Source organism: Ruegeria sp. HKCCD4315 (assembly GCF_013112245.1).
Classification (GTDB): Bacteria; Pseudomonadota; Alphaproteobacteria; order Rhodobacterales; family Rhodobacteraceae; genus Ruegeria.
In genome coordinates this window covers 1298834-1750364 of record NZ_WVRN01000001.1, presented here as the reverse complement: position 1 = coordinate 1750364, position 451531 = coordinate 1298834, and the positions used below count along the sequence as shown (strand labels likewise).

At 57.0% G+C, this 451531-nt stretch carries 458 protein-coding genes, 12 tRNA genes and 1 other RNA gene (2 of these 471 cut by a window edge); 256 read left to right on the top strand and 215 right to left on the bottom strand.

Features of this window, described 5'->3' with window-relative positions:
• The 6 genes from GS646_RS08820 to GS646_RS08795 all read left to right on the top strand — a co-directional run.
• On the top strand, positions 1-36 hold the 3' end of the coding sequence (locus GS646_RS08820; RefSeq protein ID WP_171182984.1) for a sigma-54 dependent transcriptional regulator. Its footprint begins 1194 nt before the window's first position; only the last 36 of its 1230 coding nucleotides appear in the window; the start codon falls outside the window, past its left edge; the stop codon is at positions 34-36.
• A gap of 292 nt (positions 37-328) precedes the next feature.
• Entirely contained in the window at positions 329-1330 is a 1002-nt protein-coding gene (locus tag GS646_RS08815) for a DctP family TRAP transporter solute-binding subunit (RefSeq protein WP_171089743.1), read from the top strand.
• Between the two features lie 116 nt (positions 1331-1446).
• Entirely contained in the window at positions 1447-2124 is a 678-nt protein-coding gene (locus GS646_RS08810; protein WP_171089745.1) for a TRAP transporter small permease, read from the top strand.
• Positions 2124-3500 (top strand): TRAP transporter large permease, encoded by a 1377-nt coding sequence (locus GS646_RS08805; RefSeq protein ID WP_171182986.1) that lies wholly within the window; start codon positions 2124-2126, stop codon positions 3498-3500. The genes GS646_RS08810 and GS646_RS08805 overlap by 1 nt, the downstream gene beginning before the upstream one ends.
• Positions 3501-3651: 151 nt before the next feature.
• Positions 3652-3963: a multidrug efflux SMR transporter gene (locus GS646_RS08800; protein ID WP_171182988.1), complete on the top strand. Its 312-nt coding sequence runs from the start codon at positions 3652-3654 to the stop codon at positions 3961-3963.
• A 65-nt stretch (positions 3964-4028) separates the two neighbouring features.
• Positions 4029-4475 carry a nucleoside deaminase gene (locus tag GS646_RS08795; RefSeq protein ID WP_171182990.1) on the top strand — a complete coding sequence of 149 codons (447 nt, stop codon included), beginning with the start codon at positions 4029-4031 and terminating at the stop codon, positions 4473-4475.
• Between the two features lie 9 nt (positions 4476-4484).
• Here the strand turns inward: GS646_RS08795 and tpiA are convergent, their stop codons facing one another.
• Both tpiA and GS646_RS08785 read right to left on the bottom strand, forming a co-directional pair.
• Positions 4485-5234: a triose-phosphate isomerase gene (tpiA, locus tag GS646_RS08790; protein WP_171182992.1), complete on the bottom strand. Its 750-nt coding sequence runs from the start codon at positions 5232-5234 to the stop codon at positions 4485-4487.
• 110 nt (positions 5235-5344) lie between these two features.
• Entirely contained in the window at positions 5345-5710 is a 366-nt protein-coding gene (locus tag GS646_RS08785) for an iron-sulfur cluster assembly accessory protein (RefSeq protein WP_171089755.1), read from the bottom strand.
• 216 nt (positions 5711-5926) lie between these two features.
• Here GS646_RS08785 and GS646_RS08780 point away from each other — a divergent pair, with 216 nt between their 5' ends.
• Positions 5927-6268 carry a hypothetical protein gene (locus tag GS646_RS08780; protein ID WP_171182994.1) on the top strand — a complete coding sequence of 114 codons (342 nt, stop codon included), beginning with the start codon at positions 5927-5929 and terminating at the stop codon, positions 6266-6268.
• Between the two features lie 40 nt (positions 6269-6308).
• Here GS646_RS08780 and GS646_RS08775 read toward each other — a convergent pair whose 3' ends face one another.
• The 3 genes from GS646_RS08775 to GS646_RS08765 form a co-directional block, all read right to left on the bottom strand.
• Positions 6309-6671 (bottom strand): SUF system Fe-S cluster assembly protein, encoded by a 363-nt coding sequence (locus tag GS646_RS08775; RefSeq protein ID WP_171174302.1) that lies wholly within the window; start codon positions 6669-6671, stop codon positions 6309-6311.
• 94 nt (positions 6672-6765) lie between these two features.
• Complete coding sequence (locus tag GS646_RS08770) at positions 6766-7044, bottom strand: NfeD family protein (protein ID WP_171089761.1); 279 nt, start codon at positions 7042-7044, stop codon at positions 6766-6768.
• Entirely contained in the window at positions 7044-7934 is an 891-nt protein-coding gene (locus tag GS646_RS08765) for an SPFH domain-containing protein (protein WP_171089763.1), read from the bottom strand. The genes GS646_RS08770 and GS646_RS08765 overlap by 1 nt, the downstream gene beginning before the upstream one ends.
• 175 nt (positions 7935-8109) lie before the next feature.
• Between GS646_RS08765 and GS646_RS08760 the strand changes: the two genes are divergently transcribed.
• From GS646_RS08760 to lon, 4 genes are all read left to right on the top strand, one after another.
• Entirely contained in the window at positions 8110-9021 is a 912-nt protein-coding gene (locus GS646_RS08760) for a nucleoside hydrolase (protein WP_171182995.1), read from the top strand.
• A 63-nt stretch (positions 9022-9084) separates the two neighbouring features.
• Positions 9085-10215: a tRNA guanosine(34) transglycosylase Tgt gene (gene tgt, locus GS646_RS08755; RefSeq protein ID WP_171646886.1), complete on the top strand. Its 1131-nt coding sequence runs from the start codon at positions 9085-9087 to the stop codon at positions 10213-10215.
• Positions 10216-10308: 93 nt separating this feature from the next.
• Positions 10309-10716 carry a DUF6636 domain-containing protein gene (locus GS646_RS08750; RefSeq protein ID WP_171646887.1) on the top strand — a complete coding sequence of 136 codons (408 nt, stop codon included), beginning with the start codon at positions 10309-10311 and terminating at the stop codon, positions 10714-10716.
• 223 nt (positions 10717-10939) lie between these two features.
• Entirely contained in the window at positions 10940-13348 is a 2409-nt protein-coding gene (lon, locus tag GS646_RS08745) for an endopeptidase La (RefSeq protein ID WP_171089769.1), read from the top strand.
• Positions 13349-13396: 48 nt separating this feature from the next.
• Here the strand turns inward: lon and GS646_RS08740 are convergent, their stop codons facing one another.
• Positions 13397-14983, bottom strand: coding sequence for an APC family permease (locus GS646_RS08740; protein WP_171183001.1), 1587 nt, complete (start codon positions 14981-14983; stop codon positions 13397-13399).
• A gap of 111 nt (positions 14984-15094) precedes the next feature.
• A tRNA-Val gene (locus tag GS646_RS08735) sits at positions 15095-15169 on the bottom strand.
• 180 nt (positions 15170-15349) lie between these two features.
• On the opposite strand from GS646_RS08735, the gene GS646_RS08730 reads away from it, so the two are divergent.
• The 3 genes from GS646_RS08730 (at position 15350) to uvrA (ending at position 18585) form a co-directional block, all read left to right on the top strand.
• A tRNA-Asp gene (locus GS646_RS08730) sits at positions 15350-15426 on the top strand.
• A gap of 45 nt (positions 15427-15471) precedes the next feature.
• Positions 15472-15548: transfer RNA gene (locus tag GS646_RS08725), tRNA-Asp, on the top strand.
• A 178-nt stretch (positions 15549-15726) separates the two neighbouring features.
• Positions 15727-18585 carry an excinuclease ABC subunit UvrA gene (gene uvrA, locus GS646_RS08720; protein WP_171183003.1) on the top strand — a complete coding sequence of 953 codons (2859 nt, stop codon included), beginning with the start codon at positions 15727-15729 and terminating at the stop codon, positions 18583-18585.
• A 16-nt stretch (positions 18586-18601) separates the two neighbouring features.
• Here uvrA and GS646_RS08715 read toward each other — a convergent pair whose 3' ends face one another.
• The 5 genes from GS646_RS08715 to GS646_RS08695 all read right to left on the bottom strand — a co-directional run bounded on the left by GS646_RS08715 (position 18602) and on the right by GS646_RS08695 (position 23315).
• On the bottom strand, positions 18602-18925 hold the full coding sequence (locus GS646_RS08715; RefSeq protein ID WP_171183004.1) for a hypothetical protein: 324 nt from the start codon (positions 18923-18925) through the stop codon (positions 18602-18604).
• Positions 18926-19027: 102 nt separating this feature from the next.
• Positions 19028-19903 carry a 3-hydroxyisobutyrate dehydrogenase gene (gene mmsB / locus GS646_RS08710; RefSeq protein WP_171183006.1) on the bottom strand — a complete coding sequence of 292 codons (876 nt, stop codon included), beginning with the start codon at positions 19901-19903 and terminating at the stop codon, positions 19028-19030.
• Between the two features lie 3 nt (positions 19904-19906).
• Positions 19907-20947, bottom strand: coding sequence for an enoyl-CoA hydratase/isomerase family protein (locus tag GS646_RS08705; RefSeq protein ID WP_171183008.1), 1041 nt, complete (start codon positions 20945-20947; stop codon positions 19907-19909).
• A 7-nt stretch (positions 20948-20954) separates the two neighbouring features.
• Positions 20955-22097 carry an acyl-CoA dehydrogenase family protein gene (locus GS646_RS08700; protein WP_171183010.1) on the bottom strand — a complete coding sequence of 381 codons (1143 nt, stop codon included), beginning with the start codon at positions 22095-22097 and terminating at the stop codon, positions 20955-20957.
• A 102-nt stretch (positions 22098-22199) separates the two neighbouring features.
• Complete coding sequence (locus GS646_RS08695; RefSeq protein ID WP_171183627.1) at positions 22200-23315, bottom strand: carboxylate-amine ligase; 1116 nt, start codon at positions 23313-23315, stop codon at positions 22200-22202.
• Positions 23316-23452: 137 nt separating this feature from the next.
• Between GS646_RS08695 and GS646_RS08690 the strand changes: the two genes are divergently transcribed.
• Positions 23453-24304 (top strand): class I SAM-dependent methyltransferase, encoded by an 852-nt coding sequence (locus GS646_RS08690; RefSeq protein WP_171646889.1) that lies wholly within the window; start codon positions 23453-23455, stop codon positions 24302-24304.
• Between the two features lie 71 nt (positions 24305-24375).
• Positions 24376-24852: a fasciclin domain-containing protein gene (locus GS646_RS08685; protein ID WP_171105223.1), complete on the top strand. Its 477-nt coding sequence runs from the start codon at positions 24376-24378 to the stop codon at positions 24850-24852.
• Positions 24853-24918: 66 nt separating this feature from the next.
• Here GS646_RS08685 and GS646_RS08680 read toward each other — a convergent pair whose 3' ends face one another.
• Positions 24919-25503, bottom strand: a complete 585-nt coding sequence (locus tag GS646_RS08680; protein ID WP_171089788.1) for a L,D-transpeptidase — start codon at positions 25501-25503, stop codon at positions 24919-24921.
• A 204-nt stretch (positions 25504-25707) separates the two neighbouring features.
• Positions 25708-27207 (bottom strand): CoA-acylating methylmalonate-semialdehyde dehydrogenase, encoded by a 1500-nt coding sequence (locus GS646_RS08675; protein ID WP_171183014.1) that lies wholly within the window; start codon positions 27205-27207, stop codon positions 25708-25710.
• A gap of 104 nt (positions 27208-27311) precedes the next feature.
• On the opposite strand from GS646_RS08675, the gene GS646_RS08670 reads away from it, so the two are divergent.
• The 3 genes from GS646_RS08670 (at position 27312) to coaD (ending at position 29290) form a co-directional block, all read left to right on the top strand.
• Positions 27312-28214, top strand: a complete 903-nt coding sequence (locus GS646_RS08670; protein ID WP_171646891.1) for a LysR family transcriptional regulator — start codon at positions 27312-27314, stop codon at positions 28212-28214.
• Positions 28215-28275: 61 nt separating this feature from the next.
• Complete coding sequence (locus tag GS646_RS08665) at positions 28276-28713, top strand: CBS domain-containing protein (RefSeq protein WP_171089793.1); 438 nt, start codon at positions 28276-28278, stop codon at positions 28711-28713.
• An 85-nt stretch (positions 28714-28798) separates the two neighbouring features.
• Positions 28799-29290, top strand: a complete 492-nt coding sequence (gene coaD, locus GS646_RS08660) for a pantetheine-phosphate adenylyltransferase (protein WP_171183017.1) — start codon at positions 28799-28801, stop codon at positions 29288-29290.
• Here coaD and gap (GS646_RS08655) read toward each other — a convergent pair.
• From gap (GS646_RS08655) to gap (GS646_RS08645), 3 genes are all read right to left on the bottom strand, one after another.
• The gene (gene gap, locus GS646_RS08655; RefSeq protein ID WP_171183019.1) at positions 29282-30286 is read right to left on the bottom strand and encodes a type I glyceraldehyde-3-phosphate dehydrogenase; all 1005 of its coding nucleotides are present in this window, start codon (positions 30284-30286) and stop codon (positions 29282-29284) included. The genes coaD and gap (GS646_RS08655) overlap by 9 nt on opposite strands.
• A gap of 82 nt (positions 30287-30368) precedes the next feature.
• The gene (locus GS646_RS08650) at positions 30369-30512 is read right to left on the bottom strand and encodes a hypothetical protein (protein WP_171646893.1); all 144 of its coding nucleotides are present in this window, start codon (positions 30510-30512) and stop codon (positions 30369-30371) included.
• A gap of 71 nt (positions 30513-30583) precedes the next feature.
• Positions 30584-31585: a type I glyceraldehyde-3-phosphate dehydrogenase gene (gap, locus tag GS646_RS08645; RefSeq protein WP_171089803.1), complete on the bottom strand. Its 1002-nt coding sequence runs from the start codon at positions 31583-31585 to the stop codon at positions 30584-30586.
• 181 nt (positions 31586-31766) lie between these two features.
• Between gap (GS646_RS08645) and GS646_RS08640 the strand changes: the two genes are divergently transcribed.
• Positions 31767-32738, top strand: a complete 972-nt coding sequence (locus tag GS646_RS08640; RefSeq protein WP_171089805.1) for a DUF808 domain-containing protein — start codon at positions 31767-31769, stop codon at positions 32736-32738.
• An 89-nt stretch (positions 32739-32827) separates the two neighbouring features.
• Positions 32828-33628 carry a thioesterase family protein gene (locus GS646_RS08635; protein ID WP_171183021.1) on the top strand — a complete coding sequence of 267 codons (801 nt, stop codon included), beginning with the start codon at positions 32828-32830 and terminating at the stop codon, positions 33626-33628.
• 49 nt (positions 33629-33677) lie between these two features.
• Here the strand turns inward: GS646_RS08635 and tkt are convergent, their stop codons facing one another.
• Entirely contained in the window at positions 33678-35699 is a 2022-nt protein-coding gene (gene tkt, locus GS646_RS08630) for a transketolase (RefSeq protein ID WP_171183022.1), read from the bottom strand.
• A 237-nt stretch (positions 35700-35936) separates the two neighbouring features.
• Here tkt and GS646_RS08625 point away from each other — a divergent pair, with 237 nt between their 5' ends.
• The 3 genes from GS646_RS08625 to GS646_RS08615 are packed head-to-tail and all read left to right on the top strand — an operon-like array spanning position 35937 to position 37530.
• Positions 35937-36791: a hypothetical protein gene (locus GS646_RS08625; protein WP_171183024.1), complete on the top strand. Its 855-nt coding sequence runs from the start codon at positions 35937-35939 to the stop codon at positions 36789-36791.
• Complete coding sequence (locus tag GS646_RS08620; protein ID WP_171089813.1) at positions 36791-37183, top strand: cell division protein ZapA; 393 nt, start codon at positions 36791-36793, stop codon at positions 37181-37183. Before GS646_RS08625 ends, GS646_RS08620 begins: the two co-directional genes overlap by 1 nt.
• A complete protein-coding gene (locus GS646_RS08615; RefSeq protein ID WP_171183026.1) occupies positions 37183-37530 on the top strand; it encodes an MliC family protein in 348 nt (115 codons plus the stop codon). Before GS646_RS08620 ends, GS646_RS08615 begins: the two co-directional genes overlap by 1 nt.
• Positions 37531-37536: 6 nt before the next feature.
• Here GS646_RS08615 and grxD read toward each other — a convergent pair whose 3' ends face one another.
• The 5 genes from grxD to GS646_RS08590 all read right to left on the bottom strand — a co-directional run bounded on the left by grxD (position 37537) and on the right by GS646_RS08590 (position 44315).
• Positions 37537-37899 carry a Grx4 family monothiol glutaredoxin gene (gene grxD / locus GS646_RS08610; protein WP_171089818.1) on the bottom strand — a complete coding sequence of 121 codons (363 nt, stop codon included), beginning with the start codon at positions 37897-37899 and terminating at the stop codon, positions 37537-37539.
• Positions 37900-38148: 249 nt separating this feature from the next.
• Positions 38149-38385 (bottom strand): BolA/IbaG family iron-sulfur metabolism protein, encoded by a 237-nt coding sequence (locus GS646_RS08605; RefSeq protein WP_039530494.1) that lies wholly within the window; start codon positions 38383-38385, stop codon positions 38149-38151.
• A gap of 145 nt (positions 38386-38530) precedes the next feature.
• Positions 38531-40690 carry a phosphoribosylformylglycinamidine synthase subunit PurL gene (purL, locus tag GS646_RS08600; protein WP_171089819.1) on the bottom strand — a complete coding sequence of 720 codons (2160 nt, stop codon included), beginning with the start codon at positions 40688-40690 and terminating at the stop codon, positions 38531-38533.
• Positions 40691-40869: 179 nt separating this feature from the next.
• The gene (locus GS646_RS08595) at positions 40870-43125 is read right to left on the bottom strand and encodes a mechanosensitive ion channel family protein (RefSeq protein ID WP_171646895.1); all 2256 of its coding nucleotides are present in this window, start codon (positions 43123-43125) and stop codon (positions 40870-40872) included.
• 281 nt (positions 43126-43406) lie between these two features.
• Complete coding sequence (locus GS646_RS08590) at positions 43407-44315, bottom strand: LysR family transcriptional regulator (protein ID WP_171089824.1); 909 nt, start codon at positions 44313-44315, stop codon at positions 43407-43409.
• Positions 44316-44484: 169 nt separating this feature from the next.
• On the opposite strand from GS646_RS08590, the gene GS646_RS08585 reads away from it, so the two are divergent.
• From GS646_RS08585 to GS646_RS08540, 10 genes are all read left to right on the top strand, one after another.
• Complete coding sequence (locus GS646_RS08585) at positions 44485-47904, top strand: indolepyruvate ferredoxin oxidoreductase family protein (RefSeq protein WP_171646896.1); 3420 nt, start codon at positions 44485-44487, stop codon at positions 47902-47904.
• 78 nt (positions 47905-47982) lie between these two features.
• Positions 47983-48861, top strand: a complete 879-nt coding sequence (locus GS646_RS08580; protein ID WP_171183032.1) for a lysophospholipid acyltransferase family protein — start codon at positions 47983-47985, stop codon at positions 48859-48861.
• Positions 48862-48869: 8 nt separating this feature from the next.
• Positions 48870-49679, top strand: a complete 810-nt coding sequence (locus GS646_RS08575; RefSeq protein WP_171183034.1) for a glutamate racemase — start codon at positions 48870-48872, stop codon at positions 49677-49679.
• Between the two features lie 94 nt (positions 49680-49773).
• The gene (argC, locus tag GS646_RS08570; RefSeq protein ID WP_171089832.1) at positions 49774-50802 is read left to right on the top strand and encodes an N-acetyl-gamma-glutamyl-phosphate reductase; all 1029 of its coding nucleotides are present in this window, start codon (positions 49774-49776) and stop codon (positions 50800-50802) included.
• A gap of 7 nt (positions 50803-50809) precedes the next feature.
• A complete protein-coding gene (ccmE, locus tag GS646_RS08565; RefSeq protein ID WP_171183037.1) occupies positions 50810-51256 on the top strand; it encodes a cytochrome c maturation protein CcmE in 447 nt (148 codons plus the stop codon).
• A 149-nt stretch (positions 51257-51405) separates the two neighbouring features.
• Positions 51406-52017 (top strand): holin-associated N-acetylmuramidase, encoded by a 612-nt coding sequence (locus GS646_RS08560; RefSeq protein WP_171183629.1) that lies wholly within the window; start codon positions 51406-51408, stop codon positions 52015-52017.
• Positions 52008-52586, top strand: coding sequence for a holin family protein (locus GS646_RS08555; RefSeq protein ID WP_171183039.1), 579 nt, complete (start codon positions 52008-52010; stop codon positions 52584-52586). Before GS646_RS08560 ends, GS646_RS08555 begins: the two co-directional genes overlap by 10 nt.
• A gap of 75 nt (positions 52587-52661) precedes the next feature.
• On the top strand, positions 52662-54626 hold the full coding sequence (locus GS646_RS08550) for a heme lyase CcmF/NrfE family subunit (RefSeq protein ID WP_171183040.1): 1965 nt from the start codon (positions 52662-52664) through the stop codon (positions 54624-54626).
• Positions 54623-55078: a cytochrome c-type biogenesis protein gene (locus GS646_RS08545; protein ID WP_171183042.1), complete on the top strand. Its 456-nt coding sequence runs from the start codon at positions 54623-54625 to the stop codon at positions 55076-55078. Before GS646_RS08550 ends, GS646_RS08545 begins: the two co-directional genes overlap by 4 nt.
• Positions 55079-55153: 75 nt before the next feature.
• The gene (locus GS646_RS08540; RefSeq protein ID WP_171089843.1) at positions 55154-55930 is read left to right on the top strand and encodes an enoyl-CoA hydratase-related protein; all 777 of its coding nucleotides are present in this window, start codon (positions 55154-55156) and stop codon (positions 55928-55930) included.
• Positions 55931-55936: 6 nt separating this feature from the next.
• Here GS646_RS08540 and bmt read toward each other — a convergent pair whose 3' ends face one another.
• Together bmt and GS646_RS08530 are read right to left on the bottom strand one after the other, a co-directional pair.
• The gene (gene bmt, locus GS646_RS08535) at positions 55937-56950 is read right to left on the bottom strand and encodes a betaine--homocysteine S-methyltransferase (RefSeq protein ID WP_171183043.1); all 1014 of its coding nucleotides are present in this window, start codon (positions 56948-56950) and stop codon (positions 55937-55939) included.
• Positions 56951-57071: 121 nt separating this feature from the next.
• Positions 57072-57389 (bottom strand): DUF1476 domain-containing protein, encoded by a 318-nt coding sequence (locus GS646_RS08530; protein ID WP_171089847.1) that lies wholly within the window; start codon positions 57387-57389, stop codon positions 57072-57074.
• Positions 57390-57576: 187 nt separating this feature from the next.
• Here GS646_RS08530 and purC point away from each other — a divergent pair, with 187 nt between their 5' ends.
• The 7 genes from purC (at position 57577) to GS646_RS08495 (ending at position 67094) form a co-directional block, all read left to right on the top strand.
• On the top strand, positions 57577-58332 hold the full coding sequence (gene purC / locus GS646_RS08525; protein ID WP_171646897.1) for a phosphoribosylaminoimidazolesuccinocarboxamide synthase: 756 nt from the start codon (positions 57577-57579) through the stop codon (positions 58330-58332).
• 237 nt (positions 58333-58569) lie between these two features.
• Positions 58570-58800, top strand: coding sequence for a phosphoribosylformylglycinamidine synthase subunit PurS (gene purS / locus GS646_RS08520; RefSeq protein WP_117872765.1), 231 nt, complete (start codon positions 58570-58572; stop codon positions 58798-58800).
• A 4-nt stretch (positions 58801-58804) separates the two neighbouring features.
• A complete protein-coding gene (locus GS646_RS08515; protein ID WP_171183045.1) occupies positions 58805-59848 on the top strand; it encodes a zinc-dependent alcohol dehydrogenase family protein in 1044 nt (347 codons plus the stop codon).
• Positions 59849-59859: 11 nt separating this feature from the next.
• Entirely contained in the window at positions 59860-60528 is a 669-nt protein-coding gene (gene purQ / locus GS646_RS08510) for a phosphoribosylformylglycinamidine synthase subunit PurQ (protein ID WP_171183047.1), read from the top strand.
• Between the two features lie 69 nt (positions 60529-60597).
• Positions 60598-62343: an ATP-binding protein gene (locus tag GS646_RS08505; protein ID WP_171183049.1), complete on the top strand. Its 1746-nt coding sequence runs from the start codon at positions 60598-60600 to the stop codon at positions 62341-62343.
• A gap of 12 nt (positions 62344-62355) precedes the next feature.
• On the top strand, positions 62356-63690 hold the full coding sequence (locus GS646_RS08500; protein WP_171183050.1) for a sigma-54 dependent transcriptional regulator: 1335 nt from the start codon (positions 62356-62358) through the stop codon (positions 63688-63690).
• Between the two features lie 497 nt (positions 63691-64187).
• A complete protein-coding gene (locus GS646_RS08495) occupies positions 64188-67094 on the top strand; it encodes a ribonuclease E/G (protein WP_171183052.1) in 2907 nt (968 codons plus the stop codon).
• A 48-nt stretch (positions 67095-67142) separates the two neighbouring features.
• Here GS646_RS08495 and GS646_RS08490 read toward each other — a convergent pair whose 3' ends face one another.
• Complete coding sequence (locus GS646_RS08490) at positions 67143-67376, bottom strand: sulfurtransferase TusA family protein (protein WP_171646899.1); 234 nt, start codon at positions 67374-67376, stop codon at positions 67143-67145.
• Positions 67377-67482: 106 nt separating this feature from the next.
• Between GS646_RS08490 and GS646_RS08485 the strand changes: the two genes are divergently transcribed.
• The 4 genes from GS646_RS08485 to GS646_RS08470 all read left to right on the top strand — a co-directional run bounded on the left by GS646_RS08485 (position 67483) and on the right by GS646_RS08470 (position 71813).
• Complete coding sequence (locus tag GS646_RS08485; RefSeq protein ID WP_171089861.1) at positions 67483-68235, top strand: cytochrome c biogenesis CcdA family protein; 753 nt, start codon at positions 67483-67485, stop codon at positions 68233-68235.
• Positions 68236-68297: 62 nt separating this feature from the next.
• Positions 68298-69512, top strand: a complete 1215-nt coding sequence (locus GS646_RS08480; RefSeq protein WP_171183054.1) for a hypothetical protein — start codon at positions 68298-68300, stop codon at positions 69510-69512.
• Positions 69509-70858 carry a cytochrome P450 gene (locus GS646_RS08475; RefSeq protein ID WP_171646908.1) on the top strand — a complete coding sequence of 450 codons (1350 nt, stop codon included), beginning with the start codon at positions 69509-69511 and terminating at the stop codon, positions 70856-70858. The genes GS646_RS08480 and GS646_RS08475 overlap by 4 nt, the downstream gene beginning before the upstream one ends.
• 73 nt (positions 70859-70931) lie before the next feature.
• Positions 70932-71813 carry a fructose bisphosphate aldolase gene (locus tag GS646_RS08470; RefSeq protein ID WP_171183059.1) on the top strand — a complete coding sequence of 294 codons (882 nt, stop codon included), beginning with the start codon at positions 70932-70934 and terminating at the stop codon, positions 71811-71813.
• 160 nt (positions 71814-71973) lie between these two features.
• Here GS646_RS08470 and GS646_RS08465 read toward each other — a convergent pair whose 3' ends face one another.
• Positions 71974-72321: a hypothetical protein gene (locus tag GS646_RS08465; protein ID WP_171183061.1), complete on the bottom strand. Its 348-nt coding sequence runs from the start codon at positions 72319-72321 to the stop codon at positions 71974-71976.
• A gap of 397 nt (positions 72322-72718) precedes the next feature.
• Here GS646_RS08465 and GS646_RS08460 point away from each other — a divergent pair, with 397 nt between their 5' ends.
• The 3 genes from GS646_RS08460 to GS646_RS08450 all read left to right on the top strand — a co-directional run bounded on the left by GS646_RS08460 (position 72719) and on the right by GS646_RS08450 (position 76823).
• Positions 72719-73687: a TAXI family TRAP transporter solute-binding subunit gene (locus GS646_RS08460; protein WP_171089876.1), complete on the top strand. Its 969-nt coding sequence runs from the start codon at positions 72719-72721 to the stop codon at positions 73685-73687.
• 98 nt (positions 73688-73785) lie between these two features.
• Positions 73786-76395 carry a TRAP transporter permease gene (locus GS646_RS08455; protein WP_171183062.1) on the top strand — a complete coding sequence of 870 codons (2610 nt, stop codon included), beginning with the start codon at positions 73786-73788 and terminating at the stop codon, positions 76393-76395.
• Positions 76392-76823: a universal stress protein gene (locus GS646_RS08450; protein WP_171183065.1), complete on the top strand. Its 432-nt coding sequence runs from the start codon at positions 76392-76394 to the stop codon at positions 76821-76823. The genes GS646_RS08455 and GS646_RS08450 overlap by 4 nt, the downstream gene beginning before the upstream one ends.
• Positions 76824-76837: 14 nt before the next feature.
• Here GS646_RS08450 and GS646_RS08445 read toward each other — a convergent pair whose 3' ends face one another.
• From GS646_RS08445 to GS646_RS08435, 3 genes are read right to left on the bottom strand one after another with little or no spacing between them, the layout of a single operon-like run.
• Positions 76838-77878, bottom strand: a complete 1041-nt coding sequence (locus tag GS646_RS08445) for a lipocalin-like domain-containing protein (protein ID WP_171646911.1) — start codon at positions 77876-77878, stop codon at positions 76838-76840.
• Positions 77868-80282 (bottom strand): ABC transporter permease, encoded by a 2415-nt coding sequence (locus tag GS646_RS08440; RefSeq protein ID WP_171646914.1) that lies wholly within the window; start codon positions 80280-80282, stop codon positions 77868-77870. The genes GS646_RS08445 and GS646_RS08440 overlap by 11 nt, the downstream gene beginning before the upstream one ends.
• Positions 80279-80926 (bottom strand): ABC transporter ATP-binding protein, encoded by a 648-nt coding sequence (locus GS646_RS08435; RefSeq protein WP_171183071.1) that lies wholly within the window; start codon positions 80924-80926, stop codon positions 80279-80281. Before GS646_RS08435 ends, GS646_RS08440 begins: the two co-directional genes overlap by 4 nt.
• A 173-nt stretch (positions 80927-81099) precedes the next feature.
• On the opposite strand from GS646_RS08435, the gene GS646_RS08430 reads away from it, so the two are divergent.
• Positions 81100-81534 carry an ion channel gene (locus GS646_RS08430; RefSeq protein WP_171183073.1) on the top strand — a complete coding sequence of 145 codons (435 nt, stop codon included), beginning with the start codon at positions 81100-81102 and terminating at the stop codon, positions 81532-81534.
• Here the strand turns inward: GS646_RS08430 and cls are convergent.
• The 3 genes from cls to GS646_RS08415 all read right to left on the bottom strand — a co-directional run bounded on the left by cls (position 81531) and on the right by GS646_RS08415 (position 85624).
• Positions 81531-82943, bottom strand: coding sequence for a cardiolipin synthase (cls, locus tag GS646_RS08425; RefSeq protein ID WP_171646917.1), 1413 nt, complete (start codon positions 82941-82943; stop codon positions 81531-81533). The two genes, GS646_RS08430 and cls, sit on opposite strands and share 4 nt — an antisense overlap.
• 22 nt (positions 82944-82965) lie before the next feature.
• Positions 82966-83940, bottom strand: a complete 975-nt coding sequence (locus GS646_RS08420) for an HAD family phosphatase (protein ID WP_171183077.1) — start codon at positions 83938-83940, stop codon at positions 82966-82968.
• Between the two features lie 73 nt (positions 83941-84013).
• Positions 84014-85624: an arylsulfatase gene (locus GS646_RS08415; RefSeq protein WP_171183079.1), complete on the bottom strand. Its 1611-nt coding sequence runs from the start codon at positions 85622-85624 to the stop codon at positions 84014-84016.
• Between the two features lie 199 nt (positions 85625-85823).
• Here GS646_RS08415 and GS646_RS08410 point away from each other — a divergent pair, with 199 nt between their 5' ends.
• Positions 85824-86504 (top strand): Crp/Fnr family transcriptional regulator, encoded by a 681-nt coding sequence (locus tag GS646_RS08410; protein ID WP_171183081.1) that lies wholly within the window; start codon positions 85824-85826, stop codon positions 86502-86504.
• 2 nt (positions 86505-86506) lie between these two features.
• On the opposite strand, the gene GS646_RS08405 is transcribed toward GS646_RS08410, so the two are convergent.
• The 8 genes from GS646_RS08405 to GS646_RS08370 form a co-directional block, all read right to left on the bottom strand.
• A complete protein-coding gene (locus tag GS646_RS08405; protein WP_171183082.1) occupies positions 86507-87730 on the bottom strand; it encodes a BatD family protein in 1224 nt (407 codons plus the stop codon).
• The gene (locus tag GS646_RS08400; protein WP_253758529.1) at positions 87727-89148 is read right to left on the bottom strand and encodes a VWA domain-containing protein; all 1422 of its coding nucleotides are present in this window, start codon (positions 89146-89148) and stop codon (positions 87727-87729) included. The genes GS646_RS08405 and GS646_RS08400 overlap by 4 nt, the downstream gene beginning before the upstream one ends.
• A gap of 80 nt (positions 89149-89228) precedes the next feature.
• Positions 89229-90212, bottom strand: a complete 984-nt coding sequence (locus tag GS646_RS08395) for a VWA domain-containing protein (protein WP_171646922.1) — start codon at positions 90210-90212, stop codon at positions 89229-89231.
• Positions 90212-90685, bottom strand: a complete 474-nt coding sequence (locus GS646_RS08390) for a DUF4381 domain-containing protein (RefSeq protein WP_171646925.1) — start codon at positions 90683-90685, stop codon at positions 90212-90214. The genes GS646_RS08395 and GS646_RS08390 overlap by 1 nt, the downstream gene beginning before the upstream one ends.
• Positions 90682-91629 carry a DUF58 domain-containing protein gene (locus GS646_RS08385; protein ID WP_171646927.1) on the bottom strand — a complete coding sequence of 316 codons (948 nt, stop codon included), beginning with the start codon at positions 91627-91629 and terminating at the stop codon, positions 90682-90684. Before GS646_RS08385 ends, GS646_RS08390 begins: the two co-directional genes overlap by 4 nt.
• A gap of 17 nt (positions 91630-91646) precedes the next feature.
• Positions 91647-92624 carry a MoxR family ATPase gene (locus tag GS646_RS08380; RefSeq protein ID WP_171646928.1) on the bottom strand — a complete coding sequence of 326 codons (978 nt, stop codon included), beginning with the start codon at positions 92622-92624 and terminating at the stop codon, positions 91647-91649.
• 117 nt (positions 92625-92741) lie between these two features.
• Positions 92742-93854, bottom strand: a complete 1113-nt coding sequence (locus tag GS646_RS08375; protein WP_171183093.1) for an acetoin utilization protein AcuC — start codon at positions 93852-93854, stop codon at positions 92742-92744.
• Between the two features lie 3 nt (positions 93855-93857).
• A complete protein-coding gene (locus tag GS646_RS08370; RefSeq protein ID WP_171183094.1) occupies positions 93858-94943 on the bottom strand; it encodes an AI-2E family transporter in 1086 nt (361 codons plus the stop codon).
• Positions 94944-95113: 170 nt separating this feature from the next.
• Here GS646_RS08370 and GS646_RS08365 point away from each other — a divergent pair, with 170 nt between their 5' ends.
• The 3 genes from GS646_RS08365 (at position 95114) to GS646_RS08355 (ending at position 98151) form a co-directional block, all read left to right on the top strand.
• A complete protein-coding gene (locus tag GS646_RS08365; RefSeq protein ID WP_171183096.1) occupies positions 95114-95980 on the top strand; it encodes a YihY/virulence factor BrkB family protein in 867 nt (288 codons plus the stop codon).
• Positions 95977-97872 carry a cytochrome c3 family protein gene (locus GS646_RS08360; protein WP_171646929.1) on the top strand — a complete coding sequence of 632 codons (1896 nt, stop codon included), beginning with the start codon at positions 95977-95979 and terminating at the stop codon, positions 97870-97872. The genes GS646_RS08365 and GS646_RS08360 overlap by 4 nt, the downstream gene beginning before the upstream one ends.
• An 87-nt stretch (positions 97873-97959) precedes the next feature.
• Positions 97960-98151: a hypothetical protein gene (locus GS646_RS08355; protein WP_171183099.1), complete on the top strand. Its 192-nt coding sequence runs from the start codon at positions 97960-97962 to the stop codon at positions 98149-98151.
• Here the strand turns inward: GS646_RS08355 and GS646_RS08350 are convergent.
• Positions 98148-98870 (bottom strand): RlmE family RNA methyltransferase, encoded by a 723-nt coding sequence (locus tag GS646_RS08350; protein ID WP_171183101.1) that lies wholly within the window; start codon positions 98868-98870, stop codon positions 98148-98150. The genes GS646_RS08355 and GS646_RS08350 overlap by 4 nt on opposite strands.
• Positions 98870-99982 (bottom strand): Ppx/GppA phosphatase family protein, encoded by a 1113-nt coding sequence (locus GS646_RS08345; protein WP_171183104.1) that lies wholly within the window; start codon positions 99980-99982, stop codon positions 98870-98872. The genes GS646_RS08350 and GS646_RS08345 overlap by 1 nt, the downstream gene beginning before the upstream one ends.
• Positions 99983-100163: 181 nt before the next feature.
• Here GS646_RS08345 and GS646_RS08340 point away from each other — a divergent pair, with 181 nt between their 5' ends.
• The 6 genes from GS646_RS08340 to GS646_RS08315 all read left to right on the top strand — a co-directional run bounded on the left by GS646_RS08340 (position 100164) and on the right by GS646_RS08315 (position 105708).
• A complete protein-coding gene (locus GS646_RS08340; protein WP_171183106.1) occupies positions 100164-102050 on the top strand; it encodes a PhoX family phosphatase in 1887 nt (628 codons plus the stop codon).
• A 246-nt stretch (positions 102051-102296) separates the two neighbouring features.
• A complete protein-coding gene (locus GS646_RS08335) occupies positions 102297-102593 on the top strand; it encodes a virulence factor (RefSeq protein WP_171089927.1) in 297 nt (98 codons plus the stop codon).
• A 24-nt stretch (positions 102594-102617) separates the two neighbouring features.
• Entirely contained in the window at positions 102618-103544 is a 927-nt protein-coding gene (locus tag GS646_RS08330; protein WP_171646930.1) for a methylenetetrahydrofolate reductase, read from the top strand.
• A 9-nt stretch (positions 103545-103553) separates the two neighbouring features.
• A complete protein-coding gene (locus GS646_RS08325) occupies positions 103554-104615 on the top strand; it encodes a methyltetrahydrofolate cobalamin methyltransferase (protein ID WP_171089932.1) in 1062 nt (353 codons plus the stop codon).
• Positions 104616-104736: 121 nt separating this feature from the next.
• Positions 104737-105564: a polyphosphate kinase 2 family protein gene (locus GS646_RS08320; protein WP_171183109.1), complete on the top strand. Its 828-nt coding sequence runs from the start codon at positions 104737-104739 to the stop codon at positions 105562-105564.
• Between the two features lie 70 nt (positions 105565-105634).
• A tRNA-Gly gene (locus GS646_RS08315) sits at positions 105635-105708 on the top strand.
• A 26-nt stretch (positions 105709-105734) separates the two neighbouring features.
• Here the strand turns inward: GS646_RS08315 and GS646_RS08310 are convergent.
• Positions 105735-106757, bottom strand: a complete 1023-nt coding sequence (locus GS646_RS08310) for a LacI family DNA-binding transcriptional regulator (RefSeq protein ID WP_171183139.1) — start codon at positions 106755-106757, stop codon at positions 105735-105737.
• A 135-nt stretch (positions 106758-106892) separates the two neighbouring features.
• Here GS646_RS08310 and GS646_RS08305 point away from each other — a divergent pair, with 135 nt between their 5' ends.
• The 8 genes from GS646_RS08305 to GS646_RS08270 all read left to right on the top strand — a co-directional run bounded on the left by GS646_RS08305 (position 106893) and on the right by GS646_RS08270 (position 113699).
• The gene (locus GS646_RS08305; RefSeq protein WP_050602530.1) at positions 106893-107078 is read left to right on the top strand and encodes a hypothetical protein; all 186 of its coding nucleotides are present in this window, start codon (positions 106893-106895) and stop codon (positions 107076-107078) included.
• A gap of 23 nt (positions 107079-107101) precedes the next feature.
• Complete coding sequence (locus GS646_RS08300; protein ID WP_171183142.1) at positions 107102-108247, top strand: TRAP transporter substrate-binding protein; 1146 nt, start codon at positions 107102-107104, stop codon at positions 108245-108247.
• A 111-nt stretch (positions 108248-108358) separates the two neighbouring features.
• Positions 108359-108871: a TRAP transporter small permease gene (locus tag GS646_RS08295; protein WP_171089940.1), complete on the top strand. Its 513-nt coding sequence runs from the start codon at positions 108359-108361 to the stop codon at positions 108869-108871.
• Between the two features lie 11 nt (positions 108872-108882).
• Entirely contained in the window at positions 108883-110211 is a 1329-nt protein-coding gene (locus GS646_RS08290) for a TRAP transporter large permease (RefSeq protein WP_171089942.1), read from the top strand.
• A 12-nt stretch (positions 110212-110223) separates the two neighbouring features.
• Entirely contained in the window at positions 110224-111531 is a 1308-nt protein-coding gene (gene hisD / locus GS646_RS08285) for a histidinol dehydrogenase (protein ID WP_171183144.1), read from the top strand.
• Positions 111524-112285, top strand: coding sequence for an SDR family NAD(P)-dependent oxidoreductase (locus GS646_RS08280; protein ID WP_171183146.1), 762 nt, complete (start codon positions 111524-111526; stop codon positions 112283-112285). Before hisD ends, GS646_RS08280 begins: the two co-directional genes overlap by 8 nt.
• Positions 112282-113262: a zinc-binding dehydrogenase gene (locus tag GS646_RS08275; protein WP_171183148.1), complete on the top strand. Its 981-nt coding sequence runs from the start codon at positions 112282-112284 to the stop codon at positions 113260-113262. Before GS646_RS08280 ends, GS646_RS08275 begins: the two co-directional genes overlap by 4 nt.
• A gap of 23 nt (positions 113263-113285) precedes the next feature.
• Positions 113286-113699: a universal stress protein gene (locus tag GS646_RS08270; protein ID WP_171646931.1), complete on the top strand. Its 414-nt coding sequence runs from the start codon at positions 113286-113288 to the stop codon at positions 113697-113699.
• A gap of 81 nt (positions 113700-113780) precedes the next feature.
• Here GS646_RS08270 and GS646_RS08265 read toward each other — a convergent pair whose 3' ends face one another.
• Positions 113781-115829, bottom strand: coding sequence for an ASKHA domain-containing protein (locus tag GS646_RS08265; RefSeq protein WP_171183631.1), 2049 nt, complete (start codon positions 115827-115829; stop codon positions 113781-113783).
• A 206-nt stretch (positions 115830-116035) separates the two neighbouring features.
• Between GS646_RS08265 and guaB the strand changes: the two genes are divergently transcribed.
• From guaB to GS646_RS08250, 3 genes are all read left to right on the top strand, one after another.
• A complete protein-coding gene (gene guaB / locus GS646_RS08260; RefSeq protein WP_171183152.1) occupies positions 116036-117484 on the top strand; it encodes an IMP dehydrogenase in 1449 nt (482 codons plus the stop codon).
• A 74-nt stretch (positions 117485-117558) separates the two neighbouring features.
• Positions 117559-118716: an RsmB/NOP family class I SAM-dependent RNA methyltransferase gene (locus tag GS646_RS08255; RefSeq protein ID WP_171646932.1), complete on the top strand. Its 1158-nt coding sequence runs from the start codon at positions 117559-117561 to the stop codon at positions 118714-118716.
• A 110-nt stretch (positions 118717-118826) separates the two neighbouring features.
• Entirely contained in the window at positions 118827-121118 is a 2292-nt protein-coding gene (locus tag GS646_RS08250; RefSeq protein ID WP_171646933.1) for an ATP-binding protein, read from the top strand.
• Here the strand turns inward: GS646_RS08250 and GS646_RS08245 are convergent, their stop codons facing one another.
• Positions 121119-121712: a sulfotransferase family 2 domain-containing protein gene (locus GS646_RS08245; protein ID WP_171646934.1), complete on the bottom strand. Its 594-nt coding sequence runs from the start codon at positions 121710-121712 to the stop codon at positions 121119-121121.
• 192 nt (positions 121713-121904) lie between these two features.
• Here GS646_RS08245 and recA point away from each other — a divergent pair, with 192 nt between their 5' ends.
• The 4 genes from recA (at position 121905) to GS646_RS08225 (ending at position 127078) form a co-directional block, all read left to right on the top strand.
• Entirely contained in the window at positions 121905-122972 is a 1068-nt protein-coding gene (recA, locus tag GS646_RS08240; RefSeq protein WP_171183159.1) for a recombinase RecA, read from the top strand.
• 177 nt (positions 122973-123149) lie between these two features.
• Positions 123150-125822 carry an alanine--tRNA ligase gene (alaS, locus tag GS646_RS08235; RefSeq protein WP_171183161.1) on the top strand — a complete coding sequence of 891 codons (2673 nt, stop codon included), beginning with the start codon at positions 123150-123152 and terminating at the stop codon, positions 125820-125822.
• A 1-nt stretch (position 125823) separates the two neighbouring features.
• A complete protein-coding gene (locus GS646_RS08230) occupies positions 125824-126111 on the top strand; it encodes a DUF1330 domain-containing protein (protein WP_171089965.1) in 288 nt (95 codons plus the stop codon).
• A 343-nt stretch (positions 126112-126454) separates the two neighbouring features.
• Positions 126455-127078: a transglutaminase-like cysteine peptidase gene (locus GS646_RS08225; RefSeq protein ID WP_253746394.1), complete on the top strand. Its 624-nt coding sequence runs from the start codon at positions 126455-126457 to the stop codon at positions 127076-127078.
• Between the two features lie 162 nt (positions 127079-127240).
• Here the strand turns inward: GS646_RS08225 and GS646_RS08220 are convergent, their stop codons facing one another.
• The 6 genes from GS646_RS08220 to GS646_RS08195 all read right to left on the bottom strand — a co-directional run bounded on the left by GS646_RS08220 (position 127241) and on the right by GS646_RS08195 (position 132800).
• Positions 127241-127678, bottom strand: a complete 438-nt coding sequence (locus GS646_RS08220; RefSeq protein ID WP_171678510.1) for a hypothetical protein — start codon at positions 127676-127678, stop codon at positions 127241-127243.
• Between the two features lie 464 nt (positions 127679-128142).
• Positions 128143-129960: a translational GTPase TypA gene (gene typA, locus GS646_RS08215; protein ID WP_171183165.1), complete on the bottom strand. Its 1818-nt coding sequence runs from the start codon at positions 129958-129960 to the stop codon at positions 128143-128145.
• Positions 129961-130036: 76 nt separating this feature from the next.
• A complete protein-coding gene (locus GS646_RS08210; protein WP_171183167.1) occupies positions 130037-130372 on the bottom strand; it encodes a multidrug efflux SMR transporter in 336 nt (111 codons plus the stop codon).
• Between the two features lie 363 nt (positions 130373-130735).
• The gene (locus tag GS646_RS08205; RefSeq protein ID WP_171183169.1) at positions 130736-131905 is read right to left on the bottom strand and encodes an HD domain-containing protein; all 1170 of its coding nucleotides are present in this window, start codon (positions 131903-131905) and stop codon (positions 130736-130738) included.
• Positions 131902-132147 carry a hypothetical protein gene (locus GS646_RS08200; RefSeq protein ID WP_171089973.1) on the bottom strand — a complete coding sequence of 82 codons (246 nt, stop codon included), beginning with the start codon at positions 132145-132147 and terminating at the stop codon, positions 131902-131904. Before GS646_RS08200 ends, GS646_RS08205 begins: the two co-directional genes overlap by 4 nt.
• Positions 132147-132800, bottom strand: a complete 654-nt coding sequence (locus GS646_RS08195) for an alpha/beta hydrolase (protein ID WP_170324952.1) — start codon at positions 132798-132800, stop codon at positions 132147-132149. The genes GS646_RS08200 and GS646_RS08195 overlap by 1 nt, the downstream gene beginning before the upstream one ends.
• 179 nt (positions 132801-132979) lie before the next feature.
• Between GS646_RS08195 and GS646_RS08190 the strand changes: the two genes are divergently transcribed.
• The 11 genes from GS646_RS08190 (at position 132980) to GS646_RS08140 (ending at position 141863) form a co-directional block, all read left to right on the top strand.
• Positions 132980-133438: an Rrf2 family transcriptional regulator gene (locus GS646_RS08190; RefSeq protein ID WP_171089975.1), complete on the top strand. Its 459-nt coding sequence runs from the start codon at positions 132980-132982 to the stop codon at positions 133436-133438.
• 51 nt (positions 133439-133489) lie between these two features.
• The gene (locus tag GS646_RS08185; RefSeq protein WP_171183171.1) at positions 133490-134533 is read left to right on the top strand and encodes a cysteine desulfurase family protein; all 1044 of its coding nucleotides are present in this window, start codon (positions 133490-133492) and stop codon (positions 134531-134533) included.
• Between the two features lie 18 nt (positions 134534-134551).
• The gene (sufB, locus tag GS646_RS08180) at positions 134552-136072 is read left to right on the top strand and encodes a Fe-S cluster assembly protein SufB (protein WP_171089979.1); all 1521 of its coding nucleotides are present in this window, start codon (positions 134552-134554) and stop codon (positions 136070-136072) included.
• Positions 136073-136074: 2 nt separating this feature from the next.
• Positions 136075-136845: an FkbM family methyltransferase gene (locus GS646_RS08175; protein ID WP_171183174.1), complete on the top strand. Its 771-nt coding sequence runs from the start codon at positions 136075-136077 to the stop codon at positions 136843-136845.
• A gap of 47 nt (positions 136846-136892) precedes the next feature.
• The gene (gene sufC, locus GS646_RS08170; RefSeq protein ID WP_171089980.1) at positions 136893-137648 is read left to right on the top strand and encodes a Fe-S cluster assembly ATPase SufC; all 756 of its coding nucleotides are present in this window, start codon (positions 136893-136895) and stop codon (positions 137646-137648) included.
• A complete protein-coding gene (gene sufD, locus GS646_RS08165; protein ID WP_171183177.1) occupies positions 137648-138928 on the top strand; it encodes a Fe-S cluster assembly protein SufD in 1281 nt (426 codons plus the stop codon). The genes sufC and sufD overlap by 1 nt, the downstream gene beginning before the upstream one ends.
• The gene (locus tag GS646_RS08160; protein WP_171089983.1) at positions 138928-139413 is read left to right on the top strand and encodes a YIP1 family protein; all 486 of its coding nucleotides are present in this window, start codon (positions 138928-138930) and stop codon (positions 139411-139413) included. Before sufD ends, GS646_RS08160 begins: the two co-directional genes overlap by 1 nt.
• Entirely contained in the window at positions 139410-139976 is a 567-nt protein-coding gene (locus GS646_RS08155; protein ID WP_171183178.1) for a YIP1 family protein, read from the top strand. Before GS646_RS08160 ends, GS646_RS08155 begins: the two co-directional genes overlap by 4 nt.
• Before the next feature lie 11 nt (positions 139977-139987).
• A complete protein-coding gene (locus GS646_RS08150) occupies positions 139988-141208 on the top strand; it encodes a cysteine desulfurase (RefSeq protein ID WP_171646936.1) in 1221 nt (406 codons plus the stop codon).
• A 77-nt stretch (positions 141209-141285) separates the two neighbouring features.
• A tRNA-Arg gene (locus tag GS646_RS08145) sits at positions 141286-141362 on the top strand.
• Positions 141363-141530: 168 nt separating this feature from the next.
• Positions 141531-141863 carry a hypothetical protein gene (locus tag GS646_RS08140; protein ID WP_171183181.1) on the top strand — a complete coding sequence of 111 codons (333 nt, stop codon included), beginning with the start codon at positions 141531-141533 and terminating at the stop codon, positions 141861-141863.
• 64 nt (positions 141864-141927) lie between these two features.
• On the opposite strand, the gene GS646_RS08135 is transcribed toward GS646_RS08140, so the two are convergent.
• The gene (locus tag GS646_RS08135; RefSeq protein WP_171646937.1) at positions 141928-142497 is read right to left on the bottom strand and encodes a DUF882 domain-containing protein; all 570 of its coding nucleotides are present in this window, start codon (positions 142495-142497) and stop codon (positions 141928-141930) included.
• A gap of 355 nt (positions 142498-142852) precedes the next feature.
• Between GS646_RS08135 and GS646_RS08130 the strand changes: the two genes are divergently transcribed.
• The 4 genes from GS646_RS08130 to GS646_RS08115 are packed head-to-tail and all read left to right on the top strand — an operon-like array spanning position 142853 to position 147094.
• Entirely contained in the window at positions 142853-144460 is a 1608-nt protein-coding gene (locus GS646_RS08130) for a murein L,D-transpeptidase (RefSeq protein ID WP_171183183.1), read from the top strand.
• A gap of 34 nt (positions 144461-144494) precedes the next feature.
• On the top strand, positions 144495-145586 hold the full coding sequence (gene lpxD / locus GS646_RS08125) for a UDP-3-O-(3-hydroxymyristoyl)glucosamine N-acyltransferase (RefSeq protein WP_171646938.1): 1092 nt from the start codon (positions 144495-144497) through the stop codon (positions 145584-145586).
• Positions 145587-145618: 32 nt separating this feature from the next.
• Complete coding sequence (locus tag GS646_RS08120) at positions 145619-145876, top strand: acyl carrier protein (RefSeq protein WP_171089997.1); 258 nt, start codon at positions 145619-145621, stop codon at positions 145874-145876.
• Positions 145877-145885: 9 nt separating this feature from the next.
• On the top strand, positions 145886-147094 hold the full coding sequence (locus tag GS646_RS08115; protein ID WP_171183187.1) for a beta-ketoacyl synthase: 1209 nt from the start codon (positions 145886-145888) through the stop codon (positions 147092-147094).
• 63 nt (positions 147095-147157) lie between these two features.
• Here GS646_RS08115 and GS646_RS08110 read toward each other — a convergent pair whose 3' ends face one another.
• Complete coding sequence (locus tag GS646_RS08110; RefSeq protein ID WP_171090001.1) at positions 147158-147766, bottom strand: invasion associated locus B family protein; 609 nt, start codon at positions 147764-147766, stop codon at positions 147158-147160.
• A 450-nt stretch (positions 147767-148216) separates the two neighbouring features.
• Between GS646_RS08110 and GS646_RS08105 the strand changes: the two genes are divergently transcribed.
• Complete coding sequence (locus GS646_RS08105; RefSeq protein ID WP_171183189.1) at positions 148217-149764, top strand: helicase HerA-like domain-containing protein; 1548 nt, start codon at positions 148217-148219, stop codon at positions 149762-149764.
• A 32-nt stretch (positions 149765-149796) separates the two neighbouring features.
• On the opposite strand, the gene GS646_RS08100 is transcribed toward GS646_RS08105, so the two are convergent.
• From GS646_RS08100 to GS646_RS08070, 7 genes are all read right to left on the bottom strand, one after another.
• On the bottom strand, positions 149797-150051 hold the full coding sequence (locus tag GS646_RS08100) for a hypothetical protein (protein ID WP_171183191.1): 255 nt from the start codon (positions 150049-150051) through the stop codon (positions 149797-149799).
• Positions 150052-150231: 180 nt separating this feature from the next.
• Positions 150232-151545: a branched-chain amino acid ABC transporter permease gene (locus GS646_RS08095; RefSeq protein ID WP_171183193.1), complete on the bottom strand. Its 1314-nt coding sequence runs from the start codon at positions 151543-151545 to the stop codon at positions 150232-150234.
• Positions 151542-152552: a branched-chain amino acid ABC transporter permease gene (locus GS646_RS08090; protein WP_171183195.1), complete on the bottom strand. Its 1011-nt coding sequence runs from the start codon at positions 152550-152552 to the stop codon at positions 151542-151544. The genes GS646_RS08095 and GS646_RS08090 overlap by 4 nt, the downstream gene beginning before the upstream one ends.
• Positions 152552-152935 (bottom strand): hypothetical protein, encoded by a 384-nt coding sequence (locus GS646_RS08085; protein ID WP_171183196.1) that lies wholly within the window; start codon positions 152933-152935, stop codon positions 152552-152554. Before GS646_RS08085 ends, GS646_RS08090 begins: the two co-directional genes overlap by 1 nt.
• Positions 152936-152937: 2 nt before the next feature.
• Positions 152938-153771, bottom strand: a complete 834-nt coding sequence (locus GS646_RS08080) for an ABC transporter ATP-binding protein (RefSeq protein WP_171090013.1) — start codon at positions 153769-153771, stop codon at positions 152938-152940.
• Positions 153768-154556 (bottom strand): ABC transporter ATP-binding protein, encoded by a 789-nt coding sequence (locus tag GS646_RS08075; RefSeq protein ID WP_171174031.1) that lies wholly within the window; start codon positions 154554-154556, stop codon positions 153768-153770. Before GS646_RS08075 ends, GS646_RS08080 begins: the two co-directional genes overlap by 4 nt.
• Positions 154557-154662: 106 nt before the next feature.
• A complete protein-coding gene (locus GS646_RS08070; protein ID WP_171090017.1) occupies positions 154663-155844 on the bottom strand; it encodes an ABC transporter substrate-binding protein in 1182 nt (393 codons plus the stop codon).
• Between the two features lie 155 nt (positions 155845-155999).
• Here GS646_RS08070 and GS646_RS08065 point away from each other — a divergent pair, with 155 nt between their 5' ends.
• Positions 156000-157091 carry a PQQ-dependent sugar dehydrogenase gene (locus tag GS646_RS08065; protein ID WP_171646939.1) on the top strand — a complete coding sequence of 364 codons (1092 nt, stop codon included), beginning with the start codon at positions 156000-156002 and terminating at the stop codon, positions 157089-157091.
• A 2-nt stretch (positions 157092-157093) separates the two neighbouring features.
• Here GS646_RS08065 and GS646_RS08060 read toward each other — a convergent pair whose 3' ends face one another.
• The gene (locus GS646_RS08060) at positions 157094-158098 is read right to left on the bottom strand and encodes a GlxA family transcriptional regulator (protein WP_171105248.1); all 1005 of its coding nucleotides are present in this window, start codon (positions 158096-158098) and stop codon (positions 157094-157096) included.
• A 169-nt stretch (positions 158099-158267) separates the two neighbouring features.
• Between GS646_RS08060 and GS646_RS08055 the strand changes: the two genes are divergently transcribed.
• Positions 158268-159638, top strand: a complete 1371-nt coding sequence (locus tag GS646_RS08055; RefSeq protein WP_171183200.1) for a class II 3-deoxy-7-phosphoheptulonate synthase — start codon at positions 158268-158270, stop codon at positions 159636-159638.
• 61 nt (positions 159639-159699) lie between these two features.
• Here the strand turns inward: GS646_RS08055 and GS646_RS08050 are convergent, their stop codons facing one another.
• Complete coding sequence (locus tag GS646_RS08050; RefSeq protein WP_171646941.1) at positions 159700-160374, bottom strand: PAS domain-containing protein; 675 nt, start codon at positions 160372-160374, stop codon at positions 159700-159702.
• A 244-nt stretch (positions 160375-160618) separates the two neighbouring features.
• On the opposite strand from GS646_RS08050, the gene GS646_RS08045 reads away from it, so the two are divergent.
• The 11 genes from GS646_RS08045 to GS646_RS07995 all read left to right on the top strand — a co-directional run bounded on the left by GS646_RS08045 (position 160619) and on the right by GS646_RS07995 (position 171137).
• Positions 160619-161509 carry a YicC/YloC family endoribonuclease gene (locus GS646_RS08045; RefSeq protein ID WP_171646942.1) on the top strand — a complete coding sequence of 297 codons (891 nt, stop codon included), beginning with the start codon at positions 160619-160621 and terminating at the stop codon, positions 161507-161509.
• A gap of 17 nt (positions 161510-161526) precedes the next feature.
• Positions 161527-162168: a guanylate kinase gene (gene gmk, locus GS646_RS08040; protein ID WP_171090030.1), complete on the top strand. Its 642-nt coding sequence runs from the start codon at positions 161527-161529 to the stop codon at positions 162166-162168.
• Positions 162165-162689 (top strand): gamma carbonic anhydrase family protein, encoded by a 525-nt coding sequence (locus tag GS646_RS08035; protein ID WP_171183206.1) that lies wholly within the window; start codon positions 162165-162167, stop codon positions 162687-162689. Before gmk ends, GS646_RS08035 begins: the two co-directional genes overlap by 4 nt.
• 28 nt (positions 162690-162717) lie before the next feature.
• Positions 162718-163764, top strand: coding sequence for an ATP-binding protein (locus GS646_RS08030; RefSeq protein ID WP_171183207.1), 1047 nt, complete (start codon positions 162718-162720; stop codon positions 163762-163764).
• A 193-nt stretch (positions 163765-163957) separates the two neighbouring features.
• A complete protein-coding gene (locus GS646_RS08025; RefSeq protein ID WP_171090036.1) occupies positions 163958-164998 on the top strand; it encodes a substrate-binding domain-containing protein in 1041 nt (346 codons plus the stop codon).
• Between the two features lie 93 nt (positions 164999-165091).
• Positions 165092-166564 (top strand): phosphate ABC transporter permease subunit PstC, encoded by a 1473-nt coding sequence (gene pstC / locus GS646_RS08020; protein ID WP_171183209.1) that lies wholly within the window; start codon positions 165092-165094, stop codon positions 166562-166564.
• A complete protein-coding gene (gene pstA, locus GS646_RS08015; protein ID WP_171646943.1) occupies positions 166561-167892 on the top strand; it encodes a phosphate ABC transporter permease PstA in 1332 nt (443 codons plus the stop codon). Before pstC ends, pstA begins: the two co-directional genes overlap by 4 nt.
• A 12-nt stretch (positions 167893-167904) precedes the next feature.
• Complete coding sequence (gene pstB, locus GS646_RS08010; protein ID WP_171090042.1) at positions 167905-168702, top strand: phosphate ABC transporter ATP-binding protein PstB; 798 nt, start codon at positions 167905-167907, stop codon at positions 168700-168702.
• 25 nt (positions 168703-168727) lie between these two features.
• On the top strand, positions 168728-169429 hold the full coding sequence (phoU, locus tag GS646_RS08005) for a phosphate signaling complex protein PhoU (RefSeq protein WP_171183636.1): 702 nt from the start codon (positions 168728-168730) through the stop codon (positions 169427-169429).
• Positions 169430-169441: 12 nt separating this feature from the next.
• Positions 169442-170131: a phosphate regulon transcriptional regulator PhoB gene (gene phoB, locus GS646_RS08000; protein WP_171090046.1), complete on the top strand. Its 690-nt coding sequence runs from the start codon at positions 169442-169444 to the stop codon at positions 170129-170131.
• Positions 170132-170369: 238 nt separating this feature from the next.
• Positions 170370-171137 carry an SDR family oxidoreductase gene (locus tag GS646_RS07995; protein WP_171183212.1) on the top strand — a complete coding sequence of 256 codons (768 nt, stop codon included), beginning with the start codon at positions 170370-170372 and terminating at the stop codon, positions 171135-171137.
• Here GS646_RS07995 and GS646_RS07990 read toward each other — a convergent pair.
• Both GS646_RS07990 and GS646_RS07985 read right to left on the bottom strand, forming a co-directional pair.
• Positions 171134-172003 carry an acyl-CoA thioesterase II gene (locus GS646_RS07990; RefSeq protein WP_171183214.1) on the bottom strand — a complete coding sequence of 290 codons (870 nt, stop codon included), beginning with the start codon at positions 172001-172003 and terminating at the stop codon, positions 171134-171136. The two genes, GS646_RS07995 and GS646_RS07990, sit on opposite strands and share 4 nt — an antisense overlap.
• 52 nt (positions 172004-172055) lie before the next feature.
• Complete coding sequence (locus GS646_RS07985; RefSeq protein WP_171183216.1) at positions 172056-173288, bottom strand: serine hydrolase; 1233 nt, start codon at positions 173286-173288, stop codon at positions 172056-172058.
• 196 nt (positions 173289-173484) lie between these two features.
• Between GS646_RS07985 and GS646_RS07980 the strand changes: the two genes are divergently transcribed.
• Positions 173485-174096, top strand: a complete 612-nt coding sequence (locus GS646_RS07980; protein WP_171183218.1) for a 2-hydroxychromene-2-carboxylate isomerase — start codon at positions 173485-173487, stop codon at positions 174094-174096.
• An 18-nt stretch (positions 174097-174114) separates the two neighbouring features.
• Here GS646_RS07980 and GS646_RS07975 read toward each other — a convergent pair whose 3' ends face one another.
• Complete coding sequence (locus tag GS646_RS07975; RefSeq protein ID WP_171183220.1) at positions 174115-175149, bottom strand: phosphotransferase; 1035 nt, start codon at positions 175147-175149, stop codon at positions 174115-174117.
• 14 nt (positions 175150-175163) lie between these two features.
• The gene (locus GS646_RS07970) at positions 175164-175982 is read right to left on the bottom strand and encodes an SDR family oxidoreductase (protein WP_171183222.1); all 819 of its coding nucleotides are present in this window, start codon (positions 175980-175982) and stop codon (positions 175164-175166) included.
• Positions 175983-176131: 149 nt separating this feature from the next.
• On the opposite strand from GS646_RS07970, the gene GS646_RS07965 reads away from it, so the two are divergent.
• The 3 genes from GS646_RS07965 to GS646_RS07955 all read left to right on the top strand — a co-directional run bounded on the left by GS646_RS07965 (position 176132) and on the right by GS646_RS07955 (position 178458).
• Complete coding sequence (locus GS646_RS07965) at positions 176132-177127, top strand: NADPH:quinone oxidoreductase family protein (protein WP_171183224.1); 996 nt, start codon at positions 176132-176134, stop codon at positions 177125-177127.
• A 129-nt stretch (positions 177128-177256) separates the two neighbouring features.
• Positions 177257-177706 carry a type II 3-dehydroquinate dehydratase gene (gene aroQ / locus GS646_RS07960; RefSeq protein WP_171090062.1) on the top strand — a complete coding sequence of 150 codons (450 nt, stop codon included), beginning with the start codon at positions 177257-177259 and terminating at the stop codon, positions 177704-177706.
• Positions 177703-178458, top strand: coding sequence for an autoinducer binding domain-containing protein (locus GS646_RS07955; RefSeq protein ID WP_171183226.1), 756 nt, complete (start codon positions 177703-177705; stop codon positions 178456-178458). Before aroQ ends, GS646_RS07955 begins: the two co-directional genes overlap by 4 nt.
• Positions 178459-178839: 381 nt before the next feature.
• On the opposite strand, the gene tsf is transcribed toward GS646_RS07955, so the two are convergent.
• The 5 genes from tsf to GS646_RS07930 all read right to left on the bottom strand — a co-directional run bounded on the left by tsf (position 178840) and on the right by GS646_RS07930 (position 182633).
• Entirely contained in the window at positions 178840-179715 is an 876-nt protein-coding gene (tsf, locus tag GS646_RS07950; RefSeq protein ID WP_171090066.1) for a translation elongation factor Ts, read from the bottom strand.
• Between the two features lie 76 nt (positions 179716-179791).
• Positions 179792-180583, bottom strand: a complete 792-nt coding sequence (gene rpsB, locus GS646_RS07945; protein WP_171090068.1) for a 30S ribosomal protein S2 — start codon at positions 180581-180583, stop codon at positions 179792-179794.
• A gap of 166 nt (positions 180584-180749) precedes the next feature.
• Complete coding sequence (locus GS646_RS07940) at positions 180750-181586, bottom strand: lysophospholipid acyltransferase family protein (protein WP_171183231.1); 837 nt, start codon at positions 181584-181586, stop codon at positions 180750-180752.
• 5 nt (positions 181587-181591) lie between these two features.
• Positions 181592-182347: a GNAT family N-acetyltransferase gene (locus GS646_RS07935; RefSeq protein WP_171183233.1), complete on the bottom strand. Its 756-nt coding sequence runs from the start codon at positions 182345-182347 to the stop codon at positions 181592-181594.
• 103 nt (positions 182348-182450) lie between these two features.
• Entirely contained in the window at positions 182451-182633 is a 183-nt protein-coding gene (locus tag GS646_RS07930; RefSeq protein WP_050602459.1) for a DUF3553 domain-containing protein, read from the bottom strand.
• 43 nt (positions 182634-182676) lie between these two features.
• On the opposite strand from GS646_RS07930, the gene GS646_RS07925 reads away from it, so the two are divergent.
• Positions 182677-183273 carry a histidine phosphotransferase family protein gene (locus GS646_RS07925; RefSeq protein ID WP_171183235.1) on the top strand — a complete coding sequence of 199 codons (597 nt, stop codon included), beginning with the start codon at positions 182677-182679 and terminating at the stop codon, positions 183271-183273.
• On the opposite strand, the gene GS646_RS07920 is transcribed toward GS646_RS07925, so the two are convergent.
• From GS646_RS07920 to GS646_RS07880, 9 genes are all read right to left on the bottom strand, one after another.
• Positions 183270-184532, bottom strand: coding sequence for a glutamate-5-semialdehyde dehydrogenase (locus GS646_RS07920; protein WP_171646944.1), 1263 nt, complete (start codon positions 184530-184532; stop codon positions 183270-183272). The two genes, GS646_RS07925 and GS646_RS07920, sit on opposite strands and share 4 nt — an antisense overlap.
• A 33-nt stretch (positions 184533-184565) precedes the next feature.
• The gene (proB, locus tag GS646_RS07915; RefSeq protein WP_171183239.1) at positions 184566-185672 is read right to left on the bottom strand and encodes a glutamate 5-kinase; all 1107 of its coding nucleotides are present in this window, start codon (positions 185670-185672) and stop codon (positions 184566-184568) included.
• The gene (gene obgE / locus GS646_RS07910; RefSeq protein ID WP_171090079.1) at positions 185660-186694 is read right to left on the bottom strand and encodes a GTPase ObgE; all 1035 of its coding nucleotides are present in this window, start codon (positions 186692-186694) and stop codon (positions 185660-185662) included. The genes proB and obgE overlap by 13 nt, the downstream gene beginning before the upstream one ends.
• Before the next feature lie 38 nt (positions 186695-186732).
• On the bottom strand, positions 186733-187269 hold the full coding sequence (locus GS646_RS07905) for a GNAT family N-acetyltransferase (protein ID WP_171090081.1): 537 nt from the start codon (positions 187267-187269) through the stop codon (positions 186733-186735).
• The gene (locus GS646_RS07900; RefSeq protein WP_171183242.1) at positions 187266-187874 is read right to left on the bottom strand and encodes a LysE family translocator; all 609 of its coding nucleotides are present in this window, start codon (positions 187872-187874) and stop codon (positions 187266-187268) included. Before GS646_RS07900 ends, GS646_RS07905 begins: the two co-directional genes overlap by 4 nt.
• Before the next feature lie 95 nt (positions 187875-187969).
• On the bottom strand, positions 187970-188239 hold the full coding sequence (gene rpmA / locus GS646_RS07895; RefSeq protein ID WP_039535512.1) for a 50S ribosomal protein L27: 270 nt from the start codon (positions 188237-188239) through the stop codon (positions 187970-187972).
• A gap of 11 nt (positions 188240-188250) precedes the next feature.
• A complete protein-coding gene (locus GS646_RS07890; RefSeq protein WP_171183244.1) occupies positions 188251-188865 on the bottom strand; it encodes a 50S ribosomal protein L21 in 615 nt (204 codons plus the stop codon).
• Between the two features lie 209 nt (positions 188866-189074).
• On the bottom strand, positions 189075-189875 hold the full coding sequence (locus tag GS646_RS07885; RefSeq protein ID WP_171646945.1) for a DUF2059 domain-containing protein: 801 nt from the start codon (positions 189873-189875) through the stop codon (positions 189075-189077).
• Positions 189875-190657 carry a DUF2059 domain-containing protein gene (locus tag GS646_RS07880; RefSeq protein ID WP_253758533.1) on the bottom strand — a complete coding sequence of 261 codons (783 nt, stop codon included), beginning with the start codon at positions 190655-190657 and terminating at the stop codon, positions 189875-189877. Before GS646_RS07880 ends, GS646_RS07885 begins: the two co-directional genes overlap by 1 nt.
• Before the next feature lie 183 nt (positions 190658-190840).
• On the opposite strand from GS646_RS07880, the gene GS646_RS07875 reads away from it, so the two are divergent.
• From GS646_RS07875 to GS646_RS07725, 31 genes are all read left to right on the top strand, one after another.
• Positions 190841-190930 (top strand) — tRNA-Ser (locus GS646_RS07875).
• Positions 190931-191186: 256 nt separating this feature from the next.
• On the top strand, positions 191187-192341 hold the full coding sequence (locus GS646_RS07870; protein WP_171646946.1) for a site-specific integrase: 1155 nt from the start codon (positions 191187-191189) through the stop codon (positions 192339-192341).
• Positions 192342-192449: 108 nt separating this feature from the next.
• Positions 192450-192650, top strand: coding sequence for an AlpA family transcriptional regulator (locus tag GS646_RS07865; protein ID WP_171646947.1), 201 nt, complete (start codon positions 192450-192452; stop codon positions 192648-192650).
• Positions 192647-192823 carry a hypothetical protein gene (locus GS646_RS07860; RefSeq protein WP_171646949.1) on the top strand — a complete coding sequence of 59 codons (177 nt, stop codon included), beginning with the start codon at positions 192647-192649 and terminating at the stop codon, positions 192821-192823. Before GS646_RS07865 ends, GS646_RS07860 begins: the two co-directional genes overlap by 4 nt.
• Positions 192820-193158 (top strand): hypothetical protein, encoded by a 339-nt coding sequence (locus tag GS646_RS07855; protein WP_171646952.1) that lies wholly within the window; start codon positions 192820-192822, stop codon positions 193156-193158. Before GS646_RS07860 ends, GS646_RS07855 begins: the two co-directional genes overlap by 4 nt.
• Entirely contained in the window at positions 193155-194075 is a 921-nt protein-coding gene (locus GS646_RS07850; RefSeq protein ID WP_371732063.1) for a hypothetical protein, read from the top strand. The genes GS646_RS07855 and GS646_RS07850 overlap by 4 nt, the downstream gene beginning before the upstream one ends.
• Before the next feature lie 122 nt (positions 194076-194197).
• Positions 194198-196537, top strand: a complete 2340-nt coding sequence (locus GS646_RS07845) for a VapE domain-containing protein (protein ID WP_171646956.1) — start codon at positions 194198-194200, stop codon at positions 196535-196537.
• Between the two features lie 901 nt (positions 196538-197438).
• A complete protein-coding gene (locus tag GS646_RS07840) occupies positions 197439-197657 on the top strand; it encodes a hypothetical protein (protein WP_171646958.1) in 219 nt (72 codons plus the stop codon).
• 255 nt (positions 197658-197912) lie between these two features.
• On the top strand, positions 197913-198200 hold the full coding sequence (locus tag GS646_RS07835; RefSeq protein WP_171646960.1) for a hypothetical protein: 288 nt from the start codon (positions 197913-197915) through the stop codon (positions 198198-198200).
• Positions 198201-198318: 118 nt separating this feature from the next.
• Positions 198319-198837 (top strand): HNH endonuclease, encoded by a 519-nt coding sequence (locus GS646_RS07830; RefSeq protein ID WP_171646962.1) that lies wholly within the window; start codon positions 198319-198321, stop codon positions 198835-198837.
• Positions 198837-199379, top strand: a complete 543-nt coding sequence (locus tag GS646_RS07825; RefSeq protein WP_171646964.1) for a hypothetical protein — start codon at positions 198837-198839, stop codon at positions 199377-199379. Before GS646_RS07830 ends, GS646_RS07825 begins: the two co-directional genes overlap by 1 nt.
• The gene (locus GS646_RS07820; RefSeq protein ID WP_171646966.1) at positions 199376-199795 is read left to right on the top strand and encodes a hypothetical protein; all 420 of its coding nucleotides are present in this window, start codon (positions 199376-199378) and stop codon (positions 199793-199795) included. The genes GS646_RS07825 and GS646_RS07820 overlap by 4 nt, the downstream gene beginning before the upstream one ends.
• Entirely contained in the window at positions 199788-200021 is a 234-nt protein-coding gene (locus GS646_RS07815) for a hypothetical protein (RefSeq protein WP_171646968.1), read from the top strand. The genes GS646_RS07820 and GS646_RS07815 overlap by 8 nt, the downstream gene beginning before the upstream one ends.
• On the top strand, positions 200018-201370 hold the full coding sequence (locus tag GS646_RS07810; protein WP_171646970.1) for a phage major capsid protein: 1353 nt from the start codon (positions 200018-200020) through the stop codon (positions 201368-201370). Before GS646_RS07815 ends, GS646_RS07810 begins: the two co-directional genes overlap by 4 nt.
• Positions 201370-201600, top strand: coding sequence for a hypothetical protein (locus GS646_RS07805; protein ID WP_171646972.1), 231 nt, complete (start codon positions 201370-201372; stop codon positions 201598-201600). Before GS646_RS07810 ends, GS646_RS07805 begins: the two co-directional genes overlap by 1 nt.
• Positions 201601-201711: 111 nt before the next feature.
• Entirely contained in the window at positions 201712-201891 is a 180-nt protein-coding gene (locus GS646_RS07800) for a hypothetical protein (protein WP_171646974.1), read from the top strand.
• Positions 201866-202048, top strand: coding sequence for a hypothetical protein (locus GS646_RS07795; protein WP_171646976.1), 183 nt, complete (start codon positions 201866-201868; stop codon positions 202046-202048). The genes GS646_RS07800 and GS646_RS07795 overlap by 26 nt, the downstream gene beginning before the upstream one ends.
• 30 nt (positions 202049-202078) lie before the next feature.
• The gene (locus GS646_RS07790; protein WP_171646978.1) at positions 202079-202255 is read left to right on the top strand and encodes a hypothetical protein; all 177 of its coding nucleotides are present in this window, start codon (positions 202079-202081) and stop codon (positions 202253-202255) included.
• Positions 202252-202446 (top strand): hypothetical protein, encoded by a 195-nt coding sequence (locus GS646_RS07785; protein ID WP_171646980.1) that lies wholly within the window; start codon positions 202252-202254, stop codon positions 202444-202446. Before GS646_RS07790 ends, GS646_RS07785 begins: the two co-directional genes overlap by 4 nt.
• Entirely contained in the window at positions 202430-202696 is a 267-nt protein-coding gene (locus GS646_RS07780; RefSeq protein WP_171646982.1) for a hypothetical protein, read from the top strand. Before GS646_RS07785 ends, GS646_RS07780 begins: the two co-directional genes overlap by 17 nt.
• Positions 202697-202797: 101 nt before the next feature.
• Positions 202798-203469, top strand: coding sequence for a hypothetical protein (locus tag GS646_RS07775; protein WP_171646984.1), 672 nt, complete (start codon positions 202798-202800; stop codon positions 203467-203469).
• Positions 203469-205157 (top strand): phage tail tape measure protein, encoded by a 1689-nt coding sequence (locus GS646_RS23200; protein ID WP_371732062.1) that lies wholly within the window; start codon positions 203469-203471, stop codon positions 205155-205157. Before GS646_RS07775 ends, GS646_RS23200 begins: the two co-directional genes overlap by 1 nt.
• Positions 205158-205161: 4 nt before the next feature.
• The gene (locus tag GS646_RS07765) at positions 205162-205503 is read left to right on the top strand and encodes a hypothetical protein (RefSeq protein WP_171646986.1); all 342 of its coding nucleotides are present in this window, start codon (positions 205162-205164) and stop codon (positions 205501-205503) included.
• A 453-nt stretch (positions 205504-205956) separates the two neighbouring features.
• On the top strand, positions 205957-206481 hold the full coding sequence (locus GS646_RS07760) for a hypothetical protein (RefSeq protein ID WP_171646988.1): 525 nt from the start codon (positions 205957-205959) through the stop codon (positions 206479-206481).
• Positions 206482-206675: 194 nt separating this feature from the next.
• On the top strand, positions 206676-207704 hold the full coding sequence (locus tag GS646_RS07755; protein ID WP_171646990.1) for an alcohol dehydrogenase catalytic domain-containing protein: 1029 nt from the start codon (positions 206676-206678) through the stop codon (positions 207702-207704).
• Between the two features lie 73 nt (positions 207705-207777).
• Complete coding sequence (locus GS646_RS07750) at positions 207778-208653, top strand: branched-chain amino acid ABC transporter permease (protein WP_171646993.1); 876 nt, start codon at positions 207778-207780, stop codon at positions 208651-208653.
• Between the two features lie 3 nt (positions 208654-208656).
• Entirely contained in the window at positions 208657-209754 is a 1098-nt protein-coding gene (locus GS646_RS07745) for a branched-chain amino acid ABC transporter permease (RefSeq protein WP_171646995.1), read from the top strand.
• Complete coding sequence (locus tag GS646_RS07740) at positions 209751-210515, top strand: ABC transporter ATP-binding protein (RefSeq protein ID WP_171183253.1); 765 nt, start codon at positions 209751-209753, stop codon at positions 210513-210515. Before GS646_RS07745 ends, GS646_RS07740 begins: the two co-directional genes overlap by 4 nt.
• Positions 210512-211285 (top strand): ABC transporter ATP-binding protein, encoded by a 774-nt coding sequence (locus tag GS646_RS07735; RefSeq protein WP_171183255.1) that lies wholly within the window; start codon positions 210512-210514, stop codon positions 211283-211285. Before GS646_RS07740 ends, GS646_RS07735 begins: the two co-directional genes overlap by 4 nt.
• A gap of 5 nt (positions 211286-211290) precedes the next feature.
• On the top strand, positions 211291-213177 hold the full coding sequence (locus GS646_RS07730) for a long-chain fatty acid--CoA ligase (RefSeq protein ID WP_171183257.1): 1887 nt from the start codon (positions 211291-211293) through the stop codon (positions 213175-213177).
• Between the two features lie 25 nt (positions 213178-213202).
• Positions 213203-214363 carry an ABC transporter substrate-binding protein gene (locus GS646_RS07725; RefSeq protein ID WP_171183259.1) on the top strand — a complete coding sequence of 387 codons (1161 nt, stop codon included), beginning with the start codon at positions 213203-213205 and terminating at the stop codon, positions 214361-214363.
• A 67-nt stretch (positions 214364-214430) separates the two neighbouring features.
• On the opposite strand, the gene rpsI is transcribed toward GS646_RS07725, so the two are convergent.
• From rpsI to GS646_RS07710, 3 genes are all read right to left on the bottom strand, one after another.
• Positions 214431-214916, bottom strand: a complete 486-nt coding sequence (gene rpsI / locus GS646_RS07720) for a 30S ribosomal protein S9 (protein ID WP_171090107.1) — start codon at positions 214914-214916, stop codon at positions 214431-214433.
• 6 nt (positions 214917-214922) lie between these two features.
• Complete coding sequence (gene rplM / locus GS646_RS07715) at positions 214923-215381, bottom strand: 50S ribosomal protein L13 (RefSeq protein ID WP_170324880.1); 459 nt, start codon at positions 215379-215381, stop codon at positions 214923-214925.
• A gap of 162 nt (positions 215382-215543) precedes the next feature.
• Positions 215544-216947 (bottom strand): PLP-dependent aminotransferase family protein, encoded by a 1404-nt coding sequence (locus GS646_RS07710; protein WP_171183261.1) that lies wholly within the window; start codon positions 216945-216947, stop codon positions 215544-215546.
• Positions 216948-217046: 99 nt separating this feature from the next.
• On the opposite strand from GS646_RS07710, the gene GS646_RS07705 reads away from it, so the two are divergent.
• Positions 217047-217274, top strand: coding sequence for a DUF1127 domain-containing protein (locus GS646_RS07705; protein ID WP_171090112.1), 228 nt, complete (start codon positions 217047-217049; stop codon positions 217272-217274).
• 61 nt (positions 217275-217335) lie between these two features.
• On the opposite strand, the gene GS646_RS07700 is transcribed toward GS646_RS07705, so the two are convergent.
• Complete coding sequence (locus tag GS646_RS07700; protein WP_171183263.1) at positions 217336-217779, bottom strand: PaaI family thioesterase; 444 nt, start codon at positions 217777-217779, stop codon at positions 217336-217338.
• A 58-nt stretch (positions 217780-217837) separates the two neighbouring features.
• Here GS646_RS07700 and GS646_RS07695 point away from each other — a divergent pair, with 58 nt between their 5' ends.
• The 4 genes from GS646_RS07695 to gluQRS all read left to right on the top strand — a co-directional run bounded on the left by GS646_RS07695 (position 217838) and on the right by gluQRS (position 221749).
• Positions 217838-218623, top strand: a complete 786-nt coding sequence (locus GS646_RS07695; RefSeq protein ID WP_171183265.1) for an enoyl-CoA hydratase — start codon at positions 217838-217840, stop codon at positions 218621-218623.
• A 255-nt stretch (positions 218624-218878) separates the two neighbouring features.
• Positions 218879-220219, top strand: a complete 1341-nt coding sequence (trmFO, locus tag GS646_RS07690; protein WP_171183267.1) for a methylenetetrahydrofolate--tRNA-(uracil(54)-C(5))-methyltransferase (FADH(2)-oxidizing) TrmFO — start codon at positions 218879-218881, stop codon at positions 220217-220219.
• Between the two features lie 37 nt (positions 220220-220256).
• Positions 220257-220871: a class I SAM-dependent methyltransferase gene (locus GS646_RS07685; RefSeq protein ID WP_171183269.1), complete on the top strand. Its 615-nt coding sequence runs from the start codon at positions 220257-220259 to the stop codon at positions 220869-220871.
• Positions 220868-221749 carry a tRNA glutamyl-Q(34) synthetase GluQRS gene (gluQRS, locus tag GS646_RS07680; RefSeq protein ID WP_171646997.1) on the top strand — a complete coding sequence of 294 codons (882 nt, stop codon included), beginning with the start codon at positions 220868-220870 and terminating at the stop codon, positions 221747-221749. The genes GS646_RS07685 and gluQRS overlap by 4 nt, the downstream gene beginning before the upstream one ends.
• 9 nt (positions 221750-221758) lie before the next feature.
• On the opposite strand, the gene hisI is transcribed toward gluQRS, so the two are convergent.
• Entirely contained in the window at positions 221759-222148 is a 390-nt protein-coding gene (hisI, locus tag GS646_RS07675) for a phosphoribosyl-AMP cyclohydrolase (RefSeq protein WP_171183273.1), read from the bottom strand.
• 48 nt (positions 222149-222196) lie between these two features.
• Between hisI and GS646_RS07670 the strand changes: the two genes are divergently transcribed.
• The gene (locus tag GS646_RS07670; protein ID WP_171183275.1) at positions 222197-222649 is read left to right on the top strand and encodes an iron-sulfur cluster assembly scaffold protein; all 453 of its coding nucleotides are present in this window, start codon (positions 222197-222199) and stop codon (positions 222647-222649) included.
• Positions 222650-222707: 58 nt separating this feature from the next.
• Complete coding sequence (locus GS646_RS07665; protein WP_216600394.1) at positions 222708-223346, top strand: MarC family protein; 639 nt, start codon at positions 222708-222710, stop codon at positions 223344-223346.
• 183 nt (positions 223347-223529) lie between these two features.
• Here GS646_RS07665 and GS646_RS23115 read toward each other — a convergent pair whose 3' ends face one another.
• From GS646_RS23115 to GS646_RS07645, 5 genes are all read right to left on the bottom strand, one after another.
• Positions 223530-223652, bottom strand: a complete 123-nt coding sequence (locus tag GS646_RS23115) for a hypothetical protein (RefSeq protein WP_256368419.1) — start codon at positions 223650-223652, stop codon at positions 223530-223532.
• Positions 223653-223764: 112 nt separating this feature from the next.
• Positions 223765-225855: an ATP-dependent DNA helicase RecG gene (gene recG / locus GS646_RS07660; protein WP_171183279.1), complete on the bottom strand. Its 2091-nt coding sequence runs from the start codon at positions 225853-225855 to the stop codon at positions 223765-223767.
• On the bottom strand, positions 225852-228104 hold the full coding sequence (gene ligA, locus GS646_RS07655; protein ID WP_171183281.1) for an NAD-dependent DNA ligase LigA: 2253 nt from the start codon (positions 228102-228104) through the stop codon (positions 225852-225854). Before ligA ends, recG begins: the two co-directional genes overlap by 4 nt.
• Positions 228105-228227: 123 nt before the next feature.
• A complete protein-coding gene (ctrA, locus tag GS646_RS07650) occupies positions 228228-228944 on the bottom strand; it encodes a response regulator transcription factor CtrA (RefSeq protein WP_171646999.1) in 717 nt (238 codons plus the stop codon).
• Positions 228945-229045: 101 nt separating this feature from the next.
• On the bottom strand, positions 229046-229321 hold the full coding sequence (locus GS646_RS07645) for a DUF1153 domain-containing protein (protein WP_171647001.1): 276 nt from the start codon (positions 229319-229321) through the stop codon (positions 229046-229048).
• 130 nt (positions 229322-229451) lie between these two features.
• Here GS646_RS07645 and mnmA point away from each other — a divergent pair, with 130 nt between their 5' ends.
• Positions 229452-230597: a tRNA 2-thiouridine(34) synthase MnmA gene (gene mnmA / locus GS646_RS07640; protein WP_171183286.1), complete on the top strand. Its 1146-nt coding sequence runs from the start codon at positions 229452-229454 to the stop codon at positions 230595-230597.
• On the opposite strand, the gene GS646_RS07635 is transcribed toward mnmA, so the two are convergent.
• From GS646_RS07635 to GS646_RS07545, 19 genes are all read right to left on the bottom strand, one after another.
• Positions 230594-231139 carry a carboxymuconolactone decarboxylase family protein gene (locus GS646_RS07635; RefSeq protein WP_171183288.1) on the bottom strand — a complete coding sequence of 182 codons (546 nt, stop codon included), beginning with the start codon at positions 231137-231139 and terminating at the stop codon, positions 230594-230596. The two genes, mnmA and GS646_RS07635, sit on opposite strands and share 4 nt — an antisense overlap.
• 98 nt (positions 231140-231237) lie before the next feature.
• Complete coding sequence (locus GS646_RS07630; RefSeq protein WP_171183290.1) at positions 231238-231813, bottom strand: hypothetical protein; 576 nt, start codon at positions 231811-231813, stop codon at positions 231238-231240.
• A complete protein-coding gene (lpxB, locus tag GS646_RS07625) occupies positions 231806-232972 on the bottom strand; it encodes a lipid-A-disaccharide synthase (protein ID WP_171647003.1) in 1167 nt (388 codons plus the stop codon). The genes GS646_RS07630 and lpxB overlap by 8 nt, the downstream gene beginning before the upstream one ends.
• A complete protein-coding gene (locus GS646_RS07620) occupies positions 232972-233766 on the bottom strand; it encodes an LpxI family protein (protein WP_171647005.1) in 795 nt (264 codons plus the stop codon). The genes lpxB and GS646_RS07620 overlap by 1 nt, the downstream gene beginning before the upstream one ends.
• 4 nt (positions 233767-233770) lie before the next feature.
• Positions 233771-234556 carry an acyl-ACP--UDP-N-acetylglucosamine O-acyltransferase gene (gene lpxA, locus GS646_RS07615; protein ID WP_171090148.1) on the bottom strand — a complete coding sequence of 262 codons (786 nt, stop codon included), beginning with the start codon at positions 234554-234556 and terminating at the stop codon, positions 233771-233773.
• Entirely contained in the window at positions 234553-235026 is a 474-nt protein-coding gene (gene fabZ, locus GS646_RS07610; protein WP_050602398.1) for a 3-hydroxyacyl-ACP dehydratase FabZ, read from the bottom strand. The genes lpxA and fabZ overlap by 4 nt, the downstream gene beginning before the upstream one ends.
• Positions 235027-235098: 72 nt before the next feature.
• Positions 235099-235662, bottom strand: a complete 564-nt coding sequence (locus GS646_RS07605) for an OmpH family outer membrane protein (RefSeq protein WP_253746400.1) — start codon at positions 235660-235662, stop codon at positions 235099-235101.
• A gap of 21 nt (positions 235663-235683) precedes the next feature.
• Entirely contained in the window at positions 235684-238044 is a 2361-nt protein-coding gene (bamA, locus tag GS646_RS07600; RefSeq protein ID WP_171090152.1) for an outer membrane protein assembly factor BamA, read from the bottom strand.
• 127 nt (positions 238045-238171) lie between these two features.
• On the bottom strand, positions 238172-238315 hold the full coding sequence (locus GS646_RS07595; protein WP_171090153.1) for a hypothetical protein: 144 nt from the start codon (positions 238313-238315) through the stop codon (positions 238172-238174).
• 79 nt (positions 238316-238394) lie between these two features.
• Positions 238395-239747 carry an RIP metalloprotease RseP gene (gene rseP, locus GS646_RS07590; RefSeq protein ID WP_171183299.1) on the bottom strand — a complete coding sequence of 451 codons (1353 nt, stop codon included), beginning with the start codon at positions 239745-239747 and terminating at the stop codon, positions 238395-238397.
• 4 nt (positions 239748-239751) lie between these two features.
• Complete coding sequence (gene dxr, locus GS646_RS07585) at positions 239752-240924, bottom strand: 1-deoxy-D-xylulose-5-phosphate reductoisomerase (RefSeq protein ID WP_171183301.1); 1173 nt, start codon at positions 240922-240924, stop codon at positions 239752-239754.
• Positions 240924-241706: a phosphatidate cytidylyltransferase gene (locus GS646_RS07580; protein WP_171183304.1), complete on the bottom strand. Its 783-nt coding sequence runs from the start codon at positions 241704-241706 to the stop codon at positions 240924-240926. Before GS646_RS07580 ends, dxr begins: the two co-directional genes overlap by 1 nt.
• Entirely contained in the window at positions 241703-242434 is a 732-nt protein-coding gene (locus GS646_RS07575) for an isoprenyl transferase (RefSeq protein WP_171090161.1), read from the bottom strand. The genes GS646_RS07580 and GS646_RS07575 overlap by 4 nt, the downstream gene beginning before the upstream one ends.
• Before the next feature lie 9 nt (positions 242435-242443).
• The gene (frr, locus tag GS646_RS07570) at positions 242444-243007 is read right to left on the bottom strand and encodes a ribosome recycling factor (RefSeq protein ID WP_171183306.1); all 564 of its coding nucleotides are present in this window, start codon (positions 243005-243007) and stop codon (positions 242444-242446) included.
• 180 nt (positions 243008-243187) lie between these two features.
• Positions 243188-244183, bottom strand: a complete 996-nt coding sequence (gene acuI / locus GS646_RS07565; protein WP_171183308.1) for an acryloyl-CoA reductase — start codon at positions 244181-244183, stop codon at positions 243188-243190.
• Between the two features lie 104 nt (positions 244184-244287).
• A complete protein-coding gene (locus tag GS646_RS07560; protein WP_171647010.1) occupies positions 244288-245391 on the bottom strand; it encodes a dimethylsulfoniopropionate demethylase in 1104 nt (367 codons plus the stop codon).
• Positions 245392-245919 (bottom strand): DinB family protein, encoded by a 528-nt coding sequence (locus GS646_RS07555; RefSeq protein ID WP_171647012.1) that lies wholly within the window; start codon positions 245917-245919, stop codon positions 245392-245394.
• A complete protein-coding gene (locus GS646_RS07550) occupies positions 245919-246623 on the bottom strand; it encodes a DUF1326 domain-containing protein (RefSeq protein ID WP_171090173.1) in 705 nt (234 codons plus the stop codon). The genes GS646_RS07555 and GS646_RS07550 overlap by 1 nt, the downstream gene beginning before the upstream one ends.
• Before the next feature lie 4 nt (positions 246624-246627).
• Positions 246628-247392, bottom strand: a complete 765-nt coding sequence (locus GS646_RS07545) for a DUF2182 domain-containing protein (RefSeq protein WP_171647057.1) — start codon at positions 247390-247392, stop codon at positions 246628-246630.
• A 115-nt stretch (positions 247393-247507) separates the two neighbouring features.
• On the opposite strand from GS646_RS07545, the gene GS646_RS07540 reads away from it, so the two are divergent.
• The 9 genes from GS646_RS07540 to GS646_RS07500 all read left to right on the top strand — a co-directional run bounded on the left by GS646_RS07540 (position 247508) and on the right by GS646_RS07500 (position 254451).
• On the top strand, positions 247508-248239 hold the full coding sequence (locus GS646_RS07540; protein ID WP_171647014.1) for a FadR/GntR family transcriptional regulator: 732 nt from the start codon (positions 247508-247510) through the stop codon (positions 248237-248239).
• A gap of 114 nt (positions 248240-248353) precedes the next feature.
• Positions 248354-249754, top strand: coding sequence for a selenium-binding protein SBP56-related protein (locus GS646_RS07535; RefSeq protein WP_171183315.1), 1401 nt, complete (start codon positions 248354-248356; stop codon positions 249752-249754).
• Positions 249755-249767: 13 nt separating this feature from the next.
• On the top strand, positions 249768-250421 hold the full coding sequence (locus GS646_RS07530) for a hypothetical protein (protein ID WP_171183317.1): 654 nt from the start codon (positions 249768-249770) through the stop codon (positions 250419-250421).
• Between the two features lie 59 nt (positions 250422-250480).
• Complete coding sequence (locus GS646_RS07525) at positions 250481-251131, top strand: TenA family protein (RefSeq protein WP_171183318.1); 651 nt, start codon at positions 250481-250483, stop codon at positions 251129-251131.
• A gap of 17 nt (positions 251132-251148) precedes the next feature.
• Entirely contained in the window at positions 251149-251511 is a 363-nt protein-coding gene (locus GS646_RS07520; protein WP_171090183.1) for a DUF4345 family protein, read from the top strand.
• Positions 251512-251547: 36 nt separating this feature from the next.
• Positions 251548-251895, top strand: a transfer-messenger RNA (tmRNA) gene (gene ssrA, locus GS646_RS07515).
• Between the two features lie 99 nt (positions 251896-251994).
• On the top strand, positions 251995-252426 hold the full coding sequence (locus GS646_RS07510) for an ester cyclase (RefSeq protein ID WP_171647016.1): 432 nt from the start codon (positions 251995-251997) through the stop codon (positions 252424-252426).
• Positions 252427-252650: 224 nt separating this feature from the next.
• Positions 252651-253916, top strand: a complete 1266-nt coding sequence (chrA, locus tag GS646_RS07505) for a chromate efflux transporter (protein ID WP_171183321.1) — start codon at positions 252651-252653, stop codon at positions 253914-253916.
• A gap of 76 nt (positions 253917-253992) precedes the next feature.
• A complete protein-coding gene (locus GS646_RS07500) occupies positions 253993-254451 on the top strand; it encodes an SspB family protein (RefSeq protein ID WP_171183323.1) in 459 nt (152 codons plus the stop codon).
• Positions 254452-254477: 26 nt separating this feature from the next.
• Here the strand turns inward: GS646_RS07500 and GS646_RS07495 are convergent, their stop codons facing one another.
• Positions 254478-255041: a hypothetical protein gene (locus GS646_RS07495; RefSeq protein ID WP_171183325.1), complete on the bottom strand. Its 564-nt coding sequence runs from the start codon at positions 255039-255041 to the stop codon at positions 254478-254480.
• 207 nt (positions 255042-255248) lie between these two features.
• Here GS646_RS07495 and fumC point away from each other — a divergent pair, with 207 nt between their 5' ends.
• The 3 genes from fumC to GS646_RS07480 are packed head-to-tail and all read left to right on the top strand — an operon-like array spanning position 255249 to position 257037.
• Positions 255249-256643, top strand: a complete 1395-nt coding sequence (gene fumC, locus GS646_RS07490) for a class II fumarate hydratase (RefSeq protein ID WP_171183327.1) — start codon at positions 255249-255251, stop codon at positions 256641-256643.
• Positions 256643-256819 carry a DUF4169 family protein gene (locus GS646_RS07485; RefSeq protein WP_171090194.1) on the top strand — a complete coding sequence of 59 codons (177 nt, stop codon included), beginning with the start codon at positions 256643-256645 and terminating at the stop codon, positions 256817-256819. Before fumC ends, GS646_RS07485 begins: the two co-directional genes overlap by 1 nt.
• Positions 256816-257037, top strand: coding sequence for a ribbon-helix-helix domain-containing protein (locus GS646_RS07480; protein WP_171090196.1), 222 nt, complete (start codon positions 256816-256818; stop codon positions 257035-257037). Before GS646_RS07485 ends, GS646_RS07480 begins: the two co-directional genes overlap by 4 nt.
• Here GS646_RS07480 and GS646_RS07475 read toward each other — a convergent pair.
• Positions 257022-257333: a hypothetical protein gene (locus GS646_RS07475; protein ID WP_171647018.1), complete on the bottom strand. Its 312-nt coding sequence runs from the start codon at positions 257331-257333 to the stop codon at positions 257022-257024. The two genes, GS646_RS07480 and GS646_RS07475, sit on opposite strands and share 16 nt — an antisense overlap.
• Positions 257324-257409 (bottom strand) — tRNA-Leu (locus GS646_RS07470). The genes GS646_RS07475 and GS646_RS07470 overlap by 10 nt, the downstream gene beginning before the upstream one ends.
• 147 nt (positions 257410-257556) lie before the next feature.
• Between GS646_RS07470 and GS646_RS07465 the strand changes: the two genes are divergently transcribed.
• On the top strand, positions 257557-258135 hold the full coding sequence (locus tag GS646_RS07465; protein ID WP_171090199.1) for a YqaA family protein: 579 nt from the start codon (positions 257557-257559) through the stop codon (positions 258133-258135).
• Positions 258132-258599, top strand: coding sequence for a disulfide bond formation protein B (locus tag GS646_RS07460; protein WP_171183331.1), 468 nt, complete (start codon positions 258132-258134; stop codon positions 258597-258599). The genes GS646_RS07465 and GS646_RS07460 overlap by 4 nt, the downstream gene beginning before the upstream one ends.
• On the opposite strand, the gene GS646_RS07455 is transcribed toward GS646_RS07460, so the two are convergent.
• Positions 258596-259183 (bottom strand): HNH endonuclease, encoded by a 588-nt coding sequence (locus tag GS646_RS07455; RefSeq protein WP_171090203.1) that lies wholly within the window; start codon positions 259181-259183, stop codon positions 258596-258598. The genes GS646_RS07460 and GS646_RS07455 overlap by 4 nt on opposite strands.
• 213 nt (positions 259184-259396) lie before the next feature.
• On the opposite strand from GS646_RS07455, the gene GS646_RS07450 reads away from it, so the two are divergent.
• Together GS646_RS07450 and GS646_RS07445 are read left to right on the top strand one after the other, a co-directional pair.
• A complete protein-coding gene (locus GS646_RS07450; RefSeq protein WP_171183639.1) occupies positions 259397-260002 on the top strand; it encodes an rRNA large subunit pseudouridine synthase E in 606 nt (201 codons plus the stop codon).
• 32 nt (positions 260003-260034) lie between these two features.
• The gene (locus GS646_RS07445; RefSeq protein WP_171183333.1) at positions 260035-260460 is read left to right on the top strand and encodes a VOC family protein; all 426 of its coding nucleotides are present in this window, start codon (positions 260035-260037) and stop codon (positions 260458-260460) included.
• A 45-nt stretch (positions 260461-260505) separates the two neighbouring features.
• Here the strand turns inward: GS646_RS07445 and GS646_RS07440 are convergent, their stop codons facing one another.
• Both GS646_RS07440 and GS646_RS07435 read right to left on the bottom strand, forming a co-directional pair.
• Positions 260506-261171, bottom strand: coding sequence for an alpha/beta hydrolase (locus tag GS646_RS07440; protein WP_171647020.1), 666 nt, complete (start codon positions 261169-261171; stop codon positions 260506-260508).
• Complete coding sequence (locus GS646_RS07435) at positions 261168-261800, bottom strand: DNA-3-methyladenine glycosylase (RefSeq protein ID WP_171091163.1); 633 nt, start codon at positions 261798-261800, stop codon at positions 261168-261170. Before GS646_RS07435 ends, GS646_RS07440 begins: the two co-directional genes overlap by 4 nt.
• Positions 261801-261897: 97 nt before the next feature.
• On the opposite strand from GS646_RS07435, the gene GS646_RS07430 reads away from it, so the two are divergent.
• Positions 261898-263124, top strand: a complete 1227-nt coding sequence (locus GS646_RS07430; protein ID WP_171183337.1) for an MFS transporter — start codon at positions 261898-261900, stop codon at positions 263122-263124.
• Here the strand turns inward: GS646_RS07430 and GS646_RS07425 are convergent, their stop codons facing one another.
• The 3 genes from GS646_RS07425 to cysS are packed head-to-tail and all read right to left on the bottom strand — an operon-like array spanning position 263125 to position 266935.
• Complete coding sequence (locus GS646_RS07425; RefSeq protein ID WP_171647059.1) at positions 263125-263901, bottom strand: squalene/phytoene synthase family protein; 777 nt, start codon at positions 263899-263901, stop codon at positions 263125-263127.
• Positions 263902-263903: 2 nt separating this feature from the next.
• Positions 263904-265538: a citramalate synthase gene (gene cimA / locus GS646_RS07420; RefSeq protein ID WP_171183339.1), complete on the bottom strand. Its 1635-nt coding sequence runs from the start codon at positions 265536-265538 to the stop codon at positions 263904-263906.
• Positions 265538-266935 carry a cysteine--tRNA ligase gene (cysS, locus tag GS646_RS07415; protein ID WP_171647022.1) on the bottom strand — a complete coding sequence of 466 codons (1398 nt, stop codon included), beginning with the start codon at positions 266933-266935 and terminating at the stop codon, positions 265538-265540. The genes cimA and cysS overlap by 1 nt, the downstream gene beginning before the upstream one ends.
• Positions 266936-267153: 218 nt before the next feature.
• On the opposite strand from cysS, the gene GS646_RS07410 reads away from it, so the two are divergent.
• Entirely contained in the window at positions 267154-267498 is a 345-nt protein-coding gene (locus GS646_RS07410) for an MmcQ/YjbR family DNA-binding protein (RefSeq protein ID WP_171183643.1), read from the top strand.
• A gap of 57 nt (positions 267499-267555) precedes the next feature.
• Positions 267556-268743 carry a pyridoxal phosphate-dependent aminotransferase gene (locus GS646_RS07405; protein WP_171647024.1) on the top strand — a complete coding sequence of 396 codons (1188 nt, stop codon included), beginning with the start codon at positions 267556-267558 and terminating at the stop codon, positions 268741-268743.
• 3 nt (positions 268744-268746) lie between these two features.
• Here the strand turns inward: GS646_RS07405 and GS646_RS07400 are convergent, their stop codons facing one another.
• Positions 268747-269277 carry an outer membrane protein gene (locus GS646_RS07400; RefSeq protein ID WP_253746401.1) on the bottom strand — a complete coding sequence of 177 codons (531 nt, stop codon included), beginning with the start codon at positions 269275-269277 and terminating at the stop codon, positions 268747-268749.
• A 400-nt stretch (positions 269278-269677) separates the two neighbouring features.
• Between GS646_RS07400 and GS646_RS07395 the strand changes: the two genes are divergently transcribed.
• Positions 269678-271222, top strand: a complete 1545-nt coding sequence (locus GS646_RS07395; RefSeq protein ID WP_171183345.1) for a trimethylamine methyltransferase family protein — start codon at positions 269678-269680, stop codon at positions 271220-271222.
• Positions 271223-271264: 42 nt separating this feature from the next.
• On the opposite strand, the gene GS646_RS07390 is transcribed toward GS646_RS07395, so the two are convergent.
• Both GS646_RS07390 and GS646_RS07385 read right to left on the bottom strand, forming a co-directional pair.
• Positions 271265-271510, bottom strand: a complete 246-nt coding sequence (locus GS646_RS07390) for a hypothetical protein (RefSeq protein WP_171090220.1) — start codon at positions 271508-271510, stop codon at positions 271265-271267.
• A gap of 539 nt (positions 271511-272049) precedes the next feature.
• Positions 272050-275670 (bottom strand): vitamin B12-dependent ribonucleotide reductase, encoded by a 3621-nt coding sequence (locus GS646_RS07385; RefSeq protein WP_171647026.1) that lies wholly within the window; start codon positions 275668-275670, stop codon positions 272050-272052.
• Between the two features lie 542 nt (positions 275671-276212).
• Here GS646_RS07385 and GS646_RS07380 point away from each other — a divergent pair.
• Entirely contained in the window at positions 276213-276647 is a 435-nt protein-coding gene (locus GS646_RS07380; protein WP_171105261.1) for a hypothetical protein, read from the top strand.
• 11 nt (positions 276648-276658) lie between these two features.
• Here the strand turns inward: GS646_RS07380 and GS646_RS07375 are convergent.
• The 4 genes from GS646_RS07375 to pdxH form a co-directional block, all read right to left on the bottom strand.
• Positions 276659-276735, bottom strand: a tRNA-Pro gene (locus GS646_RS07375).
• Positions 276736-276778: 43 nt separating this feature from the next.
• Entirely contained in the window at positions 276779-277246 is a 468-nt protein-coding gene (locus tag GS646_RS07370) for a DUF192 domain-containing protein (protein ID WP_171183349.1), read from the bottom strand.
• Between the two features lie 7 nt (positions 277247-277253).
• Positions 277254-277760 (bottom strand): cold-shock protein, encoded by a 507-nt coding sequence (locus tag GS646_RS07365; RefSeq protein WP_174825370.1) that lies wholly within the window; start codon positions 277758-277760, stop codon positions 277254-277256.
• A 142-nt stretch (positions 277761-277902) separates the two neighbouring features.
• The gene (pdxH, locus tag GS646_RS07360; RefSeq protein ID WP_171090229.1) at positions 277903-278508 is read right to left on the bottom strand and encodes a pyridoxamine 5'-phosphate oxidase; all 606 of its coding nucleotides are present in this window, start codon (positions 278506-278508) and stop codon (positions 277903-277905) included.
• 135 nt (positions 278509-278643) lie between these two features.
• Between pdxH and fabI the strand changes: the two genes are divergently transcribed.
• The 5 genes from fabI to trpE all read left to right on the top strand — a co-directional run bounded on the left by fabI (position 278644) and on the right by trpE (position 284650).
• Complete coding sequence (gene fabI / locus GS646_RS07355) at positions 278644-279450, top strand: enoyl-ACP reductase FabI (RefSeq protein WP_171090231.1); 807 nt, start codon at positions 278644-278646, stop codon at positions 279448-279450.
• Between the two features lie 4 nt (positions 279451-279454).
• Positions 279455-279964: a xanthine phosphoribosyltransferase gene (gpt, locus tag GS646_RS07350; protein WP_171090233.1), complete on the top strand. Its 510-nt coding sequence runs from the start codon at positions 279455-279457 to the stop codon at positions 279962-279964.
• Between the two features lie 65 nt (positions 279965-280029).
• Positions 280030-281205 carry an aminotransferase gene (locus tag GS646_RS07345; RefSeq protein ID WP_171183353.1) on the top strand — a complete coding sequence of 392 codons (1176 nt, stop codon included), beginning with the start codon at positions 280030-280032 and terminating at the stop codon, positions 281203-281205.
• An 80-nt stretch (positions 281206-281285) separates the two neighbouring features.
• Positions 281286-283127, top strand: coding sequence for a peptidylprolyl isomerase (locus GS646_RS07340; protein WP_171183355.1), 1842 nt, complete (start codon positions 281286-281288; stop codon positions 283125-283127).
• Positions 283128-283138: 11 nt separating this feature from the next.
• Positions 283139-284650 carry an anthranilate synthase component I gene (trpE, locus tag GS646_RS07335; protein ID WP_171183357.1) on the top strand — a complete coding sequence of 504 codons (1512 nt, stop codon included), beginning with the start codon at positions 283139-283141 and terminating at the stop codon, positions 284648-284650.
• 58 nt (positions 284651-284708) lie between these two features.
• Here the strand turns inward: trpE and GS646_RS07330 are convergent, their stop codons facing one another.
• A complete protein-coding gene (locus GS646_RS07330) occupies positions 284709-286121 on the bottom strand; it encodes a divergent polysaccharide deacetylase family protein (protein ID WP_171183359.1) in 1413 nt (470 codons plus the stop codon).
• A 199-nt stretch (positions 286122-286320) separates the two neighbouring features.
• Here GS646_RS07330 and GS646_RS07325 point away from each other — a divergent pair, with 199 nt between their 5' ends.
• From GS646_RS07325 to lexA, 6 genes are all read left to right on the top strand, one after another.
• Complete coding sequence (locus GS646_RS07325) at positions 286321-286902, top strand: aminodeoxychorismate/anthranilate synthase component II (protein ID WP_171647028.1); 582 nt, start codon at positions 286321-286323, stop codon at positions 286900-286902.
• Positions 286899-287918 (top strand): anthranilate phosphoribosyltransferase, encoded by a 1020-nt coding sequence (trpD, locus tag GS646_RS07320; RefSeq protein ID WP_171090246.1) that lies wholly within the window; start codon positions 286899-286901, stop codon positions 287916-287918. Before GS646_RS07325 ends, trpD begins: the two co-directional genes overlap by 4 nt.
• Positions 287915-288727 carry an indole-3-glycerol phosphate synthase TrpC gene (gene trpC / locus GS646_RS07315; protein WP_171090248.1) on the top strand — a complete coding sequence of 271 codons (813 nt, stop codon included), beginning with the start codon at positions 287915-287917 and terminating at the stop codon, positions 288725-288727. Before trpD ends, trpC begins: the two co-directional genes overlap by 4 nt.
• Positions 288727-289200, top strand: a complete 474-nt coding sequence (moaC, locus tag GS646_RS07310; RefSeq protein WP_171090250.1) for a cyclic pyranopterin monophosphate synthase MoaC — start codon at positions 288727-288729, stop codon at positions 289198-289200. Before trpC ends, moaC begins: the two co-directional genes overlap by 1 nt.
• Positions 289197-290369, top strand: coding sequence for a gephyrin-like molybdotransferase Glp (gene glp / locus GS646_RS07305; protein ID WP_171183360.1), 1173 nt, complete (start codon positions 289197-289199; stop codon positions 290367-290369). Before moaC ends, glp begins: the two co-directional genes overlap by 4 nt.
• 78 nt (positions 290370-290447) lie before the next feature.
• Entirely contained in the window at positions 290448-291146 is a 699-nt protein-coding gene (lexA, locus tag GS646_RS07300; RefSeq protein WP_171173811.1) for a transcriptional repressor LexA, read from the top strand.
• Here the strand turns inward: lexA and GS646_RS07295 are convergent.
• Positions 291140-293188 (bottom strand): ComEC/Rec2 family competence protein, encoded by a 2049-nt coding sequence (locus GS646_RS07295; RefSeq protein WP_171183362.1) that lies wholly within the window; start codon positions 293186-293188, stop codon positions 291140-291142. The two genes, lexA and GS646_RS07295, sit on opposite strands and share 7 nt — an antisense overlap.
• Positions 293189-293266: 78 nt before the next feature.
• On the opposite strand from GS646_RS07295, the gene gltX reads away from it, so the two are divergent.
• Positions 293267-294667: a glutamate--tRNA ligase gene (gene gltX, locus GS646_RS07290; RefSeq protein WP_171647030.1), complete on the top strand. Its 1401-nt coding sequence runs from the start codon at positions 293267-293269 to the stop codon at positions 294665-294667.
• A gap of 122 nt (positions 294668-294789) precedes the next feature.
• Positions 294790-296085, top strand: a complete 1296-nt coding sequence (gene gltA, locus GS646_RS07285; protein WP_171090260.1) for a citrate synthase — start codon at positions 294790-294792, stop codon at positions 296083-296085.
• A gap of 131 nt (positions 296086-296216) precedes the next feature.
• Here gltA and GS646_RS07280 read toward each other — a convergent pair whose 3' ends face one another.
• On the bottom strand, positions 296217-297275 hold the full coding sequence (locus GS646_RS07280) for a PA0069 family radical SAM protein (RefSeq protein ID WP_371732061.1): 1059 nt from the start codon (positions 297273-297275) through the stop codon (positions 296217-296219).
• A gap of 282 nt (positions 297276-297557) precedes the next feature.
• Here GS646_RS07280 and GS646_RS07275 point away from each other — a divergent pair, with 282 nt between their 5' ends.
• Together GS646_RS07275 and GS646_RS07270 are read left to right on the top strand one after the other, a co-directional pair.
• Positions 297558-298256, top strand: a complete 699-nt coding sequence (locus GS646_RS07275) for a B12-binding domain-containing protein (protein ID WP_171090262.1) — start codon at positions 297558-297560, stop codon at positions 298254-298256.
• 239 nt (positions 298257-298495) lie between these two features.
• The gene (locus GS646_RS07270) at positions 298496-299155 is read left to right on the top strand and encodes a DUF1638 domain-containing protein (RefSeq protein WP_171647033.1); all 660 of its coding nucleotides are present in this window, start codon (positions 298496-298498) and stop codon (positions 299153-299155) included.
• Positions 299156-299157: 2 nt separating this feature from the next.
• Here GS646_RS07270 and GS646_RS07265 read toward each other — a convergent pair whose 3' ends face one another.
• Positions 299158-299568 (bottom strand): SufE family protein, encoded by a 411-nt coding sequence (locus tag GS646_RS07265; protein WP_171183366.1) that lies wholly within the window; start codon positions 299566-299568, stop codon positions 299158-299160.
• Between the two features lie 139 nt (positions 299569-299707).
• Here GS646_RS07265 and GS646_RS07260 point away from each other — a divergent pair, with 139 nt between their 5' ends.
• On the top strand, positions 299708-300238 hold the full coding sequence (locus tag GS646_RS07260; protein WP_171183367.1) for a hypothetical protein: 531 nt from the start codon (positions 299708-299710) through the stop codon (positions 300236-300238).
• A gap of 6 nt (positions 300239-300244) precedes the next feature.
• On the opposite strand, the gene rnd is transcribed toward GS646_RS07260, so the two are convergent.
• From rnd to purM, 3 genes are all read right to left on the bottom strand, one after another.
• Positions 300245-301402: a ribonuclease D gene (gene rnd / locus GS646_RS07255; protein ID WP_171183369.1), complete on the bottom strand. Its 1158-nt coding sequence runs from the start codon at positions 301400-301402 to the stop codon at positions 300245-300247.
• A gap of 113 nt (positions 301403-301515) precedes the next feature.
• Positions 301516-302112 carry a phosphoribosylglycinamide formyltransferase gene (gene purN, locus GS646_RS07250; RefSeq protein WP_171183371.1) on the bottom strand — a complete coding sequence of 199 codons (597 nt, stop codon included), beginning with the start codon at positions 302110-302112 and terminating at the stop codon, positions 301516-301518.
• Complete coding sequence (gene purM / locus GS646_RS07245; RefSeq protein WP_171647035.1) at positions 302109-303155, bottom strand: phosphoribosylformylglycinamidine cyclo-ligase; 1047 nt, start codon at positions 303153-303155, stop codon at positions 302109-302111. The genes purN and purM overlap by 4 nt, the downstream gene beginning before the upstream one ends.
• A 107-nt stretch (positions 303156-303262) precedes the next feature.
• On the opposite strand from purM, the gene GS646_RS07240 reads away from it, so the two are divergent.
• Positions 303263-303339 (top strand) — tRNA-Ile (locus tag GS646_RS07240).
• A gap of 147 nt (positions 303340-303486) precedes the next feature.
• On the opposite strand, the gene GS646_RS07235 is transcribed toward GS646_RS07240, so the two are convergent.
• Positions 303487-304023 (bottom strand): hypothetical protein, encoded by a 537-nt coding sequence (locus tag GS646_RS07235; protein ID WP_171090273.1) that lies wholly within the window; start codon positions 304021-304023, stop codon positions 303487-303489.
• A 98-nt stretch (positions 304024-304121) separates the two neighbouring features.
• Positions 304122-305441 carry an ATP-binding protein gene (locus tag GS646_RS07230; protein ID WP_171090275.1) on the bottom strand — a complete coding sequence of 440 codons (1320 nt, stop codon included), beginning with the start codon at positions 305439-305441 and terminating at the stop codon, positions 304122-304124.
• Positions 305442-305485: 44 nt separating this feature from the next.
• Here GS646_RS07230 and GS646_RS07225 point away from each other — a divergent pair, with 44 nt between their 5' ends.
• Positions 305486-306400: an MBL fold metallo-hydrolase gene (locus tag GS646_RS07225; protein WP_171183375.1), complete on the top strand. Its 915-nt coding sequence runs from the start codon at positions 305486-305488 to the stop codon at positions 306398-306400.
• A gap of 76 nt (positions 306401-306476) precedes the next feature.
• A tRNA-Asn gene (locus tag GS646_RS07220) sits at positions 306477-306551 on the top strand.
• A 427-nt stretch (positions 306552-306978) separates the two neighbouring features.
• On the opposite strand, the gene GS646_RS07215 is transcribed toward GS646_RS07220, so the two are convergent.
• Entirely contained in the window at positions 306979-307422 is a 444-nt protein-coding gene (locus GS646_RS07215) for a hypothetical protein (protein ID WP_216602071.1), read from the bottom strand.
• A gap of 306 nt (positions 307423-307728) precedes the next feature.
• Here GS646_RS07215 and GS646_RS07210 point away from each other — a divergent pair.
• Positions 307729-307803: transfer RNA gene (locus GS646_RS07210), tRNA-Asn, on the top strand.
• 19 nt (positions 307804-307822) lie between these two features.
• Here the strand turns inward: GS646_RS07210 and GS646_RS07205 are convergent.
• The 4 genes from GS646_RS07205 to zwf all read right to left on the bottom strand — a co-directional run bounded on the left by GS646_RS07205 (position 307823) and on the right by zwf (position 313359).
• A complete protein-coding gene (locus GS646_RS07205; protein ID WP_171183377.1) occupies positions 307823-309442 on the bottom strand; it encodes a long-chain-fatty-acid--CoA ligase in 1620 nt (539 codons plus the stop codon).
• Between the two features lie 185 nt (positions 309443-309627).
• Positions 309628-311232, bottom strand: a complete 1605-nt coding sequence (gene pgi / locus GS646_RS07200; protein ID WP_171183379.1) for a glucose-6-phosphate isomerase — start codon at positions 311230-311232, stop codon at positions 309628-309630.
• A gap of 4 nt (positions 311233-311236) precedes the next feature.
• On the bottom strand, positions 311237-311908 hold the full coding sequence (gene pgl / locus GS646_RS07195; protein ID WP_171183380.1) for a 6-phosphogluconolactonase: 672 nt from the start codon (positions 311906-311908) through the stop codon (positions 311237-311239).
• Positions 311905-313359 carry a glucose-6-phosphate dehydrogenase gene (gene zwf / locus GS646_RS07190; RefSeq protein ID WP_171648408.1) on the bottom strand — a complete coding sequence of 485 codons (1455 nt, stop codon included), beginning with the start codon at positions 313357-313359 and terminating at the stop codon, positions 311905-311907. Before zwf ends, pgl begins: the two co-directional genes overlap by 4 nt.
• Before the next feature lie 164 nt (positions 313360-313523).
• On the opposite strand from zwf, the gene GS646_RS07185 reads away from it, so the two are divergent.
• Positions 313524-314477, top strand: a complete 954-nt coding sequence (locus GS646_RS07185) for a radical SAM protein (RefSeq protein WP_171648410.1) — start codon at positions 313524-313526, stop codon at positions 314475-314477.
• Here GS646_RS07185 and GS646_RS07180 read toward each other — a convergent pair whose 3' ends face one another.
• Complete coding sequence (locus GS646_RS07180; RefSeq protein WP_171648412.1) at positions 314478-315173, bottom strand: hypothetical protein; 696 nt, start codon at positions 315171-315173, stop codon at positions 314478-314480. It lies immediately after the preceding gene.
• A gap of 101 nt (positions 315174-315274) precedes the next feature.
• Positions 315275-315544 carry an usg protein gene (locus tag GS646_RS07175; protein WP_171648414.1) on the bottom strand — a complete coding sequence of 90 codons (270 nt, stop codon included), beginning with the start codon at positions 315542-315544 and terminating at the stop codon, positions 315275-315277.
• A 192-nt stretch (positions 315545-315736) separates the two neighbouring features.
• Here GS646_RS07175 and gyrA point away from each other — a divergent pair, with 192 nt between their 5' ends.
• A complete protein-coding gene (gene gyrA / locus GS646_RS07170; RefSeq protein ID WP_171648416.1) occupies positions 315737-318460 on the top strand; it encodes a DNA gyrase subunit A in 2724 nt (907 codons plus the stop codon).
• 109 nt (positions 318461-318569) lie between these two features.
• Here gyrA and GS646_RS07165 read toward each other — a convergent pair whose 3' ends face one another.
• The 4 genes from GS646_RS07165 to GS646_RS07150 all read right to left on the bottom strand — a co-directional run bounded on the left by GS646_RS07165 (position 318570) and on the right by GS646_RS07150 (position 323135).
• On the bottom strand, positions 318570-319247 hold the full coding sequence (locus GS646_RS07165; protein WP_371732060.1) for a THxN family PEP-CTERM protein: 678 nt from the start codon (positions 319245-319247) through the stop codon (positions 318570-318572).
• A gap of 465 nt (positions 319248-319712) precedes the next feature.
• Positions 319713-321182 carry a carboxypeptidase M32 gene (locus GS646_RS07160; protein WP_171648418.1) on the bottom strand — a complete coding sequence of 490 codons (1470 nt, stop codon included), beginning with the start codon at positions 321180-321182 and terminating at the stop codon, positions 319713-319715.
• A 4-nt stretch (positions 321183-321186) separates the two neighbouring features.
• A complete protein-coding gene (gene ctaA / locus GS646_RS07155; RefSeq protein WP_171648420.1) occupies positions 321187-322332 on the bottom strand; it encodes a heme A synthase in 1146 nt (381 codons plus the stop codon).
• Positions 322333-322391: 59 nt separating this feature from the next.
• Positions 322392-323135, bottom strand: coding sequence for an RNA methyltransferase (locus GS646_RS07150; RefSeq protein WP_171648422.1), 744 nt, complete (start codon positions 323133-323135; stop codon positions 322392-322394).
• A 163-nt stretch (positions 323136-323298) separates the two neighbouring features.
• On the opposite strand from GS646_RS07150, the gene GS646_RS07145 reads away from it, so the two are divergent.
• Positions 323299-323919: a thiamine phosphate synthase gene (locus GS646_RS07145; protein WP_171183400.1), complete on the top strand. Its 621-nt coding sequence runs from the start codon at positions 323299-323301 to the stop codon at positions 323917-323919.
• A gap of 7 nt (positions 323920-323926) precedes the next feature.
• On the opposite strand, the gene GS646_RS07140 is transcribed toward GS646_RS07145, so the two are convergent.
• Complete coding sequence (locus tag GS646_RS07140; RefSeq protein ID WP_171183402.1) at positions 323927-325069, bottom strand: HupE/UreJ family protein; 1143 nt, start codon at positions 325067-325069, stop codon at positions 323927-323929.
• Positions 325070-325238: 169 nt separating this feature from the next.
• On the opposite strand from GS646_RS07140, the gene GS646_RS07135 reads away from it, so the two are divergent.
• From GS646_RS07135 to GS646_RS07125, 3 genes are all read left to right on the top strand, one after another.
• Entirely contained in the window at positions 325239-326132 is an 894-nt protein-coding gene (locus tag GS646_RS07135) for a PfkB family carbohydrate kinase (protein WP_171183404.1), read from the top strand.
• Complete coding sequence (locus tag GS646_RS07130) at positions 326129-327040, top strand: pseudouridine-5'-phosphate glycosidase (RefSeq protein WP_171183406.1); 912 nt, start codon at positions 326129-326131, stop codon at positions 327038-327040. Before GS646_RS07135 ends, GS646_RS07130 begins: the two co-directional genes overlap by 4 nt.
• Positions 327041-327119: 79 nt before the next feature.
• Complete coding sequence (locus GS646_RS07125; protein WP_171090313.1) at positions 327120-327797, top strand: DUF502 domain-containing protein; 678 nt, start codon at positions 327120-327122, stop codon at positions 327795-327797.
• Here the strand turns inward: GS646_RS07125 and GS646_RS07120 are convergent, their stop codons facing one another.
• The 3 genes from GS646_RS07120 to GS646_RS07110 all read right to left on the bottom strand — a co-directional run bounded on the left by GS646_RS07120 (position 327798) and on the right by GS646_RS07110 (position 330027).
• Positions 327798-328823 carry a patatin-like phospholipase family protein gene (locus GS646_RS07120; protein ID WP_171183408.1) on the bottom strand — a complete coding sequence of 342 codons (1026 nt, stop codon included), beginning with the start codon at positions 328821-328823 and terminating at the stop codon, positions 327798-327800. It abuts the gene before it with no gap.
• A 64-nt stretch (positions 328824-328887) separates the two neighbouring features.
• Complete coding sequence (locus tag GS646_RS07115; RefSeq protein WP_171183410.1) at positions 328888-329661, bottom strand: 3-hydroxybutyrate dehydrogenase; 774 nt, start codon at positions 329659-329661, stop codon at positions 328888-328890.
• 138 nt (positions 329662-329799) lie between these two features.
• A complete protein-coding gene (locus GS646_RS07110) occupies positions 329800-330027 on the bottom strand; it encodes a hypothetical protein (RefSeq protein ID WP_171089108.1) in 228 nt (75 codons plus the stop codon).
• Between GS646_RS07110 and GS646_RS07105 the strand changes: the two genes are divergently transcribed.
• Positions 329963-331792, top strand: a complete 1830-nt coding sequence (locus tag GS646_RS07105; protein ID WP_171183412.1) for an extracellular solute-binding protein — start codon at positions 329963-329965, stop codon at positions 331790-331792. The genes GS646_RS07110 and GS646_RS07105 overlap by 65 nt on opposite strands.
• Positions 331793-332342: 550 nt before the next feature.
• Positions 332343-332582, top strand: coding sequence for a hypothetical protein (locus GS646_RS07100; RefSeq protein WP_171090321.1), 240 nt, complete (start codon positions 332343-332345; stop codon positions 332580-332582).
• On the opposite strand, the gene GS646_RS07095 is transcribed toward GS646_RS07100, so the two are convergent.
• Positions 332571-333194 carry a helix-turn-helix domain-containing protein gene (locus GS646_RS07095; RefSeq protein ID WP_171183414.1) on the bottom strand — a complete coding sequence of 208 codons (624 nt, stop codon included), beginning with the start codon at positions 333192-333194 and terminating at the stop codon, positions 332571-332573. The genes GS646_RS07100 and GS646_RS07095 overlap by 12 nt on opposite strands.
• A 65-nt stretch (positions 333195-333259) precedes the next feature.
• Here GS646_RS07095 and GS646_RS07090 point away from each other — a divergent pair, with 65 nt between their 5' ends.
• From GS646_RS07090 to GS646_RS07075, 4 genes are all read left to right on the top strand, one after another.
• Positions 333260-334777, top strand: coding sequence for a class I adenylate-forming enzyme family protein (locus tag GS646_RS07090; protein ID WP_171648424.1), 1518 nt, complete (start codon positions 333260-333262; stop codon positions 334775-334777).
• The gene (locus GS646_RS07085) at positions 334774-335433 is read left to right on the top strand and encodes a DsbA family oxidoreductase (RefSeq protein WP_171183417.1); all 660 of its coding nucleotides are present in this window, start codon (positions 334774-334776) and stop codon (positions 335431-335433) included. The genes GS646_RS07090 and GS646_RS07085 overlap by 4 nt, the downstream gene beginning before the upstream one ends.
• A 76-nt stretch (positions 335434-335509) precedes the next feature.
• The gene (locus tag GS646_RS07080) at positions 335510-336718 is read left to right on the top strand and encodes a multidrug effflux MFS transporter (protein ID WP_171090329.1); all 1209 of its coding nucleotides are present in this window, start codon (positions 335510-335512) and stop codon (positions 336716-336718) included.
• Positions 336719-336776: 58 nt separating this feature from the next.
• The gene (locus GS646_RS07075) at positions 336777-338435 is read left to right on the top strand and encodes a tetratricopeptide repeat protein (protein WP_171648426.1); all 1659 of its coding nucleotides are present in this window, start codon (positions 336777-336779) and stop codon (positions 338433-338435) included.
• Between the two features lie 144 nt (positions 338436-338579).
• On the opposite strand, the gene mfd is transcribed toward GS646_RS07075, so the two are convergent.
• Both mfd and GS646_RS07065 read right to left on the bottom strand, forming a co-directional pair.
• A complete protein-coding gene (gene mfd, locus GS646_RS07070) occupies positions 338580-342038 on the bottom strand; it encodes a transcription-repair coupling factor (protein ID WP_171183421.1) in 3459 nt (1152 codons plus the stop codon).
• A 21-nt stretch (positions 342039-342059) separates the two neighbouring features.
• A complete protein-coding gene (locus GS646_RS07065; RefSeq protein ID WP_171183423.1) occupies positions 342060-342584 on the bottom strand; it encodes a component of SufBCD complex in 525 nt (174 codons plus the stop codon).
• Positions 342585-342703: 119 nt separating this feature from the next.
• On the opposite strand from GS646_RS07065, the gene hemB reads away from it, so the two are divergent.
• The 4 genes from hemB to GS646_RS07045 all read left to right on the top strand — a co-directional run bounded on the left by hemB (position 342704) and on the right by GS646_RS07045 (position 347560).
• Positions 342704-343702: a porphobilinogen synthase gene (gene hemB / locus GS646_RS07060; RefSeq protein ID WP_171183425.1), complete on the top strand. Its 999-nt coding sequence runs from the start codon at positions 342704-342706 to the stop codon at positions 343700-343702.
• A 144-nt stretch (positions 343703-343846) separates the two neighbouring features.
• Positions 343847-344422: a YSC84-related protein gene (locus tag GS646_RS07055; protein WP_171183426.1), complete on the top strand. Its 576-nt coding sequence runs from the start codon at positions 343847-343849 to the stop codon at positions 344420-344422.
• Positions 344423-344592: 170 nt separating this feature from the next.
• A complete protein-coding gene (locus GS646_RS07050; protein WP_171183428.1) occupies positions 344593-347055 on the top strand; it encodes a penicillin acylase family protein in 2463 nt (820 codons plus the stop codon).
• A 109-nt stretch (positions 347056-347164) separates the two neighbouring features.
• Positions 347165-347560 carry a nuclear transport factor 2 family protein gene (locus tag GS646_RS07045; RefSeq protein WP_171183430.1) on the top strand — a complete coding sequence of 132 codons (396 nt, stop codon included), beginning with the start codon at positions 347165-347167 and terminating at the stop codon, positions 347558-347560.
• A 1-nt stretch (position 347561) separates the two neighbouring features.
• Here GS646_RS07045 and GS646_RS07040 read toward each other — a convergent pair whose 3' ends face one another.
• From GS646_RS07040 to trkA, 5 genes are all read right to left on the bottom strand, one after another.
• On the bottom strand, positions 347562-347870 hold the full coding sequence (locus GS646_RS07040) for a putative quinol monooxygenase (protein WP_171183432.1): 309 nt from the start codon (positions 347868-347870) through the stop codon (positions 347562-347564).
• An 18-nt stretch (positions 347871-347888) separates the two neighbouring features.
• On the bottom strand, positions 347889-349160 hold the full coding sequence (gene hflX, locus GS646_RS07035; RefSeq protein ID WP_171648428.1) for a GTPase HflX: 1272 nt from the start codon (positions 349158-349160) through the stop codon (positions 347889-347891).
• Positions 349160-349399: an RNA chaperone Hfq gene (hfq, locus tag GS646_RS07030; protein ID WP_005982826.1), complete on the bottom strand. Its 240-nt coding sequence runs from the start codon at positions 349397-349399 to the stop codon at positions 349160-349162. The genes hflX and hfq overlap by 1 nt, the downstream gene beginning before the upstream one ends.
• Before the next feature lie 132 nt (positions 349400-349531).
• On the bottom strand, positions 349532-351070 hold the full coding sequence (locus tag GS646_RS07025) for a TrkH family potassium uptake protein (protein ID WP_171090348.1): 1539 nt from the start codon (positions 351068-351070) through the stop codon (positions 349532-349534).
• Positions 351070-352446 carry a Trk system potassium transporter TrkA gene (trkA, locus tag GS646_RS07020; RefSeq protein WP_171090349.1) on the bottom strand — a complete coding sequence of 459 codons (1377 nt, stop codon included), beginning with the start codon at positions 352444-352446 and terminating at the stop codon, positions 351070-351072. The genes GS646_RS07025 and trkA overlap by 1 nt, the downstream gene beginning before the upstream one ends.
• 96 nt (positions 352447-352542) lie before the next feature.
• Between trkA and GS646_RS07015 the strand changes: the two genes are divergently transcribed.
• Positions 352543-353025: a hypothetical protein gene (locus GS646_RS07015; protein ID WP_171183441.1), complete on the top strand. Its 483-nt coding sequence runs from the start codon at positions 352543-352545 to the stop codon at positions 353023-353025.
• On the opposite strand, the gene GS646_RS07010 is transcribed toward GS646_RS07015, so the two are convergent.
• The 7 genes from GS646_RS07010 to dusB form a co-directional block, all read right to left on the bottom strand.
• Positions 353017-354180 carry an MFS transporter gene (locus GS646_RS07010; RefSeq protein WP_171183443.1) on the bottom strand — a complete coding sequence of 388 codons (1164 nt, stop codon included), beginning with the start codon at positions 354178-354180 and terminating at the stop codon, positions 353017-353019. The genes GS646_RS07015 and GS646_RS07010 overlap by 9 nt on opposite strands.
• Positions 354181-354233: 53 nt before the next feature.
• Positions 354234-354812 (bottom strand): helix-turn-helix domain-containing protein, encoded by a 579-nt coding sequence (locus GS646_RS07005; protein ID WP_171648430.1) that lies wholly within the window; start codon positions 354810-354812, stop codon positions 354234-354236.
• Positions 354813-354836: 24 nt separating this feature from the next.
• Positions 354837-356246, bottom strand: a complete 1410-nt coding sequence (locus GS646_RS07000; RefSeq protein ID WP_171090357.1) for a sigma-54 dependent transcriptional regulator — start codon at positions 356244-356246, stop codon at positions 354837-354839.
• Positions 356243-358507 carry a PAS domain-containing sensor histidine kinase gene (locus GS646_RS06995; RefSeq protein ID WP_171183447.1) on the bottom strand — a complete coding sequence of 755 codons (2265 nt, stop codon included), beginning with the start codon at positions 358505-358507 and terminating at the stop codon, positions 356243-356245. The genes GS646_RS07000 and GS646_RS06995 overlap by 4 nt, the downstream gene beginning before the upstream one ends.
• A gap of 123 nt (positions 358508-358630) precedes the next feature.
• Complete coding sequence (locus GS646_RS06990) at positions 358631-359998, bottom strand: response regulator (protein WP_171648432.1); 1368 nt, start codon at positions 359996-359998, stop codon at positions 358631-358633.
• A complete protein-coding gene (locus GS646_RS06985) occupies positions 359998-361086 on the bottom strand; it encodes a nitrogen regulation protein NR(II) (RefSeq protein WP_171648434.1) in 1089 nt (362 codons plus the stop codon). The genes GS646_RS06990 and GS646_RS06985 overlap by 1 nt, the downstream gene beginning before the upstream one ends.
• Complete coding sequence (gene dusB, locus GS646_RS06980; RefSeq protein WP_256368593.1) at positions 361083-362066, bottom strand: tRNA dihydrouridine synthase DusB; 984 nt, start codon at positions 362064-362066, stop codon at positions 361083-361085. Before dusB ends, GS646_RS06985 begins: the two co-directional genes overlap by 4 nt.
• Positions 362067-362247: 181 nt before the next feature.
• Here dusB and GS646_RS06975 point away from each other — a divergent pair, with 181 nt between their 5' ends.
• The 7 genes from GS646_RS06975 (at position 362248) to GS646_RS06945 (ending at position 369423) form a co-directional block, all read left to right on the top strand.
• Positions 362248-363378: a bifunctional 2-C-methyl-D-erythritol 4-phosphate cytidylyltransferase/2-C-methyl-D-erythritol 2,4-cyclodiphosphate synthase gene (locus GS646_RS06975; RefSeq protein WP_171648438.1), complete on the top strand. Its 1131-nt coding sequence runs from the start codon at positions 362248-362250 to the stop codon at positions 363376-363378.
• Positions 363375-363872, top strand: coding sequence for a phosphatidylglycerophosphatase A (locus GS646_RS06970; protein WP_171183455.1), 498 nt, complete (start codon positions 363375-363377; stop codon positions 363870-363872). The genes GS646_RS06975 and GS646_RS06970 overlap by 4 nt, the downstream gene beginning before the upstream one ends.
• Positions 363869-364351, top strand: a complete 483-nt coding sequence (locus GS646_RS06965; protein WP_171183457.1) for a CinA family protein — start codon at positions 363869-363871, stop codon at positions 364349-364351. The genes GS646_RS06970 and GS646_RS06965 overlap by 4 nt, the downstream gene beginning before the upstream one ends.
• Before the next feature lie 188 nt (positions 364352-364539).
• Positions 364540-365721: an ammonium transporter gene (locus GS646_RS06960; protein ID WP_171183459.1), complete on the top strand. Its 1182-nt coding sequence runs from the start codon at positions 364540-364542 to the stop codon at positions 365719-365721.
• A gap of 137 nt (positions 365722-365858) precedes the next feature.
• Positions 365859-366539: an orotate phosphoribosyltransferase gene (locus tag GS646_RS06955; RefSeq protein ID WP_171183461.1), complete on the top strand. Its 681-nt coding sequence runs from the start codon at positions 365859-365861 to the stop codon at positions 366537-366539.
• A gap of 225 nt (positions 366540-366764) precedes the next feature.
• Positions 366765-368255, top strand: coding sequence for a replicative DNA helicase (locus GS646_RS06950; RefSeq protein ID WP_171179946.1), 1491 nt, complete (start codon positions 366765-366767; stop codon positions 368253-368255).
• Positions 368256-368376: 121 nt separating this feature from the next.
• Entirely contained in the window at positions 368377-369423 is a 1047-nt protein-coding gene (locus GS646_RS06945) for a Hint domain-containing protein (RefSeq protein ID WP_171183463.1), read from the top strand.
• Between the two features lie 37 nt (positions 369424-369460).
• Here the strand turns inward: GS646_RS06945 and GS646_RS06940 are convergent, their stop codons facing one another.
• The gene (locus GS646_RS06940; protein WP_171648440.1) at positions 369461-370000 is read right to left on the bottom strand and encodes a GNAT family N-acetyltransferase; all 540 of its coding nucleotides are present in this window, start codon (positions 369998-370000) and stop codon (positions 369461-369463) included.
• Between the two features lie 240 nt (positions 370001-370240).
• Between GS646_RS06940 and alr the strand changes: the two genes are divergently transcribed.
• The 11 genes from alr to GS646_RS06885 all read left to right on the top strand — a co-directional run bounded on the left by alr (position 370241) and on the right by GS646_RS06885 (position 380377).
• A complete protein-coding gene (gene alr / locus GS646_RS06935; protein ID WP_171183467.1) occupies positions 370241-371275 on the top strand; it encodes an alanine racemase in 1035 nt (344 codons plus the stop codon).
• On the top strand, positions 371272-372054 hold the full coding sequence (locus GS646_RS06930; protein WP_171183469.1) for an ABC transporter permease: 783 nt from the start codon (positions 371272-371274) through the stop codon (positions 372052-372054). The genes alr and GS646_RS06930 overlap by 4 nt, the downstream gene beginning before the upstream one ends.
• Positions 372051-372797, top strand: coding sequence for an ABC transporter ATP-binding protein (locus GS646_RS06925; RefSeq protein WP_171183470.1), 747 nt, complete (start codon positions 372051-372053; stop codon positions 372795-372797). The genes GS646_RS06930 and GS646_RS06925 overlap by 4 nt, the downstream gene beginning before the upstream one ends.
• A gap of 13 nt (positions 372798-372810) precedes the next feature.
• Entirely contained in the window at positions 372811-373494 is a 684-nt protein-coding gene (locus GS646_RS06920; RefSeq protein WP_171648442.1) for a hypothetical protein, read from the top strand.
• Positions 373491-373943, top strand: coding sequence for a paraquat-inducible protein A (locus GS646_RS06915; protein ID WP_171183474.1), 453 nt, complete (start codon positions 373491-373493; stop codon positions 373941-373943). Before GS646_RS06920 ends, GS646_RS06915 begins: the two co-directional genes overlap by 4 nt.
• A 150-nt stretch (positions 373944-374093) precedes the next feature.
• Positions 374094-374876 (top strand): DNA repair protein, encoded by a 783-nt coding sequence (locus GS646_RS06910; protein WP_171183476.1) that lies wholly within the window; start codon positions 374094-374096, stop codon positions 374874-374876.
• Between the two features lie 122 nt (positions 374877-374998).
• On the top strand, positions 374999-376363 hold the full coding sequence (gene radA / locus GS646_RS06905) for a DNA repair protein RadA (protein WP_171090399.1): 1365 nt from the start codon (positions 374999-375001) through the stop codon (positions 376361-376363).
• A 40-nt stretch (positions 376364-376403) separates the two neighbouring features.
• Positions 376404-376997 (top strand): CvpA family protein, encoded by a 594-nt coding sequence (locus GS646_RS06900; RefSeq protein WP_171183478.1) that lies wholly within the window; start codon positions 376404-376406, stop codon positions 376995-376997.
• A 654-nt stretch (positions 376998-377651) separates the two neighbouring features.
• Positions 377652-379175, top strand: a complete 1524-nt coding sequence (gene purF / locus GS646_RS06895) for an amidophosphoribosyltransferase (RefSeq protein ID WP_171090402.1) — start codon at positions 377652-377654, stop codon at positions 379173-379175.
• A 266-nt stretch (positions 379176-379441) separates the two neighbouring features.
• Positions 379442-379690 (top strand): hypothetical protein, encoded by a 249-nt coding sequence (locus GS646_RS06890; protein WP_171090404.1) that lies wholly within the window; start codon positions 379442-379444, stop codon positions 379688-379690.
• Positions 379691-379732: 42 nt separating this feature from the next.
• Positions 379733-380377, top strand: coding sequence for an SDR family oxidoreductase (locus GS646_RS06885; protein ID WP_171183480.1), 645 nt, complete (start codon positions 379733-379735; stop codon positions 380375-380377).
• Positions 380378-380437: 60 nt separating this feature from the next.
• Here GS646_RS06885 and GS646_RS06880 read toward each other — a convergent pair whose 3' ends face one another.
• The 4 genes from GS646_RS06880 to GS646_RS06865 form a co-directional block, all read right to left on the bottom strand.
• Entirely contained in the window at positions 380438-381280 is an 843-nt protein-coding gene (locus GS646_RS06880) for an ATP-binding protein (protein ID WP_171090408.1), read from the bottom strand.
• A gap of 113 nt (positions 381281-381393) precedes the next feature.
• Positions 381394-382275, bottom strand: a complete 882-nt coding sequence (gene tatC / locus GS646_RS06875; RefSeq protein WP_171090410.1) for a twin-arginine translocase subunit TatC — start codon at positions 382273-382275, stop codon at positions 381394-381396.
• A complete protein-coding gene (gene tatB, locus GS646_RS06870) occupies positions 382272-382730 on the bottom strand; it encodes a Sec-independent protein translocase protein TatB (protein ID WP_171090412.1) in 459 nt (152 codons plus the stop codon). Before tatB ends, tatC begins: the two co-directional genes overlap by 4 nt.
• Before the next feature lie 6 nt (positions 382731-382736).
• The gene (locus tag GS646_RS06865) at positions 382737-382952 is read right to left on the bottom strand and encodes a twin-arginine translocase TatA/TatE family subunit (protein ID WP_171090414.1); all 216 of its coding nucleotides are present in this window, start codon (positions 382950-382952) and stop codon (positions 382737-382739) included.
• 222 nt (positions 382953-383174) lie between these two features.
• Between GS646_RS06865 and GS646_RS06860 the strand changes: the two genes are divergently transcribed.
• Both GS646_RS06860 and GS646_RS06855 read left to right on the top strand, forming a co-directional pair.
• Positions 383175-383480 carry a hypothetical protein gene (locus GS646_RS06860; protein ID WP_171090416.1) on the top strand — a complete coding sequence of 102 codons (306 nt, stop codon included), beginning with the start codon at positions 383175-383177 and terminating at the stop codon, positions 383478-383480.
• A gap of 21 nt (positions 383481-383501) precedes the next feature.
• Positions 383502-384173 carry a YafY family protein gene (locus tag GS646_RS06855; protein WP_171648443.1) on the top strand — a complete coding sequence of 224 codons (672 nt, stop codon included), beginning with the start codon at positions 383502-383504 and terminating at the stop codon, positions 384171-384173.
• Positions 384174-384235: 62 nt separating this feature from the next.
• On the opposite strand, the gene GS646_RS06850 is transcribed toward GS646_RS06855, so the two are convergent.
• The 8 genes from GS646_RS06850 to GS646_RS06815 all read right to left on the bottom strand — a co-directional run bounded on the left by GS646_RS06850 (position 384236) and on the right by GS646_RS06815 (position 391685).
• Positions 384236-385411, bottom strand: a complete 1176-nt coding sequence (locus GS646_RS06850; RefSeq protein WP_171648444.1) for a peptidoglycan DD-metalloendopeptidase family protein — start codon at positions 385409-385411, stop codon at positions 384236-384238.
• 62 nt (positions 385412-385473) lie between these two features.
• Positions 385474-386124, bottom strand: coding sequence for a protein-L-isoaspartate(D-aspartate) O-methyltransferase (locus GS646_RS06845; protein WP_171090421.1), 651 nt, complete (start codon positions 386122-386124; stop codon positions 385474-385476).
• Complete coding sequence (gene surE, locus GS646_RS06840) at positions 386121-386903, bottom strand: 5'/3'-nucleotidase SurE (protein WP_171183486.1); 783 nt, start codon at positions 386901-386903, stop codon at positions 386121-386123. Before surE ends, GS646_RS06845 begins: the two co-directional genes overlap by 4 nt.
• Before the next feature lie 114 nt (positions 386904-387017).
• Entirely contained in the window at positions 387018-388148 is a 1131-nt protein-coding gene (locus GS646_RS06835) for an ABC transporter ATP-binding protein (protein WP_171183488.1), read from the bottom strand.
• A 45-nt stretch (positions 388149-388193) separates the two neighbouring features.
• Entirely contained in the window at positions 388194-389246 is a 1053-nt protein-coding gene (locus GS646_RS06830; RefSeq protein WP_171183490.1) for a methyltransferase domain-containing protein, read from the bottom strand.
• Positions 389247-389352: 106 nt separating this feature from the next.
• Complete coding sequence (locus GS646_RS06825; RefSeq protein WP_171648446.1) at positions 389353-390465, bottom strand: hypothetical protein; 1113 nt, start codon at positions 390463-390465, stop codon at positions 389353-389355.
• Between the two features lie 2 nt (positions 390466-390467).
• A complete protein-coding gene (locus GS646_RS06820) occupies positions 390468-391247 on the bottom strand; it encodes an SDR family oxidoreductase (RefSeq protein ID WP_171183494.1) in 780 nt (259 codons plus the stop codon).
• Between the two features lie 75 nt (positions 391248-391322).
• The gene (locus GS646_RS06815; RefSeq protein ID WP_171183496.1) at positions 391323-391685 is read right to left on the bottom strand and encodes a nuclear transport factor 2 family protein; all 363 of its coding nucleotides are present in this window, start codon (positions 391683-391685) and stop codon (positions 391323-391325) included.
• A 109-nt stretch (positions 391686-391794) separates the two neighbouring features.
• Here GS646_RS06815 and GS646_RS06810 point away from each other — a divergent pair, with 109 nt between their 5' ends.
• The 4 genes from GS646_RS06810 to GS646_RS06795 all read left to right on the top strand — a co-directional run bounded on the left by GS646_RS06810 (position 391795) and on the right by GS646_RS06795 (position 396665).
• Positions 391795-393399, top strand: coding sequence for a peptide chain release factor 3 (locus GS646_RS06810; protein WP_171183498.1), 1605 nt, complete (start codon positions 391795-391797; stop codon positions 393397-393399).
• A gap of 49 nt (positions 393400-393448) precedes the next feature.
• Positions 393449-394192, top strand: a complete 744-nt coding sequence (locus tag GS646_RS06805; RefSeq protein ID WP_171183500.1) for a hypothetical protein — start codon at positions 393449-393451, stop codon at positions 394190-394192.
• Positions 394189-395118, top strand: a complete 930-nt coding sequence (locus GS646_RS06800) for a glycosyltransferase family 2 protein (protein WP_253746750.1) — start codon at positions 394189-394191, stop codon at positions 395116-395118. Before GS646_RS06805 ends, GS646_RS06800 begins: the two co-directional genes overlap by 4 nt.
• Positions 395119-395303: 185 nt before the next feature.
• Positions 395304-396665 carry a DEAD/DEAH box helicase gene (locus GS646_RS06795; RefSeq protein WP_171183502.1) on the top strand — a complete coding sequence of 454 codons (1362 nt, stop codon included), beginning with the start codon at positions 395304-395306 and terminating at the stop codon, positions 396663-396665.
• Here the strand turns inward: GS646_RS06795 and GS646_RS06790 are convergent.
• Genes GS646_RS06790 through GS646_RS06780 form a run of 3 tightly spaced genes read right to left on the bottom strand, consistent with a single transcriptional unit; the run spans position 396662 to position 398684 of the window.
• The gene (locus GS646_RS06790; RefSeq protein ID WP_171183504.1) at positions 396662-397564 is read right to left on the bottom strand and encodes an EamA family transporter; all 903 of its coding nucleotides are present in this window, start codon (positions 397562-397564) and stop codon (positions 396662-396664) included. The genes GS646_RS06795 and GS646_RS06790 overlap by 4 nt on opposite strands.
• A gap of 21 nt (positions 397565-397585) precedes the next feature.
• Positions 397586-398488, bottom strand: coding sequence for a fatty acid desaturase (locus GS646_RS06785; protein WP_171183506.1), 903 nt, complete (start codon positions 398486-398488; stop codon positions 397586-397588).
• A complete protein-coding gene (locus tag GS646_RS06780) occupies positions 398481-398684 on the bottom strand; it encodes a DUF2061 domain-containing protein (RefSeq protein ID WP_171090445.1) in 204 nt (67 codons plus the stop codon). Before GS646_RS06780 ends, GS646_RS06785 begins: the two co-directional genes overlap by 8 nt.
• Before the next feature lie 108 nt (positions 398685-398792).
• On the opposite strand from GS646_RS06780, the gene GS646_RS06775 reads away from it, so the two are divergent.
• Both GS646_RS06775 and GS646_RS06770 read left to right on the top strand, forming a co-directional pair.
• Positions 398793-399662 carry a helix-turn-helix domain-containing protein gene (locus tag GS646_RS06775; RefSeq protein WP_171183508.1) on the top strand — a complete coding sequence of 290 codons (870 nt, stop codon included), beginning with the start codon at positions 398793-398795 and terminating at the stop codon, positions 399660-399662.
• Between the two features lie 79 nt (positions 399663-399741).
• Positions 399742-399924, top strand: a complete 183-nt coding sequence (locus GS646_RS06770) for a hypothetical protein (RefSeq protein WP_171090450.1) — start codon at positions 399742-399744, stop codon at positions 399922-399924.
• A 1-nt stretch (position 399925) separates the two neighbouring features.
• Here the strand turns inward: GS646_RS06770 and GS646_RS06765 are convergent, their stop codons facing one another.
• The 4 genes from GS646_RS06765 to GS646_RS06750 are packed head-to-tail and all read right to left on the bottom strand — an operon-like array spanning position 399926 to position 403448.
• Positions 399926-400684, bottom strand: coding sequence for an SDR family oxidoreductase (locus GS646_RS06765; RefSeq protein WP_171183510.1), 759 nt, complete (start codon positions 400682-400684; stop codon positions 399926-399928).
• On the bottom strand, positions 400681-402147 hold the full coding sequence (locus GS646_RS06760) for a carnitine 3-dehydrogenase (RefSeq protein WP_171183512.1): 1467 nt from the start codon (positions 402145-402147) through the stop codon (positions 400681-400683). Before GS646_RS06760 ends, GS646_RS06765 begins: the two co-directional genes overlap by 4 nt.
• Before the next feature lie 8 nt (positions 402148-402155).
• The gene (locus GS646_RS06755) at positions 402156-402473 is read right to left on the bottom strand and encodes a hypothetical protein (RefSeq protein ID WP_171183514.1); all 318 of its coding nucleotides are present in this window, start codon (positions 402471-402473) and stop codon (positions 402156-402158) included.
• Between the two features lie 60 nt (positions 402474-402533).
• On the bottom strand, positions 402534-403448 hold the full coding sequence (locus tag GS646_RS06750; RefSeq protein ID WP_171183516.1) for a 3-keto-5-aminohexanoate cleavage protein: 915 nt from the start codon (positions 403446-403448) through the stop codon (positions 402534-402536).
• Between the two features lie 133 nt (positions 403449-403581).
• Between GS646_RS06750 and GS646_RS06745 the strand changes: the two genes are divergently transcribed.
• On the top strand, positions 403582-404568 hold the full coding sequence (locus GS646_RS06745) for a GlxA family transcriptional regulator (RefSeq protein WP_171090459.1): 987 nt from the start codon (positions 403582-403584) through the stop codon (positions 404566-404568).
• Between the two features lie 74 nt (positions 404569-404642).
• Here GS646_RS06745 and GS646_RS06740 read toward each other — a convergent pair whose 3' ends face one another.
• From GS646_RS06740 to GS646_RS06730, 3 genes are read right to left on the bottom strand one after another with little or no spacing between them, the layout of a single operon-like run.
• Positions 404643-405689 carry an aldo/keto reductase gene (locus tag GS646_RS06740; RefSeq protein ID WP_171648447.1) on the bottom strand — a complete coding sequence of 349 codons (1047 nt, stop codon included), beginning with the start codon at positions 405687-405689 and terminating at the stop codon, positions 404643-404645.
• Between the two features lie 31 nt (positions 405690-405720).
• Positions 405721-406179, bottom strand: a complete 459-nt coding sequence (locus tag GS646_RS06735; RefSeq protein WP_171183519.1) for a DNA polymerase III subunit chi — start codon at positions 406177-406179, stop codon at positions 405721-405723.
• A gap of 4 nt (positions 406180-406183) precedes the next feature.
• Entirely contained in the window at positions 406184-407650 is a 1467-nt protein-coding gene (locus tag GS646_RS06730) for a leucyl aminopeptidase (RefSeq protein WP_171648448.1), read from the bottom strand.
• Between the two features lie 229 nt (positions 407651-407879).
• Between GS646_RS06730 and lptG the strand changes: the two genes are divergently transcribed.
• The 5 genes from lptG to rsmA all read left to right on the top strand — a co-directional run bounded on the left by lptG (position 407880) and on the right by rsmA (position 414269).
• Positions 407880-408980 carry an LPS export ABC transporter permease LptG gene (lptG, locus tag GS646_RS06725; protein WP_171183522.1) on the top strand — a complete coding sequence of 367 codons (1101 nt, stop codon included), beginning with the start codon at positions 407880-407882 and terminating at the stop codon, positions 408978-408980.
• Entirely contained in the window at positions 408980-411136 is a 2157-nt protein-coding gene (lptD, locus tag GS646_RS06720) for an LPS assembly protein LptD (protein WP_171183524.1), read from the top strand. The genes lptG and lptD overlap by 1 nt, the downstream gene beginning before the upstream one ends.
• Positions 411127-412380 (top strand): peptidylprolyl isomerase, encoded by a 1254-nt coding sequence (locus GS646_RS06715; RefSeq protein ID WP_171648450.1) that lies wholly within the window; start codon positions 411127-411129, stop codon positions 412378-412380. Before lptD ends, GS646_RS06715 begins: the two co-directional genes overlap by 10 nt.
• A complete protein-coding gene (pdxA, locus tag GS646_RS06710) occupies positions 412377-413342 on the top strand; it encodes a 4-hydroxythreonine-4-phosphate dehydrogenase PdxA (protein ID WP_171183528.1) in 966 nt (321 codons plus the stop codon). Before GS646_RS06715 ends, pdxA begins: the two co-directional genes overlap by 4 nt.
• Positions 413343-413426: 84 nt before the next feature.
• Positions 413427-414269, top strand: a complete 843-nt coding sequence (gene rsmA, locus GS646_RS06705) for a 16S rRNA (adenine(1518)-N(6)/adenine(1519)-N(6))-dimethyltransferase RsmA (RefSeq protein WP_171090475.1) — start codon at positions 413427-413429, stop codon at positions 414267-414269.
• A 52-nt stretch (positions 414270-414321) separates the two neighbouring features.
• On the opposite strand, the gene GS646_RS06700 is transcribed toward rsmA, so the two are convergent.
• The 3 genes from GS646_RS06700 to prfA all read right to left on the bottom strand — a co-directional run bounded on the left by GS646_RS06700 (position 414322) and on the right by prfA (position 417039).
• Positions 414322-414900, bottom strand: a complete 579-nt coding sequence (locus GS646_RS06700) for a DUF4167 domain-containing protein (RefSeq protein ID WP_171090477.1) — start codon at positions 414898-414900, stop codon at positions 414322-414324.
• 241 nt (positions 414901-415141) lie between these two features.
• On the bottom strand, positions 415142-415987 hold the full coding sequence (gene prmC / locus GS646_RS06695) for a peptide chain release factor N(5)-glutamine methyltransferase (RefSeq protein ID WP_171090479.1): 846 nt from the start codon (positions 415985-415987) through the stop codon (positions 415142-415144).
• A complete protein-coding gene (gene prfA / locus GS646_RS06690) occupies positions 415984-417039 on the bottom strand; it encodes a peptide chain release factor 1 (protein ID WP_171183652.1) in 1056 nt (351 codons plus the stop codon). The genes prmC and prfA overlap by 4 nt, the downstream gene beginning before the upstream one ends.
• Before the next feature lie 62 nt (positions 417040-417101).
• Between prfA and GS646_RS06685 the strand changes: the two genes are divergently transcribed.
• The gene (locus tag GS646_RS06685) at positions 417102-417383 is read left to right on the top strand and encodes a hypothetical protein (RefSeq protein ID WP_171090481.1); all 282 of its coding nucleotides are present in this window, start codon (positions 417102-417104) and stop codon (positions 417381-417383) included.
• Between the two features lie 15 nt (positions 417384-417398).
• Here GS646_RS06685 and GS646_RS06680 read toward each other — a convergent pair whose 3' ends face one another.
• From GS646_RS06680 to GS646_RS06665, 4 genes are all read right to left on the bottom strand, one after another.
• A complete protein-coding gene (locus GS646_RS06680; protein ID WP_171183530.1) occupies positions 417399-417800 on the bottom strand; it encodes a DUF1499 domain-containing protein in 402 nt (133 codons plus the stop codon).
• 66 nt (positions 417801-417866) lie between these two features.
• Positions 417867-418814: an agmatinase gene (gene speB / locus GS646_RS06675; RefSeq protein ID WP_171183532.1), complete on the bottom strand. Its 948-nt coding sequence runs from the start codon at positions 418812-418814 to the stop codon at positions 417867-417869.
• Positions 418815-418901: 87 nt separating this feature from the next.
• Positions 418902-419876, bottom strand: a complete 975-nt coding sequence (gene speB / locus GS646_RS06670) for an agmatinase (RefSeq protein WP_171183534.1) — start codon at positions 419874-419876, stop codon at positions 418902-418904.
• A 12-nt stretch (positions 419877-419888) separates the two neighbouring features.
• Complete coding sequence (locus GS646_RS06665) at positions 419889-421052, bottom strand: M20 aminoacylase family protein (protein ID WP_171648451.1); 1164 nt, start codon at positions 421050-421052, stop codon at positions 419889-419891.
• Between the two features lie 66 nt (positions 421053-421118).
• Between GS646_RS06665 and mazG the strand changes: the two genes are divergently transcribed.
• The 3 genes from mazG to GS646_RS06650 all read left to right on the top strand — a co-directional run bounded on the left by mazG (position 421119) and on the right by GS646_RS06650 (position 423425).
• Positions 421119-421976 carry a nucleoside triphosphate pyrophosphohydrolase gene (gene mazG, locus GS646_RS06660; protein WP_171183654.1) on the top strand — a complete coding sequence of 286 codons (858 nt, stop codon included), beginning with the start codon at positions 421119-421121 and terminating at the stop codon, positions 421974-421976.
• A 61-nt stretch (positions 421977-422037) separates the two neighbouring features.
• Positions 422038-422979: a nucleoside hydrolase gene (locus GS646_RS06655; RefSeq protein WP_171183538.1), complete on the top strand. Its 942-nt coding sequence runs from the start codon at positions 422038-422040 to the stop codon at positions 422977-422979.
• A complete protein-coding gene (locus tag GS646_RS06650) occupies positions 422976-423425 on the top strand; it encodes an N-acetyltransferase (RefSeq protein WP_171090492.1) in 450 nt (149 codons plus the stop codon). Before GS646_RS06655 ends, GS646_RS06650 begins: the two co-directional genes overlap by 4 nt.
• Here the strand turns inward: GS646_RS06650 and GS646_RS06645 are convergent.
• The 6 genes from GS646_RS06645 to GS646_RS06620 all read right to left on the bottom strand — a co-directional run bounded on the left by GS646_RS06645 (position 423422) and on the right by GS646_RS06620 (position 427943).
• Positions 423422-423586 carry a hypothetical protein gene (locus GS646_RS06645; RefSeq protein ID WP_171183540.1) on the bottom strand — a complete coding sequence of 55 codons (165 nt, stop codon included), beginning with the start codon at positions 423584-423586 and terminating at the stop codon, positions 423422-423424. The genes GS646_RS06650 and GS646_RS06645 overlap by 4 nt on opposite strands.
• A gap of 140 nt (positions 423587-423726) precedes the next feature.
• On the bottom strand, positions 423727-424266 hold the full coding sequence (locus GS646_RS06640) for a GNAT family N-acetyltransferase (RefSeq protein WP_171183542.1): 540 nt from the start codon (positions 424264-424266) through the stop codon (positions 423727-423729).
• A gap of 48 nt (positions 424267-424314) precedes the next feature.
• A complete protein-coding gene (gene eno, locus GS646_RS06635; RefSeq protein WP_171090498.1) occupies positions 424315-425592 on the bottom strand; it encodes a phosphopyruvate hydratase in 1278 nt (425 codons plus the stop codon).
• 136 nt (positions 425593-425728) lie between these two features.
• A complete protein-coding gene (locus GS646_RS06630; RefSeq protein ID WP_171183545.1) occupies positions 425729-426607 on the bottom strand; it encodes a DMT family transporter in 879 nt (292 codons plus the stop codon).
• A gap of 134 nt (positions 426608-426741) precedes the next feature.
• A complete protein-coding gene (locus GS646_RS06625; protein WP_171090502.1) occupies positions 426742-427155 on the bottom strand; it encodes a Fur family transcriptional regulator in 414 nt (137 codons plus the stop codon).
• An 83-nt stretch (positions 427156-427238) separates the two neighbouring features.
• Entirely contained in the window at positions 427239-427943 is a 705-nt protein-coding gene (locus GS646_RS06620; protein ID WP_171090504.1) for an endonuclease/exonuclease/phosphatase family protein, read from the bottom strand.
• Between the two features lie 220 nt (positions 427944-428163).
• Here GS646_RS06620 and GS646_RS06615 point away from each other — a divergent pair, with 220 nt between their 5' ends.
• Positions 428164-429051, top strand: coding sequence for a DMT family transporter (locus GS646_RS06615; protein ID WP_171183547.1), 888 nt, complete (start codon positions 428164-428166; stop codon positions 429049-429051).
• A gap of 14 nt (positions 429052-429065) precedes the next feature.
• Here GS646_RS06615 and GS646_RS06610 read toward each other — a convergent pair whose 3' ends face one another.
• Entirely contained in the window at positions 429066-430484 is a 1419-nt protein-coding gene (locus GS646_RS06610) for a YdiU family protein (RefSeq protein WP_171183549.1), read from the bottom strand.
• 86 nt (positions 430485-430570) lie between these two features.
• Here GS646_RS06610 and GS646_RS06605 point away from each other — a divergent pair, with 86 nt between their 5' ends.
• The 3 genes from GS646_RS06605 to GS646_RS06595 all read left to right on the top strand — a co-directional run bounded on the left by GS646_RS06605 (position 430571) and on the right by GS646_RS06595 (position 432754).
• The gene (locus tag GS646_RS06605; protein ID WP_171183551.1) at positions 430571-430990 is read left to right on the top strand and encodes a cupin domain-containing protein; all 420 of its coding nucleotides are present in this window, start codon (positions 430571-430573) and stop codon (positions 430988-430990) included.
• Positions 430991-431188: 198 nt separating this feature from the next.
• Positions 431189-431818 (top strand): extensin family protein, encoded by a 630-nt coding sequence (locus GS646_RS06600; RefSeq protein WP_171183553.1) that lies wholly within the window; start codon positions 431189-431191, stop codon positions 431816-431818.
• Between the two features lie 45 nt (positions 431819-431863).
• Positions 431864-432754, top strand: a complete 891-nt coding sequence (locus GS646_RS06595; protein ID WP_171648452.1) for a fatty acid desaturase — start codon at positions 431864-431866, stop codon at positions 432752-432754.
• Positions 432755-432821: 67 nt separating this feature from the next.
• Here the strand turns inward: GS646_RS06595 and GS646_RS06590 are convergent, their stop codons facing one another.
• The 3 genes from GS646_RS06590 to GS646_RS06580 all read right to left on the bottom strand — a co-directional run bounded on the left by GS646_RS06590 (position 432822) and on the right by GS646_RS06580 (position 434783).
• Entirely contained in the window at positions 432822-433283 is a 462-nt protein-coding gene (locus GS646_RS06590) for a hypothetical protein (RefSeq protein WP_171183557.1), read from the bottom strand.
• Positions 433284-433292: 9 nt separating this feature from the next.
• Positions 433293-433583: a hypothetical protein gene (locus GS646_RS06585; protein ID WP_171183559.1), complete on the bottom strand. Its 291-nt coding sequence runs from the start codon at positions 433581-433583 to the stop codon at positions 433293-433295.
• 78 nt (positions 433584-433661) lie between these two features.
• A complete protein-coding gene (locus GS646_RS06580; protein ID WP_371732059.1) occupies positions 433662-434783 on the bottom strand; it encodes an anhydro-N-acetylmuramic acid kinase in 1122 nt (373 codons plus the stop codon).
• A gap of 243 nt (positions 434784-435026) precedes the next feature.
• On the opposite strand from GS646_RS06580, the gene tyrS reads away from it, so the two are divergent.
• A complete protein-coding gene (tyrS, locus tag GS646_RS06575) occupies positions 435027-436280 on the top strand; it encodes a tyrosine--tRNA ligase (RefSeq protein ID WP_171183563.1) in 1254 nt (417 codons plus the stop codon).
• Between the two features lie 78 nt (positions 436281-436358).
• Here tyrS and GS646_RS06570 read toward each other — a convergent pair whose 3' ends face one another.
• On the bottom strand, positions 436359-437174 hold the full coding sequence (locus GS646_RS06570) for a hypothetical protein (RefSeq protein ID WP_171183565.1): 816 nt from the start codon (positions 437172-437174) through the stop codon (positions 436359-436361).
• 207 nt (positions 437175-437381) lie between these two features.
• Here GS646_RS06570 and GS646_RS06565 point away from each other — a divergent pair, with 207 nt between their 5' ends.
• Positions 437382-438137: a 3-hydroxyacyl-CoA dehydrogenase gene (locus tag GS646_RS06565; RefSeq protein WP_171183567.1), complete on the top strand. Its 756-nt coding sequence runs from the start codon at positions 437382-437384 to the stop codon at positions 438135-438137.
• A gap of 27 nt (positions 438138-438164) precedes the next feature.
• Positions 438165-438695: a sugar O-acetyltransferase gene (locus GS646_RS06560; RefSeq protein ID WP_305848851.1), complete on the top strand. Its 531-nt coding sequence runs from the start codon at positions 438165-438167 to the stop codon at positions 438693-438695.
• Here GS646_RS06560 and GS646_RS06555 read toward each other — a convergent pair.
• From GS646_RS06555 to GS646_RS06545, 3 genes are all read right to left on the bottom strand, one after another.
• Positions 438692-440500, bottom strand: a complete 1809-nt coding sequence (locus GS646_RS06555; protein WP_253746751.1) for an ABC-F family ATP-binding cassette domain-containing protein — start codon at positions 440498-440500, stop codon at positions 438692-438694. The genes GS646_RS06560 and GS646_RS06555 overlap by 4 nt on opposite strands.
• 68 nt (positions 440501-440568) lie before the next feature.
• On the bottom strand, positions 440569-441309 hold the full coding sequence (locus GS646_RS06550; protein ID WP_171183571.1) for a GNAT family N-acyltransferase: 741 nt from the start codon (positions 441307-441309) through the stop codon (positions 440569-440571).
• Between the two features lie 100 nt (positions 441310-441409).
• Entirely contained in the window at positions 441410-441883 is a 474-nt protein-coding gene (locus GS646_RS06545) for an outer membrane protein assembly factor BamE (protein ID WP_171090530.1), read from the bottom strand.
• Between the two features lie 85 nt (positions 441884-441968).
• On the opposite strand from GS646_RS06545, the gene GS646_RS06540 reads away from it, so the two are divergent.
• From GS646_RS06540 to GS646_RS06505, 8 genes are all read left to right on the top strand, one after another.
• Entirely contained in the window at positions 441969-442505 is a 537-nt protein-coding gene (locus GS646_RS06540; RefSeq protein WP_171183573.1) for a DUF177 domain-containing protein, read from the top strand.
• A gap of 205 nt (positions 442506-442710) precedes the next feature.
• Complete coding sequence (gene rpmF / locus GS646_RS06535) at positions 442711-442917, top strand: 50S ribosomal protein L32 (protein ID WP_008756996.1); 207 nt, start codon at positions 442711-442713, stop codon at positions 442915-442917.
• Between the two features lie 24 nt (positions 442918-442941).
• Positions 442942-444030: a phosphate acyltransferase PlsX gene (gene plsX / locus GS646_RS06530; RefSeq protein WP_171090535.1), complete on the top strand. Its 1089-nt coding sequence runs from the start codon at positions 442942-442944 to the stop codon at positions 444028-444030.
• A 21-nt stretch (positions 444031-444051) separates the two neighbouring features.
• Entirely contained in the window at positions 444052-445023 is a 972-nt protein-coding gene (locus GS646_RS06525) for a beta-ketoacyl-ACP synthase III (protein ID WP_171183575.1), read from the top strand.
• Between the two features lie 96 nt (positions 445024-445119).
• Positions 445120-445422, top strand: a complete 303-nt coding sequence (gene ihfA, locus GS646_RS06520) for an integration host factor subunit alpha (RefSeq protein ID WP_152458234.1) — start codon at positions 445120-445122, stop codon at positions 445420-445422.
• 18 nt (positions 445423-445440) lie between these two features.
• A complete protein-coding gene (locus tag GS646_RS06515; protein ID WP_171183577.1) occupies positions 445441-446046 on the top strand; it encodes a MerR family transcriptional regulator in 606 nt (201 codons plus the stop codon).
• A 61-nt stretch (positions 446047-446107) separates the two neighbouring features.
• Positions 446108-446184: transfer RNA gene (locus GS646_RS06510), tRNA-Pro, on the top strand.
• A 61-nt stretch (positions 446185-446245) separates the two neighbouring features.
• On the top strand, positions 446246-447325 hold the full coding sequence (locus tag GS646_RS06505; protein WP_171183578.1) for a 2'-deoxycytidine 5'-triphosphate deaminase: 1080 nt from the start codon (positions 446246-446248) through the stop codon (positions 447323-447325).
• A 3-nt stretch (positions 447326-447328) separates the two neighbouring features.
• On the opposite strand, the gene GS646_RS06500 is transcribed toward GS646_RS06505, so the two are convergent.
• The 6 genes from GS646_RS06500 to argS all read right to left on the bottom strand — a co-directional run.
• Positions 447329-447544, bottom strand: a complete 216-nt coding sequence (locus GS646_RS06500; RefSeq protein WP_171183580.1) for a hypothetical protein — start codon at positions 447542-447544, stop codon at positions 447329-447331.
• 65 nt (positions 447545-447609) lie between these two features.
• Positions 447610-448260, bottom strand: coding sequence for an SMC-Scp complex subunit ScpB (scpB, locus tag GS646_RS06495; RefSeq protein WP_171090549.1), 651 nt, complete (start codon positions 448258-448260; stop codon positions 447610-447612).
• The gene (locus GS646_RS06490) at positions 448253-449047 is read right to left on the bottom strand and encodes a ScpA family protein (RefSeq protein ID WP_171179786.1); all 795 of its coding nucleotides are present in this window, start codon (positions 449045-449047) and stop codon (positions 448253-448255) included. Before GS646_RS06490 ends, scpB begins: the two co-directional genes overlap by 8 nt.
• Positions 449037-450044 (bottom strand): beta-N-acetylhexosaminidase, encoded by a 1008-nt coding sequence (nagZ, locus tag GS646_RS06485; protein ID WP_171183584.1) that lies wholly within the window; start codon positions 450042-450044, stop codon positions 449037-449039. Before nagZ ends, GS646_RS06490 begins: the two co-directional genes overlap by 11 nt.
• Positions 450041-451096, bottom strand: a complete 1056-nt coding sequence (locus GS646_RS06480) for an SPOR domain-containing protein (RefSeq protein ID WP_171648453.1) — start codon at positions 451094-451096, stop codon at positions 450041-450043. Before GS646_RS06480 ends, nagZ begins: the two co-directional genes overlap by 4 nt.
• 88 nt (positions 451097-451184) lie before the next feature.
• A protein-coding gene (argS, locus tag GS646_RS06475) for an arginine--tRNA ligase (RefSeq protein ID WP_171183589.1) crosses the window boundary here: on the bottom strand, positions 451185-451531 show its 3' portion. It continues 1399 nt past the right edge of the window; only the last 347 of its 1746 coding nucleotides appear in the window; the start codon falls outside the window, past its right edge; its stop codon occupies positions 451185-451187.

The following is a 451531-nucleotide window of genomic DNA, read 5'->3' as shown; positions in this document are numbered from 1 at the left end:
CGCTACCAAATCCGGCCAGAGGATTACCGCAGGTAATTCAGCCGACAAACGCAACCTCCATATTGATTCGCATGGATGATTCGGAAATTGTGCGGAAATCCGCACAAGTGGCATTTTCATGTGTGCGGATTTTCGCACGTCGAAGAAAAGGTGATTCTTGGCGTTGTGTTTGGTTTGATGTAACACAATGAAATTACATGAATAAATGCCCTCATCTGACTGTCAGACGGAAATGTTGTGTGGTTGCGGCTGAGTCGGTTCACTGCACGCCATACGGCGCCAACCCGGCGCTGAACGCTTGTTTCTAGGAAGTCTGGGAGGAAAACAGATGAAGATTTTGACAACAGCCGCAACGGCTCTGGCGCTGACGGTCACCGCAACTGCGGGGATGGCGGCATGTGACGACGGTGAGATTGTTGTGAAGTTCGCGCATGTGACGAACACCGATAAACACCCCAAAGGCATCGCGGCCTCGCTGCTGGAACAGCGCGTCAATGACGAGATGAACGGCGTGATGTGCATGGAGGTCTATCCGAACTCGACCCTCTACAATGACGACAAGGTGCTTGAGGCGATGCTGCAAGGCGACGTTCAACTGGCCGCGCCGTCCTTGTCCAAGTTCGAGAAATTCACCAAGCAGTTCCGCTTGTTCGACCTGCCGTTCATGTTCAAAAACATTGATGCCGTAGACGCATTCCAGGCGTCGGCCGATGGTCAGGCAATGAAAGACAGCATGCAGCGCCGTGGCCTGCAGGGTCTGGCCTTCTGGCACAATGGCATGAAGCAGATGTCGGCCAACAAGCCGCTGGAAGATCCGTCAGACGCAAACGGCCTGAAGTTCCGCGTGCAGTCCTCGGACGTGTTGGTTGCGCAGATGGAAGCGATCGGTGGCAGCCCACAGAAAATGGCGTTCTCGGAAGTTTACGGTGCGCTGCAGCAGGGTGTTGTGGACGGGCAGGAGAACACCTGGTCAAACATCTATGGCAAGAAGTTCTTCGAAGTTCAGGACGGCATCACCGAGACCAACCACGGTATCATCGACTATCTGGTTGTGACCTCGGTTGACTGGCTGGACAGCCTGGACCCGGAAGTGCGTGATCAGTTCACAACCATTCTGGCCGAAGTGACCGAGACCCGGAACAAAGAAGCCTTTGCAGTGAACGAAGCGGCCAAAGCCTCGATCACTGACGCGGGTGGTATCATTCGTGAGCTGACACCTGAACAGCGTCAGGCGTGGGTTGATGCAATGAAGCCTGTCTGGGATCAGTTCGCAGGTGACGTTGGTCAGGACAAGATCGACGCGGCACAGGCCATCAACGCCGGTTTCTAAACCGGATCGAGGCCACGCGTCCGGGGACTGGGGAGTATTCGACGCGTAGGCCGGGCGGGCTGACAAAGCCCGCCCACACACACTCTCTCATCATCAAAAAATGCGGGGACAGATAGATGTCTGGTGCGAAATCCGGCCAAGGCGGGCTGGTCGACCATATCGAAGAAACCCTGATTGCGTTGCTGTTGGGCCTGATGACGGTCGTAACCTTTGCCAACGTGATTGCGCGGTTTGTATTTAATTCCAATATCCTCTGGGCGCTTGAACTGACGGTGTTCACCTTTGGCTGGCTGGTGCTGCTGGGTGCGTCTTATGCGGTGAAGAAACATGCGCATTTGGGTGTGGACGCTATTCTGAACATGCTGTCGCCAGCGCCACGACGCATTCTGGCGCTGATTGCAGTGGGCTGCTGCCTGGTGTTTTCTTTGCTGATGCTGAAAGGGGCCTACGACTATTGGGCCGTCTTTGCCGATTTGCCGCCCACATCCGGGCGCTGGTTCCCGACCGGGTTCAATTTCGACGCCCGCAGCCAGAGTTTTTATGAGGTCGACGACATTCCGATGGTCGCGCCTTTGAGGTTCCTTGAGGACCTGATCAACTATGGCGAGTACTACGAAAAACTGCCCAAGGTTGTCCCGTATTTCATCCTGCCTTTGTCGATGTTGCTGCTGGTCATCCGTTTTGCGCAGGTCGCCGTTCAAATTTGGCGTGGTGAGACGGATCGCCTTGTCGCCAGCCACGAAGTCGAGGACGAGATCGAAGAAGTCCGCGCTCAGCAAGGAGAGCATAACTGATGGACGTCATTCTTCTCTTCTCGATGGTCATCGGCCTGCTGCTGATCGGTGTTCCGATTGCGGTTGCGCTTGGCCTCAGCTCGACCTTGTTCCTGCTGATCTATTCCGACAGTTCTTTGGCCTCGGTCGCGGGAACTTTGTTCGAGGCGTTCGAGGGGCACTTTACCCTTCTTGCGATCCCGTTCTTCATTCTGGCCTCGTCCTTCATGACAACGGGCGGCGTGGCGCGGCGGATCATCCGGTTCTCGATTGCCTGTGTTGGGCACTTGCCCGGTGGTCTGGCGATTGCAGGCGTGTTTGCCTGTATGCTGTTTGCCGCACTTTCGGGTTCGTCCCCGGCAACCGTTGTGGCCATCGGTTCGATCGTCATCGCCGGGATGCGGCAGGTGGGCTATTCCAAGGAATTTGCTGCTGGTGTGATCTGTAACGCGGGTACACTTGGCATCCTGATCCCACCATCCATCGTGATGGTTGTGTACGCCGCTGCCGTCGAGGTTTCGGTTGGGCGCATGTTCCTGGCGGGTGTCATTCCGGGCCTGATGGCGGGCCTGATGCTGATGATCACCATTTACGTCATGGCCAAGGTCAAGAACCTGCCCAAAGGTGAATGGAAAGGCTGGGGAGAGGTCTTTATCTCGGCTCGCGAGGCCGGTTGGGGTCTGTTTCTGATCGTCATCATTCTAGGCGGTATCTACGGTGGTATCTTTACCCCGACCGAAGCCGCTGCTGTTGCCGCTGTCTACGCGTTCTTGATCGCCAGCTTTGTTTACAAAGACATGGGGCCGCTCAGCACAGAAGAAGGTCAATCCAACCTGTCATTGCTGAAGAAGCCATATGCGCTGGTGACGGCTTTCTTCCACCCGGACACGAAGCACACGCTGTTCGAGGCGGGAAAGCTGACGGTCACGCTGCTGTTCGTCATTGCCAACGCGCTGATCCTGAAACACGTGCTGACGGATGAGCAGGTGCCCCAGCATATCGCAAGTGCCATGCTGTCAGCGGGTCTTGGGCCGGTCACTTTCCTGATCGTGGTCAACGTGATCTTGCTGATCGGCGGTCAGTTCATGGAACCCTCGGGTCTGCTGGTCATCGTGGCCCCGCTGGTGTTCCCGATCGCCATCGAACTGGGTATCGATCCTATCCACCTGGGCATCATCATGGTAGTGAACATGGAGATCGGGATGATTACTCCTCCGGTCGGGTTGAACCTGTTCGTGACCTCTGGCGTGGCCGGGATGCCGATGATGAGTGTTGTGAAGGCGGCGCTGCCGTTCCTGGCGGTCCTGTTCGTCTTCCTGATCATGGTGACGTACATACCGTGGATATCGACCTTCCTGCCCAACACCTTCATGGGGCCGGAAATCATCACCAACTAGCGGGCCTGACCCGTATCGCCGGGCGGTTGCGACTGCCCGGCCTTTTCGTGCCTTGAAACACCCGCGCGGGTGCTTATCTGAAGGGCAGAGGACGACCTCCCCAACACGGGTAGATCATGCGGGACGACCCGCTTTGACAAGAGGTCATCTCATGGCATGGATCATGCTGCTTATTGCCGGAATTCTTGAAGTTGTCTGGGCGGGTGCGATGAAGCAATCCGCCGGGTTCACTCGGCTTTTGCCGACCGCGATTATGGGAGTGTCCATGATCGGGTCTTTCGGTTTGTTGGCGCTGGCGATGCGCGAGCTGCCGCTGAGCACTGCCTATACGATCTGGGTTGGCATCGGCGCAGTAGGGGCTTTTTTGGTTGGGGTTACCCTGCTGGGCGAGGCGGTAACGCCGCTACGCATTCTGGCGGCGCTGCTGATCATTGCCGGAATTATCACCATGAAGCTGGCCTGATCCGTTGACGGTCGGGGCGCCATTGGGCAGGCTGCCGGTACACGCCCCAACCAAGGATCATCCCTATGTTGACCGAGACCGACAGCCGCCTGCTGCGCATCGCCTTTGATGAGGCGAAAGTCGGGTATGATGAGGGCGGCTGTCCCATCGGTTCGGTCCTGGCCCGTGGGGGCGAGGTTGTGGCGCGCGGACGGAATCAGAGAGTTCAGGGCGGTGATCCGATTGCACATGGCGAGATGGACGCGTTACGCAAGGCCGGGCGGCAGAAATCCTATCGCGACACGGTGCTTTACACGTCGCTGTCGCCCTGCATGATGTGTTCGGGCACCATCGTTCAATTCGGTATTCCGCGCGTCGTGATTGGTGACACGCAGAACTTCGGAGGCAACGAAGACTTCCTGCGCGAGCGCGGGGTCGAAGTGGTAATTGCCGATGACCCCGACTGCATCGCGTTGATGCGACGGTTTATCGAAGAAAAGCCCGAGCTTTGGGCCGAGGATATTGCCGAATAACGACTGGGGTCAGATGCTTTCCAGCGCCTGAATAATGCCCGAGAAATCCGTAGCCTTCAGACTGGCCCCACCGACCAAAGCGCCATCCACATTCGAGACCGCAAAGATATCGGCCGCATTGCTGGGTTTGACGGACCCGCCGTAAAGCAGTCGCACTGACCGGCCCACGCCTTCGCCAAAACGACGTTCCAGCCGGGCGCGCATGAAGTCGTGAACCTCGCCGATCTCTTCCAAGGTGGGGACCTTTCCAGTGCCGATCGCCCAGATCGGCTCGTATGCGACGATCAGGTTTTCGCCGGTGGACTGATCCGGGATCGACCCGGACATCTGCCCGCCAATAATATCGAGCGTGTTGGCCGCCTCACGCTGTTCCAGACTTTCACCGACGCAAATGACCGCTTTTAGGCCCGCGTCCATCGCCGCGCGGGCTTTGGCGCGTACATCCTCGTCATGCTCTCCGTGATCCACGCGCCGTTCTGAATGGCCCAGAATGACCGAAGTCGCACCGGCATCCAGCAGCATATCTGCGCTGATGTCGCCCGTATGCGCCCCGGAATGTTCCGCGTGACAATCCTGCCCACCAACAGTTATCGCTGAGCCCGCCACAGTATCGGTGGCACGGCTGAGCAAGGTGGCGGGAGGGCAGATCAGAATATCGACTGAGGCTTCGGGATGGTTTTGTGACAGCGTTTCAAGTTCACTCAGCGCTGAGCCGGTTCCGTTCATCTTCCAGTTTCCAGCCGCCAGCTTCCGCCGCATACCCGTATCTCCCTGATCATTCGATGATTTAAGGATGCGGATAGCATTGTCTGCGCAATCTTACAATTCCGCTTGCAGACCTGACAGGGAATGGTGCCTCGATCGATGATTTAGCTTTGCTGAGCGATGGTTTCGTCGAACTTGATCGATTCACCGCAGCCACAGGAATCAACAACATTCGGGTTCTTGAACTTGAACCCTGATTCCAGCAGCGACACTTCGTAGTCGATCTCGGTTCCGAACAGGAACATTTGCGCCATCGGTGCGATCATCACCCGTGCACCATCTTGTTCGACAACCTCGTCATGCGGATCTGCCTGATCCACATATTCCATGGTATATTCCATGCCTGCACAGCCGCCTTTCTTGACGCCAATGCGCAGGCCAGCGTGACCGCCTGAATTCATCAGGCGGGTGATCTGCTCTGCGGCTTTAGGCGTCATGGTCACAGCCTGTTTGCCGGGGATGCCGAACATGTAAGTCTCCGTTGTCGCGCGTCCTACTCAATTTAGGGCTCAATGGTCGCAGGCTCAAGATCGACCGGGTTAAAGATTTACGCAAGAACGCTCATATTGCGATGCAAGGTTGACGCCCTGCAACCTTGCATTGCGCCAGAAAGCGGGTTTAGCTGTGTCTGAACACGCAGATTGCAGTGTTGGGAGAGAACATTTTGGGATGGAAAGGATATTGTTATGAATAAGTTATTGAGCGTTTCTAAACCTGTTCTGCAAGGATCAATCTTTGCTCTGGCGGTTGCCGGTTTCCCATCCGGGGATGCATCAGCCGCCACGGACGCTGAAAGGCATCCGGTCAACTGTGCAACAGCCGAGGGCGATCTGCGCGCGATTGAAGCCGAAAAGAAACATGCCGAAGACAAGCAATTGGAAAGCGTTGCCTCGCTGACTCCTGCTGGGGCTTTGCTGGGTCTGGTCACGGGAACCGAGCACAAACACTTGCAAATGCTGTCTGGCGACTATGTCAAAGCGCTGAGCGACCGGGCGGCAGAAATCAAAGAAACCTGCAATCTAAATTGATATGCATTCGGGCAAACAGGCAAAGCGCAGGGCTTTAGGTTTACATAAAGCCCAGTTCCAGTCGCGCTTCGTCTGACATCATCTCCATGCCCCAGGGCGGTTCCCAGGTCAGTTCAACGTCAACTTCTTTGACGCCCGCGACCGGTTCGATTGCTTCCACGATCCAGCCGGGCATGTCACCGGCGACGGGACAGCCGGGCGCGGTCAGGGTCATGATCACCTTAACTGCGTTATCCGCAGTAATATCAATCGTGTAGATCAAGCCGAGGTCATAGATGTTGACCGGGATTTCCGGGTCGTAGACTGTGCGGCACGCTTCGACCACGGCGTCGTACAGTGGGTGTTCAATTGTTGACGGCGCAATCAGCGGGGTGCCTTCAAACTGTTCGCTCGGGTGAGTCATCTTTGCCTCGGGTCAGTTGCCTGACTGATTATATAGGGAATAGCCGCAACAGCGTCCAGTGGTGGCGTGGCGCTCAGACGAGCGCCATCGCGATTCAGTCATTAATATCATGCTTGAAGGTTTTGACCTGACCATGCGGCAGCGCAAAGAGTTTGCGCAAGACAAGCCATGCGATCAACGACAGCACTGCAAAGACCAGCGCGAGGACATGCAGTGACATTGTCAGGCCCGGAATCACGAGAACAAGACCCGTAATCGCTGCGCCAATGGCGAAGCCAAGAAAGATAAACCCTGGCAGAACAATCTCGAGAATCCCCAGCGCCAGCGCTGCGGCCAGCCAGATCCACCAGGTCAGCCAAAAGGGATCAGCCATCATTTTCCTCCCTTCAGCATTTTGAACGCATCTCCAAATGCTTCAAGCGCGTTTGCGGGCACAACTATGGTTTGCTTGCCAGAACCGTTGCCCAAAGCATTAAGGGCTTCAACCTGTTTCAAAGCAACCTGATATTGCGCGGCCTCGATCCCGTTGTCCTGAATGGCCTTGGCGACCACGCCCGTAGCATAGGCTTCGGCTTCGGCCTGAATGCGGCGGGCCTTGGCGGTTTGTTCAGCGGCATAAAGTTCGGCATCAGCGTGCAGCTCCACGGCGCGTTTCTGACCCTCGGCCTCGGTCACTTGCGCGCGGCGGGCACGTTCCGCGTTCAACTGCTGCAGCATGGCATCACGCGTGGCCTGATCCAGATTCACATCCAAAATTTCAGCGCGGGTGACTTCGATACCCCAATCGTCAACGGCGGTTTCGACGCTTTCCTGAATGCGTGTGATCAACTGCGCGCGGTTCGATTGTACCTCGTCCAGATCCATCTTGCCGATTTCGGCGCGCACGATCCCGGCTACAGTGGTTGCAATCGCGCCGTCTACGTCCCGGATGCGGTAAACCGTCTTTTCCGGCTCGAGAATACGGTAGAAGACCGAGGTATCAATCTGCACCAAAACGTTGTCCTTGGTGATTGCGTCTTGTGTCGCATTGGGCAACTGGCGCTCGAGGATCGAGATTTTGTGGCGTGCAACATCCAGAAACGGAACGATGAAGTTGATGCCGGGGCCAAGCACCGAATGCAGGCGGCCGAACCGCTCAACCACGTATTTCTCAGACTGCGGCACAATCTTGATGCCTTTGAGAATAACAACAATCACCAGCACAGCGGCCAGTAGCAAAACAATGTTTGACGAAATCAATCCGATGATTTGATCTTCGATCATTCTGTCCTCTTAGTTTTGTGTACTATGGTATACATATTGGGATTGAGTCGCCCAATTTCAACTCTGGTATGAGTGGAACGGGCCGGTATGCAAATGCCTGAACGTACGAAAGTGGTCTGGAAATTTGCCGCTGTGGCGGCTTTGCATCCAACAGCGTTTGCGGTATCGGGCGGGGATGAAACTGATTATCGACACTGATCCCGGCATCGACGATGCCATGGCCATTGCTTATGCCGCCGCCGCACCGGAAATTGACCTGATCGGTCTTACCACGGTGTTTGGAAACACGTATGTTCACCAATCCAGCCGCAACGCGCGGTTTTTACTTCACAAGCTGGGGTTGGACTTGCATGTGGCCGAAGGAGCTGCGGTGCCGATTGGGGCGGACACACACGCCCCGTCAGAGCACGTTCACGGCCGCGAAGGTTTTGGTGATTTGACCGAAATCCCGGAGATTGGAGAGAACCACGCATTGCCAGCAGCCGCGTTTCTGGTTGAGATGGCCCGAGCCCACAAGGGCGAACTGGTGGTCTGCGCCGTGGGTCCCTTGACCAATATTGCAAACGCGATGCGCCTGGACCCGGAATTTGCAGGCAACCTGCGCGAACTGGTGATCATGGGGGGCGCGGTCTATTGCCCGGGCAACATCACCCGGCACGCCGAAGCCAATATCTATCACGACGCTCTTGCCGCTGAAGAGGTCTTTTCCGCACCGCCCAACACTGTTCTGGTCGGATTGGACGTGACCCTGAAGACGCTGTACGAAACGGCGGACTTCGAAGCATTGGCGCAAAAGTCACCCGATATGGGGGCGTTTCTGCGCGATATCTCTCGGTTCTATCTGAAGTTCTACAAAGAGATCGGGGGGCTGGAAGGCTGCGGCCTGCACGACTCAACAGCTGTGATCGCGTGTTCCCATCAACCTATGTTCGACATGGTTGAAACCGGGCTGCGGGTTGTCACTGAAGGCGATCAAATGGGGGCGACACAGCCAGATCCTGAACGACCTGCGATCCGGGTGTGTCGCGATGTGGACGGGGCAGGTGTTGTTCGTCTTTTCACCGACCGCGTGTCCTCGCTGCCCTGACGGGTTGCAAAGACGGAACGGATCGGGCAAAGCCTGCCCGGTTCGGCGATCCGAGGCGATGACATGACGCAGAAATTCTCATTTGAGCTTAAGGCGACAGACGGCAAGGCACGCACGGGTGTGATCAGCACGCCGCGCGGAGAGGTGCGGACGCCGGCCTTTATGCCTGTGGGCACAGCCGCGACGGTCAAAGCAATGATGCCCGAAAGTGTGCGTGCCACCGGGGCGGATATTCTGCTGGGCAACACCTATCACCTGATGCTGCGTCCAACAGCGGAACGGATTGATCGTTTGGGCGGGTTGCACAAGTTCATGAACTGGGACCGCCCCATTCTGACCGACTCGGGCGGGTTTCAGGTCATGTCCTTGGCAGGGCTGCGCAAGCTGACCGAAAAGGGCGTGACCTTTAAATCTCATATCGACGGATCAAAACACGAACTGACACCCGAGCGGTCAATGGAGATTCAGCGCTTGTTGGGCTCGGACATTGTGATGTGTTTTGACGAATGCCCCGCGCTGCCCGCCGACCGGGATCGCATCGCCGAGTCCATGCGGTTGTCGATGCGTTGGGCCGAACGGTCGCGTGACGCGTTTGGGGATCGTCCGGGTCACGCCCTTTTTGGCATCATGCAAGGTGGTCTGGAGCAGGACTTGCGTGAAGAAAGCGCCCAAGCACTTAAATCCATTGGGTTCGAAGGCTATGCAGTAGGCGGGCTGGCCGTGGGTGAGGGGCAGGAGGCCATGTTTGGCTGTCTCGACTACGCCCCCGACTTTCTGCCTGAAGACAAGCCGCGTTATTTGATGGGTGTCGGCAAGCCCGACGATATCGTTGGCGCCGTCGCGCGTGGGATCGACATGATGGACTGTGTGTTGCCATCGCGTTCCGGCCGCACGGGGCAAGTGTTCACACGTCGCGGCGTGGTCAACATCAAGAACGCGCGCCATGCGGATGACCCACGCCCGCTGGACGAGAATTGCACATGTCCCGCCTGTTCGAACTATTCGCGCGCCTATTTGCACCATGTATTTCGGGCAAACGAGATGATCTCGGGCATGTTGCTGACCTGGCACAACCTGCATTACTTCCAAGAGATCATGCAGGGCATGCGCGATGCGATTGCTGCGGGAACCTTTGACGTCTGGCAGGCCAAGTTTCACGCGCAGCGTGCGCAAGGCGATATTGAACCCTTGTAACCTTTCCCTTCGGGTGACTATTGCATGGTTTCCTGGTATTCTGGGGCCACTTCAAGCGATGCCATTTTAGTCAGTGACCCCGGAGAGTTTTTCATGTTTCGCCTTGTTCTCGGCGCAGCAATTTTCTGCGCGACGCCAGCCATGTCAGATGTTTGGACTTTTGAAACCCCATCCGAAAACATTCAATGCTCGGTCGGGGAAAGTGCGTCGTCCTCGGATATTCAATGCACCATCATAGAAAAATCCGGCCCACCAGCGATGCCGCGCCCCGCGAATTGTCAATCGGACTGGGGGCATGATTTTCTGATGTTCGACACCGGCCCGGTAGAGATATTGTGCCAGCCGCTGAACCGCAACAAAGACGGCTATGATCGTGCGGAATATGGGGTCACCGGTCAGTTCGGAGGATTCACCTGCAGCTCTTCGACAAAAGGTCTGGAATGTCGCAACAAAGACGGTCACGGGTTTTTCTTGTCTCGCGCAGTGCAACGGGTGTTCTGACCTTTGAAGTGCATGTTGCCTATGCATGTCGTGTTAATTTCGGTGGATATGTTCCTTGGACGTCTTGCAGTCCCGAAAACCTCGGTTCATGCTGAAACATGATACACGGCGGTAAGGTTGAAAAAGGGCGATGAGGCCCCACCTTTATCGTCCAAGACAGGAGACGGCCAAATGTTGCCTCGATGAGGGACAAGCGCCGTCTTGCCAACGATAAGGATAGAGCATGCAAGAGCCTCTGAATTCCTCATACCCCGTCCTGCCGCTGCGCGACATTGTGGTGTTCCCGCATATGATTGTGCCTCTTTTTGTAGGCCGCGATAAATCGGTCCGCGCGCTGGAAGAGGTAATGCAGGATGACAAGCAAATTCTTTTGTCCAGCCAGATCGATCCCGGCGTCGATGATCCCGATGTAGACGGTATCTATCGCTCGGGCGTTCTGGCCAACGTTCTGCAACTGCTGAAATTGCCCGATGGCACCGTGAAGGTGCTGGTCGAAGGGCAGGCACGTGTGCAGATTACCGAGTTTCTTGAAAACGAACAGTTTTTCGAAGCCCGTGCCGAATATTTGACCGAAATTCCCGGTGATGTAACAACAACCGAAGCCCTGCTGCGCACTGTCGCGGATGAGTTCGAGCGCTATGCCAAAGTGCGCAAGAACATCCCCGAAGAGGCGCTGGCGGCTGTGGGTGAAACCACCGAGCCTGCCAAGTTGGCTGACCTTGTGTCAGGTCATCTGGGCATTGAAGTGGAGCAAAAGCAGGAACTTCTGGAAACCCTCAGCGTCAGTGAGCGGCTTGAGAAGGTCTATGGCCTGATGCAGGGCGAGATGTCGGTTCTGCAGGTCGAGAAAAAGATCAAAACCCGCGTCAAATCCCAGATGGAGAAGACGCAGCGCGAGTACTATCTGAATGAGCAGATGAAGGCCATTCAGAAGGAGCTTGGCGATGGCGAGGACGGCTCGAACGAAGTTGCCGAGCTGGAAGAGAAAATCGCCGAGACCAAGCTGTCGAAAGAGGCGCGCGAAAAGGCCGAAGGCGAGCTGAAGAAGCTGCGCAACATGAGCCCGATGTCGGCTGAGGCCACAGTCGTACGCAACTATCTGGATTGGATCCTGTCCTTGCCCTGGGGCACCAAGTCCCGCGTCAAAAAGGATCTGGGCCGCGCGCAGGACATTCTGGATGCCGATCACTATGGGCTTGAGAAAGTCAAAGAGCGTATTGTTGAGTACCTCGCGGTCCAGCAGCGTTCGAAGAAGCTGAAAGGCCCGATCCTGTGCCTTGTTGGCCCTCCGGGTGTCGGTAAAACCTCGCTTGGTAAATCGGTTGCAAAGGCCACGGGGCGCGAGTTCATTCGCATCTCGCTGGGCGGTGTGCGCGACGAATCCGAGATTCGGGGTCACCGTCGAACCTACATCGGCTCGATGCCCGGCAAGATCATTCAGGCACTGAAAAAGGCGAAAACCACGAACCCGCTGATCTTGTTGGATGAAATCGACAAGATGGGGCAAGATTTCCGTGGCGATCCAGCTTCGGCGATGCTGGAAGTGCTCGATCCTGAGCAGAACAGCACATTCATGGATCACTATTTGGAGGTCGAATATGACCTGTCCAACGTGATGTTCCTGACCACGTCGAACAGCTATAACATGCCTGGGCCTTTGCTGGACCGGATGGAGATCATCCCGCTGGCCGGTTACACCGAAGAGGAAAAGAGCGAGATCGCAAAACAGCACCTGATCAGCAAGCAGGTCAAAAACCATGGCCTGAAGGCCAAGGAATTTGAACTGACAGATGAGGCGCTGCAATCGATCATCCGCACCTACACCCGTGAGGCGGGCGTTCGGAACCTTGAACGTGAAATCGCCAAAGTGGCGCGGAAATCGCTGACCAAGATCATCAAGAAAGAGGCGGAAACCGTTGAAGTTACGCCGGAAAATCTGGATGAGTTTTTGGGTGTGCCCAAGTTCCGGTATGGGCTGGCCGAGCAGGATGATCAGATCGGTGTTGTAACAGGTTTGGCCTGGACCTCGGTTGGGGGCGATCTGCTACATATCGAGGCGCTGAAACTGCCGGGCAAAGGGCGGATGAAAACCACCGGTAAGCTGGGCGATGTGATGAAGGAGTCCATCGATGCGGCTTCGTCTTACGTGCGGTCTATCTCGCCCAAAATCGGGGTGAAGCCGCCACAGTTCGACAAGATCGACATTCACGTCCACGTTCCGGATGGGGCGACGCCCAAGGATGGTCCGTCGGCTGGTCTTGCGATGGTGACGTCGATTGTCTCCGTACTGACTGGCATTCCGGTGCGCAAAGATATCGCGATGACTGGTGAGGTTTCTCTGCGCGGGAACGCAATGCCGATTGGTGGTTTGAAAGAAAAACTGCTAGCTGCCCTGCGCGGGGGTATCAAGACAGTCCTGATCCCGGAAGAGAACGAAAAGGATCTGGCGGATATCCCGGACAACGTGAAGGAAGGGTTGGAGATCATCCCTGTCAAACATGTCTCGGAAGTTCTCGAACAGGCGCTGGTGCGTACACCCGAGCCGATTGAGTGGGACGAAGCGGCAGAGGAAGCTGCAGCTGCGGCTGCTGCTTCAACCAAATCCGCGGATGCATCTGCTACAGCGCACTAGGCTGCGTATACAAAAAACGGGGAAAGGCAGAGCGGTGCTCTGCCTTTTTTATAGTCCGATTACAGGCTGTTTTGGATCAAGTATTTCTTCTTCCGCTATGTATTTCATGAATTTTTCATCCGACAGCGCTGAACGTATGGCCAGCGCGAAGATGATGGCGGAAAACACGACGCAAAGCAGAATATCCCACCCAAACGGGATCTGTTTCAAAGCCCCGGTTCCGAATTGACCCAGGAATGAGATTAACCCGAGTCCGGCAAAATAAGGCATCAACCAAACGGCTTCGGTCAGGTCCATTTCATCAAGGCGCCCTCGGAACCGGATAAGCAGCAGAATTTTTCCGACGATCAGCGCGATCCCAAGGCGCCAGACGGTGTCCCAACCGCTCCAATACACTATTAGTGTTGCAATTGCGAAGGCGGTCAACGCGACCAGACGTACCGCTGGAATGCGGATCGAACGGGGTTGGTCGGGAAGAAGATCCCTTAGGCAAACCACGGCGATTGGGCCAACTGCGAATGACAAAACAATAGCGGCGCCGTTCAGGGCAATGACGGTGGTAAAGGGAACGGTCAAAAGGAACAGGGTCCCGATCAAAAAATTCAACGCCAAGGCCCATACCGGAACCCCAAACGAAGACAGGTTTTGCAAACGTTTTGGCAGAAAACCGTTTTGGGACAGGGCAAGGGCAATACGGGCATTCGACCCGGTCGCGACCAATCCGTTGCCAAAGGGGCCAACGACTGATCCGACGTTCAACAGGCTGATGAACCAGACCAATCCAACCGACATGATTACAGCGTCTAACGGGCCTTCGCCGCCAAAATTCAACTGTGCCCAACCATTGGTTAGCAGTGATGGATCCAGCGCGCCGATGAAAGCTACCTGGAGGCCAAGATAGATTGCGGCGCACATGATAATCGACAGGACCAATGCTGCGGGGATGGCGAACTTTGGATTGCGCACTTCACCCGCCATATCAACGACATGTCGGAAACCTATGAACGAGAAAATGACGCCTCCGGTCGAAACGGCAGCCATGATTCCCTGCGACCCATATGGTGCAAAGCCGTCCGGTTGTGTGAAATTTTCGGCATTGAAACGGCTGGCAATCAGCAATGCGGACAGGACCACTGGAATAGCTATCTTTGCCCAGGTCAGCGCCGCATTTACATGTGTGAAGAACTTGACCCCAAGCGCGTTGACCGCAACGAAAAGCAGCATGAAGACAAGGGCTACAAAAACTCCGGCTCCTGTTAGATCGCCCGTATCGGCAGCGTGCAGCCAGGGGGCGTAAGGCGCGAGGTATTTCAGCATCGCCTCCACCTCAATGGGGGCAGTGGTGTTATAGCCAATCCATGCCGTCCACCCCATGGCCATCGAAACGATATTGCCGTGCGAAAACTGCGGGACCCGGGCAATTCCGCCGGGGATGGGCAGCATGGCCGAAATTTCCGCGAATGTAATTGCCAAGATGAACATCGCAGCCGCACCGATCAGCCAAGAGAGGATGGCCGCAGGCCCGGCGTGCTGAACCGCCAGAAGGGGGCCGAACAACCAGCCCGAACCGATGATTCCTCCAACCGAAATGAAGGTCAGTCCGATCAGGCCAATGTCCCGCTTAAGCTCTGCCATGATGACCTCTGACGTTGCTGTCGGCACAAGGCTTGGCCGATAGTGCACGATAGTCATCCAGGTCGCGAGCTGGCAAGCCTTTCAATTTCAAGCGTAATCTTAGATCGGGAATGGTGGGTGATAAGAGATTTGAACTCCTGACATCTTCGATGTGAACGAAGCGCTCTACCACTGAGCTAATCACCCATGGGACGCGTTGATATCTGTCCTGTGGTTCGGCTGCAAGTGGATTTGGCTTTGTTCTGCGTGCAAAAAACGGCGGGCAAACAAAAATCTGGATTCTGACAAAAAACTTCAAAACGCCGCTTGACGCTGCCCGAGCGTAGCCATAATACACCCCAACGTTCAGCAATGAACGTGCAGCGGGCGGTTGTAGCTCAGTTGGTTAGAGTACCGGCCTGTCACGCCGGGGGTCGCGGGTTCGAGCCCCGTCAACCGCGCCATCGCTGCACTCCTTGGTCCAGGGTAAAGGCCACGAAAATAGATGCGCGGTTGTAGCTCAGTTGGTTAGAGTACCGGCCTGTCACGCCGGGGGTCGCGGGTTCGAGCCCCGTCAACCGCGCCATTTTCCCTTCAAAAAACATCCTGCGTCACTGAAACAGATCGCTTGGCGCATTGTAGCTGTGCATGATGTCAGGAAGTGTCGGCAATAATCCGTCTGTTCACAGTTTGTTCTAACTTTTCTGTTGGAGACTCAGCTCTGCTCGCCTATTTCTGAGGGACGTATTTGTTGGGGGCCGGAAATGGCTGAGCTGAAGAATATCGAGGTGCGCGGCGCGCGCGAGCATAACCTCAAAAGCATCGACGTTGATATCCCGCGGGATCAGCTGGTGGTGATCACCGGTTTGTCTGGTTCGGGCAAGTCCTCTCTGGCGTTTGATACCATCTATGCCGAAGGGCAGCGGCGCTATGTCGAAAGCCTGTCAGCTTATGCGCGTCAATTCCTCGATATGATGGAAAAGCCCGATGTGGATCACATCAGCGGCCTGAGCCCGGCGATTTCCATCGAACAGAAAACAACGTCCAAGAACCCGCGTTCAACTGTTGGGACGGTTACGGAAATCTACGACTATTTGCGCCTGCTGTTTGCACGCGCCGGAACACCCTATAGCCCTGTAACCGGACAGCCGATCGAGGCGCAGCAGGTACAGGACATGGTAGATCGGATCATGACCATGGAGGAGGGCACGCGAGGTTACCTGCTGGCCCCCATCGTGCGCGACCGCAAAGGTGAGTACAAAAAAGAGTTCCAGGAACTGCGCAAACAAGGGTTCCAGCGCGTTAAGGTCGATGGTGAGTTCTATGAACTGGATGAACCGCCGACACTGGACAAGAAATTCCGCCACGACATCGACGTGGTGGTGGACCGACTGGTTGTGCGAGAGGGTATGGAGACCCGTTTGGCCGACAGCCTGCGCACAGCCTTGGATCTGGCAGACGGTATTGCGATTCTGGAAACGGCCCCGCATGAGGGAGATCCGGAGCGGATCACCTTTAGCGAGAACTTTGCCTGCCCGGTCAGCGGGTTTACCATCCCGGAGATCGAACCGCGTCTGTTTTCCTTCAACGCGCCATTTGGGGCTTGCCCCGATTGCGATGGGTTGGGGGTCGAGTTGTTCTTTGACGAGCGACTTGTGGTGCCTGATCAGTCGCTGAAACTCTATGACGGGGCCTTGGCGCCGTGGCGCAAGGGTAAGTCTCCGTATTTCCTTCAGACCATCGAAGCCATCGCACGTCATTATGAGTTCGACAAGAACACGCCGTGGAAAGACCTGCCCCAGAAGGTGCAGCAGGTTTTCCTGCGCGGCTCTGGCGATGAAGAGATCCAATTCCGCTATGACGAAGGCGGACGCGTTTATCAGGTGACGCGCAGTTTCGAAGGCGTGATCCCGAATATGGAGCGCCGCTATCGTGAAACGGACAGCGCTTGGATTCGCGAGGAATTTGAACGGTACCAGAACAACCGCCCATGCGGCACGTGTGAGGGTTATCGCCTGCGGCCCGAGGCTCTGGCGGTCAAGATCGCGGGTCTGCATGTCGGGCAGGTGGTGCAGATGTCAATCCGGGAAGCTCTGGCCTGGATTGAGGACGCGCCGAACCATCTGAGCGCCCAGAAAAATGAAATCGCACGCGCTATTCTAAAAGAGATTCGCGAACGCCTTGGGTTTTTGAATAACGTTGGTTTGGAATACCTTACGCTGTCACGTTCAAGTGGAACGCTGTCTGGTGGTGAAAGCCAGCGTATTCGTTTGGCCAGCCAAATCGGCTCGGGTCTGACTGGGGTTCTTTATGTGTTGGACGAGCCGTCAATTGGTCTTCACCAGCGCGACAATGACCGGTTGTTGGGGACACTCAAGAACCTTCGGGATCAGGGCAACACAGTGATTGTTGTCGAACATGATGAGGAGGCCATCCGCGAGGCCGACTATGTGTTCGACATTGGCCCCGGAGCGGGTGTTCACGGGGGGCAGGTCGTCAGTCATGGTACACCTGCGGACATCACGGGTGATGCGGCCTCGATCACCGGGCAATATCTGGCGGGGACGCGTGAAATCGCGGTTCCGGCCGAACGGCGCGCGGGCAAAAAGCAGAAAGTGACTGTGGTGAAAGCCACTGGTAACAACCTCAAGAATGTCACGGCCGAGTTTCCTTTGGGCAAGTTTGTGTGTGTCACTGGGGTGTCTGGTGGCGGCAAGTCTACGCTGACCATTGAGACACTGTTCAAAACCGCATCGATGCGCCTGAATGGTGCGCGACAAACTCCAGCGCCGTGTGAGACGATCAAGGGGCTTGAGCATCTGGACAAGGTCATCGACATTGATCAGCGGCCGATTGGACGGACTCCGCGTTCGAATCCAGCCACTTACACCGGGGCTTTCACCCCGATCCGCGACTGGTTTGCTGGACTGCCCGAGGCGAAAGCGCGGGGATACAAGCCGGGCCGGTTCAGTTTCAACGTTAAGGGCGGTCGGTGCGAGGCATGTCAGGGTGACGGTGTCATCAAGATCGAAATGCACTTTCTACCCGATGTCTACGTGACTTGTGAGACTTGCAAAGGCGCGCGCTACAACCGCGAGACGCTTGAAATCAAGTTCAAGGGCAAATCCATCGCGGACGTGCTTGATATGACCGTGGAAGACGCGCAGGAGTTCTTCAAGGCCGTGCCGTCGATCCGCGATAAGATGGATGCTTTGGCCCGCGTTGGGCTCGGCTATATCAAGGTTGGGCAACAAGCCACCACGCTGTCTGGTGGCGAAGCGCAACGCGTGAAGCTGTCCAAAGAATTGTCGAAACGGTCAACCGGACGGACGCTTTATATCCTGGATGAACCGACCACGGGTCTGCATTTCGAAGATGTGCGCAAATTGTTGGAAGTGCTGCATGAACTGGTCGATCAGGGGAACACGGTTGTTGTGATCGAGCACAATCTGGACGTGGTGAAAACTGCGGATCATATCATCGACATTGGTCCCGAAGGTGGCGATGGCGGTGGTGAGATTGTTGCCGTAGGCACACCCGAAGATGTCGCAATGGTCGAGCGCAGTCATACCGGTCGCTATCTGAAATCGATGTTGGACAACGCGCGCGTCGCGGCAGAATAGCTGCAGCGACGCCAGCTCAGTTCAGAATATCGGCGACCGCACCGATCAGGTTCAGCACTTTACGTGTATCGGGATCGACCCGGTACACATAGTCGCCAGCGCGGATGTAGGAATAGTTTCGGTTCAGCCCATAGCGATAGGGATTGTCGACCCAACGATAATCGTTTCGGATGAAATCACCGTTTCTATAAATCTTTTTTGCCTGCCCAGGAGGCACGCAAGGAACAGATTTCTTGGCTAAACCCGGTGGGCAATGTCCGTTTTTGTTTTTGGCCATGGCTGTAACTGGGGCAAGCGCCATGACCGCAAGCATCGCAATTGTCACCAGGGATTGTGTCATGCCGCTTTCCTTTGCGAACAGGCTGAAGACGCCTTGGAACATGACGGTTAGATGGCCTCCTGCCGCCTGTCTGTCAAACGGCTGGGCAAAAGGCCGCCGACGTTACTCTTCGCGCCCACGTTTTTCAAAACGTGGTAGCATCGCGCTGAAATCCCGGCCCAATCCGTCTTCATTTTCAACAAATTGTTCGTACAGGGCAGTCGCGATTTGACCCATCGGTGTATCCGCATCAGCGCTGTCTGCTGCTTGCTGGCTGAGACGGAGGTCTTTCAGCATGAGCTCGGCAGCGAATCCAGGCGTGTAGTCATTGTCAGCAGGGCTTTGCGGGCCAACGCCGGGGGCGGGGCAATAGGCGTTCATCGTCCAGCTATAGCCTGACGACGTGCTGACCACGTCGAACATCTTTTGACGGTCCAGTCCCAGTTTGTCTGCCAGTGCAAAAGCCTCGCAGGTGGCAATCATGGTGACGCCAAGGATCATGTTGTTGCAGATCTTGGCGGCTTGTCCGGCCCCGGATTCGCCGCAGTGAACCGCTTTTTGCCCCATGATCTCGAACAGGGGGGCAGCTTTTGAGAATGCGTCTTCCGATCCGCCGGCCATGAACGTCAGCGTACCTGCCGCCGCACCGCCGATACCGCCGGAAACTGGCGCATCCACGGACAAAAGTCCGGCTCCCATAGCCTGATCCGCAACCGCACGCGCGCTGTCCACGTCAACTGTCGAGCAGTCGATTAACACAGCCCCTTTCGACATGGCAGGAATGACCTGATCCGCAACGGCCCTTAGAATAGCACCGTTTGGCAGCATGGTGATGACCGCATCAGCACCCACGACCGCGTCAGACGCCGTTTCGACGTGGGTGACACCCTCTACATTGACGCCTGCGGTATCAAACCCCAGAACCTGATGCCCGGCCTTTGCCAGGTTGGCCGCCATGGGCGCGCCCATATTTCCCAGCCCAATGAAACCGATTTGCATCTTTTAGTCCTCCTCAAAAGTCAGGGTATCCGCGCCCAGTGGTTGAAGCATTTTCGAAACGGCCGTCAAAGGGACGTTCATATCGGGAAACTGCCAGTTCGGGCTGCGGTCTTTATCGATGATTTGCGCGCGAATACCTTCTAGAAAGTCACCATGTTCCATCGACCGGTGGGTGAAACGGTATTCCAACTCCAGGGCGCGTCGTATGGACAAAGCGGGGCCGCGCAGACGGTGCAGCATTTCAACCGTACAAGCCGTGGAAAGGGGGGCGTTTTTTCCCAGCGTCGACAGGGTTTTCTGTGAAAACGCCTGCTCACTGTTGCGCAGGCTTGTCACGATGTCGCCTAATGTTTCGCCCGAGAAATACTGATCAATGTCGGCCTGCAACCCGGCCAGTTCTCCGGCGGGTGGTGTTTCGGCATGTTGCGAAATCAGCCCTGCGTCGCCAGAGGCCTCAAGCATCTCAATCAAATCGGACCAGTGTGATTGAGGGATGTAATGGTCCGCGAACCCTGCCAGAATTGCATCCGCAGGGCCCATTCGGAACCCAGTCGTTCCCAAAAACTCGCCCAACCGACCGGGGGCGAGCGCCAGCATCAGCGATCCGCCCACATCCGGCACCAGGCCAATCGAGCATTCGGGCATGGAGATCTTTGAACTTTCCCCGACAACGCGGTGGCTTCCGTGGCACCCAATGCCGACACCGCCGCCCATGGTAAAGCCCTGAAGAAAGCTGACGACCGGCTTGGGGTATTCAAAGATCATCGCATTCAGGCGGTATTCGTCGCGCCAGAATGTCTGTCCGTAGGCGTAATCGCCCTTGGTGCCGGTGTCATAAAGCTCGGCAATGTCACCGCCCGCGCAGAAGGCTTTTTCCCCTTCGGCGTCCAGAATAATCAGGTCAACGGCATCGTCTTCGCGCCAGTTGCGCATCGCCGTGTCGATCGCCATGCACATCTCGTAACTCAGTGCGTTCAGAGCATGTGGACGGGTCAGGGTGATGCGTCCGGCACGTCCTGTGGTGCGGATTTCGATGTCTGACATTGGGGCCTCAGCGGTTGGCAAGCATCTGGCGTGATACGATCAAGCGCATGATCTCATTCGTGCCTTCCAGTATCTGATGAACTCGAAGATCGCGCACAAGCTTTTCGATGCCGTAATCGGCAAGATATCCGTAACCACCATGCAGTTGCAGGCACTGATCTACCACTTTCGATCCAGTTTCGGTTACGAACTTCTTGGCCATGGCGCAGAATTTCGTGGCGTCGGGCGCGCCGTTATCTAGTTTCCAAGCAGCTTGACGCAGAAAGGTCCGTGCTGCTTGCAATTCAATCTCCATATCCGCCAGTCGGAACTGAAGGGCCTGAAACTGATCAATGGATTGCCCAAACGCCTTGCGTTCAGACATGTATTGCAACGTCATATCCAAACCGGCCTGAGCGGCACCAAGCGAACAGGCCGCAATGTTCAGTCGCCCGCCGTCGAGGCCCATCATAGCATATTTGAACCCGTCGCCTTCGGTGCCGACAAGGTTGCCAGCCGGGATTTTGCAATCGTCGAACTGCACCTGCGCGGTGGGCTGACTTTTCCAGCCCATTTTCTCCTCCAGTGCTCCAAAACTAAGTCCGGGTGTGCCGTCCTCAATATAAACGGTGGAAATGCCCTTGGGGCCATCTTGGCCGGTACGCACCATGCAGACATAGGCGTCGGAATATCCGCCGCCTGAGATGAACGCCTTGGTGCCGTTCAACGTATAGCCTTCGTTCGTACGCTCAGCGCGTGTCTTCAAGGCCGCCGCATCAGAGCCGGAACCGGGTTCGGTTAGGCAATAGCTCAGCACCGTATTGAGGCTGAGAACATCGGGCATGATACGTGCCTTCAGGTCATCATCCGCGAAGTTGTCCAACATCTTGGCACACATGTTGTGGATCGACAGGAACGCTGCGACCGAAGGGCAGGCCATCGACAACGCCTCGAATACCAAGGTGGCATCCAGGCGGGTCAGGTTCGAACCGCCGCTGTCCTCGGATACATACAAAGCCCCAAAGCCAAGCTCGCCGATCTGTGGCCACAAGGTTTTTGGAATGGTGCCATCGGATTCCCACTGCCGAGCAAAGGGTGCGATATTTTCCTGCCCAAACGCGTAGGCCATGTCGAAAATGGCTGTCTGTTCCTCGCTGAGTGCGAAATCCATGGCGTTCCCTCCCGTCGGCAATGAATTGAACGGTTGTTTATTTCCGAATTCTTACAGAAATTTTGCAGGCTCAACAATGGGTCGCGAAGAGGGCGGAGCAGCCTAGAGATCCGCGTGAAATTCCTCGATCAGGTGACGCACGACGGCTTGCCCGGGGTCGTCTCCGCGCGCGACAGCCTCGGCGTGAACCCGGCGTTGACGGGTGGCTGAGGTGCCGTTTTCAGCAATCTGCCGTAGACGCGCCAGTTCGGTCATCGTGCCAAGCGCTTCGGTATCTTCGGCCAACAACCCCATCAGGTCGCCAATCAGTTCGGACATCGGTTTGACTGAGCGGTCGCCAAAGTCAATCAGCCCTTCGCCCACGCCATATCTTTGCGCGCGCCAGCGGTTTTCTCCGATCAGGAAGCGATCATATTGCCGCCAGCGCAAGTTACGGTCTTTTAGTCGGCACAGCATTCGGGTCAGTGCCTGAACGAGGGCCGCCAAGGACAGCGTGTGTTCCAGTCGGGGCTGTACATCCATGATCCGGGTTTCGAGCGTGGGGAAGCGATGCGACGGGCGCAGGTCCCACCAGATTTTGGTCGTGTCCTCGATTACGCCCAGTTCGACAAGTATACCTGTGGTGCGCTCATACTCGGCCCAACTGCCAAAAACTGGGGGCAGGCCGGTTCGGGGCAGGTTGTCGAACACGGTCAAGCGGTATGAGGATAGGCCGGTATCCTCGCCGCTCCAAAAGGGAGACGATGTGGATAGGGCCAGAAGATGCGGCAAAAAGTAAGACAGCTGCGGCATCAGATCGGCGCGCAGGGCAGGGTCTTCGACCCCCACATGCACATGCATCCCGCAGATCAACATGCGACGCGCCACGCCTCCTAACGCGTGTTGCAGCGCGTCATACCGTTCCTTACGGGTGTGGTGTTGATCCTTCCAGTTGGCAAAGGGGTGACAGGACACAGCGATGGGGGACAGATTGTAGTCAGCAGCCCGTTTTGACACGCAAGATCTCAGGCGTTTGAGGTCTTCCCGCGCCGAGGCGATGGTTGTGTGTGGGCGCGTTCCGACTTCAATCTGACATTGCAGGAACTCGGGGCTCACCTGACCTTCGAAATCGTTTTGACAGGCCTCCATCAGCGCTTCGGGCGCTTCGGACAATTGCAGGCTGTCGCGATCCACAAGAAGGTACTCTTCTTCAATGCCCAGTGTGAATTCCTGCTGCATGGCGACCCCTTTGTCTGTCGTGCGATCCAGTGAATACGGAAATTTGCCTTTTGCCAAGGGTTTGCCCGGCTTGTCCTTGCACTGGTACGGGCGGCAATTGTAAGGAACGGATCAGCACAAACCGTGGAGCCATCGCCGTGAAACCCAGAAAATTCCCAAAGATTAACGCCGCTCTGGACGAGTTGGGGGTGAGGCTGATCGACAAGGTTACCGAACAGGATGAACGCGCGCGGCTTGAGGCTTTTGAAGCTGCCGGAGGGCTGACACGCCCGGCCTACGCATTATCTCCGGGTATGGAAGGTTTCGATGTCGAACAACTGGTGGCGGAATATGATCGTCACAAGGCGGATCTGCAGGCGTTGCAAGACCCGGCGCGCAATCAGACTGGCTATCGCACAGGCAATGGCTACTACGACAGCCCGGATGCAGATGCGTTGTATCTGATGATCCGCCGCTTTCAGCCCAAGCGCGTGATCGAGGTGGGGTGCGGGAACTCAACCCGCGTGACTAGGCAAGCGATTATTGACGGCGGGTTGGACACCAGGATCACTGCCATTGACCCATACCCGCGGGCCGACATTGCGCATGTCGTGGACCACTTCGAACAAAAACGTCTTGAAGAAGTTGACCCGTCGCTTTTTGCCGAGCTTGAAGCCGGAGACGTTCTGTTCATCGATTCAAGCCACGTTGTACGGATGAGCAATGACGTCGCCCATCTGTTCTGCCGCATCATTCCGGCGTTGAAACCCGGCGTGGTCATTCATGTGCACGATGTTTTTTTACCCTACGAATATCCCAAACGTTTCTTCTATGATTGCCCCGGTTGGGGAGAGCAGTACATGTTGCACGCGTTGCTGCAATCTGGTGCGTATTCAATGCTTTGGCCGGGGTATTACCTTCAACAGGAACGCCCGGATGCCGTTGCCGCCTTACCGTTTCTGACTGAAGGACGAGCACAGAGCATCTGGGTGCAACTCAAAGAAAAATGATTTCAGAGTGATCCGCTGCGGCAAAAGGTCCGTACCCCTTTCCATAACACGCTGGAGAGGAGAAGACAGCTATGTTCCGTCGCACATTCATGGGCGCAGCCGCCGCACTTGCATTTGCCATGCCGCTTAAGGCGCAGGCCGCTGATATTGTCGACACGGCCGTTGCCGCCGGATCGTTCAACACTTTGGTTGCTGCCGTTCAGGCCGCTGGTCTGGTTGACACGTTGAAGGGCGATGGCCCATTCACCGTTTTTGCCCCAACTGACGAGGCGTTCGCCGCTTTGCCCGAGGGTACGGTGGAATCCCTGCTGCTGCCCGAGAACAAAGATCAGCTTGTATCGATCCTGACTTATCACGTTGTGCCGGCCAAAGTGATGTCTGGCGACATTGCTGGCAAGCGCGCCAAGGTTCTGACCGTTCAGGGTGACCGGCTGAGTGTTAACGCCAAAAACGGTGTAAAAGTGAATGATGCCAAGGTTGTGCAGGCCGATATTGAGGCAAGCAACGGCGTGATTCACGTGGTCGACGCAGTTATCCTGCCGGAATAAACCACGGTTCAAAAACAACAAAGCCCCGGCGATTGACCGGGGCTTTTGCTTTTTACGACTAGCAAATCAGACCAGACGCACCTGTGTCCCAATCTGAACCAGCGGATACAGCTCTTCCACGTGCTGATTGTAGAGTCCGATACATCCAGACGAGCTCTGCCGGCCAATCTTGCGCGTGTCATGGGTTCCGTGGACCAGATAAGCTGGCCAGCCCAGATACATAGCGCGAGTGCCCAATGGATTGCCAGGGTCGCCACCTTCCATCCGTACAGGCAACGAGGGATCGCGCTCACGCATGGACGCCGTTGGTGTCCAGCTTGGGAATTCGGTTTTGCGTACGACTTTTGTGTAACCGCGTTTGGTGAGCTCTTCACTCATCGGGACCGAACTTGGGTAAAGCTTGTAAGTTCCGTCCGGGCTCCAGTAGTGCACAGCGCGGCTGGTGATATCGGCCAACAGGCAGCCCACACCAAGCTCATCAAAGTGATCCTGCCAGTTCTGTTGCGAGAAGGAAGACACGTTGCGGCGTACCGGCAATTGCGTGCTGATGGCATCTTCCGTTTCTGGGAAAGCATCGGTGCTTTGTGCCCGAACAAGGGCAGGGGTTGCCACCAATGATGCTGCGCCCAACAGGGCGGAACGACGGGTCATACGGGAATGTGACAAAACTGCCTCCGATAATTTTATTGCTCGGTACACACTTGGCGGACAAAATATTTGTCTTCGAGGCATTTTTCCAGTGGGCCATGTCTGAATTTCTTGTGATGGCGAGAACGCAGAGCGGTTTATCGGCGGAAAGATGCAAAAACCCGGCCCGCAATCGGGCCGGGTTTGAAAACTCAATGGACGTTCAGATCAGTCCATGGCTTTGAAGTTGAACTCGCCACCTTCCTTGATGCCCGACGGCCAACGGGACGTGACGGTCTTGGTGCGGGTATAGAATTTGAAGCTGTCAGGGCCGTGCTGGTTCAAGTCACCAAACATCGATTTCTTCCAGCCACCAAAGGTATGATAGGCCAGCGGAACAGGGATCGGCACGTTGATACCGACCATGCCGATATTGATCCGGCTTGCAAAATCACGCGCGGTGTCACCGTCACGGGTGAAGATTGCGGTGCCGTTGCCATATTCATGGTCCATCGCCAATTTCAGAGCCTCTTCATACGAACCGGCACGCACGGTGGACAGGACCGGGCCAAAGATCTCTTGTTTGTAGATATTCATGTCCGGGGTGACGTGGTCGAACAGATGCGGGCCAACAAAGAAGCCGTCTTCGTAACCCTGCAGGCTGAAATCGCGGTTGTCGACTACCAGCTTTGCGCCTTGCTCTACGCCCGAGTTGATTAGACCCAGGATACGTTCTTTGGCGGCTCCGGTCACAACCGGGCCCATGTCAACATCATCACCAGCAGTGTAAGGACCAACTTTCAACTTTTCGACACGCGGGATCAGTTTTTCGATCAATTTGTCAGCGGTTTCTTCACCAACGGGAACCGCGACTGAGATTGCCATGCAGCGTTCGCCGGCTGCGCCAAATCCGGCGCCGACCAACGCATCGGCTGCCTGATCCAAGTCAGCGTCGGGCATGACGATCATGTGGTTCTTGGCGCCGCCGAAGCACTGGGCGCGTTTGCCGTTGGCGGTTGCGCGGCTGTAGATATATTGCGCAATCGGCGTCGAACCCACAAAGCTGACGCCCTGAATGATTTCGCTGTCGAGGATCGTGTCAACAGCTTCTTTGTCGCCGTTCACGACCTGGAACACCCCCTTGGGCAGACCAGCTTCGATGAAGAGTTCAGCCAGCATCAGCGGAACAGACGGGTCACGCTCGGACGGTTTCAGAACCACCGCGTTGCCACACGCAAGCGCCGGGCCTACGTGCCACAGCGGCATCATGGCAGGGAAGTTGAACGGCATGATCGAACCAACAACGCCCAGAGGCTGACGCATCGAGTACATGTCGATACCGGGGCCTGCGCTGTCAGTGAATTCACCTTTCAGCATCTGAGGCGCACCGATGCAGTATTCAATGACTTCCAGACCACGCTGCAAGTCGCCTTTGGCATCGGGGATGGTTTTACCATGCTCGCGGCTTAGCGCTTCTGCCAACTTGTCCATGTCGCGGTTCATCAGGCCAACCATGGCCATCATGACACGCGCACGCTTTTGCGGGTTGGTCGCGCCCCATGCGGGCTGGGCCGCTGCCGCCGCTTCAATAGCTGCGGTGGTTTCTGCAGCGCTGGCCATTGGGCATTTGTACTGAACTTCGCCGGTTGCCGGGTTGTAAACGTCGTCGAAACGACCGGATGTTCCGGCAACCATTTCGCCGTTTAAAAAATGGGTCAAGTCTTGCATCAAGAGCTCCTCCGATAGGTTTGCGCGCAGAATAGACTTGCAGAAATCCCGCGAACAGAGGCAATGTCCCAAAAGAGTTTTGCAAAAATGCAAAGAGTTTGTGAATGACACCGAACTGGGACGATATGCGGATCTTTCTGGCCGTGGCACGGGAAGAAAGCCTGTCATCCGCTGGCCGCATACTGAAGATTGATCCCGCCACTGTAGGGCGTCGCGTGGCCCGGCTCGAATCCACGTTGGAGTCCACTTTGTTCACCAAATCACAGCAGGGTTATGTTCTGACGTCGGCGGGACAACGACTTTTGGAACATGGGCTGCACGCCGAAGAGGCGATGCGCGCAGCGGCCGGGGCGGTGGCCGGGTCAACGAAATCGCTGAGCGGGCAGATCAGGATCGGCGCGCCGGATGGCAGTGCCAATTACCTGTTGCCGCAGGTCTGCGCAAAAATCAGCGACGCGAACCCTGATCTGGACATTCAGATACTTGCGCTGCCTCGGGTGATTAACCTGTCTCGGCGCGAGGCGGATATGGCCGTGACAGTGAGCGCGCCGACAGCCGGCCAATTGCGTGTGAAAAAGATCAGCGACTATAAATTGCACATGGTTGCCACGGACGACTATCTTCAAGAGCATGGTCCGATCCAATCTGTGGCGGATCTGAAAGGGCAAAGGTTGATCGGCTACATCCCCGACATGATCTTTGACCGAGAGCTGGATTACCTGAATGACATAGGCATTGACCGTGTCGCGCTTGCATCGAACTCGGTCTCGGTCCAATTGCGACAGGTCACGCTGGGAACCGGGGTTTGTGTGGCCCATGATTTCACGCTGCCGTTTCACTCCGATCTGCGGAAAATCCTGACGGATCAAGTGAGTTTGACGCGCAGTTTCTATCTTGTTCGGCATGAAGGAGATCAGCGCAACGAACGGTTGAACCGCTTTGCTGATGCCCTGACACGCGGCATTCGCGAGGAAGTGCTTCGTTTGGAAGCAGAGGCCGACGCTTGACAGGTCGCCACAATCGCGCAACGCTTTGGAATAAGTGTCATTATTTCCGGAGGTATTCTTCATGCTTGTACAGGCCATCCTGAAGTCCAAGGCGACAGACGGCGTTGTGACGGTTGCGCCAACGGCGACGGTCTCGGAGGCCTCGAAGATTCTTGCGGAGAAGCGGATCGGGACGGTCATCATTTCCGAAGACGGCGGTGAAACGGCATCTGGCATCCTGTCGGAACGTGACATCGTTCGGGAACTGGCGGCCAGTGGCAGTGGTTGCCTGAACCAGCCGGTCCAGTCCTATATGACGCAAGATCTTGTCACGACGACGCGTCAAGCGACGGTCGAAGACATCATGTCCCGCATGACCGAAGGACGGTTCCGCCATATGCCGGTGGTGGAAGATGGCAAGCTGGTCGGCATTGTCACACTCGGCGATGTCGTAAAGGCACAGCTGGCAGAACTGGCCATGGAAAAAGATGCTTTGGAAGGCATGATAATGGGGCACTGACAGCAAGGGTTGCCACAGCAATCACTTGCACCTGCAGCAAAGTTATGTTTGCTTGCGCAGAAATTTTGTTGCGCAGGAGGGCGCGATGCGGGTTGGATTGTATCCTGGAACCTTTGATCCCATCACAATGGGCCACATCGATATCATTCGTCGGGCGGCAGCTTTGGTCGACAAGCTGGTGATTGGTGTTGCCATCAACCGGGATAAAGGGCCTTTATTCTCGTTGGAAGAGCGTGTGGCCATGATTGAAGCCGAATGTGCCCAGCTCTCTGAACAGACCGGGACCGAGATTGTCGCCCACCCATTTGAAAACCTGCTGATCGATTGTGCGCGGGATGTCGGTGCGCAGATCATTGTGCGTGGATTGCGCGCTGTTGCCGACTTTGAGTATGAATTTCAGATGGTTGGAATGAACCGTGCATTGGACGATTCAATCGAGACTGTCTTTCTGATGGCAGAAGCGCGCCATCAGGCAATTGCCTCGAAGCTGGTCAAAGAAATCGCCCGGTTAGATGGGGACGTGTCGAAATTCGTCACGCCCCGCGTCAACACCGCGCTGAAAGATCGGTTAGGCTAGGGCGCCCATTGCGGCGGCTGTATCCAGCATCCGGTTCGAGAAGCCCCATTCATTGTCGTACCAGGCCAGTACGCGAACAAGTGTGCCGTCGGTGACTTTGGTTTCGGCCAGCGACACGGTCGAGCTGTGCGGATCGTGGTTGAAATCAATGGAAACCAATGGACGGCTTTCTGCCGCCAACACGCCGGGGATTTTGGCGGCGGCATCAATAAACAGCTGATTCACTTCCTCTTCGGTGGTTGGGCGGGAAACCTCGGCCACCAGATCAACGACCGAAACGTTCGGGGTCGGGACACGGATCGCCTGACCCGTCAGTTTGCCTTGTAGTTGCGGCAGAACCAGTCCAACAGCAGCGGCCGCGCCGGTTGTGGTGGGGATCATCGACAACGCAGCGGCGCGTGAGAGGTAAGGGTCCTTTCCGACCAAGTCATGTACCGGCTGGCTGGCCGTATATGCATGAACAGTGGTCATATTACCGTGCTTGATGCCAAGCCCAGCATCCAAGGCTGCGGCAACCGGAGACAGGCAGTTGGTGGTGCAGGATGCGTTCGATACGACCAAGTCTTCGGCGGTCAGTTCGTGATCGTTCACACCAAACACGACGGTCTTGACGTTGCCATCACCGCGGGCCGGGGCCGAGATCAGAACCTTTTTCGAGCCGTTCTTGAAGTGACGCTCAGCGGCCTCTCGGGTGCGGAACACACCGGTGCATTCGAGAACGACATCAATATCCGACCACGGCAGGTCTTCGGGGTTGCGTTCGCTGGTCAGACGGATCGGACCACGACCCACATCCAAACCTGCATCGCTGAGTGTAACCGGGTTGGCATAGCGACCATGCACACTGTCGAACTCAAACAAATGCGCGTTCATGTCCGGCTTGCCCAAATCGTTGATCGCCACAATCTTAACGTCTGTGCGGCCACTTTCCATCACCGCGCGCAGAACGCCGCGCCCAATCCGTCCAAATCCGTTGATCGCAAGTTTCAGGGTCATGGTCCGCTCCGTCGAAATTTCTCTGTCAGATTAGTTAGCGCTAACAACTCCAGATCAACGAAAGAGTCAAGAAAAACCTCGGTCAGCGCCAGAAAGCAAGCCGGTCCAGAAATTCGTAGAGCTTCTTGGCAAGGAACAGCAGGTGGTCGCCGCTATACAGCGTCATGTCCAGCATCACGCCCCCAAGCAGAAGTATGCCGAGCCAGATGGCGATTTGATTGGTCATGGCCGTCCTGAACAAAAATGCCCGCTCAGATAACCTGAGCGGGCATTAAGGTACAAGCGAAGTCCGAAGGGTCAGTTAAGACGGCCCATCGCAACGGCCACATCGGCCATGCGAACCGAGAAGCCCCATTCGTTGTCATACCAGGCCAGAACACGGACCAGGCGATTGTCGACAACGCGGGTCTGATCCGGTGCGAAGATCGAGCTTTCTTCGGTGTGGTTGAAATCGGTCGAGACCAGCGGTGCGGGTTCAAAACCGAGTACGCGCTGCATCGGGCCTTTGGCGGCTTCTTCGACGATAGCGTTGACTTCCTCGACGGTTACATCGCGCGCGGCACGGAAGGTCAGGTCAACAGCCGAGACATTCGGGGTAGGGACGCGGATCGCGGACCCGTCCAGACGGCCTTTCAGGTTTGGCAGAACTTCGCCCAACGCCTTGGCGGCTCCGGTCGAGGTCGGGATCATCGACATAGCTGCGGCGCGGGCGCGGTAAAGGTCGCTGTGGCGACGATCCAGGGTCGGCTGATCGCCAGTATAGGCGTGGATCGTGGTCATGATGCCGTTTTCGATGCCGATACCTTCGTCCAGAACCTTGGCCAGCGGGGCCAGGCAGTTGGTGGTGCAGGAGCCATTTGAAACCATGTTATCGTTTGCGGTCAGCGTGTTGTGGTTCACGCCGAAGACGATGGTCTTGTCGACATTCTTGCCAGGGGCGGACAACAGAACCTTGCCAGCGCCACGCTCAAGGTGGGTTTTCGCCTTGGTGCCGTCGTTAAACTTGCCGGTGCATTCCAGAACGACGTCGCAGCCTTCCCAGTCCAGCTCGGCCATGTCGTAGGTCGAGAACATCTGCATCGGACCGCGGCCCAGATCCATGGTGTTGCCTTCGATGGAAACCTCGCGGGGGAAACGTCCGTGGATACTGTCATATTTCAGCAGATGCGCCGAGGTTTCCAACGGGCCGGTGGCGTTGACTTTTATCACTTCGATGTCGTTGCGCCCCGAAGCGGCGATGTGCGACAGGGTGCAGCGGCCAATGCGGCCAAAACCATTGATACCGACCTTGATGGTCATGTGACGTCTCCAGATGCGCTTGCTTTGTGGGCCATATAGCGGCGAAATGGGAATCTCAAAAGGGCAAAAACGGCATATTTTTAAGGTGTTAGCGCAAACCTGCGCCGATTGCGCTAACGCTTGCGCTAGCTGAGAGATCAGGTAGGGTCCGGGTGCGGCAGGTGACAGGAAAGGACACGCGATGAGCGGACTGTTGGCCCTTTTGGATGATGTGGCGGGAATTGCCAAAGTGGCGGCGGCTTCGGTCGACGACGTAGTTGCCGCGGCTGGTAAGGCCGGGGCCAAGACTGCCGGGGTGATCATCGACGACGCGGCGGTCACACCGAAATATGTTCAGGGGTTTGCGCCTGCGCGCGAGTTGCCGATCATTTGGCGTATTGCGCGAGGGTCGATTTTCAACAAGATCATCCTGTTGCTGCCGGTGGCACTGTTGCTTGCCAATTTCGCGCCTTGGCTGATCACCCCGTTACTTATGATTGGAGGGTCATATCTTTGTTTTGAGGGGGCCGAGAAGATATTTCACGTCCTGTTCCCCCATGGCAGCCACGCCATCGAACAAGACATGGACGTTCGTGACCCCGGTCATTTGGAGGAACAAAAGGTAAAAGGCGCGATCAAGACGGACTTTATCCTGTCAGCTGAGATCATGACCATTGCTTTGGCAGCGATCGAAGCGCCTAACCTGTGGATGCAGGCCGCGACGCTCGCCGTGGTCGGGATCGGGGTAACGGTCGCAGTTTATGGGTCCGTCGCGCTGATCGTGAAAATGGATGATGTCGGGCTTTATCTGGCGAACAACGCGCCGACACCTATCGGTCGCGGTCTGGGCCGAGGGTTGGTCAAGGCAATGCCCGGCGTAATGAAAACCCTGTCTATTGTCGGAACTGCGGCGATGTTGTGGGTGGGGGGATCGATCGTCATCCACGGGATGGAGGTTCTGGGCTTTGGCTGGTTGGGTCATCACATCCACGATTGGGCATATGCCATTGGACATTCGGCGTCTGAACAATGGGTTGGGGCGGTTGAGTGGATTTCGAAAGCTACAATGGATGGCATTTTCGGTTTGGCATGGGGGCTGGTGTTAATCCCGATAGCGACCAAGGTTATCGGACCAGCGCTGGGTATGTTCTCTGGTTCTGAAGCAAAGCATTGAACCCTTGCCGACAAGTGACGTTAGGTTGCAATGGCGACATGCCGCCAAAAGGTTAGTGTCGCCGAAGGTGCAACAGAACTGGTTTCCTTATGTCCGCTTATTCATTGGTCGATGTTCTTGAGGCGCGAGAGACAATCGACAACCGGCTAAAGTTTCCGGTCCCGGCGAACTGGATGCAGGGCCGCACGACTTTTGGTGGGTTTTCCTCTGCGCTGATGCTGGCTACCATCTTCGAACGGCACGACGGGTTACCGCCGTTGCGGTCCGCATTGATCAATTTCACGGCCCCGATCGGCACCCCGCCAACGATTGGCACCGAAATTCTGCGGCAGGGCCGTAACGTGACGATCATCAACGTTCGAGCCGAAATCGAAGGGAAGGTCGCGGCGCTGGGTACGTTTTCGTTTGGTGTCCCTCAGGACAGCCACGTCGCGTTTGATCATCCTGCGCAACCAGCCCCGAAACCAGAAGAAACCGGCCCCTATTTCCCGCCGGGTTTACCCCGACCACCCATTCCGTTTCTTGAGAATTTCGATGTCAGACTTGTTGACGGTGCTTTGCCGTTTTCAGGAGTAGAGAAAGGGTACTTGCGCCTTTGGGCGCGTCACAGAGATCCGCGGATGTGGAGCCGGTTGGAAGGGTTGATCTCGGTCGCGGATCTGCCGCCGCCTGCGATCTATCCGACCCTCAAGAAACCCGGCCCAAATTCTTCGATGAACTGGATTTTCAATGTGTTGTCAGAAGAAATTGAGACGCGTGAAGGGTGGTTCCTGTTGGAACATCAACTGACAGCTGGGCAAGATGGCTACAGCTCGCAAGTCATGCGTGTGTGGAATACTGACGGTGATCTGATTGTGGACGGGATGCAGTCAGTTATTATTTTCGTCTAACAAAAAAGCCCCGGCAAAAACCGGGGCTTTCTTAACTGAAGTGCTGGGATTAACCCAACAGTTCTTTGACCTTGGCTACGGTCGCTTCTGCGGTGATACCGAAGTGCTTGTAAAGCTCGCCTGCCGGGGCTGATGCGCCAAAGCTCGACATGCCGATGAAGCCGGCCTTGGCTTCGCGGCCACGCTCGCCCAACAACCAACGGTCCCAGCCACCTGCGCGAACAGCGGCTTCGATGCCAACACGGACGGGGCCAGCGGGCAGAACGCGCTTGCGATAGGCTTCGTCCTGTTGCGCGAACAGCTCCATACAGGGCATCGAGACGACGCGGGTGCCGATGCCTTCGGCCTCGAGCATCGCTTTGGCTTCCATGGCCAGCGACACTTCGGACCCGGTGGCGATCAGGATGGCCTGACGCTTGCCCTCGGCTTCGGCCAGAACATAAGCACCTTGTGCAACAAGGTTCTTGGTCTTGTGCTGGGTGCGCACTGTCGGCACACCTTGGCGGGTCAGCGACAGAACCGAGGGGCTGTCCTTGAAGGTCAGCGCCAGTTCCCACGCTTCAGCCGTTTCAACCGTGTCAGCGGGGCGGAACACATAGGTGTTCGGCGTTGCGCGTGAGATGGCCAGATGCTCGACCGGCTGGTGGGTCGGGCCGTCTTCGCCCAGACCGATCGAGTCATGGGTCATCACGAAGACCGACGGGATTTTCATCAGGGCCGCCAAACGCATGGACGGGCGGGCATAGTCGGTGAAGGCCATGAACGTGCCGCCATAGGGGCGGATGCCACCATGCAGTGCCATGCCGTTCATCGCAGCGGCCATGCCGTGTTCGCGAATACCGTAGTGGATGTAGCGCCCTTTGCGGTTTTCCGGCAGGAACACACCCATATCGATCGATTTGGTGTTGTTCGAGCCGGTCAGGTCAGCCGAACCGCCAACGGTTTCGGTCATGATCGGGTTAACGACGTTCAGAACTTTTTCCGACGAAGCGCGGGTAGCCAGCTTTGGTTGATCTTCCGAAACTTGCTTTTTGAAAGAACGAATGGCGCCAGCCAGCTTTTTAGGGGCTTCAAACGCGTAGGCACGATTGAACTCGGCCTGCTTGCGTTCGGAAAGTTGTGCGAAACGCTCTTCCCAGGCTGCTCGTTCTGCAGCACCACGTGCGCCAATGGCTTCCCATGCGGATTTCACGTTTGCAGGCACTTCGAACGCGTCATGAGGCCAGTCATAGGCTTCTTTGGCTGCTTTCAACTGATCCTGATCGGTCAGCGCGCCGTGGCCTTTTGACGTATCCTGTGCTGCATGACCCAGCGCGATGTGGCTTTCACATGCGATCATGGTCGGTTTGCTGGATTTCTTCGCGTCAATAATGGCCGCATCAATGGCTTTTGGATCATGGCCATCGATCTCGATCACATGCCAGCCCGAGGCTGCGAAGCGGCGCACCTGATCGGTGCGGTCGGCAATATCGACGGTGCCGTCGATGGTGATGTTGTTGTTGTCCCAGAAGACGATCAGTTTGCTCAGTTCATGACGACCGGCCAGGGTGATCGCTTCTTGGCTGACGCCTTCCATCAGGCAGCCGTCGCCCGCGATGACGTAGGTGTAGTGATCAACAACCTTCTTGCCGTAATGCGCGCGCTGGATTTCTTCGGCCATGGCAAAGCCCACAGCGTTCGAAATGCCCTGACCCAGCGGGCCGGTGGTGGTCTCGATACCGTCGACCAGGAAGTTTTCAGGGTGGCCTGCCGTTTTTGCGCCCAACTGACGGAAGTTCTTGATCTCTTCCAGTGTCACGTCTGCGTGGCCGGTGAGATACAGCAGCGAGTAAACCAGCATCGAGCCGTGACCAGCCGACAGGATGAACCGGTCGCGGTCGGGCCAGCTTGGGTTTGATGCGTCGAATTTCAGGTGCTTTTCGAACAGTACGGTCGCGACATCGGCCATGCCCATGGGCATACCGGAATGGCCGGAATTGGCGGCAGCGACGGCATCAAGGGTCAGGGTGCGGATGGCCGCAGCTTTGTCCCAGTGTTCGGGGTTGGCATTGCGCAGCGCAGTCAGGTCCACGGGCGTTGTTCCTTTGGGTTTTGAAGCAGATTGCGCGCTCAATACCATTCAATACCCAAAGTGCAAGCGGAACCGGGGTGAATCGGGGTGGGATGCATGAAGAGCGGGGCTCAAGTGGTTGAAAGCAAACAGTGGGTATTTTCTGTCGCATTCCGCTAGACTGTCCTCAGGCGGGATTCGGTTTTGATTCGGATCGCATCGAAACAGAATGAACCTTGATAAAGAGGTGACAGGGGCATGAGCCAGATAGAAGACTTACAGCACCGCATTATTGCTGCGATGGACCGCATCGGCGCGGGTGTCGATGCATTGGGCGCTGCACCCCGGGATATTGCACCGGACGAGGGGCTTCAAACTGCACTTGAGGACGAACGCGTCGCCAACGCGCAGCTTCAGGAACGGCTGAAATCTCTGAAACAACAGCATGAACAGCAAGTTGATGGCTTGCGCGCCGATCTTGAAGAGCTACGCGCTGCCCCGTCTGACAGCGCTGAAACCGACGCACTGCGCGCCGAGCTAGAGGAAGCCCGTGCCAAGATCACTTCGGTGGAAGCGGCACGTGCCGAGCTGGCCGAGGCTAAGGCAGCGTTGGACAACAGCGCGGAGCTGGACTCACTAAAAGCCGAAAACGAAAAGATGCGGGCAGAGTTGGACACATTGGAAGATCCTGAGCCGTTAAAGGCGGAACTGGAACAGCTGCGCGGAATGCTGGATCAGGCCAAGGCGGTTGAGGCGGAAAACAACCGCCTAAAGACCGAGTTGGAAGATACCGTGCGTGTCGATGATCTGAGCGCTGAACTGGAAATGTTGCGTGCTGAACGGGCCAGTCATGGGGCAGCAATGTCTCGTCTGGATGACGATTTGCAGCGCATGCGCAAAGCGAATGAACAATTGCGCAGCGCCGTTGACGAATTGCGTGCAGCGGCCACTGAGGGTTTGACAGACGCGGAACTCTTGAACCGCGCAACAGTCGCCGAACTAGAGGCCACGCGCGCGGCGCAAGCCTCGGACGCGGCTGAAGCGCAGGCTGTTCTGGCGCGGCTGGAACCTCTGCTGTCGCAGGCGAAACTTGTAGAAGGTGAGGTAGAGTAATGCCTGAAGTGACCATTAATATCGGCGGTCGCGGCTTTGACGTTTCGTGCCGGGACGGAGAAGAACCTTTTCTGCATTCCGCAGCCAAGATGCTGGATGATGAAGCCCAGGTTTTGTCCGATCAGATCGGCAGGATGCCTGAATCCCGGATGCTTCTGATGGCGGGTCTCATGCTGGCTGACAAAACAGCGGCGACAGAAGACAAGGTGAAATCGCTTGAGGCCAAGCTGGCCGAGGCTGAGGCTGAACTTCAGGGCCTCAGGAACGCTCCGCCACCAGAGCCGGAGCGGGTCGAAGTGGCGGTGGTTCCACCCTCTGTCACTGACACACTGGCGGAGCTGGCAGCACGGGCGGAAGCCCTTGCAGCTGTCGTCGAGGAGAAGAAAGCATAATGACTTTGTTGCGAAACGCGCTGTTCGCTGCTGCGCTGGCTTTGCCTGCAACATCTGCAATGGCAGAGATTGACATATTGTCCGTCACATTCACCTGCGAGAACGGCATACCTTTGCCTGTGACTTACTTCAACGCGCCAGATGGTTCGGGTGCGGCGGCAACAATGGTGGATAATACTCTGGTCGCAATGCGCCAGGTGGAAAGCGGATCAGGCATCCGGTACGAATCCACCGGCGATGAGGGCACTTATATCCTGCGCTCTAAAGGCTGGAACGCGTCGATCAGCTATTTGGCGGCAGGCGCCGCCAATGAGCAGACGATCTATCAGGACTGTTCCAGCCGGTAATTTGGCTTAAGCGTTTGCTTCACGAATTTTGTCGGCTGCATCTTTGTTGTAGCCGACACCGTTTTCGTCAAACAGTGTGTCCAGTTCACCCGACAAGGTCATTTCAGTGATGATGTCGCAACCGCCAACGAATTCGCCTTTGACATAAAGCTGCGGCACGGTCGGCCAATCCGAATAATCCTTGATACCCTGACGGATTTCTTCGTCTGCCAGAACGTTCACGTCGGCATAGTCGACGCCCATGTAGTTCAGTACGCCCGCCACACGGGATGAGAAGCCGCACTGGGGCATCTCTTTGGTGCCTTTCATATACAGCACCACGTCATTGGCTTTGACGGTTTCATCGATCTGGGTCTTCACATCGGTCATTTCGCGTTTCCTTTGCTCTTCGGCATTATTGCTTTGGCGTAGTTTTGTGGGTCTTTGGGGATATGGGTCTGCGCCGAGCCAATTGCACCGTCATGTGATGAGTAAGATGAGTGGAGAAGGTGGTTTCCACGTCCAGGTGACGATCCTCGGTTTGTATTGCGCCCAGTCTTTGAATGGTTCAACGCTATCAGTGCGATGAGCACGACAAAGACGGAAACCGCAATCAAAATAACGATCGCGTGCTCCATATCACTCCGGCACTTTGGTGGTCAGCGCCAGCGCGTGCAGTTCTCCATCCGGGCCGTCCATTTTGCCTTTCAGGGCCGCGTAGACAGCGCGTTGCTGTTGAACGCGGTTCTTGCCGCGAAAGCTTTCGTCCACGACCATGGCGGACATGTGCACGCCATCGCTGCCGCCAACCTGAATTTCCGCGTTGGGAAAGCTCTCGCGCAGCAGGGTTTCAATCTCGTGGGCGCTCATCGGCATGTAGGTTCACTCCTGAAAGTCTTTCCCAAGATGTAGAGCGATGGGGCGGGGCGTGCAAGATGGCACGTGTCGACAAACTCGGCAAATCCTACGCGCGGTTAGACGCATAGGATTTCCGCGTTTGAGACGAGCTGAAGCCTGTATTTTAGGCCACAGCCGCGGCAAAGCTGGTGCGGAAGGTGTCCGTCAGCTCGGCAAGCGGAGCCTCGGAGCCACCGACTTTCACGCTATCACCGGTGAAGCGCCCAACCGAGACCAGCGGAACACCGGCCTGACCGGCAGCAATCATCAGTGCCTCGGCCTGGTCGAAGTTGCAGGCGACCAGATAGCGGGCCTGATCTTCGCCAAACAGGAATTCGGTCGGGGCCTCGTCCAGGTGAACACCAACGCCAGCCGCTTCGGCCAATTCAAAGGCGGCCAGTGCAAGACCGCCATCGCCAAGGTCGGTACACGCTTTGACCATCTCGCGGTTGGCGCGAATGAAGTCACCGTTGCGCTTTTCAGCATCCAGATCGACATGCGGCGCATCGCCGTCTTCTCGGTTGAACACTTCTGCAAGCAGGGCGGATTGACCAAGATGGCCTTTGGTTTCACCAATGATCAGCGCGACGTGGCCTTCGCGAACCTCGTTGCCGATGATCTCGTCCGAATGGGACAACAGGCCAACCGCACCGATGGTCGGTGTTGGAAGGATCGCTTGACCGTCGGTCTCGTTGTACAGCGACACGTTGCCCGAAACGATAGGCATATCCAACGCGCCGACGGCAGCACCGATGCCCTGAATGGCGCCAACAAACTGGCCCATGATCTCGGGTTTTTCAGGGTTGCCGAAGTTCAGGTTATCGGTGGTGGCCAGCGGTTTGGCCCCAACAGCGGTCAGGTTGCGATAGGCTTCGGCCACAGCTTGTTTGCCGCCTTCAACCGGGTTGGCGCGCACATAGCGTGGGGTCACGTCACTGGTGAAGGCCAGCACCTTGTCGGTTCCATGGACGCGCACCATGCCTGCGCCCAGACCCGGTGTGCGGGCGCTGTCCGCCATGACCATGGTGTCGTATTGTTCGTACACCCACTGCTTGCCCGCGTAGTTGGGCGAAGAGAGCAGGGCGCGCAGCCCGTCAATAGGGTCGATCTGAGGGACTTCGGCCAGTTCTTCGGCCTCGGGCGTCGGTTCCCATGGACGGTCATATTCCGGCGCGGTCGAAGACAGTTTGGACAGAACCAGATCGGCTTTCACCGCGCCATTGTGCATGATCAGAAAGCGGTCTTCGGCAATGGTCTCACCGACTATGGCAAAGTCCAGATCCCATTTCTCGAACACGGCGCGGGCCTCAGCCTCAAGTTCGGGCTTGAGAACCATCAGCATGCGTTCCTGAGATTCCGACAGCATCATCTCATAGGCTGTCATATTCTCTTCACGCTGAGGCACGTTTTCCAGATCAAGACGTACGCCCAAGCCACCCTTGTCGCCCATTTCAACAGCGGAGCAGGTCAGGCCAGCGGCACCCATATCCTGGATTGAGATCACGGCACCGGTCTGCATCAGTTCCAGCGTCGCTTCCATCAGGCGCTTTTCCGTGAAGGGGTCGCCGACCTGCACGGTGGGGCGTTTTTCTTCGATGGTGTCGTCAAACTCGGCAGACGCCATGGTCGCACCGCCGACGCCGTCACGGCCGGTTTTTGCGCCCAAATAAACGACCGGCATGCCCACGCCGGAGGCGGCCGAGTAGAAAATCTTGTCGCTGTCGGCCAGACCTGCCGCGAATGCGTTCACAAGGCAGTTGCCGTTATAGGCCGGGTGGAAACGGACTTCACCGCCCACGCATGGCACGCCGAAGCAGTTGCCATAACCGCCAATGCCTTCGACCACGCCATTCACCAGCTGGCGGGTTTTGTGGTGGCCAGGTTCACCAAAGGACAGAGCGTTCATCGAGGCGATGGGACGCGCGCCCATGGTGAATACGTCGCGCAGGATACCTCCGACACCGGTCGCGGCACCTTGGTAAGGTTCGATATAAGACGGGTGGTTGTGGCTTTCCATCTTGAAAACCACGGCCTGACCGTCGCCTATGTCGACTACACCAGCGTTTTCACCCGGGCCACAGATCACCTGAGGGCCTGAAGTAGGCAGGGTGCGCAGCCATTTCTTGGACGACTTGTAGGAACAATGCTCGTTCCACATGGCCGAGAAGATACCCAGTTCGGTAAAGGTCGGTTCACGCCCAATGATCTCGAGGATCATGTCGTATTCCTCGGGCTTGAGCCCATGTGCAGCAATCAGATCGGGTGTGATGGCGGGCTCTTGCATCTTCTGTCCTGTGTCCAAATGGGCCGAGATTGCGCGCCTTTTAGGGCAAGCGGGCGCGTGTGGAAAGGGTCAAGACGGCGCAGGGTGCGTCTTTCAAAGAAAAACGGAACCGACAGTAGGGTCGGTTCCGTAAAAGGCGCTCAATAGTAAGCGCAAATCTCTGGCGTAACCGGTGCGGGTTACGCTGAACCTTGATCTTTGTTGAGCTCGGCCGCAGCTGCGGCACCTACAGCCGCCTTCTGCTCGGGGGACAGGTTCTCGGCCTCGTCCAGACCCGGGATCGCAACGCGCACCTCGCGGCGGGCAAAGTCGATGCCGTTTTCCTTGAAGGCGGCCTTGACGCGGTTGAAGATCTCTTTGCGCAGGGTGAACTGCTTGCCGGGCTTTGCCATGAACTTGCCCCGGATGATCATGCCGACATCGTCAAAGTCGAAGACACCCTGAGATTTGAAGGGCTGAAGGAAACCATCCTTGTGGGTTTCGTCCTCCATCATCTCGGCACCGATCTTTTTGAAGATCTTCTTGACCTTGTTGGGGTCAGTGTCGAACGGCACGGTGAACTTCAGCTTCATGATCACCCAGTCGCGGCTGAAATTGGTCAGTTTCTGAATCTCACCATAGGGAATGGTGTGAACGGGACCGCGGTGGTGACGCAGTTGCATCGACCGGATCGAGATTTTCTCGACCGTGCCCATCGTGCCTCCAACATCCACATACTCACCCACGCGGAAGGCGTCGTCGATCAGGAAGAAAATACCGCCAACAATGTCGGCAACAAGTTTCTGCGCGCCAAAACCGATGGCCAGACCCAGAACACCGGCACCCGCCAGCAGAGGCGTGATGTTGATGCCCAAAGCGCCCAAAGCCAAAAGGCCGAAGATGACCGCAATGGTGATCTGAGCGGTGATCCGTAGAAGCGGCAGCACTGTTGCCAGACGCGATCCACCAGCGCCGCCACCTTCGCCGCCGGCTTCTTCATCCAGCGCTTCTGCCGCTGTTTGTTCACGCGCCAGACGCCTGTTGATGTAGAGCGACACGAACTCGTTCAGAATATAACCGACAGCGATGATCAGCAGGAACTCGATCACGGCGCCACCCACTTCGGCGCTGACTCCGGCCGAGGCGACATTGCGTAGATCCAGCTGCCAAGCCCTTGCAATCATGAAGACCACAAACAGACCAGCCACAACGCGCCCGATACGGATATAGCTGCGCTTGGCAGATCTGTAGGCCCGTTCGGCCAGCGGGCCTTCACCAGACATCGGAGGTTGCAAGTGACGCACCAACCCGCGGATGAGCGTGTCGAGCGCGGGCGCGATCAGCAACCAGAACATCGTCGCGAAATGCGCGCCGCCGACAAGCAGTCTGAGCGTTGCGGGATTTCGCTGGGCAACCAGAAACTCGACCAGCAGCCAAATGACCACCGAAACCCCGATTGCGAAGTAGGGGTAGTACCGGGCCACTTCCTCGTCGAACTTGGTGTAATCGGGGTCTGTTCCCAGCATCATCTGCGACAACCCTTCGCGGGCGGTCCAGGCGATCCAACCGATATAGATATGGATAGCCGCGTTGAGCCAGAACCCGATCCGTGTCTCGTCACCCGAAACGCCGTTCAGCGCGTTGAAGCGCAGGATGAACAACGTAAAGCCAATCAGGACCAAAAGTCCGATCAGGTTGCGATGAAGGTATTTTGCCCAGTGGTCGTTGATATTGACCAACCGATACTGTGGTTTCTGCGGGGCCAGCACGAACCGAGAAACCGCCGCGCCCAGGCGCGGAACCCAGATCAGGTAGAAGACAAATGGAGCAGCATAAGTGATCTGTTCAGGTGTCAGTAGACCGCGACCAACTGCGCGTATGACGACGTAGAAAACGATCAACCCGGCAATTTCTCGGCAAAAGCGGCTGAAAAGGTAGCGCGCGGCGCCCCAAAGATCCGCTTCGTCCGCCACCTCGGTTGTTTTGTGCCAACGGCGGGTGAACAGGCCGAACAGCTTTTCAGCGATATACCCAACTACCAGGACCGAAAGGATAAGCCCCAGTAGGGTAAAGACCCCGGTTGTTCCAAATGTACCAGAAAAATTGCTGAACGCAGTTATCTGGGCTGTGACGATATTTGGCATCGTCGTCATAACATGAGTCCAGGATGAAACCATTTCGGCCCAGATCTCATTGATCTCGGTCAGAGGATCTTCCTGTTTCTCTTTTTCTTCGGCTTGTTTCTTGGCGACGGCATCCAGACGTTCAAGCAGGATGGCGCGCACCTGATCGTCAGACATGCGTGCGACCAGGTCGTCAACTTGTTCTGGGGTCAGATTTTCAGGGATAGAAACTGAGGATGCCGAACCGGACGAGGCGGTGTCCTGTGCAAAAGCTGGTAAAGAAAGAAAGAAAACGGAAACCAGCGCCAAACAGAGGCGGAGTGGATTAAGCATGGATTTGTTGCCCTCGATCACGAGATTTTTGGTTGTTTTTCCGTATCATATGAAAAATTGAGCCGGTTTCCCAGAAGATTTCGCGTTATGAAACGGGGAAATTGCGACGGCGCAAAAAAAAGGCCGAGCTATAAGCTCGGCCGTAGTCCAACAGGGAGGTATGAAGATGATGAGCGTTTCAGCATCACCACCTTCGAGTGCTCATTTAGGGGTCAGTTTGTGAACGTTCAAGGAATTTAACTCTGTAAAGACCTCATGTCCGATATGCTATGAGCGCATAGCTAGAGTTTTCCCATCTGTTTCAGTTGCTTGCGCTGTGCAATGATCTCGTCCTGAACAAAATCTCGGAACGCACCAACGCGTTTGGAATGTCTGAGTTCTTCGGGATAGGCCAGATAAACAGGAACATCAGCGGTTTCGATGTCAGACAAGACAGGGACCAGATGCGGAAAGTCCTGGGTCACATAGTCCGGCAGAACGCCAATGCCCAAATTGTGCAGAACCCCTTGCAGGACACCGAAATAGTTGTTCACGGTCAGCAATGAGCCGGGATTATAAGTCATCAGGTGACGTACCATGGCGGCACTTGCACCGACCTGCGGTGCCGCAGGGGTCTGGCAGATCAAGCGGTGATCTTTGATTTCCTCAAGCGATTTCAGCATTCCGCCATGGGTCTCGATATAGTCCTGAGTCGCGTACAGCATCATTTGCACTGTCATCAGGCGCTTGCGAACCAGATCGGCCTGGCTGGGCTCTTTCATTCGAATGGCAACATCTGCCTCGCGCATGGGCAGGTCCAGAACCCTCTCTTCCAGCATCAGATCGATATTGAGGTCGGGATACTCCTCGTACAATTTTGGCAGGCGCGGGGCCAGCCAGAGTGTGCCGAAACCAAAGGTCGTTGTGACCCGCAGGACGCCAAAAACCTCTTCCTCACTGTCCCGAATACGCGCGGCTGCTGCATCAAGACGTTTTGACATGGCTGACGTGGCATCGAACAGCAATTCACCCTGTTCGGTGAGAATCAGCCCTCGGGCGTGACGGTGGAAAAGGGTAGAATCCAGCGATTCTTCCAGGGCACGGATCTGCCGGCTCACGGCAGATTGAGACAGATTGAGCTTGTCACCCGCATGGGTGAGGCTGCCTGCATCGGCTACCGCGTGAAATATTCTAAGCTTGTCCCAATCCATCGCCGCAACTTTCGTTATCCATTTGAACGCCTATATGAAAGAGGTGACAAGTTCCACATTCAAAGGGCGAAATCGTTACTTATCAGTGGATAAATCCTATGCAGGTCAGAAATTATGACCTAAAATGCACCGAAATAAAGCACACTGATCTGACGAGGGGAGACGTCTGATGAGTCAGCCACAGATAACATTGAACGACCGGTTCGATCTTGAGAAAAATCCCGTTCTGTTGAACGGAACTCAGGCGCTTGTTCGGTTGATGCTGATGCAAAAAGCCAGAGATCGGCAGGCGGGCCTGAATACGGCGGGTCTTGTAACCGGGTATCGGGGGTCACCCCTTGGCGCGGTTGATCAGCAAATGATGCGCGCTCAAAAGCCGCTGGCCGAAAACGATGTGACGTTTCAGTTCGGCTTAAACGAAGATCTCGCCGCGACCGCCCTGTGGGGCAGTCAGCAAGCAGGGTTGCGGGGCGACGGCAAGTTCGACGGGGTTTTCGGACTTTGGTACGGCAAAGGTCCAGGGGTTGATCGATCCGGTGACGTTATGCGTCACGCGAACATGGCCGGTACGGCCAAGCACGGCGGCGTCCTTATGGCCATGGGCGATGATCACACCGGCGAAAGCTCGACCGTTCTGCACCAGTCAGAATGGTCTCTGGTCGATATGTATATGCCGATTGTCAGCCCCGCTGGCGTTCAGGAAATTCTGGACTACGGCATATACGGCTTTGCTCTTAGTCGTTTTGCTGGCGTTTGGGTTGGCTTGAAAACGATGAAAGACACGATCGAGGTCACATCGGTTGTGGACGGTAGCCCTGACCGAATGCAGGTTGTTTTGCCCGAGTTCGACATGCCGGACGGCGGGTTGAATATTCGTTTGGGCGATACCCCGCATCTGCAGGAAACGCGTGTCATCGACTACAAGAGGTTCGCGGCCGAAACGTTTTCCCATGCCAATAAGCTCGACAAGCGGATGTGGGGCAAGCCGGGGGCCAAGATCGGATTCGTCGCAGCGGGCAAGAATTGGTTGGACCTATCCCATGCTCTGTCGCTTTTGAATATCGACGAGTCCGAAGCTGAACGGCTGGGGATCACCACTTACAAAGTTGGGCAGACCTTCCCGCTGGATATGGCCGGGTTCCATGACTGGGCCGAAGGGCTGGACTTGATTGTGATCGTCGAGGAAAAGCGCAAGCTGATCGAAGTTCAGGTCAAGGAGGCCATCTTTGACGACCGGCGCGGCCGCAGAGTTTATGGCTGGTACAAAGGTGGGGCGGGGACGCTGCACCGGGAAGAACTATTCCCCACGCGTGGCGCGCTTGATCCGATCATGATCGCCGAAAAACTGGGTGAAATCCTGATCGAAGAGGGGCGCGAAACTGAAGGCATCAACGCCGGGCTTGCATCCTTGTCCGAAGCTCGCCGGGCCGACAACGCGCAGGAAATCGCGACACGACTTCCGTATTTTTGTTCGGGCTGCCCGCACAACAGTTCCACCAAAGTGCCCGATGGCAGCCGCGCCTATGCCGGTATCGGCTGTCACTATATGGTTCAGTGGATGGACCGCGAGACGACAGGTTTCACCCAAATGGGCGGAGAAGGCGCGAACTGGATTGGTGAAGCTCCGTTTTCGACCACCAATCACGTGTTCCAGAACCTGGGCGACGGCACTTATAACCATTCGGGCGTTCAGGCGATCCGGGCGGCGTTGTCTGCAGGAACGAACATCACCTTCAAAATCCTGTTCAACGACGCGGTCGCCATGACCGGCGGGCAGGACAACGAAGGCGACCTGACTGCAGAAAGGATCGTTGCCGAGGTCAAGGCGATGGGCGTCCGCGAGGTCGCTTTGGTCTATGACGAAAAGGAAGACGTAAACTTCAAGGCGCTGCCTGCAAGCGTTCAGACATATGAGCGCGCGGATCTTATGCAGGTGCAGGAGAAATTCCGCGAGATCGAAGGCGTCTCGGTCATTGTCTACGTTCAGACCTGCGCGGCTGAAAAACGTCGCCGTCGCAAGCGAGGCACATTCCCGGACCCGGACAAACGTGTGTTCATCAACACCGATGTTTGCGAAGGCTGTGGCGATTGTGGGGTGCAGTCGAACTGCGTATCGATCGTGCCGAAACAAACTGAACTGGGCCGTAAGCGAGCCATTGATCAGTCAAGCTGCAACAAGGACTTTTCCTGCCTGAACGGGTTCTGTCCCTCGTTCGTGACGCTTGAGGGCGCGAAAATCCGTAAAGAGGCAACGACCGAGATCGATCTGCCGGATTTGCCGATGCCGGAGCTTCCCGCGATCAAGGGAACGCATAACGTGGTAATCACGGGTGTTGGTGGTACAGGCGTCGTCACCCTTGGTGCAATTCTTGCTCAGGCCGCGCAGATCGATGGCAAAGGCGCGGGCATGATGGAAATGGCGGGCTTGGCACAGAAAGGTGGCGCGGTTCATATCCACTGCCGTCTGGCCAACCGCCCCGAAGATATCAGCGCGATCCGCGTTGCCACCGGTGAAGCCCACGCGCTGATCGGCGGCGATTTGGTGGTTTCCGCCGGGGCGAAGACCTTGGGCCTGACGCGCACAGGACGTACTGGTGCAGTCGTGAACAGCCATGAAACGGTCACTGGCGACTTCACACGCAATACGGAGTTTCGCATTCCAGCCGATCAGCTGGAGCTGGCCTTGCAGGCGCGGCTGAAAGAAGATGTCTCGCTTTTTGACGCGACCGATCTGGCGCGTGCCGTGATGGGGGATTCGATCTACTCCAACATGATGATCTTTGGCGCGACATGGCAGCGAGGGTTGTTGCCGGTTAGCCATCAGGCGATCTTTGACGCCATCGAGTTGAACGGAACGGCGGTCGAACGAAACAAGCGTGCGTTTGACATCGGTCGTTGGGCGGTGCTGCATCCGGATGAGGTACAGTCCGTACTGTCCCCAACCGTGGCCGAGATGCCCAAAACGCTGGACCAGATCATCGAGTTCCGTGCGCAGCACCTGACCGAATACCAAAGCGCCCGGTTGGCGAAACGGTATCGTAAGTTGGTTGACAGCGTTGAGGACGCTGAGGTGCGCGAAGCAGTCGCAAAGGGCTATCACAAGCTTCTGTCATACAAGGATGAATACGAGGTTGCGCGCCTTTTGCTGACCAGTCGGGAAAAGGCGGCGGCCGAGTTTGATGGCGATTTTAAGATGACCTTCCATTTGGCACCGCCGATTTTCGGAGGATCGGGCAGTAACGGCAGGCCCAAGAAGCGCGCATTCAGCGAATCTGTCATGGGTCCGTTGAAGCTGCTGACCAAGTTGAAGGCCCTGCGCGGCACGCCGTTCGATGTTTTCGGATATTCGTCCGAACGCAAGATGGAGCGTGCTTTGATCCGGCAGTACGAAAAAGACATGCGCGAAGTGCTGCCTTTATTGTCGCAGGACACGCGTGATGCGATCTCTGCGTTGGCTCGACTGCCGCTGGATATCCGTGGTTTCGGACCTGTTTTGCAGGAAAACGAGGCCAAAGCAGCCAAGCGGCGCGAGGAGTTGCTGGCATCGATCCGAAGCGGTGGGCCTGAGTTGAAGGCTGCGGCGGAGTAACTCGTCACAACCCTGTCACGATGGCTAGGCAAAATTGTTACTTGCACTTATTTTGCAGGCAACAAACCGGAGACCCAAATGCCTTCTCGTCGTCATGCTGTTCGTGACATCTCTTATGCCCATTCCGCTGAAACCAAAGGCGGGCGAATGGTCATCAAACTTATGGAGAATACCACGGGTCGAATGCGCCTGATCAAACGCGCGGATGGATACGAGAAAGACGTTGCCAACGGGCGCGACTTTTGGGCCGTTATGGTCGAACGCTATGGTCTGACATTGGATGTTGTGGGCGGATCTCTTGCGAACATTCCGGCAGATGGCCCCCTGATCCTGATTGCCAATCATCCCTATGGCATTCTGGATGGCCTAATGATGGGGCACATTCTGTCGGAGACACGCGGAGATTTCCGCATTTTGGCGCATCGGGTGTTCCGCAAGGCCGAGGATCTGAACCGCATCATTCTGCCTATTTCGTTTGATGAAACGAAGGAAGCGATGAAGCTGAATTTGGAGACGCGCAAAACGGCTCTCAACTATCTGGGCGAGGGCGGGGCGATTGGTATTTTCCCCGGAGGCACGGTCAGCACCGGCGTCAAGCCGTTTGCCCATCCTATGGATCCGGGTTGGCGCGGCTTTACCGCTCGGATGGTGGCAAAGTCCAATGCCACCGTGGTGCCGGTTTTCTTTGATGGGCACACGTCGCGCCTGTTCCAGATCGCAAGCCATTTGCACAACACGCTGCGCATGGGCTTGCTGATCAAAGAATTCAAAAAGCGCGTGGATACGCCTGTCAAAGTGGTGATCGGAGAGCCTATAGGGCGCGACGTTCTGGATCCATTGGGTAAGGATACGCGCAAGATGATGGATTTCCTGCGCAAAGCCACGTATGAGCTGTCTCCAGAGCCGTTGGAGTCATATGACTACGGCTATGAATTTGAGGAACGGCATCGCGCCTGAAGGGGCAAATGGCAGTAGGTATCTTTGATTCCGGTTTGGGCGGTCTGACCGTCCTGAACGCCGCGCAGCAACGGCTGCCCGACGTGGATTTCCTGTATTTTGCGGACAGTGCACATGCACCTTACGGTGTGCGTGATGCCGAGGATATTTATCAGCTGACCCGTAAGGCCGTGCACGCACTGTGGGATCGCGGGTGCAATCTGGTGATTCTGGCCTGCAACACCGCAAGCGCTGCCGCCTTGCGCCGGATGCAGGAAGAAGGCGTGCCCGACGGCAAGCGGGTGCTGGGCGTCTTTGTTCCCTTGATCGAAGCGCTGACCGAGCGGCAATGGGGGGACAACTCTCCACCACGCGAAGTGGCTGTCAAGCACGTGGCGTTGTTCGCCACGCCTGCCACTGTGTCCAGCCGGGCCTTTCAACGGGAACTGGCATTCCGCGCAATCGGTGTGGATGTCGAGGCGCAGGCCTGTGGCGGCGTGGTCGATGCTATTGAAGATGGCGACATGATCCTGGCGGAGGCTCTGGTTCGTAGCCATGTGGATGCTTTGAAACGAAAAATGCCCGAGCCGCAGGCCGCGATTTTAGGCTGCACACACTATCCGTTGATGGCCGAGACCTTTCAGGCCGCCTTGGGTTCAGATGTTCAGGTCTTTAGCCAAGGGGATCTGGTGGCCGAAAGCCTGGCCGATTATCTGCAACGCCACCCCAATATGTTGGGTGATGGCGCAGGTGGCTACCTGACCACGGGCAAGCCGGGTTTTGTCAGTGATCGTGCAACGCAATTCCTCCGACGACAAATCTCGTTCGAGGCGGCCTGATTTAGGTCAAGGACGCACTTCCCCGAATTTTCTAATTCAAAGACCGTCACATCGGCGGTCGTGATATGTGACACATGCAAAGAAGAGGTCTGACATGACCCACAAAATCGCAATTCTGGGCGCTTCTGGGTACACCGGCGCTGAACTGGTGCGGCTGATCGCCGAGCACCCGAACATGGACATTGTTGCTTTGGCTGCCGAACGGAAGGCGGGCATGAGCATGGCGCAGGTGTTTCCGCATCTGCGGCACATGGACTTGCCGGATCTGTGCAAGATTTCCGAGATCGATTTCTCCAATGTTGATCTGTGTTTCTGCGCTTTGCCGCACAAAACTAGCCAAGAGGTGATCCGGGACCTGCCGAAAGACTTGAAGATCATTGATTTGTCAGCGGATTTCCGGCTGCAGGACCCGGATGAGTATGAGAAGTGGTATGGCAACCCGCACAGCGCTTTGGAACAGCAGGAAGAAGCCGTTTATGGTCTAACCGAGTTCTATCGGGATGAAATCAGGTCAGCGCGCTTGGTCGCTGGTACAGGCTGCAACGCGGCGACAGGGCAGTATGTGCTGCGTCCGTTGATCTCTGCCGGTGTCATTGATCTGGATGATATTGTGCTGGATCTGAAATGCGCCGTGTCGGGCGCTGGCCGGTCGCTGAAGGAAAACTTGCTGCACGCTGAGCTTAGTGAAGGTGCCAATGCTTACGCAGTCGGTGGCACGCACCGGCATCTGGGCGAATTTGATCAGGAATTCTCGAAGCTTGCAGGTCGCACTGTGCATGTACAGTTCACGCCGCATCTGATACCGGCAAACCGGGGAATTCTGGCAACGACCTATGTAAAGGGTGATCCGCAAAGCGTCTATGAAACGCTGGCAAAGACTTATGCAGACGAGCCCTTTATCCAGATGCTGCCTATGGGAGAGGCACCTTCGACCCATCACGTCAGAGGGTCGAACTTCTGTCATATCGGAGTGGTCGCGGACAGAATCGAACGTCGCGCAATCGTGATTGCCGCGCTGGATAACCTGACAAAAGGTAGCAGTGGCCAAGCCTTGCAGAACGCCAACCTGATGTTAGGTGAGGATGAAACTTTGGGCCTGATGATGGCCCCTCTATTCCCGTGAGGACGGTATGAAAACGCTCAAAAAACGTCGTCGAGTACAAGTCATTCTGGTAGCGGTCGTTGCCTTGGTGGCATCGACGGCTTTGATTGGGTGGGCCTTGCAGGATGGCATCAACTTTTTCCGTTCACCCAGCGAGGTGATTGCCGAGCCGCCGAAACCGACCGAGGTTTTCCGCATTGGCGGGCTGGTGGAAGAAGGCTCGATCATTCGTGGGCAGGGTGAAACCGTGCATTTTGTGGTTACAGATGGGGGCGAGAGTGTCCAGGTTTCGTTTACAGGTGTCCTGCCGGATCTGTTTACCGAGAATCAGGGTATGGTTGGCACCGGAAGTTATGTGAACGGCGTGTTCGAAGCGACTGAAATCCTTGCCAAACATGATGAAACCTACATGCCGAAAGAGGTTATGGACGCGCTGAAAGAGCAAGGCGTTTATAAAGAGGCGGAGGGAAGCTGAACGCAGCTGCGCTGCGTGCCTCTGGCAGAGGTATTTTTGAACAGAAGAAGCGGGGCGTTGCGCGCAATAGGCGGGCAGCGCCCTTTGCAATTACCGTGTTGTAAGTTGTTTGCAGGACCGTTGCTCTGATCAACGAGTTGGGGAAGATGATGCAAACGGTTCGGCAGATCGCGAAAGAGATCGTGGCGCGGGAAGGCGGGTTTGTGGATGATCCGGACGATCCCGGTGGGGCCACAAAATATGGCGTAACCATTCACACCATGCGGCGTTTGGGATTGGATTTGAATGGCGACGATGTGGTTGACCGACGTGATGTGCATGGATTGACCCAGCGGCAGGCGGTCGAGATATTCGTACGTCAGTACTTTGTGAAGCCAGGCATCTCGCGGTTGCCTGATCTACTGCAGGCTTCGGTCTTTGACATGTATGTGAACGCCGGGGCGCAGGCGATAAAGATCCTGCAGCGGTTGTTGCGGGACATGGGATTCAACGTGGCGGTGGATGGAGTAATTGGTGCCAAGACCGCAGCAGCTTGCGAAAAAGCAGCGCAACCGGAGCCAATTGCTTTGCGGGATGCCTACGGGGTGGCGCGGCGGAACTACTATTTTCGCCTTGCTGATCGGCGACCGGCCTCGAGGAAATATGCGCGCAGCCGGTCGGGGGGCAAAGGTGGCTGGATCAAACGCGCAGAAGAGTTTTTGTCAGAGCGATACCATCTTTCTGACGCCGAGTTTCAGGGAAGGGTTGCGGCATGGGGTTGATCTCGGGTGTTTTGGCGCTTTTGTTCGGGAACGGGCGGAACGCGGTTCGGGAAACCGTTGAGATTTACCGTGAGAACACTGAAGCAAGTGCGCAGAGAGGTGCCGAGGCGCAAGCGCAGGCCATGTTGCAGTTTGGAGGCGAGTTTCAAACTGCGCAAAAAGGATCATTTGACCGATTCATGGATGGGGTAAACCGGTTGCCGCGCCCGGCTTTGGCCTTGGGAACATTGGGTTTGTTTGTGGCCGCCATGGTGGACCCGTTGTGGTTTGCTGCAAGGATGCAGGGCATGGCCTTGGTGCCAGAGCCCATGTGGTGGTTGTTGGGTGTCATCGTGTCCTTCTATTTTGGGGCGCGGCATCAGTTGAAAACGCAAGAGTTTCAGAAGGATATCAGTGCGACCATGCTGCAATTGCCTGCTGTTCTGAACAATCTCGAGCAGCTGCGCGAACTGCGCAGCGATAGTCCGGGCGCTGCAGGTCCCGGATCAGGTTCCGCTTTGTCGCAGGATATTACGCACCCCGATGCCAACCCGGCGCTGGATGATTGGCGCAAGCATCGCAGGGCGTGACCCGCGACACTATGTGCCCCCGGATCGGGCGAAAGTTATTGGCCCCCGGATTGGCCCCGGAGTATATTCCGGGGCATGATTACAGAACTCGGCCACTTCGCCCTTATCCTCGCCTTCTTTGTCGCCATCGTGCAAAGTGTCGTGCCCTTGATCGGGGCTTCTAAACGTTGGGCCGGATGGATGGCATTTGCCGAACCCTCGGCCATCGTTCAGTTCCTGCTGACGGCATTTTCCTTCGGTGCGTTGATCTGGGCTTTTGTCGTGTCGGATTTTTCCCTGAGGATCGTGGTTGAGAACAGCCATTCGGCCAAGCCGATGATCTACAAGATCAGTGGCACATGGGGGAACCACGAAGGATCCATGTTGCTGTGGGTGTTGATTGTCACCTTGTTTGGCGCATTGGCCGCGTTCTTTGGAGGTGGGTTGCCGCCGACGCTCAAGGCCCGCGTGCTGGCGGTGCAATCGTCTATAGCGGTAGCGTTTTTTGCCTTTATCCTGTTCACGTCGAACCCGTTTGACCGACTTGCAATTGCGCCGTTTGACGGGCGCGACCTGAATCCGCTGTTGCAAGACCCGGGTTTGGCGTTTCATCCGCCCTTTCTGTACCTCGGCTATGTCGGGCTGAGCATGGCGTTCAGCTTTGCCATCGCAGCCCTGATCGAAGGGCGTGTCGATGCAGCATGGGGGCGTTGGGTACGGCCCTGGACATTGGCCGCCTGGGTCTTTTTGACCATTGGTATCGCGCTGGGGTCGTGGTGGGCTTATTACGAATTGGGCTGGGGCGGGTTCTGGTTCTGGGATCCAGTCGAGAATGCGTCGTTCATGCCCTGGCTTCTGGCAGCCGCTTTGCTGCACTCTGCCATCGTTGTGGAGAAGCGCGAAGCGCTGAAAAGCTGGACTATTCTGCTGGCGATTATCGCGTTCGGATTTTCACTGATCGGCACGTTCATTGTGCGTTCGGGTCTTCTGACTTCGGTTCATGCCTTCGCCACCGATCCCGAGCGCGGCGTGTTTATCCTGATGATCCTGGTTTTCTTCATTGGTGGGGCGCTGACATTGTTTGCCGCGCGTGCCCAAGCGATGGAGGCCAAGGGCGTCTTTGGCATGGTCAGCCGCGAAAGCGCTTTGGTGGCGAACAACGTTTTGCTGGCCGTCAGTTGCTTCGTTGTTTTTGTGGGCACCATGTGGCCCATGGTGGCCGAGATGATGTTCGACCGGAAGCTTTCGGTCGGAGCGCCTTTCTTCAACGCTGCATTCTCTCCGTTTATGGTGCTACTCGGGCTGATCCTGCCGATCGGTTCGATGCTTCCTTGGAAACGTGGAAGGATTGGAAAGACGGCTTGGTCTCTGCGTTACGCCTTTGGGCTGGCGCTGGCGATTGCGTTGCTGGTTTGGGCGATGCAGACTGGACGCAGCGCGTTGGGGCCGGTGGGTCTGTTCCTTGGGGCATGGATTACGTTTGGTGCCGCCATAGATTTGTGGAGCCGCACGGGCCGCAACGGCAGCCTGAAACGCCTGTTCCGCCTGCCGGGTGCAGATTGGGGTAAAGCGGTCGCGCATACGGGTCTGGGCGTCACCATCTTTGCCGTGGCTGGTCTGACCGCTTGGGAGGCCGAAGATATCCGCGTCGCGCAACCCAATCAGCCCTTTGAGGTAGGGCAGTTTACCCTGACACTGCAAGACGTGCGATTGGTTGAAGGGCCGAACTATTTCTCGACCACGGCTGATGTTCTGGTTGAAAAGAATGGACGGCCGATTGGGACACTTCACCCTGAAAAGCGGGACTATCCGGTTGCCCGCATGCCCACGACCGAGGCCGCGATTGATTACCGTTTCCTGGGTGATCTTTACGTTGTGATCGGTGATCAACAGGCAGATGGGGGCTGGGTCATGCGCACCTATATCAAACCGTTCGCGAACTGGATCTGGGCTGGCTGCATCCTGATGTCGCTTGGCGGTATCCTCAGCTTGTGTGACAGGCGGTTCCGGGTGGCTGCAGGGGCGCGAAAAACACCGGTTGGCGGAGTACCCGCAGAATGAAACGCCTTGTACTGATCCTGATGATGCTGGCGACACCCGTGTTCTCGGTGCAGCCGGACGAGGTTTTGGATGATCCTGTGCTGGAACAACGGGCTCGCGATCTCAGCACCGGATTGCGTTGCCTTGTTTGTCGGAACGAAAGCATCGACGAAAGCAACGCCGATCTGGCGCGTGATTTGCGTTTGTTGCTGCGGGAACGTCTGGTTGCAGGTGATACCGACGAACAGGCCATCGCGTTTATCGTGGATCGCTACGGTGAATACGTTCTGCTTAAGCCGACCACCAGCGGCTCGAACCTGTTCCTTTGGCTCGCTGGCCCTATCATGCTGTTGATTGCGGCTGGGGTTGGGCTGAACTTTCTACGCACCCGTGCCAAAGCTCATGCGTCAGTTGAAAGCACGGCGCTGAGTGAAGACGAAAAGGAGCGTCTGCGCCGAATTCTTGAAGACTGACGTTTGGTTCTGCCTTTACCTTCTTGTTTGGGCCAGTAAGTGTTCGAAAACGCTTGGCGCGACGGGAGGGTTTTCATGCATTACGAAACAGTTGTTCTGGACATTACGGACGGTCTGGCGGTTCTGACCTTGAACAGACCTGACAAAATGAACGCTCTGACAACTCAGATGCGCGCTGAAATTACCCATGCAATGAAAGACGCGGCAACCCGAGCCCGGTGCATCGTGATCACCGGCGCTGGTCCCGCTTTTTGTTCCGGGCAGGATCTGGGCGATGCCTCTTCAACCGGCAAGATCGATCTGGAGCGGTCTTTGCGCGACGAATACGAACCAATGCTGGAAACGATCCACAGCTGTCCGGTTCCCACAATTGCGGCTGTAAACGGTGCTGCGGCCGGGGCAGGGGCGAACCTCGCCCTTTGCGCGGATGTTGTGATCGCAACTGAAAGCGCCTATTTCCTGCAAGCCTTTGCGCGGATCGGTTTGTTACCGGATGCCGGAGGAACCTGGTTCATGCCGCGCCAGATGGGGCTGGCCAAGGCGATGGGTGCGGCGTTGTTCGCCGACAAGATCAGCGCGCAACAAGCGGATGACTGGGGCTTGATCTGGGAATCTGTACCTGATGACAATTTCGCAGCGCATTGGCGGAAACGGGCAGAATATCTGGCCAATGGTCCGACAGCAGCCTACGGCGCGATCAAACAGGCCATTCGTGGAACTTATGAAAATACACTACCTCAGCAGCTTGCGACCGAAGCGCATCTGCAGGGCGAATGTGGTCGCTCGCGCGATTTCGCCGAAGGTGTGGTGGCTTTCATGGGAAAACGCCCTCCGAAATTCGAAGGGCGCTAATTCACTTCAGGCGCGGCGGCGGCGGCGCGTGCGGCGTTCAGGGACAGCCTCGTCGCCCGTTCCATCAGAGGCCGATGTAAACGGACCTAACGCATCAGTGATCTGATCCAAAGTCGGGCGTTCGCCGCGCGAGGTGGTATCCAAAGCTTCACGCATCTTGCGCAGGTGATCTGGCATTGTTCCGCAGCAACCGCCAATGATTGTCGCGCCGGCATCGCGTGCCATAGCTGCATACTGGCCCATAAGTTCGGGCGTGCCGTCATAATGGATGTGACCATCCACGTATTTCGGAATGCCCGCGTTACCCTTGGAGATCAGAGGACGCTCTGTGCCTTGCGCTGCAAAGCCCAGAATTGTGCGCAAAATGTCTGATGCGCCGGTTCCACAGTTTGCACCAAAGGCGATGGGTGGGTTGGACAGCGTTTCGACTATTTGCGCCAAATCGGCCGAGGTCACACCCATCATTGTGCGCCCAGCGGTATCAAAGCTCATCGTGCCACACCACGGCATGTCAGCCAGTGCAAATGCTTCGGCCGCGGCTCGGAACTCCTCAGGGGCGCTGATGGTTTCCACCCAGAGCACATCAACACCGCCTTCTTTCAGCGCTGCTGCTTGTTCGTGGAACATTTCCACCGCGTCGGAATGCGTCAGGCTGCCGACCGGTTCCATGATTTCACCAGTTGGTCCAACAGATCCTGCAACCACGACGGGACGCCCGGCCTTGTCTGCCACCTCGCGTCCGAGTTCAGCACCGATGCGGTTTAGCTCGCCCACGCGATTCTGAGCTTCGTGCAGCTTGAGCCGTGCGGACGTACCGCCAAAGGTGTTGGTCAGAAACAGGTCACTGCCCGCATCCACCGAACCCTGATACAGCGCCCGGATCTTGTCGGGGGCGTCCACGTTCCAAAGTTCGGGCGCGTCACCAGACTGCAAGCCCATGTTGAACAGATTTGTTCCGGTCGCACCATCAGCCAAAATGGCATCTTTGGTTTCCAGAAGCTTGCTCAGCGCGTTTGTCATTGGGTTATTCCAGAAAAAGGCGCAAAACGCCGTTAAAAATAGAGACGCCCCATGTCACATGACAGGGGCGTCAAATCAAATTCATAAAACTCATGAAGATCATGAGCTGTGTAAGAAAAACTTAGTCGGCCTCGCTCATGACCTGAGCTTTGGCTTCGGGCAGAATCTCGGCCATCTTGGCGCGGATTTCTTCGGCCGAAGACAAATCACCCAGATCACCGGCGACTTTGCGGACAACGTCTTCGTGTCCGGCTTCTTCGAAGTCGGCGACTACTACGGTCTTGGCATATTCTTCGGCTTCTGCGCCGGATTTGCCCAGCTTTTCTGCCGCCCACAGGCCCAGCAGTTTGTTGCAGCGGGCCTGTGCCTTGAACTGCATTTCTTCATCATGGGCAAACTTGGCTTCAAAGGCGTTTTCGCGTTCGTCGAACGTGGTCATTGGGTGAGGACCTCTTGGGTTACATCTTCTTTCCTGATGATATGACCATACGACGTCCCGGGCGCAAGGTATTTGCGCTGCGTCAAAGCCTCTCGGGTACATGAACTTGCGGGAAAAGAGTGCTTGCACTATGAGGACGCCAACGAGAGGGGACTCATTCCCTTTGCTCAGACTGGAAAGGTCGCTTATGGCGCGTCGCAAGAAAATCTACGAAGGCAAAGCCAAGATTTTGTATGAAGGCCCCGAACCGGGCACGATCGTGCAGTATTTCAAGGATGACGCCACAGCATTCAACGCTGAAAAGAAGGATGTGATTGACGGCAAAGGCGTGTTGAACAATCGCCTGTCCGAGTTCTTCATGAACGGCCTGACCCAGATCGGTATTCCGAACCACTTTATTCGCCGCCTGAACATGCGCGAACAACTGGTGCGTAATTGCGAAATCGTTCCGTTGGAAGTGATCGTTCGAAACTATGCCGCCGGATCGATGTCTAAACGTCTGGGCATATCCGAAGGGACACAGCTGCCGCGCCCGATCGTTGAATATTGCTATAAAGACGATGCGCTGGGTGATCCTCTGGTCACCGAAGAACATATCGCTGCCTTTGGCTGGGCCAGCCAGCAGGACATGGACGATATCCTCAGCCTAGCGCTGCGCGTGAACGACTTCATGAGCGGTGTGATGCTGGCGGTTGGTATCCGCCTTGTGGACTTCAAGATCGAAATCGGACGCATTTTCGAAGGGGATTATCAGCGTTTGATCGTGGCTGACGAAATCAGCCCTGACAGCTGCCGCCTTTGGGACATCGAAACCGGTCAGAAGCTGGACAAAGACGTGTTCCGTCGTGACCTGGGCAATCTGACCGATGCGTATTCAGAAGTTGCGCGCCGTTTGGGTGTGCTACCGAATACCAATGTCACCAAGCCGACACTGATCAACTGACCCGTTCTGGGAACTTTTGTTTCAACTAAACTGCGCCGCGGCAAAAATCGCGGCGCATTTTTGGTTTTTGCGGTCTCGACAGGTTCATCTGTTGATTATCAACCAAAAGAGTTGCTTTGCGTGATGACAACTGCGGCAAACTGCTTGGGAAACAGGGTTGTCGAAAACGGTCAGGCACGCTATCCCCCGCGCAACGAAATGGGCCATGGATAGCGGCCCGAAGGTGGAGTTGCCAAAATGAAAGCACGGGTTCATGTGATGCTCAAGAACGGGGTGCTGGACCCGCAGGGCGAAGCAGTTCGGCACGCATTGGGCGCAATGGGCTTTGATCAGGTCGAAGGTGTCCGTCAGGGCAAAGTGATTGATCTTGAACTGGCCGATGGCGCGACCGAGGCAGATGTGACCGAAATGTGCGAAAAGCTGTTGGCCAACACCGTCATCGAACGCTACGAGATCGAACTGGTCTGATCGAATGCGGGCCGCGCGTCTGATCACCTACCGTCAACCGCTTGAGGTTGCGACCGTGCCCGATCCCGAACCCGCCGAAGATGGTGTTGTGGTTCGGGTTTTGGCGTGTGGCGTGTGCCGATCCGATTGGCATGCATGGTCAGGCGCGGACCCGGACGTAATCCTTCCGATGACACCCGGTCATGAATATTGTGGTGAGGTTGTCGCGGTCGGTTCTCGGGTCACCCGCTGGCGGGTGGGCGACAAGGTCATCGCGCCGTTCATTCTGGCTTGCGGACATTGCGCAGACTGCGCGCAGGGGCACCAGACAATCTGTAACGACCAGATTGTTCCTGGGTTCACCTGTGATGGTGCTTTTGCGGAATATATCGCTGTGGCCCATGCGGATGCGAACCTCACAACATTGCCCGATAGCATTGCGCCCGAAGTTGCTGCAGCCTTGGGGTGTCGTGTGACAACGGCCTGGCAGGCTTTGGTCGGACGGGCGCAGGTTCAGGGTGGGGAATGGATTGCTGTCTTCGGCGGCGGCGGTGTTGGGATTTCCACGCTGCTTTTAGGCAAGGCCCTTGGCGCAAGGGTCGTCGTGGTCGACATTGCGGATGACAAGCTGAGCTATGCACAGTCTTTGGGGGCTGATGCGGTTGTCAATGCCACAACATGTGATGCGCCGCAGGCAGTAAAAGACATCACTGGCGGCGGCGCGCATGTTGCCATCGAGGCTTTGGGCATCGAAGTCACAACTGTGTCGGCGATGCGGTCGCTGCGCAAAATGGGCCGCATGGTGCAGATCGGCATGCCGGCCGGGGATCACACGCAGATGGCTTTGCCGATGGACGTGCTTTATTCCGGCCAGCTTTCTATTTTCGGAACGCGGGGCATGCCAAGCTGGCGCTATCCGTCTTTGTTGTCGCTGATCGCAGGGGGCAGGATTGACCTGAGCCCGCTGGTCACGCGCAAAATAACTCTTAACCAGGTGAGTGCTGAGCTTGCCGCCTTTGACCACCCAACCCCTCCGGGCGTTGCAGTGGTTACAGATTTTGTCTCGTAGGAGGGCCCGCCATGCGCGCAGCCGTAATCGTATTCCCCGGATCCAACTGTGACCGAGACCTCGCCGTCGCCTTTGAGCAGGCCGGTTTCAAGGTTGATATGGTTTGGCACAAAGACGCGGCCTTGCCCGACGGTGTTGATATCGTGGGCGTACCGGGTGGCTTTTCCTATGGAGACTATCTGCGCTGCGGTGCCATCGCCGCCAAATCTCCGATCTGTAAGGCGGTGGTCGAGCATACCGAACGCGGCGGCTATGCCGTGGGTATCTGCAACGGGTTTCAGGTTTTGACGGAAACCGGCATCCTGCCTGGCGCGTTGCTGCGCAATGCCGGTCTGAAATACATCTGCAAAACAGTGGGCTTGAAGGTCGAAACAAGCGACAGCGTGTTTACCGGGGGCTATAATGCAGGCGACGTGATCGGTATCCCAATCGCGCACCATGACGGCAACTACTTCGCGGATGACGAAACACTTGCGGCCCTAAAGGATCAGGATCGCATCGCGTTCACCTATACCGAGAATCCCAATGGCTCGGTCGGCGACATCGCTGGCATCCTGTCCGAAAACCGCCGAGTAATGGGGATGATGCCTCATCCCGAGCGTGCGGCAGATGAAGGGCATGGTGGCACGGACGGAGTGGCGCTGTTCCGCGCATTGTCAGGCGTGTTTGAAGCAGCGTGACTTGAGGTCGCGCGCGCCCGCGCGTAACGTCTGGCCATGAACTCGGACGTGCGATCAGCTTGGTCAAATATGTTGAAACCGCTTCGCGGTGCTCCGCTGGGCTGGCGTTTGCGCGTTGCCGTTCTTGTTTTGCTGCTTGCAACTATTACCACGGTTTGGATTACCAATAGCCTGTTGACCGACAGGTTCACGGAATCAACGCGAAACCGGGCAGAGCTGCGACTGGCCCTGTATTCCGGTAACCTGCTGAGTGAGTTGCGTCGAAACTCGATCGTGCCACAGTTGCTGGCACGAGACCCGACCCTGATTTCAGCGCTGCAATCCAGTGATTATACGTTGTCGACCCAGCGCCTGATTTCCTTCGTTGAAGAAATTGGCGCGGCCTCGCTGATGCTTTTGGACAGCGATGGTCGAACCGTTGCCGCAACGGATCGGAACAAGCTGGGTGAAGGGCACAGAAATACAGCTTATTATGTGGATGCCATCCGGTCTAATGCCACGATCTTTTCGGTCATTCCCAGGGACTCCGGCGGATACAGCTTCGTCTATTCCCGGCGACTGGAAAACGGATCGGAAATTTTGGGGGTCATCGTTGTCGAGGTCGACCTTCAGAAATTCGAACGCGCCTGGGCCGGTATTTCGGACGCGGTGATGGTCACCGACAGTACCGGAACCATTATCCTGTCTACCGAGCCCCGCTGGCGTGGGTTGGAAGAGAGCACGGCGATGCTGCGGCAACCGCCGCAGGGTGCAATTCAACGCGCTATTCGGGCTACAACCGATTGGACGGCTTTGCCACCGGATGCCTACCTGCAAGGCGAGGCCGTGATGCGCATGGAAACACGCATCCCGTTCCGGGGTTGGCAAATGACGTCGTTCACCACCTTTGAGTCGATCCGCGAAAAGGTGAACAGCGTGCTTGCTCTGGAAATCATGGGATTTGCGATTCTTCTGGCGCTGACGTTTTATGCGCTCAGCCGTCGGGCGACCCTTCGCATGGCGCTGTTTCAGCGCGAGTCGGCAGAGCTTCGCGCATTGAACGCACGGCTACAGCGGGAAATTGCTGAGCGGGAACGGGTTGAAAAGACGCTGGATTTGGCGGAACAGACCCTTGCGCAAAGTTCGAAATTGGCCGCCTTGGGCGAGATGTCGGCTGCGGTAAGTCACGAGCTTAATCAACCTCTGGCTGCAATGAAAACATATCTCGCCGGGGCGCGTCTGTTGTTGCGGCGCAACCGACCGGAAGAGGCGCTTGCCAGCTTTGGACGCATCGACGGTCTGATCGAGCGGATGGGTGCGATCACGCGCCAGCTCAAGTCTTATGCCCGCAAAGGGGCGGATGCGTTTTCGCCTGTAAACCTTGGTGAAGCGCTGGCCTCGGCCTTGTCCATGATGGAGCCGCAACTGCGTCAGCGTCATGTGAAGATCACTCAGATCCTGCCGGAAGAACCTGTCATGGTGATGGGGGACCGGATGCGGATCGAGCAGGTGATGGTCAACCTCTTGCGAAACGCGCTGGATGCCACCAAATCGGTAGCAGAGCCGGATGTGGAAATCATCCTGGCGGCGGGCGACATGGCGGTTCTGACCGTGCGGGACAACGGGCACGGTATCGAGGATATCGAGAACCTGTTCGAGCCGTTCTATACTACCAAACAGCCTGGCGACGGGGTTGGACTGGGGCTTGCCATCTCGTCGGGGATCGTGAACGACCATGGGGGACGGCTGACTGCGCGCAACGGCCAATATGGTGGCGCGGTGTTTGAAATGCAGTTGCCAGCACTGGGAAGCGACGGCCTTGAGGCCGCGGAATAACGAGGAATGACTATGGCACAGGCCATGAAAATTGCCATTGTGGATGACGAACAGGACATGCGCCAGTCGATCAGCCAGTGGCTTGCTTTGTCCGGATACGACACTGAAACCTTTGCCAGCGCGGAAGATGCGCTCAAGGTTCTGGGACCGGATTATCCGGGGATTGTGATTTCGGACATCAAGATGCCGGGGATGGATGGAATTCAGCTTTTGAGAAAGCTGATGGGGGCCGACAGCACCCTGCCAGTCATAATGATCACGGGGCATGGCGACGTTCCGATGGCGGTTGAGGCGATGCGCGTTGGTGCGTTCGATTTCCTTGAAAAGCCGTTTAACCCTGATCGCATGTCCGAACTGGCCAAACGCGCCAGCAATGCACGCCGTCTGACACTGGACAACCGGGCGCTGCGGCGTGAGCTGTCGGGTGGCACGCAGATCATGAACAAGCTGATCGGTGCCAGCCCGGTTATGGAAAGGCTGCGTGAGGATATTCTGGATCTTGGGCAAGCCGATGGTCATGTATTGATCGACGGCGAGACGGGAACCGGCAAGACGCTGGTGGCGCATGCGCTGCATGCGGTGGGCAGCCGCGCAGGCAAGAAGTTTGTTCTGGTGTCCTGCGCCGCGTTGGAGGAAGACGCGCTGGCCAAGCGCCTTTTTGGCCCGATGATGCCCGAGGATGCGCAACTGCCGGCCATCGAAGAAGCACGCGGCGGGACACTGGTGCTGGAAGATGTTGAGGCGCTGAGCGATACGTTGCAGGCCAAACTGCTGAGCGTGATGAACGAGCAGGGCACCCCTGCTGAAACGCGGATTGTTGCGATTTCGAACCTGCAGGAAGCGGGGAAGACATCCGAAGACGTTCTGCGCCCCGACCTGTTCTATCGGTTGGCGGCATTGCGGATCACCATGCCGCCACTTCGTCAGCGGGGTGAGGACATTCTTACCCTCTTCACGCGCCTCAGCGAGCAATTTGCAGAGGAATATGGCTGCGATGCCCCTCAGGTCAGTGCGCAGGAAGCGGCGCAATTGTTGCAGGCCCCGTGGCCAGGCAATGTGCGTCAACTGATCAATATTGCCGAGCGTGCCGTGCTACAATCACGCCGTGGATCAGGAACGATTGCGTCATTGTTGATGTCCGACCATGAAGAGATGCAGCCGGTGATGACCACCGAAGGCAAGCCGTTGAAGGAATATGTCGAAGCGTTCGAGCGGATGCTGATCGACAATACAATGCGCCGCCACAAGGGGTCGATCGCGTCGGTCATGGACGAATTGTGCCTGCCGCGCCGGACGTTGAACGAGAAGATGGCCAAATACGGACTTCAGCGGTCGGACTATCTTTAACCGTTGCGAATGGGGGCTCTGCCCCCGTCGCCTTTGGCGACTCCCCCGAGGTATTTTAGGCCAGATGAAGAGATCCCGCGCTGCGTCGGCGGTCTTGATGCAGTTTGCCCATTGTCTTTTCCACAGGACTGCTTTTATTGTGTTCGGACGGGCCGGGCCTTTTTAGCGCTCTTAAGTCCCGAATCTTTGAGTTTCGCTGCTTTGCTGCACGTTAATTTCGCTGCGAAGCAGACCGATTGTGCCCCGATTGCGGGCAGTGGAGTACCTGAGCCCGATACGTCGGGTGAAAGGAATAAATGGGCGGGCTGCAGAAACTGCGCCTGTCGGAGAAGAACCGCGATGACGCGCGCGCAACGATTGAGAGACCGGGCAGGGGGCTACAGCGCCAGACCCTGCCGCGCGCCGTCTGATATCGCCCTGACAAGACACCTCCCCAAAAGCGCCTGTCCGCCTGGACAGGTCAGGACAACGCGTTTGGCGCGGTGCACCAAGGAAACATGGCTAAGAAAATGCTTATCGATGCCACCCACGCGGAGGAAACCCGCGTCGTGGTGGTCGACGGAAACAAGGTCGAGGAGTTCGATTTTGAATCCGAAAACAAACGCCAGCTTGCTGGCAACATCTACCTTGCAAAAGTAACACGGGTTGAGCCGTCGCTGCAGGCGGCGTTTGTCGACTATGGTGGGAACCGTCACGGATTCCTAGCCTTTTCGGAAATTCATCCGGACTACTATCAGATCCCCGTCGCCGACCGTGAGGCGTTGATGGAGGAAGAGCGCGCTTATGCCGAGGCGATGAAGGCGCGTGACGAAGCCGAAGAAGCCAAGCCCAAAAAGCGGCGGTCTCGGTCGCGTTCCAAGGCGGCAGATGTGAAGTCGGACGATCCGGTTGAGACAATGGAGGTTTCGACCGAGCCAACCGGTATGGAAACCATCGATTTGGCCGATGGCGAAGATGCAGATGCAGAGGTGCCCGAGGGAACCTCTCCGATGGAGATCGTGGCTGAAACACCGGTAGAAGAGCCGGAAGACAGCGATGCGACTTCGGCAGAAACTGCGTCAGATAACGCGGCAGAAGAATCTGCTTCTGAGGTGGAAGACACGTCTGCATCGCCCGAAGAAGCCGGCGACGACACAGGTGAAGTCAGTAAAGACGCTGGTGAGGCCTCAAGCGATGAGACAGAAGTAAGCGCAGAAGCTGATAGCGCATCGGCAAATGAGGCAGGGACGGAGGCGGTTGCTTCTGACGATGTTGAGACCTCGGGTGAAGCTGCTGCAGATGCAGACGGCGATCAGGGTGCGGAAGACGAGGATGCTGAAGGCAAGAGCGCCGATGCCTCGTCGAAAGACGACTCGATTGAATCTGTAGCTGACGAAGATGACAGCGAAGACATCCGTCCGCCACGCAAACCGCGCCCGCGTCGTTACAAGATTCAGGAAGTCATCAAGGTTCGTCAGGTCCTGCTGGTGCAGGTGGTCAAGGAAGAGCGCGGCAACAAGGGTGCTGCGCTGACAACCTATCTGTCTTTGGCCGGTCGCTATTGTGTATTGATGCCGAACACCGCGCGCGGTGGCGGTATCAGCCGCAAAATCACCAACGCCGCCGACCGTAAGAAATTGAAAGAAATCGCCGCGGACATCGATGTGCCGACCGGGGCGGGTCTGATCATCCGCACTGCGGGTGCCAAACGCACCAAGTCCGAGATCAAGCGCGACTATGAATACCTGCAGCGTTTGTGGGAACAGATCCGCGCGCTCACGCTGGAGTCGATTGCGCCTGCAAAGATCTATGAGGAAGGCGACCTGATCAAACGGTCGATCCGCGATCTTTACAATCGAGACATTGATGAGGTTCTTGTTGAAGGCGAAGGCGGTTATCGCATCGCCAAGGACTTCATGAAAATGATCATGCCGTCCCACGCCAAGAACGTGAAACGGTACGAAGATGCCCTGCCTTTGTTCGCGCGCTATCAGGTGGAAAGCTATCTGGCGGGCATGTTCAACCCGACGGTTCAGCTGAAATCCGGTGGTTATATCGTGATCGGCGTGACCGAAGCTCTGGTTGCTATCGATGTAAACTCGGGGCGCGCGACCAAAGAAGGCTCGATCGAAGAGACCGCGCTGAAGACAAACCTGGAGGCCGCCGAAGAGGTGGCGCGCCAGCTGCGTCTTCGGGATTTGGCCGGTCTGATCGTCATCGATTTCATCGATATGGACGAGCGCAAGAATAATGCAGCGGTTGAAAAGCGTCTGAAGGACAAGCTGAAAACTGACCGCGCGCGCATTCAGGTGGGCCGGATTTCCGGCTTCGGTTTGTTGGAAATGAGCCGCCAGCGACTGCGACCCGGAATGATCGAGGCCACGACTCAGCCTTGTCCGGCATGTCACGGCACAGGTCTGATCCGTTCGGACGACAACATGGCCCTGTCGATTCTGCGTCAGATCGAAGAGGAAGGCACACGCCGTCGTTCGCGTGAAGTTTTGGTGCGTTGCCCAGTCAGCATTGCCAACTTCTTGATGAACCAGAAGCGTGAGCACATTGCTCAGATCGAAGCCCGGTATGGCCTGTCTGTGCGGATCGAAGGCGACATCCACTTGGTGAGCCCCGATTTCTCGATGGAGAAATTTAAAACCGCCAGCCGGATTGTGCCTGAAGCCACTGCGCCTGTCGTTTCTGTGGATGCGTCTCTGATGGACATGGTGGACTCGTCTGACGAGGAAGAGGTTGAGGAGGAAACCACCCCAACCGAAGATGATGCCAAGCCCAAGCGCAAACGTCGCCGTCGTCGGCGCAAGAAGGGTGGGGGCAATGGTGATGCCGCAGAGCAATCCAACGAAAGCTCCGAAGGAGAGGCGCAGGAGAACGCTTCTGGTGATGCCGCCGATGAAGAAGGTGCGGCTGACGTCGTAGAAGCGGAAGCGGCAGAGGAAGAAAAGCCTGCCAAGCCCAAGCGTAAACGTGCTCCGCGTCGCCGGAAAAAGGACGTTGCGGCCGAGGAAACGGTTGAACAGGCTGAAGCAACTGAAGGAGTTGAAGCTGAGACCGTAGCTGAGGCGCCTGTGGCCGAGGACGCTGCAGAAAACCCTGAGGCCGAGGTGCCCGAGGTGGCTCAGGAACAAGGCGAAACTGTTGAGGTGGAAGCTGAGACTGTTGAGGTTGCACCAGAGGAACCGGTGAACGCCGAAGAGGCCAGTGTCGAGGACGCGCCAGCAGAAGAGACGTCTGGTGTTGTGGAAGAACTTGCGGCGCAAGCGGTTGAAGAGGTCACTGCTGATGAGGTTGAGCCCGCAGTAGAAGCCCCTGTGGAAGAGACACCTGAGCCTGTGCTGGAAACAGTCGCGGAAGAACCGGAACCAGGCCCCGCCAAGCCGAAGCGACGCGGGTGGTGGTCGCTGGGCAAGTAATGAAAAGGCGGGCTGAGGAGCCCGCCTTTTTAGTAATCCGAAGGATTTTTAGACGGCTTTTTGGATCAGATAAACCTGATGCGCCCCGTCAAGTTCCTGAGACAGCAGCGTATGTCCGGCTTCGGAGCAAAAATGTGGAACATCGACGATGGCCGCCGGATCATCGGCCAGCACCCGCAGTACGGCCCCTGCAGGCAAGGATTTAAGCCGTTTGCGGGCTTTGAGGATGGGTAGAGGACACAAAAGCCCAAGGGCGTCCAATGTATCTGTTATATCGGTCATGCATTTCGGGATAGGACCAAGTTGAAATATTGTCCAGATTCCAACCACGAGGATGTGACTGAATGGCCCCGTGACGGATCGACATTCATCACTTATGTGCAGAGGCATGTTCGGAATTGAAATCATAGACGCGGGACTGTTGCCCGCCATGTTTGTCGCGCTGTTGGGTGGCTTGATCAGCTTTCTGTCACCATGCGTGCTGCCCATCGTGCCGCCTTATCTGGCGTATATGAGCGGCGTCACAATCAACGAGATGCAGGACGAGGCCCGTGCGCGGCGCAAGGCAACGATGTCGGCATTGTTCTTTGTGATGGGTCTGTCGACCGTCTTTCTGCTTTTGGGCTTTACCGCGTCTGCCTTCGGGGCGTTTGTTCTTCAGAATCAGGTGCTTTTTGCCAAGCTTTCGGGTGCGGTGGTGATCGTGTTTGGTCTTCACTTCCTGAACGTATTCCGCATCCCGTTTCTGGACCGCGAAGCGCGGATCGATACCGGTGATTCCGGTGGCTCGGTTTTTGGGGCGTATATTCTGGGTTTGGCGTTTGCCTTTGGCTGGACGCCCTGCATTGGGCCTCAGTTGGGTGCGATCCTTTCGCTGGCGGCGAATGAGGCATCAGTGGCGCGTGGTACGGTATTGCTGGGCGTCTACGCGGCGGGGCTGGGTATTCCATTCCTTCTGGCGGCTATGTTCCTGAACCGATCGATGACCGTCATGAACCGCATCAAGCCTTACATGGGTACGATCGAAAAGGTCATGGGTGGATTGCTGTTGTTCGTGGGCATCATGCTGATCACCGGTCTGTTCACACGGTTCAGCTGGTGGTTGCTGGAAACCTTCCCGGCATTGGCAAATTTTGGATGAACCGCTGACCCCCTTACCATGACCTCAAGCCTGCGTTAACCTGAACGGCAGAAGGTAAGGGCATGTGCAGTCAGACAAATCAGCCTCAGGTGCGCAAACGTCGGGTGTTTTACATTCCCGGTTATGATCCGTTTCCGCCCAGACGATACCGGGAGCTGTATCGGTCTGAGTCACAGGCCCAGGCTGAGATTTCCGGCTATGAGATTTCCGTGTCAGCCAAGCCGCGAGCTGACGTCTTTGGCTGGCATGTCACATCGCTTCAGGATGGTGAACGGGTGCACACGGATGTCGATGTGCTGGTCTGGTCGGACATCGTGCGGGACAGCATGACGGGATCGATCCTGTCCACCTATCTGCAACTGGCGCGAACCGCTTGGACCTACATCTCGACGGGTACTCTGCGTCGGTTGATGGGGCTGAGAAAAGGGCCGGTGATTGCTGCGCTATATCCGGTTGGTATGTTGCTTTTACAATTGCTGATCGCGCTGCTGGTTGCGTGGGCGACGGCGAAACTGCTTGTCCCAATTGTTGGGCTGTGGGCTTTGGTACCGGCGGGTGTTCTGGCTTATGCGGTGTTGCGTTGGTTTCGCACAATCGACAACCGGCTGTTTGTCTATTACCTGATGCATGACTACGCATATTCCGCGCAGTTAAAGGGGGAAACTCCGCCGCAGTTGCAGGCGCGATTGGACACATTCCAAGACCTGATCAAAGACGCTTTGACTGAAGAGGTGGACGAGGTTTTGGTGATCGGTCACAGCTCGGGCGCGCATCTGGGTGTGTCGGTGCTGGCCGATCTGATCCGCAATTGTAATGTGCGTGACCAAGGACCGGTTTTGTCGTTTCTGACTTTGGGGCAGGTGGTTCCCATGGTTTCGTTCCTGCCAAACGCACACCGTTTACGCGCGGATTTGCAGTTTCTATCCAAGCAACCCACTGTGGCATGGGTCGATTTTACCGCCCCCGGCGATGGCTGCGCCTTTGCACTATGCGACCCGGTTGCGGTCAGCGGTGTGGGTAGCCCTGACAAGAAATGGCCACTGGTTTTGTCGGCAGCGTTTACTCAAACACTGTCTCCTGAGCGCTGGAAGGCGGATCGCTGGCGGTTCTTCAAGCTGCATTTTCAGTATCTCTGCGCCTTTGACCGTCCGGGTGCATACGATTATTTTCGGATCACCGCGGGCCCCCAAACCTTGGCTGCACGATTTGCCGGGCGCGCGCCTTCACCGTCACGTATTGATCAGCCCGTTTCAAAATACACTACGGTTCACGCATGATCCCGCCAAAACCGACCCCACGCCCAGACAAAGTTTCGCTGTGGCAGTATCTGAGACTGTTTCGGAAAGACCTGCTTTCGGCGCAGCCCCAACGGCTCTATCGCGCATGGATGGCGGAATTTCGAACGCCGTTCTTTAGATCTTACATGGTCAATCAGCCAGAACTGGTTGATCTGGTTTTGAAAAAGAGGCCTGAAGATTTCCCGAAGTCTAACCGGATCAGCGAAGGTTTGCGGCCGCTTTTGGGTGAGTCTGTATTTCTGACAAACGGTGAGGTGTGGAAGCGACAACGTCGTATCATTGATCCAGCGTTCGAAGGCGGGCGGTTAAAAGACACGTTTCCGGCGATGCGAGACGCGTCACAAGCCTGCGCGGATCGGCTGTGCTCCAGTGTTGGAACCGAGGTTGAAGTTGAAGAAATCACCAGCCATGTCGCCGCAGATGTCATTTTCAGAACACTGTTTTCGGTGCCTATCGAACATGAAATCGCAGCTGAAGTATTCCAGAAATTCCACTCCTATCAAAGGCGGCAACCGCTTTTGAACCTTGCGGCTTTTTTGCCTCTGCCACGTTGGGTTCCTCGTCTACATGCCGGCGACACGCGGCGGAATGCGCATGATATCAGGCGTTTGATCCAGAAACTTACAGCGGATCGCGCTTCGGCCATTGCTGATGGGACGGCACCAAACGATCTGGCCACAAAAATCATGACAACACCCGATCCTGCCACGGGGAAGTGTTTTGAAACCGACGAGATGATTGATCAGGTCGCGATCTTCTTTCTGGCGGGCCATGAAACCAGCGCCTCGGCTCTGGCCTGGACGCTTTATCTGCTGGCGCTGTACCCCGACTGGCAAAAGAAGGTCGCGGAAGAGGCGCAGGCAAATCCGGACCCGTCCTTTACGACCATGTCCAGGCTGAACGTCGCCCGAGATGTATTTCGCGAGGCGTTGCGACTTTATCCACCGGTGCCAATGATGGTTCGGGAAACGCAATGTTCTGAACAGTTTCGCGATCGAGAGGTTCCGAAGGGTTCACAAATTGTAGTCAGCCCGTGGCACCTGCATCGGCAAGAACGGCTTTGGGACAATCCCGACGGGTTCGATCCCTCGCGCTGGAAGACAGAGAACGGCAAAACATGTCAACGCAATGCCTACATTCCGTTCTCTGCCGGACCAAGAGTGTGCACGGGGGCGGGATTTGCGATGGTTGAAGGGCCCTTGATCCTGTCGATGCTGTTGCGCCAATTCAAATTCGAAACAATCCCTGGAAAAACGCCGGTTCCGGTGGCGCATCTGACCGTTCGGTCCAAGGACGGGATATGGTTGAGGTTGGTTGAGCGCTAACAAACTACCATCGTCCATCACCGTGCTGTATGCGAGGAATGAAATCGGAATCATTCTTGAACGGGAAATCATTATGTCCAAAGCAGAACAGCGCGTACAGATGTCCAACGGAGCAGGCTTTATCGCCGCACTGGATCAAAGTGGTGGATCGACCCCCAAGGCGCTGGCGCTGTATGGGGTGGACGCATCGGATTACGCCTCGGAAGAAGAGATGTTTGGCGAAATCCAGAACATGCGCGCGCGGATCATTCTGGCGGACGACTTCACCAAGGATAAAGTGATCGGTGCAATCCTGTTCGAACGCACGCTGGGTGAAGAAATCGACGGCCGCAAGGTTGCGGATTACCTATGGTCGGTCAAAGGCATCGTTCCGTTCCTGAAAATCGACAAAGGTCTGGAAGAGACCGCGAATGGCGTCCAGATGATGAAACCGATCCCGGGTCTGGCCGAAACGCTGGCCAAGGCAGAGGGTGTGTTTGGCACCAAGGAACGTTCGGTGATTCATGAAGCCAACGCCGAAGGCATCGCTGCCGTTGTGGCGCAGCAGTTCGATGTAGCCCGCGAGGTCGTTGCCGCAGGCATGGTTCCGATTGTCGAGCCCGAAGTTAACATCAACTCGGAAACCAAGGCCGAGGCGGAAGACATCCTGAAGGCTGAAATCCTGAAAAACCTGGATCAGTTGGCCGAGGGGCAGGACATCATGCTGAAACTGACAATCCCGAGCGCGGCAAACCTTTATGATGAAGTGGCTGATCACCCGCGCGTGGTGCGCGTGGTTGCCTTGTCAGGTGGGTATTCGACCGAGCAGGCGTGTGATTTGCTGGGCCAGAACGGCAAGATGATCGCGTCGTTTTCGCGTGCGCTGACCGAAGGTCTGTCGAAACAGCAATCTGATGCCGAGTTCAATGCCGCCCTGGGCAGCAACATTGAAAAGATTTTTGAAGCTTCTGCTTAAGCCACTGATAAAACAAAAGAAGCGGCGTGTATGCGCCGCTTCTTTTTTCTGACCACTCGGCTTAAATCAGGTATTCGATTTCAAAATTCCGCAAAGCTGAGCGTTCAGTTTTAACGCCGAAATAGCACCATTTGGCGGAAGCTATCCCGTGTCGGGCTCCTCAGGATACCGGACACGTGCCCCGGTCAAATTTTTGAACCGCGCCTTTGACCATCATGTCGTATTTCAAGCTGTCATAGTTCACGACAAACGTGACGACCTTTCCGTCCTGCATCAACAGAAACGTCATTGATTCTCCGACAGGATAAATTGCGGCTTCGCCTTCAAGGTCGCCTGTGGAAAGATAGCCTTTGTCCGAACCGCCTGACCGTTTCAAAGTTACGTTGCTGCCGTCCACATCTGACACACATTCAACTGAAAAATCATCTTGTTTCAGAGCGTTATTTGCCAAAGCAGGGGTTGCTGCCGCAGCCGCAACCGCGAGCACGCAGAGGTATTTCTTTGCCATTTTGAAGTCCAAAGTTGGGGGTTTTCTGTTCGCTGGGTCCGGCAATATGGGCAATCATTACATCCGAACCTAACGAGCAGGTGCCTTCCATTTGCGCCAGGAATGAGGCGTATGTTTGAACTTTAAGTGTCGTTGGAAATACCGGGTCAGCGCGCATTGCGCTGATGGGGAAACTTCGCAATTCAAGCTCATATATGCGGTTTGAGGCGGTCAGACCGGGCGGCGGCCTTGACAATCAGCGTCTCTGAATGAAACCTCACAAGGGTTGGGAGAAATTGGAAAATTCAAAGAGTTGTACCTGTTGCGGGACGGGCCGGATTGTATTATCGGCACGCTTCCCTGAGCAGGTCGACCCACTTGGGTTCCAACTGCCAGATAAAAAATTGGGAGTTAAAACATGAAAAACAGCAGCAAACTGAGCCTTGGCGCGTTTGTGACGGCGGCCATGATGGCACCAGCCGCGTATGCGGAAGAGTTCATCACAATCGGCACCGGTGGCGTAACCGGCGTGTATTACCCGACAGGAGGCGCGATCTGCCGTCTGGTGAACAAAGGCCGCAAGGAACATGGCGTGCGCTGCTCGGTCGAATCGACCGGTGGTTCGGTCTACAACATCAACACCATTCGCGAAGGCGAACTGGAGTTTGGTGTGGCACAGTCAGACTGGCAGTACCATGCCTATAACGGCACCTCGAAGTTCGAAGAGGCTGGCCCGTTCGAAAACCTGCGCGCCGTTTTCTCGGTTCACCCCGAGCCGTTCACCGTTGTGGCCCGCGCCGATTCCGGCATCACCAATTTTGAGGACCTGAAAGGCAAGCGCGTCAACATCGGCAACCCCGGTTCCGGTCAGCGCGGCACCATGGAGGTTCTGCTGGGTGAAATGGGCTGGACCACGGGCGATTTCGAACTGGCGACCGAACTGAAGGCGGCTGAACAGTCGGCTGCACTGTGCGACAACCAGATCGATGCGATGGTTTACACCGTCGGTCACCCTTCGGGTTCGATTCAGGAAGCCACCACCGCATGTGACTCGGTTCTGGTGAATGTCAGCGGCGAAGCCGTGGACAAACTGGTCAACGACAACTCGTTCTACCGCACCGCAACCATTCCCGGTGGCATGTACCGTGGATCTGATGGCGACACGTCGACCTTTGGTGTGGGCGCAACCTTTGTGACGTCAGCAGACGTATCGGAAGATGCGGTCTATGCGGTTGTCAGCTCGGTCTTCGAGAACTTCGATGACTTCAAAAAGCTGCACCCTGCATTTGCCAACCTGAAGCCCGAAGAGATGATCGCGGACGGCCTGTCGGCACCGCTGCATCCGGGTGCTGAAAAGTACTACAAAGAAAAAGGCTGGATTCAGTAAGCCAGACCTGACGCAGGGTGCCTTCGGGCGCCCTGCACACAACCCGTGTAAAACGGGGTTCCAAAAGGCCGGAAAAGGCCGTGACGGGGAGACATTTTATGAGTTCCGACACACAATCCAATCGCCCGCTATCTGAAGAAGAGCTTCAGGATCTGGTTGCGTCTTCCGACGCCGGCGGGCGCAACCCGGTCGGCAACGTCGGGATTTTTCTGGCCATCGTGGCTGCAATCTGGTCGATTTTTCAGGTTGTTCTGGCCTCGCCAATCTCGAACTATGTCCTTCCCGGAAGCGTTGTGAACAACTCGCGCCAGTTCCATCTGGCTTTTGCGATGTTTCTGGCCTTTGCGGCTTATCCGGCGCTGAAGTCCAGCCCTCGGAACTATATCCCGATTCAGGACTGGATCATGGGTATTCTGGGCGCGTTTGTCGCGCTTTATGGGTATTTCTTCTACGACAAGATCGTCAATGCGGGCGGGCTTGCCGATGACACGGACAAGTGGATCGCATTGGGCGGCCTGCTACTGTTGTTCGAGGCCGCGCGCCGCGCGCTTGGCCCGGCCATGGCGATCATCGCGACGATCTTTTTGGCTTATGTCTTCTTCGGTTCATCCGAATGGGTGCCCGAAGTTATCCGCTGGAAAGGCGCGAGCCTGAAAAAGGCCATGAGCCATATGTGGATCACGTCAGAAGGTGTGTTTGGCATCGCTCTTGGCGTTTCCACGAAATTCGTCTTCCTGTTCGTTCTGTTTGGCGCCTTGTTGGATAAGGCCGGGGCAGGGAACTATTTCATCAAAATGGCCTTCGGGGCGCTTGGCCATCTGCGTGGCGGCCCTGCGAAGGCTGCCGTTGTGGGCTCTGCCGCGACCGGGCTGATCTCGGGTTCGTCGATTGCCAACGTTGTAACCACCGGCACCTTCACCATTCCGTTGATGAAACGGGTGGGCTTTTCCAGCGAACAAGCTGGCTCGGTCGAGGTTGCGTCTTCGGTAAATGGCCAGATCATGCCACCGGTTATGGGCGCTGCGGCCTTCCTGATGGTGGAATATGTGGGCATCTCATATGTCGAGGTCATCACCCACGCCTTCTTGCCTGCTGCGATTTCCTACATCGCGCTGGTCTATATCGTCCATCTTGAAGCGGTTAAGCGGAACATGCCAACCCTGGGCGACCGGGATGTGCATTTGGCGCGGACCGTTGTTGGGATGTTGTCTTTCTTCGTGGTATTTGCCGGTCTGTGCTATAGCTCGCAATTCCCGGTGGATGCGGTGACAAGTTGGGCACCTTCGGCGGCTGGATTGATCCTTAGCCTGATCGTTTGCGCCATCTATGTCGTGTTGCTTTATCTGGCCGCTCAGGTGCCGGATCTTGAGCCCGACGATCCAAACGCCAAAGAGGTCACGCTGCCGGTCATTGCAGACATCTACAAGGCAGGTCTGCACTATCTGCTGCCGATTATTGTGCTTGTCTATTTCCTGATGATCGAACAGAAATCTCCTGGTTTGTCAGCCTTTTGGGCAACCGCGTTACTGTTCGTGATCCTGCTGACGCAAAAACCGCTCAAGGCGGTCTTCCGCGGCGAAAGCGATGTGTACAACCGCTTTATCGACGGTGTGGCCGACCTGTGGCAGGGCCTGATCGACGGCGCGCGGAACATGATCGGGATCGCTTTGGCCACAGCCACGGCGGGCGTGATCGTGGGTACGGTGACGCTGACCGGTGTAGGACAGGTGATGGCCGATCTGGTCGAGTTCCTCTCGGGTGGCAACCTGATCCTGATGCTGATCATGGTCGGTATCCTCAGCCTGATCCTAGGTATGGGCCTGCCGACCACGGCGAACTATATCGTCGTCAGCTCGTTGATGGCTGGTGTGGTTGTCGAACTGGGCGCGCAAAGCGGGCTGATCGTGCCGCTGATCGCTGTCCACCTGTTTGTCTTTTACTTCGGTATTATGGCGGACGTGACACCGCCTGTGGGTCTGGCCAGTTTCGCGGCCGCTGCTGTCTCGGGTGGTGATGCGATCAAGACCGGTTTCACGGCGTTCTTCTACAGCCTGCGCACTGTGGCGTTGCCGTTTGTGTTCATCTTCAACACCGACCTGTTGTTGATCGATGTGACATGGGTCGAAGGCATAATCGTCGCCATATTCGCCACCATAGCCATTCTGGTCTTTACTGCCGGTACAATGGGGTACTTCCTGACCCACAGCCGGATCTATGAAAGCATCGCGCTGATCTTTGTGGCCTTTGCCTTGTTCAGGCCGGACTTCTTTATGGACCGCATTTCGCCTCCGTTCCAATCGGTTGAACCTGCTGCGTTCGAAGAGACAATCGGTCAGGTTCCACCCGGAACAGAGATGCGGCTTGTTGTGTCCGGGCCAGACTTCGACACGCTTGAAATGACTGATACAACTGTGGTGGCCACGGTGGGTTCGGAAGACGGCGGCGCAGCGCGGGTCGAGGCGTTGGGGCTAATCCTGATCCCTGAAGACGGCGTTGTTAAACTGGACGAACCGTTCCCAGGAACACCGCTTTCAGGCGATCTGGATATCTTCGATTATTACGGGGATGAGGCCGTAAGCCTGACCTCGGTCAGCTTGCCGTCCAGTCAGCCACCCAAGCAGTTGGTCTATATCCCTGCGATGGTTCTTCTTGGCCTCATCGCGCTTTTGCAACGCGGCCGGGCCGCCAGACGAGAGGTGCTTGCATGACACGTTCAGTTCTATGCGCCATTGATATCAGCAATGGTGAGATTGATGTGCCGGTTCTGCAAAAGGCGGCCGCTCTGGCGGACCTGGAAGGGGCGCAGCTGGATGTTGTGACCGTGCTGCCGGATTTTGGTGAAAGTTGGGTGTCAGGGTTCTTTGAGGCCGACTTCCACGACAAGGCTTTTGAAGAGGCGCAGGCCACTCTGACATCGCTGTGTGTCAAAGCACTGGGGTCAGAGAGAAATGAAACTATCCGCCATGTTGTGGCGACAGGAACGGCCTATCAGGAAATCCTGAAAACTGCTGAAGGCGCCGGGTCCGATTTGATCGTAATCGGTGCGCACAAGCCGGATTTCAAGGATTACCTGCTGGGTCCCAACGCATCACGTGTTGTGCGACATTCTTCGGTTTCTGTTTACGTCGTGCGCTGAACAGACTTCAGGGATCAATACCCTGTCATCTCAAGGTATCCGATGCCTTCATGGCTTCCGGTTACGGTGACAGGTCCTTCCCAATACTCAAAGCGGGTTCCCATCCATGCTTCGGGTGTGATGGCAGAAACGTCAACTTCAACACCCCGATCCGGTAAGGCAACGCGCCAGTGTGTTGGAACCTCGCGCCCTGCGACTTGGTCCGTGGCCAGCGGCGTCATTTGGACGGTTCCGTTAGGGATAGCCTCGGTACTGCCGTCGGCATTGATCCAAGTGGCCGAGGTAAAGTCGCCGCGCCCCCCACGCAATCGAAAAGCCATCATCTTGTCGCCGCCCTCGAAGCTGAGGGAAAACCAATCCCATCCACTTTGATCCGCAGCAAGCGGCTGCGACGACCATTCACGGTCCAACCAACCCTGGCCTGTGACGTGCACATCGCCGTCTGGCAGTCGAAGAACACCTTCAACCGCGTAAAAAGGCTGCGAGTAATAATAGCTGGCCTGACCATCCGCAGATTTGACCGAATACCCTGCATCGCCGTGAAACACCAATGGCCCCTGAGCGGTCAGCGACAGATCATAGCTGAAATCCTCTCCGTTGGCCGTCAGGGTAAGGGTGTCGAAATCAGGACCGGCCATGCGCCATTCGTCGATCCACGCCTCAAAGGGTTCAGCGGTTACGCCTGCCTGACCAATCCCGCCACGCGAAAGACGCTCAGCGAAGTAATGCGTGTCAGGCGTTGTTGTCGCCGCGTGACCCATCCAGATTTGCGGGCTTTGCCAACCGGCGGTTTCAAAGGGCTTCAGAGCAGATCGGAACAGGGTCCACTGAACACCATAGTCGCGCCCATCTTCACCCTTGAGGTTGGCCGTCAGATACCACCATTCGATCCGGTAAGCCGGATGGGGGCCATGATCCTTGGGGAAATCGAACGCATACCCTTCTTTCGGTACATCAAAGCCCTCGGCTGATCCGCCCAAACCTGCATAGCCCTGTGCCCAAAGCGGCAGTGGACAAGTGATGAGCAAGCAGAGCAATAGGGTTTTAACGTTCATTGGCGAACACTCTCAGCAAGTCGGCAGGGGGCAGGCGCAGCATCCGCAACGCGGGCAGGGCTGCTGCAATTATGGCCGCCACAAGCGTCAACAAAAATAGCCACAGCCAGTCCCATGGGAAGACGAACATGGGAAGCCGCCAACCGAAGGCCTGTACGTTGATCACTGCCAGCAGAACCCATGCCAGGATCAGTCCCAGCGGCAACGCAAGGACTGCCGTCAGTGCAGCCAGCAACACGCTTCGCAAGAGCTCCAGCCGTGCCAGTTGCACCAGGTTCAGCCCCAGCGCCCAAACAGGGGCGATTTGCGGCAGGCGTTGTGTCCACAGCGTCAACAGGCTGGTCAGGATGGCGAATCCCGCCACGCCAAGGGTCAGAACGTTCAGCGCAGATGTCACAACAAAGGTCTTCTCAAAGATCGCCAGTGATTGCGCCTTCATGGCCGCTTGCTGAACCACAGACAGCGGCGGCAGGTCAAATTGGGCGCGCAGGGTTTGTGCCATTGCAGTCGCGTCTTCCGGTGGCATGCGGATACCAAACCTCCGCATCTCGGCCCCCGGTGCGATACGATCCAGTTGCGCCATTGAAACGATGGCTTGACCCGTTGGATTGCCATAGTCGGAATAGACCCCTGCGATCGGCAAAACGTGGTTCTGGGCAAGTTGTAGCTGGGCACCGGGCCATAAAGACGCGCGTCGCGCCAGTTGTTCGTTGATAAGCACGGCGTCTCCGGCCATCACATCATCCCAAACAGTGGCGGTTGAGGCAATCAACGGCCAGTACTGCCGGTACACGGGATCATCCACCACGCCGTATAAGAATAACGGGCCGGTTTCATGGGGCAGTTCTACGCTGCGGATCGGCAAAATGGCATCGACCTGAGGGCGCAGCCAAATGGTCATCTCGCGTGCCTGATCTTCGTCACGCGCAGTCACGTACAACTCGGCCGTCAGCCGTTGATCCAGCCAGCCGACAAAGGTTAACCTGAAGCTGGAAACCATTGTTCCCACGCCAATATTTGCCGCCAAGGCCAGTAACAGCGCCATCAGGGCCAAAGACAGGCCAGGCAATTGCGCCCGTAGGTCTGCCCAGACCCATTGCGCAACAGGACCACGCGCCGTACGTGCCAGTACAGACAGAGCCATGGCCAGAAGCGATGGCAACAGCAAGGCCGCACCTGTCAGCAATCCGGCCAATAAGGTGAAACCTGCAACAAGCCCTCCAATGCTGACATAGGCCAGCGATCCTCCGACAATCAGGATCAGACCCATTGCTCCGACGATGTGGCGCGCGCGGGAATTGCTCTGCCACGCCTGCACGCCCGGTCCTTCGAGCAAAGGCATGTTGGACAAGCGCCACAACGCGTGACCGCTGGCCAGCAGGGTTCCGAAAACTGCCATAGCGATTCCAGCGACAACCCACTGAGGTTGCAGCGTCAGTTGTCCGGTCACAGGCGCGCCATAGAGCCCACGCAAAGTTGCGGCGACATCAGGCAGCAACGCTCCGGCCAGAAAGAAGCCCAACAGCAATCCAAGACTGCCTCCGATCAGGGCCAACAGGGTTAATTCGGTCAGTACCAGCCAAACCAGCCGACGCATGGACACGCCTAAAGCACGCAAGGTGCGGATCATGCCGCGTCGCTGGGCAAAGGCCAGACCAACGGTGCCATTGACGATGAACAGCCCAACGGCAAAAGACAGAAGTCCAAACGCCGACAAGTTCAAATGAAAGCTGTCGGTCAACTGAGCGGTATCGACTTGCGCTGAGGGGCTGATGCGGTCCAGTTCAGGTGCGACCTGATTGAGAGGGGGCAGGTCGCGCGGTTGGTTCGGCAGCACGACAAGCCGCGAGATGACGCCTGTTTGGTTCAACAGGCCCTCGGCCACGCCGATGTCAGTCAGAATAACGTCCGAAGGCAGGGCTGAGGTGGTCAGAATGGGGGGCAGGCTGTCTTGACCACGCAGCAGCACCTCTAATTCGGGTGATACAAGAATGCGGCCCGGAGAGGTCAACATGTCCACAGGCTCAGGCGGAGCTGCGCTCTGTTCCGCTTCAGTCACGGCAGGCAGGGCAGGGTAGGCAACCATATCCACGCCCATTAGGCGCAAGGTTCGTCCGCCGATACGGTATGGGCCTTCCAGAACGGCTGCAACCTGCCAGCCTGCACGGCGCAGGTCGACATAACGAGAGACTGAAATCGGTCCCGACGGGTCTCGAAGCTCGTCAAATTGGCCGATGGCCAATTGAGCGTTGGCCCGCGCATAGCTTGCACGCGCTTCGGCGTTGATGGCTTGTACAGCCGACCACAAACCGGTGGCCAAAGCGATGCCGACCAGCAAGGTCGCCAGTTGTAACCGATGCACCCGCCAATGGGACATCAGGGCCTGAATGACGGGCCATGTCATTGAATCCGCCCGCCGCTCAGCGTGACTTGACGGTCCAGTCGCGCGGCGATTTGTTGGGAATGCGTCACCAGCAACAGTGCCGCTTTGGTGTCGGCGACAAGTGACAACATCAGGTCCAGTACGGTTGCGCTGGCGGTTTCGTCCAGATTGCCGGTCGGTTCATCAGCCAGCAGCAGCTTGGGACGCGCTGCCATGGCGCGGCCAATGGCAACCCTTTGTTGCTGACCGCCCGACAGGTTCTCGGGGTAACGGTCCTGCAAGTCTGACAGGCCCAGTCGTTCCGCCAAATGGCTGTTCCAAGCAGTATCTTCGACACCGGCAAGGCGCGCATGAAAAGACAGGTTCTGTGCAACCGTCAGGGACGGGATCAAATTGAATTGTTGAAACACCAGCGACACATGGTTCCGGCGCAGCGCCGCCCGCCCTGCATCATCCAGCGTGGACAGACGTGTATCCCCTAATGTGATCTCGCCCCCGTCAAAGCTGTCCAGGGCTGCGACAAGGTTCAGCAGGGTACTTTTGCCGCTGCCGCTTTCACCGGTCAGGGCCAAAGTTTGCCCCTGATCCAGAACCAGAGATACATCGCGCAGCACCGGACGCCCGCCGGGATAGGATTTCTGGACACGGTCGATGGTCAACAACATGATCTGCCTTCTTTTCTTCCAAGAATTTGCGGCGGAAATCCAAACTGTCCAGTACAGACCATCACCCGGTTCCATTCGCCGCAGGTGAACTTGGTATTGGCCGGGGTTGTGCCTTGTAACTCAAAAGGTCATTCTGCCCTGACGATCCACTGCCGTAAATCAGGATGAAAAACATGACGTTGCTGCATCAGATCATTTGGGGCAGTACCTTTCTGGGGCTCTGCTTTGTGATCGAAATCCTGTTGCTGACCTGGTGCACCGTCACGATTATCAAATGGGACAAAAAATGGGCGGACAAAGGTGTGTATATCGGAACCGCTGCGCCCATAGCAGTATCTTTGGCGTTCATCGTCGCAACGCACACGATACAGGTCTGGATTTGGGCCATAGTTTGGGTGCTGCTTGAGGTGCTGCCGGATTGGAATACGGCCATATATTTTTCATTGGTGACATTCACGACATTGGGCTACGGCGACATCGTGCTGGGTGAAGGGTTGCGTATCTTTGGCTCTTTCGCGTCGGTCGCTGGACTGTTGGCCTTTGGTCTGTCGACGGCTTACCTGGTTGCAATGATGACACGGGTCTTTCAGGAAAAGTTCTTTTCCTAAAGGATCGGAGCAAACAACCGCGCCAGAGGGGACCCAAAGCGGATATGAACAGGTTGCTGGGCCAGAGCGCGCGTCAGTTCATAACTGTTCTCGAAATCTGCTTGCAGCATCTCTGCGACCCGGTTCGCGGCCCTGACATCAAAGAACAGGGCCATCGCCTCGAAATTCAGTCGGAAAGAGCGGTTGTCCAGATTGGTGGTGCCTACCGCTGCCAGCGTGTCATCGACCACAAAAGCCTTTTGATGCATGAAGCCGTCGGTATAGCGAAAAATACGCGCGCCGCAGTCACGAGCTTCGTCAAAATAGGCGAATGCGGCCAGCCAGGGCAGGCGGTGGTCGATCATATCGGGCACCAGAATGCGCACATCCACCCCGCGCATTGCCGCGTGTTGCAGAGCGGTCATCACGTCGATATCCGGTACAAAATAAGGTGAAGCAATCCAGAGCCTTTCCTTAGCTGCAGCAATGGCGGCAAAGAACATCATCGCACCGGTTTCCGTTTCGTCACCGGGACCGGTGGCAACCAACAAGGCGTTCATGTCTTGCTCGGCTTCGGAGCCCGCCCAATCCAACTCGTCGATCAGATCTTCGTCCCGAGCCCAGTGCCAGTCTTCGGTGAAAATCAACTGCAATTGGCGCACGATATGGCCGGTCATCTTTAGGTGCGTGTCGCGCCAATGACCGAAATGCTTGTCCTGCCCCAGGTATTCCACGCCAACGTTGTGACCGCCTATGAACCCGGTTTCCCCATCGATGACAACGGTTTTGCGGTGGTTTCGATAGTTGAGTTGAAATCGGAAATTGGGGCCGCGCTGATCCTTCGGATTAGCCACGTCAATCCCGGCCTCCTGAAGTGTTTCGAGATAATCCGAGGGGAGGCCGTAACTGCCCACCGCGTCGGCCATGAAACGGACGCGCACCCCTCGCTTGGCCGCAGCAATCAGCTTTTCCTGCAGCTGCAGGCCCAACGCGTCAGCGCGCACGATGTAGAATTGTATCAGGATATAGCTTTTGGCCGCATCGATGGCGTCGAAGATTGCGTCAAATGTGGCCTGTCCATCGATTAGTAGCTCGGCCCCGTTCCCGCGTGAGACCGGCAAATGCGCCAAAACTTCGAACGGACGCGGGTTAATCGACATGCGCGCGGGATCGGGTTTTGAAAAGTCGGCGAAGGTTTTGATGCCTTCGACAACGCGTTCGCTTTCCTGACGTGCGATGCGGTATCCGCGAAAGCGATGGTGGCCCAGAAACAGGTAGGCGGGCACTGCGAAAAAAGGGGCCGAGACCAAAAACACAACCCAGCCTACGGCGCCTTGAGGGGTCCGCGCTGTTTGCGCCGCGCGGACGACGAACACTGCTGCCGTCGCATAGAGGGCAAAGACGACGGCAGAAACAAGCAATGTCCACATAAGGTTAAGGCTCCGGGATGGGTCAGTTCGCCCCAGTGTAGACCCGAGTCCAATCCTGCGCCATATCCACAATGACCCAACCCATGTCGGGGCCTTTGTCCAGCCCGTCTGCCAGCTTTCCAATGGCGCTTTCGCGGTCATAGGCCCATTCGCGGTCAGCATCCGTGTGATGAATCAGTACGCCCAATCTGGGACCGTCACCGGCGGTGACCCACTGCATCATCGCAAAATCACCGTCCGAGTTTCCGCCGGCCAGAATCGGGCGCTTGCCGATTGTGCGTTCGATGTTGATGGGTTTGCCTTCTTTGTCATCAATGAACGCGATACCCGGCGCCTTGACGATCGTTGGCGTGCCATCAATCACCTCATAGCTGGTGTTGCCATAGGTTCCCAAAATCTGATTGGGCGGAATGCCATAGGCTTCTTCGGCGAACACACGCATGAAATGCAGGCCACCGCCCGAGACAATGTATGTGGTGAACCCTTCATCCCGCAAATAGCGCAACAGTTCGACCATCGGTTGATAGGTCATTTGATCGTAAGGAAGATCGGTATAGGGATGACGCTCTGTCGCCAACCAATCGGCCACAGCAGCCTGGAACTCTGCAACGCTGTCACCGGAATGCGTGGTGTTCACGACTTCAATCAACGCGTCATGACCACCCTCTAATACCGTTGCCAAATCTCCTTTGGCGGCGGCTTCCAATACGGGTGTTGTCAGGATCGACGGATCTTGTTCTGCCATTTCTGCAAGGCGGTCCATGGCAAATATGAACTGGAAATAAACGGGCTGTTCCGCCCAAAGCGTTCCATCATTGTCGAAGACAGCTATTCGGTCCGATGGGGTCACATAGTTGGGACTGTTTTGGCTGGTCACGCCGTCGACAAAGGCCACAATCTGGTCTTTGGCATGACTGTTGGTCCAACTGGGCAGCGGGTCGGCAAGCAGTGATAGCGGGGCGTAGGCAAGAACTGCGCTGAGAACTAAGTGTCGCATGAATTGCTCGTTTAATTTCAAGATAAAAAGGGCCGCCATTGAAGTGGCGGCCCGGTTTGGATTTACACGCGACTTAGTTGTTTGTCGGTGTCGCGAGCTTTTCCATAACCTGATCCAGGTTGAAGCTTGCGGCTTTCTGGCGCGGTGGGAATTCCTCGAAGGTTGCGAGGAAATTGCCCACATATTGCTGTGCCGGTACCAGGAAATACGCGCGATCCAGCAGCCAGTCATAATAGGTGTTGGACGTGCGATAAGCGCGCTCATACGGGTCACGACGCAGGTTCACGATCAGCGGGATGCGCAACTCGGTCCAGGGTTCGATCCATGCGCGCAGCGTTGCCCAAGCTTTCTGCTCAAGGAAGATCAGCTTCCAGTCGTCGTAGCGCAGCGCTGTCAGGTCGCCGTCATCCGAGAAATAGAAGATCTCGGCGCGCGGGCTTTCAGTCGTCTCACCGGTCAACAGGGGCAGGATGTTGTAGCCATCCAGATGCACTTTGTAGTCACGCCCCATGCCGGACGAGCTATAACCTGCTTTCAGCTTTTCCTTGATGTCGGGATCGCCAGCAACCGCCAGATAGGTCGGCAGCCAGTCCATATGGTGCACGATCTCGTTCGTAACCGATCCGGCTTCGATCTGACCGGGCCAACGGACCATTGAAGGAACGCGCCAGCCGCCTTCCCAGTTTGTGTTTTTCTCACCCCAAAACGGTGTGGCCGCGGCATCCGGCCATGTGTTCATGTGCGGGCCGTTATCGGTCGAGTAGTGAACGATGGTATTGTCGGCAATGCCAAGTTCGTCCAACAGATCAAGCAATTGTCCAACATGCATGTCGTGCTCGATCATGCCGGCTGTGTACTCGTCGGCAACGCCACCAAAGATTTCGTTGGCCTGTTGGCGCATTTCATCTTTGACATGGGTGCGGAAGTGCATGCGCGTTCCGTTCCACCAGACATAGAAGGGTTGTCCCTGTTCATGCGCACGCTTGATGAAGTCGATTGCGGCAGCAACAGTTTCATCATCCACCGTTTCCATGCGCTTGCGGGTCAGCGGACCAGTGTCCTCGATCGTGCCGTCCGCCTTGGACTTGATCACGCCACGCGGACCATACGCTTCACGGAACGTGCGGCCATCGGCCAGAACCTGATCGCCGGGATAGTCTTCGTTTTCCGGCTCTTCTTCCGCATTCAGGTGATACAAGTTCCCGAAAAACTCATCAAAACCATGGTTTGTCGGCAGATGTTCATCTTTGTCACCAAGGTGGTTCTTACCGAACTGACCGGTTACGTAACCGTGGTCCTTCAGCAGGCCCGCAATTGTTGGATCTTCAACTTGCATACCCAGATCAGCACCGGGCAAACCAACTTTCGACAGACCTGTGCGGAACACCGACTGACCCATGATGTACGACGACCGACCGGCGGTGCAGGACTGCTCGCCGTAATAATCTGTGAAGATCATGCCTTCTTTCGCAACGCGGTCGATGTTCGGCGTCTGGTAGCCCATCAGGCCCATCGTGTAGGCCGAGATGTTGGACTGACCGATATCGTCACCCCAGATAACCAGGATGTTGGGCTTTTGATCCTGCGCCCACGCGGGCAGGGCCAGTGCAACAGCGACCGAAGCTACCGCGACTTTGCGTATCGTGCTGCGCCAACTTTCTGTAATCGAACGAGGTGGTGACATAGTTTGCTCCTGAACTGACCGGGTCTTAATGACCCGTTGAAGTAAAAGTAATTGAAGGCGATCATTATTTTATCAGATCGGCCAACAAGGTATTGATTCCCGAAAGGAAAAATTCGCATTACGTCGAGAATCGAATAGCCTTACCTTAGGCTATGACAATGTCTTGGAACCTATCATATGATGAGATTGAAGAATACTAATGTTTGATAATCCGCGTGATAGAAAGCGATTGTTGGGCCGTGGCTGGTTTGGTGCGCGTGGGGCGCGGTTTCAGGCGGACCTGCTGGCCTGCGGGACAGAAAAAAACTTCACGGCGGACGAAGCGCTTTACCTGTACGGGGATTTGGCCAATGGGGTTTATGCGGTCCTGGATGGCGCGGTTCAGATCACGGCTCCTGCTGACGACGGTCAGGAATTCGTAGTGCACAGGCAAGGTGGTGGGTTCTGGATCGGTGATCTGGCCCTGTTTGCCGACGCCAACAGGCTGGTGAGCGTCATTGCCACTCAAACCACGCGAACGCTGTTTTTCCCGTCGTCGCGGTTGGACAGGCTGGTCGACGATAATCCCGACTACATCCGTGATTTTTACGCCTTGTCGCATGAAAACATGCAAACTGCTTTGCGTATTATGGCCAATCTTGCCGTGACAGGAACGGAAAAGCGTCTTGTTCTGCGTCTGTTGCACTTGGACGAGGGGACCGCGAAATCCGATGGGTGGATTGTGATATCCCAGGATGAACTGGCAGCAATGGTGGCCGTTTCCCAACCGACGTTACATCGCAACTTGCATCGTCTCGCGGATTTGGGGCTGATCGAGCTTGGGTATGGGCGTGTGCGCCTGAAGGACCGACGGCAGTTGATTGCCTCATGTCAGTGCTGAGCTCAGGGGTTGAGCGGCGGCAACGGGTTCGCTGGCGATTGCGCGGATTGCTTCAGTGACGCGAGCGCCGACAACGCCGCGGCCCAATCCTCGGTCTTGGTGTCGGGGTGCGCCGAGTATCTGGCGGCTCCAATCTGGGCGAGGTGCTGGTCCAAACTGGTGGTTTGACTGGCCATGCCGCTGCGGGACTTCCACATTTCCAAAGCTGTGTAAGCCGCCGCAATATCATGATCTTGCAGTGAATTCTTGAGTTCACCCAACGCATAGTCGGGCGAAGCCAGGAACGCATCCCGCCGAAGCTGGCGCAATCGGTCGACACGCGGGCGCAGGAATCGGATGGTAAGCCATAAGAACAGCGCAAAAGCCACCAACCAAACTGCGAACCTTAGTATGGTTTCCGCGTCCGGCGGTTGCCATTGCGGTCGGGCCAGTGTCAAGTCGACCGGGGCAATGTCGATGGTTTCGACCTGGTTGCTGTCCAGATTGTACCAGCGAATCGAGATCGGAGGCAGCTGCGTCTGGCCGCCGTCCTGCGCAAGGTAGACGACCTCGTCCACACGCTGCCCGGACAGAACGCCCCGGTCCTCATTTTCAGTGAAGCGTGGCTCTTTAGGATAGGCTCGCAGCAGCGGGTCCGGGTTGCCGGGGATCAATTCGGGCACCAGAAACGGCGTTGTTCCAGAGATCTTGGCGGTCAGGCGGCGCGTGATTGATCCACCATTCTCCATATTTGGGTCCCCGTCGATCTGCTGATCTACCGTAAGACCGGTTGCGATGATAAGCGGATCCAAGTCGCGTGCGCCCTCTGGGACCACGGCGTTTAAGGTCAAGTCCGGCAAGGGCACGCTGACCTGAACCGGCGCATTTGTTTCGGGGTCGGCAAAGGTGACTACGACGTCCTGCGCACCAAACGCAATTTCTCCGGCGCTCAGAGGATAGAGGCGATAACTGCGTTGAACGCCGGACCAGGTTTCACCTTCGACGGTTTCACTCACTGGTCCCGAAGCACGTTCCGGCAGGCGCATCAACAGGTTCTCTTGCTCAAGCGACGGGAACACCGGAGGCGAGGGCATGAATGTTGGCACTAGCACCTTGATGCGCACAATTGCGGGTTGCCCAACGATAACGGGTTCCGTAGGTGTTTCGGCGGTCACCTGTGGCTGGACGCCGGTCTGGGCGAACAGTTCAGTCGGAATTAGAAGCATAAGAAGGGCGAGGTATCTCATTGCTTCTGCTCCTGATTTTCTAACAGGAACCGGTTGCGAAGAAAGTCCTGCATGTCGGTATCAATCGTGCTGATCCATTGATCAGCGGACATGGCCTGCGATCCGTCTTTCGGAGCCTGAATTGTCGTCTGTTCACCACGCCCTGCGTCGTTGTCAAAGACCGTGTCATCAGCCCCGATCCCGGCTTCTTCACCTGTATCAGACTGTTCGCGCGTAGTTTCAACATAGTCGAGGATCGCTTTCGAGACCTCGAGGTTATGCTGAGCTTCTGGCCAATCCGGCCGGCGTTCCAATGCGACTTCAAAGGACGCGATGGCCGGACGATACTCGCGGTTTCGTATGCGCGCCATACCTTCGGAAAACGCGGCTTCGGGCGTATCCAGCTCGGCAAAAATCGCAGCAGCTTCAGGGTATTGCCCGGCCTTTAGGCGTGCATAGCCTTCCTGATACGGGTCCTGAAACAACTCGGTCGCTTCAGCATAGCGCTTTTGGTTCATCGCGATTTGGCCCTGTTGGTCCGGGGTCAAGAACCAATCCCGCCAGCCATCGGCATAAGCCGGGCCAGACGGGGACCAAATGCAAAAGGTGAGCAGTAGCGACCGGATCACCCAACCTCTGCGAAACCAAAGCAATGACAGAAAGGCGGCTGGCCAGGCCAGCAACCATCCTTTGTCTTGCCAGTCTAGGCGGTCATCATCATCCAGTGCGGCTGTGTATGCTGATTGAATGTGACGTTGTAAGCGGTTGATATCCCGATCATCGCTTGAGAACGGAACCACAGTTGTCCCTTTCAAGCCGTCGAGTTGCGTGATGCTTTGACCATTTGGCAGCATTGTCAGAAAGAACACTGGCACGGTGGCGGTCTCGAAATCCGACAGTTGCGAGGGGTCGAGGTCGTCCAACACGAACAGGACAGCGCCGGGCGTTTCGCTATCGTTCAGGATCGTCTCGGCCAGCGTCAGCGCATTAGCGGCTGCATCCCCCTGTTTAGGCATAACGGCGGGGGTGAGGCCCTCCAGCAGCGGGCGCAGGATATTGGCGTCTTCGGTCAAAGGTGCGACACGATGCGGGGTGCCGGCATATGCGATCAAGGCAGTTCGGGCACCCACGCGCGCATTGATCAGATCGGTGACTTTGAACTTGGCGCGATCCAGACGAGACGGGGCCAAGTCTGGTTCTTCCATGCTGTCGGTCACCTTCAGGGCGATCACCAACGGAGCGGTGTCCGCAACCAGCGGGTTGGGTGCCCGTGACCATGTTGGCCCCGCAGCAGCCAGTGTGACCAGAATCGCCGCAATCATCGCGACGTCAATTGGATAGAGGCGTCTCGCATTGTCAGCCCCCAACTCAAGTGCAGCAGCAAGGTGCGGTGCAATCCCGGACATCTCTTGAGCACGGGGTTTGGGCTTGGGGCGCATCAGCCACCACAGAGCCGCAATCGGTATGAGGAGCAGGAGCCAAACCGCTCGAATAAAATGGAAATCTGTTAAAACGCCAGTCATGCAGCACCTTTGCGCTGTCGGGCGACGTGCTGGACAGACAATGTCATCAGCATCAACACAACGACCAATCCAAGTGGATAATGCGCAAGGCTTTCTCGTGGTCGATAGCTTTGCGTTTCCACAATTCTTGGGTTGAGCTCATCAATGCGGGCGTATGTTTCGGCCAGCGCATCCTGATCATTGGCAAAGAAATACGCTCCACCTGTTCTGTCTGCGATATCCTTTAGCGCATCCAGGTCGACCCGATCCTCGCCCGACGCGTCTGGGTCGCCAACGCCGACCGTATAGATGACAACGCCTTTTTCCGCTGCAATAGCCGCCGCATTGACCGGTGTCATGCGGCTAGAGGTGTCAGCGCCGTCGCTCAGGACGATCATCAGACGTTGGTCAACCTCGCTGGATTCAAAGGTGCGGATACCCAGTCCTATGGCATCCCCAAGAGCCGTGTTTGGTCCAGCCATGCCGACTTGTGTTTGGTCCAGAAAGCCGTTCAAACTGTTGAGGTCTTCGGTAAACGGGGCTTGCACAAAGGCGCGGGTGCCAAAGATGATCAAGGCCATCCGGTCGCCTTGTCGCTCCGCAATAAACTGGCGCAATACGTCCTTGACCGCAGCAAGGCGTTGAGTTGGCGCGCCGTCTGACGAGGTGAAATCCCTCTGGTCCATTGAACCCGAGATGTCCAAAGCCAGAACCACGTCTCGAGCTGACTTTTCGACAACGACCGGTTCTCCCAACTTTTCAGGCCGGGCCATCGCAAAAATCAGAAGGCACCAGATCACAACGACGGTTCCCGTCTGAAAGGCCGCACGGCGCGGGATGACGGACCCTGATCGGGGCTCGACACCAGCGGCCTTTGCAACATGGCGGAAGAAAGGAATGCGGATCGAGCTGCTTTTCTCGCGGTGAGGCGGTGCAAGCCAGTACACCAAAGCGGGAAGCGGCAGTAGGACGAAAACCCAAGGCGCGGCAAAAGAAAACATTACGCATTCCTTTCGCGTTTGTGGGACCTGATCCATTGCTGTGCTAGCTTCGTCAGTTCGGGACTGGCGGGCACGGTGGTGTAGGGCGCCGCCGTAAGAACGCGAGCCTCCACATCAGAAAAATGCGTATGGTCAGAAGTTTGCGTCAGAAATCTGACCCACTCGTCTCCATGAAGGGAAGCAACCCGACTACGTGGAAAGGCAACAAGTGCTGTGCGGCGCATGATCTCGGCGATCTTTGCGGGATTGTCTTTTGCCACCGCCAGTTCAGTCAGCGCCTCGCGCCGATAGGCATTCATCCGTCGATGGCGAAAATACGCATGAAAACCAAAAGCGATCAGCGCTGCAACAAGAGCGGCAAGAGCGAGCCATCCCCAAGTTTGCGGCACCATGGACACCGGGTCCGGTGCAGGAGCGGGCTCAAGCATGTCCAGCAGATCGACCAGTGATTTGCCTTCGACGTCTACACTCATCTGCGGCCTCCGGCATGGCCAAATAGCCTCAGCAGTTGGTCGAGGGTTGGTTCCGCCGTCGTCAATGGCACGATGGGGAAGCCATAGCGGCGTGACCAAGTTTGCAACTGAGACAGCCGATCTTCCATCGCATGACGGATACGGTCCGACAAACCTGTGTCCGCGCTGTTCAATTCGATCTGGTTGTCTCCATCCGAAACAGTCAGCCTGAGGTTTGGAACCAACTCGCGAGAGCTTGGGTCTGAAATATTGAATAAAATTAAATCATTAGAAGCGGAAAGTTCACGCACCAAAATCTCGGAACTGTCGTCCAACCCGTCGAAATCCGAAAAGACGCAAATCAGTGTGTTGGTATGCGCAATGCGGGCGGCCTGTTTCAGCACGGCGTTCAAAGTCACGGTCGCATCGTCGCGCTGCGAGGCGCGCAAACTACTGTTCAGCGCGCCCAGTGATGACAAAAAACGCGTTAGCGCGGCAGGTCGCCGTTGCGGGCGATGTTCCGCCAGATCAGTGTCGCCAAAGACGAGCCCTCCGACCCGGTCGCCTTGGCCCAACACTCTGTGGGCGGAAATCGCCGCAGCCTCGGCCGCGATCACGGACTTCATAAAAACTTGCGTGCCAAAAAACATCGAAACGCGCTGGTCGACCAGCAAAAGGGCCGGACGGTCGCGTTCTTCGGTATAAACCCTAACGTGCGGCTTTCCTGTGCGAGCCGTGACTTTCCAATCGATGGTTCGAATGTCATCGCCGGGCAGATAGTTGCGCAGTTCTTCAAAATTCAAACCGCGCCCGCGCAAGCGCGAAGCGTGCCGTCCGTTGAGGATGGAACGGGCGGGTTGACGTGGCAAAAGGCTGATCGCGCGCGACTTTGGCCCCAACCGTAGCAGGTGGTCCGAATCCACATGGATGCGCGGGTCGTCGGGATATGCGGCGGTCTGGGACACGCGGCGTTCCTTAGCTATCAGGGCAGCGCAACAAGCTGCAGGATTTCCGATATCACATCATCGGCGGATTTCGCGCTGCCTTGCGCCTCGAAGCTTAGGGTGATGCGATGTCGGAATACGTCATGGGCGATGGCGCGTACGTCGGCTGGGTCTACATAATCACGCTGGTTCATCCAGGCATGGGCGCGTCCACATTTGTCCAGTGCCAGCGAAGCGCGCGGGCTAGCGCCGATGTCTATCCAACTGGCCAATTCCTCGCTCAGCGCACCGGGGGTCCGTGTGGCTTGCACCAGATCGGCCATGTAACGGTCCATCGCATCAGAAACGTGGATCTGCCCGATCTCGGCGCGTGCGGCAAATACGGCGTCCTGAGGGATCGTCGGCGGCGCATCCTTGGCCCCGCCTTGGCCTGCGGCAATCTCTTCTCTGCGTACTAGTCGGATTACTTCAACTTCGTCTTCGACCGGGGGGTAAGTGATCTGGACATGCATCAGGAACCGGTCCATCTGCGCCTCCGGCAAGGGGTAGGTACCCTCTTGTTCGATCGGGTTTTGCGTTGCCATCACGATGAACAACGGTTCCATTTTATGTGTGGTACCTGAGACGGTTACCTGCCGCTCTTCCATTGCCTCAAGCAGCGCTGCCTGAACCTTGGCGGGTGCGCGGTTGATCTCGTCCGCAAGAACGATATTGGCAAAGATCGGGCCAGGCTCGAACCGGAAGGTTCCGCCATCGTCGGTTTGCTGAAAGACCTCGGTGCCAGTGACGTCCGAGGGCAAAAGGTCGGGCGTGAACTGGATGCGGCTGAAACTGGCGTCCAGATTGCGGGCCATCGCCTTTACCGCGCGGGTTTTAGCCAAACCGGGCAGTCCTTCGATCAGCATATTGCCGTTGGCCAATATCCCGATCAACAAGCGGTCGATTACGTCTGTTTGTCCGATGATGGATTGCCCCATGCGGGCCTTGAGATCATTTATCTGATTAAGTGCATTCATTTAGCGGGTCCAATCGGCGTCCACATTCGGCGTTAGCAACGTGGTTGTTCAAAAAAAAGGCTGAGAGCAGAAAATCTGTCGTGACGCCCGTATGTTAGCAATGTTCATTCAGACGATCTACCACGAAATCCGCGCGGCTAATCGGCGCAAGTCCTGTTTCAGTTCATCTTGGATCGGCCCGAAATTAGGAATGTCCCGCAGCTCGTCCAACCAGTGTGAGGGTGGGTTCCGGCCTACCGACCGGTTCCAGGTCAACGCGCGCAGAATGGTTTGGGTGTCCGTGTCTAGTCTATCGGGAATATCGAACCCGTTCAGAGTGGCCCACACTCCGGTCCACAACCGCCCGACGGACCACGGATTATAGCCGCCACCGCCCAGCACCAGAAATCGGGGTGCGAGTTCCTTCAGCGCGGCGACCGCGTTCCAGTGCGAAGAGTTGGACAAGGTCAAACGCGACAAAGGATCCTCGGTCACGGCATCCGCACCGCATTGCAGGATGATGGCCTGCGGCTTGAAGGCTGCCGTGGCAGGAAGGATCAGTTCGTCCAGGATCGCGCTGAATTCATTGTCGTTCAGGCCTCGGGCAACCGGAAGGTTGAAAGCGGCCCCGCCTGCGTCATCGTCTAGATTACCGGTAAAAGGCCATCGCCGCGCTTCGTGCATGGAAATCATACGCAGGTTTGTTGATCCATGAAACGCAACCTCAACCCCGTCACAGTGATGGGCATCAATGTCGACATAGACCACACGGTCGAGCCCCGCATTCAACAGGGTCTGGATCGCCAGGACCGGATCATTGAGGTAACAAAACCCGTTGGCCCGATCTGCCAGCCCATGATGTGTTCCGCCCGCCGGGTTAAAAACGATACCGCCGTCTCGGATGAGTTCCGCTGCAAGCATGGACCCGCCTGCAGCCGTGGCAGGGCGTCGGTACATTTCGGGAAATACAGGGTTCGACAAAGTGCCCAGCGCGTAACGTTCACGCGTTTGGTCCGACACGTACTGTTCCTGTTCCGCCTTTTGCAGTGCGGCGATGTAATCCGGGGCATGAAACGTCTCTAACGCGCTGGGTTTGGCGCAGGGGCTGACGCGATAGTTTTCGGGTGTCAACCAGCCCAGCGCACGGCAAAGGTCAATGACTGTTGAAACCCTTGGAATGGCCAGCGGATGCTTCGATCCGTAAGTCGAGTTGCGATAAATTTCCGAACCGATGAAAATGGGGCTCTGCATGGTTTAACGTGCAGGGGCCTGACGATCATCCTCGCCCAATCTGCCATCCAGGGACATCATGATGGCAACCGGGCGCAACGCAGGAATATGGCTAAAGACAATCAGGATACACACTGTCATCGGAACGCTCAGGAATGCACCGATAAGCCCCCAAACAGTTGTCCAGAATGTCAGGGCCAGAATAACCAGAAATGTCGACATGTTTAGCGAGCGTCCCAGCATGGCGGGGTCCAGAAAATTGCCGATCAAAAACTGCAGTGTCCCACAGCCAAAAACAATGACCAAAAACGGCCCGATGGTTTCGAACTGAACCAACGCGATCATGGCGGGAAAGAACACGGCGATGATTGACCCAATGGAAGGGATGAAATTCAGCGCAAAGGTCAAAACCGCCCAGGTTTCCGCGTATTCCAGCCCTAAAGCGCGAAACACGGTATAGCTGATGCCTGCGGTAATCAGGCTGATCAGCGTTTTAACACCAACATAGCGCTGCAGGCTGACCGAGATTGCATCCAGCATGGTCGCAAACTCAGCTCCGGTCTTCGGATCTCCGGCGGCGAGTTGGATCTTTTTGCGAAAGGCCAGACGTTCAGCCATCAGAAAGGCGACGTAGAGGCTGATGAGAAAGAACTGGTTCAGCAATGATGTGGCGCTGCCTAGAAGCAGGCGACCGATGAAATTCATGTCAATATTGACCAGATTGTCCCGAATGAACCTGGTTACGTCATTTCCAACCAGTCCTGTGATGCGTTCCACCGCGCCGTCGAACTGATTTTCATATGTGCTGATCGACCGCGCAAACTGTGTGGCCTGGCTTCCCAGGATGTACATGATCATGAACAAGCCGGCCAAAACCACGGTGACGCCGGCAATATTTGCCAGCCAGACCGGCGCGCGTGTTAATGCCGAAACCCGGTCACTGAGCGCGAGGATCAGAACGTTGATCAGCAGCGCCATGGCCAGCGGAATCAAAAACGTCGCCCCGGCATAGAGACCCACAACAATTAGAGTCGCGACGATACATGTGTCGCGCACTACTGACAGGCGTAGCCTGGGCCGAACGTAACTCTCTTTGCGATCCGGGGTCATTTGCCTTCCTGTTCGTTCGACGATGCCTGCGCTTTCGCGGTATTGCGCTGCGTAATCCTGCACGCCCAATAGGTCGGATGCAATGCGTTCACCAACGCGATTGACCGCATTTTTCGATTTGATACCGATGACGGGTTCTGTGTTTTTTTCCGGTGGGTTAGGGTTGAAGGATGACCAAACCTGCGAATCCTCTATTCGGCCGACTGGTTCAGGCCCTGTGGCTGGCGCTACGCCGGTTCGGCAGAAAAAATGGACCCGTCATGAGCAGCCATGTCGCCATGTCGCTGATGATGGCACTCTTTCCATTTGTGCTGTTCACCGTTGCTTTGGCCGGTTCACTTTCGCAGGGCTATGTGACCGATGAGTTGATCGAGTTGATTTTCGGCGCGTGGCCCAAGGATGTCGCCGATCCAATAGTGGCTGAACTGCGCGCGGTTTTGGCCGGGTCGGGAACGGGTGTCATTACGTTGGGTGGTCTACTGGCGATCTACTTTGCGTCGAACGGCGTGGCAGCAGTGCGCGCCGCCATGAACCAAGCCTATCACGATCAGGACAGTTGGCCGTTTTGGAAAACCCGGCTGCTGTGTCTGGTGCTGGTTATACTTGGGGGTGCAGCTATTCTGGTCATCGCCGCGGTAGAAGTGATTTTGCCGGTTTACACCAATCTGGTGGCTGAGCACACTGACGTAGCCGTAACGCAATGGTTTTCGGTCGATCGCCTGCGCTGGACATTCACGGTGGGGGTGCCAGCTGGCACGGTTCTTCTGGCCCATCTCATCCTGCCGACCCGTCGGCATAAGCTTTCGCAAATTCTGCCCGGAGTAGTGCTGACTTTGGCATTATGGACGGCAGGTGGATGGGCGTTTTCGATCTACATCAGCCAATTCGCCACCTACAGCGCCACCTATGCGGGGCTGGCTGGTGCGATGGCCGCTTTGATCTTTTTGTATCTGTGTTCGGCGATGCTGATCCTTGGTGCAGAATATAACGGCGCTTTGATGGACCTGAACAACGCAGCAGACGGAGATAAGGCATGAGGTCCTTTGTTCTTACTTTCTGCTTGCTGCTGGCAGGTGGGGCGCAGGCCCAAGACTATGTAGGCTCAGATCAATGTATCGACTGCCACCAGCAAGAAGCTGAAGCCTGGGCAACCTCTCACCATGCGCTGGCCTGGACAAAAGTGGATGACGGCGCGCTGGTTGCAGATTTTGACGGAACCCGATTTGACCTTGATGGGATGACAGTCGAGTTCGGAAAAGACGCAGACAGTCATACGGCCCGCGTCACCGAAAAGGACGGTGTAGCAACAGACTATGACGTGCATTCTGTCGTCGGGATCGAGCCGTTGCAGCAGTACCTGTTTGAAACCGAACCGGGGCGTTTACAAAGCTTTGACGTGGTCTGGGATACGGAACGCAAGGAGTGGTTTCATCTCTATCCCGATCAGGATTTGCCGCCGGATGACGGGTTGCATTGGACTGGCCCTTACAAAAATTGGAACGGTCGCTGCGCCGAGTGCCACGCCACTGGGTTTGAAAAGAACTATTCCGCTGAAACCCGATCCTATACGTCGCAACAGGTTGAAATCGGCGTGGGGTGTGAGGCCTGTCATGGTCCGGGATCCGCGCATATCGATTGGGTGAATGGTCGGGACATTTCCGAAGACCTGGGACCAGCAGGATTTCTGATGAATTGGGGCAAGGGACAAACCGAGGCGGAAATCCAGCAATGTGCCGGGTGCCATTCCCGGCGCGAGGCGCATGGCGATGGCAACCCTATGCCCGGCACGCCCTATCACGACGCCTATAACCTGGCCCTGTTGCGCCCCGGATCGTACCACCCGGACGGGCAGATATTGGATGAGGTGTATGTCTACGGTTCGTTCCTGCAATCCAAGATGTACGCGCAAGGCGTTGGGTGCATGAACTGCCATGAACCCCACAGCGCTGAACTGAAAGCGGAAGGAAACGGTGTTTGCACTCAGTGTCATTCTCCGGCAGGGAACCCGAACTTTCCGACGCTTACAGCAAAAGAATACGATACGCCCGCGCATCATCATCATCCTGAAAACAGTGACGGCGCGCAGTGCAAAAGCTGCCATATGATCGAAAGGGTTTATATGGGCGTCGATGGGCGCCGCGATCACAGCTTCCGCATCCCACGGCCTGATCTCGGGCTGGGCGTCGATGCCTGTACCGACTGTCATGAAGATCGGGATCAGGACTGGGCGACCAATCAGATCGAAGGGTGGTTCCCGGATGCCACTCACCGCGGTCCGCATTTTGGGACGGATTTCAATGCCGCTGCTGAAGGCAGGTTGGACACGCCCGAAGGTTTGCTGGCCGTTGCGATGGACCCATCCAATGCCGGAATCGTGCGGGCAACAGCGGCCTACTTGCTGCAACCCTTCGCTTCCCCGGACTTGGCCGCGGCGACTTCGTCATTGCTGCAAGAGGATGACCCCTTGATCCGCGCCAATGCAGCTGCTCTGCAGCGTCAGGCCAACCCAGTTGAGCAGGTGCAGCGTTTGGAGCCTTTGTTGTCAGACCCGTTGCGCAATGTACGTATTGCTGCCGCGAAAGAGTTCCTGACGATACCACCGCAAGCTCTGTCACCTCAGCAACAATCGCTGGCCGGGCAGGGCATGTCAGAGTGGCAGCAGGCGATCGCGAACCGATTGGATTTCCCGGAAACCCATCTTGTTCTAGGAGGTATGGCTTTGACACTGCGCAACGCGCCAGCAGCCGAGCAGGCGTTTCGCGAAGTCGTAACTTTGGACCCGCAAAGGGGCGAAGCGTGGCCCATGTTGGTGCAACTGGCGCATATCAATCGCGGTCCCGACGCCGCGCGCGCTGTGCTGCGTGAGGCGCTGGACCTGCTACCAAACGACCCGAACCTGCAACAATTGTCGCAACAGCTTGGTCCCTGATCCGGCACATCCCCGCCCGAATTGCTCCATTTTCAGGGCAAAATTTCACGTTACGGACGGGATGAGTGTGCTGTTCAGAGGTGAAACATGTCCAATGATGCGAAAAAGCGACCAACTGTGGGTGTCAGTTCGGTTTCACTTGCCCAACGCATAGAAGAGCTGCGCGGACGCGCACCAGTATACGTGTCACATGGAGAAGCGTTGATGTTGCAGGGCATGGCAAACGCCTCTTTCCGTGCGCAGTGCCTGACCGAAGATCGTATTCGTCTCGAGGATTAATCTCGGACGCGAAACCCTGTTGCCACAACAAATTTTTCGGAACTGTCCGAGCGTGAAGCGGGCGGTTTCACGTTGGCGACTTTCTGGAATTTCTGTTTCAACAGCTTTTGCAAATCGCCTTCGGCGCCTCCGGCCAGAACCTTGGCTACGAAGGTGCCACCTTCTTCCAACACATCAAACGCAAAGTAAGCCGCCGTTTCGCACAGGGCCATGATGCGCAAATGGTCCGTCTGTTTGTGACCCGAAGACGCAGCGGCCATGTCTGACATCACAACGTCGGCTTTACCGCCAAGCCATTCTTTGACCTTTACGTCGGCGTCGTCTTCCATGAAATCCAGAACATGGGCGGTTGCTCCAGCAACGGGTTCGACCTCTTGCAGGTCGACGCCCAAAACGGTCCCGATCCGTTTACCGCTTTTCTCGCCCAGCGCGTTTACGCGTTTGACCGCGACTTGCAGCCAGCCTCCGGGTGCACAGCCCAAATCCACGACGCGCGCACCCGGTACGAGAAACCTGAATTTATCGTCCAGTTCCAGTATCTTAAAAGCCGCGCGCCCGCGATACCCTTCGGCCTGAGCGCGTTTGACATACGGGTCGTTCAACTGTCGTTCAAGCCACCGGGTCGAGCTGAGCTTGCGCCCGCGCGCGGTTTTAACCTTGACCTTCAGGTCGCGCTGCCCGCGGCCCGAGTTGTTTTTACCAGTCGGTGTCTTCGCCATCAGAACGGTCCGTCTTCTAATACTCCGTCCGCGCTCATCTGTGCATAAAGCAGACCCTCGCGCAGCCCACGATCCGCCACGGAAAGGCGATCAGTGGGCCAACAGCGTAGCAATGCCTGCAAAATGGCCGAGCCGGACATGATCAGGGCCTGCCTGTCGTCCCCAATCCGAGGATCCCGGCGTCGCCCGTGAGGGCCGAGTTCTAAATACCCGCGTATGACTTTGTCAATCTGATCGCTGGTCATGCGCAGACCGTCCACTTTGGTCCGGTCATAGCGCTTGAGCCCCAGATGCGAGGCCGCAACGGTTGTCACCGTGCCGCTCGTTCCAACGATCTGAAACCCTTCGCGGGTTTGTTCGTCTTTGTAGGGCGCAAAATCGGCCAGATTTTCTTCAAAAAACCAGCTCATAAGGGCGAAGCGGGCGGCATCATCTTCCACGTCGTGGAATTGGTCGCGCAACGTGGCCACGCCAAGGGGAACACTGATCCAATCCACGACTTTTGCAGCCGGAAAAGGGCTGTCGGCGGTGTGGAACCCGTTGTGCAAGCGCATAATTGCAGCCGGACGATCACGGCGCGGAACGGACGAGATGTCGATCCATACCAGTTCGGTCGAACCGCCACCGATGTCGACGACCAACAGTTGTTCGGTCTTCGTCGAAACCAGCGGCGCGCAGGAGATCACCGCCAGACGCGCTTCTTCCTCGGGCTGGATAATTTCCAAAGTAAGCCCGGTCTCGCGCTTTACCTGCCGGATGAACTCACGCGAATTCTTGGCGCGACGGCACGCTTCTGTTGCAATCAAACGCATGCGTTTGACCTTGTTGCGCTTCAACTTTTGCTGACAGATCCGAAGCGCTTGCACGGTACGCGACATAGACGCCCGCGACAGCCGTCCGGTGCGTTCCAAACCCGAGCCCAGTTGCACGGATTTGGAGAAGCTGTCGACCACATGGAACCCGCTCCCCTTGGGTTGGGCAATCAACATGCGGCAACTATTTGTTCCCAGATCCAGCGCTGCATAGAGCGCATCTGGATCGGGTCTTGCCGGCGCGGGGCTTTCAACCGCCTTCGGGAACGCGCCCGCACCTTTGGGACGCTTGGGCGCCATTCGTCACGCCCTCCGATTTTCGAGTTAATTTGACCCTAGGCGGGGGATCGCCGACGCGCAAGTGATTTCAATTTTGAAATTAACGTGAGTGTCACACAGCGTTCATACTGGAATGCGATCCCCACGCGGGATCCCCGATACGGGATTCTCTACCAGCTTTCAGCCAGATACGGAGATTGCCATGAAAGACGAACGCACCCTTTCCTTCGATGAATATGATGAGGTCGTAAACCCACGTCCTGAAGAATGTGAATTTGACCGAGTGGTCGAGCGCGCCTTGTCACGTCGCGGATTCCTGGGCGGTGTTCTTGCGATGGGCAGTTTCACAGCCGTTGGTGGTGCGCTGATTCCTTCGGGCGCACGTGCGGCAGCTGACCGGTTCTCGTTCGAGGCGATCCCTGTATCCACTGCAGACGACGTGATTGTACCTCCGGGCTACAAAGCCGAGGTTATGGTGCGTTGGGGCGACCCGTTGTGGTCTGACGCGCCCGAGTTCGATCACGCGACCCGTGGCACCGCTGCCAGCCAAGAGCGTGCATTTGGCGACAACACCGACGGTCAGGACGTGTTCTTCCATGATGGCCACGTGCTGCTGGTCGTGAATAATGAATATACCAACCGTGACATCCTTTGGGGCAACAACCCCGACGCCAAGGCGGCCTCGGACGACGATGTTGCCAAGGGTATGATGGCGCATGGCGTGACTGTGGTCGAGATTGCCAACACAGGCGGCACATGGGGCATCGTCAAGGACAGCCCGTACAACCGTCGTATTACACCGCAGACCGATATGACGATCACCGGCCCTGCGGCCGCTCATGACCTGATGAAAACCGCCGCGGACCCGACGGGCACAACCTCGAAAGGGACCTGGAACAACTGCGGCAACGGTATGACCCCTTGGGGCACCTACCTGGCCTGTGAAGAAAACTTTAATGGCTACTTCTCGACAGAAGACGAAAACCACGAGGTTAGTGCGGAGCTCAAACGCTATGGCGTCTCGTCGAAAGATTGGGGCTATGGCTGGGCCAAGATCGATGATCGGTTCGACGTGTCGAAAAACCCCAACGAACCAAACCGCGCCGGCTATGTGGTCGAGATCGACCCGACCGATCCAACCTCGACCCCGCGCAAGCTGACCGCCCTTGGCCGTTTCAAGCACGAAAACGCCGAGTCGGTGGTGAACAATGACGGTCGTGTTGTTGTGTACATGGGCGACGATGAACGTGGCGAGTTCCTGTATCGCTTTGTTTCGGATGGCGTTTACGCCGCTGGCGTTGACACCAACGCCTTGCTGGAAAACGGCACCTTGTCTGTTGCCAAGTTCAATGACGACGGCACGGGCGAATGGCTGGATCTGACGCCTGAGACAACTGGTTTGGCTTCGCAAGCTGAAATCAGCATCCACACCCGTCAGGCCGGTTCTGCCGTAGGCGCGACCACCATGGACCGCCCGGAGTGGGTTGCTGCTAACCCGAACGTGGCCGAGGTTTACTGCTGTCTGACCAACAACAAGAACCGAGGCGTCAAACCGAATGCCGGTGGTGATGACACCTCGGTCAACGGTCCGAACCCGCGTGAGGCCAACAACTATGGCCAGATCGTGCGCTGGCGTCCTGAAGGTGGTGATCATACCGCTTCGGGCTTTGCTTGGGATCTGTATGTGCTGGCGGGCAACCCCAGCGTGCATCAGGATGCCTACGGTGGGTCTGACAACGTTAATGCCGACAACATGTTCAACTCGCCCGACGGTCTGAAATTCGACAGCAATGGCCTGCTGTGGATCCAGACCGACGGCAACTATGGCAATGAAGGCGACTTCGAAGGGCAGGGCAACAACCAGATGCTGGCAGGTGACCCGGTCACCGGTGAAATCCGCCGTTTCCTTGTCGGCCCGAATGAGTGTGAGATCACCGGCCTCAGCTGGTCACCGGATCGCCGCACCATGTTCGTGGGCATCCAGCACCCAGGCGAGGACGGCAACAGTCACTGGCCCGAAGGCGGTGATGCAGTACCGCGTTCGGCGATCATCGCGGTGACACGCGAAGATGGTGGTCTGGTCGGCTAAACCGACTGACCTTTGAAATACCGCCCTGGACGGATAACTCCGTCTGGGGTTTTTGCGTTTTATGCAGCGCTTTCATAGTGACGTTGAGAATTATGATATGCGCGTCTGTGGTTTGTTTGTGTAAAAGCGCCCTTGGCTAGCTTTGGCAAAAAGGTCGCTGGAAAAGCGTCGTGTGTCGAAAACCGACCGACCAAAGCTAAGTTTGAAGTTTAGAACCGGCCCATCGGGTTAGGAGGAATCACAGCAATGCCTGACGTCACAATCGTGTACTGGCGCGACATTCCCGCTCAGGTCATCGTCGGCAAAGGCCGTCGTGGCGCAAAGCGGCAGTTGGAAGAACGGTTCGAGCAAGCCATCGACCGGGCTGCCATGAAGGTGAACGCCAAGGACAGTGATGCTTACCTGGCCGAATGGCGCAAAGCCGCACCCTTTGCAGTAGATGGCGATCCCGCCGAGATTGCCGAGACCGAGGCGGTGCGTCTGGAAACAGAATACGATCAGGACCGCATCAAAGCGCTGATCGCCAATGACGGTTGGGCGTAAGCCCAGATTTTAAGGGAGGCCGAAATGGCTTTGCTGAACTTCAAAAAACGTGATGCGGTCGAAACCGGCCCTGTGAACCCAACCGTCGAAGCCTTTTTGCAAGGCTATTCGATCGAGGTAATGCCGCGTACCGCTGAAAAGGTCGACGATTTCCGCGCGCTTCTGCCCGAAGGCACGCGCGTCTATATCGCTCATATCGAGGGCACCCCGATCGAGGACATGGTCAAGACCGCCAAGCGCATCGCGGCCGAAGGCTATCCGGTGATGCCGCATTTCCCGGCGCGGATCATCAAAGACGCGGCGACTCTGGAAAACTGGATTTCCATGTACCAGGGTGAAGCGGGCGTTGATCAGGCGTTGCTGCTGGCCGGTGGCGTTGCCAACCCGCATGGTGATTTCGACAGCTCGATGCAATTGTTGGAGACTGGTCTGTTCGACAAGGCGGGCTTCAAGCGCTTGCACGTTGCCGGTCACCCGGAAGGAAACAAGGATATCGACCCTGACGGTTCGACCAAGAATGTGGACGACGCGCTGCGTTGGAAGCAAAAGTTCTCAGAAACCACCGATGCGGAAATGGCTTTGGCGACACAGTTTGCCTTTGACGCCAAACCGATCATCGCATGGGCTGACAGCCTGAAAGAAGCTGGTATCGATCTGCCGATCCATATCGGCATCGCGGGTCCAGCCAAGCTGCAAACGCTGATCAAGTTTGCCATTGCGTGTGGCGTTGGCCCGTCGCTGAAAGTTCTGCAGAAACGCGCCATGGACGTGTCCAAGCTGCTGCTGCCGTATGAGCCGACCGACGTGATCACCGAACTGGCGGAGCACAAAGCAGCCAACCCGGATTTCAATATCACCAACGTGCACTTCTTCCCGCTGGGTGGAATCAAGACCAACGCCAACTGGGCGATCAATAACGGCGGCGCTTCGGCAAAGCCTGTAAACTCCTAAGGAACGGACATGACCCGTACAGTCGTAGAATCAAAAACAAAAACCGCCGTTCTGGGCTTTGACGAACCGTTCTGTGTGATCGGTGAGCGGATCAACCCAACCGGCCGCAAGAAACTGGCGGCCGAGCTGGAAGCGGGCGATTTCTCGACCGTTGAGAAAGACGCGCTGGCGCAGGTGATGGCTGGTGCAACCGTTCTGGATATCAACGCAGGCGTTGTCTACAACTCGAACCCCAACCCAAACGAGACCGAGCCGCCGCTGATGCGCAAGATCGTCGAACTGGTGCAGGGTCTGGTTGAAGTTCCGTTGTGCATCGACTCGTCGGTTCCGGGCGCTCTGGAAGCCGGCCTTGAGGCCGCAGAAGGCCGCCCGCTGCTGAACTCGGTCACCGGCGAAGAAGAGCGGCTGGAACTGGTTCTGCCGCTGGTCAAAAAGTACAACGTGCCGGTTGTGGCAATCTCGAACGACGACACCGGTATCTCAGAAGATCCCGATGTGCGCTTTGACGTTGCCAAGAAAATCGTTGAGCGTGCCGCTGACTTCGGCATCCCGGCACATGACATCGTCGTAGACCCGCTGGTCATGCCGATTGGTGCGATGGCGACTGCCGGTCAACAGGTGTTTGCTCTGGTCCGCCGTCTGCGCGAAGAGCTCGGCGTGAACACCACCTGCGGTGCCTCGAACATCTCGTTTGGTCTGCCGAACCGTCACGGCATCAACAACGCTTTCCTGCCGATGGCAATGGGCGCTGGTATGACCTCGGCCATCATGAACCCGGTCGCGTTGCCGGTGACACAGAAAAAGATCGCCGAGAAGAAAGAAGCCGTAGCCGCAGCTGGCATCATTCTGCCTGAAGGCATGGATGACGAAGCGTTTGTACAGATGTTCGGTTTGGGTTCGACCAAGCCGCGCGCTGGTAAAGAGATGGAGGCCATTCGCGCCGCCAACCTGCTGACCAATAACGACCCGCATGGCGGCGAGTGGATCCGGTTCAACAAAGCGCCTGACGAAGCCGGTGCTGCAGGTGCGGCCGGTGGCCGTCGCGGTGGTGGCCGTCGCCGTCGCGCCTGAACGGATCTAATCTGACACCAAAGGCCGGGCCCAGTGCCCGGCCTTTTTGACTCTGATCAATGTCGATTGCGCAGAAGGTTTCACAATAGCCGGATCATTCGCACAAAGATCAGGTGGCACCATGAGCAAACATCATCCCCCGAAACTTTCGGATGCAGACCTGACTAAGCGTCTCAATAAGAAGGATTATTTTGATCAGCTGATCGATTTACAAGCCAAGCTTGCCAGAATTCAACAAGCGTATCTGTTTCATGGCCTCAAGGGTGTTTTGGTCTTTGAAGGATGGGATGCTGCAGGAAAAGGGGGAACTATTCGCCGGATCAGCCAAGCGCTGGACCCGCGCAGTTTCAAGGTTTGGCCCATCGGAGCCCCGCGAAACTACTACCTCAACCGGCACTATCTCTTGCGGTTTTGGGAACGATTACCGCCTGCGGGTGCGATCTCGGCTTTTGACCGCAGCTGGTACGGTCGGGTTCTGGTCGAACGGATTGAAAAACTGACGCCGGAAGAACGCTGGCGCGCTGCCTATCAGGAAATCAACGATTTCGAGAGGATGCTTGTTGATGACGGCACGCGGATCGTCAAACTGTTCTTTCATATCTCGCAGGATGAACAGATGCGCCGGTTTACCGAAAGGCTGACAAACCCTTTGAAGCGCTGGAAGCTGACCTATGAAGACTTCCGAAATCGTGAGAAATGGGATGTTGCCGAGGTCGCTGTTGACGAAATGCTGGCGCGTACCTCGACCCAGTTGGCCCCTTGGCACGTCATTCCTGCGAACAACAAGAAACATGCGCGTATCAAGGCGATGCAAGCCATTGTTGATGCGTTTTCTGATGGCGTTGACATGAACCCGCAGCACTTGGACAAACGAACTTTGGAAGCCGCCGGAGAAGCGCTGGACGTTGACCAATCGTTGATCGACAGCCTGCGCGCCCGGACTGAGTGATAATTTACGCCTGATCTGTCCCGTGCCGGGTTGAACCTCTGTCCGCACTGGTGGTAACTCAAAGGGCGCGGCGGGTATGATGTAATGGTAGCCTGTCAGCTTCCCAAGCTGAACGCGCGGGTTCGATTCCCGCTACCCGCTCCAAACTTCCGGAAAAATTTTCGCCTCGCTTATCCTGTTGCTGCCTGTAAGGACGCGCGGCATATCAGTCTTGTAGACAGTTCCTCAGAACGACCGGGCGCGTTTGTTTCGATCATGTGAATCAACTCCAGCGCCGCTTTTTGACCCATCTCGCGATGGGGGACGTGAACTGTCGTAAGGGCGGGGGAAACGATACGGGCCAGTTCGATGTCGTCAAACCCAGTGATCGAGACATCGTCAGGTACACGCAGCCCCATCTCTTGGGCTTGTCGCATGGCCCCTACGGCCAGAACGTCGTTGCCACAAAGAACTGCTGTAGGCACGCGCGCGTGAGACATGAGGTCCCTAAAAGCCTCGGCCCCGTTTTCGATTTCATAAGTAGTTTCCGCAACGATCAGATCATCGGTCGCCAGACCGTTTTCAGTCATCGCATCCTGGATTCCTTCAATTCTCAGCCGAGCGCGATCGTTTCCCTTGCTAAAGCCCGAAATCGTTGCAAGACGTGTATGACCCAGTCCAATGACCTGCTGAGCCAGGGTTTTCATGGCTTGCCGGTTGTCGAATCCAACTGATGGCGTGCGGTTGTTCGGACTGAACGACCAGGCAACCAAAGCTGGCACCCTTTGACGTTCCAGATAGTCATAAATTCGTTCATCGCGATCATGGCCAATCAGCAAAAGCGCATCCGCGCCACGGGCCACAAGGGTTCGGATCTGTTCTTGTTCAACTTCGGGTTTGTAGGCAGAGCTGGATACCAGCAGCGTGTATCCGCGTTTGTGAATTTCCTCCTGAAAAGCTTGCAAACCCCGCGCAAAAATGGCGTTTTCCATCGTTGGAATGATTGCTCCGATCGTAAAAGATCGTTTCGCCGCCATCACACGCGCAGCAAAGTTCGGGGTATATCCCAAAGCGTCGACCGCAGATAAAACACGCCTCCGCGTCGCTTCGACGACCTGCTGCGGATTGTTCAGGCACCGCGATACCGTGGCAGTTGAAACACCCGCAGCCTTGGCGACGTCATCCAACGTCGGAGCGGATCTATGTTTTGACATTTTCAAACTCATAATTCCGTTTGCCCTAAGTTATGCGTTTTTTAAGGACTTTGAAAGTGGTGATGTAAGCGCTTGCATTTATCATGTAAGCGCTTACAAATGAATTTGAGAGCCGATTCTGTAGGGAGCCCTGAAATGTTTGTTGCTGCATCAGCCGTCGTTTTTGCGATCTATTTCGCCAACGTCGCCTTGGGTGCCTATGCGAACAGTGCGTTTCTTGGGGACGTAGGAGAGATGTTGGTTCTGTTCGCGGCGTCGATCTTGTTCGTTGTCGCAATTCTGAAAAAGGAGGCTGACCGCGACGCAACAGACGGCAGCTGAACTTTTGCTTGGGAGGGCAATTCATGAACAACGACAAGACCGAACTGGCGTCAGCCGAACGTCGCAATTTCCTAAAGCTGAGCGCAAGTGGTGCGTTCACGGCTGCTTTGGTCGCCGGAGCAGGCGGGGTGTTGTGGTCGTCTGAAGCCGCAGCGCAGACCGCCAAGGAAGAAAGCGAGCGGGAAAAGGCGGCCGATCATGTGATGACCATCGCGACGGCGTATGTTTTGGGGGCATCGCGTAGCTATCCTATCATGCAGCTGGATCTTAAAGAAAACATCCAGAACGCCACCAATGGTAAAGTCTATGTCAAACTGGCTCCGGGTGGGCAGCTGGGTGCCGGTGGATCCCTTGTGCAGAAAGTGCAAGGCGGCACCATTCAGGCGGCGCAGCATTCGCTGTCGAACTTCGCGCCATTTGCGTCGACCGTTGATCTGATCAACATGCCGTATCTGTGCGGTTCGAACCAGCGTTTCACCAACCTTGTCCATTCTGACACGTGGAAGAATGAGGTTCATCCCAAGGTCGAAGCTGCGGGCTTCAAGGCGCTATTCTATGTGAACATCGATCCCCGTGTTGTTGCGGTTCGTCAGGGTGGCAATGCAGTCATCACGCCGGGCGACATGAGTGGAATCAAGTTCCGTGTTCCCGGCTCGAAGATGCTCCAGCAATATTACCGTATGGTTGGCGCCAACCCGACCCCTGTTGCCTGGGGTGAGACACCTTCGGCCATCAAACAAGGTGTCGCAGATGCGCTTGATCCTTCGGTTGGCGCGCTGTTTGTCTTCGGCTTCAAGGACATACTGAGCCACGTGACCTTCACACAAGCGGTTCCGGACAGCCAAGTTTATTCCTGTAACCTCGAGTGGTTCAACTCGATGCCCGCTGACGTTCAAGAAGGCATCATGTGGGGGTCTGAAATGACCGCGCACCAGAACTTGTCCAAGGTTCCGTCGGCACGTGCATACGCTATGGCCGAGCTGAACAAGGCAGGCGTCCAATTCCATTCGCTCAGTGAAGACCAACTGGCCGAATGGCAGGATGCGGGCGGCTATCAGAACGCCGACTGGGATCCGTTCAAGACCGAACTGGCCGGGTCGATGGAAAACTTCGAAAAGCTGGTCGAAGCTGCCGGAACGCAGGGCAAATACTACGTTCACGACGCCTAAGGCGCTATGCGTGGACGCCATCCAGGCGTCCACGTTTATTTTCTACAGTCAGGCTGTAATCGGCCCGCCACGGTAGGCGCGGGTCTGGCTGTCCTATCGCCGGAGGATCAGATGACCGTTCTTCAAAACATTGACCGAAACGCAGAGCGTTGGCTGTTGCTGGTGTTCTACGTGATGCTGGTGATCACCATGGCGATCGAAGTGCTGCGGCGTGAGATCTTCGCTTACTCGTCGATCTGGGGCGAAGAGATCGTGCGCTATTCCTTCATCTACCTCGCCTGGATCGGGGCCGCCGCTGCGGTCAAGGAACGTGCGCATATCCGAATTGACGTCATCATGCATTACCTTGGGCCGCGCCCCAAGGCGTTGCTTTATATCTTCGGCGATCTGGTGATGTTCGTCGTGGCCGTTATCGCGCTCTATTGGTCTTACGAGGCGGTTCATGTCTCGGCCAAGTTCGGCTCGGTAACAGATGGGTTGCGGGTTTCCAAAGTCTGGTTCCTGATGGCTGTACCCACTGGATTTGCGCTGATGATCTGGCGGCTGATCCAATCCCTGATGCGTGATCTGAAATGTCTGCGAGACGGCACCCCCGTCTTCGAAGGCGACAAGCTGTTTGACTGAGGAGAAATTGAATGCTTTGGAATTCCCTCAATCAAACCGTTGAACTTGGGTGGGATTTTTATGTCCCCGTGATCCTGTTCGTTGCTTTGATCGCCATGGCTGTGCCCGTTTGGGCCGCCATTGGGTCGGCAGCTATCGTCATGCTGATCATGTCCGGCGACTTGCCGCTAAGCTTGGTGGGCGAAAGCCTTTTCACCGGTATCGATGCCTTTGCGTTGACCGCTGTGCCCCTGTTCATTCTGACCGGGGACGTTCTGGTTCGCACAGGGTTATCGCGCAAGTTTCTGGACGTGGCCGAAGCGCTGACCTGCTTTGCCAAAGGCGGCTTTGGGTCGGCCACCGTGCTTGTCTGTGGCATGTTTGCGGCGATCTCGGGCTCGGACGCGGCGGGCGCTGCTGCTGTGGGTCGGATGACCATCAACCGTCTGGTTGAAAGCGGGTATCCGCGCCCCTATGCCTGTGCGCTGGTAGCCGCCGGGGCCTGTACCGGCATTCTGATCCCGCCGTCGATTGCCTATATCATCATCGGGCTTGTGCTGGGTATTTCAGCTTCGACGCTGTTTCTGGCCGCTCTGATCCCCGGACTGGCCATTCTGGTATCGATCCTGATCACCAACATCATCATGAATCGCCTTTATGCCTATGAGGGCGGCGGGATGATGACTATGGGTGAGTGGCTGTCCAACCTGGGCAAGGCGCTCAAATCCGGCTGGTACGCCTTTATCGTTCCGGGCATCATCTTCTACGGCATCTTCTCGGGTCGCTTGACGCCGACCGAAGCCGGTGCGACCGCTGTTGTCGTCACCATCATCATGGGCTTCATCCTGCGCACACTGACGCTGGCAGACTTCCCGTCGATGCTGGTCAGTTCGGCGAAAGTGAACGGGGTGATCCTGCCCATCATCGCTTTTTCTGCGCCGCTGGCCGAAGCGCTGGCGATTATGGGTGTCCCTCAGGGCTTTGTGACCTCGGTGACGTCGCTGACGGATGATCCTTATCTGCTGATCCTGTTGATGATCGGCATCTTGATCGCGGCAGGCTGCGTGATGGAGACGACGCCTAACATCGTGATTCTTGCACCGATCCTGAAACCGCTGGCAGACAACATTGGCATGAACGAAATCCAGTTCTGCATCATGATGATCACTGCGCTGGGTGTTGGTTTCATCACACCACCGCTTGGTCTGAACCTGTTCGTTGTATCTGGCATTACCGGCGAGTCGATTCTGAAGATTGCCGCCCGAGCTGTGCCCTTCGTATTGACCATGCTGATCGTGGTGCTGCTGATCGCCTACGTACCAGCTGTCTCGACCACCTTGCTTCCTGAAATCTACCAATAGGACCTTTTGAACATGCCCCGTGACTATCTGAAAAAGGCGACCCTTACGGCGCAGTCTCATGCGACCGAGGTGCATGATACGGTCAAGACAATCCTGTCTGATATCGAGGCAGGAGGTGACGCTAAGGCCCTGGAATACGCCGCCAAGTTCGACAAGTTCGAGGGAAATGTCCTGATGACTCAGGACGAGATCGACGCGGCCATTGCGCTGGTGCCCGAAAAGTTGAAGGCTGATATCCGCTTTGCTCATGACAATGTGCGTCGCTTTGCCGAAACGCAAAAGGCCACCGTGTCGGACGTTCAGACCGAGATTGTGCCCGGTGTTGTCGCAGGGCAAAAGGCCATCCCCGTCGATGCGGCAGGGTGCTATGTGCCCGGTGGACGCTACAGCCATATCGCCAGTGCGATCATGACTGTGACCACAGCCAAGGTCGCCGGATGCCGCCACATCACAGCGTGCTCTCCACCTCGTCCGGGCGAAGGGGTTGCGCCTGCGATTGTTTATGCGGCCCATATCTGCGGAGCGGACAGCATTCTGGCGATGGGCGGTGTGCAGGGTGTGGCGGCGATGACCTACGGCCTGTTTGGTTTGCCGCGTGCAAACATCCTTGTTGGGCCTGGCAACCAGTTCGTGGCCGAGGCCAAGCGCATTCTCTACGGCAAGGTCGGTATCGATATGATTGCGGGACCAACTGACTCCCTGATCCTGGCCGATAGCAGCGCAGATGCACATGTGGTTGCCACCGACTTGGTCAGTCAGGCCGAACACGGGTATAACTCTCCGGTTTGGCTGGTGACGGATGATCGTGCGTTGGCTCAGAAAGTCATGGAGCTGGTGCCGCAGTTGATCGACGACTTGCCTGATTTGAACAAGGAAAACGCTGCAGCCGCGTGGAGGGACTATGCCGAAGTCATCGTCTGCGATAATCGCGAAGACATGGCTGCGTGTTCCGATGAATACGCCCCCGAACATCTGACCGTGCAGGCCGAGGATCTGGATTGGTGGTTGGACCGGCTGACTTGTTATGGTTCGCTGTTTTTGGGTGAGGAAACCACTGTATCCTACGGCGACAAAGCCACGGGAACCAATCACGTACTGCCGACCTCTGGCGCGGCCAGTTATACCGGCGGTCTGAGCGTCCACAAATACATGAAGATCGTGACCTGGCAGCGGGCAACGCGGGAGGGGTCCAAGCCCATTGCCGTTGCAACTGCGCGGATTTCGCGGCTGGAAGGGATGGAAGGACATGCACGCGCCGCAGATGTGCGTTTGGCCAAGTATTTCCCGGATGAGCAGTTTGATCTGACCGCTGATGGATGATCCGCGCGCTTTGTTTGACCTGACGGGTAAGGTGGCTTGTGTCACCGGCGCAAGTTCGGGGCTGGGGCGGCAAGTGGCACGCGCGCTTGCAGCCGCAGGTGCGCAGGTTGTTGGCGTGGCGCGGCGCCAAGATGCGTTGGCGCAGATGCAAGCCGAGATTGGATCTCGGTCCGCTTCAGTGGAAGCCGACGTTGCTGATCGTGACGGAATTGTTCGCGTGGCGGAAGCCGTCAGCGCCAAGTTCGGCGCGCCCGACATTCTGGTTCATGCGGCTGGGCTAAACACGCGTGAGGCCGCCGATGATGTGACACCAGAAGGGTGGGACGCCACGCTGGCAGTGAACCTCAGCGCACCGTTTTTTCTAAGTCAGGCCATGGTGCCTGCGATGAAAGACAAGGGGTGGGGGCGCATTGTCAATTTTGCTTCGCTGCAAACAACGCGCGCGTTTCCCGGTGGTATCGCCTATGGCGCAACGAAGGCGGGGATCGGGCAATTGACCCGCGCGATGGCCGAGGCATGGTCGCCCTTTGGCATTACAGCAAATGCCATCGGACCAGGGTTCTTTCCCACGGAGCTGACGCAGGCCGTGTTTGATGACCCAGATCGTGCGGAGCGAAATGCGGTGCAAACCTGCATTGGGCGCAATGGTCGGATGCAGGATATCGACGGCCCGATTCTTTTCCTGTGTTCACGGGCCTCGGACTATGTGACCGGACAGGTTTTGATGGTGGATGGGGGGTTCACAGCCAAATGAAAGCACTGGTTTACAAAGGTGTGGAACAGATGGAGTTCGGCGATGTGCCGAATGCAGTGCCCGCTGCATCTGAACACCTGATCCGAATTGAAGCCGTAGGCATCTGTGGATCAGACATGCACGCGTATCTCGGCCATGATGCGCGGCGACCGGCCCCTTTGATCCTTGGGCATGAGGCCGCCGGGGTGATTGTCGAAGGTCTTCGCGCAGGAGATCGCGTGACGATCAATCCGCTGGTGAGCTGCGGTCAATGTCCAGCCTGCGTAGCAGGTCGTGAAAATCTGTGCCCGGATCGTCAGATCATTTCAATGCCACCACGCGAAGGGGCCTTTGCCCAGTTTGTCTCGATGCCGGACAGAAATCTGGTTGTCGTACCGGATCATATCTCGTTTGCGAAGGCCGCGTTGGCCGAACCACTGGCTGTCAGTTGGCATGCAGCGCGGTTGGCGCTGGAAGCGTTGCACCCGGCGATGCCCCGTCGCGCTCTGGTCATTGGCGGCGGCGCGATCGGGCTTGCCGCCGCATTGGCCTTGCGTGCGATGGAGGTCGAAGATGTCACAATTGCAGAACCCAACGCCTTACGCCGGACTTTTCTGCAGCAGGTTGAGGACTTTAAAATCGGGGACGCTGCGATTGGAAACTTCCCGCTCGTTATCGACGCTGTGGGTTATGCGGCAACACGATCCGTCGCATCAGCCGTCGCGGACCCCGGCGGCGTGATCGCGCATGTAGGTCTTGGCGAAGACACCGGCGGTCTGGACGTGCGCCGCATGACGTTGCAGGAAATAACCTTTATCGGGACATACACGTATACCGCTCAAGACTTCCGCGAGACGGCGGAAGCGATCTTTGACGGACGGCTGGGCGCGTTGGACTGGGCCGAGGAACGCGCCCTGGCTGAAGGGGCGCAGGCATTTCGCGATATCCGCTCTGGTGCTGTGGCAGCCCCTAAGATTATCCTGAGACCCTGGGCATAGTCCCGCCAGATTTGGAGGCCTCGATGTATAAAAAAGTTCTTGTCCCTATGGCATTGGATCACGGCATATCGCAGCACACGCTGGAAGTTGCACGCGCATTGTCGGAAAACGGGGCCGACATAATCGCATTGCACGTTTACGAAATGCCACAGGGATCTGTCAGTGCCTACCTGGATAAATCCGTTGTCGCAGAAGGGTTTGACCGTGCGCGACTGAAACTGTTGGAAAAGGTTGAGGGCCTTGAAGGTGTGACACCCGAAATCGTCAAAGGCCACACTGCCCGGACGATCATTGATTATGCCACAAGCAGGAGCATCGATTGTATCGTCATTGGTTCTCACCAACCGGGGTTGAGCGACTATTTCCTGGGATCGACAGCTTCGCGCGTTGTTCGTCACGCGCCGTGCGCCGTGCATGTGCACCGCGGTCTGACTTGATTCCTGGCATTGACGGCCATTGAACTTGGAGTTTCTGCAAGGAACGACCGGCAACCAAGTGCCGGTCGTTCCAATGTATGATTATCCGCGACGCCGACGGCGACGGCCGCCACCGGCTTCGGCGTCGGCACCGCCTGTGTTGAAGCTTGGGTGGGGCAACGTGACAACCTGCGCCAGTTCCGGGAATGGATCAGTTTTGTGTGGAATCGCGTTGGCCGCGACGAAGTGATCCTGGAACTTTGGTTCGATAGCGGTTTCAATTTTCGTGATCTCGCGTACGACGCGTTCAATCTCAGTCCGTGCTGCGATATTGCACAGTGCAATACGTGCACCGGTTCCTGCGGCGTTGCCCGCGCTAGTGACCTTGTCCAGCGGCGCATCCGGGATCATCCCCAGAACCATCGCATGCTTGGTCGAGATATGCGCCCCGAACGCACCGGCCAGAACCACACGATCGACACGGTCGACATCCATCTCATCCATCAACAGGCGCGCACCGGCATAAAGCGCCGATTTTGCCAGCTGGATGGCGCGAATGTCGCCTTGGGTGACGGTGATGCGCGGGCCACCTTCGGCGCTGGCGTCGTGGATCAGATAGGCATGGGTTCGTCCTTCGGGGACACAGCGTGCTGTACCGGTCTGCTCGGCCGAACCAATCAATCCGCTTTCATCCAGCAAGCCGGCGATACGCATTTCAGCAACGGCCTCGATGATGCCGGAACCACAGATGCCTGTGATGCCAGTGGTTGCTATATCTTGGTCAAACCCGTCCTCATCCGACCACTTTTCGGACCCGATCACGCGGAAACGTGGTTCTTTGGTAACAGGGTCGATCTCAATCCGCTCGATTGCGCCGGGGGCCGCGCGCTGCCCCGAGCTGATCTGAGCACCCTCAAACGCAGGTCCGGTTGGCGAAGAACAGGCTAGAACGCGGCTGGTGTTGCCCAACAGGATTTCCGCGTTGGTGCCTACGTCCACGATCAAGACCAGATCTTCGGATTTGCCCGGTTCCTCCGACAGCGCCACGGCTGCGCAGTCCGCGCCCACATGGCCCGCAATGCAAGGAAGGATGTAGATCTGTGCGCGCGGGTTCATGGTCGTCAGATCCATCTCGCGCGCGGGCAGGGACATGCTTTCCGATGTGGCCAGCGCAAAAGGCGCTTGCCCCAGCTCAACCGGATCCAGACCCAACAGCAAGTGGTGCATGACCGGGTTACAAACAAATACGGTTTCCACGATCAGTGCGGCGTCGATCTTGGCCTCTTCGGCAATTGAGGTGGTCAGATCGTTGATCGCCTCGCGCACGGCTTTGGTCATTTCCTGATCACCACCCGGATTCATCATTGAATATGAAACGCGGCTCATCAGATCTTCGCCAAAGCGAATTTGCGGGTTCATCAGACCCGAGGACGCCTTGACCTCACCCGTTTCCAGGTCGGTCAGGTGGGCTGCGATGGTGGTCGAGCCGAGGTCGATTGCCAAGCCATAAAGCCCGCCTTCATGCAGGCCCGGCCAGATTTCGACAATGCGGGCAACGCTGTCGTTGTGGCCCTTGTGAACGGCCACCGTGGCCTCCCACTTGCCCTTGCGCAGAACCGGCTGCAGCTTGGACAAAAGCGACAGATCGGCTGTGACAGCTTCGATCTTCCACTGCTCGCGCAGGGCGCGTTCCAGACGCTCAAGATCGCCCGTGGGCGAATGCATGTCGGGTTCTTCGACGACCACGAAGTACAGGCGGGTGGCCGGGTCCATGGTGATGGCGCGGGCCGCGGCCGCCTTACGCACGACCTGACGGTGCACCTGGCTTTCGGGTGGGACATCGATCACGACATCACCTTGCACGGACGCCTGACATCCCAGACGACGGCCCGGTTTCAAGCCTCGCTTGTCGTCATAGCGCTGTTCAACCGCGTTCCATTCGCTCAGCGCGTTTTCGGATACGGTGACGCCGTGCTTGGGAAACTCGCCGTAGCTGGGTGTGATCTGACATTTGGAGCAGATTCCACGCCCGCCGCAGACCGAATCCAGATCGACGCCCAACTGACGGGCCGCAGTTAGAATCGGAGTTCCAACAGGGAAGTGTCCGCGTTTGCCAGAGGGCGTAAAGACGACAAGTGGGTCGGTGGTCATCAGAGACATACCTTTTCATATTCGCGCGTATTGGGCGCAAGATATGATGTTGAGCGCAAAGGGAAAGGGCTATCAGCGGCACGATTTGCTCAGCTTGCGGCGTTTTCTGTACCGCCATTGCCCTGAGTTGCTTTGGGGGGCTTTCCCTTTGGTTCAATCCATGCGATAGGGTCGCCGTCAAACGGGCTTTTGCATGGGGTTTTCAGATGCAGATTCGTGAGGCACTCACCTTTGACGACGTTCTTCTGGTTCCGGGCGCATCTTCAGTGCTTCCGGCGACAGCAGATACCACCACACGCGTGACGCGTGAAATCACCATGAACATACCGCTGCTGAGCTCGGCCATGGACACCGTGACCGAGGCGCGCATGGCGATTGCAATGGCTCAAGCCGGTGGCATCGGGGTCATTCACAAGAACCTTTCGGTCGAAGAGCAAGCCCGCGAAGTGCGCCGGGTCAAGCGGTTTGAATCGGGTATCGTTTATAACCCTGTCACGTTGCGCGCGGACCAGACGCTGGCAGATGCACAGGCCCTGGTGGAACGCTACAACTTCACCGGTTTCCCTGTCGTGGATGCGGAAGGCCGCGTTGTGGGCATCGTGACAAACCGGGATATGCGGTTTGCCACTTCGGACGATACTCCGATCAAGGCGATGATGACGGCTGACAATCTGGCCATGCTGCAAGAACCCGCAGATCTGGAAGAAGCCAAAAGCCTGATGCGGGCCCGACGCATCGAAAAGCTGCTTGTGGTAGACGCTCAGGGGAAACTGACCGGGCTTTTAACTTTGAAAGACACTGAACAAGCCGTCTTGAACCCTACAGCTTGCAAAGATCGGCTGGGCCGTCTGCGCGTGGCTGCCGCCACGTCGGTCGGGGACGCAGGGTTTGAGCGCTCGGAACAACTGGTGGATTCGGGTGTGGACATCATTGTGGTCGACACTGCTCATGGCCATTCGCAAGGCGTGTTGGACGCGGTAAAGCGCGTTAAGACGCTATCCAATGAAGTTCAGATCATCGCAGGAAACGTGGCCACGGGTGAAGCGACCAAAGCATTGATTGATGCGGGGGCTGACGCCATCAAGGTTGGTATCGGTCCGGGGTCGATCTGCACCACGCGAATGGTGGCGGGCGTTGGCGTACCGCAGCTGACCGCGATCAGTGATTGTTCGGCAGCCGCAGGTGACGTGCCCGTCATCGCTGACGGAGGCATCAAATTCTCGGGCGATTTTGCCAAGGCGATTGCTGCAGGTGCCTCTTGTGCCATGGTCGGTTCGATGATCGCAGGCACCGATGAAAGCCCGGGCGAAGTGATCCTGTATCAGGGCCGCTCGTTCAAATCCTATCGCGGGATGGGAAGCCTGGGTGCCATGGCGCGTGGATCGGCGGACCGGTATTTCCAGAAGGACGCTGCCAATGACAAGCTGGTGCCTGAAGGTATCGAAGGGCAGGTACCTTACAAAGGCTCCGCCAGTGCTGTGATCCACCAGCTTGTGGGCGGCCTGCGTGCCGCAATGGGCTATACTGGATGTGCGACCGTTGAAGAGATGCGCAAAAATTGCAGCTTTGTTAAAATCACCGGTGCCGGTCTGAAGGAAAGCCACGTGCATGACGTTCAGATCACCCGCGAAAGCCCCAATTACCGGGTGATGTGATCTGCTGACCTGTTGCATGCGGCGCCCAGACACGGGCGCCGTTTTGCGTTCACCCACACCTTAGGGAGGTCGACATGACCCCGGCAGCTCGTGTTCAGGCCGCGATTGAAATCTTGGACGAGATTTTGACCGGAGCGCCCGTTGAAAAGGCGTTGACCGGATGGGCACGTCGCAGCCGCTTTGCAGGATCAAAAGATCGCGCAGCGGTACGGGATCATGTGTTTGATGCACTGCGCTGCCAGCGATCCTTTGCAGCGCTTGGCAGCAGCCACAGCGGACGCGGATTGATGATCGGAGCGATCCGGGCGCAAGGTGGGGACACAGCAGCCATATTCACAGGCGACAGACATGCGCCTGATCCCGTGCAGCCGTCAGAGACCTCACGGGCCTTTCGGTCAGACGCCGAACGATTTGATATTCCCGAATGGCTTTGGCCCCGGTTTTCGGCTTCGTTGGGATCTGAGACTCCGGCCGTGGCCGAGGCGCTGCAATCACGCGCTCCGGTGCATTTAAGGGTGAACTTGCTCAAAGCTGATGCGGCGTCTGCGATAGCCGCACTGCAGGCCGACGGTGTTATTGCACAACCTCACGCGTTTTGCACGACAGCTTTGGAAGTGACCGAAGGCGCGCGTAAGATTGCACAGGGCCGCGCCTATCAGGACGGGTTGGTCGAATTGCAGGACGCTGCCAGTCAGGCGGTTGTTTCGGCGCTAGAGCTTCAGCCGGGCATGCGTGTCCTTGACTACTGCGCAGGGGGCGGTGGCAAATCGCTGGCCTTGGCTGCGTTTAAAGGTGTTGAAGTCTTTGCCCATGACGTGAATGCAGCCCGGATGCGGGATCTTCCTGCGCGCGCAAAACGCGCCGGGGCCCGCGTGAAGATTCTGACGTCAAAGGATCTAGACGCACAAAAGCCCTTTGACATCGTACTTGCGGATGCTCCGTGTTCTGGAAGCGGGTCGTGGCGGCGCGCACCTGCGGGAAAGTGGGCTTTGACCGAAGAGCGCTTGCAAGATCTCACGCAAATCCAATCCGGAATTTTACAGAATACGACCGCTTTAGTTCGAAAGGGCGGTGTGTTCGCCTATGCGACCTGCTCGGTTCTGACTGACGAAAACGGCTCAATCGTTGATTCCTTTTTGGCGCGAAACCCGGAATGGGCCGAGACATTTCGCAAATCATGGCAAGTCGCACACGGGTCAGACGGGTTTTTCACGGCACACTTGACGAGATAAGGCTCCGGCAAATAACAACCTAAGGTAGATAATTTCCCGCATTCTTTAGTTAAGCGGGCATTAACCATTTTGGATGTTACTTCCGACACCTTTTTGCGTTTGAGCCGTTTATGTCTGACACTGCATTTTCTGTACGCGACCTCTCTTACACCCAACTGCCTTCAGCGACGCGCGTAGGATCGCTTCTGAGCTTGGCTCTTTTGATCGCCTTAGCGCCAATCACAGGTCTGTTGCCGCCGGAGTGGAGTTCTGGCCTTACAGTGGCCGGTGTTTCCCTTTTATTTGCGGTGCTTTGCGTCACGATAAAGGGGCGATTGGCCATCCGATCCGCACAGCGCAGTGCAGCCCTGATGAGGGCATTTGCGGAACTGGAGGTTGCCCCCTTTCTGGTGGCCGACAGGTTTGGCGATATTCTGGTCGCGAACATACACGCACAAAAACGGTTTGGGGCCGAAACTGGTAAGTCCCTGAGTTTATGCTTGCGATCGACCTTTTCGAACCCTCAGGCCGTTTTGCTTCGGTTGCAATCTCAGGCACAATCGCATGGCCGTGCCTATGATGAGTTTCCCAACAGCGCGAACATGTTATCCCTCACCGTGTCTCGGCTGGACACCGAGTTGTTTTGTTGGCGCTTTGAAGAGGGCGAGGGGGCAAACAGCCGTGACTTGGCCATCCCGGTTCTTTCCGTTGGGCATAAAGGCGAAATCCAGCATGCCAATTCCGCTGCCGAAAAGATGCTTGGTTCTGACGTGAAACGTGTTCAGGACGTCTTTCTTGACGGTGCACCGGTAATTGGGGCCACAAATTTGGTGAACGCCCGTGACGGTCTGGTCTCAGCCGCCGTCGCTAATTTGTCGACCACGGGGTCGAAACAACATTTGGGCCTGATCCCTGTCGGCACGTCCACAACACAAGGTGCCGGTGCGTCTTTCGAGGATCTTCCGATTCCAATCCTGACCCTTTCGTCGGACGGCACAATCCTCGACACGAACAGGCTGGCGATAAAGTTGTTGGGGAAAGACAGCCTAAAGGGAACCTGTATCGACGACATCATGCGAGGGCTGCGGGTTCCGCTTCGGGATTGGCTTGCAGGGGTCGCTTCGGAAGATGATGTACCTCGGTCAGAGTTTCTGCAGCTTAGCCGAGACGACAAAGAAATTTTTGTTCAAGTCACATTGAGCAAAGTTGTCATCGACGGCAAGGTGGGGCTGATTGCAGTCCTGAACGACGCGACTGAGCTGAAAACGCTGGAGGCGCAATTTGTTCAGGGTCAGAAAATGCAAGCCGTGGGGCAATTGGCCGGAGGCGTCGCGCATGATTTCAACAATCTGCTAACAGCGATTTCCGGTCACTGCGATTTGTTGTTGTTGCGGCACGACCAGAACGATCCGGATTTTGGGGATCTTGTTCAGATCAACCAAAACGCCAACCGTGCCGCGGCCCTGGTCAGTCAGCTTCTGGCGTTCTCGCGAAAACAAACGCTCAGACCCGAAGTGTTGGATCTGCGCGACACGATTTCGGACCTTATTCACCTGCTAAACCGTTTGGTGGGTGAAAAGGTGCAATTGACGCTCAGTCATGACCCGGTTCTCAAACCGGTGCGGGCAGACAAACGACAATTGGAACAGGTTCTGATGAACCTTGTCGTCAACGCCCGAGACGCAATGCCTGACGGCGGAGAGATTCGTATCGAAACCGAAGTTATGCGATTGTCCCAACCGTTCAGCCGAGATCGGGCGACAGTTCAACCTGGCGAATACGTCACGGTCAAGGTGGTGGACAGCGGGACAGGTATTCCAGCCGACAAGCTGCAAAAGGTTTTTGAGCCGTTTTATACAACAAAACGAACAGGTGAGGGTACTGGACTTGGTCTTTCGACCGTCTATGGCATTGTGAAACAAACAGGCGGGTTCATCTTCGTCGATAGTGTTGTCGGGCGCGGTACAGAGTTCACAGTCTTTTTGCCGGTGTGCGCGACTGATGAAAAAACCGAGATCACAAACCCGGCAAAACCTGACGCGCAAAGCGCACGGCAAGGCGAAGGGGTGGTGCTGCTGGTCGAAGACGAGGCACCGGTTCGCGCCTTTGCCACCCGCGCGCTGCGATTGAAAGGTTATACCGTTCTCGAAGCGGATTCGGCCGAAGAGGCGCTGAAACTTCTCGAGGACGCGTCGTTGAACGTGGATGTCTTTGTGACGGATGTGGTCATGCCGGGAATGGACGGGCCTACCTGGGTCCGCAAAGCGCGGGAAACGCGCCCGGACGCGCGCGTTGTCTTTGTATCAGGATATACCGAGGGCGCATTCGGCGAGTCCGGGCCGGGCATTTCAAACTCAACGTTCTTGCCCAAACCTTTCTCACTCAATCAGTTGACCGAGGCTGTTTTTCAGCAAATGAACTGATCAAAGCGCCGCGTTATGAATGGCAAACTCCGCTGCATGTGAATTGCGGAATTGTCGTTCAGTACTCGGCGAAAGGCTCAGATCTCCTGCAGGTGACACGTTTTCACGTGGCAAGACGATGTCCATGTTCAGCCGCGTTTGCAAAAAGTCCAAAATCCCAGTCTGGTTTTCATATTTGAAGACATGTGTCGCTCCACGCCCATTGCTTCGGGTGCGGAAAAACTGACTTTGGCTTCCAACATCGGCAAACTCAGGGCGTTGGTTTTGCATATAGGCTTGCACAAACTTGTCAAAACTCATGTCGCGGGTGGAATGAGGGTGACCAATCAGGTCTTCGCGACTGCGAAACCGATACCAACTGCCCAGCCAGTCGATGGGTTCACGTACAACAGCCATGATTTCCATTTCCGTGTCGTACATTTTCAAAAACATGTTTTGAAAAAAGCGGTCAAACCGGCGCACCGGCGCGTGTTTCAGTTCTGGTGGATGAGTGACCACAAGATCAGCTCGATCACGCAAGGCCGTATGATAAGCCGTGCTGCCAGTCTTGGGAACGGCAAGAAAAGCCAGACGTTCTTCAAAGAAAACAAGCATGTACCGCGTTCCGCCTTGTCCTGATTGCTTGCACAGATTGTCGTAAACGACTCTTTAACACAATTGCAGAAGAGTGAGTTCTGTAAGTTTTAGTTGAAATGTTCTCTTTTTGGTCCCATAAGGAACAAGAGGCGAACAAAGCAGCGATTGCCGCCCGATCAAGGGTGTGACAAAAGGGAAGGCGACAGGACAATGGCGGATCTTCTGACAATGAGCGACAAGAAAAACGCAGACAAGCAAAAGGCGCTCGACAGCGCACTGGCCCAGATCGAACGGCAATTCGGTAAAGGCTCGATCATGAAGCTGGGCGAAGGTGCCACGCAGGATATCGAAGCAAGCTCAACCGGCTCGCTGGGTTTGGACATCGCGCTGGGAATCGGCGGCCTGCCGATGGGGCGGATTGTTGAAATCTACGGCCCGGAAAGTTCGGGTAAAACGACGCTGACACTGCATTGTATTGCCGAACAACAAAAACGCGGTGGTGTTTGTGCCTTTGTTGATGCTGAGCACGCGTTGGACCCGCAATATGCCCGCAAACTGGGCGTTGATTTGGATGAGCTGCTGATTTCGCAGCCGGACACGGGTGAACAAGCTCTGGAAATCACCGATACGCTGGTGCGGTCGGGTGCGGTCAACATGGTCGTTGTCGACTCGGTGGCGGCGCTGACACCGAAATCCGAGCTTGAAGGCGACATGGGCGACAGCAATGTTGGCGTTCAGGCCCGTCTGATGAGTCAGGCAATGCGGAAACTGACCGGTTCGATCAGCCGTTCGAATTGTATGGTGATCTTTATCAACCAGATTCGGATGAAAATCGGTGTGATGTTCGGCAGCCCGGAAACCACCACCGGTGGTAACGCGTTGAAGTTCTACAGCTCTGTGCGTCTAGATATCCGCCGCATCGGTGCGATCAAGGACCGGGACGAGGTTGTCGGCAACCAAACACGCGTCAAGGTCGTGAAGAACAAAGTTGCTCCTCCGTTCAAGCAGGTCGAATTCGACATCATGTACGGCGAAGGTATCTCGAAAATGGGTGAGCTACTGGATCTGGGTGTTAAAGCTGGCGTGGTCGAGAAATCGGGGTCTTGGTTCAGCTATGGCGACGAACGGATCGGGCAGGGGCGTGAGAACGCCAAGCAATATTTGCGTGACAACAGCCGGATCGCCTTGGACATTGAAGACAAGATCCGCGCTGCACATGGGCTGGATTTCGATATGCCACCGGGTGCTGTCGAGGATGATGATATCCTTGAAGCGTGACGATCGCTGATTGGAAAACTGGAAGTCCGGTTATTTCCAAACGAAAGTAGGCAAGAACGAAACAAGGCGGTCCATCGGGCCGCCTTGCTGCATTCTGGCGCACCTCTGCTGTGGACACTTTTCTGACAGAGGGATAAACCTGCGGTGACCAAGATTTATGTGCGCCGAGAGAGCCCTATGCCAACCCTGAACGACATCCGATCGACCTTTCTGAACTACTTTGAAAAACAGGGGCATGAGGTTGTGGCATCCAGCCCGCTGGTGCCGCGTAACGACCCAACGCTGATGTTCGTGAACTCGGGCATGGTTCAGTTCAAGAACCTGTTCACCGGTCTGGAAACCCGCGACTATACACGTGCCACGACGGCACAGAAATGTGTACGGGCCGGTGGCAAACATAACGACCTCGACAATGTGGGCTATACCGCGCGTCACCACACGTTTTTCGAGATGTTGGGCAACTTTTCATTCGGGGATTACTTTAAGCATGACGCTATCCCGTTCGCTTGGAACCTGATTACCAAGGAATTCGGCATCGACAAGAACCGCCTGTTGACCACGGTCTATCACACCGATGACGAGGCGTTTGAGATCTGGAAAAAGGTTGGCGTGCCCGAAGATCGCATCATCCGGATCGCGACCAATGATAATTTCTGGCAGATGGGCCCGACCGGACCCTGCGGACCATGCACCGAGATCTTCTATGACCATGGCGATCACATCTGGGGTGGCCCTCCGGGATCGGCCGAAGAAGATGGCGACCGTTTTATCGAAATCTGGAACGTCGTCTTCATGCAAAACGAGCAGTTCGAAGACGGCTCGATGGTCGAACTGGACATGCAGTCCATCGACACTGGTATGGGACTGGAACGGATCGGCGCATTGCTGCAGGGCAGCCATGACAACTATGACACTGACCTGTTCAAAACTCTGATCGAGGCGTCTGCAGATGCGACCGGCGTGGATCCCTATGGTGACCAGAATGTGCATCACCGCGTGATTGCTGACCACCTTCGTTCCACCTCGTTCCTGATTGCCGATGGGGTCATGCCCAGCAATGATGGGCGCGGTTATGTTCTGCGCCGGATCATGCGCCGCGCCATGCGCCATGCGCACCTGTTGGGGGCCAAGGATCCTGTCATGCATCGCCTCGTGCCGTCGTTGGTGCAGCTCATGGGAGGGCATTACTCGGAGTTGACCCAGGCCCAGCCCTTAATCGAAGAGACGCTGTTGCTTGAGGAAACCAAGTTCAAGCAAACACTGGATCGCGGTTTGAAGCTGTTGGATGACGAGGTTGCAGGGCTAGCCGAAGGCGCGCCTTTACAAGGGGCGGCGGCTTTCAAACTCTATGACACCTATGGTTTCCCATTGGACCTGACGCAGGATGCGCTGCGCGAGAAGGGTCGTGCCGTCGATACCGACGGGTTTGATTCTGCAATGGCCGAACAGAAAGCCAAGGCGCGGGCGGCCTGGGCCGGGTCTGGCGAAGCTGCGGATCAGGCGGTGTGGTTTGACGTGCTGGACTCAGCCGGTGCGACGGATTTCCTTGGGTATGAGACAGAGAAGGCCGAAGCGCAAGTTGCCGCGCTGGTCGTAGATGGCGCTTTGGTCGATGCCATCGAAGCAGGGGGCAGCGGTTGGGTTGTCGTGAACCAGACCCCGTTTTATGGCGAGGCCGGTGGTCAGATTGGCGATACGGGTGAACTGCGCCGAGTCGAAGACCGCGATGACCTCAGCCGGGTGGAGGACACCCGGAAATTCGCCGACGGCAAAGTCTATGCACATAAGGTAACGGTCGAAAACGGCAAGCTGTCCAAAGGCGACGCGGTCGAGCTTGAGGTGGATCACGCCCGCCGTACTGCCATTCGCGCCAACCATTCGGCCACGCACCTGCTACACGAAGCACTGCGGGAAGCATTGGGGGATCACGTGGCGCAGCGTGGCTCGCTGAATGCAGCAGATCGTCTGCGGTTTGATTTCAGCCATTCCAAAGCGCTGAGCCTTGAGGAAATCCAAAAGGTCGAGCGCGAGGTGAACAGCTTCATTCGCCAGAACTCGACCGTTGAAACCCGGATTATGACCCCTGACGATGCGCGTGAGCTTGGAGCCCAAGCGTTGTTTGGCGAGAAATACGGCGACGAAGTGCGTGTTGTCTCGATGGGTAAGGCGCCAACTGGCAAGGGACAGGATGGCGAAACTTGGTCGATCGAACTGTGCGGCGGTACGCATGTGCGCCAGACAGGGGATATCGGCACGTTTGTGGTACTGGGCGACAGCGCCAGCAGCGCCGGTGTGCGCCGGATCGAGGCGCTGACCGGGGATGAGGCGAACCGTTACCTTTCGGCTCAGGATCACCGACTTGCGCAGGTTGCACTGGAACTGAAAGCGCAACCGGACGACGTTGTCGCGCGGGTAAAGAGCCTGCTGGATGAACGCAAATCGTTGCAAAACGAAGTCGCTCAGCTGCGTCGCGATTTGGCAATGGCAGGTGGCGCCGGGCAGGGTGGCGGAAGCGAAGCGCGCGAAGTCAACGGCGTCAAGTTCCTGGCACAAGCCCTGAGCGGTGTGTCGGGTAAAGACCTTCCGGCGCTGATCGACGAACATAAAGCCCGTCTAGGAACAGGTGCCGTACTGCTCATCGCAGATACGGGCGGTAAGGCTGCGGTCGCAGCCGGTGTGACCGACGACCTGACCGGAACCGTTTCGGCGGTGGATCTGGTCAAGGCAGCGGTTGTTGAGCTGGGTGGCAAGGGCGGCGGAGGCCGACCTGATATGGCCCAGGGCGGCGGCAAAGACGCTTCGAACGCAGATGCCGCGATCAAAGCCGCAGAGCAGGTATTGGGAGGATAAGATGGCTGCACTCTGGATTGCACATGTCACGGTCACGGATGCCGAGGCTTATGGGAAGTACGCCGAGCTGGCCGGTCCAGCCATTGCCAAACATGGTGGTGAGTTTATCGCTCGGGCCGCGCGATACGTTCAGTTGGAAGGCAAGGAGCGTCCGCGCAATGTGGTTGCCCGGTTCCCTTCGTTAGAATCAGCAGTCGAATGCTACAATTCCGATGAGTATCAGCAGGCGCTGAATCACGCCCGCAATGCCAGCGAAAGAGAGTTGGTTGTGGTGGAAATCACCGAATAGGTGTGTTCCCGTAGACCGTTTGGCTGAGTTCAGCGGTTTTCAGCTTACACATGACGCGCGTGTCAGAAAAACAGCCTGCTTTGGCAGGCTGCTTTTTTTGTTGATATTACAATTTCTTATGGAGAATTCTTTACGCATTCTCGTTGATGGCTCTGCTAAACTATGGCGGCCCTTTGACAATTCCTGCTCGAAATTGTCAAATTATGGAACGAATTTTCGCCCTTTTTCATTTGCACGTTCTCAATGATTGCGACTGAGGATCGTTAAAGGATAGTTTCAAAAAGTGGAATATGGTCCTTGGGTATCGGCAGTCGTTGTAACGATACTGTCTCGGGGAATGGGCATGACATCAGTGATCAAATCAACCAACCACCGGCTTGCAAAGGCTTTGACCTCTGCTGTATGTGCTGTTGGTCTAAGCGCCATGTTCCTTGCATCGCCTTTTGGGACAACAGATGCCCAAGCATCTGAAGGTCGCTTTATTCCCGCCGTCGCGTCCTCGCCTCCACCAAGCGGGGCAAGAAATCTTTGCAGCCAGTATCGGTGGGCGTGCACAGCAAAACGATCGGCGGCACTTTCCAGTCAGTTGGAAATGCAGATTGTGAAGCAGGTGAACCGACGTGTGAACGCCTCGACCCGAGAAGTTACTGATCAGTCTCAGTACAAAACAAGAGAGTTGTGGGCATTGCCAACGACCAGAGGTGGCGATTGCGAAGACTTTGCACTGCTCAAGAAGCGGGATTTGATAAATGCGGGGGTGGATCCGAACAAATTGCTGATTGCCACCGTTCTGGATACACGCCGAACCCCTCATGCGGTCCTTATATACCGTTCGGCCAACGGTGATTTAGTTTTGGACAATTTGACCAATCGCATCAAACCTTGGAAAGCAACGCGGTATCTTTTTCTCCGCATGCAGGATCCTAACCAACCGCAAAGATGGGTTGGTGTCTACGGTAAGAGTTAGAGCTAATTTTACAGGAACCGACATGGAAGCTGGTCGGCCTTTGGCAACAGCGTCTATAGTTAAATTGGTTTCAAATGATCGAAATCCGTTAAACAATAACTTCACTTAAGAAAGGTCGCCGAGTGTTGCGGCGACCTTTGAAAGTACTTTATTTCGTCTGATTTACCGAAGACCAATTCCGTCACCCGGATAATCATAATCCGGATCGTGTGGTTCGGGATCGTCCTGCGGATCCGGATCGCCCTGTGGATCGGGATCTCCTTGTGGGTCAGGGTCACCTTGTGGATCAGGGTCACCTTGTGGGTCGGGATCGTTTTGCGGACCGGGATCACTTTGTGGGCCTGGATCACCTTGTGGACCAGGATTACCCTGCGGACCGGGATCACCTTGTGGGCCATCACTGTCGGGTGTGTCACCAAATCCGCCAAAGCCGTCGGTGCCAGTACCTTCATTTGCCGGCCCATCGCCCGCGCGTGTGTCCGACGATCCAACTGATGCCGTTGGAAGGTCTGTCAGCAGATCCGCAAGCGGAGAGCATTCGGCGCCCAGACGGGCCACGATCTCATCAAAGTCTGCACGGCGCTGAATATACCGCAACATTCCAGTGGTCACAGCATCACATTCGCACAAGACTGACGGCGACCCCGCGGATTGACGGGCTGTTTTCACGGTACACGTTCCGCTTGCAAACGCATCGGTCACAGGCAAAACAAAAACTGCCGTTACGGCAAAAAAGACTGGTAACTTAAGGGAACGAAAAACCATCATTAACTCCTCGGAACTCGGCACCTTACACGTGCATCTCTATGCACCATTTAAACTTTTGTGTGAGTGAACGACGTCACACTTCGGGCATATTTACACCTTTAGATCGACTTAATCGCAAGATGTGGTCAGGGCGAAAGGGTAAAAATTAATGCAACCTAAGGAAGAAATTTCTATCTTTTCAAGAAAAAGCCGGGCGTTATGCCCGGCCTTTCGAAAATCGTTTTTTGATCAAGTGGAAGCAAAAATGCCACAGTTATGCCATTGTTTCCCTTTAAGTCAGCCACAAGTTCAGGTTGTCACGCCGATTTTGCCATCCGCTTGCGTTCATGTGGGTCCAGATAACGCTTGCGCAGACGAACTGCGTTGGGTGTCACTTCGACAAGTTCGTCGTCGTCGATATAGGCAATGGCCTCTTCCAACGAGAACTGAACGTGGGGTGTAAGACGGACCGCATCGTCTGAACCACTTGCACGCACGTTGGTCAGTTTCTTGCCTTTCAGCGGATTGACCTCCAGATCGTTGTCGCGTGAATGCTCTCCGATCACCATGCCCTGATAGACATCGGTCTGCGGACCGACAAACATGCGGCCGCGCTCTTCCAGGTTCCACAGCGCATAAGCAACGGCTTGTCCGTTCTCCATCGAGATCAGAACGCCCGCGCGACGGCCGGGGATTTGGCCTTTGTGAGGCGCCCAGTCGTGAAACACGCGGTTCAGAACACCCGTGCCGCGTGTATCGGTCAAAAACTCTCCATGATACCCGATCAAGCCGCGCGAAGGGACGTGGGCGATGATGCGGGTCTTGCCGGCGCCTGCTGGACGCATCTCGACCAACTCGCCTTTACGCGCGCCAGTGATCTTCTCGATCACTGCGCCAGAATATTCGTCATCCACGTCGATGGTGACTTCTTCCACGGGCTCCAACCGTTGACCGTTTTCCTCGCGGAACAGAACCTGCGGTCGGGAGATGCTGAGCTCGAAACCTTCGCGGCGCATGTTCTCGATCAGAACGCCCATCTGCAATTCGCCACGGCCAGCGACTTCGAAAGCTTCGCCGCCAGGGGTGTCGGTGATGCGGATCGCAACGTTCGATTCGGCTTCTTTCATCAGGCGATCTCGGATGACACGGGACTGAACCTTTTTGCCGTCGCGACCCGCCAGGGGAGAATCGTTGATGCCGAAAGTCACGGTGATGGTTGGCGGGTCGATGGGCTGCGCGGGCAGGGCCTCTTCAACCTGTGGCGAGACCAGGGAATCTGCCACAGTAGCCTTGCTCATTCCAGCGATGGTCACAATGTCCCCGGCTTCGGCGACATCGATGGGTTGTTGCGCCAGGCCACGGAACGCCAGGATTTTCGAGGCGCGGAAGTTCTCGATCAGCGTGCCATCACGGCTGAGCGCTTTCAGGCTATCGCCTGCTTTCAATGTGCCGCTTTCCACGCGACCCGTCAGAATACGACCGATAAACGGATCGCTGCCGAGCGTGGTGGCCAACATGCGGAAGGGCTCTTCCTTGTGGCCGGTCTGCTTGGGGGCAGGGACGTGATCGACGATCAGATCGAACAGGGCGCTTAGGTCCTTGCGAGGGCCGTCCAGCTCCATGTCCGCCCAACCAGAACGGCCTGAGGCGTACATAGCTGGGAAATCCAGCTGATCATCATCAGCCCCAAGGTTGGCGAACAGATCAAAACACTCGTCCAGCGCACGATCAGGTTCAGCATCGGGTTTGTCGACCTTGTTCAGAACCACGATTGGACGCAAGCCAAGTGCCAACGCTTTGGAGGTCACAAACTTGGTCTGCGGCATAGGACCTTCTGCGGCGTCGACCAGCAAGACAACACCGTCAACCATGCTGAGGATCCGCTCAACCTCGCCACCGAAATCGGCGTGGCCGGGGGTGTCGACGATGTTAATGCGGGTGTCTTTCCATTCGACCGAGGTGGCTTTGGCCAGAATGGTAATGCCGCGTTCACGTTCCAGATCATTGCTGTCCATGGCACGTTCCGCCACAGCCTGATTTTCCCGGAACGCACCGGATTGTTTGAGCAGCTCATCCACCAGGGTCGTTTTACCGTGGTCCACGTGAGCGATGATTGCGATATTGCGCAGGTCCATGAGAGGTCAGCCTTTGAACGGGAAGTTGCCGCGCGCATAACGCGGCGCGGCAAAATATACCAGCCCTAACCGTGGATCAGTGGCCTGCAGTCTTCGAAAACAGGTGAATGATCAGAATTCCAGCCAGAATCATGCTCAGCCCAAGCACCGCAGGCCAGTCCAGCTTTTGACCAAACACCAAGAACCCGATGATCGCGATCAGAAAGATTCCCAGCCCAGACCAAATTGCATAAACGATGCCCACAGGCATGGTTTTGAGGGTCAGCGCCAGAAGATAGAAGGCGACCCCGTACCCCAAAATAACAAGAACAGACGGCCAAAACCGGGTGAATTGCTGGCTGGCCTGCAATGCGGTTGTGCCGATGGTTTCCGCCATCACGGCGAGTAACAGAAACAGATAGGCTTGAGGCATTATGGTCTCTCGCAGAGCTATAGGGTTTGTGCGCCTTGAACACGGAACACGCGCGATAAGCAAGACAAGTCTCAAACTAAAATTTCCGTTAGGTCAGGTATACCTGACTATTCTCAGGTTAGAATAAGTGTAAGGTTTGGCTCATATTTTATGATTTGTTAAAGAGTATTGTTCGATGACGACATTCGCAAAGTCGGTCATTTTGGTTTCTGGTCTGATAGTGGCAGTTGGGTGGCTTGCTGACGGGGGGTCCGTCGAAAATGAGGCAGCCATTGTGGTTCAACAGTTCGATAGTAGTCGTGTGTTTTAAAGCCACTCGGAACTTGAAAGGGAAAAAGGAGCCTTTGGGCTCCTTTTTTTCTGTCACGCGTCCAGTAGCGTAGTTTCGCGGTTATCGAAAAATCCGACGAGCATGGGGTGCAGCCATTTCCAAAGATCTGGTGCCCCATTTCTGATCGCCGGTCCCACACGTGCTTCGAGTTGGGCAAAAGTTACGTTGTATTCGATCCATGAACCGCCACCGTTTTCCAGGTTGGCAATCGGTGTCTGAAACCGGTCGACTGATTTTGCAAATCGAGCGTCTGCACTCTCGCAAGCTTCAAACTCCCGCCACAAGTCCGCGAAAAATACCTGCTGCGCATCTGGCAAAAGACCAAACAACCTTTGAGCTGCCGCTTGTTCCTTTGCCTCCTGCTCGGCGTGGTTGACCTGACCGTGAATAGGGTGATCTCCGGCATCGATTTCGACGATATCGTGCAGAAGAAGCATCTGAAGCACCCGATCCACACGAATTTCGGAGTGCGCGTGTTCTGACAAAACCCAGGCGTAAAGCATGATATGCCAGGAATGCTCTGCCGAGTTCTCTAACCGATCCGAAGCCATTAGGCGCGAGGCGCGTATCACCGATTTCAACTGATCTGCTTCGGTCAGAAAGTCGAGCCGCCTTGTAAAGGCATTGTCCTGAGGCGCAGACCTGTTCAGCAGGTCGCTTGCGTGGCGGAAGGCCAGTGGAAAGACCTGCGACAGATAGGCCGCTCGGCCCCCATCCAGATTGGCACGGGCGATATCCACATGGTCTGGCCTGGGATCAGACGCGCACAGCACCTGAAACAGCGGCTGGCAGCGATCCAGAACTTTTGCAAACTGCGCATCTGGTGTCTGGTCTGCTTCGAACTCTTGCCACAAGGACAAAAAGAACTGCGCCTGATCTTCCGGTAGCAGACCAAACAGATGTGACGCTGCATTTTGTTCTGCGTTCGCCAGCTCATCCCAGTCGGTTTCCAAATGGATTGGATGGTCGCCTACGACGATCTCAACCAAATCATGCAACAGCAACATTCGGATAACCCGATCAATCGACACATCTGGCCCGGCCAGAGGGGCCATCACCATGGCCCACAATGCCAGATGCCAGCTGTGTTCGGCAGAGTTTTCGGGTCGGGACTGGTCGAGCAGGACGTTTGCGCGCTCGACCGTCTTCAACATGTCGGCCCGTTTCAGAAACTCGATCTGGGCCGACAAACGATCATTCATTGCTTTTCTATCGCTTTTTGTTTGGAGCGGTGTGCAGCCAGACGTCTGATGACAAACTGTCTGGCCTTACGCTCGGCCAGGCGCACGCGGATTTCGGTCAGAAATGCCTCTTCCAAAGACTGCGAGGCCGCCCCCAGCACTTCGCCGACTTCGACAAAGAAACGGTCTTCCCCGGTTTCGTCCATAACCTTCATCGTATCTTCGGCCAGTTTGGCCGCAAGAGTTGTGATGGTGTCGGACATCAGCGGGTGTTCTCAGTCAGGCGGCGTTTCACATAGTCGCTGACATCGGTAATCAACGTGTCCATGTGGCGATCCTGGAAGAAGTGATCTGCGCCTTCAACCTCGTTATGAGTGATCGTGATGCCCTTTTGCTCATGTAGTTTATTCACCAGTGACGTGGTGTCTGCCGGAGGAGCCACACGGTCGGCGGATCCGTTGATGATCAGGCCGGATGAGGGGCAGGGCGCCAGGAATGAAAAGTCGTACATATTGGCCGGTGGCGACACGCTGATGAACCCGGTGATTTCAGGCCGGCGCATCAGCAACTGCATTCCGATCCATGCCCCAAATGAAAACCCTGCAACCCAGCAGTGTTTCGAATTGTTGTTCATGGATTGCAGATAATCCAGTGCCGAAGCCGCATCGCTCAGCTCACCTACACCCTGATCATACTCGCCCTGACTGCGGCCAACGCCGCGGAAGTTAAAGCGCAACACGGTGAAGCCCATGTTGTAGAAGGCATAGTGCAGGTTATAGACCACCTTGTTGTTCATGGTCCCGCCAAATTGAGGATGCGGGTGAAGCACGATTGCGATCGGTGCGTCTTTTTCCTTTTGCGGGTGGTAGCGGCCTTCCAGGCGGCCTTCGGGTCCGGGAAAAATCACCTCGGGCATGTGTGCTTTGGTCCTGTCTTTTTCGTGCGGGTGCCCGGATATACTTGACGATAATCGTCGGACACCTTAGAACGGTTCTAATTACATTTCACTGCGCGTCAGCGCTGTCAGTCGGAGATACGCACTGGCAGCGTCGCCGTCAATGATTTCGCGCAATTCCTGCAAAGAGGGGGCAAAAGATGAAGCTGTCGACCAAAGGGCGATACGCGATGGTTGCCTTGGCGGATATTGCGCTGCAACCAAGCGACCGGCTTGTGACGCTTGGAGAAATCTCAGAACGCCAAGATGTGTCGCTACCGTATCTGGAGCAGCTTTTTGTAAAGCTGCGCCGGGCCGAGCTGGTTTCATCGGTGCGCGGACCGGGTGGCGGATATCGCCTTGCGCGCCCGGCGTCTGAAATTCGCGTGGTCGAAATTCTGGCCGCCGTGGATGAGACTGTTGATGCCTTGCAAAAAGGGGCCGGAGCTTCGGGTGCGTCTTCCGGCAGCCGCGCGCAATCGCTGACCAACCGTCTTTGGGAAAGTCTAAGTGCGCATGTCTATGTGTTTTTGCATCAGACGCGCCTGTCTGACGTAATTAAAAACGACTTGGCCCCATGCCCCGCAGTGCCGAGCTTGTTCTCGGTGGTGGACGAGTAATCCAAAGAGGCGACACAGGCATATGAAATTTGTTGGCAAAAAGATGCATCCATGAATCGTGTTTATCTGGATCATAACGCAACCACACCTCTGCGCCCTGAGGCACGAGAGGCGATGATTGCCGCGATGGAAGTCTGCGGAAATCCGTCTTCTGTCCATGCCGAGGGCCGTGCCGCAAAGGCACTTGTCGAACGAGCACGGGCACAGGTTGCAGCCGCCTTTGGTGCGGATGGCGCGGACATCGTTTTCACCTCTGGCTCCACCGAAGGCGCATCTCTTACTTTGGCTGGGCGTCACCTGCATGGTGCCGCAGTCGAACATGATGCCGTAAGGGCTTGGATCAAAGAAGACCTCTGCGTTTCTGAAGCTGGCGAGGTATTGGTAACAGAACCCGAAGCCTCGACCCTTCAACTGGCAAATTCCGAGACCGGAATCGTTCAGTCCTTGCCGCCCGGATTGGCCGTGACAGATGCCACACAGGCCTTTGGGAAGCTTCCGATTGCGTTCAACTGGATGTATGCCCAGATGGCCCTGGTGTCGGCGCATAAACTGGGCGGCCCCAAGGGTGTTGGCGCGGTTGTTATGAAACGCGGAACTGATCTGCCAGCTCAGATCAAGGGCGGTGGTCAGGAAATGGGTCGTCGATCTGGAACGGAAAATGTCATTGGAATCGTGGGTTTCGGTGCCGCAGCTGAGGCGGCAGCACGGGACCTGGCCAGTGGTGTTTGGGAGCAGGTTGAAGAATTTAGAAATATTCTAGAAAACGCTCTTGAGGCTGCTGTAAAATCACCTATTTTTGTCGGGAAAGGGCGGCAACGCCTGCCCAACACCCTGTGTTTTGCCGCCCCCGGTTGGAAAGGTGAGACCCAGGTCATGCAGATGGATCTGTCGGGTTTTGCGGTCAGTGCGGGCTCTGCCTGTTCCAGCGGCAAGGTTCGTGCCAGCGCGGTGCTCACCGCAATGGGATACGACGAGGTGACAGCCAGCAGCGCAATTCGCGTTTCGCTGGGCCCTCGGACAACGAAAGAAGATGTGCTGCGTTTCGCCGAAACGTGGCTTGAGAAAGAGAAAAAGCATCGCGCGCGGGCTGCGTGATCTGACGGAGGGTAAGTTATGGCCGCTTTGGACCAGACCCAGGTGAAAGAGGGTGTCGATCAGGAAACCGTGGATGCGGTACGCGAGGTCGGCACCTATAAGTACGGCTGGGACACGGACATTGAGATGGAGTACGCGCCAAAAGGCGTGAACCCGGATATCGTCCGTCTGATCTCGGATAAGAATGATGAGCCGGAATGGATGACCGAATGGCGTCTGGCCGCATTTGAACGCTGGACCAAGATGGAAGAGCCCAAATGGGCGATGGTCAACTACCCTGAAATCGATTTCCAGGACCAGTATTACTATGCGCGTCCGAAATCGATGGAAGAAAAGCCAAAGTCGCTGGATGAGGTCGATCCCAAGCTGCTTGCTACCTACGAGAAGCTGGGTATCCCACTGAAAGAACAGATGATTCTGGCTGGAGTAGAGGGCGCTGAAGATGCACCAGCCGAAGGCCGTAAAGTTGCTGTGGACGCTGTGTTCGACTCGGTTTCCGTGGGTACAACCTTTCAAGCCGAGTTGAAAAAGGCTGGCGTGATCTTCTGTTCGATTTCAGAAGCGATCAAAGAACACCCTGAACTGGTCAAGAAATACCTTGGCACTGTTGTTCCTGTTTCGGACAACTTCTATGCGACGCTGAACTCAGCCGTCTTCTCGGACGGGTCGTTTGTGTACATCCCGCCGGGTGTTCGTTGCCCAATGGAGCTGAGCACCTATTTCCGCATCAACGCCGAAAACACCGGCCAGTTCGAACGCACGCTGATCATCGCCGACAAGGGCTCGTACGTCTCTTATCTGGAAGGCTGCACCGCACCTCAGCGTGATACGGCCCAGCTGCACGCGGCTGTTGTCGAGATCATCGTCGAAGAAGACGCCGAGGTGAAGTATTCGACCGTTCAGAACTGGTTCCCTGGGGATGAGAACGGCAAGGGCGGCATCTATAACTTTGTGACCAAACGCGCCGATTGCCGAGGTGATCGGTCCAAAGTGATGTGGACGCAGGTAGAAACCGGCTCGGCCGTAACCTGGAAGTACCCGTCCTGCATCCTGCGCGGCAACGAAAGTCAGGGCGAGTTCTACTCGATTGCGATTGCCAACAACTATCAGCAGGCCGATACCGGCACCAAGATGGTTCATCTGGGCAAAAACACCAAATCCCGCATCGTGTCCAAAGGCATCAGCGCAGGTAAGGCGCAGAACACTTATCGTGGTCTGGTTTCGATGCATCCGAAAGCCAAAGACAGCCGGAACTATACGCAGTGTGACTCTCTGTTGATCGGAGACAAATGCGGGGCACATACGGTTCCGTATATCGAGGTCAAGAACAATTCGTCCCGTGTTGAGCACGAGGCGACGACATCTAAAGTGGATGACGATCAACTGTTCTACTGCCGTCAGCGCGGCATGGACGAGGAAGAGGCCGTGGCGCTGGTTGTGAACGGGTTCTGCAAGGACGTACTGCAAGCGCTGCCGATGGAATTTGCCATGGAAGCGCAACAACTGGTGGCAATCTCGCTTGAGGGGAGCGTCGGCTAACTATGCGCCCGCGTTCCAAGATCAAACGGTTTGTTGACCGCACGGTTGCCAAAGTATTTGTCAGCCTATGTGGCCCTTTCGTGCGGTATTGCGATGCCGGCGGTCAATTTCTGCTGTTTGAAGTGTCCAATCCACGTGACGTGATCCAAGGACGCCATTTTTGGGGTGACGTGTACGAGCTGGGCCTGCTCCAAGACATATCGCGTTACCTGCCGAAAAACGCGCAAATCGCTGATATTGGAGCAAATATCGGTAACCATGCGGTGTATTGGGGGCGCGTTTGCGCAACCAAGATCGTCCGCGTAATCGAAGTTAACCCAGACGCTATCGCCATCTTGAAACGCAACATCAAGCTTAACAGCCTGGAAGACGTTGTTGACAGCTCGAGACTGGGTGTAGGAGCAGGGCGCGAGGCTGCTTCTGGCTTTGATCTCAAGCCAGAGGCGGGCAATCTAGGCGGCACGCAATTGACACCGGGATCTGGAAATCTGCGGGTAGAGGCCGGGGATACGCTGTTGGAAGGTATGTCACCGGATCTGATCAAGATCGACGTTGAGGGTATGGAACTGGACGTGTTGGCCGGGTTGTCCCGCACGGTGGCCGCAACGCGCCCCATCATATTTGTCGAGGTCGATCACAAAAACCGCGCGTTCTTTCAGAAATGGATGTCAGAGCAAAACTACGAAACTCTTCGGAGCTTTGGGCAAGACCGCGACAATGAAAACTTCCTGATCGTTCCGGCCGAAAAAGCCGAAACGTTCAAATCGAATTGACACCCGCGCAAGATGACGCGCGAATAGAGATAAGAGCCGAGGAAAAAATGCTGGAAATCAAGAACCTGCACGTTCAGCTTGAAGAAGAAGACAAGCAAATTCTCAAAGGTGTGGACCTGACGGTTGAAGCCGGCAAGGTACATGCGATTATGGGTCCTAACGGGTCGGGAAAATCGACGCTCAGCTATGTTTTGTCTGGTCGTGATGGATATGAAGTCACCGAAGGTTCGGCCACCCTGGACGGCGAAGACCTGTTGGAAATGGAACCGGAAGAGCGTGCCGCAGCAGGTGTATTCCTGGCGTTCCAGTATCCCGTTGAGATCCCCGGCGTTGGCAACATGACTTTCCTGCGGACCGCTGTGAATGCGCAACGCAAGGCACGCGGAGAAGAAGAACTGTCGGCAGCCGACTTCCTGAAAGAAGTACGCGCAAAGGCGAAAACCCTGAAGATCGACGCTGATATGCTGAAGCGCCCGGTCAATGTGGGCTTCTCGGGCGGTGAGAAAAAGCGCAACGAGATCCTGCAGATGGCTATGCTGGAACCCAAGATGTGCATCATGGACGAGACCGACTCGGGCCTTGACGTGGATGCGATGAAACTGGTGGCCGAAGGTGTGAACGCCTTGCGCGATGAAGGCCGTGGTTTCCTGGTGATCACGCACTACCAGCGCTTGCTGGATCACATCAAACCGGATGTCGTGCACATCATGGCCGATGGCCGCATCGTCAAAACCGGTGGCCCGGATCTGGCGCTTGAGGTTGAAAACAACGGTTATGCCGACATTCTTGCCGAGGTGAACTGATGGCCTTGCCCGAAGTCAAACAATCCGCAACCGAGGCGCGGCTGTCTGCGCTGACGATGCCCGACGCTGGCTGCACCCGTGCCGCGCGTGAAGACGCTTTGGCACGTGTTCTGGAAATCGGTCTTCCGGGGCGGCGCGATGAATACTGGAAATACACTCAGCCCGACACACTTGTCGCGCCCGACGCGATCCCCGCTGCAGTGTTTGCCGATGATGAGCCTCTGGTGTTCAGTGAATTTGATCGGCTCAACATCGTCTTCGTGGATGGTGTGTTCAGTGCCGAAGAGTCGGACGATCTGTCGATGGAAGGCGTAAGCATCGATCGCCTCGAAGACATTTGCTGCAAAGACATCCATTGGGCCAAAGATCTGTATGGCGTTTTGGAAGCCCGCGGCCAATCTCCGGTTCAGCGTCCGTTGGCTGCTTTGAACACAGCTTTTGCGTCGGATGGTGTTGCCATCCATGTGACAGGCAAACCGTCTAAACCGATCAACCTGATCTATCGCCATGCGTCGCCGACGTCAGACGCGATCCTGCATCACGTGGTTCGTGTGGAAAGCGGGGCCGAGGCCACCATTCTGGAAACCGGTCCAGCAGCTTCGCGCTTTAACAAGTGCATGGAGATCGACATTGCGGACAACGGTACGTTGCACCACGTCCGTGCGCAGGGCAGGGACCATGAACGTCGCGCCGCGACCCATATGTTCACCCGTCTTGGAACGGAATCGGTCTATAAGTCATTCACGCTGACCGTAAACGGCGTCCTGACCCGCAACGAACAAGTCGTTGAACTGACAGGTGATGACGCTGTGGCCCATGTGGCCGGTGCCTGCGTTGGAGATGGCGATTTTCATCACGACGACACGGTCTTCATCACCCATGACGCAGTGAATTGCGAAAGCCGTCAGGTGTTCAAGAAGGTTCTGCGCAACGGAGCAACTGGTGTGTTTCAAGGAAAAATCCTTGTAAAGGAAGGGGCCCAGAAAACTGACGGCTACCAGATCAGCCAATCGCTGCTTCTGGATGACGACAGCCAGTTCCTTGCCAAGCCCGAGCTTGAGATTTACGCCGACGATGTGGCGTGTTCGCATGGCTCGACTTCGGGCGCGATTGACGAAACCGCACTGTTCTATCTGCGCTCGCGCGGGGTTCCGACCAAGGACGCGACCAATATGCTGACACTTGCATTCCTGGCCGAAGCGGTGGACGAAATCGAAGACAGCGCGTTGGCCGAAGCGATTGTCAGCCGTCTGGAGGGGTGGCTCGCCCGCCGCAGCTGATGGCTCTTTCGTCAGACATTTTGGCAACTTACCGGGGGCCGGGGCGTGTTGTGCGCCGGCTTCTGGATTTGGGGCCACGCGAAGACCGGGCATTGGTGTTTGTGATGGGCTTTTGCATCGTCGCGTTTATTGCGCAGATGCCCGGCCTCGCGCGCCAGGCGCATCTGGAAGGTGTTGAGCTGAACATGCTGCTGGGCGGTGCGCTGCTGGGCACCGTGTTCATTTTGCCGTTGTTCTTCTACACTCTGGCTTTGGTCTCGCACTGGGCCGCGCGATTGGTTGGCGGCAAGGGCTCGGCCTATGGGGCAAGGCTGGCCTTGTTCTGGGCGCTGCTTTCGTCCGCTCCGCTGGTTTTGCTGAATGGTCTGGTGGCTGGGTTCATCGGACCCGGACCTGCTTTGTCAATTGTGGGCATCCTCTGGGTTGCTGTTTTTGTGTGGTTCTGGTTATCCGGTCTCAGACAAGTGCAAAGGTCGGCTGAATGACTATTCCACAATTGGGCCCACTGGTGGTTCTGACGCTCAAGAAACCTGCCGAAGCAGCCCGTCAGATATTAGCATTGAATCTGGGGCGGGAAGCGGTCTGGCTGAGCTTTTTTCTGGTGGTGGTTTTTAACTGCCTGATCCAACTCAGCACGGACCTGATCTTTATGGCGCCCGAAGCCCCAGTGAACGCCGAGGCCGAAAGCATCCCGTTCATTCTAATCCGATCCGCTGGTGCGATGCTTCTGAGCGTTGTCGCCTTTCTTTTGGTCGGACGGGTTCTTGGCGGCAGTGCAACGCTTTCCGGCTTGTTGATCCTGATGATCTGGCTGAGTTTTTTGCAAAGCGGCGCGTTGCTGGCCATGGTTCTTGCCAGCGTGGCTTTGCCTGCTCTAACGCTTCTCTTGCTGCTGGCGACCTTGGGATGGAGCCTTTACATAACGCTGCATTTTCTGAATGAGGCGCATCAATTCGGCTCGCTTGGCAAGGCATTTGCCGTAATTCTTTTGGCCGCTATTGTCGCCCTTCCCATTGTTCTGATGTTCAATCCAACTGGACCCGTCTAGGAAACACGCCTATGTACGATGTACAGAAAATCCGCTCTGACTTTCCGATCCTGTCGCGTCGGGTCAATGGCAAGCCTTTGACCTATCTGGACAATGGCGCCTCGGCTCAAAAACCGCAGGTCGTTATTGACGCTGTGACGCGTGCTTATGCCGAGGAATATTCGAACGTCCATCGCGGCTTGCATTACCTGTCCAACCTTGCAACCGAGAAGTACGAATCCGTGCGCGGCACCGTTGCCCGCTTTCTTGGTGCTTCGAATGAGGACGAAATCGTCCTGAACTCGGGCACGACCGAAGGGATCAACCTTGTTGCTTACGGCTGGGCAATGCCGCGACTTGAAGCCGGGGACGAGATCGTTCTGAGCGTCATGGAGCATCACGCCAATATCGTACCCTGGCATTTTCTGCGCGAACGGCAGGGCGTTGTTCTTAAATGGGTGGATGTGGACTCTGACGGCGGGCTGGACCCTCAGGCCGTGATTGATGCGATTGGCCCAAAGACCAAGCTGGTTGCCGTAACCCAGTGTTCGAATGTGCTGGGTACGGTCGTAGATGTCAAAGCCATCACCGAAGGTGCCCATGCCAAAGGTGTTCCGGTTCTGGTGGACGGCAGCCAGGGCGCGGTCCATATGCCGGTGAATGTGGAAGAGATCGGCTGTGATTTTTACGCGATCACCGGTCACAAGCTGTATGGCCCGTCCGGGTCAGGCGCGATTTACATCAAATCCGAACGTATGGCCGAAATGCGCCCCTTTATCGGCGGCGGTGACATGATCAAAGAGGTCAGCAAGGAACAGGTCATCTACAACGACCCGCCAATGAAGTTCGAGGCCGGTACACCCGGTATCGTTCAGACGATCGGATTGGGTGTGGCACTGGATTATTTGATGGATCTGGGTATGGCGAACATCGCGGCCCATGAATCAAGCCTGCGCGACTATGCCAAGCAACGCTTGAACGGTCTCAACTGGTTGCAGGTTCAGGGCACACGTCCCGACAAGGCGGCCATTTTCAGTTTTACACTGGACGGAGCAGGCCATGCGCATGATGTGTCTACCATCTTGGACAAAAAAGGCGTGGCTGTTCGCGCAGGCCATCACTGTGCCGGGCCGCTGATGGACCATCTTGGCGTGACAGCAACATGCCGCGCCAGCTTTGGTCTTTATAACACCACGGAAGAGGTCGACATTCTGATCGATGCCCTTGAATTGGCACATGATCTTTTCGCCTGACTTTGATCTGAAACTGGGTGCGACAAGCACGATTTCCAGTTGCACCCAAACCGGATCAAGGTTAGCTAACGACCAAGGCACCTGTAGCTCAGCTGGATAGAGCGCTGCCCTCCGAAGGCAGAGGCCAGAGGTTCGAATCCTCTCAGGTGCGCCATTTTCTTACATGTTCTGAACCATTTTCATGGAACCAAATTTCGGTTTCGCCAGGTTTTAAGAACGACCACAGGCGCTCTCATTTAAGCGTAAATTTTTCTAGCGGCACGTTTTGCGATACACTTTCCCGATGGGGTTGGTTCGCGTCACCTTTGATGGAGGAAAGAACGTGCAAGTCATCTCTTCAAAAAAAATGTTTATCGTTGTGGTCGTAATAGTTGCGGTTTTGGGCTGTACTGTTATTTCGGGCTATTCACTCCCCAGCGTTGCAAGCTGGGTTATAGTCGGTGTCGTGCTAGCATTCATCCTTGGCAAGCTGACCGACGACGATTCAGACAGCGACGATGAAGCCGAGAGCAGCAATGTGTCTGCGTCTAATGTTGAATCGGATGTCGACAAAGAAAAGACGCGTGAGACTGGCAGCTCGACTGCCGAAGCTCCATCAACCAGCGACTCCGGAGGTGGTGACGCAGGCGGTGGAGGAGGAGATGCAGGGATATAGCAGGTGAAACCAGTATTCCTGCTACAAGCGTTTCAGATATGCGAGACCCGTTTTGGTTTGCGTTTTAACCGCGCCAAGAACGGACAACTCCGCAATCCATGTGAACGAAGTTCGATCCATAATACTGGCCGACGCCACCTGCACGGCACGACATCGCGGCTTTGGCCATCTGCGAGACTGAGCGAGACGCCAGACGCAGGTCAGCAGCCTGACCTTCCATATGAAGCGACTTGCGCGCAACGCGACGCGACCTTGAACGCAACATCGCGTTGGTCTGAGGAGAACGATAACCGGACAGCAACATATACGGTTCATTCACATCCAGAAGGTTGTGTGATGCCGCCATGATATCAATCGTGCGCAAATCAATGGATTTAACCTGATCCGTGCGCCAATCGCGCATGAAATGGTTCACTTCTTTGACAGCGTCTTTGATATACTTACCATCGACCCAATAAATCATATCCAACCGTTCGCCCGTGCGACCGGAATACATACGAATGCGACGAATATCGCCGCCACCGCGCAAAAAGCCTGCTGCATTGGAATATGTGGGGGCTGCCGCAACTGCGGTAGCTGCAAATGCACCCAATAGGGCACGCCGGGTCATGCCCGAGGAACTGCTCTTGGTCATTTTTGGTTCGTCCCGTACTGTTCCTGCCTGCGCACGATGTTACGCGCGCGGTATTAATTTTTTCCCATCCCAGATGCGGTTTTTATGACACAATCGGAATCAGCGGCCAAGAAGTGTTTCGGATTCACCTTTTCAAGGGGGAAATTTCGGCAGTTTTTTGCGCAAATGACACAGTGTCACTTAGAATTTGTGCAGCTGTGAGGTTTTTGCCAACCGGCCGATGCAAACACGCATCAGACATCATCAGAAGCGATTTGGTAAGGGATTTGTGAATAGACAAGTAATCGATGGCAAATCCATAGTTGCCTGACGCACATATCCCAAGTTCAATCTTTTGAATATTCAAGGCCCCGTAATGCTTTCTGTTTTCCGCACCAGTACCAGTATCCTTGTCACCGCTTGTTTTGCAGCAACCGCTGGTTTTGCGAACACAGCGTCTGCGCCCGAACCGAAAACAGCGTTTCAAATGGCGATTGCGGAACACACGCCGCAGGCATCGACAATTGCCGAGTTTTACCGGACGAACGGGTTCGCTCCAATTTGGGTAGGTGAAACCCCTGAGCATATGCAACGCAGGACCGCGTTGATTGAAGCATTGTCCAACGCACATCTTCACGGTTTGCCCCATGCAGATGCTGCCGTCTCGGCATTGATTGATCAGATGGAACAGGCCCGGTCTGTTCGTGACCTTGGCGCGGTCGAGGCCGAACTCAGCCGGGTGTATGTAGAATACGCTGATGCGCTGTATTCCGGCACACTTGAACCTGGGCGTGTAGACGACGGACTGGTTCGGGGAGTGGAGCACCGAAGTGCAGCCGAGCATTTGTCAGGGTTGGCGGAGCAAGGCGCGCAATATCTGGAACAACTGTCGCCGCAAACCCCACAGTACCGCGCGCTGATGAAACAAAAGCTGCTGTTGCAAGCTTTGGTGGATCAAGGTGGTTGGGGGGCGACGGTACCGGTCGCGAAACTAGAGTATGGTGACACCGGGCCGAATGTCGTCAAACTGCGCAATCGTCTTGTGGCAATGGGGTACATGAGACCGTCGGCCAGCCCGTCTTTTGACGATGCGCTGCTGGCTGGCGTTCAGGCTTTTCAAACGGCGCATGGGCTGGAACCTGACGGTGTCGCTGGCCAAGGCACAATTACCGAGTTGAACCGTCCGGCCTCGGACCGCCTAAAGGCAGTCTATGTCGCGCTGGAAAGGGAGCGCTGGCTGCCGCGAGAGCGTGGTGCGCGTCATATTCTGGTGAATCAGGCTGATTTCTCGGCCAAGATCGTCGATGACGGGCAGGTTACGTTTGAAACCCGCGCGGTGATTGGCAAGAACACACATGATCGCCGCAGCCCCGAGTTTTCGGATGTGATGGAGCATATGGTGATCAACCCCAGCTGGTATGTGCCGCGCTCGATCATCACCAAGGAATACCTGCCTAAACTGCAGTCCAATCCTAACGCCGTGGGGCATATTCAAATCACTGACCGCAGCGGGCGGCAGGTTAATCGTGGGGCTGTGGATTTCACTCAGTTCACGGCGCGAAACTTCCCGTTTGCGATGCGCCAGCCCCCCAGCAAAAGCAATGCGCTGGGTTTGGTGAAGTTCATGTTCCCCAACAAGTACAACATCTATCTGCATGATACACCACAGAAAAGCCTGTTCGCACGTGAGGTGCGGGCGTTCTCGCACGGGTGTATACGTTTGGCGCAACCTTTCGAATTCGCCTATGCGCTGCTGGCAAAACAAGAGGAAGACCCCAAGGCGTTCTTTCACCGTGTTCTCAAGACCGGCAAGGAAACCAAAGTTGAACTGGACCAGCATGTGCCAGTGCATCTGATCTATCGCACCGCCTATATCGGGCCGAAGGGCGAGGTGCAGTATCGCCGCGACGTCTATAACCGCGATGCCAAGATTTGGGACGCACTTCAAAAGGCAGGGGTAGCCCTGTCGGACGTTCAGGGGTAAGCACGGGGCAAATCCTGCCAAAAGGAAACCCGTCATGCAGTTTACCGTTCAACAAATCGCCGACGCTCTGAGCGCAGAATGCCAGGGCGATACAGGCCTGACGATTGTGCGGGCTGCCGAACCCAGTGATGCTGGTCCGACAGATCTGGCGATGGCGATGTCTCCGAAATATGCTGACGCGCTTTCAGTTGGAGAGGCGCGCGCTGCAGTTTTGTGGGAGGGCGCGGATTGGCAGGCTATGGGGCTGCGTGCGGCGATCTTTGTCAAACGTCCTCGTATGGCCATGGCGGGCATCACTGCCATGCTGGATCGTGGACAAGGGGTAGAGCCGGGAATTCACCCGTCGGCCGTGATTGATCCGACGGCAGAGATTGCTGCAGACGTCTCTATCGGGCCTCTTACAGTTGTCGGTGCCCGCGCCCGGATCGGGGCGGGATCTGTGATTGGCGCGCATTGCACGATCGGCATCGATGCCACGCTGGGAGAGCGTGCGTTGCTGCGCGAGATGGTCAGTATCGGTGCCCGCGCGCAAATCGGAGACCGCTTTGTCGCGCAACCAGGCGCCCGGATCGGAGGCGATGGCTTTAGCTTTGTCACCCCCGAAGTCTCTGGCGCTGAGAACGCCCGCAAGACTATGGGTGATCAAGGTGACGCCAAAGCACAAAGCTGGCTTCGCATCCACTCTTTGGGAGCGGTCGAGATAGGCGATGACGTCGAGATTGGATCCAACTGCACCGTCGACAACGGCACGATCCGCAATACCCGGATCGGAGACGGCTCGAAACTGGATAATCTGGTACATGTGGGGCACAACACGCGTGTGGGACGCGATTGCCTTTTGTGTGGTCAGACCGGCGTGTCGGGATCTGTCGAGATCGGCAGTAACGTTGTTCTGGGTGGTCAGACTGGCGTTGTTGATAACATCTTTATTGGTGACGGTGTGATTGCCGGTGGAGGCACAAAAATTCTGTCCAACGTTCCGGCAGGCCGCGTCATAATGGGTTATCCGGGCATCAAAATGGATACTCATACGGACATCTACAAAGCCCAACGCCGTTTACCGCGCATGGCCCGCGACGTTGAGGCACTTAAAAAGGCTGTTTTCAAACAGTCGCCGAGCGATTAAATCATCCTCAGAACGAAAGTCAGGGGACCGACATGAGCATCAGCGACCGCGTCATCGCAATCATTGCAGAGCAGGCCGTGCTGGAGCCATCGGATGTGACGCCCGAAAGCACGCTTGAGGACTTGGGTATCGACAGCCTGGGTCTGGTAGAAAGCATCTTTGCAATCGAAGAAGAGTTCGACATTTCGGTTCCGTTCAATGCCAACGAACCTGAAGCCAATGATTTCGATATCTCCAATGTGGCCGCCATCATTGCCGGGATCGAACAGCTTGTGTCGGAAAAGGTCTGACCTGCTCTCATGAAACGTGTTGTTATTACCGGCGCAGGTACGATCAACTCACTGGGCCATTCGGTTCCTGACACTTTGGAGGCCATGCGCGAAGGTCGTTGTGGCATCTCGGAACTGGAATTTCGCGATGTCGATCGTCTGGCCATCAAGATCGGCGGTCAGGTCCGGGGGTTCGAAGCGGAAGGGCGGTTTAATCGTCAACAGATGTCCTTGTACGACCGGTTCACTCAGTTCACCCTGACGGCTGCCAAAGAGGCTATTGAACAGTCAGGCATCGAGTTTCACGGTGAATTGGCGGCCAGATCAGGCGTCGTGCTTGGAACCGCAGGTGGCGGTGTTTCGACCTGGGATGACAATTATCGTTCGGTCTACGAGGATGGTAAGAACCGTGTGCACCCGTTTGTTGTTCCCAAACTGATGAACAATGCCGCGGCGAGCCACGTGTCGATGGAGCATAACCTCAAAGGGCCCAGCTTTACCGTCTCGACCGCTTGTGCCTCTTCCAATCACGCCATGGCACAAGCCTTTCAGATGGTGCGCAGCGGGGCGGCTCCGGCGATGATCACAGGCGGGTCAGAATCCATGTTGTGTTTCGGCGGGATCAAAGCGTGGGAAGGCTTGCGCGTGATGTCCAAGGACGCGTGCCGCCCGTTCAGCGCCAACCGCAACGGAATGGTTCAGGGCGAAGGGGCTGGCATATTTGTGTTCGAAGAATACGAACATGCGCGCGCACGCGGGGCTGAAGTTCTGTGTGAAGTTGTCGGCTTTGCGATGTCTTCGGATGCGGCCGACATTGTGATGCCCAGTAAACAGGGGGCCGCGCGGGCCATGGCGGGCGCTCTGTCTGATGCCAGGCTGAACGCCAGCGATGTCTGTTATATCAACGCCCACGGCACAGGCACGGCAGCCAATGACAAAACCGAGTGCGCAGCCGTTGCAGGTGTATTTGGACCGCATGCAGATGATCTGATGATATCGTCTACAAAATCCATGCACGGCCACCTGATCGGTGGGACCGGAGCTGTGGAATTGCTGGCTTGTATCATGGCCCTGCGGGACGGGGTGATTGCACCAACCATCGGATATGAAGAGCCGGACCCGGAATGTGCGCTGGATGTGGTGCCGAATGTCGCCCGTGAAGCGAAAGTTGACGTGGCCCTGAGCAATGCGTTTGCCTTTGGCGGGCTGAATGCTGTCTTGGCGCTGAAGCGAGTTTAAGAAAAAACGACGCTCAAATAGAAAAGGCCGCCACGGAACGGGCGGCCTTTTTGTGGCGTGCACTTAGTTTTGCAAGACGTCCAGCTTGTCGTAACCACTGGTGAAACCGGCCAGCGACATTTCGATTTGCAAGAGCTGATTGGGGGCTAGGATGGACACCATAGAAATAGTGGCCGTGCTGCCCCCCTTCATTGCGTCGATGTCGCCTTGGGTAAAGCCCAACTGCGCCACGCAGCCCACGGGGTTGCAGTGATGATAGTTGTACCTTTTGCTGGGTGCACCATCGATGGATATGGCGATTTGGGCCTGCAGCAATGTCTCAAGCGGTACAATCAGGCTGGCGGCAGCAACGGCTGTAGCACCTTCGGGCAGTTTGTTGACTGAGATTTCCGCAACCGGTTGTCCCTCGGCACCAGACAGAATTTGACGCAGCAGGCAAGGATCATTGTCTCCTTCGGTCTTTAAGCACGTGATGTTCCAGTCACCGCTTTCTTCTTTGACGTATTGGTCGCCAACGCGGGGGCCGCTTTCACCCAGATCCAATTCCTGTGTAGCTTGGGTCTGGGGTACCTCTGTCTGCGCTTGTGTGTCGTCAGTGGTTTCCTGGGCAAATGCCGCGCTGCTTACAAAGGCGGCTGCCAGTACATTCGCGGAGAGAAGTTTCTTGATCATGAATGCCTCGATTTGATGATTGAGCTTTTGGCCTCGTTTAGCATTCTTCCGAACCGGTGTCAGGCACTAACAGAGCAGCCCGGAGGAACGTGAACAGATTCTTGCCCGACGCTTTAGAAAAGGCCCTTCCACACATAGAAAAAGGGAGCCGTTTTATCAGCTCCCTTCCTCAAAAGGTTCTCCCCGTCGGACTGGCCGACTTATTTATGCGCAAACCCTACGAGAGCGGTGCCGGTGGGTCAACAGCTATCCTGAAATTTTAATCCAACCCTCAGCACTTGAACATGTGTTGGCGCAGGCAAAAAAAGCCGTGCCCGAAGGCACGGCCAGTCGACAGGGAGGAAGTCTGCCCCGCGAGATCAAAAAACCACCGCAAGGCAAAAGGACTATCGCAGTCAAAGGTTAACTTTGTATGCTGGTCACGGATCGGTGAGCTATAAGGCAGTGTTAATGGGCAAGACTATTTTTTTGGGCGGCGGTGGTGAAGGGTATGGCACACCGCAGGAATTGGCGTTGAACTTTGCAAATCGCCACGGATTGATCGCAGGTGCGACAGGAACGGGTAAAACCGTGACACTGCAGATACTTGCCGAAGGGTTTTCACAAGCGGGCGTCCCGGTGTTTCTGTCCGACGTAAAAGGCGACCTGTCCGGTCTGGCCGTGGCTGGCAGCGCGTCGCACAAACTGCATCAGGCCTTTATGGACCGCGTTGAACGTATCGGGTTTTCGACGTTCAACTATGCTGCTTGCCCCGTGACGTTCTGGGATCTTTTTGGTGAACAAGGCCACCCGGTGCGCACAACCGTTACAGAGATGGGGCCGCTTCTGTTGTCGCGCTTACTGGAACTGAGCGAAGCGCAGGAAGGCATTCTGAACATCGCCTTCCGGGTGGCTGACGAAGAAGGGATGCCGCTGCTGGATCTGAAAGACCTTCAGGCATTGCTGGTCTGGATCGGAGAAAATCGCGCGCAGCTGTCCCTGCGCTATGGCAACGTGTCGACCTCTTCGATCGGCGCAATTCAAAGACGATTGCTGGTGCTTGAAAATCAGGGTGGCACCAAATTGTTTGGCGAACCGGCGCTGGATCTGGCTGATCTGATGCGTGTTGACGAAAACGGGCAGGGGATGGTGAACATCCTCGCGTCGGACAAGTTAATGGCCTCACCCCGGCTCTATGCCACCTTCCTGCTCTGGCTGTTGAGTGAGTTGTTCGAAGAACTGCCCGAAGTTGGCGACCCCGAGAAACCAAAGCTGGTCTTTTTCTTCGACGAAGCGCACCTGCTGTTCGACGACGCCCCAAAGGTTTTGGTGGACAAGGTTGAACAGGTGGCGCGACTGATCCGATCAAAAGGCGTTGGGGTCTATTTCATCACTCAAAACCCCGCGGATATTCCCGAAGACATTCTGGGCCAATTGGGCAATCGCGTCCAACACGCCTTACGGGCCTTTACAGCGCGCGACCGTAAGAACCTGCGCATGGCCGCTGAAACGTACCGAGAGAACCCGGCTTTCGACACCGAAGCTGCGATCCGAGAAGTTGGCGTTGGTGAGGCCGTGACCTCGATGCTTCAAAAGAAAGGGGTTCCCGGCATTGTCGAACGCACCTTGATTCGTCCTCCGGGATCTCAGCTGGGGCCGATTTCTGGCGGTGATCGCAAAGCGATTTTGGCGACGTCCCCGATGGCAGGAAAATATGACAAGGGTATAGATCGCAAATCTGCCTTTGAGATTCTGCAGACGCGGGCCGAGGCGGCAGCAAAAGCTGCGGAGCAAGCGGAATTGGATGATGTGCTGGAAGCTCAATCGCCAATGGAACGCGAGTTTTCCGCAGCTCGCAGATATTCTGGCAGTCGGGTCCGGCGGTCGTCTTCACGTGTGCAGCGCAGAAAAGACACGTTCGCAACCGCAATGACAGACGCTGTAATCAAAGAGCTGAAGGGAACAACCGGGCGTCGCATTGTGCGCGGTATTCTGGGCGGTCTGTTCAAAAACAGATAGCGGCGCGGCGCCCATGAAGGGCGCCGACGTAATTATTTCAATCGGCGCTGACCTTCCTGGCGGCAATAGGCATCTGCCTGTGGGACTGACATTTTGGTTGCAGGGAAATCGATGGCGCGATCCCATGTGACCCGGTCCTGACGGTACAACTGACAGGTCACAACGCCCTCGGGGGTCTGAACCTTGACAGGTGCTGTCTCAAGATCTTCTGGTCTGGGAATACAGGCGGCTGTTGTAACGGCAACAACCGAAAGCAGGAAAACAGTTCCGAAGCGTGGTGCTTTCATTTTTTACTCTTATCAACACGTTTGAATGATCGTTTCAGATCGGCTTGGGCGGGTGTGAGTGCCAGCAACAGACCGCAAAAGAAAAACACTGCGGTGGGTTCGTGTATTCAGAAACCGCTTTAGAATCAAGAAACCGCGCCCTTTGGAGGCGCGGTTTCACGAATTGGTTATCGTTTGACCCTATTTCTCAGGTATCAGGCCCCTTGGGCTAAATCTGAGAACAATCAACAGGATAAGACCCATAGTGAACAGGCGCATATGGGCAGCGCTTTCGATCAGATGCGCTTTTAGCCAACTGCCATCCGGCATGCCCGATGTGATCAGGTTCATCAGCCACAGGCCGATTGGCTCCACCTGAACCCACAGGAACCAGATCAGAAATGCTCCAAGAACGGACCCGAAATTGTTGCCCGAACCGCCAACGATCACCATCACCCAGACCAGAAAGGTAAAACGTAAGGGCTGGTAGGCGCTTGGTGTCAGCTGACCGTCCAGCGTGGTCATCATAGCCCCCGCGATCCCGCAGATGGCCGACCCCAGAACAAAGATCTGCAAGTGGCGGCGGGTCACGTCTTTGCCCATCGCCTCGGCCGCGACCTCATTGTCACGGATCGCGCGCATCATGCGGCCCCACGGGCTTTTCAATGCCATCTGGGCCATCCACAGCAACGCCAGCAGGACGATCAAGAACAACAGCGAATAACCAAGTTTGACCGAAAGGGTAGAGGCTGTGACCGGATCAAGCCCGAACCATTCCGCGCGCGCCAGAAACGCCGGATCTTGTTGCAGTTCAACTTCGTAACCGACAACAGGGGACGGGCGCGGAATGCCGTAGACATTTTTAACGCCCCGGGCCAGCCAGTCTTCGTTCTTCATGACGGCAATGATGATCTCGGCAATACCCAGCGTGGCAATCGCTAGATAATCCGACCGCAGACCCAAAGCCGTTTTACCGATCAGCCAGGCAGCGCCCGCCGCAAGCAATCCACCGGCGGGCCAGGCCAGCAGAACCGGGAGGTTCAGACCGCCGATATTACCTGCAATCGCTGGGTCGATAGCTTCGACTGCAGCAACATTAGGGTCAAACACAGCGCGGTAAATGAAGAACCCTACAACCAGAACTGCGATGATGGTCAGGGTCTGAGCCCGACCTTTCCGCATCTTGGTCGCCACCAGAACAGCGGCAACAACGGTCGCAGCCCCCAACAGCAGTGACAATACAATCCCGTAACCGCCCGCAACCCAGGCCCCCGGCGTAGGCGGTGTTGACACCAGCACCACGGCCAGACCGCCAAGCGCGACGAAGCCCATCACACCTACGTTGAACAGGCCCGCAAAGCCCCATTGCAGGTTGACCCCAATCGCCATGATGGCCGAGATCAACCCCATGTTCAGGATCAGAATGGCGGTATTCCAGCTTTGAGTGAAACCTGTCAGCAGGATCAAACTGGCGACAACAGCAAAAAGCAGCGTGTTTTTGACAGACTCCGTCATACCGCTTTCCCCTTGAACAGGCCCGTGGGCTTAAACAGAAGCACGATCAGCAGGATCACGAAGCTGACGGCGAATTTGTAGTCGGTGGACAGGAACTGGACCAAGCCTGAGGGTTCCAGACTTTCCGGAGCCAGATAGGTCAGCACCTTTTTCCACGCATAGGTGATGGTCACCTCGGAAAACGCGATGATGAACCCACCTGCGATGGCACCCAGCGGATTGCCAAGCCCGCCCACAATGGCCGACGCAAAGATTGGCAGCAGAAGTTGGAAATAGACGAACGGCTTAAAGCTCTTGTCGAGACCGTAAAGAACCCCAGCCGTGGTCGCCAGTGCGGCGACGATGATCCATGTGATCATCACCACACGCTCGGGGTTGATGCCGGACAGCAGCGCCAGATCTTCATTATCCGAATAAGCACGCATGGACTTGCCGGTGCGGGTTTTGTTGAGGAACCAGAACAGCAACGCCACTGCGACAACCGCCACGATCACGGTGATGCCTTGCGAGGTTTTGATCGCCAATCCCTCGCGCAGCCCGGTCAATGCTTTGAAGTCGCGCGCCGAGATAATGAACCGCGCACCGTCCGAGAACCTTTGATCATCCGGCCCGATGATAAAGCGCACGATGCCGTTCATGATGAACATCACGCCCATCGAGACGATCACAAGGATCACCGGTTTGGCCTTTTGTTCCCGGTAGAACCTGTAAACCAGCCGGTCGGTGATCAGCACCAGAATGATACAGCCCAGAATGGCAAAGGGCAGGGCCAGCAGAGCGGTTGGCAGCGGCCCGAAACTGACCCCGGCAGCTTGCAGGCCCCACGTGACCAGAACAGCGATCATTGCGCCAAAAGCCATCGTATCGCCGTGGGCAAAGTTCGAAAACCGCAGGATGCCATAGATCAGCGTCACCCCCAAAGCCCCCAGCGCCAACTGGCTGCCATAGGCGATTGCGGGAACAAGGACGAAGTTGGAGAGCGCCACAAGGGCGTTAAGGAAGTCCATTAGCTATTTACCTCGCAGCGGCCAAGGCCGGTCAGGCTTATACCTTTGCCTACAAAGACGTGGGTCGTGTACGCGACAATCCCATCAGCGAACAAGCTGAAGGTGTAAGATGCTGATCGATCAGAATCCCAGCCATGTGCGGTCATCAAGTCATCGGTCACTTGCTGGACCTTTAGCAACGGCAAACTGTCATCTCCAAGGTCAAAACGAAGCTGGTTGTCTGGCAAGGTTACAAAGTCGAAATCAACTCCGAGACCCGTTTTGGTTGTCTGACATGCATCTACATTAACACACGTGTATTCCAGCTTACATCTCGTGACGTCTTGTGCGGTGGCCGCACCGGTATTGGCAGAAAGAACTGCCATGAGGGCCAAAACTTTCATCCTCACCCCCCCAAGAAACTCTTACGAACCTCAGGATCGGCCAGCAGTTCTTTGCCTGTGCCGGTATAGGCATTCCGCCCCTGAACCAGCACATATCCCTTGTCCGCGATCTCCAGTGCCTGACGGGCGTTCTGTTCGACCATCAGGATCGGCAAGCCAGTACGCGAAACCTCGATAATCCGATCAAACAGCTCATCCATCACGATGGGAGACACACCGGCAGTGGGTTCGTCCAGCATCAGAACCTTGGGCTGAGTCATCAACGCGCGGCCCACGGCGACCTGTTGGCGTTGACCGCCTGACAGCTCTCCGGCGGCCTGATTGCGCTTGTCGCGCAGGATGGGGAAGAGGTCATAGACCTGCTCCATCGTCTCGGTGATATCGTCACGTCGGATGAAGGCGCCCATTTCCAGGTTCTCTTCCACCGTCATGGACGTGAAGATGTTCGAGGTCTGCGGCACAAAGCCCATGCCTTTGATCACGCGGTCCTGCGGTGACAGCTTGGTGATGTCTTCGCCGTCCAGCCGAACCGAACCGGCACGTACGTCCAGCATGCCGAAAACGGCTTTCATCGCGGTGGACTTGCCCGCGCCGTTGGGGCCAACGATCACCGCGATCTCACCCTTGTCGACCGCAATGGTGCAATCATGCAGAATGTCCGGCCCCTTGCCATAGCCGCCGGTCATCGTGTCGCCAATCAGGAAGGGGCCGCCGCCACCAACGTATTGCGCTTCACCACTTTTGGGATGCGCAGGCGTCATCGTGCCAACGCCGTGCGTGTTGGTGATCGAGGCGTCCTTGTTCCCTTTGTCGTCGTGGTAAGGATTGTCGCTCACGCGCCTGCCTCCAGCTTGTCTTTGTTCTTCAGGCCGGTGCCCAGATAAGCCTCGATCACATGCTCATTCGCTTTGATCTCGTCCAGAGTGCCCTCGGCCAGAACCTTGCCCTCGGCCATACAGATGACCGGGTCACAGATCTTGCCGATGAAATCCATGTCGTGCTCGATGACTACGAAGGTGTAGCCGCGTTCCTTGTTCAGGCGCAGGATGGTGTCGGCAATGGTCATCAGCAGGGTACGGTTCACACCGGCACCGACCTCGTCGAGAAACACGATCTTGGCGTCGACCATCATGGTGCGGCCAAGTTCCAGCAGCTTTTTCTGCCCGCCCGAGACCTGACCCGCCTTGTGGTCGGCCAGGTGTTCGATGGTCAGAAACTCAAGCACCTCATCGGCCTTGGCCCGCAGCGCGCGTTCTTCATCCGCGATGCGCTTGCGGCCAAACCAGGTGTTCCACAGCGATTCACCCGATTGCGCACCGGGCACCATCATTAGGTTTTCACGGCAGCTCATCGAGGAAAACTCGTGCGCGATCTGGAAGGTGCGCAGCAATCCCTTGTGAAACAGCTCATGCGGGGGCAGGCCGGTGATATCCTCACCATCCATGAACACCTTGCCGCTGGTAGGTGGCAGAACGCCCGCGATCACATTGAACAGAGTGGTTTTTCCTGCACCGTTCGGCCCGATCAGGCCGGTGATCGACCCTTTTTGGATTTCCAGCGATGCCCCGTCCACCGCGTGAAATCCGCCGAAATGCTTGTGCACGTCTTCGACGACGATCATGTTATCCCCTTGCCTTTGCCTCGCGTCGCGAGGTGCAGCCTTTTGTCATTGAAACAGCCCGGACACAAGGCCCGGGCTGCTTGTTTTTATGGTATTTTACGTTTGATCAACGGAAGTTTACGGTCTTGTTTTCGCCGTCGGTCACTTCGATCTCGCGATAGGAACCGGCACTTTCACCGGGGCCGATCAGCTCAACACCAGACGCACCGACATAGTCGATGTCCTGACCGTTGGCCAAAAGCTCCAGCCCCTTGGCCAGCTCACCCGGATAAATCTTTTCACCCGGTGCGTTGGCAACTTCCATGACCTTGCCTGCGTAATCGGCCGGATTGGTCGATCCCGCAGCCTGCATGGCGAACATGAACAGCGCAGCAGCGTCATAGGATTCCGGCGAGTACGGCGAAGAGCCGTCAAAACCGGCAGCTTCGGCCAGAGCAAAGTACTTTTCAGGACCTTCGCCACCCGCACCCGCGATCTGACCGAAAGAACCGTTCAGGTCGGGGCCGACATTGGCCGGCAGCGAGTCACCGATCATGCCGCCCGGCAGACCGAATGTGTCATATGCACCGCTGTCCAGCGCCGATTGGATGATGCCAAGACCACCTTGGTCCAGATAGCCTGCGACAACCAGAATGTCGCCACCTGCCGACGCCAGTGCGCCAACTTCAGCGGAATAGTCCGCCTTGCCGTCTTCATGCGCGGCCACGATGGTCACTTCGCCACCTGCGGCCTCGAACGACGACTGGATCGCATCCGCCAGACCCTTGCCATAGTCATTGTTGGTATAGGTCAGGGCGATGGATTCGATGCCGCGATCTTTGAGGATGTCTGCCATCACCTGGCCTTCACGCGCATCCGACGGGGCGGTGCGGAAGAACAGACCATTGTCTTCCATTGTCGACAGGCCCGGAGATGTTGCCGAAGGCGAAATCATGACCATGCCGTTTGGAATTGCAACGTTCTGCAAAATCGCACCGGTCACGCCCGAGCAATCGCCGCCAATGATACCGGCAACACCGTCCGCGATCATGCGTTCACCGTTCGAGGTGGAAAGGCCGTTGTCGATACAACCCGTGTCGGCACGCATACCGGAGACGGTGGCGCCATCCATGAACTTGCCGGACTCGTTGACCTCGGCAATTGCCAACTCGGCACCGGACCCCATTGCTGGTGCGAGAGATTCAATCGGGCCGGTAAAGCCGATCAGAATACCCAGTTTCACATCGTCTGCCATGGCCGCGCCGGCCAGAAGTGCAGTTGCTGCAGTTGCAGTAAGCAGCTTTTTCATACGGTTACTCCCTGTTATGAACAACTTTGTTCTGGCCCTGACCCTAGGCAAGCTGCCCGAAAAAGAAAAGTCCTAACGCAAACGTGTTTTTGCTGATCGGGAAACTAACTGTTTTGCTAGAAATTCTTCTGTGACCGTCACCGAAAGGGACCAGCATGTTTCGTGTCTTTATGATTCTGTTTCTCTCGCTCAGCGCTGTTTCAGCTACGGCACAGACCCTGCCGACATCCGCCGGGAACATTGAAGTGACCAAAATGGTCGGTGGCCTGGATACACCTTGGGCGGTGGGCATCCTACCGGACGGGACGTTCCTGGTAACCGAGCGGGACGGTGATTTGCTGTTCGTCCGGAACGGCAAGACCAACACGGTGCGCAGTGTTCCCAAAGTCGCTGCCACAGGGCAGGGCGGACTGCTCGACGTGACGATCCCCCGCGATTTCGCGCAAAGTCGCGAGGTCTTTCTGACCTTCTCAAAACCTCAAAACCAAGGGGCTGGAACGGCGGTCGCTGTGGCTCGCTTATCCGAGAACGGAAAACGCCTGACCAATGTGCGCGTGATCTACGAAGCCACGCCCGGCGGATCAGGTGGCAGGCATTTTGGCAGCCGCGTTGTTGAGGCACGGGACGGAACGTTGTTTGTAACGATCGGCGATCGTGGAGAGCCTGACAGCGCACAGGACAGGTCATCTCCGATGGGTTCGGTCATTCGGATCAATCGGAACGGATCTATCCCAGCTGATAACCCATTCGTCGGGCAATCGAACGTCAAACCCGAAATCTGGTCTTTTGGGCATCGCAACCCTCAGGGGGCCGCGCTGGATGCGCGGGGGCGGCTATGGGTTTCAGAACATGGGGCACGTGGCGGGGATGAAGTTAATCAACCGCGCGCAGGCCGAAACTACGGCTGGCCCGTCATTTCTTACGGCACGCATTATTCAGGTCAAAAGATTGGCGAGGGCACCGCGAAGGCCGGATTGGAACAGCCGAAACTGTTTTGGGACCCATCCATCGCACCCTCTGGTCTGCTGGTCTATTCCGGTAAACTCTTGCCGCAATGGAAGGGCGACATTTTTGTTGGCTCGTTGAAGTTCGATTATATCGCCCGACTTGCAGGTAATCCGCTGCGCGAAGTCGAGCAAATCAAGGGTCCCGAGACCGAGCGCGTGCGCGATATCGTCGAGGCCCCGGATGGATCGATCTGGTTCATTTCGGTTGGGAAGGGTGCCGTGTACCGAATGGCACCCTAGGGTTAAACTGACAACCGACCGCTTTGCGCCCCACGCTCACGGTAGGGCGTGGTGTTGTAATGCGCGCGGTAGCACTTTGAGAAATGGCTGGGCGAGGCAAACCCGCAGGCAAGCGCTACGTTGATCACACTCATGTCCGTCTGCATCAAAAGGTTCCGTGCTTTGTGCAGTCGAAGCTCCATATAATAGCGCTTTGGCGAACGGCTAAGGTAACGGCGGAAAAGACGCTCCAGCTGTCTGGTCGACATTCCTACATCCTTGGCCAGAATCGAAGGTGAAATCGGTTCTTCGATATTCTTTTCCATCATCAGGATAACCTGGCTGAGTTTGGGATGGCGCACACCAATCCGGGTCGGTGTCGAAAGGCGCTGCGTGTCCTGATCCGTCCGGATCGACGAATAGATCATCTGGTCCGCCACCGCATTTGCCAAATCTTCCCCAAAATCATCCGCAATCAGTTTCAGCATCAAATCGATCGAAGATGTTCCGCCCGCCGTTGTCATGCGGCTACCGTCAATCTGGAACACCGATTTCGTCAGCTCGACCTCGTCAAACTCTTCGACAAAGCTGTCCGAGTTTTCCCAATGAATCGTTGCCTTCTTGTTGTCGAGCAAACCGGCTTTGGCCAACGTGTAGGCTGCGGTGCACAGCCCACCGATTCGCAGCCCTCGGCGCGCTTCGCGCCGAAGCCAGTTCAGAACGCGTTTGGTGGTCGCTGTCTGAACGTCCACGCCACCGCAAATCAGAACCACATCATCGCGTTGCAGTTCTTCCAGATCCGTATCCAGCTTGAACTCGGTTCCCGCTGAGCATGTAACGGTTTCACCGCCTTCGCCCGACAGCGTCCAAGTATACAATTCCTGGTTCGCCATACGGTTTGCGATCCGCAAACTATCAAGGGCCGAGGCAAAAGACAGCAACGAGAACTTGTCCAGAAGAACAAAAACATAATGGCGCGGGATGGCCTCAGCGTCTTCCACTGTGACTGCCTGGCGTTGCACTTGCATGGCGGGTTGTCCTTACTTCGGCGCTGAATACGGCCGTATCCAGCGACAGATTTAGAACTCACCATGATCAAAGCTTGTTTGCGCCGTCAAGAGGCGCAAATGGGATATGGTCACTCTTCAAAGCTTTTTGTATAGAGGCCACCTGAACACTTCAGCGGAGATCAAAGCTATGACCGAATGGCAAAAAACGAACTGGCGCAACAAGCCCCGGGTTCAGATGCCAGACTATACCGACGCGGCCGCTCTGGCCAAAGTCGAGGCTCAGCTTTCACAGTATCCCCCGCTGGTCTTTGCCGGTGAGGCGCGGCGTCTCAAACAACACCTGGGTGCCGCCGGTCGCGGCGAGGCCTTCCTGCTGCAAGGCGGGGATTGTGCTGAAAGCTTTGAACAATTCAGCGCGGATGCGATCCGTGACACCTTTAAGGTGATGCTGCAGATGGCAATGGTTCTGACCTATGGCGCAAAAGTGCCGGTGGTCAAAGTTGGCCGTATGGCGGGGCAGTTTGCCAAGCCGCGCAGTGCACCAACCGAGGTGTTGGATGGTGTGGAACTGCCCAGCTATCGTGGTGACATCATCAACGAACTGGCCTTCACGCCCGAAGCGCGCATCCCGAATCCTCAGAAAATGCTGCAAGCCTATACACAGGCTGCTGCCACTCTGAACCTGCTGCGGGCATTTTCGACCGGTGGTTTCGCAGATATGAGCATGGTTCATTCTTGGACCCTTGGGTTCACCGATGAACAGGACGTGCAGAAGTATTCCGAGATTGCCGATCGCATTCAGGACACCATCGACTTCATGGAAGCGGCCGGGATCACGGCGGACACCACACACGAGTTCTCGACCGTCGAATTCTACACCAGCCACGAAGGGCTGCTGCTGGAGTATGAAGAGGCGCTGACGCGTCTGGATTCGACCTCGGGCAACTGGCTGGCAGGGTCTGGCCACATGATCTGGATCGGCGACCGCACGCGTCAGCCGGACGGTGCTCATGTGGAATTCTGCCGTGGCGTTCTGAACCCAATCGGCCTGAAATGCGGCCCGACGACGACTGCCGAAGATCTCAAGGTTCTGATGTCCAAACTGAACCCCGAAAACGAAGAAGGTCGCCTGACCCTGATCGCGCGCTTTGGTGCGGGTAAAGCAGGTGAGCACCTGCCGCGTCTGGTCAAAGCCGTGAAGGAAGAAGGGGCCAAGGTTACCTGGGTCTGCGACCCGATGCACGGCAACACGATCAAGTCGGCCACGGGTTACAAGACCCGTCCGTTCGATTCTGTCCTGCGCGAGGTGCGTGACTTCTTTGGCGTACATCAGGCCGAAGGCACCATCCCCGGTGGCGTGCATTTCGAGATGACTGGTCTGGATGTAACCGAATGCACCGGCGGCGTGCGCGCGGTGACCGAAGAAGATCTGTCGGATCGCTACCACACCGCCTGCGATCCGCGTCTGAACGCGTCCCAGTCGCTGGAACTGGCCTTCCTAGTGGCCGAAGAACTGACAAACCTACGCCGTAACGGCAGCAAACGCGCCGCCAGCTAAACGGTCGTAAATCAATTGAAACAGCGGGCCATTGGTCCGCTGTTTTTCGTTTTGTGAAACGTCAGTCGTCGCGTGACACCACCAATCGCAAGTGATTGGCAGGGCGTTTGAATTCGCCTTCGTCTTCCGCGAACCCTTGAACAGGTTGTGGTGCGACAGGGCTTGGGGTCTGAAAATCAGCAACGGGCTTGACCCGCGTGTCCGAGATTGAGAACCGTCGAGGTGTTTTACCAATAGTTCCGTCAGCGACCATCACACCCAAAACGCGGCTGACATCGCCAAGATCACTTTTCAACGGCAGCAAAATCATTCGAGCCTGCATCCGTGCGCGACCCATTATTCCGCCCGAGATCAGCCCCAACTCTGCTGCAGCGGGCGCAGCAAACACCTGCTCAAGCGCATCCTTGACCCCCGCGCGATCGTCGGGCTGGAAGAACGCGGTCAAGGGCATGCCCCGCACTTCCATCCCCGCAAGCGCGTTCAAATGGCTACCGGCCAGACGAAACCGGGCAAGACCGGGCGCGATGCGCTCTAGTATAAACGTGTATTCCAGGATTTTTTCCAAACCGCGCGGATCGATCTGAGAGCGCATGGGAACGCTGTCACCGCCCAGCAACGCGGTCCAATACGCCTCGGCCTGGCGGATCGGCGAAAGGCTGCGCCCATTGTCAAAGCGATCCATTGCGACGATCTTTCCAAATTCTGACCCGGAACCAATCCCGAAAAAGGTTTTCATCTTCTTACCCTTGCGCCAAAAGGACGCCATTTTCCTAAAATGCAACACATCGGGAGCATCCGCGGCCTGCAACCCATTGCTTTGGGCAGTTTGACTCGGGTTAATTCAATTTTGGAGCAATTCTTTAACGAATGGTTAACCCGCACCAAACAATTGCCACGTCAGCAAATACTTGCTCTGCACCGGCCTATAGCATTAGGTGCAGCAGATGTTTGAGGTTGCAGAACCGCAAGAAAGGGCAGGAATGATCAGATCCATGACCGGGTTTGCCTCGGGAAAGGGGCAGCACGGGCCACATAGCTGGACGTGGGAACTGCGCAGCGTTAACGGCAAGGGCCTTGATATGCGCCTGCGCGTGCCGGATTGGTTGACAGGTTTAGAAGCCGCATTGAGGGCAAAACTGTCCAAATCCCTCAGCCGCGGAAATGTTACTCTGTCGATGCGTCTGAGCCGCGAAGACTCGGCCCCGGACCTAGTCCTGAATGAAACCGCCATGACTGCGGCCCTAACCGCGCTTGAGCAGACAGAGCAGATGGCGTCGTCGCGCGGAATTTCTTTGGCACCAACGCGGGCATCAGACCTGTTGGCCTTAAAGGGGATGCTGGATGCAGGTTCGGACTCAGATGATCCAGGCCCATTGGTTGCGCATCTTGCTGCGGAATTTGACACGCTCGTAAGCGCCTTCCTCGACATGCGCCGGGCTGAAGGCGACGCATTGACTACTGTCCTGAACACGCAACTGGATCAGGTCGCCACTTTGACCGCGAAGGCAGCTGAGCTGGCGGAAAAGCGCAAGGACAAGATGGCAGAAGCCCTACGGGAAAACCTGGCACGGGTTCTGGACAATTCTCAGGGTGCGGATCCCGAGCGCGTAGCACAAGAACTCGCTATGATCGCCGTCAAAGCCGATATCACGGAAGAGATCGACAGGTTGGCGGCACATGTTACAGCCGCGCGCGATCTGTTGGGGCAGAACGGTGCCGTGGGCCGCAAACTGGATTTTCTGATGCAGGAGTTCAACCGTGAGGCCAACACGCTGTGTTCAAAGGCCCAAAGCTCGGACCTGACGGCGGTTGGACTTGAGCTTAAGGCGGTAATAGATCAAATGCGCGAGCAAGTGCAGAACGTAGAATGAGTATGGGAACAACTGACATGGCGGATCGCCGCGGCCTTTTAATCATCCTGTCTTCTCCGTCCGGGGCGGGCAAATCCACATTGGCCAAACGGTTGATGGCCTGGGATACGGATCTGGAATTTTCGATCTCGGCCACGACCCGCGCACCGCGCCCCGGTGAAGAACATGGGCGCGAGTATTTCTTTCTGTCAGAGGACGAGTTCAAGCAGCAGGTTGCCGAAGGGCAGATGCTGGAGCACGCCCATGTTTTCGGAAACTTCTACGGTTCACCGGCAGAACCCGTGCGCAATTCGATCAACACCGGCAAGGACGTTCTGTTTGACGTGGACTGGCAAGGTGAGGTGCAGATCAGAAACTCTGACCTCGGCAAACATGCCCTGTCGATCTTTATTCTGCCACCGTCGATCCCCGAACTGCGCCGCCGTCTTGAGACACGTGGTCAGGACAGCGATGATGTGATTGGCAAGCGGATGCTCAAAAGCTGGGATGAGATCAGCCACTGGGGCTATTACGACTATGTCCTGATCAATGACGATCTTGAGGCAACCGAAGAAAAGCTTAAGACCATTGTCAGCGCCGAGCGAATGCGCCGCATCCAGCAACCAAAGCTGCAACAGCATGTGCGTAAACTGCAAAATGAGTTCGAGGGCCTGTCATGACCATTTACGCGCTGGGGGATCATACGCCCGAGATTCACGAAGACACATGGGTCGCACCTGATGCCAACCTGATCGGCAAAGTGGTGTTAGAGCAGGGTGCCTCGGTTTGGTTTGGCTGCACGATCCGCGCCGATCACGAGGAAATCCGTGTCGGCGCAGGCAGCAATGTTCAGGAAAACTGCGTCATGCATATCGATGCGGGCTTTCCTTTGACCATCGGTGCAAATTGCACGATCGGGCACAAGGTGATGCTGCATGGGTGCACCATTGGCGACAACTCTTTGATCGGCATGGGCGCAATTGTTCTGAACGGTGCCAAGATCGGGCGGAATTGCCTGATTGGGGCAGGGGCCCTGATCACCGAGGGCAAGGAAATTCCAGATAATTCGCTGGTCATGGGTGCGCCGGGCAAAGTCGTGCGTCAATTGGACGAGGCGGCGGCGCAACGCATCACGCTCAGCGCGCTGCATTATCAGGAAAACATGCGCAAGTTTCGCAAAACTTTAAAACCCGTCTCGTAAGGCGTCCGGGCCAATTGAGATGTAAGTTATGTCCACCGACCTGTTAGACGAATTTGTCCGAGCTATTCCGATGCCTGCGCTGATGGTGGATCAGACAGAACGGATAATAGCCGCCAATACCGATGCAACGACCCTGCTTGGCCTGAATATAGTCGGTCGGCATTTCGCCACGATCCTGCGGCAACCTCAGGTATTGGAAGCCATCGAACAAAGCCTTCAGTCCAAGAGCACGAAAAAGACGCGTCACCTGTCCAATGACGGCGCGCAGGACACGACATTCGAAGTTGAGTGCCGCTATATGAACGGGATTGGTGCTGTGTCCGGCGGTGCCATCCTGGCCACGTTTCAGGACATCACTCATCTGGAACATGCCAGTCAAATGCGTCGGGATTTCGTGGCCAATGTCAGTCACGAGCTGCGTACTCCACTGACTGCGTTGATGGGCTTTATCGAAACCCTGCGCGGACCGGCGCGTGATGATCCCGGCGCACGCGACAGGTTTCTCCAGATCATGACAGATGAAGCCAACCGGATGAACCGTTTGGTCGGTGATTTGTTGTCGCTCAACCGCGTCGAAAGCGAAGAACGCGTGCGACCCAGTGAGCAACTAGAACTTACCGGGTTGCTACAATCCATTCTGAATTCGGTTCGTCCGCTTGCCGAGGATGCAGGCGTAGACCTGACGCTTGAGGCTCAGGACGGTCCGGTCTCAGTGACCGGCGACAGTGACCAGCTGCGTCAGGTTTTCACCAACCTGATCGAGAACGGCATAAAATATGGCGGCAGCGGCGGAAATGTTTTGGTTCGCGTTTTGTCTATGGACCGGGACACAGCGATGCGGGGCCCGTCAGTGCGCGTACAAGTCATCGACCGGGGCCCCGGTATTGATCCGATTCACCTTCCACGATTGACCGAGCGATTCTATCGCGCAGACAGCCACAGATCCCGACAATTGGGCGGAACCGGACTTGGGCTTGCCATCGTCAAACATATCGTCAACCGGCACCGGGGCCGGCTGCGTGTTGAAAGCGAGCTGGGTAAAGGCTCTGTTTTTACGGTGATTTTACCACGTTAGCCCCTCGTCGGGCTGAACCTCGCGCAGCTTACGTTTGCAAAGCCGGGTCACTTTACGACAAGTAAAGCGTTACAAAACGCAGGTTGTCATAAAACCGTTACACACTTGTCACAAAAGGCTTACGCACGCGGCCTAGGGGTTCGCGCAGGATCATCATGGGGGTGATCAAACATACCTTTTCAGGGAGACTGAAATGTCCTTTGTCAAACTGTCGGCTTCTGCGCTGGCGATTGCTGCCGTCTCGGCAACCACTGCTGCTGCCCGTGACAACGTACAGGTTGCCGGTTCGTCGACCGTTCTGCCTTATGCTTCGATTGTTGCTGAACTGTTCGGTGAAAACACCGACTTCCCGACCCCGGTTGTAGAATCCGGCGGCTCTTCGGCCGGTCTGAAGCGTTTCTGTGAGGGTGTTGGCGAAAACACCATCGACGTTGCAAACGCATCGCGTAAAATCCGCGAAAAAGAAATCAAAGCCTGTGCCGAAAACGGCGTGACCGACATCATGGAAGTCCGCATCGGCTATGACGGTATCGTCTTTGCAAGCCAGCAGTCGGGCCCTGCCTTCACTGCATTTGAGCCTGCCGACATCTACAACGCCATCGGTTCGAAAGTCATGAAAGACGGCGCGCTGGTCGACAACAGCTTCAACAGCTGGGCCGAATTCAATGCCGATCTGCCGGACGTTGAAATCGCAATGTTCATCCCGGGCACCAAGCACGGCACCCGTGAAGTGTTCGAAGACAAGGTTCTGCTGGAAGGCTGCGAAGCCACTGGCGCCATGGAAGCCATGGTTGCAGGCGGCATGAGCGAAGATGACGCCGAAGACGCATGCCTGGACGTCCGCACCGACGGTAAGTCGGTCGACATCGACGGTGACTACACAGAAACTCTGGCGCGCATCGACACCAACCCCAACGGCATCGGCGTGTTTGGTCTGGCGTTCTATGAGAACAACACCGACAAGCTGAAAGTGGCCACCATGGGCGGTATCGCACCGTCGACCGAGACCATCGCGTCGGGTGAATACCCTGTGTCGCGTCCGCTGTTCTTCTACGTCAAGAAAGCGCATATCGGCGTGATCCCTGGCCTGAAAGAATACGCACAGTTCTTTACTGCTGACGAAATCGCAGGCGGTTCCGGCCCTCTGGCCAACTATGGCCTGGTTGCAGATCCTGAGCTGGCCAAGACCCAGGACGCCATCGCAAACGAAGTTACCATGGGTTCGGGCAGCTAATCCCGCCTTTGGCTTGAATGACCGGGGGCGGCAGCTTATGCCGCCCCCAACTGTGTTTTCCGAAATTCCCAGCCAAGACCTTACGGGGGTGTCATGCCGATACTATGGCTCTTTCTGATCGTGCTTGCGATCGCCGCAGTCGGTTATGTGTCAGGACGCGCACGCGCCTTGCAAAGCGCAGGCGGAGACAGCAGGAACCTGCACTCGCTGCCAACTTACTACGGCGCAAATGTAGCCCTTAAAGCGATTGTACCCGCCTTTGGTCTGCTGATCATTTGGCTGCTGGCCCAGCCGCTATACGTGTCGTCTCAGGTTTCCGAAATGATCCCGGAGACTTCCGTCAAAGAAGGCTCGTCACTGAGCCTGGTTATGGCTGAAGTACGCCGCACGGCGGACGGGCTGAACAACGCTGTGGCCGCCGGCGTGCTGTCGGAAGATCAGGCCCGCAACGCGCGCGCGGACGTAACCGACGTGACGCAGCGCCTGAAAGATGCCGGGCAGGTGGTGACGTCCGAGATCACTCAACCGGTTCTGCGGGCTGCACAAAGCTACCGCGCCATGAATTCCACCGGTTACGCGATCATGACGGGTGCGGTCATTCTGGTGGCTCTGATTGGAGCCGCAATCAGCTGGTTTCAGACACATTCCGACTACCGTGCCCGCAACGTGGTCGAGCAGGGGGTCCGCTTTCTGCTTCTGGCTGCGGCTTCTATCGCAATTCTGACGACCATCGGAATTGTTCTGTCGCTGGTCTTCAACACGTGGGAGTTTTTCAAGCTCTATCCCGCGTCTGACTTCTTCTTTGGTACAACCTGGGCGCCCAGCTTCTCGGGCCGCGGCGGCGCATCGGATCTGGGGATCATCCCTCTGCTGTGGGGCACGTTCTATATCTCGTTGGTGGCTCTGCTGGTGGCTGTGCCCATCGGACTGTTTGCCGCGATTTACCTCAGCGAATACGCCTCATCCCGCGTACGCTCTGTCGCTAAGCCGCTGCTTGAGGTTCTGGCCGGAATCCCGACCATCGTTTACGGTCTGTTTGCCCTGCTGACTGTCGGCCCGCTTTTGCTGGACGTGTTCGGCGATAACGGTTTGGGCTGGATGAAGGCAGGTACAGCCGTAATGACCGCTGGTATTGTCATGGGCATCATGCTGATCCCATTTGTTTCGTCTCTGTCTGACGACATCATCAACGCGGTACCTCAGGCGATGCGCGACGGGTCCTACGGTTTGGGTGCGACCCAATCCGAGACCATTCGCCAAGTTGTTCTGCCAGCCGCATTGCCCGGTATCGTGGGTGCGATCCTGCTGGCGGCATCGCGGGCGATCGGTGAAACCATGATTGTGGTTTTGGGGGCAGGGGCCGCCGCCCGGCTAAGCCTCAATCCTTTTGAAGCGATGACAACCGTCACCGCCAAAATCGTCAGCCAGTTGACTGGTGACGCGGACTTCGCCTCGCCCGAGGCGCTTGTCGCCTTTGCCCTTGGCATGACCCTTTTCATCCTCACGCTGGGGCTCAACGTTTTTGCCCTCTACATCGTGCGTAAGTATCGGGAGCAGTACGAATGACCGACGCAAGCATGGACACCCCGAACGCAGGCCGTCACGCGACTTCGTTGATGGCCACGGACCCACGGACAAAGAAGCGTGCGAATGCAGAGAAGCGTTTCCGCGCCTACGGCATCGTTGCAATCGCGACAGGGCTTTTCTTTTTGATCGTGCTGTTCGCTTCGATCCTGTCGCAGGGCATCCCGGCCTTTCAGCGTACCGTCGTGAGCGTCGAGTTCACTCTGTCGCCGGCACAACGCGACGAAGCGGAAGGCACTCTTTTCAAGACCAAAGCCTATTCCGACCTGTTTATCGGTGCGCTGAACGATCAGTTGACCGAAAGCGGTGTCACCGTCGATTTCGATCAGGACGCGATTGAGCGTCTTTTGGGTAAAGTGGGTGGCACGATCCGCACCTTTTACGCGGACAACCCAGAAAAACTGGGGGAACCGGTACAGTTCGATCTGGCCGCCTCAAGCCGGGTTGACGGATACTTCAAGGGTCGCGTTTCGCGTGACACCCTGCAAGACAGCCGCTTCCTGCAACTCAGCGACCTTGATCTGGTCGATGCCCTGAAAGAGGCAGGTATCATCAAACAGGCATTTAACTGGCCCTTCATTACAGGTGCAGACTCGGGCGTGGACAACCCCGGAGGGGCGGGCATCGGCGCTTCGGTTGTTGGTTCGTTCTTCATGATGCTGGTGGTTTTGGCGCTGTCATTGCCCATCGGTGTCGCGGCTTCGATTTACCTTGAGGAATTCGCACCGCAGAACCGATTTACGGACCTGATTGAGGTGAATATCTCTAACCTCGCAGCCGTTCCGTCGATTGTGTTCGGTATTCTGGGTCTGGCCGTGTTCATCCAGTTTATGCACCTGCCGCAATCGGCGCCCTTGGTCGGTGGTCTGGTGCTGACCCTGATGACGTTGCCGACAATCATCATCTCGACCCGCGCTTCGCTGAAGGCGGTTCCCCCGTCGATCCGTGACGCAGCGTTGGGGGTAGGGGCCTCGAAAATGCAGGCCGTGTTCCACCACGTTCTGCCGCTGGCCGCACCGGGTATTCTGACCGGCACCATCATTGGTCTGGCGCAAGCCCTGGGCGAGACCGCACCATTGCTTCTGATCGGCATGGTGGGCTTTGTGGCGCGCGGATATCCCGATGGCTTCGTCGCTGGCTTTACCGAGCCGAACTCGGCCATGCCAGCGCAGATCTACACCTGGGCCGCGCGCGCCGATGTTGGGTTTTACGAGAAAGCCTGGGGCGGCATTATCATCCTTTTGATGTTCCTGCTGACCATGAATATCATCGCAATCATCCTGCGCCGCCGCTTTGAACGCCGCTGGTAAGAGGGGGCAACAATGAACGACATGACACGAGTGGAGAGAGCCGTGGACTCCAAAGACATCAAGATCAACGCCAAAAAGGTTCAGGTCTATTACGGCGACACTCACGCCATCAAAGACGTGGATGTTGCGATTGAAGACAAGACTGTGACCGCCTTTATCGGCCCGTCGGGCTGCGGCAAATCCACGTTTCTGCGCTGTCTGAACCGGATGAACGACACCATCGACATCTGCCGGGTCGAAGGCGATATCCTACTGGATGGCGAAGACATCTATGACAAGCGCGTCGACCCGGTTCAGTTGCGCGCCAAGGTGGGAATGGTGTTCCAAAAGCCGAACCCGTTCCCCAAGTCGATCTATGACAACGTGGCCTATGGCCCACGCATTCACGGCCTTGCAAAGAACAAGGCAGAACTGGATGAAATCGTTGAAAAATCCCTGCGTCGTGGCGCTATCTGGGATGAGGTCAAGGACCGTCTGGATGCGCCTGGCACAGGTCTGTCAGGTGGTCAGCAACAGCGTCTTTGCATCGCCCGTGCCGTGGCGACTGAACCGGAAGTTCTGCTGATGGACGAACCGTGTTCCGCCTTGGACCCGATTGCAACCGCGCAAGTTGAAGAACTGATTGACGAGCTGCGCTCGCGCTATTCGGTGGTGATTGTGACCCACTCGATGCAGCAGGCCGCACGTGTCAGCCAGAAAACTGCCTTCTTCCATCTGGGAAACCTGGTCGAGTTCGGGGAAACCGGCCAGATCTTCACCAACCCCGTAGATCCGCGCACGGAAAGCTACATCACCGGCCGCATCGGCTGAGCACAGGTATTCAGAAATGTCCGATTTGAGCGAACAACATATTGCATCCGTATTCGATCGCGATCTCGAGGCGATCCAAGCGCATATCATGAAGATGGGCGGCCTTGTCGAAGCCGCCATCATGAGCGCCGCGCGCTCGCTAGAGACCCGCGATGTGGAACTGGCGCAAGAAGTGCGACAGGGCGACAAAGCCATCGATGCGCTGGAAGATATCATCGACGAGGAAACCGCGCGCCTGATCGCACTACGTGCGCCCACAGCCAGCGACTTGCGGTTGGTTCTGTCTGTCCTGAAAGTCTCGGGCAATCTTGAGCGGATCGGTGATTATGCCAAGAACATCGCCAAACGTACCACGGTGCTGGTCGATGCGGGCGAGATCAACGGAAGTGCTGCAGCCCTGCGTCGTATGGCGCGCGAGGTCGAACGGATGCTGCGCGATGCGCTGGACGCCTATATTCAGCGTGACGCAGAACTGGCGACTGATGTCATCAATCGCGATGAAGAAGTGGATCAGATGTACAATGGGCTGTTCCGTGAGTTCCTGACCTTCATGGCCGAGGATCCGCGCAATATCTCCTCCTGTATGCACCTGCATTTCATCGCAAAAAATATCGAGCGCATGGGCGATCACGTCACTTCGATTGCCGAGCAAGTGGTCTATCTGGTTACCGGGGAACGCCCAACCGAGGCTCGACCCAAGGCCGACACCACGTCGCAAACCGTGTAGGAGACGACCGAAATGTCCGCAGATCAACCGACAGTTCTGGTGGTTGAGGATGAACTGGCCCAACGCGAAGTGCTGGCCTACAACCTCGAAGCAGAAGGGTTTCGCGTCTCGAAAGCCGCCAGCGGCGACGAGGCCATGTTGCTGGTGGATGAAGATTGCCCCGACATCATCGTTCTGGATTGGATGATGCCGAACCTCAGCGGCATCGAAGTTTGCCGCCGCCTAAAAAGCCGGCCCGAGACGCGTTCAATTCCGATCATCATGCTGTCGGCGCGCACTGAAGAAGTCGACAAGGTGCGTGGTTTGGAAACCGGTGCGGATGACTATGTGGTCAAACCTTATTCTGTTGTCGAACTGATGGCGCGCGTTCGCACACAACTTCGCCGGGTTCGTCCAGCTACCGTTGGCATTCGGCTGGAGTTCGACGATATCGTTCTGGATTCTGAGACGCACAAAGTGAGCCGCGACAGCAAGCCTCTGAAACTTGGTCCAACCGAGTTCCGGCTGCTCAGCACCTTCATGGAAAAGCCGGGCAGGGTCTGGAGCCGTGAGCAACTTCTGGACCGTGTCTGGGGCCGCGACATCTATGTCGACACAAGAACGGTTGATGTTCACATTGGACGTTTGCGCAAAGCCTTGACGCAACACGGTGGAGAAGATCCCGTTCGCACGGTACGCGGCGCTGGATACGCACTCGGCTGAAGTTGGGGCAGAACTGAAGTTTTCCGAATTAAAGTTATCCAAAGCACGTCGTATGAAATTCCACGTGCACTGTGTTTTACCGTTATAAACCTGTTAGTTGAAACACTCAGTTGTGGTTCCTCAGATAAGATCAATATATCGTGTAATTGGTATTATGGTAATATAACAGAAGTAGCTTGTCTAACGTTACGCACACGTACACTGTTTCTGTACTGGCTTTAAGCGTTCAGGAACGTAAATGAACTTCAAAGATAAAACAGTTGTTGTAACAGGTGCCGCGCATGGCATTGGTCGTGGATTGGCCGAACGGTTTGCGCATGAAGGCGCGCGTGTTGTGTGTTCGGACATCAACCAAGACGGTGCACAATCTCTGGCAGCTCAGTTAAATGGACATGCGTTTCCCTGTGATGTTTCCAGCGAGGACCAAATCAAGGCGTTGATCGACTTTACCGAAGACACTGTCGGCCCAATCGATTTGTTCTGCGCAAATGCCGGAATTTTGACGCTAGGTGGAATCGAAACTGCGGATGAAGACTGGGACCGCATCTGGAAAATCAATGTGATGTCACATGTTTGGACAGCGCGACATCTGGTTCCCCGTATGATTGCGCGCGGCGGCGGATATATACTGACGACCGCCTCGGCTGCCGGTTTGCTAAATCAACCAGGCGCGGCTCCATACGCTGTCAGTAAACACGCAGCTGTTGGATTTGCCGAATGGCTTGCGCTGACATACGGATCACAAGGTTTAAAAGTCTCGGTTTTGTGCCCGCAAGCGGTCCGTTCGAAGATGACCGAAGGACATGAAGTCTCGGTGGCGTCCATCGACGGAATGCTGGAACCGACTGACGTTGCCGAAGCCTGCGTCAAAGCCATACAAGCCGAACAGTTTCTTGTACTGCCGCATCCACAAGTTCTGGATTACATGCAGCTCAAAACTGCGGACTATGACAGGTGGCTATCCGGAATGTCTAAGTTACATCAGAAGTTTAATAGCCAATCTTAGCGTTTGGGATGAGCCTTGCGCATCAACCCTTCCTGAGCGACAGATGCCACCAAAGTCCCATCTTCAGAGTAGATTGAGCCTCGATTAAAGCTACGTCCCTGCCCTGTCCAAGGCGAGTCCATCACATAGAGGTGCCAATTCTGAAACTGAACAGGTGCATGGAACCAAAGCGTGTGGTCAAGACTCGCGCCATTGAATTCGCCGCTAAACCAGCTCAGGCCATGGGGGCGCAAGCCTGAAGACATGAGGTTCATATCGGATGCATAGGCCAGTAAAAGATGCTGCGTTTTCGCGTCGGCCGAAGCCGCTGCAGCCATACGAAACCAGGTCTGGTTCCGGTCGTCAGAAACTTTTGGCGTAAACGGATCCAAAGGATCCACATCGCGCACCTCGATCGGGCGTTCACGCAGTAACTCACCGCGCAAGCGCTCGGGCACACGGTCAACATAGGATTGCCGCAGCTCGGAGCGGGACAGGTAGGTTTCGGGTGCCTTCACAGATGGCATTGGATGCTGATGGTCCCAACCTTCGTCCTGAACATGGAAGGACGCAGACATGTTCAGAATTTGTTTGCCGTGCTGAATGGCAACCACGCGACGCGTTGTGAAAGAACCTCCATCTCGCGCCCTATCAACCTGATAAATAACAGGTATTTCAGGATCGCCCGGTCGGATAAAATAGGCATGAAGAGAATGGCACAAGCGGTCTTCAACTGTCCGATACGCGGCTGCCAAAGCCTGTGCAATGACTTGTCCGCCAAAGATACGTGTCGGCGTTTCACCACCCGAACCCGTGCCTCGGAACAAATCAACTTCCAGTCGTTCAATATCCAGAAGATCAAGTAAGACACGTTCCGCTTCGTTCATTTTAAGCCTGTAAAGTTAGGTAATCGCGCCTTGGGTACCAGCCCGGTTAAGATCATTCAATCATGGCCGCATGAACCAGTGCCTTAAGCTCAGCACGGGATGGGTATGAGCTGGATGGCGACAACTGGGTGAAGAAAACGGCCGTCAGGTCGTTCTGCCAATCGATCCAGAAATAGGTCGAAGCCATCCCGCCCCAACTGAAATCCCCAATCGAACCGGGCACCCGGACACGTCCGGGATTCAATACAACCGACCCTGCAAGGCCAAAACCCATCCCTTCCATTGGTTGTTCAGCAAAACTTTTTGGCCCCATCGAGGCGATGTCCCCCGGCAAATGATTGCGCATCATGAACTCGATGGTCTTTGGCCCAAGCAGGCGCTGGCCGTTACCAATACCGCGATTACGCAGCATATTTGCGAACTTTGCGTAGTCATCAAGCGTCGAGATCAGCCCGCCGCCGCCTGAAAACGTCGTGGTTTCGAAGAACGGTGATCCGGCACAACTATCGACCAATCGCAGGCTCTCATCACCTTGATTGGCTGAGTTCAGCGCCATGGCGTCCCCAGCAAGGGGTGTGTAGAGCGAGGCAAATCGGTCCCCTGCCCCAGATGACACCGTAAAACCGGTCTCGCGCATGCCCAACGGTTCAAAGATATGCTGTTCAAAGAACTTCGCTAGCGTCTGGCCAGAGACAACCTCGATCACCCGGCCCAGAACATCGGTGCCGACCGAATATTCCCAGCGGGTGCCTGGTTGAAATGCGAGCGGAAGACCAGCCAAATCGTGCACACGATCTGCCAGAAGCCCTTGATTTGGCTTGAACATGAGATCCTGCTCATCCATAGCTTCGGGCAGAATTCCAGGGTTGAACGGATAGCTGAAACCGCTGGTGTGCGTCAGCAACTGATGCAGAGTTGGTGCTGGGGTATCTTCGGTCTGATCTATGGATTTGGCTTCTGGAACAAGCGCTCGTATCTCTTTGAATTCAGGTAAGAAGTCGGACAATGGGGCGTCCAAATGAAACAGACCGCGTTCCACCAACATCATCAAGGCAACGGATGTAATCGGCTTTGTCATCGAATAGATGCGCACCAACGTATCACGCTCAAATGGCAGATCGTTTTCCACTGACCTGAGACCACTTGCATGAAAGAACGCTTCGGACCCGTTTTGACGAAGTAAAAACGAGGATCCTGCGTACTTCCTTTGCTCGACATAGCTATCCATCCAGACCCGAATTCGATCCAGGCGCGACTGATCAAACATCACTGGCTGTAGAGGCATAAGACCTTCTTTCATCAGATTAGCTTTTTTGAGTGTGTCGGTTTGAAGCCTGAGTTAACAGCGAAAATTTAACTTACCCATGGTTTCGCCTCAGACGACGCAAGCTTGCCCTGCATTGAAGTGTTAGACTGCGGCTATCTCGGATTCGCAGTGTGATGATCCGAACAGAGCCTCGAAGCGGATGGAAGGGATCACCATGACGCAAAGCATTGATTTCGTTTACGACTTTTGCAGCCCAAATGCCTTTCTGGCTCACAAAGTGCTGCCGGATCTGGCCGCGCAATACGATATTGAGATTAATTACGTTCCTGTTCTTCTGCCGATCGTCTTCAAGGCGACCCACAATCAAAGCCCGTTTCAAGCGTTTTCGGAAAACCGTCAGAAAACCGCCTATTTGACCCATGACCTTCACCGCTTTGCGCGGCGACGTGGGTTGAGTTTTCACATGAGCCCGCATTTCCCTATGAACACCAAATTCGCAATGCGCGGAGCTCATTTTGCGAAAGGTAAATCTTGGGAGACCAAGTACATAAACGCGATTTTTGATGCGATTTGGGTGCATGGGCAAAAGGTCGACGAACTGGCGGTGCTTGTCGACATCCTGCACGAAAACGAATTGCCTGTGCGCAAAATCCGTGAAGCCATGACCGGCCCCGATGTCAAACAAGACCTGAAAGATCAAACCAAGGCCAATGTTCGCCGCGGCGTTTTTGGCGTGCCTACCGTGTTCGTCGGGACCGAGATGTTTTTTGGCAAGAACAGCCTGCCGAACGTAAAGGTAGAGTTAGAGAGAGCACAAAGCGATTGATTTCCAAGGCTTACACAGTCAATTGAATGTGCTTCGCAGCGCCTCCAGCCCGTGCCGCGCAAACAGTGGAACGTAGGCACCATAGGCCTTGGCCCGCTCCGGGTCCGAGGCATTTCCGTCCAAAGCGCGCTTGTAGACGCCCTGCAAAATGCCGGCCATTCGAAAGAAGTTGAAGGCCAGGTAGAACCCGAAGTTGTCAATGCCCGGCAAACTCCGTCGCTTGCAATATTGGGCGACAAAATCCTGATCACTGGGCAGACCCAGGCTGGCGCGATCTATCCCCGCCAGACCCCGCCCCTGTTTGCCCGGTGGCAGCTGCCATTGCATGATCACGGCGGCCAGATCCGCATATGGATGGCCAATTGTTGACAATTCCCAATCCAACACTCCAATGCAATCCGTGCCGTCCGGCGCAAACATCAGGTTGTCGATGCGATAATCCCCGTGCACCAAGGTGCGCTGCCCATCATCCGCGGGAACTGAACTTTCAAGTTCGGATGCCAAAGCATCCATGTCTTCAATCACCGACGTTTCGGACGCGCGATATTGCTTGGTCCAACGCGATATCTGCCTCTCGTAGTAGTTACCAGCAGGTCCAAAATCGGACAGACCGACAGCATCGATGTCGACCATATGCAAACCGGCAAGCACCCGGTTCATTTCATTCAACACAGCAGTGCGCGTTTCATTGCTTTCGCCTTGCAGGGTTGGTTCGGGAAAGACCCTGCCGTGCAAACGTTCCATCACGTAAAACGCTGAACCGATTACAGTGTCATCTTCGCACAACAGGAACATTTCAGGCACCGGAACCTGACTGCCTGACAGCGCGCGTTGCACTCTGAACTCGCGGTCAACAGCATGGGCTGATTTCAGCAGCACACCCGGAGGTTTTCGCCGCAGCACATAGGCGGCTTCGGGCGATCGAAGCTCAAATGTCGGGTTGGACTGCCCAACCGTGAATTTGGTTGCCTCCAACGGTCCTTTGTATCCTGAAAGATGCGCGCTGAGATACGTATCCACGGCAGCCAGATCGAGATTGGTGTCATTGCTCATGGCTTATCTTCCGATCACAAGGCTTCTGCAAAAATATTACCAGCCGTCACCACATTGATCCCGCCGGAAACCGGAATTACGGCTCCGGTCACATAGCTGCCGCCCCGGCCGCACAGAAACAGCATGCACCCTGCAATGTCTTCGTCACGTCCGACCCGGCCCAGCGGGACGGATTTTCCAACTTTGTCCCGTGTGGTCTCATCCGCTGTGGCAAACGCTGTCATCCGGGATACAAACGGCCCCGGTGCCAGTGCGTTGACGGTGATGTGGTATGGAGAAAGCTCTTTTGCCATGATCTTTGTCAGATGCAGAACCGCAGCTTTAGACGCCGAATAGCTATAGGCCCCGTCCCCCATGGGCACTTCACCCATCACAGACCCCACATTGACAACACGGGCGGGATCGTCGGCGGTTCCCGATTTCATAAGCAAGGGTAAAAGCCTTTGGGTCAGTTCGAATATCCCCGTCACATTGACAGACATCACCTTGTCCCAGGCGTCATAAGGAAACTGCCCCAGTGGCGCACCCCACGATACACCCGAGTTATTCATAAGAATATCAAGCGTTTCTGTTCGCTTCTGAATGTCAGATACAAGGTTGGCTATACCGGCCTCGCTACCTATGTCGCCTGCAAAGCCCTCGGCGTGTCCCGGCGCATCCAACGCGTTCAGCTCAGCCGCAACCTCGGCGCAGGCGTCCCCTTTGCGCGAGGCGATCAAAACGCGCGCGCCTGCTCGCACGAGCGCCTCGGCCGCCATACGCCCGATGCCTGTTGCGCCACCTGTGACAAGTGCGGTTTTGCCCTCAAGCGAAAATAGGGTGTCTGGCGTCATTCTGGTGCTCCTCACTATTGTTGATGCCGGTCAGAGCTTGCCGTGATCCACCTGTTACCGTTACGGCAGGCGGTCGTCGTTCACGTTGACAAACTTTAAAGCGGCACCAAAACTTCCCAAAGACACGTTACAGGCTGAACAGAGGTCGTATGCAAGCATTACTCAGCGTCGCACCGGGCGGACCCGAAACACTGGAGCTGACCACCCTGCCCGACCCTCAACCTGGAAAAGGCCAACTTTTGGTTGCTGTTAAAGCTGCAGGTGTGAACTTTCCCGATACATTGATCATCCGGGACTTGTATCAGATTAAACCGCCACGCCCCTTTGCTCCCGGCGGTGAGATCGCAGGCGAAGTGCTGGCATTGGGCGAAAACGTAACTGGATTTGAGGTCGGCGATCGCATTCTTGCCCTTACAGGGCATGATGGCTTTGCGACCCACGCGACGATCCGGGCGGACACTGCCATCAAAATTCCTGAGAGCATGCCATATGAAGACGCTGCTTGTTTCATTTTCACCTATGGCACCTCCTATCACGCACTTAAAGACCGGGCTGACCTGAAGACAGGCGAAACACTATTGGTGTTAGGCGCAGCCGGTGGTGTTGGATCTGCTGCCATTGAACTTGGTAAAGCCATGGGTGCCAAAGTGATCGCGGGCGTTTCATCGTCTGAAAAGGCCGCGTTTTGCCGCCAGATTGGAGCAGATGAGGTCATCATCTATCCGCATGATTTGGACAAAGACGCGCAAAAGGCTTTCTCTGCCGAGGTCAAGAAAATCGCCGGACCCAATGGGGTGGATGTCGTTTATGATGCGGTGGGTGGTGCTCTGGCCGAACCATCCTTGCGCTGCATGGCGTGGAATGGGCGCTATCTTGTGGTTGGATTTCCGGCAGGAATTCCCAAAATCCCCCTAAATCTGCCTTTGTTGAAAGGATGCCAGATCGTGGGCGTCTTTTGGGGTGCGTCCGTTTTCCGCGACCCCAAGGGTCATGCTCGGAATATTTCTGATCTGTTCGCCCTTCATGCATCCGGGGCAATAAAACCCCGTATCAGTGCCCGGTTTCCCCTGGCACGCGCCTCTGAGGCGCTTGAGCAGATGTCACAGCGATCTGTGCTTGGAAAACTGGTCATAACGATGGAATGAGCTAAACCCGAAAATACAGCTTTTGTACAAGTCTTGCACCAAAGCCGCAGGCGAAGCTTTGTTGTGTGAAGCCAGGTAGACAACTCGGCCTTTAGATGTCTATGAACCACTAATGGGGATTGTGAAGACATGCATAAAGTACTGGTATTAAACGGCCCGAACCTCAACTTGCTTGGCACGCGTCAACCTGAGGTCTACGGCAGCACAACTCTGCATATGATCGAAGAACAATGCGTGCAGCATGGCGCGTCTGTTGGGCTGGATGTCACGCATCTGCAATCCAACCACGAAGGTGTGTTGCTTGACGCAATCCATGCCGCGCGTGGCGTGCAATCAGGCCTTGTTCTGAACGCCGGTGCCTTTACACACACATCGATTGCGTTGATGGACGCGATTGCCTCGGTCGAACTGCCATTGGTTGAGGTACATCTTTCCAATATTCATGCCCGCGAACCGTTCCGGCACAAATCCTATATCGCGCCGGTTGCTCTGGGTCAGATCTGCGGGTTCGGTGCGAAAGGTTACATTCTGGCTCTGGATGCACTGGCTGCGCATTTGAAAGCAGGTGGCGCGGCATGACACTCAACGAATATCTGCGGTACGTCAGCTATACTAAGACCATGGAAGACCTGTGGGATGCGCATTGTCGTCAAATGGGAAAATTCGGGTTCGATCGCCTGATCTATGGATATACGGTCTACAGAACGGCGACGTCTTTGGGCGACCCCGAAGATTTTGTTATTCTGACCAATCACAAGCGCGCTTATGTGGACGGGTTCCTGAAGGGCGGCCTTTATTTTCATGCTCCCATGTTGAAATGGGCATTGGACAATGAAGGCGCTGCCAGTTGGAAAATGATTCAGGACATGAACGCCAGCGGAACTTTGACGAACGAAGAACGCAAAGTGTTCGAGTTCAACAAGTCCATGGGTGTTGTGGCTGGCTATACAGTCAGTTTCAACTCTGTCTCCATGCGGTCCAAAGGCGCAATCTCACTTTCTGCTCAAAACGGGATGAGCCAGGAAGAGATCGACGCAGTCTGGCAAGAGCATGGCGAGGACATTCTTTTGATGAACAACGTCGCGCATCTGAAAATTCTCACTTTGCCCTTCAGCCCTCCAAACCGTGCTTTGACGAAACGGCAGCGAGAAGCTTTGCAATGGGTTGGCGACGGCAAAACCACACAAGACATCGCGTTGCTGATGGGGCTGACTTCTGCCACGGTTGAAAAGCACCTCCGACTCGCGCGCGAGGCATTGTCGGTCGAAACCACGGCACAAGCCGTTCTCAAGGCATCGCTACACAACCAGATGTTCATAATGGAAGCCTGACCGCTAGATTTTGACGCTATCTCGCGTCAGTTTACCCTAGGTAAGGAAATCACTACTTTTCAAATCCGGCGAAAAAGTTGCAAAGTGAGAGTGTTCCGTGAGTGGTGGCTTTAGCCAGGGAACATTCGATTGGATCTTTGCAATTTCAGAGCTCTCCGATCACTCTGACAAGGGGGCGCCTATTTGTCCGCGTACCTGTGTCGGAATTTTGGGGGGCCCCGACCATCCCCATCAAGCGGGGCCCTCCATATCATCCTCAGACGACAAAAAAGCACACGTTCAGCGCGTATTAATTTGCGCGAACAAAAAGGGCTACGCACAGCGTAACCCTTTCGTTTTGCAGAGATAAGGCCCCAAGTGGAGCCTTTCCCGATAGCGTGCTTAGCCCTGAGCGGCCTTGGCAACTTCGGCTGCGAAGTCTTCTTTTTCGACCACGATGCCTTCGCCAACTTCCAGACGGATAAAGCCAGTGATGGTTGCGCCCGCTTCTTTGGCCGCTGCTTCTACGGTCAGGTCAGGGTTCACAACGAACGACTGGTTCAGCAGGGTCGATTCGGCGACGAATTTCTTCATACGGCCTTCGATCATCTTCTCGATCACCTGCTCCGGCTTGCCGGACTCGCGGGCAATGTCCATCTGAACCTGCTTTTCTTTTTCGACAACAGCCGGATCCATGTCGGCCTCAGACAGAGCAGCAGGGTTCACAGCTGCGATGTGCATCGCAACCTGCTTGCCGATGGCTTCGTCGCCGCCCGACAGTGCAACCAGAACGCCGATTTTGCCCATGCCGTTGGTGGCCGCATTGTGGACGTAGGACACAACAGTGTCGCCCGACAGTTTGGACATACGGCGTACCGACATGTTTTCGCCGATGGTGGCGATCTTGTCGGTGATGGTGTCTGCAACGGATTTTCCACCCAGATCAGCAGCCAGCAGAGCTTCGACATTGTCGACGCCTTCAGCAGCGTAGGTAATCTTGCCAACCATTTCCTGGAACTCAGCGTTCTTCGCGACAAAGTCGGTTTCCGAGTTCACTTCGACAGCAACACCGTTGCCACCGTTCACGTGAACTGCAACCAGACCTTCTGCTGCGGTACGGCCCGATTTCTTGGCCGCTTTGGCCAGGCCCTTGGTGCGCAGCCAGTCAACGGCTTCGTCCATGTTGCCGCCGGTTTCGGTCAGCGCTTTTTTTGCGTCCATCATGCCTGCGCCGGTCGAGTCGCGCAGTTCTTTAACCATTGCTGCTGTGATTGCCATCTTTTGGCTCTCCTCAATTCAAACGGAATTGGGGCAGGTCTACCCTGCCCCATATGTCAATTACGTGACGGGCAGCTTACGCTTCAGCAGGTGTTTCTGCTTCGGCAGGCGCTTCTTCAGCAACGGCTTCTTCAACCGGTGCTTCTTCAAAGGCACCCAGATCAACGCCAGCAGCACCCATCTGAGCGGTCATGCCGTCCAGAGCGGCACGTGCGGCCAGGTCGCAATACAGCGAGATTGCGCGCGCTGCGTCGTCGTTGCCGGGGATGATGTAGTCAACACCATCGGGCGAGCAGTTGGTGTCGACAACAGCCACAACCGGGATACCCAGCTTGTTGGCTTCGGCGATGGCCAGTGCTTCTTTTTTGACGTCGATGACGAACAGCAGGTCAGGAACGCCGCCCATCTCACGGATACCGCCCAGCGAAGCTTGCAGCTTGGCCTGGTCACGTTCCATGCCCAGACGCTCTTTCTTGGTCAGGCCTTCGGCGCCCGATTCCATGGCTTCGTCGATCTGGTTCAGACGGTTGATCGACTGGGAAACGGTTTTCCAGTTGGTCAGCGTGCCGCCCAGCCAGCGGTGGTTCATGTAGTACTGAGCCGACTTTTCAGCCGCTTCAGCGATCGGGCCAGCGGCCTGACGCTTGGTACCAACAAACAGAACGCGGCCACCTTTGGCAACGGTGTCACGAACAGCCTGCAGAGCCTGGTCCAGCATCGGAACGGTCTGGGTCAGGTCCATGATGTGGATGCCATTGCGCGAGCCGTAGATGAACGGGCCCATGCGGGGATTCCAACGCTGTGTCTGGTGACCAAAGTGAACGCCAGCTTCCAGCAGCTGACGCATGGAGAACTCGGGAAGAGCCATGCTATTTTCCTTTTCCGGTTTACGCCTGGGCGGGGGTGAAAGAAGCGGATGCTCCAACCGGCGGTCTTGATGAGGATGTCTCCCTCAAAAAGCCCAAACCCCGCCTGCGGGTTTGAATGGCGCGCGTATACGGCAGGTTTTGATGCAGTGCAAGGGCCAATTGCCCTTATTTTTCAAGCAAAGCCAAAGCATGGGCGTGCCTGACCGCCTCTTCGCAATGTGCCGCCAGTGCCTTTCGGTTTTCAAAGTCACTAACCTTTGCCGGAGCGTGATAAATCAGCTCAACAGAACCCTGCCTGCGCGCCCCAAGTGTCTTGAGCAAATGCGGGCCGAATTCCATATCGCCCCACCAGCCGTAAAACCGTTTGGGTTGCTTTTTGGGCGCATGAAAAACAACCGAAACCGGTTGGATATACATGAAGTCGCGCAACTCATCTGCGAAGAACGCAGCGAAAAGCGTTGTTTTGAATGGCAAAACCCGCAATCCATCCGTCGAAGTACCTTCGGGAAAGAACAACAGCTTGTGGCCCGCTTTCAGGCGGGTCTCGAACAGTTTGGTCTGTTCTTTGGCTTTTGCACGATCCCGTTGGATGAACACGGTGCCGGTGGCGCGGGCCAACCATCCGATTCCGGGCCATTTCGCGACTTCGGCCTTGGATACAAAATAGACCCTCTTACGCGCGTTCAGGGCAAAAATGTCCAACCAAGAGGTATGATTGGCGACCACCGCCCCCTGCTCTTGCATCAACACGCCAGAGGTTCGGAATCCCATGCCAAGAATGCGAAATGCGTTCCGGCACACAAATTGCGTGATGAAAGGCGTGACGGGTCTGCGCACCCCGCACAACGGATACTCAACCATTCGTACGGCCAAAAGCACGATCAAGCCACCAAAGACCAGAACGGCCAGAGGCAGTCCTCGAAGGAATACCAACAGCCAACCAATCACTCCAAGGTCGATCGGATCGGGTTCATCCTCACTGTTCCAAAGCGGATCGTTCACAGATGTCAGGCCCCGCTGTAGATACGGCGCTGTCGGTCGTTCAAACGCGCAGTGTCAAGTATCAGGCACACATCGGTGGTGTTAAATTTGTGATCGATAAAGGCGCCTTCACCCACAAAACCGCCAAGTCTCAGGTAAGCTTTGATCAAAGCAGGCACCTGAACCATGGCCGCCCGCCTGTCCAAGTCGTCCTTAGCGACCAGATCCATGGATTGAAAAACGTCAGGCTGCGCGCGCACCCGCAATTCGGGCGGAGCCAGATGGTTGTGATGCAACATGGATAAAGGTTGCGCCAGCGTTGTGACGTCCGTGCCGTGAAAGCTTGCGACCCCGAACAGCACTTCGATCTCACGTTCCGTGACATAGGCCGCCAGCCCGTTCCAAAGATGATACATGGCGGTGCCACCACGATAGTCGGGATGCACACAGGACCGGCCCAGTTCCAGCAACTTGCGGCCACTGTTTTTCAAAACCGTCAGATCATATTCATCTTCTGAATAGAATTGGCCCACCTCTGCTGCACGTTCACCCGGTAACATCCTGTAAACGCCAATGATTTCGTCAGTGCCGTCGTCATAGGCCAACATGTGATCGAAATAGGGGTCAAACCGGTCTCTCTCTAACCCCGCCTCGTGATCCACCAAATCGCCACCACCACCGAGTTCACGCACAAAGACGTCATAACGCAGACGTTGCGCAGCCTGCAGCTCTGCCTCGGTTTCGGCCAGCTTGACGGTAAAGGATGGGCCTGTATCCGGCATAATGATGCGTCCGTTTTTCTTTTCGCAGCTGATACCGCAGTTGGCCAATCGAAGGCAACAACTGGCGGTTTGGTCAGAGTTGTTAACCTTTCCTAAACTAGTTTCACGGATCAAAGACCGGCATCAGGGCGATGCGCGTTCCGTCGATTACCACTTTCCCCTGCTCGCGAAAGTTCACGGTGATCTTGCCTGCGATGTTGGATTGAACCTGTCCAACGCCCCATTCGGGAAAATCCGGGTGGCGGACAAACATGCCCGGTGCAAGAATGGCATTCATGTCTGTCATGCGGGGCTCCTGAATCCGGCGGCAGATACAGCAGGAGGTACGCATGGGCGCTTCGGACGTCAACCTGGCCGAGTTGATCGGCTCTCGGATCTGCCATGATCTGATCAGCCCGATCGGGGCCATCACCAACGGGCTTGAGCTGTTGGATATGGTTGGCGCTGTTCAAGGCCCCGAGATGGAGCTGATCTCGGGCAGTGTTGGCAGTGCGGGCGCGCGTATTCGCTTTTTCCGCGTAGCCTTTGGTTCCGCCAGCGACCAACCGCTCGGGCGGGCCGAAATCACCGAACTGCTGAATGACGTCGAACGTGCCGGGCGTGTGCGGGTCAACTGGAACCTGACCGAGCCTGTTCCGCGCAATCAGGTCAAATTGGCCTTTTTGGCATTAATGTGCTGCGAAAGCGCTATGCCTCTGGGGGGCACCGTCGACGTCACAAGTCAAGGCGCGAACTGGAATGTGACCGGTTCCGCCGACAAGCTGAATGTGGACAGCGACTTGTGGAAACACGTGGTCACAGAACGTTTCCCTAACAAACTGACACCCGCGCAGGTACAGTTTGCCTTGTTGCCGGAAACAGCCAAGACGATGGGGCGTCGCGTCGCGGCAGAAACCACCGCAACGCGCGTTTCGCTCAGGTTCTAAGCCCGGGTCGTTCCGTCCCCACGAACCAGATACTTGAAACTGGTCAGTTGCGCCGCACCCACCGGGCCGCGCGCGTGCATCTTGCCTGTGGCGATCCCGATTTCCGCGCCCATACCGAACTCACCGCCATCTGCAAACTGGGTGGAGGCATTGTGCATCAGGATAGCACTGTCGAGACGTTCAAAGAATCGGGCTGCTGCCGCATCGTCTTCGGTCATGATGCAATCGGTGTGGTTGGACCCGAATTTCCGGATATGGGCAATCGCTGCGTCAATATCCTCAACGGGTTTCGCAGCAATCACACTATCAAGGAATTCCTTTCCCCAATCCTCTGACGTTGCGGCCTGTGCACCTTCGACTGCCAAAGCACCTTCGGCGTGAACCTCGACACCTGCGGCCAGCAGGGCCTCGATCACACTGCGCCCCAGTGTTTCAACAACGTCTTGATGGATCAGCAAACATTCGGCGGCTCCGCAGATGCCTGTGCGGCGGGTCTTTGCGTTCAGCACGACATCCAGCGTCTTTTGCGGATCAGCAGCTTTGTCGATGTAAATATGAACAATGCCTTCGAGGTGAGCGAAGACCGGCACACGGGCCTCGCGCTGCACCAGCCCTACCAGCCCCTTGCCACCGCGCGGAACGATGACGTCGACATAATCGGTCAGGGTCAGCAATTCCTGCACTGCTGCGCGATCTCGTGTGGGTACCAATTGAATTGCATCCTCGGGCAGGTTGGCCGCTTTCAAACCTTCGACCAGGCATTCATGAATTGCAGCTGAAGAATGAAAACTCTCGGACCCACCGCGCAAGATGACAGCATTGCCGGACTTCAGACACAGCGCACCGGCATCAGCGGTCACGTTGGGCCGGCTTTCATAGATCACGCCAATGACGCCCAAAGGCGTACGGACCCGCTGAATCTTCAATCCAGTGGGGCGCTCCCATTCGGCCAGAACCTCACCCACCGGGTCCGCCTGATCAGCCACGGTGCGCAGCCCGTCGACCATGCCCTGAATGCGGGTCTCATCCAGCATCAGCCGATCCGTCATCGCCGGGCTCAGGCCCTTGTCACGGCCAAACTCCAGGTCTTTTTGGTTCGCTTCGATGATCTGTTCACGATTAGCCCAAACCGCATCCGCAGCGGCAATCAATGCAGCGTGTTTACGCTCGGCGCTTGCAAACGCCAGATCACGCGAGGCCTCTTTGGCGCGTTTCCCAAGATCGGCCATCAGAGCGGGAATGCTGTCGAAATCTTTCATATCGCGTGCCTTTCAGGTCGTCTTTTTCAGTGCTTACAGGGCCAGATCATCCCGGTGGATCAAGGCTGCGCGGCCAGGGTAGCCCAGCGTTGCCTCAATTTCAGAAGACCTGCGCCCTTTGATCGCGTCCGCCTCTTGCGCGGTGTATCGGCTGATGCCCTGAGCCAGTCGCCGTGCTTTGGCGTCAAGAACGGCGACAGGATCGCCGCGCCCGAAATCGCCAGTCACCTCGACTATACCCGCAGGTAGCAGGCTTTTGCCATTGGCCAGAGCATTGGCGGCCCCATCATCCACGGTGATCTCTCCGCGTGGTTTCATCGCAGAGATCCAACGTTTGCGGGCGGCGTGCGGGTCCAGCGTGGCCGTAAACCACGTTGAGTTCGCGCCGTTTTCCAGCGATTTCAGCGGGTTCAACACCGACCCTTCAGTAATTGCCATCGCGCAGCCACCAGCCGTGGCCATCTTGGCAGCCAGCAGTTTTGTCTTCATCCCACCTTTGGACAGGCCCGAACCTGCATCACCCGCCATGGCCTCAATCTCGGGTGTGATCCGATCAATGGTCTCGAACCGGGTGGCTGCGGCGTCCTCGTTCGGATTACCGGAATAGAACCCATCCACATCGGACAGCAGGATCAGTTGATCGGCCCCGACCGTTACAGCAATTTGCGCAGCCAGACGATCATTGTCACCATATCGGATTTCATCCGTGGCAACCGTGTCGTTTTCGTTCACGATCGGAACAACCCCAAGACCCAACAAAGTTTCCAGAGTGGCCCGTGAGTTCAAATAGCGGCGGCGATCCTCGCTGTCCTCAAGCGTCACCAGCACCTGCGCCGTCGTTATCTGGTGCGGGGTCAAAGCTTCTTCATAGGCCCGCGCCAGACGAATCTGACCCACTGCGGCGGCGGCTTGTGATTTCTCCAAAGGCAATGCAGCCATCGGCAACCGCAATACACCGCGGCCCAACGCGATTGACCCGGAAGAGACCAAAATGACATCTGTCCCCTGCCCCTTAAGCCAGGCCACATCCTGCGCCAACGAGGTCAACCAGTCCGACCGAAGCAAACCGGTGTCGCGATCCACCAGCAAAGCGGATCCGATTTTCACCACCAGACGGCGGGCAGAGGTCAGGGCTGCCAAGGCTGCGCCTCCTCAGCGGGTTTATGGCGCACGCGATTGTCGTCGATCTGCGCCCGCAACGCGCGCAGAACCTCGGTCACGCCCAGATGGGCCACACCCGACATGGTCATGACGGGGCCGCCCACGGCTTCCTCCAGTTCAGCTTTGGTCAATTCCCGCTCTTCGTCATCCAGCGCGTCGACCTTGTTCAGAACGGTGATCCGAGGTTTTTCAGCCAGCTCACCGCCATAGGCTTCAAGCTCGTGAATAATTGTCCGGTAATCTTCGGCAACTGACTCAGAGGTGCCATCAACCAGATGCAACAGTACGGCACAGCGTTCAACGTGGCCAAGGAACCGGTCCCCGATGCCGCGCCCTTCATGCGCGCCTTCGATCAGGCCGGGAATGTCGGCAACTACGAATTCAACGTTGTCGACTCCCACGACGCCCAGATTTGGGTGCAACGTGGTGAAGGGATAATCCGCAATCTTAGGGCGTGCGTTCGATGTAGCTGCCAGAAAAGTAGACTTGCCCGCATTGGGCATACCCAGCAATCCCACATCCGCAATCAGCTTAAGCCGCAGCCAGATGGTACGGTCGATCCCCGCCTGCCCCGGATTGGCCCGGCGCGGTGCCTGATTGGTGGCGGATTTGAAGTGCAGGTTTCCAAACCCGCCGTTGCCGCCCTTGGCCAGCAGCACGCGCTGTCCAACTTCGGTCAGATCACAGATGACGGTTTCTTCGTCTTCATCCAGAATTTCAGTACCAACAGGCACACGCAGAACGATATCGTCGCCGTCCTTACCGGTACGCTGCTGGCCCCGGCCCGGCTGGCCGTTCTTGGCAAAGAAATGCTGCTGATAGCGAAAGTCGATCAGGGTGTTCAACCCGTCCACAACTTCGGCCCACACAGACCCGCCTTTGCCGCCGTCCCCACCATCGGGACCGCCGTATTCGATGTATTTTTCGCGTCGGAAGCTGACGCAGCCGCTACCGCCGGCCCCGGACCGGATGTAGACCTTTGCAAGATCGAGAAATTTCATGGTCTGTCCCCTACTGCAAAGGCCCCATCGGCCACAAGTCAGAGTTTTTTACTGTAAGTCCAGGTGGGCACATTCGCATCACGCGCCACCGAATAGCTTTCCGCGTCACCCAGATACTGGAACCCGCAATGGGTCAGCACCCGCGCCGAGGCGGGGTTGTCCTGAAACACACTGGCAAACATGGTCGCGTTCTGCAGAGGGTTGGCATTGACCAATGCTTCAACGGCCAAAGATGCAATGCCCGTGTTCCAATAAATCGGCGCAACCCAATATCCGACCTCGGACTGATTCCGATCCAGTCGTTTCAGTGTGATCAGGCCGATCAGTTCCGGGCCGCCGTCCTTGATTGCATCCATCACCCAGACATCTTCGTCCCGGTCTTCTGCCATCGAACGGGTGACAAAAGCCTCGGTCGAGCCGGGCGCCAGCGGATGCGCGATGCTTGTGGTCATGCGTGCCACGCGCTCATCCCCCGCATAGTGCTCGATCAGTCCCATGTCCGAACGGCGCAGCGGGCGCAGATCGAACCGCTCGGTTTCTATGACCGGCTGATTTATTATTGCTTCAAGCTTCATTGGTGTGTTCCTCCTCCGAACAACACAAAAAGGACGGACGCAACCGTAAGCCCGGCCAACGTCCACATTAGATATTTTTCCGCAGGGCGACCTTCAACCGCATGGGCAATTCTATCGCCTGCGAAGGTCCAGATCGGGTGCAAAACAACCTGGCAGATGAACAAACAAAGAGCGATCGTGAACGTTGCGTCCAAACTGGACGTGCCAGCAGCGACGAAACCGGTAAACCCGGCAATGATCATGGCCCAGGCTTTGGGGTTCAGCGGATGCACGATCAGTCCGGCCCAGAACCCCGGTACCGAACCACCTGCCCCATCCCGCGACAATCGAAGATTGGCAATCTTCCAAGCCAGCCAGCACACATAACCAGCAGAGGCGTATTTCAGCGCAGAAAACACAAATGGCGCTTGTTCCCCAATTTGCATGAGGCCGAAGCCTACCGGCCAGATAATCAACTGCTTGCCCAGAACAACACCGGCAACAAACGGCAGGGCCGCCCGGAAACCATAGCGCGCACCTGTTCCCAGCAGGACCATATTGGCCGGTCCCGGCGTGCCAACCTGCGAGGCGGCAAAGATTAGGAAGCTGGTGGTTGCAACGGTCATCGGCTCTTTGGATCACGACTGTGTTAAAACGAAAAAGGGACCGGCATTTTCTGCCGGTCCCCCATGAATTTTTTATTAACCTTCTGGGTCTCGGCTTACTCTGCGGCCTCCGCCACTGGCAGGACCGAAATGAAGGTGCGGTTTTTGAGTCCCTTGTGGAACTTCACGGCGCCATCGGTGGTTGCAAAGATGGTGTGATCTTTGCCCATGCCTACGCCTTCGCCCGGCCAGAACTTGGTGCCGCGCTGACGTACGATGATGTTGCCTGCGATGGCTGCCTGGCCACCATACAGTTTCACGCCAAGGCGGCGACCAGCTGAGTCGCGACCGTTACGGGAGGAACCGCCAGCTTTTTTATGTGCCATTCTCTCTCTCCTTAGCCCTGAGCCAGCTCTTTGGCTTGCTCAACCCATTCGGGTTTCACTTTGATGGTGTCGATAGCAGCAATCTGCTCATCCGACAAGGCGGCCAGAGCGGCAAAGCTCTCGATACCGGCTTCAACCAGCTTTTTGGCAGCGGCAGGACCGACACCGTTCAGCTTGGTCAGATCGTCAGCGGCAGCAGCAGCGGCGGGTGCCTCTGCTTTGGCTTCTGCTTTCTTGGCAGGCTTTGCAGCAGGTGCTGCTTCGCCAGCCGGAGCTGATCCGGTTGCAGCTTTGATGCCCGACTTGTCAGCGCCCGACGACAGGATGTCGGTGATCTTGACCAGTGTCAGCTTCTGACGGTGGCCAACGGTACGCTTCGAGCTGTGCTTACGACGGCGCTTGACGAATTTGATGACCTTGTCACCTTTGATCTGTTCGATCACTTCGGCCTGTACGCCTGCGCCTTCAACGAAAGGTGCGCCAACAACCGGCGCGTCACCGCCCAGCATCAGAACATCGTTGAATTGAACTTTTTCACCTGCGTCGGCAGCCAGTTTTTCAACGCGGAGGATATCGCCCGCCTGAACCTTGTACTGCTTGCCGCCAGTCTTGAGGACCGCAAACATGCGTCTTTCCTTTTCATACCCGCGTTCTGTGGTCCCCTTTCGGGCGTTTCTGGCTTAAGCCACCTCGAACAGCGCGCCCTTTTCGGGCTGTGTGACAGACCCTTTCGATGTATCTTAAGGGTCAAATAATAACGAGACCCGGCGCGGATGACCGGCCGGGATGCGCGCTTATCCATAGATTGCAGAAGAAAGTCAACACCAAACCAACCTCAAAGGTCAGACGCCCTGAGAGCACGGGCAACCGCTTGTCCCAACTGGTAGGAAATATCGTTGAACATACGATCAAACCCATCAAACAACGCGTCGTTCAGCGCTTGTCCGGTCTCCGTTCTGGAAAAAGCTATATTCTCTCGCATTTGCGCCTCGTCCAACGGGCGATATGCCAGCAGTAGAAAGGCATAAAGCCACGCTTCGGTGTCTGCTGTCCTGCTGTCCTTCTGCGACAAAAGCTCTGACAGTAAGTCCTGAGTGTCTGCTCTTGAATCCACATCCAGACCGCGAAAGAAGTTATAATCTGACGTCAAAGACCCCTGAACGTTCTTCTCAACCAGATTGTTCGCTTCGATGTATTCCTCAACCAAAGCAAACCGCGTTGTTGTGCGTGCGGTTTCTTCAAACGCGTCGCGCGCCATTTCTTCGATTGTCGGATCCGAAATCGCCTGACGGGCCGAGTTTTCAAGTGTTACGATTGTTTGACCCAGATCACTCTCAAAAAACACAATGGCCTGATCAAACTGCGCATCCGACATACCTGTCTCGAACGCTTCAGTCAGGTGATCTTGCATCCACATGGGATCATAGATGTCATTGACCTGAGCTTCAAAGAGCGCCCCACCAGTGTTGCTCAGCATGGTTTCATCCAGGTTTTTCCGGTGTTCTTGCCCTTCTTGAACCAGTATCTCCATCACGTCGGGCAGGTGCATGGCCTGAGCCAACCGGTCTATCTTTTCGTTCGCCAACGCGGGCGACCCCAAAAGGACAAAGACCAGAACCTGAGCGAACCGCTGCATCAAATATCCTGTGCGGGATGCAATTCTGCCATCCGCGAGGCAAGAACCTCGAACCGTCGGGCCATGATTTCGAATTGTATGACGTTCAGAAGTTCATAAACTTCCTGCATCAAGGGCTGTTCCAACGCATCGACATAGGCGTTCACGTCCTCGTCCGAGAAATCCTTGTACGTGTAAGCCGCGCCTGCAAGGCTGGACAATTGAAGCGATTGACGCAGAGCGGGCTCGTTTCTTTTCAAAAGCTCTCGCAAATCTTCTGCATCCATTTGCAATTCGATGACGCCGGATGCGCTGGCCGCCAGCAGGAAGCGAAACTGTATCTCCTGCCATGCTCGAAGCGCTGTATCGGTCGAATCGATGGCCGCACTCATTCGCTTGAAGCTTTCGACCCGCTGTGACCCTTCTTTGATCAGATCCGAGATGATTTGCTGGCCTTCAAATTGCTTGGCTTCGTTATCCGCGTTCATATGAGACGCATTTTCAACTTCGACCAAACGCTGCCCCAGGTCGGACGCGTAGAACTCAATTGCGTGCGCCAATGCCTCTTCGCTCAGCGTTTCCTCAAGAATGGAAACCGCCGTTTGATGCATAGCTTCGACGTCAAATACCTCATCCGTGAGACGTGACCAGTCCGAGCCGAACCCGTCCGGGTCGATGCCCAGCATTTGCGGTGCGGACCGAGAACTCAACGCGATGCTTTCCAGCGCGACATCAAATCCGGTTGTTGTCAGAAACGCTTCGATCCGTTCCCGGTTGGCCGCAAACAAAGGAGCAGCAGCCATAAAAAACGCCAAGAGCAGCGCCAAAAACAGAAAAGCAAAGCGGTGTGCAGGCTGTGTCATAGTATTCAGAGTAGGCGTTTTCCGTCCGCTGGCAATGGAAAAATCCGGCTTTGTCAAATTCTGGAATTTTCTGCTTGCACCCCCGCCCGTTCCTCACTAAATCCCCCCCTCACAGACCCCCGCGGAGAGGTGCCGGAGTGGTCGAACGGGGCGGTCTCGAAAACCGTTGTGGGTGCAAGCCCACCCAGGGTTCGAATCCCTGTCTCTCCGCCACATACCGCACCCATACGTGACCACGGGTGCCGCAAGTGCCTTATTTTTATGGCGCTTTGACAACATAGCTACCCAGCAGATACCAGTGTTACCCAGACGTTCAGGTGGACTTAGGGTGGACCAACATGCAATCGCAAGCTAATCTCATTGGGCCGATCCGGTTCAAACGGGTTTCTGTCATACTCCCTCGCTGCCGGAATCGGTGCGCACCCGGCCCCTTCAGATTGTGTTTTACACATTGGCCGGGTGCCAACCAATGAGACAGACCCAGCTTAACAAACTGACCGCACGACAGGTTCAACACGCCAAACCCGGCAAGCACAGCGACGGTGGTGGTCTGTGGCTGGTCGTATCCCCCACCGGCACCCGCAAATGGGTATTGAGGCACACGGTAGACGGAAAGAGGCGCGAACGTGGTCTTGGTGGGTATCCGGCTGTCTCGGTTGCTGATGCCCGTGCCAAGGCCGCTGCGGTGCGTTCTGGTGACAAAATGTCATTAGAGAAATCGCCTTCCCAAAATGGGAAAGCAACATTCCGATCCGCAATGGACCGGTACCTGACGTTGCGCGGTGCCGAGTGGTCCAACAGCAAACACGCGAAGCAATGGCCCAGCACCCTGCGGACGTACGCCGGGTCTCTGATGGATATGCCAGTGGATGCCATCCGCACAGCGGACGTGGCCGGGTGCCTGATCCCGATCTGGCAAACCAAGCCTGAGACGGCCAGCCGTGTGCGCCAACGGATCGAACGTATCCTGTCGGCCAGTATTGCGATGGGGGAACGTGACGGGCCGAACCCGGCTGCGCTGCGGGACAATCTCGAACTGGTACTGGGCAAACAGGTGAAGACGGTACGGCACCACCCGGCGATACCGGTTGCCGACTTGCCGGATGCCTTTGCAACGATCTGGCACAAGCGGGATACCGGGGCCGGTACGATGGGTCTGGTGCTGGTCTTCCTGACCGTGCTGCGATCCGGCGAAGTCAGGCACATGGAATGGTCGGATGTGGGGTCCGACGTGGTGACGATACCCGCCGACCGTATGAAGGCCAGACGCGGCCACAGGACGCCCGTGGTGCCGTTGTTGGGGCAAGTGCTGGACGATCTGCCCCGGTGGTCTGGTACCAGCCTTGTGGTACCGGGACAGAGCAACCGGCCCATGAGCGATGCAACGATGGCTGCGGCCCTGCGTCGTGCCGGTATGGGTGCCTATACCCCGCATGGTATTCGCAGCAGCTTTAGTGACTGGGCAAACGAATCGGGATACCCGCACAGGCACATCGAAGACCAGCTTGCGCACCAGATCGGCACGGACGTTGAACGTGCGTACCGTCGCGGGGATTACCTGACGCAACGGGTGCCGATGATGGAAGATTGGACTAAGATGTTGACTTCCCGGCTTAATATCTAGGGTATAGGTTTTAGCCTATAAGTTATTGATATAGCTAAAAAAATATACGTTGCACGGTATTGGAATCCGTGGTCCGTTAATCCCCAATGATCACCAAAGGGGATTGAAATGGAACAGAAGAAAGAAGGGTTTGCGCGTAAGCCTGAAGTGATGGCTTGGTCGGGTTTGAGCAAGACCACACTGGAACGCGAAATCGAAGCTGGACGGTTTCCGGCACCCTACCGATTGGCCGTGACCGTAGTCGGATGGCGTTGGTCCGATCTTCACGAATGGGCCGAGAACCGCAAGCGCGTAGGTGATGCGGCATGATCGACCCAGAACAGGAAATGGCTGAAGTGCGCGAGTTATCCGCAGGACAGCAAATTCGCGAGTCCGTCGAACGCAGCAAAAAGCACGACCGGGAAGCACAGGAAGCAAACCTGCGTTTCGTGAAAAAACAACATGCTGAAAGACGGGCAAAGCGCGGCTGGGACACAGAATGAAACGCGATCCCTCTTGGTACGTTGCGGATCGTCGTTTCTTCGACCGGCACCCGGATCGCCAGTTTCGTCTTCGGAAAACGCACAGTCATGAACTGAAGGATTGGCCTGAAGACTTGCCGCCACAGGAAGACGGTAAGATGTGGGCTACGGTGGTGGATTGTACCCGCCAACCGACCGGGCAATTCCGTCGTCGGAAGTTGGTTCAACTGCCCGAACCTTTTGTGAAACACGCGCATGCGTTTGACGATTTCCATCTGGATCAGATGTTCGTCACCGGCGCGATCATTTTCGATGAGCGAGTGGCACACATAATGCCGAAAGGGGATGCGGGGTGATTTTCAGCTTTGGGAAGTACAAGGGGCGATCCCTTGAGGAAGTGATGATGATCGACTCCGGTTACGTGAATTGGTTGTTGCAACAGGGTTGGTTCGCGGAACGTAATCAGGCGATGTACGAACACCTGACCGGCGAAAACTACGGCGGCGCAAAGGTGGAAAATACACCAGAACACAACCGGCTTCAGGCGTTGTTCCTGAACCCCGAATATTGTCTTTCGGTTGGTCGGTGTGCCGGTGTTGTAACCGGCGTCCAATACACCCGTGAGCAACACGATGAGCGTATGGATAATGTGCGTCTCGACATAAAGGATTGGTCGACTTACTTCGATCAACTGGACCAGTACGAAGCGGGTCTGATCAAATTGCGACCAAACAAACCGTTCTATGGTGACAACACACCGGTTCGTGAATGGTTGGGAACAGCCGAATTGCACTTTCCGACATTTGAGGAAGTGATGGCGGGGTTTAGCATCAACTGCACGATGCAATTCGAAACAGCGGACATTGACGTGATTGCGCAATGGCACGTTTATCACGACAACAGTGTGACGAATTTGGCAAATCTTGGTGGTCTGAATTTCCTCGAAAATCATTGGTTCGGGAGCGGTCTTTTCTGTGTCGAAATCAAACCGACTTTGGGTGACGATTACCCCAACGTACTGCGCGATATGCAGAGGGGTAGAAAACGGGCCATCAAGCACGTTCATGGTTCTTACGTACCAATGTACGAACAGGGTCCGAACCAAATCCCACACATCCTGTACGTCGAACGGTTCACAGCCACCAGTGTGTCGTTCCAGCAGGTCGAACAGATGTTTGCGCATTCCGGTTTTCGGATCGTGATGCGGCATGAGGTTGACGCCTTGTCGATCATGCCACCCGCAGCAGATGCGCTTGCCGCGTTGCTGTCCTAGCCAAAAGACCCGACCGGGGCAGCTTGGCCGCTGCACACTGACAGTCCGGTCGGTCCACCCTGAAACGAAAAAGACCCGGCTGCGTTGGTGCGCAGACCGGGCCAGAAAGAAAGTCAGTAAACATGACCAAATTACAGCAGCAGACCGTCTACGGCAACCACCAGCTATGGCTGCGTAACGGCTTCGACCAGATTATCCCCGTCATACCGCAGGGTGCAGTGCTGCACGAACACTCGAAAGTCGATCCGGGGGCGCGTGGCAAATGCCCCGGTGAGTTTTATGGCGGGGCGTGGGACGGGATGGGGTCTTGGCCCAACTTCTACATGGATGCCATCAAGGCCGTACGTTACGACGAACTGTGTGCGAACGTTGGGCTCAAGATGGGCGAAGTGTGGTGTGCGCTAGATGTGGACATAACGGACGATGTGACCGCACAGGCGATGCTGCAACGGGTGCATGATCTGGGCCGGGGTAGCTACTTCATCCGATGGGGCCAAATTCCGAAATTCTTGGTCCTGTTTAAGATCGCACCGGGCGAGACGATCCGGCGTCGTCAGTATCCGATCAAAAAGGATGGTGTGACCCAGAAGGTCGAAGTGATGGGAATTACCGCCACAGGACGTGCCACGCAGGCCGTGGTGGCCGGAACGCACCCATCCGGCGCACAGTACCAGTGGAACATGCAACCCGTTGCTGATGCCATACAAGAGGCCACAACAGACCAGATGGACTATCTGGTCGAACAAATGATCTTGGTTGCCGAGTCTCGGGGATGGACACGCGGTCGTGCCACCAGCCCCAGCGGTTCCAACGACGGTCTGTCCAATCTCGGGGCCGAACCTTTCGATCCGTCACTGGTCGGGCCGATAGTGGACCTGATCCCGAATGTCGATGTTGAGTATGACGAATGGATCAGCATCGCCTACGCGATCAAGAATGCCCTTGGTGGTGGGGGTTGGGAAATCTTTGAAGCGTGGTCTGCGAAGGCACCGAAGAACGTCCCGGCGTACACCAAGCGCACATGGGATACGTTCAAAGCGGACAACATGTCAGGCTTCGGAAAACTGGTCTATTGGGCGCGTCACGCATGTGGCGGGGAACTACCAGGTGAACTGGACGCGAAGGTAAAGACCGGATACCGGATGCAACAGGCCACCAAGGCCGGAATGCCTTTGTTGGCCCCTGACGTGCCGACACAGGGCGCGATAACCATTGCCACGCCCGATCCGTCCAGCCCAATTGTGGAAGACCCGTCAGGCCGCTTTCCGTTCGCGCACGATAAGAACGGCAACATGATCCCCAACTACGCAAACGTGATCGCCACGCTGATGACCAACGACATATGGCGCGGAAAGCTAGGTTTCGATCTGTTCAATGGTCGTCGGTGTTTTACCGGTGACATTCCGTTTCTGAAGGTCAAAGCGGGTGACCTGCTGGAAGACCATCATTTTGGCGGTTTCCACCAATGGTTCCAATTCGGTCTGTTTGCCAAGATCGGCAGAAATGACGTGATCAATGCGGTCGAAGCCGCGTGTATGGAAAACGCATTCGACCCGTTACAGGACTATCTGACCGGGCTCAAATGGGACGGGGTACCCCGGATCAATAGCTGGCTGTGGACCTACTGCGGTGTGACAATGGCTGACCCGATCTATCTGACCTACCTGTCCGTGGCGGGGCGCAAGTGGCTGATCGCTGCCGTGGCCCGTGGCATGATCCCCGGCTGTAAGGTGGACAACGCCCTGATCTTCGAAGGACCGCAGGGTGTCGGCAAATCGTCCGCTCTGGCCGCTCTGGTACCAGACCCGGATTGGTTTGGTGACAGCTTGCCGGATTTCCACCACAAGGATGCCAAATCGTACCTGAACGGAAAGTGGATCGTGGAACTTGCCGAACTGACGCAGGTTCACAAAGGCGAACTGGAAAACATGCGTTCGTTCATGTCGCGGACAAAGGAAGATTACCGGCCATCACATGCGCGGCTGGAAATCAAGCGTCCACGGCGCTGCGTGTTTGCGGGCTCAACAAACCGTGACGACTACCTGAAAGACCCGGCTGGTGAACGCAGGTTCTGGATCGTCCAGACAGATGGCCACTTTGATATTGAAGGTCTGACCGCTGTACGCGACCAGCTTTGGGCCGAAGCGTACGAAGCCTATAAATCTGGCGAAGTTTGGTACATGGATCGCGCAACGGCCAACATGGCACGTTCGATCCAACAGGAACGTGTAGCGCGTGATCCGTGGGCCGATACCTTGGCAAACCTGCTGGCCACACGTGATGAAACATCACTGCCCGAGTGTTTCGCACTGATGAACATTCCCGAAAAGGAACGTACGCCAGCGCAACAGAACCGCATCAAGACTGCCCTAAAATCTATAGGTTTTGAACGCAACGGACTGATCAGCCATAACCGTGAAGGTAATAAAGGACGTGCCAGATTCAGTAGACGGACAGGGTAGACGGTATCGTTATTTTAAGGATATGGCGTAGCGTCTATATATTTACAACTCGGTAGACGCTACATACCCTTCCAGACCAGATAGAACTTTTTTATTTATAAATAATGGATAGTTAAGCATATAGAAGTTGAGAGTAGACGGAAAAAGTAGACGGAAAATGAGTAAGCCCATCTACCGTTCTACAGACTCTTTAAGGAAATGCGTCTACTCGTCTACCATCGGGGTCCAACTCGGGGCATATACCCATCCAGCTATACCCAATTGTCCTAGTCTGACGACACTGGCACCAACCACCAACAGAGCGGACAGGCAGGCCCCATCCGACGGAAGGCCAGCGGCCAAGAAGGGTATAGAGGGTATCATATAGGTGGGCTGTGGTGCGTGGTGTGCCTGATGTGTGATTGGTTGATGTGTCACATGTGTGACGTGCCGACCGATGCCGTGACGCTGCTGACCGTGGCGACCGCACATCGTCTTGCGTGGGGGGCGGCGTGAATCAACAGATCGAACGGGGGCCGCACCGCGCCGGGGACTGAATCTTTAGAACTAACGGCAAAAATGCCTTTCGGTAAAAAGCTATAAAAACCGGTCTAAATCGGTCTGTTGCAAGTTGCAACAGACCCTCTAATTACGTCCGATTACGTGGGGTTTCTTCCAAGTTGGAACGAACCAGACCGGATCACGCGGAAACAGGGTCCGACAAAATGTCTGACCCCCTGACCCGGCAAATTCGCAATCGGTTGCGAATTTGAAACCTTCCAGTGACTGGAACGTTGACACCCAAAGTGGCAAGTATCCTCAGATTTGACGATACTTGCCAAAATCAAACCTTCCAGTGACTGGAACCTTTGGTATAATGCGATGACTCACACGCGTCCCGGCGTGTCCTTGGTGGTGACATATGAACGCAGAACTGGCCGAATTTTTACGCGAAACGAAGGTCACAGCGATGATCCCGCTTGCGCGGCGCTGCATCGCCCGACACACCGGCCAACCGACCACCTACACCCGATCCGACAACTGCCACGAAATCACCAGCGGTGGGGGATACTTGCGCGTGGCACCAGACAGCAAATCCAGCAAGCATATCTTGCAACAATGGACCGAAGCCAATGGGTAGACGGAGGCCACCAAAACATGTCCGACAGACGCAGACCGCCAACGATCAGCATGAACGCGTTCAGTCGGGCAAAGGCCGAATACGCAGCAGCCCTGCGGGGAATGTGCGAGACCTGCACCCAGATCGTGACAAGGGTCAACGTGACGTACATGCCCCCACCCGGCGCGGCTGACTTTGACCCGGAATACTTTTTGTGCCGCTGTCAGTCGTGCTTACGGCGCGGACGAACTGAACTGATAAAAATACGGTTGGTCGATGCCTACGTTGCTTGAACAGTTCGCCAAAGCCGAGAACGCCGCGCTGCGGGAAGTCATGCGGGATGATCGCGGCGTTGCGGGCATGACCGTCAGTCAGGTGACCAAGGGTGTCAGTGCGGAAAACGGCGGACGGATTGAACGGCGGACCAGCCGCCTGTGCGATGGCTGCGGCTGCATCTTGCGCCAAGACCACCGATGGAATTGGGGCAGAAACGTGTGCTGTTCTTCGGCCTGCCTGGACGATGTGAAACGCTTCGCACGTTGGACCAGATCGACCAAACTGTGATCTACCTGGAAACTATATCCGAGTTTCGCGATTACATCTAACTATATGAAAATAAATATAATTTGACGAAATCCTGTGGTCGATGGCAGGTTGATTTTAACCTGAGAGGGACCAACGCATGAAAACTGTCGATATAGACCTGTTGCGGATTTTGTTACTGTATTGTCCAGTGACGGGTTTGTTCTGGTGGAAAGAGCGGGAAGATAAACCCGATTATTGGAACGCGCGTTGGGCTAACAAGCAAACTTTCACAACAGTTGATCGAAAAGGTTACATGCGTGGCGCGGTGGAACGATTTCCTTTGTACGCTCATCGTGCGGCGTGGGCGATCATGTATGAGACTTGGCCGGACTATATTGATCACATTAATGGTGATCGGTCCGACAATCGCATTCTCAATTTGCGGAACGTTACTCCGTCCGACAATCAAAAGAACCAAAAGCGGCGTTTGGATAATTCGTCCGGTGTGATTGGCGTTTCGTTTCATAAACATATGCGAAAATGGCAAGCACAGATTTGCTCACACGGTAAGCAGCATCATTTAGGTGTCTTCAATGACAAGACCGCAGCCATAGCGGCCCGAAAGGCTGCTGAAATTGAATTTGGGTTCCATCCTAATCATGGGCGGGTGGTCTAATGCAATTGACCCAGCACACCGCGACCAGAGCCGCAAAATCGGTGGTCAAAAGCGTCGGATTTATCCGCCAACAACTCGACTCTGCATCCCGCGCCGAACAGGACGGTATCCAAGGCGCGTTCGAACAGCGGATCAAGGCAACCGCCAAGTTCAAACACGATCAGGATCGCGCACAACGGGCCATAGATGACACCCGTGCGGCTGCAACCCGGTACCAACGTGCAGCCAATGTGCTGCGATCTGGTGGCGTGTCCGTATCGGACGATCCGTTACACAAGCGATGCGCCGATCTGCATCGTATGGGTGGACCCACCGACCAGCTTGCCGACCAACTGGACGCCATAGCCAAGACAGCCAACGACGCAGCGGATCGGGCCGAAGATCGCCTGAACGGGGCCGAGGATGAGCTGCGGGTGACCGACGCGATGGCGGATTATCTGGCGGCACTTGCCAAGCACAATTTCGACAAAAGCAATCCAGCCGTTCGCGCCAAGCACCGCGACTACATGGCGTGGAAAACTGTAAGCCGGGGGCGCAAATGACCAATCCGTTTCGACAAACCAACGACAACCCATACGACCGCCCACTTATCAATGGTCAGTTGGACACCCGTGGCGCTCAACAAGACCCTAGCGCGGTGCTGTACGACCCCGCCAGCGACAGCGTAAACCCGGCAGGCGTGGCGTTGATCCAGACCATCATGAAACAGGTCGATAAGCGCACGTTGAGTGCCGACGACATTGCCGAAGCGATGGCAAATCTGATCGCCCCGATGCTGGACCGTATCGACACGCTTGAGCATCAGCTAGGCGTCAAACGCGATAACATCGCCAAGTCGGTCCAGCGTGAGATTGATCAATTCATGGGCGACGACGCACCGCTGGACGAAGCCACGCTGGAACGTATGGCAGACCAGCACCGCAAGACAATGGAAGGGGTCCGCAATGGGAATGCCTAGCAGAATTATGCACGACATGCCGCATGCGATCCGCGCCAAGCTGGTGCGCGAAGCGGCCCTGTTCCGTCTGGCTGGCCACGACAGCCAAACCGCAAAGGAAATGGCGCGTACCAAGGTCCGTGCATTCTATGAAACACGCGGCAAGGATTTCGTCCGCGATCATCCAACATGGCGCGATCTGTTCCGCAAGACAGCGGCCAAACAACTGGGGAGTCTGGACCTATGAACGCAGCACAAGCAAACACCCGCCGCCGCGACAGCGACGACAAAGCAGCCCAAATTCTGATCCAAGAAACCAAAGCAGCCGCCTTTGACGATGCGCTGAAGGTGGCCAAGGATGCACCCGCAACGGCCCGACGTGTCAAAGCATTGGAAGCCGAGAACGCAGCCCTGAAGGCACAGGCAGATCGACCTGTTGCGGTCACCGTCCAGCAGCCCCGGCCCGCAACGGTCAAAGGCACGGTCAAGCGGCCACGCAGCACGGATATTGCCTTTGCCAAGGCCACGGCACACTTTGCCCAACGCGGCATTGAACAGGTCGCTGAAGACCTGTTCCCCGGTGAGCCCGGTAAACTGCAACGTAAGGCCGCGACAGCACCGGCCAGCACGGTTGATGCGGGTTTTGGTGCTGAACTGGTCAACAACGACGTTGGCCCGTGGGTCGAAGAACTGCGGCCCGTGTCGGTCTATGCCGCCATGGCGGCTGGTGGGGTACCACTGCCGATGAACGAAGTCGCCAACCTGACGATGCCGACTAATCCCGGCATAGGTGACATTAGCGGTTCGTTCGTTGGCGAAAAAGGCACGATCCCGGTCAAATCGGGTGTGGTCGGATCGGTCAGTTTCCACCGGATGAAAATGGCCGTGCTGTCGGTCTTCACTAACGAACTACGCGACACCAGCACACCCAGCATCGAAGCGGTGATCCGCAGAAATGTGGTGGCCGATACGTCTGAAATGCTGGACGCATATTTCCTGAACCCGGCGAACGCAGCCGTTCCGGGTATCCGCCCCGCAAGCCCGTGGAATGGTGCCGCAAACCAAGCGTCCGCTGGTACCGGTCTGGACAACGTGATCGCGGATATTGCGTATCTGACCGGCGTGATCACCGCAACGCGACCGCGCAACCCGGTCCTGATCATGGATAATATGCGGGCTCAAAGGCTGCGCATGATGCGTGAAGCCGGGGTGTTCCTGTTCCGTGACGAAGTGGAACGGGGCGAACTGTTTGGTCTGCCCTTGATCATCAGCGCAACGGTACCGCAAGATCATCTGTTCGTGATTGATCTGGCCGACTTCGCATCGTTCCTGCCCGCACCTGAAATCGACACCAGCGGATCGGCAACCGTTGCCTTGGCTGACGATGATGGCGTTGCACCGACGATGGTTGATACCAACGCGGTCAATGATCAGGGCGGGTCGATCCACATTTCGGATGCAGCCGGAACCGTACCCGCAACCAAAGTGGTCAGTTCGTTCCAAGTGAACGCAACGGTGCTTCGCATGGTCCAGCCCATTGCGCACGGCATGTTGCGCACCGGAACGGCTGCGTATGTCACGGGGGTTGCTTGGTGATGTTTGAGCCCGTCGCAAATGTGCCGAACCTGTTGCTGGCTATCGACCGTGATGGCCAGCACCGGCTGTGCGCAGCCGTACAGGACCGCAGATCGCGTGAAATCGTGGCCACAGCCGTGGAACGTACCGTCACGCTGCACAAGCCGCGTACGGATATTCTGGCGGATCAAGTGGCCGCTGCACTGGCACCGTTCATGGCGCGGCTGGATCAGGAAGGGGTGGCCGCGTGAGCAACTATCCAGATTGCGGGTATCCGAACTGCACCTATCCAGATTGCGGGTATCCGAACTGTGAAGGTTTCGTGCCGCCACCAGCATCGGACGACAGCGAGGGGGAAGAAAATGAAAGTGATTGAACGCCACGGGCAAGAAGGTCTGGCCGGTCGATACGATGCCAGCTTGTTGGTTGATGACTACAGCAAGCAGAAGACCCCGCCCAACAATGACAAGCTGTTCACACCGCGCCACCGGCGCACAGCCCCGATGGAGTACAACGATGGCCAGAGTAAATCGGACGAATAAGCAGGGCGTACGCCAAGGCGTGACCGTCGAACTGAACGATTTCGACATTAATCTGCCCGTACCCGGAACGCCCGCGACCCAGCTTGGAATGAGCCACCCGAACGGCCCTGCGGTCTGGTCGGGCATTTACGTGCTGGCCAGTGATCTGACGCCATAACCGAAGGAAACTGACAGGATGCCTTTCGACATGACACCACGGAAGAAACGACAGCCCCGCAAACCTCAGATCGACCGGGACGCAGCGGCACGGGCCGTGCAGCGCCAGCTTGGCCGACCGCTGACGTGGTTGGAATACTGCCGTGTGTGGAACGAAGCCACGAAGGCGATGGGCCGGAAAGACTTTCTGACGGGTGAAGTGAAATGAAAGACAGCAGCTATCGGGGCCGGTACGACCGGGACGCCAACCAGAAGGCCAAGGCCAACGCAGACAGCCGCGAAGCCCAGCGTCTGAAGCGCGACCAGCTATTGGCCCGTGCGCGTGATCTGCGGGCCGCTGGGCTCATCACAGCCGCCAAGGCGATGGAACGGGAAGCGGAGTATGCACGGCGATCTTGAACAGATTTACCCGTTGATTGGTATGTCGATGGCGGTCGCATGGGCCGCACCTGACGATCAAACGTTTGCAGCCCAGATGACCGCACTTTGCCAGATCGTCTGGCAGAACGTGCGAAGCGATCCGTGGCCCGACGATGGCGGCAACGCCTTAGCCCAGCATCTGGCCCAAAGCGGCGTCAAACAGGACGATCCACGTGCGCTTGTGGCGGCAATTATGAATTACCAGGTGGAAGACAGAAAGGTCCATTGATGGTCGTAAAGGTCCGTCCAGAATCGTTACCACCCAGAGCGTTCAAGACGAACGTACAAGCCCCACGGCTGTACAAGTGGTCACCGAACCGGAAGACCCGTGTGGCCAAGCTGGGCAGCAAACTGGCGCGTCGTGCGCTGATCATGGATATTGTGCCGGATATTGTCGAAAAGGGCCGCGCGTTCCACATCAATACGGTTTCGGCTGGCTACAGTCTGCACCAAGCACGTGGCCAGTTTCAGGCCGATGACGAAGTGGCACAGATCGTGGATCACCGGTTGAACAAGCCCGTCCAGTCCGTTCGCTTCGGTGGCAACATAACTTTCATTGAAAATCCGGCAAATCTACGGTGGGTGGCCGAAGCGACCGCCTTTGTCTTCGATCACGCGTTCCAATCTTCGCGCCTGTACCGTGAAGGCACACCGCCTTACGTCCACATGGGCGGTTGGGAAGTGCGCGTTGACGGTCGTGCCATCAGCCCGTCAGCCATCCTGTCCTACGCGGAAAAGGATGGTTGGGAACGAATGGATGTGACCAACACCGTGCCGTACGCAAGCAAGCTGGAATCCTTGTATGGTGGGTTCGATCACCTGCTGTACGGCGCGTGGAAGAAAGCCCGCAGCAAAGGCTGGCACCAGCGTGTCGATATGGTCTTTGCGACCTATGCACAGGACTACAGCGCAGCCGATGGTGGGCGCGTCCGCCGACCGAATATCCGCATCCAGCGTCTTGGCGCATTGGGCGGATCACGCAGGGGAAGGATTGATAAGTAATGGTCAACACAACCACCACCCACACAATGATCTTGGACGCCGAAGCGTCCCAAATGGTCCGCAGTCTGGATGCTGCCGAAAAAGAGTTGGGCCAACTGGTCAAACAGTTCGACCACGCAGCCGCTGCCGGTAAGAGGTTCCAAGCGGCCAACACCAACAACGTCAAATCCCTGAAGGGTATTCAGGGCGCGATGCAGCGCAATTCGACCGTCATGAAACAGGGCGCGGTCAACTTTGGTGATTTCATAATCCAAGTCGCCGGTGGCCAGAACGCCATGCTTGCCTTCGGTCAGCAGGCCAACCAGCTTACGTCGTTCCTGCGCGTTGGTGGTCCGTGGATGCTGGGCTTTACCGTCGCCACGGGTCTGATCGCAGCGTTCGGTGACAAGCTGTTCGAAGCATCCGAAGACGCCAAGAAATTCGAAGAAGCGTTGGGCGGTGTGGCGAAATCCACCGACGAACTGAACGCGGAAACACGCCGCATCCAGACGGGTCTGACCGATGACGTTCTGCGGTTGCGGGACGCACGACAAGCCCTGAAGGACGCGCAGGCCGATCTGAACGCATTGATCGCTGAAGCCGAAGCATCCGGCGAAGCCGAACTGTCCACGCTGGACGCACAGGTCGAAGCCAAGCAAAAGCTGGTCAATCAGGCCGAAGAAGAACTGGAAAAGAACAAGGAAGCATTGCTGGCCAACGTCCGAGCCCGTGAGGAAAAGGAACGGATGGTCGAAGTGATGCGGGCGGTTAATCAAAAGCTGCTTGAGTCGGTCGATCTGACAGCCGCCATGGCCCGAAATACGCGCCTTGCCGCCGAAGGTGCGGCCATCATTGCCAACATCAACGCCAACCCGGATTTCTACGATCCGCGCGGCGAAGGTGCGGGTGCTGGTGATCCGAATTACCGTCCACCCGCTTCGGGCATTCCACCGGTCGTCTTACCGCCGAACCCGTCCAGCAACACCCGTGCCGGTGGTGGGGGCGGTACACGGCGGGCCATCGACCAGCAGAAGAAGCTGACCGAAGAAATCAAAAAGACCGTTGAGGCGATGCGCGAACTGGATCGGCAAAGCCAGACATGGTTCGACAATTTCGAAGACGGAATGGTTGGTATCGCTGCCGAAGGGATTGACCGTTTTGTCGATGCCATTGCCGACGCCGAAACGGCTTGGGGCGAATTTTCTAAGCAGTTTTTGCGCGACATTGCGAAGATGATCCTGCGTCAAGCACTTTTGAACGCGCTGCAAGCTGCGCTTGGGCCGGGTTTCGATGTTCCGGGTGCTGCCGATCCGGGGCAATTCTTCCCGTCAGCCAAAGGCAACGTCTTCGACGGTGGCAGCGTCGTACCCTTTGCGCGTGGCGGTGTGGTCAGCCAACCGACCATGTTTCCTATCTCTGGCGGTGTGACCGGGCTCATGGGTGAAGCTGGTCCCGAAGCCATTGCGCCCCTGAGACGTGACGGATCGGGCAATCTGGGCGTTGGGGCCGTTGCGCCCGTGATCCAGATCGTGAACAACACCGGCGCTGAAGTTCAGACCCGGCAAGTATCGGACGTTGAAACGCAGATTATCATCGGCAAGGCGGTCGCCGCTGCGGAACAGAGCATCAGCCGCCAGTTGGTCAGCGGACAAGGCCAAGTGCCGCGTGCAATGGAGCAAGGCTATACTTCTAGACGCCGCGTGGTCTAGCCTGATGGATTTCTGCACCGACATACGGGCCGAGTTGACCGACGCCCTGTCACCGTTTGAAGACGCAGGCGTTGCGGTCAATGTAGGTGTTTGGGAATCGCGGTCTGATCCTGACCTGATCGTGTCGATCCAGATTGACGGGAAATTCCAGGTACTTGACGGTTACCGCGTTTCGCTGGCCCTGTCGGCTTCGGATATGATCGCGGCTGTGATGCGCGAGTGTTTTGCCGATCTGGTGACCCTGCTGCGGTTGCTCGGAGCAAATCCGCCCACTGTTCGCCCGTTCGAAATCGCATCGCCGCGCCTCACTCTGGTGGATAACGGTACGACAAATATCAGACTATGAGCATACGACCAAGCAGGCTCTTTATTCCTTTGTGCTACCGCATCAGCACATCGGCCTGTAGGTCCAGCCCGCACCGTTCAGGTCCGTTCGGTGCGGGCGATTTACGACTCGGGTGGACGTTCGGGTGGACCAACACATCTACCTGGAATTTATCCCAAGCGAATCCAATACGTTAAAACCACATACGGGCGGACTGTCTCTCCGCCATTATCCAAATTGGCTATGTTAACCGGGCGCAGCGAATACTTGCCCTGTCGCGCGACATCAATGGCGGATCGCAGCGCAGTCCTGAAGGGTATGTCCGGAAAGCAGCGTGATCTTGCCGGGTTCGATACGCCAGATCAGCACAGCCCGGCTCAAACCTCTGTTTTGCCGAGACTTCACAAGATTTCCCCTTTGTCTTTGCGTTAGTTTTGGATCATCCCAGCGACACAAATTCCAAAGGAGATTCACATGTCGCGTACTCTAATTTTGATCATTGTCCTCGCCGCAATCGGCGTTGGCGGATATTATTACCTAAACCAACCGGAACCAACTCCGGCTGAACGTTTGCAGTCAGCAGCCGAAGACGCCAGTGACGCATTGGCCGATGCTGCCACTGCGGCACAAGACGCCGCCTCCGATGCGGTTGATGCCGCCACAGAACAAGCCTCGGAAGCGGCCTCATCCTTGACTGAACAGGCATCCGAGGCGGCATCTTCTGTTGCCGATCAGGCATCAGAAGCCGCGCAACAAGCAAGCGATCAGGTCGCTGCTTTGGCCGGACAAGGGCAAGAGCTGCTGAACTCCTGGATCGCGGAAGGCAAGTTGAACCCTGCCAATTTCGACTATGACGGCATCATGACATCGCTAGAAGAAAGCACATTGGCAGCGGACCTGAAAGAGCAAGCGATCAAGATCGTGAATGACATCAAAGCATCGCCTGAAACCATCGCTCAGAAAATTCAGGAACTGACCAACCTGCTGACCCAACAATAAAATAATGGGGCCGCCCGTTTGGGTAAGTTCCACTCTTTGGGGGCATCTTGGATGCCCCCACGTTATTTCGGCATTGAATTGACGCCCTAAGCGGCTTTTGATTGGCTCATTCTGACACCCTACCCGCGCCATGCCTTCTTGAACATTTGTTTCGATACGGCGCGTGTCACTCCAGTTTAGTCAAGGATGACCAAATGACAGATTTGCCGCACACCATGTTTGCCACCATTTTGAAGCATGACGGATATTCCGGCACATCCAGCGGACCGGTGATCGCGGATGCAGCCGAATGGCTTGAACCCGCAGAAGTACCTGTACCACAGCCTGGTCCGGGTCAGGTTTTGATCAAACTGCGCACCGCATCCGTCAATCCATCCGACCTGCACTTCATCAAGGGTGAGTATGGCCAACCCCGAGTAAAGGGATCCCCAGCCGGTTTCGAAGGATGTGGTGATGTTGTGGCCACCGGCAAAGGTGCCGAAGCCCTGCAAGGTCAGCGCGTTGCATTTGTCGCTGCTGGGTCCGGTGCGTGGGCTGAATATGTCGTCACTCAGATGCAGATGTGTATCCCCCTGAGGCCGGATATTTCAGACGACGACGGGGCCGCGCAAATTGTCAATCCGCTGACCGCGATGGCGATGGTGGACATGGTCAAGGTCGACGGCGACGCGTTTGTCGTGTCTGCTGCAACCAGCCAGCTCGGAAAGCTCATGTGCAGCCTTGGCCGCGATCTCGGGCTGAAACCCATAGCGCTCGTGCGGCGCGCTGAGACTGTTGAAACGTTGAAGAGCCTTGGCGCCGCCGAAGTCCTGGTGACGACAGATTCAGATGTTGTTGAGCAATTTGCCGGACTGAGCACATCCATGAAGCCACGCGTGTTTCTTGACGCCGTGACTGACCAGCTTTCGGAGCAGTTGTTCTGTACCATGCCAAACCGTGCACGCTGGATCACCTATGGCAAGCTTTCGACCGAAGCGCCGACGCTCACTCAAACCGGCCAGTTGATCTTTATGGGCAAGCGGATCGAAGGTTTTTGGCTGACGCAATGGATGATGTCGACGCCACCAGCGGATCAGATGCGGGTGGTGGCCGAGGTTCAGGCGCGTTTTGCAGACGGGCGCTGGAAAACAGATGTTTCTGAACACCTTACACTCAGAGATCTGGTGCCAAATTTAGCCAATGCGCTGAAAAAGAGTGACGGAAAGGTGATAATCACGCCATAGTAGAAGAACCCCACGCATCCCGAAGACTTGCGTGAGGCTGACGGCATCTGTTGCTCGTTGGAGGGAGGACAGTTTGGATAACGCACAGCTGCTGATCAGCGGACTGGCGAATGGCTGCGTCTATGGCCTGATCGCGCTTGGCTTTGTTCTGATCTACAAGGCGACCGAAGCGGTGAATTTCGCGCAGGGTGATTTCATGATGCTGGGGGCCTTTGTGACCATCGGCCTGACAAATACCGAGTATATGGGCCTGCCCTTCTGGATGGCCCTGCCGATCTCACTGGGGATTATGGGTGCCTTAGGCTATCTGCTGGATCGGCTGATTATCCGTCGATTGTTCGGTGAAAGCCAGACCGCAGTCGTCATCCTGACAATCGCTTTGGGGTTCGTGATCCGCTTTGTTGCGGGGTTGATCTGGGGGCATGAACCGCAAACGTTGCAAAACCCGCTTGCCGGTAAAGAGGTTCGCTTTGGCGGTCTGGTGCTGGGGATGGAGGATGTGGCGGTGATTATCGTCACGATCCTTCTGACCGTGGCGCTTTATGTCTTTTTCAGCCGCACCAAACTGGGCCTTGCGATGCAGGGCGCATCGCAAAACCAATTGGCGGCATATTACATGGGTATTCCGGTCAAACGGGTTCAGGGCTTTATCTGGGCGCTGGCCGGGGTCGTAGCCGGGATCGCCGGTATCCTGTTTGCCGCCAAGGGCGCGGTGGACCCGACCACCGGATTGCTGGGCATCAAGGCCTTTGCTGCGGCTGTAATCGGTGGATTTGGCAGTCTGCCCGGTGCTCTGGCCGGAGGGCTGATCGTGGGCGTGATCGAACCCTTTGCCAGCCGCTATATCGCCGCGGGTTACAGCCAGGTTGCCCCCTATGCTTTACTGCTGGCCGTGCTGATTTTCCGGCCCAACGGGCTGTTCAGTCAGGTTCGGGTCAAAAAGGTCTGACTCATGCGGATTGTGTTCAAAACCAATTACATGCAGGATATCCGACCTTGGAAAGACCGGTATCAACTGTGTCTTTACCTGATCCTTCTGGCCGTCGTTGCAGCCGCCCCATGGTGGCTGGACGCGTTCTATCTGGGCGAACTGACAAACGTTCTGATCTGGGCCATAGCTGGGCTGGGCCTGATGATCCTGACCGGGCATACCGGGCAGGTCAGTCTGGGACATGCCGCTTTTCTGGGTTTTGGCTGCTATGCCAATGTTGCCCTGATCGAAGCGGGAGTGCCCTTTCTAATCGCCTTCCCGCTGGCCGGATTTCTAACCGGCATCGCAGGTGTGACAGTCGCCATCCCTGCCTTGCGCCTTCACGGTATCTATCTGGCCATCTTCACCATGGCCCTTTCGATCCTGATGGATGACATCATCGTTCTATCCGAACCCATCACCGGGGGCGTCGCGGGCAAGTATATTGGCGGGGTCGAGATCTTTGGCCATTTGGTAGACCGCTGGGGTACGCCGGATCTGTTCTTCTGGTTGGTTCTGACCGTCGCTGTCCTTGTGACGTTGGGCTATATCAACCTGCTGCGCGCGCCTTTAGGGCGCAGCTTTATCGCAGTTCGCGACTCCGAGGTTTCGGCACAGGCGATGGGTATTGATATAGCGCGGACCAAGATGATCTCATTCGCCTTGTCCTGCGCCATCACAGGCTGGGCCGGAGCACTGATGGGGCTGTTTGCCGGAGCCTTCAACAACGAAACCTTCAGTGTTCTGATCTCGATCCAGTTGCTGATGATGATCGTGATCGGCGGACTGGGTTCGATCCACGGGGCATTTCTGGGTGCGATCGTGATCGGGTTTCTGCCTCAGTTCCTGTCAATCTCCAAAGAATATGCCGGAGCTTTGTTCGGCGGCAACACAGTCGCCATTCCGGGCCTCGAATTCGGCATTTTTGGTATGATCCTGATCGCCTTCATCCTGTTCGAACCCATGGGGCTTTATGGGCGCTGGTTCAAGATCCGCACCTGGTTCGAGCTGTTCCCCTTCTACCGTAAAGACATGTTCAAACGGCAAAAATCTTATCTGAAGACGGAGCGTCTGAGATGAGCCTGCTGGAGTTTGAAAACGTTACCCTGAAGTTCGGTGGCCTTACTGCGGTTGATAACCTGTCGTTCGAAGTGCTGGAGGGCGAGGTTTTTGCCATCGTCGGCCCCAACGGTGCTGGCAAATCGACCGTATTCAACCTGATCTCGCGGTTCTACGAGCCCTATGCCGGGTCGATCCGATTCGACGGCCATGATCTGCTGCGTGTCAAACCCTCGGGCGTTGCAGCTTATGGCGTGGCGCGGACGTTTCAGAACATTGAACTGTTCGAGCACGCAACCGTTTTGCAAAACCTTCTGGTTGGGCGGCATCGGCATCGACAAACAAATCTGCTGTCTGAGCTGTTGTTCCTTCCGTCTGCCCGATGGCAGGAAATCGAAAACCGCGAGAAGGTTGAAGAGATCATCGATTTCCTCGATCTTCAGGCCTATCGCGACAAGATGATCGCAGGGCTGCCCTATGGCGTGCGAAAAGTGGTTGAGGTCGCGCGCGCACTGGCAACTGATCCCAAACTGCTGCTGTTGGACGAACCCGCCTCGGGCCTTTCAGTCGAAGAAACCAGTGACATGCGGTGGTGGATCGATGACATCCGGCGTCAGATGGGCATCACCGTGCTGATGGTGGAACATGACATGGGCCTGGTCTCGGGCGTGTCAGATCGGGTTTTGGCGATGGCAGACGGCGCGGAATTGGCACTGGGCTCTCCTGCACAAGTGCAGGCTCACCCGGCCGTTATCGAAGCGTATCTGGGGAAAGCTTCATGACTGAGCCGATCCTGAGAATACGCAATGTCGAAAGCTTTTATGGCCCCATCATGGCCATTCGCGGGGTGTCATTGGATGTGCACGAGGGGCAGATCGTGTCGATCCTCGGGGCCAATGGCGCGGGAAAAACGACGCTGATGAAAACCGTCTCGGGTGTGATGGACCCGGAAAAGGGACAAATTACCTTTGATGGTGAAGACATTCAGGGGGCAGAACCACATAAGGTTGTGCAACGCGGGATCGTGCATATTCCCGAAGGGCGCGAGGTCTTTCCCCTTCTGACTGTTGATGAAAACCTCAGCCTTGGTGCGTATTCCCGCAAGGACAAAGACCAGATCGAGCAAGATCGTGAACTGGTCTTCAGTTACTTCCCGGTTCTCAAAGACCGCCGCGGGCAAGAGGCTGGCACCCTGTCAGGCGGTCAACAGCAAATGTTGGCGATTGGACGTGGGCTGATGGCCCGTCCTCGTATCATGTTGCTGGATGAGCCATCACTGGGCCTGTCGCCGATGCTGGTGCAAGAGATTTTCGAGATCCTCGGACGCCTCAACCAAGAACAGCAGATGACCATGATGCTGGTCGAACAAAACGCCCATGCGGCACTGGATCTGGCCCATCATGGCTATGTGATGGAGGTTGGACGCATCGTTATGGACGGCAGCGCCGAGGCTCTGTTGAAATCCGAGGACATCCAGAACTTCTATCTTGGTGTGCGTGAAGACGGCGCGCGGGAAAACCGGCGCTGGAAACGGAAAAAGACGTGGAGGTAAGTCGGATGGACGCCAGCCCCCTGCCCCCGCAGATAACAATCAACGGCGTGCGCTTTAACGAAACAACAGGTCAAAGGCCGCTGCGGGTGGACGGCTGCATCACCATAAGCGAGCTGTTTCAACACCGCTGCGCCGAGCTGGGCGAACGCAACGCGCATCGGGAAAAAGATCTGGGCATCTGGAAATCCTATTCCTGGGCCGATTACTGGCAACACGCCAAATGGATTGGTTTGGCGCTACGGAAACTGGGGTTGGAGCGTGGCGAAGTGGTCTCGATCCTCTCCGAAGACCGCAAGGAATGGGCCTGGTTCGACATGGGTATTCAGGGCGTCGGAGGGATAGCCTCGGGCGTTTACACCACCGATTCAGCCAGTCAGTTGCAATACCTGATCAATGACAGCGGCAGCAAATTCCTGATTGTCGAAGATGAAGAGCATCTGGACAAGTTTCTGGAAATCGAATCCGAAGTTCCGGACCTGATCAAGGTTATCATTCTGGAAGACGAAGGTCTGCACGACCTCAAACACCCGCGCTGCATGATGATCAACGACCTCTACGCTCTTGGCCAAGAGGTAGAAGCAGCCGATCCCCGGCGGTTTGAGGCCGAAATCGCGCTAGCTAAACCGCAGGATACCGCCCTGCTTGTCTATACCTCCGGCACTACCGGACAGCCCAAGGGCGCGATGCTGAGCCACGAGAATATCCTTGCTGCCATTGAATCCGGCGCGCGGGCCTTGCCGGTTCTGGCCAGTGATGAGCAGCTTTGCTTCCTGCCGCTGTGTCATATTCTGGAACGGGACGTGTCGGTCTATTTCCCACTGGCAGCCCGATGCACGGTGAATTTCGCGGAAAGCCCGGAAACCGTATTTGCGAACCTGCAAGAGGTCTCGCCCTCGACCTTCACGGCTGTGCCGCGCGTGTGGGAAAAGATTTATGCACATGTGCAAATTCTGACGCAGGAGGCCACACCGTTGGGCCGGGCCGCCTTTGGGATGGCATTGAAAGCTGGCGTGCGCCGCGCCGAATACAGGGCGGCAGGTAAACGCGTTCCGATCGGTATCGCGGTGCAGTTCTGGATATGGGATCAACTGGTTCTGAAGAACCTGCGCCGTATGCTGGGTATGGACAAACTGCGTCGTGGCGGCACCGGAGCTGCACCGATTTCGACTGACTTGCTGAAATGGTATTGGGCCATCGGAGTACCTTTGGTCGAAGGTTTTGGGATGACTGAAACCGCCGGGCTGGCCACGCTCAACACCGTTGAAAGCAACAGGATCGGGACCATCGGTCAAGTCGTAGAAGGCTGCGACATCCGTATCTCAGAAGATGGTGAAATCCAGCTGAAAGGCATGAACATCTTTCAGGGGTATTGGCGCAATAACGCCAAAACGGCCGAGACATTTACCGCCGATGGTTGGCTGCGCACGGGGGATATGGGGCATATCGACAAGGATGGCTTTGTCACCATCACCGGCCGCCTGAAAGACATCATCATCACCGCAGGCGGTAAGAACATCACCCCGGCCGAAATCGAAAGCCAGTTGAAGTTCAGCCACTATGTTTCTGACGCGATCCTGATTGGTGACAGGCGTAAATACCTGACGGCCCTGATCATGATTGATCAGGAAAATGTCGAGAAATATGCACAGGACCGCAAAATTCCGTTTTCGAATTTCGCCTCACTCTGTGCCGCGCCCGAGATCCGCGATCTGATCGGCGCCGAAGTTGCAGCTGTGAATACCCAATTTGCACGGGTCGAACAGATCAAGGATTTCCGTCTCATCGACGTGCTTTTGACGGCCGAAGACGATGAACTGACCGCTACGATGAAGCTGAAACGGGGTTTGGTGGAAAAGAAACACGGACATCTGATTGAAGACATGTACAGTTAGACAAGGGAATTTCGGGAGGAGAGAAATGAGAAAGTCATTCAAACTATTGGCTGTCGCCACGGCCTTGACCGCCTCGGCGACTATGGGTTTGGCGCAAACCCAAGGCGTAACCGACGAAGAAATCGTGATCGGATCGGTCAACGATCTGAGTGGTATATTCGCAGCCGTAGGCGTTCCGGCCACCAAAGGCGCAAATGTCGTGTTTGACCGCGTCAATGCAGCCGGTGGCGTGCATGGGCGACAAATTCGATATGTCGTCGAAGACAATGGCTATCAGATGCCGCGGGCCATGCAGGGCTACAACAAACTGCTGAACCGGGACAAAGTGTTTGCGATGCTGCAATCACTGGGCACGCCGATGAACATGGCGGGCTTCAATCTGCTGGATCCAAAGGGAATTCCCAACGTTGCCCCCCTGACAGCCGCGCGGCAGATGTTGCAAGAGCCGATGCGCAACAAGTTCACATCATTCTCGACCTACTATGATCAAGCCCGCATTGGCGTGAAATACCTCGCCGGAGAATTTGGGTCGCAAACCGTTTGCAGCATGTACCTGCCCACCGATTTCGGTGAAGAAATACTGGAAGGCAGCAAAGCCGGGGCTGAAGAGGCCGGGATCGCATTTGGATCCGAGACGACGCATAAGCCAGACGAGACCGATTTCGTGGGCTCGCTCAGCAAACTCAAGGAAGAAGGCTGTGACATTGTCACGATGGCGCTGGGCGTTCGTCAGGCGATCACTGTGGTGGGTACTGCCAAGAAGATGGGCCTGACGGATATGAAATTCCTGGGCACTTCGGCCAGTTTCCTGACTGTTGTCGCGCAGGTTCCCGGTGGCGTGACCGACGGCTTCTATGCCGCCGCCTCGTGGAAGGACCTGTGGGCCCGCGCCGATGAGCCCGCCCCCGCCGCGTTCATTGAAGAGTACAAGGCCGCCACGGGTGAAGATCCGGTTGGGTTTGCAATGCTGGGCTATTCCGCCGCCGAGATGATGGTCAAAGCGCTGGAGGCTGCAGGTCCGGATCTGACCCATGACAGTTTCATCGCAGCCATGGAGTCGCTGGATTATCAGGACGATCTGGTCGGCAACCACATCACCTATGGGCCTGATGATCATCAAGGCGCGGACACAGTATTCGTAAACGTCGTTGAAGACGGCGCGTGGAAATTGGTCTACGAAGAATAAGACACCATAAACGCAACGAAAAAGGGCTCGCAGATGCGAGCCCTTTGTTTTTGGATCGTCCCGGCGATTAACGCTTCGAGAACTGGAACGAACGGCGGGCTTTGCGCTTACCGAATTTCTTACGTTCCACAACGCGGCTGTCGCGGGTCAGGAAGCCTGCGGCTTTCAGAGCGCCACGCAGGTTCGGATCGTACAGTTGCAGCGCTTTCGAGATGCCGTGCTTGACCGCACCGGCCTGACCGGTCAGGCCACCGCCTTTTACGGTTGCGACAACGTCGAATTCACCTTCAACACCAGCAACCTGGAACGGCTGGCGCAGGATCAGCTGCAGAACCGGACGCGCAAAATACTTGTCCTGGTCTTTGCCGTTCACGGTGACCTTACCAGAACCTGGCTTGATCCAAACGCGGGCAACAGCGTCTTTACGCTTACCGGTGGCGTAGGAGCGGCCCAGCTCGTCGCGTACGGGTTCACGCACGATGACTTCTTCGGCCACGGTTTCAACGCCTGCGACGGCGCTCAGCTCTTCGAGAGTATTGATCTGATCAGCCATCGGTCATTAGCTCCGGGTGTTTTTCTTGTTCATGGACTTGACGTCCAGAACTTCGGGGGCCTGGGCTTCGTGCGGGTGCTCGGCACCGGCATAAACGCGCAGATTGGTCATTTGCTGACGCGACAGGCGATTGCCCGGCAGCATGCGCTTAACCGCTTGGGTCACAACGCGCTCGGGGTGTGCACCTTCCAGAATCTGCTGTTTGGTGCGCGACTTGATGCCGCCCGGGTGGCCAGTGTGCCAGTAGAAGTTTTCTTCGCGCTTCTTGCCGGTCATCTGGATTTTGTCAGCGTTGATCACGATGACATTGTCGCCCATGTCCATGTTCGGGGTGAACGACGCTTTGTGCTTGCCACGCAGGCGCATGGCGACGATCGAAGCAAGACGGCCCAGAACAACGCCCTCGGCGTCGATCAGGATCCATTTCTTGTCGATGTCTGCAGGTGTTGCAGAAAAGGTTTTCATGGCAGGATAGTCCTGTTTGATGTGAAAGACCGCCCCAAGACAGAGCGGCCCGAATTCGATGGAGGGGTTCTATGGGGTGCTTGCGCGCACGTCAAGCACAGCAAATCAGTTTTTATCGTTGTAAAACAATGTCTTGCAAAATAGGTATTATTTTACCCCAACCTAAACGCTGATTTGCTCGGGTGGATTGTCCAGTAACGCACGCAGCCGAAGCATTGCATCCTCGAACCGTTGCAACGAGACATGCCCGTTCATCGCAATGCGAACCGCATTTGGTGCACGGCCATCGCGCAGGGCGAATTCGTCCGCCGAACGCAATTGTATTCCTTCCCGCTCTGCCGCCCGGCTGAAGGCTGCTGCCCGCCACCCAGATGGCAGGTTTAGCCAGACAAACGGTACGTCTGGTGCCCACGTCAGGTCAAAACCACCCAGCGCATTCACCGTGACGCGCACATATTCGCCCATTCGGGTCCTGACATCTTTGGCGATCTGCCGTGTACGGGGATCAGACAAAAGCAATCGGGTGAGCTCTGCCAACGGCTGCGCCAGCCCAAAATACCCGTACTCTGCCGAGCGCCTCAGATCCACACTTCGCTCTTTCGGCGCAATAGCGAACCCGACGCGCAGCGATGGCGTCAGCACTTTTGAGATCGACGAGACATGCCAGCCCCGCTCGGGCGCCAAGGCACGATAGCTGGGCTCTTTAGCCTCACCCATTCGGTAACAATCATCTTCAACGATCTGCACATCGAATTTTCGCGCGACTTCAACCACTTCTTTGCGCCGCTCAAGCGGGGTGTGCAGCGCGGTAGGGTTCTGCACCTCGGGCGAAACGCAAATCGCCTGCGCGGGTGTCTGCCGCAAAACATGCTCCATCGCAGTGGGATCAATGCCCCACTTGTCCATCCGAATGCCGACCACTTCGGCCCGCATCAATTCACCGGCGCGGCGAAAGCCCGCGTAGGACAGGTCTTCGACCAGAACGACCGGTTTGGGACCTTGAAGGATGCTTTGAAAAACAAGACACAATCCGTTCTGACCGCCATGAGTCAAAACGATGTCGTCATCCGTCAGCGGACCCAACGGCAAATCCGACAGCCACTCGACCACCGCCTGGCGCATGGGCTTATAGGCATCGCGGGTTGGATAGTTCATGAACAAAGCCGGATCGGACTGCGCAACTTTCTGCAAACACTCCCGTATCAACGACACCTGCCCCATATCCGCCAGCCTTGGACTGAACAGGCTGACGTGATTGGCGCTCTGTGCTTCGGCCAAATGCAGCTGACGAGACCAGACATCATCCAGAATCGGCGATTTCGGTGGGGCCACGAATGTACCACGTCCGACCTCAGCTTTTAGCAAGCCTTCATCCGTCAAAATCGTATAGGCCCGTGCCACCGTCCCCGGCGTGATTTGCAATCGATACGCCAGTTCACGCACCGGCGGCAGCTTAGTTCCAATGTCTAACGCCTTGCTCTCAATTGCCTTTCGTATTGTGTCGGCAACCAGTGTATACTTTGGCCCCTTAGCTTTCGGCAACACATCCGGCCAAATTGTATCCATTACAATTCTTCCTTTGCTTTTGACACAATATTGAATGTATCAATCTCTTGTACCGAACGTTACTGCTTTGTGTCAATACAATTTGAAAGGAACTCCGAGATGACACGCACAATGCACAACCCCGCCCTTATGCTGCTGAACGCCAGCCCCCGGCTGCCGCTGATCGCTGTGCTGGCCGTGCGGTTTGCGGCTGCGGTCACTCAATGGGAACGCCGCCGCCGCAGTCGCGTCAATTTGGGCAATTTGGATGACAGGTTGCTGAAAGACGTTGGCCTTACCCGCATGCAGGCGGACCGTGAAGTAAAACGCTACTTCTGGCAGATCTAAATCATCCCCAGTCCCAATTTTTGGGACCTCCTCCTGGGCCGGGGCCTGTCCCCGGTCTTTTTTATCCGAACCGCGCCGCGGCCGAGCCTGCAGGTGGAATGGAATACGTCATTGCCGCCCGCGCAACCGGCTTGTCCATGCCTTCAGAAAAAATCAACACATCGCCGACGGCCAATGTTCGACCCAGTTTGAGCAATCGGCATGTCGCAATTAGATCGGCGCCACCTGTAGGTTTGCGAAGAAAATCCAATGAACTGTTGGTCGTCACAGCCAAAGATTGCCGCCCCACTCGCGCCAAAATCATTGCATAGACACTGACGTCGGCCAAACCGAACATGGACGGGCCTGAAACCGTACCTCCGGGGCGCAGGTGCCGATCCTGCACCACAAGGCGCATGGTAATGTTTTCTTCGGCCAATTCTTCGACAACGAAATCCTTATGCACCTGGGGAAACACCTCTTTTAGGTATTGCGACAGTTCATCCCGGTTCATTGCCAAAGCCATACTTTCCCTCCTGCTCTTCCCGACCTAGAGTTGGCCCAACTTGGGATCGGAGGGCAAGATGGCAATTCTGGAACGTAACGACACTGGCGCGGTGGCACGGCTTACAATGACCGCGCCCGAGCGCTTGAACGCGCTGAGCGAAGAGATGCTGGCCGCGCTTCAGGATGAACTTGACGCTTTGCGCGATGACAGATCCATCCGCACAGTAATCCTGTCAGGCGCTGGGAAAGCTTTCTGTGCCGGGCACGATTTGAAGCAAATGACAGCCGGACGTCAGTCCGAAGACGGTGGCAAAGCCTATTTCCAGGACTTGTTCGCGCGCTGCGCCCGGATGATGATGTCGATCCAATCGATTCCTCAACCCGTTATCGCTCAGGTCCATGGCATCGCCACCGCCGCCGGGTGCCAACTGGTTGCGACCTGCGACATGGCTGTTGCAGCCGAGGGTACGCGTTTTGGCGTGAACGGGGTCAATATCGGGTTGTTCTGCTCGACTCCGATGGTGGCGCTCAGCCGCAACATCCCCAGAAAGCAGGCTTTCGAGATGCTGACTACGGGTGCGTTCATTTCGGCCGAAAAAGCCGCAGAGCTTGGACTGATCAACCGCGTCGTCCCGGAATCGCAGCTTGAACACGAGACCAATGCATTGGCTGAGCTTGTAGCCTCAAAGCTTGGCGTTGCCGTGAAAATCGGAAAAGAGGCGTTTTATCAACAACTTCAAATGCCCCTGGATCAGGCCTACACCTATACCGGAGAGGTAATGGCGCAGAATATGTTGCACCGGGACACAGAAGAAGGCATTTCCGCCTTTATCGAAAAGCGCCCCCCAAATTGGACCCAATGAGGCAATTATTTTGCACATTTTTTGCCACTGTTTTGATTTTAGCACTTTTCAAAACGGCGACTCTGTGGCAAAGCTGGGTCGAGGCTGAGGCCTCAGGACACTTTTGGGTCGCCGTGGGCGGAAGGTCCCTCCAGCTGGTCTCTCTCACCAGCGCTGACATTCCCGCAGCGGCGACCCCAAGACCCCTCCTGTAAATTTGGCAATTTTGTACCGCCCGAGTTGCGCCCGATTGTGGTCTGCCCTATGTGGCAGCGCATGACACAAGTTTTGCATATTGTAGGCGGCGGAATGGCCGGGTCCGAGGCCGCATGGCAAGCCGCTGAGGCAGGCGTCGATGTGGTGATTCACGAGATGCGCCCCACGGTTGGCACCTTTGCCCATCAGACCGGAAACCTGGCTGAAATGGTGTGCTCGAATTCGTTCCGATCAGATGATGACGAGCAGAACGCTGTGGGCCTGCTGCATTGGGAAATGCGGGCTGCCAACGGGTTGATCATGACAACGGCCGACGCCCATCGCCTGCCCGCCGGAGGGGCGCTGGCAGTGGATCGTGATCCTTTTGCCGAAAGCGTCACCGCAAAACTCCGCGCCCATCCGCGTGTATCGGTCACGGATGAAGAAGTGACCACCCTGCCCGATGACGGCCAGTGGATCTTTGCAACCGGCCCGCTGACCTCGCCTGCTCTGGGCGAAGCGATCCGCTCGGAAACAGGCGCTGAGGCGTTGGCCTTCTTTGATGCCATTGCGCCCATAGTCTATGCCGAAAGCATCGACATGTCGAAGGCTTGGATGCAGTCGCGCTATGACAAAGGCGAGACCGAGGAAGAGCGCACAGCCTATCTGAACTGCCCGATGGACCGCGACAAGTATGAGGCGTTTATCGACGCGCTTCTTTCCGCCGACAAGACCGAGTTCCATGAAGGGGAAACCGCTGGTTATTTTGACGGCTGCCTGCCCATCGAGGTCATGGCAGAACGCGGGCGCGAAACCTTGCGCCATGGTCCAATGAAGCCGGTTGGCCTGACCAACCCACACGCACCGGACGTGAAACCTCATGCCGTGGTGCAACTGCGCCGCGACAATGCTTTGGGCACCCTGTTCAATATCGTGGGCTTCCAGACCAAGATGAAATATGGTGCCCAGACCGACGTATTCCGCATGATCCCCGGCCTGGAAAACGCAAGTTTCGCCCGGTTGGGTGGCATTCACCGCAACACGTTCATCAACTCGCCCACACTGCTTGACGCGCAAATGCGGTTGAAATCTAAACCCAACATCCGGTTTGCTGGACAGATCACCGGTGTTGAAGGCTATGTCGAAAGCGCCGCGATGGGGCTACTGGCCGGGCGTCTAGCTGCGGCTGAGATTTTGGGGCGTGACTTGCCGGACGTCCCGCAGGACAGCGCAATGGGCGCTTTGATCCACCACATAACCGGCGGGGCCGAAGCTAAGACGTTTCAGCCGATGAATGTGAATTTTGGTCTGTTCCGCCCCGTCGACGGTCTAAAAGGCGGACGGCGCGGCCGCAAGGACCGGTACAAAGCCTACACCGACAGGGCCAAGGCCGAATGGCAAACCTGGTTGGACCACTGCTGACTGGACGCACAATGCTGTCTCGGCCTAGCATGCTTTTATGACCGACAAGTTCCTAGACAGCACCTACAGCCTCGACACCCCACAAGAGACAGAATCGCACTACAAGAACTGGGCCGCGACCTACGATAAAGAAATCGAAGATCACGGATACGTCACGCCGACTCGTGTGGCGGCGGCTTTGTGGTCTGCCCACCCCCACCCTGAAACCCAGATTCTGGACTTTGGATGCGGAACCGGACTGTCCGGTCAGGCTTTGCGCGCAGTCGGATTCGAGCTTATCGACGGAATGGACCCCACCCCAAAAATGCTGGAAGAAGCAAAGGCAAAAGGTGTTTACAGAGCGTTGACCGGCTTTGATATCACCAAACCAGCCCCGCTCAAGCGTGGTGCATATTCAGTTATCACGGCCATCGGTGTCATCGGTCAGGGCGCAGCCCCTGCAGAGACAATCGACGTGTTGATGCATGCTTTACCCAAAAGAGGGTTGTTTGCGTTTTCTCTGAATGATCACGCGCTGGCAGATCACACATACACCTGCCGCATCACCGATTGGGTCGACATGGGGGCCGCACGTTTGCTATTTCGTGAACACGGGCCACATCTGCCCGGAATTAACCTTAACTCTGACGTATATGTATTAGAAAAAGCGTGATTTTCCTGACGCGCTTCGCGCCCTCACCAACCGGGCCACTTCATCTGGGACACGCTTATTCCGCGTTGCTGGCCAGCGACATGGCCACAGCTGAAAGTGGTCAGTTCCTGCTGCGGATCGAGGATATCGATCAGTCTCGTTCAAGACAGCATTGGGAGGATCAGATCTATGACGATCTGACATGGCTTGGCCTGACATGGCCAAAGCCGGTTGTGCGTCAGTCGGACCGTATGGGGGTCTATGACCAGGCCTTAGATCGTCTTTGGGGACAGGGTTTCTTGTTTCCCTGCACTTGCAACCGAAAAGATATTGCCGCCGCTGCCAGTGCTCCGCAGGAAGGTGCTCCAATACATGGACCTGACGGAATAATCTACCCCGGAACGTGCCGAAAAGCTCATCACAACAAAGACTTAAGTCAGCATCCTCGACCACGGAACGAGCCACTACGGCTGGACATTGCCAAGGCGTGTCAAGCGATCAACGACCGGTCCAGATTTCAGTTCATCGAACTTGGCTCAGGGCCAGATGGTGAAACGGGCACCATCACTTTCACCCCCGATGAGCTAATAAACACAATCGGCGACGTTGTATTGTCCCGCCGTGATATGGGGACATCGTACCACCTCTCCGTTGTCCTTGACGACGCAGCGCAAGGCATCACACATGTGGTCCGGGGGCGGGATCTGTTCGAAGCCACGCGCATCCACGTTCTATTGCAGGCATTGCTGGATTTACCCACGCCTGCGTATTTGCACCATGATTTGATCCGCGACGAAGCCGGCAAACGCCTGGCGAAACGGGACGATGCCCGTGCGATTTCGAAATACAGGGCGGAAGGCCACAGCCCTGCAGACATTCGACGCATGGTCGGTCTTTGACCGTTAGTCTTATTCCATCGGGGCCATAAGTTCAGTTTCAGTGCCATCACGAACAGCAGTATAGAAACAGGTCCGGCGGTTGGTGTGGCAGGCAGCCCCTGTCTGGCGTACCAGAACCAACAGGCAATCGCGGTCACAATCGATCCGAAAATCCACCAGCTCCTGCACGTGGCCCGAGGTTTCGCCTTTGATCCAGAAAGACTGACGAGAGCGCGACCAATAGGTCACCCTGCCCGTTTCCTGTGTCTTTTCAATGGCCTGAGCATTCATCCAGGCCATCATCAGGACTTCGCCTGACGCGTCATCCTGCGCAATGGCCGGGATCAGGCCCGCTTCGTTATATTTCAGCGTCGATACATCGAACACGACGGGATCAGTCATCTCAAAAACCTTTTGCATCCGGTGGGCTGGCCACTATGTATGAGGAACACACGACGAGGGAAAGCCATGAGCGGCGAGAACGACCTGATTAAGCTGTATTCCGGGCGCATCCTGGCGCTGGCTGCGGATATTCCGCATCTTGACCGGCTGGAAAACCCGGATGCGACGGTAAAGAAACGCTCGCCGTTGTGCGGTTCGACTGTGACTGTGGATGTGAAGGTTGACGATGGTCGGGTCAGCGCCTTTGGTCAGGACGTAAAAGCCTGTGCCTTGGGCCAGGCATCGGCAGCAGTTGTCGGGGACGCGATCATTGGTGCAACGCGTGCTCAGGTTGAAGCCGCGCGCGATCAACTGACGCGCATGTTGAAAAAAGACGGCCCTGCCCCGGATGCACCGTTTGACGGGCTGGAAGTTCTGATGCCCGCACGCGACTACAAAAACCGACATGCGTCGATCCTGTTGGCGTTGGACGCCACAGCCGAGGCGCTGGCACAGGCCGAACAGGCGCATTGCGCGTGAACTTGGCAAACTAGGGTAAACCCGTTACCCCTCTGACCAGGTTTTAGGAGGGATGGGTTTGGACAATCTGCTTGAGCATTTTGTAACGCTTTGGGTCGTTATCGACCCGATCGGCACAATTCCCGTGTTTATCGCTGTTACCGCGGGCCTAAGCGCCGCAGCCCGGCGCAAGACCGCGTTACTGGCATCGTTGATCAGTGCCGGGGTTTTGTTGTTCTTCCTCGTTTTTGGGCAACTGCTTATCGAAGCGTTGGATATCGGCCTGAATTCCTTTCAGGTCGCGGGTGGCATCATCCTGTTCCTGTTTGCGCTGACCATGATCTTTGGTGAAAGCAAGCAGGACGTAGAACAACGTCAGGCGGAAGACGATCTGGAAGACAAATACCACAAGCAAAATCCGGCAATCTTCCCATTGGCGGTCCCGTCCTTGGCCTCACCCGGAGCGATGCTGGCTATTGTCATCCTGACAGACAATCACCGCTACAGCGCTGCCGATCAGGGGATCACCGCTTTGGTGATGCTTTCGGTGCTTTTGGTTGCGTTCTTTCTGATGCTTCTGGCAGAGCCGATCATCCGTTGGATCGGGCACTCGGGCGCGGCGATCATCAGCCGTATCATGGGGATGATCCTGGCCTCGGTTGCGGTCAACTCTGTTCTGTCCGCGCTGCTTGAGATTTTCAAAACCGGACAGCTGTAAAAAAAACCGCCGCACCTTCCGGGCGAAAGGGCGGCGGCAGGCATTGCGTGTCTCGCGTGGGGTCCGGTTCACCGCGCGGGGCCGAGGCATGGCCCCTCAAGGGGTTTGGGACAGGCAGGTCACCCTTGACTGAAATGGGGATGACAGCGCGGTTTTTCGGCACGAGATCGCAGGCAGAAAGTCTTAAAAACCAACAGGCAGGTGCAACGTGACCATCAGGATCACGACCAGAGACATCACGCCAACCGCATCCTGCAGGATGGTCGATTGCGCGCGGCTGAAAGCGGTCTTGATCTGGGTCAGCATAGGGTCACCTCCGGTCAGAGTTTTAATCCTTTGTTGACCTTTTGTTCTCACATTTACCCGAGTCGGTAAAGAACTTTTTGAGAACATTTGTGAACTTTTCAGAACATCTAGTCTAACCTACTGAAATTAAACGGATTGCCTGATCCTGTTTCATCAGCCACAAAAGAACACGCGCGGCGCGGCCCCGTTCCGACGTCAGTTTAGGGTCCGCATTCAGCAAAGCCCGCGCATCCGACTGGGCGACAGCCATCAACCCGGCCTGACGTTCAAGATCAGCGATACGGAACTTAGGAAGGCCGGACTGCGCGGTCCCGATCAGATCCCCGGCCCCGCGCATCTCAAGATCGGTTTCGGAAATGCGGAACCCATCTTCGGTTTCGCGCAAAACCTCCAGCCGTTTGCGCCCACCTTCGCTGAGCGGCGGTTGGTACATCAGCAGGCAGGTCGAGTCTGCGTCGCCACGCCCCACACGCCCTCGCAATTGGTGTAACTGTGCAAGCCCGAAAATCTCGGCCCGTTCGATCACCATGATCGTTGCGTTGGGAACATTGACCCCAACTTCGATCACAGTTGTCGCCACCAGAACCTTGGTGTCACCGTTCTGAAAGGCGCTCATGGCAGCGTCTTTATCGGTGGGTGGCATCTGACCATGGACCAGCCCCACCACGCCTTCTCCCAGAATAGCGCGAAACCGTTTGAACCGATCTTCGGCGGCGGTCAGGTCCGAAACCTCGGATTCATCCACCAAAGGACAAACCCAGTAACATTGCCGCCCCTCTTCGATCGCGCGGCGCAGATGCGACACGACCTCGTCCATACGCTGCGTGCTGACAATCGCCGTTTTGATCGGTTTTCGCCCGGGCGGCTTTTCGTCCAGAACCGAGACATCCATGTCCCCGTATTGCGCCAACGCCAGGCTGCGCGGGATCGGTGTCGCCGTCATCACCAGAACATCCGCACCCTGCCCTTTTTCCGACAGTTCCATCCGTTGCCGAACGCCGAACCGGTGCTGTTCGTCCACAATAGCCAAGCGCAGAGCCTTGAACTCCACGTCATTTTGAAACACGGCATGAGTACCGACCAGAATCTGAATATTACCCTGTTCCAGCGCCTCAAGCTTGGCACGACGCTCGGTCCCCTTGTCACGTCCGGTGAGCAGTTCCAAAACCACCCCGGCCTCTTCGGCCAATGGGCGCAACCCTTCCAGATGTTGACGCGCGAGAATCTCAGTCGGGGCCATCATCACACCCTGCCCACCGGCTTCGACGGCGATCAGCAGTGCCATAAACGCCACCAGTGTCTTACCTGCACCAACGTCACCCTGTAGCAAACGGTTCATGCGGGATTCAGATGCCATATCAGCCGCGATTTCATCAATCGCCCGGCTCTGAGCGCCGGTCGGGCGATACGGAAGGCTGGCCAGCACCTTGGATTGCAATCTTCCGGTCGCGAAGCTGACGATACCTCGGGATTTGCGCTCTCGTTGACGGGCCAATGCCAGGGTCAACTGATGTGCAAACAATTCGTCATACGCCAAACGCTGCCGCGCAGGTGCAAACGGGGCGACGTCATCCGCCCCCTGCGGATTGTGACCGGCGCGAATGGCTGAAGCCCAATCCGGCCAATTTTGTTGCGCCACCTGAGCGGGGTCGATCCACTCCTCAAGCTCAGGCGCCCGCGCCAACGCGCTGCGACTGGCCTTGAACGCCGTTTTCTGGGTCAGCCCTTGTGTCAGATGATAGACAGGTTCGAATTCCGGAATCTCTCCGGCCTGTTCGACCGGCAACATATGGTCCGGATGCACCATCTGGGCCATGCCGTCGAACAATTCCAACTTGCCTGAAATTACCCGGCGCGATCCCTGCGGAAGCAGCTTTTTCAAATAGTCTCCACGCGCATGAAAGAAGACCAGCTGGAAATCGGCCTGACTGTCTTCGACATGAACGCGATAAGCTCCTCCCTTGTTGCGCGACGGACGATGAGCGCCAACAGTCACCTCAACAGTCAATGTAGCCGGCAGATCAGCACCCTGAATCGTATCGCGCCTGCGCCGATCAACCACCGCATATGGCAACCCGAACAAAACATCGCGCGGGCTTTCTACGCCGGTCTGCGCCATAACCTGCGCGGTTTTGGGACCAACACCCTCAAGTGTTTCCAAACCCGCAAACAGCGGGAAAAGCTGTTCAGGCCGTCCGCTCATGCGCCTTCGATCAGCTGCAGCCAGCCATCCTCATCCAACGTTTCGATCCCAAGCTCCGCCGCTTTCTTCGCCTTCGACCCGGCTCCGGGGCCGGCAACCAGAATATCGGTTTTCTTACTGACAGAGCCAGAAACTTTTGCACCCAAAGCTTCGGCCCTGGCCTTGGCTTCGGCGCGCGTCATCTTTTCCAGCGTTCCTGTGAAAACAACCGTTTTGCCTGCGACCGGGCTGTCGGACGCAGGTGCATCGGGTGCGATAACGGTCAACTCCTGCCGCAGTGTATCAAACGCACGCCGCTCTTCCGCATTTGCAAACGCATCTGACAGAGACAGCCCAAGCGTTGCTCCGATCCCATCGATACCGATCAGATCGGACCATGCGGTATTGGCCTCTGCTGGTACGCGAGCTGCGACAATCGCTGCATCGCGCACTTCCTTAACGCGGGCACGACGACCTTCAGCCAGTGCTGCGGCCCGCTCGGCGTCTTCTGCCTCATCAGCTTGGCGTTGCGCCAAAGCCGCCGGGCGCGCAGCATCCAGCGCTTGTGCCATGGCATCCCACTCGCGGTAATATAACGCCAGATCACGCGCGCCAACCTCGCCCACATGGCGAATACCCAAAGCAAACAATAGCCGAGCAAACGGAATGGTTCGCTTTTCATCGATCGCTGCAAACAGGTTTCCGGCCGAGGTTTCCCCCCACCCGTCGCGGTTTTTCAGCCGGGCCAGATTCCCCTTGTCACGCTGTTCAAGCGTAAAGATTTCCGCAGGGGAATTAATCGACAGCACCGGATCATCGTAGAACATTTCGATCTGCTTTGCACCCAGGCCTTCGATGTCAAACGCCTTTCGCGACACGAAATGTTTGAGTTTTTCCACCGCTTGCGCCGGGCAGATCAAACCACCCGTACAGCGGCGCACCGCGTCACCTTCTTCGCGGATCGCCGCGCTGTGACATTCGGGGCAGAGCGTCGGGAAGGCAAAGGGCTGAGCATCAGAGGGGCGCTTCGTCAGATTTACGTCTGCCACTTTTGGGATCACGTCACCCGCGCGATAGACCTGCACCCAGTCGCCAACACGAATGTCTTTGCCGTCGCGGATCGTACCGCCTTTGGCATCACGCCCAGCGATATAATCTTCGTTATGCAGTGTGGCGTTGGATACCACGACCCCGCCCACAGTCACCGGATGCAACCGAGCCACAGGGCTGAGCGCACCCGTGCGACCGACCTGAATGTCGATTGCTTCCAACCTCGTCCAGGCCAGTTCAGCAGGAAACTTATGCGCAACGGCCCATCGCGGCGTGGTCGAGCGGAACCCCAAGCGCGCCTGAAGGGACAGATCGTTGACCTTATAGACAACCCCATCAATGTCGTAGCCCAAGGTAGAGCGTTGCGCTTCAATATCCCGATAATGCTCCAACATGTCTTGGGTTGTTGCGCACAGACGGGTCAAGTCATTCGTTGAAAACCCAAGCGACCTGAGCCGATCAATCGCTTCCATTTGCGTGCCCGCCAAAGGCTCAGACACTTCACCCCAGGCATAAGCAAAGAACTTCAGAGGACGGGATCGCGTGATTTCCGCATCCAATTGACGCAAAGATCCGGCCGCTGCGTTACGCGGGTTGGCAAATGGTTTACCGCCCCGCTCTGCTTGCCGGGCATTCAGTGCCTCAAAATCGGCATGAGACATATAGACCTCACCGCGGACCTCAAGAACTTCGGGCGCGTGGTCCAATTGCTGAGGAATACCTGAGACGGTGCGTGCATTTGCGGTCACGTTCTCGCCGACCTCACCGTCCCCTCGTGTGGCCGCCTGCACAAGCAGCCTTTTTTCATAGCGCAAGGACAGCGACAGACCGTCAATCTTTGGTTCAGCCGTGAAAGAAAGGGGTTCCTGCGCGCTCAGGCCAAGATACTTTCGAATGGATCTGTCGAAATCAGCCACGTCTTCGTCATCAAAGGCGTTGCCCAGCGACATCATTCGAACAGCATGCGTGACTTTCGAAAACCCGTCTGCCGCCTTAGAACCCACCTGCTCTGACGGGCTGTCATCGCGTTTAAGGTGAGGGAATCGTGCCTCAATTTCTGAGTTGCGGCGTTTCAGTGCATCGTATTCGGCATCCGAAATCTCGGGTGCATCTGCACCGTGATAGAGCGTGTTCGCCCGCAACAACACATCCGCCAGACGCGCCAGTTCGGCGCGTGCTTGGTCTTCGGTCAGATCAGAAATGGAGATTGAGTTGCTCATGGCCTCGCCCTGTCACGCGTTCTTGGACCTCAGTGATAGGGCGAGGTCATGGCCAGGTCCAGACGTGCTGAGCCGTGAGTGCAATGTGCTGCCCCGGACCGCCGACAGCACAGGTGGTTCAAATCAGAGGCCGACAGCCATCCGTGTTTCTTCCAAACTGTTGCTTTGCGGGTCGCGCAGCACATATCCACGCCCCCAGACGGTTTCGATATAATTCTCGCCGCCTGTTGCGTTGCTGAGCTTTTTGCGAAGTTTGCAAATAAACACATCAATGATCTTCAGCTCAGGTTCATCCATGCCGCCATAGAGGTGGTTCAGGAACATCTCTTTGGTGAGGGTCGTACCCTTACGCAAGCTGAGCATTTCGAGCATTTGGTATTCCTTGCCGGTCAGGTGAACAGTTTTTCCATCCACTTCCACGGTTTTGGCATCCAGGTTTACCGCAACCCGACCGGTATGAATGATAGATTGCGAATGCCCTTTCGACCGGCGGATTATGGCATGAATACGCGCCACCAGCTCTTCGCGGTGGAAGGGTTTGGTCAGGTAATCATCTGCACCAAAACCAAAGCCTTTGATCTTGCTTTCGGTATCATCGGCCCCTGAAAGAATCAGGATCGGTGTTTCAACACGTGCGATGCGTAACTGACGCAGAACCTCGTGCCCGTTCATGTCCGGCAGGTTCAGATCCAGCAAAATCAGATCGTAATCATAGAGTTTCGCCAGATCGATGCCTTCTTCGCCAAGATCCGTAGCATAAACGTTCAGGTTTGCATGGGTCAGCATCAATTCGATGCTTTTAGACGTGGTCGGATCATCCTCGACAAGAAGTACGCGCATTTTTCACTGCTCCAATTCGGTCAACAATTCCAATTAAAATTAAACCTGAACAAGAATGGTTAATCTGACGTTACCGTTGAATCATTTTTTCACACTCTCCCTTAGGTTGTCGATTTTTTTAAAGCGGTGGCCTTCAACGCCTCGACACCATGTTCAGCGACAAGAGACACCCAGCTGTTGAACTCTTCATCACTGATCCCGTACTTTTTCTTGGCATCAGACAAGCCGATCAGGCCGTAAAGCACGCCACGCACAACCAAAATCTTGCGTGAGGCCACCCAGCGGCGCGTATTTGCAGGCGGCAGATCCGCGCGTGTCAAAACGGACCCATCGGGCAGTGTCACGGACCTTGGGCCCTCAACTTTGTGCAAAAACATCTTTCAACCCTTTTCTTCCTGCTCCGTTACTGACATCAGGCTACTTAAGACCGCATGAAACCGCCCCTTGAGAATGTGTAGAATTTTCTTATATTCCGGCGGTCTTCCTTAACCCGAAACGGAACTGATCATGGCCCTCGATACCGAGACCCCGCTGAACTCGCTTGGTTTTGCTAAACCGCCCTCGGAAACGCGGGTGGTTGTTGCGATGTCCGGTGGCGTCGACAGCTCGGTTGTGGCGGCCTATCTGGCGGATCAGGGGTATGACGTCGTTGGGGTTACGTTGCAGCTTTATGACCACGGAGCGGCTTTGGCCAAGAAAGGCGCGTGTTGCGCCGGGATCGATATCCACGACGCGCGCCGTGTGGCCGAGGAGCGTGGCTTTCCGCATTACGTCTTGGATTATGAGAACATCTTTAAAGACGCCGTGATCGACGAATTTGCTGACAGCTATCTGGCGGGCGCGACCCCTGTGCCCTGCATTCGCTGCAATGAACGGGTAAAATTCAAGGATCTGCTGGAAACTGCCAAAGATCTCGAGGCCGACTGCATGGCCACCGGTCACTATATCCAGCGCAAGATGGGCCCCAACGGGCCGGAACTGCACAGCGCAGAGGATGCGAACCGCGATCAGTCTTATTTCCTGTTCTCGACCACGCCGGAACAGTTGGACTTCCTGCGTTTTCCTCTGGGCCACTTGCCGTCCAAAGACGCGACGCGTGAAATGGCGGCGCAATACGGGTTGTCCGTTGCGGACAAGCCTGACAGCCAGGACATCTGTTTCGTACCCAATGGCAACTACGCCAGTGTCATCGAAAAGCTTCGCCCCGGTGCAGCGGAACCCGGCGAAATCGTACACGCCGATGGCCGCGTTCTAGCGCAGCACGACGGTGTGATCCATTACACCATCGGGCAACGGCGCGGCCTTGGCATCGGTGGCCTGAGCGAACCGCTTTACGTCGTCAAACTGGACGTCGACCAGAAACAGGTTGTTGTCGGCCCCAAAGAGATGCTGGCCACCCGCGTTGTACCGGTGCGCGAGATCAACTGGCTGGGCGATGAACCTTTTACCTCGCGCGATGAATGGCACCTGAAGGTCAAAGTTCGTTCAACCCGCCCGCCGCGTGAAGCCATCATTCGTCCGCTGTCCGACACATCAGCAGAAGTTGAACTGCTGACGCCGGAAGAAGGCATCTCTCCGGGTCAGGCTTGTGTGTTTTATGCAAGTGAAGGCAGCCGCATTTTTGGCGGCGGCTGGATCTGGCGCGGATACTAAGCCGATACAGGTTCGACCTCAGACTCGATCTGGATTTGCAGCGCATCGTTGAACCGGTTGAACGCTCCGCACAACGCGATGCGCCAGGTCAATTCAACGATCTGTGCATCGCTGAACCATTCTCGCAGGTCGGACACTTCGGCGTCCCGCATACGACCGGACCGTGTTGTCACGGCTTCGGCATAACGCACAACAGCTTTGTCACAGGCATCCAGCTCAGGATGATCCTCGACATCCGGGAGGCGCGCAGCCCCTTCCGAGCTAAGGCCCGCGACCGTTAGCAGCGGCGTATGATGGGAAACGCAGTAGTCGCAAGCATTCAGCTTTGACACCGTTACCATTGCCAATTCCAGTGCGCGGCGTGGCAGGTTCTGCTGTTCGCGCAACGTGGTCAGCATTCCGGTGACATGGTCCAGAACGGGCGGGCAATAGGCAGCCACGCGAGCCCAATTGTCGAACGGGCCATACGCGCCCAAAGCTTCACGGGACGCGCGTGCTTCTTCCGTCATCTCATGATCCAACAACGGGGGAATGCGGGTCATGGCTAAGCTCCTTTTTCGATCAAGATATCTCAGGCCCACGCCGCTGCAACAACCGGGCTGAGATCACTTATGCGCGACACGGGCGCGTCTTGAACCTGCTACACAATATCTGTGGGCGAGTTAAAGAGAATGTAAAGCCCAACGCAGACCATGATGTAAGGAGCGATCCGATCCAGACGTGCGACACGAGGGCCGAGGCTTTTGGCGCGGGGCGCCCCCCATGTCGCAACAGCGATCAGACCGGCGGCGGCCGCTACCGCACCAACCAGTGCTGCCACGCGATAGGAGGGCGCGGAGTCCGCAAGCAAAGGGGTCATAACCGCAAAACTGTCGATCGAGAGACTCAGGAAAAGCGTGACGACCGAGGTTACGGCACCTTTCGGTTCTGCCTCTTCCACTTCCTCTTCCCGAAATTGCTTCCAAATACCACGCAAGCCAAATGCCAATGGTACGATGCCCAGATACCCAATCCAGAAGGGCACACCGCTTTGGTTCAACCCCAACGCCACGGTCAAAGCCAGAGTCAGAACAAGTGTCTGTGCGACCGCAAAACCTAAAATGGCGCGGCGTTGCTCCATAACCAATATCAGGCCAAGCAAGACAGCCAGATTGTCGAGATTGGTGGACACCATCGCAATCCCGGCAGACACCGCGAACAGCGCATGATCAAGCATTGTGGACCTGCATTCTTTCCAATACAGCCCGTGCTGCCCGCAGACCGGGGGCTTCGCCACCTCGGCCCAATCGGTCCATGGTCAGGCTCATGGCAAGCTGCTGCGCATCCGGGGCGTTGATCACATTGTGCAAGGCGTGAGCGATCTTTTCGGGTCGGCAGTCATCCAGCAGACATTCAGGCACCGCGCGCGTATCTGACACCAGATTGACCAGCGTTACGGTGTCCAGTTTGACCATCCGTTCAGCCATCTTCTGTGTCAGCCAGTTAAGCTTGTAGGCAATGACCATCGGCGTGTTCTGCGCAGCAAGCTCAAGTGACACAGTCCCTGACGCCGCAAGCGCCAAACTGGCCGCGCCAAACGCGGAGCGCTTGTTGGCCAGTGCTTGATCCGTACCTTCGTGGCGTGGGTCCAGCACAACCGGGTCTCCGGGCCAGTCCGTGACCAAGTCTTTCACGAGGTCCGTTGTCGCACCAACTGTCGGGATCACCACGCGGTAGCCCGGATGGTCCTTGGCAAACAGCCGCAATGCGCCAGCAAAGGACTCCGCAAGCCGTTCGATCTCTCCCCGACGTGATCCGGGCAAAGCCAGAAGGATCGGCGCGTCTCCCAGATCAAAACGACTCCGAAATGCGGCGATCTCGTCCCGAGTGGCAACCGGTTCACTGGCCACCGGATGGCCGACAAAGTCGCACTCCATCCCTGCCCGTTCCATATACGGCGGCTCAAACGGCAGCAGCGCCAGCACATGGTCTATAACCTTGGCCATCTTGTCGGCCCGCCCCGGTCGCCAGGCCCACACACTTGGGGCGACGTAGTGAACCGTGCGGGTGTTGCTTGCGGCCTTTACGATCTTGGCCACACGCAGGCTGAAATCCGGGCTGTCGATGGTGATCAACACATCTGGGTTCGTGTCCAGAACGGCCTGCGCAGTCTCGGAGATCCTACGCTTGAGATGAAAGAACTTCGGCAGAACTTCGACAAGCCCCATGACCGACAGTTCAGACATAGGGAACTGGCTTGTGAGGCCCTGTGCCTCCATCAACGGGCCACCGACCCCGTCAAATTCCACATTTGGGACCAGAGTTTTCAAGCCTTCCATCAACGCGCCACCCAGCCGGTCGCCCGAAGGTTCTCCGGCGACCAGAAAGACGCGCATCAGGCTGCCCGCTCGCGGATGAAAAGGAACAGACCCAGTCGGTTACATTCTGCAATGACCTGCTCTTGCCTCAGGACAAGCACGCCGCCTTTTTCCAATACGATCCCGGTCAACCCGGCCGCGACCGCGTCTGTGACGGTATCGGGTCCGATGGCAGGCAGATCGGCGCGCCGGTCTTGATCGGGTTTGGGCCCTTTGAACAGTATGCCTCCACCCGCGTCTGGTCGTTGGGTCAAAGACTTCAGCATCCAGGCAGTGCCGAATATCCCTTCTATCGCAAGCGCCTGACCTTTAGAGACCGCACATGCCTGTCCGGTATCGGCAGCCCCCATTGCGCGCAGAATACCAGCCGCACGGTCGGCGTCGGCCATGTCAGCCTCGGAGGGTTGCGTATCCGTCAGACAGCCCAAAGGCGGAAGCAAACCGGGCGCAATGTCATGTGCGGCGCGCATTTGCAGCCCAGCATCCTCAAGGATTCCGATGACCGCACGCAACGCGCCGTCATCGCCGGACATGATCGCCTTTTGGATCACCGGAACCAACGGCAGGGTCGCAGCGTCAATGCGGCTTGGGTTGATGGGCGGGCGTTGAACTGCACCAGCCAGACAAACTTGCGTCACGCCCCGCACCTTGAGATCGGCAATGAAGCTGCCCAGCTGCTCCAGCGGGAATTCTATATCCACGGTCAGATCGTCAGGTGGAAACCCTTCCAGTGCGCAGATCAAAGGTCGGTCTGCGAGCTGAGCCACAACTTCGGTTGGCAATGCCCCTGTTCCCGCAATCAACGCCAGCATGGGTTTATTTCCCTGGTGTCAGGAATGAGCGATCACTGTGGCCGGTGACAAAATCAACGATCCGTTGCACGTAATCACTTTCATTGCCTTCGCCGATCCGGCTGGCGCGGTCCATGAAGGTTCCATCGCCCTCGGACAGTTCCTTGAAGGCCGCGCGCAGCGCCGAGATATCCTCGCGCGAAACACCCTTGCGTTTCAGACCTACAAGGTTCAAGCCGTCCAGCTCACCACGTGAGGCCTGCACCAGACCGTAGGGAATAACGTCTTTGGGCACCATGGTCAGCGCCCCGATGATCGCGCCACGCCCGACGCGCACCCATTGATGCAATCCCGAGATGCCGCCGACGATCACATCGTCTTCCACGATACAGTGACCGGCTGCTCCTGCATGATTGACCATGATGACCCGGTTGCCGATCTGCACGTCGTGCGCCACGTGAACGCCCGCCATAAACAAGCAATCGTCGCCAATCCGCGTCACACCGCCGCCACCGTCGGTACCGGTGTTGATCGTCACATGTTCCCGGATCCGGTTACGTTGACCAATTTCCAGACGGGTGTTTTCGCCACCAAACTTCAGGTCCTGAGGAATTTCACCAATCACCGAGAAATTGAAGATAATAGTATCTTCACCAATCGAAGTGTCACCGGTCACGACCACATGGGATTTCAGTTCAACCCGATCCGCAAGTTTGACCTGCGCACCCACATAGCAAAATGGACCGATCGAGCAGTCCTGCCCGATCTGCGCGCCCTCTTCGATAATTGCGCTGGGATGGATTCCGCTCATGTCGTTTTTTCCATGTCCCAATCTACATAGGCCGAAAATTCGGCCTCGGCCGCCACTTCGCCCTCAACAGTGGCCCGGCCGCTGAACTTGAACAGCTTGCCGCCTTTTTTGCCGCGCACGGTTTCAACATGCATCTCGAGAACGTCACCGGGCACAACCTTGCGACGGAACTTGCACTTGTCGATGCTCATGAAATAGATCAGCAGCTCGGTGTCGATGACGTCCATGCCAACACCCAGCATTACACCTGCGGTCTGGGCCATGGCCTCAACAATTGTGACGCCCGGCATGATCGGTGTGCCTGGGAAATGCCCCTGAAAGTGCGGCTCGTTCATGGTCACGTTCTTGATGCCGCGCGCCGACTGATAGCCCGAGATGTCCACGACCTTGTCGACCAGCAAAAACGGATAGCGGTGCGGCAAGATCCTTTGGATCAGCTGAATGTCGGCGCTTTTGGTTTCCGTGGTCATTGATCAGGTATCCCGTTTTGGATGTTTCTTTTGCGCGTGGTTAACAATACCGCATTCCAAGAGCAAGCAACCCTATTCGCCATTGCCTTCTTGCAGCGTGCTGCCATCACCGATTGCGGCGTCGATGCGAGCGATCGCGGCCTCGGTAATGTCTGTCGTACTAACCACGACATTCGACCGTTCGATCATCACACTGGCACCGAACTCGCGCAGCAGATCAACAAGAATTGGGCGCACAATTTCAAAAAAAGTCTGTTGCGCTTCTTCGCTGCGCCGCGCCAATGCGTCCAGTTTGGCGCGCTGGCCTTCTCGATGGGACTGAACCTTGGTGTCGAAAGCCTCGGCCAACGGGCGGAATTCCTCGGCAGGCAAGTTCGCACGCTGTTCCGTAAGTTCTTTTTCTTCCTGGCTCAGCTCGACCACAATCCGTTCGTTTTCTTCTGCCAACAAGGCGCTTTCAGCCTCAATCTCTCGTAGAACGCGCTGCCCGAAAGCCGAGTCGGCAAAAAGTTCTTCGCTGGAAAGCGTAACGACGCTGGCCTGCGGCACGCCAAGTTGTTGTGCGTCCAATGCAAGCGGCATCACAAGGGCCGAAAACACACACAGGGCCCGTAATGGGCCCCGTGCTATCGTCATGAGTATATTCAGCATTTGGGATCAGAACCGAGCCTGAATGGTAAAGTCAAAGTTCTGTTCCTTGTCGAAGGACTCTTTCTTGAGAGGCTGAGAGAAGTTGAACTGCAGCGGCCCAAACGGCGTGTCCCACAGAACCGAAATGCCGATCACATGGCGGATTGATCCGCTCGCACCCACAATAGTTGCGCCTGCCGTGTTCACATCGTCGATGTTATAGAGGTTGCCGACGTCATAGAACAAACCACCGCGCAAACCAAGTTCTTCTGGCAAGCCAAGCGGGAAGTCGGTTTCGAACCGGGCAACCCAGTAGTAGTTGCCGCCGATGGCATCGTCCTGACCGTTGGACAAGTCACGTGGGCCAATACCAGCGGGCTCAAAGCCACGGAAGGTGTTCGGGCCCAATACAAAACGGTCGACAGTACGGCTGAAGTCGTTGCCTCTCCAATGCAGCGCGCCCAATTCCATGGTCGCCCGCAGCACGACTTCTTCGTTCCAAACACGGGTTTGTGCGATACCGCGCGCTGTGGTTTTGAAGTACTTGTTGTCTCCCCCAAGACCGGCCGCATCAACGCCAACCTCGAACAGAACACCGGAATTCGGATCCAGACCACCGAGTCGGCTGTCATACACGTAAGATACACCCAACGAGCTAGAGGTTCTTTTGCCTTGCGCAATTTCGGACGAAATGACAGCGCCGTTGGTTTCGTTGTCCTGTTGGGTCATTTCGCTGCGATCCCAACCATAGCGCAAGCGCAGCGACGACAACTCGCCGATGGCGTAGGTCAGCTGCGGCGTGAAGAACAGCGAGCTTGTGTCATAGCTGGCAAAACCAGAGTTCGTTCCCGACAGCCCCAACCCCAAGTCAAAACGCAACTTGCGTCCAAGCAGGTAGGGTTCTGTAAAGCTGATCGCATACTGCTCGGAGTCCTGCGCGGTCGAAATGGTCAGACCCAAGTTTTGACCACGTCCCAAAAAGTTGGATTCGTTCAGGCCGATTGCGATACCGAAACCGTCTGTGACCGAGTAGCTACCACCGAGGCTGAGCGAGCCTGTGGGTTGTTCCTCAACATCCACATCTAGGATCACCTGACTGGGCGAAGACCCTTCGCGCGGCTCGACATCTGCGGTGGCGAAGAAGCCCAGAGCATTGATCCGCTCGGCCGCCTGACGAATTTCGCGCGGGTTGAACGGGTCGCCTTCTACAGTGTCGAACTGACGTCGAATGACACGGTCCAGCGTGGTGGTGTTGCCTTCAATGTCGATCCGCTCAACAAAGATGCGCGGACCTTTTGTCAGAACGAATTCCACATCCAGTGTCAGGTCGCGATCATTGCGCGTGATGCGAGGTTCGACCCGCAAGAAGTCCACACCCTGTTTGACGCCCAGACGTTCCTGACGCGCAATCGAGTTTTCAATCAGCGATGGCGTATAAGTCACGCCCGGCTTGATCTTCAGTGCATCCTGATATTCAGCCGCATTCACGCCGGGGATTTCACTTACTGTTGTGATCTTGCCAAACGAGAATTTCTGCCCTTCAGTGACGTTCATCACCAAGAAGAAGGCGTCGCGTTCACGGGTGAATTCCACATTGGCGCTGTTTACGCGGAAATCGACATAGCCGCGCGACAGGTAGAAATCGCGAATGACCTGTTTGTCGAATTCGATGCGGTCGCCGATAAATGTATCATTGCGGAAGAAGGTCCGCAGGAACGTCGCCTGCTTGGTTTCGAGAACACGGCGCAACCGGCGATCCGAGAAGGCGCGGTTGCCAACAAAGCTGACGCGTTCAACTTCGATGGTGGTGCCTTCCGATACTTCGAAAACCAGATCGACGCGGTTGTCACTGCGGCGGATGATCCGCGGGATGACTGTTGCCGCGACCCGGCCTTGCGCAGAATAAATTTCGGCGATCAGGTCAGCGTCTGCTTCCGCCGCCTGAGGGGTAAAGACCCGGCGCGGTTCAGACTCGATGGCGTCCAGCAAAACATCGTCTTTGACGCGTGCGTTTCCTTCAATGCTGATCTGGTTGATCGTAGGATATTCCTGAACTTCGATCACCAGAGTCGTGCCACGCGGGGTCAGCTCGACTGTTTCAAATACACCACTGTCAAGCAAACGCTGATAGGCATCATTGATCTGACCAGCGCTGACTGTTTGCCCAGGTTCGATTCCGGTTCGGGCGATGATCGTACCCGTTTCAATCCGGCGATTGCCTTCCACCTGAAACGAATTGATCGTGAAGTTCTGCGCCTGCGCTGCATTCGGAAAAGCCACCAAACACGCCGCAACAAAAAGGAAAAGAACCGTTAGCGCCTGCCACAAAATATTGTTTGTCGGCATTTGCCCCCCGCAGGATGTGCCCGCGTCTCGCCTGTCAGTCATTTTGTGCTCTACCCAGAATTTTAAGACTTTAATGCTGAGTAACGAGATTAAATGAGCTTGTCAAAAGGCGAAATAGAAGCATTCCAGTGCGACGCCGCACAGCAAGCTTTCTGCATTTCGGTGAGAATCAGAATCCGGCCAGATAAACCCCGGCCAGATACATTGCGCCAGTCAACGCCAGCGCTGTCATGGCAAAGCTCAACAATACGTCACGGTTCAGCATGAAAAGAAAGCTGAACCCCTGGTACGATTTTTTAAGCGCTTTGGTCATGGCGATACCCTTTCAACGCAAAAAGTATAGCCATGAATTGAGGCAGGAATGCGGCCTAAACTTGCACCAACCGCCACATTTAGCAGAACAGATCGTTGCTGACCGAGAACAGCATGAGCGTAAGGATGATAGTGATCCCCAGCCCCATAAGAATCCTCAGCGCGCCATCACTGGGTGGTTTTCCGGCGACCGCTTCATACGCGTAGAATACCAGATGACCGCCATCCAAGGCCGGGATCGGGAACAGGTTCAACAAACCGACAGCCGTCGACAAAACCGCGATAAAGAAGATGAAGTTCTGCGCCCCTTGGCTGGCCATTGCACCAGAGGTTTCAGCAATCCCGATTGGCCCGGAAATGTTACAGGTGCTGATCGCTCCCGTAATCATGTGCCACATGCCGGACAGAGACCCTTCGATGATACGGCCGGTCTGAACGACGCCGCCACGCAGTGAATCCACAAAACCGGCGGGCTCGGTGGCGGGCTCCAACATCATGCCGCCGATGATCCCGATCCGCCAATGTGTGACAAACCCGCCTTCCGGCTTTGGTTCATCCGTACGGCGTGGGGCAAGCGCGAACTCAAGATCCGAGCCGTCCCGCCATACATTCAATAGCAAAACGCGCCCATCCGAACTTTCGACAAAATCCTTCAGCTGATCAAAAGCAAAGATCGGTTCGCCATTTACGGCGGTGATCACATCACCTTGCTCTAACTGAATGTCCATAGCCGCACTGCGCGGGGCAACCTGACGGATCAGCGGTGGGAACATCCAGGGGGCCTGAACGTCCAGTGTCTGTCCATCGCGAATGACCGTGTAATCCAGAACCGGTTGCACCGGCAACGCGTCGATGAAATCCTGCCAGGCGCCTTCTTCATCGTAGTCCGGCGTCGGAATACCAGCGATTGCGGTGATCACATCACCTTCCTGCAGTTCCTGTACCGTTCCCGGCAAAGGCTGTAGGGAGGCCACGGTCAAGGGTTCGCGCGACACGCCCTGAGACCAGAAGATCATGCCGAAAACCAAAATGGACATGGCAAAGTTGAACGCCGGTCCAGCCGCCACGGTGGCAGCCCGCGCCCACAGAGGGGCTCCGTGCATGGTGCGCCGCAACTCTTCCGGGCTTTGGGTGGCGATTTCACCCATCGCCTCTTCATCCTTGCCAGACGCAGCATTGGCGTCACCCAGGAATTTCACATATCCGCCAAATGGGAGCAGCGCGATCTGCCAGCGCGTGCCTCGTTTGTCGACGCGGCTCCACAGGACCGGACCGAACCCGATCGAGAACACTTCGGCATGGATGCCCGACCACCGGCCCACGATATAGTGGCCGTATTCATGCACGGCCACGATGACCGACAAGGCGATGACGAAGGCAACAATCGTCCAAAGAAGATTGCCAAATTGAGGGATCAGCGAAAGTACGTCCAAAATTCTATCCTGCTCGTTCCACCACGGTGTCATCGACCCATTGACGTGCCAAATGGTCCGTTTTCTGCACGTTATCAAGGGTCATCTCGGCATCAATAAGGCCGTCTGATGCGTCAAATCTGTCGAGAACGGCAGCAACCGCATCGGCCATATCCGTAAATGAGATATGGCGTGCAATGAAATGATCCAGCGCCCGTTCTTTTGCAGCATTGAAAACCGAGCCCGCCAAACCACCGCGATCCATGACATCCCAAGCCAGTTTCAGTGCAGGATACCGCGTCAGGTCCGGCGACTTGAAGTTCAGTTGGCCCAGTTTCGTAAGATCAAGCCGTTCCACAGGAAGGTTGCGGCGCTCGGGCCAATGCAAGGCATAGCCAATGGCGTGGCGCATGTCGGGTGCGCCCAAATGGGCAATCACCGCCCCATCCCGGTATCCAACCATCGCATGCACGATGGATTCCGGATGAACTACAACTTCGATCTGCGTCGGGGAGACCGAAAAGTATTCTTTGGTTTCTATGACTTCCAGCGCCTTGTTGAACATTGACGCGCTGTCGATTGTAATGCGTTGGCCCATGTCCCAATTCGGGTGGCTAGACGCTTGTTCAACCGTTGCATTGGCCAGGTCTTCCAGCGGCCAGTCCCGAAAGGCTCCGCCGCTTGCCGTAATGATCACGCGCTCGACCGCATCGATGTCTTCGCCGACCAGCGCCTGAAACACGGCCGAGTGCTCGCTATCGACGGGCAGCAACCGCGCGTCGTGGGCCTTGGCTGTTTCCAGAACCAGTGCCCCAGCGCAAACCAGCGTTTCCTTATTGGCTAGCGCCAGCGTCGCCCCTTGTTTGAGCACTTCAATCCCCGGCGCAAGGCCCGCTGAACCTACAATGGCCGACATAACCCAGTCCGCCGGGCGCGCCGCGGCCTCGGCAATAGCACGCGATCCAGCCGCCACTTCCACGCCGCTACCTGCAAGTGCACTGCGCAGGTCGTCCAACTTATCTTCATGCGCTGTCACGGCCAGATTGGCCCCAAGGCGGCGCGCATCGTCGGCCAATTGCTGGATATTCGCACCACCGGTTAGAGCCACAACGTCGTAGTCGTCTGGCGCGCGGGCGATCAGATCAATTGTATTTTGCCCAATCGATCCTGTGGCCCCCAAAACAGTTACTTTGCGCATTACATACCACCTGGCGCGTAAAACAACCCTGCGATCAGAACAAATAAAGCAGCGCCCATCATGCCGTCGAAGCGATCCAGAAAGCCACCGTGGCCCGGGATCAGATTTGAACTGTCTTTGACGCCAAACTTACGTTTGACCGCGCTTTCGATAATATCACCGATCTGACTTGCCATTGAAGCCAGCACCGAAACAACGACAAAGGCGAATCCGAAACCGGCATGGGTTGCAAAGGCGATCCCTACACAGGCCGCTGCAGCCCATCCACCTGCGGTTCCCGACCACGTTTTCTTCGGGCTGACCCTGGGCCAGAACTTGGGACCGCCGATTGTTTTGCCGACGAAGTAACCAGCGACATCCGTGGCCACGACCACGGCGATCAACCACACCATCCAGCCAAAGCCGAAATTTTCGCGGATCGAGATAAAACCCAACCCGGCCCCGACGATCCAAACTGCAAACAGCCCGTACAGAATTTTCGACCGGCTCATCTGCCCCATACCCACCAATGCAGGCGCGACAACAACAGGCAATGTGTACAGCGGTGGCACATGATAACTGAGCAGAACCGCAGCGCTTGTCAGGATGCCCAACTGAATTCCCGTGCTCTGGCTGTTCGGCTCAATCATCCGAACCAGTTCCCAGGTCATTAGACCACAGGCCACCGCGATAAAAATCTCGAACCAGATGCCGCCCAGCCACACCTCGACCGCGCCAATCAGGACCAGTACCGCAGCAGAAAGAACCCGTGCTGTCAGGTCAGACCATCGGCCTTCGCTCATGCCAGCACCGCTCCGAACCGACGCTCTCTGGACCCGTAGTTGCGGCACAAGGCTTCCAATTCGGCTGCTGTGAAATCCGGCCAAAGCGTATCAATGAATTCGTATTCCGAATACGCCGACTGCCACAAAAGAAAATTAGAGATTCGTGCTTCGCCACTGGTCCGAATAACAAGATCCGGATCCGGAAGAACGCGCGTATCCAGATACTTAGGCAGCGTTTCTTCATCCACCTCTTCAGGCTTTAAACGCCCTTCGGCAACATCACGCGCCAGCCGTTTAGTAGCGCGTGCCACCTCATCCCGACCACCGTAATTCAACGCTACGGTCAAATGAACAAGGTCGTTGTCCTTCGTTTCCTGTTCCAGAGAATCCATCAGCTCGGTCAGTTTTGAATCCAGACGGACCCGATCACCGATGAACCGCACGCGAATTCCATTGTCGGCGAGAGTTCGGGTTTCCTTGATGATGTATCGACGGAACAGGCTCATCAGGCCCGCGACTTCAACCTGTGTTCGTTTCCAGTTCTCGGTCGAAAACGCAAACACTGTGAGATATTTGATCCCCAATCCCGGGCAGGCCTCTACCACCTCGCGGACACGCCGTGCACCTGCGTGATGACCAAACAGTCTGGGACGGCCACGCGCCTGTGCCCAACGACCATTGCCATCCATAATGATAGCGACGTGGCGCGGGCCGGAAACCGGATCGGTTTGGGGATCTTTGGGCATCAAACCAGCTCAGACCTGCATGATTTCAGATTGCTTGGTCTCAAGTGCGGCGTCGACGGCCTTGATCATTTCATCGGTCAGATCCTGAACTTCGCTTTCCCAAAGTTTCTGGTCATCTTCCGACATCCCATCGGCCTTGGCCTTCTTGATCTGGTCCATACCGTCGCGGCGCACGTTACGGATCGAAACCCGAGCACTTTCCGCATATTGCCCCGCAACCTTGCCAAGCTCGCGCCGACGTTCTTCGTTGAGTTCCGGGATCGGCAACATGATGATTGTGCCGTTCAGCTGAGGGTTGATACCAAGCCCGCTTTCGCGAATGGCCTTTTCCACCTTACCAACCAGTGACTTATCCCACACATTTACAGTCACCATCCGCGGTTCCGGCACGTTCACCGTCCCCACCTGGTTGATCGGAGTCAGCGAGCCATAGGCGTCAACCATGACAGGCTCGAGCATAGATGCCGAAGCCCGACCCGTACGCAGCGAGGCAAATTCAGTTTTCAGATTGGCCATGGCGCCATCCATGCGGCGCTTGAGATCATCGGTGTCCAGTTCGAAGTCGTCAGACATGCTGCTCACTCCCCGTTTTCAGGTACTCTTTGGATGGGTCTTACGCCATCACAATTGGGATGTATAGCAATCATGGTCGGGAATTGTATCAATGGCCAGAGGTGTTGCGACCATTTTGTACCAACTCCGATCCGATCCTCGGCCAGGCGCGCCCGCCCGAGGATGCAGTACGCGTCAACTTCAGGCGTTCACATCAACAACAACGCGACCTTTGACCTGACCCTTCAGAATATCCGCACCAAGCTGTGGTAGATCTGACAAAGCGGCTGGCTGAACCATCGCCTCCAGCTTGTCCATCGGCAGATCGGTCGCGATCCGCTGCCACGCGCGCAGTCGGTTGTCGTAAGGCTGCATCACGCTGTCGATGCCCAACAGGTTCACGCCCCGCAACAGGAATGGAATCACAGTCGCAGGCAGGGCCGCGCCTCCGGCCAAACCGACGGCAGCAACCGAGCAGCCGTATTTCATCTGCCCCAGAACACGCGCCAACATATCTCCGCCCACCGCGTCTACACAGCCAGCCCAGGTTTCACTTTCCAACGGGCGCTTGGTGGTTTCATTCAACTCTTCGCGGGGCACAATCGTTGTCGCGCCAAGCGATTTCAAATAGTCACCGGTTTCGGGGCGCCCGGTCACAGCCGCCACCTCATACCCCAGATTGCCCAGAATGGCTGTGGCCACCGACCCAACACCACCTGCAGCGCCGGTCACCAAAACCGGTCCCCGATCCGGGGTCAGCCCATGATCTTCCAACGCCATCACCGCAAGCATGGCCGTAAACCCAGCCGTACCCACAGCCATGGCCTGACGTGCGTCCAGCCCGTCGGGCAGCGGAACCAGCCAGTCCGCCCGCGCATTGGCTTTCTGAGAATAGCCGCCCCAATGCGCCTCGCCCACACGCCAACCGGTCAGAACAACCTTGTCGCCGGGTTTGTATCGCTCATCTGACGAGGCTTCGACCGTACCGGCGTAATCGATACCCGGCACATGCGGATATGCCCGCACCAGCCCACCCCCTTTGGGTGACAGGCACAGACCGTCCTTATAATTCACGGTTGAAAACTCCACCGCCACAGTCACCTCACCATGTGGAAGATCATCCAATGAAAGCTGCTTGACCGATGCACTCGCCAAGCCGCTCTCTTCGTCCTTGTCCATCACCAACGCATTGAACATTCTCAAATCCTTTCGTGTTTCCTTGACCAGACCAGTCCTTCACCTGGCCCAAAATACCTCGGGGGAGTCGCGCAGCGACGGAGGCAGCGCCCCCAACCCTTGTGTTAAACCCAGAAATGCGACTGCACAGTTGCGCGCCGCATCCCGCCCGGCACCTCGATATCCAGTTCCGTTCCCGCATCCCAATGGCTCAACCGCACCATTCCAATAGCCACATTGGTCTTGAAATCCGGGGACCAGGCCGCCGACGTTACCTGCCCAACCCACTTTCCGTCCGCGTAAAGGCCCCAGGGTCGATCACAACCCGGAACAGGGTCGCCCGCAATCGCGATGGGTCGGATTTGCTGAATCGGCCCCTCTTTCGCCACACGCAGCAACGCGTCGCGCCCAATGCACCCAATTGCGGTGTTGGTGTTGCAGAATTTGCCCAACCCACATTCGTGTGGCGTGTTATCGTCGGTCATGTCATTGCCATAAGACAACAAACCGCCCTCGATCCGCTCGATCAGGTTCGGACAGCCAGCGCGCACCTGAAGATCTTCGCCTGCTGCAAACAACGCGTTCCAAAGGGGCATTCCGATTTCGCTGCCTTCAACATAGATTTCAAACCCGCCCTGTTTGGAGTAGCCCGAACGCGCAATTGCCAGATCGCGCCCCTCAAACTCGAACATATCGAACCTGAAGAATCGGATGTCCCGCACGCGGTCGCCAAACACGCGCGCCATAAGCTCGTCTGCCTTTGGGCCTTGAACCGCAAGCGGAGATACATCCGGCTCGTCAACCAACACATCCAAACGGTATCCAACGGCGATCCCTTTGACCCATAGCAACAGGTCACTGTCAGCAATCGAAATCCACCACCGATCTTCAGACAGTTTCACGGCTACCGGATCATTCAGCATTCCACCGGTCTCATCAACGATCGGCACATAGAAACACTGGCCCGGCAACATCCCCCGCAAATCGCGCGGGGTTAGCATCTGCATCAGCCGAGCAGCATCCGGCCCGCGCAGTTCGACTTGCCGTTCGCAAGCCACATCCCACACCTGTACATGGGTCTTCAAATGCCGATAGTCAGCCTCGACGCTTTCGAAAACAGTAGGCAATAACATACGGTTATATACCGTATATCCAGTGACCCCAGCAGCTTCGACCCCATCCGAGAATGGCGTGCGCCTCAGACGGCGCGAAGGAGATATTTGCGGCATTCAATCCTCCTGCGGCATGAAGACTAGATCGCTGACAGGCGCTTCAGATCCCGCCTCGGTCAACATCTTGTGCACTTGTCCCCGGTGGTGAGTTTGATGATTGAACATATGGATGACGCAGCGCGCATAAGGCAAAGTAATGTCAGCCTCTTTCGCGGCTGAATACCACGTGAACGGACCCGTCAGAGGTTCATCCCCCAAGCTGTCAGCCCAACGGATGATGCGGGCGTCAATCTTTTCTCGCAGGGGCAGCCATGCGGACAGGTCGGGGCACAGATACACGCTTTCGTGAATTCCACCGCCTGTTCGATGAATGTTGCTTTCCGGTCCATCTGCCTTTTCAAAGCGAGACATCCAGATCCAATCCCCCCAGAGCAAATGGTTGGCTGTTCCCAGGATCGACCCGAAAAACGCTCCGCGTTCAAGGACCAGTTCCTCATGAGTCAAAGCTTGCAGAAACTCCGCCAACTGCTTGTTTTGCCAATGATTGTATTGCGCCAACTCACGCGCATATGCACCGGAGATCATTACTTGGGCCCATGCCAGTCAATTGGACAAATCTCGGCCGACTTACCGCCAAAGTCCCAGACACGGCCATAGTCACGTACTTTGGACTTGGTGCCACGGGCGACAATAATATCGGGGCCCATCCAGTATTTCGAGTTCGACACCATAACGGGATGTTCTGGATCTTTACCGCCCAGCATCTCAATCTCGCCCTGTATTTTTCGGCCAATCATGATGCGGCGCTTGGTGCCGTCTCTTTCGATCTGAACGGGCGCGCGCTCGGCCCCGATGATCTCACTGACCAGCATGGTGAACAGCCCGGTGGTTCCGCCCGCCTGCCCGCTGAAGATTTGCAGCAACCCGTTATACGCCTTGCCACTGGCACGTTCGTCTACATAAGCCGCCACTTTCCACTGGCCTTCGCCCATCCGGCCCGGAATATCGACCAACAAACCAACATTCAGCCCCGACAGATCTTCGCCCTCGTAATGCCCGTCATCGATGATGATGCCCATCCAGGCATGACAATGGCCTTCGGTCGGAGGGTGCGCACCCAACGACACCACGCAGGGGCAGAAAACATCGCACGAACAGTTCAGGATCAATTCGCCTTTGATCGACCAATCCGTTGGGCTCATTTCGCGCCGCTTGGGGTTAGGCATCCGGCTGTCGATCCGTTGACTGATAGGTAACCGATCAGCTTCTGGTTTTCTGTTTTTTGCCATTGGCTTAACCTCCGTAACTAATTGGATAGACGAGCAGGACCAGACCACCCGCAATCAGTGCAAACCCCATAGGCCGCGTTATCGCGTGCCCGATTTGTGGGAGTTTTTCCAAAACCATGAACAGTGTCGCGAGACCCATCCACAACAAGCTCATGACACCACCCACGAATCCCAGCACCATGAAACCCCAGCAGCAGCCCACGCAAAACGCGCCCAGGCCCAAACCCATGCGAACACCGCCTGCGAAACCGGTTTTCCAATGGCCCAGAAAATAGGTCATCGGAGCATGGCAAACGCCGTGGCAGACCTCTTTCACGCGGGTGAACTGAAAGGCCCCCACTGCGATCATCAATCCGCCCGCAACCCAGCCAGACTTGGCGATGCCCAGCATATCGACCACACCGCCAAACAGCAAAATCAGTTGAATCCCGGTGATCAGAGCCGCAAATCCGACCCAAACGAGCCAGTACCCCGCCAGAACGCCTAGCCAGCCTGCGCGGCTACCATTTGCACTGCGGATCAGGTCATCATAGCTGCGCAGGGTTGGTACAAGTGTCGGCAGCATCATCGCCGCCATCATGATCGCCCACATTGAAAACAACGGCCCGAACTCGGCCATGGGCATATACATGTCCATGCGCGGATCCATGGCCGCCATGGTCTGTCCCATGGGTCCGGGGCGACCTATCAGATCAAGGTCCATGTCCCGGCTCATCGAGAACATGACCCACCACGCCCACAGGATCAGGACATAAAAGCCCAGCCACATTCCGCTGCGCAGCCACGTACGACTCACTTCGGCCTCCCGACTCAACTCCCTTGCTTTTCAAATGTCAGACTTTTAAATGTCAGACAAATAAAAATTTGCCCAAGGTCCTCTGAACATGAAAACCGCGCCCCAGAAAACCGCTGACCTGTCCGCTCAGATCGCTCAAGCCATTCGGGACGCGATTGTGTCAGGTGAGTTGATCGTGGATGCCCGCTTGCCGTCTGAGGCCGAGTTGTCAGAACAATTTCAGGTGTCGCGTCCAACCGTGCGTGAAGCGTTAAAACGATTGGCGGCGCAATCCCTGATCCGCACACAGCGTGGGGCATCGGGCGGCGCGTTTGTAAATCGGCTGAGTTTTGAGGACGCCTATTCCCAGCAGATCACAACCTCGACCTTGCTGCTGTCGATGAACGCGGTCAGCTTTGATACCGCTTGCGAGGCGCGTTACGCTTTGGAAAGAGCTTGTGCGCCTTTGTCCGCGCAGCGACGCACCGCAGATCAATTGGCCACCATGCGGGCCGAGATATTTCGTCAATCTCAACCGGGTCTGACAGACGAAGCGTTTTGTGCATCTGACGTGACCTTTCACCGTGCCTTGGTGGATGGGGCTGGAAACCCAGTCCTGTCATATCAATTGGCCGGAGCGGTTGAGGCGATGCAGCCGCTGATGAACATGATCACTTTCACCGCGCGGTCTCGTGAAGAAATCATAGCGCTGCACAGCAGAATAGTTGACGCGCTTGAATCGCAGGACGCCGAAACCGTGGACGCCGCGCTGAACGATCTAGAACACTACACCCGCCAATTGGCGCAGGACGTGGCCGAGCGTAAACGCAAACCAGCTTGAGCGCCCAATGCGCGCTTAGGCAACGAAAGGAAGACGAGCAGGCAGAATGTCATCCGGCGCCAAGACCGGAACTCTCAATACGAATTGAAGATCAATGACTTACGGGAGGACGTTATGAACACTAGACCGGACCCAACCTTTTACCCATCCGCCAAGCTCGCGATGGAGGGGCCTACTGAAACGCTTGCTTTCACCTTGATGCTTAGCCCGGATTTTTCGCAACCAGACGGGTTGGCGGTTGTGAATGTCGATCCAACATCCGACGATTTTGGAAAAATTGTTCATCAGGTGATCATGCCTGAGAAGGGCGATGAGTTTCACCATTTCGGATGGAATGCCTGCTCGTCCGCCTTGTCACCGTTGACCGGGCACGCCTTTCTGGAGCGGCGCTATCTGATCATCCCCGGCATTCGATCCAGCCGGATTTACGTCATCGACGTTAAAAACCCACTTGAGGCGAAGATTCACAAGATCATCGAACCCGAAGAAGTCTTTGCCAAGACTGGATATTCCCGCCCACACACAATCCATTGCGGGCCTGAGGGCATCTATGTCAGCACGCTGGGCGGCGGTGGCGCGGACGGCACTGATGGTCCTCCGGGCATCTTCATTATGGATTGTGAGAGCTTTGAGATCATCGGCCGCTATGAGATCGAGCGCGGTGTGCAGGACAAGCATTATGATTTCTGGTGGAACCTCCCGCGCGATTACATGGTCAGTTCTGAATGGGGTCTGCCGCCTCAGTTCGAAAACGGGATAGTGGCCGAAGACTTGCTTTCGAACAAATACGGTCACCGCATCCATTTCTGGAACCTGCGTAACCGGACCAATATCCAGACCATCGATCTTGGTGAAAACCACCAGATGGCACTGGAAATCCGTCCGGCCCATGACCCGGTCAAGCAGTATGGGTTCTGCGGGGTTGTCGTAGACACCACCAACTTGCAAGGTGCGATCTTCACCTGGTGGCGCAATGATGACGGCACATTCGAGGCCAAGAAAACCATCACCATCGATCCGCAACCAGCTGATCCCGATGATCTGCCAGATCTGCTCAAAGGGTTTTCGGCGGTGCCACCGTTGGTCACTGACATCGACCTGAGCCTGGATGACAAATACCTCTACGTCTCGTGCTGGGGCACCGGTGAGATGCATCAATACGATGTGTCGGACCCAATGAACCCCAAGCTGGCTGGTATGGTTGAAATCGGGGGGATCGTTAAGAAAACCAAGCATCCAAATGGCCAGAGTTTTGGTTACGGTCCGCAAATGGTTGAAATCAGCCGTGACGGCAAACGCGTCTATTGGACCAACTCGCTCTATTCCACCTGGGACGATCAATTCTATCCGGGCGAAGGCGGCGCGGCCATGGTCAAGGCCGATGTTGGCGAGAACGGAGGGTTGACGTTGGATCCGAAATTCTGGGTCGAGTTCCCCGACGGCTACCGCAGCCACCAAATCCGGCTGGAGGGCGGAGACTGTTCAACCGACAGCTTCTGCTACCCCTCGGTCTGAGTTGGACGTTTTGATGACATCAACGGCTGGCCTCTGGCTGGCCGTTGTTCTGAGCGGCGCTTATCACGGCCTGAACCCTGGCATGGGCTGGCCGCTGGCGGTCTCTTCCGCGCTGATGGAGCAGCGCCAATCCGCGCTTTGGCAAGCACTGGCAGCTTTGGCGGGCGGGCATTTTGTGGCCATGTTAGGAGTGCTGCTGCCTTTTGCGCTGATGGCGGTTCTGGTCGACTATCAAAAGGAAATCCGAATTGGTGCCGCGCTGCTCGTCATCGCGATGGGGTTGTTCATCGCAATCACCCGTCGTCACCCCCGTTTTTTGTCACGGATTCCCCCCAGCAAACTGGCTCTATGGTCGTTTCTGGTGGCCCTTGCGCATGGGGCCGCCCTGATGCTGGTTCCGATCTATCTGGGGCTGTGTGCCGTAGATGAACTGGACGCCGGCCATCAAGCGATATCCCAGATCATGACAACAAACACCCTGCTGGTTCTGGGCGTCGCCGCGCTTCACACAGCCGCCATGGTTCTGGGCGGAGGTCTGCTGGCTTTTGCCGTCTATCGTTGGCTGGGCCTGCAGGTTCTGTCGCGCAGTTGGTTCAATCTTGAGCTCATCTGGGCGCTAAGTCTGATATTGGTTGGCGGCCTTGGTCTTTGGTCAGCGCTTGGTTGATCTTGTACTTTGATTTGAAACGCGCTTTGTCTGCGGCAAGACAAAAACGGAGTTTCCGAATGCTGGACCAAACCCGCCCGACCGAAATGCTGCGTCAGGGCAGAAGTGATGACTGGCAAGCCGCCACCTCCCACGCCTTTACGCGCGATTTGTCCGACGGCACCCTGCCCGAGGACAAAATGCGCTGGTATCTTCAGCAGGATTATCAGTTCGTGGACGGATTTGTGCGCTTGCTTGCCAGTGCCATCGCGCACGCTCCGACCCTCGCAGACAGCGTACCAGCCGCGCAGTTTCTCGCGCTGATCACAGGCCCCGAGAACACTTATTTCCTGCGCGCGATGGACGCTTTGGGCACAAAACCCAGCACAGAACCCGCCCCCGCCACACGGGCGTTTCAGGACCTGATGGCCGAGGCCGTGGCCTCGGGCCGTTATCATAACATGCTGGCCGTGCTGGTCGTGGCGGAATGGGTCTATCTGAGTTGGGCCAGCCCGGAAAACCCACCCAAAGACGACCTGCCCTTCTGGTTTGCCGAATGGATCACGCTACATGCGGGCGAAGGGTTTGAAAGCGTGGTCGAATATCTGCGTGGACAGCTGGATAAGGTTTGGCCGACGTTGGATGCGGCTGAACAGGCCGAGGTCACGCGATTGTTCCATCGCGCAGTCGAACTGGAACGTGATTTCTTTGACGCCGCCTACGCGGCCTGAACCATAAGGGGGCCGGAATGGTCACAACTCTGAACGTGATTGCTGCGTTGCTGACTATCGGGTTTGGCGCGTTTGGGTTTCTGGCCCCGGCCCACACTGCCTCGGCTCTTGATCTGGCCCCGACCAACAGCACGATGGGCTTGTCAGAGATGCGCGCCTCGGTCGGAGGTCTGTTTGTCGTCACCGGAATCGCCGTTATCTGGCTGAACAATCCGATGGCCTATGTCATGCTGGGCGTCGTCTATTCGGGGGCAGCGTTAGGCCGATTTGTATCGGTCGCGCTGGACAATCCGCCGTTGGCCAAGGCGATGATCTTTGGGGGAATCGAACTGGTTCTGGCCGTTTGGCTGATTGCTGCAAACTTTAATAAAACAACCTAACCAACTGAGACTATTGGGTTGATTGAGGTGCAATCTGAGTTTGCATCTAACCATCACCTCACCTATATATGGAATGTCCTTCGGGACTATGGACATAAACGCGCTCGTAATAAGCGGATCGGACCCGGGGGCGGTACCCGGCGGCTCCACCAACCATCCTTCGTTTGGGGATTTTGGGGCCGAAACAGGATCGACGAACGTCTAAAGGGGTTAGCTTTGTCTCGGCTGTCTGCCACCGTTATCGGCGAAACTAGTACAATTGCAAACGACAATCGTGCTCCGGTTGCAGTTGCTGCGTAAGCAGTAACAAGACCGAAATCTAAGCCCTTGCGCCTAGCCGCGTAAGGCGGGGTTCGCAGGTACCTGGCAACAGAAACCTGCATTATTCCCTGACATGTCTGACCTTATTCCCTTTTTAGGGCACATTCAGAGTTTGTTCATTCCTGCCTGTCATCGTGCCCTCACTTGGACAGGAGAGCTGGGATGACAAATTCAGAGATACTCAGGGCGTGGTATTCCGAAGTTTGGGAAAACGGAAATACCGAGGCAATCGATCAATATTTTGCGCCGGAAACGATGGCCGAAGGGCTGATCCCCGAAATGCAAGTTGGTGCAGATGATTTCCGCGACCTGGTCACCGCGTTCCGCCATATCCTGGGCGACATCAAGGTTGAACTGCCCAAGATCATCGAAAATGGGGATCGGGTGTCAGCGATTTTGAACGTTCGCACCTTCCGCGCCGACAACGGCGCGCCTTTGGAGGTCACGGGACAGGTCATGGCGCGGTTCAAAGGCGACAAGATGGTTGAGGCCTACAATCACTTTGATTTCATCTCGTTCTTTGAAGAGTTAGGCCAGTTTCCATCCGACACTTTGCCCGTGTGCATGACTGGGCAACGTCTGGACTGGGCCTGAACCCAAAGCAATCTTGACCCCAATTGCGCTTGCACGTTAGCAAGCGCCAAGGGGTCCAAATGCGAACACCCCAAGGCGGTGACGCAAGTTTCGCATCTTTCGGGACTTGCAGGATTAAATGTTGTGACTTGGCCACCCGACATTGAACAGCAAGTGTTAGTGCTTTTGGCTGCCTTCGACACTGCCAAATTCTGGAACCAGTCTGAGCTTTTGGGCCATACAGCATGAGCGGTTCCGTGACGCCCTCGGTCCCAGAGTTAATTCGCGTCTTTGGCAGGATCGGGTTGCTGTCCTTTGGCGGACCAGCGGCGCAGATATCTCTGATGCATCAGGAACTGGTCGAACGCAGACCATGGCTGGATGAGCAAACCTACCTGCGTGCCTTGTCACTGTGCATGTTGCTGCCGGGTCCAGAAGCCATGCAATTGGCCACTTACGCCGGATGGCGTTTGCGTGGGGTTTCCGGGGGTCTGATCGCTGGCAGCTTATTTGTCTTGCCTGGCGCAATTGTCATCGCTGTTTTGGTCGCCCTCTACTCTGCGTTTGGAGATCTTCCATTGGTGCAATCGGCCTTCATCGGCGTCAAGGCAACAGTCATCGTGATTGTCTTGCAAGCCCTGCGCAACCTTTCGCGCAAAGCTTTGACGGACAAAGACCACTACGTCGTCGCCGCACTCTCATTCCTTAGCATTTTCCTGCTGAACCTCCCCTTCCCGCTGATCATCTTTGCGGCCGCATTTTGGGGATACGCGACTTTCCGAGGCCTATCGAAACCATATGAGCCGAACCAGCCGTCGCACCTGAAGCCTTCCCTGCGAACCATCGCTGTTTGGTTGCCTCTTTGGCTTGGTCCCTTGGTTGCATTGACCATTAGCGGACACCAATTGCTGAGCGATTTGGGTTGGTTTTTCGCACGGCTGGCCGTCGTCACCTTTGGTGGTGCCTATGCTGTACTCGCCTATATGACCCAGACGGTTGTGGATCAGTATCACTGGATCAGCACTGACCAGATGATCGACGGTTTGGGCCTTGCGGAAACCACACCCGGCCCTTTGATTCTGGTGACTCAGTTTGTCGCAATGCTTGCGGGAGAGTTGAGCGGAGGCTTTGGCCTGGCTTTGGCTGCTGGCGCGGTCGCTCTTTGGGCAACTTTTGTGCCGTGCTTCCTGTGGATCTTCCTTGCCGCCCCATACCTTGACCGGCTGGCTGCGCGACCGCGCCTGTCGGCGGCCCTTCACAGCATCACCGCTGCTGTTGTCGGAGTGATTCTCAACCTTTCCGTGTGGTTTGCCCTGAACGTTCTATTCGAATCAGTTCCCCACATATCCTGGGGCCCACTGGCAATACCCACGCCGCAACTTTCGCAAATGGATTTCACCGCTTTGGGTTTGACAATTCTGGCTGGGGCCTTGATTTTTCGACTGAAATTGGGGATGGGCACCGTGTTGGCCCTGATGTCTGTCGCCGGGCTGGCCGCACACACTATATGATCAATCCGGCCATACCTGCCCTTTCGTTTCCGAACAAAAGCCCTATGCTGGGCATAACCACTTTTGAGGATCACACATGTCGCAAGGCATCGATTACGGCAACCTGATGCACTCCGCCATGCGCGGGCTCATCAAGAAAGTGCTGACGGATGTTTCCGAAACCGGCTTACCCGGGGCGCATCATTTCTTTATCACCTTCGACACGCGCGAGGACGGTGTAGACATCGCTGACTGGTTGCGTGAACGGTACCCGGAAGAAATGACTATCGTCATGCAGCACTGGTTCGAAAACCTTGAAGTTGGCGAATCCGGTTTTGCCATAACGCTGAATTTCGGCGACGCGCCTGAACCGCTCTACATCCCCTATGCCGCGATCAAGACCTTCGTGGATCCGTCTGTTGAATTTGGCCTGCGCTTTGAAAGCCCCGAGGGTGAGTTAGACGATGATCATATCATGGAAGAGTCGATAGATGTCGAAGAAGAAGAGCCACATCACGACGCAGACGTGGTTTCACTCGACAGCTTCCGGAAATAACCACATCAACCCCGCCGCGCGCGGGGTTATTTCTTTTGCAGAAATGTTTCGACAGACCGGGATTTTACACCGTCTATGAAACGCGAAAAGGACAGGTTCAGCCCGCCTTCTGCAAGCGTACGATCAAATTGCTGCAGTTCGTACCCGCCATCCTGATCGATGAACAAAGAAAACACGGTCATCGTATCCCCCACGATTCGACCCCAGACAAACGGTTCCCCTTTCATCGGGTCCAACGGCACTTCGTGGCCAAAGACATTGCGCTTCATCGCAGCCGAAAACAAATCCCCGCGGCCCGAAGGCACAAAGTCGATAGAAAACTTCTGTTCCTTAACGCGCCCGTCCAACTTGTAGGTCGTGGTCCGCCAACTGACATTGAACCCATTTTGGGTTTCAACAATGGAAACGCTCATGTCCCGAGGGGTTGAGGTGCCATCAGCATCCACGACGTTAGCAGACCCAATATAATCCCCCACAAAAGGTGCAATGTCCTGAGCCCGTGCAGAATCGCTGAAAACGGACAGCCACAATGCGCAAATGGCAAAGATCGTGACGGCTTTTGCAAGCGCAAGACGATGGAAATTTGGCATTTTGTCCTCCACGGCGTTCACCTTCTTATTGTAGCTCACAGAGACCCACGCACAATGGCACTTTCCCCGGCAATCTCAAGTAAAGTGACGCACCCCGCCACCTATACCTTTGCGACGCCTCTGGCTAAGGTGCGCGCAACTGGCCGATTGCGTCACGGCTTTGCTGCGGCTAAACGGCATACAACTGCATACCAGACGGAGTGACAGATGTCTCAGACCCGCACCGAATCCGACAGCTTTGGCCCGCTTGAGGTTCCTGCCGACAAATACTGGGGCGCGCAGACGCAGCGCTCGATCATGAATTTCCCCATCGGTTGGGAAAAACAGCCCGTCGCCATCGTCCGCGCGCTGGGCGTGATCAAAAAAGCCTGCGCAATGCAGAACAAGGCCACCGGCAAACTGGATGCAAAAATTGCCGACGCGATCATTCAAGCCGCTGGTGAAGTGATCGAGGGCAAGTTTGATGACAACTTCCCACTGGTTGTCTGGCAGACCGGCTCGGGCACGCAGTCGAACATGAACTCGAACGAGGTCATCGCAAACCGCGCCATCGAAATTCTGGGTGGTGTGATTGGTTCAAAAGACCCGGTGCATCCGAACGACCACTGTAACATGGGTCAATCTTCGAACGACACCTTCCCTACCGCCATGCATGTGGCCACCGCGACCAGCGTGCGTGACGTGCTGCTTCCGGGGCTCGAGAAACTTGCCTCGGGGCTGGAACACAAGGCCGAAGAGTTCAAAGACATCATCAAGATCGGTCGGACCCACACGCAGGACGCAACGCCTCTGACGCTGGGACAGGAATTCAGCGGTTACGCCCATCAGATTCGCCAGGGTATTGCCCGTGTTCACGCAGCCATGCCTGGGATTTACGAGCTAGCGCAAGGCGGTACCGCAGTTGGTACAGGGCTTAACACACAACACGGCTGGGGCGAGGCCGTCGCAGGCCACATGGCTGATATTACCGGCCTGCCCTTCGTCACCGCACCGAACAAGTTCGAGGCACTCGCCGCCCATGACGCGATGGTCTTCCTGTCAGGCGCTTTGGCGACGATTGCCGGCAGTTGCTACAAGATCGCCAACGACATTCGTTTCCTGGGCTCGGGCCCACGGTCGGGTCTGGGCGAACTGATTCTGCCCGAGAACGAGCCAGGTTCGTCGATCATGCCCGGCAAGGTGAACCCCACACAGGCCGAAGCGTTGACCCAGGTCGCCGCCCACGTGATGGGTAACAACGCCGCGATGACTTTCGCAGGTAGCCAGGGTCATTTCGAGCTGAACGTTTACAACCCGATGATGTCTTACAACCTGCTGCAGTCAATCCAGCTGTTGGGCGATGCTTCTGACAGCTTTACTGAGCGGATGCTGATGGGCATCAAGGCCAACGAACCGCGCATCGACAAGCTGATGAAGGAATCACTGATGTTGGTCACAGCGCTGGCGCCAACTATCGGTTACGACAACGCCACAACAGTTGCCAAGACGGCGCATAAGAATGGCACAACCCTCAAGGAAGAGGCCATCGCGCTGGGCTTTGTGGACGAAGCAACCTTTGACGCCGTCGTCCGCCCCGAGCAGATGATTGGTCCAAAAGACTGATGGGCAAGCCGGTTAACCTGAACCGGTATCGTAAAGAAAAAGCGCGGGCTGAAAAGAAAGCCCGCGCGGATCAGAATGCTGTCGCATTCGGCCGCACCAAGGCCGAGAAAGAAATCGCCAAGTTTGAACAGGACAAGCTGAAGCGTGACCTCGACAAGCGCGAGTTAGACGAATGAGCGGCCGCCCAATCAAGCGCTCTCTGACTCTCAAGGGGCACCGAACATCCGTGTCGCTTGAAGATGAATTCTGGCGAGCTTTCCGCGACATAGCGGCTGAAAAAAGACTTCCGATCAATGTTTTGGCCGCAGAAATTGATGTTGAACGCGATCCTGAAACTGGCCTTGCATCGGCCATTCGGGTGTTTGTTCTGAAATGGTATCAGAACAAGGTTTGAGGCATATGCCCGGCTTCGCCTTTGGCCATGAAGTTAAAAACTTGCGATGAACAATTGAAGCGCAGCGCCGTAATTGTTTCCCATTCCCCCTGTCTCGTTTTCTTGGACCGCTCAGTTTTCAGGCGTTGTAGAAAACCACGCCAGATCGTCGCCGTTTCGTTTTTGTATCCAAGTATTCGCAAGGCGGCATAATCGCGCGTCTCAAGGCTGCGGCAACAAAAGCTACGACAATACAGCAACGCAACCATCTGATCGCGAAAGACAAATAGCAGGTTAAAAGAGGATGTGGTGCCCAAGGAGAGACTCGAACTCTCACGCCCGTGAAGGCGGGGGATTTTGAATCCCCTGCGTCTACCATTCCGCCACTTGGGCCACGGACACTGGATTAGCGCCCAAGCGCAGGAAGGTCCAGAGGCAAAAAACATCCCACATTCCATTTGTTTCAATCTGGGCGGTTGACGGTCCGTCAGGTGCATGGTTTGCCTTCTTGGGGCCGCAAACGGGATTTGAGTACTGTATATGTTACGATCGCTTTATGACTGGACCATTCGTCTGGCCGAACACCCTCATGCCCTGTGGGCCTTGGCCATTGTCGCCTTCATCGAAAGCTCGTTTTTTCCGATTCCTCCTGACGTCTTGATGATTCCGATGATTCTGGCCCGCCCGTCACGCGCCTGGTTGATTGCAACCGTTGCGCTGGTGGCTTCGGTTTTAGGCGGGATGCTGGGTTATGCGATTGGCGCGTTCTTCTATGAAAGCATCGGTCAGCCCATTCTGGAATCCATGGGCAAAGCGCACGCGATGGAAGAATTCAACACCCGATTCAACGATTTCGGGTTCTGGGCTGTGCTGGCTGCGGGTGTGACGCCCTTCCCCTACAAGGTCATCACCATCATGTCCGGCTGGACCGGAATGCCGCTGGGCACATTCATCGCCACATCGATTCTGGCGCGGGCCATGCGATTCTTTCTGGTTGCCGGCCTGCTTTGGGGCTTCGGCGAGCCGATCCGGGACTTTATCGAAAAGCGTCTGGGCCTTATGTTCACGCTGTTCATCATCCTTCTTTTTGGCGGGTTCGTGGCGGTTAAATATCTATGACAAAAAAATCCGTACTTGTGGCCCTCGCCACGATTGGCTCAGCAGCCCTGCTATTGGGCGCGTGGGGATTCCAGTATTTGGGCGGGCTTGCACCCTGCAAAATGTGCATCTGGCAGCGTTACCCCCATGCGGTGGCTGTTGTGATTGGCGTGGCGGCGCTGGCCTTGCCAAGATTTGGTATCCTGCCGCTGCTGGGCGCAGCAGCTGCTGCAACAACGGGTGCCATCGGGGCCTTTCATGCCGGTGTTGAGCAAGACTGGTGGGAAGGCCCCAGCACATGTACGTCGGGCGATATCAGCGGACTGAGCAACGACGATCTGTTCGATCAGATCATGAACGCGCCACTGGTGCGCTGTGACGAAATCCCGTGGGAGATGTTCGGCATCTCGATGGCAGGCTGGAATGCCATCGCCTCGGCAGTGCTGATGCTGATCTGGATCGCGGCCTGGCGGGCGCGCGCTTAAAACTCGTCCAGTTCCGCATCCCAATACAGGAAGTCGATCCAGCTTTCGTGCAGATGGTTCGGCGGGAACTTCCGCCCAATATTGCGCAGCGCTTCAGCATCAGGTTGACGTGGCGGCTTGCGCAATGTCATCCCCGCCTGACGCAGCGATTTGGACCCTTTACGCAGGTTGCAGGGGCTACAGGCCGCCACCACGTTCTGCCAACTGGTCACGCCGCCTGCCGCGCGCGGCACCACATGGTCAAATGTCAGGTTATCGCGGCTGCCGCAGTACTGGCAGCGGAATTCATCCCGCAAAAATAAATTAAAGCGCGTGAAGGCCACGCGCTTTCTGGGTTTTACATAGTCTTTCAATACAACGACCGAGGGTATTCGGATCTCGGTGCTCGGGCTTCGGACGACCTCGTCATATTCGGCCACGATGTCGACCCGATCCAGCCAGGCCGCTTTGATCGCCTCTTGCCAGGGCCACAAGGACAACGGGTAGTAGGACAAGGGGCGGTAATCGGCGTTCAAAACCAGGGCCGGGTGTTGTTTGAGCATACCCGGCTCTCTTACAAATTCGGTCCTGAAATCTCCGTCCATCACAGAATCGCTCCTCGCTCTCAGCTGCCCGTTTGTGACACCAGAGCGGGGAGCACCCGCCCCGGCCTTAAGGTAACTATATATCGTGTTAAAACTCTGACAAGCCCTGAGTTTCCACAATATGTCGCAGACTGGGTAAGCCGAATCTGTGACAGGTACGTGACACTTATCCACAGCTTGCGTCGGGTGCGTCCTTCGGGCTATGCGCGGGTCATGTCCTGGTTCATTCGCTTCAACAAACCGTATGACGTGCTGCCGCAGTTCACCGACCGCGCCAATGTCGAAAGTCCGCGTAACACACTGTCTGATTTTATCGACCTGCCGGGTGTCTACCCCGCCGGTCGTCTGGACCGTGACAGCGAAGGTTTGATGCTGCTGACGGATCATGGGAAGCTGCAAGCCCAGATATCCGACCCGAAGCATAAGATGGCCAAAACCTATTGGGTTCAGATCGAAGGCGTCCCTGATGGCACAGCTTTGAAAGCGCTGCGCAACGGGGTTGAGTTGAAGGATGGCCTGACGCGCCCTGCAAAGGTACGGCAGATTGATGAGCCCGAGGGGCTCTGGCCTCGCATTCCACCTATCCGAGAGCGTAAAAGCGTTCCCGACAGTTGGCTGGAACTGACCATCCGCGAGGGAAAGAACCGGCAGGTGCGGCGGATGACGGCCGCGGTGGGTCTGCCTACCCTACGCCTGATCCGCTATCGCGTCGGAGACTGGACCCTGGATGACTTAGAGCCCGGTCAATGGGACAGCCTGCCGATGCCGACGCTGAGTGCCGCGCCTCAGCGCAAACGAGACCGTCGCCCGCGCCGGTGACAAAACCTGCCCTGCTCTGATACAGTTGGGGCATGAAACTCACGCCAGATATACCTACCCCTTCTGCCATACTGGAGGCGGCGCTTTACGCAGACGATCTGGATGCTGCGGAACAGTTTTACGGCGAGATTCTGAATCTTGAGCGGATACAGCGTGTCGACAATCGCCATGTTTTCTTTCGCATTGGCAGGTCGGTCCTGCTGGTCTTTAACCCCGACCAAACAGAACAGCCGCCTCTAAACCCTAATATGCCTGTCCCACCTCATGGTGCGCGCGGCCCCGGCCATGTGTGTCTTGTATTGTCACGCGATGAGATTGCGGCCATGCGCAAACACCTGCTGGATTGGAATATCCCCGTGGACGCCGAATTTGACTGGCCCAGCGGTGCACGGTCTTTGTACGTGCGTGACCCGGCTGGAAACTCAGTCGAGTTTGCCGAAGCACATCTTTGGTCTTGATCTGGTGCGGAACGCTTGGACGTTCCGCTGATCTGATTTCAAAGGCTACAGACTCAGCTTGTCGCGCATGAAGGCCAGCGCGACACTCAGCCCGTCCGGGGCAATGCCATGGCCGGTACCTTTCATGACATGCGCGTAGACCTCTTTGAAATCGGCAGCCTGCAGGGCTTCGGCGGCCTCGGGCAGCGATTGTGGCGGCACGACATCATCCGCATCGCCATGCACCAGCAGGACCGGCATCCGGTTGACAGTTTCGTCGGGCAAAAGATCAGGTTCCAGCAACCGGCCAGAAAAGGCGACGATGCCCGCAACCGGGTCCTCGCGGCGTGGTGCAACATGCAGGCTCATCATCGTGCCCTGGCTGAAGCCAAACAGCACAACCTGCTCGGGCAGCACATCTTCGTCCACCATTAGGGCGTCCAGAAAAGCGTTGAAGTCTTCAACTGCCATTTCCATGCCACGGCGCGCTTCTTCTTCGGACGAGCCGTCAATCCACGGAATCGGGAACCACTGAAACCCGTTTGGCATTCCCGGAATCTGCTCGGGCGCATCAGGGGCCACAAACAGCGTGTCAGGCAGATGCTCGCCCAGCGGATCGGCCAACCCCAACAGGTCAGCGCCATTTGCGCCATAGCCGTGCACGAACACTACGACTGATCGCGTGTCGCCCGAAACAGGCTCTTTCCTCAGCGCATTCAAAACCCGTGTCATCTGATCCCTTCTCTTTGTTTATCAACCCGGTAATAGGCCCACAGAACCCGTGCCGCAACCGACCGCCAGGGCGACCACGCTTCGGCCATTTGGCGCAGTTCCTTGTCCGTCGGGCGTTTGGGCAGGTCATAGAGGACACGCGCGGCTTCTTGCAGCGCCAGATCGCCGGGTGCGATCACGTCGGCGCGGCCCAGGGAAAACATAGCATAGATCTCGGCCGTCCAGACGCCGATCCCGGACACTTGCGTCAAAGTTTCAACAACCTCGGCGTCAGACGCTTCGCGCAACGATTTGAAGTCAATGCGCGCCTCAGCCAGCGCCCGTGCATAGCGGATCTTTTGGCGGCTCAAGCCCGCAGCGCGCAGATCCTCATCCGTGGCCCACATGATCTTGCGCGGACCGGTCAGTTTCGCGTCCTGCAACCTTTTCCAGATCGCACGCGCCGATGCCACGCTGACCTGCTGGCTGACAATTGCACTGAGTAATTGCGCAAAGCCATCCGGACGGCGGCGCAGGGGCAAAGGGCCAGTCTGTTCGATCGCATACGCCATGCGCGGGCAGGCTTGAGCCAACCATTCGGCCCCTTCTGCCACGCAATCGTTGGTTTCGATAATACGACCTACGGACATGCGACCTCCCTGCTCGGCGTTCATCGGCACGTTAGGCGCATGTGCCGCAGATGCAAGTCGCTTGTGCCCCAAACGCTTAGCCGATAACCATTCGCCCATGACAATGACCTCAACAGCTCCAGATGACCGTCAGGCCAAGCGTAACGTGGCCGTTTTGGTGGCCGCACAGGCCGTTCTGGGTGCACAAATGCCGATGATGTTCATTGTCGGCGGGCTGGCAGGCCAGTCGCTGGCCTCGAACCCGTGCCTTGCGACGTTGCCCATTTCCCTGATTGTTCTGGGATCCATGCTGGCGGCGACGCCGATCTCAGCCATAATGCAGCGCTGGGGCCGGCGCGCGGGGTTCCTTGTCGGTGCAACTGCGGGCGCATTGGGGGGGCTTGTGGGCGCATATGGCCTGTTCCTTGGGTCTTTCCCCGTCTTTCTAGTCGGCAGTCTGCTGACTGGCATCTACATGAGCGCACACGGGTTCTATCGTTTCGCCGCTGCGGACACAGCGTCGGACGCCTATCGCCCCAAGGCTATCTCCTATGTCATGGCCGGTGGCTTGGCTGCGGCGATCATTGGTCCGCAAATCGTGAAACTCACCTCTCAGGCCTATGTCATCCCGTTTCTCGGCACCTATCTGGCTGTGATCGGGATCAACGTTCTGGGCTCTGCCCTGTTCTTCTTTCTCGACATCCCAACACCACCAAAACCCACAGAGAACGAACCCAAAGGACGTTCACGGCTTGAGTTGCTGAAAACACCGCGTATCGCTGTTGCGATCATCTGTGCGATGGTGTCTTACGCGCTGATGAACCTTGTAATGACCTCGACCCCACTGGCCGTTGTTGGGTGTGGATTCTCGGCCAACGACGCAGCGGATATCGTTACAAGCCACGTGTTGGCCATGTACATCCCCAGTTTCTTTACCGGTCATCTAATCGCCCGTTTCGGGGTTGAAAAGGTCGTGGCGCTGGGCCTTGCCATTTTGGCAAGCGCCGGGGTTGTTGCCTTGCAAGGGGTTGAACTTGGGAACTTCTTCCTCGCGCTTGTTCTGCTGGGTATTGGGTGGAACTTTGGCTTTATAGGCGCAACGACGATGCTGGCAGATTCGCATGACCCGCAAGAGCGTGGACGGATGCAGGGCCTGAACGACCTGCTGGTTTTCGGAGGTGTCACATTGGCCTCGCTGGCCTCAGGCGGGTTGATGAACTGCTCGGGCGGCTCTGCGATCGAAGGCTGGACGGCAGTGAACCTGGCCATGGTGCCACTTCTCACGCTGGCGGGCGGCGCGTTGCTGTGGCTGGTGCTGCGTCCCGCCGACCCGGAACGGGCCTGATCACCAGCGCCCGCTGCTGACCGTCCACATCAGGGACACTCGCTGCCGCATTTCGCCCGGTATCAAAGCGCCAGCGGCAACACGCTCAGGCCGCGCAACGGCCTGCTTCAATACCCAGTCCGCCTGCCACCCGGCAGAAAGCGCAGGACGGGCTTCGGCAGAAATCGCAGCCCGGTTTGCCCTTGCCTTGTTCAATCGCCCCAGCGCAGATTGCGCAAGGGCACGCACCCCATCAGGAGTGCCATCCAACAAGGGAATCCGCCCCCTGTTTTCCAGTTCGGGAATCGCGCGAAGCCAGTTTGCAACACCAACGGCGTAACCAAAGTCGCGAAGAGCAACTTCATCCGCCATTCCCAGCGCTTGAGCCGAAGCCACAAACAACGACCCGGCGCTGTGGTTGATATAGGCGTCGAAATGTCCCTGATCTTCAAACGGATCACGGTATATATCCCAACGCCTTACGGCTACGTATTCATCCAGAACACCGGCAAGATGCGGCGACAGTACACGAGACAAAGGTGTTACAACTTCATGCCGTCGAACGGTGGTACCTTCGGCAATTTCCTGTAGGGCATCGCGCCACCATTGGAGCCGCATCTCGGCTATCATCGATTCCTGTGTGACCCAGGGCGCGCGCGCCACTTCGACATTCAGTGCATAAATCGGGAACAGAACGGCGCGGGCCGCCACCGGGGCTGCCATTGCGGCACGGAATCGGTCAGGATCAGCCCGTTGTACCAGCGCGGCACAGGCTTTGACGTCGTCGTCAAAGACCACGCTCACTCAGCCGCTGCCTTCTGCGGGTCGCAATCACGCACAAGTTTCCACTGAATTGCATCCAGCAAAGCTTCGAACGATGCGTCGACTATGTTCGCGCTGACGCCCACGGTGGACCAGCGCCGCCCCTGCCCGTCTTCGCTGTCGATGATGACGCGCGTAACCGCTTCGGTCCCGCCTTGTGTGATCCGCACCTTGAAGTCGACCAACCGCATATCTGACAGGACTTGCGAATACCGCCCCAAATCCTTGGCCAAGGCTTTGGACAGAGCGTTCACCGGTCCCCGGTCGCTGCCAGAATCATCCATGGATTCGCTGACGGACAGTTTCTTTTCGCCATCCACTTTCACAACAACAACGGCCTCAGACAGACTGACCATCTTGTTGTACTTGTTCTTCCGCCGTTCAACCGTGACCTTGTAGCGTTTGACTTCAAAGAACTCGGGCAGTTGTCCCAGCTCGTCCCGCGCCAACAGCTCGAAACTGGCTTGCGCGGTGTCATAGGAATACCCATCCGCTTCGCGCGTTTTGATCCGTTCAAGGATCCGACCGAGCGCGGGATCACCCGCCTCGACACTCAGCCCGGCTTCGGTCAGACGTTTGCGCAGGTTCGACTGCCCGGCCTGGTTCGACATCGGAATGATGCGTGAGTTGCCCACACTTGCAGGCTCGACATGTTCGTAGGTCGACGGATCCTTGAGGATCGCACTGGCATGCAGCCCGGCCTTATGCGCAAAGGCAGACGCCCCCACATAGGCCGCCTGCTTGCTGGGAACCCGGTTCAGAACGTCATCCAGCATCCGGCTGATGCGGGTCAACCCCGCCAATGCATCCAGACTGACGCCGGTCTCAAACTGAGAAGCATAGGGTTCCTTCAGCAACAGCGTCGGAATCAAAGCCGTCAGGTTGGCATTGCCACAACGCTCTCCCAAACCGTTCAGCGTACCCTGAATCTGTCGCGCCCCTGCCTCGACCGCTGCCAGAGAACAAGCCACTGCGTTCTCGGTGTCGTTATGGGTGTGAATACCCAACCGATCACCGGGCAGCCCTGCCGAGATTACTTCTGACACAATCCGTCCGACCTCGGACGGCAAAGCACCACCATTTGTGTCGCACAGCACTACCCACCGCGCGCCCGCGTCCAGCGCGGCGCGACAGACCGCGACCGCATAATCAGGATTGTCCTTGTAGCCATCAAAGAAATGCTCGGCATCGAACAGCGCTTCGCGACCCTGCGCCACGATATGTGCAACCGAGGCGCGGACGTTCTCGACATTGTCCTCAAGCGAGATCCCCAACGCATGGGTCACGTGATAATCGTGCGACTTGCCCACCAGACAGACGGCCTGCGTACCCGCATTCATCACGGCTGCAAGCACATCGTCATTCTCAGCCGAGCGCCCTGCCCGCTTGGTCATTCCGAACGCCGTCAAACGGGCCGACGACTTTGGCGCAGCCTCGAAAAACGCGCTGTCGGTTGGGTTAGCACCGGGCCAGCCACCTTCGATGTAATCCACACCCAGTGCATCCAACTCCTGCGCGATTTGCACCTTTTCGGCGGTCGAGAACTGAACGCCCTGCGTTTGTTGTCCATCGCGCAGGGTGGTGTCGTAAAGGTAGAGGCGTTCTTTGGTCATCAAACCTCCTCCAGTTTGGAGGCATCGAACCCCGCACCGGGCACCAGTTCCACACCTTCCTTGGTCATGCGTACTTCAAGCCCTGCGGCAACATATGCGACCTTGAGGCGGTCAACTTCCGAGAAATCCTTGTTCTGCATGGCTGACGCCCGTGCATTCGCCAAACGGTCCGCATGAGCAGTCAGGTCAACAGATGCCGTGTCCGCCCAGGCGCCCATCTCTGGCAGCAACAGCCCCAGCAACTGCGCGCTCGTCAACAGACCCGCTGCGTCACCGTCCGAGGCAAGACGGTACAGCTCGGTCATGGCACCTGCTGTGTTCAGATCATCGCTCAGCGCTGCGACCACCTCAGGTGCCGCGCTGGCGGCGGGCTCGACGCCCGCTGTCAGCGCCCGCCACTTGCGCAACGTCGCTTCGGCCTCACGCGCCTTTTTCTCGGTCCAATCCATCGGCTTGCGGTAATGGGTCTGCAGGAACACAAACCGGATCACCTCACCCGGCACGCCTTGCTCCAACAGATCGTGCACGGTGAAGAAATTGCCCAGCGATTTGGACATTTTCTTACCTTCGACCTGCAGCATCTCATTGTGCAGCCAGTAGCGCGCAAACTCACCTTCCGGGTGCGCGCAGCAGCTTTGCGCGATCTCGTTCTCGTGGTGCGGGAACATCAGGTCGTTGCCGCCGCCGTGAATGTCAAAGCTCTCGCCCAGCAGCTCATAGCTCATGGCCGAGCATTCGATATGCCAGCCCGGACGCCCCCGCCCCCACGGGCTGTCCCAACCCGGCAGTTCGTCGGTCGAGGGTTTCCACAACACGAAATCCATCGGGTTCTTCTTGTAGGGTGCCACCTCGACCCGCGCGCCTGCGATCATGTCATCGACCGAACGGCCCGACAGCTTGCCATAGCCCTCTTTCCAACTGTCGACAGCAAACAGGGCATGGCCTTCGGCGGCATAGGCATGGCCCTTTGCGATCAGCCCCTCGATCATCACAATCATCTGGTCGATGTATTGGGTCGCCCGCGGCATCTCGTTGGGTTCAAGAGTTCCCAAAGCGCCCATGTCGTGCAGATACCAGCCGATGGTCTCATCGGAACGCTCCTGCACCAACTGCTCTAACGTGCCTTCCGCGCCCGCCTGTTTACGCGCCAGCGCGGTGGCGTTGATCTTGTCGTCCACGTCAGTGAAATTGCGCACATAGGTCACGTGATCCGCGCCATAAACATGGCGCAGCAGACGATACAGCACGTCAAACACCACCACTGGGCGGGCGTTGCCCAGATGCGCGCGGTCATAGACTGTCGGACCACAGACATACATCCGCACATTTTCAGGGTCGATCGGAGCGAAGTCTTCCTTCGTCCGCGTCCGTGTGTTGTGCAGCTTGATCGTCGTCATCGGTCGGGCTCCTCAGAAACAGCATTCGCTTGCGCGTTGGCGCGGGCTTAGCAACTTGTCTCAGGGATGAAAACGAAAGAAACCGGCCCGCTTGATAAATCAGCAGGTAATGCAGCAGATAATGATGCAGGTCACCGGGTTCATGTGCATCGGTTAGCACGGGATCAGGTCCAAGCCAAGCATTGAGTTTGCGCACCCCCTCGGGCACAGTCCCCGATATGGACCGCGACTACATCAACTCCATTTGCCAAGAGTTCCCGGGGGCCGAGCTTTCTGACCCATGGGGCGGCGGCCATGATGCATGGAAAGTCGGTGGCAAGATGTTCGCCTGTATTGGCATCGCAAATGATGGGGTGTCCGTGAAAACACCGGACGTGGAAACGGCTCAGATGGTCATCGACGCTGGTGTCGGCGTAAAAGCCCCATATTTCCACCGCAGTTGGGTCCGCCTTCCTTTCGATGCAGAGGCTGAGGAACTGCGGCATCGACTGACCGTTTCTTACGACCTTGTCCGCGCATCGCTAACAAAAAAGCTGCAGGCGACCTTGCCGCCGCGAAGCTGATTGACAAAGGCGCACCGCTCTGCCCCATTCAGCGAAAGGCAATCCGGGAGCGGTCCAATGAACCTGTCAAAACGCATCACGCAGATCACCGGCGGTGGCAGCGACGGCTGGGACGTGTTTTATCGCGCCCGAAGGATGCTGAGCGAAGGTCAGGCCGTCACCGAGTTGACGATTGGCGAACATGACATTCGGACCGATCCATCGATCCTGCATGCGATGGATCTTTCTGCCCGTGAAGGGCACACCGGCTATGCCATGGTGCCCGGCACGGATCTTTTACGCGATACGGTCGCTGCACGTGTGCAAACGCATACGGGTGTACCCACAACGCGCAACAATGTTCTGATCACCCCCGGTGGGCAATCAGCCTTGTTTGCAGCCCATATGGCTGTCTGTGATCTGGGCGATGTAGGCCTGTTCCTCGATCCCTACTACGCCACGTACCCGGGCACGATTCGCGGGGTCGGAGCGGTTGCCCGCGCGGTTCAGACCGCGGTGGAAGATGCCTTTCAACCCAGCGCCGAAAGGATTGATTCTGCCGCTGACGGTGCCGTTTCGCTTTTGATCAATACACCCAACAATCCGACCGGAGTTGTCTATTCCCGTCAGTCACTTGAAGCGGTTGCAGAAGTTTGCCAACGGCGTGGACTTTGGCTGATTTCAGATGAGGTCTATGACACGCAAGTCTGGGAAGGCGAACACCTGTCGCCGCGCGCGTTGCCCGGCATGAAGGAACGGACGCTGGTTGTAGGGTCCATGTCCAAATCCCATGCCATGACGGGGTCGCGTTGTGGCTGGATCGTCGGTCCCGAAGAGGTCATCGCCCATCTGATCAACCTGGCCACCCACACGACCTACGGTGTGCCGGGCTTCATTCAGGACGCGTCTAGTTTTGCGCTGGCCGCAGGGTCCGAGTTGGAGGAGAAGATCGCCGCCCCGTTCCGCCGACGGCGGTCGATGGCGATGAAGATACTTCAGACGCAGGACACCGTTGGCCTGGTGCCGGCGCAAGGTGCGATGTACCTGATGCTGGACGTGCGCAAGACCGGATTGTCAGGGGAAGGGTTTGCCAACGCTCTGCTCGATTCGCACGCCATTGCCGTCATGCCGGGCGAAAGCTTTGGGGCGGCCGCCGCTGGGCACATTCGGGTGGCCATGACGGTTGATGATGATCGTTTTGCGAGTGCCCTGAGAACGCTATGTTCATTTGCCGAACAGCTCGCAAAGCGCCACGCGGCTGAATAGAGTTCAAAAGCGGAACGTGGTGCGCAGGTTGAAAACGTTGGAATCCAGACGGCCATTGGAACGGGTGACATCGTCGAAATCCTGTCGCAGCGCCTCGCCGCTGATAACAAAATTCTCGCCGATCGGATAGGCAACGCCAATGCCGTAAACGGCTGCTGTGTCGTTATCGACCGAGGTTTCGGCGCGCGCCGCGCCGACAACCACATACCCAAGAGCGCTGCCGAAATCGTATCCACCGCGCAGCTTCAGACGAGTCATGCTGTCCAGGCTACCCTGGGTTGACCCTAAATCCAGAGAGAGGCGGTTGTATTCAAACTCGCCCCCCAGCACAAAGTTGCCAAAGTCCTGATCATACCCGATATGCGCCCCAAAAACGGTATCGTCACCGCTGGCACCCCCCGGTCCGTCCGCATCTGCATATCCAAAGCTGAGGCCGACATACCCACCTGTCCAGTCCTCAGCAAATACCGGGCTTGCGCTTGCGATGAAGGTCGCAGCAAACAGGACAGAAAGAGATTTTGCACACGGGTTCAAAGCTATGTCGCTCTTGTTTCGATCCAAAGACGCAAACGAATTCTAATCTGTGATCCACTCCTTCAGAATTCAATTTCAGGAGCGTAACGCTCAAAAGTAAGTGAATGCAGTATAACAGAATTCTTCCAAAACGGGAGAAAATCTAACCAACACTCTTCCACTCGGCAGATTACCGGCACAATCGTCAGCAAATTCCAACAAAGGTCGTAAACAGGACAGATTGTGTCGCAGCATTTTGGAAAGCATTGAGAAGTTGTTGAGAGGCCACATGACAGATCACGATTGGAAGATCAGCCTGGTTAGCCGCACCATCGGTGCGGATCGTGGCCGTGCCGCGCGGGGGCGACCGTAAGGGGGATTACCCTCACCCCAACGCATCACACAACGACCGGATTTTGAAATGAACGACCAATCCCGCAACACCTCACGCAGCGGTGGCCGCGCTGCCCGCCGCGCCGCCCGAGCCTCAGCCCTGCCTGACCATTTGCGCCCTATACGCCCCGGAATGGAAGGCGGCGTTCTGAATGTTCTGACGCAGGCACAGATTGAACGCATTCATGAGGCCGCCCTGACCGCGCTTGAAACCATTGGGCTGGCGGATGCCCCGCAAAGCGGCATCGACTACCTTGTGGGCGCCGGCTGCACCCTTGGCGACGACGGACGTATCCGGTTTCCGCGTGCGCTGGTCGAAGATACAATCGCCAAAGCAAACCGCTCGGTCACACTCTACAGTCGCGACGGGAAAACCGATCTCGAGCTGATGGGAACCAAGGTTCATTACGGCACTGCGGGCGCTGCCGTGTCTATGGTCGACGTACACGGACGGGAATACCGCGATTCAACTGTGCAGGACCTGCACGATGCCGCGCGAATCTGTCAACAACTTGATAACATTCACTTTGTTCAACGCCCTATGGTCTGCCGCGACATCGCGGACAATCTGGAAATGGACCTGAACACGATCTACGCCAGCTGTTCCGGCACTTTCAAACACATCGGAACCTCGTTCACGGAACCCAGCCACGTCGCGCCCGCGATGGAGATGATCTATATGATCGCGGGTGGTGAGGATAAGTACCGCGAGCGGCCTTTTGTATCGAATTCGAACTGCTTTGTGGTTCCGCCAATGAAATTCGCAACGGAAAGCTGCGAAGTGATGGAGGAATGCATCAAGGCCGGAATGCCTGTTCTGCTGCTCTCGGCTGGGATGGCCGGTGCCACCGCGCCCTCGACAATAGCCGGAGCTATCACTCAGGCAACCGCCGAATGCCTTGCTGGTTTGGTTTACGTAAACGCCGTAAGTCCCGGAGCACCAGCCGTTTTTGGCACTTGGCCCTTTGGTCTGGACCTACGGACAGGCGCGATGTCCATCGGGTCTGGAGAACAGGCCCTTCTGACGGCTGGATGCGCACAGATGCACCGGTTCTACGACCTGCCCGGCGGTGCGGCCGCAGGGGCATCGGATTCGAAACTTCCCGACATGCAGGCCGGTTGGGAACAGATGTGTTCAAACGTGATGGCGGGTCTGTCCGGTCTGAACATGGTGTACGAAGCGGCGGGCATGCACGCCTCGTTGCTGGGTTTCTGTTTCGAAAGCCTGATCCTCAGTGATGATCTGATCGGTCAGGCCCAACGCTGTGTACGCGGGATCGAGGTGACAGATGATACCCTCGCGCTAGACCAGATGGCCGAGGTCTGCATAGGCGGTCCCGGTCACTATCTTGGAACGGAAGCTACGCTCAGCCGGATGCAAGCTGACTATGTCTACCCGGTTTTCGGCGACCGGTCTTCGCCAAAAGAATGGGTTGAACTGGGCAAACCGGATCTGATCGACAAAGCCATAGCCCGAAAAGAAGAAATTCTATCCGCGCCATCCGAGGCCAGATTCGATCCGATGCTGGACATGGAATTGCGCGAAAAGTTCAAAATTCACCTGCCCGGATAACAGGAAACAGGCGGCCCGATGATGATCGGGCCGCCCTTACGTTTATCCGTCACTTGGCGGAAGCAAACCGGCTTCCTGTGCAACGGCCACTTCATCTGCGTCCAACGCGCCGTCGCCATTTGCATCCATGGCCGAGAAGGTGTCGGCATCCACGCTTGGTGCTACCACCTGCACTTCTTCAATCGTCAGAACGCCATCACCATTGGCATCTGCCGTCGATTGCGCCGATACGAGACCCGGCAAGGTCAAAGCAGCGATGGAAATCCCAATCAAATACTGCGGTTTCATTTTGGTGCCTCCTGATAGGTTGATTATCTTTCGTCCGGACAGGTCCCAGAAACACCGCAACACCTCAGTGCGTCACCCGTATTGCGCGAAATCCAGAGATTCGCGCCAATCCTTGCGTGTTTAGCCGAGTCGGGCGCGCAACGCGCCGCCGGGCAAAATTTCGCCTGACCCGTTTCGGCAGGTCTTGCCCGACGGATCCTAGGTAATCCGGCAGAACCACGCTTACGCAAGCAGCCCGGCACAAAAAGAAAGGGGGCCGAAGCCCCCTGTCAGTTTCGCCTTCCAGGCTCATGTCGTTGACCGCCCGGTGTTTTTTTGCCTGCGGCCTGGACTGCGCATGGGGCGAGCGCACCCGCCCCGTGAAAGAGTGGGAGGGAGCAAATATTCCGCCCCACCCTGTTCCCGGCCAACACGGGCATGTCGGCCGAGTGGAAAAAGGCAAACTTGGTAAGTCTCAGTGCCTTTCTCCGTATTCGTCGGGGTCGGTAACCAAGGGCAGCGTCCGACCCCTACGCCCCGGGGTGCCGGGGCGTTAAGCCTTAGCTACACCCGCTTGTCGCGCCGCAGGTGTTGCATTTCATGCAGGTACCGTTGCGCACCAGCGTGTAGTTTCCGCATTCACCGCACGGGTCGCCCTCATAGCCTTGCATCTTTGCTTTGGTGCGGGCGTCCATGCCGGTTGCCACTGCAGTTTCAGCCACAGGTGCTTCGAATGCAGCCGCTGTTTCAGCCATCCCGTTCAGCTCAGCCTGACCAGCATTGAACACTGCCAGATCCTGAGGCAGACGCTTGCGCAGATAACCGGTCGAGCTGATTTGTTTCAGCACTTCCAATGACTTGGACGCAGCACTTTCACTGATCTCAGAGATGTTGGAAACACCTTCTTCTTCGCCTCGACCCAGATCGTCAAAGGTCGCGCCTTCGGGTTTCACATGCGCCAGATCGGTGCGGTCCAGGTAGGACACGGCCAATTCGCGGAAGATGTAATCCAGGATCGACGTTGCGTTCTTGATCGAATCGTTGCCCTGCACCATCCCTGCCGGTTCGAACTTGGTGAAGGTGAAGGCATCGACAAACTCTTCCAGCGGCACGCCGTATTGCAGACCGACCGACACGGCAATGGCGAAGTTATTCATCATCGCACGGAAGCCAGCGCCTTCCTTGTGCATGTCGATGAAGATCTCACCCAACTTGCCGTCTTCGAACTCACCGGTGCGCAAGTAAACCTTATGGCCGCCCACGATCGCCTTTTGGGTATAGCCCTTGCGGCGATGCGGCAGTTTCTCGCGGTGGCTGCGGATCATTTCCTTGACCACGACCTTCTCGATCACTTTCTCGGCCAGAACGACAGCTTTTTCCTGCGTCGAACCGCTTTCCAGCACTTCAGCCGCCTCGTCGTCATCCTCGACCAGCGCCGCGGCCAGAGGCTGCGACAGTTTCGAGCCATCACGATAGAGTGCGTTGGCTTTCACACCCAGAGACCAGCTGAGCTCGTATGCCTTCTGGCAATCCTCAATGGTTGCATCATTCGGCATATTGATCGTCTTCGAGATCGCGCCCGAGATGAAGCTCTGCGCGGCTGCCATCATGGTGATGTGACTATCAACCCCAAGGAAACGCTTGCCTTTCTTGCCACACGGGTTGGCGCAGTCGAAGATCGAATAGTGCTCTTCCTTCAGATGCGGCGCGCCTTCCAGCGTCATGGTTCCGCAAACGTGGTCGTTGGCTGCATCGATATCCGCGCGGGTAAAGCCCAGATGGCGCAGCAGATCAAAAGTCGGGTCATTCAGCTTGGTCGCCGGGATGCCCAGAACGCCGGTACAGAAATCCTCGCCCAGTGTCCATTGGTTAAAGACAAAGCGGATGTCAAAGGCGCTTTCCAGTGCAGCATCCACTTTCGCTAGTTCATTGGGGCCAAAGCCGTGACCGGTCAGCGAGGTGTGGTTGATCCCCGGCGCGTTGCCAATGGTGCCGTGACCAACCGCGTAGCCCACGATCTCTTCGATCTGAGATGAGGAATAACCCAGCTTCTCCAGCGCCGACGGCACCGAGCGGTTGATGATTTTGAAGTAACCGCCACCGGCCAGCTTCTTGAATTTGACCAGAGCAAAGTCCGGCTCGATCCCGGTGGTGTCACAGTCCATCACCAGACCGATGGTGCCGGTGGGCGCGATCACGGTGGCCTGCGCGTTGCGATAGCCGTTTTTCTCACCCAGGCTCAGCGCCTCGTCCCAAGCGGACATGGCCAGATCGATCAGACGCTTGTCCGGGCAGTTGCCGTGGTCCAGAGGCACCGGCTTGACCGCCAGTTTCTCATAGCCCTCGGTTACACCCTGCGACGCACGGCGGTGGTTGCGGATGACGCGCAGCATGTGATCAGCGTTGCGCTCGTAACCTTTGAAGGCGCCCAGTTCTCCGGCGATCTCAGCCGACGTTGCATAGGCCACACCAGTCATGATCGCAGTCAGTGCGCCACAGATGGCCCGGCCCTCGTCCGAGTCGTAGCTGTAGCCCATGTTCATCAGCAGACCGCCGATATTGGCATAGCCCAGACCCAAGGTGCGGAAGTCATAGGACAGTTGCGCAATCTCTTTCGACGGGAACTGCGCCATTGTTACCGAGATTTCCAGTGTCAGGGTCCACAGACGCGAGGCGTGCATATAGTCCGCCGCCTGGAACTCACCATCCCTGAGGAAGGTCAGCAAGTTCATCGACGCCAGGTTACAGGCCGTGTCATCAAGGAACATATATTCCGAGCACGGGTTCGAGCCGCGAATCTCGCCATCATTGGGGCATGTGTGCCATTCGTTTACTGTGTCGTGAAACTGGATGCCCGGATCGGCGCATGCCCATGCGGCGTGACCGACCTTTTCCCACAGATCGCGCGCTTTGACTGTTCGGGCGACCTTGCCGTCGGTGCGGTTGATCAGTTCCCAATCGGCGTCCTTTTCGACAGCGGTCAGGAACGCATTGGTGACGCGGATCGAGTTGTTCGAGTTCTGGCCTGAGACCGAGCTGTAGGCTTCCGAATCCCAGTCCGTATCGTAGGTCGGGAATTCGATGCTGTCGTGACCCTGCTTGGCATAATCCAGAACGCGTTTGATGTAAGTCTCTGGGATCGCTATTTTTTTCGCTTCGCGCACTGCCTTTTTCAACGCGTCGTTCGCGTTTGGATCATAAGCATCATCTGCCGAGCCGTCCCACGAACGGATGGCCTCGAAAATGCCGTTCAGCATCTTTTCGTGCATCTTCGATCCGGCAACGATCGAGGCCACTTTCTGCTCTTCGATCACCTTCCATTCGATGAATTGCTCGATGTCCGGGTGATCCGCATCGACGATCACCATCTTTGCTGCTCGACGGGTTGTCCCGCCTGATTTGATCGCGCCAGCAGCGCGGTCGCCGATTTTGAGAAAGCCCATCAGGCCCGAAGATTTGCCGCCACCCGACAACGCCTCGCCCTCTGCGCGCAGATGGCTGAAGTTGGTCCCGGTACCCGAGCCGTATTTGAACAGGCGCGCCTCGCGCACCCACAGATCCATGATGCCGCCTTCGTTCACCAGATCATCATCAACGGACTGGATGAAACACGCGTGCGGCTGCGGATGCTCGTACGCGGATTTCGATTTGGTCAGTTTGCCGGTTTTGTAATCGACATAGTGGTGCCCCTGCGCCGGTCCGTCGATTCCATAGGCCCAGTGCAGACCTGTGTTGAACCACTGAGGACTGTTCGGTGCGGCGCGCTGGGTCGCCAGCATATAGCGCATCTCGTCAAAATAGGCACGCGCGTCTTCTTCATCCGAGAAGTATCCGCCCTTCCAGCCCCAATAGGCCCATGCACCCGCCAGACGATCGAACACCTGCTTGGACGAGGTTTCTCCGTCAAATTCAGCGCCTTCGGCAGGGACCGAACGCCACAGGAATTCTGGAACGTCTTTTTCTTTGACCTTCTTCAGCTTGCTGGGAACGCCTGCCTTGCGGAAGTATTTCTGAGCGATCACGTCGCTTGCCACCTGCGACCAGCTTGCGGGTACTTCAATGTTATCCAGGCGGAATACAATCGTTCCATCCGGGTTACGGATTTCAGACGTTGCAGACACGAAATCAAGGTCCGAGTAGGCATCCTGATCTGGTTTGGTGAATTTTCTGTCAATCTTCATGTCCGCAGCCCTGGTTAAATTCCGCCCAATTTTCAGTTCCCGGCACCAAATGTTGTGTTGCAGGGTGCCGCCCACAACGCCCAGAGTTATACGGACAAGGGCATCCTTCGCTGTCAAAGACAGCGGAAAAACCGCAAAAACGGCGCACTTAAATTAGATGTGCTTTCCGACCCTCGCCTGCTGCCTCTTCCAGCTTCAACACCAGATATTGTGGCAATCTCTTCGGCTCATACAATTTGGCGTATGAACACATATAAGGTCAACGCCCTTTTTCCGCCTTTTTTGAAATCTTTTTTGTTGACCTGACGACGTTTCAAGAATGTGACCCAACGGTGCGCGATTCCTCCACAGGATCATCCACGGCAAATTTTCGCCGAAACCTCAAAGTCTCAAATCGAATTCCCGTTTTTGCCAGCATAGTTATCTGCATTTGATCAACCAATGCGACAACGTCTAGGCTGATCGGGAATCATCTGGTTCTGTTCTGAGGCGTTCGAATTTGATCGCGGCCCGTTCGTTCAATTGTGAAAAGGTCCAAAGGTATGAAGCTGTTCACCTTTATTCCGTTCTTGGCCTGTATCGTGGCCTGCGCACCACAAGATGTGCCCGATGCGTCACGCAGCGCCCAGTTCGAAACGTATCCGCAAAGACTGTTTGATGTTTTTGAAACCAGTTGTTCCGGTCCGGGGGAATCTTTTGAAAGAACCAGCGGCCAAACATTTGAATGCCGCGAGTTTCTGCCCGCAGAGGCATCTGCCTATTTGATTCTGAATTACGACGGCAATCCTCAGGACCTGCCACAAAGCGTTATGCGCCTGACATCAAGCAAGAACGCTGACGGTTACCGCATAGATGCAAACGTGTTCTTCAAAGTCCCGCAGAGAACCGGTTCTGTGGTCGAAGTGCCATTGGACAGCACCGAGCTGGATCAGTCGATCAGCCGGCTGTTCCAAGCAATGGGCGGTTCGCCCTCATGATTGAGTGGAAGTGGTCGGGGCGGCAGGATTCGAACCTACGACCCCCTGTACCCAAAACAGGTGCGCTACCAGACTGCGCCACGCCCCGGACCGTGCGCCTTCCTAACGATGCCAATCTGATTTGAAAAGCCCTAACAGGGCCAAATTGCAGGACCTGACGAAAAAATTTCGTGCTGCATCTGTGTGCCGGGCGTAATGGAATAGCGCGCCGACAATCCGGCGTTGATTTCCAGCACTGCAAAAACGGAATCTCCGCCTTCGATTGGGGTCAGATCGCCAGGAATCGCCCCCTCATGCACGCGCGTTACCAAGCCTGTGCGATCCAGAAAAATCATGTCCAGGGGAATCAAAGTGTTCTTCATCCAGAACGCGACACGTTGAGGCGGGTCAAACACAAACAGCATACCTGATCGATTCGGGAGCGTTTCGCGAAACATCAACCCTTGGGAGCGTTCCTGAGGTGTAACGGCAAGTTCGACGTCAAAACGCACCGTTGCGTAGTCATTTCGCAAGGTAACACGATCAGCGCTGCACGCTGCAAACGCCCCACCCGTCCAAAGCACTAGGAACAGGGGCAGAAGCGTCAGAAACCGTTTCATGAAAACGTCAGCCGTCCAGTGCGGCTTCCCAGGCCAACACCTGAGCCGCCATCCGGCCCCGTTTGCCATCGATCACTCGCATTGCCAGCGCTTCGCCCGGTTGCAGATCAGCAAGACCGGAACGGCGCAGCACTTCGATATGGAGAAAAACGTCTTCGCCACGGCCAAAGACGTTGGCAAAACCAAAGCCTTTACCCTTGTCGAACCACTTTACGCGCGCGGCTTCCAATGGTGCCTCGGCGATCGTCACTGGATCCAACTCGGCAAAATCGGCCAGCATCATCGAGTCGGTCCGCGCCGGAGGATCAATCGCGACCACTTCGACGGCCTGAACGCCCCGATCCGTGCGGTGCGTCATGATCTCGATCCCAGCGCCATCTGCGACCGAGCTCTGGCCAAAGTTACGCAAGACGTTCACGTGCAACAGGATATCCGGGCCGCCATCGTCGGACACAACAAATCCGTACCCCTTGGCAGGGTCGAACCATTTCACGTGTCCACGAACGCGATACATGTTGTTCATATCTTCTGGCACGGTATTCCCATCGCGAGTTTTAGCCGTTCGTTAAGGGTTTGTTGTTTATGGGAATGACAGGTAAATTCAAGCCGAAAAAATTGTTTATTTTCTGCCTGTTGCATTTCACGACACGTGAACGTCATGGATTCAACCTTTCCACATGCCATGCCAATCCCGGCTCTGCGCGTTTCCATCTGAACCGATCATGTAGACGGAATGCCCCGTCAGCCCAGAATTCAATTTCAGTTGGCGTCAATCTATACCCGCCCCAAAACGGTGGGCGGGGGGGATTCGGACCCAGCTTAGCAGTCACCTTGGCCACCTCAGCCATCAAGGCTGTACGGCTTGATAGGGGTTGAGATTGCTTCGACGCCCAGGCCCCCAAACGGCTCTTCAGCGACCTCGATGCGTAATATTCATCCGCCTGAGGCCCATTTTCGCGGGTGATTGTACCACGAACACGCAATTGTCGCCGCAAAGATTTCCAATGCATGACAAATGCAGCTTTTCCGGCTGCATCCAATTCGGCCGCTTTTGCGCTTTCGTAGTTCGTATAGAACACAAACGAATCTGCTTCGATCTCCTTCAGCAGTACCATACGCGCGTTTGGCATTCCATCTGGGTCGACGGTTGCCAGCGCAATCGCATTAGGGTCGTTCAATTCTGTCTTTTCAGCCTCACTCAACCACCGACCCGCTATTTCAAACGGATCGGAGCCAGCAAAGATGCCATCACGCTCGGTCATTTCCATCCCCTGGAAAGTGTTAACGACGAACCTAAGGCGAGAACCCGCTGCGGGCAAGAGCGCACGGCCTTGATGCAACGCTACCAATGGCATAAACCAACTCAACACATCGCGAAGACAGGCGGAGAACCACACATGTCAAATCAGTTGATGGCCGGCAAACGCGGCCTCATCATGGGACTGGCCAATGACAAATCAATCGCATGGGGAATCGCCCGCGCCTTGTCCGAAGCCGGGGCCGAACTTGCTTTTTCCTACCAGGGCGACGCTTTGAAAAAGCGCGTCGACCCGCTTGCAGCGCAATTGGGTAGCGAAATCGTCCTGCCATGTGACGTGAGCGATGAGGCATCCGTTGATGCGCTGTTCACTGCGCTGGAAGAGAAATGGGGCAAACTAGACTTTATCGTTCATGCCATCGGCTTTTCCGACAAGAACGAACTGCGCGGTCGCTATGTCGATACCAGCCGGGCGAATTTCAAGCTGACAATGGACGTGTCGGTTTATTCCTTCACCGCCGTGATGCAACGCGCCGAAAAAATGATGGGCGAAGGCGGCAGTGCAATCACCCTGACCTATTATGGCGCCGAACAGGTCATGCCTCATTATAATGTAATGGGCGTCGCCAAAGCCGCGCTTGAGGCGTCGGTCAAATATCTGGCCGAGGATCTGGGCAAGGACGGTATCCGAGTGAACTCGATCTCAGCCGGTCCGATCAAGACCCTGGCCGCCAGCGGCATCGGCGATTTCCGCTATATCATGAAGTGGAACGAATATAACTCGCCCCTGCGCCGCAACGTGACCATCGATGATGTGGGCAAATCAGCACTCTACTTGCTGTCTGATCTGTCCAGCGGCGTGACCGGAGAAAATCTGCACGTAGATTCGGGTTATCACATTGTCGGCATGAAGGCCGTCGATGCACCTGACGTGGAAAAGGGCTAAGATCATGAGCGCCAAAGACCGCCTGCCCCACGAAAAAGGATTTCACATCAGCTGGGACCAGATCCATCGCGATTCGCGCGCGTTGGCCTGGCGTCTTGATGGACAAGGCCCAGACGATGGTGCCTGGCGCGCCGTTGTAGCCATTACGCGCGGCGGCATGGCCCCTGCGATGATTGTGAGCCGAGAGCTTGACATCCGCACAGTCGACACGATCAGCGTGCGGTCGTACCACCATCAGGAACAAGGCGAAGCCGAAGTTCTGAAAGCCCCCGACGCAGATCTGATGGGCGATGGCACCGGCATTCTGATCATCGATGACTTGGTAGACAGCGGTAAAACGCTGGAGTTGGTCCGCAAAATGTACCCCAACGCACATTTTGCGACTGTTTATGCCAAACCCAAGGGCCGCCCTATGGTGGACACCTTCATCACCGAAGTAAGCCAGGATACGTGGATCTTCTTCCCCTGGGATATGGCACTTCAATATGTCGAGCCATATCGCGGCACCGACTGATCCCTTCTTCTGTTTAAAAATACCTCGGAGCGCGAGGCAGAGCCTCGCATATAGACCGGTACGCCATGACCCAGACCCGCACCAGCGCCACTTTCCCTCCTCCGGTGATGGAGGCGCGCCGTTGGGTTGAAGGTGTCACCTTCCCAGCTGACCGCCCGCTGATCAATGTCAGCCAGGCCGCGCCGGTCGACCCGCCTCCGCTTGCTCTGCGTCAGGCCATGGCCGATTTTGCCGTGCAGGAAGACAGCGCGCATTTATATGGGCCGGTCTTGGGGAACGACGACCTGCGCACTGAACTGGCAGCACAGATCAGCGCGCATTACGCAGCACAGGTTGATCCGGCTCAGACCGCAATCACTTCGGGCTGCAATCAGGCCTTTTCGGCTGTGATCTCGGCAATCACTGACGAGGCGGATGAAGTGATTCTACCAACGCCATGGTATTTCAATCATAAAATGTGGTTGGACATGGCTGGGGTGAAGGCCGTTGACCTGCCAACAGGAGATGACCTTCTGCCTGATCCGGATCGTGCGGGCGCACTGATCACCAAAAAAACGCGCGCCATCGCCCTGGTCACGCCCAACAACCCCGGTGGTGTTGAATACCCGACTGATCTGGTCCGGGCCTTCTATGACCTGGCGCGTGACACTGGAATTCGCCTCATCGTCGATGAGACATATCGCGATTTCGATAGCCGCAGCGGTCCACCACACGATCTGTTCCAGCAGCCTGACTGGGATGAGACCTTGGTCCAACTCTATTCCTTTTCCAAAGCTTATCGCCTGACAGGCCACCGGGTCGGGGCCATAGCGACAAGCCGCGTGCTTTTGGCGGAAGTCGAGAAATTCCTCGACACCGTTGCCATTTGTCCCGGTCAGATCGGTCAGTTCGCAGCCCTTTGGGGGATGCAGAACCTGTCACAATGGCTGGCAGGTGAGCGGGACGAGATTCTGGACCGCAGGGCCGCAATCAAGGACGGGATGCCAGCACTTGAAGCGCAAGGATGGCGTCTTTTGGGGCTTGGTGCCTATTTCGCCTATCTTGAACATCCATTCGATATGGCTTCGGATGAACTGGCCCGCCGTCTGGTGGCAGAAGCAGGCGTGCTGCTGTTGCCCGGCACCATGTTCATGCCCGATCACGACCCCGCCGGAAAACGGCAAGTCCGTGTAGCATTCGCCAATCTGAACCGTGCTGGATTGGGCCAATTGTTCGACCGGTTACAGGGCCTGTCCTTCTAAGCTTGCCCCTCGGCTGTGTGCGTCGTATTCAGGGCCGCAACCGACAGGGCAGAACGCTGCCGCAATAACAAGAGGGCACCATGGCCGCAGGCGCTAAAAGTCTTTCGAAAACCTTTGTCTGGATTCTGATGGGCCTGCTGATGCTGGGCCTCGCAGGCTTCGGTGCCACCAATCTCAGCGGAACGGTTCGAACCGTTGCACAAGTGGGAGATGAAAGCATCTCGGTCGATGAGTATGTGCGCGAATTGCAGCGGGAAATCCGCGCCGTGGAAGCGCAGACTGGCCAACCGATGCAAATGTCGCAGGCGCGTGATCTGGGATTGGATCAGAACGCGCTTGCCCGCCTGACCGCGCTGGCGGCTCTGGACAACGAAGTTGGGCAACTTGGAATTTCAATCGGTGACGAAAACCTGCAGCAAGAGATCGTAGCGATCCCAGCATTTCAGGGCGTCGACGGCAGTTTCGACCGGGAAGCCTATCGCTTTCAACTTGAACAGATCGGCATGACCGACTCTGAGTTTGAAACGGATCTGCGCAAGGAATCTGCACGCACAATTGTGCAAGGCGCGATCATGGGCGGGGTCGAGATGCCGGCGACTCTGACAGATACGATGACCGACTATATTGGCGCGCGACGCAGCTTTACTGTGGCCACGGTCGGGACCGAGGCATTGGAAAACCCAATTGCTGAACCAACCGACGCGCAGATTCAGACTTACTATGATGAGAACGGCGACCTGTTCACCCTGCCCCGGACCAAGCAACTGACATACGCGATCCTGTCGCCTGCGATGCTGATCGACACCGTCGAGGTGGATCAAGACGCCCTGCAGAAACTCTATGAAGACCGCTCAGACGAGTACAACCAGCCGGAACGGCGCTTGGTTGAGCGCCTGAACTTCCCGGATGAGCAAGCCGCAAGCGAAGCAAAGGCCCAGCTTGAGGTTGGCGGTACTACGTTTGAGCAACTGGTTCGTGAACGCGATCTTGAGCTCAACGACATCGATCTCGGCGACGTGACCCGCGAGGATCTGGGCGAGGCAGCAGATGCAGTATTTGCAGCAGATCTCGATACTGTTGTTGGCCCCCTGCCTTCGGTCTTTGGCCCAGCCTTGTTCCGGATTAACGGCTCTCTGGCAGCCAACAATGTGCCTTTCGAAGAAGCTGAACCGGCCTTGCGCGAAGAGCTTGCAGCCGAACGCGCCCGCCGCCTGATCGAGGCGCAGTCCGAAGATATCAATGACATGCTGGCTGGCGGAGCCACACTGGAAGAACTGGCGGATGAGACCGAAATGGAACTGGGTCAGATCGACTGGACCCGCGAGAGTTCGGACGAAATCGCCGCCTATGACGGATTCCGCGTTGCAGCCGAAGCCGTGCAGGAAGGTGACTTCCCCGAAATCGCATTCCTCGAAGATGGGTCGATCTTTGCCCTGCGCCTGAATGAGGTGTTGCCGCGCCGCCCCGAGCCGCTGGACAGCGCACGTGATCGAGTGGCCGCCGCATGGCTTCAGGCCGAAACCAACAAAGCGCTGGAAGATCGGGCGAATGCAGTTCTGACGCAATTGGCAACAGATGGCGACTTTACGACCACCGGCCTGCCCTTCCGCGTTGAAAATGCCCTGACACGCACGGCGTTTCTGGATGACGTTCCAGCAGATTTCATGAACGAGGTGTTCCAGATGGAACCCGGCGAACTGCGTGTCATCGGTGGAAACGGCGCAGCGTTGCTGGTGCGCCTGGATGAAGTTCTGCCTCCGGCAGATACAGACGAGCTTCGCCAACTGCGTGAAGCCCTTTCCGCTCAGATGAATCAGGCCCTGTCACAGAATATTTTCAACGCTTATGTGCGCGATGCACAGACACGCGCGCGTCCGGTCGTCGACCAACAGGCGCTGAATGCCGTGCAATCGAGTTTTTAAACGAGACCGAAATGGCCCTGACACCCGAATTCGACACCTTCGCGCGCGCTTATGAAGCGGGCGAAAATCAGGTGGTTTACACACGGCTTGCCGCTGATCTGGACACCCCTGTGTCGCTGATGCTCAAGCTGACGGGCGCACAGAAAGATGCGTTCATGCTGGAATCCGTGACGGGCGGCGAAGTTCGTGGCCGTTACTCGATCATTGGTATGAAGCCCGACCTGATCTGGCGGTGTCGCGGTGAAGCATCCGAACTCAACCGCTCTGCCCGGTTCGATTCCGAGGCGTTCTCGACGCAAGACGGCAACCCGATGGACAACCTCCGCGCTTTGCTGGCCGAAAGCCGCATCGACCTGCCGGATGACCTGCCTCAGGCTGCAGCGGGGCTGTTCGGGTACTTGGGCTATGACATGGTGCGGCTGGTGGAATACCTGCCGGACGTGAATCCGGACCCTCTGGACCTGCCCGATGCGATCATGTTGCGTCCTTCGGTCATCGCTGTGCTGGATGGCGTAAAAGGTGAAGTGACCGTTGTATCACCGGCTTGGGCCAGTGACGGTCAATCCGCCAAGGCTGCCTATGCACAAGCTGCTGAGCGCGTTATGGATGCAGTTCGCGATCTGGAGCGTGCCATGCCTGCGGAAACCCGCGATTTGGGTGATGCACGTGAAATCGCACCCCCTGTGTCGAACTTTACCAAGTCCGGCTATATGGAGGCGGTTGAAAAGGCCAAGGAATACATCCGCGCAGGTGATATTTTCCAGGTTGTCCCAGCGCAGCGCTGGACGCAGGAGTTTCCGCTGCCGCCCTTTGCGCTCTATCGGTCGTTGCGGCGCACCAACCCGTCGCCTTTCATGTTCTATTTCAACTTTGGCGGTTTTCAGGTCGTGGGTGCAAGCCCCGAGATTTTGGTGCGTGTGTTCGGCAGTGAAGTCACCATTCGCCCCATTGCTGGCACCCGCCCCCGAGGCGCGACGCCCGAAGAGGACAAGGCAAACGAACTGGACCTGCTGGCCGACAAGAAAGAGCTGGCCGAGCACCTGATGCTGCTGGATCTGGGCCGCAACGATACGGGACGCGTTTCCAAAATCGGCACCGTGCGCCCGACCGAAGAGTTCATCATCGAACGCTACAGCCACGTGATGCATATTGTGTCTAACGTGGTGGGTGAGCTAGCCGAAGATAAAGACGCGCTGGATGCGTTTTTTGCCGGAATGCCTGCGGGCACCGTCTCGGGCGCGCCCAAAGTGCGCGCGATGGAGATCATCGACGAGTTGGAGCCGGAAAAACGCGGCGTCTATGGCGGCGGCGTAGGCTATTTCAGCGCGGGGGGCGACATGGATATGTGTATCGCGCTGCGCACTGCCATCGTGAAAGATCAAAAGCTGTATATTCAAGCCGGTGGCGGTGTTGTTTACGACAGCGACCCCGAGGCCGAGTTCATGGAAACCGTTCATAAATCCAATGCAATCCGGCGCGCTGCGGCAGATGCTGCACGTTTCACCGGAAGCGGAAACAGCTAAATGAAAAAGGGCGGCAGATCAAAAGATCGCCGCCCCTTTCGTTACTCGCTTCAGCAGATCACTGCACCTGTCTCATCATGACCGCAGAAATCGGGGCCATCGCCACGCGGCTGCCCCGGTCTTCCAACCCCCAAAGCAGCAGGGCTGAAATCGTTTCCGGGCGGACCCGACCCAGCATGACCACAGCACCTTCTTGTCCGGCGCGGAACGCCGCCTGATCCAGGAACCGGCGCATCACTTTAGGGTCCTGACGCGCACCGTCGATGTCACGGAATACAACACCCGACGGCGTGCCATTGCGGGCTGCCAGCTTCTGCACAGTGTTCAACCCATTGTCCTGCGTGATCAGGCCACGACCTGTTCCGGCAGCAATTTCAGCAACCTGATCGGCCAGTTTCCGATTGCCATGAATTCCGCTGTCCACCCCTTCCAGAATGCCAACGGTTTCGGGCAGAGTGTCAAGCCAGACGGACAGCGAAACCTCAGCGTCTTGCGCAGTTGCAGCTTCGGGCAAATCAGCCAGAGCCATGACTTCGAACCCGGCCGCGCGGTGCCGCGCCATCTTTTCTGCAGCATCTGGATCAGACGGGTTCACGGCAAAACTGATGGGATAGGGAAAATCCTGAAGCGCCTCAGCCCCAAACGCGCCCTCGTCATCGATCAGGATGATGGACATGAGAGGTTTGGCTTCAGGGTTTTCGAATTTGGCCGCATAGCGTTCGATCGGCTTGCCCGCCGGTTTTGGCTCTTCCGCCGAGGCTTCGTCGGCCACAGGTTCATCATCACGTTCGGTTAGTGGAATGATACGTTTACCGATCGTTGAACTTGCGCTTGCTTCCTGGTCACCGCCAATCTGCGGCAGCGCAGCGATACGCGGCAGCTTGCGCGGCAGAACGTCCTCATCCCCTTCCACGGCGATTGGGCTGCTTTCAAACGGGTTTTCCTCGTCTGTGTCCTCAGTTTGCGGCAACGGATCTTCTTCCGGCTGAAGAAGAGCAACCTCGGTCGTCTCAGGCTCTACAGGAGGGGTCGGCGTATCGTCGATCACGGCTGGCCCCGCCTCGTCCTGCGGAGCCGAAGGCGCCAGGCTGGGTTCTGGCGGCGCTGCAGGAGCTTCGGTCACAACTGAAACTTCGGTCGCAACCGCAGCCTCGGGTTGGTCCACCGCCTCAGCTGCTGCGCCCACCTCCGGTTGCGTGTCCGAGGATGATTCAAGCCCGGACAAATCAGCCAGATCCTCGGTTGAGTCATCGGCGGCTTCCAGCCCATGCGGAGCCAATTCCACCACATCGGCATCGGATACGGCCTCGGTCACCTCAGTCGGTGCTTCAGGTGTTTCAGAAATTACCGGAGCCGGTGCTTCGGTGACAACAACCGGCGTATTGACCATCGGTGTCTTGAGCGACACGAACACACCCAAGATCAAAACAACGATCGCCCCGGCGACCATTCCCCCGAAAAATCCGCCCATATTTCCTGCCTTTCGCCTCTTTTCTCTGCCTCGTCCAGCTCTGCGCCATCTGATGTGGCGCTCGGCCAATTGGACGCGTCAGAAACGGTATGTCCTCTTGACGCTGCCGCTCAAGCCTGAGCATGTATGTGCGGACATTATACCGTGGCCCGGGGCTGCATCGCCAGCCTGAAATGCCCAAGCGAAGATAAGTGCCCATATGCTGCTGCTGATCGACAACTACGACTCGTTTACCTACAATTTGGTACATTATTTAGGCGAACTTGGTGCCGAAATGGTTATTCGCCGAAATGATGCGCTGGATGTGCAGGAAGCGATGGCCCTGAACCCCGCCGGTATCCTGCTAAGCCCCGGCCCCTGCGACCCGGACCAGGCCGGGATTTGCCTTGCGTTGACCGAAGCCGCCGCAGAAACCAAAACACCATTGCTTGGGGTTTGTTTGGGGCATCAGACCATCGGTCAGGTTTTTGGCGGTAAGGTCATCCGATGCCACGAGATTGTTCATGGTAAAATGGGAACGATGAATCACACAGGCAAGGGTCTGTTTGCGGGGCTGCCTTCTCCGTTTGAGGCAACGCGGTACCATTCATTGATCGTGGAACGCGAAACCCTGCCAGACTGTCTTGAGATCACGGCTGAATTGGAAGACGGCACCATAATGGGGTTGCAACACAAGGAACTGCCCATTCATGGCGTCCAGTTCCACCCGGAATCCATTGCCTCCGAGCACGGCCACGCTCTGCTCAAGAACTTCCTGCAAGAACTGAAAGTCCCCGCATGAGCGACGCGCTGAAACCGCTGATCGGAGCCGCTGCCGATCGCCCTTTGACTCGTGACGAAGCTGAAAAAGCCTTTGCCATCCTGTTCGATGGCGAAGCCACGCCCAGCCAGATCGGTGGGCTTTTGATGGCCATGCGCACACGGGGTGAAACAGTCGATGAATACGCCGCTGCCGCTGCTGTGATGCGGGCAAAATGCAACGCTGTGACCGCCCCGGCAGGCGCGATGGACATCGTGGGCACAGGCGGCGACGGCAAAGGCACACTGAACATCTCGACCGCGACGGCTTTTGTGGTTGCGGGCGCCGGTGTCACCGTTGCCAAACATGGCAACCGGAACCTCAGTTCGAAATCGGGTGCGGCGGACGCGTTGGGTCAGATGGGGATCAACGTTATGGTTGGCCCGCAAGTCGTTGAATCCGCTCTGGAAAACGTTGGTATTGGCTTCATGATGGCCCCGATGCATCATCCGGCCATTGCTCATGTCATGCCATCACGCCAGGAGTTGGGCACACGCACAATCTTTAACATTCTTGGCCCTCTGACGAACCCTGCTGGTGTCAAACGGCAATTGACCGGCGCGTTCAGTCGTGACCTGATCCGGCCAATGGCCGAAACGCTTGGCTTGCTTGGATCAGACCGCGCGTGGCTGGTGCATGGCTCGGACGGGACGGACGAACTCACGATCACCGGCATCAGCTGGGTCGCCGCTTTGGAAGATGACACGATCAAAGAAGTCGAGCTACACCCCGAAGATGCGGGTCTGCCCGTGCATCCATTCGAAGACATCATCGGCGGCACACCGGAAGAAAACGCTGTCGCTTTCCGCGCCCTGTTGGACGGAGCCCCATCCGCGTATCGTGACGCTGTACTGCTGAACTCGGCCGCCGCTTTGGTTGTCGCCGAAGCCGCAAACGACCTGCGCGACGGAGTTGCCATGGCCGCCGAGAGCATCGACAGCGGCAAAGCCAAAGAAAAAATCGCCGCTCTGGCACGCAAGACACAGGAAGCCGAATGACCGAGACCGTACTGGACAAAATCAAAGCCTACAAACTAGAAGAGGTCGCGGCCGACAAAGCGCAGAAGTCTTTGGAAACACTGGAAAGTGAGGCACGGGCTGCATCGGAAACCCGTGGCTTTGCCGAAGCTTTGCAATCCGCCTCGCGGCAAGGCTATGGCCTGATTGCCGAGGTCAAGAAAGCCAGCCCGTCCAAGGGTCTGATCCGTCCGGATTTCGACCCGCCTGTACTGGCCAAAGCCTATGAGGATGGTGGTGCTGCGTGTTTGTCCGTGCTGACCGACACCCCAAGCTTTCAGGGTGCAAAGGAATATCTGACGCAGGCCCGCGAGGCGACTTCCCTGCCCGCTTTGCGCAAGGATTTCATGTACGACCCCTATCAGGTGGTCGAAGCCCGCGCGCTTGGCGCAGATTGCATTCTGATCATCATGGCATCCGTCAGCGATGATCAGGCGGCGGAACTGGAACAAACTGCTTTCGATTGGGGTATGGATGTTCTGATCGAAGTGCATGACGAAACGGAACTGGAACGCGCAGCACAGCTGAAAAGCCCGTTGATCGGCATCAACAACCGCAATCTCAAGACCTTCGAGACCACTTTGGACACCACGCGGCACCTGTCCAAGCTGGTGCCGGCAGACCGCACCATCGTTTGTGAAAGTGGCCTTGGAACATCAGACGACCTGAGGGAGATCGCCCGCTACGGTGCCCGTTGCTTCCTGATCGGCGAAAGCCTGATGCGTCAGGACGATGTTGAGGCCGCCACGCGTCATATCCTATCCAACCCTCTGATCCCCGGAGTGATGTGATGCCGCTAACTCATTTTGATGCTCAAGGTCAGGCGCATATGGTTGATGTGTCGGACAAGGACGTGACCGACCGTGTCGCTGTCGCTGCCGGTCATATCAAGATGGCAGCGGAAACCTTTGAAATCATTTCAGAAGGTCGCGCAAAAAAAGGTGACGTGCTGGGCATCGCCCGTCTGGCGGGCATCATGGGTGCAAAGAAGACGCCCGACTTGATCCCGTTGTGTCACCCTCTTCCAGTCACCAAAGTCGCAGTTGAACTGACGCTTGATCCCGATCTACCGGGTGTTCAGATCGAGGCCACGGTCAAGACCTCGGGACAGACCGGCGTTGAGATGGAAGCCCTGACCGCAGTCTCAACCGCGGCTTTGACAGTCTATGACATGACAAAGGCCGTCGATAAGGCGATGGAGATTGGTGGCATCCGCGTTCTTCTGAAAGATGGTGGTAAATCAGGACGTTACGAGGCGAAATGATCACGGTCGAAGAGGCGCGCGCCCTGCTGTTCGATCTGGTGGGGGTTTTACCTTCGGAAGAGGTTCCTCTGGCTCAGTCCGCCGGGCGTGTATTGGCGCAGGATGTTGTAGCGGGGCGGAACCAACCTCCCTTCGCGGCATCGTCGATGGATGGGTATGCGGTGAAGGCCGCCGAAGTTGAGCTGCACGCCATGTTCAAGGTGGTCGGCGAATCCGCGGCCGGCCATCGGTTTGAGGGCCAGGTCGGTCCCGGTCAGGCGGTGCGCATTTTCACCGGTGCGCCAGTGCCCGAGGGCGCGGATTTTGTGGTCATTCAGGAAGATACCGACCGACGTGGCGACCTGATCACGATTACCGACGAACCCGGTTCCAAAACCAATATCCGCCCTGCTGGCGTGGATTTTGAAATCGGTACCTCCATTTCAGCACCCCGTTTGATCCGGCCCGAGGATGTGGCCCTGATGGCTGCAATGAACACCCCACGCGTCACGGTTGCGCGCAAACCGGTGATTGCCCTGATCTCCACCGGCGACGAGTTGGTGATGCCCGGAGAAGAGCCGGGCCCAGATCAGATCATCGCCTCGAACACATTCGGGTTGCAGGCTCTGCTTGAGGGATTGGGAGCAAAGGTGCGCGTTCTGCCCATTGCGCACGACACCGTTTCCTCGCTTGAAACTGCATTTGGCCTGGCACAAGGGGCCGATCTTGTCGTCACAATCGGCGGCGCGTCGGTTGGCGATTATGACCTTGTCTCGGATGTCTCGCAGGGATTGGGCATGGAACGGTCATTCTACAAGATCCGAATGCGCCCCGGAAAACCACTGATGGCCGGACGTATCGGCAAAACGGCTATGGTTGGCTTACCCGGTAACCCGGTCAGCGCCATGGTCTGCGGCTATCTGTTTCTGGCACCGATGGTACGCCGGATGCTGGGCCTGGACCACGTGGTGCCGCCTTTCCTTACAGCGCAACTTACGGAACCCTTGCTGGAAAACGGGCCGCGAGAGCATTACATGCGCGCGGTTCTAAGCGACACAGGCATTGCGGCCTGCGCCGATCAGGACAGCTCGCTTCTCAGCGTTCTGGCGCAGGCCAATGCGCTTTTGGTCCGACAACCGCACGATCCAGCCCGTGAAATCGGGGAAACGGTTCAGTACCTGCCGATCTGAGATGTTCTCAAATCCGTTGACACAAAACGTGAACATGCGTAGAACAAAAGAAAACGCATGAGCGACGAGGTGTGAGCGATGCTGACCAAGAAGCAATTGGATTTGCTGGAATTCATCCACAAACGCGTGCAGGCGGACGGTGTTCCGCCCAGTTTCGACGAAATGAAGGCCGCACTCGATCTGCGGTCGAAATCCGGCATCCACAGGTTGATTACCGCGCTAGAAGAACGCGGGTTTATCCGCCGCCTTGCCCATCGCGCCCGCGCGATTGAGATCGTGAAACTTCCCGAAAGCCTAGGTGGCGAACCCACAGCCGGGTTTACGCCGCGGGTTATCGAAGGTGACAAACCGGAAGGCCGCCGCCCTGCGAATGTGGAACCAGTGTCAGTCGACGCGCTGGAACTGCCGGTCATGGGTCGGATTGCGGCTGGTGTTCCCATTGAGGCCATCAGCCATGTCTCGCACCATGTTGCTGTCCCCGGCCCCATGGTCTCCGGCAAGGGCGAACATTATGCGTTGGAAGTTCGTGGAGATTCGATGATCGACGCGGGAATCAACGACGGTGATGTGGTGGTGATCCGGGAAACGTCGACAGCAGATAATGGCGACATTGTGGTTGCCTTGGTCGAGGATCAGGAAGCGACATTGAAGCGTTATTTCCGCCGGGGCAACGCCATCGCGCTTGAAGCTGCCAATCCGGTCTACGAGACGCGTGTCCTGCCCGAAGAAAAGGTAAAGGTGCAAGGTCGCCTTGTGGGCCTGATCCGGACCTACTGATCCCGCTTGGACCGAAGGTCCCCGGGCGCGTTCGGGGACCAAAGCCTTTGCCCTGTCAGCGCGGCACTTGATATCAGCTTTCCGTCCAGAACAGACAGGCTGCCGGTTTCGTACAAGCGATCGGGGTCAAAAATCCCGCACGGCCCTTTCAAATTCAGAGCCACGGCAGAGACGATGATCTGGTTTGCCTTGCATTCGTCAAACCCGTTTGCAGCCCTTTTGCCGGTCAGGTGGATAATCTCCCGATCTTTCAACAGGTAGCGCTGGATCGTGTTCGCCTCGGGCCACCTGAGCGCAGCCTGTGACTGATCGACACCATCCCCGTCATTCTCAAGCCAAACGGTTGCAACAAACCCGCTGCCTTTGCTTTTGCTAAGCGCGCGGCCTTGTTCGGTCATCACGCCCACCAACCCTCCGGTTTCAGCAATCAGGGCGTCGGGACGCTGTCCCGCAGTCCAAAGCAAAAAAGCAGCCGCAAGCGGGCCCATCCCGACCCACCGCGCGTGTCCCTGCCACAAGGCAATCCACAAGGCACCCAAGGCAATGAGAGGCAGGACGTACCACGGCGGGCTGACCACAAAGCCTTGTGCGCCATCCATCTGCGAAACCCAATGTGATACCGTCAAGATCCACTCCAACGCCCACCCCATCACCGTCAGGGGTATCGCCTCAAGCCCCAGAGGCGCCAATAGCGCTGCAACCACGGCCGCCGGGACGACTAACAAACCCATGACCGGAACTGAAAGCAGGTTCGCCAAAAGGCCATAGTGCGACATGGTGTTGAAATGCGCTGCACCAATCGGAGCCGTCGCAAGCCCGGCAATGGCCGAAGACATGAGCACGCCAACCACTGGTTTAAGCCATTTTGGTCCGGGCATAGGGCCGACTTCGCGCAGCGCTCCGAACACGGCGACCAGAGCAGTTGTGGCCGCAAATGACATCTGGAACCCTGGGCTCAGGAGCGATTCCGGTCTGAGGAGCAGAACGATCACCGCCGCAACCGCCACAGCGCGCAGCGAGATCGCCCGGCGGTCAATTAGCACCGCGCCCAACATGACCGTGACCATGACAAACGCGCGCTCGGTTGCAAAGTTACCGCCAGAGAGCATCAGATAGATAGTCGCCGCAACCAATGCACATACCGCAGCCACCTTTCGAACAGGCAACCGCAGTGCAAGCGGCGGAAACAGCGACAAACCAACTCGACAGGCCACAAACACAAAGCCCGTCAGCAGCCCCATATGCAATCCCGAGATCGCCAGCAGATGCGCTAGGTTCGAAGCGCGCAGCGACGATAACGTATCTTGCCCCATACCACTGCGATCACCTGTGGTCACAGCGGCAGCAAAACCGCCGACTTCGCCCGGAAGTATCTCTTTCACGCGCCTCGATATGGCCATGCGGATGGCGGTTACCCGAACGCCCTCGATCCCGGCCGAGGCTGGTGCGATGGTCAGAACACGGACGCGTGTGTACCCCACCGCGCCTAAACTCTGGAACCAGGCATGGCGGCGAAAATCGAACCCACCGGGTTCCACCGGCCCCTGTGGCGGAGACAGATGCGCCGTCGTCATAATCCTCTGCCCCGGTGCAATAGGTCCGGTTGAGGCATGAACGGAAAGACGGACGCGCTGCGGCCTTCGCTCCTGCGGTACGTCCCCTATGCGTACCTGATCAAGCGTCAACCGCAACGCATCCGAGGCAGACCGGTCCATGGCGACGACCCTCCCCTCGATGGGGCCATAATATCGCCATGACAGAACCGGCTCTGCCACCATATGGGCGCGAGCACCTGCCAGGCAGAAACCAGCAGCGATCAGCGCCCCCCCGATGGCCAACGAACCCACCCCCGGCGCAAGCCAGCGGCGCACAGTGATGAGAACCGCGCAAAGGCCGGCCAGACCAGCATAGTCCAGCAATTCAGGCTCAGCCCGAATGCTAAAATACAGACCGATCCCGGTCGCAAGCAAGACCGGCGTCCACGGGAACAGATACCCCGTTTGGCACAGCAGCGCGGCCTCGACCCGTGCAAGAACACGCATGGTTGCCCCCGTCCTTCGGGCTCGTTAGACAGGCGACAAACTATGCCAGATACGGTTACCAAAAGGTTAATCCCCATCATGTCCGACCAGGTCGTCACCCGCTTTGCCCCTTCACCCACCGGTTTTCTGCACATCGGTGGCGCACGCACCGCGCTGTTCAATTGGCTCTATGCTCGGGGTCGTGGCGGCAAATTCCTGTTGCGGATTGAAGACACCGACCGTGAACGCTCGACCCCCGAAGCAACCGCCGCAATCCTGCAGGGTATGGCATGGCTGGGTCTGGACCATGACGGCGACGTAATCAGCCAGTTCGAAGGGGCGGCCCGCCACGCCGAGGTTGCGCATCAATTGCTGGCCGAAGGCAAGGCTTACAAGTGCTTCTCGACACAGGAAGAAATTGCTGCCTTCCGCGAACAGGCACGAGCCGAGGGTAAATCGACCCTGTTCCGCAGCCCGTGGCGCGACGCTGATCCGGCAACACATCCCGATGCGCCATTTGTCATTCGCATCAAAGCGCCACAAGACGGTGCGACAGTGATCCGCGATCAGGTTCAAGGCGATGTCACCATCCGCAATGACCAGCTGGACGATATGATCCTGCTGCGTTCGGACGGCACACCCGTCTACATGCTGGCGGTGGTGGTCGACGATCACGACATGGGCGTCACCCACGTTATTCGCGGCGACGATCACCTGAATAACGCCGCGCGTCAGATGATGATCTATGAGGCAATGGGCTGGGACGTTCCGGTCTGGGCACATATCCCGCTGATTCACGGACCCGACGGCAAGAAATTGTCGAAACGTCATGGCGCACTGGGCGCGCAGGAATATCAGGCCATGGGCTATCCCGCGGCTGGAATGCGCAATTACCTGGCGCGTTTGGGCTGGAGTCACGGTGATGACGAATTCTTCACGGATGCGCAGGCAAAAGACTGGTTCGATCTGGACGGAATCGGCAAAAGCCCGGCCCGTTTCGATCTGAAAAAGCTGGAAAATCTCTGCGGGCAGCATATTGCAATCTCAGACAATGCTGCATTGCGGCAAGAAATTGAGGATTACCTCGCGGCAGCAGACCTTCCTGCTCTCACTCCGACACAATCTGGTGATCTGGAACGTGCGATGTATTGCCTCAAGGATCGGGCGCGTACTTTCCCGGAACTCCTTGAAAAAGCGCATTTTGCACTGACCCAGCGCCCAATTGTTCCGGATGAAAAGGCCGCAAAGGCGCTGGCATCTGTATCCGATGGTATACTGTCGGAATTGACGCCGCAGCTGCAAAATGTTAGCTGGTCCCGGAACGAACTGGAGGAGGCCCTGAATTCCTTTGCCGAGTCAAAGGAGCTCAAGTTCGGCAAGCTGGCAGGTCCGCTACGGGCTGCGCTGGCAGGTCGGGCCGTCACACCTTCGGTTTTTGACATGATGCTGGTGCTGGGGCGGGATGAAACCCTGGCGCGGCTTTCTGAGGCAGCGAAATAAACCCAATCTTCATAAACGGGTAACGCTGCTCCGCTAACACCCGGATTGCGCGTCCGCGCGCAGTCGTTGCCCGTATCGCTGGCGGTCTGTCCGGCGTGCGCATGAATGAAGAAGGGACAACTATGACTGACAGCAACAAAACAGCCACTCTGACTGTTCACGGCAAAGAATACGAGTTGCCAGTTCATTCCCCTACCGCCGGGCCTGATGTTGTCGATATTCGTAAGCTTTACGGACAGGCTGGGGTCTTCACCTATGACCCGGGCTTTACATCGACCGCCAGCTGCGACAGCACCATCACCTATATCGACGGCGAAAAAGGCGAGCTGCTGCACCGGGGCTATCCGATCGACCAACTGGCCGAGAAATCGCACTTCCTCGAGGTTTGCTATTTGCTGCTCTACGGAGAATTGCCAGCCGCAAAAGATCTGGAGAAGTTCGAAACAACGATCACCCGTCACACCATGCTGCACGAGCAGATGCAGTATTTCTATCGCGGTTTCCGCCGCGACGCGCACCCGATGGCCATTATGGTCGGTGTTGTCGGTGCAATGTCGGCCTTCTATCACGACTCGACCGACATTTCGGACCCGCAGCAACGTGAAATCGCATCGCATCGCCTGATCGCCAAGATGCCGACGATTGCGGCCTGGGCCTATAAGTATCACACCGGTCAGCCCTTCGTGTATCCGCGCAACGATCTGGACTATGCGTCCAACTTCCTGCGCATGTGTTTCAGCGTTCCCGCCGAAGAATATGAGGTGAACCCGATCCTCAGCCGCGCGATGGACCGTATCTTTACCCTGCACGCCGATCACGAGCAGAACGCTTCGACCTCGACCGTGCGTCTGGCTTCGTCTTCTGGCGCGAACCCGTTCGCCTGTATTGCCGCAGGTATCGCTTGCCTTTGGGGTCCGGCGCACGGCGGTGCGAACCAGGCATGCCTGGAGATGCTGGAAGAGATCGGCACTGTGGATCGTATCCCCGAATACATCGCGCGCGCCAAAGACAAGAACGATCCGTTCCGCCTGATGGGCTTTGGTCACCGTGTCTATAAGAACTTTGACCCGCGCGCCAAAGTGATGAAGCAATCGGCCGACGAAGTGCTGGATCTGTTGGGCGTTGAAAACAACCCGAAACTGCAGGTTGCAAAGGAACTGGAGCGCGAAGCGCTGGAAGATCCGTATTTCGCCGAGAAGAAACTGTTCCCGAACGTGGACTTCTATTCGGGCATCATCCTCGAGGCGATGGGCTTCCCGACCTCCATGTTCACGCCGATCTTTGCCCTTTCGCGCACCGTGGGCTGGGTCAGCCAGTGGAAGGAGATGATTGCCGATCCTCAGAACAAGATCGGGCGTCCGCGCCAGTTGTATCTGGGCGAAACGCTGCGGGACTACGTGGATATCGAAAACCGCTGATACATCAAACTTCCAAACGTTTTTATGGCCCCGTTTTAACGGGGCCTTTTTTCATCGAACACTACGCACTTGCACAACCCGTTGCTTTCGCAGCAAAAACCATCGGCCAAACCAAATGTGCTATTTGGGCTTCAGAACAAACTCATTTGGTCACCCGGTTGAGGTGGAACAGCAAACAGATCGCAACGTAGGGACGCAGATTTAACGGAAAGCCCCAACCGTTTGCAGGCTTTCGAAAACCTTTGGGCAATGATCCCGGCGTATTCGCCCTCGCCCCGCATTCTGTGACCCCAACGCGGGTCATAATCCCGCCCCCCGTGCATGTCGCGCAGCTTGGACATCACTTTTTCTGCCCGTGCCGGTTGGTGTCCGGCCAGCCAATCCTGCCACAGCTGCGACACCTCACGTGGCAATCGCAACATGATCCAACTGGCGGCATCTGCTCCGGCCTCCTGCCCCGCCTCAAGCAGGTTCTCTAGTTCATGATCCGTCAGGCCGGGCACAATCGGAGATGTCATCACACGGACCGGAACCCCGGCCTCGGTCAGTGTGCGGATCATGCGCAGACGCCGCTGCGGTGACGGTGCACGAGGTTCCATCCGACGCGACAAAGCGGGATCCAAACTGGTCAGCGAGATCCCGACGCGCACCAATCCACGGCTGGCCATTTCAGATAGAATGTCCAGATCCCGCTCGATCAAAGCGCCCTTGGTGACAATTGCAACCGGATGGTTGAACTCGTGCAACACCTTAAGGCAGGACCTTGTAATCAGGCGATCTTTCTCGATCGGCTGATACGGATCCGTGTTTGTTCCTATAGCCAGCGGCGCGACCTTATAAGACTTGGACGACAATTCTTTGCGCAGAACACAGCTCATGTTGGGACGCGCCGTCAGGCGGGTTTCGAAATCCAGCCCGGCGGACAGACCCAGATAGGCATGACTGGGCCGGGCAAAACAATAGACACAGCCATGTTCGCACCCCCGATACGGATTGATGGAACGGTCAAACGGCAAATCCGGAGACCGATTATACGTAATCGCACTGCGCGCCACCTCATCCCGTGTTTCGGTGCGCAGCAGCGGTAAGGTTTCGTCACTGTCCCATCCGTCATCGACAACGACGGTGGCGAAGCGCTCGAACCGTCCGGCGGTGTTTGTACGTGTTCCTCTGGCTTTTACGGTGGGCACAGCATTCACTTCAGCAATTTGTTCGCTTTATGTTCTCTTCCGAAACATACGACTGGCGCAAGCCCTGCGCAAGTCATCCATGCGTCAGTCCAAATAGGAGCGATCAAACGGAGTGCACGATAATCATGCAGATTTTTCATTCGAGCCGCGCGTTTTTTTGACATATAGGTCGGTCCCGAAACGACCGACGTCGCAATCGTCACAGTCAGAATGCGACGATTTGGCCAAAACGGAAAAAATGCCACCACGGGCCGATGGCCCGCCCAGCACAGGGAATACCCCATGTCCGACGAAGAAGACATCATCCTGTCCGAACTGAACGACGACGAACTTGTCGAGCAGATGTTCGACGATCTCTACGATGGTCTGAAAGAAGAGATCGAAGAAGGAACCAACATCCTGCTGGAGCGTGGATGGACCCCTTATGACATTCTGACCAAAGCTCTGGTCGGTGGCATGACCATTGTGGGCCATGACTTCCGCGACGGCATCCTGTTCGTGCCCGAAGTTCTGCTGGCCGCCAACGCCATGAAGGGCGGTATGGCGATCCTGAAGCCACTGCTGGCCGAAACCGGCGCACCGCGCGTTGGCAAGATGGTGATCGGCACCGTCAAGGGCGACATTCACGACATCGGCAAGAACCTTGTGTCGATGATGATGGAAGGCGCTGGGTTTGAAGTTGTCGATATCGGTATCAACAACCCGGTCGAAAACTACCTGGAAGCACTGGAAACCGAGCAGCCCGACATTCTGGGCATGTCCGCCCTGCTGACCACCACAATGCCTTATATGAAAGTGGTCATCGACACCCTGGTCGAACAAGGTGTGCGTGACGACTATATCGTTCTGGTTGGCGGTGCCCCGCTGAACGAAGAGTTTGGCAAAGCCATCGGCGCAGACGCTTACTGCCGTGACGCGGCTGTTGCTGTGGAAACTGCGAAGGACTTTGTAGGCCGCAAGCACAACCAACTGGCTGGCTAAACCGACTGAAATTTCACTCAAAGGGCTGCCTGATCTGGGCGGCCCTTTTTCGTTTCAAACCAATGACATGAAAATCTGGAACACTAGGAAGCGACTTTTTTCAAGAAGCCGTCGGCACAAACCTCAGGCTACAAAAGCAAACTGAGGACGTCGGCAGCCTGCCTTCAGAGGTCGGAACAAGGCTTGCTCATCATTGATATTCATCTTCTTCTAAGAACAGATTCAAAGGACGCCACACCATGCAAAAAGACGCCCTGCCCGATGATGCCAGTCTGACAACCAAAGGCTATTCCAGCGCCGAGTCGGGCCGTATCCTTCTGATCGCTTGCGGGGCTTTGGCCCGAGAGATTCTGGATATCAAAACACGTAATCACTGGGACCATATGGAATTAACGTGTCTGCCCGCGATTCTGCATGTTCACCCGGAACGGATCACGCAGGCCGTAGAAGATGCTGTGGCCAAACACCGGGACAAATTCGACAAAATCTATGTGGTCTACGCTGACTGTGGAACCGGCGGCCTTTTACAACAAGCCTGCGAAAAACTTGGGGTCGAAATGGTGAAAGGTCCCCATTGTTACTCGTTCTTCGAAGGCAACCAAGCCTTTGAGGCGCGCGGCGAAGATGAGACCACGGCCTTCTATCTGACAGACTTTTTAGCCCGGCAATTCGACGCTTTCGTCTGGAAGCCCTTGGGGCTGGATCGTCACCCAGAGCTGCGTGACATGTATTTTGGCAACTACACAAAGCTGATCTATCAGGCCCAGATCGATAACCCGGACCTGACCGCGCGCGCCCGTGAATGTGCGGACCGTATGGGGTTAGAGTTCGAACGCCGTTTCACCGGCTATGGCGATCTGGAAACCACTTTGACAGATTGGGCAAACCGTCCGACCTGACCTTACGCGTTTTCCTGGGCCACCTGCCGTATGCGTTCGATCATGGCGCGCAGGCCGTTTGATCGCTGTGCCGACAGATGATCATTTAATCCCAAACGCGCCAGTTCAGCCCCGGCATCGACCTTGGGCACTTCTGCCACGGGCAATCCATTGTACAAAGACCGCAGGACGGCAATCAGCCCCCGCACGATCAGTGCGTCGCTGTCGCCGTCAAATTTGAACACGCCCCCTTCGATCATGGGATGCAGCCAAACCTGACTGGCACACCCATTTACTTTGGTGGCAGGAACTTTGAACGCGTCATCCAGCGGATCCATCGCCTTGCCCTGTTCGATGACATGGCGATACCGGTCTTCCCAGTCCTCCAGAAACTCGAAATCTTCGACAATGTCCTCAAAGGCGGGCGTGGCCATGGCGCGGCGATCCTTTTGATTGCAATACCACCAGTGACCTATGCCGACGACCACCTTCTGTCCAGCCCTGCAGTGGCTTTTCAAGGCGAGGAAATTGCGCTAACCCATTGCTTGAATTCGTGTGAAAAGCTGTGGGTCTATGCAAAAATCTCTGTCCGTTCTTATCATCGCCACGCTGACCCTGACTGCATGCAGCGGCTGGCGTGATTCTCGGGTGAACCCGTCGAATTGGTTTGGCTCCAGCAGATCGGTTAAAACTGAAACACCGCCGGACCCTAACGCAGCTGATGCTTTGGTGCCTCAGCAAAGACAAGGCACGGGCCTGTTTTCGCGCCCGAATATCGCGGACTCCAGCATTCGGATCGGTCAGATAGACGAACTGCGCATCGATGCCACTCCCACCGGAGCGATCATTTATGCTACGGGAACGGCCGTCCGTCAGGGTGCCTACAATGCGCGCCTGGTTCGTGTGAACTCGGAAGAAAACGAGAAGAACGGCACAATGGAATTTGAGTTCCTGGTGAACTATCCCAGCGCACAAACACTGCAAGGGTCCGAACGTACCCGCATGGTGTCGGACGCAGTCAACGTCAGCCGTCAGGATCTTGAAGGTATTCGACTGGTTCGCGTGGTCGGGCAGCAGAACGCGTTGGAATCGCGGCGACGCTAAGCGCCGCTAAAGCGAGACCACTTTGACGGCCTGCCCCTTGGCGGCCAGCGCGATCTTGCCTTCACAAAGTTTCAGCGCGTCTTCACCAAAGACTTCAAACCGCCAGCCTGCCATGGCGGGCAAGTCGCGCTCGCCGGCGGCGATCTGATCCAGTTCAGAGCTTGTGGCGATCAGTTTGGCAGCTACGCCGGAACTTTCTGTTTTGGATTTTAGAAGAACGCGCAGCAAGTCGGCCAATGCCGGGTTGACCTTCAGCTTGTCCCGCGACGTGTCGACCTTAGGCAGCTTATCCGCAGGGCAATTCACCCCACGTTTTACCGCGGCCAAAATACCTTCGGCAATCGCACCCTTTCGTGCCTCGCGCAGCAATAGACGCGATCCGCCCAGATCCGAGGGCGTTTTGGGTTTGGTTGACGCCAGTTCAATCAGCGCATCGTCCTTGAAAACCCGGTTCCGAGGAACGTTGTTTTCCTGCGCGTAAGCTTCGCGAAACTGGGCCAGTTCCCGCACCACAGCCAGAAACTTGGCCGAATTTGTCCGCGTCTTGACCCGTTTCCATGCCTCTTCCGGACGAATGTCATAGGTGGCAGGCTGCGTCAGCGTGCGCAGTTCTTCCCCTACCCAATGGCTGCGCTTGGTCTTTTCAAGTTCAGCCGCCAGGTGTTCGTAAATCTTGCGAAGATGGGTGACATCAGCCAACGCATAGGTTTTCTGCGCGTCTGTCAACGGACGCCGAGACCAGTCCGTGAACCGAGAAGTCTTGTCGACTCCCTGCTTGCAGATCTTGCGCACTAATGTCTCGTAACCCACCTGTTCACCAAAGCCGCAAACCATTGCCGCGACTTGTGTGTCAAACAGAGGGTTAGGAAACACCCCAGCCTCGACCCAGAAGATCTCCAGATCCTGACGGGCAGCATGGAAAACCTTTACCACGTCTTCATTGCTGAACAGCTCATAAAGCGGTTCCAGCGAAAGATCATCAGCAAGCGGATCCACCAAAACCGCGCTGTCTTCGTCTTCGGAAGGAACCGCCAATTGCACGAGGCAGAGTTTGGAGTAATACGTCCTCTCACGCAGGAATTCGGTGTCGACTGTGATATAAGGATAGCCTGCAGCGGCCTTACAGAAGTTGGCCAGCTCTTGCGTCGTCGTCAGGGTTTTCATGCGCCGTACTAGTATCGCTCTTGGTTTTTGTGACTGCCCGTTTTTCTACGTCCCGAGCGTTACCGTCGACCATAGGCCGATTATCGGGCGGGTGTAAATCACCCAGAGCGGGTTCAGGGCAACAGGACGGGCGACCTGTTGCCTTCTGCGTAACGGCGCAACACTTCGGGGTAGAGCACATGCTCCTGAACCAGCACTCGCGCAGCCAGTGAATCCGGGGTGTCGCCCTGCTCAACAGGTACCTTCGCCTGCCCCAAAATCGGGCCATCATCCAGCGCCGCAGTGACTTCATGAACCGAGCAGCCATGTTCGGAGTCACCCGCCTCAATGGCGCGGGCATGGGTGTGTAAACCTTTGTATTTCGGCAGCAAAGAGGGGTGGATGTTCAGCATCCGCCCCCGAAACCTGGACACAAAATCCCCCGTCAGCACGCGCATGAAACCTGCTAGGCATACAATGTCCGGCTGTGCCTCTTGCAAGGGCTTCAAAAGCTCGGCCTCAAACGCGGCGCGGTCCCCCTTGAACGGGCGGTGATCAACCACTGCGGTCGGAATGCCACGGTCCGCAGCTTTTTTCAGCCCGCCTGCCTGTGCATCGTTGGACAGCACCAAACAAGGCCGCGCCGGATGATCGCCGGTCATACTGTCGACCAGCGACACCATGTTCGACCCACCGCCGGAAATCAGGATCGCGACGCGCTTGTGGCTCACAGCAATTTGCCCGAATAGGCAACACCGGGCGTCTCGGTTACGGTGCCGATCCGCGCGACTGTTTCACCTGCGTCGGACAGCAAGATCGACAACGTATCCGCCTTGTCTGCCTGGCACACGACAATCAGGCCGATGCCGCAGTTGAAGGTCTTGAGCATTTCGGCTTCGAAGATGCCACCGGTTTCCGCCATCCAGCTGAAGACGGGTGGCAATTGCCAGCTGTCCAGATCGATCTCGGCCCCCAACCCCTCGGGCAACACACGCGGCAGGTTTTCGGTCAGACCACCGCCTGTGATATGGGCCAGCGCGTGAACGCCACCGGCGCGGACCGCAGCCAATGCTGGTTTGACATACAGACGCGTGGGCGTCAGCAGAGCCTCACCCAGCGATCCTTCACCGAAGGGCGACGGCGCGTCCCAACCCAGCCCTGACAGTTCGACCAGTTTGCGTACCAGAGAATAGCCGTTGGAATGCACACCGTTCGAGGCCAGACCCAGCAGTACGTCACCCGACTGAACACCCGAGGGCAAATCCGCACCACGTTCCATAGCACCAACCGAGAAACCAGCCAGATCAAAGTCACCATCGGGATACATGCCCGGCATCTCAGCCGTCTCGCCCCCGATCAGCGCACAACCGGATTGCGCGCAACCCTCGGCAATGCCTTCGATGATCCGAGCTGCCGTGTCGGTGTCCAGCTTGCCGGTCGCAAAATAGTCCAGGAAGAACAGCGGCTCGGCCCCCTGACAGATCAGGTCATTGACGCACATGGCCACCAGATCGATGCCGACCCCATCCACAACGCCGGTATCAATTGCAATCCGAAGTTTGGTGCCCACGCCGTCGGTTGCGCCCACCAGAATCGGGTTCTGATACCCGGCGGCTTTCAGGTCGAACAACGCACCAAAGCCACCCAGCCCGCTCATCACGCCGGGGCGGTTGGTCCGCTTGGCGGCGGGCTTGATCCGATCGACCAGAGCGTTGCCCGCGTCAATATCCACGCCTGCATCGGCATAGGTGATTCCGTTCTTACCCGCTGTCATGGTCGGTCCCTCATGAATGCTTTGCGGGCGGGTTAGTCGATTGTGCAACATGTTGCAACGGTCAGGCTTGACGCGGGCGTTCACCGTGATAGGCAAGACGCCGTGGCGGGCCTGTAGCTCAATTGGTTAGAGCAGAGCGCTCATAACGCTTTGGTTGCGGGTTCAAGTCCTGCCGGGCCTACCAAATAACCGCCTAACGCTTTGACAGAAAAGATAAACGTTTCGCCCTTGGGCCAATTGGCGTGCCGAACCCAGCGAAGTCGAAATGTCTGACCTGTTTGCACCGGGATACAAAACGTAGAACATGCCAAAGCTCTTTAGACCGGTGGAATTAATACTCCAGAAACTCTTCTACGCTGTCAGCCAGCCACCAAGGGCTTTGTGTTTCGTAGAACGTATGTGTCCCAGCCGAATTTGGCAGGTTTCTGACGGTCACAAGGTAGTCTTTAAAATCGATCGGTACGGACCAATGTGAGGCGTCATACAGCATGGCCAAGTATTCATCCGCAGTTGGTTCGTAGTATTCCTGATCCGGATCTGGTGGACCATAGACTTTTGCAAACTCAGCCTGGAAGTAATCCAGAACATATGAGCAATAGATCACCTGGTTTGCTCGGACCTGAACCGGAATAGGTGCGAACTCGTCTGCGTCTTCCTGGACAAAGTGCTTCAGCTCAAACGCCATCCCCTGAATCACTTCTTCCTGCATCCAATTGCTGCAGGTATCGCCAAGCGCAATGAAGCTTGCCATGCGTTCGAATTTTCGATCTTCGGCTTCCCGTGCGAATTGCGTGATCGGAACTAGCGCAAACAATGAAGTGACAGTAACAACGACTTTCTCAATATTGCTAAGAGCTGCTTTAATCATTTTCTCTGAACCCCACGTCGTTTGAAAACTGGGGTTAGAATGACATGCTTATACAAAATCACAAAATTGCATGCATTTAATTAGCAAGAGAATTTTGGCTACCGACCGATTATTATATCCGCACAAAGCCCGCCCAAACGCTCGCTTTTTGCCAGCCGCAAGGTTCCACCATGAGCACGGGCAATATCCGCCACGATCGCCAATCCCAGCCCTACGCCGCTGCCTTTGTTCTGATTGCGCGCAGGGTCAAGTCGGGTGAAAGGCTTGACCGCTTCGGTGCGTTCCTCGACCGGAATACCAGGACCATCATCTTCGACACGGATACGCATAGACTTGGGATTCAGCGTCAAGCTCACGTCAGCACGTGATCCATAGCGCACCGCATTTCCGATCAGGTTCTCAACGGCCCTGCGAATGGCCATGGGGCGCAACATAACTGTCCCCTGCCCCTCAACCCCAATTAAATCGGCCTGATGCCCGGCGCGCTTAGCATCCTCGACGATCTGGCGAATAAACACGTCGGGCTGCACCTCCTCGGGGGACCCTTCCGCAGCGCCACGTGTGAAATCCAGAAAAGCGTCCAGCAAAGACTGCATTTCTGTCACGTCCTGCTGCAAAGGTGCGGCCTCATCCTCGGGCAGCATGGACAGTCCGAGCTTCAGACGGGTCAGCGGCGTGCGCAGGTCATGGCTGACACCAGAAAGCATCAAGGTTCGTTGTTCGATCTGACGTTCGATCCGGGCGCGCATGTCCAGGAACGCATTCCCGGCCGCGCGTACTTCGATTGCACCACCGGGGGTGTACGGCACGACCCGCCCCCGACCAAACGCCTGCGCAGCATCGGCCAATCGCGTGATCGGCCGCAATTGGTTGCGCATGTAAAGAAAGGAAATCGTGGTCATGATCACCGCGAAAAACACCATCGTCACGATCAACTGGTGCGGCGCAACCGGTGACAACCTGCGCCGATCAAAGGTCAGTTGCAACACGCCAAGGTGCGTTTGCATATAGACCCGCGCCTCGCGGCTGGTTGGCAGAGCAACGGCAACCAGATCGGGCAAATTCGCCTGAAGGTCAGCCTGAACTTGCGGTGCAATGAAATCATACCAACGCCGCGCCCCTATCATCGGTTCTTCGTTCACGCCCAGAAAACGCGCCTGCATTTCAAGGGCTTGCAAATCGGGGCGCATCGCGGCCACAGCCTCTTGCTGGGTTTCAGCATCTGCGATCATCGTGGTGATCAGGGTCACTTCGCGCGAGGCGGCGCTTGTCATCTGCCCGGTGACGTCTTCCAGGTGTTTCTGAATAAACGCAATGCCCACCACAAGCAGCAACACGATCACCGGCAAAACCAGAATCAAGGCGGCGCGGGCGTAAAGGCTGCGAGGCAGATAGGGTTTGAGCCATTGCGAAGACATGGGCTAAACCTAGCGGGCCGCCCGGATAAGAGGAAGAGCGCAGAATGCAGGCACCTGACGATTTCAATCCAACCGCAGGTATTGCGGTCGATCTGCAACCGGGGCTGTGGCGCATTCTGGCCCCGAATCCGTCGCCCATGACTTACCGTGGTACCAACACTTATTTGCTTGGGGATCGAGACATCGCTGTGATCGACCCCGGCCCTGAAAACGAGGCGCATCTGAACGCGATTCTCGATGCTTTGAAGCCGGGGCAAAAGATAAGCCATATTGTCGTGACGCACACGCATCTGGATCATTCCCCCCTTGCTGCGCCCCTATCACAAAGGTCAGGCGCTCCGATCTATGCCTTTGGCGGGCCAGAGGCGGGACGAAGCGACGTCATGACCGATTTGGTCGCGCAAGGTATGACCGGAGGTGGCGAAGGTATCGACTCGGCGTTTCGCCCGGATGTGGAAGTCGAAGACGGTGAGGTCATTGCTGGTGACGGTTGGCAGTTGGAGGTCATTCACACCCCCGGCCATCTGGGAAATCACATCGCTCTGGGCTGGCAGAACACCTGTTTCACGGCAGACCACGTGATGGGTTGGGCCAGTTCGTTAGTCTCACCCCCGGACGGAGATTTGACGGATTTCATGGCGGCCTGCCGCCGCCTGCGTGCCCGGAGCTGGTCGGTATTCCACGCAGGGCACGGGGCACCAATTACAAACCCCGCCGAGCGTCTGGACTGGTTGATCCAGCATCGGCTAACCCGCGAGGCTCAGATTCTGTCTGCATTGGAACAGGCAGACGGCACAGCCCGACAACTGGCCGAGCGTATCTATACCGACACACCCACTGCCCTATTACCTGCTGCCGAGCGGAACGTCTTTGCGCACCTTGTTGATCTGTTTGGAAAAAACAAAGTTCTCCCACGCGGAGAAATGTCTGTCACAGCCAAGTTTCATCGCATCGGCTGAAACCTAGAAAAATTTTTGCGCTTCGCGCGCTTCCCCTCTGGACGCCGGAAATCCGGGTTGCTATACGCGCCTCAGTTCCGGCGTAGCTCAGCGGTAGAGCAGTTGACTGTTAATCAATTGGTCGTAGGTTCGATCCCTACCGCCGGAGCCAACAAGTGATCACCAACTCAAACACCCAAGTTATATCAAGTCAGTCATATCATTGGCTTCCGTTGATGGCGCGTGCCTCGGCAACTATCGGTTGATTGTTGATCGGCTCGGATTGATTTTGAACTTGGAATAACTGCTTTCAAAGATCTGACTGACCGCCCCGCCAACTAACGCCACATCAGATTTTGCTTGGAAAGGAACTGGATATTCTTCCAAGTCCATTTGGAAAGCTTCACCGATTTTTTACAAACTCCGGAATTTCATAAAATGCACTGATAGCCACTCCATAGATCAAAGTGATCAGGGCGCTGAAAGCAACCAACCAAAACAGTACAGCGCTTCCGATAAGTGTTCCTTTCAACAACTGAACCTTAAAATTGTGGCTAGGCTTGTTCGGATTACTTTCTTCTACGCTGTTTATTTTCGAGTCAAACCACTGAAATACTGTAACTTTTAACGCCATTATCTCGAAAACCACATAGCCAGTGGTTTTCAGAGCCAAAACAAGCCAAGTGAAAAACAGAAAAAACGAACAAGCTTTGCCCATAGAAAGCATCGCTGGGATACTCTTGACTTCGGGCATGGATAAATGCCGCGAGGGTCGCCAATATTCCCAGCCGCACCAAAGCGCCAACAAAGTCGGAAGATCGCTTCATAGAATCGTGCAATTGCTGCTTGGCCGTTTCAAGTTTTGCGCGATCCAACTCGAAGCTGAACTCCAGATCAAAGGTAGAATTTTCGGGTTCTTGACCCTTTTGCAATTCGGCGCTCTCAGGCGTCATTCCAGTTTCGCTATCCTTGGATTTGTTTGATCCCTTGATTGGCTGATTCATGATATGTGCAACACTTAATTTCTGATTTTCCTTAATCATTTCAACCAAGCACACCTTGTTGAAAACAACAAGACCGCCTCAGGTGTCTGCGTAAAACAGCCCGGATGCTCTATTGAAATACGGCCACAGCGCCGGGCACCTCTGGTCAAGATCTTCGCGTTGGAAATCCCAATGGCGGGCAAAACAACGTCGCTCAACCAACCCCGCCACCGGAACCAAATCCATCCAATTCAACTCTGAAAAAGCCGGTTGTAACGGCAGGCAAACGCATCACTAGAAATCACTGAAAAAACTCATACACCCTCTGGACGACCGGTAATTCGATTGCTATACGGCGCGAACCGTTCCGGCGTAGCTCAGCGGTAGAGCAGTTGACTGTTAATCAATTGGTCGTAGGTTCGATCCCTACCGCCGGAGCCATTCTTACTTAAAACTTTTTTCAGCCCTTCAGGGCGTCTTCGAAATCCGTGCGCAGGTTGCGTTTAAGGACCTTCCCCGTTGCGTTCAGCGGAAGTGCATCGACAAAGACCACTTTGTCCGGGATCTGCCACTTGGCAATCTTGCCTTCAAAGAAACGCAGCAATTCGTCTTCGCTTGGGTCTTCACCTTCAGCCTTCACAGCGACCAGCAAGGGCCTTTCATCCCATTTCGGGTGCGGCACGCCCACAACAGCGGCAGTTGCAAGCTTGGGATTCGCGACCGCGATATTTTCAAGCTCGACCGAACTGATCCATTCGCCACCGGATTTGATGATATCTTTGGATCTGTCACGGATGGTCATGTAGCCATCCGGGTCCAGCGTGGCGACATCCCCAGTGGCAAACCAGCCGTCTTGCAGAAGCTGCTGATCCTGCAACAAAAAGTAGCTGTCCAGAACCCAATGCCCCCGCACCATCAGATCGCCTTGCGTTTCGCCGTCATGTGGCAGGTCATTGCCATCATCATCGACGATTTTCAGCTCGACCCCAAAGGGCGGTCTACCCTGGCTCAGACGGACTGCGTGCTGTTCTTCCGACGGCAACTGCATGTGTTTGGCCAGAGGGTAGTTTGCTGTACCCAGAGGGCTCATCTCGCTCATGCCCCAGGCGTGAACCGTGTCGACGCCATAGTTTTCGCGGAAGGTTTCGATCATCGAGGGCGGGCAGGCTGCCCCGCCAATCACTGTTCGATCCAGGCTTTTCAACTCGGTCCCGCATTTGGCGGCATGGGCCAGCAGACCTTGCCAAATGGTGGGCACCCCCATGGCCAGCGTCACTCCATAAGTGTCGATCAGGTTGACCAATGCTTCTCCGTGCAAATCCGGCCCGGGCAACACAAGTCGTGATCCTGACATGGCACAGGCATAGGGCGACCCCCAAGCGTTGACGTGGAACATCGGCACAACAGGCATGACGACGTCCATCGCCGAATACCCGATCACATCTTTTGTGTTCGACGCGAAGCTGTGCAGCAACGTAGACCTATGGGAATACAACACGCCCTTCGGATTGCCCGTCGTGCCAGAGGTGTAACACAAGCTTGATGCGGTGTTTTCATCCAAATCAGGCCATACGAACCCGGCGTCTCCTGTTTCGATCAGTTCGTCGTAGAATTTGAGATCAGGGATCTGTGACGCTGCCTCTTCATTGCGCGGCCCCATCAAGACAAAGTGCCTGACCTCTGTAAGCGCACTATGCAGTGCAGCCACAAGCGGAATGAAAGTTGCATCAAAGAACAGCACACGATCCTGAGCGTGATTGATGATGTAGGTCATTTGCTCGGGGAACAGGCGCGGATTGACCGTATGGCAAACAAAGCCAGAGCCTGACGTCGCGTAGTATATCTCCAGATGCCGCCGGTTGTTCCAAGCCAGAGTCCCGATCCTGTCTTGCGGTTCCAATCCCAGTCCAGTCAACGCCGATGCCAGGCGTCGGGCGTTCACCGCAATCTCGGCCCAGTTGGTTTTGGTGACCGTTCCATCTGTCTCGACCGAGACAATACTGGTCTGGCCATGGTAGCGCTCTGCGTGATCAATCAGTGACGAAATCAGCAAAGGCTGCGTCATCATCTGTCCCAGCATGGACATCCTCCCGTCATTGGCGGCGTCTTAAATGACCCCTGCCTTATCCATCTGACATTAACAGCTAGGAGCAGGCCCCATTGCGTCAATCCAGTCGTTTCCTAGGATGGAACCCTGCCAAGCATTTAATTGTCTGACAATAAAAGAATGCAACGCTCCAGTGAAGCGCGTTGCGTTTTCAGACGTCAATCCCGATGTTTCAACGCATAGGCGACCAGCGCAGCGGTGGATGCGTCCTTGCCTTGGGCGCTCTCTTCACCGTCCACAATGGGGCCAAGCGACGTGGCCAGCTCCTTACCCAGCTCTACCCCCCATTGGTCGAAAGAGTTGATACCCAACAGCACACCTTCGACAAACACCCGGTGCTCATACAGGGCAACGATCTGACCCAGTACGAATGGTGTGAGTTTCGGATAAATCAGAGTGGTGGACGGACGATTGCCGGGGAAAACCCGATGCCGCGCCTGTCGCTCCAGTTCCGCATCTGTCAGCCCTTTTGCCGCCATACGGTCCCGCGCTTCGTCCAGTGACCGGCCGCGCATCAGGGCTTCGGACTGCGCCAGACAATTGGCCAAAAGCAGGCGGTGATGATGGGTCAGCTCGGGTTCGTGCCCTTCGGCGGCAACCATGAACTCGCAAGGGATGACATCCGTGCCTTGATGAATCAATTGGTAGAACGCGTGCTGACCATTTGTACCTGGCTCACCCCAGACCACAGGACCCGAAGGAACAGTCAGCGAAGACCCATCCATGGCTACTGATTTGCCGTTCGATTCCATTTCCAACTGTTGGAAATAGGCGGGCAGCCGCAACAGCCGCTGATCATAGGGCAGCACGGCGCGGCTGCTGTGGCCCAGAACCTGACGATGCCAGATACCTACCAGCGCCAGCATGACGGGCATGTTCTCGGCCCAATCCGCCGAGCGAAAATGCAGATCCATCGCCTGCCCACCGCGCAAAAACGCATCAAACGCGTTTGAGCCGACAGCGATCATGACCGGCAGGCCCACTGGCCCCCAAACCGAATAGCGCCCTCCGACCCAATCAGCGAAACCGAACACATGCGCTTCGGGGATGCCAAACGCCTGCGTCTTGTCCAATGCGCTGGATACGGCGGCAAACTGCCGGGATGGATCGCCTCCGCCTTCGGACATCCAGGCGCGGGCCGTGCGCGCATTGGTCATTGTCTCAATGGTGGTGAAGGTTTTCGAGGCGACAATCACCAAAGTCCGCGTCGGATCCAACTGACGCAACGTGTCAGCGATATGCGCACCATCCACGTTCGAGACGTAATGCAGGCGCGGCCCGTCATGATACGGAGCCAGCGCGTGAGTGGCCATGACAGGACCAAGATCAGACCCACCGATGCCAATATTGACCACATCGGTAAAGCTTCCCCCTGCCCCCGCAATCGCACCGCCGCGCACTTCCTCGGCAAAGACCCGCATCCGTTGCAACGTGTCCAGAACCTCGGGCATGACGTCCTGACCATCGACTTCGACCGGCCCACCCTCCAGATTGCGCAAGGCCGTGTGCAGCACCGCGCGCCCTTCAGTTTCGTTGATCTTTTCGCCCGCAAACATCGCATCGCGCCGCGCCGCAAGACCGGCGTCCTCGCACAGTTGGATCAGCCCCGCGCGCACGTTTTCGTCGATCTGCGTCTTGGAGTAATCAAAAAGCATATCCCCGGCCGAAGCCGAAAAAGCCTCGGCCCTGTTCGCGTCTGCCTCAAACAGGTCCAAGATACGGCGGTCCGCGTCTGCCAATGCCTTCAAAGCGTCCAGTTGCATGTGTTTACTCCGACCAATGGACAGTCATACCGCTCAGCACTGCGGCGATTGGTGCTTCTTCAGGTGGCAGCGACATGGCCTTTTCCAAAGCATCGCGCTTTGCCTGACCGTAGATGATCAGGTGCTTTGACAGCGCGCCGTCCAAAATCGGCGCTGTCAGCGAAATGCGCGCTTCGGGTTGCACCTCTGTACGCGCAACAGCCAGCGTTGGCGCATTGCTGTCCAGCGCTTCCGCCAACCCTTCCATCCCCGGAAACAACGAAGCCGTATGCATGTCGTCACCCATCCCAAGCACCAGAACCGACAACGGCAACACTGGCGCGATCAGGGATTCAATTTCAGGCAATGCCGCCTCTGGTTCCGCACCAGGCACATAAAGCGGGATGTAATGCGCGGCAGAAGCTCGGTTGGTCAGCAGTCTTTCACGGATCAAGCGCTCGTTCGAACGCTCGTGGTCGGCAGGTACACAGCGTTCATCAGTGGGCAGAACACGCACACGGTCCCACGCCAGATCAGCCGCACAAAGACTGTCAAACACTGGCCCCGGCGTTGTCCCACCGGGAACGGCCAATGCGACTGTCTCATGATGTAGCAGTGCAGCTTCCAGATCACCCGCCAAGGTATTGGCTACGTCGATGGCCAGCATTTCTCGGTCTGCATATTCCAGAATATTCATGGCTTGATTCCTTGCCAACGGCGACCGTCTCTTTTCATCAGCAGCTCGGCGTCGCCCGGCCCTGTGCTGCCGCTGTCATAAGGTTTCGGCACGTCGCCGCGCGCCAGCCAGCCAGCGATGATCGGATCGGTCCAGGCCCAGGCGGCCTCGACCTCGTCCCCGCGCATGAACAGCGTCTGGTTGCCCCGGATCACATCCATCACCAACCGTTCATAAGCATCCGGCGGATCCTGATTTTCTGGTCCCAACGCTTCGGCAAAGCTCATGTCCAGTGGGACATCGACCAGACGCATCCCACCCGGCCCCGGTTCCTTGATCGTCACCTTCAAGGTGATCCCTTCATTGGGTTGCAAACGGATCGACAATGCATTGGCGTGCCGTCCGGCTTCTTCCCCGAAGATCGAATGCGGCGCGTCCTTGAACATGACATTGATCACCGAAGACCGCGCCACCAACCGCTTACCCGTGCGCAGATAGAATGGCGTACCAGCCCACCGCCAGTTGCTGATGTGGGCCTTCAACGCCACGTAGCTTTCGGTGGTTGAGCGCGGATTGCCAACGCAGTCCCTGTATCCCGGCCCATCTGGCCCTGCAGCGAACTGGCCGCGCACAATGTGATGGGGCTCTACCTGGTCAAGCGCTCGGATTACCTTGAGTTTCTCGTCGCGCACTGCGTCAGGATCAAATTTGGCCGGAGGTTCCATCGCGATCAGGCAGAGTAATTGCATCAGGTGGTTCTGCACCATGTCTCGCATTGCACCTGCGCGCTCGTAATACTCCTCGCGCCCGGAAATCCCAACGGTTTCCGCAACCGTGATTTGGATGTGGTCGACATATTGGCTGTTCCACAAGGGTTCGAACAGCATGTTGCCAAAGCGCACAGCCATAAGGTTCTGCACGGTTTCCTTACCCAGATAATGATCGATCCGGTAAATCTGGCTCTCGTCGAAATGCGCAGCCAGCGTGGCATTCAGGGCCCGCGCACTGTCCAGATCATGGCCAAACGGTTTTTCCACCACGATGCGGGTGTCGTCCGTCGCCAGATTATGCGCCCTGACCCGCTCGGCCAACGGGCCGAACAAACCTGGACCGACAGAGAAATAAAACGCCCTTATGCGGTCCGGCGACAGCTTTTCGCCCAGAACATCCCAGCCTTCTGCAGTCATGGCATCCAGCGACACGTAATCGACGCGCTGCAAAAACCGCGTCAGCGCCCGGCTGTCCTGCACCCGCTTCGGCGCGTGTTGGCGCAATGCATCGGCAACCATCTCACGAAATTCTTCCGCAGTATGGTTCGCCCGGGCTGCGGCAAGAATATTAGCATCCTCATGCCATTGCCCCGCACAGAACCGACGGAAAAGTGCAGGCAGGATTTTGCGCTGCGCAAGATCGCCGGTACCGCCGAAAATGATCAGATCAAAAGGATCAACTGGGATGACGCGTGAAACCATAAGCTGTCCTTACCCCGCCCCTTTCGGCATGTCCAATGTTAGCGCAATCAAATCTGAAAACACAAAGCTCATCAAAACTCTGTCAGAACCGTCGCGTCACCCTTACCAAATCCCAAACAACACGCTAGTTCAAACCGACGACTTCAAAAAAACCGGATGCGGGAATGAAAGACAACGCCCCACAGCTCGCCAATATCGGCAAGTTTCAAAACAAATTGGAGACGGCAGACGGGCAGACCCGCGCAACAGTTTCACTGACCCAGCCAGATACGCTTTGGTTTAACACAGGTACGCTGTGCAACATCGAATGCGTGAACTGTTACATCGCCAGCAGCCCGACCAATGACGCTTTGGTTTATCTGACCGCTGATGAGGTTCGTGACTATCTGGATCAAATTAAAGAGCGCAACTGGCCCGTGCGCGAGATCGGCTTTACCGGCGGCGAACCCTTTATGAACCCCGAGATGATCGAGATGACACGTGCCGCGCTGGACCGTGGATATGAGGTCTTGATTCTGACCAATGCGATGGCCCCGATGATGCGCCGCAAGATGCGCGAAGGCTTGTTGGAGTTGCAGAACAAATACAACGACAAACTGACCCTGCGCATCTCGGTCGATCACCACCGCCCCGACCTGCACGATGAAGAGCGTGGCAAAGGCAGTTTCGACAAAACCGTTGCCGGAATGGAATGGTTGCGCGATCACGGCTTCAACATGGCGATCGCAGGCAGAACGGTTTGGGGGGACACGGATGCAGAAAGCCGCGCGGGCTATGCTGCGTTCTTCGCCCAGCATCGCTTTAACATCGACCCCAACGATCCGGCGCAGACCGTTTTGTTCCCCGAGATGGACGAGACCGTGGAAGTGCCTGAAATCACAACCGCCTGCTGGGGAATTCTAGACAAATCCCCAAATGCGGTGATGTGCGCAAGTTCGCGCATGGTGGTCAAACGCAAAGGTGCGGATCGCCCTGCCGTTCTGGCCTGCACGTTGCTGCCTTACGAACCAGAATTCGAGATGGGGCACAGCCTGGCCGAAGCCGAGGCGGATGTTCACCTCAACCACCCTCATTGCGCCAAGTTTTGCGTTCTGGGCGGTGCCAGCTGCTCGGGGTGATCAGTTCAGTTCGGGCGATTTCCAGAACTTTGTGCCGGATGCACCTGCTGACACGCGCCAACCTTTTTTGCTGAGCACAAAGAAAGAGCGCCCGTCGGTAAAACGCACGGTTTCACCTGTTTTCTCTTCACCATACATGGCACCAGTTTCAGCCGTTGCGTCATAGCCATGGGTTATGAAGTGTTCCAGGTCAGCCGGGGTTTCGAACAGGATCACAAACTTGGCCTCAAAGCCGCCGATGCCGATGGCCGCACCTACACCACCCGTGCCCATGTTCATATAGGTGTGCTGCCCGGTGTCTTTTGAAACGGCCACACCGCGCCCATACCCTGCCGACACCGGAAAGACCGAAATCTTGCGCGAGTCGAAGGCTGCATAACCTGCACTGACGTCATAGAGTGACTGCGCTTCGGGGTTTTCGGCAAGCAACTGATCAAGGATCTCTCCTGCCATTACGTCCAGCTTGGCACGCGTTTCTTCCGGCGTTGCTTCGTTGGACAGCAGATCCGACGTGGAATTGATGGTTTCATCGACGGCCTCAGCGCCTTTGCTGATTGTGTCACCGACGCTTTCCGCGCCACGACCGATCGCATCTGCGGTGTTTTCAGCACCTTTCTTAATCTTGCCCAGAACGCCTTCGGCAAATACAGGGCCACTCAGGCTCAGCATTGCAGTAAAAAGTACCGCTCGTTTCATCGTTTTTTATCCTGTGGCTCCAACGAATTGGCTGCCACCATACCCGACTTGCTCTAAATGAGAACGGGTATTTCGATGCTCGGTCAGACTTTCACATCTGCTTAGTTCACTCGGAACTCACCCACCATGTTGCGCCACTCGCCCGGTGCGATCATTTTGCGATGGGTAAACTTGACGGAATGCAGCGGCCCTTCGATCTCTCGCTGCCAGAAATCGATGAATTCGAACAGTTTCGGATGATCCGGCGCAAGGTCGTAGTCCTGCCAGATGAACGTGTTCAAGACGTGGATATAGTCGGGCATATGATAGAAGAATTCTGCCGTTGTCAGACCGTACCCTTTAAGCATCAATTCGGTTTCGCTTGGCTTCATGCGGACCTCCGGTTTGTTGCAAGGTCTCTTCAGGCTAGCACAGAAACCTTCTAATTCTTGGATAACAATATGTTACCGGGACGTTACCGTGGTTTTTCGCGCTCAATGCGCTGCTTGCTTGCACCTTATGTGCCGGGTCTGATAAGGTGCATCCACAAGATATAGACCCAAGCCAAAGATCGGGCAGTTTACGTGAGCGATACGCCAGAAATTCCTGAAAACATGGACGAAACCCCGCCAGAGCGCCCAGTTTATGACGGCCCGACGGTCTCCATCGAATCCGAAATGCGCACGTCCTATCTGGACTATGCCATGTCGGTCATCGTATCCCGCGCGATCCCGGATTTGCGCGACGGGCTGAAGCCGGTGCATCGGCGTATTCTGTACGCCATGCACGAGACGGGGAATACCCACGACAAAGCCTATCGCAAATCGGCGCGTCCGGTTGGCGACGTAATGGGTAAATACCACCCGCACGGTGACTCAGCTATCTATGACGCGCTGGTACGAATGGCGCAGGATTTCTCGATGTCGCTGCCTTTGCTGGATGGTCAGGGCAACTTTGGCTCGATGGACGGCGATAACCCAGCGGCGATGCGCTATACCGAAGTACGCATGGACAAACCTGCCGCGTCCCTGCTGGCTGATATCGAAAAAGAGACGGTCGATTTTCAGGACAACTACGACGGAAAGGACAAAGAACCAACCGTTCTGCCCGCGCGTTTCCCGAATATGCTGGTCAATGGCGCCGGTGGTATCGCTGTGGGTATGGCGACCAATATTCCGCCGCACAACCTTGGCGAAGTCGTCGATGCGACTCTGGCCCTGATCGACGATCCTGACCTGACCTCAGAGCAGTTGATTGAATATGTCCCCGGCCCCGATTTCCCAACGGGTGGCGTCATGCTGGGCCGATCTGGTGCGCGCAAAGCCTATCTGGAAGGTCGCGGCAGCGTCATCATCCGCGCCAAGACCCGTGTCGAAGAAATCCGCAAGGATCGCTATGCGATTGTCGTGGATGAGATCCCGTATCAGGTAAACAAGGCCTCGATGATCGAAAAGATCGCCGAAGCGGTGCGCGAGAAACGGATAGAAGGCGTCAGTCACGTGCAGGACGAATCCGACCGCAATGGCGTACGGGTCGTGGTCGAACTGAAGCGCGATGCGACGCCCGAGGTGGTCCTGAACCAACTGTTCCGCTTCTCGCCGATGCAGACCTCGTTCGGCTGCAACATGCTGGCCTTGAATGGAGGCCGACCCGAGCAGCTGACCCTGCGCCGATTCCTGACGTCCTTCATCGACTTCCGCGAAGATGTTGTGGCACGTCGCACCGCGTACGACCTGCGCAAAGCGCGAGAGCGCAGCCACATCCTGTGTGGTCTGGCCGTGGCCGTGTCGAACGTGGACGAGGTGGTTGCCACGATCCGATCCTCGGCAGACGCCGCCGAAGCGCGCGAAAAACTGATGACCCGCCGTTGGCCGGCATCCGAGATCGAAGGCTATCTGCGCCTGATCGACGATCCTTTGTCCAAGATGAATGACGATGGCACCTATAACCTGACCGAAGTTCAGGCCCGTGCCATCCTGGAACTGCGCCTACAACGCCTGACCCAATTGGGTGTCAAAGAGGTCACGGACGAGTTGGAAGACCTGGCTGCCAAGATCAAGGAATATCTGGATATTCTGTCCTCGCGCGAGCGCATCATGGGCATCATCGCAGATGAGCTGCGAAGTGTTCGTGAACAATTCGCTGTAGACCGCCGTACCGAGATCGTCGACTGGTCCGGCGATATGGAAGACGAAGACCTGATCGAGCGCGAAGACATGGTCGTGACCGTCACTTCGGGCGGTTACATCAAACGCACGCCGCTGGCCGACTTCCGCGCGCAGAAACGTGGCGGCAAGGGCCTGTCGGGGATGCAGACCAAGGAAGAGGACGTCGTTACCAACCTCTTTGTGGCGAACACGCATACCCAACTATTGTTCTTCACCACCGAAGGGATGGTCTACAAGCTCAAGACCTGGCGCTTGCCGCAGTCCAGCCGGACCGGCAAGGGCAAGGCGATCGTCAACATCCTGCCGATCCCGACCGGTGTGTCCATCGCCGCTATCATGCCCGTGGACGTGCCGGATGAAGAGTGGGAGAACCTGCAAATCGTCTTCGCCACAAGCGCGGGCGACGTGCGCCGCAACCGTCTGTCGGACTTCACCAATGTGCGCCGCAACGGCAAGATCGCGATGAAACTGCCCGAAGGCGTGGAGCTGGTGAATGCCCGCATCTGTTCGGAAGACGAAGATGTGATGCTGGTCACCAATTCGGGCCGCGCGATCCGCTTCCGCACCACCGATGTTCGCGTGTTCAACTCGCGCGAGTCCACCGGGGTGCGTGGCATTAAGCTGACCAATGGCGACCGCGTGGTGTCGATGTCGGTGATCCGTCACTTTGAGGCCGAAGCTGATGAGCGTGCGGCCTACCTTAAGCGACGCCGCGCCGTGGCAGGCATTGCCGACGATGGTGAGACGGATGAAGATGAAGCAGCGCCAGGTTCGATCACACAGGAACGCTATGCCGAAATGTCTGCCTCGGAAAACTTGATCCTGACCATCACCACCGGCGGCGCAGGCAAACTAAGCTCCAGCCACGACTACCCCGTCCGCGGACGCGGTGGTATGGGCGTGGCAGCCATGGACAAGGCGATGCGCGGCGGTGAGCTTGTGGCATCCTTCCCGGTCGAGATCGACGACCAGATCATGCTGGCCACGTCCAAAGGTCAGTCGATCCGTGTCCCGGTCGAGGGGATTTCCTTCCGGTCCCGCAGTGCGGGTGGTGTACGGGTCTTCAACACTGGCAAGGGCGAAGAAGTTGTCAGCGTTGCCTGGATCGCCGATCAGGGCGAGGACGAGACAGAAGAGTAATCATTCCAAACCGTTAAAATAGAAAAACCCGAGGTCCGCTGACCTCGGGTTTTTTGCGTTTTTAATAAACCTCTGCCGCACTGACGAACTTGCGGCAGGAATACCTTAACTAGGCGGCGTTGCGCTTTTGGCGGCGCCCGTATGCAAACAGCCCACCGATACCACCAAGCAGAAGCCACCCGGCAGCAGGCAGCGGAACAGGAGCGACTGTATACTGACCATAAAGCGTTGCGTGGTTCTGCGCCCCTTCAACCGTACTGAAACCAGTGGAAATTGTGTTCCCACCGTCCTGTGAAAAGCCAAGCACCGAAAACACAAAGTTCTGTCCACCATAGGTGAAGTTCTGGGAACCGAGTGAGTTGGCAATGGTCACAATATCGTTGCAGGGCGTTGCATCCTGAGGACAATTTGCCGGTCGGTTTAAGGTCTCATTATGGGTCAGTGAAAAGGTTGATGATACCAAAGGTCCGCCGCCGATCTGCAGATCAACGACAAGATCTACCGAACTCAGAACCTCTCCTGGAATCGGGAAGTTGAGATGGGTGAACTGTCCCAGGTCAAAAGCTGTGTCCGGCGAAAGGTTCAAAATTGGTGTACCCGTCGGCGTGAAATCATAACCACTCGGGTTACTGCCACCGCCCCAACGCAGCGAGATCGTTGAACCAGAGCTGCTTTCAGTAATACCCGTCGTCGGATTCACGTTCTGCCAAGAGGGTGAAATAGCTGTCACACTCAATGCCGAGGCAGCACTACCAGCCAATACCCCGACTAAGGCAATCGCAGCCACGTTACATTTCAACGCCATGTGTTTAACCCCTACCCTTCAATCACTTTTTACGAATTCGCACTCCTAAGGAAGTGCTGCACAGACCTGAGTACAACTAGCAACGCAACCACAATTTGACCACCTTTTCACCTCATTTGAAGGGAAGACCCTCGGCATCGTTACCAATACTGCAACGGTGGGGTAGAATGAGGGTATTTAAGCCTTTTGGGATACAATTATTTCAATCCCAAACATAAACTCTAGGCTATCTTGTAAAGGCCAAACATGCGTAAAGACCACCTTAGTGGATGCCGCACGTATTAGGCCGCAATCTGATGACACTTGCGCTGTATCGACATTACCAACTGCAATCATCTGTGGATCAGTGAATCTACAGTGAATCACGGTCAAAAACCGCCCTTTCCCCGCAGCGTCACTCGGGAGGTCCTGTCTTGGTGAAAACAGGCCGGAAAACGTATGTTCAGCTCAGAGCCCGTATAATGTTCCGAACTTTTCTTCCAGATAGGAAAGCAATGGCTCCGGCCCCGGCTCTACGCCGCTGGCACGTGCGATGACGTCTCGCGGTGCATAAAGCCCGCCATGCTGCTGAACCTGATCCCGCAACCAGCCCGTAGCGCCCGAAGTATCACCCTCGGAAAGTTGGGTATCCAGCCCCGGTACGGCTGCACGCAAAGCCTGATAAAGGCATCCGGCATAAACGTTGCCCAAGGAGTAGGTCGGGAAGTAGCCGAACAGCCCAACGGACCAGTGCACATCCTGCAAACAGCCATTCGAAGGTTTGTCGACCGCGTAGCCAAAATCTGTCTTGAACCGATCGTTCCACGCGGATTCGAGGTCGCTCACCTGCAAGTCTCCGGCCATCAGGGCGCGTTCCAGATCAAAACGCAGCATGATGTGTAGGTTGTATTGCACTTCATCCGCCTCGGTCCGGATATAGCCATTATGAACTCGGTTGACAGTCGCATAAAACGCATCTGCATTGGCAATGCCGAAATCACCAAAAGCCTCAGTCATTTGGGTGAACAGCCAACCGGTAAAGGCGCGTGAGCGGCCAAGTTGGTTTTCATAGATCCGGCTTTGGCTTTCGTGTACGCCCATTGACACACCGGACCCAAGCGGGGTCAGCAAATAGGCTTTGTCGATACCCTGCTCATACGCGGCGTGGCCGACCTCGTGAATGGTGGAATAGAAGCAATTAAAGGGATCCGTTTCGCTGGTGCGCGTGGTGATACGCACGTCCAAACCGCTGCCCGAGCTAAACGGATGCACCGCCTTGTCCACCCGGCCGTTATTCAGATCATATCCAAATGTTGTCGCCAGTTTTTGCGTCAGGCGCATCTGGGTTTGCTCATCAAAGCTACCATTCAGAGCTGCCGGTTCCGGCCGATCCAATACGGCGGTACGCAAAGCCACCAGACGTGGGCGCATTTCATCAAAAATGGCCGCAATTTGTGCGCCGGTTGTATAGGGCTCATAATCCTCGACCATCGCGTCATAGACGTCACCGCCCTGCGCCAATGCCTCACCCTCCTGACGCTTGAGTGAGACCACTTCTTCCAAAACCGGAAGGAACGCGGAAACGTCTTCATCCGCCCGGGCCTGTGCCCAAGTTCCCTGTGCGGCGGACGTGACACGGGCAATGGTCGTTGCCAGATCGGCTGGCACTTTCACGGCGCGTTCATACGCGCGGCGGATTTCACGAATTTGCGCTTTACCGACCTCATCCTGAGGTGCCGCCTGTTCCAGCCACTCAGCCACGCGTGGGTCAGATTTTCGCGCGTGAAGAACGGCCTCAATCGCGGCCATTTCTTCGGCACGCTGCGGCGCCGCCCCGCGTGGCATGACGGTTTCCTGATCCCAACCCAACCGCCCGGCAATCTGGCCCAAAGCCGAGGTTTCACGCTGAAAGGCCATAAGCTCGTTGAAAGCGGTCATAGGATCATACTCCGCGCAGGGATGTTGCGATGGGATAAGCGGTCAAGAACCGGGCGCGCAGGATTAGGGTCCAGACGACAACGGCCATGAACTGATGGAAGATAGCGATCTGCCAGGGCGCACCGTAGACAACAGTCACGATGCCGACGACAACCTGCAATGCCAGCGCAGCAAAGGCGGCGTTGAAGGCAAAACGTGTCTGTGGATGTGCGCTGGTGCCGCCACGACGCCAGACGACGAAAGCAAAGATGAACAGCAGATATCCCGCACAGCGGTGGATGAATTGCACCAATCCGGGACTTTCAAAGAAATTCCGCCACGTTGGCTCCAGCGCTGTGGCATCGGGTGGGAATACTTGCCCGCCGATCAAGGGCCAGTCGGTGTAAGACCGCCCGGCGTCAATCCCAGCAACCAGCGCGCCGATGAGTATTTGTAAAAAGGCGAAATGCATCAGACCGGTGGACAGCGAGAACAGTTTGGCCTCTTTCGCGCGGCGCGCCTGCATCAGGTCGCGTTCTTCGCGGCCAAGTTCAAAGATGTACCACGCCAAGAAGCCCAGGATCACAAAAGCCAGACCCAAATGTGTGGCCAGACGATAACTGGCAACGGCGGTCATGCCCTCACCCTGCGTCACGCCCGAGGCGACCATCCACCATCCGACCGCACCTTGAACACCGCCTAAAAGGCCCGGAATCAACAGCTTACCGGTCCAGCCGGTTGGAATTTTACGTGCAGCTAAGAAACCAAAGAACCCGAGGGCCCAGACAAGTCCGATCACGCGGCCCAGTTGACGATGGCCCCATTCCCACCAGTAGATGAACTTGAAATCATTCAACTCCATCCATTGGTTTTGAATGCGCCACTGGTCGATCTGCTTGTATTTGTCGAATTCCGCCTGCCAGTCGGCCTCATTCATCGGCGGGATGGCTCCGGTGATCGGGCGCCATTCCGTGATCGAAAGACCGCTGTCAGTCAGGCGCGTCAAGCCACCAACTGCGATCATCACAACAACCAAAGCAAACAGGATCATCAACCAAACGCGGATTGCCTGCCGCGCGCCGCCGCGTCCCCGGTCGATCATTCCCGGTTGCACGGCTTGTTGTTTTTCGGTGTCCGAGACCTCTTCGAAGATGCTGCGCTTACCGCTCATGCTGTCCTCACGTCCTGATTTTGTCGCAAGCTAGGGCTTGGTGGAAGATAGGTCCAGCCTCAGCTTTTGTCTTTCCAGCGGACCATCTGCCGCATGATTCCATGCAGCATCTGCACATCAGCCCGCGTCATCCGCATCCGCGACCACAGATTTCGCAGATTAACTTTCATACCCTCTGCTTTTTCAGGGGGATAGAAGAACCCGGCCTCTTCCAGACGATCCTCGTAATGCTCGACCAGTTTTTCCACTTCGATCCCTGTGGCCCAGTCGCCCTTGCCCAGATCGGTGGTCTCGTGCATCACGTCTCCGGTCTGGCGCATCCACTCATAGGCGGTCAGCAACACGCACTGCCCCAGGTTCAGCGAGGCGTATTCCGGGTTCACCGGAACCGATATGATCGCGTTGGCCTTTGCAATGTCTTCATTCTCAAGCCCTGCGCGTTCAGGACCGAACAGCACGGCGACTTTCTCTCCTGCTGCGACTTTCTCAGCCGCGATCTGCATCGCACGTTCTGGGCTGTAGACCGGCTTGGTCAATCCACGTTGCCGGGCGGTGGTCGCGAAGACAAACGTGCTGTCGGCCAGCGAACCTGCCAGATCGTCGAACAATTGCGCCTCATCCAGCAACCGCCCTGCCCCGCTGGACATGGCCACGGCTTTGGGGTTCGGCCAGCCGTCGCGCGGGGCCACAATGCGCATACGGTCCAGACCGAAATTCCACATCGCGCGTGCAGCGGCGCCGATGTTTTCGCCCATCTGCGGGCGCACGAGCACGAAAGAGGGCTGAGATGTATCGCTGGGCATGGCTGTCTCCGAAAAGTTCCGCCCGCTCTAATCCGACGGCGTCAACAGGGCAACCCGATCCTCTTCTTCTGTTTCCAAATACCTGCTTGGCGGGCTAAAAAGTTTGCTTCCCCGCCGCAATCCGCTAAACCGCGCCAAAGACCAAAAGCCGAAGGACGCGCCCATGGACACCCCCGAGCAGCCGCAGATTTACCTGATCACGCCTCCGACCATCGAGTTGAGCACCTTCACAAACAAGCTGGCAACGGTATTGGACGGTGCCGATATCGCCTGCATTCGTCTGGCGCTGGCCGGAAACGACGAAGACACCCTTTCCCGTGCGGCGGATGCCTGCCGCGAGGTTGCCCACGCGCGTGATGTGGCCATCGTTATTTCGAACCACGTGCTGCTGGCCCAGCGTCTTGGTCTGGACGGTGTGCATTTGGACGACGCGGCTCGGTCCGTCAGGGCTGTGCGCAAGGAATTGGGCACAGATGCAATTGTCGGTAGTTTCTGCGGTGCCTCCAGCCATGACGGTATGACTGCTGGTGAAAACGGTGCCGATTATGTAGCCTTCGGTCCTGTTGGCACCACCGCTTTGGGCGATGGCACGCGTGCCGAAAGGGATTTGTTCCAGTGGTGGTCCGAGATGATCGAAGTTCCGGTTGTGGCCGAAGGTGGACTAACGCCCGACCTGATCCGCGACCTGGCCCCCTGCACCGATTTCTTCGGCATTGGGGACGAAATCTGGAACAGCGACGATCCGCTTGGCACGCTGAACACTCTAACAGCAGCGATGTCCTAACCGGGCATCACCCCAACATCCAAGGCTCGGCTAGCCAATACACCCCGAGCCCTGCAATCAGGATTGAGGCCAGAACTGCAATCCGGCCGCGGGTCCTGTGCGAACGGCCAGCAAACAATAGCGCCAGTCCAAACGCAGCCGAGGCAGCCAAAACCAGCGGCACCACAACCCCAGCCCCAAACCCCAACATCGCTGGAAGCTGATGGTCCGGCGGCACGCCGATAGCCCGAAGAGCCCTTGCCAACGCCAATCCAAACACTGTTCCGCCAGCAAACACGGTCAACAGCCGCGCGACCTGCAACCGTCGTGCCACGAGGTTCCACAACGCCAGCCCGATGACAAACGCCGTCGGCGCATGTAAACCGACATAGGTCGGCACGTTCAACACGTCGTAGACAGCCAAGCCAAGCCCAACGAACACGCCAACTGACAGAAACACCACCTGCGCCACGACTGCTCGCAAGGACAAAGACAGAAACACAAGGACCAGGGCAAGCAAGCACGGTGTGAACGGAGCGTTTATGACGTACTCGATCCCCAACGCAAAAAACGTCTTTAGTGTCTGTTGCGGCGTCAAGGATGCCCCTCCGCGCAATGGTATGAGAGGGCTGGTTTCACCGGCCGCCAAGTAACTGGTATAGGGCGCCGCAACGCCCTGCTGCCGCAGCACAATCGGCCCGCCATCAACCGGCCAGCGCATTTTCAGGTTCGAAGCTTGATCCGGAAAAGGTGCTGTTAGCAGCAGTTTGGTAACACGCGCTTCTTCTTTACCACCGCCTTCAAGGACAAGCACGCGTTCCAAAGTCAGTTTCAAACGCTCGGGAACCTGAACTTCGACGTCCTGCACCCACGTTTCAACAAACGCTCTGATCTTTGGTTCCAGTTCCGATGACGTCGTCTGCCGCAGAGCCAGATACTGCGGATCCCCGGAAAGAACTTCATGCCGTGTTGGATCAAACCCAAGCAACAGTGCTTCAGCATTCAATCCAACCTCAAGGAACAGCTTTTCATCGGCGATCCAGAAATCAATCACCGTAGGTTGTTCAGATTGCGCCCGCCCCGCGCTTGAAGAAAGGAACGCAAAGACCAAACAGCTAAAAATAATGAGGGCAAAGACACGAAGGATGGCCCGAAATACACGGCCGTTCATAAGAAACTCTCCGGTAAAAGAAACAAATCACCAATCATTGTGGTCAATTGTTCCCGTGCAGGTCTCTGTTCGCAAGCGTAAAAGGCGTAAATGCCGGGGGGTTAGGGAATATCTGACAGCGGTTACGTTCTGACTTGCACGGGCATCACCGCTGCGGCATGACATCCTCATGACTCAGAACGCCAATATACTATGTATCGGTTCGGTCCTGTGGGACGTGATCGGACGATCAGCAAGCGCTATGCGACAAGGTTCGGACGTGCCGGGGCGCATCACCCGGTTGCCCGGCGGCGTTGCGATGAACATCGCCATGACACTCGTGCGCTTTGGTATGACCCCTACTTTGCTCACCGCAATTGGTCGCGATCCCGAGGGTGATGAGCTTGTCCACGCCTGTTCGCGGCTGGGCATGGTCACGGATCACATCTATCGCTCTCAGGATTTGCCGACCGATCGCTATATGGCCGTAGAAGGCGCAAACGGGTTGATCGCCGCAATTGCTGACGCGCACTCGCTGGAGGCTGCGGGTGCAAAGATCCTGCGCCCTTTGATGCATGGACCACTGGGCTATGAGAACACGCCCTTTGAAGGACCCATCGCGCTGGATGGCAACCTGACGCTGGACCTGTTGGAAGAAATTGCTCAAAGCCCCGCCTTTGCCCGCGCCGACCTGCGCGTGGCCCCGGCCTCGCCCGGCAAAGCGGAAAGGCTGCTACCCTTCCTCAAGCACGCCCGCGCCACACTTTACGTGAACCTCGAAGAGGCCGGCATCTTGTGCCAACGTGAATTCACTGACTCCGAATCCGCTGCCAAGGGTCTGCTGGATCGCGGTGCGCTACGCGTGCTGGTGACTGACGGCGGAAACTCAGCCACCGTAGGCAGTTCCGACGAGATTCTAACTCAAACACCCCCGTCCGTTCTGGTCACCCGAGTGACCGGTGCCGGGGATACCTTCATGGCGGCCCATATCGCCTCAGAATCCGGCGGCGCATCGAGTGACGAGGCCCTGACCCGCGCTCTGCACGCCGCTGCAACCTATGTTTCCGGAGAAACCCCACTGTGATCGAAATCCAATACTCAGCTGAGGTCCGCGCCGCCAAAGACGCAGGCCAACCCATCGTTGCGCTGGAAAGCACCATCATCACCCATGGAATGCCCTACCCGCAAAACGTCGAAGTTGCGGCTCAGGTCGAACAGGACATTCGTGATGCGGGCGCAGTTCCGGCAACCATGGCGGTGATTGCAGGTAAACTGCACGTGGGGCTGGAACCCGAGCAACTGCAATGGCTGGGACAGGCACAGGGTGTCGCCAAAATCTCGCGCGCAGACATGGCGGCCTGCATTTCGACCGGAGGCACCGGGGCCACAACCGTCGCCGCCACAATGATCGCCGCGCAATACGCCGGGATAGAGGTCTTTGCCACTGGCGGCATCGGTGGTGTGCATCAGGGCGCAGAGACAACGTTCGACATTTCTGCTGACCTGCACGAGCTGGGCCATACGCCGGTCACAGTGGTTGCTGCCGGGGCCAAAGCTATCCTGGACCTCGCCAAAACGCTTGAAGTGCTAGAGACTTTGGGCGTGCCGGTCATCGCGTATAGGCAAGATGAGTTCCCTGCATTTTGGTCGGCCAAATCACCTTTTTCCGCGCCTCTGCGTATGGACAGTGCCGAAGCCATCGCCAAAGCCCATGCCACCCGGCGTGTGCTGGGTCTGCCCGGCGGACAGCTGGTTGCCAACCCGATCCCTGCCGCCGATCAGATAGCGGCCGGGGAACTGGCCCCGATCATCGCCGAGGCTCAAGCCGACGCGGATGCCCACCGCATCACCGGCAAAGCCGTGACGCCCTATCTGCTGCAACGCATTTTTGAGAAAACCGAAGGCCGTTCGTTAACGGCCAATATCGCGCTGGTCCGCAACAACGCACGCCTGGCCGCCAAAATCGCGCAGTCGCTGGTGCAGCAGGGTTGACGCAGCCCTATTGTACCAAAGCGACGGATTGACTACCTAAACCCCGGAAACCATTCGGAACTGCCCACTCGGACCTGCAATGAACACACCTTTCGACGAAGAGCCCCATCGCCGCCCCGGCCTGCTTTCACGGCTGCGCGGCTCCTTTCTGACCGGCATCGTCGTTATTGCACCTGTCTGGTTAACCGTCTGGCTGATCTGGTCGGTGGTCGGCTGGATCGACAGCGCCGTTCTGCCGCTGGTTCCACAACAATTCCAACCAGAACAATATGTGGGCATCAACCTGCGCGGTGTGGGTGTGGTGATCTTCCTGATCTTCACAATCATCGTCGGGTGGATCGCCAAAGGCATTCTGGGCCGCTCGCTGATCCATTTCGCCGAAAGCCTGGTCGACCGGATGCCCGTCGTGCGGTCGGTTTATTCCGGGATCAAGCAGATCTCGGAAACGGTCTTTGCGCAGACCGAGCGGTCCTTTGAAAAAGCCTGCCTGATTCAGTATCCACGCCGGGGCATCTGGGCTATCGGTTTTGTTTCGACAAGCGCGCGCGGCGAGGTCAGCCAACGGGCCGAAACCGGGGGCGAATTGCTCAGCGTCTTTGTGCCGACCACGCCCAACCCGACCTCTGGCTTCCTCCTGTTCTTTCCGGCCGAAGACGTAATCTTGCTGGATATGAGCATCGAAGACGCAGCGAAACTGGTGATTTCGGCTGGTCTGGTTTACCCCAACGAAAAAGACCCGACCCAACCGCCTGAATGATCAGCCAAACATCGCAGGCAGATCTACTGTGCTGTTCTGGCCCAGATCGTCTTTGTGTTTCGCAAGAAATCCATCTGCCGCGTCGCGCCCGGCCTGCTTGAGCTTGTGCAGGATAACCGGATTGGGGACAGTCTTGGTTGCAACAGACAAGCTGTTCATCAGTTCGTTATCCGCAATCATGTGCACCAAAACACGGCTCATTTCACCGGCTTTAAGTTTGCCCTCTTTCAGCAACCGCTGCACAAAACTGATCGCCCTGAGTTCGCGAAACAGAGATGAGTTGAAACTAATTTCATTAATCCGGTTCTGGATCTGCTGCGGCGTGACAGGCACTTCATCGCGCTCCAGCGGGTTGATGTTCACGATCACCACGTCGTCAGGCAGATCGTCAGCAAACAACGGATAAAGCGCCGGGTTCCCTGTATAGCCACCGTCCCAATACGCCTCGGTCCGCTCGGTTTCAGGATCATAGATTTCGACCGCCTTGAACAGGGTCGGCAAACACGCCGAAGCCAGAATGGCGTCTGTAGAAATTTCATCTCCGGTAAACACACGGATCTTACCACTTCGCACACAGGTCGCACAGACAAACAGACGCGGGCCGTCATCTGCGCACACTTCGGCAAAGTTGAACCGATCAACCACCGACTCCAACGGATTGCTGTAAAATGGGCCATATGCATAAGGCGACACCATTCGGGACCACGCCTCGCCAATGGAATAAGGGACCGAATACTCCATAGCTCTGGAAATTGCTGCAGGCTCCACCCCTCGGAACCAATGGGCCATGCGCATATCGCCAATCGCACCCATACGCGCCCACACCGCATCCAGACTTGCGCGTGCGCCGTCGCGCCCGGCATGCACCATACCTGACTTGAACGCGGCCCCGTTCAACGCCCCCGCTGACGTCCCTGTAATGGCCGCAACCTCGACGTCTTCTTCATCCAGAAACCTGTCAAGGACCCCCCAGGTGAACGCCCCATGCGCTCCACCACCCTGCAATGCCAGATTGATACGTTTCATGCCTCAGCCCCTTCATCTTTTCAAAAATACTCCGGGGGTATGGGGGCAGCGCCCCCATGGATTCTCAAAGCGCGGTCCAGCCTCCATCGACCGAAATCGTTGTCCCGGTAATCTGTGCCGCAGCGTCCGAGCATAGAAAGACGGTCGTGCCGCCCAGCTGCTCAACGGTGGCAAACTCCTTGGAAGGCTGCCGTTCCAGCATGACGTTCTTGATCACGTCTTCGCGGCTCATGTTGTATTCCTTCATCGTGTCCGGGATCTGTGCCTCTACCAGAGGCGTCAGAACATAACCCGGACAAATCGCGTTGCAGGTAATCGGCTCCTGCGCGGTCTCAAGCGCGACGGTCTTGGTCATCCCAACCACACCATGCTTTGCAGCGACATAGGCCGCCTTGTAAGGCGAGGCCGTGAGACCGTGCGCCGAGGCGATATTGACGATCCGGCCCCATCCCGACTTGCGCATCATCGGCAGCGCCGCAGCTGTCGTATGAAATGCCGAGTTCATATTGATTGCGATAATCGCATCCCATTTCTCGGTCGGGAACTGATCAATCGGAGAGACATGCTGAATGCCCGCGTTGTTCACCAGAATATCACAGGCCCCTGCCTGCTCGATCAGTGCGCGGCACTCATCGCCTTTGGACATATCCGCTTTGATGTAGCGCGCGTTGGTTCCGGTTTCTTTTGCAATCTCTGCAGCCAGCGCATGATCTTCATCCCGATCGGAAAAGGAATTCAAAACCACATTGGCCCCTGCCTTGGCCAACTCGCGCGCGACCCCCAGACCTATGCCTGAATTTGACCCTGTGATGATTGCCGTTTTGCCCGAAAGGCTCATGACCGATCTCCCTGATGCGATATCCTCGCGCACCATGCCATGCTGCACCTGCAAAGAAAACGGGGAAACATATGGAATTGAAATCCCGGACCTGGACATTCGGAACTGCCAAAAAAAAACGCCCGCACGAAGCGGGCGTTAAGTTATTGAGGCAGGTTTCATACAGGCAAGAAACCTATCGAGCAGTGGAACCTTTATAAGCAATTCTGCGCCTTCGTCCAAGCTAAAAGTTTGATAATAAGAAAAATCATCACTACGATGAATCCCAACAAAATAAGGCCAGAGCAGGATTGTTTCCAAAATGAGCCCGGATTTTCTCCGACCGTTTCGACCATTTGCGGCGGGAATCGCCAGCATTTTTCTCATGTCTGTCGCCCATGCAGAATCGTCTCATGGCATAGCTATGTATGGGGACCCGGCCCTACCACCGGATTTTGTGTCCCTCCCCTACGCCAACCCGGATGCGCCCAAAGGCGGCAAAGCGGTGTTCGGAAATACCGGCGGTTATAACAGTCTGAACCCGTTTTTGCAAAAAGGCACCTCTCCTTGGCAGTTGCCGTTTTGGACCCACGAAAGCCTAATGGGTCGGTCTTGGGACGAACCTTTCACACTTTACGGGCTGTTAGCCGAATCAGTTGAAGCGGCACCGGACAGGTCTTGGGTCGAATTCACTCTGCGCGAAGAGGCTCGATTTTCCGACGGCAGCCCCGTCACGGTCGAGGATGTGATCTGGTCATATGAGACCCTCGGAACCGAAGGGCATCTGCGGTACCGAGGGCTGTGGGACAAGATCGACAGCATTGAACAGACCGGGCCGAGCTCGGTTCGGATCACGTTCAACGACCCTGACCGGGAATTGGCCTTGCTGGCCGGGATGCGTCCGATCCTGCAAAAGGCGCAGTGGGACGGAAAGGATTTCGCGAATGCCAAGTTACAGGATGTTCCAATCGGAACCGGTCCGTACATAATCGACAGCTATGAGGCCGGTCGCTATGTGAACCTGCGACGTAACCCGGACTATTGGGGCGCTGACATTCCGTTTCGTCGCGGCACCATGAACCTCGATGAACTGCGGATTGAATTCTACGGCGACGGATCTGTCGCGTTCGAGGCTTTCAAAGCCGGAGAACTGTCGGCCGTGCGCGAGTTCAACGCAGACAAATGGAACAAACAATACAGTTTTCCTGCCGTTCAGCGCGGGGACGTGATCAAGACCGAAATTCCCCATGGAAAACCATCGGGGATGACGGGCTTTGTGATGAACACCCGCAAACCACCGCTGGATGACTGGCGCGTGCGCGAAGCGCTGACGCTTGCCTTCAATTTTGAATTTATCAACGACACGGTCACGGGCGGCGCACAGCCTCGTATTTCTTCTTACTTCTCTGGCTCTGATCTGGCGATGCAACCTGGGCCGGCAACTGAACCGGTGCGCGCTTTGCTGGAGCCTTTTGAGGCTGAGCTGACGCCCGGCACATTGGAAGGGTATGAGTTGCCGCAAGGCGATGGCTCGGAACGCAACCGACGCAACATTCGCCAGGCAGTCAAGCTGCTGGAAGACGCGGGATGGACCGTTCAGGATGGCGTGCTCAAAAACGCGGAAGGCCGTCCGCTGAAGATTGAAATGGTGATCAGCCAGGGCAGTCTGAATGTCGTGCAAGATGTTGGTACCATAGCCGAGATTTACGCCCGCGCTCTGGAACGTCTTGGCATCGAGTTGGTGGTCGAGAAGGTCGATGATGCGCAATACACCTCGCGCATGAACGAGCTCGATTTCGACATGACGCCTTTCCGACGTGCCCTGTCCTTGTCGCCGGGCAACGAACAAAGGTTCTACTGGGGCAGCGAATTTGTAGACACGCCGGGAACGCGCAACCTAATGGGTGTTTCCTCGCCCGCCGTTGACGCGATGATCGATGCCATGTTGGCCTCGGAGACGCGCGAAGATTTCACCACGGCCACCCGCGCTTTGGACCGTGTCTTGACCGCAGGTCGCTATGTGATCCCGATCTGGAGCTTTGATGTCGGGCGCATTGCGCATATCCGCGAGCTAAAGTTCCCCGACACTTTGCCGATCTACGGGGATGGCCCCCAATACATGCCCGATGTCTGGTGGTATGATGAGAACTAAGCCAATGATAGCGGACCCGGGACAACCAAGCCCGGGTTCTTTTGCCTCAACTCTCAGCAGCATCGAGAATTGAGCAAGTTCCTGCTGATCATTTTCGACACGAGCGCATGAACGAATATCCGTCGCAGAGTATCAGCAAACGGTACCAACGGCGTTCCATCTCCATAGGACGTTCACGATGTCTGGATCGGCCGAAGAGGTTCATCAACACTCGGTGAGTTGTGCGTGAAACCCATTAGAAGTCTTTATTTTTCGGGCAAAAGATATATACACGGCGCATGAATTAGATCAGGTGCGGACTTGAAGATGCGCCTTCATGCACCGCGTCTGATCCCTTCGGCAGAGCCGGAGAACGCATAATCGGGCCCGCCACCACTCACACCGACTGCAGGCCCGCCCGCCCGTTGCGGAGCTTTCGCAGCGGGCACCACCCCTAAATAATTTGTGAAAGAAAGGTGCGACATTTTGTCATGTCTTACCCTACGGCAGCCTTTCCGTACGCTGTTGTGGGGGAGAGCAGTCCTAATGGCTACAAAAGGAAAGCTCAAAGATGATGAACTGGACGGATCTTAAACAAGACTGGAGCGCGGCCTACGCACGTGCAAAACGGCGCTTTCCGAACTTGCGGGATCAGGACATGATGCGCGTGTCAAAGGACCGGAAAGGGTTCGAAGCTTATCTGGCAGAGCGTCACCAGCTAACCATGAACGAAGCGCACGAAGAAGTTGAAGATTTCCTGTTTACCGAAGGTCTGAACCGCGAATTCACGCACGCATCACTAAGCAAGTGATGTGACCCAAAGGATCGTTGCATCTTCGTCGCTGACGGAGATGACATTGTGCCCCATGCTGCCATCATAATATGCGCTGTCACCACGGCGCATTTCGACAGGCTCATAAAACTCAGTAAACAGCCGCACTACGCCCGTGAGGACATACATGAACTCCTCACCATCGTGGCGCACCCAGCCCTCAAACTCATCCATCGACCTCGCCCGCACTCGCGCGCGATACGGCAGCATATGTTTCTTGGTCAGCGTCTCGGCCAGCAACTCATGCTCATAGGTGGCCGTGGCGTGGGCCGTCCCTTCGCCGGTGCGGGTCACAGCCATACGACCGATCACCTGATCACGCTGCGGCGGGGTGAACAGTTGCGGCACTGAAATCTCAAGACCAATCGCCAGCTTCTTGAGCGCGTCGTATGTGGGTGACATCTGCCCGTTTTCGATCTTGCTCAGCGTCGAGCGCGCCAATCCCGCCTGTGTGGCAGCCTGTTCTAAAGTCCATTTGCGCGCCTTGCGCAGCTCGCGCACCCGCGCACCTAGGTCCAGAGGTTCTACTTCGGTATGGTCACCGGAATCGCGGGCAATTCGGATCAGGGATTTTGGATCTTGAGTGCTCATGCCCTTCTCTATAGGCCCGGTCTGCCGCGCTTGCAACGCGGCAGGCTCCGCGATAGCCAAGGGCCATGTTGTCCATCTTTGATCAGGGGGCGCCCGCGCCCTGCCCCACACCTTTTAACCTGGCTGCTCATGTTCTGGGCCAAGCGGATCGCATCCCCAGCAAGGTTGCCCTGTCCGTGCTGCGTGAGAGGGACGCGCAGGATTGGAGCTTTCGCGATCTGAAAGCAGCCGTTTTGGGCACCGGTGCTGGGTTGTTGCAAGCCGGTTTGAAACCCGGCGACATCGCATTGATGCGGCTAGGCAATACAGTGGATTTCCCGATCGCCTATCTTGGCGCAATTGCAGTAGGCATCGTTCCTGTGCCGACATCGTCGCAACTGACGGAACCTGAAACGGCCAAAATGATCGCGGATCTTGCCCCAGCGGCCATTCTGCGCGACCCCGACGTTGCCTGCGCTGCGCACCCCAAGCAGATTGGATTGGATGCGTTGAAAACCATGCGAAATCTGACTGCAGCCCGTTTTGACATGGGCGACCCCGAGCGCATGGCCTATGTCGTCTACACCTCTGGAACGTCAGGCAAGCCACGCGCCGTGGCCCACGCCCATCGGGCGATCTGGGCGCGGCAGATGATGGTCGATGGCTGGTACGGTCTGCGGGAAAGCGACCGCTTGTGCCACGCGGGCGCGTTCAACTGGACTTATACGCTGGGCACTGGATTGATGGACCCGTGGACTATTGGTGCAACGGCCCTGATCCCGGAACCCGGCACCAGTATTGACGCGCTGCCGACCTTATTGCGCCAGCACCGTGCAACGATCTTTGCCGCCGCCCCCGGTGTCTTTCGAAAGATGCTGCAAACGTCCGAACATATGGAGTTACCCGACCTGCGCCATGGCTTATGCGCGGGTGAGAAACTGTCGCGCGCTTTGCATGAGAAATGGGTCACCAGCACCGGCACCGACCTGTTCGAAGCCTACGGCATGTCCGAATGCTCGACCTTTATCTCTTCCAGCCCGGCCCACCCCGCGCGTAGCGACGCGCTAGGGCAGCCGCAAACGGGGCGTCGCGTGGCGATCCTGGGGACGGACGGCCCAGTACCACAAGGACAGGAAGGCACCATCGCCATACACCGATCAGACCCCGGTTTGATGCTGACTTATCTCAACGCACCCGACGAAGCCGAGGCGCGGATGCAAGGCGACTGGTTTCTGACCGGAGATCAGGGCGCGATGGCGGTAGACGGCCAGATCAGCTATCTGGGCCGAGATGATGACATGATGAACGCGGGCGGCTATCGCGTGTCCCCGGTCGAGGTCGAAGCCGCGCTGTCCCGTTTTCCGGGCATTACGCAGGTCGGTGCAGCGGCGGTCGAGGTCAAACCGGACACATTTGTGATAGCAGCTTTCTATACTGGTCCGGAAAAGCTGGACGATGCGGCCCTGCGCGCCTATGTCGAAACAAATCTGGCCCGCTACAAACAGCCGCGCGCCTTCATCCACCTGCCTGCCCTGCCAACTGGCGGTAACGGCAAACTCCTGCGCCGCGCGTTGCCGGCCTATTTCGAGGCACCAACCACATGACCCAGACCGTCAAGCTCGACATCCTGTCCGATCCGATCTGCCCCTGGTGCTATATCGGCAAAACGCATCTGGACAAGGCACTGGCCAATATCCCCGATCACCCCTTTGTCATCGAATGGCATCCCTTTCAGCTGAACCCCGACATGCCGGATGAAGGCATGGACCGGCGCGAATATCTTGAGCGTAAGTTCGGCGGCAAAGACGGTGCCGTGCGTGCCTATGCGCCTGTGGTGGAACACGCAGAAAACGCGGGCCTCAAGATCGATTTCGAAGGTATGAAGCGCACGCCCAACACGTTGGACGCTCACCGCCTCATCCATTGGGCAGGAATCGAAGGCAAACAGAACGCTGTCGTCGATGCCTTGTTCGATGCATATTTCGTACAAGCCCGTGACATCGGTGACCCCGAAGTACTGTCTGACATCGCCGACAGCGCCGGAATGGACGCCGCCGTTGTCATGAAATTGCTGAAATCTGACGCTGACCGAGACGACATCCGCAATCGGGATAGCCATTCGCGTGAAATGGGCGTCAGCTCGGTCCCAACCTACATTGTTGCCAATCAGCATGCAGTTCCGGGCGCTCAACCCCCTGAGATGTGGGAGAAAGTGATCGCCGAGATCATGTCTCAGCTTGAGGCTTCCCCTGCAGAATAGCACAGAGGTCTGTGCGAATTTCCAGTCTGGCCTAACCTGATCCTCCGTGATAGCGCGAACGGGTTAGGAGTGCTTCATGGCCAACCGCATGTCGAAGGCGGAGTTCATTGCTTTGGTCGCAATGATGTTCGCTACCATCGCCTTTTCGATCGATTCAATGCTGCCCGCCCTGCCAGAAATCGGCGCGCAGCTTAGCCCCGATGATATTAACCGGGCGCAGTTGATCCTGACGTCCTTTGTGTTGGGCATGGGGATCGGCACATTCTTTACCGGCCCGATCTCGGACGCGCTGGGACGCAAGCCGGTGATCTTTGGTGGCGCACTTTTGTATATCGCGGCATCTGCGGTTGCATGGGCGAGTTCATCGCTGGAACTGGTACTGATTGCGCGCGTTGTGCAGGGTCTGGGAGCCGCTGGTCCGCGTGTGGTCGCCATGGCCATCATCAGGGATCTCTATTCCGGGCGTGAGATGGCCCGCATCATCTCGATTGCGATGATGATCTTCACACTGGTCCCTGCCATCGCACCGATGCTAGGCGCAGGTGTCATCGCTTTGTTTGGCTGGCGCGGTATCTTTGTTTCGTTCATCTTGTTTGCGCTTATTGTCGTCGGCTGGATGAGCGTTCGTCTGCCCGAGTCTCTCGCTGTCGAAAATCGCCGCCCCTTCCGCCTGCCCCTGATGATCGCCGCTGTGCAAGAGATGTTTGCCCATCCAACAGTGCGCCTGTCGATCCTTGTACAAACCCTGTGCATGGGAATGCTGTTCACCATGCTGACCATGGTACAGCCGGTCTATGATGTGATCCACGGCCGGGCCGATAGCTTTCCCTTTTGGTTCGGCTTTGTCGCTCTGATGTCTGGCTCGGCCAGCCTGCTGAACGCCGCGTTGGTGGTGCGCGTCGGAATGCGGCGGATGGTGACATTTGCCTTTGGCGCTCAGATCGCAATTACATCAATGGTCATTCTCCTGAACATGACCAACCTGTCTCCAACAACGTCATTTGCGCTGTTCGTCTTTTGGCAAACCATGGTTTTCTTCATGGCAGGCATCACGATCGGCAACCTGAACGCCATCGCGATGGAACCGATGGGGCACATTGCCGGAATGGCGGCATCGGTCATTGGATCGATTTCAACAGTGTTGGCCGCAGCAATTGCCGCGCCGATCGGATTGCTGTTCGATGGGTCAATTGCTCCTTTGACATTTGGTATCCTGACCATGTGTGTTCTGGCTTTCGGCCTGATGCTGCATATGGGCCGGGTGGAACAGCGACTGCCAGCCTGATCTGTGCAACCTCCCCGAAACACGCTACCCTAAGCCCAGGCTGCGGGGAGGTTTTTCGATGAGTGATTATTACGATCTGGGCACATACACCTGCCCGGTTTCAACGACGAACCCAGAGGCGCAGCGTTGGTTCGACCGTGGCTTGAACTGGACCTACGGGTACAACCACGAAGAAGCCGTTGCGTGTTTTCAACGCGCGGTCGAGCATGACCCCAAATGCGCCATGGCCCATTGGGGCGTCGCCTACGCGGCAGGTCCCAATTATAACTTGCCATGGGACTTGCAGGATGAGCGAGGGCGAAAAAAGGCACTTACGCTGGCCCATGATGCAATGCAGAAGGCATTGGACTATGCCGATACCTGCACGCCTGTTGAGCAAGCTCTGATCCATGCCCTTCCCGCGCGCTACCCGCAACCCGACCCAATCGAAGACATGCACCAGTGGGACCATGACTTTGCCGACGCAATGCGGGCGGCGTTTGCGGCGCATCAAGAGCACCTCGACCTGCGCACGGTCTATGTCGAAGCGTTGCTGAACCTGACCCCTTGGCAGATGTGGGATCTGAAAACCGGCCAACCCGCCGAAGGCGCAGCCACACGTGAAGCCCAAGACGTGCTGGAATGGGCCATGGCCAACGATCCAGCCGCCATGACACACCCTGGCCTGCTGCACCTCTATGTCCACCTGATGGAGATGTCGCCCACGCCTGAAAAAGCTTTGAAAGCCGGGGATATACTGCGCACTTTAGTACCGGATGCGGGGCATCTGGTGCATATGCCAACCCATATTGATGTGCTGTGCGGCCATTACCAAAATGTGGTGCACTGGAACGAAAAAGCCTCGGAAGCTGACTTGAAGTATTACGAACGCGAAGGTGCGTTCAACATCTACACTGGCTATCGTCAGCACAACTACCATTTTGCAATCTACGGCGCCCTGTTTCTGGGACAGATCGAACCCGCCCTGCGCGCCAATCAGGGCCTTTGGGAAACAACGCCCGAAGAAATGCTGCGTATCGAAAGCCCGCCCATGGCGGATTTCTTCGAAAGCTACATGTCCATGGGGCCACACATCCTGATCCGGTTTGGCCGCTGGGAAGAGGCGAAAGCGCTGGACCTGCCCTCAGATCCGGACCTGTACCGCACCCTGACGGCCACGACCCACTACGCCCGTGCCATCGCGCATGCCGCTACGGGAGATATCATCCACGCCGAAGCTGAAGAGAACCTGTTTCTCGCAGCCAAGGAATGCGTTCCCGAAACCCGCAGGCTGCACAACAACCGCGTGATCGACCTGCTGGAGATTGCCCGGGAAATGCTGCGCGGCGAGATCGAATATCGCAAAGGCCACTTCGAGATTGCTTTTGCTCATTTGCGTCAATCAGTCGAGTTGGACGACACCCTGCCCTATGACGAACCCTGGGGCTGGATGCAGCCCACCCGCCACGCGCTTGGCGCTTTGCTTTTCGAACAAGGCCACGTCGCCGAGGCCGAAGAGGTTTATCGCGAAGATCTGGGCTTGGGCGGAAGCCTCAGCCGCGCCTCGATCCACCCCGACAATGTGTGGAGCCTGAAGGGGTTACACGATTGCCTCGCAGCGAGGAAGGAAGCGACAGAAATCCGCCAAATCAAACAGCGGCTCGACCTGGCCTTGGCCCGAGCCGACCAAATGGTGGCGGCCTCTTGCTTCTGTGCGCAGGCTGCGATGCGTGACTAATGGGATAGATCGCGCTGCCGCGCGATGCCTCCGGCTGAGGTATTTTTAGCCAGATGAAGCTGGGATCCGCCCTTCATCTGGCCGTCAATACCTCGGGGGAGATGCGCGGAACGCGCAGCGGGGGCAGCGCCCCCCGCCCACAATTCAACCTGCCTTGGCCTTTTTCTTTACCGCGACCACTTTTTCGGCCAGATCACGGGCAATGGCGAAAGCCCCTTTGATCTTGTCGCTGTCTTTCTTCCAGTCGCGCCTCACCACGATCTTGTTGTCTTTGACCTTGGCCATACCGCGCTGGTTCTGGATGAATTCGACCAGCCCCTGTGGCGAGGCAAACTTGTCGTTGTGAAACTGAATGGTTGCGCCCTTCGGGCCGCCATCCAGCTTGGCAATCCCGGCGCGCTTGCACATCGCCTTGATGCGAACGACCAGCATCAGAGTGTTGACCTCTTTTGGCAGTTTTCCGAACCGGTCGATCAGTTCGGCAGCAAACCCTTCCAGCTCCACCTTAGTCGACAGCGAGGACAGGCGGCGATACAGGCCCAAGCGCACATCCAGATCGGGTACGTAGTCTTCAGGGATCAGAACCGGCACGCCCAGATTGATCTGCGGGGCCCATTGATCGTCGGCATCCGACAGCCCCTCCATCTCACCTGCCTTGATCTTGGCAATCGCCTCTTCCAGCATGGATTGGTAGAGCTCGTACCCCACGTCGCGCATCTGGCCGGACTGTTCCTCACCCAAAAGGTTGCCTGCTCCGCGAAGGTCCAGGTCTTGCGACGCCAGAGTGAACCCGGCCCCCAGCGTATCCAGCGAGCCCAGAACGCGCAGGCGTTTTTCGGCCGTAGCGGTCAGTTTCTGACGCGGCTTGGTGGTCAGATAGGCATAGGCACGCGTCTTGGACCGCCCCACCCGGCCCCGTATCTGATAGAGCTGCGCAAGACCGAACATATCCGCGCGGTGAACAACCATTGTGTTTGCGGTGGGAATATCGAGCCCGCTTTCCACAATCGTAGTGGCCAGCAGCACGTCATATTTGCCGTCGTAAAACGCGTTCATTCGGTCGTCGAGCTCGCCCGCGGCCATCTGACCATGCGCCACCACATAGGTCAGTTCAGGCAGTTGGTTTTTCAGGAACTCTTCAATCTCCGGCAGGTCCGAAATACGGGGCACCACATAGAAACTCTGCCCACCGCGATAGTGTTCACGCAGCAGCGCCTCTCGGATCGTGACGGCATCGAACTCGCTGACATATGTTCGGATGGCTAAGCGGTCGATAGGAGGGGTTCCAATGATCGACAGATCGCGCACGCCGGTCAGCGATAATTGCAGCGTCCGAGGTATCGGAGTCGCGGTTAAGGTCAGCACGTGAATGTCACTGCGCAGTTGCTTCAGGCGTTCTTTGTGACCCACGCCGAAATGCTGTTCCTCGTCGATGATCAGCAAGCCCAGATTGTTGAAACGGATGTTCTTGGCTAGCAGCGCGTGCGTGCCGATCACGATGTCCACCGTTCCGCGTGCCAGACCATCACGGGTTTGCTGCGCCTCTTTCGCAGATACAAACCGCGAGAGTTGCCGCACTTCCAGCGGAAAGCCGCGGAACCGTTCCTTGAAGCTTGCCGCGTGTTGGCGGGCCAAAAGTGTTGTGGGTGCCACGACGGCCACCTGCACGCCCGACATGGCTGCCACAAAGGCCGCGCGCATGGCGACCTCGGTTTTGCCAAAGCCCACGTCGCCGCAGATCAGGCGATCCATCGGTGCGCCGGAATGCATGTCTTCCATCACGTCCGAGATGGCCCGCAGCTGGTCATCGGTTTCCTGATAGGGGAAGCGCGCGCTGAACTCTTCCCACGCATGGGGCGGCGGGTCCATCACCGGAGCCTTACGCAGGGCACGTTCAGCGGCGATGCGGATCAGCTTATCCGCCATCTCGCGGATGCGTTCCTTCAGCTTGGCTTTCTTGGCCTGCCATGCACCACCACCAAGACGGTCCAGCAAACCTTCGTCATGGCCGTATTTCGACAGAAGTTCGATATTTTCGACCGGCAGGTACAGCTTGGCTTGCTCGGCGTATTCCAGCAGCAGGCATTCGTGCGCGGCGCCTGCAGCTGTAACGACCTCCATCCCCATGTAACGACCGATCCCGTGGTCCACATGCACCACCAGATCGCCGGGGGACAGCGATTGGGTCTCGGTCAGGAAGTTCTCGGCCTTGCGGCGCTTCTTGGGCTGGCGGATCAGGCGGTCGCCCAGCACGTCCTGTTCTGCGATGACTGTCAGGACAGGGGTTTCAAACCCGTGCTCCAGTGCCCAAACAGCAAGGTGCAAGCCGCGTTTGCCGATGCGGGTGCCGTTCGTCACCGGGATGGCCTCGGCCAGACCTTCATCTTCGATCAAACCGGTCAGACGTTCGCGCGCACCTTCTGAATAAGAGGCGATCAACACAGGGCCTTTGTCGAGCTTGGATGTGATGTGGCTGGCCAAAGCGCCAAACAGGCTAATGTTCTCCTGCTGGCGTTCTGGAGCAAAGTTGCGCCCGATCCGCCCGCCTGCGTCGATGACACCGGGACCAGAAGCCTGCGGCAAGGGGCTGAACTGCATAACCCTGCGATCTGCGACCGCAGCCTCCCACGCGGCATCGTCGAGGTATAACAGACCCGGGGGGGTGGGTTTGTAAACCGTGTCCATGCGGGACCGGTTTTCCAAAGCCAGACGACGGGTTTCATATTGATCGGCAATCGTATCCCACCGCGCCAGACGTGCTGGTGTGACCTGATCGTCTACGGTGATCGTGGCATCCGGCAGATAGTCGAACAGCGTCTCAAGCTTGTCGTGAAAAAACGGCAGCCAATGTTCGATGCCCTGATGTTTGCGCCCCGCACTGACCGCCTCGTAGAGCGGATCATCTGTACCTGCCGCGCCAAATTCGATGCGATAGTTCTGGCGGAACCGGGTAATAGCGGCCTCGTCCAGAATGACCTCGGATACAGGTGCAAGTTCAACCACATCCAGCTTTTCAGTGGTGCGCTGAGACACCGGATCAAAGCGGCGCGCGCCGTCCAGAACGTCTCCGAATAGATCCAAACGAACGGGGCCGGATTCGCCCGGCGGGAAGATGTCGATAATGCCCCCGCGAATGGCATAATCGCCGGGCTCCATCACTGTTGGGCTTTGGGTGAACCCCATGCGCACCAGAAAGTTTCGCAAAGCGGTCTCGTCGATGCGCTGATCAACACCTGCGGTAAACGCCGCCTCGCGCAGCACCTCACGCGCTGGCACGCGTTGGGTGGCGGCATTCAGCGTGGTCAGCAGCACGAATTTTTGCGGCATCTGGTGGACCAGAGCGGCCAATGTGGCCACCCGGGCCGCCGAAATATCCGCGTTCGGCGACACACGGTCATAAGGCAGACAATCCCAGCCGGGGAATACAAAGACCGGCATGTCGGGGGCAAAGAAGGCCAGCGCAGCGCGCATCGCTTCCATCCGCTTGTCGTCACGCGCGACATGGGCCACCGGCCCGTTGCTGCGGGCGATTTCGTTCAGCACAAGTTGTGCGTCAAACCCTTCAGGGGCGCCGCCAACTGTTACGTGGTTCGGAGCCTTCATCGCCTCGCCTTTCAGATAAGTCTAACCCAGAACGCCAATCGAAATGTTCTGATACATGCCCCAGAACGAAGTGACCAGTATCGAGATCATGCCGATGATCTGGGTATAAAGACGGCAGCGGGAAATGGTCTTGGTGACGGTTTCAAGCGTCAGTTCCTGCCGACGCAGACGCCTGGCCTGTGAGATATTCACCAAAAGAACCAGCATCATCGGAAACATGAGCAAAAAAACCGCCTGCGCAAATTCAACGTCGTAATAAAACCCCAGTGTCGCCAGACCGGTCAGCATGAAACTTGCAAAAGCCAATAGGATGGTACCCGACATGTCAACGATCAGCAAAATTCGGTTCGTGTTGATGCGTACGATGTCCAAAAGATCGACCTCGACCTGCCCGCCGATCCGTCGCGCGCGTACAACCAGATCATACGGAATGCCCATCACCCAGTGGCTTGCCGACGACCAGACCACCGCCAGCACAATCCAGTACCACAGATTCGAAAAACTGCGCATGTCGATGAGTTCAAAAATCGAAGAGTACCAGTCCAAACCCAACCCTTTATTCAAACAACTCAGGGGGGTTTATCGCGGCGGCGCGTCCATTGATACCCTTGAGACCTTTGTGAATTCATGCCACCCAATGCTGGAATGTTCAAGGAGAACGCGCCATGAAACCAACCATTGCCCCCTACCCCCTGACCCGCTTTCGGCGGGCCCGTCAGTCCGAGGCAATTCGGGGGCTGGTGCGTGAAAATACGCTGACCACACAAGACCTGATTTGGCCGGTTTTCGTGCGCGATGGCGAAGGGATCGAAGAACCTGTGCCTTCGATGCCGGGTGTCGTGCGGCGGTCGGTTGATTTGATTGCCAAAGCCGCAACCGAAGCACAAGCGCTTGGAATTCCTGCGATTTGCATCTTTCCATACACGGATTCGTCGCTGAAGACCGAAGATTGTGCCGAGGCATGGAACCCAGACAATCTTTCGAATCGCGCTGTCCGGGCGATCAAATCTGCCGCACCGGATATTGCCGTGATGACCGACGTGGCGCTGGACCCCTACAATATCAACGGACATGACGGTTACGTCGTTGATGGTGAGATCGTGAATGATCAGACCGTCGAGGCACTGGTCAAAATGACCCTTGCCCAGGCCGAGGCCGGAGCGGATATTATCGGCCCATCAGACATGATGGACGGTCGGATTGGCGAAATGCGCCGCGCGTTAGAGGGCGCTGGCCACCACAACGTCATGATCCTCAGCTATGCCGCGAAATACGCGAGCGCATTCTACGGCCCCTTCCGTGATGCCGTTGGGGCCTCTGGCGCGCTGACCGGTGACAAGAAAACCTATCAGATGGACCCGGCCAACTCGGACGAAGCGCTGCGCCTGATCGAGCGTGACCTGTCTGAGGGAGCGGATATGGTGATGATCAAGCCGGGCATGCCCTACCTGGACATTTGCCGCCGGGTAAAAGACAGCTTTGGCGCGCCGACTTACGCCTATCAGGTCTCGGGCGAATATGCGATGATCCAGGCGGCTGCGCAGAATGGCTGGATCGACGGCGACAAGGTGATGTTGGAAAGTCTGTTGGCTTTCAAGCGCGCGGGATGTGACGGCATTCTGACCTATTTCTCGCCGCAGGTCGCACGCATCCTTCAGGGCTAAAACCCCAAAGAGTCGCAATTTTTCGCCGACAAACAGGCTGCTTCCGGCAGCTTTCCCGTGACACATCGCCCTAATCGGCGTATCCTTGCCAGCAAGATCGGGATCACCCGACACATCAGGCACAGTTACAGAGATATAAAAACCATGAGCAGTTCCCCTTCCCCCCGACTGAGCCGTCGCGGCTTTGCCTTTGGCATGGCTGGTCTGACCTTGACCACCGCCTGCGGCAACGGCGTCGGCAATTCGAACGCCGCTACTATCGACGCTCGCGTCGACGCCACGCTGACGGAGATGTACGCGAAGTATCCCAACACGGTTGAGATCGTGAACAAGGCCAACGGGATGTTGGTTATGCCCCTGATCACCGACGCCGGATTGATCATTTTTGGGGGTGCCTACGGCCAAGGCGCGCTGCGCATCAACGGGGCGACAGTCGATTACTATTCCGCAATTTCCGGGACCGCCGGCCTGCAATTTGGGGCGCAGCAATATGCGCATGTTCTGTTCTTCATGACCGAAGATGCGTTGAATGATTTCCGCCGTTCCAGCGGATGGACAGCCGGAGCCGACATTGGATATGTGGTTGACGCAACTGGGAATTCCTTGTCTGCGGACACAACAACATTGCGTTCGCCGGTGCTGGCGGCGGTCTTTGGTCAGGCCGGTCTGAAATTTGGCGCGACCATCGAAGGCACGAAATACACGCGCATCATTCCATAATCCGGATTACCACTTCCCCCACACATGGTCCCCGTCGCAGCACAACACTGCGGCGGGGCAAGTGTTTACAAACCTTTCCGCGCAGGTTCTTGCGGCGTTCCTCTTTCGGTCAGACCCGCCATCCTCTAGTCTCGGCGCAATCTGAATTCGAATGATAATATGGGGCAGTAATGGGTCTTGTTTTCCGCTGGCTGGTGCGCATCGCGTCGGGTCTGATTATTCTGATCCTCGCCGCGATTGGCCTTGTCTATTTCCTGGCCAGCCAATCCCTGCCGGATTACGACCAGACCCTTGAAGTTGATGGTCTGACCGCCCCTGTCGAGATCGTACGCGACACCGCCAACGTGCCGCATATTTTAGGCCAGACCGATCCCGATGTGTTCTTTGGCCTAGGGTACACCCATGCACAGGACAGGCTTTGGCAAATGACCGTGATGCGCCGGACTGCACAAGGCCGTTTGTCCGAAGTTTTTGGCACACGCACTCTTCGCATCGACAAATTGCTGCGGCGGCTGGATCTCTATGGCCTCGCTCATCGTTCGGTCGAGGTGCAGGACGACTACACCAAAGCCGCATTGCGGGCGTATGCGGCCGGGGTCAATGCAAGGTTGACTGAAATCAATGAACAGGCGCTGGGTCGCGGTGCACCGGAAATGTTCCTGTTCAACGCCCCGGTATCACCGTGGCAACCGGGCGATAGCCTTGCGATCATAAAGTTGATGGCGCTGCAATTGTCTGGGCATTTGACTGACGAAGTTCTGCGCGCCCGCACGTCTTTGATGCTGAACAACCCAGAACGTCTTGCCGATATTCTGCCGGATGTCCCAGGCCCCGGTATCGCGGCTTTGCCGGAATACGCATCCCTTTTCCCCAATCTTCCACGCTATGCCGCCGGAACGGAAGCACCCGAGACACCTCTATCACCGCTTCCAAAACGCGGTCTGGCCGGAGCATCGAACGCCTGGACCGCCGCCCCATCTCGGTCGGCAAGTGGAGGCACTTTGCTGGCAAACGACCCGCATCTGGGTTTCACAGCACCCGGTGTGTGGTACCTGGCGCATCTTGATCTTGAAAAAGGCGGTGTGATCGGAGCCTCGATACCCGGTGTTCCTGCCATTATGACCGGACGCAGTGACAGGTTGGGATGGGGGCTGACCTCGTCTTACCTGGATGATCAGGACCTGCACATAGAACAATTGAACCCGGACAACCCAGAGGAATACCTGACCCCGGACGGCTACAAGGAATTTCTGACCCGCCCATCGATCATCGCCATCAAGGACGAGGCGCCAGTCACACTAACGCTGCGTTGGACAGACAACGGCCCGGTGCTGCCCGGCACGGATTACAAGCTTGAGACAATCACTCCGCCCGGCCATGTGACGTCGCTATCCTGGACAGCGCTGAGCCCCCGTGACACGTCAATGACCGCATCCATGGCCCTGATGAATTCCGACAATGTGCAACAGGCCATTCAGGCGGGCGAGCAATACATTGCCCCGTCACAGAACCTGTCACTGGTTGACCGGACTACCATCGGAATGAAGTTGATCGGTGCCATGCCGCAGCGCGATTTGCAAAACCAAAGCCGTGGGCGCATTCCAAGCCCCGGCTGGATTGAAACAAACCGCTGGCAGGGTCGGTTGCCCTATACAGACAATCCCGAATTTGTCGCCCCGGTTGGCGGTATTCTGGGCAATACGAACAACAAGATTATCGACCGTCCTTTTCCTAACCATGTCTCTTACGAATGGGGCGACACACAGCGCGTGCACCGTTGGGATCGACTGATGCAATCGCGCGAAGTGCATACCCGCGACAGCTTTATCGAAGCGCAGCTTGATACCGTTAGTTTTACGGCACGGTCCCTGTTGCCACTAATCGGTGCGGATTTGTGGTTCACCGGTGCGTCTGCGCCCGAGGGCACGCCGGAACGTCAACGCCAGATCGCCTTGTCGCTGTTGGCGGATTGGAACGGTGAGATGAACGAACACCTGCCCGAGCCGTTGATCTATGCGGCATGGTTGCGCGCTCTTCAGATCCGCCTTATCGCCGATGAGCTTGGGCCACTGGCCAGCGAATACAAACACGTGGAACCGTTGTTTATCGAGCGCGTTTATCGCGACATCGACGGAGCAAGCGTGTGGTGCGATGTACGACAAAGCGCCCCGGTTGAGACGTGTACCGAAATGGCCCGACTGGCGCTGGACGACGCCCTGATCTGGATTTCTGAGCGCTATGGCAGCGCGTTGGAATCCCTGCGCTGGGGCGATGCGCATCAGGCCACGCATGATCACCCGGTTCTGGGCGACGTGCCTGTCCTGCGCTATTTCGTGAACATCCGCCAATCGACCAGCGGTGGCGACAACACGTTGCTGCGCGGGCGCACCTCGGGCGAAGGCCCGGATCCGTTTCAGAACGTACACGGGGCCGGGTATCGTGGGGTGTACGACTTTGCTGATCCCAACAGCTCGGTCTTTATCACCGCGACCGGTCAATCGGGGCACTTCCTGTCACGCTACTACGACGATCAGGCACAGCTATGGCGGCGTGGCGAGTATATTCCCATGTCGTTGGACCTTGATCTGGCGCGTGCTGCTGCGGTTGGTGTGACCAATCTGATCCCGCGATAATCCGCCTAGTCGGCAACTCCTCGCCCCGATTTCCGGGGCGTCGTGGCACCTTGAACCTTTTTCGCCTATGATCATTCCACCGATTATGTGGGACCAAAAGGGGGCGAATATGGCCAGTATTCGGGATGTCCTGAATAATCTTGCGCGGGACTACGCGATTGCATGGAGTTCTGGTGACCCCGATGCAGTTGCCGGCTTCTTTGCACCTGATGGACAAATCACAATCAACCGAGGCGACCCCATAGAGGGGCGCGCTGCGATTGCCGATATGGCTCGTGGCTTCTACGCCGACTTCCCGGACTTAGAGGTCCGTTGCGATATGATGCGGTGGGCTGGATCTCACGCTATTTTTGTTTGGACCCTAGAAGGACACCACGCTGAAACTGGCAATCTCGTTGTGGCGCGCGGTTGGGAAGAGTGGGAATTGACGTCAGACTATCTTGTAAAGTCTTCGCTGGGCTGGTTCGACGCAGATGACTATCAACGGCAGATTGACGGTAAATAGCTTAACGCGCGCGATCCTCAGCCGTTTCTATCGTGTAGTTTCGGGGTATTCCCTGCGTGACCTGAAACCAGTCTGACGCCTTAGCCCGTGCCTGATGTGCGTCAAAAGCCGCTTGCGTTGCAAACACTTCTGACACCATGAACCGCCCGGGCGTTGCCTGATCTTCCACAACTTCGAAAGATATACAGCCCTCTTCCGCCCGTGTGAGAGAGATGTGGAGCGGTAATGCTGCCCGCACAGCTTCAAGCCGGTCGGGTGGCACGTCGATATGGCCTTTCAGGAAAACCCTTTGATCCGATACATCCGACATGCCCGCCCCTTGTCTTGTTCAAAGCAACGCAAACTGCGCGGCCTGTTTGTCCGTCCACAAAACGGTCAGACGGAACCCGTCCTCGGTTTGATCCTCGCTCTGGACAACGTCCTGACGAAATAACCACGCCCGCTTGTTCCCCTCGGCGAAAGAGAGTTTCAAAACTACCTCGTGCCGCGCCCCCTGAAGCAGTGTGGCGATCTCGGCCAACAGCGGGTCAACGCCTTCGCCGGTAACAGCCGAGATTGAGAAGATAGTCGGGTCCCGCTCGGCCCGCGCCAATGCGGCGTCCTTGTCCTCGGGGTTGAGCAGGTCGATCTTGTTCCAAACTTCAAGCTGTGGACGTTCTTCATCGACACCTAAAGAGGTCAGGATGGACTCAACATCCTGCGCCTGCGCATCCGTTTCCTCGTGGCTGATGTCACGCACATGAACAATCAGGTCCGCGCCCAGAACTTCCTCGAGGGTTGCGCGGAAGGCCGCCACAAGCTCGGTTGGCAGGTTTGAGATAAAGCCCACTGTATCCGACAGGATTACCTCGGGGCCATCAGGAAGCTGAACGCGCCGCATGGTCGGATCCAGCGTGGCAAACAGCATGTCCTTGGCCATGACTTCGGCCCCGGTCAGACGGTTGAACAACGTTGACTTGCCCGCGTTGGTGTACCCCACCAGAGCAACGATGGGATATGGCACCTTGGCACGTGCGGCCCTGTGCAGCGTGCGGGTCTTGACCACCTTCTGCAACTGACGCCGCAGCCTGACCAATTGCTCGTCAATTGCGCGGCGGTCGGCTTCGATCTGGGTTTCACCCGGTCCGCCAACGAATCCCAGCCCACCCCGTTGCCGTTCAAGGTGGGTCCAGGCCCGGACCAATCGCGTGCGTTGATAGCTGAGAGCCGCCATCTCGACCTGCAACACCCCTTCACGGGTGCGGGCGCGATCGCTGAAAATTTCAAGGATCAGCCCGGTTCGGTCGAGAATTTTGACCTCCAGCGCCTTTTCCAGATTGCGCTGCTGCACCGGTGTAACCGGACCGTCGATCAGGACCAGATCAACCTTGTGGTCATGAAAGCGGTCATGCAGCTCGTCGATCTTACCGCTGCCGAAGAGATACCCGGCCTGCGCACGAGGAAGGCGCACGATTTCAGACCCGACCACTTCCAGATCAGGCAACGCGGCAGCCAGCGCAACCGCTTCGGCCAGCGCCGGTTCAGGGACACGGCGCTGTTCATCTGATTTGATTTCGGGATGCAGCACCCAGGCTCGGGTGCGCCTCCGGTCATGTTCCATCAAGAGGCGTCTTCGCCCTCATACAGGTTGATCGGCTGTGACGGCATGATGGTTGAAATCGCGTGCTTGTAGACCAGCTGCGACTGTCCGTCGCGGCGCAACAATACGCAGAAATTGTCGAACCAGGTGATCACACCTTGCAACTTCACGCCATTGATCAGGAAGATCGTTACCGGAACCTTAGCTTTCCGTACATTGTTCAGGAAGGCATCCTGAAGATTCTGTCTGTCCGAAGCCATATTTTTATAATCTCGCCATTGTTCTTGCTACGCGCTGCGGACCAACGCGCTCCCTCCCGGCGAGTATGGAGTGCCGCGAAGAGATATTCCAGATGAAAAATAAGGCGGTAACGTCCGCGGGGCGTGTTCGGCTCAATCGCGCCACAGCGACGGTGTGATCAGGGCGATGATCGCAAGCGTCTCAAGCCGACCGATCACCATCGCCGCACACAGCGTCAGTTTCGCCCCGGAAGACAGATCAATTAGCCGAATTGGGACGTCCGTGGCCAGTTCGATCAGCGGACCCGTTGTCGTCAAAGTGGCAACACTCAGCACCATTGCCTGTTCAAAACCGGACCCCATCGCCGCCAGCAAAAGGTTAAACACCGCAAGCGTCAGCGCGAAAAGCATCAAAAAGATCCAGGCGATAAAGGCCCCGTCGCTTTGAATGCGCCGATTGCCGCCGCCGACACCGCTGACGGACGAAGGGTAAATCAAGCGGTCGATCTCTCGCGCGCCGTTGAGGTACAACGCAAAAACCCGCAACAGCTTGACGCCTCCGGCAGTGGTGGCGACGCCGCCGCCGATCAGCGCCAATCCCATCAGCAATAACCCCGGCGTACCCAGACCCGACAATTGCTGGGCATCGTTCCAGTTCGCACTTTCAAATCCAGCCGTGGTCAGGAAGGCCAGCACAGTGAACAGCATGCCCCAGATCACCTGCAACGCCTGAAGCGGAGCAATCTGCCCGCCGATTTCCGTCACGCCAGCCACCACGCGGAAGAACAGCAACAACGCGACCGCAAGAACGATCATCAAACCGATGCGAAACTCGGGGTCTCTGTCCAAACGTGAATATCCGGTGGTGGCGGTATCAGTCGAAAAGGTCAGGCGCGAAAGGGCAAAGAACAGGAAAAGGAAAAGGATTGCTTCACCTGTAAATCCGGCCTGTGCGCCTTCCATGCCGCCAACCGGAGAGATACCCGAAGTCGCCATCACTGACATCGCGTGACAGACAGCCGTTAGCCCGGCCTCACCCGCGATCAGCAGAAGCACCCAGATTACTACAGTCAGCCCGGCATATACCGGCGTCAGCGCCCGCGCCACACGCAGCAAACGGCCGCGGGGATCCACGCGCTCGCTTTGTGCGACACCCGATACCGGGCGACCGGGTTGCCCTTTTGCAGTCACCTCGAACCCACCAAGGGACAGCGGGGCCAGAATCGCGGCAGCCGCGATCCACATCAGCAAGCCCCCCATCCAACCGACCAGCGCACGCCAAAGGTGCAGCGGCGCGCTTAGACGGTTGTGGTCAGGAAACAGGTCGGCCCCGGTGGTCGTCAGTGCGCTGACCATATCGAAGTAAGCGTTCAGAAACGTGGTCGTGCCAAGCGCATCATGAAACGGGATCGCAAGAAAAATAGGAAGGATGGTGAAACATCCCAACATTACCGCCAGTTGCCCCAAAGTGCCCCGTCGCGGGATTCGATTCGACGACGCCATTGCGATGATGGAGACCAGGAACAGGCCCAGAATGCCCGAGTACAGAAATGACCGCGAGGTCTCGTGATCATCCAGTACCAGCGCATAAAGAGCCGGAATCCACATGGCCAGAGACACGATGGCCCAGATCAGCAGGAACAACGGCAATCGCCGCAAAAGCCCAACCTGTTGTGTCCCAGCGCGCGCCATCAGAAGAAATCGATTGAAACCTGCATCAGGCGTTCGACCTCGGGCACGTCCTTGGCCATGGCAAAGATGGCAACCACATCCTTTTCATCGATCCGCAGACTGCCCGTCGGACGCAGAACCTCATCCCCTTTGCGCACAGCACCCACCAGCACACCTTCGGGGAAATCGATATCGCGCAGTTTCTGCCCCGCCATCGGAGAGGTTGACAGAACCTCGGCCTCAATCACCTCGGCCTCGGCATCGCCGATGGAATACACCTGTCTAACACGCCCATGCCGGATATGGCGCAGGATCGAGCTGACGGTGGTGGCGCGCGGGTTGATATAGGCATCAATGCCCAACGGTCCCATCAGGGCAACCATGCTGGGATCGTTGATTAGAGCAATCGCAAGCGCACAGCCTTCGGCCTTGGCACGCACGGCGGCCAGCATGTTGGTGCGGTCGTCATCCGTGACCGCCAGCATCGCATCAGCGCGGTCGATGCCGGCCTCGCTCAGCAGACCGGAATCCAAACCGTCCCCGTGCAGAACAATCGTCCGCTCCAGCGCTTCGGCGGCGATTTCGGCGCATTTCCGATCCCGTTCGATGATCTTGGCGCGCACCCGGCTCTCGCGCTCTTCCAGGGTGCTGGCGACTTCCAATCCGACGTTGCCGCCCCCCACAATCACAACTCGGTCCTGACGCTTCTGGGCCTTGCCGAACACCTCCATCGTGCGGTTCACGTCGTTTACACTGGTAAAGACGTAGCATTCATCACCGACAAACAGCTGGTCTTCGGACTCAGGCGCAAACAACGTGCCATCGCGTCGGACCCCCACCACAATCGAACTGAGTGTGGAAAACAGATCAGTCAGTTGCCGCAGCGGCGTATTCACGATTGGGCAGTCCTCTTCCACCCTGATACCCAGCAGCTGCGCCTTGCCATCCATGAAAATTTCGGTGTCAAAGGCCGATGGGGCCGACAGGCGGCGCATGGCGGCGGCGGCCACTTCGCGTTCCGGGCTGATCACCACATCGATGGGCAGGTGATCGCGGCGATAAAGATCCGAATGAATGGCTTCCAGATAAGATTTCGACCGAAGGCGCGCGATCTTGCGCTGGATCGAGAACACCGAATGCGCCATCTGACACGTGACCATGTTCACTTCGTCAGAATGGGTCGCGGCGATAATCATGTCGGCGTCACGGGCCCCTGCCCGCTCCAGCACGTCAGGATAGCTAGCAAACCCGGCAATGCCCTGTACATCCAGCGTTTCCGTCGCCCGGCGCACGAGGTCAGGATTGTTGTCCACGACCGTTACGTCGTTCAGTTCGCCCGAAAGGTGCCGCGCTATCTGCCAGCCAACCTGACCCGCACCGCATATGATGACCTTCATGTTTCTGGCCCTTCTGCCTGAAAGGATTGAATGACAGATGCCCCTAAAGCGGTCAATTGAATTGTCATCCCAGCGCAGCTGCGGCAAGATAAGCATATGAAAACGCTGTTTCCTATGCTTGCAACCCTAATGGTGCTGTCCTCATGCGGCGGGCCGCTGTCGCTCTATTACCGCGAAGGGGCAACCGTTTCCCGCCTTCAGCAAGAGACGACACAGTGTCAGCTTAAGGCGGTACAAGAAGTGCCGGTTGCCAATCAAATCCGTCAAAGCCCGCCAACATACTGGCCCGGGCGCACCTATTGCGACGGTCGGGGACGGTGTTACCAGTCCCCGGGATGGTGGCAGCCGGGCCGGGTTTACACGGTGGATGTGAACCAGGGCCTGCGCAACACGGTCGAGGCGCAGTGCATGGCGCAAAAAGGGTTCCGCCCCGTCAGCCTGCCAGCCTGCAAGCAAAACGTAAAATCAAGCGTACCTGCAACGCGCACAACAACATTGCCGCCGCTTACGACGCAATCGTGTTTTGTCAAATTCGATGACGGGTCTTTTCAGATCATTTCACCTGGTCAGTCAGGCTGACCGCGTTTGTGCCGCGCGCTGGCGGGCCAGCGCGATATGCGCAAGGATCGCGATTGCATAAATTCCGATCACACTCAGCAGCATCCCGGCCTCATCCACGCGCCACAAAATCGCCAGCAGAACCGGTGTGCCCAGCAAGTTACCCGCATTTCCCATCTGCGCCATGGCCCCATAGCTGAGCGCCTGCGCCTCGGCCTTTTGGTTCAGGATTGGAACGGCGGCAAAGCTGCCCCCTTGCACAAGGCCCAACACGGCAAACAGCAGAACGCATACTATCTCCAGCGGCAGACCAAGGAAGGCCCCGGCAATGGAAAAAATGCCCAGCCCGAACCCCAGATTGATCACCGCGACGCAGGGCATCACATTCAATAGGACGGGAACTGCTATCCAACTCAGGACAATTCCAGCCAGCGGCATCAACCCGGCGACGTGCGCGCTGATTTCTTCCGACAAACGACCCGGCAGGATGGCCAGCAAAGACACAAAGGTCAGCGTATAAAAGAACCACCCCACTGCCGGGGCTGACACGAACGGAGAGCGATAGGTGCGAAGATGAACGTTCAGCACTTCTGTCCACTGCCAGGGTTTGGTGTCAGAGGCAAATTGCACGCGCATCCGGCAGATCAGGATCACGCCAGCTACTCCAAGCATCAAGAAACCATGCAGCAGGAAGAACGTGGTCAGACCAAAAGCGGCGATCAGCGGCAATCCGATCCACGCATTCAGCGCAAAAGCGACGCCAAAGAATGTGCTCCAAAGGACCATCGCAATGTTGCGCGCCTTGCCGGTTGTGATTTGTGCGATCAGTGTGGGCGCAGCGACGACAATGGCCAGATGTGAAAGCCCCTCGACAAAGCGACTGGCCAGCATGATGTAAAACCCGGGCCATGTCGCCTGAAACACCGAAATCGCGCCACCGAGGCACAAGCCGAAGATCAAAAGTTTCAAGGGCCCAACCCGCCCCACGATGGCCCCGGACAAGGCCCCAAGCAAGGCTCCGATCAGGCTGATGATCGACAGCAACCATCCCATGGTTTCGGTGTGATCAGGATACAGTAAGACAAGCTCGGGAAACGGAACTGCAATTTTTGCAAATTGCGTCGCCGCGCCCAGACCAGCAAGCCAGAGAAGAAGAACCTGAAATATCTGTATCATAAGCCGCTTCTACTGCGCGCAACAGGATCAAGGAACGCATAAATTATGCAGCCTCAGTGTCTGGATCCGCTGACCAGACGAACAGGCGTGCCGTCAGACAGATACAGACGTTCCCAGATGATTTCGCCCGCGCTGATGCGAATGCGGTCATGGACAGCTTCGGACGTTAGGAACGCCTTTGGTGCGGGCGTATGCATGTCCCACCATCCGTCGGCGTCGAGTTCAGCCTCGGCCGCCTGTATTTCATCCGTTGCAAACTGCCACAGAGATACTCCCAACAGCGCGCTTTGGCTGGTTTTCCAATCGCGCGCCCTGCTGGCCGAATAGGCAAGACACCTGTGGCTCGCCTCTTCGACCAAATGCACACAATCTGACGAGCTCGTGACCAACCGCCGCAATGCGCTGTCATCAGCGCGGACCGGTCCAAGGGCCGCAAAGACGGCCTGTTGGGTCTCGGGCGGCGGTGTCTGACCGCCTCGTTCCCACCGCGAAACGGTTGCCTGATCCACTTGCAACAATTCAGCCAGATGAGCTTGCTTGAACCCAACCGACCGGCGCAGCCGTTTCAGGCGCTTTCCGAACCCCGGATAGCCGCGGGTTTCAAGCCGATTCACTGCTCTCAAAACACTCATGGCCAGCCCAGCCGTCCCGGCGGATTACTCCGCCGGTTCCGGCTCATCGATTTGCGCAACACGTGCACCGGACTTGTTCGACGTCACGACACCCAGCGATTTCAGTTTACGATGCAAAGCGCTGCGCTCCATCCCGACAAAGCTGGCCGTGCGGCTGATATTGCCACCAAAGCGATTGATCTGTGTCAGCAGGTACTCTCGCTCGAACGCTTCGCGCGCCTCACGCAGCGGCAAGGTCGCCAGCGCACCCGACAGAACGACGCGGCCCGAATCTTCGGTCTTTTCTTCTTCGCTTGGCAGCTCGCGCGCTTCGATCGGGCCGGTTCCGTCGCCCAGGATCAAAACCCGTTCGATCAGGTTCTTAAGCTGACGCACATTCCCCGGCCAGGTCATCGTCTGCAACAGGGCAACAGCCTCTTCCGACAGTTCCCGGATCGGCAAACCTTGGGTTTCATTACACATTTCGATGAAGTGCTGGGCCAGAACCGGAATATCCTCGCGGCGATCTTCCAGCGAAGGAACCGCAACCGGCACAACGTTCAGGCGGTGGTACAGCTCTTCGCGGAAACGCTCGGCTGCGATTTCTTCGTCCAGATCCTTGTTGGTGGACGAGATAACCCGCAGATCCACACGCACTTTGTCGGAGCCGCCCACACGCTGAAACTGCTGGTCCACCAACACCCGCAGGATCTTGGATTGCGTGCCCAATGGCATATCCGCCACTTCGTCAAAGTAAACCACACCACCGTGGGCTTCTTCCAGCAAACCGGGCTCGACCCCGCGCTCAGCGGATTCGCGGCCAAACAAAACCTCTTCCACGCGCTCTGGCTCGATCCCCGCACAGTTCACGGTCACAAAGGGCGCGTTGGCGCGGTTGGAATGGGCGTGGATATAGCGCGCTGCGATTTCCTTGCCCGACCCGGCAGGACCGCTCAGCATCACGCGACCATTTGATTTGGTCACTTTGTCCAGCTGACCCTGCATGGCCCGGAACGACGCGGATTTGCCGATCATGTCCGAGTTGTTGACCTCTTTGCGCTTGAGCGACGCGTTCTCGCGACGCAGGCGAGAGGTCTCCATCGCGCGGCGGATCACCACCATCAACTGGTCAATGTTAAAGGGCTTTTCGATAAAGTCATACGCGCCCTGCTTGATAGCAGCTACAGCGATTTCGATGTTGCCGTGCCCGGAAATGATCACCACCGGCACATCCGGGTTATCGCGTTTCACCGCCTTAAGAATGTCGATCCCGTCCATGCGGCTGTCCTTCAGCCATATATCAAGGATCAACAGCCCCGGCGGTTCGGAATTGATGGACGCCATACACTCGTCCGAGTTGGCCGCCAGCCGGGTTGAATAGCCTTCGTCCTCCAGAATGTCGGACACCAGCTCGCGAATATCGCGCTCGTCATCTACGATCAGAATGTCACTCATCTTTGGCCTGCTTTCAGTTTGTTGGTTCTAATTGCCTGCTTCTGTGGCGCAACGGTCGAGGACATATTGGCCCCCGGCAAACGGATTACGGCCATCGCGCCAAAATGGTCCTGTCCGTCAAAGACGGGCGCGTCCTCAAGCGTCAGCGCTCCGCCATGTTCTTCGATGATCTTCTTGACGATGGGCAGGCCCAGCCCCGTCCCTTCGTCGCGTGTGGTCACATAGGGTTCAAACAGTCGCGCCCGATCCTCGGGCAGACCGATCCCGTTATCTGCAATGGTGATGACCGTACCTGCATCATCACTGGACACTGCCACTTTTATCTGTGGCTTGAGATTATCCGGCGCCCCTTTTTCTTTAAGGGTACCAATCGCTTCTCCGGCGTTTTTAATCAAGTTCGTCAGAGCCTGATGCAACATCGTCGCATCCAAATCAGCCATGATGGGGTGCTGCGGTAAATCCGCGTCGATCTGCACATCCGGTTGCCCTGCCTGTTGCAATACAACCGCTTCACGCACGAGTTCGACCACATTTTCTTCGCGGCGCTCAGGCTCGGGCATCCGCGCGAATTTCGAAAACTCGTCCACGATGCGACGCAGGTCGTTGGTCTGGCGCACAATGACACCCGTCATCGACTCGAGGCTTTCGCAATCCTCTTCGTCCAGCTTGCGCGCGAACTTGCGTTTGATGCGCTCCGCGCTCAGCTGAATTGGGGTCAAAGGGTTCTTGATCTCATGGGCGATGCGGCGGGCAACGTCGCCCCAGGCTGCCATCCGCTGCGCACTGACCAGATCGGTCACGTCATCAAAGGCAACCACATAGCCTTCCAGCCCCCCGTCTTCACCGCGCCGGATGGCCATGCGTACCAGAAGGTTTTCCAACCGACCCTTGCGGGTGACTTTGACCTCACCTTGGACAGCCTCCTGCCCGCTGTCTTTCAGGCTTTCGAACAGAGGGAGAAACTCTGGCACCGCGATGCCAATGGCCAGGTGCTCTTCTCCCCGCGACCAGTCCAGCAACCGTTCGGCCGAGCGGTTCACAAATGTCACGCAGCCCTCAGGGTCAACGCCGACAACACCCGATGTGACCGAGCTGAGTACCGAATCGAACAGGCGACGGCGGCTTTCGATTTGCTGTGTGTTTTCCAGCAGCGTGTCCCGCTGCCCTTTCAGTTGCCGGGTCATCTGGTTGAAATACCGGCCCAGCATGGCGATCTCGTCATCGCTGGCCTCTTCTATAACCTGAACGCTCAGGTCCCCGGCCCCGACCCGTTGTGCCGCTGTCGTCAGCCGACCAACCGGGCGCGACAAACGTTCTGCGAACCACATACCCAAAGACATTGCAGCAAGGATCAGGATCAATGCAAAGCCCAGATAAAGTAGGCCGAACTCGAACAGCACCCTTCCCCGTTCGCTTTCGAGTTGTTGATAGAACTGCGCCGTTTCCTTGGTGTCATCCAGCAGGGTCAGCAACTGACCGTCCACTTCGCGGCTGACATAAAGGTAACGGTCCAGATAAGCTGTCAGGGGAACTAGTGCCCGGAATTCATTGTTAGGCCAGTCAGCTATGATCAGCAGCCCTGTGTCAGTGGCCTCGGCCATCTGTTCCGCAGTGGGTGCTTCGTAGTTGAACAGATATGACCGATCGCCGCGCGATTTGATCTCGCCGCTGCCGTCGATGACATAAGCTTCCCGCAATCCGCGTTGGATCTGAGCCTGCCCCTGCGCCAACACTTCGCGCAGTTCAGCATCCGAGATGTAGAAATCCAGCGAACGCGCATTGTCCAGGAACCGCGCCAGCACCGAGGCGTCCTGAACCAAACCGCGGCGGTGTTCCTGTTCATAAGCTTCTGCCGCTGTCAGGGACGATCCCACCACTTGCCGAACCCGGTCCGAGAACCAGCCTTCAAGGCCGATATTCACCGTGAGCCCGGCAAAAATCGCCACGGTTACGGTCGGCACCAGCGCCAGCAGTGTAAAAGCCCCGATCAAACGCAAATGAAGGCGCGAACCCGCCGACTTGGCCCTGCGCGCCGCAATCAAGCTGCCGACCTGACTCAGCACCAGTGCCGCGACGACAAGTACATAGACGAGGTCTGCCAACAGAATCAGCCGCAGGGTTGGTGCCGTTGCACCAAGATCAAAGGGACCAATGACCAGATAGGTTGCCAGCGCAAGAATTGGCCCCAAAAGGACCAGCCCAAAGGTACCGAAATTGCGCAGTTTTCGTGATTTACGCCATCGACTTATCGATGGGATCATCCCGCTCTGTGCTCGGGTTGCCACCGTCTGCCCTCATCCTGATGTGCCGCGTTTGCGGCTTACCGCCATATATCGTGATCTTTTCCCAACAGATGCCGGGATGCCACGGTTTGTGTGGCGATATTACATCAGTTTGCGGCGGCGTGTCACCTGAATATCGAGATCGGTTATCTTTTTTCTCAACGTATTTCGGTTGATTCCCAGCAAATCCGCACATTTCGCCTGATTTCCGCCGGTTGCGTCCAGTGCAATTTCGATCAGCGGTGCCTCAACCTCGCGCAAAATGCGCTGATACAGGCCCGGCGGCGGCAGAATATTGCCGTGCAGGTCAAAATACCGCCGCAGGTGTCGCTCGACCGAGGTTGACAGTTTTTCACGCTCGCCGCCGCTGAGAACCGGTTCCGCCTCGGGCTGGCTGCCCAGAACCATTTCCACCTCGGCTTTCGAGATTTCATCCGCGCGGCTGGTCAAACCCAATCTGCGCACCGCGTTTTCCAACTGCCTGACGTTACCGGGCCAAGAATAGCGGCGAACAAGTTCCACCGCTTCGGGGCTGAGCCAACGTTTTGCTCCACTTTCACGTTCTTCGCGGGCCAAGAAATGCTCGGCTAAAAGCGGAATGTCGTCCACTCTTTCGCGCAGAGACGGCACATGAATGGTGGCGCCGCACAATCGGTAATACAGATCCTGACGAATGCGTCCGGTTTCCATGCCTTCGGTCAGATCCGACTGGCTGGTGGCCATGAAACGCGGAACGTGATCGCCAGGCGTATCCATCATGCGCACGATCCGGGCCTGAACCTCATCATCGATGTCGGCAATCTCATCAATTAGAAGCGTGCCGCCGCGTACCCGTGCCAAAACACGCGCGGGGCCTTCCAGATCCCGCAGCTCTGCCGCTGCAACGGTGACAAACGGCAAGGTGCGACGGTCAGAAAAGTCGTGAATGGCGCGCGCAATCAAAGACTTGCCAGTGCCGCTTTCACCAGAAATCATCACCGAAAGATCGGTATTCATGACCCGAGCAACCAGCCTGTAGAGGGCCTGCATCACTGGGGTGCGTCCAACCAAAGGCAGCTCGTCCGGGCGCTCGCTATCTGCTTCGGCAGGCTCAGGCTGCGCACGTTGTTTCTGATCCAGCGCACGCGCGGTTCGCTTCATCAGGTCCGGCAAATCGAACGGTTTAGGCAAGTAATCATAGGCATCTGCCTCTGCGGCCTGAATTGCCGTCATGATCGTGTTCTGCGCTGAGATCACAATGACTGGCAGACCCGGGCGATCCTCGGCAATCTTTGGCAGCATTTCCAAACCGTTGCCATCAGGCATGACCACATCCGAGATCACCACGTCGCCCTTGCCCTCGCCGACCCAGCGCATCAACGTGGTCAGAGACGATGTCGCATGTACCTTGCACCCGGCACGCGTCAGGGCCTGTGTCAAAACGGTCCGGATCGTGCGGTCATCATCCGCAACCAGTACTGTGCCATCCATTAGGTGGTCTCCTTTTTGTGCTCGGCGTCTTCGCGCGGTGCGCGGCGCAGCGACAGTTTGAATACGGTTCGCCCGGGCACAGAATCGGCCGAAATCCAGCCGTCGTGGTCCGATATGATCTTACTCACCAGCGCCAGTCCGAGGCCGGTGCCGTTCTCTTTGCCTGAAACAAACGGATCAAAGATATCGCCGCGAATGTCTTCGGGCAGACCTGGGCCGTCGTCTATGATCTCGATCTGCAAAGGCAGCGAATGGCCTGACCCATCGCTGCGGCGCAATCGGAAAGAGTGTTCGAAATAGGTCCGTAGCCGAATGGTTCCGCCCTGTGGCCCGGCAGCCTCGGACGCGTTCTTGAGCAGGTTCAGCACCACCTGCAACAATTGATCCGGATCTCCGAACGCTAGCGGCAAGGACGGGTCGTAGTCTTCGATGATCGTCATATCCGCGCCAAACCCCAGCAATGCAGACCGGCGGGCGCGATCCAAAACATCGTGGATATTGACAGGTTTGAAGTCGGGTTTCTGCAAGTTACCGAATTGTTCAACCTGCTCTAGCAACTTAACGATCCGGCGGCTTTCAGCCACAATAAGATCTGTAAGTTCAAGATCTTGCGCCGAGATATTCATGCTTAGCAACTGTGCGGCACCCGTGATCCCGGCCAAAGGGTTCTTGATTTCATGCGCCAGCATCTCGGCCATGCCGATGGCTGATTGCGCCGCCGATTTTACGGTATTGCCCCGTGTCATCCGCCCCGACAATTCGCGCGGTGAAATGATCATGATCATCGATCCCGGATACCCAACCAACGGCGCGATCTGCAACGCGCATTGCAACGGCGCACGATTGCCCGATCCGGCGTCAACATCGTTTACAAACAGAGGCGTGCCATAGGTCCGGGCACGTTCAAAAGCCTCTTCAAGCGGTGCATCCACGGCAATCTGATCCCACACGGGATGGCCAATCACCGCCTTGCGTGACGCGTTCAAAAACCCCTCACCTGCCGCATTCACATCAGAAATGCGATCGTCCGGATCAATGATGAAGGCCGGAACGGGCAATGAGTTCCAGATGCTGGCGTTTGAGTTCATGCCGCCACCTCGCCCGTCTCACTCAATGCATCCGCCAGCAGGCGCAACACTTCGTTTGGATCGCGTGAGGTCAGAACGGCCCGCCGCAAAGGCGCTGGTGTGGCGGCTTCATCCATGTACCAGCCAAGATGCTTACGGGCGACGCGCAGGCCCAGATCCGCCCCATAGAAGGACAGCATCGCCTGATAATGCGCCTGCACCATGTCTATCAGATCCGCGCCGACCGGAATCTCAGGGGCCTCGGCCCCGAATAGGTCATGGCATACCTGCGCCAAGAGCCAGGGCTTGCCCTGCGCGCCGCGCCCAACCATCACCCCATCTGCACCGGACTGATCCAGCGCAGTCTGCGCGGCCGCGGTATCCACGATATCGCCATTTGCGATGACTGGAATCGACACGGCCTTCTTCACGGCCCGGATCGCCCGCCAATCGGCATGGCCTTTGTAAAACTGACATCGCGTGCGCCCATGAATAGTGACCATCTGAATACCGGCGTCCTGCGCCCGTCGCGCCACGTCTGGTGCGTTTAGCAGAGAGTCGTCCCAGCCCAGCCGGGTTTTCAAGGTCACCGGCACATCAACGGCACTGACCACGGCTTCGATCAGGGTCAACGCATGATCCGGCGTTTTCAGAAGCGCCGAACCAGAATAACCATTGGTCACTTTCTTGGCGGGACAGCCCATGTTGATGTCGATCACCCGTGCGCCCCTGTCGGCGACCTGACGAGCGGCTTCAGCCATCCAATGCGCCTCGCGCCCGGCCAATTGCACGGCAGTGTTTTCGACATCCGCTGACAGTTCCGCACGTTCGCGCACGCCAGGCTTGGCTTGCACCATCTCCTGGCTGGCAACCATTTCGCTTACCACCATACCGGCACCAAACCGCATCACCAGATCGCGAAACGGGCGATCCGTGATTCCGGCCATCGGGGCCAGCAATACTGGTGGGTTTACTTCCTTGTCACCGAGATGAAGGGTCAACGTGCTTAATCCTTGGGCAGTTGCTGATTTGATATCGAATTCCGCGCATATGAACAACAAAACGGCGTGAAACAAGCCCGCAAAATCATCACATGCCTATTTTTTAATCGTTTTACCTTGGGTGATTGCCTCTGCTTTCACCGCCGCCTAAACACAGCCAAGACGAAGGAGCGCCCGAGACATGACCACAGCCGCCATTATAGTCGCCGCGGGGCGCGGGTTGCGCGCCGGAGGCGGCGTGCCCAAGCAATGGCGCAGCCTTGCGGGGCGTCGTGTGGCCGACTGGACAATCGAGCAGTTTCGCGGACAGGTGGATCACATCGTTCTGGTGCTTTCTGACGAAGACACCCACGCATGGGAAGAGTTTCGCAATACAGATCTGATCCTGGCTTCGGGCGGATCAGATCGCTCAAGCTCGGTCCGGGGCGGATTGAAGGCCATAGAAGGATTGGGGGTTCAACATGTTCTGATCCACGACGTGGCCCGCCCTTGTGTCTCATCGCGCATCATACAGGACGTGCTGACCGCGCTGGAAACGCATCAGGCGGCCGCGCCGGGGCTTGCTGTCACGGATGCGCTGTGGGTTGGGCAAGACAACGCCGTAACGGGCACGCAGGACCGCAATGGCCTCTACGCCGCGCAAACACCGCAGGGCTTTCACTATGACGCTATCACTGCTGCCCACGCGGCCCATTCGGGCGAGGCGGCGGATGATGTGGAGGTCGCCCGCGCGGAAGGCCTTGATGTTTGCATTGTCCCCGGCGACGCAGACAATCTGAAAATCACCCGACCCGAGGATTTTGCCCGGGCGGAACGGATAATGGGAACGGATATGGATGTAAGGCTTGGCAACGGGTACGACGTGCACCGTTTTGGCGAAGGGGATCACGTTATCCTGTGTGGCGTGAAGGTGCCTCATGGACGCGGATTGCAGGGGCACTCGGATGCAGATGTTGGGATGCACGCCGCAACCGATGCGATCTATGGTGCTTTGGCGCAGGGTGACATTGGTCAACACTTCCCGCCCTCAGATCCGCAATGGAAGGGTGCTGCCAGCGAGATTTTCCTGCGCCATGCGGTCGAGCTGGCCGGGCAGATGGGATACCGCATTTCGAACGTCGATTGCACCTTGGTCTGCGAGTATCCAAAGATCGGCCCTCATGCCGCTGCCATGCGTGTCGAAATGTCTAAAATCATGGGGTTAAGCGCAGATCAGGTCTCGGTCAAGGCCACCACATCCGAGCGTTTGGGCTTTACTGGTCGCAGCGAAGGGATCGCCTCGCTCGCCACAGCCTGCCTGGTGAAGGCATGACCGCAGCACAGTTGATCGGCACCGTTGGCGGCGTCGGCTATTTACGCCCTGCCCCAGGCACCTGGGGATCCCTGGCGGCGCTACCGATGGCTTGGGTGTTGCATACGCTGGGTGGGTTTCCCCTGCTGGCACTCGCAACACTGGCCGTTTTTGTTGGCGGCCTTTGGGCAACCCGCGTGATGACCGAAGGCCAAGATGATCACGACCCGTCAGAAATCGTCGTTGATGAGGTCGCAGGCCAGTTCATCGCGCTTTGGGCAATTTCTTACCCGTCCTGGGCCCATGGGATCGACATTACCGCCCTTTGGCCCGGTTGGGTAACCGGTTTCATCCTGTTCCGCCTGTTCGATATCACCAAGCCCGGCCCCGTTGGTTGGGCCGACAGGCGTGGCGATCCGATGGGCGTTATGCTCGACGACGTCATCGCAGGCGTTTTCGCAGCCATCGGCGTGATGATACTGGCGGGAATAGCGCACGGAGTACTGGGTCTGTGAACGTGAGCGAACTGTTGGATCTTGCCAAGGCGCAGGGCGTGATGATCGCCACGGCTGAAAGCTGTACGGGCGGGATGGTGGCTGCGGCCCTGACCGATATTCCCGGCAGCTCCGCTGTGGTTGACCGGGGCTTTGTCACTTACACCAACGCAGCCAAAAAGGACATGCTGGGCGTTTTGGCCGAGACGCTGACCGCGCATGGCGCAGTGTCAGAGGAAGTCGCCCGCGAGATGGCAGACGGAGCCCTACGCCATTCTAAGGCGCAGCTTGCCGTTTCGATCACCGGCATTGCCGGGCCGGGCGGGTCCGAGTTCAAACCGGAAGGGCGTGTGTGTTTCGGACTGGCCCGCGATGGTCAGGACACACAGACCGAAACGATCGAATTTGGCGCGTTGGGTCGGGATGCTGTGCGTCTGGCGGCGCGGGATCACGCGTTAGAGTTGCTCAAAAACGAGCTTTCACAAGCGCCCATTATTTAGGCGCACCGCATCAAAAGATGCAAAAAATGTCATCACTTGAACAAAAGGCGACATTTTAAGCGCCTTTTGCAAGTCTGCCTCTTTTTTCCTCACTCCCCCTCGGTTTCAAGGCTGCGCACACACTCACACGGGTCCGGAGAGCTGCCGAACAGCCCCCTGACCAAACGCAGGGGAAAGGAGAGCGGCCCATGAATGGAGCCGATACAGCCTGGATCATCGTTGCAACCGCACTGGTCCTTTTCATGACATTGCCGGGCCTTGCGCTGTTCTACGGTGGGCTTGTACGTGCCCGAAATGTGCTCAGCGTGTTCATGCACTGCTTCTCAATCGCCTGTTTGATGAGCATTCTGTGGCTCGTTGCGGGCTACTCGATCGCCTTTGGCCCTGGAGAAAGCGGGATTTGGGGTGGTTTGGGCAAAGCGTTCCTGAACGGTGTGGATGCCGATAGCCTTGCGGGTACCCTGCCCGAGATCCTGTTCTTCGCCTTTCAGATGACCTTTGCGATCATCACACCGGCCTTGATCGTTGGCGCTTATGTCGAACGTGTCGGCTTTGGCTTTGTTCTGACCTTTTCGGCCCTTTGGATGCTGCTCTGTTACGCGCCGGTCGTCCATTGGATCTGGGGCGGCGGCATGCTGGCTGATGGCGGTATTCTGGGTGAGATCGGTGTACGCGACTTTGCGGGCGGAATCGTTGTCCATGAAACCGCGGGTCTGGCCGCTTTGATCATCGCCGTCATACTTGGCCCCCGTCGCAATCGCACCACACCGCCGCACAACCCCGGCTATGTCATGGTCGGAGCAGCGATGCTGTGGGTCGGTTGGTTCGGTTTCAACGGTGGCTCGCAATTGGCCGCGGACGGTGGCGCCGCAATGGCCATGACCGTCACGCATCTGTCCGCCGCAACCGCGTCGCTGACCTGGGCCCTGTGGGAACGTATCCGCTTTGGCAAGGCTTCGATGGTTGGTCTGGTCACGGGAACCATTGCCGGTTTGGCCTCGATCACCCCGGCATCCGGCTTTGTGGGTCCGGTACAAGCGCTGATCATCGGTGCGGTCGCCGGTGTCCTGTGTCAGGAAGCCGTCAGTGTCATCCGAAACAAGCTGAACATCGACGACACACTGGATGTCTTTGCGGTGCATGGCGTCGGCGGCATTTTCGGCACCATCATGATCGCTGCGTTTGGCCTTGGCACTTGGACCGCGCAATTGGGCGGGCTTGTGATCGTGGGTGCCTTTACGGCAGTTGTCACAATTGTGTTGGTGAAGGTGGTTGCACTTATCACCCCGCTTCGCGTAGACGCCGAAACCGAAACAAATGGGCTCGATCTTTCGGTACACGGGGAACGCGCCTACGACATGAGCAGCTAAGCCCACCTTGGCGCTCTGCCCGAAAGGGCGAAAAGCGGACCTCTTGGGGGTCCGCTTTTCTTTTGCGACCCTCTCGACTCTGGGCCAGCGCTCGGGCTATCAGCCCGCAACGTGTATTCAGCCCCGAGGTTTGCGCCATGATCCCCAGCTCCTTTCCCGACAGCACCGAAATCGCCCGCCTGACCGCGCGGATGCTGCTGGAGATCAAGGCCGTTCATTTCAATGCGCGCGAGCCCTTCACTCTGGCCAGCGGACTGCCCAGCCCGACTTACATCGACTGTCGCAAGCTGATCTCGTACCCGCGTATCCGGTCGACCTTGATGGATTTCCTGACCGTCACAGTGATGCGCGATGCCGGGTTCGAAGCGTTCGACAACATCGCAGGCGGCGAGACGGCAGGCATCCCCTTTGCCGCCATGGTGGCCGAGCGCATGGCGCTGCCGATGACCTATGTGCGCAAGAAACCCAAAGGCTATGGTCGCAACGCCCGCATCGAAGGCGCGATGAGTGAAGGCGAGCGTGTGCTGCTGGTCGAGGACCTGACCACCGATGGTGGCAGCAAGCTGTCTTTTGTGGACGCTATCCGCGAAACCGGCGCGACCTGCGGGCATACTGCGGTGATTTTCTACTATGGCATTTTCCCCGAAACCGAAAAGACGCTGGGCGACCACGGCGTAAAGCTGCATTCGCTGTGCACATGGTGGGATGTTCTTGCCGAAGCCAAGGCGCAGAAAGCCTTTGACCAAGAGACACTTGACGGTGTTGAGGCGTTCCTGAACGATCCGCGTGGCTGGCAAGAAGCCAATAAATCCACGTAAACCTCTTGTGGGCAAATTGGGGATAAGTGCATAAGAATCGGGGCATGGGCCACGATATCTGGTGACTTTTCCCTCATTTCATACATAATAAGCTACGCATACGCAGGTATCCAAACGGTTCGGAAAGTTATCCCTAGGCTTTACCCCAACTTAGCCACAGGTATTTCCAGATAGCTTGCGGTGGCGTTTCGCGTGTAAAACCCCCAAACGGGCAGCGGGGACAAGATGAACGAGATCAGCAGTATCGAGCAGGCAGCGGCGCAGATTCAGAATGCCGAAACCATGCCGCATTCAATCGAGGCCGAGCAGCAATTGTTGGGCGCGATTCTGACCAATAACGATCTGTATGACCGGGTCGCCTCGATCATCGGGGCCGAGCATTTCTATGATCCGGTCCATGCCCGAATTTATGAAGTCGCCGCCGCCCGTATCGCCAAGAACGCGCTGGCCTCACCTGTCACACTGAAGTCGTTCATGGGCGAAGATGAGGGTCTGAAAGAATTGGGCGGTCCGGCCTATCTGGTCAAGCTGGCCGGGGCCTCGATCAGTGCCTTCGCGGTGCATGACTACGCCCAGATGATCTACGACCTCGCCATTCGGCGCGAGTTGATACGCCTTGGCCGCGATATCTCGGACAAGGCCGCGCGGGTCGAAGTCAGCAGTGAGCCCAAAGAACAAATCGTCGAGGCCGAGCAGCAGCTCTATCAGCTATCCGAGCAGGGCCAGACCGAACAAGGTTTTCAATCCTTCCTCAAGGCGGTCACAGAAGCCGTCAACGTCACCAATGAAGCCTACCAGCGTGGTGGCGGCATGGCGGGGATTTCCACCGGTCTGGCCGACTTGGACAAGCAATTGGGTGGCTTGCACCCGTCCGACCTGATCATTCTGGCTGGACGACCGTCGATGGGGAAAACATCGCTGGCGACGAACGTGGCGTTCAACGTGGCCAAAGCCTACAAACGCGGACAGAAGCCGGATGGATCAGAAGGCGCGATTGACGGTGGTGTGGTCGGGTTCTTCTCACTTGAGATGAGCGCCGAGCAGTTGGCGGGCCGTGTTCTGGCCGAAGCGTCCGAGATTTCCAGCCACAAGATCCGTCAGGGCGACATGACCGAGGCCGAGTTCCGCCGCTTCGTGGACGCAGCCAAGGAACTGGAAGCTTGCCCCCTGTTCATCGACGACACACCTGCCCTGCCAATATCACAGCTTGCCGCCCGCGCGCGGCGGTTGAAGCGGACGCATGGGCTGGATCTACTGGTGATCGACTATCTACAGCTTTGCCGCGGTATGTCAGACAACCGGGTAAACGAGATTGCTGAAATTTCGATGGGCATGAAAGCCATCGCCAAGGAATTGAACATCCCGGTCATCGCGCTGTCACAGCTGAGCCGTCAGGTGGAAAACCGTGACGATAAGCGCCCACAGCTGTCTGACCTGCGGGAATCGGGCTCGATCGAACAGGATGCCGACGTGGTGATGTTTGTGTTCCGCGAGGAGTATTACAAAGAACGCGAAAAACCCGGCGATCACGAGCTGGAAAAGATGGAAGAGTGGAAGCAGGCCATGGAACGCCTGCACGGCAAGGCCGAGGTCATCGTCGGCAAACAGCGCCACGGTCCGATCGGCACGGTCGAGCTTTCGTTCGAAGCCCAATTCACCCGCTTTGGCAATCTTGTTAAACCCTGGCAACAGGGCGGCGAAATCGAGGGATACTGATCACACTGCTTCTGACAATGGGTACGCCGCTGGTCGAACTGGTGGCGTAGGTTTTAGGCTGTGTTAAGGTAGATAAAGTTAACCTGCACAGCACGCTCATACTGGTCGGAGGCCCCGAGTTTTGCCCGCGATCATCTCGGAAATCAGGTATCGGAACGGCCCGAATTTTGCGCCGGACGGGGATTTCATTGAAGTCCGTGTGCCGACCGGAACGGATGTCACCGGGCTTCAGGTTGATGTCTATAATTCAAATGGCACAGTGCGCAGTTCCACAGATGTCGACACCGCGACAATGACGACGGTGGGCGGCTTCGACTATTACGTGGTCACGGCCCGTATCAACCGACTGGGCGCTGTCTCATTGTCCGACAACGGTTCGGTTCTCAGCTTTGTGTCTTTCGATGCGCAGGTAACGGCCACCCAGGGTCCGGCCAACGGTCAGACCTCAACCCAGATCGGCAGCAATGGCACGGATGATACGTCTTCGTTGTCCTCAACCGATGGGGTGAATTTTGTTCAGGATCCAAATCCAAGTCCCGGCGCCCCTTGTTTCACCTCGGACACGTTGATTCTGACCGATCAGGGCGAGATCCACGTTCAGGACATCGAACCCGGAATGCGCGTCATGACGACCGATGGCACCCTGGAAGCGGTACGAATGCGCCTGTCTCGAACCCTGCGACACGCGGATCTTTTGAAGAAACCAGAGCTCTACCCGGTCTGCATCATGGCTGGTTCATTGGGTCATGGTTTACCGCGCCGTGACCTGATTGTATCGCGCCAACATCGGATGTTGGTCCGCTCTGCTATTGCGCAGCGGATGTTTGCAACGCGGGACGTTTTGATCTCGGCCATCCGATTGACCGAATTGCCTGGAATCTACGTCGACGATTTGGCGATCAAAGTGACCTATCATCACCTCGTTTTTGACCGTCACGTTGTTCTGTTTGCCGAAGGCGCGCCAAGTGAAAGCCTTTTTACTGGACCAGAAGCGTTGAAATCGCTTTCACCAGAAGCGCAACAGGAACTGCTCACGCTGTTCCCGTCCCTGATCAGCGATCAAGAAATGGTACCTGCCTGCCACATCCCCAGCGGACGGCGGCAAAAGACACTGGTTGCCCGCCACATACGCAACAGCAAGGCGATGCTTGATCAACCTCTGATCTAAAGGCAAATCCCGTTGCGTGGCTTCAACTTATTGCGGGTCACCAAAGCGTTGGATTATTCAACGCAGCCACGCAATGCGACGGGCCTGTCAGTGACGTCAGTTCCCGACCGTTCAACGCTTGCCCCAACCACCCATGCGGATGGCTCAGCGACAGCGGCGGTTGTGCAGTGTCCTCAGTAATCTGCCTGAACCCCGTTTTACAATAGTACCCAGGATCACCGTATGTCAGAGCCACATCCACTCCTAAGGCCCGCAGTTGGTCCAGCCCGTAGGAAATCAACGCTTGGCCAACACCGGTTTTCTGGCTGCCGGTGGTGACGGCCATCGGCGACAGAATGAACACAGAACGCGTATCCTGTGGATACACGACCCGAGAAAAGATGGCGCATCCCAGCAACTCGTGATGGCGATGTGCTGTGCACACGACCAGATCCTCAGGTGGGGTGGTTTCGATCAGGTCTTGCACAAACGCGCCGATCAGCGCGCCTTCATCCTCTCCTTCGGACGCTGAAAAAACATCCGCAAACAACTGAACCAAAGTAGAAGGATCCGGTGTTAGCCCCGTCGAAAACGCCATAATTTGCGTACTCCTACTGCTGCGGTCCCGAGTGTATTGCGATGGAACGATCACACTCTCAAGATCGTTTTAACATCAATGTGAAGACAATCCCAAAACCGGTCCTGTACAGCGACAAACCGCAAAAATCTCTTGGTTTTCGGCACTTTTCGTCGATTGCGGCAACGTGGCAACGGAATACGTTACGGAAATGCGCCATTCCCTCTTGACCTTGGACGGCGCAATGTCATGAACAGTTCCATGAGTACTGCACGTTTGACGATCAATCTTCAGGCGCTGGCCAGCAACTGGCGGGCGCTTGATGCGAAGACCGGGGTTGAGACCGGGGCCGTGGTCAAGGCCGATGCCTATGGGCTGGGGGCCGGGCCTGTCAGTGACACGCTGGCCGAAGAAGGCGTTCGCAAGTTCTTTGTCGCCGCCGCCGAGGAAGGTGCTGTGGTGCGCGAGGCCGTGGGTCCAGGCCCGATGATCAGTGTCTTTTCCGGGCATATGGAAGGCGACACAGATCTGTTGCGCGCGCACGACCTGACCCCCCTGATCAACTCGGCTGAGCAGTTTAAGCGCCATGAACAAGCGCTGCCCGATCACGCATTTGGCATTCAGTTGGACAGCGGCATGAACCGTCTGGGGCTGGAGCCCGCCGACTGGGCGGAACTGCGCCCAAAGGCCGAGGCTTTGAACCCGGCGGTGGTCATGTCTCATCTGGCCTGTTCCGACGAGCCGGATCACCCGATGAACCAGCAGCAACTCAAGACCTTTCGCGAGATGACCGAAGGCGTCACCGCACCGCGTTCGCTGGCCGCGACCGGAGGCTCATTTCTGGGGCCAGAGTTCCATTTCGATTTCTGCCGTCCGGGCATCGGTCTCTACGGTGGCCTGCCCTTTGCCGGTGCCAAACCGGTTGTCACCGTTGATCTGCCCGTCATCCAGGTGCGCAAACTGGAGGTCGGCGAAACGGTTGGCTATGGCAACAGCTGGGTGGCGCGCCGCCCGTCGCGGATCGCCACCGTTTCGGCTGGGTACGCGGATGGCCTGCATCGCGCCATCGGTGGTGGGATTGACACGTTTGCCGGAAACCAGCCCTGTCCGGTGGTCGGTCGGATTTCGATGGACCTGATCACCGTGGACGTGACCGATCTGCCCCATGACCCGGAACGCCTGCGTATTCTCAATGGCCATCAGACCGTCGACGATCTGGCCGAAGCTGCCGGAACGATTGGGTATGAGATCCTGACATCCTTGGGCAATCGCTATTCGCGGGGCTATGTGGAATGAACCCAATTTCCGCGCTTGGGGGGCTGGGCCGCACCGTACTAAGCCTGTTTGCGGCCTTTGGCCGTGTTGCATTGTTCGCGCTGGATGCCATCTCGCACATTCTGCGCCCGCCCTTCTATCCGCGCGAGTTCGGAATGGCGCTGCTGAACATCGGCTGGCTGTCCCTGCCCGTGGTTGGCCTGACCGCGATCTTCACCGGCGGCGCATTGGCGTTGCAGATCTACGCCGGCGGCGCGCGTTTCAACGCCGAAGCGGTGGTGCCTCAGATCGTCGCCATTGGCATGGTACGAGAGCTTGGCCCGGTGCTGGTCGGCCTGATGATTGCCGCCCGCGTGACCTCATCCATCGCGGCCGAAATCGCCACGATGAAAGTGACCGAACAGATCGACGCATTGGTCACGCTGTCGACCCACCCAATGAAATACCTGACCGCCCCACGCGTCTTGGCCGCGCTGATTACCGTGCCCGCCCTGGTCGCGGTGGGTGACATCATCGGCATTGCCGGAGGCTACACGGTTGCCACTCAAAACCTGGGCTTCAACCCGGCGGCTTATCTGAAAAACACCGTGGATTTCCTTGAAACCCGCGACATCGTCTCATCGCTGGTCAAAGGCGCGGCCTTTGGCCTGATCGCGGCCATCATGGGCTGTTACTATGGCATGAATTCCGGTCGCGGCGCACAAGGCGTTGGTCGGGCCACCAAAGGCTCGGTCGAGGCCGCAGCCGTGCTGATCCTGGCTGCAAATTTCGTTCTCACAGGGGTATTCTTCTCGCTATGATCCGGATGGAGAACGTACATAAAGCCTTTGGTGATAACCACGTATTGCAAGGACTTAACCTTGAGATCCCAAAAGGCACCTCGATGGTCATCATCGGCGGGTCGGGCACCGGTAAGTCGGTGGCGCTGAAATGTATCCTTGGCCTGATCCACCCCGACAGCGGCATGATTTATGTGGACGGCAAAGACGCCAGCAAAGGCGACCGCGACGCGTTTCTGGCCCGGTTCGGGATGCTGTTTCAGGGGGCGGCGCTGTTTGATTCACTGACCGTCTGGCAAAACGTTGCCTTCCGCCTGCTGCGTGGGTCTCTGAAACGTCCGACCGAAGAAGCGCGCGAAATCGCCATCGAAAAACTGCGCCGCGTAGGATTGAAATCCGACGTGGCCGACCGCTTTCCGGCAGAGCTGTCAGGCGGGATGCAAAAACGTGTCGGCCTTGCCCGCGCCATCGCCGCCGAGCCCGAGATCATCTTTTTCGACGAACCCACCACCGGCCTCGATCCGATCATGTCCGGCGTCATCAACGACCTGATCCGTGAAATCGTGACCGAAATGGGCGCTACCGCGATGACCATCACCCACGACATGAGCTCGGTCCGCGCGATTGCCGACAACGTCGCCATGCTGCACGGAGGTGTCATCCAATGGACCGGACCGGTCGGCCAGATGGATGCCTCGGGCGATCCTTATGTCGAGCAGTTCATTAGTGGCAGTGCACAGGGGCCGATTGAGGCGGTTCGGTGAAAGGAATTGTTAAATGAACCAAGATTTTGAAAAGCTGCTAGCACATATATCTGAATTTGAAAAAGCACGTGCGCAAGAAAGCGAAAACAGTAACTCGGAAACGTGGAATGAAAACTACTATGCGGGTTTTCTACTAGCGGACACTCGTTTCCGATACGCGGCAAAACGTTTTGACCTAGAATATCCTGATGCTCCTCCAATAGGTGATGTACAAGACCAAATGCGGGATATCAGTGCTCGTTACAAAGAGTATGCCACTCCATGGAAAACACTTATCCTGAGCAGGAGAATCGAAGCGCAAGTAGCTCTCGAATATGATGATCCCACCCAAGAGTTCGCTGAGGCGATAGCTTTCGACGGAGAACACCGCAACAAAATACACGAAATAATTGGAGCGCTTAGAACCGAAGTTCATGACAGCAACTGGATGAACAAAGATCAGAAGCGCAGGGTTCTCTCCGCCATAAACTCTGTACAGTCCGAAGTGGACAAAGAGATAAGCAATTTCCACCTAATGTTAGGGAAAATTGTAGACCTCCGAGACGCATTTGGAACGGCTGGAAAAAAAGCAAAGCCCGCTTTTGACCGTATTGATCAACTAGCCAACGCAGTCAGAGGGCAGAGAAAGCAATCACTTTCAATTGAGAAACAAGAAGAGCCCCTGAAAATCGAAGATAAGAGTGACGAAATGGAATGACTCTCCGCTTCGCCACCCTCTCGCTCCTGATCCTCTACCCCATCGCGTGGTTCGCCCCGCTGATGCGCGCGGGGTTCCTGCCGATCTTCGGCCTTAGCGAAATCAGCGTCATCACCGGGCTCCAATCCTTGTGGAAATCCGACATCTTCCTCGCGCTAATCGTGACCATCTTCGCCCTCTTCGCCCCCTACATCAAAACCATCGGCACCGCGCTGATCCAATGGAACCTGCTGGACGCGCGCGTCCAACCCGCGCTGAACATCCTCGGCAAACTGGCCATGGCCGACATTTTCCTGATCGCGCTTTACATCACATTGGCCAAGGGTATCTCTTACGCGACCATTGAAACCGCATGGGGTCTTTACCTGTTCACGGCCTGTATTCTGGCCTCGATCGCACTTGGCCATATTACAGAGATGACATCTGGTTCACGAAAAGCTCAGACCTAATTGATTGAAAACACATATCTAAGTATCATCTTTATATTTCGAGCAGTTAAGATTTGTAGTTTTCGGGTCCGCAGCGGATCGCCCTAAGTTGTTTGATCTTCCTCCGCTTCGGCCCGGTGTGTTCCGGTTTGAAAAAGGAGTTCGACGATCATGGCCGCCCTCCACAACATCACATTGCAATGTCAGAATGCCTTTTTAAGATTGACTTTTTTACTGATTTGCATGGCGGCCCTGCTGGCCGTTTCAACCACGATACTATCCGCTTTGGGCGTGTTGCCCTGGCTTTCAATGCAGGCCGGATTCGGCGACGAACCGGCGGCGGATGCCGGGATGTTCATCCAGATCGGGCTGACCGCACTGATTCTCATGCTGGCATTTTATCTGCCGGCAAACGCGCGAATGATGGCATTGGAAAACAACCATCGCAAATTTGCCCTCAACATGTATGACATCGCGAACGCCTATCAGATGGCCCACGCCGCTGACCGAAGCGGGCTGTTCATGATGTCCTCCGAGTTCGACGCGGTCAAAGAGCGTATGGCGTTTCTGCGCCAGCACCCTGACCTGCAATCGCTGGAACCTGAGATTTTGGAACTGGCTGCACAAATGAGCCAGATCAGCCAGGAATTGGCCGAAACCTATGGCGACGCTCGGGTCGAACGGGCGCAGATGTTCCTGCAACAACGGCAGCAAGAGATTGAGCTGTTCCAGCAACGTTTGGAAGAGGCTCAGGTCATCCAAAACGAATTGCGCCAATGGACGCGCGACGTGGAAATGGAAGAAACCATCGCCAAATCGCAATTGGCACGCTTGCGGGATGAACTGTTCGAGCTGTTGCCCGAACTGTCGACTCAGTTGCAAACACCACGCAAAGACAGCGCCTCAAAGGCGTCCAGCGTGGTTGCGATGTCCCCCCCTCGGGCGGCGGAATAGGCGCGTCAGCGCCCGCTGTGGGCGATGGCCCGTTCGGGGCCTGAGGCCGCAGCGCGCCACCGGTGGTGAGGAAAGCCCGCAAGGGCTTGAAGAACCGCCCAAGCTCGGGCACCAAAGGCCGCATGGCAAAAACGACTTCTTTCTCCTGCTCGGCCTGCGGAGCAACACATACGCGATGGTCCGGACGCTGCGACGCGTGCGGCGAATGGAACACCATCGTTCAAGACGTGCCCCTTTCGGCTGGCCCGACCAAGAAATCCCTCGGCGGCAAACGCGGCCAGTCCATTGCACTCACGGATTTGTCGACCGAGGAAACCCCACCGCCCCGCACCCTTTGCGGCGTGGAAGAACTTGACCGGGTGTTGGGCGGTGGTCTGGTCCCGGCCTCTGCTCTTCTTGTGGGCGGAGATCCGGGCATCGGTAAATCCACGCTGCTATTGCAGGCTGCTGCCCGGTTCGCGCGTGCTGGTGTCAAAACCATCTACGTCTCGGGCGAGGAAGCCAGCGCACAGGTCCGGATGCGTGCACGTCGTCTTGGGCTTGAGGACGCGCCAGTCCAACTGGCCGCAGAAACCAACCTGCGCGACATCCTCACGACGCTTGAGGCCGAAAAGCCCGGTCTGGCAATTATCGACTCGATCCAGACCATGTGGGCCGACAATGTGGACAGCGCGCCCGGATCGGTGTCACAAGTCCGGGCCGCAGCCCATGAATTGACCACATTTGCGAAACGACACGGTGTGTCGATCATCATGGTCGGCCACGTTACGAAAGAAGGTCAGATCGCGGGCCCGCGCGTGGTCGAACACATGGTCGACACTGTGCTGTATTTCGAGGGCGAACGCGGCCACCAGTTCCGCATCCTGCGCGCGGTCAAGAACCGCTTTGGTCCTGCTGATGAGATCGGCGTCTTCGAGATGACGGGCAAAGGGCTGGCGCAGGTTACAAACCCCTCCGCCCTGTTCCTGTCGGAACGCGGCACGCCCAGCCCCGGTTCGGCTGTCTTTGCGGGTATCGAAGGCACCCGCCCCGTTCTGGTCGAATTGCAGGCCCTTGTCGCCCCTTCGCCCCATTCCCAGCCCCGCCGCACGGTCGTTGGATGGGACAGCGGGCGGCTGGCCATGATCCTAGCTGTGCTCGAGGCGCGCTGCGGAATCCCGTTTGCTGGCCTTGATGTCTATTTGAACGTCGCCGGAGGGCTAAAGGTCAGCGAACCCGCCGCAGACCTCGCGGTTGCCGCTGCGTTACTCAGCGCGCGTGAAGACACCGCCCTGCCCGCCGACACCGTCGTTTTCGGAGAAATCTCGCTATCTGGGGCACTTAGACCCGCTCCGCAGACAGAAAACAGGTTGAAAGAAGCTCAAAAACTTGGTTTCACAGCGGCAATTGCTCCGGCGGGTGGCAAAACCGGCACTGTGGCAGGTCTGTCACTCACCCGACCCTCTGATTTGGTTGGGTTTGTTGGCGAAACCTTCGGAGCAGGTTAAAGTCGCGCCTTGAGGGGCAGAAAACGAACAGGCGAGGGCCATGGAAGGTTTTACAATAATTGACGGGGTCGTCGCCCTGGTCATCGTGCTATCGGGCTTATTGGCCTACTCACGTGGTTTCATGCGCGAAGTTCTGGCTATCGCAGGATGGGTCGCAGCGGCTGTTCTGGCGTTCATCTTTGCTCCGCAGGCCGTCCCACTGGTCAAGGAGATCCCCGTAGTCGGAGATTTCCTGCGCGACAGTTGCGAGCTTTCAGTCATCACCGGCTTTGCCGCAGTCTTTGCCGTGGCGCTGATTGTGGTCAGCATTTTCACGCCGTTGTTTTCGTCACTGGTGCAACGCTCGGCTTTGGGTGGTCTGGATCAGGCGCTTGGTCTGTTCTTTGGCATCGCGCGGGGCATCCTGCTGGTTGCGATCGCTTTCTTTGTCTACGATACCGTGATGACCGGTCAGTCTTACACAATTGTCGACGAAAGCCGCTCGGCCAAGGTTTTCGAGCAGTTCAGCGGTCAGATCGAAGAACAAAACCCCGAGGCTGCTTTGGGCTGGGTTACCGCACAGTACGAAGAGCTGGTGGCCAGCTGCACTGCAGGCAACACCCAGCCTGACACCACTGCACCTGCGGAAGGCTAAACACGGCCCAATCCATGCTTTCTGGAAAGCCCGGCTCTGACCGGGCTTTTTTTCTTGTTTGTCAGGTAAATCCTTCGCCGCCGCATACAGTGCATTTGATCGTTTTTAATCCAAAACACCCATCACACCGGCTGGAGATCGGTTTGCCAAGAATATCTCGGCTTTTGACAACTTCGCCCGCGCCGTTGCAGATCTGGCAGGGCGCGCGCCCCATGCCCCGGCATCGATGGCACCGTTGCTTGACCCGTTCCGGTTTCTTTTGCTGAGACTTATGTTGCCACATTCGGATCCTCTGGGTGTTTCTCTAATCCAGAATTATACATATTCATGCGCATGACAGCATATATGACTGCACATGTCATCCGTTTCCCGAACATCAGCCGTTGTGCACAATTTCAGCCTGCGGCAATTGGTAAATGTGATCCTTTGATGACAGCCACGCCATTAGGCTTTATGTGGAGGCCAACCCGCCACAGAATCGGAGCCACCGATCTTGTTCTTTCTGTATGAATGCGCGCTGGTCGTGATGATGGTCGCCCTATTGGCGTCACTTTCTTCTGCCTCAAATACACCCGCGCACGCGTCACAGATTGTCCGAAGCCGTAATGCGGTCAGTCCTCAGATCAAATCGTCATAGAAGTTGGAGCCCCGTAAATGTGTGGGATTTTGGGAATCGCAAGCCGGACACATGATGTGTTTGCCGAGATCTATGACGGGCTGCTGATGCTGCAGCACCGGGGTCAGGATGCCTCGGGGATCGTGACCTTCAATGGCGAGTTTTTCCGCGAAAAGAAGGCCAACGGGTTGGTCAAGGATGTGTTCAACGCTCAGGACGCGGAAACCCTTCTGGGCCATGTCGGTATGGGCCATGTCCGGTATCCCACCGCAGGTTCGCTCAGCGCGGCCGAAGCGCAACCGTTCTTTGTGAACGCGCCATATGGCATCTATCTGGTTCACAACGGCAACATCACAAACACCGCCGAACAGCGCGAAAAAGTTACAGGCAAATACAGCCGTCACCTGCGCACTACCTCAGATTCAGAAATCCTGTTGAACGTGCTGGCCGACAAAGTGGCCGACGCGATCAAGGTGAACGGCAATGCAGAACCCATCCGCAACCTGTTTGCAGGTGTGAAGATGACGATGGAGCGGGTTCAGGGCGCTTATTCCGTGATCTGTCTGGTCGCAGGCGTTGGAATGCTGGCCTTCCGCGATCCGTTTGGCATTCGCCCCTTGTCGGTTGCGAAACGCACAGTGGACGGCGCAGGGGATGATTATGCGTTCGCCTCGGAAGATGTGGCCTTTGGCATTAATGGCTTTGAAAAGCTGCGCGACCTTCGCCCGGGCGAAGCGATCCTGATCGATCTGGACGGCAACATGCACGAATTTCAAGCAGTTGAAGGCAAGCTGACACCCTGTATCTTTGAGTATGTCTATCTGGCCCGCCCGGACTCACTGCTGGACGGTGTTTCGGTCTACAAGACCCAGATGCGCATGGGTCAGACACTGGCCAAACAGATTCAGGAGTCCGGCCTGGAAATCGACCGGATTATACCGGTGCCCGACAGCGCCCGCCCTGTAGCGTTGGAAGCCGCAAAGATCACAGGCATCCCTTATCGCGAAGGTCTGGTCAAGAACCGCTACGTCGGGCGTACCTTCATCATGCCGGGTCAGGCAGAGCGACAGAAATCCGTCCGCCGCAAACTGAACGCCGTGCCGCTGGAATTTGATGGTCACAGTGTTCTGCTGATCGACGATTCCATCGTACGCGGGAACACAATTAAAAAGATCGTTCAGATGTGCCGCGACGCAGGTGCCAAAAAGGTCTATGTCGCCAGCGCCTCGCCCCCAGTGAAATATCCCAACGTCTACGGCATCGACATGCCGACCAAGGCCGAACTGATCGCAAACGGCAAAGAGATCGAAGAAATCCGGGAAGAATTGGGCGCGGACGCGCTGTTCTATCAGCATCTGGATGACCTGATCTGGGCCGCGAAAGAAGGCAACCCCGAGATCGAAGCCTTTGACTGCTCGTGCTTTGACGGAAACTATATTACCGGCAGCGTCAGCGAGGATTATCTGGACAATCTGGAAAACAGCAGCCGCGTCAGCCAGAAACGTGCAGATATGCAGGTACCCGGCGGGTCGTGGAACGCAGCAAAGCTGGCGTCTGGTTAAACGGGTTTACCTTTACCATCCCACGTTAACGGCGAATGATTCGCTTTATCAGCTTGGCGACTCCATTCGTTTCGAACCGTTGTAATGAGTGGGTTTTTGCCACAACTCAGCGGTGAATGCTGCGTGATCTCAAGGGCTTTTTTGTAGGGCACGTTTGTCTCGATGACATCAGTGTGTGATGCGCTTTAGTTTCCGTTTCGGTTTTGATATTTGGCCCGCACCACTCACTTACAAAGGGGTTTGGGCTACGGTCCAGGCCGCAGATCATGTCGAATACAAAAGTCAAAAGCGCAGCCACCCAGCGTGGCGCGTTAAAGAAGAATTCCGTTTCGGTTCTTGGGGTCTTTGGGCCAAAAGCCGATCTGCGGGCCCTTATGCGGCTTTCATCGGGGCGCGTGAAAGAGGTGAAAACCGGCAGCCGAGTTGCTTCGGGTACGGTTGTTGCGATTGATGAACATGGCATTATGCTGCGACAAAGCGGCCAGACCAAGCGGATCACCATTCCCGGCAGCTAATCGCGACTTGACGCCCCGCGCGCAGGGGTACAAACCGCAGCCATGACCGATCAGACCAAAATCGCCCTTATCACCGGGGCCTCCCGCGGGTTGGGCGCTGCCCTGGCCGAAGCGTTGGCGCCCGAGTATCACATAGTTGCAGTCGCCCGAACCACTGGCGGACTGGAAGAGTTGGACGACCGGATCAAGGCCAAGGGAGGTTCGGCAACGCTGGCCCCTATGGACATCACCGATCCAAATGCCATGGCAACCTTGTGCAGAGGGATTCACGACCGATGGGGTAAGGTGGATCTCTGGTTGCACACGGCGATCCATACCTCGGCCCTGACACCAACTCATTTCATTGATCCGAAAGAGTGGGCAAAGGCCGTTAACACCAACGCCAATGCGACCTCGGTTCTGATCCCCTACGTTACGCCCCTGCTGGGTGAAAACGGCCACGCGGTGTTCTTTGACGACCCGAAGGCCGGCGAGAAGTTCTATGGCATCTATGGGGCCACCAAGGCCGCGCAGATGGCCCTGGCCCGCAGTTGGGCCGCGGAAACTGAACGCACCGGCCCACGCGTTTCAATTGTCGAACCTGCGCCTATGCCCACCGCCGTACGCGCACGGTTCCATCCCGGAGAAGACCGGGACGCGTTGAACAGCACGGCAAGTGAAGCCGCGCGCATTCTGGCGCTGCTATAGGAAATGGCCCTTGCGGGCCATGCCTCCGGCGGAGGTATTTTTAGCCAGATGAAGCTGGGATCAGGCGATGTGAACGCCGTTGCGACCGGCCAGATCGACAAAGAATTGCCAGGCAACGCGGCCTGAGCGTGAGCCGCGCGTGGCTTGCCACTCAATGGCTTCGGCCCTCAGAGTGCCTGCATCGACCGATACGCCATAGGCCGCGCAATAGCGGTCAATCATGGCCAGATATTCGTCCTGATCGCAGGGGTGAAAGCCCAGCCAAAGTCCAAAACGGTCGGACAGCGAAACCTTTTCCTCAACCGCCTCGGATGGGTTAATGGCGCTGGAGCGTTCGTTTTCGATCATGTCCCTTGGCATCAGGTGACGACGGTTCGAGGTGGCGTAGAAAACAACATTTTCCGGGCGACCTTCAATACCACCGTCCAGAACGGCCTTGAGCGATTTGTAATGCTGGTCATCATGGCTGAACGAAAGATCGTCGCAGAACAGGATGAACCGGTGCGGCGCAGCGCGCAGATGGTTCAGAAGGCGTGCAACCGACGCCATATCCTCGCGTTGCAATTCGACCAGCTTCAAATCCGGATGGTCCGATTGCAGGGTTCCGTGCACTGCCTTGACAAGGCTGGACTTCCCCATGCCCCGCGCGCCCCACAACAACGCGTTGTTCGCCTTGTATCCGGCGGCAAACCGACGCGTGTTATCAAGCAAGGTGTCGCGCGACCGATTGATGCCGACCAACAAGTCCAAATCGACGCGGTTGACCTGGTTCACAGGCTCTAACCGGTCGGGTTCCACATGCCAGACAAATGCAGGGGCTTCGTCAAAATCCGGGGCAGCCAATGGGGCCGGTGCCATGCGGTCCAGCGCATCAGCAATACGGTTCAGGGCTTGATCATCCATAGGGGCCTCCGGTCGTTTTGGTGTTCAAACCATGTTCCTTCCGGCGCAACAAGAGGCGGAAACGAAAAAGGCGCGCCAGAGATCGGCACGCCTTGTTCAGTATTTTCTATAGATCACGATTTTTCTTCGTAATCCTGCATATGATCGGCATCCGCTTCAGCCTCTTCATCGTCGTAATAGCCGTCGGCACGCAGTTGTTCTTCGCGCTTGCGTTCGACCCGAGCGACCAGGAAGATCGAAATTTCGTAAAGGCCATAAACCACAACAAAGAGGATGATCTGCGTGATTACATCCGGGGGCGTCACGATAGCAGCCAGCACCAGAATGCCTACGACTGCATATTTGCGCACGGCACCCAGGCCTTCGGCGCTGACCAGTCCCGCCTTGCCCATGAGGGTCAAAAGAACCGGCAGTTGGAAGCACAGCCCGAAAGCCACGATGAACTTGATCGTCAGGTTCAGGTATTCCTGTGCTGAGCCCTGGAAAACCACGCTCAGAGGTGCAGCAGTTGCACCATCTGCTACGGCTTCACCTTCAGCACCAAATTGCTGGAACCCAAGGAAGAAATCATAGGCCAGTGGCGTGACGACATAGAACGCGAAGCTTGCGCCCAGAAGGAACATGAAGGGCGAGGCCAGCATGAAGGGCAAAAACGCGTTCTTTTCCGACTTATACAGCCCCGGCGCCACAAAGCGCCACATCTGCATCCCGATATAGGGAAACGCCAGAATGAACCCGCCCAGCAACGAGACCTTGATGGCCACAAAGAAACCTTCCTGTGGCGAGATGAAAATCAGGCCGCAATCCTGTCCACGCTCAGTCAGTACCTCGCATAGGGGATTGGTCAGAAAGTTAAAAAGCGGCGTGGCCACGGTAAAGCAGATGATCATCCCGACCAGAAAAGCCACGACGCAGTGTATCAACCGCGTGCGCAGCTCGGCCAGATGCTCGATCAGGGGGGCCGAGGTATCTTCGATCTCGTCGGTCTTGCTCATGTCTTGCTTTCAGTGTTCAGCGCAGCCTCGGCCTCTTCAGCCTTGGCCAATGCGTCGGCAGCTTCCTTGGCTTTGCGTTCGGCGGCGGCACGTGCTGTGGTGGCCTGAATTTTCTTGGCCTGCTCGGCCCGTTCTGCCGCCAGTTTGCCGGTTTCGCTGTCAGGATCGAACTTGGTAGGATCGATGCTTTTGGCCATATCCTGCGCGGCTTGTTTGACACCGTCCATGGCAGAACCCACAGGATTCGCGGCAGCGTCGAGACCTTTCTTGATCTCGTTCACGCCAGCCTGATCCGCAGCCTCGTTCATGGCGCTGCTGAATTCGCGCGCCATGCCACGGGCTTTGCCGACAAAACGCCCGACATTGCGGAACAACACCGGCAGGTCCTTCGGCCCCACAACGATCAGGGCAACGATGCCGATGACCAGAAGTTCGGTCCAGCCCAGATCAAACATCTGCGCTTACGCCTTGTCTTTCTCGGTTTCAGGAGTGACGTCCTTGGCCATCTCGGACGCATCTTGTTCCAGCTCTTCCGTGCCATCCTTCACGCCCTTCTTGAAGGCGGTGATACCTTTGCCAACTTCACCCATCAGCGAGCTGATCTTGCCGCGGCCAAACAGAACCAGAACCACAACGGCGATCAGCAGAAGACCGGGAAGGCCGATATTGTTGAGCATGTCTTTTCTCCTCTTTCATCGGCACCCTTACGTGCCGGGAATATGAACTGGCTCTGTGTTTACGCCCGGATGCGTTGCCTCAAAAGGGAACAAGTGCTGTTTGAAGGTAAAAATTGATATGATCCCGCAGAATCTAAGGGCTCGCATTTTCCAACTGACAGGTTTATGTCAGTTGGGTAGCATTACGAAGACGGTATCGAAACCTGGTCAACGGAGACCCAAATGACCCATGTTGCTGAAATCGTCACCTTCACCCTTGCCAATGGCACCACACCGGAAGAATTTGTGAAACTCAGCCAAGCCTCAGAAGCCTTTGTCCGCAGCGCACCGGGCTTCGCCCATCGCCAGTTGAGCCAGGGCGAAGACGGGCGTTGGACCGATTATGTCGTCTGGACGGACATGAAGGCGGCCAAAGACGCCGCCGCGCAATTCCCACAACAGGACTTCTGCGCCGGTCTGATGGCAGCCATCAATCCTGACAGCATTCAGATGCGCCACGAGAACGTGTTATGGAACATGACCGCCTAAGCGCGGTCTGGACGGCGTAATATGCGCCGCACGGATCGTCTTTTCGACATCATACAGATCCTGCGCGACGGCAAACTGCACCGTGCGCAGGACATTGCGGACCGGCTCGAGGTATCGGTCCGCACCATCTATCGCGATATGGATACGCTGGTGGCTTCGGGTGTTCCGGTCGAAGGCGAACGCGGCGTGGGCTACATGGTGCGCGAGCAGATCACCCTGCCCCCGCTGAACCTGACTACAGCCGAGCTTGAAGCGCTCAACCTCGGTATGGCTATCGTGGCCGAGGCCGCCGATCCTGACCTGAAAGCCGCTGCCAATTCTCTGGCTGACAAAATCGATGCCGTCTTGCCCACGCAGGTAATAGCCGAAGCCGACGCATGGAAGTTCGCCGTTTACCCCTTTGCCGATGCCGCCCGTGGGCTGGCACATATGGCCCCGATCCGCGCAGCCATCAAATCGCGCCAGAAACTTCGCTTGTCATATCAAAGGATCGACGGGGTTCTGACCGAACGCACCATCCGCCCGCTTCACATGGAATACTGGGGCCGCGTCTGGACCCTCACCGCTTGGTGCGAACTTCGTCAGGGTTTCCGCGTCTTCCGTATCGACCTGATCGAAACTATCGCGCCGTTGCCGGAACTCTTTGCGGACGAACCCGGCAAACGCCTGAGCGACTACGACCCAAACGTCTGACCTTCTTCATCTTTTCAAAAATACTCCCGCCGGAGGCATGGCCCGAAACGGGCCATTCATCCTCACTTCAGGTAGGGCTCTGGATCAACAGACTCGAACCCTTTGCGCACTTCAAAATGTACATAGGCGTTGTCTCCACCCCGCAACTGCGCCAGCTTTTGACCACGACGCACGCGGTCACCTTTCTTTACGGTAATGTCGTCTACGTTGGCATAAACTGTCAGCAGATCGTTTTTGTGTTTAACCACGATGATCGGAACCTGATCCGCATCCGCCGTTATCGCCGCAACCGTACCTGCCTCGGCCGCTGTTACAGCCGTACCGGGTGCTGCGGCTATGTCGATGCCTTCATTCTTGCCCTTGTTGTAGCCACGGATGATGGTACCGCTTACTGGCAGTGAAAGGGCCGAAGAGCGCGTATTGGTCGGGGCTTCGGCCGTCACATCCGGTGCCTCAGCTTTGGGTGCAACTTTTTCTTCAGGCAGCGGCTGGGTGGCGCTTGGCGGGGTCGGTGTTGGCGATCCCTGCCCCGGCTCGGTCACTTCAGTGGCCGCAACAGGTGCCGCAGCCGCCGCAGCGCTTTGCCGTGGTGCAGGCTGGTTCTTGACCGGAATCAATAGAAACTGACCTTCGCGCACGGTAAAATCGGGCCCAAGCCCGTTCCACTCCGCAAGCGCGTCGACCGGCACCTGATAGAGCCTCGAGATGGTATAGGCCGTCTCGCCCCGTTTGACCTTGTGCCGGACCGGTTCCGGCCCCGAAGGCACAGGGGCGGCGGTTGGCGCGGGTTTCGCTGGTTCCAATGTCGTTGTCTGAACCGAACCCGTATCCGGGGCCTGATCGATCGCACTTCCGGCCACCGAAGCGATATCCACCCCGCTACCGGCACCGACCGAGCGCGGCAAGGCCAGCACTTCGCCTTCTCGCAAACTGTCGGTGGCCTGCAATCCGTTGAAGCGCGACAACTCACTTTCCGGCAGGCCAACACGCGCGGCAACGTCACGCACTGTGTCGCCCCGACGGGCTACGGCAACCTGATAGTTGGGATAAGTGATCACACCCCGGCTGTCCGGTGTGGGCCGCGATGTGGTGGAAGCTTGCGCCGCATCGGCAGTCGAGAACCCACCGACCTGCCCACGCAGATCATAGTCCAAGGGCCCTTCACACCCGGCCAAAACGACGACAGCGACCAGTCCGGTCGCGCAGCGGCGCATAGCTGATTTGGATACTGCTTTCATAATTCTGTCCTCAAAGCCTGCCCCTGTTGTCCGGGGTTCCGGCGACCAATTCACAAAGCCTGTTACGTCTCGTCCTTCCCAAGCCCCTCCAGCAGAGGCACAAAACGAACCGACGTCAATTCATCATAGTCCAGACCGGTTTCAGTGCGCGTCACTTTGATCAACTGCTGCACGGCGTCCGACTGACCCACGGGTAAAACCATAATACCCCCGATTTTCAGCTGCGCCAAGAGCGGGCCCGGAGGGTCTTCGGCCGCTGCGGTCACAATGATCCGATCAAACGGCGCCTGTTCCGGCAAACCAAAGGATCCATCCGACAACATGGCAGTGATATTCGTCAGTCCCAGGTCGGCAAACAGCTTACCCGTTTCATTGACCAACCGCCTGTGGCGTTCGACCGTGTAAACCCGGCGCGCCAGCTTGGACAGGATCGCCGCCTGATAGCCTGAACCAGTGCCAATCTCGAGCACGGTGTCCCGTGCACGCACATCCAGCGCCTGCGTCATCAGCCCGACAACCGAAGGCTGGCTGATCGTCTGGCCGCAGGCAATCGGAAGCGGCATGTCCTCATAAGCGCGGTCTGCAAACAGGCCGGTGACAAACCGGCCCCGGTCCACCTGCTCCATCGCTGCCAGAACGCGCGCATCGGTCACGCCCCGTTTGCGCAGGGCAAACAGGAACTGCATTACGGTTTCAGGGTCCAGTCCGCTCATTCGACTGCCTTCAGCGCCTCCAGCATGTCGTAGGCGGTCAGGTCAGCACGCATTGGCGTGACCGAGATATAGCCTTCCAAATTGACCGCCGCATCGGTGCCCGGGGCGGTTGGGTTGTGCTGATAACCGCCTTTGATCCACAGGAACCGCCGCCCCGAGGGCGAGCTGTGCGGTTCGACCGAGAAATGCGTGTCGCGCCGGAAGCCCTGCGCTGCAACGCGCGTGCCCAGCACCTCATCTGCCGGAACGGGTGGGAAATTCACGTTATAGAACAGGCGGTAATCGCCCTGCTCGGCCGGATTGGCATCCAGAATACGCCGGACCAGATCAGCGCCAAAGCGTGCGGCGGCCTCAAACGGATCATCCAGCCCAAGATTGCGCGGGCCGAAATACTGCGACAGTGCAATTGCAGGCACACCTTGCAGGGCTGCCTCCATCGCACCGCCAATCGTGCCGGAATAAAGCGTGTTCTCAGCCGAGTTGTTCCCCCGGTTTACACCGGACAAAACCAGATCGGGTCGGCGGTCTGCCATCACATCATGCAGCCCCGCCAAAACACAATCCGCAGGCGAGCCTTCGGCTGCATAGCGCCGCTCGCTCAGCTTGGCGATCATTGTGGGATGGGTGTAGCTGATGCAATGCCCGACCCCGGATTGCTCGAAGGCAGGCGCAACCACCCAAACTTCGCCATCCGGCCCAGCCAGTTCGGCCGCAATCGCCTCAAGCGTGATCAAGCCCGGAGCGTTGATCCCGTCATCATTGGTCAGAAGAATACGCATATGCCCGTTTTACCCCCGCGTTTGGCCCTTGATAGACCCCGGCCTGCGTTGCGGCAAGCGACGCAGGACTGCAATCTGAGGCTTTCGCGCACCACTTGGGTGGAAATCGTCAGGTCAGGTTTTGCTCTCGGGGAATACAAAACACCTGTCCCGGCGAATGGTCAGCCACATGACGCGACCCGGACCCGGCACAAAGACATTTGGAACCGTCGCCTTGAGGATCGAGCCATCATAATCCATGCGAAACTCTACAAGGCTTTCGTTTCCAAGAAAGCGCGCACGCTCGACCACGCCCCGCGCAGCCACACCAGCCGAGGGCGTAGGCGAAGGCCCCTTACCGTTGCGGTCAAAGTCCAGCTTGACGTGCTGCGGGCGGAATACAATTTCGACATCTGTTCCATCCGGGATACCTGGCGCAAGAAACTGACCAAACGGCGTATCAGCCAACGCCCCATTGACTTGCGCCCGCAACACGTTGACATCACTGAAAAAAGCCACGGCAGCTTTATCTGCTGGTCGAGTGTAAACGTTATAGGGCGCGCCTTGCTGCACCACCTTACCACGCCGCATCAGCGCGATCTCATCCGCCATGCGCATCGCCTCTTCCGGCTCGTGCGTGACCAGCAAAACGGCGGCGTCCTCTTCCTTGAGGATGGACAGCGTTTCGTCCCGAATGCCATCACGCAGACGGTTGTCGAGACCAGAAAACGGCTCATCCATCAACATGATCCGAGGGCGCGGTGCCAAGGCGCGGGCTAGCGCCACACGCTGCTGCTCACCCCCAGACAACTGATGCGGAAACCCGTCGATGAAGCGCATCAGATCTACTTTGCGAAGCAGTTCTTCAACCCGGGCGCGTTTTTCATCCTTGCTGCCTTTCAGGCCAAAAGCGACATTGTTGGCCACGCTCAGATGTGGAAACAGCGCGAAATCCTGAAACATCAGGCCAATCTCTCGCCGTTCCGGGGGAACCCGGAAGACAGTGTCGCAAATCAGCTTGCCATCTACGTATATCTCGCCCGAGTCCTGCATCTCGACCCCGGCGATCATGCGCAGCGTCGTGGATTTGCCGCAGCCCGACGGCCCCAACAAACACGTCACCTTGCCCGCCTGAACGGTCAGTGACACGTCATCCACCACAACCCGCCCCTCGAAGCGGCGGATAATGTTGCGAATTTCCAGACGTGGAGGAGTTGCGTTACCTGACACCGATGGACCCCAATTGCCTTTCCCGATCAATTCCATCGGGCTTAGGCGGGGATAGCAACCCCGCCCCTCAGGTGCAAGGGATCAGCAGCAGCCGCCGCCCGAGGATGCGGTTTCACCCACGGCCTCAAACGGGCTTTCACCGCCGCAGCCTTCGAAGATGCCGTAATGGGTCGAGAAGTCACCGATAAAGTCAAAGTGCCGCGCGAACCGCGTGTCCTGCAGCATCATCCATGTGTTGCCGCAGACCGGAAAGACCTTGCCGGTTTCGATGATGTGATGATCGTCCAGAACAAACTCATGCGGGGCGTTGGGCACAGTGCCCTTATAGATCACCGCCTGGCCGTAATCTTCGCAAGCCGGTTCCAGTGCGGGCAGTTTGAACAATCGATACGTCGCCGACAGGAACTTAAGCGGTGCCACACGTGCTTCGAGCGCGGGATTTTCGATAGTCAACGGACGGTGAGTCTCGCGTCTTGGATCACCAAAACCGGCCTTACGGGCCATCGACAGGAAGTCATTCCAGTACAATGCACCCGACAGGCATTCGCCATACAGCACTTCATCCTCGGCCATCGCCTGCGGGATACGGCGGTCTGCGTAAACGTCCGAGAAATACATCTCGCCGCCTTCTTTCAGCAGCCGATGCGCGCCGCGCAGAACTGCATCTTTGTCGGTGGCCAGGTTGATGACGCAGTTCGACACGATGATGTCGAAGGATCCGGGCTCCAAGTCCAGCTCATCCAGCTTTTCGATATAGCCGTGATGGAATTCAACGTTGCTTTTGGCGTGCCCAAAGGCTTGGGCGTGATAGTCCTGATGCGCACGGGCAACCTCCAACTGCTCGGGCGTCATGTCGACACCAACCACCCGGCCCGTTTCGCCCACCATGGCTGACAAAGCATAGACGTCACGCCCCGCGCCGCAGCCCAGATCGAGGATCGACATGCCCTCAAGATCCAGAGGCGCGATCAAACCACAGCCGTAGTACCGGGTCAGCACGTCGTCATGGATTTTCGACAGGATCTTTTTCACGTGATCCGGCATGTCATCGGGCGTACAGCACGCGTTGGTCTGCAAATCCGCGCTGCTCTGCAGGACTTCACCATAGTAATTCTGCACCGATTCATGCTTCATCGCAGTCTTCCCTTCATACTTGGTTGGTCCGCAGGTAATGCAGCGCGCTGTGTCAAGCAATCCAAAGCCTGCGTTTTTTACAAAAACGTTAACTTTATATGTGGGCCTAGCCCAGCAGCTCGAAATCGACACCTGCACGAACCTTGCCGTTCACTTGCACCTCAAGACGATGCGCACCGGGCACCAGTTTGAACGTTGTGGCGTCGCCCTTCAGCTTATGACGTTTGCTTAGGTGCAAGCGACCATTCTTCAGCGCCGCCTGCTTGAGTTTATGCACCTTGGCCGAGGTTTTCCCACCAGGGCGTTGGAAATGAACAATATAATCCACCAGAACCGGCTGTTCGCCTGCACCGGTCAGGGCAACTGAAAACTCAAGCGCATCACCAATCCGGGCTTCAGAAATCACATCAATTGACGCAGCTATTTCAGCATCCGGATCAAACCCCAGCACCTTCATCGCCTCAGGGTGTCCTGCTTTCACCAGCCCGCGCAATGTGTGCGACGTCATCCAATTCAACTCGGCCGTGTTTTGTTGCCCAGCAACGCGCCACTTTTTCAAGCGTTCCAATACCAGTTCGGGGTTCTTCTTGGTGATGTCGTTCAGATGGTTGGCCACAGACCGGGTGACATAGCGTGTGCCGTCCCCGTGCAGCTGGTCCAGCAACGGTAGCGGATCGGTCAATTCCAGATCAATCCCCTGTCCCCATGGTAACCGGGGGCGTGTGCCCTCGCTGACCAACCGGCGCACATGATAACTGTCATGGCTGCACCACTGTTGCATCCGCTTTATCACAGCATCAGGGGCTTGATTCAGAAACGGGCGAATGGCCCACTCCATGGAAAACCGCTGTGTTATCTCTTCCAACACATCCAACGCCAGTTCCACATGATCCTGCCCGATCGCCGCCACCCATTCGCCCAAGGGGGCAAAGATGAAATCTCCGAAATCGTCATCTGTTTTCGTGGGGTCCAAAGGCGGCGGCAAAGCCCGCAGGATGACGGGGGCAACCGTTGGCAGGCCCCCCGGCACAGCCTGTTGAAGACAGTCTGAAATCCACGCCATTCTCTCTTTCAGTTCCAGTTCCAGCAGACGCGACATGACCTGTGCATGAAACGCCTCGGCATCAAAAGACGCATCAGCTGCGTCAAACAAACCCGCGAGATAACGGGTTTTTTCCGCATTGAACAACTGGTCTTTTAAAGAGAAATTCTGAGCCATGTTTACATCGTCATGTTTCCGGCGCCACCGTCCAGCAGAATGTTCTGCCCGATTATGAAACCTGCCTGTTGCGAACAAAGAAACGCGCAAGCGGCACCAAATTCCTGCCGCGTGCCGTAGCGGCGTGCAGGGATCGTGGCTGCTCGGTTTGCACGCGCCTCATCCATCGAAATGCCTTGTTGCGATGCGACACCGCTGTCCAGTGAATCCGCCCGGTCGGTGGCATGAATTCCCGGCAGCAGGTTGTTGACATTGACCCCAAAGGGCGCAACCTGACGCGACGTGCCGGCCACATATCCGGTCAGACCCGTGCGCGCCGCGTTCGACAACCCCAAGGCCGGGATCGGAGCACGCACCGATTGCGACGTGATGTTGACGACACGCCCCCATCCTTTGTCGATCATTCCGGGCAACAGTGCTTTCATAAACGCAATTGGCGTCAGCATGTTGGCATCCAACGCCTTAATGAAGTCGTCACGATCCCAGTCCGACCACAAACCCGGAGGGGGGCCACCTGCATTTGTCACAAGAATATCAACGCCCTGCGCCGCATCAATCACGGCCTTTTGCCCTTCGGCTGTGGTGACATCACAGGCAACGGTGTTCACCTTGACGCCGTAGTCATTCTGCAGACGCGCAGCCTCAGCCTCCAAAGCGTCAGAACCCCGTGCGTTCATCACCAGATCAACGCCTGCTTCGGCCAACGCCTCGGCGCAGCCCAATCCCAACCCTTTGCTACTGGCACACACCAGCGCACGTTTTCCCTGAATGCCAAGATCCATTCTGATCCCCTTTGCCTGTCTTCGTGCGCATGTCTAGCACTGGCCAGACAAAGAAGACCAGAAACGGTTCGTTCATCAATAAAAGAACTCTTCCCGCACAATCTTGCCATCGGCAACGTGGTAGACACCCACTTCGCGCATATCGAAAGCTTCACCGGTATCTTTCACAGTGCCCTGCACTTCGAAAATCACGGCAAAACGGTCGTCACCATGGGGAAACGGGTCACTGACGGAAGCCCCCGAGACTTCATGGGCACTTTCCCACCACTCATGCTTGCCACGTATGGCTTCCACGCCGTGGGTTTCGCGCCCCATGCCTTGAAAGTCCTGCCCTTCGACCGAAACAGCATCGGGAGCGTAAAGCTTAAACAGGTTTTCCTTGGCACGGTCCTCACGGCATCCGGCGACCAGTTCATCTGCAATCTCTTTCAAATTCATTGATCCTCTCCATTATTTGTTCACTATATGTTCTTATTGCCACAGGCACATGATTCGAACCACCCCCTTTGTCTTGCTTCGGCGGGTTTCCCCGCATATACGCGCGCTCATGCTTGATACCTCGAACCAACCCACCCTGCCGCCCGAGATCGCCCGCCGCCGGACATTCGCCATCATCTCGCACCCGGATGCGGGCAAGACGACGCTGACGGAAAAGTTCCTGTTGTACGGGGGCGCGATCCAGATGGCCGGTCAGGTGCGCGCCAAGGGCGAGGCACGGCGGACGCGGTCGGACTTTATGCAGATGGAAAAGGATCGGGGCATCTCGGTTTCCGCATCGGCCATGTCGTTCGACTATGACAATTTCCGCTTCAATCTGGTGGACACACCCGGTCACTCGGACTTTTCCGAGGATACCTATCGCACGCTGACTGCGGTGGACGCGGCCGTCATGGTGATCGATGGTGCGAAAGGTGTGGAAAGCCAGACGCAGAAACTGTTCGAGGTTTGCCGTCTACGCGATCTTCCGATCCTGACCTTCTGTAACAAGATGGACCGGGAAAGCCGCGATACGTTCGAGATCATCGACGAAATTCAGGAAATGCTAGCCATCGACGTCACGCCAGCCGCTTGGCCGATTGGCGTGGGCCGTGATTTCATCGGCTGTTACGACATGCTGCGTGACCGGCTGGAACTGATGGACCGCGCTGACCGCAACAAGGTGGCCGAAAGCATCCAGATCAACGGGCTGGACGATCCTAAATTGGCCGAACATGTGCCCGAGCATCTGCTGGAAAAACTGCTGGAAGAGGTCGAGATGGCGCGTGAACTGCTGCCAGCACTTGACCCGCAGGCGGTTTTGGAAGGCCACATGACCCCGATCTGGTTTGGTTCGGCGATCAACTCGTTTGGCGTCAAAGAGCTGATGGAAGGTATCGGTGCTTATGGCCCACAGCCGCAGGTTCAATCGGCGGAACCGCGTCAGATTGCGCCCGACGAAAAGAAAGTCGCAGGCTTTGTCTTCAAGGTGCAGGCCAATATGGACCCCAAGCACCGCGACCGGGTTGCCTTTGTCCGTATGGCTTCAGGTCACTTCAAACGTGGCATGAAGCTGACGCATGTGCGGTCCAAAAAGCCCATGGCGATCTCGAATCCGGTTCTGTTCCTTGCATCCGACCGCGAACTGGCCGAAGAGGCTTGGGCCGGGGACATCATCGGCATCCCGAACCACGGCCAACTGCGCATCGGCGATACGCTGACCGAGGGCGAGGCGCTGCGCGTTACCGGCATTCCTTCGTTTGCGCCGGAACTGCTGCAAGGTGTCCGCGCGGGCGATCCGATGAAAGCTAAACATCTGGAAAAAGCCCTGATGCAATTCGCCGAAGAAGGCGCGGCCAAAGTGTTCAAACCCTCAATCGGGTCGGGCTTTATCGTCGGCGTTGTCGGCGCGCTGCAATTCGAAGTGCTCGCCAGCCGGATTGAGATGGAATACGGCCTGCCCGTTCGGTTCGAGGCGTCGCAATTCACTTCAGCCCGATGGGTCAGCGGTGACAAGGCCGAGGTCGAGAAGTTCGTCAACGCCAACAAGCAGCACATCGCCCATGATCATGACGGTGACATCGTCTATCTGACGCGCCTGCAATGGGACATCGACCGGGTCGTGCGCGACTATCCGGCGCTAAACCTGACCGCGACAAAAGAGATGATGGTGTGATCCAACTGGCTGATTGCGCAGCCGAACCCGGCTGTGCAATCCTGCGCACATGAGTGACGACGAACTGACCTATCCCGGTGGTCTGCCAGACATGCTGGACAGCTATGAGAACCGGCGCAGTCCGTTTCAGTTCGGCACCCTCACGCTGCCCGATCCCGACGTTGATCTGGATGATCTGGCCAGACGCACGGTTCCAGACAGCGCCACCGAAGTGCCGGTCGGACGCAGCACCACGTGGGATCGCAAACGCGCCCAAATCGCGCGCGAGTTTGTTGGTCAGTCGGAACTGGCCTTCCTAAACGCGCAATTGATTTCGAACCTTAGAAAACGGTCTTTTCCCCGCCACGCGCCAGCCCTTTTCTGCCGATTGTGGGACGAACAGTCCGATCACCTGCTGGCCACACTCGACCTGCGCTGGCTGGTGTCTTCGGTTCAGACATTTGCAGACCACGGCCAGACGGCGACACAGCGCGAGGTGGGTCACGCGTTGCGGATGCTGTTTGGTCTGATGAAGCTTTACGAATTTGAACGCCTGTTCTCGGGTCTGGCCCCAGATTCGCCCTTTCGGTTCGAAGACAAAAACCATGTAGATTTGCCCTTTCAGATGAAGGGTTTTTCTTTTGAAAAAGGTGGGTTGGACGTCAATCTTATCGCCCCAATCTGGACCCAGGCGATGCACGACCCAACCATCGCGCCGCTGGTCGATCACCTGATGACGGAACTCAACAAAGATCCCGGCGGTGTCTTTCGCCGCCTGAAACAGATGCGCGACGCCCGCGCGACGCGCGCATGACCACCTGGGGTATCGTATCGATGGTTCGGGGTTCGACCGAGAACGTACTGCGCTTTGTGGCGCATCACCTCGAGCTGGGCGCAGACTTCATGTATATCTACATGGACGAACCCAACCGGCACACCTTTCGAGCGCTCAGGATGCACCCCAAAGTGCGCGTGCGGGTTTGCGACGATGCGTTTTGGGAAAAGCGAGGACGTGCAAGGCCGGAAAAGCATCAGGTCCGTCAGACGGTTCACGCGACATTTGCCTATCGCAACACGCCCCTGGATTGGCTGACGCATATCGATGTAGACGAGTTTCTTTGGTCCCCGATCCCGATCGCCGAAGTGCTGGGCAACGTGCCGCCCAACCTCAACGCCGCACGCGTCCGCCCTATGGAAGCCCTGGCTGGCGGTGACGATCTGTACAAGGCACACATCCCCCAGGGCCCCAACCGCGAGGCTCTGGTCGAAGCCATCTACCCGACCTACGGAGCATTTGTTCTGGGCGGTTTTCTCAGCCACGTGCAGGGCAAGCTGTTCGTACGAACCGGTCTGAAGTACCTGAACTTCCGCATACACAACCTGTTTCAGAACAAAAAACTGCTGCCTTGCAAATACGAGCTGCCCGAAGTTGAACTGTGCCACCGACACGCCCCGGATTGGGATCACTGGATCGGGCATTACCAATTCCGCATGGATCGCGGCTCGTATCAGGCAGGCATGGCCCCAAATGTACCGCGCGAGCAAGGCGGGCTGAACAAAAACGAACTGCTCAACTGGATTGAGGACGAACAGGGCATGGAAGGACTGCGCGCTTTTTTCTATGAAATGAGCGGCGCAGACCCCGAAGTGCGCGCTCGACTGGACCGGCACGGCCTGTTGCGGCACCGCCCCCTGGATTTGGATGCAAAAATGGCGAAACACTTCCCCGGAAGCTGCTGAATTGTTGCGGAAAATCTTGCGAACAGTCTGCGTGCCCCGCATTAAGCCGACTTCATTTGACCCTGACCTACGTTTTTGTTATGTCCGCCCCCAAGCCGAACAGGCGCATTGCGCGCATGGCCATCCGGGCCCGGCACATCTTTGACGCGCGGGCCAGGTCAAGTGTCCGCAAAAACCGGACTTACATGACAAAGTTTAACGAACTGAACCTGAACCCAAAGGTCCTCAAAGCCATTGAGGAAGCCGGATACGAAACTCCCACTCCGATCCAGGAAGGTGCGATTCCGCCTGCTCTGGAAGGTCGCGATGTTCTGGGGATTGCGCAGACCGGCACTGGCAAAACCGCCAGCTTTACCCTGCCGATGATCACTCTGCTGGCCCGTGGCCGCGCCCGTGCACGCATGCCGCGTTCGCTGGTTCTGTGCCCGACACGGGAACTCGCCGCGCAGGTGGCTGAGAATTTCGACACCTACACAAAGCACCTGAAACTGACGAAAGCGCTGTTGATCGGCGGCGTCAGCTTTAAGGAGCAAGAGGCGTTGATCGACCGGGGCGTTGACGTTCTGATCGCCACGCCGGGCCGCCTGCTGGACCATTTCGAACGCGGCAAGCTGTTGCTGACCGGTGTTCAGATCATGGTGGTGGACGAAGCCGACCGGATGCTGGACATGGGCTTTATTCCCGATATCGAACGCATCTTCTCGCTGACGCCGTTCACGCGCCAGACCCTGTTCTTCTCGGCCACCATGGCCTCTGAGATTGAGCGGATCACCGACACCTTCCTATCCGCCCCTGCCAGGATTGAGGTTGCCCGTCAGGCCACCGCATCCGAGACCATCGAACAGGGCGTCGTCATGTTCAAAGGCGGTCGCCGCGATCGTGAGGCCAGCAACAAACGCAAAGTTCTGCGTGCGTTGATCGATGCCGAGGGCGACAAGTGCACCAACGCGATCATCTTCTGCAACCGTAAGACAGATGTGGATATCTGCGCGAAATCGCTGAAGAAATACGGCTATAACGCTGCCGCGATCCATGGTGATCTGGACCAGTCGCAGCGCATGAAAACGCTGGACGGGTTCCGCGATGGATCGTTGCGCCTGCTGGTGGCCTCGGACGTCGCCGCGCGGGGTTTGGATATTCCTTCGGTCAGTCACGTGTTCAACTTCGACGTGCCCGGCCATGCCGAGGACTACGTCCACCGCATCGGCCGCACCGGTCGCGCCGGGCGCGAAGGCAAGGCCATCACGATTTGCTCGGGCCGTGATGAGAAAGCTTTGGATGCAATCGAAAAGCTGATCCAGAAAGACATCCCGCGCATCGACAACCCGGTCAAGGAAGAGGCCAAGCCCGAAAAGCCCAAATCTGAGAAACCGAAGCCCGAGAAAAGGGCCAAAGACCAGGAAGGCGCTAAGGACACCCGGAAAGAGCGCGAACCGAAAGGGCGCGGTCGAGGCCGCAAGGCTGATAACGGTCCGGTTGTTGTGGGGATGGGTGATCATCTGCCCAGCTTTATCGCTCTTAGCTTTGATGAGCGTCGTGCTGGCTAAATTGCCAGCACCAGAGCCAGTATCGAAAGCCCCAGTAAAGTCATTCCGGCGATCTCTCGCCGGGTGATCGTTTCACGGAAGAACAATGTCGAGGCCATCAAGCTGAGGAGCAATTCGACCTGCCCCAAAGCTTTGACATATGCAGCGTTTTGCAAGGTGAAGGCCCAGAACCAGCAGAACGACCCACCCAGACTGGTCAGCCCGACAAAGATGCCGGTGGACCGCGTTTGCCAGACTGCGATCAACTCGGACCGATCGCGCCACAACAGCCACAGCCCCATGCTGAGAAATTGAAACGTGACTACGGCGGCCAGAGTGACCAAGGCCCGAAACCACGCATCGACCTCACCCAGCTGCAACGAAGCACCGCGATAGCTGACGGCGGAAAATGCAAACAGCACACCCGAACCAAGCCCAAGTTGAGAGGCGCGGTTGGTCAGATGCCGCCACCAAGCCCCATCACCTCCGGGTGTTTTCGACAGCAGCAGAACTGCGGCAAGCCCCAACAGAATGGCCACAAGCGCACCCGCTGACACGCGATCCCCCAGCACAAGAAAGCCGACAATCGCGGTTTGAATCACTTCGGTTTTCTTAAAGGTGATCCCCACCGCAAAGTTGCGCTGCTTGAACAGGGCAACAACACAAATCGTCGCCAGTATCTGCGCCGTCCCGCCGATCACCGCGTATAGCCAGAACAAAGGGCTGAGCGGTGGCAGGCTTGCCCCCGTTACCTGCAAAGCGACCATCAAACCCGCAACGGCCAACGGCATGGAATAAGCAAAGCGCGCAAACGTTGCGCCAGCCGCAGACAGTTTCACACTGCTCAGCGACTTTTGCAGCATGAAACGTACCGTCTGAAAACTGGCGGCAGCGATGGTGACAGGGATCCAGAGACTCATGCCACCCGTTGTGTCGTCAAATCAGGACTTTGGCCAGAGCGGATGCGGCACAGGGTCTTTCGCGCGCAGCAGATACTGCCGGAAAATTTGCGCGTAAGACCGGTACACGTAAGCCTCATTGCAGGCCAGATACCTATCCTTGCCGTCTTCATACAGTTGCGGCAACTGGTACCACGGGGCGTTGGGGTTCATGTGATGAACCACGTGCAGGTTGTTGTTCAGAAACAGAAAAGCCAGCGGGCCCCGGTCTTCGATAATAACCGTACGCGCACGGGATTTTTCATGCGCACGGTGCTCAAGGAAGGTCCGTATTTTTAGCAGCCCCAGCCCGAAATAGGCAGAAATCAAATAGGCCCAAACCGGCATAGACGACTGGGCAACAACCCACAGCACCACCGCCGCACCCGGCAGGTGCAAAGCCCAAGCCAGCAGGATATCCTTGTCCCAATGCCGCGCGCCTCGCCATTCGTCGCGCAGAAACAGAACTTGTCCGATAGCCGGGCCCAAGACCATGCGCCCAAGCAGCGTGTTGTTGACCGCCAGCAGCTTTTGTAAGCCGCGCGGAAGAGTCGACCAGACCTTGGGATCCAAATAGTTCGATTCCGGGTCGTCATATGGATCGGTCAACGCTGCATCCTGATGATGCGCCAGGTGCAAATCCCGAAAGCGGTTGTACGGGATGAACAGCGTCAGCGGCAGCGCCATCAGCGCCTCGTTTACCCATTTTGTGCGGAAAGGATGCCCGTGCAGGGCCTCATGTGTCAGCGACGAATGCAGCGCCGCAACAACAGCAAGGGCTGGAACGGCCAGCCAAACTGACAGGCTTGCCAACCAAAACAGACCTGCAAGCCACGCCCCATAGCAGGCAATGATCAGGAACAATGTGCCCCATTCAGGCGATTGGGAAGTGGGTCGCTCAGCCATTGCGCCCCCACGAGATACCTGCCCAAACCCGCTCGTAAATCACATACATGGTCAGGCCAATGGCGGTGTTCACCAGCGCCACAACCCCGCCCACAGTAGCCGAGCCCGTGGCAATCAGCCCCACAACAGTCATGGTGACAAGCCCCATGACATTCCAAACGATTGCTTTCACGACAGATCTTCGCCGCGTTTCCATTCCGACCCTCAGTCTTTTTGCTTTTTTCAAAGGGTTACAGGGCGATGGTCATGGTGGGAATTCTGAATATGATTAACAAAATTCAACATCTATGATATTTATCAATATATGCAGGAAAAAATCGACAAAAGAGATCGCGCCGCTCAGTTCCGTCAACGTCTGGCTCAGGCGATGGAGCAGCGAGACATCAGTCAAAGCGCGCTGGCACGGCACATCAGTGTTGATCGTTCGACCGTATCGCAGCTTTTGACCGGGCATGGTGCGCGTCTGCCCAACGCGCATGTGGTCGGAGGATGCGCGGCCGCACTTGGTGTTTCAGCCGATTGGTTATTGAGCCTCTCTGACAGGCCCGAAAGCGCGGCCGAGCTTCTGGCCAGCTCTCTGAGTTTCACCGAAGCCCCCCGCGCGCTGGTCGATGAACGGATCTTCGAGTGGCACAAGGAGGCCGCTGGTTACAAGGTTCGCTATGTCCCGGCGACCCTGCCCGACATGCTCAAGACCCGTGCTGTGCTGGAATGGGAATATGCCCCGCATCTGGGGCGCACGGCAGATCAGGCCATCGGCGCGTCTGAGGACAGGTTGGCCTGGATGCGCAGCGCGCAATCGGATTATGAAATCGCCATGCCGCTGTTCGAAATCGAGAGCTTTGCAAGCGCCACAGGGTATTACAGCGGCCTTAGCGCGCAGGTGCGGCTGGAACAGATCGACCACCTTCTGACACTTTGCGATCAGCTTTACCCCAGAATGCGGATCTATCTATTTGATGCCAAACGCCTCTATTCCGCGCCGGTGACGATTTTCGGCCCCCTGCTTTGCGTGTTCTACGCTGGCAGTCACTATATGGCGTTCCGCGACCGGGACCGAATCGAAACCTTTACACGTCACTTCGACACGCTGGTGCGCGAAGCTGATGTGACTGCCCGAAACTTTCCCAACCACCTGCGGCAGCTCAGATCCAGAATTTCTGAAACCACATGATGCGGGCAGACCAATCCTGTGCTATGGTCCGTTGGCGCGAACCTTCGGGCATTCCGACCACAGACGGAGGACCACAGGAATGGACGCATTACAAACCGCTCAATACGCACGTGCCCTTTACGCCGCTCACGGAGACCGGGCCGAGGCCGAAGCTGCGCAGAAAATGCGCGAATGCGAGGCTGCCGGAAACCAGCAGGAAGCACAGGACTGGCAGGCGGTCCGTCAGACCATCCGCCAGATCCGTGGGCCAAATCAGGGCTAGATCACAGTTTTGGGTCAGGATTAACCGTGTGACCATCCACCGCGATGACCTGACCCGACACCAGCCGCGCCGCATCTGACGCAAGGAAGACGGCCATATTGGCTATGTCCTGCGCTTCGACAAAGCGCCCCATGGACGTGCCTGAGGCATAGCCTTGGTACACCGCATCGCGGCTCATGCCTTTGGCTTCTGCCTCACGGGCCAGAACACCTTCCATGCGCGGGCCTTCAACTGCGCCTGGGCAGATTGCGTTTGCGCGTATCCCATGCGGGCCCAGTTCCATCGCAAGTGTTTTCATCAATCCAATGACCGCCCATTTTGCCGAGGCATACGGCGCACGAAACGGATAGCCGTACTGACCTGCCGTCGACGAAGTCAGGATGATGCTGCCCGCCCGCGCTGACTTCATCAACGGGGCGGCATATTTGGCAGCCAGAAACGCACCGTCCAGATTAACCGCGACGCAGACCCGCCAAGCGTTCAAATCGATGTCTTCGATGGCATCCGTTGGCCCTGCTATTCCGGCATTGGCACATAACGCATCCAAACCACCCGCCTGCGAAACAGCGTCAAAAACGCCGCGCATGTCGGCCTCATCCACAACATCCGCGCGATGTGCCGTCCAATGATCCGGAACAGAATTTAATGCCACCGGATCGATATCCGTGACCCAGACATCATATCCAGCCGCATCAAACGCTTCGGCCATGGCGCGACCGACACCAGACGCGCCAGCGGTCACAAGCACCCTTCGTCTCATGAGGGCTTCCGAATAGCGGCCCCCGCACCTTCGGGGTAGGGCAACGCGGACTGAGCTTCGGCAATACGAGCCATCGCCGCTTCGATTTCAGGGGAAGGAGGGCTGGGTCGGCGCGTCTCGAGACTGACATGCAGCAAAAAGCTTTCGCCTGTGGCCAGCAGCTTGTCGCCTTCATACATGCTGTGGAACACGTGCAGCTTCTTACCCTGCCCCAGCAGCATCTGCGTGCGCACCTCGATCTTTGCACCCGCGTTGACCTCATCGATGTAACGAATGTGGTTTTCGGCGGTGAAGTAACTGCCGCCCGACGAGATGTACTCCATGTCGCAACCGATGATCTCCATGAAGCGGTCCGTGGCGGCGGCAAAGGCCTCCAGATACTTCGCCTCATTCATGTGGCCATTATAGTCCGTCCAATCCAGCGGGACGGCGCGCGACAGGGTCAGGATCGGCTGGCTCAGGTCCGCCTGATCCAATGTCGGCAAGGCACCCGGTTTTAACAGCGCATCATGCTGGTTCAGAGCCGCGCCTGCCCCATAATTCTGCGCCTTGAGGGCCCGCATCATACCCACAAGGTTGTTGTCGCGAATGCGCTCCAGTTCGCGGATCGAGTGCATCCCAGATTGTGCGTCGGACTGATCGGCGATCATATCGACCAGCTCATCGGTGAATTCGGGCACATCCATCAGCTTGGTCCAAGGCCATTTCAAAGCCGGACCAAATTGCGCCATGAAATGACGCATCCCGGCCTCGCCCCCGGCCACGCGGTAGGTCTCGAACAGGCCCATCTGCGCCCAACGGATGCCAAAGCCCATCCGGATCGCCTCATCGATTTCTTCGGTCGTTGCAATGCCGTCCTTGACCAGCCACAGAGCCTCTCGCCACACCGCTTCAAGGAACCGGTCCGCAATATGCGCGTCAATTTCCTTCTTGATGTGCAGCGGGAAAAACCCGACCGATTTCAGCAACTCCTGCGCGCGCGCGACCATTTCGGGCGGGTTCTTGTCGGTGGGCACCAGCTCGATCAGCGGCAGCAGGTAGACCGGGTTGAACGGATGTGTGACGACGATCTGCTCGGGGCGCAGCGCGCCGTCTTGCAGTTCCGAGGGTTTGAAGCCGCTGGTCGACGACCCGATGATTGCGCCCGGGTCGCAAGCTTCTTGCAAACCCTTGTAGACTTTTAGTTTCAGATCCAGCCGTTCCGGCACACTTTCCTGAATCCAAGTCGCGCCTTCTACGGCGTCGGCCATGTCATCATGAAAGCTCAGCGTCCCTTCGGCCGGCAACGGCACATCGCTCAAGCCCGGCAGAGACCGTCGCGCATTGTCCAGAACCTCACCAATCTTGCGTTCTGCTTCCGGGTCCGGGTCGAACACCCGGACGTTCCAGCCATTCAGCAGGAACCGTGCAGCCCAACCGCCGCCAATGACCCCACCCCCGATGATTGCTGCCGTTTTTGTCATATCGTCCTCTAATCGATACAGATCACTTGTGCCTGCCCCGCCTCATCCAGATGCGAAATACATCCGAATTTCGGCGTAACGGCACTGCATTGTTTGGTGTCCGACAGGCAGAACCCTGCACAATCGGAGGCTTTTTCACAGGACTCCCCGGCGTCTGGCAAAGGTTCAAAGCAGATAAACTGCCGGAGTCGCCCACCCACCTCATAGCGTCCACCCTTGGCTTCGCACTCCTGGCGGGCCAAGTCGTCCTCTGTGGCTTGCGCTGCCCCTTCCCGGGGTAGGCACAGCATCAGGAGCGCCACGCACATCACCAGAAACGCTCGCATGGTTTAAATCCTTATGCTGACACCCTGAGCTTTCGGATTGGGCCGTCCAACGCGAACAAATCAGTTTTTGGGCGCGCGTTTTTCCAATCCCAACTTCTCGCGCACTTCTTGCGGCCCGATGACCCGTGCGCCCATATTCTCGATGATGGTCCCGGCCCGTTCGACCAGTTGCCAGTTCTCGGCCAGCACGCCCTTGTCCAGCCACAGGTTATCCTCCAGACCCACGCGCACGTTGCCGCCCGCCAGCACCGTAGCGGCGACATAAGCCATCTGGTTACGCCCCAGCGAAAATGCGCTGTAGGTCCAATCATCGGGGACATTGTTCACCATCGCCATGAAGGTATTCAGATCGTCCGGCGCACCCCACGGCACACCCATGCACAGCTGAACCAACGCGTTGGGCTCCAGAATCCCCTCTTTCACCAACCGCTTGGCAAACCATAGGTGGCCGGTGTCAAAGGCTTCGATCTCGGGCTTTACCCCCATATCCGTCATCATCTGTCCCATAGCGCGCAGCGCACCGGGCGTGTTGGTCATGACGTAGTCGGCCTCGGCAAAGTTCATGGTGCCACAGTCCAAAGTGCAGATTTCGGGCAAACACTCGGCAATATGCGCAACGCGCTCCGACGCGCCGATCATGTCAGTCCCGGCCTCATTCACAGGAAACGGGCTTTCAACGCCCCCAAACACGATGTCCCCACCCATCCCCGCGGTCAGGTTCAGAACAACGTCCACGTCGGCGTCGCGAATCCGGTCTGTCACCTCACGATACAGGTCCAGCCGACGGCTTGGCGCACCGGTTTCGGGGTCACGCACATGGCAATGCACAACTGCAGCCCCAGCCTTGGCGGCAGCAATCGCGCTGTCGGCAATCTGCTGCGGCGAGCGCGGTACATGAGGGCTGCGATCCTGCGTTCCACCCGAGCCGGTCACGGCGCAGGTGATAAAGACATCACGGTTCATTTCCAGAGGCATGGCGTTTTCCCCAAGTTATACCCGGTTTTGACCTGAGTTTTCCCCAGGCTTCTCCCCGGATTCCGATTTGCGTTCTGACCCGACTCTGGCGCAGCCTTGGGAAAACAACTTGCCAGAATGCGAATCGAACTTGATGCAATCCGCAAAAAACATACTGCAACCCGAACATCGCGCCCTGAAAACGGCGGTGCTGGTGCTTGATGACTGCAACACGCTCAGCTTCGCCTCGGCCGTCGACCCGATGCGCGCGGCCAACCGTCTGGCCGACCGCCCGGCTTTTGACTGGGACTATGTGACAGCGACACCCGAACCGGCAATGCTGACCAGCGCCCTGCAAGTGCCCGGCATCCCGCTGGCACGTCTACAAGGCTGTGACCTGATGATCGTTGTGGCCGGGTTCCAACTGGCCCGTCACGCCACCCCCAGCCTGCTCGCGGGTCTACGCCGGATCGCAGGCACCGGTGCAACAATGGCAGGCATCGACGGCGGCCCATGGCTGCTGGCCGAGGCCGGGCTGCTTGACGGTCACGCCGCCACCACCCATTGGGAAGACTTGGAAAACTTCGCCGCGCGCTTCCCCGAGGTCGATGTACGCCCTGACCGCTACACCGTCTCGGACACTAGGCTGACGTCAGGGGGCGCGATCCCAGCGGTTGAGATGATGCTGCACATCATCGCCGCCCGCCATGGCGCGGGTTTCGCGGCGCGCGTTTCGGGCTTGTTCCTCTACGAAGGCGCTCCAGACCCTGCCAAACCGCAAAGTCGCACTGGCGCACCACACCGCCACACAGCTTTGACCGCCAAGGCCAATTCACTGATGCAGGACTCTTTGGATGACCCCCTGCCGCTTGCCTATATCGCAGACCGACTGGGCACCAGCCCGCGTACGTTGCAACAACAGTTCCGTCTGCGCCTGAACACCACGCCGCAGGACCATTATCTGCAACTGCGCCTGGCCGAGGCCCGCCGACTTGTTACCGACACCGACATGCCGCTGATGGACGTGGCGCTGGCCACGGGATTTGCCTCACAATCCAGCTTTGCCCGTGCCTTTCGCACCGCGCACGGCCAGTCCGCCCGCGACCTCAGGCAAGAGCGCGCGCACCCCACCCATCACTGACCGGATCCAACTTCATCTGGCTAAAAATACCTCGGGGGAGCCGCCGAAGGCGGCGGGGGCAGCGCCCCCTGCCCTCAGTACGGCATTGGGTGCGCCTTATGGGCTGCATCCAACTCTGCCAGCACCTCATCTGACAACGTCAGATCCGCGCCAGCCAATACGTGTTCAAGCTGCTCAATCGTGGTCGCGCCAAAAATAGCGGACATCATGAACGGACGTGTACGACACCAGGCCAATGCCATATGCGTCGGATCCAAGCTATGGCGCGCAGCAACGTCCAGATAAGCCGCGACCGCATCAAACACCCGATCAGACTTGCGCCCGCCCAGTTCAGGCGAAAGCGACATGCGCGAACCGTCCGGGACGGCACCACCCTGATACTTACCCGTCAGCAACCCGGTACCCAAAGGCGAGAACGCCATCAGCCCGACATCTTCATGCACGCATAGCTCGGCCATATCCGTGTCGAACAGACGACAGAGCAGAGAATATTCGTTCTGAACCGATGCCACACGCGGCGCACCCATCTTTTCGGCCAAACGCACCCACTGCGCCGTGCCCCATGCACTTTCGTTGGACAGACCAAAGGCGCGGATGTTGCCCTTGTCGACCTGAGCCTGCAACGCCTCCAGACACTCCTGCATGTTCTCTAGAACGTCATCGGTGTTGTGCCCGGTTGGCGCAAAATCCCAATTCTGGCGGAACATGTAGCTGCCACGGTTCGGCCAGTGAAACTGGTAGAGATCAATGCACTCTGTCTGCAACCGCTTCAGTGACCCTTCGATCGCTTCGGGGATCGTCTTGCCTGTGATCGGCGCACCGTCGCGTACAAAGGACAACCCCTCGCCGGAATGCTTGGTCGCCAGAATGTAATCGCTCCGCCGCGCCGCATTGGCCGCGTTCCAGTTGCCCAGAATCTCTTCGGTGCGCCCGATCGTTTCTTTTGAAACCGGGTTCACCGGATACATCTCGGCTGCGTCCACAAAGTTGATGCCAGCATCCAGCGCCATGTCCATCTGCTTGTGCGCATCGGCTTCGGAGGTCTGTGTGCCAAAAGTCATGGTTCCAAGACACAGTTCGCTCACCATAATTCCTGTACGGCCCAAGGGCTTCATTTGCATCTTTCAAATCTCCCGAAAACGGCGTCGCCCGTCAGGCTTCAGCCTTCTTTTCCCACCGCCCGGATTCCTCCGACCAGTATTGTGCCGAACACCCCGCAGCGGTCAGCGATTTCCACTGCCCCCGCGCGTGTTGAACAGCCATATCGTCATTGCCATCAAACAGGATGCACACACGTTCCATCGCGGTGACTTCTTCCGCCTCGACCGGCGCGCCGTCAACGGCCATGACGCAGGACGCGCCATTGGCAGCTTCCGAACCTGTGGTCAGCAAAATTGGCTGCTCTGCGTCATGGGGGCCACCTTCGCGGCCATGCGGCAGGAACCCGTCTTCGGGCCCCAGCCACAGCTTTTCATCCAGCCAGTCCATCCGCGCGGGGTCGATGCCCCGCACGTCAATCTTCCACCCGGCCTGCCGCGCCTTGTCCAGCAGCACCGGCAAGGTGCGCTCCAGCGGCTGGCGGGTCAGGTGGTAGAAATAGACAGCGCCCATAAGCCTACTCGAAATTGTCCTGCACAAACCGGCTGAGCGCGCGAACACCCCAACCGGTGGCGCCTTTGGGTGCATAAGATGTCTCAGCGGAAACCGAGGCCACACCCGCGATATCCAGATGGATCCAAGGCGTTTCTTCTTTGACAAACCGTTGCAGGAACTGCGCGGCGGTGATCGAGCCCGCGGGCCGACCCCCTATGTTTTTCATGTCGGCGATTCGCGATTTCAGCAACTTGTCATAGGCATCGCCCAACGGCATCCGCCACGCGCCTTCATCCTCGGCCTTGGCGGATTTCAGGAATGCGTTGCAGAATGTATCGTTGTTCGAGAACACACCGGCATTCTCGTGCCCCAGCCCGATGATGATCGCGCCGGTAAGCGTGGCCAGATCGATCATGCCAACGGGGCTGAACCGTTCCTGCGCGTACCACATCACGTCGCACAGAACCAAGCGACCTTCGGCATCGGTGTTGATGATCTCGACCGTATCGCCTTTCATAGACTTGACCACATCACCGGGGCGTGTGGCATTGCCGGATGGCATGTTTTCAACCAATCCAACCAGACCAACGACATTGGCCTTGGCCTTACGCTTGGCCAGCGCGCGCATGGTACCGGCGACAACACCTGCGCCACCCATATCCATGGTCATCTCTTCCATGCCACCCGCTGGTTTCAGAGAGATACCGCCTGTGTCAAACACCACACCCTTGCCGACCAAAGCCAGCGGCGCATCGCCCTTGTCACCCCCCTTCCAGTGCATGACGACCACTTTGGACGGGCTGTCCGAGCCCTGCCCGACGCTCAGCAATGTGCGCATTCCCAGCTCGGCCAGCTTGTCTTCGTCCAGAACTTCGACCTCAAGGCCCAGCTCCTGCATCTCGACCAGGCGGTCGGCGAATTCGGAGGTTGTCAGAACGTTTGCGGGCTCATTGGTCAGATCGCGGGTCATCCGCACGCCATCAGCAATTGCGTAAAGCGGCGCAAATTCCGCCTCTGCCTCGTCAGGTTTCGAATGGCTGATTGTGACCGTGCCTGCGTCTTCGCTTTCTTTGGTCTTATGCGCGTCAAAGTCGTAGCTGCGCAGCGCGATACCCAAAGCCAGATCTTCTGTGCGCGCCTGATTGCCAACCATCACAAGCACGTCCTTGCCGCCTGCCAGCTTTGCCACAGCAGCACCCGCCTTGCGCGCCTCGTCCGCCTCAGGGCGGCGCGGCAGCACCAGAACGTCCAGGGCTTCGGCCACCATCCCCGCAGGCCACGCCAGCGAGATCACATCTGCAGTCTTGGTTTTTTCGAAAGACCCGCTTTCGACCAGCCGCGCGACAGCCCCTTTTGTCAGACGGTTAGCCCTTCGGGCGGCGGGGCTCATCTTGCCGTCAGACGGGATGATGATAACCACCCGACCTTCGGCCTGCGCCATCGCATCCAAGTCAAACTCCTGAAAGCGGATCGGTACCAGACTGCTCATTGTAAACTCCTCAAATTCTGTTCCCCAAGACCTAGCCCGCGTAGCACCGCTTGACCAGATAGCAGTTTTCCCCGGCCTTCAATTGCATTAAGGTCTCCGAAAAATAACCGGCAGGCTCGGGGGAGAAAGACGTGGCACGAGAGGGCAGGCATAAGCCGTTGCGCAGAACATTCTGCGCGCGCGCAAGCGGCCCGAACGCCCGTGTTGCAAGCTTTGCGGGGGCGCGCCTGTGATCCTCGACCGCTACTTCGCCCGACGTTTCATGCAGAGTTTTCTGGTCATTGGCGGCATTTTCCTAACACTGATGATTCTTATCGATCTGATCGAACAGATTCGCCGGTTTGACGATTATGACCTGTCTTTCGGTCAGTTGTTGCAACTTACACTGCTCAACACACCGGCCGCGATCAGCGAAATGCTACCGCTGCTGGTCATTTTGTCGACCATCGCCCTTTTCGTAGGGCTTGCGCGCACCTCAGAGCTTGTGGTGACACGTGCCACCGGCCGCTCGGGCATCCGCGCTTTGGTGGCGCCTGTCCTTCTTGCACTCACCATCGGTGTGCTGGCCGTGGCATTGCTGAACCCAATCGCCGCTGCCACCTCGGAAGAGTTCCAGCGCCTGTCCGATTCCTATCGCAACAATGGCAGCTCTGCCCTGTCGATCAGCAGTGAAGGGTTGTGGCTGCGCCAATCGGCGGAAAACGGACAAGCGGTGATCCACGCGCGGGGCACCTCAAACGGCGACAAGCTGGGACTGGACGACGTGACAGTGATCACATTTGCACGCGATGGAAAGCCAACCCAACAGATCATTGCCGACCGGGCCGATCTGGAGGATGGCCGGTGGATTCTTTCCAACGCCAAGATCTGGTCCATGCAAGACGGTGGGAACCCCGAAACCAACGCCGTTGTTCATGACCGCCTGGACCTTCCGACTTCGCTAACCCGCCAGCGCATTCTCGACACGCTGGGACAACAAGATTCCGTTTCGGTTTACGACCTGCCGCAACTGATCGCGGATCTGCGCGAAGCAGGCTTTTCGACCAAACAGTATGAGGTCTGGCTGCAAGTGCAACTGGCACGCCCCTTCTTTCTGGTCTCGATGGTCCTGATCGGAGCAGCCTTCACCATGCGTCACGTCCGCTTTGGCGGAACGGGTATTGCGGTACTAACAGCGGTTCTGCTTGGCTTTGCCATCTACTTCGTCCGCAACTTTGCGCAAATCCTCGGGGAAAACGGACAATTGCCCACATACATCGCTGCCTGGGCACCGCCCTTTGCTGCCATTTTGCTGTCTCTTGGCTTGCTGCTTCATGCGGAGGACGGCTGATGCGGCGCTTTGTTCCCCTCTTGCTGACCGGCGCGCTGGCATTGTCCGCCCCGGCACCCCTTGTGGCCCAATCGACGCCTGCACAGCCTCAGGGCGCAGAAACGCAGGAAGAGCCCGCCCTGCTGGTCGCCGACAAGGTTTTCATCACGCCTGAACGCAAACTGGTGGCTGAAGGCAATGTCGAGGCTTTTCAGGGCGACATCAAGCTGTCCGCTCAGCGTGTGACTTATGACCGTGAAACCGGTCAGCTGACACTGGAAGGCCCCATCCGTATCGATCAGGGCGGTCAGACAACGCTGCTGGCGGACTCTGGACAGCTCGACAGTGGCATTCAAAACGGTTTGCTGATCGGTGCACGAATGGTGTTTGACCAGCAGGTTCAGATTGCTTCGGTCCAGGCAAAACGAGCAGCGGGCCGCTATACACAATTCAGTAAAGTCTCGGCTACGTCCTGCCATGTCTGCGCCAACGGCAAGCCGCCGCTCTGGCAGATTAGGGCCCGTCGTGTCACCCATGACCAGTTGGAACAACAGCTCTATTTCGAAGGCGCGCAGCTTCGGGTGCTGGACTACCCGGTATTCTATTTCCCCTATCTGCGCCTACCCGATCCCACGCTTGACCGCGCGACAGGCTTTCTGGTGCCTTCGATCCGCAGTACCTCACAATTGGGAACAGGCGTTCAGGTTCCGTATTTCATCAAGCTGGGGGACCACAAGGACCTGACGCTGACACCTTATGTATCAGGCAACACGACAACGTTGGGTTACAGATACCGTCAAGCCTTTGTGAACGGACGTATTCAGTTAGATGGTGCCTATACCCGCGATGACATTCAGCCTGATCAAGATCGTGGCTACCTGTTCGCAAATGGCTGGTTCAACCTCAAGAATGACTACCGGCTGACCTTCCAAGTGCAAACCGCCTCGGATGATGCCTATCTTGTGGATTACGGCCTGCCTGATCCGGACCGTTTGCGCAGTGAACTTTCGCTGGAGCGGATCAAGCGAGATACCGCATTCAAAACCAGCCTGATCCATTACAAAACGCTGCGCGAAAGTGAAAACCAGGACGAAATTCCGTCTCGCGTATTCGATTTGAATTACGAAAAACGCTTTTTCCCCGGTGCTTTGGGCGGCGAAGTGCGGCTGGCCTTTATCGGCCACGCCCATGAACGTACAAGCGACGCAGACATTGTTGGCCGAGACATCGCCCGCGCCACGTTTGACGCAGAGTGGCTGCGCAGCTGGACCTTCGCTTCGGGCCTGCGCGCCGACGTAACGCTGGGGGCATCTGTCGACACGTTCAACATTCGCCATGACAGCAATTTCCCCTCGCAGGTCACACGCTCAACGCCAAGGGCTGCTCTGACATTGCGCTATCCGATGACGCGGCGCGAGCAATCAGGTGCCGTGCAATTCCTTGAGCCCATCGCTCAGATCGGATGGACGCATGTGTCGGACACAGACGTGCCAAATGACGAGAGCACTTTTCAGGAATTCGATCAGGGTAACTTGCTGGCGCTCTCGCGTTTCCCAGCGGAAGATCAGCGCGAAGACGGTGCAACAGGTGTTGTTGGCCTGAACTGGGCCCGTTACGGTGCAGGCGGCTGGCAGGCGCTGGCCACCGTCGGTCAGGTGTTCCGGGCGGATGCCGATCCGAATTTCACCCTGACATCGGGTTTGCAAGGCACCTCATCCGATCTGCTGATCGCAGGACAGATTCAAACCAACAATGGCTGGTCCCTTGGCGGTCGCGGACTGATCGACAGCGATTTCAGTTTTGTCAAAGCAGAACTGCGTGGTGCCTGGACAAACGAGGTTGCGAGGATTTCCGGCAGTTACATCTGGCAGGAACCGGATCCAGCGGAAAATATCGTCGACGAGATCTCGGAAATCTGGCTTGTCGGCCGGTATCAGGTCGATCAGAACTGGCTGACGAATGCCCAGGCGCGCTATGATCTGGGCCAATCCGAACCGATCCGTTTGGGTCTGGGCGTGACATATCGCAACGAATGCGTGCAGGTTAACATGTCTGTAAGCCGGCGCTTTACTTCAACATCCACTATTGAGCCTTCGACAGAATTCGGGTTTACCCTGTCATTGACAGGGTACTCTGTCGAAAGCGGTGGCAAGACATACAAGAGAACATGCAGTTGATATCAGGTTTCTCCAGGTTTCTACGTTCCGGTTGGCTTAAACCGGTCGCACCGGCGCTGACTGCCGCGATTTTCGCAGTTGCAGGCACGCATTCCATGGCGCAAAGCCTGTTTTCTCCTGCGATCCGGGTCAATCAGGACATCGTTACCTGGTACGAACTCGAACAACGGCTGCAATTCCTGAACGTACTGGGCCTGCCCGGCGGCAGCGAAGCCGACGTGCGAGACGCCCTGATCAATGCAAAGCTGCGCCAACAAGTCATGCGCGAAGCTGGCGTGCAAGCGGCCCCCGAGGCCGTCCAACTGGGCATCGACGAATTTGCGTCGCGCGGCCAGTTATCCTCGGAACAGTTCCTGCAATTGCTTGGGGAATCAGGCGTCGACCCTGAGACCGTTCGGGATTACATCGCGGATCAGTTGGCTTGGCGTGACTACATCAGCTCACGCTACCTGTCTCAGGCGCGTCCCACCGAAGATGAGATCGACCGGGCCCTTGGGCAGACCGGGGGCGGTGGGCTTCAAGTCCTTTTGTCCGAAATTATCATCCCGGTGAATCAGCAAACCGTTGCGCAGACCGAACTGCTGGCTCAGGAAATCTCGCGGCTGGAAGGTGTTGATGCGTTTTCGGCAGCCGCAGCACAATATTCCGCAGCCGCCACCCGTGATCAGGGCGGACGGTTGGACTGGCTGAACATCACAGACCTTCCGCCAGCTCTGCAGCCTGTAATCCTGGGACTTCAAAACGGAGAGGTCACGGATCCCATTTCGTTGCCAAATGCTGTCGCCTTGTTCCAGATGCGCGGCCTTCGTGAAGTTGCAACCTCAGCCGCCCCGATCTCAAAGCTGGATTATGCGATCTACTACATCCCAGGTGGCCGCAATGCCGACGCGCTGTCGCAAGCCACACGCCTGAAAGAAGAGATCGACACCTGCGATGACCTTTATGGAATCGCCAAGGATCAACCCCCAGAAGTCTTGGAACGCATCGACGCCGCCCCTTCTGAGGTGCCCCGTGATGTCGCGGTAGAATTGGCCAATCTGGACCGCAACGAGGTGTCTACAAACCTGACGCGCAACAACGGTCAAACGCTGATGTTCCTGATGCTGTGCAACCGCACACGTGATCTGGGTGAAAACACCTCTCGCGCGGACGTGGCCAATGCCTTGGCACAGCAACGCCTTACAGCCTTTGCCGAAAGCCTGGTGGAACAGCTGCGGGCCGACGCTATTATCGTTCAGGAATGACCCGCCCAATCGCGTTCAGCTGTGGTGAACCGGCGGGGATCGGTCCCGAAATAGCGGCCAAAGCTTGGGACGAGCTACGCGGCTCCTGCCCGTTCTTCTATATCGGCGATGCCAGCCACCTGCCTGCTGGGACTCCGGTCGCGGAAATCGAAGATCCCGCGCAGGCCCTGACGGTCTGCGATCAAGCGTTGCCCGTCCTACAACTGGACTTCCTGGTCCCCAATGTGCCTGGCCAGCCCGACCCCGCCAATGCACCTTCTGTGATCGATGCCATCGAAACCGGTGTCGACTTGGTAAAAGCAGGACACGCCTCGGCGCTTTGCACAGCGCCCATCCACAAAAAAGCTCTGATAGACGGGGCCGGATTCAGCTATCCCGGCCATACCGAGTTTCTTGCCGCCCTTTCTGGAACGCAACGGGTCGTGATGATGTTGGCCAGCGATCAACTGCGTGTTGTGCCTGCTACAATTCATATTCCGTTGTCACAAGTTCCAGAAGCCCTGACCCCGGATCTCCTACGCGATACGATCGAGATTACCGCTGCTGGCCTTCGCAAGCAGTTCGGCATCGCCAACCCGCGCATCGCCATCGCTGGCCTCAACCCTCATGCGGGCGAAGGCGGCAAAATGGGAACTGAGGAAGGCGATTGGATTGCCTCGCTTGTCGCTGAACTGAACCTCGATGGCGCGACGCTCACTGGCCCCCACCCGGCAGATACGCTGTTTCACGCCGCGGCCCGCGCGCGCTATGATGCGGCGATCGCGATGTATCACGATCAGGCCCTGATACCGATCAAAACCTTGGATTTCGACCGCGGCGTGAATGTGACACTGGGCCTGCCCTTTATCCGAACGTCGCCGGATCACGGCACAGCGCTGGACATCGCCGGGAAAGGCATTGCCACGCCCACCAGCCTGATCGAGGCCCTGAAGCTCGCTCAACGCATGGCAAAAAGCTCTTGATCCTTCACCTGGCTGAAAATACCTCCGCCGGAGGCAAAAAATCTCTGGCGCACATGCGCTCCTTTGCATCACGGTAATCGGATCATGAGCGCTATCGACAATCTTCCCCCGCTGCGCGAGGTCATCGCAACCCATCAGCTCTCGGCGCGCAAGTCATTGGGTCAGAACTTCCTGCTGGACCTTAACCTGACCGCCAAGATCGCCCGTCAGGCCGGGGACCTGACTGAATGTGATGTGCTGGAAATCGGCCCTGGCCCCGGCGGTTTGACACGCGGGCTTTTGTCTGAAGGCGCGCGCAAGGTCGTCGCACTGGAAAAAGACACGCGCTGTATCGCTGCCCTGAACGACATCGCTGCGGCGTATCCCGGACGGCTTCAGGTCATCAACGGTGATGCGCTGGAAATCAACCCGCTGGAACACCTGACGCCGCCGATCCGCGTTGCGGCCAACCTGCCCTATAACGTGGGAACCGAGTTGCTGGTCCGTTGGCTGACGCCACCCGAATGGCCACCTTTCTGGCAAAGCCTGACGCTGATGTTCCAACGCGAAGTTGCTGAACGTATCGTCGCTCAACCCGGCAGCAAGGCGTACGGCCGTCTCGCCATCCTTGCGCAATGGCGGGCTGAGGCGCGCATCGCCATGTCGCTGCCCCCAGGCGCGTTCACCCCACCGCCCAAGGTGTCCAGCGCCGTGGTTCACCTGACCGCCCTGCCCGAGCCCCGCTATCCTGCCGATGCTGCCATCCTGTCCCGTGTTGTGGCTGCGGCCTTCAATCAACGTCGCAAAATGCTGCGGGCTTCATTGAAGGGCGTGGCCCCCGATATCGAAGACCGTTTGCTGGCGGCAGGGATTCAGCCCACGGAACGCGCGGAACAAGTTCCGCTGGAAGCGTTCTGCGCACTGGCCCGCGAAGTTCAAAAGACCTGAAAATAAAAAGCCCCGGTTCTACCGGGGCTTTTCGTTCGATCTGTTGCTTGGCTTATTCGGCCGCTTCCGGTGCGTCCCCATCGGTTTTAGGGGCCTCTTCGCTCACCGGTGCAGCTTTGGGCTTCCGCGCCCGCGGCTTGCGTGCAGGTTTTTCCTTTTTCTCCGGAGCTGAGCCTTCAGCCTCTTTGCTTTCCGGAGTTTCAACCAACCCGCTTTCAGGTGCGGCCTCGGGGGCTGCGAAATCCATCACATCCGGCTGCGGCGCTTCGGCCGGGTCGGCCTGACGGGCGGCTTCGCGTTCTTGACGTTCGGCGCGTTCGCGATCCCGTTCGGCCTGGCGTTCGCGGTTCTGGCGCTCCTGCTCTTCCCGGCGGGCTTCCATTTCGCGCTGCGCTTCGCTCAGCATTCGCAAGTAATGCTCGGCATGCTGCTGAAAGTTCTCAGCCGCCACACGGTCGTTTGACAGTTGCGCGTCACGTGCCAGTTGATTGTATTTGTCAATGATCTGCTGCGGCGTGCCACGCACTTTGCCCTCGGGGCCCGAGCTGTCAAACACACGGTTTACGACGTTGCCGCCGGAGGGACGATTGCGGTTATTCTTGGCCCGCGAGCGGGATTTGGAAGATCTCATCTTTCTCTACGTCAGCCTTGTCAATTCGCTGTCGAACCACCCGTGTTTTGCACTGCTCTAAGGCGTTTGCCGTGACGGGATCTCGACTTTTTTGGGCTTGGCGTCAGGGGTGCGCTGCAACAGCGTCAACCTCGCCGACTAATCCTGAGTAAGCATGTCCTGACCGCGCAGACAAGAGGAATCTCGGGTTTTCACCAGGTTTTTTGGTTCGGGCAGCGCTTTTTGGTCGCAATCCTGCCGATCAACCCGGCATTTTTGCGCCAACCACACGGTCGCGCCCATCCAGATCAGGGATCACACAAACATCTACAAGCCCTGCCGCATCAAACAAAGCGGCAACTTTTTTGGCCTGCGTTGGGCCTATTTCAACAAGAATCCGCCCCCCCGGCAGAAGAAAATCGGGGGCTGACGCGGCAATCCGACGATATGCACCCAACCCGTCTCCTTCGTCGGTTAGGGCCATACGCGGCTCGTGCTCTTTGACCTCTGGTGACAATTCGACCATTTCGTCCACTGAGATATAAGGTGGATTGGAAACAATAAGGTCAAACTGACCATCAATGTTTTCAAACCAATCCGAGCGCACAATATCCACTCTCCCCTGAACTTGATGCTCAATCGCATTTGCACTGGCTTGCAGACAGGCAGCTTCGCTCAGATCGGCCCCGACGCCTGACGCGCTGGCACGTTCGGCCAGCAACGTAATCAGGATGCAACCCGAGCCGACCCCCAAATCCAGAACGTGATCAAACGGCGCGCTCAGGGCTGCTTCGATCAGGGTTTCGGTTTCGGGTCGTGGATCCAGAACATCCCGGCTGACCCGGAACCGGCGCCCATAAAACTCTCGTTCGCCTAACAAATGTGAAACTGGCACCCGAATGGCGCGAAGCGAGATCAACTGGTCATAGCGCTCGGCAATCTCGGGCTGCAACTCCTCGGGCGCAATCAGCGTCACCCGACTGGCTTCTATGCGCGCCGCATGGGCCAGCAGCAGTCGTGCATCGCGCGCGGGGTCATCCACGCCAGCCGCCCGCAGACGGGCCGTTGCCGCCACCATGGCCTGTGCCGCTGTCTGCAGGCCGGTCATTGCGCCATCTCGGCAAGCAGCCGCGCCTGATCATCAGCCGTCAGCGCATCGATGACCTCATCCAGATCGCCCTGCATGACCTGATCCAGCTTATAAAGCGTCAGGTTGATGCGGTGATCCGTCATGCGACCTTGCGGGAAGTTATAGGTACGAATACGTTCCGAACGGTCGCCCGAGCCCACCTGACTGGCCCGATCTGCCGAGCGTTCACTGTCAATCCGCTGCCGCTCCAGATCATAAAGCCGTGTCTTCAGCACCTGCATGGCAATCTCGCGGTTACGGTGCTGTGACTTCTCGGAACTCGTTACAACCAACCCCGTCGGAAGGTGCGTTATCCGGACCGCCGAGTCGGTGGTGTTGACGTGCTGTCCACCCGCGCCTGAACTGCGCATCGTATCGATTCTGATGTCATTTGCGTCGATCTGGATGTCCACATCCTCGGCCTCGGGCAGAACCGCCACTGTCGCAGCCGATGTATGAATCCGCCCGCCACTTTCCGTCTCGGGTACGCGCTGCACGCGGTGCACGCCGGATTCGTACTTCATCCGGGCAAAGACATTGTCGCCCTTGATATGAGCCACGACCTCTTTGATGCCGCCCAAATCCGAGGCCTGTTCCTCGATAATCTCAAACCGCCAGCCCCGCGCCTCGGCATAGCGTTGATACATGCGCAAGAGGTCGCTTGCGAACAAAGCGGCCTCATCGCCGCCGGTTCCAGGGCGAATTTCCAACATCGCCGGGCGCGCATCGGCCGCGTCTTTTGGCAGCAACGCCAATTGCAGGGCCTGTTCCGCCGCAGGAATACTGGCCTGTAGCTGAGGGATTTCCTCTTCGGCCAGTTCTTTCATGTCCGGGTCGGCCAACATCGCCTGGGCCTCGGCCAGATCCGCGACCAGCTGCCGCCAGGCCATGATCTGATCAACCACCGGCTTGAGGTCGGAATACTCCTTGGCAAGCGTCGCAATATCGCCCCCCGACACGCCATCGGCCATGGCTGCTTCGAGGTATTGAAAACGCTGGGTGATCTGTTCAAGACGTTCTTCGGGGATCATCCGGGCGGTGTCTCTCATCCCGGGGCTTTGGTCAAGGGCAACGTCATGCTAAGCTTGCTGTCATGAAACGGATTTTGCTTGCTTTACTGCTGACATCCACGCCGGTTTTCGCTGATTACGTCGGCCCGGACGGTAAAACCCGCGATTGCTATTGCACCGACACGTCCGGGACGCGCATCGAGTTGGGCGAGATGATCTGCCTGCAGGTCGATGGCCGCATGTTCACCGCGCAATGTCAAATGTCGCTGAACGTTCCCATGTGGCGAGAGGTTCAGGAAGGGTGCCTGTCATCGGGGTTGCAAAGTAAACCCTTTGGGAAGGCAGCTTCGGACGACGCGTCTTAAACCACCGCCACTCAATTACATCTTCTGCAACCACCCATCGACCCGCGCTTTGTTCACGCCAAAATCTTTGCGCCCAAACCGCAGGCGGCCGTGAACGCGCAGAGAGTTGCCGTCCTGCTGAACCGTGGTGTAGTCGGGAAAGCCGATCCATTTCGTGCGGGTGATGTAGGTGATCATGCCTGCATCGACAGACCCTGCCAAAACCGATGTGCGGGGCGTGGCGCGGATGATCTGGTCCAGACGCTGCAAACCTTCGGGGCCGGTTTCGACAACGCGCACCACACCGCCGGGCAGGTCCTGATCCACGGGTGCGACCGGCGCAACATTCCATTGCGCAGGGTCGGATGGGGCCAGCCGGATATAAGCGCCTAGTCCGATCACAAGCGCGAGCACTGCCCAAAGAACCATCTTTTTCATCCCACTTTACCCTCTGGGGCAAATCCTAGGCGGATGAAGCGCCTGCACAACCCGTTCCACACCGGTTTACCGCGACGTCACCCCCGGCAGGATGCACAGCATCTCATATATCAGGTTCGCCGCCGTCAGCGCCGTGTTTCCCGATGGGTCATATGGTGGTGAGACCTCGACAAGGTCACAGCCCACCGCGTTCACCCCTTGCAACGCATGGATCAGTTGCAACGCCTGTGGGGTCGTCAGCCCCGCAATCTCTGGCGTGCCGGTGCCCGGAGCAAAGGCCGGATCCAGGCTGTCGATGTCATAGGTGATATAAACCGGATGCTCACCGATGGTCTTGCGAATCTGCGAGCCGATCTGGGTCAGGTTCTGCTGCCACAGCTCCCAGGCGGGAAACTGGCGAAAACCCCAATCCTTGGCCTCGGTAAAGTCCGATGCCGCGTAGCCTGATCCACGAATGCCGATCTGAAAGGTTTTGTCAGGAACGATCAGCCCTTCTTCGTAGGCGCGGCGGAAAACGGTGCCGTGGGTTTCCTTTTCACCAAACATCTCGTCATTCACGTCCGCATGGGCATCCACATGCACCAGCGCTACCGGCCCGTGCTTGGCGGCAATCGCCCGCAGGATCGGCAAGGTGATTGAATGATCACCCCCCATCGCCACCGGGATGACGTTCTTTGCCAGTATTGCATCATAACTTTCTTTGATGATCCTCAGGCTGTCCGACAATGAGAAGGTATTGATCGCCAGATCCCCGATGTCAGCGATCTGCAAGCTGTCAAACGGGGCCGCCGACGTGGCCATATTATAGGGCCGGATCATCGCGCTTTCACTGCGGATCTGTTTCGGGCCAAACCGAGTGCCCGACCGCCACGAGGTGCCGATATCCATCGGAATGCCAAGCACCGCCACGTCCAGCCCCGCCAGTGACGCGGCCTGTGGAAGGCGCATAAACGTGTTCGGCCCCGAGAAACGCGCCAAGTCATTGCCGCTGACCGGTTGGTTGAATTCTGTCATGCGCGTGCCGCCCCATCCTTTTTTTTACGTCTTCCAGCACATACCGGAAGTATGGCTAACCAGAAGTTAACGGGTACCCAAACAGGTTTACTCTTTCTCTTTGGCCAGCTTATCCCATCCCAGCAGACAGATGATCTGCGTCGCCACATGCGCCCCGGCAATCGCCGTTGCGCCGGATGTGTCAAAGGGCGGAGAGACCTCGACTACGTCTCCGCCCTTGATGTTGATACCGGCAATGTCGCGCAGGATGATCTGTGCCTGAATGGAACTTAACCCGCCCCAAACCGGCGTGCCGGTACCCGGCGCAAAGGCTGGGTCCAACCCGTCGATGTCGAAACTCAGATAGACTGGGCTGTTACCCAGTATACCCTTGATCTTCTGTGCGACCGCCGCAGGGCCAGATTCATAAACCTCACGCGCGTCGATTATGTTGACGCCCAGTGTGTCCTCATTGGTGGTGCGAATGCCCACCTGGACCGAGCGTTTCGGGTCCACAATCCCCGACTTCACCGCCTTGTAGAACATTGTCCCGTGATCAACGCGGGACATGTCATCATCGGCCCAAGTGTCCGTATGCGCATCAAATTGCAGCAATGACATGGGTCCGTATTTCTCGGCATAGGCTTTCAGGATCGGGAAGCTGATATAATGGTCCCCGCCCAGCGTGACCGAGGCCACGTCAGCCGCCAGAATGGTGCGGATGTGATCGGTTAGGGTGTCGGGAAAGGCCGGGATATTGGCATAGTCATAGGCCATGTCTCCGTAGTCCACGATGGCCAGTTCGCTGAGCGCATCAAAAGGCCATCCATAAGGCGCGTCAGGCGATTGCAGGGCGCTGGCCTCGCGGATCGCACGCGGGCCAAGGCGCGTGCCGGGGCGATTGGTGACAGCCTGATCAAAAGGCACCCCGGTCACCGCGATGTCTACGCCGCTTAGATCTTTGGTGTACAGCCGTCGCAGGAACGAGGTCGCCCCGCCAAAGGTGTTTTCATAAGACAACCCTTTAAGGTCCGGGTTGGTGAACGCCTCGTCCACCTGATTCTTTGCGTCTTCCAGTGCCATCTGTTTACCCCATCAGCCCAACGGCTGCGTCTTTTCCACGATACGTGCGAAAAAGGACGCGCCGACCGGTGCGATATCGTCGTTGAAGTTGTACTTGGGATGGTGCAGCCCTGCCCCCTCGCCTTGCCCCAAGAACAGATACGCGCCGGGCCGTTCCTGCAGCATGTACGAGAAATCCTCGGCCCCCATTTCGCGGCCTGCGTTGGCGATCACTCGATCCTCGCCCGCAACCTCACGTGCCACGTCAGCAGCGAAGTTGGCTTTTTCGGCATCATTGATCGTTGCGGGATAGTTGACGTCATAATCCAGTCTTGCCTCAACCCCATAAGACGCCGCCTGCCCCTGTACGATCTGCTCCATTCGCTCCATCACCATTTTCTGCACAGCCGGATCGAACGTGCGTACCGTTCCATTGATAAAAGCCGTGTCGGGAATCACGTTGTTGACCGTGCCCGAATGGATTTGCGTGACCGAGACCACTAGATCGTCCAAGGCATAGTGGTTGCGGCTGACAATCGTCTGAATAGCTTGCGCGATACCACAGGCCGCCATTACAGGGTCGCGCGTCTCGTGCGGCATAGCACCGTGGCCACCGACACCTTGGATATGTACCTCGAACGTATCAACCGCCGCCATGATCGGCCCGGGCGTGGTATAGAACGCCCCTTCTGCAAAACCCGGCGCGTTGTGCAGCGCATAGACCTGAGAAATGTCGAACCTCTCCATAATGCCCTCTTCCACCATCACGCCAGCACCGCCACCTTCTTCCTCGGCAGGCTGAAAGATCAGCGCGACGCGGCCGCGGAAATTCCGCGTCTCGGCCAGATAGCGTGCAGCCCCAAGCAGCATCGTCGTATGCCCGTCGTGGCCACAGGCATGCATCTTGCCCGGATGTGTCGACGTGTACTCCACCCCGGTTTCCTCGGCGATGGGCAAAGCGTCCATGTCCGCGCGCAGGCCGATGGTCGGGCCATCCTCCTGCCCGTTGATGATCGCAACCATTCCGGTCTTGGCGATGCCTTCATGCAGTTCATCCACCCCGAACTCGCGCAGACGCTCGGCCACAAAGGCGGCTGTCTCATAGCACTCGAACTCCAATTCAGGGATCGTGTGCAAATGCTGCCGCCATGCGGACATATCGGCTGAGAAATCGGCAATTCGGTTGACGACGGGCATCTGGGGTGGACTCCTGATCAGGACTGCGGAATGGATGCATCTGACACCGGAACGAAAGGGTTCGCAATGGCCGAAAATCCTCTGATCCACGACAGCGACGCTGGTATCGAGCGTTTGCTGGAAATCATGCGCCGCCTGCGCGACCCGCAAAGTGGCTGCCCGTGGGATATCGAGCAGGATTTCGCGACCATCGCACCCTATACGATTGAAGAGGCGTATGAAGTCGCCGACGCCATTGAGCGCGAGGCTTATGATGAGCTGAAAGGAGAACTGGGCGATCTTCTGTTCCAATCTGTCTTTCACGCGCAAATGGCTGAAGAGGCCGGGCATTTCACCTTTCAAGACGTGGTTCGAACCATGTCGGACAAGATGGTCAGCCGCCATCCGCATGTGTTTGGTGACGAGTCCCGCGACAAGTCAGCCGATCAGCAGACCAAGGATTGGGAAGCAATCAAGGCCGCCGAGCGTGCGGGCAAGGAACAGAAAGGCGCGTTGGACGGTGTCGCGGCGAACCTGCCCGCCCTGCTGCGCGCTCACAAACTGCAAAAACGTGCCGCTCGCGTGGGCTTTGACTGGCCCGATGCCAGCCATGTGTTGGCCAAGATCACAGAAGAAGCGGCCGAATTGGAAGAAGCGCGTGACAGGATGGACGCCGATGCGCTTGAGGACGAATTCGGCGATCTGCTGTTTGTGATGGTCAATCTTGGGCGCCATCTGGGTATCGAACCCGAGGCCGCCCTGCGCCGCACCAATGCCAAGTTCACCCGCCGCTTTGAACAGGTCGAAGCCCGTCTGGCCGAGCGGGGCAAAACCCCCGCACAAAGCGATCTTGCCGAGATGGATGCGCTCTGGGACGATGTCAAAACCGAGGAACATCGCGCCAATGGCAAACTCCCGCCGGTGGACGCGCCGACCGGGGCCTGAAACTGCTGGACAAGTGCGGTGACACTTGCGAGTGTCCGCGCTTCAAGACCCCGGAGGCACAATGGCACCGCGCAAAATCATCATCGACACCGACCCCGGACAAGACGACGCCGTCGCCATCCTGCTGGCCCTGGCCAGCCCGGATGAGATCGAAGTTCTGGGCATCACTGCCGTTGCCGGGAACGTACCTTTGGCGCTCACCGCCAAGAACGCTCGGATTGTCTGCGAACTGGCGGGCCGGGCGGATGTTCCTGTCTATGCGGGATGTGATCGCCCTTTGATCCGCCCTCTGGTCACGGCAGAACATGTACATGGCAAAACCGGATTGGACGGGCCCGTTCTGCCGGACCCTGAAATGCCGCTGGCGGACGGACATGCGGTTGATTTCATCATTGAGACACTGCGCAAACATGAATCGGGCACCGTGACACTCTGCCCGTTGGGGCCACTGACCAACATCGCCATGGCGTTCCGCAAGGCCCCCGACATCGTCGATCGGGTGCAGGAAATCGTGCTGATGGGGGGCGCTTATTTCGAAGTGGGCAACATCACCCCCACAGCCGAATTCAACATCCACGTCGACCCGGAAGCCGCTGATATTGTTTTCAGATCCGGCAGGCCCATCGTGGTCATGCCCTTGGATGTCACGCACAAAGCGCTGGTCACCAAACCCCGCAATGATGCATTCCGGGCATTGGGAAACAAGGTCGGCATTGCAGTGGCGGAAATGACCGACTTTTTTGAACGCTTCGACAAGGAAAAATACGGCAGCGCGGGCGCCCCTTTGCATGACCCCTGCGTAACCGCTTATCTGATCCGGCCCGAATTGTTCTCGGGCCGTCATGTGAATGTCCAGGTTGAGACCCGGTCGGAACTGACCATGGGCATGACCGTCGCCGATTGGTGGGGCGTGACCGACCGTGCACCTAATGCGCTGTTTGTTGGCGACCTCGACGCGGACGGCTTTTTTGCCCTGCTGACAGAAAGGCTGGCCCGACTATGAGCGCCGCTCTGCGCCTTGCGCGCCCCGAAGATCTGGACCGCCTGATGGCGCTGGTCACTGCGTTTCATGCCGAGGCGCGGATCGAACAGGACGCTGACAAAACCCGAAATGCCCTTGCCCCCTTGCTGGAAGGCATCCCCCATGGCTGTGTCTACCTGATTGGCCCGGGACGCGCGCCGTTGGGCTATATCATCCTCACCTTCGGCTGGTCAGTCGAGTTCGGTGGCATGGACGGGTTCGTAGACGAAATCTATATCCGCCCTGCCGTCCGCGGCCGTGGCATCGCCACCGAGGTTTTGCTGGATCTTCCCAAGGCATTGGCCGGAGCGGGTCTGACCGCGCTTCATCTTGAAGTGGACAGAACCAATGAGGCCGCTCAGAAACTGTACCTGCGTACCGGGTTCAGACCCCGCGAAAAGTACATGCTGATGAGCAAGGCGCTTTAGCGCGATTCTCCCCGGAAGATATTGGCGGGATTCATGTCCTGAACCGGATCATTCGCCGATACTTCTTCCCCGGTTATCGGGTAGGTTCCCGGACCCGCACACGCGGACAGAATGGTTATGGACGTTGCGGCGATTATCAGAAGGAATTTTGATACAGACATCGTAGCCCCCTTTCTGTAATGAACCGAGGTTACGGGATTCAGCGCGGGCATAGTTAGTAACAAGTTCACACATAATAAAATTTAAGCAGATCTAAAGCGGACAAAATAAGGCATTTCGGCGCGTAAAACGCTGATTAAATTCAATTATCGTTATCTTTACTTTTTTTGACTTCCGTGAGCTGCATTTCAAAAAAGAGCAGATGATCCCGAGCGATTTCTGGAATCTCAGAGTAAGCACCACGCAGATGGAACCCTAAAGACAGGTATAATTGAGTCGCGGCTTTCAGCGGTTTTCCGGTGTCCATTCGGATGTAATCGAAACCAAGATCCCGACAGGTTTCAATCAGCGACAGCATGATTGCACGCCCTGCACCGGATCCCCTTGCTGTATCCCTCACATACACCCGCTTTATTTCGGCCACACCCGGCGCAATTGTGTGAAACATGCCGCAACCAATCGGCTCTCCGTCAAGCATGGCCAGTTTGAGTCCGCCGTCAGGCGGTGCATGATCTGCTGCCAGAGTGTCCATCAAACGGGCGTATTTTTCCTTGGCGTAGAAGGTTTGGACGATCTGGACAGATCGCTCATCCAGCGTCAGCAGGAAATCCCGATAGTCCCAACACAAACGCCGAACCGCGTTCAGCTGGTCCGGCGTTTCTGGTTCAATAATCTTCAGCAAGACGTGACCCCCGGATCGCACCCAAGGGCCAGCCTAGCACCACACGGGTTATTTGCGAAGGATCGACGCGCCCGCGTATTCCGCGACCTCGCCCAAAGATTCCTCGATACGGATAAGCTGGTTGTATTTGGCCAACCGGTCCGACCGGGCCAGAGAGCCGGTTTTGATCTGACCGCAATTGGTCGCCACAGCCAGATCGGCGATGGTGGCATCCTCGGTCTCACCCGAGCGGTGGGACATAACGTTGGTGTAACGCGCACGGTGTGCCATATCGACGGCGCGCAGGGTTTCGGTCAGCGAACCGATCTGGTTCACCTTGACCAGCATCGAGTTCGCGCAGCCGCGTTCGATCCCTTCGGCCAGACGTGCGGGGTTGGTCACGAACAGGTCGTCACCCACCAGCTGCACCTTGTCGCCGATGGCATCGGTCAGGGCTTTCCAACCGTCCCAGTCATCTTCGGACATGCCGTCTTCGATCGAGATGATCGGATAGTCATTGACCAGCGCCGCCAGATAGGCTGCATTTTCTTCGGACGACAGTGAGATACCCTCGCCTGCCAGAACGTATTTGCCGTCTTTGAAGTATTCAGTCGCGGCGCAATCCAGCGCCAGGTGAATTTCTTCACCCGGTTTGTAACCCGCTTTTTCGATGGACTTCAGGATGAAATCCAGCGCTTCGCGGGTCGAGGCGATGTTGGGGGCAAAGCCACCCTCATCACCGACACCGGTGGCCAGACCAGCCGCCGAGAGCTCTTTCTTCAGTGTATGAAACACCTCGGACCCCATGCGCACCGCCTCGCGGATGTTCGCGGCCGAGGTCGGCATGATCATGAATTCCTGAATGTCGATCGGGTTATCCGCGTGCTCACCGCCGTTGATGATATTCATCATCGGCACCGGCAGAACACGGGCTGAGGTGCCGCCGACATAGCGATACAGCGGCTGCGTGGTAAAATCTGCTGCGGCCTTGGCGGTCGCCAGTGAGACACCCAGAATGGCGTTTGCACCCAAACGGCCCTTGTTTTCGGTCCCATCCAGCTCGATCATCGCCTGATCGATGGCCACCTGTTCGGTCGCGTCGAAACCTACCAGTTCTTCGGCGATCTCACCGTTCACGGCGGCAACGGCTTCCAGAACACCCTTGCCCATGTACCGCGATTTGTCGCCGTCGCGCTTTTCCACTGCCTCATAGGCACCGGTTGATGCGCCGGACGGCACGGCAGCGCGGCCCATGGTGCCGTCTTCCAGAATGACGTCGACTTCAACCGTGGGGTTGCCCCGGCTGTCCAGAATTTCGCGTGCGTGGATGTCGATGATGGTGCTCATGAGGCCTGTCCCTATGGCTGCAGTCGGTTGCACGCGTCATAGCAGCACCGGCCCAAAAGTAAACCGTTTCCGTTAACGCTAACACGCATATTTACCGCCCTTTAGGGCTAACAGTATTCTGTTTGCGCCAACAAGATCAGGCTGGGACAAGTTCGCGAGCCAATCGCCGTTCGCGGACAAAGGTGTACAGACCGGACCCGATGATAAGGGTCGCGCCCGCCATTGTCAGGACATCTGGCCGCTCACCAAACATCAGCATCCCCGCAAGGATCGAAAACACCAGACGTGTATAGCGGAACGGCATAAGAGCCGACGCTTCGCCCACACGCATTGCAGTAACAATGCCGTAGTACCCAATCACGCCAAACCCTACGGCGCCTAAATATGGCAGGGCTTGTCCATCCTGAAGTGGTGTGAAGGATGCACCAGACATCGCCATCAAAAGTCCCCCGGCCAGCGCAACGGCGATATAGGCCTGCATTGCTACAACGGTCGAGGCCACCCGCACGTCCAGCTTGCGCGTGATCAGATCCCGTGCGGCAATGGCAATGACGGTCAACACCACAAACAGGGATTCGGGCTGGAATCCTTCCAAACCAGGGCGGATGATCATCAGAACGCCGATGAAACCAACACCAATGGCGCTCCAGCGCCGCCAGCCAACCTGTTCACCCAGAAACAGTGCCGCCCCCATGGTGACAGCAAGGGGCATGGCCTGAAACACGGCGGCGACCGTGGACAGATCAATCAAAGACAGTGCTGTCACAAAGGTCACCGCCCCGACCCCTTCGGTTGCCGCACGTACCATTGGCAGTAATTGCCAGGCCACCGGATCAAAAATCCGCTTACGCGAGACCAGTGACAAGATGGCGAACACGACGCCACAGACCAGACCGAGGAACACCATGATCTGCCCAGTCGGTACAGAGACCGACAAGACCTTGATGAACATATCTTCAAGTGCAAAGGCCGCCATCGACCCTATGAGCAGCAGAATGCCGTTTACGTTGTTCATTTGCGCGTCCACAGGAAAAGGGCACATCCGGTGCCTATCGCGCACAACAACCTGATGCGACGGCCGCGGGCAAGACAAATTCCCGTCACGCTTGATGAATTAACGTGGGTTAATCAATCGCGTTTCGTGATGGATCAGTCCTGTTCCAGCGGCACGCCGTACAGTTCCAGCCGATGACCTTTCAGCTTATATCCCAGTTTTGCCGCGATTTTTTCCTGAAGGGCTTCGATTTCGGGGTCGACGAATTCGATAACCTCGCCCGATTGCATGTCGATCAGGTGGTCATGGTGATCACGCTCGGCATCTTCATACCGCGCGCGGCCGTCGCCGAATTCCAGACGTTCCAGAATCCCGGCCTCTTCAAACAGTTTGACCGTCCGATAGACCGTCGCGATCGAGATACCTTTGTCGACGGCAGAAGCACGTGCATAAAGTTCTTCGACATCCGGATGGTCGTCGCTTTGCTCCAATACCTGCGCGATGATCCTTCTTTGACCGGTCATGCGCAGGCCCTTGGCCTCACAACGCCCAATAATCGTATCCGACATGATGCCCCTCAGACTTGCTCGGGTCTCTGTCTTAGTATGTCTGCGCCGTTTGCGCCACAAGGATTTCTGCTTTTCCGCTGATCTCACGCGGCACGTGTCAGATCGGCCCAAACGGGCAGATGATCCGATGCGATATGCGCCGGGCGCGCGTCGTGAACCCCATGTGCAGTGGCCTGCACCCCTGCGCCCAGCGCGATCCGGTCCAGCGCGCCCAGAGGTTGTGCTGCGGGAAAGCTGGGGCGAGGCGGTAGAAAGCGCATTTCGGGGGCCAGATGGTCCAGAACTGGTTGTCGCGACCATTCATTGAAGTCCCCGGCCCAGACAGTTGGCATCTGGTCAAGATCGTCGTCACAGCGCCGGATATGCGAAATCTGTTGCCTACGGGATGCGGGCAACAGCCCAAGATGCATCCCCATCACCCGCAGCGGCCCGATTTGAGTGTCAAACTCGACTCGGACAGCCCCGCGCGGCTCTAACCCCGGCAATTCGTGATGCCCTGTTTGCCGGACTGCAATGCCGTCACCACGCCAGATGACCGCATTGCCATGCCACCCAAGGCTTCCGGCCCCGCCCAGATCGACGATCTGCCAACCCGCCTCATCCAGCATGAAATGCGGCAGGGCCGCCGGGCGGGGCGGCAGGCGTTTGTCAGCCTCTTGTAACACAACGATGTCGGCCCGCATGTGTTCGATGACCTGCAGGATGCGCTGCGGTTGACGCCGGAAATCCAGCCCGAGGCATTTTTGAATGTTATAGCTAGCGATACGTAGGGTTGAAGACGGTTTCATAAGGGCTTGACCAATGGGCTTGCGCCCAATGTGCCACCTCTGGCGCGGTGCGCAACCCCTCTGTTCGGTTACGGAACGAATGCCTTGGACAGAAACAAAGCCAATTGCACGGTTAATTGGCAAACGACCTGCAAGCGATCACCAAAGGATTGTTCCTTTTGATCCTCTGCTCTATCCGGTTGCAGTGGAACGGCGACACCGCCACAACTCGAGGGGCTGAATGGAACTGCATCAGACACAGCCGGACAACAGCACCCGCGCCAGCCTGGTTCTGGTCATGGGTGGCGCGCTATGGGGGCTTTACTGGATCCCGGTTCGGTTCTTTCTGGATCAGGGTCTGACCGGCCCCTGGCCCGGGATTGTCATGTACTGCGCGGCCCTGATCGCCTTACTTCCGTTTATTTGGAGCGATCGGCAAACGCTGGTGCGGGAATGGCGCAACCTGATGCTCAGCGGCATGTTCACAGGGGCCGCGTTTAGCCTGTATTCCATCAGCCTGGTGTATACCGATGTTGTGCGGTCCATCCTGCTGTTCTACCTCACGCCGATCTGGGGAACACTTCTGGGTGTTTTGTTTTTGGGTGAGCGTCTCAGCCTCATGCGCCTTGCTGGTCTTTTCTGCGGGTTGGGCGGTCTTTTTGTTGTTCTGGGCGGCGCGGGTTTCGTGCCCTGGCCGCAAAACATAGGCGATTGGCTGGCATTGGCCTCAGGCATATGCTGGGCCCTGGGCTCTATGGGCCTTTATCGTGTCAATCGCATCTCGATTTCGGGGCAGGTCTTTGCCTTTGTTTTCGGTGCGCTGATCCTGTCCCTATTCAGCCTTCTTGCTCTGCCCGAGCAGGCTTTACCATCCATCGCGCAAAGTGAAGCGATCCGCATTCTTCTGTTGGCCCTGTTGTCGGCCTTTTACGTCCTGCCCATGATCTACATGACGATTTGGCCTGCGACGAAGCTTTCCCCTTCAAGGGTCGGCCTGCTGCTGATGAGCGAAGTGGTCGTCGGAATCGCATCTGCTGCCGTGCTATCCGGAGAACCCTTTGGCCTACGAGAGTTTCTGGGCGCTGCGCTGATCGTCAGCGCCGCCGTGTTGGAGATCGTGCGAAAGTAGTGTCGCCCTATGGGTCATGTCCCACAGAAGGTTGCGTGCACCACCTCGTTCTTGGCCGGGGGCCGTTTCAAATCTGCGTCGTCATCCTGATCATCGTAAGGCCGAGCGAGGACGGCATTCAGCCGATGGAACGGCGCGTAATCCCCTTGTACCGCCGCTTGGATCATCTGTTCGACACGGTGGTTACGCGGAATAAACGCCGGGTTAGCAGCGGCCATCACGTCGAACGGTTGCGCTTCGCGTTCTAATCGCGCGCGCCAGCCCTCGGCCCAACTGTCATAGCTGGCGGGGTCAACAAATTGATCCCGCGCGGTATCGCTGCCCAGCGCCCGGAATGTGTTGGTGAAGTCCGCCTGCCCTTCGGCCATGCGTTTCAAAAGATCCGTCACAAGCTCTAGATCAGCGTCTTCGTCAGCCGTCAGACCGATCTTGGCCCGGAACAGGGTCAACCAATTCTGCTGCAAAAGCTCTGGCATGGCATGGACGATCTCGGTCGCCTCTTCGACAGCGGCCTCCTTATCATCCATCTGCTGGATCAGCGACGTCGCAAGCTGCGCCAGATTCCACACAGCAATGTCGGGCTGGTTCGAATAGGCATAGCGCCCCATCCGGTCAATCGAACTGTAGACCGTGTTGGGGTGATACGTGTCCATGAAAGCGCAAGGGCCATAATCAATCGTCTCACCCGCGATCGAGCAATTGTCAGTGTTCATCACCCCGTGAATGAACCCCACGCTCATCCACTGCGCGATCAGCTTGGCCTGTGCGTCCCGCACCGCCCGCAACAGACCCATAGGCCCGTCAGCCTTAGGATAGTGACGCGCGATGGCGTATTCCGTCAGTCGGCGCAAACTGTCCAGCTGCCCCCGTGCGGCGAAAACCTGAAACGTACCCACCCGCAGATGGCTGCTGGCCACGCGCGTCAACACCGCCCCCGGCATCGGGCCTTCGCGAAACACCGTTTCGCCCGTTTCCACAGCCGCCAGAGCACGCGTGGTCGGAACGCCCAGCGCGTGCATCGCCTCAGACACCACATATTCGCGCAGAACCGGCCCCAGCCACGCCCGACCATCGCCACGGCGCGAAAAAGGCGTGGGGCCCGAGCCTTTCAGCTGTATGTCCCGGCGCACCCCATCGGTGCCCACGGTCTCGCCCAGCAGCACCGCACGCCCATCCCCCAATTGAGGGTTATACTGTCCGAACTGGTGCCCAGAATACAGCTGCGCAATGGGCTCTGCACCTGTGGGCAGACGATTGCCAGCAAAAGCCTGGGCCATGTCCTGCACATCTCCTGGGGTGATCTGCAGCAACTTCGCCAAATCATCGTTGAATGCAATCATCTGCGGTGAACGCACGGGAACCGGCGCCTGCCGCGCAAAAAACGCATCCGGCAGACGGGCATAGGTGTTATCGAAGGGGATCGTTAGGGTCATGTCGCACTACATATTGTTCAGGCGCACGAATACCATAGCGGATCGTATCGTCCCGTGCATAATCGCGCCGAACCAAGAGGGCACTTATGACCGCACAAGACATTATCGATCACCTGAACCTGCAACGTCATCCCGAAGGCGGTTGGTATGCCGAGACATGGCGTGCCAGCAACGCAGGCCGCCCCACCGGCACTTGCATCTATTTCTTGTTGCAGGCCGGTGAAAGCAGCCACTGGCATCGGGTCGACGCCACCGAGATCTGGCTCTACCACGCAGGCGCACCTCTGTTCCTATCGCTCAGCGCGACGGATGCGGGGCCTGCGGTCGATCATCTGCTGACCCCTGACCTGTTAAAAGGCGCGCCGCAGCTGATCGTTCCGGAAGGCCATTGGCAGGCTGCACGCAGCACGGGCGACTACACCTTGGTCAGTTGCACGGTCTCTCCCGGCTTTGATTTCGAAGGTTTTGAGTTGGCCGCGCCGGGCTTTGACATCCCAAGGGAATAGCCCGACCCAAGAAATCTCTGAAAAGTTGAGTTTACAGACGGCTCAGCTTTGACCATCCTGTACCCGTAACCGTGTGTGACGGAGTATCGAGTGAGCATGGAGCAGGTCTGTTTGACTGTCCTTATTCTCTGCTTAAGTGCAGGGATTACAAGCGCCAGCCCGGACTGTGCAGATTCTGGCGAACCGTTGGATGTTTCATTGCCCAGCGAGTCTACAACTGCCGAACCAGCCGCGCAGACGCCCGAAGACCTGTCCCCATGCGCGGCCATGCAATTGGAACAAGGACGCGAGCGGATGCGCGAACGTGGGGCCGTCTGCGGCGACTGGACCATATTGGGCGAAACGCGCAAAACCCTGAAAAGCAAGACCCGGGGCTGCGGCATTGCCAAACCGGTTCGGGTCTACCGGATCTCAGATGTTGCCCTCAGTCAGTTTTCGCTGATGGATTGTCAGACGGCGGTCACGCTGAAAACATGGATCGAAACCGTTGCCAAACCCGCCTTTGCCGAAATAGGCGGCGGACTCAAGGGCATGCGGGTAGTAGGGCACTATGCCTGCAAAACCCAGAACAACCAGCCACGCGCGCGCCTGTCTCAACATGCACGCGGGCGGGCCATTGATATTTCGACCTTTGTTCTTCAGGACGGCACACAAATCACCGTTAAGGACGGATGGACGGACAAGACCCAAAGCGCGGTGTTGCGCGAGCTGCACAACGGTGCCTGTGGCGTGTTCAGTACCGTACTCGGCCCGGACGCCGACCGCTATCACGTTGGGCATTTTCACTTTGACACAGCCCAGCGCAAAGGCGCTCCGGTTTGCCGCTAGCCCTTCGGGCTTGACCGGACTTAAACCGGGTTTAACGATGCCGGTATGGACCACAAAGACCTGATCGCTTCTTTGCCTGCCGAAACTAAGGACCGATTGCAACGCCGGTCGAACTCCGCTGGGCTGAACCATCTGTTGATCTATCTGGCGGCGCTGGCGGCCCTGAGCGCCGCAATTTTGGCGCAAATCCCGTTCTGGCCGGTCTTGGTCCTGCCGCAAGGCGTTTTGCTGGTGTTCCTCTTCACCCTCAGCCACGAATGCACCCACAAGACCCCTTTTCGTACAGGGTGGCTGAACGATGCGGTCGGACATCTGGTCTCGGTCCCAATTGCCCTGCCCTTTACGTGGTTCCGATATTTCCATCTGGCCCACCACAAATGGACCAACGACCCCAAACGCGACCCGGAGCTGGATGGAAAACCGCGCCCCGACAACTGGCCTGACCTGATGATCTACCTGAGCGGTTGGACCTATTGGAGCGGCATGGCAAAGGTTCTGGTTCAAAACGCACGCGGCCACCTGGACGCCCCTTACCTTCCGAAGCGCCAACACAAAGCGATGAAGGTCGAAGCGCGCATTCTGCTTGGTCTCTACGCCTTAACGCTCATCAGCCTGACCTACAGCACGATGCTGTTCTGGGTCTGGCTTCTTCCTGTGCTGGTCGCTCAACCCGTTTTACGCCTTTACCTGCTGGCCGAGCATGGCCTCTGCCCGCCAGTGGCGAACATGCTCGAGAACTCGCGCACAACCTTTACCAACCGGGCCTTACGGTTTTTGGCCTGGAACATGCCGTACCACGCCGAGCATCACTCCTTTCCAAATGTCCCGTTCCACCACTTGCCCGAGTTGCACGACTGGACGCGCGCGCACTTGAAATCCACATCCACCGGTTACACGGAATTCACCAAAGACTACGCCCGAACGCTCAACTCATAAGATCCGTTCTTCATCTGGCCCAAAATATCTCGGGGGAGGCGCGCTTGCGCGGCGGGGGCAGCGCCCCCTAATCGCCACTTCGACTTTTGATCAACATGCTGATTAAAGGCACCAACACTGTCGCCATCGAACCCAATGGATTCGCCCCGATGCTTTTGACGGCCTGCACAACTTCGCGCGCTTCGGACGCCATCTCTTCCAACTCATCCTCGATATCTGCAATTGCCATGTCGCGAACTTCAACCGCCGGGGCGACTTCGTCCTCTGCGTTGCTGCGTCGCGCGAACAAGACCAGCAGACAGGCGAACGCAAGATTGCCAAGTGCCAGTAATGCAGCGGCCGAGGCAGGAGACATGGAGTTTTGCAGAGCAAAGAACAAAGCAACGTTCACAAGCACCAACGCTGACAGGGCAGCAATGCCCGCGATCCCCATCAAAATAGTCTGCTGTTGAACCACGGCCAGACGGCGCCGGGCGATCAGACGTTCCGTCCGATAGATCGTCACCAGATTTCTACTCAATCTGCTCATGGGTCCCTCCTAACCTTGTGCGCGTCCGACAACGTATCCCAGCGAAAACGCAATCAGTAACGCAGTCATCGGATAATCCTTCTGCAGGCGGCCGAATTCCTCGACCACGTCCTCTCCCAAGGACTGTGCCTTGCTCAGATCAATGCCATGCTCTTCAAGCAGCTTTCGGATTTCATCTGATGTCTTGACGCGTTCGGGCGCGTCCTTGAGCTTCGGGTCTTCTTCAACCCGCGCTTCCAACGTCGCGTTGCGCTGCCGTAGTTTCTCTAACTCTGTTTCAAGCTCTGCTTTTGTCGCCATAATGCCTTGCCCTCAATCCATGGGTCTGAGGCAACCGTCGCACAACAAGTTGTTTTTTTGAACTGTTTTTGGGTAATGCTACCCAACGGCATCCATCGAAACCGAGCTGACCACTCCGCCCCCGACCAGTGCCTGAACACCGGTTGTGCCGGGGCACGAGGTCGGCAGGCCTCGCGCCACGCGCACCGCCAGATAGGCAAAAGCCTGCGCCTCAAGCATATCGCCATCCAGTCCCACCGCCTCAACCGGTTCGACCGGGCAGTCCAACGACACGCGCAGCATCTCCATCAAAACCGGATTATGTCGCCCACCGCCGGTGACCAGCACACATGACGGAGGTTTTGGGCAATGCTCCATCCCTTGCACGACCCCCGCGGCACACATCCCGGTCAGGGTTGCCACGGCATCCGCATCGTTCAATTCCTGCACCAGACCGATCATTTCCGAAAAATCATTCCGGTCCAATGATTTCGGCGGCATCCGGGCAAAGTATGGCTCGGCCAAAAACAGCTCTAGCGCGCCCATTTCGACGGTGCCATCACGTGCAAGCGCTCCGTCCCGGTCCATCGGCAGCCCCAGCCGGGCTTGCATCAGATCGTCAACAGGCGCATTTGCAGGCCCGGTGTCAAAGGCCAGCAAAGCACCCGGCGCTTCGGGTCCGTCAAAGGACGGATCAACATAGGTCAGATTGCCGACCCCACCCAGGTTCAGAAAGCACAGGGGCCGATCCGCACCAAACCACTTGGCGCAGGCAAAATGAAAGAACGGCGCCAGCGGAGCCCCCTCGCCCCCCATCGCCACATCATCGCTGCGGAAATCCCAGACGACCGGACGCCCCAACGCCTGCGCCAGTCCCAGACCGTCACCCACTTGCAAGGTGCCACGCCCGCGCGGCTCATGTGCCAGGGTCTGGCCGTGAAAACCGATCAGGTCGACCTCTTCAAATTCCGACAGTGCTTCGGCATGGGCAAAAGTGACCAATTCGGCGGCTGCATCGACATCTGGCCCGTGCCACTGCCCCAGCGCCCTACGCAACACGTCGCGTTCAGCGTCAGTGTAGGCGCGATAACCGCTTGGCCCGAACCCGATGATCTGGTGCCCGTCGGTTTCGACCATCGCGGCATCCACCCCATCCATCGAAGTCCCCGACATTGCGCCCAACGCCCGGATCACACCGTGTTTGCTGATGGTCTGGCTCACGCCTGCCTCCTGATCTGGCTGTTCTTTTCGCCACATCCGGGTCTTTGGGTTCACCTCTGGGTTGCAGCCCGGTCAAACTGCCTTTTGTTTGCACAAAAACGCAAGCGTTCTCATCAGGCGGCATTCATTTTTCGCAAATCGCGTGGCGGGATCGACACCCGACACACTTATGAAAAGGTGGCTTTTCCTCCTGCGCGCTGCCGCCTATACAGTGCCCCGCAACATTAACCCAAAGGGCACGATATGACCTACCACCCCAAATCGGATTTCATCGCCACGATGATCGAGCGCGGCTTTCTCGCCGACTGCACCGATTATCAGGGCCTTGACGACGCGCTGATCAGTGGGTGCAAACCGGCCTATATCGGCTTTGATGCAACGGCCAAGTCGTTGCATGTGGGCAGCCTGATCCAGATCATGATGCTGCGCTGGTTCCAGAAAACCGGCCACCAGCCGATCACCCTGATGGGCGGTGGGACGACCAAGGTGGGCGATCCGTCGTTCCGCGCGGATGAACGCCCCCTGCTGGGCCCCGAACAGATCGACGAGAACATCTCGGGCATCAAGAAGGTGTTCGCCGCCTATATCGACTATGACACGGACGCCGAGAACAAGGCGCTTATGCTGAACAATGCCGAATGGCTGGACGATCTGAACTACCTCGATTTTCTCCGGGATATCGGGCGCCATTTCTCGGTCAACCGGATGCTGTCGTTTGAGTCTGTGAAGTCGCGGCTGGATCGTGAGCAGTCGCTGAGCTTCCTCGAGTTTAACTACATGATCCTTCAGGCTTATGACTTCCTGGAACTGAACCGCCGCTATGGCTGCGTTCTGCAGATGGGCGGCTCGGATCAGTGGGGCAACATCGTCAACGGCATCGACCTGACCCGCCGCGTGCTGGATCACGAGATCTACGGCCTGACCTCGCCTCTGCTGACCACCAGTGACGGCAAGAAAATGGGCAAGTCTCAGGACGGTGCGGTCTGGCTGAACGCTGAGATGCGCTCGCCCTATGAGTTCTGGCAGTTCTGGCGCAACACAACCGACGCGGATGTGGGCCGGTTTCTGAAGCTCTACACTGAATTGCCGGTGGATGAGTGCGATCGTCTGGGCGCCCTTGCCGGGTCCGAGATCAATGAAGCCAAAATCCGTCTGGCCAATGAGGTCACAACCCTGCTGCATGGCGCGCAGGCTGCGGCCAACGCCGAAGCGACCGCGCGTGAAGTGTTCGAGAAAGGCGGCGTTGGTGGAGATCTGCCAACACTGACCCTCAGCCCTGACGAATTGGGTGACGGCATGTCCATCGTGCAGATCATCGTCAAATCGGGTTTGGCAAAATCCGGCAAAGAGGCCAAGCGCCTGATCGCCGAGAACGGGGCCAAGCTGGATGATGCTCCGCTGACCGATGCAGGGCTGATGATCGACGCAGGCGCGCTGTCATCGCCCATCAAGCTGAGCGCTGGCAAAAAGCGCCACGCGCTGGTTCAGCTCGGCTGACAAGGCCTCAATCAGAAGAGGCAAAGCAAAAAACGGCCACCCAATCGGGTGGCCGTGTTGCTTCGTAAGACGGGGTGTTTACCTAAGTCCCTTTCCGCCCCCTCGACCGCCGCCACGACCGTTCCGGTCATCGCCGCCTTCGTCATTGTTGGCGTTGTTGCCCCGGCCCGGGCTGCTGCCTTCGCCGCCATTCCCGCTACCGTTGTTGCCTTTGCTGCCGCCTTTGCCGCCTTTACCTTTACCTTCGCCGCCTTTGCCGCCGCCTTTGCCTTTACCTTCTCCCTTGCCGCCGCCTTTTCCGCCGCCATCACCGGGTTCACCACCGTCTCCGGGTCCACCGCCATCACCGGGTTCACCACCGTCTCCGGGTCCACCGCCATCACCCGGTTCGCCACCATCACCGGGTTCACCACCATCACCGGGTCCGCCGCCATCACCCGGTCCGCCGGCATCACCAGGATCACCACTGTCACCGGGACCGCCACCATCGCTCGGGTCGTCGCCATCTCCGGGTTCACCACCGCCTGGCGATCCTGGACTTCCTGCATCTGCAAACGCTTCACCAATCGGTTCAGATCCCCGGCTTTCACCACGGTTTTCACTTGATCCCGAAAGGCTTGCCGTCGGCAAGTCCGTCAGTAGCGCGGCGAGACCCGGACACTGTGCCCCGGTCACGTCCAACGTTGTCTCGAAATCCGACCGTCTCTGAAGCCTGTCCAGAAAACTCGGCGTCACCTGCACACAATCACATAGGCCCGCATAATCCCCGGCATTCGCCAGGCTGCGGGCTGTTTTTCCAGTACAGGTTTCCGGTGCAGCAGATGCACTGCCAATCATCACCAATCCAAAAACAGGCGCGACAAATACAGCGCCCAGCGTTTGTTTCTTACTCATAACCATATCAGGACCTCCTGGCGAAAAAACACATGACGGCCCCAACATCTTCACTCACAAACAGGCGCGTTTTCGTGAGGGTCGGATTAATTTGTCTTCAGGAACGCAAGCACAGCCCGGATGGGCAGCGTCATCATCAAAAGTGTGGACACCACCCCCGCGTAGCAGTTATTGAACAAGTGTTCATATCTCTGGGAGGAGTTCACCATGCACCTGTCCACCACAGCAGCACTCGTCACCGGCGGCGCTTCCGGTCTCGGCGAAGCCACGGCCCGCTATTTTGCCTCTGAAGGTGCGCAGGTTACCATTCTGGACCGCGACGCGGATCGCGGCGCAAAGGTCGCTGCCGAAATCGGGGGTCACTTCGCGCAGACGGACGTGACTGATGAAGATTCGGTGGCTGCCGCCGTGCGCCATGGCGTGGAGAAGATGGGCAAGATCACTGCTGCCGTAAATTGCGCGGGCATCGCGTATGGCATCAAAACGGTCGGTAAGGATGGTCCCCACCCTTTGGATGCCTTTCAGCGCACCATCGACATCAATCTGGTCGGCACTTTCAACGTGTCTCGTCTTGCCGTCGCCGAGATGGCCAGGAATGACCCCGAGTCCGATGGCGCGCGTGGTGTAATCATCAACACCGCCTCTATCGCCGCCTATGACGGGCAAAAGGGTCAGGCGGCCTACGCAGCGTCCAAAGGCGGTGTCGTCGGCATGACCCTTCCGATGGCCCGTGATCTAGCCTCAACCGGCATTCGCGTCATGACAATTGCACCCGGCATCTTCATGACACCGATGCTGGCTGGCCTGCCCGAAGAGGTACAACAACAGCTCGCTGCTGACGTCCCGAACCCGCCCCGTTTGGGCGACCCGAAGGAATACGGTCGTCTGGCCGGTTTCATTGTCGAGATGGGTTATCTGAATGGTGAGGTCATCCGCGTCGACGGCGCCCTGCGCATGCGCTAAACCTGCCCCATGTCGGAACGTGAAAAAATGCAGTCCGGTCAATGGTATTGCTGTCTGGACCCGGAACTTGATGCCTTACGCGCGCAAGCGAGACACGCCGTTCACGCGCACAACAATTGCCCACCCGACGCACGCGGCGCGATGGCACCAGAGCTACGTGCCTTGCTGGGTCAAGTAGGCGAAGACTGTTTCCTCGAAGCCCCGTTTCATTGCGCCTATGGGATGAACATCCATCTGGGCAACCGGGTCTATTTCAACGCGGGCTGCGTGGTATTGGACACAGCCCCGGTACGGATCGGGGACGACTCAATGTTTGGCCCCCATGTCCAGATCTATTGCGCCCAACACGCCAAGGACCCGGCTGAACGGGCGCAAGGGCTGGAAATCGGCTTGCCGGTTACAATAGGCAAACATGTGTGGGTCGGTGGTGGCGCGATCCTGTTGCCCGGCGTCACTATCGGCGACAATGCCACGATTGGCGCAGGCAGCGTCGTCACCAAAAACGTTCCCGCCGGAGAGACAGTCGCAGGAAACCCTGCCAGAGGTCTGAAGCCTTAAGCGCTTTCAGCCTTTTCTTCGAGCATTAGCCACTCTTCCTCTGCAGCCGAAAGCTTTTCTTGCCGCTCCACCAAAGCGTCGGTGGCCTTCTGGAACTTGACAGGCTCGCGGGTGAACAGTTCGGGATCAGACATCAACTCTTCCAGCTTGGCGATCTCGGCCTCCAGGCGCGCGATCTCGACGGGCAGTTTTTCCAATCTGTGTTTTTCCGAGAAAGACAGACCCGATTTCGGCTTGGCCTCTTGCTTGACCTTTGGCTTTGAAGCTTTTGCTTTTTCTTCTTTTTTGCCCGTCACATCACCGCGTTGCGCGATGTAATCCGACCACCCACCGGCATAAACCGTGGCGCGCCCATTGCCCTCCATCGCAATGGTCGTCGTGGCCACACGGTCCAGAAAATCCCGGTCGTGGCTGACCAACAGAACCGTGCCGTCGTAATCGTCCAAAAGCTCCTGCAACAAGTCCAGTGTCTCGACATCCAGATCGTTGGTCGGTTCGTCCAGCACCAAAAGGTTCGAGGATTTCGCCATCAGCTTCGCCAGCAATAGCCGTGCTTTTTCGCCACCAGACAGGGACTTAACGGCCGCTCTTGCCTGCCGTTCGTCAAACAGAAATTCCTTGAGATAGCCAACGACGTGCTTGGGCTGTCCGCCCACCATCACCTGATCGGCCTTACCCGACACCCGCATCTCGGGGTCACCGGTCAAACTGTCCCAAAGGGACATCTCGGGATCCAGTTGAGCGCGAGTTTGGTCGAACACAGCGATCTCAAGGTTGGTGCCCAACGAAACCGAACCCTCATCCGGCTCCACCTGTCTCAACAGCATTTTCAGCAGCGTAGTCTTGCCCACCCCATTAGGTCCGACAAACGCCACGCGATCACCGCGCTGCACCAGAAGGTCAAAATTCCGAACAATCTGCTTGTCGTCGAACCCCTTGGCCAAGCCCTTGGCCTCAATGACCTTACGACCCGACTTTGGCCCCGCTTCAAGCGTCATGGCAGCGGAACCCTGACGTTTGATCTGCGCCGCCTTTTCCGCCCGCAACGCTTGCAAGGCCCGTACCCTGCCCTGATTGCGTTTGCGCCGGGCGCTGATGCCCTCGACTGCCCATTTCGCTTCGGATTTGATCAACCGATTCAACTTGTGACGCTGTTGGTCTTCTTCTTCCCAGACCTTGTCCCGCCAGGACTCAAACGCATCAAAACCCTGCTCCTGCCGTCTGACAGCCCCTCGGTCGATCCAAAGCGTCGCCCGCGTCAGTGCCCGCAAAAATGCCCTGTCGTGCGAGATCAATACAAAAGCCGCCCGGGTTGATCCTAGTTCGCGCTCCAGCCACGCGATGGCTTCAATATCCAAATGGTTGGTTGGCTCGTCCAGCAGCATCAGATCGGGGGCTTCAGCCATCAACTTGGCCAATGCTGCCCGTCGCCGTTCCCCACCCGAGGCTGTCTCAACGGGGCGAGAAGGATCGAACTTCAGCCCTTCACCCGCCCGTTCCACCTTGTACAATTCGCCCGGCTCCAACCCACTAGAGGCATAGTCCCCCAGAGTTGCAAACCCCTCCATCGTTGGGTCTTGCTCCATATACCCTACGGATTTCCCCGGCGGTACAACGATCTCGCCCTGATCAGCTTCAACCAGTCCCGCCATCACTTTCATAAGGGTCGATTTGCCCGACCCATTGCGCCCCACCAGTGCCACGCGGTCACCGGGTTGGACAACCAGATCAAGATCGGAAAACACCGGATCGCCCCCGAAGGTCAGGGAAATGCCGGACATCTGCAACAAAGGAATTCTCGCCATGCCCGCCAGCTAAACCGGCAGTCACACTGCGTCAACGCCCCAGCTTCACCTTTTCGAAAATACTCAAACTACCGGGCCACCGCCCGCAGCAGACGTTTCCGCGCTGGGGGAATCGCCCGGATTTCCAACCCGGTAAAAACGTGCAGCGTGTTCATGTCGCGATCCACAACCGCGTGATCACTGACCCAGCCACCCATCATCAGATAGGTCCGCAACAAAGGCGGCATTCGTAACATCGCCTGCTTCAGATCCGGCCTGCGCCGCAAACGCGTGGCAAAGCGAAAAACATCCGGTGCCTTCACCCGCGGCAGCCATCGTTTTGGGGCCAGATGACGGTGTTTGAGCATCGCAAACGCGTCCAGGTACTGTTCGGTCTCGGTACCGGCAAAGGACGAACACCCAAACAACATCTCAACGCCGTTCTGATCCACATAAGCAGTCATCGCACCCCACGCGACGCGCAGAATATCGGGATCACTGCAATCGGGGTGGACACAGAACCGCCCCATCTCGACCATTCTGCCGTTGAAACCCTCAAGCGAGCTTAGGTCGTAGAACTGCGCAGAATAGCTGCGCCCGACTTCTCGACCGTGATCCATACTCATCATACGAAAACAACAGACAAGCCGCGCGTCAGTGCGCATGTCCTCGACCAAAACGTGGCAACACCGCCTGTCGAACGCATCAGTGTCCAGCTGCTGAGTGCCAAAAGCCTGTGTGCGCAATGCCTGTGCGGCACTGATGTCTTCAGCCGACTGCGCCAATCGGGCGCGATAGCGCCCTTTGCTCAACAAAACCGCTGTCGCCACGGTCGCATCCTCCGGGGTTGCCGACCCAATGTTGTCTTCATGACCTCGCTGACACAAGACATGTGACCGTCTTGTGACCAACGCAAGTCAGCAGACCGAATTAGTTGGCACCCGGAATGTTAGCCGGGTTGAAGTTGCCGATATTGCCAAGCAGCTGACGCAGGAAGCCTTTGTCCTGAACGTTGGAATCAGTCACACGGCGTTCCAGGGGAATCACGATCCCGTCTTCCAGGCCAAAACGCTCGATGTTTCTGACCACGCCACGTTGGTCAAAGCTGATGGCAACCAGTTCACGCGATACGACCTCAGGCCGTTTCGGGCCGTAGTGCCGCACCCGCGAGCGGACATAGTAAAAGCCTGAATCCCGCACCACACCCGAAGCGCCCGGAGCACCGATGGCTTCTTCCACGGTGTCGCGCGTATCGACGCCAACCTTGATTTCCGCCAGTTCCTCGGCCGGGGGGACATAGCCGTGATTCTTGAAGATGGGCGTACAGGCCCCGACCGCAGCCAGACAGGCAACAAACACAAGCGATTTTGTCGCTGGTTTCAACCGGTTCATTACCTTCAACATATGCACCCTCTTGCCTTGGCCTCTTGCGGCTTCTATCCGATTACAGAAACCGCTGCCACGGTTCAACACATAGAAAGGCTCACAAATGAGCAACCTTACATCACTTCGGGTGGCCGATCTGCCTCAGAACGCTCCAACACCGTTCGATCTGCGCCCTTCTGCCGCTTCGTTGGACGAGATTCGGCAAGATCTGGGATTGCTGGGTTTGCGCAAGCTCAGCTTTGTCGGAGAGGTCCGAGCGCAGGGCAAGCGCGACTGGGTTCTCAACGGCAAGCTTGGAGCCACTGTCATCCAGCCCTGCGTCGTGACCCTCGACCCTGTCACAACCCGTATTGATGTCCCGGTTCATCGCACCTTTCTGTCCGATTGGACCGATCCTGATGAACCCGAGTTCGAGATCCCCGAAGATGACGAATCCGAACCGCTGGGTCCCGAGATTGATCCGGCACTGGTCATGGTCGAGGCGCTGGCGCTGGCATTGCCGCAATACCCACGCAAGGACGGGGCAGAACTGGGCCAGGTCGACTATACAGAGCCAGGCAAACAGGCCATGACCGACGAAGACGTCAAGCCATTTGCCGGATTGGCGGGTTTGCGCGACGCGCTGAAAAAAGACGAGTGACAGGGGGCTGATTTCCTGTCATAGCAGGCGGCCAGAAAAATCGCTTGAACATGACGAGAATCGCAGTATTTTCGCGCGCTCATCGGATTTTGGGTTGGACATTGCGGGGCTGGTCGCCTAAACGCGCGTCAAACCACGATAAAACGAAATATGAAACCCGGTCGGCGGCGAATCTGCTGACCCTCAGTAGACAAAGGTTGAGACCATGGCCGTCCAACAGAACAAAGTTTCCAAGTCGCGTCGCAACAACCGCCGCGCACACGACGCTCTGGTTGCTGCAAACCCGAACGAATGCCCCAACTGTGGCGAGCTGAAGCGCCCGCATCACGTTTGCGCATCCTGCGGCCACTATGATGATCGTGAAGTCGTCGCACAGGCCGACGAAATCGACCTGGACGAAGACGCAGCCTAAGCCTGATTGAGCGCAGGCCGAGGCATGACTGAACAGCCCACGCACGCCGGACGGATCACCATCTCGGTCGACGCCATGGGTGGGGATGAGGGTCCCGCAGTTGTTGTTGCCGGTCTGGCGAAGTCGGCTGACAAGAACCCGGATATTGGGTTCTTGCTGCACGGTCCCGAGCAGGTCCTGCGAAAGCTAGTCGCAAAACGGCGTGTCCTTGAGGGGCGCGTCGTTTTTCGTGATTGTCCGGACGTCGTCACGATGGAGGACAAGCCAAGTCAGGTTGTGCGCAACGGCAAGCAAACTTCGATGTGGTCCACGCTGGAGGCTGTGCGCCAGGGCGAGGCACATGGTGCGGTGTCTTGTGGAAACACCGGTGCGCTGATGGCGCTGTCGATGATGCGCCTGCGCAAACTGCCGGGCGTGAACCGCCCGGCCATTGCGATTCTGTGGCCTTCGCGCAACCCTCAGGGGTTCAACGTGATGCTCGACGTAGGCGCCGACGTCCGCGCCGACGCCAAGGATTTGCTGCAATATGCCCTGATGGGCGCTTCATATGCGCGCAATGGCATGGCGCTTGCACGGCCCCGCATTGGGTTGCTGAATGTCGGCACCGAAGAACACAAGGGCCGCGCCGAGCTGAAAGAAGCGCACGCAATGATCACCGAGTTTGCAGAGCAGGCAAATTTCGAATTTGTGGGCTTTGTCGAAGGCAGCGACATTCCGGGCGATAAGGCAGATGTCATTGTCACGGATGGGTTTACCGGCAATGTTGCGATTAAGACCGGTGAGGGTACAGCCAGCCTGATCGGTGACCTGCTGCGCCAGGCGTTCAAGTATTCTCCGCTGTCCCGGCTGGCGTCAATTCTGGCGATCACCTCGCTAAACCGTCTGAAGAAACGGATCGACCCAAGGCGTGTGAACGGCGGCGTCTTTCTTGGGCTGAACGGCACCGTGGTGAAATCTCATGGCGGCGCAGACGCGACCGGCGTGTCGGCTGCAATCAAGCTGGCCTTTACGCTGGCGCAATCGGGCTTTTCCGAAAAATTGGCCGCGCGGGTTGCATCCACAGCCCAGCTTGCACAAGATGCCGCGCAAGCTGCGCCGCAGACCGAAAAATAATCAAAAAGGCAGTACCCCAACATGGCAGGCCGTTCAGTTGTAGTAGGTGTCGGGCATTATTTGCCGGAACGCATTGTTCCTAATTCCGAGTTTGAGAAAACGCTGGACACAACCGACGAGTGGATCCGAACGCGATCGGGTATTGAGCGGCGCCATTTCGCAGCCGAAGGCGAAACGACCTCGGATCTGGCGACAAAAGCTGCCGAGGCGGCCTTGGCAGATGCCGATTTGAGTGCGGATGACATTGACGCCATCGTCGTAGCGACATCGACCGCTGATCTGACCTTCCCGTCTGCGGCAACCATGGTTCAGGCCCGGCTTGGCATGACCAAGGGGTTTGCCTTTGACGTACAAGCCGTATGCGCGGGATTCGTTTTTGCACTTTCCAACGCAAATGCGCTGATTGTTTCGGGTCAGGCCAAGCGCGTGCTGGTTATCGGCGCCGAGACGTTCTCTCGGATCATGGACTGGACGGATCGCTCCACGTGTGTCCTTTTCGGCGATGGAGCCGGAGCGTTGGTGTTGGAAGCTCAGGAAGGCAACGGCACTTCGGATGATCGCGGCATTCTGGCAACCGATCTGAACTCGGACGGTCGCTACAAGGATCTGCTCTATGTCGATGGCGGAGTATCTACTCAATCCACCGGGCATTTGCGTATGCAAGGCAACCAAGTGTTCCGACATGCTGTTGAAAAACTTACAAAAACTGCTGAAACCGCACTCGAGCGCGCGGGTCTGGGCAACTCGGACGTAGACTGGATCGTGCCGCATCAGGCCAATATCCGCATCATTCAGGGCACCGCCAAGAAAATGGGCCTGCCTATGGAGAACGTCGTGGTGACGGTTCAGGATCATGGCAACACCTCGGCCGCATCGATTCCGCTGGCCCTTTCGGTGGGCAAACAGCGTGGGCAGATCAAGCCCGGCGACCTGATCGTGACCGAAGCCATTGGCGGTGGGCTGGCATGGGGCGCGGTTGTTCTGCGCTGGTAACCGGCGCAAACCGGCTTACACAGCCACCCGCAATTCATTGATATTGACAGCGAATTTGCCATACCCATATGCTTTGATATCAACAGGGGAAATGGCATGGGCGATAAAACACTGACTCGAATGGATCTGAGCGAAGCCGTCTTTCGCGAAGTTGGGCTTTCACGAAACGAAAGCGCACAGCTGGTTGAAAGTGTTCTTAACCACATGTCTGACGCTCTGGTGCGCGGTGAGCAAGTCAAGATTTCATCCTTCGGCACGTTCAGTGTACGCGACAAAACCGCCCGTGTTGGTCGCAATCCCAAAACCGGTGAAGAAGTTCCAATTCAGCCGCGCCGTGTGCTGACCTTCCGTCCGTCGCATCTGATGAAAGATCGCGTCGCTGCCGGGAATCGCAAGTAACCCCGAGGTCGCGCGGATATGAGCAAGTCTCCCGACGCGTTTCGCACTATCAGTGAAGTTGCGGATTGGCTTGGCGTACAGGCCCATGTTCTGCGTTTCTGGGAAAGCCGGTTCACGCAGGTGAAACCCGTCAAACGGGCGGGTGGACGCCGGTATTACCGCCCCAATGACATGCGGCTTCTGGGCGGGATCAAAAAACTGCTCCACGAAGACGGAATCACGATCAAAGGCGTGCAGCGTATCCTGCGCGAGCAAGGCGTGGCGCATGTTGCGTCGCTGTCTCCGTCGCTAGAGGAACATTCCCCTGCCCCGGCTGAGCCCGTGGAAGACACCGTGGTGCCGTTTGAGCCAAAAACTGCGCCAGTCACGGAACAGATCCACATGGATTTGGGCGAACCATCCGAGCCGTTGGTGAAAGAGGATGCTCAGATCAACGACGCGCCAACCGCTAACGCAAAACCAGTCGCAGAGCCTGAGCTTGATGCCGCCCCTTTGATGGGGGGAATCACCTCATTGGCGTGGAACCGAGCAGAGTTTGACGACGATCTGCTGCGCCGCATCGCTCCGATTGCAAAAGACCTGCGCCACTGGCTGGATCGTGTCGAGACACAGGCGACGGGTTAGGAAAAAAGGCATTGTTTTCCTCTTGCCCCTGCCGGGAAAATCTTTATGAACACCCCAACGTCGGGCTATGGCGCAGCCTGGTAGCGCGTCCGTCTGGGGGACGGAAGGTCGCAGGTTCGAGTCCTGCTAGCCCGACCAAATCACACCGACGTTTATGGCACACAGGCCAGATCCCGCTCTGGCACCAGAGGGGATCGAGATGACAGGTGTATGTCCAAACCAGCAGATCGAAGCGATGATCACGCGTGGCGAGATCAGCGCCAGCCCGGACGTTCTGCCTGCACAGATTCAACCGGCCAGCCTTGATTTACGTTTAGGAACAGTTGCTTACCGCGTCCGCGCCTCGTTCCTTGCGGGTGAAGGCCGTAGTGTCACGGATCGATTGACCGAGTTCGAGATGCACCGTATCGACATCACCGACGGGGCGGTTCTGGAAAAAGGCTGCGTTTATCTGGTGCCGCTGATGGAATCGCTCGCCCTGCCCGACGACATGAGCGCTGTCGCCAATGCCAAAAGCTCGACCGGGCGGCTGGACCTTCTGACCCGGACCATCACCGATGGTGGCACCGAATTTGACAGGGTTCCCGCAGGTTACTCGGGTCCGCTTTATGCGGAAATCTGCCCGCGCTCGTTCTCGGTACTGGTGCGCCCCGGAATGCGCCTCAACCAGATTCGCTTCCGTCAGGGTCAGGCGGTTCTTTCAGACGATGAACTGAAGTCTCTGCACGCCGAGTCTCCATTGGTTGACGGACCTGCTGTTATTCAGGACGGTCTCGGCTTCTCGGTCGATCTGCAACTGCCTGACACTGATCTGGTCGGCTACCGCGCCAAGCCCCACACCGGGGTGATTGATCTGGATCGTATCGGCGAATACGACCCGCAGGATTATTGGGAGGAAGTGCGTACCAAGGACGGTTGTATCATCCTTGATCCCGGCGCGTTCTATATCCTTGTCAGCCGCGAAGCAGTGCATATTCCGCCGATGTACGCCGCTGAAATGGCCCCCTATCTGGCAATGGTTGGTGAATTCCGGGTGCACTACGCCGGTTTCTTTGACCCCGGCTTCGGTCACGCCGCTGCGGGTGGAGCTGGATCGCGCGGTGTTTTAGAGGTTCGCTGCCACGAAGCACCTTTTGTGCTAGAGCACGGGCAAGTTGTCGGGCGTCTGGTCTATGAGAAAATGGCCGACATGCCGACGCAATTGTACGGCGCGGGCATTGCATCAAACTATCAGGGTCAGGGCCTGAAATTGTCCAAGCACTTCAAGGCGGTTGGGTAAGCTCTAGAATTTCATGAACCGGCGCATCTGCCGGCTCATCTTTTCTGCCTGCCGTAGCTTTTGGGCATGATCAGATGAATTGGCGTGCTTTGGCCCCTTCGATGAACCGTCGCCCTTGCCCATGCGACTGGCCGTATCAATGCCCTTGTTCACGCCTTTGTTCACCAGTCGCCGCATGACCTGACGCACGATCATATCAATGATCCGATTTGCATTCATTGCTCAACTCCCTGTCCTCGCGGCTTAAGATAGGCGTTTTATGCGGCAACAAAAGGGCTGCGTAGTCACTCTTCCTCGAACAGCTCGGTCTGATCTTCGTCGGCCTCATCCTCGCGCCCTTCACCCAGCGGAATGGCACCCGGTGGAGGCCGGTTTTCGAGAAGCCCAGCCGCCCGAAGTTCTTTCAGGCCAGGCAGGTCACGCGCGTTTTCCAGACCAAAGTGATCCAGGAATTCTGGCGTAACCACAAAGGTCACAGGACGGCCCGGCGTCATACGGCGACGGCCCAGTTTGATCCACTCCATCTCCAAGAGCTGATCAATGGTTCCGCGCGAAACGGAAACTCCGCGGATTTCTTCGATCTCGGCCCGTGTACAGGGCTGATGATAAGCCACGATGGCCAGAGTTTCGATCGCGGCGCGGCTGAGTTTGCGGGTTTCGACCGTTTCCTTCTGCATCAGAAAACCCAAATCAGGCGCCGTGCGGATGGCCCAAGCCTCACCGACACGCACAACACGCACGCCGCGGCCTTCATAACGTTTCTGAAGCAATTCAACCGCTTGCGCCGCGTCGCTGCCATGGGGCATCCGGGCTTCCAGATCTGCGATTGTCACCGGTTCAGAACTGGCGAAAAGAACAGCCTCGACCATGCGTTCCTGTTCCGCCAGCGGAGGTGCTTCGAACAGTGTACCGGTTTCTTCAGGGGCGTCAGTCACGTGTCTCGGTCCTCTTTCGCAGATGGATCGGAGCGAATGTCTCGCTCTGTTTCATCTCCATATGTCCTTCTTTCACCAGCTCTAACGAGGCCGCAAAAGTTGCCGCCGTCGCAGACCTGCGGCGCACCGGGTCGGCGTCCCAGCCCTCCGGCAGGTACGTCTCCATGTCGGTCCACGCTCCGGCAAAGCCAATCAACGGGCGCATCCTTTCCAGTGCCTGTTCCATCGTGAAGACCGAGTCGCGATCCATCACAAAGGGGCGGAATTCATCCCGCGTACGGATACGGGCATAGCCCTGCATCAGATCCAGCAGCGTGGCGGAATAGGTCACGGTGCGGATACGGGTGATATCTTCGCCCTGCCCGCGCTTGAAGAAATCGCGGCCCAACTGATCGCGCGCCATCAATCGCGCTGCAGCGTCGCGCATGGCCTGAAGGCGTTCTAGCTGAAACGCCAGATGCGCGGCCAGTTCCTCGCCCGATGGCCCCTCGTCATCGGGGTCCGGAGGCAACAGCAACCGGGATTTGAGAAAGGCCAGCCACGCGGCCATAACCAGATAGTCAGCAGCCAGTTCGATCCGCAGCGCACGGGCCTTTTCAACGAAAGCCAGGTATTGCTGCGCCAGTGCCAGAACCGAGATTTTCCTCAGATCCACCTTTTGCGTCCGCGACAGGGTCAGCAGCACATCCAGAGGGCCTTCGAATCCATCGACGTCAACGATCAGTGCTTCGGCCGCAAGACGATCCGCGACCGAGACAGGGTCTTCGCTAAAGAGGTTATCGTTCATATACCTGCCCGCCCATTAGGGCAGATAGTTCCGCTTCGACGGCAGGGATGTCAAGTTGCTGCGGAGGTTTGCGCATCGCCAGCGCCCGTTCTGCGCGGGCTTGTGCCTGATCGGTCATCTCTCCGGCACTTTCCATCACTGCGGCACGGTCTGCAAAACTGCCATTACAGTGCAGAACAACATCACATCCCGCCTGAATGGCCTGACGGGACACTTCAGCCGGAGTGCCGCTCAGCGCTTTCATCCCGATATCGTCGGTCATGATCAGCCCACCAAAGCCGATCTTTTCGCGGATCACACCCATCATGGTGGCTGAAATTGTGGCCGGTTGGGGATCTATCTGATCGTAGACCAGATGCGCGGTCATCCCCATCGGCAAATCGTTCAGTGCACGAAACGGCGCGAAATCGCTGCTGTCCAATTCGTCCAATGACAGATCGACATGCGGCAAGTCGTAGTGGCTGTCCAGCGTGGAGCGGCCATGTCCGGGCATGTGTTTGATCACAGGCAGAACGCCCCCGTCCAAGTGCCCTTTTGCAACGGCTCGACCAACCTTGGAAATCTGTTCAGGATCAGAAGCATAGCAGCGATTCTTGAGAAATGCGTGCGTATCAGACCGCGCCACATCGACCATGGGAGCGCAGTTGCTGTCGATCCCCAGGCTGAACAGTTCGTCCGCAATCAGGCGATAGCGCAGATACATCGCCCGCTCGGCCTGATCGCCTGCACGCGTAACGTGATCCAGCGGTGGTAGCCATTCGCGGGCCAAAGGTGCGCGCAAGCGCTGCACGCGCCCGCCTTCCTGATCAATGGTGATCGGGCAATTGCGCCCGACCGCCTCGCGGAAGTCGTCGCACAGGGCGCGGACCTGATCGGCGTTTTCGATGTTGCGGGCAAACAGGATGAACCCGAACGGGTTCATCTGGCGGAACAGGTCTCTTTCCTCCTGCGTCAGACGCAGTCCTTCGGCATCGGTGATCGTTGCGCCAAATTTCACCGCACGGCCACCGGAATACAATCAGCCCCTTGCGCCACCAGCGCGGCACAGAACTGGCGCGAGTCGCTCAGGTCTTCAAATCCCAGAACGCGCAGGCGGTAAAAGGTTCGACCGCCGCTTGAGGTTTTCTGGATAACGCGCTGTTTACCGTCCATGTATTCACCGAACCGACCGCTCAGGCGATCCCATTCAGCCTGCGCCACCTGAGTGCTGTCATAGGCCCCAAGCTGCGCCAGACGCGTGCCTTTGGCCAGCGTGTCGGGATCGACATCCAGCCCAGCCGCAGCCTTCACGGCAGCATTGATCGCACCCTCAGACGCCTCACTGGGTGAGATCTGACTGCGCGCAGGGCGTTTGATCGGGCGCAATGACCTGCGGACCCCCGGCAACTCGGCAATGGCCGGATCTGGCAAGGCCGCAGCAAAATCGGCGGGATCAATAGCCGGTTCTTCCTCGGGCGTGGCCAGCGACGCCACTTGTGTCCCGTCTTCAAATTCCTGCTGGGTCTTGGCCGCCTCACCCGCCAGTTCAGCCACCAGCGCGTCCACCGCGCTTTGGCGCAGACGCGCAGCTTCCTGGGTGGTGATCGGCTCTTCGACAACATGCAGTGCCGGGGTCGGCTTCAGGTCGCCGCCGGGCAGGTCTTCGTCCGTCAAAGATACTGGTCGTGGCGCAAGGATCAGCCGATCTGCGGGGGCTGCAGCGGTACCTTCAGCGGCAACGGCATTGACGGCCAGCCCCTGGTGATCCGCAGGGGTTCCACCCGGATTTTCCGGTTGGATGCGCATCGGGCCTTCGGCCGCACGCACCACGGGCACGCCGCTCACATCCCGCATGACCAGTTGATAGCCCCATACGCCAACACCCGCGACCAACGCCAAGGACGCGACGGCGCCAAGAACATTTACGATCCGGCCCAGCCCATACGTGCCGCGCGGTGCGTCATAATCTTGCATATCATCGGGGTAATCATACGCATCCTCAGAATACGCTTGATTCGGGTAATGCATCTGCTCGGGGCTTTGCTGCCCCGAGTAATCGTAACTCGCCATGTCCGCCTCACTGCCCGTTTCGCGCCTGAAAATAAGGCGCGCGGGTCATTTCTTGCCTACCTCGTACCGGCGGTTCGGGCGATATTTGTTACCGCATCTCCTGCGCCGGAGTAACGCCAAGAATACCCAAGCCCGCTGAAATCACAACAGAAACGGCACGGGCCAATGCGATTTTCGACTGGCTTGTGGCAACATCGCCATCCTGTATGAAACGCAACTGGGTTTCGTCATTGCCCTTGTTCCACAGCGCATGGAAGTCGCCCGCGAGTTCATAGAGATAGAAGGCAACACGGTGCGGTTCATTGGTGCGCGCAGCAATTTCCACCAGACGCGGCCATTCGGCCAGCTTCTTGGCCACAGTCAGTTCTGAGGCGTGATCATTCTTGCTCAGATCAGCACCGGAGAGGGTCGCGTCATCTGCGGCAATCCCGGCTT

What these genes read in the sequence shown, in the direction of transcription:
- GS646_RS07460 (WP_171183331.1), top strand. Translation starts at nt 258,132, where the DNA reads ATGACAAAAAAATCCGTACTTGTGGCCCTCGCCACGATTGGCTCAGCA.
- uvrA (WP_171183003.1), top strand. Translation starts at nt 15,727, where the DNA reads ATGGCTGAGCTGAAGAATATCGAGGTGCGCGGCGCGCGCGAGCATAAC.
- GS646_RS08255 (WP_171646932.1), top strand. Translation starts at nt 117,559, where the DNA reads ATGACCCCGGCAGCTCGTGTTCAGGCCGCGATTGAAATCTTGGACGAG.
- GS646_RS06950 (WP_171179946.1), top strand. Translation starts at nt 366,765, where the DNA reads ATGAACGAGATCAGCAGTATCGAGCAGGCAGCGGCGCAGATTCAGAAT.
- GS646_RS08615 (WP_171183026.1), top strand. Translation starts at nt 37,183, where the DNA reads ATGACTTTGTTGCGAAACGCGCTGTTCGCTGCTGCGCTGGCTTTGCCT.
- GS646_RS06625 (WP_171090502.1), bottom strand. Translation starts at nt 427,155, where the DNA reads ATGTCGGATACGATTATTGGGCGTTGTGAGGCCAAGGGCCTGCGCATG.
- GS646_RS06815 (WP_171183496.1), bottom strand. Translation starts at nt 391,685, where the DNA reads ATGAATTTGAAAGAGATTGCAGATGAACTGGTCGCCGGATGCCGTGAG.
- GS646_RS07760 (WP_171646988.1), top strand. Translation starts at nt 205,957, where the DNA reads ATGTCGCGTACTCTAATTTTGATCATTGTCCTCGCCGCAATCGGCGTT.
- dxr (WP_171183301.1), bottom strand. Translation starts at nt 240,924, where the DNA reads ATGCGCAAAGTAACTGTTTTGGGGGCCACAGGATCGATTGGGCAAAAT.
- GS646_RS08120 (WP_171089997.1), top strand. Translation starts at nt 145,619, where the DNA reads ATGAGCATCAGCGACCGCGTCATCGCAATCATTGCAGAGCAGGCCGTG.
- GS646_RS07685 (WP_171183269.1), top strand. Translation starts at nt 220,257, where the DNA reads ATGACCGACAAGTTCCTAGACAGCACCTACAGCCTCGACACCCCACAA.
- GS646_RS08550 (WP_171183040.1), top strand. Translation starts at nt 52,662, where the DNA reads ATGATTACAGAACTCGGCCACTTCGCCCTTATCCTCGCCTTCTTTGTC.
- GS646_RS06845 (WP_171090421.1), bottom strand. Translation starts at nt 386,124, where the DNA reads ATGAGCGGACTGGACCCTGAAACCGTAATGCAGTTCCTGTTTGCCCTG.
- grxD (WP_171089818.1), bottom strand. Translation starts at nt 37,899, where the DNA reads ATGACCGATGTGAAGACCCAGATCGATGAAACCGTCAAAGCCAATGAC.
- glp (WP_171183360.1), top strand. Translation starts at nt 289,197, where the DNA reads ATGATCACGGTCGAAGAGGCGCGCGCCCTGCTGTTCGATCTGGTGGGG.
- lptD (WP_171183524.1), top strand. Translation starts at nt 408,980, where the DNA reads ATGCGGCGCTTTGTTCCCCTCTTGCTGACCGGCGCGCTGGCATTGTCC.
- GS646_RS07735 (WP_171183255.1), top strand. Translation starts at nt 210,512, where the DNA reads ATGACTGAGCCGATCCTGAGAATACGCAATGTCGAAAGCTTTTATGGC.
- GS646_RS08035 (WP_171183206.1), top strand. Translation starts at nt 162,165, where the DNA reads ATGACCATTTACGCGCTGGGGGATCATACGCCCGAGATTCACGAAGAC.
- GS646_RS07205 (WP_171183377.1), bottom strand. Translation starts at nt 309,442, where the DNA reads ATGCTGGGACAGATGATGACGCAGCCTTTGCTGATTTCGTCACTGATT.
- GS646_RS06655 (WP_171183538.1), top strand. Translation starts at nt 422,038, where the DNA reads ATGGCACCGCGCAAAATCATCATCGACACCGACCCCGGACAAGACGAC.
- GS646_RS08780 (WP_171182994.1), top strand. Translation starts at nt 5,927, where the DNA reads ATGAATAAGTTATTGAGCGTTTCTAAACCTGTTCTGCAAGGATCAATC.
- purF (WP_171090402.1), top strand. Translation starts at nt 377,652, where the DNA reads ATGTGTGGGATTTTGGGAATCGCAAGCCGGACACATGATGTGTTTGCC.
- GS646_RS08225 (WP_253746394.1), top strand. Translation starts at nt 126,455, where the DNA reads ATGACATCAGTGATCAAATCAACCAACCACCGGCTTGCAAAGGCTTTG.
- GS646_RS07340 (WP_171183355.1), top strand. Translation starts at nt 281,286, where the DNA reads ATGGCCGCAGGCGCTAAAAGTCTTTCGAAAACCTTTGTCTGGATTCTG.
- GS646_RS08220 (WP_171678510.1), bottom strand. Translation starts at nt 127,678, where the DNA reads ATGTTGCGGTATATTCAGCGCCGTGCAGACTTTGATGAGATCGTGGCC.
- GS646_RS08490 (WP_171646899.1), bottom strand. Translation starts at nt 67,376, where the DNA reads ATGACCGATATAACAGATACATTGGACGCCCTTGGGCTTTTGTGTCCT.
- GS646_RS07510 (WP_171647016.1), top strand. Translation starts at nt 251,995, where the DNA reads ATGACAAATTCAGAGATACTCAGGGCGTGGTATTCCGAAGTTTGGGAA.
- GS646_RS07405 (WP_171647024.1), top strand. Translation starts at nt 267,556, where the DNA reads ATGAACCTGTCAAAACGCATCACGCAGATCACCGGCGGTGGCAGCGAC.
- GS646_RS08335 (WP_171089927.1), top strand. Translation starts at nt 102,297, where the DNA reads ATGCCTGACGTCACAATCGTGTACTGGCGCGACATTCCCGCTCAGGTC.
- trpE (WP_171183357.1), top strand. Translation starts at nt 283,139, where the DNA reads ATGGCCCTGACACCCGAATTCGACACCTTCGCGCGCGCTTATGAAGCG.
- ligA (WP_171183281.1), bottom strand. Translation starts at nt 228,104, where the DNA reads ATGAGCAACTCAATCTCCATTTCTGATCTGACCGAAGACCAAGCACGC.
- GS646_RS08155 (WP_171183178.1), top strand. Translation starts at nt 139,410, where the DNA reads ATGACTATTCCACAATTGGGCCCACTGGTGGTTCTGACGCTCAAGAAA.
- GS646_RS08065 (WP_171646939.1), top strand. Translation starts at nt 156,000, where the DNA reads ATGTTTCGTGTCTTTATGATTCTGTTTCTCTCGCTCAGCGCTGTTTCA.
- GS646_RS06590 (WP_171183557.1), bottom strand. Translation starts at nt 433,283, where the DNA reads ATGAGCAGATTGAGTAGAAATCTGGTGACGATCTATCGGACGGAACGT.
- chrA (WP_171183321.1), top strand. Translation starts at nt 252,651, where the DNA reads ATGAGCGGTTCCGTGACGCCCTCGGTCCCAGAGTTAATTCGCGTCTTT.
- GS646_RS08280 (WP_171183146.1), top strand. Translation starts at nt 111,524, where the DNA reads ATGGATGATCCGCGCGCTTTGTTTGACCTGACGGGTAAGGTGGCTTGT.
- GS646_RS06540 (WP_171183573.1), top strand. Translation starts at nt 441,969, where the DNA reads ATGAGCAACCTTACATCACTTCGGGTGGCCGATCTGCCTCAGAACGCT.
- rnd (WP_171183369.1), bottom strand. Translation starts at nt 301,402, where the DNA reads ATGAAAACCCTGACGACGACGCAAGAGCTGGCCAACTTCTGTAAGGCC.
- GS646_RS07765 (WP_171646986.1), top strand. Translation starts at nt 205,162, where the DNA reads ATGGATTTCTGCACCGACATACGGGCCGAGTTGACCGACGCCCTGTCA.
- acuI (WP_171183308.1), bottom strand. Translation starts at nt 244,183, where the DNA reads ATGTTCAATGCGTTGGTGATGGACAAGGACGAAGAGAGCGGCTTGGCG.
- GS646_RS06480 (WP_171648453.1), bottom strand. Translation starts at nt 451,096, where the DNA reads ATGGCGAGTTACGATTACTCGGGGCAGCAAAGCCCCGAGCAGATGCAT.
- GS646_RS07110 (WP_171089108.1), bottom strand. Translation starts at nt 330,027, where the DNA reads ATGAGAAAAATGCTGGCGATTCCCGCCGCAAATGGTCGAAACGGTCGG.
- GS646_RS07215 (WP_216602071.1), bottom strand. Translation starts at nt 307,422, where the DNA reads ATGATTAAGGAAAATCAGAAATTAAGTGTTGCACATATCATGAATCAG.
- purS (WP_117872765.1), top strand. Translation starts at nt 58,570, where the DNA reads ATGAAAGCACGGGTTCATGTGATGCTCAAGAACGGGGTGCTGGACCCG.
- GS646_RS08150 (WP_171646936.1), top strand. Translation starts at nt 139,988, where the DNA reads ATGTACGATGTACAGAAAATCCGCTCTGACTTTCCGATCCTGTCGCGT.
- GS646_RS06715 (WP_171648450.1), top strand. Translation starts at nt 411,127, where the DNA reads ATGCAGTTGATATCAGGTTTCTCCAGGTTTCTACGTTCCGGTTGGCTT.
- surE (WP_171183486.1), bottom strand. Translation starts at nt 386,903, where the DNA reads ATGCGTATTCTTCTGACCAATGATGACGGGATCAACGCTCCGGGCTTG.
- GS646_RS08765 (WP_171089763.1), bottom strand. Translation starts at nt 7,934, where the DNA reads ATGATCGAAGATCAAATCATCGGATTGATTTCGTCAAACATTGTTTTG.
- GS646_RS06820 (WP_171183494.1), bottom strand. Translation starts at nt 391,247, where the DNA reads ATGGATCTTGGCATTCAGGGAAAACGTGCGCTGGTGTGTGCCAGTAGC.
- hemB (WP_171183425.1), top strand. Translation starts at nt 342,704, where the DNA reads ATGAAACCAACCATTGCCCCCTACCCCCTGACCCGCTTTCGGCGGGCC.
- GS646_RS07575 (WP_171090161.1), bottom strand. Translation starts at nt 242,434, where the DNA reads ATGCCCAAAGATCCCCAAACCGATCCGGTTTCCGGCCCGCGCCACGTC.
- GS646_RS07925 (WP_171183235.1), top strand. Translation starts at nt 182,677, where the DNA reads ATGGGCGCTTCGGACGTCAACCTGGCCGAGTTGATCGGCTCTCGGATC.
- GS646_RS07755 (WP_171646990.1), top strand. Translation starts at nt 206,676, where the DNA reads ATGACAGATTTGCCGCACACCATGTTTGCCACCATTTTGAAGCATGAC.
- GS646_RS07975 (WP_171183220.1), bottom strand. Translation starts at nt 175,149, where the DNA reads ATGAGCAATGACACCAATCTCGATCTGGCTGCCGTGGATACGTATCTC.
- typA (WP_171183165.1), bottom strand. Translation starts at nt 129,960, where the DNA reads ATGGACCTGCGCAATATCGCAATCATCGCTCACGTGGACCACGGTAAA.
- GS646_RS07500 (WP_171183323.1), top strand. Translation starts at nt 253,993, where the DNA reads ATGTCGCAAGGCATCGATTACGGCAACCTGATGCACTCCGCCATGCGC.
- GS646_RS07695 (WP_171183265.1), top strand. Translation starts at nt 217,838, where the DNA reads ATGGCAATTCTGGAACGTAACGACACTGGCGCGGTGGCACGGCTTACA.
- GS646_RS08590 (WP_171089824.1), bottom strand. Translation starts at nt 44,315, where the DNA reads ATGGATTGGGACAAGCTTAGAATATTTCACGCGGTAGCCGATGCAGGC.
- sufB (WP_171089979.1), top strand. Translation starts at nt 134,552, where the DNA reads ATGGCCGCTTTGGACCAGACCCAGGTGAAAGAGGGTGTCGATCAGGAA.
- GS646_RS08455 (WP_171183062.1), top strand. Translation starts at nt 73,786, where the DNA reads ATGAGTTCCGACACACAATCCAATCGCCCGCTATCTGAAGAAGAGCTT.
- GS646_RS06545 (WP_171090530.1), bottom strand. Translation starts at nt 441,883, where the DNA reads ATGTTGAAGGTAATGAACCGGTTGAAACCAGCGACAAAATCGCTTGTG.
- GS646_RS08700 (WP_171183010.1), bottom strand. Translation starts at nt 22,097, where the DNA reads ATGGATTTCGCACTCAGCGAGGAACAGACAGCCATTTTCGACATGGCC.
- GS646_RS07635 (WP_171183288.1), bottom strand. Translation starts at nt 231,139, where the DNA reads ATGACCCGCATTCCCCCGTTGTTGGATCATGAGATGACGGAAGAAGCA.
- GS646_RS07435 (WP_171091163.1), bottom strand. Translation starts at nt 261,800, where the DNA reads ATGTCCGTAGGTCGTATTATCGAAACCAACGATTGCGTGGCAGAAGGG.
- eno (WP_171090498.1), bottom strand. Translation starts at nt 425,592, where the DNA reads ATGAGCACCATCATCGACATCCACGCACGCGAAATTCTGGACAGCCGG.
- GS646_RS08515 (WP_171183045.1), top strand. Translation starts at nt 58,805, where the DNA reads ATGCGGGCCGCGCGTCTGATCACCTACCGTCAACCGCTTGAGGTTGCG.
- mmsB (WP_171183006.1), bottom strand. Translation starts at nt 19,903, where the DNA reads ATGCAAATCGGTTTCATTGGGCTGGGAAATATGGGCGCGCCCATGGCG.
- GS646_RS07530 (WP_171183317.1), top strand. Translation starts at nt 249,768, where the DNA reads ATGACATCAACGGCTGGCCTCTGGCTGGCCGTTGTTCTGAGCGGCGCT.
- GS646_RS06850 (WP_171648444.1), bottom strand. Translation starts at nt 385,411, where the DNA reads ATGAAAGCAGTATCCAAATCAGCTATGCGCCGCTGCGCGACCGGACTG.
- radA (WP_171090399.1), top strand. Translation starts at nt 374,999, where the DNA reads ATGGCAAAAACGACTTCTTTCTCCTGCTCGGCCTGCGGAGCAACACAT.
- GS646_RS06745 (WP_171090459.1), top strand. Translation starts at nt 403,582, where the DNA reads ATGCAATCCGCAAAAAACATACTGCAACCCGAACATCGCGCCCTGAAA.
- GS646_RS07785 (WP_171646980.1), top strand. Translation starts at nt 202,252, where the DNA reads ATGAAAGACAGCAGCTATCGGGGCCGGTACGACCGGGACGCCAACCAG.
- GS646_RS08460 (WP_171089876.1), top strand. Translation starts at nt 72,719, where the DNA reads ATGAAAAACAGCAGCAAACTGAGCCTTGGCGCGTTTGTGACGGCGGCC.
- GS646_RS08665 (WP_171089793.1), top strand. Translation starts at nt 28,276, where the DNA reads ATGCTTGTACAGGCCATCCTGAAGTCCAAGGCGACAGACGGCGTTGTG.
- GS646_RS08270 (WP_171646931.1), top strand. Translation starts at nt 113,286, where the DNA reads ATGTATAAAAAAGTTCTTGTCCCTATGGCATTGGATCACGGCATATCG.
- rpmF (WP_008756996.1), top strand. Translation starts at nt 442,711, where the DNA reads ATGGCCGTCCAACAGAACAAAGTTTCCAAGTCGCGTCGCAACAACCGC.
- GS646_RS06515 (WP_171183577.1), top strand. Translation starts at nt 445,441, where the DNA reads ATGAGCAAGTCTCCCGACGCGTTTCGCACTATCAGTGAAGTTGCGGAT.
- GS646_RS07330 (WP_171183359.1), bottom strand. Translation starts at nt 286,121, where the DNA reads ATGGGCGGATTTTTCGGGGGAATGGTCGCCGGGGCGATCGTTGTTTTG.
- tpiA (WP_171182992.1), bottom strand. Translation starts at nt 5,234, where the DNA reads ATGCGGCGGAAGCTGGCGGCTGGAAACTGGAAGATGAACGGAACCGGC.
- GS646_RS07990 (WP_171183214.1), bottom strand. Translation starts at nt 172,003, where the DNA reads ATGAACGAAGCGGAACGTGTCTTACTTGATCTTCTGGATATTGAACGA.
- GS646_RS07970 (WP_171183222.1), bottom strand. Translation starts at nt 175,982, where the DNA reads ATGACGCCAGACACCCTATTTTCGCTTGAGGGCAAAACCGCACTTGTC.
- GS646_RS08185 (WP_171183171.1), top strand. Translation starts at nt 133,490, where the DNA reads ATGAATCGTGTTTATCTGGATCATAACGCAACCACACCTCTGCGCCCT.
- cls (WP_171646917.1), bottom strand. Translation starts at nt 82,943, where the DNA reads ATGTGGACATTGCTTGTTTCTGCCGTCGTCTTTGCCCTCTATGCGACG.
- GS646_RS07810 (WP_171646970.1), top strand. Translation starts at nt 200,018, where the DNA reads ATGAACGCAGCACAAGCAAACACCCGCCGCCGCGACAGCGACGACAAA.
- GS646_RS07805 (WP_171646972.1), top strand. Translation starts at nt 201,370, where the DNA reads ATGTTTGAGCCCGTCGCAAATGTGCCGAACCTGTTGCTGGCTATCGAC.
- GS646_RS06970 (WP_171183455.1), top strand. Translation starts at nt 363,375, where the DNA reads ATGACCGCAGCACAGTTGATCGGCACCGTTGGCGGCGTCGGCTATTTA.
- GS646_RS08060 (WP_171105248.1), bottom strand. Translation starts at nt 158,098, where the DNA reads ATGCAAGTGCAACGCCAGGCAGTCACAGTGGAAGACGCTGAGGCCATC.
- GS646_RS08175 (WP_171183174.1), top strand. Translation starts at nt 136,075, where the DNA reads ATGCGCCCGCGTTCCAAGATCAAACGGTTTGTTGACCGCACGGTTGCC.
- hisD (WP_171183144.1), top strand. Translation starts at nt 110,224, where the DNA reads ATGCCCCGTGACTATCTGAAAAAGGCGACCCTTACGGCGCAGTCTCAT.
- GS646_RS08505 (WP_171183049.1), top strand. Translation starts at nt 60,598, where the DNA reads ATGTTGAAACCGCTTCGCGGTGCTCCGCTGGGCTGGCGTTTGCGCGTT.
- fabI (WP_171090231.1), top strand. Translation starts at nt 278,644, where the DNA reads ATGTCAAATCAGTTGATGGCCGGCAAACGCGGCCTCATCATGGGACTG.
- pgl (WP_171183380.1), bottom strand. Translation starts at nt 311,908, where the DNA reads ATGAATATTCTGGAATATGCAGACCGAGAAATGCTGGCCATCGACGTA.
- GS646_RS08540 (WP_171089843.1), top strand. Translation starts at nt 55,154, where the DNA reads ATGCATTACGAAACAGTTGTTCTGGACATTACGGACGGTCTGGCGGTT.
- mazG (WP_171183654.1), top strand. Translation starts at nt 421,119, where the DNA reads ATGGCCGAAAATCCTCTGATCCACGACAGCGACGCTGGTATCGAGCGT.
- GS646_RS08345 (WP_171183104.1), bottom strand. Translation starts at nt 99,982, where the DNA reads ATGGCGCCCAAGCGTCCCAAAGGTGCGGGCGCGTTCCCGAAGGCGGTT.
- GS646_RS08310 (WP_171183139.1), bottom strand. Translation starts at nt 106,757, where the DNA reads ATGTCAAAACATAGATCCGCTCCGACGTTGGATGACGTCGCCAAGGCT.
- GS646_RS08800 (WP_171182988.1), top strand. Translation starts at nt 3,652, where the DNA reads ATGGCATGGATCATGCTGCTTATTGCCGGAATTCTTGAAGTTGTCTGG.
- GS646_RS08675 (WP_171183014.1), bottom strand. Translation starts at nt 27,207, where the DNA reads ATGCAAGACTTGACCCATTTTTTAAACGGCGAAATGGTTGCCGGAACA.
- GS646_RS08340 (WP_171183106.1), top strand. Translation starts at nt 100,164, where the DNA reads ATGAAAGACGAACGCACCCTTTCCTTCGATGAATATGATGAGGTCGTA.
- GS646_RS07980 (WP_171183218.1), top strand. Translation starts at nt 173,485, where the DNA reads ATGACGCAAAGCATTGATTTCGTTTACGACTTTTGCAGCCCAAATGCC.
- GS646_RS08200 (WP_171089973.1), bottom strand. Translation starts at nt 132,147, where the DNA reads ATGTCCGACACCATCACAACTCTTGCGGCCAAACTGGCCGAAGATACG.
- GS646_RS07395 (WP_171183345.1), top strand. Translation starts at nt 269,678, where the DNA reads ATGAACGACCAATCCCGCAACACCTCACGCAGCGGTGGCCGCGCTGCC.
- GS646_RS06960 (WP_171183459.1), top strand. Translation starts at nt 364,540, where the DNA reads ATGAATGGAGCCGATACAGCCTGGATCATCGTTGCAACCGCACTGGTC.
- aroQ (WP_171090062.1), top strand. Translation starts at nt 177,257, where the DNA reads ATGCATAAAGTACTGGTATTAAACGGCCCGAACCTCAACTTGCTTGGC.
- GS646_RS06775 (WP_171183508.1), top strand. Translation starts at nt 398,793, where the DNA reads ATGCAGGAAAAAATCGACAAAAGAGATCGCGCCGCTCAGTTCCGTCAA.
- GS646_RS08465 (WP_171183061.1), bottom strand. Translation starts at nt 72,321, where the DNA reads ATGGCAAAGAAATACCTCTGCGTGCTCGCGGTTGCGGCTGCGGCAGCA.
- GS646_RS07535 (WP_171183315.1), top strand. Translation starts at nt 248,354, where the DNA reads ATGAACACTAGACCGGACCCAACCTTTTACCCATCCGCCAAGCTCGCG.
- GS646_RS06805 (WP_171183500.1), top strand. Translation starts at nt 393,449, where the DNA reads ATGAGTGACGACGAACTGACCTATCCCGGTGGTCTGCCAGACATGCTG.
- GS646_RS07080 (WP_171090329.1), top strand. Translation starts at nt 335,510, where the DNA reads ATGGCCAACCGCATGTCGAAGGCGGAGTTCATTGCTTTGGTCGCAATG.
- gap (WP_171183019.1), bottom strand. Translation starts at nt 30,286, where the DNA reads ATGACCCTGAAACTTGCGATCAACGGATTTGGACGGATTGGGCGCGGC.
- GS646_RS06780 (WP_171090445.1), bottom strand. Translation starts at nt 398,684, where the DNA reads ATGGAAACGCGGCGAAGATCTGTCGTGAAAGCAATCGTTTGGAATGTC.
- GS646_RS06835 (WP_171183488.1), bottom strand. Translation starts at nt 388,148, where the DNA reads ATGGAATTGATCGGGAAAGGCAATTGGGGTCCATCGGTGTCAGGTAAC.
- GS646_RS07175 (WP_171648414.1), bottom strand. Translation starts at nt 315,544, where the DNA reads ATGAAGCCAAGCGAAACCGAATTGATGCTTAAAGGGTACGGTCTGACA.
- GS646_RS07840 (WP_171646958.1), top strand. Translation starts at nt 197,439, where the DNA reads ATGAACGCAGAACTGGCCGAATTTTTACGCGAAACGAAGGTCACAGCG.
- tsf (WP_171090066.1), bottom strand. Translation starts at nt 179,715, where the DNA reads ATGGCAATCACAGCAGCAATGGTTAAAGAACTGCGCGACTCGACCGGC.
- GS646_RS06990 (WP_171648432.1), bottom strand. Translation starts at nt 359,998, where the DNA reads ATGGATGGCACAGTACTGGTTGCGGATGATGACCGCACGATCCGGACC.
- GS646_RS08070 (WP_171090017.1), bottom strand. Translation starts at nt 155,844, where the DNA reads ATGAAAAAGCTGCTTACTGCAACTGCAGCAACTGCACTTCTGGCCGGC.
- purQ (WP_171183047.1), top strand. Translation starts at nt 59,860, where the DNA reads ATGCGCGCAGCCGTAATCGTATTCCCCGGATCCAACTGTGACCGAGAC.
- GS646_RS07725 (WP_171183259.1), top strand. Translation starts at nt 213,203, where the DNA reads ATGAGAAAGTCATTCAAACTATTGGCTGTCGCCACGGCCTTGACCGCC.
- GS646_RS08095 (WP_171183193.1), bottom strand. Translation starts at nt 151,545, where the DNA reads ATGACGGAGTCTGTCAAAAACACGCTGCTTTTTGCTGTTGTCGCCAGT.
- GS646_RS07700 (WP_171183263.1), bottom strand. Translation starts at nt 217,779, where the DNA reads ATGGCTTTGGCAATGAACCGGGATGAACTGTCGCAATACCTAAAAGAG.
- rpsB (WP_171090068.1), bottom strand. Translation starts at nt 180,583, where the DNA reads ATGGCTCTTCCCGAGTTCTCCATGCGTCAGCTGCTGGAAGCTGGCGTT.
- GS646_RS07795 (WP_171646976.1), top strand. Translation starts at nt 201,866, where the DNA reads ATGGCCAGAGTAAATCGGACGAATAAGCAGGGCGTACGCCAAGGCGTG.
- GS646_RS07445 (WP_171183333.1), top strand. Translation starts at nt 260,035, where the DNA reads ATGAAACTCACGCCAGATATACCTACCCCTTCTGCCATACTGGAGGCG.
- GS646_RS08805 (WP_171182986.1), top strand. Translation starts at nt 2,124, where the DNA reads ATGGACGTCATTCTTCTCTTCTCGATGGTCATCGGCCTGCTGCTGATC.
- GS646_RS06620 (WP_171090504.1), bottom strand. Translation starts at nt 427,943, where the DNA reads ATGAAACCGTCTTCAACCCTACGTATCGCTAGCTATAACATTCAAAAA.
- GS646_RS07605 (WP_253746400.1), bottom strand. Translation starts at nt 235,662, where the DNA reads ATGACGATAGCACGGGGCCCATTACGGGCCCTGTGTGTGTTTTCGGCC.
- GS646_RS07050 (WP_171183428.1), top strand. Translation starts at nt 344,593, where the DNA reads ATGGGTCTTGTTTTCCGCTGGCTGGTGCGCATCGCGTCGGGTCTGATT.
- phoB (WP_171090046.1), top strand. Translation starts at nt 169,442, where the DNA reads ATGTCCGCAGATCAACCGACAGTTCTGGTGGTTGAGGATGAACTGGCC.
- GS646_RS08400 (WP_253758529.1), bottom strand. Translation starts at nt 89,148, where the DNA reads ATGCGCCCCAAGCCCAAACCCCGTGCTCAAGAGATGTCCGGGATTGCA.
- gmk (WP_171090030.1), top strand. Translation starts at nt 161,527, where the DNA reads ATGGCGGATCGCCGCGGCCTTTTAATCATCCTGTCTTCTCCGTCCGGG.
- GS646_RS07645 (WP_171647001.1), bottom strand. Translation starts at nt 229,321, where the DNA reads ATGTTTTTGCACAAAGTTGAGGGCCCAAGGTCCGTGACACTGCCCGAT.
- GS646_RS07730 (WP_171183257.1), top strand. Translation starts at nt 211,291, where the DNA reads ATGGACGCCAGCCCCCTGCCCCCGCAGATAACAATCAACGGCGTGCGC.
- GS646_RS06605 (WP_171183551.1), top strand. Translation starts at nt 430,571, where the DNA reads ATGACCGCACAAGACATTATCGATCACCTGAACCTGCAACGTCATCCC.
- purC (WP_171646897.1), top strand. Translation starts at nt 57,577, where the DNA reads ATGGCGCGTCGCAAGAAAATCTACGAAGGCAAAGCCAAGATTTTGTAT.
- sufC (WP_171089980.1), top strand. Translation starts at nt 136,893, where the DNA reads ATGCTGGAAATCAAGAACCTGCACGTTCAGCTTGAAGAAGAAGACAAG.
- GS646_RS07620 (WP_171647005.1), bottom strand. Translation starts at nt 233,766, where the DNA reads ATGCTGGCGTTGATTGCGGGAACAGGGGCATTGCCAACCGAAGTTGTG.
- GS646_RS07105 (WP_171183412.1), top strand. Translation starts at nt 329,963, where the DNA reads ATGAGCCCGGATTTTCTCCGACCGTTTCGACCATTTGCGGCGGGAATC.
- lon (WP_171089769.1), top strand. Translation starts at nt 10,940, where the DNA reads ATGCAAGAGCCTCTGAATTCCTCATACCCCGTCCTGCCGCTGCGCGAC.
- GS646_RS08300 (WP_171183142.1), top strand. Translation starts at nt 107,102, where the DNA reads ATGAACAACGACAAGACCGAACTGGCGTCAGCCGAACGTCGCAATTTC.
- GS646_RS23200 (WP_371732062.1), top strand. Translation starts at nt 203,469, where the DNA reads ATGGTCAACACAACCACCACCCACACAATGATCTTGGACGCCGAAGCG.
- mfd (WP_171183421.1), bottom strand. Translation starts at nt 342,038, where the DNA reads ATGAAGGCTCCGAACCACGTAACAGTTGGCGGCGCCCCTGAAGGGTTT.
- GS646_RS07870 (WP_171646946.1), top strand. Translation starts at nt 191,187, where the DNA reads ATGAGACAGACCCAGCTTAACAAACTGACCGCACGACAGGTTCAACAC.
- speB (WP_171183532.1), bottom strand. Translation starts at nt 418,814, where the DNA reads ATGACAGAATTCAACCAACCGGTCAGCGGCAATGACTTGGCGCGTTTC.
- GS646_RS08635 (WP_171183021.1), top strand. Translation starts at nt 32,828, where the DNA reads ATGTCCGCTTATTCATTGGTCGATGTTCTTGAGGCGCGAGAGACAATC.
- GS646_RS08325 (WP_171089932.1), top strand. Translation starts at nt 103,554, where the DNA reads ATGACCCGTACAGTCGTAGAATCAAAAACAAAAACCGCCGTTCTGGGC.
- GS646_RS08810 (WP_171089745.1), top strand. Translation starts at nt 1,447, where the DNA reads ATGTCTGGTGCGAAATCCGGCCAAGGCGGGCTGGTCGACCATATCGAA.
- pstB (WP_171090042.1), top strand. Translation starts at nt 167,905, where the DNA reads ATGAACGACATGACACGAGTGGAGAGAGCCGTGGACTCCAAAGACATC.
- GS646_RS08770 (WP_171089761.1), bottom strand. Translation starts at nt 7,044, where the DNA reads ATGGCTGATCCCTTTTGGCTGACCTGGTGGATCTGGCTGGCCGCAGCG.
- GS646_RS07450 (WP_171183639.1), top strand. Translation starts at nt 259,397, where the DNA reads ATGTCCTGGTTCATTCGCTTCAACAAACCGTATGACGTGCTGCCGCAG.
- GS646_RS08440 (WP_171646914.1), bottom strand. Translation starts at nt 80,282, where the DNA reads ATGACATGGCCCGTCATTCAGGCCCTGATGTCCCATTGGCGGGTGCAT.
- GS646_RS07010 (WP_171183443.1), bottom strand. Translation starts at nt 354,180, where the DNA reads ATGATACAGATATTTCAGGTTCTTCTTCTCTGGCTTGCTGGTCTGGGC.
- GS646_RS06665 (WP_171648451.1), bottom strand. Translation starts at nt 421,052, where the DNA reads ATGCCCGTCGTCAACCGAATTGCCGATTTCTCAGCCGATATGTCCGCA.
- purL (WP_171089819.1), bottom strand. Translation starts at nt 40,690, where the DNA reads ATGCAAGAGCCCGCCATCACACCCGATCTGATTGCTGCACATGGGCTC.
- GS646_RS08485 (WP_171089861.1), top strand. Translation starts at nt 67,483, where the DNA reads ATGTTCGGAATTGAAATCATAGACGCGGGACTGTTGCCCGCCATGTTT.
- GS646_RS07885 (WP_171646945.1), bottom strand. Translation starts at nt 189,875, where the DNA reads ATGCAGCGGTTCGCTCAGGTTCTGGTCTTTGTCCTTTTGGGGTCGCCC.
- GS646_RS08230 (WP_171089965.1), top strand. Translation starts at nt 125,824, where the DNA reads ATGGCTGCACTCTGGATTGCACATGTCACGGTCACGGATGCCGAGGCT.
- GS646_RS08775 (WP_171174302.1), bottom strand. Translation starts at nt 6,671, where the DNA reads ATGACTCACCCGAGCGAACAGTTTGAAGGCACCCCGCTGATTGCGCCG.
- GS646_RS07800 (WP_171646974.1), top strand. Translation starts at nt 201,712, where the DNA reads ATGAAAGTGATTGAACGCCACGGGCAAGAAGGTCTGGCCGGTCGATAC.
- GS646_RS08205 (WP_171183169.1), bottom strand. Translation starts at nt 131,905, where the DNA reads ATGAATGATCGTTTGTCGGCCCAGATCGAGTTTCTGAAACGGGCCGAC.
- GS646_RS07525 (WP_171183318.1), top strand. Translation starts at nt 250,481, where the DNA reads ATGCTGGACCAAACCCGCCCGACCGAAATGCTGCGTCAGGGCAGAAGT.
- GS646_RS08265 (WP_171183631.1), bottom strand. Translation starts at nt 115,829, where the DNA reads ATGACCACCGACCCACTTGTCGTCTTTACGCCCTCTGGCAAACGCGGA.
- GS646_RS07140 (WP_171183402.1), bottom strand. Translation starts at nt 325,069, where the DNA reads ATGAACGGCCGTGTATTTCGGGCCATCCTTCGTGTCTTTGCCCTCATT.
- GS646_RS08250 (WP_171646933.1), top strand. Translation starts at nt 118,827, where the DNA reads ATGTCTGACACTGCATTTTCTGTACGCGACCTCTCTTACACCCAACTG.
- GS646_RS08815 (WP_171089743.1), top strand. Translation starts at nt 329, where the DNA reads ATGAAGATTTTGACAACAGCCGCAACGGCTCTGGCGCTGACGGTCACC.
- pdxA (WP_171183528.1), top strand. Translation starts at nt 412,377, where the DNA reads ATGACCCGCCCAATCGCGTTCAGCTGTGGTGAACCGGCGGGGATCGGT.
- GS646_RS07670 (WP_171183275.1), top strand. Translation starts at nt 222,197, where the DNA reads ATGAGCGGCGAGAACGACCTGATTAAGCTGTATTCCGGGCGCATCCTG.
- pdxH (WP_171090229.1), bottom strand. Translation starts at nt 278,508, where the DNA reads ATGACCGAGCGTGATGGCATCTTTGCTGGCTCCGATCCGTTTGAAATA.
- GS646_RS08785 (WP_171089755.1), bottom strand. Translation starts at nt 5,710, where the DNA reads ATGTTCGGCATCCCCGGCAAACAGGCTGTGACCATGACGCCTAAAGCC.
- GS646_RS08580 (WP_171183032.1), top strand. Translation starts at nt 47,983, where the DNA reads ATGCCTTCTCGTCGTCATGCTGTTCGTGACATCTCTTATGCCCATTCC.
- GS646_RS07260 (WP_171183367.1), top strand. Translation starts at nt 299,708, where the DNA reads ATGCAAAAATCTCTGTCCGTTCTTATCATCGCCACGCTGACCCTGACT.
- GS646_RS07430 (WP_171183337.1), top strand. Translation starts at nt 261,898, where the DNA reads ATGACAATGACCTCAACAGCTCCAGATGACCGTCAGGCCAAGCGTAAC.
- GS646_RS08585 (WP_171646896.1), top strand. Translation starts at nt 44,485, where the DNA reads ATGAGTCAGCCACAGATAACATTGAACGACCGGTTCGATCTTGAGAAA.
- GS646_RS06735 (WP_171183519.1), bottom strand. Translation starts at nt 406,179, where the DNA reads ATGGGCGCTGTCTATTTCTACCACCTGACCCGCCAGCCGCTGGAGCGC.
- GS646_RS08050 (WP_171646941.1), bottom strand. Translation starts at nt 160,374, where the DNA reads ATGAAAACCTTTTTCGGGATTGGTTCCGGGTCAGAATTTGGAAAGATC.
- GS646_RS07935 (WP_171183233.1), bottom strand. Translation starts at nt 182,347, where the DNA reads ATGCCGGATACAGGCCCATCCTTTACCGTCAAGCTGGCCGAAACCGAG.
- GS646_RS07325 (WP_171647028.1), top strand. Translation starts at nt 286,321, where the DNA reads ATGCTGCTGCTGATCGACAACTACGACTCGTTTACCTACAATTTGGTA.
- GS646_RS06810 (WP_171183498.1), top strand. Translation starts at nt 391,795, where the DNA reads ATGCTTGATACCTCGAACCAACCCACCCTGCCGCCCGAGATCGCCCGC.
- GS646_RS08640 (WP_171089805.1), top strand. Translation starts at nt 31,767, where the DNA reads ATGAGCGGACTGTTGGCCCTTTTGGATGATGTGGCGGGAATTGCCAAA.
- GS646_RS06940 (WP_171648440.1), bottom strand. Translation starts at nt 370,000, where the DNA reads ATGGCGTTTTCGACGGGGCTAACACCGGATCCTTCTACTTTGGTTCAG.
- GS646_RS07890 (WP_171183244.1), bottom strand. Translation starts at nt 188,865, where the DNA reads ATGTTTGCGGTCCTCAAGACTGGCGGCAAGCAGTACAAGGTTCAGGCG.
- GS646_RS08245 (WP_171646934.1), bottom strand. Translation starts at nt 121,712, where the DNA reads ATGCTTGTTTTCTTTGAAGAACGTCTGGCTTTTCTTGCCGTTCCCAAG.
- GS646_RS07830 (WP_171646962.1), top strand. Translation starts at nt 198,319, where the DNA reads ATGAAAACTGTCGATATAGACCTGTTGCGGATTTTGTTACTGTATTGT.
- GS646_RS06645 (WP_171183540.1), bottom strand. Translation starts at nt 423,586, where the DNA reads ATGTCTGTATCAAAATTCCTTCTGATAATCGCCGCAACGTCCATAACC.
- GS646_RS06800 (WP_253746750.1), top strand. Translation starts at nt 394,189, where the DNA reads ATGACCACCTGGGGTATCGTATCGATGGTTCGGGGTTCGACCGAGAAC.
- GS646_RS08110 (WP_171090001.1), bottom strand. Translation starts at nt 147,766, where the DNA reads ATGATCAAGAAACTTCTCTCCGCGAATGTACTGGCAGCCGCCTTTGTA.
- GS646_RS08305 (WP_050602530.1), top strand. Translation starts at nt 106,893, where the DNA reads ATGTTTGTTGCTGCATCAGCCGTCGTTTTTGCGATCTATTTCGCCAAC.
- GS646_RS06770 (WP_171090450.1), top strand. Translation starts at nt 399,742, where the DNA reads ATGGACGCATTACAAACCGCTCAATACGCACGTGCCCTTTACGCCGCT.
- GS646_RS08290 (WP_171089942.1), top strand. Translation starts at nt 108,883, where the DNA reads ATGCTTTGGAATTCCCTCAATCAAACCGTTGAACTTGGGTGGGATTTT.
- hflX (WP_171648428.1), bottom strand. Translation starts at nt 349,160, where the DNA reads ATGGAACATGACCGGAGGCGCACCCGAGCCTGGGTGCTGCATCCCGAA.
- GS646_RS07580 (WP_171183304.1), bottom strand. Translation starts at nt 241,706, where the DNA reads ATGAGCGAAGGCCGATGGTCTGACCTGACAGCACGGGTTCTTTCTGCT.
- GS646_RS07465 (WP_171090199.1), top strand. Translation starts at nt 257,557, where the DNA reads ATGTTACGATCGCTTTATGACTGGACCATTCGTCTGGCCGAACACCCT.
- GS646_RS08680 (WP_171089788.1), bottom strand. Translation starts at nt 25,503, where the DNA reads ATGACCCGTCGTTCCGCCCTGTTGGGCGCAGCATCATTGGTGGCAACC.
- GS646_RS06730 (WP_171648448.1), bottom strand. Translation starts at nt 407,650, where the DNA reads ATGAGCAGTCTGGTACCGATCCGCTTTCAGGAGTTTGACTTGGATGCG.
- GS646_RS07820 (WP_171646966.1), top strand. Translation starts at nt 199,376, where the DNA reads ATGACCAATCCGTTTCGACAAACCAACGACAACCCATACGACCGCCCA.
- GS646_RS07145 (WP_171183400.1), top strand. Translation starts at nt 323,299, where the DNA reads ATGGACACCCCCGAGCAGCCGCAGATTTACCTGATCACGCCTCCGACC.
- GS646_RS07825 (WP_171646964.1), top strand. Translation starts at nt 198,837, where the DNA reads ATGCAATTGACCCAGCACACCGCGACCAGAGCCGCAAAATCGGTGGTC.
- GS646_RS08560 (WP_171183629.1), top strand. Translation starts at nt 51,406, where the DNA reads ATGCAAACGGTTCGGCAGATCGCGAAAGAGATCGTGGCGCGGGAAGGC.
- lpxD (WP_171646938.1), top strand. Translation starts at nt 144,495, where the DNA reads ATGCAGTTTACCGTTCAACAAATCGCCGACGCTCTGAGCGCAGAATGC.
- bmt (WP_171183043.1), bottom strand. Translation starts at nt 56,950, where the DNA reads ATGACAAACGCGCTGAGCAAGCTTCTGGAAACCAAAGATGCCATTTTG.
- GS646_RS07790 (WP_171646978.1), top strand. Translation starts at nt 202,079, where the DNA reads ATGACACCACGGAAGAAACGACAGCCCCGCAAACCTCAGATCGACCGG.
- GS646_RS08445 (WP_171646911.1), bottom strand. Translation starts at nt 77,878, where the DNA reads ATGAACGTTAAAACCCTATTGCTCTGCTTGCTCATCACTTGTCCACTG.
- GS646_RS06955 (WP_171183461.1), top strand. Translation starts at nt 365,859, where the DNA reads ATGATCCCCAGCTCCTTTCCCGACAGCACCGAAATCGCCCGCCTGACC.
- fabZ (WP_050602398.1), bottom strand. Translation starts at nt 235,026, where the DNA reads ATGACCACGGAAACCAAAAGCGCCGACATTCAGCTGATCCAAAGGATC.
- GS646_RS07125 (WP_171090313.1), top strand. Translation starts at nt 327,120, where the DNA reads ATGAACACACCTTTCGACGAAGAGCCCCATCGCCGCCCCGGCCTGCTT.
- GS646_RS07150 (WP_171648422.1), bottom strand. Translation starts at nt 323,135, where the DNA reads ATGCCCAGCGATACATCTCAGCCCTCTTTCGTGCTCGTGCGCCCGCAG.
- GS646_RS08500 (WP_171183050.1), top strand. Translation starts at nt 62,356, where the DNA reads ATGGCACAGGCCATGAAAATTGCCATTGTGGATGACGAACAGGACATG.
- GS646_RS07120 (WP_171183408.1), bottom strand. Translation starts at nt 328,823, where the DNA reads ATGAAACGTATCAATCTGGCATTGCAGGGTGGTGGAGCGCATGGGGCG.
- GS646_RS07005 (WP_171648430.1), bottom strand. Translation starts at nt 354,812, where the DNA reads ATGAGTGTTTTGAGAGCAGTGAATCGGCTTGAAACCCGCGGCTATCCG.
- trpC (WP_171090248.1), top strand. Translation starts at nt 287,915, where the DNA reads ATGACCGAGACCGTACTGGACAAAATCAAAGCCTACAAACTAGAAGAG.
- GS646_RS08360 (WP_171646929.1), top strand. Translation starts at nt 95,977, where the DNA reads ATGAGGTCCTTTGTTCTTACTTTCTGCTTGCTGCTGGCAGGTGGGGCG.
- GS646_RS06860 (WP_171090416.1), top strand. Translation starts at nt 383,175, where the DNA reads ATGACCCATGTTGCTGAAATCGTCACCTTCACCCTTGCCAATGGCACC.
- plsX (WP_171090535.1), top strand. Translation starts at nt 442,942, where the DNA reads ATGACTGAACAGCCCACGCACGCCGGACGGATCACCATCTCGGTCGAC.
- GS646_RS06650 (WP_171090492.1), top strand. Translation starts at nt 422,976, where the DNA reads ATGAGCGCCGCTCTGCGCCTTGCGCGCCCCGAAGATCTGGACCGCCTG.
- GS646_RS08795 (WP_171182990.1), top strand. Translation starts at nt 4,029, where the DNA reads ATGTTGACCGAGACCGACAGCCGCCTGCTGCGCATCGCCTTTGATGAG.
- GS646_RS08470 (WP_171183059.1), top strand. Translation starts at nt 70,932, where the DNA reads ATGTCCAAAGCAGAACAGCGCGTACAGATGTCCAACGGAGCAGGCTTT.
- GS646_RS07095 (WP_171183414.1), bottom strand. Translation starts at nt 333,194, where the DNA reads ATGAGCACTCAAGATCCAAAATCCCTGATCCGAATTGCCCGCGATTCC.
- gap (WP_171089803.1), bottom strand. Translation starts at nt 31,585, where the DNA reads ATGACCATCAAGGTCGGTATCAATGGTTTTGGCCGCATTGGCCGCTGC.
- GS646_RS07135 (WP_171183404.1), top strand. Translation starts at nt 325,239, where the DNA reads ATGACTCAGAACGCCAATATACTATGTATCGGTTCGGTCCTGTGGGAC.
- GS646_RS07520 (WP_171090183.1), top strand. Translation starts at nt 251,149, where the DNA reads ATGGTCACAACTCTGAACGTGATTGCTGCGTTGCTGACTATCGGGTTT.
- GS646_RS08030 (WP_171183207.1), top strand. Translation starts at nt 162,718, where the DNA reads ATGTCCACCGACCTGTTAGACGAATTTGTCCGAGCTATTCCGATGCCT.
- GS646_RS08740 (WP_171183001.1), bottom strand. Translation starts at nt 14,983, where the DNA reads ATGGCAGAGCTTAAGCGGGACATTGGCCTGATCGGACTGACCTTCATT.
- GS646_RS06755 (WP_171183514.1), bottom strand. Translation starts at nt 402,473, where the DNA reads ATGCGAGCGTTTCTGGTGATGTGCGTGGCGCTCCTGATGCTGTGCCTA.
- GS646_RS08380 (WP_171646928.1), bottom strand. Translation starts at nt 92,624, where the DNA reads ATGAATGCACTTAATCAGATAAATGATCTCAAGGCCCGCATGGGGCAA.
- GS646_RS06740 (WP_171648447.1), bottom strand. Translation starts at nt 405,689, where the DNA reads ATGCAAATGAAGCCCTTGGGCCGTACAGGAATTATGGTGAGCGAACTG.
- GS646_RS08670 (WP_171646891.1), top strand. Translation starts at nt 27,312, where the DNA reads ATGACACCGAACTGGGACGATATGCGGATCTTTCTGGCCGTGGCACGG.
- GS646_RS08405 (WP_171183082.1), bottom strand. Translation starts at nt 87,730, where the DNA reads ATGAGATACCTCGCCCTTCTTATGCTTCTAATTCCGACTGAACTGTTC.
- GS646_RS07440 (WP_171647020.1), bottom strand. Translation starts at nt 261,171, where the DNA reads ATGACACGGGTTTTGAATGCGCTGAGGAAAGAGCCTGTTTCGGGCGAC.
- GS646_RS06790 (WP_171183504.1), bottom strand. Translation starts at nt 397,564, where the DNA reads ATGAGTCTCTGGATCCCTGTCACCATCGCTGCCGCCAGTTTTCAGACG.
- ctaA (WP_171648420.1), bottom strand. Translation starts at nt 322,332, where the DNA reads ATGAGCGGTAAGCGCAGCATCTTCGAAGAGGTCTCGGACACCGAAAAA.
- pgi (WP_171183379.1), bottom strand. Translation starts at nt 311,232, where the DNA reads ATGCAACTGGACGCTTTGAAGGCATTGGCAGACGCGGACCGCCGTATC.
- GS646_RS08595 (WP_171646895.1), bottom strand. Translation starts at nt 43,125, where the DNA reads ATGCTTAATCCACTCCGCCTCTGTTTGGCGCTGGTTTCCGTTTTCTTT.
- GS646_RS08530 (WP_171089847.1), bottom strand. Translation starts at nt 57,389, where the DNA reads ATGACCACGTTCGACGAACGCGAAAACGCCTTTGAAGCCAAGTTTGCC.
- GS646_RS07740 (WP_171183253.1), top strand. Translation starts at nt 209,751, where the DNA reads ATGAGCCTGCTGGAGTTTGAAAACGTTACCCTGAAGTTCGGTGGCCTT.
- ccmE (WP_171183037.1), top strand. Translation starts at nt 50,810, where the DNA reads ATGAAAACGCTCAAAAAACGTCGTCGAGTACAAGTCATTCTGGTAGCG.
- GS646_RS08370 (WP_171183094.1), bottom strand. Translation starts at nt 94,943, where the DNA reads ATGACCCCGGATCGCAAAGAGAGTTACGTTCGGCCCAGGCTACGCCTG.
- GS646_RS23115 (WP_256368419.1), bottom strand. Translation starts at nt 223,652, where the DNA reads ATGCTGACCCAGATCAAGACCGCTTTCAGCCGCGCGCAATCGACCATC.
- GS646_RS08750 (WP_171646887.1), top strand. Translation starts at nt 10,309, where the DNA reads ATGTTTCGCCTTGTTCTCGGCGCAGCAATTTTCTGCGCGACGCCAGCC.
- GS646_RS07710 (WP_171183261.1), bottom strand. Translation starts at nt 216,947, where the DNA reads ATGGATACAATTTGGCCGGATGTGTTGCCGAAAGCTAAGGGGCCAAAG.
- rpmA (WP_039535512.1), bottom strand. Translation starts at nt 188,239, where the DNA reads ATGGCACATAAAAAAGCTGGCGGTTCCTCCCGTAACGGTCGCGACTCA.
- GS646_RS08295 (WP_171089940.1), top strand. Translation starts at nt 108,359, where the DNA reads ATGACCGTTCTTCAAAACATTGACCGAAACGCAGAGCGTTGGCTGTTG.
- GS646_RS06700 (WP_171090477.1), bottom strand. Translation starts at nt 414,900, where the DNA reads ATGAGATCTTCCAAATCCCGCTCGCGGGCCAAGAATAACCGCAATCGT.
- GS646_RS07485 (WP_171090194.1), top strand. Translation starts at nt 256,643, where the DNA reads ATGGGCAAGCCGGTTAACCTGAACCGGTATCGTAAAGAAAAAGCGCGG.
- GS646_RS07345 (WP_171183353.1), top strand. Translation starts at nt 280,030, where the DNA reads ATGACCCAGACCCGCACCAGCGCCACTTTCCCTCCTCCGGTGATGGAG.
- rsmA (WP_171090475.1), top strand. Translation starts at nt 413,427, where the DNA reads ATGAGCGCTATCGACAATCTTCCCCCGCTGCGCGAGGTCATCGCAACC.
- GS646_RS08190 (WP_171089975.1), top strand. Translation starts at nt 132,980, where the DNA reads ATGAAGCTGTCGACCAAAGGGCGATACGCGATGGTTGCCTTGGCGGAT.
- GS646_RS06595 (WP_171648452.1), top strand. Translation starts at nt 431,864, where the DNA reads ATGGACCACAAAGACCTGATCGCTTCTTTGCCTGCCGAAACTAAGGAC.
- GS646_RS08480 (WP_171183054.1), top strand. Translation starts at nt 68,298, where the DNA reads ATGTGCAGTCAGACAAATCAGCCTCAGGTGCGCAAACGTCGGGTGTTT.
- GS646_RS07115 (WP_171183410.1), bottom strand. Translation starts at nt 329,661, where the DNA reads ATGAGCCTTTCGGGCAAAACGGCAATCATCACAGGGTCAAATTCAGGC.
- GS646_RS07780 (WP_171646982.1), top strand. Translation starts at nt 202,430, where the DNA reads ATGCACGGCGATCTTGAACAGATTTACCCGTTGATTGGTATGTCGATG.
- GS646_RS06930 (WP_171183469.1), top strand. Translation starts at nt 371,272, where the DNA reads ATGAACCCAATTTCCGCGCTTGGGGGGCTGGGCCGCACCGTACTAAGC.
- GS646_RS08320 (WP_171183109.1), top strand. Translation starts at nt 104,737, where the DNA reads ATGAGCAAACATCATCCCCCGAAACTTTCGGATGCAGACCTGACTAAG.
- GS646_RS07995 (WP_171183212.1), top strand. Translation starts at nt 170,370, where the DNA reads ATGAACTTCAAAGATAAAACAGTTGTTGTAACAGGTGCCGCGCATGGC.
- GS646_RS07275 (WP_171090262.1), top strand. Translation starts at nt 297,558, where the DNA reads ATGTCCGACGAAGAAGACATCATCCTGTCCGAACTGAACGACGACGAA.
- GS646_RS07370 (WP_171183349.1), bottom strand. Translation starts at nt 277,246, where the DNA reads ATGAAACGGTTTCTGACGCTTCTGCCCCTGTTCCTAGTGCTTTGGACG.
- GS646_RS06570 (WP_171183565.1), bottom strand. Translation starts at nt 437,174, where the DNA reads ATGAGTAAGAAACAAACGCTGGGCGCTGTATTTGTCGCGCCTGTTTTT.
- GS646_RS07900 (WP_171183242.1), bottom strand. Translation starts at nt 187,874, where the DNA reads ATGACCGTTGCAACCACCAGCTTCCTAATCTTTGCCGCCTCGCAGGTT.
- GS646_RS08350 (WP_171183101.1), bottom strand. Translation starts at nt 98,870, where the DNA reads ATGGCGAAGACACCGACTGGTAAAAACAACTCGGGCCGCGGGCAGCGC.
- GS646_RS08620 (WP_171089813.1), top strand. Translation starts at nt 36,791, where the DNA reads ATGCCTGAAGTGACCATTAATATCGGCGGTCGCGGCTTTGACGTTTCG.
- GS646_RS07265 (WP_171183366.1), bottom strand. Translation starts at nt 299,568, where the DNA reads ATGGCCACGCCCGCCTTTGAGGACATTGTCGAAGATTTCGAGTTTCTG.
- tatB (WP_171090412.1), bottom strand. Translation starts at nt 382,730, where the DNA reads ATGTTTGATCTGGGCTGGACCGAACTTCTGGTCATCGGCATCGTTGCC.
- guaB (WP_171183152.1), top strand. Translation starts at nt 116,036, where the DNA reads ATGCAGATTCGTGAGGCACTCACCTTTGACGACGTTCTTCTGGTTCCG.
- GS646_RS06890 (WP_171090404.1), top strand. Translation starts at nt 379,442, where the DNA reads ATGTCGAATACAAAAGTCAAAAGCGCAGCCACCCAGCGTGGCGCGTTA.
- GS646_RS07045 (WP_171183430.1), top strand. Translation starts at nt 347,165, where the DNA reads ATGGCCAGTATTCGGGATGTCCTGAATAATCTTGCGCGGGACTACGCG.
- fumC (WP_171183327.1), top strand. Translation starts at nt 255,249, where the DNA reads ATGTCTCAGACCCGCACCGAATCCGACAGCTTTGGCCCGCTTGAGGTT.
- GS646_RS07295 (WP_171183362.1), bottom strand. Translation starts at nt 293,188, where the DNA reads ATGCGTGTTCTTGCACGGGTCGAGGCCGCGCTGCTGTGCCAAACGGGG.
- GS646_RS07015 (WP_171183441.1), top strand. Translation starts at nt 352,543, where the DNA reads ATGAAAACGCTGTTTCCTATGCTTGCAACCCTAATGGTGCTGTCCTCA.
- GS646_RS07555 (WP_171647012.1), bottom strand. Translation starts at nt 245,919, where the DNA reads ATGATCTCCGGTGCATATGCGCGTGAGTTGGCGCAATACAATCATTGG.
- GS646_RS07090 (WP_171648424.1), top strand. Translation starts at nt 333,260, where the DNA reads ATGTTGTCCATCTTTGATCAGGGGGCGCCCGCGCCCTGCCCCACACCT.
- GS646_RS07160 (WP_171648418.1), bottom strand. Translation starts at nt 321,182, where the DNA reads ATGACCGCTTTCAACGAGCTTATGGCCTTTCAGCGTGAAACCTCGGCT.
- GS646_RS08275 (WP_171183148.1), top strand. Translation starts at nt 112,282, where the DNA reads ATGAAAGCACTGGTTTACAAAGGTGTGGAACAGATGGAGTTCGGCGAT.
- cysS (WP_171647022.1), bottom strand. Translation starts at nt 266,935, where the DNA reads ATGACGACGATCAAGCTGCACAACACACGGACGCGGACGAAGGAAGAC.
- GS646_RS07390 (WP_171090220.1), bottom strand. Translation starts at nt 271,510, where the DNA reads ATGAAACCGCAGTATTTGATTGGGATTTCCATCGCTGCTTTGACCTTG.
- prfA (WP_171183652.1), bottom strand. Translation starts at nt 417,039, where the DNA reads ATGATCCCCGAAGAACGTCTTGAACAGATCACCCAGCGTTTTCAATAC.
- GS646_RS07965 (WP_171183224.1), top strand. Translation starts at nt 176,132, where the DNA reads ATGCAAGCATTACTCAGCGTCGCACCGGGCGGACCCGAAACACTGGAG.
- zwf (WP_171648408.1), bottom strand. Translation starts at nt 313,359, where the DNA reads ATGGTTTCACGCGTCATCCCAGTTGATCCTTTTGATCTGATCATTTTC.
- GS646_RS07545 (WP_171647057.1), bottom strand. Translation starts at nt 247,392, where the DNA reads ATGTGGCTGGGCTTTTATGTCCTGATCCTGTGGGCGTGGTGGGTCATG.
- GS646_RS07040 (WP_171183432.1), bottom strand. Translation starts at nt 347,870, where the DNA reads ATGTCGGATGTATCGGATCAAAGGGTTTTCCTGAAAGGCCATATCGAC.
- GS646_RS06555 (WP_253746751.1), bottom strand. Translation starts at nt 440,500, where the DNA reads ATGGCGAGAATTCCTTTGTTGCAGATGTCCGGCATTTCCCTGACCTTC.
- tatC (WP_171090410.1), bottom strand. Translation starts at nt 382,275, where the DNA reads ATGAGCAAGACCGACGAGATCGAAGATACCTCGGCCCCCCTGATCGAG.
- GS646_RS08160 (WP_171089983.1), top strand. Translation starts at nt 138,928, where the DNA reads ATGGCTCTTTCGTCAGACATTTTGGCAACTTACCGGGGGCCGGGGCGT.
- GS646_RS07270 (WP_171647033.1), top strand. Translation starts at nt 298,496, where the DNA reads ATGCAAAAAGACGCCCTGCCCGATGATGCCAGTCTGACAACCAAAGGC.
- GS646_RS08430 (WP_171183073.1), top strand. Translation starts at nt 81,100, where the DNA reads ATGACGTTGCTGCATCAGATCATTTGGGGCAGTACCTTTCTGGGGCTC.
- GS646_RS07085 (WP_171183417.1), top strand. Translation starts at nt 334,774, where the DNA reads ATGACCCAGACCGTCAAGCTCGACATCCTGTCCGATCCGATCTGCCCC.
- GS646_RS06685 (WP_171090481.1), top strand. Translation starts at nt 417,102, where the DNA reads ATGAAACGGATTTTGCTTGCTTTACTGCTGACATCCACGCCGGTTTTC.
- GS646_RS08090 (WP_171183195.1), bottom strand. Translation starts at nt 152,552, where the DNA reads ATGGACTTCCTTAACGCCCTTGTGGCGCTCTCCAACTTCGTCCTTGTT.
- GS646_RS06825 (WP_171648446.1), bottom strand. Translation starts at nt 390,465, where the DNA reads ATGGCTCAGAATTTCTCTTTAAAAGACCAGTTGTTCAATGCGGAAAAA.
- lexA (WP_171173811.1), top strand. Translation starts at nt 290,448, where the DNA reads ATGCTGACCAAGAAGCAATTGGATTTGCTGGAATTCATCCACAAACGC.
- GS646_RS06680 (WP_171183530.1), bottom strand. Translation starts at nt 417,800, where the DNA reads ATGAAAAAGATGGTTCTTTGGGCAGTGCTCGCGCTTGTGATCGGACTA.
- GS646_RS08555 (WP_171183039.1), top strand. Translation starts at nt 52,008, where the DNA reads ATGGGGTTGATCTCGGGTGTTTTGGCGCTTTTGTTCGGGAACGGGCGG.
- GS646_RS06855 (WP_171648443.1), top strand. Translation starts at nt 383,502, where the DNA reads ATGCGCCGCACGGATCGTCTTTTCGACATCATACAGATCCTGCGCGAC.
- GS646_RS06785 (WP_171183506.1), bottom strand. Translation starts at nt 398,488, where the DNA reads ATGGCTGAGCGACCCACTTCCCAATCGCCTGAATGGGGCACATTGTTC.
- GS646_RS06975 (WP_171648438.1), top strand. Translation starts at nt 362,248, where the DNA reads ATGACCACAGCCGCCATTATAGTCGCCGCGGGGCGCGGGTTGCGCGCC.
- GS646_RS08495 (WP_171183052.1), top strand. Translation starts at nt 64,188, where the DNA reads ATGGCTAAGAAAATGCTTATCGATGCCACCCACGCGGAGGAAACCCGC.
- GS646_RS07855 (WP_171646952.1), top strand. Translation starts at nt 192,820, where the DNA reads ATGAAACGCGATCCCTCTTGGTACGTTGCGGATCGTCGTTTCTTCGAC.
- GS646_RS07745 (WP_171646995.1), top strand. Translation starts at nt 208,657, where the DNA reads ATGCGGATTGTGTTCAAAACCAATTACATGCAGGATATCCGACCTTGG.
- GS646_RS07365 (WP_174825370.1), bottom strand. Translation starts at nt 277,760, where the DNA reads ATGTATCGCGTTCGTGGACACGTGAAATGGTTCGACCCTGCCAAGGGG.
- lpxB (WP_171647003.1), bottom strand. Translation starts at nt 232,972, where the DNA reads ATGCGCGTCTTTCTGGTCGCCGGAGAACCTTCGGGCGACCGGCTGGGT.
- GS646_RS07410 (WP_171183643.1), top strand. Translation starts at nt 267,154, where the DNA reads ATGGACCGCGACTACATCAACTCCATTTGCCAAGAGTTCCCGGGGGCC.
- GS646_RS06560 (WP_305848851.1), top strand. Translation starts at nt 438,165, where the DNA reads ATGCAGTCCGGTCAATGGTATTGCTGTCTGGACCCGGAACTTGATGCC.
- GS646_RS06995 (WP_171183447.1), bottom strand. Translation starts at nt 358,507, where the DNA reads ATGATCCCATCGATAAGTCGATGGCGTAAATCACGAAAACTGCGCAAT.
- GS646_RS08055 (WP_171183200.1), top strand. Translation starts at nt 158,268, where the DNA reads ATGACCGAATGGCAAAAAACGAACTGGCGCAACAAGCCCCGGGTTCAG.
- argC (WP_171089832.1), top strand. Translation starts at nt 49,774, where the DNA reads ATGACCCACAAAATCGCAATTCTGGGCGCTTCTGGGTACACCGGCGCT.
- GS646_RS07180 (WP_171648412.1), bottom strand. Translation starts at nt 315,173, where the DNA reads ATGAAACGAGCGGTACTTTTTACTGCAATGCTGAGCCTGAGTGGCCCT.
- frr (WP_171183306.1), bottom strand. Translation starts at nt 243,007, where the DNA reads ATGTCTGACGACTTCGAACTGGACACCGATGATCTCAAGCGCCGCATG.
- GS646_RS07230 (WP_171090275.1), bottom strand. Translation starts at nt 305,441, where the DNA reads ATGTCTTCGCAATGGCTCAAACCCTATCTGCCTCGCAGCCTTTACGCC.
- GS646_RS06585 (WP_171183559.1), bottom strand. Translation starts at nt 433,583, where the DNA reads ATGGCGACAAAAGCAGAGCTTGAAACAGAGTTAGAGAAACTACGGCAG.
- GS646_RS08685 (WP_171105223.1), top strand. Translation starts at nt 24,376, where the DNA reads ATGTTCCGTCGCACATTCATGGGCGCAGCCGCCGCACTTGCATTTGCC.
- rplM (WP_170324880.1), bottom strand. Translation starts at nt 215,381, where the DNA reads ATGAAAACCTTTTCTGCAACACCTGCAGACATCGACAAGAAATGGATC.
- GS646_RS08075 (WP_171174031.1), bottom strand. Translation starts at nt 154,556, where the DNA reads ATGATCGTCGTCGAAGACGTGCACAAGCATTTCGGCGGATTTCACGCG.
- GS646_RS08100 (WP_171183191.1), bottom strand. Translation starts at nt 150,051, where the DNA reads ATGAAAGCACCACGCTTCGGAACTGTTTTCCTGCTTTCGGTTGTTGCC.
- GS646_RS08115 (WP_171183187.1), top strand. Translation starts at nt 145,886, where the DNA reads ATGAAACGTGTTGTTATTACCGGCGCAGGTACGATCAACTCACTGGGC.
- GS646_RS08695 (WP_171183627.1), bottom strand. Translation starts at nt 23,315, where the DNA reads ATGCAGCAGGAATTCACACTGGGCATTGAAGAAGAGTACCTTCTTGTG.
- speB (WP_171183534.1), bottom strand. Translation starts at nt 419,876, where the DNA reads ATGGCACTGGAAGACGCAAAGAATCAGGTGGACGAGGCGTTCACCAAC.
- GS646_RS06490 (WP_171179786.1), bottom strand. Translation starts at nt 449,047, where the DNA reads ATGAACGATAACCTCTTTAGCGAAGACCCTGTCTCGGTCGCGGATCGT.
- GS646_RS06925 (WP_171183470.1), top strand. Translation starts at nt 372,051, where the DNA reads ATGATCCGGATGGAGAACGTACATAAAGCCTTTGGTGATAACCACGTA.
- GS646_RS06900 (WP_171183478.1), top strand. Translation starts at nt 376,404, where the DNA reads ATGGAAGGTTTTACAATAATTGACGGGGTCGTCGCCCTGGTCATCGTG.
- gpt (WP_171090233.1), top strand. Translation starts at nt 279,455, where the DNA reads ATGAGCGCCAAAGACCGCCTGCCCCACGAAAAAGGATTTCACATCAGC.
- GS646_RS08545 (WP_171183042.1), top strand. Translation starts at nt 54,623, where the DNA reads ATGAAACGCCTTGTACTGATCCTGATGATGCTGGCGACACCCGTGTTC.
- GS646_RS07865 (WP_171646947.1), top strand. Translation starts at nt 192,450, where the DNA reads ATGGAACAGAAGAAAGAAGGGTTTGCGCGTAAGCCTGAAGTGATGGCT.
- trpD (WP_171090246.1), top strand. Translation starts at nt 286,899, where the DNA reads ATGAGCGACGCGCTGAAACCGCTGATCGGAGCCGCTGCCGATCGCCCT.
- GS646_RS07630 (WP_171183290.1), bottom strand. Translation starts at nt 231,813, where the DNA reads ATGCTTGATCATGCGCTGTTCGCGGTGTCTGCCGGGATTGCGATGGTG.
- GS646_RS07225 (WP_171183375.1), top strand. Translation starts at nt 305,486, where the DNA reads ATGCAGGCACCTGACGATTTCAATCCAACCGCAGGTATTGCGGTCGAT.
- GS646_RS06910 (WP_171183476.1), top strand. Translation starts at nt 374,094, where the DNA reads ATGGCCGCCCTCCACAACATCACATTGCAATGTCAGAATGCCTTTTTA.
- GS646_RS08575 (WP_171183034.1), top strand. Translation starts at nt 48,870, where the DNA reads ATGGCAGTAGGTATCTTTGATTCCGGTTTGGGCGGTCTGACCGTCCTG.
- GS646_RS06565 (WP_171183567.1), top strand. Translation starts at nt 437,382, where the DNA reads ATGCACCTGTCCACCACAGCAGCACTCGTCACCGGCGGCGCTTCCGGT.
- GS646_RS06505 (WP_171183578.1), top strand. Translation starts at nt 446,246, where the DNA reads ATGACAGGTGTATGTCCAAACCAGCAGATCGAAGCGATGATCACGCGT.
- GS646_RS08390 (WP_171646925.1), bottom strand. Translation starts at nt 90,685, where the DNA reads ATGAGTGTAGACGTCGAAGGCAAATCACTGGTCGATCTGCTGGACATG.
- lpxA (WP_171090148.1), bottom strand. Translation starts at nt 234,556, where the DNA reads ATGAGCGGAATCCATCCCAGCGCAATTATCGAAGAGGGCGCGCAGATC.
- GS646_RS07100 (WP_171090321.1), top strand. Translation starts at nt 332,343, where the DNA reads ATGATGAACTGGACGGATCTTAAACAAGACTGGAGCGCGGCCTACGCA.
- GS646_RS08705 (WP_171183008.1), bottom strand. Translation starts at nt 20,947, where the DNA reads ATGTCAGACATCGAAATCCGCACCACAGGACGTGCCGGACGCATCACC.
- GS646_RS07235 (WP_171090273.1), bottom strand. Translation starts at nt 304,023, where the DNA reads ATGATTAAAGCAGCTCTTAGCAATATTGAGAAAGTCGTTGTTACTGTC.
- GS646_RS07380 (WP_171105261.1), top strand. Translation starts at nt 276,213, where the DNA reads ATGAAGCTGTTCACCTTTATTCCGTTCTTGGCCTGTATCGTGGCCTGC.
- GS646_RS07595 (WP_171090153.1), bottom strand. Translation starts at nt 238,315, where the DNA reads ATGACCAAAGCGCTTAAAAAATCGTACCAGGGGTTCAGCTTTCTTTTC.
- GS646_RS07955 (WP_171183226.1), top strand. Translation starts at nt 177,703, where the DNA reads ATGACACTCAACGAATATCTGCGGTACGTCAGCTATACTAAGACCATG.
- GS646_RS06985 (WP_171648434.1), bottom strand. Translation starts at nt 361,086, where the DNA reads ATGAACTCAAACGCCAGCATCTGGAACTCATTGCCCGTTCCGGCCTTC.
- GS646_RS07920 (WP_171646944.1), bottom strand. Translation starts at nt 184,532, where the DNA reads ATGAAAGATTTCGACAGCATTCCCGCTCTGATGGCCGATCTTGGGAAA.
- GS646_RS08375 (WP_171183093.1), bottom strand. Translation starts at nt 93,854, where the DNA reads ATGCAGAGCCCCATTTTCATCGGTTCGGAAATTTATCGCAACTCGACT.
- GS646_RS07705 (WP_171090112.1), top strand. Translation starts at nt 217,047, where the DNA reads ATGACACGCACAATGCACAACCCCGCCCTTATGCTGCTGAACGCCAGC.
- GS646_RS06630 (WP_171183545.1), bottom strand. Translation starts at nt 426,607, where the DNA reads ATGAACAACGTAAACGGCATTCTGCTGCTCATAGGGTCGATGGCGGCC.
- GS646_RS07985 (WP_171183216.1), bottom strand. Translation starts at nt 173,288, where the DNA reads ATGCCTCTACAGCCAGTGATGTTTGATCAGTCGCGCCTGGATCGAATT.
- ihfA (WP_152458234.1), top strand. Translation starts at nt 445,120, where the DNA reads ATGGGCGATAAAACACTGACTCGAATGGATCTGAGCGAAGCCGTCTTT.
- GS646_RS06880 (WP_171090408.1), bottom strand. Translation starts at nt 381,280, where the DNA reads ATGGATGATCAAGCCCTGAACCGTATTGCTGATGCGCTGGACCGCATG.
- GS646_RS07560 (WP_171647010.1), bottom strand. Translation starts at nt 245,391, where the DNA reads ATGCCGCAAATATCTCCTTCGCGCCGTCTGAGGCGCACGCCATTCTCG.
- GS646_RS08045 (WP_171646942.1), top strand. Translation starts at nt 160,619, where the DNA reads ATGATCAGATCCATGACCGGGTTTGCCTCGGGAAAGGGGCAGCACGGG.
- GS646_RS08605 (WP_039530494.1), bottom strand. Translation starts at nt 38,385, where the DNA reads ATGCCGATGAGCGCCCACGAGATTGAAACCCTGCTGCGCGAGAGCTTT.
- GS646_RS08435 (WP_171183071.1), bottom strand. Translation starts at nt 80,926, where the DNA reads ATGTTGTTGACCATCGACCGTGTCCAGAAATCCTATCCCGGCGGGCGT.
- GS646_RS07185 (WP_171648410.1), top strand. Translation starts at nt 313,524, where the DNA reads ATGAAAGACAACGCCCCACAGCTCGCCAATATCGGCAAGTTTCAAAAC.
- GS646_RS07550 (WP_171090173.1), bottom strand. Translation starts at nt 246,623, where the DNA reads ATGGCAAAAAACAGAAAACCAGAAGCTGATCGGTTACCTATCAGTCAA.
- GS646_RS08450 (WP_171183065.1), top strand. Translation starts at nt 76,392, where the DNA reads ATGACACGTTCAGTTCTATGCGCCATTGATATCAGCAATGGTGAGATT.
- GS646_RS07385 (WP_171647026.1), bottom strand. Translation starts at nt 275,670, where the DNA reads ATGAAGATTGACAGAAAATTCACCAAACCAGATCAGGATGCCTACTCG.
- GS646_RS07480 (WP_171090196.1), top strand. Translation starts at nt 256,816, where the DNA reads ATGAGCGGCCGCCCAATCAAGCGCTCTCTGACTCTCAAGGGGCACCGA.
- GS646_RS06795 (WP_171183502.1), top strand. Translation starts at nt 395,304, where the DNA reads ATGACAAAGTTTAACGAACTGAACCTGAACCCAAAGGTCCTCAAAGCC.
- tyrS (WP_171183563.1), top strand. Translation starts at nt 435,027, where the DNA reads ATGACCTACCACCCCAAATCGGATTTCATCGCCACGATGATCGAGCGC.
- GS646_RS07880 (WP_253758533.1), bottom strand. Translation starts at nt 190,657, where the DNA reads ATGGCTGCTGCTCCTTTGTTTGCGGCCAACCGGGAACGGATCGAAGCG.
- mnmA (WP_171183286.1), top strand. Translation starts at nt 229,452, where the DNA reads ATGGCCCTCGATACCGAGACCCCGCTGAACTCGCTTGGTTTTGCTAAA.
- sufD (WP_171183177.1), top strand. Translation starts at nt 137,648, where the DNA reads ATGGCCTTGCCCGAAGTCAAACAATCCGCAACCGAGGCGCGGCTGTCT.
- trkA (WP_171090349.1), bottom strand. Translation starts at nt 352,446, where the DNA reads ATGAAGGTCATCATATGCGGTGCGGGTCAGGTTGGCTGGCAGATAGCG.
- GS646_RS06500 (WP_171183580.1), bottom strand. Translation starts at nt 447,544, where the DNA reads ATGAATGCAAATCGGATCATTGATATGATCGTGCGTCAGGTCATGCGG.
- GS646_RS07905 (WP_171090081.1), bottom strand. Translation starts at nt 187,269, where the DNA reads ATGAAGCTTGAAGCAATAATAAATCAGCCGGTCATAGAAACCGAGCGG.
- hfq (WP_005982826.1), bottom strand. Translation starts at nt 349,399, where the DNA reads ATGGCTTCGGACAGACAGAATCTTCAGGATGCCTTCCTGAACAATGTA.
- pstA (WP_171646943.1), top strand. Translation starts at nt 166,561, where the DNA reads ATGACCGACGCAAGCATGGACACCCCGAACGCAGGCCGTCACGCGACT.
- GS646_RS06525 (WP_171183575.1), top strand. Translation starts at nt 444,052, where the DNA reads ATGGCAGGCCGTTCAGTTGTAGTAGGTGTCGGGCATTATTTGCCGGAA.
- GS646_RS06865 (WP_171090414.1), bottom strand. Translation starts at nt 382,952, where the DNA reads ATGCTCAACAATATCGGCCTTCCCGGTCTTCTGCTGATCGCCGTTGTG.
- GS646_RS08365 (WP_171183096.1), top strand. Translation starts at nt 95,114, where the DNA reads ATGACCAAACCTGCGAATCCTCTATTCGGCCGACTGGTTCAGGCCCTG.
- rpsI (WP_171090107.1), bottom strand. Translation starts at nt 214,916, where the DNA reads ATGGCTGATCAGATCAATACTCTCGAAGAGCTGAGCGCCGTCGCAGGC.
- GS646_RS07000 (WP_171090357.1), bottom strand. Translation starts at nt 356,246, where the DNA reads ATGAGTGACATTCTGATCGTAGATGACGAGCGCGATATTCGCGAGCTG.
- GS646_RS08715 (WP_171183004.1), bottom strand. Translation starts at nt 18,925, where the DNA reads ATGACACAATCCCTGGTGACAATTGCGATGCTTGCGGTCATGGCGCTT.
- GS646_RS08330 (WP_171646930.1), top strand. Translation starts at nt 102,618, where the DNA reads ATGGCTTTGCTGAACTTCAAAAAACGTGATGCGGTCGAAACCGGCCCT.
- recG (WP_171183279.1), bottom strand. Translation starts at nt 225,855, where the DNA reads ATGAGCGGACGGCCTGAACAGCTTTTCCCGCTGTTTGCGGGTTTGGAA.
- bamA (WP_171090152.1), bottom strand. Translation starts at nt 238,044, where the DNA reads ATGACTGACAGGCGAGACGCGGGCACATCCTGCGGGGGGCAAATGCCG.
- GS646_RS08395 (WP_171646922.1), bottom strand. Translation starts at nt 90,212, where the DNA reads ATGTTTTCTTTTGCCGCGCCTTGGGTTTTCGTCCTACTGCCGCTTCCC.
- GS646_RS08025 (WP_171090036.1), top strand. Translation starts at nt 163,958, where the DNA reads ATGTCCTTTGTCAAACTGTCGGCTTCTGCGCTGGCGATTGCTGCCGTC.
- GS646_RS08355 (WP_171183099.1), top strand. Translation starts at nt 97,960, where the DNA reads ATGTCCAATGATGCGAAAAAGCGACCAACTGTGGGTGTCAGTTCGGTT.
- GS646_RS08195 (WP_170324952.1), bottom strand. Translation starts at nt 132,800, where the DNA reads ATGCCCGAGGTGATTTTTCCCGGACCCGAAGGCCGCCTGGAAGGCCGC.
- trmFO (WP_171183267.1), top strand. Translation starts at nt 218,879, where the DNA reads ATGACACAAGTTTTGCATATTGTAGGCGGCGGAATGGCCGGGTCCGAG.
- GS646_RS08105 (WP_171183189.1), top strand. Translation starts at nt 148,217, where the DNA reads ATGGGCAAGACTATTTTTTTGGGCGGCGGTGGTGAAGGGTATGGCACA.
- GS646_RS07055 (WP_171183426.1), top strand. Translation starts at nt 343,847, where the DNA reads ATGAGCAGTTCCCCTTCCCCCCGACTGAGCCGTCGCGGCTTTGCCTTT.
- GS646_RS07540 (WP_171647014.1), top strand. Translation starts at nt 247,508, where the DNA reads ATGAAAACCGCGCCCCAGAAAACCGCTGACCTGTCCGCTCAGATCGCT.
- GS646_RS08760 (WP_171182995.1), top strand. Translation starts at nt 8,110, where the DNA reads ATGAAACTGATTATCGACACTGATCCCGGCATCGACGATGCCATGGCC.
- GS646_RS08415 (WP_171183079.1), bottom strand. Translation starts at nt 85,624, where the DNA reads ATGTCACCACCTCGTTCGATTACAGAAAGTTGGCGCAGCACGATACGC.
- cimA (WP_171183339.1), bottom strand. Translation starts at nt 265,538, where the DNA reads ATGACCAAAGAACGCCTCTACCTTTACGACACCACCCTGCGCGATGGA.
- GS646_RS07025 (WP_171090348.1), bottom strand. Translation starts at nt 351,070, where the DNA reads ATGGCGCGCGCTGGGACACAACAGGTTGGGCTTTTGCGGCGATTGCCG.
- GS646_RS06885 (WP_171183480.1), top strand. Translation starts at nt 379,733, where the DNA reads ATGACCGATCAGACCAAAATCGCCCTTATCACCGGGGCCTCCCGCGGG.
- GS646_RS06615 (WP_171183547.1), top strand. Translation starts at nt 428,164, where the DNA reads ATGGAACTGCATCAGACACAGCCGGACAACAGCACCCGCGCCAGCCTG.
- recA (WP_171183159.1), top strand. Translation starts at nt 121,905, where the DNA reads ATGGCGGATCTTCTGACAATGAGCGACAAGAAAAACGCAGACAAGCAA.
- tgt (WP_171646886.1), top strand. Translation starts at nt 9,085, where the DNA reads ATGACGCAGAAATTCTCATTTGAGCTTAAGGCGACAGACGGCAAGGCA.
- GS646_RS08650 (WP_171646893.1), bottom strand. Translation starts at nt 30,512, where the DNA reads ATGACCAATCAAATCGCCATCTGGCTCGGCATACTTCTGCTTGGGGGC.
- GS646_RS08130 (WP_171183183.1), top strand. Translation starts at nt 142,853, where the DNA reads ATGCTTTCTGTTTTCCGCACCAGTACCAGTATCCTTGTCACCGCTTGT.
- GS646_RS08085 (WP_171183196.1), bottom strand. Translation starts at nt 152,935, where the DNA reads ATGAAAGTTTTGGCCCTCATGGCAGTTCTTTCTGCCAATACCGGTGCG.
- GS646_RS08135 (WP_171646937.1), bottom strand. Translation starts at nt 142,497, where the DNA reads ATGACCAAGAGCAGTTCCTCGGGCATGACCCGGCGTGCCCTATTGGGT.
- GS646_RS07860 (WP_171646949.1), top strand. Translation starts at nt 192,647, where the DNA reads ATGATCGACCCAGAACAGGAAATGGCTGAAGTGCGCGAGTTATCCGCA.
- GS646_RS07455 (WP_171090203.1), bottom strand. Translation starts at nt 259,183, where the DNA reads ATGGACGGAGATTTCAGGACCGAATTTGTAAGAGAGCCGGGTATGCTC.
- purM (WP_171647035.1), bottom strand. Translation starts at nt 303,155, where the DNA reads ATGACAGCGGGTAAGAACGGAATCACCTATGCCGATGCAGGCGTGGAT.
- GS646_RS06915 (WP_171183474.1), top strand. Translation starts at nt 373,491, where the DNA reads ATGACTCTCCGCTTCGCCACCCTCTCGCTCCTGATCCTCTACCCCATC.
- prmC (WP_171090479.1), bottom strand. Translation starts at nt 415,987, where the DNA reads ATGACCGGCCTGCAGACAGCGGCACAGGCCATGGTGGCGGCAACGGCC.
- GS646_RS07495 (WP_171183325.1), bottom strand. Translation starts at nt 255,041, where the DNA reads ATGCCAAATTTCCATCGTCTTGCGCTTGCAAAAGCCGTCACGATCTTT.
- GS646_RS06765 (WP_171183510.1), bottom strand. Translation starts at nt 400,684, where the DNA reads ATGAGACGAAGGGTGCTTGTGACCGCTGGCGCGTCTGGTGTCGGTCGC.
- GS646_RS06760 (WP_171183512.1), bottom strand. Translation starts at nt 402,147, where the DNA reads ATGACAAAAACGGCAGCAATCATCGGGGGTGGGGTCATTGGCGGCGGT.
- GS646_RS08475 (WP_171646908.1), top strand. Translation starts at nt 69,509, where the DNA reads ATGATCCCGCCAAAACCGACCCCACGCCCAGACAAAGTTTCGCTGTGG.
- GS646_RS08625 (WP_171183024.1), top strand. Translation starts at nt 35,937, where the DNA reads ATGAGCCAGATAGAAGACTTACAGCACCGCATTATTGCTGCGATGGAC.
- GS646_RS07815 (WP_171646968.1), top strand. Translation starts at nt 199,788, where the DNA reads ATGCCTAGCAGAATTATGCACGACATGCCGCATGCGATCCGCGCCAAG.
- ctrA (WP_171646999.1), bottom strand. Translation starts at nt 228,944, where the DNA reads ATGCGCGTACTTCTTGTCGAGGATGATCCGACCACGTCTAAAAGCATC.
- GS646_RS06610 (WP_171183549.1), bottom strand. Translation starts at nt 430,484, where the DNA reads ATGACCCTAACGATCCCCTTCGATAACACCTATGCCCGTCTGCCGGAT.
- alaS (WP_171183161.1), top strand. Translation starts at nt 123,150, where the DNA reads ATGCCAACCCTGAACGACATCCGATCGACCTTTCTGAACTACTTTGAA.
- GS646_RS08410 (WP_171183081.1), top strand. Translation starts at nt 85,824, where the DNA reads ATGTTTGATAATCCGCGTGATAGAAAGCGATTGTTGGGCCGTGGCTGG.
- GS646_RS07930 (WP_050602459.1), bottom strand. Translation starts at nt 182,633, where the DNA reads ATGACAGACATGAATGCCATTCTTGCACCGGGCATGTTTGTCCGCCAC.
- moaC (WP_171090250.1), top strand. Translation starts at nt 288,727, where the DNA reads ATGCCGCTAACTCATTTTGATGCTCAAGGTCAGGCGCATATGGTTGAT.
- GS646_RS06750 (WP_171183516.1), bottom strand. Translation starts at nt 403,448, where the DNA reads ATGCCTCTGGAAATGAACCGTGATGTCTTTATCACCTGCGCCGTGACC.
- gltX (WP_171647030.1), top strand. Translation starts at nt 293,267, where the DNA reads ATGTCCGACCAGGTCGTCACCCGCTTTGCCCCTTCACCCACCGGTTTT.
- GS646_RS07845 (WP_171646956.1), top strand. Translation starts at nt 194,198, where the DNA reads ATGACCAAATTACAGCAGCAGACCGTCTACGGCAACCACCAGCTATGG.
- coaD (WP_171183017.1), top strand. Translation starts at nt 28,799, where the DNA reads ATGCGGGTTGGATTGTATCCTGGAACCTTTGATCCCATCACAATGGGC.
- GS646_RS08210 (WP_171183167.1), bottom strand. Translation starts at nt 130,372, where the DNA reads ATGCCTCAAGCCTATCTGTTTCTGTTACTCGCCGTGATGGCGGAAACC.
- obgE (WP_171090079.1), bottom strand. Translation starts at nt 186,694, where the DNA reads ATGAAATTTCTCGATCTTGCAAAGGTCTACATCCGGTCCGGGGCCGGC.
- GS646_RS06920 (WP_171648442.1), top strand. Translation starts at nt 372,811, where the DNA reads ATGAACCAAGATTTTGAAAAGCTGCTAGCACATATATCTGAATTTGAA.
- GS646_RS08420 (WP_171183077.1), bottom strand. Translation starts at nt 83,940, where the DNA reads ATGCGACACTTAGTTCTCAGCGCAGTTCTTGCCTACGCCCCGCTATCA.
- pstC (WP_171183209.1), top strand. Translation starts at nt 165,092, where the DNA reads ATGCCGATACTATGGCTCTTTCTGATCGTGCTTGCGATCGCCGCAGTC.
- GS646_RS06830 (WP_171183490.1), bottom strand. Translation starts at nt 389,246, where the DNA reads ATGAAGCATGAATCGGTGCAGAATTACTATGGTGAAGTCCTGCAGAGC.
- GS646_RS07075 (WP_171648426.1), top strand. Translation starts at nt 336,777, where the DNA reads ATGAGTGATTATTACGATCTGGGCACATACACCTGCCCGGTTTCAACG.
- alr (WP_171183467.1), top strand. Translation starts at nt 370,241, where the DNA reads ATGAGTACTGCACGTTTGACGATCAATCTTCAGGCGCTGGCCAGCAAC.
- gltA (WP_171090260.1), top strand. Translation starts at nt 294,790, where the DNA reads ATGACTGACAGCAACAAAACAGCCACTCTGACTGTTCACGGCAAAGAA.
- hisI (WP_171183273.1), bottom strand. Translation starts at nt 222,148, where the DNA reads ATGCAAAAGGTTTTTGAGATGACTGATCCCGTCGTGTTCGATGTATCG.
- GS646_RS07835 (WP_171646960.1), top strand. Translation starts at nt 197,913, where the DNA reads ATGCCTACGTTGCTTGAACAGTTCGCCAAAGCCGAGAACGCCGCGCTG.